Here is a 386,052-nt window from a genome sequence, read left to right on the forward strand (position 1 = left end):
TTCACCCGCACCTCGCTGACCTTCAGGCCGAGGTCCAGGTTGAAGCGGGAGAGGTTCTGCTTGGTGGTGGCGAGGATCGTCGCCGTGCCCTCCAGGAGGTCGGTCGCGGGCTGGTAGGTCAGCCGCAGGTCGTAGTGGGAGACGTCGTAGCCGCCGTTGCCACTGGCCGGGTAGTAGGGGTCGCCGATGCCCGATGCGCCCGGAACGTAGTCGGCGGCGGATGCCGGGATCGCCAGCAGGAGGGACGCCGCGAGTGCGCTCGGAACGACAAGTCTGCGGTGCACGAGAGCTCCAAGTCGGTAAGAAGCATGCATGGTGTTCGGTCCTTAGCGACGCTATTCAGCGCAGTGATGCCCCGTCACGTCCAGAGGACCTCCTTTCACACGATCGCCATTCGGCCGAAACGGAGCCTCCGGCCCCACCCGTGCCTCTCCGCTCCCGACGGCACTCTTTTGCGCGGGAGTTGACGGGGGTACGTTCCGCCCCATGCCGATACGTGTGCGGAGAACCCGCGGAGCCCGTCCGTCGCGCAGAACCCTCGCCGTGGCCGCCACGGCCGCCCTGCTGTCCGCCCTCGTCTCGCCGTCCGGCGCTCTGGCCGCGGACACCCAGGCAGCCGACCGGACCGTGCGCGAGTCCAAGCCCGTGTACTCCTACGGCGACGCGATACGCGAGTCCGTCTGGGTGGACACCGGTCTCGACGGCGACGGGGACGGTCGCACCGACCGGGTCGCCGCCGACATCGTCCGCCCGCGCGAGACCGCCGCGACCGGCCGGAAGATCCCGGTCATCATGGACGCCAGCCCGTACTACGCCTGTTGCGGACGTGGCAACGAGAGCCAGAAGAAGACCTACGACGCCGCTGGGAAGCCGGTCCGGTTCCCGCTCTTCTACGACAACTACTTCGTGCCGCGCGGCTACGCCTTCGTCGCCGTCGACCTCGCCGGCACCAACCGCTCCGACGGCTGCGACGACGTCGGCGGCCGCTCGGACGTCCAGTCCGCCAAGGCGGTCGTCGACTGGCTGAACGGCCGCGCGCGCGGCTACACGACCCGTACCGGCTCCGAGCGGGCGAAGGGCACGGACTGGTCCACCGGCAAGGTCGGCATGATCGGCAAGAGCTGGGACGGCACGATCGCCAACGGCGTCGCCGCCACGGGGGTCGAGGGCCTGGAGACGATCGTCCCGATCGGGGCGATCTCCTCCTGGTACGACTACTTCCACTCGCAGGGCGCCCCGCTCTACAACGCCAACCCGAGCTGGCTCTCCGAGTACGTCAACAGCCCCGAGGCGGCCGCCCGTTGCGGCGCGGTCCAGGAGCGCGTCACCGCGGGCACCCCGTACAGCGGGGACTGGACGCCCGCCTGGAGCGAGCGGAACCACGTCCCGGACGCCCGGAAGGTGAAGGCGAGCGTCTTCGTCGTGCACGGGCAGCAGGACCTCAACGTCCGCGCCAACCAGTTCGGCCAGTGGTGGGACGCCCTCGCCGCGCAGGGCGTCGAGCGCAAGATCTGGCTCTCCCAGACCGGCCACGTCGACCCCTTCGACTTCCGGCGCGCCGACTGGGTCCGCACCCTGCACCGCTGGTTCGACCACGAGCTCCTCGGCTACGACAACGGCGTCGACCGCGAGCCGATGGCCGACATCGAGCGGGCCCCGGACCGCTGGACCACCGACCGCGTCTGGCCGCCGCGCGCCACCGAGCCCACCACCCTTCGCCCCGGAACGGGCCAGGAGCCCCGCGCCGGCACCCTCGGCCGGACCCCCGCGGCCCCCGGCACCACGGAGACCTTCACCGACGACCCGGCGCTCGGCGAGACCGACTGGGCGGCCCGGATCGACGACCCGACCTCCGCCCAGGCCGGGTTCACCACCCGGCAGCTCACCCGCGACCTGCGGCTCTCCGGCTCCTCCACGGTGACCGTCACGGCCACCCCGACGACCGCGACCGCCCACCTGTCGGCCGTACTCGTCGACCTCGGCCCCGACACCATCCGGGACTACGCGGCCCCCGGCGAGGGCATCACCACCCTCACCGAACGGACCTGCTGGGGCGCGAGCACCGAGGGCGACTCCGCCTGCTTCAAGGAGACGAAGGCCCGGACGACGGACGTCGGCTACACCGTCGTCAGCCGGGGCTGGGCGGACCTGGGCACGTGGGCCAACCCGAAGCAGGGCCGGCCGTTGACCCCCGGCAGGGCGTACACGATCACGCTCAAGCTGGCGGCCACCGACCACGTCGTCCCGGCCGGCCACCGGCTCGCCCTGATCGTCGGCGGCACGGACAAGGACCTCCTCGATCCTCCGTCGACCACCCCGACGCTCGCCCTCGACCTCGCCAGGACCTCGGCGAAACTGCCGCTCGTCGGCGGCGTCGAGGCGTTCACGCGGGCGACCGCCGGTACGGTCGACGCACGCTCGGCGCAGGCCGAGCGGCCGCTCACGGGTGTCGGGCCCGCACGCCCGGGCATCCCCGTCCCGGGTGAGGCCCGATGACCCGCGCACCAAGCCGCCGCCCGAGCCGTCCCGCACGGCGCACGCTCGCCCTCGTCGCGGGCGTCACCGCCCTCGGCCTCCCGCTCGTCGCCGTTCCCGCGGAGGCGCACGGCGGGGCGGGCCCGGCGCAGCCCCCACGGACCGGCTTCGAGACCAGCCACGGCGCCCGGTGGACGACCGAGACGGAGGAGGGCTCGTTCCTCGCCGCCGTCGACCGGGCGAACGACCGGGTCGCGGTGCGGACCGTCGGAACGACCGAGCAGGGCCGCCCGATCCGGCTCGCCACGGTCGGCGCGCGTGCGACGGGCACCACCGTGCTCCTCGTCTGCTCGCAGCACGGTGACGAACCGTCGGGCCGGGAGGCCTGCCTGACCACCGTGCGCGACCTGGCGTACGCGCGGGACAAGGAGACCCTGCGCTTCCTCGCCCGTACCACCGTCCTCGTCGTCCCCACGGCCAACCCGGACGGCCGCGAGGCCGACACCCGGGGCAACGCCGACGGGGTCGACGTCAACCGCGACCACCTCGCCCTGGCGACCGCCGAGGGCCGGGCGCTCGCCGCCCTCATCCGCGACCGGCGCCCGGAACTGGTCTACGACCTCCACGAGTACGACGGCACCTCGCCGTACTACGACAAGGACCTGCTCGCCCTCTGGCCGCGCAACCTCAACACCGACACCCATGTGCACGACGAGGCCCACACCCTGTCGGAGTCCTACGTCCGGTCGGCCGCCGGGATCTCCGGCTTCAGCAGCGGCATATACGGCATCTGGACCGACCCGCACACCGGTCAGCCCGTGAAGCAGGTCGCGGGCGACGGCCAGGAGCGCATCCTGCGCAACACGGCCGGTGTCAAGCACTCCGTCGGCCTGCTCGTCGAGACCCGGATCGAGGCCCTCACCCAGGCCGAGGCCGACGACGACGCGCGCAACAAGCGGCGCCGGGTGACCACCCAACTCGTCGCGCTGAAGGGCGCGTTCGCGTACGTCGACGAGCGGCGCGGCATCCTCGGCGCGGCCACGGCGGCGGCCCGCCACACGGGCTTCGCCGACCGGGGACCGGTCATGCTCGGCGGCGCCGACAACGACCCCGCCGAACCCGCCGAGATCGTCCAGGACCCGCCCTGCGGCTACCGCCTGGACGCCGCGCAGTACGCCGAGTTCGGCGACGAGCTGGCGCTGCACGGGATCACGGTCCGGCGGGACGGCGACGGGGTGTTGGTGCCCCTGCGCCAGTCCGGGCGCGCCCTGGTCCCGTTGCTGCTGGACGGCCGGGCGGCGTACCGGCTCACCACCGGACGGCCGGTGGAGGTCTGTTGACGGGCTGACGAACGGACGGGCTGAGTTGGTCCCGGAACTGGCGTGTCACCTGTGGTACTGCTGCCTTACGGAGTGTGTTTGTCCCGTAATGCAGTGAAAGGTGCGGAACCTGTGTCGCAGGATGATCAGTCAGCCGGGGAGTCCGGGAGCGGCGGTGGCCGGGGAGGCCGGGAGGGGCTGTCGGTGACGGCGGACCTCCCGCGCCGCCCCGGCCAGCACCCCAAGGCCCGGACGGACCGGATCGTGTTCGGTGTCACCGCCGTCCTCACCCTCGCCTTCGTGATCTGGGGCGCCACGGCCACGGACAGCCTGGAGAGCGTCTCCAGCGATCTCCTCGACGGGCTGATCCGCAACGGTGGCTGGGCGTTCATGCTCGCCGCCTCCGGCTTCGTCGTCTTCGCCCTGTGGCTCGCGATCAGCCGGTACGGCCGGATCACCCTCGGCCACGAGAGCGAGGGGCCGGAGTTCCGGACCGTGTCGTGGATCGCGATGATGTTCAGCGCGGGCATGGGCATCGGCCTGATGTTCTACGGCGTGAGCGAGCCGCTCGCCCACTACGGCACTCCGCCGCCGGGCACCCACCCCGTCGACTCGGCCGAGCGGATGCAGACCGCGATGGCCACCACCCTCTTCCACTGGACCCTCCACCCGTGGGCGATCTACGCCGTCGTCGGGCTCGCGATCGCGTACTCCACTTTCCGGCGCCGGCGGCGGCAGACCATCAGCGCCGTCTTCGTCCCGCTGATCGGCAAGCGGGCAGCCAACGGAGGGCCCGGCCGGTTCATCGACATCCTGGCGATCTTCGCGACCCTCTTCGGCTCGGCCGCCTCACTGGGGCTCGGTGCGCTCCAGATCGGCAGCGGCGTCGAGGAGTTGGGCTGGCTGGAGAAGACCGGGACCGGGCTGCTCGTCGGCATCATCGCCGTCCTGACGGTCGCCTTCGTCGTGTCCGCCGTCTCGGGCGTGGAGAAGGGCATCCAGTGGCTGTCCAACACGAACATGGTGCTCGCGCTGATTCTCGCCGTCTTCGTCTTCATCGCGGGCCCGACCATCATCGTGCTCGACCTGCTGCCCACCTCGATCTTCGCCTACCTCGGCGACCTGCCGCAGCTGGCCGGCCGCACCGAGGCGACCAGCGGCGACAACATCCATGAGTGGCTGGGCGGTTGGACGGTCTTCTACTGGGCGTGGTGGATCTCCTGGACGCCCTTCGTCGGCATGTTCATCGCCCGGATCAGCCGGGGCAGGACCATCCGCCAGTTCGTCGGCGGGGTCATCCTCGTGCCCAGCGTGGTGAGCCTGGTCTGGTTCGCCGTCTTCGGCGGCACCGCGATGAAGTTGAGCGAGGAGGGCCGGCTGACGGAGGAGAGCACGCCCGAGGGCCAACTCTTCGGCGTGCTTCAGGAGTTCCCGATCGCCGGGGCGATGAGCCTGCTCGTGATGATCCTCGTGGGCATCTTCTTCGTGTCGGGCGCGGACGCCGCGTCGATCGTCATGGGCACCCTCTCGCAGCGCGGCACCTTCGAACCGACGCGACCGGTGGTCGTGTTCTGGGGCGTGGTGACCGGGGCCGTCGCCGCGATCATGCTCCTCATCGGCGACGGCCAGGGCGACGCCCTCGCGGGCCTGCAGAACCTCACGATCCTGGTGGCCGCGCCGTTCGTCCTCGTCATGATCGGCATGTGCGTGGCGCTCATGCGGGACCTGCGCAGGGACCCGCTGATCGTCCGGGGCGAGGTGGGCGAGGAGGTCATCGAACTCGCCGTGATCGCGGGCCACGAGAAGTACGACGGAGACTTCGAACTCCGCATCGGCCCGGGCACGAGCGCGTCGGGCGAAGGACCGTGACCGGGGGGCGGGGACCCCGCCCCGTCCCCGCGGTCAGGCGCACGCCAGTTCCGCCGCGCGCCGGGCGCAGCCCCAGGCGACCGTGACGCCCGCGCCGCCGTGGCCGTAGTTGTGGACCAGGCGGCCGCCGGACGGCAGCGGCTCCGTGTCGAGCCGGACCCCGCCCGCCCGAGCCGGCCGCAGGCCCACCCGGTGGCCGACGACCCGCGCGCCGGCGATCTCCGGCCGGATCAGGGCGCACCGCGCCACGATCGCGGCAGCCGTCGCCGGATCGGGTTCCAGGCTCTCGTCGCCCTCCTCGGCGGTACCGCCCAGGATCAGCCGCCCCGGCTGCGGGAAGAAGTACGTCGTCTTGTCCGCCGCCGCGTCGGCCGCCGTGAACCACTCCTCGACGCCCGGGTTCTCGACGAGGACCAACTGCCCCCGCACCGGCCGCAGCCCCGCGTCCGGTACGAGCTCCCTGGCGCCGAGCCCGGCGCAGTTCACCACCACCCGCGCCGACCGGGCCGCCTCGGCGAAGCCGGTCACGGTCCGCCGCTCGACGACCCCGCCGGCCGCTTCGAGCCGCCCCCGCAGCCACGCCAGGTGGACCGGCATGTCGATCAGCGGCAGCACCGCGGCCAGACCCACCCCGTGCGGCCCCGGCACCTCCGGCGCCGCGAGCTGCCGCAGCCCCGAGACCTCCCGCGCCCAGTCGCCCAGGTCGGCGAGGTTCACCTCGGCGTGGACGCCGGGCACGAGCCGTACCCCCGTAGCCGCCGGTTCGGCGCCGAGCTTCTCGTACACCCGCAGCGACTCGAGCGACCAGCCGCCCACCTCCGCCGCGGGCTCGATCCGGTACGGCCACCACAGCGCCCCCGCCACCGCCGAGGTCGTCTCCGGCGCCGGGTCCCGGGACCAGACCCGTACCCGAAGGCCGCGCTCCGCCAGCGTCAGGGCCGTCGTCAGGCCGATGACCCCGCCCCCCACCACGATCACGTCGTCGCTCATGGCCGGACCGTACCGGGACCGGTCCGGGCGCACCACGGTGCGTCGGGCCGGTGGCTTACGATTCATCCCCTGATGACTGCCACTCTCGTCGCCAAGGATCTCGCCGCCGGCCACGGCGAACGCTCCCTCTTCGCCGGCCTCGACCTCGTCGTCGCCCCCGGCGACGTCATCGGCCTCGTCGGCGTCAACGGCGCCGGCAAGTCGACGCTGCTGCGGCTGCTCGCCGGGCTCGACACCCCCGAGGAGGGCGAGCTCAAGCTCTCGCCGCCCAGCGCGACCGTCGGCCACCTCCCGCAGGAGCCCGAGCGGCGCGATGGGGAGACGGTCCGGGAGTTCCTGGCCCGCCGTACGGGCGTGGCGGCGGCGCAGACCGCCATGGACGAGGCCACCCAGGGCCTGGTCGACGGGGCGCCCGGCGCCGACGACGCGTACGCCGTGAGCCTGGAGCGCTGGCTAGGCCTCGGCGGCGCCGACCTCGACGAGCGGGCCGAGGAGGTCGCCGAGTCCCTCGGTCTGACCGTCGGCCTCGATCAGCCGATGACCTCGCTCTCCGGCGGCCAGGCCGCCCGTGCCGGTCTCGCCTCCCTCCTCCTCTCCCGCTACGACGTCTTCCTGCTCGACGAGCCCACCAACGACCTCGACCTCGACGGTCTGGAGCGGCTCGAATCCTTCGTCCAGGGGCTCCGCGCGGGCACGGTCGTCATCAGCCACGACCGCGAGTTCCTCACCCGTACGGTCACCAAGGTCCTCGAACTCGACCTCGCCCAGCAGCAGATCACGCTCTACGGCGGCGGCTACCAGGCGTACCTGGAGGAGCGGGACACCGCCCGCCGGCACGCCCGCGAGGAGTACGAGGAGTTCGCCGACAAGAAGGCCGCCCTCGAAGGCCGCGCCCTGATGCAGCGCAACTGGATGGACAAGGGCGTCCGCAACGCCCGCCGCAAGGCCACCGACAACGACAAGATCGGCCGGAAGCTGCGCGGCGAGGCGAGCGAGAAGCAGGCCGCGAAGGCCCGCCAGACGCAGCGGATGATCGAACGGCTCGACGTCGTGGACGAGCCCCGCAAGGAGTGGGAGCTGCGGATGGAGATCGCCTCCGCCCCGCGCTCCGGCTCGGTCGTGGCGACCCTGCGCGAGGCCGAGGTCCGGCGCGGCGACTTCCGCTTCGGGCCCGCGACCCTCCAGATCGACTGGGCCGACCGGGTCGCGATCACCGGCGCGAACGGGGCCGGCAAGTCGACGCTGCTCGCCGCGCTCCTCGGCCGCCTCCCGCTCGACGCGGGCGACGCGGTGCTCGGCTCGGGCGTCGTCGTCGGCGAGGTCGACCAGGCCCGCAAGCTCTTCCACGGCTCAGAGTCGCTGCTCGACGCGTTCTGCGCGGCCGTCCCCGAGACCGAGCCGGCGGAGGTACGGACCCTGCTGGCGAAGTTCGGGCTCAAGGCCGCGCACGTGCTGCGCCCCGCCACCACGCTCTCCCCGGGCGAGCGGACCCGGGCGGCGCTCGCCCTCCTCCAGGGCCGGGGCGTCAATCTCCTCGTCCTCGACGAGCCGACGAACCACCTGGACCTGCCGGCCATCGAGCAGCTGGAGTCCGCACTCGACACCTACACCGGCACGCTCCTCCTGGTCACGCACGACCGGCGGATGCTGGACGCGGTCCGTACGACCCGCCGCGTCGAGGTCGCGGCCGGCAAGGTGACCGAGCTCTGATGGGTGTCGCCCTCGGCTGGGGCCCGACGGAGGCCGCCGTCCTGGCGAAGGACGCCGCGTGCCTGGTCGTCGTGGACGTCCTCTCCTTCACCACGTCGGTGGGCGTGGCGGTGGAGGCGGGTACGTCCGTCCTCCCGTACCGCCGGCGTGACGAGAGGGCGGCCGCGTACGCGACCGAGCGCGACGCGGCCCTCGCCGTCGGCCGGAGCGAGGCGACGCCCGAGACCCCGTGGACGCTCTCCCCGGCCGCCCTGCGGGCCGCCCCGCCGACCCCGCGCCTGGTCCTGCCGTCCCCGAACGGCTCCACGATCGCGGCGGGGGCGGGCGGGGCCACGGTGGTCGCCGCCTCGCTCCGCAACCGCACCGCGGTCGCCCGCTGGCTGGCCGCCCACGGCTACGGCTCCGACTCGAGGCCGCTCGCGGTGATCGCCTCGGGCGAGCGGTGGCCCGACGGCTCCCTGCGCCCGGCCCTGGAGGACCTCCTCGGCGCGGGCGCGGTCCTGTCTGCCCTGCGCGGCCTCGGCCCGTACGCCCTGACGCCCGAGGCGCGGGCGGCGGCCACGCTGTGGGAGGCGACGGAGGACCCGGTGGCGGAGCTGCACGGCTGCGCTTCGGGGCGTGAACTGTACGAGTACGGCTATCCGCAGGACGTCGCGGTGGCCGCCGAGGTCGACACCTCGGAGACGGTCCCCGTCCTGAGGGACGGCGCATTCCAGGAGACACCATGACCGACCTGCTGACCCGGCTCACCGAGATGCTGGACGACCTCGACGCCGATGTCGACGAGACCATCGACCTCGCCGACGAGATCGCCGCCTCGGGCGACGCGGCGCTGCTGCCCCGGCTCCAGGCCGAACTGGACCGGGCCCTCGTCGAGCGCAACGCCTACGCCCGCGAGCTGCTCGGCGGCGTCCTGGCCGCGATCGGCGGCCCGGACGCCCTGCCGGCGCTCCTGCGGGCCTCCTCCGTGGACCTCGGCGACGACCAGGACTCCCTGGCGGCGGAGATCGTCGACCTGGTCCAGGCCGACCCGGCCCGCTCCCGCGCCCTCCTCCAGCCCCTGACCGAGGACGACGACCTGACGGTCGCCAACCGAGCCGAATGGGCCCTCCGCTTCCTCCCGAACGCCTGACACAGCGCGCTGCGGCGAGCCCGCACGGAAGCGACGGGCCCGGCCTCACGGCCGGGCCCGCATCGCGTCAGCGGCCGCGCCGCTTCCCGCCGCCGCCCTCGTTGTTCAGCAGGCCCGCCTTGCGCAGGGCGTCCGCCATCGCGCTGTTCGCGGGCGCCGGAGCCGAGGCCGACCGCTGGCCCTGGCCGCCCTGCGCCTGCCCCTGACCGCGCCGCTGCTGCGGCGGACGGCCACCGCGCTCGCCGCGGTCACCGCGCTCGCGCCGCTCCCCGCGCTCCCGCTGCGGCGCCCCCGCCGCGTCCGCCGTCGCCTCGTCGTCGAGTCGCAGCGTCAGCGAGATCCGCTTGCGCGGGATGTCGACGTCCAGGACCTTCACCCGGACCACGTCACCCGGCTTCACCACGTCGCGCGGGTCCTTGACGAAGGTCTTGGACATGGCCGACACATGGACGAGCCCGTCCTGGTGCACGCCGATGTCCACGAACGCCCCGAACGCCGCCACGTTCGTGACCACGCCCTCCAGGACCATCCCCGACACGAGGTCGCCGATCTTCTCGACGCCCTCCTTGAACGTGGCCGTCTTGAACGCGGGACGCGGGTCGCGCCCCGGCTTCTCCAGCTCGCGCAGGATGTCGGTGACCGTCGGCAGACCGAAGGTCTCGTCCACGAACTCGTCCGCCCGCAGCGACCGCAGCACCCCGGAGTTGCCGATCAGCGAAGCGACCTCGCCACCCGTCGTCTTCACCATCCGCCGCACCACCGGGTACGCCTCCGGGTGCACCGAGGACGCGTCCAGCGGGTCGTCCCCGCCGCGGATCCGCAGGAAGCCCGCGCACTGCTCGTACGCCTTCGGGCCGAGCCGCGCCACGTCCTTCAGAGCCTTCCGCGAGCGGAACGGGCCGTTCGCGTCGCGGTGCGCCACGATGTTCTCGGCGAGGCCCGCGCCGATGCCCGAGACCCGCGAAAGCAGCGGTGCGGACGCGGTGTTGACGTCGACACCGACACCGTTCACACAGTCCTCGACCACCGCGTCGAGCGAGCGGGAGAGCTTCACCTCGGACAGGTCGTGCTGGTACTGCCCGACGCCGATCGACTTCGGGTCGATCTTCACCAGCTCGGCCAGCGGGTCCTGCAGGCGCCGCGCGATCGAGACCGCGCCGCGCAACGAGACGTCCAGGCCCGGCAGTTCCTGCGAGGCGAACGCCGAGGCCGAGTACACGGAGGCGCCCGCCTCCGAGACCATGACCTTGGTGAGCGTCAACTCGGGGTGCTTGGCGATGAGTTCGGTCGCGAGCTTGTCTGTCTCGCGGGATGCCGTGCCGTTGCCGATGGCGACCAGCTCGACCGCGTGCTCCTTCGCGAGCCGGGCCAGCTTCGCCAGCGACTCGTCCCACTTGTTCGCCGGGACGTGCGGGTAGATCGTGTCGGTGGCGACGACCTTGCCCGTACTGTCGACCACGGCCACCTTGACGCCCGTACGGAAGCCGGGGTCCAGGCCCAGGGTCGCCCGCGTCCCCGCCGGGGCCGCGAGCAGCAGGTCGCGCAGGTTCGCCGCGAAGACCCGGACCGCCTCGTCCTCGGCGGCCGTCCTCAGCCGCAGCCGCAGGTCGATCCCGAGGTGGACCAGGATCCGGGTCCGCCAGGCCCAGCGGACCGTGTCGAGGAGCCACTTGTCGCCCGGACGCCCCCGCTCGGCCACGCCGAAGCGCGAGGCGACCATCCCCTCGTACGCGGTCGGGCCGGGCACCTCGGACGGCTCCTCCGGCTCCAGCTCCAGGGTGAGGACGTCCTCCTTCTCGCCGCGCAGCATCGCGAGGATCCGGTGCGAGGGGAGCGCGGTGAAGGGCTCCGCGAAGTCGAAGTAGTCGGCGAACTTCGCGCCCGCCTCCTCCTTCCCGTCCCGCACCTTCGCCGCCAGCCGGCCACGGCCCCACATCCGCTCCCGCAGCTCGCCGATCAGGTCGGCGTCCTCGGAGAACTTCTCGGTGAGGATGGCGCGGGCGCCCTCCAGGGCCGCCGCCGGGTCGGCGACGCCCTTGTCGGCGTCCACGAAGGCCACTGCGGCCGCCGCCGGCTCCACCGACGGGTCGGCGAGCAGCCCCTCCGCCAGCGGTTCGAGACCGGCCTCGCGGGCGATCTGCGCCTTGGTGCGGCGCTTGGGCTTGAAGGGCAGATAGATGTCCTCCAGACGGGCCTTGGTGTCGGCGGCCCGCAGCTGGGCCTCCACCTCGGCCGTCAGCTTCCCCTGCTCCCGTACGGAGTCGAGGATGGCGGTCCGCCGGTCCTCCAGCTCTCGGAGGTAGCGCAGCCGCTCCTCCAGCGTGCGCAGCTGCGCGTCGTCGAGCATCTCCGTCGCTTCCTTGCGGTAGCGCGCGATGAACGGCACGGTCGAGCCGCCGTCGAGCAGCTCGACGGCCGCCCTCACCTGTCGCTCACGTACGCCGAGTTCCTCGGCGATCCTGCCTTCGATGGACGTCGTCACGGTGTCCCGACTCGCCTTCTCGTGCCTCAAGCTTGCGAGTGCATTGTGCCGTCTTACGCTCCGGAACCCCGCACGCGCCCCGGCCCCGCCGTGTCCGGTGGCGCGGCCGCGGACCGCGGGCGGCCTCGGGTCAGCTCTTGGCGTTGAGGTCCGTCGGGAAGGCGCCGGCCAGGAACGCCGCGTTCCGGAAGGCCTTGCCCAGCTCCGTGAGCCGCTCCACGCCCGCCGCGCCCAGGTGCTCGTACGGGGCGGTGTCCAGCTGGTCCGTCCGCTCCTCCAGCTCCTCGCGCAGCGCCGTGCCCGCGGCGGTGAGCTCGCCCTCCGCGTCGATCAGCCCGCGCTTCCGCAGCCGCTCGGCGGCGGCGTCCCAGTCGGCGCGCCCCCAGCCCCGGGTGCCCAGGGCCCAGCGCGGGTTCATGCCCAGGCCCGTGGCCGTGTGGCTGACCATCGCCTCCAGCGGGTCGAGGCCCACGGTCAGCAGGGCCGCCAGGTGGCCGTCGCCGCGGTGCTCGCGCAGCAGCGTCGCGGCGTACCAGTACCGCAGGTGCGGCGCCTCGGGGACCGGCAGGTCGGCGTGGGCCGAGTAGAGCGGCCGGGCGTGCCGGGTGCAGGCCTCGGTGGCGCGCAGCGCGAGCTCGGCGGCCTCCGTCATCTCGGCCGAGGCGATCGCCTCCTCGCCGAGGAGCCGGCGCAGGGTGCTGTCCACGGCCCGCAGCCGTGCGGCCCCCACCTCGGCGGGCGAGGCGATGTCCCAGACGGCGGGCAGGTGCCGGGCCAGCATCTCGACGTTGTAGTTGTAGAACGCCGCGGCGACGGTTCCCGCACCGACCGCCCCCATCGCGGCACTGCGCGAGGCGAGCCGCATGGCCGACGGGTCCTCGAAGCCGAGGGCCTTGAACTCGGTGTCCAGGTCGGGCGAGAAGTACACCGTGGAGTGCATCGGGTTCAGCATGTGGTGGCAGCGGCGGCCCGCGCGGGGCGGCAGAGAGGTCATGGACGGAACGTTACCGACTGGTCGGTACGACCGGAACCCCGGGGGACGCGTCCCCGTTCCGATGGCAGGAAAGGTGGGTTCTTCGTCATTGCGGACGTCACGCGCTCCGCCAAGGATGGTGCACATGACGAAGCGACCCGTGCTCGTCGTCCTCTTCGACGACGTGCAGAGCCTGGATGTCACCGGACCGGTGGAGGTGTTCGCCGGCGCGGGCCGCGCCGGTGGCGGCACCTACCCGATCGTGACCGCCTCGCTCGACGGGGGACCGGTCCGCACCCAGAGCGGCCTGCGGCTGCTCCCGGACACGACGCTCGCCGCCGCGGACCGCCCGCACACCCTGCTCGTCCCCGGCGGCGAGGGCACCCGCCGTCCCGACCCGCGCCTGATCGACTGGCTGCGCGAGCACGCCCCGCGCGCCGAACGCCTGGTCTCCGTCTGCACCGGCGCCCTGCTGCTCGCGGAGGCCGGGCTCCTCGACGGCCACCGGGCGACCACCCACTGGATCGCCTGCGACCACCTCGCCCGCTGCTATCCGCAGGTCGACGTGGACCCGGACCCGATCTTCGTCCGCGACGGCCGCGTCTCCACGTCGGCCGGTGTGACCGCGGGCATCGACCTCGCGCTCGCGCTCGTGGAGGAGGACCTGGGCCGCGACACCGCGCTGACCGTCGCCCGGCACCTGGTCGTCTTCCTGCGCCGCCCGGGCAACCAGGCACAGTTCAGCGCCCAGCTCGCCGCCCAGACCGCCCAGCGCGCGCCGCTGCGGGACCTCCAACAGTGGATCACCGAACACCCGGCGGGAGACCTCTCCGTCGAGGCCCTTGCGTCCCGGGCCCGGCTGTCACCGCGCCACTTCGCCCGCGCCTTCCAGGCGGAGACCGGCACGACGCCGGGCCGGTACGTCGACCGGGTCCGGCTCGAACACGCGCGCAGGCTCCTGGAGGAGTCGGTCGACGGCGTCGAGGAGGTCTCCCGGGCCGCCGGTTACGGCACCCCCGAGGCCATGCGCCGAGCCTTCGTCAAGGCCATGGGCACCGCCCCGGCGGACTACCGCCGCCGCTTCCACGCACCCGTACCGAACACACCGCAGACCACCCACTGAACCGAAGGGACCCCACCGTGCAGATCGCCGTCCTGCTCTACGAGCGCTTCACCACCCTCGACGCCGTCGGCCCGTACGAGCTCCTGGCCCGCATCCCCGGGGCCGAGACCGTCTTCGTCGCCAAGGAGGCCGGGCCCGTCCGCAACGACCAGGGCAGCCTCGCGCTCGTCGCCGACAAGACCCTCGCGGACGTGCCGCACCCGGACATCGTCCTCGTCCCCGGCGGCCCCGACTCCCGGGAGGCGATGAACGACCCGGAGATCCTCGACTGGCTCCGTACCGCCGACGCGACGAGCACCTGGACGACGTCCGTCTGCACCGGTTCCCTGATCCTGGGCGCCGCGGGCCTGCTCGACGGCCGCCGGGCCACCACGCACTGGCTCGCCTTCGACGAGCTCCGGGCGGTCGGCGTCGAGCCCACCGGCGAGCGGGTCGTCTTCGACGGCAAGTACGTCACCGCCGCCGGCGTCTCGTCCGGCATCGACATGGCGCTGCACCTCATCGGCCGGATCGCCGGCGACGAGACCGCCCAGACCATCCAGCTCCTGACCGAGTACGACCCTCAGCCGCCGTACGACGCGGGCTCCCCGGAGAAGGCCCCGGCGGCGATCGTCGCCCACTGGCGCGGCACGGCCACGAAGGACCTCGCCGAAAAGAGCTGAGCGGACCCCGGCCGGGGAATCAGAGGCCGTACGTGAAGCGGGGCGCGCGGCGCTCCAGGAAGGCGGCGACCCCCTCCGCGGTGTCGCCGCTGCCGCGTGCCTGCTCGGCCCAGTGCGCGTCCCGGTCCGTGCGGCCGTCCGCGAACTCCTTCGCCGCCGCCTGGGTGAGCAGCGAGCGCCCGACGAGCACTCGGGTGAACTCGGCCACCCGCTTGTCCAGTTCGCCCACCGGCAGGACCTCGTCCACGAGCCCGGTGCGCAGCGCCCGCTCGGCGTCGATCAACTCGGCGGAGAAGAGCAGGTACTTGGTGGCCGCGGGCCCCACCAGGGCGGCAAGTCTGCGGGTCGAGGAGGCGGGGAAGACGATCCCGAGCTTCGCCGGGGTGACCCCGAACCGCGCGCCCTCCTCGGCGAACCTCAGGTCGCAGGCGGCGGCGAGCTGGCTGCCGCCGCCCACGCAGAAGCCGCGGACGGCCGCGAGCGTCGGCTTGGGGAAGGCGGCGAGCGCCTCCTCGGCCCGTACCGCGAGCGACTGCTGCTCGTCGCCCGGCTCCCGCAGCGTCGAGATGTCCGCGCCGGCGCAGAAGGTGGAGCCCTCGCCGGTGAGCACGAGCGCGCGGACCTCGGGGTCGGTGGCGAGCGGCGCGAGCAGCTCGGGCAGGGACCGCCACATCGCGGCCGTCATCGCGTTGCGCTTGGCCGGGTTCGCGATGACGACGGTGGCGACCGCGTCGGCGACGACGACCTTCAGCTGCGGCTCGGTGGGCTCCATGCGCCGGATGCTATCCGGGCACCCCGACCGTACGATCGGCAAGGGTCGAGGGTGCGGCCTCGGTCGGCGTATCGTCGACGTCGTCGCACCGCTGGGCCACCGCCGCACCGGACGAGTCGCCGGGCACCCCTCCGAAGGTGTCAACGGAGCGTCAGGAGCGGTCGAACAACTGACGTTGGCATACTCACCCGATCAATTTGTGGTCGATAAGTGTCGACTTCTGGTCAGTAGCCCGGTCTGGACCTGCGGATTGCCAAGACTTGACGTGTGGCGACAATCGAGCACGAGGGTGGGAGCCGGACTATGGGGAGCGGGAACGTCCCCGCACGGCCACCGTCCTACGAAGGGGTCTGGCGCTTCACCGCTCCCGCGGTCGACGTCTCTGTTCCGCAGGCCCGGCACGCTGTACGGGACCTGCTGGTCCGTCAGGGAGTACCGGTCCACGACGACACGGTCCACGGCCTGCTCCTGATCGTCTCGGAGCTGGTCACCAACGCCGTCAAGCACGCGGCGCTGCTCTCCCCCGAGGTGGCGGTGGAGGTGGCGATCGGCGCGGAGTGGGTCCGGGTGTCCGTCGAGGACAACCATCCGTACCGCCCCAAGGCGCTGGAGGCGGACTACGGTCAGACGGGCGGCCGCGGGCTGCTCCTGGTCCGGGAGATCGCCCTGGAGTCCGGCGGCGCCTGCGACGTGGAGCACACCGCGAGCGGCGGGAAGATCATCTGGGCCGCGCTGCCCCTGATCCCGGGGTACGCGGCGCCGGGGGAGGCGCCGTCGGCGCTCCCCCCGGCCGTGCCCGGGATCACCAGCCCCCGGCGGGACCCGTCAGCTCCTTGATCGCCGGACGTGCCGCGTCCAGGACGGTCATGAACCAGGCGGAGAACGGCGCGCTCGCGTGCCGCTCCATCAGCTCCTCCGCCGTCACGTAGGCGGTCTCCTCGACCTCCTCCGGGTCCGGCCGCAGTTCGGCCTGCGCCATGCCGACGAAGAGGTGGTTGTACTCCTGCTCCACCAGGCCCGAGGCCGGGTCGGGGTGGTTGTAGCGGACCGTGCCCGCCTCGGCGAGCAGCGAGGGCGAGATCCCCAGCTCCTCGTACGTGCGCCGGGCGGCGGCCGCGAACGGCGCCTCGCCCGGGTAGGGGTGGCCGCAGCAGGTGTTGGACCAGACTCCGGGGGAGTGGTACTTGCCGAGCGCGCGCCGCTGCAGCAGCAGCCGGCCGGCCTCGTCGAAGAGGAAGACGGAGAAGGCCCGGTGGAGCTGCCCGGGGGCCTGATGGGCGGCGAGCTTCTCCGCCGTACCGATGGTGATGCCGTTCTCGTCGACCAGTTCGAGCATGATCGACGCCTGGGCTCCCGTCGGCTGGACACCGTTCGACGAGGTGTGAGCCACGCTGGCTGTTGTGGTCGGCATAACCGTCCTTCGCTTCGGTCTCGGCCCGGAGGGGCTCCCTCAGTCTGCCGCACAAAAGCCGCTTGTCCGTACTTCAGGAGGCCGGACATGGCCCGCTCCCACCACTCCGGAGTACACCGGAGCGGCGGGAGCGGGCGGGGCGTCAGACGCCGAAGGCCGCCGGATACTGGATCGTGCCCGACGGGACCGGGTGGGAGCCGTCGAGGACGAGCGCCCTCATGGCCTCGTCCGGCACGTCGAAGGACGGCCGGATTCCATATTCAGACGCGGGTACGAACCCGAACCGGGGGTAGTACTCCGGATGGCCGAGTACCAGGACGAGCCGTTCGCCGCGCAGCCGCGCCGCGTCGAGCACCGCCCGGGTGACGGCCTCCCCGACGCCCTGCCGTTGGTACTCCGGTGCGACGGCGACGGGCGCGAGCGCCGTGGCCGGAACACCGTCGACGTGGCAGCGGGTGATCAGCGCGTGCCCCGCGATCGAGCCGTCCGGGGCCTCGGCCACGAACGAGAGCCCGGGCAGCCAGGCCCCGGCGTCCGCGCGGAGGGCGTCGACCAGATCGGCCTCGCCCCGGGTCTCGAAGGCCGCCGCGTTGATCTCCCATACGGAACGGATGTCGGCGGCGGTCTCCGCCCGCGTCCGCCACCGGGGGTCGGCGGGCCGCAGGACGTATCCGGTGTAGCCGTACTCGCCGCCGTGGTCGCGGCGCATGGCGAGCTCCGCGCGGGTCGAGGCGAGGGTCCGGTCCATGCCGGGAGCGCCGGGATCGGCGGCGTCGGCCCGCTCGGCGAGCGGACCGTAGTACTCGTCCCAGTCGCTCTCGGGCTGCGGTACGACTCCGAGGACGTGATAGCCGCCCTCGACGGCCGCCGCGGTGTTCGTGGACCGGGTGCGGAGCGGGTAGTGCTCGTCCCAGAAGGCGCGGGCCTCCTGGCTCGGCTCGTCCACCGTCCACTCGCACTCGGTGAGCACGAGGGTGCCACCGGGGGCGAGGAGTCGGCGCCAGGAGCGCAGGGCGGTGTCGAAGCCGATGGCGTAGGCGGAGCTCTCGGCCCAGACGAGGTCGAAGGACCCGTCGGGGAACGGCAGCTCGCCCATGTCGGCGTCGAGCGTACGGATCAGGTCGCCGAGCCCGCGGGCGTCGGCCGCCCGACGCAGCTCGTCGAGGAACGGCTGGTGCAGATCGACGGCCGTCACCTCCGCCCCGGCCTCGGCGGCCAGGAGCAGCGCGGAGCGGCCGGGGCCGCAGCCGAGGTCGAGCACACGGGGCCGCTCGGGGAGCGGACCGGAGAGCGCGAGCAGACGGCGGGTGGTGGCGTCGGAGCCCGGACCCTGGCGCGGAAGGCCGTGGTGCAGGGCCCAGAAGGCGTCGTGAGATGCGTTGTTGTTGTCGGACAACGTGGGAAACCCTTTGTGAGAGGGCCCCGGGCCGACGGGTGATCGGTTCGGAAGAACCGGGATCAGGTCAGCCGAGGACCCGGAAGCTGAAGCTGGACCGGGCGCTGCCGCACTGGGCAGCCTCCATCGCGACGGTCATCAACCTCAGCTCCTCTCTCACCTCACGCATCTCACGCACTCGGTTCGAACGCGTGTCGATCAAGCCTAACAGGGCTCACGGACAGCGCCCACGGTCAGAACTCACAGACAGAGCTTGGCCTCGTGCGCGGCGTGCCCCACGGGCTCCAGCTGGAAGGTGCAGTGCTCCACGTCGAAGTGGGAGCCGAGGCACCCCTGCAGGTCGTGCAGCATCTTCTCGTGGCCGACGGAGTCGAGCGCCGCCTGGTCCACCACCACGTGGGCGGAGAGCACCGGCATGCCGGAGGTGATCGTCCAGGCGTGCAGGTCGTGGACGTCCTCGACGCCCGGCAGCGCCAGTATGTGCGCGCGGACCTCCGCCATGTCGACGCCCTTGGGCGCCGCCTCCAGGAGGACGTCCAGCGTCTCGCGGAGCAGCTTGATCGTGCGCGGCACGATCATCAGGCCGATCAGGATCGAGGCGATCGGGTCGGCGTACTGCCAGCCGGTGGCAAGGATGATGCCGGCCGAGACGAGGACCGTCACCGAGCCGAGCGCGTCCGCGAGCACCTCCAGATAGGCGCCGCGCACGTTCAGGCTCTCCTTCTGGCCGCGTACCAGGAGGGAGAGCGAGACCATGTTGGCGACCAGGCCGATCAGCGCGAACATGATCGTCAGTCCGCCCTTGGTCTCGGCGGGCTCGATGAACCGCTGGATCGCCTCGTACAGCACATAGGTGCCGACGCCGAGCAGCAGCAGACAGTTGGCGAGGGCGGCGAGGATCTCGGCCCGCGCGAAGCCGTAGGTGCGGTTCTCGGTGGGCGGGCGGTTGGCGAAGTGGATCGCGAGCAGCGCCATCGCGAGGCCGACCGCGTCGGTCGCCATGTGGGCCGCGTCGGCGATCAGGGCGAGCGAGTCGGAGACGATGCCACCGATGATCTCGACCACCATCACGGACAGCGTGATCGCGAGCGCGATCCGCAACCGGCCCCGGTAGGCAGCCGCCGCGGTCCCCGTGGGCGGGGGTCCTCCGTGGCTGTGCCCGTGGTCGTGTCCAGCCCCCATGACGTCGCCTCTCCCTCGTGTCGAACTCGTATCGAAATCCCGTGTTTCGCGTCACCGCGAGTCGCTCCGATTCGCCAGTGAACTACGGGTGGGGGGTATGTGCAACACGGCACTGAACACCGTTGTCAGCTCGGCTGACCTGCGGTGATGCGCGTTCGGCGGTACGGCGCGAGAAGGTGGGTAGGGACGGCCCTCACACACGGTTTGTGGGGTGGCGGGTCGATCACCCATGATGATCTCCGTGGGGCCTGGCGCACTCGGAAGGATTCGAGTGGGCCCGGGGGAATCCGCCCCGCAAAGCCTCGGTGAACTCCGGTCATGTTCATCCGATAGCCTCAGCCGACGTGCCGCCGCCCGATGCCGGGCCGAGCCGCCGTGCCCGGGGCCGTGCCGTGAGGCCCGAGGGCCCGCCCGTCAGCTCCAAGGAGTGAGTTCGTCTGTCGACCGCCATCCTCACCGGTCCTCCGGTACCCGGATCGTCGCTCGACGGCGATCTGCGGTCGCTCGGCTTCGACGTGCGGGTCGCCTCCGGCCCGCAGGACACGGGAGCGCTGCTCGCCGCCGTACCGGCCGGTGAACGGGTCGCCGTCGTCGACCCGCGCTTCGTCGGACACCTCCACGCCCTGCGCCTCGCCCTGACCGACCCCCGCTTCCCCGCCGCCGCGGCGCCCGGCGCGCTCAGTGCGCAGCCCGAGGCCCGCCCCGCGCTCGCCCGTGCGCTGACCGACGCGTACGCGACGGTGCCCGGCGCCCCCGCGGCGCCCGCCGTCACCGGCGAGGGCCTGCCCGACGCCCTCGCCGAGGCCCTCGACGCCGACGGCGTCGCCGTGCACCGGCCCGCGCTCGGCACGCTCGTCGCCGCCGTGCCGACCGACGCCGAGGCCCGCCACGAGGCCCGCGCCGCCGTCGCCGCCGTCGACGACGAGGCCGTACGACTGCGCTCCGCGGTCAAGGCCCACGACGGCTTCTTCACCACCTTCGCCATCAGCCCGTACTCGCGCTACATCGCCCGCTGGTGCGCCCGGCGAGGCTTCACCCCCAACCAGGTCACCACGGCCTCGCTGCTCACCGCGCTCGTCGCCGCCGGCTGCGCCGCCACGGGCGAGCGCGGCGGATACATCGCCGCCGGGGTGCTCCTCCTCGTCTCCTTCGTCCTGGACTGCACCGACGGGCAGCTCGCCCGCTACTCCCTGCAGTACTCGACGATGGGCGCCTGGCTCGACGCCACCTTCGACCGCGCCAAGGAGTACGCCTTCTACGCGGGCCTCGGCCTCGGCGCGGCCCGCAACGGCGACGACGTCTGGGCGCTGGCGCTCGGCGCGATGGTCCTCATGACCTGCCGGCACGTCGTGGACTTCTCGTTCAACGAGGCCAACCACGACGCCACGGCCAACACCAGCCCCACCGCCGCGCTCTCCAGCAGGCTCGACAGCGTCGGCTGGACCGTCTGGGTCCGGCGGATGATCATCCTGCCGATCGGTGAACGCTGGGCCATGATCGCGGTCCTCACCGCCGTCACCACCCCTCGGATCACCTTCTGGGCGCTGATCATCGGCTGCGCCTTCGGCGCCTGCTACACCACCGCGGGCCGCGTGCTCCGCTCGCTGACCCGCAAGGCGAAGCGGTCGGACCGAGCCGCCCAGGCGCTCGCCGACCTGGCGGACAGCGGCCCGATCGCGCAGTTCATCGCGCACTCGCCGGGCAGCACCCGGGGCCGCTGGACCGCCCCGCTGGCCGCGGCCGTCGGAGCGGCGATCCTGCTGGTGGAGGCGGGCGACAAGAGCGTCGGCAGCTACTGGGTCGTCCTGGCCGGCGTCGTGTACGTCCTTGCCGCGGGCGTCGCCGTCGGGCACCCCCTCAAGGGCGCCCTCGACTGGCTCGTCCCCCCGATCTTCCGGGCCGCCGAGTACGGCCTGGTCCTGATCCTCGCCGCCCGCTCCGAGGTGAACGGTGCCTTGCCCGCGGCTTACGGGCTCGTGGCGGCCGTCGCCTACCATCACTACGACACGGTGTACCGCATCCGCGGCGGCACCGGCGCCCCGCCCACCTGGCTGGTGCGCACCATCGGCGGCCACGAGGGCCGCGTCCTGCTGGTGACGGTCCTCGCCGCCCTGCTGGCGAGCCGGGGCGACGACTTCGCCCTGGCGCTCACCGCCCTCGCGGTCGCCATCGCGCTCGTGGTGCTCGTGGAGTCCATCCGTTTCTGGGTGTCCTCCGGAGCACCTGCCGTACATGACGAAGGAGAAACAGCATGATTGGCCTCGTACTGGCAGCCGGTGCCGGACGGCGTCTGCGCCCCTACACCGACACGCTTCCGAAGGCCCTCGTGCCTGTCGACGGTGACACCACCGTCCTCGACCTCACGCTGAAGAACTTCGCGGAGGTCGGCCTCACCGAGGTCGCCATCGTCGTCGGCTACCGCAAGGAGGCCGTGTACGCGCGCAAGGAGGCCCTGGAGGCGCAGTACGGCCTGTCGATCACGCTGATCGACAACGACAAGGCCGAGGAGTGGAACAACGCCTACTCCCTGTGGTGCGCCCGTGAGGTGCTCAAGCGCGGTGTGATCCTCGCCAACGGCGACACCGTCCACCCGGTCTCCGTCGAGAAGACCCTGCTCGCCGCGCGCGGCGACGGCCAGAAGATCATCCTCGCCCTCGACACGGTGAAGAACCTCGCCGACGAGGAGATGAAGGTCATCACGGCCGAGGGCAAGGGTGTCCAGCGGATCACCAAGCTCATGGACCCGGCCACCGCCACCGGCGAGTACATCGGTGTCACCCTCATCGAGCCCGAGGCCGCCGAGGCGCTCGCCGACGCGCTGAAGGCCACCTTCGAGCGCGACCCCGACCTCTACTACGAGGACGGCTACCAGAAGCTCGTCGACGACGGCTTCACCATCGACGTGGCGCCCATCGGCGACGTCAAGTGGGTCGAGATCGACAACCACGACGACCTCGCGAAGGGCCGTGAGATCGCGTGCCAGTACTGACCCGGCTGATCCCCTCGCCGGTCGTCGTCGACATCCGCCGGGGAGCGCTGGACGACCTCGCCGGCCTCCTGGCGGACCAGCGGATCTCCAGCAACGGCCGGATCGCCGTCGCGATCAGCGGTGGCTCGGGCCTGAAGCTGCGTGACCAGTTCGCGCCCGAGCTGCCGGGCGCGGACTGGTACCCGGTCGACGGCGGCACCATCGACGCGGCGGTCAAGCTCGCCGACGCGATGCGCGGCAAGCGGTACGACGCCGTGGTCGCCCTCGGCGGCGGCAAGATCATCGATGTCACCAAGTACGCGGCGGCCCGGGTCGGGCTGCCGCTGGTCGCCATCGCCACGAACCTGTCGCACGATGGCATCTGCTCGCCGATCTCCACCCTGGACAACGACAACGGGCGCGGCTCCTACGGTGTGCCGACCCCGATCGCGCTGGTCATCGACCTCGACGTGATCCGGGACGCCCCGGTGCGCTTCGTCCGCTCCGGGATCGGCGACGCGGTCTCGAACCTGTCCGCCATCGCGGACTGGGAGCTCTCGCACCGGGAGACCGGCGAGCCGGTCGACGGCCTCGCCGCGGCCATGGCCCGCAGCGCCGGCGAGGCGGTCCTGCGCCACCCCGGCGGCGTCGGCGACGACGACTTCCTCGTCACCCTCTCCGAGGGCCTGGTGATGTCCGGCATCGCCATGTCGATCAGCGGCGACAGCCGGCCCTCCTCGGGCGCCTGCCACGAGATCAGCCACGCCTTCGACCTGCTCTTCCCGGAGCGCGCCGCCAGCCACGGCGAGCAGTGCGGACTCGGCGCGGCCTTCGCGATGCACCTGCGCGGTGCCGCCGAGGGCTCGCTCCAGATCGTCGAGACGCTGCGCCGCCACGGCCTGCCCGTGACCCCGCAGGAGATGGGCTTCAGCGTGGACGAGTTCGTCCGCGCCGTGGCCTTCGCCCCGCAGACGCGCCCCGGCCGCTTCACGATCCTCGAACACCTCGAACTCTCCGACGACCAGATCAGGGACGCGTACGCCGACTATGCAAAAGCCATCGGTAGCTGAGCTCCGCCCGGTCGTGCACCCGGCCGGTGTGAAGGACCGGCGCAGCGGTGAACACTGGGGCGGCCGCCTGTACATGCGCGAGATCTCGCTGCGCATCACCCGTCACCTGGTCAAGACCAAGATCACGCCGAACCAGCTGACGTACGTGATGACGATCTGCGGCGTCCTCGCGGCCCCCGCCCTGCTCGTGCCGGGCATCTGGGGCGCGGTCCTCGGTGTCGTCGCCGTCCAGCTCTACCTGCTGCTCGACTGCGTCGACGGCGAGGTCGCCCGCTGGAAGAAGCAGTTCTCGCTCTCCGGCGTCTATCTGGACCGCGTCGGCGCCTACCTGTGCGACGCGGCCGTCCTGGTCGGCTTCGGGCTGCGCGCCGCCGACCTGTGGGGCGGTGGCCGGATCGACTGGCTGTGGGCCTTCCTCGGCACCCTGGCCGCGCTCGGCGCCATCCTGATCAAGGCGGAGACCGACCTCGTCGGCGTCGCCCGCCACCAGGGCGGGATGCCGCCGGTCAAGGAGGCGGCGAGCGAGCCCCGCTCCTCCGGCATGGCCCTCGCCCGCCGGGCGGCCGCGGCGCTGAAGTTCCACCGCCTGGTCCTCGGCATCGAGGCCTCCCTGCTGATCCTGGTCCTCGCGATCCTCGACACGGTCCGGGGCGACCTGTTCTTCACCCGCCTCGGCGTCGCGGTCCTCGCGGCCATCGCGCTCCTCCAGACGGTGCTGCACCTGGTGTCGATCCTGGCGTCGAGCCGGCTGAAGTGAGGACCGGCTGACATGGCCAGGAGCGGGCGGATGAGCGACATGACGACGAGCAGGGGGACGAGCGTGAGGACGCCGATGAAGCTGGGCGCCGTCATCATCACCATGGGCAACCGCCCCGACGACCTGCGCGCGCTGCTCGAATCGGTGGCCAAGCAGGAGGGCGACCCGGTCGAGGTCGTCGTCGTCGGCAACGGCGCCCCCGTCACGGGGGTGCCCGAGGGCGTCCACACCATCGACCTGCCCGAGAACCTGGGCATCCCCGGCGGCCGCAACGTCGGCATCGAGGCCTTCGGCCCCGGGGGCCCCTGCGGTCCCGTCGACGCCCTGCTCTTCCTGGACGACGACGGACTGCTCGAGCGCGGCGACACCGCCGAGCTGGTCCGCGAGGCCTTCGCGGCCGACGAGCGGCTCGGCATCATCAGCTTCCGGATCGCGGACCCGGAGACCGGTCTCACCCAGCGCCGGCACGTCCCCCGGCTGCGCGCCGCCGACCCGATGCGGTCCTCGCGCGTGACCACCTTCCTCGGCGGCGCCAACGCCGTCCGCACCCAGGTCCTCGACGAAGTCGGCGGTCTGCCCGACGAGTTCTTCTACGCGCACGAGGAGACGGATCTTGCCTGGCGGGCCCTCGACGCCAACTGGATGATCGACTACCGTTCCGACATGGTGCTGCTCCACCCCACCACGCCACCGTCCCGGCACGCGACGTACCACTACAACGTGGCCCGCAACCGGGTATGGCTGGCCCGGCGCAACCTCCCCGCACTCCTGGTTCCGGTCTATCTCGGTGTCTGGCTGCTCCTGACCCTCGCGCGGCGTCCCTCGGGCCCCGCGCTCAAGGCGTGGCTCGGCGGTTTCCGCGAAGGCTGGGCCACCCCCTGCGGACCGCGCCGGCCCATGAAATGGCGTACGGTGTGGCGGCTGACCCGACTGGGACGCCCGCCCGTCGTCTGACACGTGGTGCCTGACCACCGCGCATCTGAATACGAAAGTTCCGACCTGTGAGTGAGACAACCCACGACGGTGCGGTCGCGACGAGCGCCCCGCCATCCGTCGACGACCGCCTGACCGCGGCCGAGCTGGCCACCAAGTACGGTCTGTCGGTCAGCGGGGCCCGGCCCGGGTTCTTCGAGTACATCCGCCAGCTCTGGGGGCGGCGCCACTTCATCCTCGCCTTCTCCTCGGCGAAGCTGACGGCGCAGTACAGCCAGGCGAAGCTCGGTCAGATCTGGCAGGTGGCGACCCCGCTGCTGAACGCTCTGGTCTACTACCTGATCTTCGGTCTCATCCTCGAAGCCGGCCGGGGCATGACCACCGAGGTCTACATCCCCTTCCTGGTGACCGGCATCTTCGTCTTCACCTTCACCCAGAGCTCGGTCATGGCGGGTGTGCGGGCGATCTCGGGCAACCTCGGCCTCGTCCGGGCGCTGCACTTCCCGCGTGCCACGCTCCCCATCTCGTTCGCGCTCCAGCAGCTTCAGCAGCTGCTGTACTCGATGATCGTGCTGGCCGCCGTCGCGATCGCCTTCGGCAGCTACCCCTCGCTGAGCTGGCTGCTGCTGGTCCCCGCGCTGTTCCTGCAGTTCGTGTTCAACGTCGGACTGGCCATGATCATGGCCAGGATGGGCGCCAAGACGCCCGACCTCGCCCAGCTGATGCCGTTCGTCATGCGCACCTGGATGTACGCCTCCGGCGTGATGTTCTCCATCCCGGTGATGCTCTCGGACAAGCCGGCCTGGATCGCCGACGTGCTCATGTACAACCCGGCCGCGGTCTACATGGACCTGATCCGCTTCGCGCTGATCGACGGCTACGGTGCCGAGAACCTGCCGACCCACGTCTGGGCCACCGCCCTCGGCTGGGCCCTCGCCGCCGGCATCGGCGGCTTCGTCTACTTCTGGAAGGCCGAGGAGAGGTACGGCCGTGGCTGACACCACCCAGGGACGCGTTCCCACCGTCATCGCCGACGAGGTCCACATCGTCTACCGGGTCAACACCGGTGGCGGCGGCAAGGGCAGCGCTACCGCGGCCCTCAGCCGGATCGTCGGCAAGGGCAAGGCCGAGGTCTCCCGCGGCGTCCGCAAGGTGCACGCCGTACGCGGGGTCACCTTCACCGCCTACCGGGGCGAGGCCATCGGCCTCATCGGCAGCAACGGCTCCGGCAAGTCCACCCTGCTGCGCGCCATCGCCGGCCTGCTCCCCACCGAGAGCGGCAAGGTCTACACCGACGGCCAGCCCTCGCTGCTCGGCGTCAACGCCGCGCTGATGAACGACCTCACGGGTGAGCGCAACGTGATCCTCGGCGGCCTGGCCATGGGCATGAGCAAGGACGAGATCCGCGAGCGCTACCAGAGCATCGTCGACTTCTCGGGCATCAACGAGAAGGGCGACTTCATCAGCCTGCCGATGCGGACGTACTCCTCCGGCATGGGCGCCCGGCTCCGGTTCGCCATCGCGGCCGCGAAGAACCACGACGTCCTCATGATCGACGAGGCCCTGGCGACCGGTGACCGCCGGTTCCAGATCCGCTCCGAGGAGCGCATCCGGGAGCTCCGCAAGGAGGCCGGCACGGTCTTCCTGGTGAGCCACAGCAACAAGTCGATCAGGGACACCTGCGACCGCGTCCTGTGGCTTGAGAAGGGCGAGCTCCTGATGGACGGCCCCACCGAGGAAGTCATGCGGGCGTACGAGCGCGAGACCGCGAGGTAGCCCGTCCGCACCCCGTACGAAGGCCCCCGCCGAGCCGGCGGGGGCCTTCGCGTTCCCCGGCCCGCTCGCCGCCTCCCACCTGGAATGTTCATGCGGTCAACATCGGGCAGGATGAGCCCATGGCAGCGATCACCGGGGGAAAGACCTACCACCACGGCGATCTGCGCAACGCGCTGATCTGTGCCGCCGTCGACCTCGCCACCGAGGGGGGTCCCGAACGCGTCGTGCTGCGCGAGGCGGCCCGCCGGGTCGGGGTCTCGCCCACCGCCGCCTACCGGCACTTCGAGGGCAGGGGAGAGCTGCTGAAGGCCGTCAAGACCCACGCCCAGCGGGCGCTCGCCGACTCCATGGAGCGGGCCGCCGAGCGGGTCCCCGGCGCCGACGACCCCACCGTCGCGGCCGAACTGCGCCTCGCCGCCCTCGGCCGCGGGTACGTCGGCTTCGCCCTGGAGCACCCCGGCCTCTACCGGGCGGCCTTCTGCACCCCGCGCGCGGCCTGCGGGGACGCCTGGGTGCCGCTCGGCCGCCCCGTCGAACCCGAACCCGAGATCCGCGCGTTCGCCCTGCTCACGGAGGCCGTGCACGCCCTGATCGGCGCCTGCCGTATCCCGCGGCGCGCCCGGCCCGCCGCGGAGGCCGCCGCGTGGTCGGCCGTGCACGGACTGTCACTTCTGCTCCTCGACGGCCCGCTCGGCGGCCTCCCGGAGCAGCGCCGCGCCGACGTCGTCGAGTCCACCCTCGCCCTGGTCGTCTCCGGGGCCCGCGCCGGCCGGGCGCGGGTGGGAAGCTGAACTTCCGCTCCCCTGGGGCGGGTTGACGTTCCGGGTGTTCTTTTCGCAAAGCGCCCGGCACCCCGACGAGGCACTCGGCGTTGTACAACGTAAGCTGTAGCGGTGCTGATTCGTGGCAAGTGGGTCGATAACCCCTAGGCATCCTCGGGCGTCAGGCGGTGGGCCGTCCGTGGCGGACCGGTGGCGTGTCCGAAATAGGATGGATTGGATCGGCAGTGTAGAACAGGAGATGTGACGGCCATGACGCGAAATCTCCAGCTCCACGAGGGTGTCGCCGTCCCCGCGTCGGGCAGCGGCCAGTGACGGGAACCCGGCAGGTGCGCCCCGACGCCTCCTCGCGCACCACCCTCGACAAGGCCGCGGACGAGAACTTCCCCGTGGCCCCCTTCTTCCTGCCGCGCGCCTGGCGCGACGACCTCATGGCCGTCTACGGCTTCGCCCGGCTCGTCGACGACATCGGCGACGGCGACCTCGCACCCGGCGGGGCCGACGCCCGCCACCTCGGCGTCGCCCCCGAACGCGCCGAGGACCGCCTCGCCCTGCTCGACGCCTTCGAGGCCGACCTGATGCGGGTCTTCGACGGGACCCCGCACCACCCGCTGCTCCGCGCCCTCCAGCCGACCGTGCGCAGCCGCGGCCTCACCCCCGAGCCCTTCCTCGGCCTGATCGCGGCCAACCGCCAGGACCAGCTGGTGCGCCGCTACGAGACGTACGACGACCTCCTCGCGTACTGCGAACTCTCCGCCAACCCCGTCGGCCGGCTCGTCCTCGGGATCACCGGAACCGCCACCCCCGAGCGCGTCCGCCGCTCCGACGCCGTCTGCACCGCCCTCCAGATCGTCGAGCACCTCCAGGACGTCTCCGAGGACCTCGGCCGGGACCGGATCTACCTGCCCGCCGAGGACATGAAGCGCTTCCACGTCACCGAGGACGACCTCGCCCGGCCGACCGCGAACGCCTCGGTCCGCGCCCTGATCGCCTTCGAGGCCGACCGCGCCCGCACCCTGCTGCGCGACGGCACCCCGCTGGTCGGCAGCGTGCGCGGCAGGCTGCGGCTGCTCCTCGCCGGCTTCACGGCAGGCGGACTCGCCGCGCTCGACGCGATCGCCGCCGCCGGGTTCGACGTCCTGCCGGCGCCCCCCAAGCCCACGAAGCCGAGTCTGATGCGCGAAGCGGGAACGGTCCTGCTGCGAGCGCGGAGAGAGGGGTGAGCCGGACCGTGGAGGGACAGACGGAGACGTCGGCGCCGGTGCAGGCCGCGTACAGCTACTGCGAGGCGGTCACCGGACAGCAGGCGCGCAACTTCGCCTACGGGATCCGGCTCCTGCCGACCGACAAGCGACAGGCCATGTCCGCGCTGTACGCGTTCTCGCGACGCGTCGACGACATCGGCGACGGTCCGCTCGCGCCCGAGGCCAAGCGGGAGCGGCTCGAGGCGACCCGCACACTCCTTGACCGGGTGCGGCACGACAAGGTCGACGAGGACGACACCGACCCCGTCGCCGTGGCCCTCGCCGACGCGTCCCGGCGCTTCCCGATCCCGCTCGGCGGCCTCGACGAGCTCATCGACGGTGTCCTCATGGACGTGCGTGGCGAGACGTACGAGACGTGGGACGACCTCAAGGTCTACTGCCGGTGCGTGGCGGGCGCCATCGGCAGGCTCTCGCTCGGCGTGTTCGGCACGCAGCCGGGCGCGCAGGGCGTGGAACGCGCCTCGGAGTACGCCGACACCCTCGGCCTCGCCCTCCAGCTCACCAACATCCTCCGGGACGTCCGCGAGGACGCCGGCAACGGGCGCACCTACCTGCCCGCCGACGACCTCGCCAAGTTCGGCTGCGGCGACGGCTTCGGGAGCGAGACCCCGCCCGCCGGATCCGACTTCACCGGCCTCGTCCACTTCGAAGTCCGCCGCGCCCGCGCCCTGTTCGCCGAGGGCTACCGGCTCCTGCCCATGCTCGACCGGCGCAGCGGCGCCTGCGTCGCCGCGATGGCCGGGATCTACCGCCGCCTCCTCGACCGGATCGAGCGCGACCCGGAGGCGGTGCTGCGCGGCCGTGTCTCCCTGCCCGGCCGGGAGAAGGCGTACGTCGCCGTACGCGGCCTCTCCGGCCTCGACACCCGCCACGTCTCCCGACGGATCGTCAGGAGGCGTGCCTGATGCGACGGTCCGCGGCCCGGCACCGGGCAACCCCGCGCCGTACGACGGCGTCCCTGCCTGCGACGGCCCGAGGGGAGACGGCATGACCGAGCGTGAGACGGGCCGGGACGGCGCCGCGGCGCACGCCGTCGTCGTCGGCGGCGGGCTCGCCGGAGTCACCGCGGCTCTCCAACTCGCCGACGCCGGGCTGCGCGTGACGCTCCTCGAAGGCCGTCCGCGGCTCGGCGGGCTGGCGTTCTCCTTCCGCCGCGGCGAACTCACCGTCGACAACGGGCAGCACGTCTACCTGCGCTGCTGCACCGCCTACCGGTGGTTCCTCGACCGGGTCGAGGGCGCCCACCTCGCGCCGCTCCAGGACCGGCTCGACGTGCCCGTCCTGGACGTCGCCCACCCCCGGGGCCCCCGCCTCGGCCGGCTGCGGCGCACCAACCTGCCCGTACCGCTGCACCTCGCCAGGAGCCTGGCGACCTATCCGCACCTCTCCCTCGCCGAACGGGCGAGCGTCGGCCGCGCCGCGCTCGCGCTCAAGGGCCTCGACCCCGCCGACCCGGCCCTCGACGGCATCGACTTCGCCACCTGGCTCGGCCGCCACGGCCAGTCCCCGCGCGCCATCGAGGCCCTCTGGGACCTGGTCGGCGTCGCCACCCTCAACGCCACCGCGCCGGACGCCTCCATGGGCCTGGCCGCCATGGTCTTCAAGACCGGACTGCTCTCCGAGCCCGGCGCCGCCGACATCGGCTGGGCCCACGTGCCCCTCGGCGAGCTGCACGACACCCTCGCCCGCAAGGCCCTCGACTCCCTCGGCGTCCGCACCGAACTGCGCACCAAGGCCGAGCGGATCTCCCGTACGGAGGACGGCCGCTGGGCCGTCGACGTACCGGGGGAGACCCTGGAGGCGGACGCCGTCGTCCTCGCCGTCCCGCAGCGCGAGACCCGCGAACTGCTCCCCGAAGGCGCCCTCGACGACCCCGACCGGCTCCTCGACATCGGCACCGCGCCCATCCTGAACGTGCACGTCGTCTACGACCGCAAGGTGCTGAAGCAGCCCTTCTTCACCGCACTCGGCTCCCCGGTGCAGTGGGTCTTCGACCGCACCGACTCCTCAGGGCTGCTGAGGGGCGGGCCCGAAGGGCCCTCGAACAAGGGTGGTGGTGGGCGACGGGTGGGACAGTACCTGGCCGTCTCGCAGTCCGCCGCCCAGGACGAGATCGACGCGCCCGTCGCCGCCCTGCGCGAGCGCTACCTCCCGGAGCTGGAGCGGCTGCTGCCCGCCGCGCGCGGCGCCGGTGTCCGCGACTTCTTCGTCACCCGGGAGCGGACGGCGACGTTCGCCCCCACCCCGGGCGTCGGGCGGCTCCGCCCCGCCGCCCGCACCCACGCCCCCGGCCTGTACCTGGCCGGCGCTTGGACCGCCACCGGCTGGCCCGCGACCATGGAGGGCGCCGTCCGCAGCGGCTTCAGCGCCGCGGGCGCCGCGCTCGCCGCCCTCGGCCGCCGCCATGAACATCCGCTGCAGGAGGCGGCATGAGTGTGAGTACTGGAACAAGAGGAGAGACCGTGCCGACTGTGCCCCCGGTGAACCCGGCCGTCGACACCGCGGACGTCACCGCTCTGCTGGAGCGCGGGCGGACCCTGTCCACCCCCGTCCTGAAGGCCGCCGTCGACCGGCTCGCCCCGCCCATGGACACCGTCGCCGCCTACCACTTCGGCTGGATCGACGCCCACGGCAACCCCACCGACGCCGACAGCGGCAAGGCCGTACGCCCCGCCCTCGCCCTGCTCTCCGCCGAGGCCGCCGGTGTCGCCCCCGAGGTGGGCGTCCCCGGCGCCGTCGCCGTGGAGCTGGTCCACAACTTCTCGCTGCTGCACGACGACCTGATGGACGGAGACGAGCAGCGGCGCCACCGCGACACCGTCTGGAAGGTGCACGGGCCCGCGCAGGCGATCCTCGTCGGCGACGCGCTCTTCGCGCTCGCCAACGAGCTGCTGCTCGAACTCGGCACCGTCGAGGCAGGCCGCGCCACCCGCCGGCTGACCACCGCCACCCGCAAGCTCATCGACGGGCAGGCCCAGGACATCTCCTACGAGCACCGCGAGCGGGTCACCGTCGAGGAGTGCCTGGAGATGGAGGGCAACAAGACCGGCGCCCTGCTCGCCTGCGCCGTCTCCATCGGCGCCGTCCTCGGCGGCGCCGACGACCGCACGGCCGACAAGCTGGAGGAGTACGGCTACCATCTCGGCCTCGCCTTCCAGGCCGTCGACGACCTCCTCGGCATCTGGGGCGACCCGGAGTCCACCGGCAAGCAGACCTGGAGCGACCTGCGCCAGCGCAAGAAGTCCCTGCCCGTCGTCGCCGCCCTCGCGGCCGGCGGACCGGCCTCCGAGCGGCTCGGCGAACTGCTCGCCGCCGACGCCAAGAGCAACGACTTCGACACCTTCTCCGAGGAGGAGTTCGCCACCCGCGCGGCCCTCATCGAGGAGGCCGGCGGGCGGGAGTGGACCTCCGAGGAGGCCCGCCGCCAGCACACCATCGCCGTCCGTGCCCTGCACGAGGTGGACATGCCCGAGCGCGTCCGGGCCCAGCTCACCGCGCTCGCCGACTTCGTCGTCGTACGGAAGAGATGATCACCATCACCCTGATATGAGTGCGCGGTCGCCGGCCGGTGCCACCAGTGCACCGGCCGACGGCAGACCCGAGTGAAGCAGAACGTACGCACCAGTACACCGCCTGCACGAAGGGGAAGCCATGACAGCGACGACCGACGGAAGCGCCGGGGCCATGCGCCCCCGGACGACCGCGGCCAGCGACACCACCACACACGCCCCCGGCGGCCTCGACGAGGCGGCCGCGCGGGCGACGGAACGCTCCATCGCCCACCTGCTCGGCCGCCAGGACGCGGAAGGGTGGTGGAAGGGCGACCTGGAGACCAACGTCACCATGGACGCCGAAGACCTCCTCCTGCGCCAGTTCCTCGGCATCCGGGACGAGGCCACCACCCGCGCCTCCGCCCTGTACATCCGCGGCGAGCAGCGCGAGGACGGCACCTGGGCCACCTTCTACGGCGGACCCGGCGAGCTCTCCACCACCATCGAGGCCTACGTCGCGCTGCGCCTGGCAGGGGACAGGCCCGAGGACCCGCACATGGCCCGGGCCGCGGCCTGGATCCGGGACAAGGGAGGGATCGCGGCCGCCCGGGTCTTCACCCGGATCTGGCTCGCCCTCTTCGGCTGGTGGAAGTGGGACGACCTGCCCGAGCTGCCGCCCGAGCTGATCTTCCTGCCGAAGTGGTTCCCGCTCAACATCTACGACTTCGGCTGCTGGGCCCGGCAGACCATCGTGCCGCTCACCGTGGTCTCCGCCAAGCGGCCGGTGCGGCCCGCGCCCTTCTCGCTGGACGAGCTGCACACCGACCCGGAGCGGCCGAACCCGGTGAAACCCCTCGCGCCCGCCGCGAGTTGGGACGGCGTCTTCCAGCGGCTCGACAAGGCCCTGCACGTCTACCACAAGGTCGCCCCGCGCCGGCTGCGCAAGGCCGCGATGAACGTCGCCGCCCGCTGGATCGTCGAACGCCAGGAGAACGACGGCTGCTGGGGCGGCATCCAGCCCCCCGCCGTCTACTCCCTGATCGCCCTGCGCCTGCTCGGCTACGACCTCGAACACCCCGTCATGCGGGCGGGACTCGAGTCGCTCGACCGGTTCGCCGTCCGGCGCGAGGACGGATCGCGCATGATCGAGGCCTGCCAGTCGCCCGTCTGGGACACCTGCCTCGCCACGATCGCGCTCGCCGACGCGGGCCTCCCGGCCGACCACCCGGCGCTCGTCCGGGCCGCCGACTGGATGCTCGGCGAGGAGATCGTCCGCCCCGGCGACTGGACCGTCAGGCGGCCCGGACTGCCCCCGGGCGGCTGGGCGTTCGAGTTCCACAACGACAACTACCCGGACATCGACGACACCGCAGAGGTCATCCTGGCGCTGCGCCGCGTCAAGCACCCCGACCCCGCCAGGACCGAGGCGGCCATCGCGCGAGGCGGCCGCTGGACCCTCGGCATGCAGTCGAAGAACGGCGCGTGGGCCGCCTTCGACGCCGACAACACCAGCCCCTTCCCCAACCGGCTGCCGTTCTGCGACTTCGGCGAGGTCGTCGACCCGCCCTCGGCCGACGTCACCGCCCATGTGGTGGAGATGCTCGCCTACGAGGGCAGGGCCCAGCACCCCCGTACCCGCAGGGGAGTCGAGTGGCTGCTTGCCGAACAGGAGCCGAACGGCGCCTGGTTCGGACGCTGGGGCGTCAACTACGTGTACGGGACCGGCTCGGTGGTTCCGGCGCTCACCGCCGCCGGGCTGCCCCGCTCCCACCCGGCGATCCGCCGGGCCGTCGCCTGGCTGGAGTCCGTACAGAACGAGGACGGCGGCTGGGGCGAGGACCTGCGGTCGTACAAGCCGCAGCCCTGGCTCGGGCGCCCCGCCTCGACCGCCTCGCAGACCGCCTGGGCGCTGCTCGCCCTCCTCGCCGCCGACGGACGCGAGAGCAAGGCGGTGGAACGGGGCGTCGCCTGGCTGGCCGCGACACAGAACGCGGACGGCTCCTGGGACGAGCCGTACTTCACCGGAACCGGCTTCCCCTGGGACTTCTCCATCAACTACCACCTCTACCGGCAGGTCTTCCCGCTCACGGCCCTCGGCCGCTACGTGAACGGCGAACCGACCGTCATCAGGGAGGCCTGATGGGCGAAGAGCCGGGGCCGCCGGCCGGCTCCGCACCGCCGCTGCTGATCGCCTGCGCGCTCGGCATCGAGCAGCTCGCCCTGCGCAGCGGTGACCGGACCGGCGCGCCCGGCCCCTTCACCGTGGTGCGCACCGGCATGGGCCCGGTCCACGCCCGCCGGGGCGTCGCCCGGGCCCTGGAACGGGAGCCCTGGCGGGACGCCGCCGTCATCGCCTCCGGCTTCTGCGCCGGGCTCGCCCCCGGGATGCACCCCGGAGACCTGATCGTCGCCGACGAGACCCGGGGCGGTCCGGGCGCGGCGGGCGCACCGGACGGCCCTGACGCACCGGACGGCCCAGGCGCCGTCACGGCCTGCGTCGGGACCGAGCTCCTGGTGAAGGCCCTGACCAGGGCGCTGCCCGGGCGCACCGTCCACACCGGCCCCCTGACCTGCTCCGACCACGTCGTCCGGGGCCACGAGCGGGCCGATCTCGCGGCCACCGGCGCCATCGCGGTCGACATGGAGTCCGCCGCCACGCTCCGTACCGCGCTGGCGGCCGGACCGCGTCCGGTTGCGGCCGTACGGGTGGTCGTGGACGCTCCAGAACATGAACTGGTCCGGATCGGCACGGTACGCGGGGGAATATCGGCGTTCCGTGTACTTCGTGCCGTCCTTCCCGCATTCTTCGAATGGCACCGTTCTTTGCTGCTCCCCAGGAGGTGAGCGAGTTATGGCCATGCCGCTCCGTCAGACCATCCGGGTCGGGACCTATCTCTTCGAACAGAAGCTCCGCAAGCGGGACAAGTTCCCGCTCATCGTCGAACTGGAGCCCCTGTTCGCCTGCAACCTCAAGTGCGAGGGCTGCGGAAAGATCCAGCACCCGGCCGGTGTGCTCAAGCAGCGGATGCCGGTCGCCCAGGCCGTCGGCGCCGTCCTGGAGTCCGGGGCGCCGATGGTCTCCATCGCCGGCGGCGAGCCCTTGATGCACCCTCAGATCGACGAGATCGTGCGCCAGTTGGTCGCGAAGAAGAAGTACGTCTTCCTCTGCACCAACGCGATGCTGATGCGCAAGAAGCTGGAGAACTTCACCCCCTCCCGGTACTTCGCCTTCGCGGTGCACATCGACGGGCTGCGCGAGCGGCACGACGAATCGGTCGCCAAGGAGGGCGTGTTCGACGAGGCGGTGGCGGCGATCAAGGAGGCCAAGCGGCGCGGCTTCCGGGTCACCACCAACTCGACCTTCTTCAACACCGACACCCCGCAGACCATCATCGAGGTGCTCAACTACCTCAACGACGACCTCCAGGTCGACGAGATGATGATCTCCCCGGCGTATGCCTACGAGAAGGCCCCCGACCAGGAGCACTTCCTCGGCGTGGAACAGACCCGCGAACTCTTCAAGAAGGCCTTCGCGGGCGGCAACCGGGGACGGTGGCGGCTCAACCACTCGCCGCTCTTCCTGGACTTCCTGGAGGGCAAGGCGGACTTCCCGTGCACCGCGTGGGCGATCCCGAACTACTCGCTCTTCGGCTGGCAGCGACCCTGCTACCTGATGAGCGACGGCTACGTCCCCACCTACCGGGAGCTGATCGAGGAGACCGACTGGGACAAGTACGGCCGGGGCAAGGATCCGCGCTGCGCCAACTGCATGGCGCACTGCGGCTACGAGCCGACCGCCGTCCTCGCCACCATGGGCTCGCTCAAGGAGTCCCTGAGGGCGGCCCGCGAGACCGTCTCCGGCAACCGCGGATGACGTGACGTGTACGGGAGGGTCCGCGACGCCACCGGGCGCGGCCCTCCCCGTACGGCCGAGGGTGTGGAGCCGAACGACGAAAGGGGGCCGAGCATGACGATTCTGGAGACCATCCGGGGGCCGCACGACCTCCGGCCGCTGGGCGGCGCCGAACTCGACGAACTCGCCGAGGAGATCCGGCAGTTCCTGATCCACTCGGTCGCCAGGACCGGTGGCCATCTGGGACCGAACCTCGGTGTGGTGGAGCTGACCCTCGCGCTGCACCGGGTCTTCGACTCGCCCGCCGACCGCATCCTCTGGGACACCGGGCACCAGAGCTACGTCCACAAACTCCTCACCGGGCGCCAGGACTTCTCCAAGCTGCGCTGCAAGGGCGGGCTCTCCGGCTACCCCTCACGCGAGGAGTCGGTCCACGACGTCATCGAGAACTCGCACGCCTCGACCGTCCTCGGCTGGGCCGACGGCCTCGCCAAGGCCAACGAGCTCCTGAAGAAGGACGACCACGTCGTCGCCGTGATCGGCGACGGCGCGCTGACCGGGGGCATGGCCTGGGAGGCGCTCAACAACATCGCCGCCGCCCCCGACCGCCCCCTGATCGTCGTCGTCAACGACAACGAGCGCTCCTACGCGCCCACGATCGGCGGCCTCGCCGACCACCTGGCCGCCCTGCGGACCACCGACGACTACGAGCGGGTGCTCGCGTGGGGCAAGGACGTCCTCCAGCACACCCCCGTGATCGGCCGGCCGATCTACGGCTCGCTGCACGGCGCCAAGAAGGGGTTCAAGGACACGTTCGCCCCGCAGGGGCTCTTCGAGGACCTGGGCCTGAAGTACGTCGGCCCCGTCGACGGCCACGACCTCGCGGCCGTCGAGTCCGCCCTGCGCCGGGCCCAGCGCTTTCACGGTCCTGTCCTCGTGCACTGCCTCACCGAGAAGGGCCGCGGCTACCGCCCCGCCCTGGAGGACGAGGCGGACCGCTTCCACGCCGTCGGCGCCATGGACCCGGTCACCTGCGCACCGCTCGCCCCCGCGGCCGGACCCTCCTGGACCTCCGTCTTCGGGGACGCGATCGCCGAGATCGGGGCCGAACGGCCGGACGTCGTCGCGCTCACCGCGGCCATGCTCCACCCCGTCGGCCTCACGAAGTTCGCCGAGCGCTTCCCCGACCGGGTCTGGGACGTCGGCATCGCCGAACAGCACGCCGTCGTCTCCGCCGCCGGCCTGGCCACCGGCGGACTCCACCCGGTCGTCGCCGTCTACGCGACCTTCCTCAACCGCGCCTTCGACCAGCTGCTCATGGACGTCGCCCTGCACAAGTGCGGCGTCACCTTCGTCCTCGACCGGGCCGGCGTCACCGGCACCGACGGTCCCTCCCACAACGGCATGTGGGACCTCTCCGTCCTCCAGGTCGTGCCCGGCATCCGGATCGCCGCCCCGCGCGACGCCGACCAGCTCCGCGCCCAGCTGCGCGAGGCCGTCGCCGTCGACGACGCCCCGACCGTGCTGCGCTTCCCCAAGGAGACCGTCGGCCCGCCGGTCCCGGCCCTCGGCCGGATCGGCTCGATGGACGTCCTCCTCCGTGACGAGGACCCCGAGGTGCTCCTCGTCGCCGTCGGGGTGATGGCCGAGGCCTGCCTCCAGGCCGCCGACCTCCTGGCCGGACGAGGCGTTCGCTGCACCGTCGTCGACCCCCGCTGGGTCGCACCCGTCGACGAGGCCCTCGCCCCGCTCGCCGAACGGCACCGCCTGGTCGCCGTCGTCGAGGACGGCGTCCGCACCGGCGGAGTCGGCGCCGACGTCGGCCGGGCCCTGCGCGACGCGGGCGTCGACGTACCGCTGAGGACCTTCGGGATCCCCGAACAGTTCCTCGCCCACGCCAAGCGCGGCGAGGTCCTCGCCGACCTCGGCCTCACCCCGGTGGAGCTCGCCGGGAACATCAGCGCCGCACTGACCCGGAAGAAGGGGCGATGAGCAAGGAGTTCGACCTCTCGGCACTGCTCGCCGAACGCGGCGCGGAGCGCTACGAGCTGCACGGCCGGTACCTCAACCACCAGCTCCCGCGCATGCTGCACACGATCGGCTTCGACAAGGTCTACGAACGGGCCGAGGGCGCCCACTTCTGGGACGCCGACGGCGAGGACTACCTCGACATGCTGGCCGGCTTCGGCGTCATGGGTCTCGGCCGGCACCACCCCGTCGTCCGCCGGGCCCTCCACGACGTCCTGGACGCGCAGCTCGCCGACCTCACCCGCTTCGACTGCCAGCCGCTGCCGGGCCTGCTCGCCGAGAAGCTGCTCGCCCACAGTCCGCACCTCGACCGGGTCTTCTTCGGCAACAGCGGTACGGAGGCCGTGGAGACCGCCCTCAAGTTCGCCCGGTACGCCACCGGGAAGCCCAGGATCCTCTACTGCGCGCACGCCTTCCACGGCCTGACCACCGGCTCCCTCTCGGTGAACGGGGAGAAGGGCTTCCGGGACGGCTTCGCCCCGCTGCTGCCCGACACCGCGATCGCGCTCGGCGACCTCGACGCCCTGGAGCGCGAGCTGCGCAAGGGCGACGTGGCCGGCTTCGTCGTCGAGCCGATCCAGGGCAAGGGGGTGCACGAGGCCCCGCCCGGCTTCCTGCGCGCCGCCCAGGAGCTACTGCACAAGCACGGGGCCCTGCTGATCGCCGACGAGGTGCAGACCGGGCTCGGCAGGACCGGTGACTTCTACGCGTACCAGCACGAGGAGGGCGTCGAGCCCGATCTGCTCTGTGTCGCCAAGGCCCTCTCCGGCGGGTACGTGCCCGTCGGCGCGACGCTCGGCAAGGACTGGATCTTCAAGAAGGTCTACTCGTCCATGGACCGCGTCCTCGTCCACTCCGCCAGCTTCGGCTCGAACGCGCAGGCCATGGCCGCCGGGCTCGCCGTGCTCTCGGTGATGGAGAACGAGGGGACGGTGGCCCACGCGCGCCGGATCGGCGAGCTGCTCTCCGCCCGCCTGAAGGAGCTCGTGCCGCGCTACGAGCTGCTGCACGAGATCCGCGGGCGCGGGCTGATGATCGGCATCGAGTTCGGGCGGCCCTCCTCGCTCGGACTGCGCAGCCGCTGGACCATGCTGCAGGCCGCCCGGAAGGGTCTCTTCGCGCAGATGGTCGTCGTGCCGCTGCTCCAGCGCCACCGGATCCTGACCCAGGTGTCGGGCGACCATCTGGAGGTGATCAAGCTGATCCCGCCGCTGATCATCGACGAGGCGGACGTGGACCGCTTCGTGGCCGCGTTCACGGCGGTGATGGACGACGCCCACGGCGGTGGCGGGCTGATGTGGGACTTCGGGAAGACGCTGGTCAAGCAGGCGGTCGCGCAGCGCTGACGGTCGCGTGATCGGAATCCTGCGGTGTCCTGCGCGGTCTTGGCCTCGGTCTTTGCCTGTGGGGCAAGAAATTTGCCTCAGAGGAAAAATCCTGGCGGAATGGAGGCATGGAGCACCTCCCCGGGGAGCCGTCCCCGGACCCAGCCGCAGCGGACGCGACCGCCGTCCTGCCGGACGTCGCACCGCAGCTGCGAGGCCTGCGCAGGCGCCGCGGGCTGACCCTGGAGGCCGCCGCGCAGCGGGCCGGACTCTCCCCTGCTCATCTCTCCCGGCTCGAGACGGGTCACCGTCAGCCCTCGCTCCCGATGCTGCTGGCCCTGGCCCGTATCTACGGTACGACGGTCTCCGCCCTTCTCGGCGAGGTTCCGGCCGAGCGCGATCCGATCGTCCGCGCCGGCCGGTCCGAGCCCGTCGAGGCCGACGGCTGGACCTACCGCCAGGCCGGCGGAGCGGGCCGCGCCCTGCAGGCGCTCCGCGTCCACGTCCCGTACGCCACCCGGGCCGACATCGTGCGCGTCCATCCCGGCGAGGAGTGGCTGCACGTCCTCGACGGCCAGGTGCGCCTCGCGCTCGGCGACGCCGTCCATGTCCTGGACCCGGGGGACAGCGCGCACTTCGACTCGCTCACCCCGCACCGCATCGGCGCCGCCGGGCGCGGCGGGGCAGAGCTGCTCTTCGTCCACACGCTGATGCAGAGCCCCGCCGCCGAGCTGTGCCTCGGCGACGGCGCGCCGCACCTGCGCTGAGCCCTTCCGGAAGGCCCGAAATGGAAAGGACCGATATGTCCGAGAAGCCCAAGCCGGTCACCGGCGAGGAGCGCGAGGCCGGCAAGTTCCCCAAGGGGCTGGTCCTCCGGCTCTTCGCGTACCTCGTGGCCGGACACCTCTTCGCCGGGTTCCTCTATCTGCTCTTCGCCCTCGGCGCGCAGAACCAGTGAGACCGCCCGAGGGGTGTGATCACGCCTCGACGACGAGCCGCTCGCGCAGCCGCGCACGGGTCTCCGGGCTGAGCTTCAGGCCCTCGGTGAGGTAGCTCTCGGCCGTCCCCCAGGTCTGCTCCATCGTCTCGAACGCGGCCCGCAGGTATTCGACCCGCGCGTCGAACAGCGGGCTGATCAGCTCCATCACCTCGGGCGCCATCGCGTCCGAGGCCGAAGAGGCGCGGCGCACCTTGTAGCGGCGGTGCGGGTCGTTCGACTTCACGTAGTCGGCCTCGATCGCCTCGCGCTCGACGCCCACCGCGAGCAGCGAGATGGCGATGGAGAGGCCGGCCCGGTCCTTGCCGGCCGCGCAGTGCATGAGCGCCGGGACGCTGTCCTCGGCGAGCGCGTGCAGGATGCGGCTGTGCTCCGCCGTCCGCTCCACGATCATCTGCCGGTACGAATCGGACATTCGGGTCGCGGCCTTCCCGTCGCCGAGGATCTCGCGGAGCTGCTCCAGCTCGCCGGAGCGGACGAGCTTCCAGAACTCCTTGCCGTCGGCCGGGTCGTTGAGCGGTATGTTCACATTCCGTACACCGGGCAGTTCGACGTCCGGGCCCTCGATCTTGACGTCGGCCTGATTGCGGAAGTCGAAGATCGTGTGCAGCCCAAGGGTGGAGAGGAACGCCGCGTCCTCCTCGGTGGCGTGGGCCAGGTGGCCACTGCGGAAGAGGCGTCCGAAGCGCACCGCACCACCGTCCACGGTCGGCAGTCCGCCCACGTCACGGAAGTTGCGTACCCCGGCGAGCTCGGGTTCGGTCGACGGGACCTGGGGCAGCTGCTGCGTCACGAGTGCTCCTGAAGGTAGACGGATCGCGATCGGTTCCTGATCGATTCCTGGGGCAATCATCCCGGGTGCCGGGGGCCGTGCGCACCCCTGGGTAAGGGAATGGGCGTTCTGTCCGAATTAAACCCTTCGATATAACGCGCCCTGGTTGCAGGGGAGATGGGATTCGGGGCGTGAGCAGCGTCTCAAAGGTGACGGACCGTGCCTGATCGTCCGGACCAATTCCCTGGCCGGAAAAGGAAATCGATCCTCCGTCATCCACGGAGGGTGACCGGAATACGGCGCGAATATCACGCCGCGGAATGCGGGCGGAATCGGGCGGCTTGTTCGGCTCGACTCCGCTCGTCTAGCGTCACGCTCAATCCGGTCGGACCGCCGAATCCTGCCACCGCCCGGAATCGAATCCGCACCCATCCACGTACGGCAGGAGCGGGGGACCCAGGTAAGTACGCCGCACCGGCCCGACCGGACGGCTTGGGGTGAAGTCGCGTGAGAACGCGGCCGGACATCTCCAGTCCGAACCCGACAGCTCACCTCGCAGGCGACGGAGAGGAATTCGCCATGCCCGCGAAGGGTAAGCATCGCCGTCCCAAGGTCAACCCGATCACGCGCGGATTCGTCGCCGCCGGCACCGGTGGCGCCGTCGTCGCCCTCCCGCTGCTCGGCGCGACCGGAGCCCACGCCGCCGAGAAGGCCGCTCCGACCGTGACGCCCGAGAAGGCCGTCGCCGCTCTCGCCGCCACCCCCGCGAAGGCCCCGGCCGCTCCGGCCGCCGCCCCCGCGGCGAAGCCGAAGACGTACTCCGTCGTCCGCGGCGACTACCTGTCGAAGATCGCCGCCGAGCACGACCTCAAGGGTGGCTGGCAGAAGCTCTACGCGGACAACCGCCAGGTCGTCGGCGAGAACCCGTCGCTGATCCTGCCCGGCATGAAGCTCACCCTCGGCGCCAAGTCCACGGCCGCCCCGAAGGCCGCGGCGCCCAAGGCCGCTCCGAAGGCCGAGAAGAAGTCCTCGTCCTCCGACACGAGCGAGTCGCGCGCCTCCCGCTCCTCCGAGCGCAGCACGGCCACCCAGGACTCCGCCCCCGCCCAGGCCTCCTCCTCCGGCTGGGTCGCTCCGGTCGGCGGCGGCATCTCCACCCCGTACCGAGCCTCCGGCTCGATGTGGTCCTCCGGCTACCACACCGGTGTCGACTTCATCGCCTCCTCCGGCACCTCGGTGAAGGCCGTCGGCGCGGGCACCGTCCACTCGGCCGGCTGGAGCGGCGCGTACGGCAACGAGGTCGTCATCCAGCACGCCGACGGCACGTACTCCCAGTACGCCCACCTCTCCTCGCTCTCCGTCTCGACCGGCCAGACCGTCACCGGCGGCCAGCAGATCGGCCTCTCCGGCTCGACCGGCAACTCCAGCGGCCCGCACCTGCACTTCGAGATCCGCACCGGCCCGAGCTACGGCTCGGACATCGACCCGCTGGCGTACCTGCGCCAGCACGGCGTCGGCATCTGACGCCTCCGCATCACCCGCGTCACCAGCAGCACCCCACAGGGGCCCGGCACTTCGGTGTGCCGGGCCCCTGCGGCGTATTCCGGCTTGGTGGAATCTTGACCGGTGGCATATCTCACCCGGCGTCAACCCCTCCTTACGGTCGCGTAGGTCACATACGTAAGGGAAAGATGAACTCCCGTGGCAGACGATTCGAGATCAAGAGACATGAAGGCATTCGGGTCGTACGCGGCGATCGGGGACAGCTTCACGGAGGGCGTGGGAGATCCCGGGCCGGACGGGAAGTACGTCGGCTGGGCGGACCGTTTCGCGGTACTCCTCGCCGACCAATTGCCGGAGCACGACGCATTTCGTTACGCCAACCTGGCCGTCCGGGGGCGGCTCCTCGACCAGATCGTCGCGGAGCAGGTCCCGAGGGCCAAGGAACTCGCCCCCGACCTGGTGAGTTTCTGCGCGGGCGGCAACGACATCATCCGCCCCGGCACCGACCCGGACGACGTCGCCGAGCGCTTCGAGCGCGCCGTCGCCGACCTGACGTCGGCGGTCGGCACGGTGATGGTGACGACCGGCTTCGACACCCGCGACGTACCCGTGCTGCGGCACCTGCGCGGCAAGATCGCGACGTACACGGCCCACGTCCGGGCCATCGCCGACCGCTACGACTGCCCGGTCCTCGACCTGTGGTCGCTCAAGTCGGTGCAGGACAGGCGGGCCTGGGACGACGACCGGCTGCACCTGTCGCCCGAGGGGCACACCCGGGTCGCGCTGCGCGCCGCCCAGGTCCTCGGCATGGAGGTGCCGGCCGACCCGGACCAGGTCTGGCCGCCGCTTCCGCCGAGGGGGACCCTGGAGGTCCGCCGCGACGACATCCACTGGGCCAAGGAGTACCTCGTCCCGTGGATCGGGCGGCGGCTGCGGGGCGAGAGCTCGGGGGACGACGTCGCGGCCAAGCGGCCCGACCTGATGCCGCTCGGGGACCTCATGCCCCTGTGACCACCCCGTCGGGCGCGGCCGGGATCCGCTCCAGGACCCCGCCGGCGAACACGTCGTACAGCGGCAGCGTCTCCAGGTGGACGTAGCCGATGTGGCAGTCGCAGACGGCGAGGGGGCAGGCGCGCGGGCGGAGGGCGGCACGGTACGAACCGTCGTACAGGTTGCCCAGCTCGGCCTTGACGAAGTGGCAGCGGCGCACGGTCCCTTCGCCGTCGACGGAGATCACCGACTCGCCGGTCCGGCACGGCAGCCCGGCGGAGCGGTGCGGACGGCGGCTGTACGGGAAGAGGGGGTCGAGGGCCGTCCAGCCCTCGGCCTCCTCGTCGGTGTACGTGTGGCCCTCCGCCGCGTTCACCCAGAGATAGACCTCGGGCGGGAGCTCCGCGCGCAGGCGCAGGGCGTGCTCCCGGTGCTCCGGCAGACCGACGACCCCGACGCTGAACCGCGTGCCCCGCGCCGCAAGGTCGTGGCACTTCGCGAGGAAGCGGTCGTACGGCGTCTGGCCGGGGTGGTACGTGCACCAGAGCGCGAGGGTCTCGGGGTCGGCCTCGGCCAGCCAGTCGGTGCGGCAGCTCAGATTGGTCTGGATCGCCACCCGCTCGATGTGCGGCAGGTGGGACAGCTCGGCGAGGGTGCGCCGGTACCAGGAGCGGACCAGGCCCTCGCCCCACGGCGTGAACAGGATCCTCAGCCGGTCGCCGGTCTGTTCCGCCGCCCAGGCGGCGAAACGCTCCAGCGCGGCCCGGTCGGCCCGCAGCTGTTCACGGCTGTCGCGGCGCTTGGCGAACGGGCAGTAGGGACAGTCGTAGTCGCAGGAGGCGAGCGGCCCCCGGTACAGGATCGTCAGGTCCACGTCCGCGCCCCCTACTTCGGCTCGTAGGCGGCCATCGCCGCACGGACCGCGGGGGAGAAGAGCGCGGGGCCGAGCGCGTCCGAGTGCGCCAGGCCCTCGGCGGAGAGCCGCAGCAGCCCGGCGGGCGCCGCCCCGTCCAGCCAGCCCAGCACCTCGAACCGGCCCAGCTCGTCGGGGAAGTCCGCGAACGGCGAGGAGCCGAACCGCTCCTCGTACTCCCCGGTCGGCATGCCCCGGGCCTGGAGGAGGGACTGGAGCAGATGGCGGCGGCGCGCCTCGTCCGCGTCGACCCACCGGCCCACCCGCGCCCGGCCGAAGTCCTCCGTCGCGGTGTAGTCGTCGATGATCGCGCGGATCTCCCGCATCTCGACGGCGTAGTCGAAGGAGTAGTGCAGCGCCGAGGTGTACGAGCGGGCCCCGCAGCCGAGGCCGATCATGCCGTCGGTCTGGCAGGCGTAGTCGTCGGCGCCCTGCGGCGGGGCGTCCGCGCGGCGGAACATGCGCATCGACACCTGCTCGTAGCCCCGGGCGAGCAGATGGTCCCGGCCGTGCCGGTAGAGCCGCAGCCGCTGCTCGTCCCAGTCGCGGTCGGCGGTCGCCGAGAGCCGGCCGAGGCCGGTGAGGGGACGGACGTACAGCGGGTAGAGGTAGAGCTCCTCGGGGCGCCAGGCGAGGGCGGCGTCGAGCGACTGGGTCCAGGTCCGCTCGGTCTGGCCGTCGATGCCGTAGATCAGGTCGATGTTGAGGACGGGGACGCCGGTCTCGCGGATCCGGCCGAGCGCGGCCTCGACCTCGGCGCGGCGCTGGGGACGCACGGCCGCGCGGGCCTCCGCCTCCACGAAGCTCTGCACGCCGATGCTGAGCCGGGTGGCCCCGCGCTCGGCGAGGACCGCGAGCCGGTCGGCGGTCGCGGTCGAAGGCGAGGTCTCGACGGAGAGGGGGACGGCGCGCAGGTCGACGCCCATCCGCTTCTCGGCGATGTCGCAGAGCCGCTCCAGCTCGTCGGCGGTGAGGAAGGTGGGGGTGCCGCCGCCGAAGGCGGCCGTGGCGAAGCGGACCGGCTCGGCGTCGGGTACGTCGCTGTCGGCGAGCGCTTCGCGGACGGTGGTCGCCTGGCGGTCGAGGGCGTCGAGGTAGCGGGTCGTCAGCTCGTCCGGGGCGCCGATCCGGGTGAAGAGGTTGCAGAAGCCGCAGCGGACCTCGCAGAACGGTATGTGGGCGTAGAGGGAGAGCGCGTCCTTCGGCTCGTCCCGCCAGAGCGCGGCGAGGGAGGGCGCCGGGTCGGGGAGCGGGCGGTACGCCGTCTTGTGCGGGTAGGCGTAGACGTAACTCTCGTACGGTCGCGGCGACTCGGTCATGCGCGCGCCTCCGGGGCTTCGAGCACGAACTGGGCGTACGGGACGGTCCAGACGACCTCGTGGCCGAGCCGGTGACCGGTGAAGCCGTCCTCTCCGTACGCGGTGCCGTGGTCCGAGCAGACGATCGCGAAGCAGGGGCGGCGGCTGCTCATGGCCGCGAAGAGGCGGCCGATGTGCCGGTCCACGTACTCCAGCGCCGCCGCGTGCGAGGCGCGCGTGTCGCCGGACTCCCGGGTCGCGCCGGGGAGATGGAACCAGTTGGGCTGGTGCAGCGCGGAGACGTTCACGAAGAGGAAGAGCCGCTGTTCGGCGGGGAGCGCGGCGACGATCTCCTCGGCCCTGGTCACCTGGGACTCGAAGGAGGCGGGGGAGGCGACGCCGAAGGCGGGCTCCCAGTGGCTCTCTTCGAAGAGCCCCGGCAGGACCGAGCCGAGCGGGCCCTGCCCGTTGAAGAACCCGACCCCGCCGACGCACGCGGTGCGGTACCCCTCCTTGGCGAGGCCGGCGACGAGGTCGGGGGTGTCGTACACGAACGTGCCGTCGGCGGTGGTCTCGCTGCCCGCGAACCGCGCGGCGAAGAGCCGGGGGTGCGGACCGGGGGCGGCCGGGGTCGGCAGGAACCCGGCGAAGATCGCCTGGTGGGAGGCGTACGTGAAGCTCCCGGGGGCGTGCCGGCGCTCCCAGCGGCCGCCCGGAAGGTGCCGGGCCAGATTCGGGATGCGGCCCGCGGCGGCGAGTTCGGCGGCCACGTCGTACCGGAGGGTGTCGAGCGTGACCAGGAGGAGGTCGTGGCTGCCCACGATCTCGTTCATGTCGGGTGAGTGGTCCTGCCGGTTCACGTGGTGCTCGTTCCTGTGGTGCTTGTGCGGGTGGTGCGGGTGCGGTCGTTGCTCTTGCCGTTGAGGAGCGCGGCGACCTGGGCGGCGTAGGTGTCCAGGCCTTCGGCGCCGCTGCACGGCAGGCCGGTGAGGCCGGGGAGGAGGTCGCCGAAGGCGTTGACCTCGCCGACGGCGAAGCGCCGCCAGCCGACGGCCGGCAGCAGGTCGATCCCGACGCACCGCGTGCCGGGGAAGGCGTCGGCGGCCCGTTCGCACACCTCCAGCGCGTCCGCCCACCGTCCGCCCGCCGCCGAGACGGCCGCGCGCACGGCGCCCAGGTCGCCCCGGGCGCCGCCGAGATGGAGGTTCGTCATCGGGGAGCGGCTGGTCCGTACGACGGCGTGGGTCGCGCGCCCGTCGATCACGACCACCCGCAGATCGGCCGCCCGGCCGTGCTGCGCCGCCTTCGGCAGCCAGCGCTCGATGTGCAGCCCGTCCGGGGCGAGCGCGTCCACGATGGCGGCGACCTCGTACTCCGTCGTGTAGCGGCGCACCCGGAGGGAGTTGAAGAGGCGTCCGTCCGGGGCCCGTTCCACGGAGGTGGTGGCCTGGACGCGTCCGGTGCCGTTCGTCTCGACGGCCAGGACCCCCGAGGCGGACGAGCCGTGCGCGAGCTTCACGAAGACCCGGGGCAGCTCCGCGGCCGCCATGAGGGAGCGGACGTCCGCCCAGTCCCGTACGGGCGGGCCGGCCGCCCCCGACGTCGGCGAGTCCGGCACCGGGACCCCGGCCTCGCGCAGCCGGGCGTGGGCGAGCCGCTTGTCGAAGAGCACCGCGGGCTCGGCGGGGTCGTCGACCAGGACGGCCCCCGCGTCGCCGACGGTCCGGGCGAGCCGCGCCGTGGCGGCCGTGAACGCCGCGTACCAGCGGGCCGTTCCCTCGACCCGGGTCGGGTCGTCCGTGCCACGCAGCAGCCGCTCGACGTCCGGATCCTCGCCCGGCGACTCGAGCCGTACCGTCTCGCCCGGGTGGAACCGTCCCCCGCCCCGCAGCACGTCGAGCCAGGGCTCGACCCGCGCCTCTGGCAGGCCGGCCGCCCGCACCGCGTCACGGAAGTACGCGACCCGGCGGTTGCCCGGGTTGCCGACGACGACGAGCCGCGGGCGCGCGGGGGACGGGTCCGTGAGGGGCGTGTGTGCCGGGGGCGGGGGAGGGGTCATTCGGCGACCGCGACGTACCGGAAGACCTCGCCGTCACCGTCGTCCTCGGGCTCCTGCGCGTCGCCGACGTCGACCGTCACCCCGTAGGGGGTGAGGGCGTCGACGATCCGCTCGCTCATCTTCTCGCTGAGGTAGTGGTGGGAGAGGTCGAGGTGCGTGAGGTGGGTGAGCGGCTGGCCCACGAGCAGCGCCTCGGCGCCCTCGTCGGTGAGCGTGCCCATCGACAGGTCGAGCCGGTCGAGCCGGGCGACCACCGGGGCGCCCGCCACGGCGGCGGCGATCTCGTCCTGGAGGACGCTGTTGCGCAGCGCGAGATCGCGCAGGGCGGGGAAGCCGGTGCCGGCCAGCACCGGCGCCAGGTCGTCGACCGTGGCATCACCGCCGTACTCGTCCGTGCCGAGCCAGAGGTCCAGCTTCTCCAGCGCGGGCAGGTCGCTGCCCACGATGCCGCGCACGACGTCGGCGCCCAGGCCGCCCGTCTCCACCACGAGCGCGCGCAGTTCGGTGTGCCGGACGGCGGGGAAGGCGAGTTCCGTGCCGCCGCGCACACCCAGCTCCCGCAGGCGGGGGTAGGCGGTGAGGAGCGGTGTCACGTCGGACTGCTGGATCCAGGAGATCTCGCAGTCCTCGAAGGTCATGTCCCCGAGGAACAGCGCCTCCAGGGAGGTGAGCCGGTCCTCGGCGGCCGCGACCAGCGCGGTGACGATCGGCGCGGACGAGGAGTCGTAAGCCTCGTCCCAGCCGCCGACGACCAGCGCGCGGACCTGGTGGGTGTCGACGCCCGCGAGGAACCGGGTGAAGACCTGCTCCCACTGCTCGTCCTCGGGTCCGCAGTACGTCGGGCCGGAGACGCGCCAGGCCACGGAGGCCGGGTCCGGCAGTTCCACGACGGCGTCACGGTCCGGGAAGTCGAACACGGGCAGGCCGTGGAACTCCTGCATATCTCCCGAGATGGTCATGAATGCTCCAGACACCGGACGGCGTTGATCTGCTGACGCGAGCAGTTGTACCAACCCCCGCTGACAACGCGGGGCGCGGGGGCGGTCGGAGGCCGTTGCCGAGGTCGTCGTCGAGGCCGCTGTCGAGGTCGTTGTCAGTGGCTCCCTCTAGCGTCGAATACGTGGTCGACACAGACCGTGCCCACCACGGAGGGGAGAGCCATGTACCGGCAGGGAGACGTGCTGATCGTGCCCGTCACGGAGACGGCGGTGCCCACGCACGCCAAGGACGCGGCGGGGGAGCCGAGGGACGCCAGGGGGCGGCTGGTCCTCGCGCTCGGCGAGGTCACCGGACACGCCCACGCGATCCCGGGGCCCGGACGACTGGTGCGCGAGCCCGGACCGTTCGGCCCGTTCCTGCTCGAACTGCCCACGGGCGGCCGGGTGGTGCACGAGGAGCACGCCCCGATCCCGCTGCCGAAGGGCTGGTACCGGGTCGTGCGGCAGCGGGAGTACACACCGGGCGCGTACCGGATCGTCGCGGACTGACACAGAGACCTTCGCAATTACCGACAGGGGGAGAGATGAACGGGACACCGACGACGGTGGACAAGTGGCGGGCCGTCGCGGCCGCCACCGGTGCGGCCGACCGGGCGGCGGCGGAGGCGGGGGTACGGCTCGCGTACGCCACGGCCGGGCTCGCGGCGCCGGAGCGGATCGTCTGGGCGGCCTCGCCCCGGGCGGCGGTCGCGCTCCTGCGCGGACTGACCGACGCGGGCGCCTCGGTACGGGACGAGGTCCGCACCCGGCCCTGGGCGGAGGAGCGCCGCAGGGTCCACGACGAGCTCGGCCCCCGGGGCTGGACGGCGCTGTGGTCGAGCACCGGGGCGCCGCTCTGGGACACCACGCGGGCCCTCGCGGACCGGATACGGGCGGCGGTGGTGGACGAACTCGGCCCGTCAGGTGAGGACGAGGCCGCCGCCCTGCGGCTCGTGCTGCTCGACGCGGTCCTGGGCCAGCACGACGCGGCCTGGCTCGCGGCCTTCGACGGGCGGGGCGAGCGCCTCGCCGGGCTCACGGCGGTCGCCGAGAACGCGGGCTGGTGGTGGCCGTACGAGAAGGTCGCCGTGGTGTGCGAACGGCCCGTCGAACTGCACCGGGACGAGGCCGGCCGGCTCGACCGGGGCGACGGCCCGGCGCTGGCCTACGGCGACGGCTTCGCGCTGCACGCCTGGCGGGGGATGGCCGTGCCGGCGGAGTTCCTCGCCGAACTCGGCGGGCTCACCCCGGAGCGCATACGGTCCGAGGAGAACGCCGAACTGCGCCGCGTGATGCTGGAGTTCTACGGCTACGAGCGCTACCTCGCCGAGTCCGGCGCGCAGCCGGTTGCCCGGGACGAGACGGGCGTGCTCTGGCGGATCGAGCTCGTGGACGACGAGGACGTGGTCATGGTCGAGGTGGTCAACGCGACGCCGGAGCCGGACGGGACCTTCCGCACGTACTGGCTGCGGGTGCCGCCCCGCACGAGGACGGCCCGCGAGGGCGTCGCGTGGACCTTTGGCCTTGCGGAGTCGGCGTACGAGCCGCTGGTGCAGACGTGAGGGGGTGAGGGTGGTGCCGTGGGCGGGCGACGGGCGGTCGTGGCTCGTTGGGTGAAGGCTCTACGCCGTCAGTGGGGCCCTACGCCGTCGCCGGGGGACTAGTCGACGAGTCCAGGGACGGGAGGCCGAGCTCGCGGGCCAGGGCGGCGTCGGCCCACTCCAGCATGGCGGCGCGGGAGAGGGACCCGGCGTACGACGTCATCTGGACGGCGAGCCCGTCCAGGAAGGCGGTCAGCCGCCAGGCGGCCGCTGCCGGGTCGGCGCACGGGAACTCGCCGGCGGCCGCGCCCTCGGCGATCACCCGGGTCAGGGCGGCCTTCCATTGCTGGTCGAGCGCCCCGGCGACCTCGCGGAGCGCCGGTTCCCGCAGGCAGGCCGCCCAGCCCTCGATCCAGAGCCGCCAGCCCTTGGCCTGCCCGGTCGGCGCGTACCACCGGACGGCCGCCCGCAGGCGGCGCAGGGCGGTGGTCCGGCGGCCCAGGAGCCTGCGCAGATGCTCGAGGTCGGCCTCGGCGGCGTACGCGAACGCCTCCGCGACGAGCTTCTCCTTGGTCGAGAAGTGGTAGAGCACGAGCGCGTTGCTGACCCCGAGGGCGCTGGCGACATCGGCGATCCGGACGGCCGCCACGCCCCGTTCCTCGATCTGCTCGACGGCGGCGCGGAGCAGCTCATCCCGCCGCTCCGCCACGCTCAACCGCACTCTCGCCACGGCGGTCAGCCTACACAGACCATGCCAGGGACATGATCATCTTCGCGCCGGGTCGGGGTGGCGTCCGGGCCGCACCTCTGCCGGTCCCCGCTCAGTACCAGCCGTACCGCTCCGCGATCTCCGGCAGCCGCTCCTCGACCAGCGCGTGGGCCGCGGCGCGCGGCGCGGAGCCGTCCGCGTCCGCACGGTCGAGCATCCGGCCGACCAGGGCGCGCATGGCCTCGCGGATGTGGGCGAAGGCCTCGTCCGGGTCGGCGCCGATGTCGCCGAAGAGGGTCCACCACCACCAGGCGTTGGTGGCGGAGTTCACCACGACGTCGGGCAGGACCGTGATCCCGCGGGCGAGGAGGAGCTGCTCCGCGTCGGGGAGGACGGGCATGTTGGCCGCCTCGACGATCCAGCGGGCGGTGATCCTCGCCTGGTTCCGGGTGTCGATGGCGTACGAGACGGCGGCCGGGACCAGCACCTCCGCGTCGACGGCGAGCCAGGCGTCGCCGGGCTCCTCACGGTCCCCGGGCCGCAGCGCGGCGCGGTCCACGGTGCCGTGCGCGTCGCGCGCGGCGAGGAGCGCCTCGACGTCCAGGCCGTCCGGGTTGGTGATCGTGCCCCGTACATCGGCCACCGCCACGATCGTGAGCCCGGCCCGGGCCAGGAAGCGGGCCGTGGCCCCGCCCATGGTCCCGAAGCCCTGCACGGAGACCCGGGTGCCGGGGTACGGCCTGCCGACCCGCTCCAGGGCCACCAGGACCGATTCGGCGACCCCGCAGCCGCCCGCCAGCTCGTCCAGGCCGATCCCGTCCACCTCGGTCTCGAACGCGTCCGCGAGCCTGCGGCGGGCCCGCGCCTCGTCGTCCAGGAGGGGGTAGACGGCCTGGATCGAGGAGACGAGCCCCGCCTCGGCCGCCGCCCTGTCGACCAGGTCCTGGGTCAGGCCGAGGTCCTCGCCGGTGGTCCAGAAGCGTTCGATGTAGGGGCGCATCGCCCGCAGGTAGCGGACCAGGACGCCGTACGCCTCGGGCGAGCGGGGATCGCAGTCGATTCCGCCCTTGGCGCCGCCCAGGGGGACGTACCGGCTCTTCGGGTCGTAGTGCAGGGCCTCCTTCATGGTCATCCCGCGCGCGAGCCCGGCCACCTCCGTCGCCGTGCAGCCTTCGCGCATCCGCAGCCCACCGCTGCACACGCCACGCACCAGCCGGTCGATCACCAGATGACCCTGTCGGCCGGTGACGGGATCCGACCAGGTCAGCGAGATCAGAGGGGCGGTAGTCATGGGGGGGTTCTCCGAGGGGATGCGGCGAGGGATCCGGCGAGGGCGCTACTGAATGACGGTTCAGTATCGCGCATGCTCCGGCCGAGAGCGGCGCGGGCCGACCATAATGGAACGACCCCGACCATCAGGAGGACCCGTGACCGGCACCGGCTCCGACCATTCGCTGCGGGCCAGGCTGCGCGCCCTGCGGCCCGAGGCCTTCGGCGCGGATCCCGCCGGCGAGCGCCTGGAGCGCATCCGCCGCTCGCCGAACTTCGCGGACGGCGTCTTCCAGAACCCCGTGGCCGCCCGGCACCGGCCCACCGGCTCGACGGTCGAGTTCGCGAAGATCTACTTCCAGAAGGAGGCCCGGACGCGCCGGGCCCCCACGGGCACGATCCCCGTCCACGCCACCACCCTGGCCGATCTCGCCAAGCCGCCGGTCTCGGGCCTCCGGATCACCTGGATGGGGCACTCCAGCGTCCTCGCGGAGATCGACGGCCGACGGGTCCTCTTCGACCCGGTCTGGGGCGACCGCTGCTCGCCCTTCGCTTTCGCCGGTCCCAAGCGCCTGCACCCGGTGCCGCTGCCGCTCGCCGCGCTCGGCCCGGTCGACGTGGTCGTGATCTCCCACGACCACTACGACCACCTCGACCTGCCCACGATCAAGGCGCTGGCGGGCACGGACACGGTCTTCGCGGTGCCGCTGGGCGTCGGCGCCCACCTGGAGCGCTGGGGAGTGCCGGCCTCGCGGCTGCGCGAGCTGGACTGGAACGAGTCCACCGAGATCGGCGACCTCCGGCTGACCGCGACCCCCGCCCGCCACTTCTGCGGCCGGGGCCTGCGCAACACCCAGCACACCCTCTGGGCGTCCTGGGTCGTCACGGGCCCCGAGCACCGGATCTACCACAGCGGCGACACCGGCTACTTCCCCGGCTTCGCGGAGATCGGCGCCGCGCACGGCCCCTTCGACGCGACCATGATCCAGATCGGCGCGTACAGCGAGTACTGGCCGGACATCCACATGACCCCCGCCGAGGGCGTCCAGGCCCACCTGGACCTCCAGGGCGGCCGCCCCCACGGCGTCCTCCTCCCGATCCACTGGGGCACCTTCAACCTGGCCCCGCACGCCTGGGCGGAACCGGGCGAGTGGACGACCGACGCGGCCGAGGAGGTCGGCCAGGCAGTGGCTGCGCCCCGCCCCGGCGAGCCGTTCGAGCCCGGGGACAAGCTGCCCGAGGACCCGTGGTGGCGAGCCGTCTCCCAGCCGCTCGCCCGACCGTGGCGCCGCCCGGGCCGTGCCGAGGTCGCGACCGAGCCGCGCAGCGACGACCTCGACCTCGCGGGCGAGCGCTGACGACTCTTGCTGTAGCAGGTGGTGTGTCAGGGCGCGCCGAGGTGTTCGACGTGGCCTTCCGATGGGTGGTGGGCGGGCCGGCCTGGGTTGAAAAGGCCGTCGCCGATGATGAGGGTGCGCAGTTCGGCGGGCGTGGCCACGGGACGCTGTGCCTGGTAGGCGCGTACCCACCCTGGCGGCGCTGGCCCAATGGGTCGCTGGGGAGCGCCGGCAACACAGCAGCACCGAGGGCCGTTCCTCCTGGTACCGCAACGGTCTCTGCTGTGACGGGAGGCACCTGAGCGAACCTCCGAAAGACTGCGCAGGGAGCCCACACGTCCGGGCCTCCCGCCGTCGGGCCGTCAGGGGTGGTCTTGGTGACTCCTGTCGAGGGCCGCGACAAGGTCCTCGAGGATGCTGACGAACTCGGGAGCGGCGATCTCCGCCAGGAAGACTTTGTCGGCATGCTCGGGATGCCTGAGCAGATGTTCCGCGCGCCGGAACTGCAGCGTGATCATCAACCGGTCACCGTCGCGGAACAAGTGGGTGGTTGCGTTGTCGGTTGTGGGTCCCCAGTCCAGAACCCGGTGCCGGCTGCGGAGCTCGTAGTCCGCCTCGGTCTCTTGGTCATGTCCCGCGTCCAGCATGAGGCGGCGGTGTGCGGCGATCGGGGACAGGCCGGCGAAGGGTGGGGGAAAGCCTGCGGGGGAGCGCAGTTGGGCGATCGTGTCCAGCACGGCGTGGCGGAACTGCGGGGCGAAAGCCATGTTGTCGTCGCAGGTCAGCCACTCCCCGGCGACCCACAGGTCCACGCGCCGCAGTGCGTGGTCCCACTCACCAACCTCCGCGGCGAACCTCTGTGTGTCTCCAAGAGCTACGGTCACGCCGGGACGGTCGCAGGTTCAACACCCGCACGCAAGCAAGTTCGGGGGCGTCGAACCCTCAACCGGAGTGCTCTGAGAAGTGGTGAGCATCTGCTGTCCGAGGTCCTCGACGCTGCTCGAGACGTGGTGAAGATCGTGATGAACTCGCAGTTGATAAATTGGGGGCCGGGCTCGGTGCCGGCCGGGCGGGACGGGGGATTCGAGCGGAATGGCGTTCTCTGTGCGGCAAGGGACAGCTCGAACGCAACACGTCAGAGTCCCGGCGTGAGCGAGACCGACGATCTGACGTCGGCGGAAGCGCGTATATGGCGGGCCTTTCCGCGAGGCGAGTCCGTGGACTTTCGCGCTGCCGAGGACGCGGATCCGGCGCTCGCGAACGCCTGGGGCGCTGAGCGGACCGTGCGGGCGAGTGTGCTGCGGGCACTGCTGATCAAGGCTCCGCAGGAGGAGGGAGAGATCCCCGCGCTCAAGATCACTGGGGCGCGGATCATCGGCGTACTGGACCTGAAACACGCCAGGATCGATGCCGCCATCCGGCTGAGTCACTGCCGATTCGACGGCGTTCCCGACCTGCATGGTGCCCAGCTGCGCGAGCTCGATCTGAGCAAGTCGGCTCTGCCGGGCCTGACCTCGGCGACCTTGAGGGTCGAGGGCGTGCTGCGGATGACAGGCTGCCGTATGCGGGGGCCGGTGCGGCTTGGCGGGGCGCAGATCTCCGGGGCGTTGTTCATGGAGGAGGCGGAGTTCACGGCGCCGGACGACTCCGAGCCGGTGCTTCAGCTCAACCAGGCCGTGATCGGTGCCGACCTGTGGGCGCCCGAGATGCGCGCGAACGGACAGGTACGGCTCACCGGCGCCTCCATCGCCGGGCGGATCAACATTCAGGACGCCGAACTCAACCGGCCCGGTGGCACCGCGCTGGACGCACAGAACCTCAGCGTGGGAGCCCATGTACGGGCGCGGCGCGTGCGTACGCAGGGCGGGGTCGAGCTCCGGGGCTCGCGCATAGCAGGCCGTCTCGACCTGCTCCACGCTCACCTGTCGCATCGGGGCGGCACGGCACTGCGCGTCAGTAGCTGCGTCATCGGTGAACTCTGGCTGCTCGGTGGCGATCGCATCGAGGGTGCCCTGAATCTGCGGCGTTCTCGCATAGAGATCATGAACGTCGAACCGAAGATGCTGCCGGACCAGGTGTTCATCAGCAATCTCACCTACACCGTACTCACCCCGCACGAGCCCGCCGAGAGGCGTCTTCCGATGCTGGAGCGGGACGGCGACCGTTATGAGCCGTACGGCTACGAGCAGTTGACGGCGGCCTACCGCCACGTCGGTGATGACGACGCGGCCCGACTCGTCCAGCTTGCCAAGCAGCGCCGTCGGCGCGCCGCGCTCACCTGGTACGGACGACTGTGGGGGTACCTCCAGGACGGCATCGTCGGCTACGGCTTCCGCCCGTTGCGCGCGGCCGTCTGGTTGCTGTCGCTCCTGGCCATCGGGTCGATCGCGTACGGCCTGGACCACCCCAGGCCCGTCAAGGCGGGCGAGGGGCCAGCTTTCAACCCCGTCTTCTACACCCTCGACCTGCTCCTGCCGATCATCAGCTTCGGCCAGGAGTCGGCATTCGCCCCCGTCGGCTGGCACCAGTGGTTGTCGTACGCCCTGATCATCACCGGCTGGATCCTGGCGACGACGATCGTCGCGGGCGTGACCCGTACGGTGAGCCGCCAATGACCCGCTCGGCCGGCCGGAGCCGTGTGCAGGGTGGCGATGCGGGCGCGGACCACCTGGTAGGTGACGGGCGCGTTGTCGGCGAGGAGTTCGCGGTGGAGGTGGGTGACGCTGGTGCATTCAGCGGCGAATCGTCGTTCCAGGTAGGACTTGTAGGGGATCGGGCAAAGGGGCCATCCGCGCGGCGAGGTTCGATGCGTCTCGGTCGGGCAGCAGGTCGATGGGTCGGCGAGTTTCGACGTCGACGAGGACGGTGCAGCAGTGGCGCCCTTTGCGGGTGGCGTACTCGTCGACACCGACCACCCGAAGGGTGGGGACCTCCGGCTCCGCACGTGCGTCGGCCCCGCCGGCCAAGAACTCAACCAGCACCACAACCCTGCGAACAGGGCCATGCCAATGGGGCTCTCAGCCTCGGATGAGCAAGTCTGCGAGGTCCCTCACGCGGCTGGTGGTGATGCCTTCGCGCTGCTCGATCGCGAGGGGGCGGTCGGTAGGTTCCACTTCGATCAGCGGGCGCTCACCGACGGCGCGGGTGTGGACATGGGTCTTGAGGAGGAGTGTGGAGTGCGGGTAGGAGAACGTGTCGCCGCTGTCGCGCACCGGTATCTCGATCAGGCCGTGGACGAAGAAGTGCCGGCCCTTGATCACGCATTGGTCGGCGGTCAGCTCACTGTCCCGACGCCGGGAGTACCGAGGCTTCCACGCCGCCGGAGCCGGAGCCCCATAGGACAGCGGCGGACCGTCCCTGTGTTCTGTGCAGCACGCGCACGCGTGGTGGTGATCAGCAGCCACGGTGCCGAGCCCAACGAGCTGGTCGGACATGTCTTCGGGTGGCTAGGCGGTGGCTGCTGCGGGCCCAGGTTGCCGGATGCGTGGCCTGTTGGGCTTCCAGGACGCCTTGGCGGCTGCTCGATGGAGGGGCGGACCGCTGTGCGAAGATCGCGGCGTGGATGATCTGCGCTTTCGTCTCGCCGAGGATGTCGACCTTGGCTTTGTCGTGCGGCTGCGCGACGATGCCGCCCGCTGGATGCTCGGCCAGGGCGTCACCGGGCAGTGGCGGCCCGGGGAGCTGGGCGAGGAGCACTTCCGGCGGATCATGGAGCGCGGGGAGGTGTGGCTCGCCGAAGACGCCGGGCGCGTGGTCGGGGCCTGGGAGCTCTGGTGGGAGGACGAGGACGCCTGGGGGCCGCAGCCGCCGACGGCCGGTTACGTGCACCGGCTGATGGTGGACCACAGTCGTGTCCCGGCCGGGACGGGGCGCCGGCTTCTGCGTGTCGCGGAGCGGCGCGTCGCCGAGGCGGGCCGATCGCTGCTACGTCTGGACTGCCTGGCCGGCAACGAGCGCTTGACGGCGTACTACCTCGACGCCGGCTACACGGTCGTCGGACACAAGGAGGGCAAGCCGCAACCGGGCGGTACGCCGAAGTCGTTCACGCTCCTCGAAAAGTCCGTACGGGACGCCCCATGACCTCCTTGGCCACCGCCCAGCGGTCCGGCCGTGAGCGGTCACCCGGGGGATTCGAATTCCGCCGCCGCTGGGCCTGTTCGGTGGCGGGAGCGGTGCCGGGGACCTGCTGGCGGACGGGGCCTTGCAGCCGGGGGCCCCGCGTGTAGTGTCACTCGGCCAGGGTCGTCGTACAGGGCGTCCCCGACCTCGGCAGGTTCCCCTTGGCCGCCGAGGTCGGGGACGGCCCCGGGTCAGGTCGCGGCTCGGGCTGGGGCCTCGATCAGGCGGGTCGTGGTGCGGGGGTGGCTGATCATTGCCACGTGGGACGCGCCTCGGGCCTCTACGACATGCCGGGCGCGGGCCCGGTCGTAGAAGAAGCGTTGCAGGGCGGGCGGGATGGCCTTGTCGGTGTCGGCGACCAGTCCCCAGGAGGGGATCGTGCGCCAGGCGGCGCCGATCGTGGTGTCGGTGAAGCAGGTGGCGCTGAAGGGCCGTTGGGTTGGCCTGCATCAGGCGCGTCGTGGCGACCGGCAGGTCGGCGGCGAACGCGGCCCGGAACTTGTCGGGCTCCAGGTACAGGTCGACACCCGTCGTACCGTCGGCGGCGGCGTAGGGGACCGGGCGGGTCGCGGCCTCGATGATGCTGCCGGGGTACTTGTTGATCAGGACATGGTGGCGCCGCCGTAGGAGTGGCCGACGAGCACCACGGGGCCGCTGATCGATCTGACGACGCCGGCGATGTAGGCCGCGTCCGTGGGCAGGCTGCGCAGCGGGTTGACGGGGGCGATGGTCGGGTAGCCGGCGTGCTGGAGCCGCTCGATGACACGCTCGCCCGTACGGAATGGGCGGCGCGGACGGCGAACGTGGTCTTCCCCAGCCCCGCGGAGCCGGTGATGAGCCCCACCACGCCGACACCCGGCGAACTCTCGACGTACACGAGCTCGCTCAACCAGATCAGTTCCTCCGCCCGACCGGTGAAGTCTTCGACCATCCGGGGCAGTTCACACACACCGCTCTGCCGCGCCCAGTGGTCCCGCAGCCGGCCGTCGCGCGCCAGCTCGATCAGCCGGGTGCGATCGCTGTCGTCCAGCTTCAGCGCGTCCGCCGGAGCGGTGACGGTCCGGGCCTGAGGGCCCTTGCTCCGTCCGCGCTCCATGTCCGACAGGGTCCGGGCGCTGACGCCCGAGACCTCGGCCAGCCGCTCCAACGTCAGCCGCGCCGCGCGGCGGTGGTCACGGAGCACTTCCCCGAATGCCGACCGGCCCGTTCCGTCCATGTCACTCCTCAGCGCGCCGGGGGCAATCTGCCAACAGCCTCGGCACACCGGCCTCGTACGTCCATTCCTGGAGTTCGCCGAACGGTCCGGTCTGCTCAGCGGCTCGTTCGCGCTGGGGACCGTCGGAAGCCTCGAAGTCACCACCATCCCCAAGTTGCTGGGGAGTACCACCGGCGGTACCCCCAGGTCGCGGTGACGCTCACCGGGGCGTCGAGCCCGTCCCTCCTCGGAAAGGTCCGCGACGGGGAGATCGACGCGGCCGTGGTCGCCGGACCGCCGGAGGGCACGCCCGCCACCGTGGCCGCGCGTGCTCCTGGAGGACCGCATCGTCGCGGTCCTCCCCGCGAACCGTCCGATGACCCTCGAGGAGGCGGTCCGAGGCCCGGTCATCAGCTACGGCCGCGACAGCGGCGTGCACGCGTACATCCGTGAGGCCTTCACGGCCAAGGCGCTGCGGCTGGAGGTCGCGTACGCGACGAACGACGTCGCCCTCCAGGTCGCGCTGGTCGCGGAGGGCATCGGCATCGCCCTGACCTCCCACGCGAGCCCGGTCCTCGCCGCCGACGCGCGCTTCGTCGTCGTACCGCTGGAGCCGGCCATCCGCCTGCGGAAGGTGTTCGTCTGGCGCGGTGGCACCCGGCCGAGCGCGCCCTTGCGGGCCTTTCTCGACCTGTGGACGGAGCTGTCCGACCCGCACGAGCCGACCCTCGCCGAGTAGGGCTGGTCGGAGCGGCGCAGGAGCGGCGACCTGCTTCTGCATGTCCCACGTGGCCTTTCACGGGCGGCAAGCCAGGCCCAGGGAGTGACGCTCCATCAGTGCCTGGAGCAGGGGATCGCGGCTTCGTCAGTACTCCCGCGGGTGTCGATGCGAACGCGAATGCGAATGTGAACGGTGAAGGGGAGTTCGCGGGGCACGGGTGAGCCTCCCGCGCGGCCCGGAGCGGAGGTGTTCGCTTCGTTGTGCGAGCGGGCGTGGGTCGATTCCGGTCACGGCCGGATCCTGCCGGCGGGGGAGGCGTACGGAAGGTCGGGGGAGGCGTACGGACGCTTCCGTCGCCCTTCCGTTCCGTGCCCCCGACACGCTCGTCGAGTTCCGGCCATGTCTTCTCGGCCTGTCGTGCGAAGGCTGATACCAGAGTGGGTCTCGTCTACGGGTAAGTTTGCCAACTGCGCACCGCACATGAACGGTTGACGTCTAGAGTGGGTGGTTGGTGATCATCGGTAGCCTCGACAGACCCACGTAAGACACCCCCCGTAGTACGCCGCATCCTGGGCACGTACCAAGGACACTCATGTCTCAACTTCGCGCACCCGCCGCGCGGTCCGAACGCCGTGAGGGCGGGCGGCACGGCCGGTCAGGCGCCCGTTCCGCTTCCGGCGCGGGGGCTCCCAACCCCGCGCAGCACCCCGCGCCGCTCCCGACCGAAGCACGCATACGCCCCCAACTCCTTCGTACCTCCGTACTTCCCGCCGTCGCGGTCGCACTCGGTGGCGCCGCCGCCGTCCTCTTCACCCTCCGCTCCACCGGAGCCAGCCCCACCCCCGGCCTCTGGGCCGCGCTGACGGGCGCCGCGGCCCTCACGGTCGCCTCCATCACCGCGGCCGCGCTCGGCGCCGACCGGGCGGCCAAGGCCGTCCTCGACCGCTGCAACGCCCTGCGCCGCTCCAGCGCGCGCGGCCAGAGCGAACTGCGTACGGTCGTCGAACAGTTGCGCAGGGGCGAGGGTGCCCCGGACCGCCCGGTCACCCCGCCGACAGCCGTCTCCGGAGACGAGTTCGACCTGCTCGCGCAGGAGCTGAACCGCTCGCACGAGGCCGCCGTGGCGGCCGTGGTGCAGGCCTCCCGGCTCTCCAGCAGCGTCGGCAACGAGCAGAAGGTCGAGGTCTTCGTCAACCTCGCCCGTCGTCTCCAGTCCCTCGTGCACCGCGAGATCCAGCTCCTCGACGAGCTGGAGAACGAGGTCGAGGACCCCGAGCTGCTCAAGGGCCTGTTCCACGTCGACCACCTGGCCACCCGCATCCGCCGCCACGCGGAGAACCTCGCCGTGCTCGGTGGCGCCATCTCCCGTCGCCAGTGGTCGAACCCGGTCACCATGACCGAGGTGCTCCGCTCCTCCATCGCCGAGGTCGAGCAGTACCCGCGCGTGAAACTGGTCCCGCCGATCGACGGTACGCTCCGGGGCCATGCCGTGGCCGACGTCATCCACCTGCTCGCCGAACTCGTCGAGAACGCGACGTTGTTCTCCGCGCCGCACACCACGGTGCTGCTGCGCGCCCAGTACGTCACCGCCGGCCTCGCCATCGAGGTCGAGGACCGCGGCCTGGGCATGCCGGTCACCGAGCAGAACAAGATGAACGCGCTCCTCGCCGACCCCGACCAGGTGAACGTGGCCCACCTGCTCCAGGACGGCCGCATCGGACTCTTCGTCGTCTCCGCGCTCGCCCGCCGCCACGGCATCGCGGTACGGCTCCAGTCCAACATCTACGGTGGTGTCCAGGCCGTCCTCGTGCTGCCCCAGGGCATCCTGGGCGCCGACCCCGAGGGGCTCGCGCGCAGCGCGAACCAGACGGCCCAGATACAGCAGGTTCCGCAGGTCCAGCAGGCACCTCAGGTCCCGCAGACGCCTCAGGTGCAGCAGGTTCAGCAAGCGCCCCAAGCGCCCCAAGCGCCCCACGCGCCGCAGATGCCTCAGGTTCCGCAGGCTCCCCACGTCCCGCAGGCGCCTCAAGCACCCCAGCACATGCCTCAGCGCGTGCCCCCGGCCGTCCACAGGGTCCCCACCGCCCCGGCCCCCGCGCCCGTACCGACGCAGGCCCCCGCTCCCGTGCCCTCGCCCGTGCGGGCCTCGGCCCATGGGGCGGAGCACGGGTCGGCCGCGCTCCCGCACCGGCCGCTGACGTACACCACCTCCGCCCCCGCGATCCCCGTCCAGCAGGCGGAGACCGTCGAGCGCGCCCAGCCCCCCGGCCGCCCGCTGCTCCCCAAGCGGCGTGCCCAGGAGCACCTCGTCCCGCAGCTGCGCGACGAGCCGGTGGCGCGCAGGCCCGAGGAGCACGCTCTGCACGACCCGGGTCTGATGGCCGCGTTCCAGCGCGGTATCGGACTCGCCGAATCCCAGCCCGCACCCCAAGAACCGCCGCGTCCCGGTGACGCGCACAAGGAGTAGATGCACCATGGCGAGCAATGTGCCGAACGGCCATTCCTCGGATCTCGACTGGCTGCTGAGCGGTCTGGTCCAGCGGGTCCCGTACACGCGGAACGCGGTCCTGCTCTCCTCCGACGGCCTGGTCAAGTCGGTCCACGGGCTCGACACGGACGCCGCCGACCACATGGCCGCGCTGGCCTCCGGGCTGTACTCGCTCGGCCGCAGCGCCGGCGCGCGGTTCGGCGACGGCGGAGAGGTGCGACAGGTGGTCGTCGAGCTGGACTCGACGCTGCTGTTCGTCTCCACCGCCGGCTCCGGCACGTGTCTGGCGGTCCTCGCAGGGAGGGAGGCGGACGCCGCGGTCCTCGGGTACGAGATGGCGATGCTGGTCAAGAGCGTACGGCCGTATCTCGTCACGCCCGCCAGACAGGCGGCCGGCGCGGCGGGCAGCACGGGGCAGTGAGCGCGGTGTCCCCCCAGGAGGGGCCCTGGCTCGACGACGCGGCGGGCCGGCTGATCCGTCCGTACACCGTCAGTGGTGGCCGGACCCAGCCGACCACCGCCCTGGACCTCCTCTCCATGGTGATGGCGACCGGTTCCTCCCCGCAGCCGCATATGGGTCCGGAACACAGCCTGGCCCTCGGGCTGTGCGACGGACCCACCTCGGTGGCGGAGATCGCGGCGCACCTGCGATTACCGGCCGTCGTCACCAAGGTCCTGCTCTCCGACCTCGTGGACTGCGGGGCGCTGACCGCCCGCGCGCCCCGCTTCCACGCCAACCCAACCGACCGTTCCTTGCTGGAGGCAGTGCTCGATGGCCTACGACAACGGCTCTGAGCGCCACGAGAGCTTCGCGTCCGACCCCTTCCCCACCGCGCTCAAGATCCTGGTGGCGGGCGGCTTCGGCGTGGGCAAGACGACCTTCGTGGGCGCGGTCAGCGAGATCGAACCGCTGAGCACCGAGGAGCTGCTGACCCAGGTCAGCGCCGGCACCGACAGCCTGGAAGGCGTGGAGTCCAAGACCACGACCACGGTCGCGATGGACTTCGGCCGGATCACCCTCGACGACAGGAACGTGCTGTACCTGTTCGGCACCCCGGGCCAGGAGCGCTTCTGGTTCATGTGGGACGAGCTCTCCGAGGGCGCCCTCGGCGCGGTCGTCCTCGCCGACACCCGACGCCTCCAGGACTGCTTCTCCGCCGTCGACTTCTTCGAGCGGCGCGGCATCGGATTCGTGGTCGCGGTCAACGAGTTCGACGGCGCCTACCGCTACGAGCCCGACGAGGTCAGGTCCGCGCTCGACCTCAAGCCCGAGGTGCCCGTGGTGCTCTGCGACGCGCGGATCTCCAGCGCCGGCATCCGGACCCTCCTCACCCTCGTCCAGCATCTGCTCACCACCATCCCGGCCCCCGTGCCGAGCTACGGAGCACCGTCATGACCTACGACCCGACCGGTCACCTGCTGCTGACCCCCGTCGACCAGGAGGCGCCCGCCCGTGTGCGGCGGCTGCGGGAGCTGGGTCTCGGGGAGCGTCCGGAGCCCGCGTTCGACGAGTTCGCCCACCGGCTCGCGGAGGTGACCGGTGCCCCGTTCTCGATGGTCAACTTCATCGACGAGCACCGGCAGTTCTTCGCCGGGCTGCACACCCCGACGGGCACCCACACCGGCAGCGACCTCAACGCGGCGGCCGGCGGGAACGTGGGCCGGTACATGGACCGCGACCACGGCTACTGCCCGCACGTGGTGGTGCGCCGCAAGGCGCTGGTCCTGGAGGACGTCTGCGACTACCCGCGGTTCGCGGGGAACCCGGTCGTGGACGAGATCGGCATCCGCTCGTACATGGGCGCGCCGCTGATCGACCGTACGGGGATAGCGCTGGGCACGATCTGCGTGGTCGACACGGACGTACGACCGTGGGGCCGCGCCGGTCTGGAGACGATCAAGTCGCTCGCGGCGGAGCTGGTGGAGCAGATCCACCGTCGTGAGGAAGGCCTGATCTGAGCCCGCGTGGCGGGCCCGGTACGAGTGCCGGGCCGAAACGATGGCGCCCCGGGACGACTCTCATAGGAGCCGTGCCGGGGCGCGTCTGTGTCTGTGATCGGTCATGCGTGTACGGGCTCCAGCTTGAGGAGGTCCGCCAGCCGCTCCGACCAACTGCCCTTGTCCTCGCCGAGAGCGACCTCGGCGAGGCGGAGCAGCTGGATGTCGGAGGTGCCGGCCGGGGCGAAGATGTGGTGCGCGTCGCGGAGATAGCGCTCGATCGGCCGATCCGTGAAGAGCCCGGCGGCCGCGTGGATCTCCATGGCGTTGCGGCCGGAGTCGATCGCCGACTCCACGTTCACCAGCTTCGCGTTCATCAACTCCGCGTCGCAGGAGAGCCCTTGGTCCAGCAGATGGACGGCGTGGTACGCGGCGAGCCGGGCCGTCATCAGCCGCGACTGCATCTGGCCGAGCTTCAGCTTGACGGTGGGCAGGTGGTGCAGCGGCTTACCGTAGCGGTGCCGCTCCGCGCAGAACCGGGTCGTCTCCTCCAGGATCGCCTGGTGGATGCCGAGCGAGACGGCGGTGAGGTTGGCCCGCCCGTACAGCACGCTGGAGGAGTACGCGACGGCCAGGCCGTCACCTTCGTCGCCGAGCCGATTGGCGGCCGGAACACGGCAGTTCTCGAAGACGAGTTCGCCGAAGCTGAAGCCGTGCAGGCCCATCGCGGGCTGCTGGGGACCGGTCCTGAAGCCGGGGCGATCGGATTCGACCAGGAAGGCAGTCAGTCCCTTCGATCCGGGACCGGTCCTGACCACGACGCCGTGCAGATGGCCGACGTGGCTGTTGCCCACGAAGACCTTGTTGCCGTTGAGGATGTAGTCGTCGCCGTCGCGGACCGCGCTCGCGGTCATGCCGAGGACGTGCCCGCCCGACTCGGGCTCGGTGACCGCGATGGTCGGCAGGCACTCGCCGGCGGCGATGGCGGGAAGCCAGGTCTTGCGCTGCTCGTCGCTGCCGAAGTGGACGATCTTCGCGGTGCCGAGCTGGGAGGCCTGCACCATGGCGCCCATCGCGCCGCTGACGCGGGAGAGCTCCTCGATGATGATGGTCTTGGCCAGGTGACCGGCGCCCATACCGCCGTACTCCTGGCTGATGGTGGCGCCCAGCCAACCCTGCTCGCAGATCAGTCGGGACAGTTCGTGGTGCACGGATCGGGACGCTTCCATCTCGGCTATCCGTGGCCGAACTTCACGCTCTGCGAAGTCCCTTACGGTTGCTCGGAGTTGGTGATGAAGTCGACTACTGAAGTAGCTGTCCACGCGAGAGTCCTCCCCTGCTCATCGCCCGCTCGATCGATTGTTCGAGCAGGTCGTGCATCGGCAGTGGTCCCGTCCCGAACAGGCCGACACTTCATGGTGTTGATCTTTACGGGGCGGAGCAATATCGCCACCGAGTTTGTCTTAAACCGGAGTGGTTGACGCCAGCAACTGACTGTGTTTCGGATGGAGTTGACCTGTTCCAGCGGGTCACCAGGGCATTCCCCGTGGACATCTTTCTGCCACATGCCATGGGCAAACAGATCGAGGGCATATGGCCCCGAGAGGGGCGGTGTCGCCTCATCAGTCACCTGTTCACCACAGGGTCGGCATCTCGGAAGGGTCCCGGAATGCGGACGGGGCCGAAACGGTGCGGCCGGGCCCGCGTGAATCCTTCGATCCGCGGGCGGCGGACGGCGTACAGGTGTGCTCGGCGGCGCCGGGGCGCGTCACAGGGAGTGAGGGGGGCGCGCTCCGGCGCGTGCGCGGCCGATCGGCGCCGTCACGTCCGGGGCGAGGGAGGGGCGAGCCGGGGACAAGGGGTGTCGGTGTCTGTGGGGCGTCGTACGGTCGAGGTATGGCCACCGCCGACGACGTACGCCGTATCGCACTCTCGCTGCCCGGGGCGTTCGAGAAGCTCGCCTGGGGCATGCCCACCTTCCGCGCCGGCCAGGGTGGCAGGATCTTCGCCTCGCTGGACGACGACGACCAGGCGATGGGGGTGAAATGCCCCAAGGAGGAGCGCGCGGAACTCCTCGCCGCCGAGCCCGCCAAGTTCTTCGTCCGGGAGGGACACGACGACGGGTACGCCTGGATACGTGTCCGGATCGGCGCCCTTGACGACGAGGACGAGCTCCGCGCCATCCTGGCCGATTCCTGGCGCCAGGCCGCCCCCCGCCGCCTGCTGCAGGAATATCCGGAGGTCGGCGTACCCCCGGAGAGCGGCTGAGGCGACGGGGGCGGGTCCGCTCGGACCTGCCCCGCGCCCGCTCGGGCCCCCTCAGAGGTCGAAAAAGACCGAAACGCGCTCGCGCAGACCTGCCGGGTCGAGGCCCTGCCCCGCGAGGTGCTCGTCGAGCGTGCCGTACCTGCGCAGCTCCCGGCGGGCGACGCCGAGCCCGAGGACCCGGTGCGGCAGCGCGGCGAGGGCGTCGTTGGCGGCGGCGGTCGACGTGCCGGCGAGGTACGGCTCGACCAGGACGACGTCCGGGCGTGCTGTGTCGACGGCCCGGCGCAGGCCCTCGGCGTCGAAGGGGCGCACGGTCGTGGCGTAGAGGACGGTCACGTCGAGGCTCTCGGTCGCGGCGAGGACGTTGTCGAGCAGGGGCCCGACGGCGACGACCACGCCGGCTCGGCCCTCGCGGACGGTGCTGAATCCGGGGGAGACGGGGCGGGCGACGGCGTTGGACTGGACGGAGAGCCGGACGTAGTCGAGGCCGTCGCCCGCGGCCGCCTGCCGCACGAGGGCCTCCGCCTCGTCCGGGTGGCCGGGGACGTGGATCGTCCAGCCGTCGAGGGTGTCGAGCAGGGCCACATCGCCGGGTGCCATATGGGTCAGGCCGCCGGCCGGCCAGTCGTAGGAGGCGCCCGCGCTGACCAGCACCCCGCCCGCGCCCTGGTGGCCGAAGTCCAGCTTGATCTGCTCGAAGGGCCGCTCGACCAGGAAGCTCGCGAAGGTGTGCAGCACCGGCCGCATCCCGGCGAGGGCGAGCCCGCCGCCCGCGCCGATCAGCAGCTGCTCGCGGATCCCGACATTGATCACCCGGTCCGGATGGCGCCGCTCGGCCTCCCGGAAGCCGTCCCTGCTGATCTCGGCGAGGACGAGCGCGAGGCGCGGGTCCTCGTCGAGCAGCCGACTGGTGGTGGCAATGAAGCGGTCACGCATCGTGTCCATTAGGGGAAGCTCCTTCTTACGGGTCTCGGCTAGCAGGTCTCGGCCTACAGGCCTCGGTCTTACGGGTCCCGGTCCGGGCCGATCAGGCGTTCTTGGGCTCGACGCGGGCGACGACGGCGCGCGGTCGCCCCGGGTGGGGCGCGGTGAAGGCGGCGTACAGCGCCTCGTGGTCCCGCCCGTCGACGGTCTCGGCGGACCAGCCGGCGGCCTCGAACCGCGAGGCGATCCCGCCGGGCCAGCCGTGGGTGGCGGAGCCGTTGTCGATCACCAGGGTGTGCAGCCGCTCCAGACCCGCGGGCCCGGCGTAGGCGATGGCCTCGTGGTTGCTGCCCTCGTCCAGCTCGGCGTCCCCGATGAGCACCCACACCCGCGCCTCGGTGATCCCGCGCGCCCGCAGCCCGAGCGCGCTCCCCACGGCCAGCGGCAGCCCGTGCCCGAGCGACCCGCTGCCGATCTCGGCTCCGGGCACGAGGGTCCGGTCGGGATGGTGCCCGAGGGGCGAGTCGTACGAGCCGAAGCCCGTGAGCAGCTCCTCGGGGAAGAACCCCTTGGCGGCGAGGACGGCGTAGTACGCCATCGGCCCGTGCCCCTTCGACAGCAGGAACCGGTCCCGGTCCTCCCGCCCCACGGTCTCGGGCGACACCCGCAGCACCCGGTCGTAGAGCACCCAGAGCGCGTCGAGGGTGGAGGTGGCGGCGGGCGAGTGCTTCTCGTCGCCGGTCATCAGGCCCATGAGCCCGTGGAGCCGGTCGATGTCCGTGTTCGTCATGCCACCCACGGTGCAACCTCAAGCTTGCTTGAGGTCAACCCGTAAAGCGGTTCGTGACCACCCGTGGAAGTGCGGTATTGTTCTCATGCGCGTTCGGCCGGGGGAAACCCCAGGTCAGACGGGCACCGGGACGTGGCGCAGCTTGGTAGCGCACTTGACTGGGGGTCAAGGGGTCGCAGGTTCAAATCCTGTCGTCCCGACTGTGCGGAAACGCAGGTCGGAGGCCGTTCTCTCATCCATGAGAGGGCGGCTTTTCGCGCGTTCGGAGGCGCGGTGGTCGCAGTGTGGTCGCACGCCCGCGCCGGGGCTGGTTTGCCGTGGTGCTGGTGGCGGGTGGTGCGGGGGAGCGGAGCCGGTGGAGGGCTTCGCGGAGGCGGTGGAGGTGGTCGCGCGGTGGTCGCAGCCATGCGGGCCGGTCCGTGAGGCTGGCCGTCACCTCGGCGCCGCTGATTACGTGGTCAATGGTGTCGACGGCCTGGTGCGCTGCCTGTTGGGTGAGGTGGCTGTAGATGTTCGCGGTCGTCGACAGGGTGGAGTGCCGCAGCGTCTTGGAGACCATGGTGAGCGGGACGCCGGCGGTGATGGCGATGGTGGCGGCGAGGTGGCGCAGGTCATGGACCGTGACCCGGGGGACGCCGGCTTCCTCGGACAGCCGGTGGAGCCGGTCGCGTACGAGATGTGGCCCGAGCGGGCGGCCGTCGGGACGTCAGAAGACCAGCCCCGCGAAGGGATCGTTGGGGTCGCCGCGGGTCCGTGCCGCTGAGCGTGCCCGGTGGCGGAGGGCGGTGGCGACGCGGGGTGAGATGGCGACCCAGCCGCGACTCGACCGGGTCTTCGGTGTCGTGATGACCAGACGGTTGTTGCCGACGGCGGAGAGCGTGCAGCGCACGTGGAGCACGCCCTCGTTGAGGTGGACGTTGTCCCAGTGCAGACCGAGGGCCTCGCCCTTGCGCATGCCGGTGCCGATGAGGACCTCGAACAGGTCGGCCATCTCCGGGTCGGCCTCGTGGCAGTGGGTGAGGAAGCGGGCCGCCTCCTCCGCGGTCCAGTTTCGCCGCTCCGGCGACGGCGGCCGGCGCAGGACCGGGGGAGGGGCGGTGGTGGCGGACGGCGTCGCCGAGGGTGTTGGAGAGGGTGGCCAGGCACCTGTTACGGGCGGTCCGGCCGCGGTCGGCGGCGAGCTGTCCGGTGACGAATGCCGAGATGTGGCGATGGTCGAGTTGGTCGAGCTTGAGGGTGCCGAACGCGGGGACCAGGTCGTTGCGCACGTAGTCGCGGTAGCGGGCCATTGTCGTCGGCTTCAGGACGAGTGCCTTCGCCGCCAGCCTTATGTCCAGATAGGCGGTGACGGTCTGGTTTTCGGGTCCGAGTCGAACCCGTCGGCCTCACCCTCGAGGAACCGCCGCAGTGCCTCTTCGGCCGCATCCTGACTGGCGAAACCACCCGGCGCACCGTCGACCGCCGGTGGCCCGGGGCGGGGACGTCGACGGCGAAACTGGTCTAGGAGAGGGCACTGCCGGCGGCGGGCAGGACCTGTTCGGCCCAGATGACCTTGCCTTCCGGTGTGTACCGGGTGCCCCAGTGCTCGCTGAGCTGGGCCACCAGGAACAGCCCGCGGCCTCCCTCGTCCGTGGTGGCGGCGTACCGCAGATGCGGGGCGGTACTGCTGCCGTCCCACACCTCGCAGGTCAGAGTGCGATCGCGCAACAGACGAACGCGAACTGGCGCGGCGGCGTACCTTATGGCATTGGTGATGAGCTCGCTGAGGATCAGTTCTGTGGTGAAGGCGAGTTCCTCCAGGCCCCACTCCTCGAGTTGCTCGGCCGCGAGGGCACGCACGGCGCCGACCTCGCTCGGGTCGAACGGTACGTCCCACTCTGCGACCCGGCTGGGGCTCAGAGTCCGTGTCCGGGCGATGAGCAGCGCGATGTCGTCGGCCGGCCGGAGGGGGAGCAGGGCGTCGAGGACGGCGCGGCGGCTGGCTTGCGGGTCTCGGTCGGGGTGGCTCAGCGCCGTGCGCAGCCTTTCCAAACCCTCTGAAATGTCCCGGCTCCGCTCCTCGACCAGCCCGTCGGTATACAGGACAAGCTGACTGCCTTCCGCCATGTGCAGTTCCATGCTCTCGAAGGGCATGCCTCCCAGCCCCAGCGGGGGACCGGCCGGCAGTTCCGAGATCGTCGTCGTGCCGTCCGGGGCGACCACGAGCGGTGGCATGTGCCCTGCCCGCGCCATGGTGCAGCTCTGCGAGACCGGGTCGTAGACGGCGTACAGGCAGGTCGCGCCCAGGACACCGCCGTCCGAGGGCGGGCTGTCGCCTTCCTGGTCCATGCGCTGGACGAGGTTGTCGAGACGGGCGAGGAGTTCGTCGGGCGGCAGATCCAAGGAGGAGAAGTTGTGCACGGCCGTGCGCAGCCGCCCCATGGTGGCTGCGGCGTGCAGGCCGTGCCCGACGACGTCTCCGACGACGAGCCCGACGCGGCTGCCCGGCAGCGGGATCACGTCGAACCAGTCCCCGCCCACTCCGGACTGGGCGGGCTGGTAGAAGTGCGCGACGTCCACCGCGCTCTGCTCGGGCAGATCCTGCGGCAGCAGGCTGCGCTGGAGCGTCACGGCGAGGTTGTGTTCGCGGGTGTAGCGGCGGGCGTTGTCCATGGTGACCGCGGCGCGGCCGACAAGCTCCTCGGCCAGGGACAGGTCGTCCTCGTCGAACGGTTCCGGCTTCTGCGACCGCCAGAAGTTGACGATCCCGAGCACGACACCTCTGGCTTTCAGCGGAGCCGCGATGAGCGAGTGGATGCCGTAGTCGACGATCCGGGACGTCCGCAGCGGGTCCTGGGCGTGCCAGCCCGGCGCGTCATGGAGATCGGGTACGAGTTCGGTCGTGCCCGTACCGTAGCCACGGGCCTGCGGTGTGGAGGGCAGGAAGTCGATCAGTGCGCCGAGCGGGTACAGCGGGTGATCGGATCGGATGCCGCTGACCGCCGTGCGCCGCATGTCGGCGCCCGGGCCGGGCTCGTCGCCCTTCAGTACCGGGTCGGCCAGGTCGACCGTGACGAAGTCCGCGAACTGGGGAACGGCGACGTCGGCCAGTTCCTTCGCGGTGCGGACCACGTCGAGGGTGGTGCCGATGTCACCCCCGGCGTCGTACAGCAGCTTGAGCCGCTTGCGGGCCGTCTCCGCCCGGCTGCTCAGGAGCTGCATCTCGGTGGAGTCGCGGATGGTGACCGCCGAGCCATGCGGGCGCGTGGGCCGCTGATTGACCACGAGCAGCCGGTCCCCGGCCTCCAGCACCTCGTCGGTGGCCACCCGGCCGGACAGCAGCAGCTCCGCCATTCGGCGATCCATGCCGACCTCGTCGACGGGGCGTCCTTCGGCGTCGTCCGGCAGGCCGAGCAGTCGTCCGGCCTCGTCGTTCGCCAGGAGTAGCAGTCCGTCGCCGTCCGTGATCAGCACCCCTTCGCGGACGGAGTGGAGCACCGCGTCGTGGTGCTCGTACATGCGAGTCATCTCCTGCGTGCCGAGCCCGTGGGTCTGGCGGCGCAGTCTTCGGCTGATCAGCGCCGTGCCGACGGTGGCCAGAGCCAGACCGATGGCGATGGCCAGGAGGATGACCGGAAGCTGACGGTCGGCGATGCCGGTCACGCTTGCCACCGTCAGACCTGCCGATACGAGGGCGACAACCTCACCCTCGGGCGAGGTGACCGGGACGATCGCCTGGATCTCCTTACCGAGCGGCCCGTCCACACTCTCGGTGTACACCTCGCCGGCGAGTGAGGGCTCGATCGTGCCGACGAACCGCTCGCCGATGCGGTCGGGCTGGGGGTGGCTGTAGCGGATGCCGTTCGTGTCCATCACCACGATGAAGTCCACGCCTGCGTCCTTGCGTGTCTCCTCGGCGAGGGGCTGCAGGATCGCGGACGGGTCCGGCGAACTCAGCGCGTCCTGCAGGCCCAGGGAGTTCGCAAAGGTCTGAGCCACGGAAACCGACCGGTTGCGCGCTTCACGGTCGATGTCGTACCGCGACTGCAGCAGCAGAGCCAGGAGGGCCCCGGCGGCGAGCAGCACCACGATCGCCACCTGAAGGACGAAGACCTGTCCGGCGACGCTTCCGAATCTTCTGCCTAGGTTCGACCGCACCGGTACGCCGGGCACGATAGACGAGACGGGCTCACAACCCCAGTTGTAGCACCTCCCCGCGGCCAGGGCTCCTGTCTTTCACGGTACGCGTCTGAACCACTACACAAGGTTCATCCTCTTCCGCGGCCGGCGGGTGAGAGGTGGACACGGCCCGAGTGGTCGCCGCGGCCGGGGAGAACGACAAGTCGCCCGTGTGGCTCGTCCCTCGGCGCCGGCCGTGAGTACGGTGCGCGAGAGGGCTCACGCGAGGGACACCGGCGACCCGGTGTGACGGGCGGGACAGACCGTGCACGGGGTCCTCGGCCGCCTTCGCGCTCCTCACCCGTGTTCCAGCCTGGCGGCAGGTGGGGACCACACAGTGTGCGCGGCGGTGAACGGCCTGGGTGTTCAAGCGCAACTCGGGCGCAGAATTCGTTCGTTATGTCACGACAATCCCCATGGCCCCTATTCCTGGGGGTCAAGGGGTCGCAGGTTCAATTCCTGTCGTCCCGACTCTGCTTTTCGCAGGTCGGAGGCCGTTCTCTCATCCATGAGAGGGCGGCCTTTCGTGTGTCTGGGGGAGGCCGCGGTGTCAGTGGGCTGGGCTATCGTTCCCGCCACCTGACACCGACTGTAGGGATCACGAGATTGACCGGCCTGTCTGCTTTCCCGCTGCCCTTCAACGCCGCCCGTTCCCAAGCGTTCGCGAAGCCCCGAACGCTGCGGGAACTCGAGATCATGCGGTGCAGCGCGCACATCCGGGCGAAGCCGGAGTGGTTCGACAAGATGAACGACGCCGACATCGTCGCCAGGTGGACGCGAGAAGCGGTCGACCAGGGCCTCACCGAAGCACAGGTCCGCTACGTGCTCGCCGAACTCGTGCACTACGCCGCGCTGCGGGATGAACGAACCGGCATCGAGGTGTCCGCCGTCGACGGGGTGTGGCAGTCGGACACACTGATCGACGACGAGCTCGGATCCCGGCTGCGCGAGGCGGTCCGGGTCCTGGAAGAGGTCCCCGACGCGGAACGGGACTGGCATCCCGGATCCGACGGGCAGGTACTGGATCTGGTTCACCCCTCGCTGTTCTGCCTGGTGAACGGGGTGAGCGGCGAGCCCGAGCGGGCCTGGCAGAACCCGACGGACCAGTACTCGAAGTACGAGTTCTCGGAGCGGTTCCAGTGGCTGCCCACGGACGTCGACGTCAGCGACGACGGCGAAGTCGCTTTCCGTTCGTACGTCAACAACGTCCACCCCGAGACCCATCGCGAACTGGCCTCCGTCCTGCCGGACTTGTTCGCGCGCATGCGTCCGCTGCTGGAGAACGTGCTCACCGATCTCCGTCATCCGCGGCCGCTGCGGATCGAGGCCGATCCCTTCGGGTGGTACGACTCGGAGCCGGTGTATCCGAAGAAGTCCGACTACAGCGATGCCGGGGCCCACTCGGATGCCCTCGACGCGTGGACGGACGCCTACGAGGAGTGGTGGGACAACCGCCGCCCGGTCGTCCCGGACGCCCCGGCCTTCACCGCGCCCGAGGCGCCCGACGCGTCCGCCCGAGTCGACCTGCGCGGTCGCCGTCTTCAGGTCATCGTCAAGCTCGCCACCGTGCATCTCACGCCGGAGAAGCCCGAGTACGCGGGGGGTTCCTGGCATGTCGAGGGGATGCTGAACGAGCGGATCGTCTCGACCGGCATCTACTACTGGGACAGCGAGAACATCACCGAGAGCCGGCTGGGTTTCCGGGCCGCACTCGACGACCCGCACTACGCGCAGAACGACGACGACGGCCTGCGCGAGGTCTACGGTCTGGAGGACGAGGACGCGCTGAACCAGCTGCTGGGATCGGCGTCGACGCCGGCGGGCCGCTGCCTGGCGTTCCCGAACGTCCTGCAACACCGCGTCGGCTCGTTCCGCCTCGCGGACCCCACGCGCCCGGGACACCGCAAGATCCTCGCGTTCTTCCTGGTCGACCCGTCGCAACGGATCGTCTCGACGTCCGATGTGCCACCGCAGCAACCGTGGTCCGACACCTCGACCATGACGCTGGAGCAGGCCGAGGACCACCGCGAACAGCTCATGCGGGAACGCAAGTTCTTCGTCGACGAACACAACGAGCAGCTCTACGAGCGAGAGTTCTCCCTCTGCGAGCACTGACCCTCGTAGGCCGTTGAGGGTTACGCGGTCGTGGGTGGCCTGTGCGTGCCGGCTGCGTCCAGGAGCAGTCGGGCGGCGACGGTGGCGCCGTCGGTGCGCATCGCGGCGGCCACGGCCGCGGCTCGGGTTCGGGTGTCGGGGGCCAGGGCGGTGGTGAGCGCGGCGGTCAGGGAGTCGACGGTGGCTGTCGGGCCCTCGTGTGCGACGCCGATGCCCAGCTCGGCCACGCGGGCGGCCCAGGACGGTTGGTCGACGATCCGGGGGACCACCACCTGGGGCGTGCCGGAACGGGAGGCTGTGGTCGTGGTGCCCGCTCCGCCGTGGTGCACGATCGCGGCGACCCGGGGGAACAGGGCCTGCTGATCGACCTCTCCGGCGACGAAGCAGTCGTCGGCGTCGTCGATCGGGGCCAGCCCGGCCCAGCCGCGGGCGAGGACGACCCGGCGGCCCTGCGCGCGGCTCGCCTCGACGGCCACCCGGGCGGTCTCCCCCGGGGAGGCTGTCGCCATGCTGCCGAAGCCCACGTACACCGGCGGTTCACCGGCGCCCAGGAAGGCCTCCAGCTCTCGCGGCAGCGGACGGTGGTCGGGCAGGACCCACGCCCCGGTCTGCACGACGTCGATGTCCGTCCTGTCCGGCGGCGCCGGGCACAGGGTCGCGTCAGCCGCCAGCCAGGGGAAGTCGGTGTGGACGTAGTCGAGGACGTCGTCCGCCGGCGGCAGGCCGACACCCGCACGGTGGTCGTTGAGGGCATCGGCGAACATCGCGATCGCCTTCTGGCCCTGCTCCCAGTGGGCCTTGTCGGCCGTGTCCTGCGCGGTATGTCCGCTTGCCTCAGGGGCGATCTTCCGTGGCGGCAGTCCGCGCACGTGGTAGCACCCGTAGACATAGGGGATGCCGACCTTGTCGGCCGCTCCCCGTGCGCCGGCGGCCGCCATCATGCCGTTCGCCAGGAGCACGTCGCACCCCTCGGCCGCCGTCGTGAGCGTGTCGAACCCGGCGGCGACCAGCTCGGAAGCGAGCCGGACCGCGTCCTGTGCCGTCGGCGGCTTCGCGCCGGCGGTCACCGAGCGCACGGTCGGGCCGATCGGCACCAGCGGCACGCCCGCCCGCGCGAACAGCGTCGCGAACTCCTCGTCCGGCGGCGCGCACACCAGCGCCTCCGCGCCGAGCCCCCGCAAGGCCACCGCGAGCCCCACCAGCGGCTCGACGTCCCCGCGCGATCCCCACGTCGTCAGCAGCACACGCACGTCACATCTCCCACCAGCCGAAGTCGCCGAGGAACGGGGCCTTCAAGCCCTACCCCGTTCTCCTGCACTCCGGATCTCGATGCGACGCGATGAAGTATCCGGGTGATGAACGAATCCGGTGCCCGGGAGGCTCCTCCCGGGCACCGGACTCAGCCTCTGTCCGTCGGCTCCTCGAACGCCCGCAGCAGCCGCTCCGCGGCCGTGGTCGCCGTCAACACGCCGTCCCTCAGCTGCTGTTCGACGTCGGGTGTCGCCGCGCGTACGGCGGGGTGGGCGTGCAGGCGGCCGAGTAGCTCGTCCCTGACCATCGTCCAGGTCCAGTCGACCTGCTGGTCCCTGCGCCGGGCGGCGAGCCGGCCGGTCGAGTCGAGCAGGGTGCGGTGCTGTTCGAGCCGCTCCCAGACGGTGTCGAGCCCCGTCGACTCCCGCGCGCTGCAGTGCAGGACCGGCGGCGTCCACACCGCGTCCGCGCCGTGCATCAGCCGCAGCGCGCCCGACAGTTCGCGGGCGGCGGCGCGGGCGTCGCGTTCGTGTGGCCCGTCCGCCTTGTTGACGGCGATGACGTCCGCCAGCTCCAGGACGCCCTTCTTGATGCCCTGCAGCTGGTCGCCCGTCCGCGCCAGGGTGAGCAGCAGGAACGAGTCGACCATCTCGGCCACGGCGGTCTCGGACTGACCGACACCGACGGTCTCGACGAGGACCACGTCGTAGCCCGCGGCCTCCATCACGATGATCGACTCGCGCGTCGCCTTGGCGACCCCGCCCAGCGTCCCTGCCGTCGGCGAGGGCCGGACGAAGGCCGCCGGGTCCACGGCGAGGCGCTCCATCCGCGTCTTGTCGCCGAGGATGGAGCCGCCGGTCCGGCTGGACGACGGGTCGACGGCGAGCACCGCGACGCGGTGACCGGCGCCGGTCAGCATCGTTCCGAAGGCGTCGATGAACGTCGACTTGCCGACGCCCGGCACCCCGCTGATCCCGATGCGCCGCGCCCGGCCGCTGTGCGGCAGCAGCTCGGTGAGCAACTGCTGGGCAAGCGCCCGGTGTTGGGGGCGGGTGGACTCGACGAGCGTGATCGCGCGCGCCACGACGGCACGCTTCCCGTCGAGCACCCCCTTCACATACGCGTCGAGGTCGATCACAGCTCGTGCCCGAGACCGTCCGACAGTCGCCGTACCAGGTCGTGGGCCGCGTCCGGGATCACCGTGCCGGGCGGGAAGACGGCGGCCGCGCCCATCTCCAGGAGCGTCGGCACGTCCTGCGGCGGGATCACCCCGCCCACCACGATCATGATGTCCTCGCGACCCTCCGCCGCCAGCTCCTCCCGAAGCGCCGGTACGAGCGTGAGGTGGCCGGCGGCCAGAGAGGACACCCCGACGATGTGCACGTCCGCCTCGACGGCCTGCCGGGCGACCTCGCCGGGGGTCTGGAACAGCGGGCCGACGTCCACGTCGAAGCCCAGGTCGGCGAAGGCGGTGGCGATCACCTTCTGGCCTCGGTCGTGGCCGTCCTGGCCCATCTTGGCGACCAGGATGCGCGGCCGGCGGCCCTCGGCCTCCGCGAAGGCGTCGACCAGGGTGCGGGTGCGTTCGACGGACGGGGACTGTCCGGCTTCGGTGCGGTACACACCGGAGATCGTACGGATCTGGCTCGCGTGCCGCCCGTACACCTTCTCCAGAGCGTCGGAGATCTCACCGACGGTCGCCTTGGCGCGCGCCGCCCGTACGGCCAGTTCAAGGAGGTTGCCCTCGCCGCCCGCGGCCCGGGTGAGCGCGTCGAGCGCGTCCTGGCACGCGGTCTCGTCCCGCTCCTCGCGCAGCCGCCGCAACTTGGCGATCTGCTGGGCGCGTACGGAGGAGTTGTCGACCTTGAGCACGTCGATCTGCTCGTCCGAGTCCACCCGGTACTTGTTCACGCCGATCACGGGCTGGCGCCCGGAGTCGATGCGCGCCTGGGTCCTGGCCGCGGCCTCCTCGACGCGCAGCTTGGGGATGCCGGCGTCGATGGCCTGCGCCATGCCGCCCGCGCGCTCGACCTCCTGGATGTGCTTCCAGGCGCGGCGGGCCAGGTCGTACGTCAGCTTCTCGACGTACGCGCTGCCGCCCCAGGGGTCGATGACCCGGGTCGTGCCGGACTCCTGCTGGATGAGCAGCTGGGTGTTGCGGGCGATGCGGGCCGAGAAGTCGGTGGGCAGCGCGAGCGCCTCGTCGAGGGCGTTGGTGTGCAGCGACTGGGTGTGGCCCTGGGTGGCCGCCATCGCCTCGACGCAGGTCCGCGTCACGTTGTTGAAGACGTCCTGGGCGGTCAGCGACCAGCCCGAGGTCTGCGAGTGGGTGCGCAGGGAGAGGGACTTGACGTTCTGCGGCTCGAACTGCTTGACCAGCTTGGCCCAGAGCAGACGGGCCGCCCGCATCTTGGCGATCTCCATGAAGAAGTTCATGCCGATCGCCCAGAAGAAGGAGAGCCGGGGCGCGAACGCGTCGACGTCCAGGCCCGCTTCACGCCCCGCCCGGATGTACTCGACGCCGTCGGCGAGGGTGTACGCGAGCTCCAGGTCGGCCGTCGCGCCCGCCTCCTGGATGTGGTAGCCCGAGATGGAGATCGAGTTGTAGCGCGGCATCCGCTGCGAGGTGAAGGCGAAGATGTCGGAGATGATCCGCATCGACGGCTTCGGCGGGTAGATGTAGGTGTTGCGGACCATGAACTCCTTGAGGATGTCGTTCTGGATGGTCCCGGCCAACTTCTCGGGCGGTACGCCCTGTTCCTCCGCCGCGACGATGTACAGGGCGAGCACGGGCAGCACCGCGCCGTTCATCGTCATCGACACCGTCATCTTGTCCAGCGGGATGCCGTCGAAGAGCTGGCGCATGTCGTAGATCGAGTCGATCGCCACGCCCGCCATGCCGACGTCACCGGTCACGCGCGGGTGGTCGCTGTCGTAGCCCCGGTGCGTGGGCAGGTCGAAGGCGACCGAGAGCCCCTTCTGACCGGCCGCCAGATTGCGCCGGTAGAAGGCGTTGGACTCCTCGGCCGTGGAGAAACCGGCGTACTGCCGGATCGTCCAGGGCTGGTTGACGTACATCGTCGGGTACGGGCCCCGCAGGTACGGCGCCATGCCCGGGTACGTCCCCAGGAAGTCGAGGCCCTCCAGGTCCTGGCCGGTGTACAGCGGCTTGACCGCGATGCCCTCCGGGGTCTCCCAGAGCAGGTCGTCACCGCCGGCGGCCTTCTTCACGGCGGTGCGCCACTCGTCGGCGCTTCCGTCGGCGGCCGGGGTACCCAGCTCGATCCCGGAGAAGTCGGGGACGGACATCAGGACACTCCCATCCGGTCAAGGGTGGCGACGAGCACGGCGACCGTGTCGCAGCCCGCGAAGACATGGCTGTCGACACCCGCGTACTGCGCGGGCCGGCCCGCGAGGAACACATGCCCCGCGCCTGCGGCCCGCAGCTCGCGCGCGCGTTCCTCCGCCTGTTCCTCGTAGAGCGCGTCGCTGGAGCAGAGGCACGCCTCGCTCGCCCCGCTCTCCTCGAAGGTGCCCTCGGTGACGGCCTCGATACCGCCCGCCTGGAAGAGGTTGGCGGCGAACGTGGCGCGTGCCGTGTGCGCGGCGGCGGGGCCGAGCGTGGCGAGGTAGATCCGCGGCCGGGCGCCGGTCGCGGCGAGGTGCGCGTCGGAACGGGCGCGCAGCGCCTCGAAGGCGTCGTCGCGGCGGACCCGGGGGAGCCCGCCGGACGGCGGCTCGGGCGCGGGTTCGCGGACGACGGGGTTCTCGGCGAGGTTCGGGAACTCGCTGACGCCGGTGACGGGTTCGCGGCGCTTGGCGAGCTTCGCGCTGCGGGCCGACCAGGTCTCGGCGAGCCGGTCGCCGATCATTCCGGAGCGCAGCGCGGCGGCCTGGCCGCCGGCGCTCTCGATCGTTTGGAAGAACTCCCAGCCCGCGTGGGCGAGTTCGTCCGTGAGCCGCTCCACGTACCAGGAGCCGCCCGCAGGGTCGATGACCCGGGCGAGGTGCGACTCCTCGACGAGGATGGTCGAGGTGTTGCGGGCGATGCGGCGCGCGAACGCGTCCGGCAGCCCGAGCGCGTGGTCGAAGGGAAGCACGGTGACGGAGTCGGCGCCGCCCACGCCCGCGGCCAGCGTGGCCACGGTGGTGCGGAGCATGTTCACCCACGGGTCGCGCCGGGACATCATCACCGGGGAGGTCACCGCGTGCTGCCGCTGGGCGCCCGCGCCGCTCGCCCCGCTGACCTCGGCCACCCGGGCCCAGAGCCTGCGCGCGGCACGGAACTTGGCGATGGTGAGGAACTGGTCGGCGGTGGCCGCGTACCGGAACTCCAGCTGGCCGAGGGCCTGTTCGACGGAGAGTCCGGCCTCGTCAAGCTGCCGCAGGTAGGCGACGCCGGTCGCGAGGGCGCACCCCAGCTCCTGCGCGGCCGAGCCGCCGGCCTCGTGGTACGGCAGCGCGTCCACGGTCAGCGCCCGCAGGCCCGGGTACTCCTCGACGCAGCGCCTGGCGAGGCCGACGGCGGGGGAGAGGTCGTGGGGCCGGCCCGTGCGGGCCTCCAGGCCGAGGGGGTCGGCGCCCAGGTTGCCGCGCGCCGCCTCCGGGGCGACGCCCCGCTCCTCGTACAGTCCGAGCAGCTCGCGCGAGGTCGCCTCCACGTCCTGCCCGGCGTCGAGGACGACGGGCGCGAGGTCGAGGTAGACGCCGTCGAGGGTCCGGCCGAGGCTGCCGAGGGGGATGCCGCCCTCGCCGACGACCAGCCAGAGCGAGGTGACGCCGTTCTCCAGGTCGGCGAGGACCGTCCCGGCGTCCGCGGTGGTGTGCCGCTGGCGCACGTCCCAGCCGCCGACCGTGTTCCCCTCGGGGCGCCCGGACCGTACGAAGGGCGCGAAGCCGGGCAGGCCGGGCTCGGGGGCGGTGTCCTCGGCGGCATAGAGGGGACGGACGCGGAGCGCGTCCTCCAGGGCGGTGGACAGGGCGTCCTCGGCCGCCGGGCCCTCCACGTCCTTGCCCGACTTGCGCAGTACCCCGGCTACCAGGTGCTGCCACTGTTCACGGGACGCGTCGGGGAATTCGGCGGCGAGGGCGAGCCCGTCGTCGGGAAGGACTGTCATGCTCGGATGTTAGGACAGCTCGCTCAGATGACAGCAGTGCACACCGCTGTGACCTTGCCCTCTCCAAGCAGGTCTTGAAGCCGCGGGCGACTCCGCTCTACTAAGGGGTGTCGCAGGTTCACCCGGCCGGGGGTGGATTTACTAGGACGTCCAACTATATAGTCGCGGCGAAGGCCCGCGGTGCAGGGAAGCCGGTGTGATTCCGGCGCGGTCCCGCCACTGTGACCGGGGAGTACGCCGTCGAGCAGCACGCCACTGACGAGCGATGTCGGGAAGGCGGACGGCGCGCGCTGATCCGGGAGTCAGGATACCGGCCGCGGGATGTTCCGTGTTGTCCACGAGGATGGAGCTGACACGCATGGCACCGGTGCGCCCGCACACTCCCCGCGGATCCGGCCGACGGGCACCCGCCCGTCCAGGACCCCGTCGAGTGGGATCCCACCACCCCACGACCGTCAGGACCTGACGGCGCCTCGCCATTCGCGCTCTCGCGCCGTGCACCGCCACCACGCCGCCGCATCATCACGCCCACCGGCGTGCGCGGACGTGGCGGCCCCCGGCGCGCCATCCGGATCACCTGACGAGAGCAGGCACTCATGGTCCGCGCACAAGACGCCACCACCGTCCGCGAGTTGACCCACTTCATCGGCGGCAGGCACACCCCGGGAACCTCGGGCGCCTACGGCGACGTGTACGACCCCAACACCGGCCAGGTCCAGGCCCGCGTCCCCCTCGCGAACCGGGCCGAGACCGAGGCCGCCGTCGCCGACGCCGCCCGGGCGCAGCGCGACTGGGCCGCCTGGAACCCGCAGCGCCGCGCCCGCGTCCTCCTGCGCTTCCTCCAGCTGGTCGAGCAGGAGAAGGACGGCCTCGCCCGGCTGCTCTCCTCCGAGCACGGCAAAACCGTCGCCGACGCCCACGGAGACCTCCAACGCGGCCTGGAGGTCGTGGAGTTCGCCGCCGGCATCCCGCACCTCCTCAAGGGCGAGTTCACCGACAACGCGGGGACCGGCATCGACGTCCACTCGCTGCGCTCCCCGCTCGGCGTCGTCGCCGGCATCACCCCGTTCAACTTCCCCGCGATGATCCCGCTCTGGAAGGCCGCCCCCGCCCTGGCCTGCGGAAACGCCTTCATCCTCAAGCCCTCGGAGCGCGACCCCTCCGTACCGCTGCGGCTCGCGGAGCTCTTCCTTGAGGCGGGTCTTCCGGCGGGCGTCCTCAACGTCGTCAACGGCGGCAGGGAAGCCGTCGACACCCTCCTCGACGATCCCCGCGTCGCCGCCCTCGGCTTCGTCGGCTCCACCCCCGTCGCCGCGCACCTCTACGCCACCGCCGCCGCCCACGGCAAGCGCGCCCAGTGCTTCGGCGGTGCCAAGAACCACATGATCGTGATGCCGGACGCCGACCTCGACCAGGCCGTCGACGCCCTCATCGGCGCAGGCTACGGCTCGGCCGGCGAGCGGTGCATGGCCGTCTCGGTCGCCGTCCCCGTCGGCGAGGACACCGCCGACGCCCTCGTCGCCCGGCTGAAGGAGCGCATCGGCACGCTGAGGATCGGCCGGAGCGACGACCCGGACGCCGACTTCGGGCCGCTCGTCGGCCCCGACGCCGTCGACCGGGTCCGCAAGTACATCGGCATCGGCGTCGAGGAAGGCGCCGAACTCGTGGTCGACGGGCGCGACTTCGCCCTCCCCGGGCACGAGGGCGGCTTCTTCGCCGGGGCGTCCCTGTTCGACCGGGTCACCCCGGACATGCGCGTGTACCAGGAGGAGATCTTCGGCCCCGTGCTCTGCGTGGTCCGCGCCGCCGACTACGAGGAGGCCCTGCGGCTGCCCAGCGAGCACCTCTACGGCAACGGCGTGGCGATCTTCACGCGGGACGGCGACACCGCCCGCGACTTCACCCGGCGCGTCGACACCGGCATGGTCGGCGTCAACGTGCCCATCCCGGTGCCGGTGGCGTACCACACCTTCGGCGGCTGGAAGCGGTCCGGCTTCGGCGACCTGAACCAGCACGGACCGGACGCCATCCGCTTCTACACCCGCACCAAGACCGTGACCTCGCGCTGGCCCGCCGGGCTCCGCGAGGGCGCGAGCTTCACCCTCCCCACGATGGGCTGAGCGACCATGACCACGACCCTGCTCACCGAGGACCAGCGGGCCCTGGTCGAGACCACCCTCGACTTCGCCCAGGACCACCTCGCCCCGCACGCCCTGGATTGGGACCGCGACAAGCACTTCCCCGTCGACGTCCTGCGCAAGGCCGCCGGACTCGGACTCGGCGGCGTCTACGTCCGCGAGGAGTCCGGCGGCTCCGGCCTCACCCGCTCCGACGGCGTCCTCGTCTTCGAGACCCTCGCCTCCGGCTGCCCGTCCATCGCGGGCTACCTCTCCATCCACAACATGGTCGCCTGGATGGTCGACCACTACGGCGACGACACCCAGCGCCGACGCCGGCTCCCGCGCCTGTGCGCCATGGACGACCTGGCCAGCTACTGCCTCACCGAGCCCGGCGCCGGATCGGACGCCGCCGCGCTCACCACCCGGGCCGTGCGCGACGGCGACCACTGGGTGCTCACCGGCGTCAAGCAGTTCATCTCCGGGGCGGGCGCCTCGCAGCTGTACCTGGTGATGGCCCGCACCGGGGGCGACGGCGCCGACGGCGTCTCCGCGTTCCTTGTCGACAAGGACGACCCCGGGCTCTCCTTCGGACCCGACGAGCGCAAGATGGGCTGGAACGCCCAGCCCACCCGCCAGGTCGTCCTCGATGCCGTCCGGGTCCCCGCCGACCGGCTCCTCGGGGTCGAGGGCCAGGGCTTCCGCATCGCCATGAACGGCCTGAACGGCGGCCGGCTCGGCATCGCGGCCTGCTCCCTCGGCGGGGCCCGCAGCGCCCTCGACCGCAGCCTCACGCACCTCGCCGACCGGCAGGCGTTCGGGCGGCGGCTCCTCGACGCCCAGGGCCTCCGCTTCCGTCTCGCCGACATGGCGACCGAACTCACCGCCGCCCGCGCCCTGGTCCAGCAGGCCGCCCACGCCCTCGACCGCGGCGACCCCCGGGCGCCCGAGCTGTGCGCGATGGCCAAGCGGTTCGCCACCGACACCGGGTACTCCGTGGCCGACCGGGCGCTCCAACTGCACGGCGGCTACGGCTACCTCAGCGAGTACGGCATCGAGAAGATCGTCCGCGACCTGCGGGTCCACCAGATCCTGGAAGGAACCAACGAGATCATGCGCGTCATCGTGGCCCGCGGACTGACGGAGGCCTTCGAATGACCTCGACGGCCTCCCCCGACGCCGCACACGCACACGTCCTGCTCCACACCACCGGCCGCATCGGGCACATCACCCTCAACCGCCCCCAGGCCCTCAATGCCCTCACCCACCCCATGGTCCGGCGGATCGACGCGGCCCTCACCGCCTGGGAGCACGACCCGGCCGTGGAGACCGTCGTCATCAGCGGCGCCGGGGAGCGCGGGCTCTGCGCGGGCGGCGACATCCGCGCCATCCACGAGGACGCCCGCACGGGCGGCCGGGCCTCCGCCGACTTCTGGCGCGACGAGTACCGGCTCAACGCCAGGATCGCCCGCTACCCCAAGCCGTACGTCGCCCTCATGGACGGCATCGTCATGGGCGGCGGTGTCGGGATCTCCGCGCACGGCAGCGTCCGGATCGTCACCGAGCGCTCCCGGATCGCCATGCCCGAGACCGGCATCGGCTTCGTCCCGGACGTCGGCGGCACCTATCTGCTCGCCCTCGCCCCCGGCGAACTCGGCACCCACCTCGCGCTCACGGGCACACCGGTGGGCGCCGCAGACGCCCTGCTGTGCGGCCTGGCCGACCACCACGTACCGTCGGCCGCGCTCAGTGCGCTCGTCGCCGACCTGGCCGAGCTGCCCGTACGGGACGCCCTCGCCCGCCATGTGCGGCCCGCGCCGCCCGGGGTGCTCGCCGGGCGCCGGGAGTGGATCGACGCCTGCTACGCCGCCGACACCGTCGAGGAGATCGTCCACCGGCTCCTCGGCCACGGGAGCCCGGAGGCGGAGGAGGCCGCCGAGACGCTGCTCGCGAAGTCCCCGACCTCGCTCAAGGTCACTCTGGCCGCCCTGCGCCGGGCCCGGCACCTCGGCCCGCTGGAGCGGGTCCTCGACCAGGAGTACCGGATCTCCTGCGCGGCCCTGACAGGACCCGACCTGGTGGAGGGCATCCGCGCCCAGGTCGTCGACAAGGACCGCGCCCCGCGCTGGCGCCCGGCCACCCTCGACGAGGTCACCGACGCGGACGTCCAGCGCTTCTTCGCCCCGCTCGGCGAGCTCCCCGAACTGGGGCTCGCCGGACCCGAATCCACCCCGGAGGTGGCCTGGTGAGCCGTACCGTCGCGTTCATCGGACTCGGACACATGGGCGGCCCCATGGCCGCCAACCTCGTGAAGGCCGGCCATCGCGTCCTCGGCCACGACCTCGACGCCGACGCCCTGGCCTCCGCCGCCCGGGCGGGCGTGGAGCCCGCGGCCTCCGCCGCCGAGGCGGTGTCGGGCGCGGACGCCGTCGTCACGATGCTGCCGGCCGGCCGCCACGTCCTCGATCTGTACGACGGCGTCCTTGCCGCCGCCCGCCCCGGCACCCTGTTCGTCGACTGCTCGACCATCGACGTGGCCGACGCCCGTACCGCCCACGAACGGGCGACGGCCGCCGGTCTGCGGGCCCTGGACGCCCCGGTGTCGGGTGGCGTGGTCGGTGCGGAGGCCGCCACGCTGACGTTCATGGCCGGCGGGGGAGAGCAGGAGTTCACCGAGGCCCGCCCCCTCCTCGACGCCATGGGGAAGAAGGCCGTCCACTGCGGCGGGCCGGGCGCGGGCCAGGCCGCCAAGATCTGCAACAACATGATCCTCGGCGTCTCCATGATCGCCGTCAGCGAGGCGTTCGTCCTCGGAGAGAGCCTCGGCCTCTCCCACCAGGCGCTGTACGACGTGGCCTCCACGGCCTCCGGGCAGTGCTGGGCGCTCAGCGTCAACTGCCCCGTCCCCGGGCCCGTTCCGACCAGCCCCGCCAACCGGGAGTACCGGCCCGGCTTCGCCGCCTCCCTGATGGCCAAGGACCTGGGCCTGGCCGCGAACGCCGCCCGAGCCGGTGGCGTCCACGCCGAACTAGGCCTACAGGCAGCTGAGTTGTACGCCGCCTACGCCGAACGGGCCGGAGCCACCGAGGACTTCTCCGGCATCGTCCGCACCATCAGGCAGAACGACGGAGGACACGCATGACCGCCCCCGAGGCGCAGGAGTACGAGACCATCCTGGTCGAACGCAAGGGCCGCACCGCCCTCGTGACCCTCAACCGGCCCGGCGCCCTCAACGCGCTCAACCTCCAGGTCATGAACGAGGTCGTGGCCGCCACCGAGGCCCTCGACCGGGACCCGGAGTGCGGCTGCGTCGTCGTCACCGGCTCGGCCAAGGCCTTCGCCGCCGGGGCCGACATCAAGGAGATGCGGCCCCAGGGCTACCTGGACATGTACCTCGCGGACTGGTTCGCCGCCTGGGACCGGCTCGCCCAGCTGCGTACCCCGACCGTCGCCGCCGTCTCCGGGTACGCCCTCGGCGGCGGCTGCGAACTCGCCATGCTCTGCGACGTCCTGCTCGCCGCCGACACCGCCGTCTTCGGCCAGCCGGAGATCAAGCTGGGCGTCATCCCGGGCATCGGCGGCTCCCAGCGGCTGACCCGCGCGGTCGGCAAGGCCAAGGCCATGGAGATGTGCCTCACCGGGCGCACCATGGACGCGGCCGAGGCCGAACGCGCGGGCCTCGTCTCCCGGGTCCTCCCGGCCGACGAACTGCTCCCCGAGGCCCTCGCCGTCGCCGAGACGATCGCCGGCATGTCGCTGCCGGTCGCGATGATGGCCAAGGAGGCGGTGGCCAGGGCCTTCGAGACCACGCTCGCGGAGGGCGTGCGCTTCGAACGGCGGCTGTTCCACGCGGTGTTCGCCACCGCCGACCAGAAGGAGGGCATGGCCGCCTTCGTCGACAAGCGACAGCCGGAGTTCCGCCACCGCTGACGGCGGACCGACCGACCGACCGGCGGGACGGGCCGGGGCACCCGCACGTGCCCCGGCCCGCTCGCGCGGGACCTTGGTCAGGAAGCCGGCAGCTCGCCCCGTACCGTGCGCGCCGCCGCGACCAGGTTCTCCAGCGAGGCGCGGGTCTCCGGCCAGCCCCGGGTCTTCAGACCGCAGTCGGGGTTGACCCAGAGCCGCTCGGCGGGAATCGCCTTCAGCCCCGTACGGAGCAGGTCTGCGGCCTCCTCGGCGCTCGGGACGCGCGGGGAGTGGATGTCGTACACACCGGGACCTGCCTCCCGCGGGTAGCCGTGCGCGGCCAGCTCGCGGGCGACCTGCATGTGCGAACGGGCGGCCTCCAGGCTGATCACGTCCGCGTCCAGGTCGTCGATGGCCTGCACGATGTCACCGAACTCGGCGTAGCACATGTGCGTGTGGATCTGGGTGTCCGGCCGTACCCCGCTGGTGGAGAGCCGGAACGCCTCCGTCGCCCAGTCCAGGTACGCGGCCCGGTCGGCGGCACGCAACGGCAGGGTCTCCCGCAGCGCCGGCTCGTCCACCTGCACGACCGAAGTGCCCGCCGCCTCCAGGTCGTTCACCTCGTCGCGCAGGGCGAGCGCGACCTGCCGGGCGGTCTCGCCGAGCGGCTGGTCGTCCCGGACGAAGGACCAGGCGAGCATCGTGACCGGTCCCGTCAGCATGCCCTTCACCGGGCGGTGGGTGAGGGACTGCGCGTACGTCGTCCAGCGCACCGTCATCGGCGCGGGGCGCGAGATGTCGCCGGCCAGGATCGGCGGCCGGACGTACCGGGTGCCGTACGACTGGACCCACCCGTGCTGCGTGGCGAGGTACCCGGTCAGCTGCTCGGCGAAGTACTGGACCATGTCGTTGCGTTCGGGCTCGCCGTGCACCAGGACGTCCAGACCGGCCTTCTCCTGGAATGCGATCACCTCCTGGACCTCCGCCTTGACGCGTTCCTCGTACCCGGCCGTGTCGATCCGGCCCGCGCGCAGGTCGGCGCGGGCGGTGCGCAGTTCGTCCGTCTGCGGGAAGGATCCGATGGTGGTCGTCGGCAGCAGCGGAAGCCCGAGGTGGGCGTGCTGGGCGGCGGCCCGCTCGGCGTACGGCTGGGAGCGGCGGGTGTCGGCGGCGGAGACCGCGCCGGTACGGGCGCGCACGGCCGGGTCGCGGGTGAGCGGGGACTCCGCGCGTGAGGCCAGGTCGGCCCGGTTGGCGGCCAGTTCGGCGGCGATCGCGGGGGTGCCGTGGGACAGGCCCTTGGCGAGCGTGACCACCTCGGCGGTCTTCTGCCGGGCGAAGGCGAGCCAGCGCAGGATCTGCGGGTCGATGTCCCGCTCGGCGGCGGCGTCGAGGGGGACGTGCAGCAGGGAGCAGGAGGCCGCCACGTCGACCCGGTCGGCGAGCCCGAGCAGGGTGCCGAGGGTCGTCAGGGACTTCGCCAGATCGTTGACCCAGATGTTCCGGCCGTCGACCACGCCGGCGACCAGGCGCTTGCCCGGCAGCCCGCCCACGGCCGCGAGGGCCTCCAGGTTGGCGGCGGCGGAGCCGGTGAAGTCGAGCGCGAGCCCCTCGACGGGGGCTTTGGCGAGCACGGGCAGGGCCTCGCCGAGCCGGTCGAAGTACGAGGCGACCAGCAGCTTCGGCCGGTCCGTACGGCCACCGAGTTCGCGGTGGGCACGGGCGGCGGCGTTCAGCTCGGCCGGGGTGCGGTCCTGGACCAGGGCGGGCTCGTCGAGCTGCACCCACTCGGCGCCCGCGGCCCGCAGGTCGGCGAGGACCTCGGCGTACACCGGCAGCAGCCGGTCGAGGAGCGTCAGCGGGTCGAAGTCGGCGGCCACCCCGGGCGCGGGCTTGGCGAGCAGCAGATACGTCACGGGGCCGACGAGGACCGGACGGGCCGTCAGGCCGAGGGAGAGGGCCTCCGTCAGCTCGGCGACCTGCTTGGTCGAGTCGGCCGTGAAGACCGTGTCCGGCCCCAATTCGGGTACCAGATAGTGGTAGTTGGTGTCGAACCACTTGGTCATCTCCAGCGGCGCGACGTCCTGCGTACCGCGCGCCATGGCGAAGTAGCCGTCGAGCCGATCGGCGGAGACTGCGTCGCGGTGCCGCGCGGGGATCGCGCCGACCATGACGGTGGTGTCCAGGACGTGGTCGTAGAGGGAGAAGTCGCCGGTCGGCACCTCGTGGACGCCCGCCTCGGCGAGCCGGCTCCATTGGGTGCGGCGCAGTTCGGCGGCGGTGGACCGGAGGGCGTCGGCGGTGACGCGGCCCTTCCAGTACCCCTCGATCGCCTTCTTCAGTTCCCGGTGCTGCCCCTGACGGGGGTAGCCGTACACGGTGGCCCGTGCTGCCGCGGCTGCGGGCTTGGTGGTCACGGAGATCTCCTTCGCGAGATGAATCCCTGAGATCCCGGCGACGGGACGAGAGCGCGAAGGGGAGACCGACCGGACGGCCGACCTCGCGCCGTACGCGCGTGTCTCCGTCTCGTGTGGTCGCCGACCCACCCTCGAGGTCACCGGAATGTCCGCGCACGCATGGTCCGTACGCGGGCAGTTGGCAGGTCTTCGGACTCGCGGGCACATCCTCCACGGGGGAGGACACCTACTGGCCGTCGCTTCCCAGACCCGTACGGGTCCAGTGCGTATGACGGCGGTCGTTCCCGCTCACCGCTGCGGGGCAGTCCCGGATTCCCACCGGGTTCCCTCTTACGACGCATCCCATCCGGCTGACGGGGCGAACCAGCTGCACCGGCCACCCTAAGGGGCTGGCCGGCGCCGTGTCGGGAGATGCCCACCATGCGGATGGTGAGGTGAGACACGCCCGTCGGTCCGCCCCGCCGGTCCGCCCGGTCCGTCGCCCGGTCGGTCCGCCCGTGGTCCGGGCTCAGCCCCGGCCCGCGTACGGGTGGAACCCCCGGCCCGTCTTGCGGCCGAGCAGCCCCGCCTCCACCATCCGCTGGAGCAGCGGGGGCGGCGCGTAGAGAGGCTCCTTGAACTCCTCGTACAGCGACTCCGCGATCGAGGCGACGGTGTCGAGACCGATGAGGTCGGCCAGCTTCAGCGGGCCCATCGGGTGGGCGCAGCCCAGCTCCATGCCGGCGTCGATGTCGGCGGCGGTGGCGAAGCCGGACTCGGCCATGCGGATCGCGGCGAGGAGGTACGGCACGAGCAGCGCGTTGACGACGAACCCGGCCCGGTCCTGCGAGCGGACGACCGTCTTGCCGAGGACGTCCGTCGCGAAGCGCTCCACGCGGGCGACCGTGTCCGGCGCGGTGTGCAGCGAGCTCACGACCTCCACCAGCGGCAGCACCGGCACGGGGTTGAAGAAGTGAAGGCCCACGACCCGGTCGGCGCGGCTCGTCGCCATGCCGAGGCGCATCACGGGCAGCGAGGAGGTGTTGGTCGCCAGGACCGCCGACGGATCCTCGACGATTTTGTCGAGACGGATGAACACCTCGGTCTTCGCGTCCGCGTTCTCGACGACGGCCTCGACCACGAGCTGGCGGTCGGCCAGCTCCTCGAGATCGCCCGTGAAGACGAGCCGGTCGAGGGCGCCTTGCGCCGCGGCCGGCTCCAGCTTGCCCCGGCGTACGGCGCGGTCCAGGGAGGCGGTCACCCGCTCCCGCGCGGCCCGTGCGGCCACGGCGTCCGTCTCGCAGACGATCGTGTGCCGTCCGGCCCGCGCGCAGACCTCCGCGATACCCGCCCCCATCTGGCCGCCGCCGACCACCCCGACGCGGGTGATCTCCTCGGCGCCCGTGATCGCGGCGCTCATGAGCGGGGCTCCGGGTGGTGCACGAGGTGCCGGGAGTAGGCGTCCGGGGTGAAGAACAGCGGCAACTCGCCGCTGAGGGCGTTTCGTTCGAAGATCGCCCCCACCTCCTCCAGCGGGGCCCACGGGTGCTGGGCGCCGAGCGTGTCGAGCTCCTCGTCGAGCAGCCGTACGACGGTCTCCCGGTCGATCAGCCGGTGCCGCACCCACTGCCAGATCTGGACGCGGGCGATCTCGGCGGTCGCCGCGTCCTCCATCAGCCCGTCCAGGGCGACGGCGCCCTGACCGCGCAGCCAGGCGGCGAAGTAGCCGAGCGCGACCGCGATGTTCGTGCGGAGGCCCTCCTGGGTGGGCGGTCCGCTGATCCGGCGTACCGACAGCAGGTCCGCCGGGGTGACCTCGACGTCGTCCCGCGTCCGGTGGATCTGGTCCGGCAGGTCGCCGAGCACGGCGTCGAACACCTCGCGGCAGACCGGGACGAGACCGGGATGGGCGACCCAGGAGCCGTCGAAGCCGTCCTCCGCCTCCCGCTCCTTGTCGAGCCGCACCTTGGCGAGCGCCGCCTCGTGGGCGGCCGGGTCCTTGCTCGGCACCTGGGCGGCCATCCCGCCGATCGCGTGCGCGCCGCGCTTGTGGCAGGTGCGCACCAGGAGTTCGGTGTAGGCCCGCATGAACGGCGCGGTCATGGTGACCTTCGCCCGGTCGGGCAGGAGGAAGTCGGTGCGGTGGCCGAAGGTCTTGATCAGGCTGAACAGGTAGTCCCAGCGGCCCGCGTTGAGACCCGAGCTGTGCTCGCGCAGCTCGTAGAGGATCTCCTCCATCTCGAAGGCGGCCGTGATCGTCTCGATGAGCACGGTGGCGCGGACCGTGCCCCGGGGGATGCCGAGGAGCTCCTGCGCCAGCAGGAACACGTCGTTCCACAGTCGGGCCTCGTACCGGTTCTCCAGCTTCGGGAGGTAGAAGTACGGGCCGTGGCCCGCGTCGATCTGGCGCTGCGCGCAGTGGAAGAAGTACAGGCCGAAGTCGACGAGCGAGGCGGGCACCGGGGCGCCGTCGAACTCCAGGTGCTCCTCCAGGAGGTGCCAGCCGCGCGGCCGGACGACGATCGTGGCGAGCCGGTCGCGGTCGGCGAGCCGGTACTCCTTGCCGTCCTCGCTGGTGAAGTCGATCCGCCGGTCGATCGCGTCGCGCAGGACGAGCTGACCGCCGACGACGTTCTCCCAGGTCGGCGCCGTGGCGTCCTCGAAGTCCGCCATCCATACGCGGGCACCGGAGTTGAGGGCGTGGACCGCCATGCGGCGATCCGGCGGACCGGTGATCTCGACCCGCCGGTCGGTCAGACCGGGCGCCGGTGGCGCGACCCGCCACGCGAGGTCGTCACGGACGGAGGAGGTGACCGGGGAGAAGACCAGCGGGGCCCCGCCGGCCAGGCGCAGGGCCTGGCGGCGGCGCTCCTTCATCAGGTCCAGTCGGCGTTCGCCGAACGCCTCCGCCAGCTTCCCGACGAAGTCAAGGGCGGCGGGGGTGAGGATCTCGGCGTGCCGGTCACCCGGTGCGGCGAGAACGCGGACACGGTGGGTCAGCGCGGTGGTGGGCATCGGATTCTCCTGGGGTGGGACCTGAGGGAGGCTGGACGGGACCCGGGGCCGGGCCCGACGGGTCCCGGGACCGGACCTGGCGGACCCGTTTCGGGCCTGGCGGAGCCGTATCGGACCTGGCGGACCCGTTTCGGGCCTGGCGGATTTCGGGCCTGGCGGAGCCGTATCGGGCCTGGCGGACCCGTTTCGGGCCTAGTGGAACTGCTCTTCCTCCGTGGAGCCGGCCAGGGCCGTGGTGGAGGAGGCCGGGTTGACGGCGGTGGAGACCAGGTCGAAGTAGCCCGTGCCGACCTCGCGCTGGTGCTTGACGGCGGTGAAGCCCTGCGCCTGCGCGGCGAACTCCCGCTCCTGCAGGTCGACATAGGCGGTCATGCCGTGCTCGGCGTAGCCGCGGGCGAGGTCGAACATGCCGTGGTTGAGCGAGTGGAAGCCTGCCAGCGTGATGAACTGGAACTTGTAGCCCATCGCCCCCAGTTCGCGCTGGAACTTGGCGATCTGGTCGTCGTCCAGGGCCGCCTTCCAGTTGAAGGACGGCGAGCAGTTGTACGCGAGCATCTGGTCCGGGTACCGCGCGTGGATCGCCTCGGCGAACTCCCGCGCCTGCGCCAGGTCAGGGGTGCCCGTCTCGACCCAGATGAGGTCGGCGTACGGGGCGTAGGCGAGGCCGCGCGCGATGACCGGGCCCATGCCGTTACGGACCCGGTAGAAGCCCTCGGCCGTGCGCTCGCCGGTCACGAACTCGGCGTCGCGCTCGTCGACGTCACTGGTCAGCAGGGTCGCGGCCAGGGCGTCGGTGCGGGCGACGATCAGGGTCGGGGTGTCGGCGATGTCGGCGGCGAGACGGGCCGCGTTCAGGGTCCGGATGTGCTGCGCGGTGGGCACGAGGACCTTGCCGCCGAGGTGGCCGCACTTCTTCTCGGACGCGAGCTGGTCCTCGTAGTGGATGCCCGCCGCACCGGCCGCGATCATCGCCTTGGTCAGCTCGAAGGCGTTGAGCGGGCCGCCGAACCCGGCCTCGGCGTCGGCCACGATCGGCGCGAGCCAGTCGGTGGTGTCGTCGCCGCCCTCGGCCGTCGCGATCTGGTCCGCCCGCAGCAGGGCGTTGTTGATCCGACGGACCACCTGCGGCACCGAGTTGACCGGGTAGAGGCTCTGGTCGGGGTAGGTGTGGCCGGCCTGGTTGGCGTCCGCGGCGACCTGCCAGCCGGAGAGGTAGATGGCCTGGAGGCCCGCGCGCACCTGCTGGACGGCCTGGCCGCCGGTGAGCGCGCCGAGCGCGTGGACGTAGTCCAGGTCGTGCAGCTGCCGCCAGAGCCGCTCGGCGCCGCGCCGGGCCAGGGTGTGCTCCTCGCGGACGCTGCCGGACAGCCGCAGCACGTCCTCGGCGCTGTACGTGCGCTCGATGCCGGCCCAGCGCGGGTCGGTCGCCCAGCGCTGGGCGAGCTGCTCCACGGTCGGGTTCGTCGCTGCCATGATCGTCACCGTCTCCTTGGTTCTGTTGCGTTTGCCAAGCCCTGCACGGCTCTGCCGTGGAGCCCTGGTGGGGTGGCACTAGGTGTCTCTCTGTGGGTCGCGGCCCGCCGGCGCCCGGACGGGGCGGAGGTGAGCAATCTGGCCGCTCCAGGCCGTCGCATCGCCGGGATGGCCGACATCAGGGCGCGAATCGGATCCCGGCTCCGGTCGGGGCCTGTGGGGTCCGGCGGGCCGCACTCAGACTCTGGCACTGGCACGCAGTGCCATCAATCGTGGAGCCATGCCACGTTCTGCGAATCTTCCGGAGCCGGATTGCCATGATTGCGAAGGGTGCGAAGAGTGCCGTCTGGCGTACGCTGCCCCTGTCCCGGACGGACATGGAGGGGACAGAGACGGAGGGGGAGCGCGCGGTGGGCAAGACGTACGCGGGGGCGCGGCTGCGGCGGCTGCGCGAGGACCGCCGGATGAGCCAGGCGGAGCTGGCCCGGACGCTGGGCATCTCGCCGAGCTATCTGAACCAGATGGAGCACGACTCCCGGCCGCTCACCGTGCCCGTGCTGCTGCGGCTCACCGAGACCTTCGGCGTCGACCCGGGCTTCTTCTCCGAGCGGGACACCGGGCGGCTTGTCGCGGACCTCCGGGAGGCGCTCGCGGGAGAGCTGTCCGCGTCCCGCGTCGCCCCCTCCGAGCTGGCCGAACTGGCGTCGCGGCTGCCCGAGGTCGCCCGGGTGCTGGTCCAACTGGGCCGTCGTAACCAGGCGTTGTCCGAGCAGCTGGCCGACGCCGCCGACGGCCGGTACGCGGCCGGGGAGTCGCCGCGCTCCGCGCATGAGGAGATCCGGGACTTCTTCTACCGCCGCCAGAACTACCTCCACGACATCGACCTGGGCGCCGAAGGGCTCGCCGCCGAGATCGGCATCCAGCCGGGCGAGGTCGTCCGGGCGCTGACGGCCCGGCTCGCCGACACCCACGGCGTACGGCTCTCCGCCGAGACCGGCGACCGGCTCCACCACTACGACGGGACGACGCGGACCCTCCACCTCTCCCCGCGCCTGCGGCCCGGGCAGCGTGCCTTCCGCATGGCCACCCAACTGGCCCTGCTGGAGTGGGGTGCGGAGCTCGACCGGCACGCGGCCGAGGACTTCGCGGCCGGTTCGCCCGCCCACGCCCTGGCCCGGATCGGGATCGCCAACTACTTCGCGGCGGCGCTGATCCTCCCGTACCGCTCCTTCCACGCCGTCGCCGAGGAGTTCCGCTACGACATCGAGCGGCTCACCGACCACTTCGGTCTCGGCCACGAGACCGTCTGCCACCGGCTGAGCACCCTGCAACGGCCCCGGCTGCGCGGGGTGCCCTTCTCCTTCGTCCGCGTCGACCGGGCCGGCAACCTGTCCAAGCGGCAGTCGGCGACCGGCTTCCACTTCTCCCGCGCGGGCGGGACGTGCCCGCTGTGGAACGTGTACGAGGCGTTCGCCGCCCCCGGTCGCATCCACGTGCAGATCGCCGCCATGCCCGACGGGCAGCGCTATCTGTGGACGGCCCGCGCCGTCACCCGGCACCGCGGCGGCTGGGGCGAGCCGGGCAAGACCTTCGCGATCGGCCTGGGCTGCGAACTCCGGCACGCCTCACGCCTGGTGTACTCCGACGGGCTTGACCTCGACAACGCGGCGGCGGCCACCCCCATCGGGATGGGCTGCCGGCTCTGCGAACGGCTCGACTGCCCCCAGCGGGCGGTCCCGCCGCTCGGCCTCCCCCTGCGGATCGACCAGAACAGCGGCACCTTCGTGCCGTACCCGGTGGCGGACTCGGCGCGGTGAGAGGGCGGGCTCAGGGGCGCCCGGCGGTGCCGTCGTCCACGGGCTCCAGGGTCTCCTCGGCCGGGGCTTCGGCCGGAGCTTCGACCGGCCTGGCCGCGACGGCGGGGGCTCTGCGGAGGCGAGCGGTGACGCGGGTGGCGATCGGCTCCGTGTAGCGGGCGGTGAGCGGGCCGAGGACGACGAGGACGAGGACGTACGCCGTCGCGAGCGGGCCGAGGGCCGGTTCGACGCCCGCGGTGACGGCGAGACCCGCGATGACGATGGAGAACTCGCCCCGGGCGACGAGCGTGCCGCCCGCCCGCCAGCGGCCCTTGACGGAGATCCCGGCCCGCCGGGCGGCCCAGTAGCCGGTGGCGATCTTCGTCGCCGCCGTGACCACGGCGAGCGCGAGCGCGGGCAGGATCACCGGCGGAATGCTGGCCGGATCGGTGTGCAGACCGAAGAAGACGAAGAACACCGCCGCGAACAGGTCCCGCAACGGGCTCAACAGATGGTGGGCGCCCTCGGCGACCTCGCCCGAGAGGGCGATGCCGACGAGGAACGCGCCGACAGCGGCGGATACTTGGAGCTGCTGGGCGATGCCGGCGACGAGCAGCGTCAGACCGAGGACGACCAGGAGCAGCTTCTCCGGGTCGTCGCTGGAGACGAAGCGGGAGATGAGCCTGCCGTAGCGGACGGCGACGAAGAGGACCGTGCCCGCGACGCCGAGGGCGATGGCGAGAGTGACGCTCCCGGCCGCCAGGCTCACCCCGGCGAGCAGGGCGGTGACGATCGGCAGGTAGACGGCCATGGCCAGGTCTTCCAGGACCAGGATGCTCAGGATGGCCGGTGTCTCGCGGTTGCCGAGGCGGCCGAGGTCGCTCATTACCTTGGCGATGACGCCGGAGGACGAGATCCAGGTGACGCCCGCCAGGACGACGGCGGCGACCGGGCCCCAGCCGAGCAGCAGTGCCATCCCGGCGCCGGGCAGGGCGTTGAGGGCGAAGTCGACCAATCCCGCCGGGTATTGGGTCTTGAGGTTGGTCACCAGGTCGCTGGCGGTGTACTCGAGGCCCAGCATCAACAGCAGGAGTATCACGCCGATTTCGGCGCCGATCGCGACGAACTCCTCGCTGGTGCCCAGCGGAAGCAGACCGCCCTCGCCGAACGCGAGGCCCGCGAGCAGGTAGAGGGGTATCGGGGAGAACTGGAAGCGTCCGGCGAGACGGCCGAGCAGTCCGAGCGCGAGGATGATCGCGCCGAACTCGATCAGGAAGACGGCGGAGGAGTGCATGCCGCTCACTCCTGGCCGAGGATCGCGGCGGCCGCCTCGACGCCCTCGCGGGTGCCGATCACGATGAGAGTGTCCCCGCCGGCGAGCCGGAAGTCCGGTGCGGGCGACGGGATCGCGTCGGCCCGCCGCAGGACCGCGACGATGGAGGCGCCGGTCTCCGTACGGGTCCGGGTCTCGCCCAGGACGCGTCCGTTCCAGTGCGAGTGCGCGGACAGTTCGATCCGCTCGGCGACCAGGCCCAGGTCGGTGGTGGAGAGCAGGTTGGGGCTGTGGTGCGAGGGCATCAGCGCGTCGATCAGCGCTTCCGCCTCCTTGGCGGTGAGCTTCGCTGACAGCGCGCACTCGTCGGGATCGTCCCGGCGGTACGCGTTCAGTGTCCGGCTGCCGTCCCGGTGGGCGATCACCGACAGACGCCGGTGCTCACGGGTCGTCAGGTCGTAGCGGACGCCTATGCCGGGGAGCGGCGTGTTGCTCATCCGTGGAACGGGCACGAGGAACCCCCTGTGCGTGTCGTCGAAACAAGATACGAACGCGCCCCCGCACCCGGTCCACCCTACCGGTCCTGTCCGTACGGCTACCGGCCGAGCGTCGCGATCTCGTGCTCGAAGAGGGCTTCCGGTGACACGTCGTCCATGCCCGTGAAGTGGCCCGCGAGTTCGAGCGAGAGCACTCCGTGGAGCCGGGTCCAGAACGCCATCGCCGTGGCGAAGGGGTCCGGCGAGCCCGCGGCCTCGCCGGCGCGCAGGAGCACGCTCATGATCTCGGACGCGATGCCGGTGATCTCGTCCGGCGCGTGGTAGCCGGGCACGGGTGTGCCGTAGACGAGGAAGTAGCGGTGCGGGTCGGCGAGGGCCCAGCGGCGCAGCGCGCGGGCGATGGCGGAGAGGTCGGCGCGCTCGCTCTCCGCCTCGCGGACGGTGTCGGCGAGGCTGCGGTAGGCGTCCCGGACGAGTTCGGTGATCAGCTCGTCCCGGCCGGCGAAGTACCGGTACAGCGCGGGCCCGCTCATGCCCATCTTCTTGGCGATCGCGTTGAGCGACAGAGCCGAGGCGCCGTCGGCCGCGATCTGCTCCCAGGCCAGCTGCTTGACCTCGGCGCGCACCTGGTTCCGGTACCGCTCGCGTGGCGTTCCGCCGGTCTCCGTCATGGGTTCCTCCCGATCCGACACTGATGGTTAGACGGTATCACTCATGCGAATGCTTGACAGCTTCGCGAGAGGCAGGTTATATCTTGTAACGAAAGCGATAAGGCGTAGTCGTTACGTCGTCGACAGCGGAGGCAGGTCGTCATGAGCGTCATCGAGCGAGTAGAGGTCGTCCTTCCCGGCGCGGTGGAGCCCGAGGGGCTCCAGCTGCGGCACGGGCCGGTTCCGGCGGCCGGTGCGGGTCAGGTGCTCGTCGCCATGGAGGCGACCGGGGTCTCCTTCGCGGAGCAGCAGATGCGCCGGGGCCGCTACTACGACCAGCCGCCGTTCCCCTTCGTTCCGGGGTACGACCTGGTCGGCCGGGTCGCCGCGGTGGGGCCCGGGGTCGGCCCGCACCTGCTCGGCACCCGGGTGGCCGCGCTGACCAAGACGGGCGGCTGGGCCAGTCACGTCCTGCTCGACGCCGCCGATGTCGTCCCCGTACCGGAGGGTCTTGGGGCCGCCGAGGCGGAGACCGCCGTCGTCAACGGGATCACGGCCTGGCAGATGCTCCACCGCAAGGCCCGGATCAGGGCCGGTCAGATCGTCCTGGTGCACGGCGCCAACGGCGGCGTCGGCACCGTGCTCGTCCAGCTCGCGCGGAGCGCCGGGGTGAAGGTCATCGGCACCGCCTCCGCCCGCCACCACGAGGCCCTGCGACGGCTCGGCGTCACCCCGGTCGACTACCGGACCGAGGATGTGCCCGCCCGTGTACGGGAGTTGGCGCCGGACGGGGTCGACGCGGTCTTCGACCATGTCGGCGGCCGCAGCGTCGTCGACTCCTGGCGGCTGCTCGCGAAGGGCGGCACCCTCGTCTCGTACGGCAGCGCCGCCACCCGGGACGACTCCGGCTCGAAGCAGATGCCGGTACTGAAGATCCTCGGCCGCGTATGGGCCTGGCAGGCGCTGCCGAACGGCCGGCGCGCGTACTTCTACAACGTCTGGGGCGGCCGGGCCTTCGCGAAGGACCGCTTCCGCAGCCGCCTGCGCGCCGACCTCGGGCAGGTCTTCGAGGCGATGCGGCGCGGCGAGATCACGGCCAGGGTCGCGGCCGAACTCCCGCTGAGCCGGGTCGCCGACGCGATGCGGCTTGCCGAGTCGGGCACGGTGAACGGCAAGGTCGTGCTGGTTCCATGACGCTCGATCCGGGGTGGACAGGGCCGGGCCCCCGGCCCTAGCCTCCTCTCCAACCTATTCAATTATTTGAGTATTGCGAGGGCGTATGCACCCGTTCCGCAAGGCCGTCGAGAACCGTGACGCGGCCGCCATCGAGGCCCTGCTCGCCGAGGACGTCGTCTTCACCAGCCCCGTGGCCTTCAAGCCGTACGCCGGCAAGGCGATCACCGCCGCCATCCTCCGGGGCGTGATGCGGGTCTTCGAGGACTTCACGTACGAACGCGAGATCGCCAACCCCGACGGCCGCGACCACGCCCTCGTCTTCACCGCCACGGTGAACGGCCGCCGGATCCAGGGCTGCGACTTCCTGCACTTCGACGAGGACGGCCGGATAGACGACTTCACCGTCATGGTCCGGCCCCTGTCCGCCGCCCAGGCGCTCGCCGAGGCGATGGGCGCGCAGTTCGACCGCATCGCGCAGGAGGCGGCGGAGGGCGCGGCGGGGTGAGCCGCCCGGACCCGGGTCAGCCGGTCGGCGATGTGGCGGTGTCCGTCGCCTTGAGCAGCGGCAGGTTCCTCTCCACGGCCGCCGCCCACGAGCCGTCCGCCACCATGGCCTTCAGCGCCGTGTCGATGCGCCCCCGCAAGGGGCTGCCCTTCGGCAGCCCGACGCCGTAGCGCTCGTCGGTCAGCTTGAATCCGGCGAGTTTGAACTTGCCCCGGTACTCGGCTTGTGCGGCGTATCCGGAGAGCAGGGCGTTGTCCGTGGTGACGGCGTCGACGGTGCCGGCGGCCAGGTCCTGCATGCACACCTCGTACGTGGCGCGTCCGTGCACGGCCGCCCACGTGAGGTTCTTCGTGATGTTCTCGGCCGAGGTGGAACCGGTGACCGAGCACCATGTCTTGCCCTGCAGATCCTCCAGCCGAGTGACTCCCGCCTCCTCGGCTCGGAGCAGGACGTCCTGGTGGGCCGTGAGATACGGGCCTGCGAAGTCGACCTGTTGGGCGCGCCGGTCCGTGATCGCGTACGTCGCCACGACGAGGTCGACCTCACCACGGGTGAGGGCGCTCTCCCGCTCGGCACTCGTGATCCCCTTCCACTCGATGGCGGCGGGGTCGTGGCCCAGGGCGCGGGCGATGTACGTCGCGACCTCCACGTCCAGGCCCGCGTACGTGCCGTCGTCCTTCTGCCGTGCGAAGCCGGGCTGGTCGGACTTGATGCCGATCGTGACGGTGGGCGTGGTCGCGGGCGTGCGGGGAGTGCTCGGTGACGTGGACGCGGACGGCTTGTCGCCGCCCTTGGCCTTGGCGCCGCCGTCGGGCCACAGCGTCCAGGCCAGTACGCCGGTCAGCGCCACCGCTCCGACAACCGCGAGCCAGCTCTTCCGTACTCGGAGGGGCGCGCGGGTCGGTGCCGGTGGTGCGATCCGGTACGAGGTCGGGGTGTCGGGATCCGCCGGCCGCGCGTCCTCGGGCTCCGGAGCGGTCGCCGCGCCTTCGGCGCGCACCGCGCGCTCCGCCTCCGCCAGCAGCCCGTCGAGCGTGTCCGCGTCCGGGCGGGCCGCCGGGTCCCGTACGAGGACGGCCGTCAGCGCCCCCGTGAGCGGGCCGGCCTCGCGCGGGGGCGGCACGTCCTCGCCGAGGACCGCCGCGAGCGTGGCGAGCGTCCCGCCGCGACGCAGCGGGTTCTGGCCCTCCACTGCCACGTACAGCGTCAGGGCCAGCGACCAGAGGTCGGCGGCCGGACCGCCTTCCTCCCCGCCGACCCGTTCGGGTGCCATGAAGTCGGGGGTGCCGATGAGGGAACCGGCGGCGGTGAGCGCGGTCGACCCGTGGAGCGCCGCGATGCCGAAGTCCGTCAGGACCGGGGAGCCGTCCGGGCGCAGCAGGACGTTCGCGGGCTTGATGTCCCGGTGCTGGATGCCGGCCGCGTGCGCCGCGCGCAGCCCCGTGAGGATCCCGCGCCCGAGGGTGGCCGCCTCGCCGGGCGTGAGCCTGCCCCGGTCGAGCCGGTCCTGGAGGGAGCCGCCGGTGACCAGCTCCATCACGAGCCAGGGGTACGACTCCTCGCCCTCGTCCACGATGTGATGGATCGTCACCACGTTCGGGTGGGTGACGCGGGCGAGCGCCCTCGCCTCGCGCAGGACCCGGTCGCGCAGGGCGCGGGCGCCCGCGGGGTCGTACTCGGCGAGCGCCGGATCGGGCGGCCGTACCTCCTTCAGCGCCACGTCGCGGCGGAGCATCAGATCGCGGGCCTTCCACACAAGGCCCATCCCGCCGCCGCCGAGCCGTGCCACCAGCTCGAACCGGCCGTCGATCACCCGCGCCACGCCGCCCCCTTCGCCCCCGTCACCCTCCGTACCGGCCCGACTCTGCCACACGGGGCGGGAGTTCAGCGACGTGATCCCGAGGCCGCCCGGCCGTCGTTCAGACCCAGTTGATCTCCGCCTGCGCCAGCAGCGGATCGTCGATCAGCTCCCACAGGGGTACGGCGACGTTGCCGAGGCGGTAGCGGCCGCCGAAGTGCAGGCCGAGGACGCGGTGGTCCGTCAGGTCGAAGACCGGGGAGCCGCTGTTGCCGCCGAGGGTCGAGCAGTCGTGCTTCATCACCAGGCCGCCGGCAGTGAACTCCGTCGCCGTACCCGGCTGGAGGCGCTTGACGTTGTAGATGTCCATGAAGATCCGGCGCATCGACTCCGGCTCGTTGCGCCGCCCGTCCCAGGCCGGATAGCCGACCACGTACACCGGCCGTCCGGGCACGTCGGCGGGTGCGTCGGCGGCCACGGCGAGCGGCGTCGGCAGGGGGTCGCCGTCCGGCGGCTCGATCCGCAGGAGGGCCATGTCGACCTCCGGGTGGATGCCGATCACCTCGGTCACCTCGTACGCGGGCGACCCCGACCCAAGGCCCGGATCCGCCACGGGGGCCGCGGCCAGCTCCTCACCCGGGTCGACGCGCGCCGACATGCCCTGCTGGAAGGACCAACCCGCGTCCACGGCGCGGCTGAACTCCACCGCCACGTGCCGGTTCGTCATCACCGCGCGCGGCCCCACGAGGAAGGCCGTGCCGACCCAGTCCAGATTCGGGTGGCCGGTCACCTCGACCCGGCCGACGCGGGCGATCGACTCGCGGATCGCGTCCCGTCCGGCCTCCAGGACCGACCAGTCGCCGTCCTGGGCGGCGAAGTTCTGCCCCTGCACCAGGATCGCCGGCCTGCCCTCCAGGAGGACGATCGCCTCCACGCCGAAGTACTCGTCCTCGTCGATCTCGTCCGCCCGGTGCGCGGCCATCTTCTCCAGGCCGGCGACCCCCGCCTCCAGGACCCGGGCCCGTTCCTCCTGCGCGAAGCGGGAGATCTGGCCGGCCGGTGCCTGGTCCGGTGCCAGCTCCGCCGCCGATTCGGAGATCTCCGCCTCCAGGTGCCGGCGCACCCGCGCGGCGACGCCCGCCAGGTCGTCGAAGACCCGCTCGGGGCCGGTCGCGACCGGGGATCCGTACGCGTTCCGCGTCTCCATCTCACACCTCACCTCACGTCACGCTCAGGCGGCCCACATGTGGGTCTCGGGCCCCGGCACCGCCTGTGCGGCGCCGATCTCCTCGTACAACTCCGGTGCCGTCTCCTTCAGATGGGCCAGGATCCGGCTCATCTGGGTGCCTACGTTCACGAACGCCGTCGTCCTGCCCTGGTAATGGACCTCCTCGACCCGGCGGGTGCCGCGGTGGAGCGCCACGACCGTCCAGTCGTCCGTGAAGACCGGTGAACCGGAGGAGCCGCTGCGGGTGTCGGTGAAGTACCGGAGGTCCCGGTCGTCCGCCTCGAAGACGAGGTTGTTGCGCAGCGCCACCCGCTTGGGCTGCCCGCCGGGGTGCTGGATGATGTTGACCGCGACCGGTTCGGCGCCGGTCAGGAGCAGCGGCGCGGTCGCCACCTTGAGCACCGGGCGGGGCGGCAGCCCGGGCGAGAGCCGCATCAGCGCGAAGTCGAGGGTCTCGTCCCAGGCGACGAGGGCGCCCGCCGTGGCCTCCACGGTCTCCGCCTCGTCGGCGCCGTAGTCGAACCGAGAGCGGGAGTTGCGCACTTGGAGCTGGAGGTCGTCGTCGGCGACCCGGAGCACCACCCCGGGCGAGCGGGTACGGGCGTTCACGACATGGTGGTTGGTGATGAGGAGGTCGGGGGTGATGAGCCAGCCGGTGCCCGCGTGCGGGTAGGCGGGCTGGAGCGGGCGGCCCGACTCGAACGGCGGGACCTTCAGCCGGGCGACCGACGAGCCGGCGAGCACGCCGCCCTGCAGGAACTCGAACGGCACGGTGTCGTCCCGGAAGATGATCTCCTCCTTGGTCTCGGCCGGCAGCGTCCCGGGCGGCAGGTCCGGCTCCCCGGCGGCGTCCCGCGCCACGTCGTCGAGCGCCCGCTGGAGCACCGTCAGCGGGGCCGCGTCGACGGTCTGGGCGATCGCGTTGTGCAGCCAGATCTCCAGCGGAACCGTTCCGTCGATCAACCGCTCCACCTGGTTCATCACGTCCAGGTCGGAGTGCATCTGGCGCAGCGGGGTGTCCATCGCGGGCAGGCTTGCCCGGAAGTGCGCGGTCGTCCCCGCGAACAGCAGCCGGCGCACCCCGTCCTCGGCGAGCCCCGCGTCCAGGGCCGCGTTGCGGACGCGGACGAGATCCTCGGCGGAGAGGTACGGCTCCCCGCGGACCGCGCCCTCGGTCGCGGCGGGCGGGGGCTGCGACCAGAGGCCCCGGCCGTCCCCGCCGGTGGCGGGCTCCGTGGCGGGGCCGCGGGCCGGGGTGCCCGCGGCCATGGCGGCGGCGACGCCCTCGACCAGGTCACCGCTGGCGTCGCGGAGCGTGAGGGCCCGCCAGGCGACGCTGTCGAGCGTCCCGCGCTCGCGCGCCCGGCGCAGCGCCAGCTCCACCTCCGCCCGTGTCATCCGGGCGGTGTGCGGGACCGCGTGGCCGCCCGTCGACGTCCTCGTCGCGGTGGGGGCGGTTCCGGTGGGGACGGTCCCGGTGGGGACGGCCGCCGCGGGGGCCGTCGTCGCGGGCGTGCCGGTCGCCGACTCCAGGATCCGGATCAGGGGTTCGCGCAGCTGCGGTTCGTCGGTCATCGCCGTGTCGATCCAGCGGGCCAGGGCCTCGACGACCGCCTCGTCGTCGGCCGGGAGACCCACGAGGCGCAGCGTGTGCTCCAGGAGCTCGGGATCGACCCGGGAGGCCGTGGCCGCCGCCGCCCGGGCCAGGGCGGGCTGCCGGGCCAGCTCCTCGTCCGGCATGCCGCGCAGCGTACGGGCGAGGCGGCCGTCCATCTCGGCCGAGCCCTCGTCCGACAGCGCCGCCAGGCGCGAACGGGCCACCAGGACCCCCATCGACTCGTGCGCGAGACCGAGCCCGGCCGCGACGTCCTCCGCCTCCTGGAGGTCGTGGTCGGCGTCCGTCAGGTCGCCCTCGTCCTGGGCGAGCCGCGCGGACATCTGGAGCAGTTCGAGGCGGGTCCGCGCGCAACCCGCCTCGGCCGCCAGGCCCACGGCCCGCTCGGCGGTCTCCCGGGCCTCCGCGATCCGCCCGGACCGCGCCAGGGTCTCCACCAGCTGCCCGTGCAGCCTGCTGCACGGCGTCCAGGGCCGCCGCTCGGCCAGCCGCTCGACCGCCGCCTCCACGTACCCCTGGGTGAGGAGGTCCTCGACCTCGCGCGCGGCGATCCGCTCCCAGTCCTCCTGGTCGGCCTCGGCCATGATCCGGTCGGGTACGTGTCCGCCGAGCTTCCCGAGGAGGAACGCGGCCGAGCGGGGCGGCATGTCGCGGTCCGCGCCGGTCAGGTAGGGGGCCACCCCTGGCTCCCAACGCCGTTCCACCGCACGGGGGTTCTGGCCGAGCCGCAGGCGGTGGTAGATCTCCTCGGCGCGAGCCGCGGGCCCCTCGCGTGCGGCGTGGAACTCCACCGCCAGGTGGTCGACCGCCCGCATCAGGTCCGTCCGCGCGCTGTCGGAGAGCCGCAGCATGATCGAGCGCAGATCCGCCCGGTGCCGTACGGCCTGCGGCCCCGCCGGCTCCATCAGGTCGAGCCGCGAGACCAGCCGGCCGAAGAGGGCACGCGCCTCCTGGTCGGAACCGACCTCCAGACCGGCCGGTTCGGCGAGGACGTCCCTGACCAGCTCCGGGGTGATCACCCGCAGCGCCAGGCCCGCCTGCACGAGGGCGCGGACCGCTTCGTCCGCGATGTGGTTGAGGATCCGGTCGTACAACGTGCCCTGGATGAGCATCTGGTCGACCTGGTGGTGGAAGTACCGGCGGCGCGAGGGCAGGGTGCGCAGCAGGTCGCCGAGCGGCTCGGATCCGGCGCCCAGCAGGACGGTGGTCCGTGCGGCGAGTTTCAGGCTGAGCGGATGGCCGCCGATCCGGTCGACGAGGTCCCGGGCGACGGCCTCGTCGTCGACCCCGGAGGACATCAACAGGTCCAGGGACGCCTGCTGGTCCAGCTCGCCCAGTTCCATGGTGCGCGGCGTGAGCACCTTCGCCGGGTGGTCGATGGGGGCGCGCCCGGCGACGAGGTACCGCAGCCTGGGGTACGCGGCGCGCAGCGCCGACCAGATGGCCCACATCCGGCCGAGGACCGGGGAGCCCCGGTACTGGGCCTCCTCGAAGGAGTCGTAGGCGATCACCAGCGGGGGAGCGTCCTCGCCGTCCGGCGTGGCGACCGCCTCGGCGACCAACTCGGCCACCTGGCGGGCCAGTTCCTGTTCGCGGGCGCTGGCCCGGGCGTGGAACCCCGCCGAGTAGTCGCGGCCTAGGGTCGCGCGGGTGGCGGACAGCTGGTACAGCTCGTCGAGCTGGTTCCGTTCGCCGCGATGCGAGGCCGCGGTTTCCTCGCACTCGTCGGCGAGGGCGTCGAACGCGGCCCGGTGGGCGGGGTACTGGACGCCGAGCTGGCGGGCGGCCTCGGCGAGCACCGTGGCCGGTTCGTGGATGGAGAGCGTCGGGCGCTCGAAGTCGATGAAGGCGAAGGGGAATCCGGTGGGGGAATCGCGGAGGCTCTCGACGAAGAAGGTGGCGAGCAGGGTGCTCTTGCCGATGCCGCCCACGCCGTGGATGAGGACGGGCGGCTCGGCCGGTTCGGAGGGCAGCGCGATGTACGCGCGCAGGGCGTCGAGTTCGCGCTGCCGCCCGTGGATCGGGCCGTCGGACAGCCGTTCCAGGGGCTCGAGCAACCGGGCCCGCTCCAAACGGTGTTGAACGTGGTCGACGTCCGGAAGGCCGGCGATGCCGGGGATCTGGCGCAGCCACAGGACCGCCCGCAGGGTGTCGCAGAGCCCCTCGACGCTCAGCGTGTCGAGGTCGGCCGGTACGCCGGACAGCAGGGCGAGCGCGGCGCGCTCGGTGCCGAGCCCGTCGTGTCCCGGGCTTTCGCAGGGGCCTCCGTGGGCCGGTACGCAGTGCTCCGGCGAGGCGCCTTCGGTACGGGGGCCGGCGGGCAGGGTGCCGATGGTGGCCTCCAGGGCACGCCGGGCGGCTTCGGGGGTCGCGAACGCGCTCAGCGTCTCCTCGCGGACCTCGGGCTTCAGGACCCAGGTCTGCGTGGGGTGCGAGGCCAGTGCGGTGCAGTCGTCGACGAGGGCGAGGGCGGCGCGCCCGGTGGGGGCGCTCTCGCCGGGCAGGCGCAGCAGGGCGGGGTCGAACTCGTCCAGGAGGCAGGCCGCCTCCCGGTAGGCCCTGCGCAGCTGCGGCAGCGTGGTGACGGGCGGCGGATGGGCGGCCGTGCTCCGCAGCGCCAGCTCGAGCTGATCGGGGGCGTCGTCGCCGGGGGCGAGTTCGCGGGAGATCCGTACCGTCTCCTCCACCGCCGTGCAGACCCGGCGCATGTAACTGTCCGTGGAATCCGTCGAGTCGACCGCGTACAGCACCCCGGACACCGCCACGTCCACCAGGCGGGCGAGCGTGGCGGGGTCGGGCGGGGGCTGACTCTGGAGGAAGAACTCCCGGAAGAACGTGAGCAGATCGTCCTCGGTCACCACCTGTGCCGTGTCGCGGCACTCGTTCTTCCTTATGTCGTACGGGAGTTGGCGCATGGTGGGGGAGTAGCCGAGCAGGACGAGCCGGGGCACGGAGTCCTGCCGTACCGGTGTGTGCTCGTAGACGGCGAGGGCGAGCTTGCCGATGCAGTCCCAGACGTCCGAGGTCGGGTCGAGCTTGTCGCACTCGTCGAGCACCAGCCAGAAGCGCTCCTCGGCGGCCGTCGCCCAGCTCACGATCCGGTGCACGGCGTCGTCGACGGAGGGCAGTGGATCGTTCAACTGTGTGGGGTTCAACGGCGACCGGTCCACCCCGGGACCCGCGACGAACTCGGTGAGCCGCTCCACGAGCCGCGCCGCCGTCGTCGTCCGCGAGAGCGTGATCCGTACCGGACGGAAGCCGCAGTGCTGCCCGAGGTGGCGGATCAGCCGGTACGAGTACGAGCGCCCGCTGTCCGGCTCGCCGTCCACGACGAGCACCGTCTGCTCCGGGTCGGCGACGAACCCCCGGAGCTTCTCGCGCAGCTCGGCCCGGTCGATGAAGACCTCGGTCCCGTTCGCGAGCACCAGCGTGCCGAACGGATCGCGCGCCGAACGCAGCAGCTCCTCGTCCTCCCGCAGCCGCCTCAGCAGGCTCCGCGCCTCGGCGTTCCCGGCCGCCGTGAGCGCGTCGAGCCCGGTCAGGGCGTCCAGCAGGGCCCGCTGATGGGCGATGTCCTTGCGCGCCGCGGCGACCACCAGGTGCGCGTTCGCGTCCCGGTCCGGAGTGAGCACGAGGGTCCCGACGAATTCCGGCGAAAGCCCCACGCCCCGCAGCCGGCCGGCCGGGTCCGGGGTGTCGAGAAGGTACTCACGCACCCATGTGGTGACGAGTCCCCACTCCGTATCGGTGAGCGGCATACCGCACCTGCCCGGCGGTCCCGACTACCCCTCCTGTCATCGTTTCACCGGGCAGGGACGGTGGCAAACGGGCGACGGGCCGATCCGGACACGGGCGACGGGCCGATCCGGAGACGGCCCGCCCCCTGAGCCGGCCCCGCCCCGGGGTCAGCCCTGCAGCACGATGTCGTCGAACGACTCGAGGCGTCGCCAGCGGTCCTCCGGCGCCCGGAACGGCGGCATCAGATCGACGTCCGGCAGCGGCCCGAAGTCCAGCTCGGTGAGCTCGGCGATGTCCGAGACCGGCACCTGGAAGGTCCGGAACGGGCCGAGCGGCGGCGGCGCGCCCGCCTTCGCCCCGGCGAGCGCCCGCTCGGCGTCCCGGCTCAGATCGGGGCTCTGGTCGAGGACGTACGCGGTCGAGGCCAGCGCCCCGTCCTGCATGAACGCGGCCACCTTCCAGAATCGCAGCGGCACCTGGATACCCCGGTAGGGCGGGTCGGAGTCGTGCAGCACCGGGCCCGTGAGCACCGTGAGCCGCCGGTCGAACTCGGCCGCGTGGTCCAGGAGATGGTTCTCAAGCCCCTGCCACAGCTGCTTGCCCTGGTTGAAGACGTCCGACTGCGGCGCCGCGTTCGTGTAGTGGAAGCTGTCGGTGTTGGCCAGGCTCGCGACCGGCGCCGCGCCCCACACCGGATCGAGCCGGCGGACCAGATGGCCCCGGTCGAGACTGTTGTTCCGGTAGATGTCGTTGCCCGCCTGCTGTTCCTCGGGCAGCCGCGGGTCGAACAGCCAGACGTCGTCCCGGGGTACGTCCTCGGCCAGTTGGCCGCCCTCGATGCAGACGGCGGTCGAGGCGGCGAGCCGCCGGTCGGGCCGGAAGACCACCGTGAAATGGGTGTACGGCAGGATCACCGTCTTCACGGCGGCGCGCACGGGCAGCGGCAGCGGCACGGTCGGTCCCAGGAAGTCCTCGTCGTAGCCGGTGCGGTCGGCGAGCGAGTCCTGGCGCGGCTTGCTCCCGCGCGGATGCGGTGCGGAAGGCGAGGGATCGGTCGGTTCCATACGATGTAAGTACCGCGCATGAAGGGTCGCGCTCGGCACCGGGCGCAGAGGCCACTCGATCAGCCGCCCGGTGTCTCCCTCCCCACCTTGTTGAAGGAGGCACCTCATGCCCGCCGGAATCTCCCTCCACGTCGGACTGAACAAGGTCGACCCCGCCCGTTACGAAGGCTGGGACGGCGCCCTCATGGCCTGCGAGAACGATGCCCGGGACATGGCCGGACTGGCCCGCACCGCGGGCTTCTCCGACACCGTCCTGCTGACCCCCGACGGCACCGTCGACCAGGTCACCGCCGCGCTCCGCGAGGCCGCGGGGAGTCTCGGCCCCGGCGACATCCTGCTCTTCACCTACTCGGGCCACGGCGGCCAGATACCGGACGCCGCCGGGGACGACGAAGAGGCGGACGCTCTCGACGAGACCCTCGTGCTCTTCGACCGCCAGTTCCTCGACGACGAGGTGAACCGGGAGTTCCGGGCCTTCGCCGACGGGGTGCGGATCGTGGCCCTCCTCGACTGCTGCCACAGCGGCACCGGCATCGAGGCGCCCGGGGACGGCCCGTCGGGCGCCGCCGTCCGCCTGATGCCCCCCTTCCGGCAGCAGGAGATCTACGCGCGCGACCAGGGCTTCTTCGAGGACCTGCAGCGCTCCCTCGCGAAGGACTCCCCGAACGGGGCGGGCGAGGCGACGGCGCTCCTGATCTCGGGCTGCCAGGACAATCAGTTCTCCATGGACGGCGACAAGAACGGCGCCTTCACGGCGGCCCTCCTGGAGGTCTGGGACCAGGGCGCCTTCCGCGGCGGCTACCGCTCCTTCCACCGCGCCATCCAGAGCCGCCTTCCGGCCACCCAGAGCCCCAACCTCTACACGACGGGAACCCCGGCCCCCACGTTCCTGCGCCAGCGGCCCTTCACGGTCTGACCGAGCGACAACCGGACGCCCTCAGCCGCGCAGCGCCGTCGCCAGTTGGGCGCGGGAGCGGACGTCGAGCTTCTGGTAGATGCGGGTGAGGCGCGCCTCGACGGTCTTCACGCTCAGGTAGAGCTTGGCCGCCGCCTCCTGGTTGCTGGCGCCCTGGCCCACCAGGTGGGCGAGCCGCAGCTCGGCGTCGGTCAGCGAGGAGAGCGCCGGTGAGGCGTCCTCCCCGGCCGGGGTCTCGCGCACCAGCGCGAGCCAGGGGGCCGCCCCCGCCCGCTCGAACGCGGTGGCCGCCGCCTGCAGGGCGCTCTGCGCCGCCGAGCGGCGCCTGCGCCTGCGCTCCACCCGCGCCAGCGCGAACAGCGCCCGCCCGTGCTCCAGGGGAAGCCCCGCCGCCGCGAACCGCTCGGCCGTGCCGGTGAGCAGCTCCGCCGCCTCGTCCGTCCGCCCGCACCCGGCGAGGTACAGGGCGTACGCCCGGTCGCAGCCGAGCAGGACGGTCGTACGGCCCAGCTCCTCCGCCACCGGACGCACCCCGGCCAGCAGGTCGACCGCCTCCTGCGCGGCGTCGTTGGCGAGCAGGGCCTCCGCGAGCTCCTCGTGCCAGCGCAGCATCGACGGATCGACGGTCGACTGCGCCCGCTCGTTCGCCTGCACCCGGCGCAGTGTCTCCAGGGCCGAGGCGACGTCGCCGTTGACCAACTGGACCCGCCCCAGGGCGTAGAGGCTGCGGGACAGGAAGACCCGGTCGCCCTCCTCCTCCGAGGCCTGGACGCTGCGCCTCGCGTAGCTCGCGGCCCGCGCGAAGCTGCCTCCGGCCGTCTCGGCGAGCGCGAGCGTGTACCAGGCGGGTCCGGGGGAGAGGCCCGCCTCCAGGGTCAGCGCGAGGGACTGGCCCGCGTGCACGAGCGCCGCCGGGCAGGCCCCGATCCGGGACTCGATCGCGGCGAGCGTGGAGAACAGCTCGATCGTGTCCTCCACCGAACCGCGCCGCTGCACCAGCGGCAGCAGCGCGTTCAGCTGGTCACGGGCGTCGGTCAGCCGGTCGTCGAATAGGGTGTGACGGATCGTCAGGATTTGTGCCGCGTTACGGATTCCGAGCGGCCGCTCCGCCATCTCCAGGCCCCGCGCCTGCGCCAGCACCGACTCCGCGTCCGACGCCCCGAGCGCCCGGTCCATCCGCGCCTGTACGGTCAAAGCCTGCGCGGCAGTCCGGGGATCGCCCACCGAGGCGGCCAGCGCGGCCGATTCGACCGCCGCGGCCCGCGAGCGCAGCGGATCCCCGTCCGCGAGCACGTACTTGACGGCCAGTCGGAGAAGCACCCCGGCCCGCAGCGCGGTGTCGCCCTCCGAGTCCTCCATCGCGTGCACGTACATCTCGTCCAGGCCCGTAAGCCCCTGCCCCGCCGTGTCCAGGACGGCGAGCCGGGCCCGTACCCGGTCGGACCGTGCCGCGTCACGGGCCAGCAGATCGCTCGCGGCCCGCATCGCGAGGTCCGCCCGCGCCGCCCTGGCGGCCTCCTCGGCCGCGTCCACAAGCCGGGTGATCCGCTGCGCAGCGTGCTGGACGGGCGTCGACTCGGCGGCGAGCAGGGCCAGTTCGGCGGCGAGCGCGCTGTTGCCCCGGCGCCGAGCGAGATCGGCCGCGGCGGCGACCTCGGCCGCAAGCGCCTCGTCGGGGATGTCCGTGGCGAGCGCCCGGTGCCGTACCGCCTCGACCGAGTCGTCCACGACCCCGGCGAGCGCCGCGTGCCCCGCGCTGCGCTCCGCCCAGCAGGCGTCGTGCACGAGGGTCGAGGGGAGCAGCCCGGCGGTGAAGGCGACCGTGCCGTCCTCGGCGAGCGACACCAGGTCGGCCCGCTCGGCGGCGGCGAGGTCCGCCTCCGCGTTGGGGCGCCCGGCCCGCCGGATCAGCGCCGCCGTGGGGCGCAGGGCGAGGGCGGCGAGCAGCAGCGTCTCCCGTACGGAGGGCGGCGCGGCGCCGAGCAGCTGCCGCGCCAGATCGCGGGCCCGGCCGGACAGGGTCAGCGCCTCGGCGTGGTGGACGGGGGTCCGCGCGTCGGCGAGCGAGCGGCCCACGGCGAGCGCGAGGCGCGGGTTGCCGCCGCTCGCCTTGTGGATGCGGCCCGCCATCCGGGACGGCAGCCGGTGGTGGATGAGCAGTTCGGCGATCTCGTCGGCGTGCAGTGGCGGCACGAGCAGGATGTCGGCCTCCGACGGCACCCAGAGCCGGGTGTCGTGACTGTCCTCGGAGCCGTACGCCTCGGGGGTCTCGATCGCGATGACCCGCAGCGCGGGCGGGGCCAGGTGCAGGGCGAAACGGAGCAGGTCGGCGCTGTCGGCGTCGATGTGCTGCACGCCGTCGACGACGAGCAGCGCGGGGCCGCGGGCGGTGAGGGCCCGCAGGATCTGCGCGATGCCGAGGCGCAGCGCGATCGGGTCCCAGCCGCCGTCCTGCAGCGGCGCCTCCCGGCAGAGCATGGCGACCGCGGTCCGCTGCGGCCCGGGCAGCCCGTCGAAGACCCCGGACGCCAGATCGGTACGGGGCGCGGGCACGCGCGGTGCCGCGGCAGGGGCCTTCGGCTCGGCCGGCGCCGTCGGGTCGGGGAGCCCCGGCCAGGTCACGGTCGCCGCAGCCGAGGCGACGAGGGCGGCCGCCACCGCGCCCGGCATCTCGCGGTCGGCCGGCAGGGTCGCCAGCCACAGGACCGTTTCGCCCCGGGCCTCCGCCCGGGCCGCCTCGGCGAGCGCGACCTCGGTCTTGCCGACGCCGGCGGTGCCCGTGAGGAAGGCCCGGCCCCGAGAGTTGAGGACGCGTTCGAGCCGGGAGAGCAGTTCCTCGCGGCCCACCGGCGGCGGGGTTCCCCCCACGCCCGCGGGGCGCGGCGGAGCGTGCGGCGCTGTCGTCACCCGTCCACCCCCCTCCGGCCCTCGGGGCCCGGCCCGTGAGCCCCGTGGGGCAGAGAATACGGAGCGCACCGGCGCAGTCCAGGCCCTTTGTCCGGCATACGGACAGCGCTTCGCCGTCACCACGCCAGGACGCGCCCGTGGTGTAGACCACGAGCGCGTCGCTGACCAGCAATGATGCTGATGTGGGGGGTGGTTCAGGTGGGGCTCAGAAGGTCAGGTTCCACGAGTTGATGTAGCCGGTGTCACCCGAGGCCACATCGCGGACCTGAAGCTTCCAGGCGCCGTTGGCGACCTCGCTGGAGGCGTCGACGGTGTACGTGGTGACGACGTCGTCGGCGCTGTCCGAGCCGGAGGAGGCCTTCAGGTTGCGCACCGTGCCGTCGGGGGCGACCAGGTCGATGACCAGGTCCCCGCGCCAGGTGTGCTTGATGTCCACGCCGACCTTGAGGGCGGCGGGGGCGTTGCCGGTGCGGCCGGTGACGTTGATCGTGGACGACACGGTCGTGTTGTCGGAGATCGTGACATCGGTCGCGTTCGTGAAGACGGTGCCCGTGGGCGGCGTCGTGGTGGTGACGGCGTCCACGGTCTTCGCGGCGTCGGCGATGCCGGTTCCGCAGCCGCCGGTGCAGGTGCCGGGCAGCGGGCGGGCGTTGGACTTGATCGCGGACTCGATCTCGGCCGGGGTGAGGCTCGTCTTCGCCGACTTCAGCAGCGCGGCCAGGCCGGCGATGTGCGGCGCGGCCATCGACGTGCCCTGGTAGGGCGCGTAGTTCTCGGCGGACTGGGTCGTCGTGCCGGAGTTCAGCGTGGAGTAGATGCCGTTCTGCGGCGTGGTGACCGTACCCGGGGTGTCCGTACCGCGGCGGGTCTCGCCGCCCGGCGCGGCCACGTCCACGATGGAGCCGTAGTTCGAGTAGAACGAACGGTTGCCCTCACGGCTGGTCGACGCCACGGTGATGACGTTCGAGCAGTTCGCGGGGGTGAAGCCGGAGGTGTTGGCGTTGCTGTTGCCCGCGGCGACGACGACGGTGGTACCGCGCGAGACGGCGCCGTTGATCGCGGTCTGGTAGACGCTCGGGCAGGTGGAACTGGCGCCGCCCAGGCTCAGGTTGATGACCTTCGCCGGGGTCGCGTTGGCGGCGACACCCGGGACGGAGCCGCCGGACGCCCAGGTGATGGCGTCGGCGATGTCGGCGGACGAACCGCCGCACTTGCCGAGCACGCGCACGGGCTGGATCTTCGCGTTGTACGCGATGCCCGCGATGCCCTTGGTGTTGTTGGTGACGGCGCCGATGGTGCCGGCCACGTGGGTGCCGTGCCAGGAGGAGTTGGAGGCCTTGGAGCCGACGCCGCACTCGTTGTCGGTGGCGTTCCAGTCGCCCTCGTCCTTGGCGTTCGCGTCACGGCCGTTGCCGTCGCGGGCGTCCGCGGAGTCGGAGATGAAGTCGTAACCGTTGACGACATTGCTCGCGAGGTCCGTGTGGGCCGCGTAGCCGGTGTCGATGACGGCGACGGTCACGCCGGAGCCGGTCGTCTTGTCCCAGGCGGTCGGGACGTTCATGCCACCGGTGGCCTCGAAGAGGTCCCACTGCTTGGCGTACTCGGTGTCGTTCGGGGTGACCGCCATCGCGTAGGCGCGGATGTCGGGCTCGACCGAAGCGACCTGCGGGTCGGCGCGGAACGCGTCCATGACCTCGGCGACGTCCTGCTTGGTGGCGCTGCCACCCAGGTCGACCAGGGCGGCACCGCCGGCGAGGCGGCGCTCGAAGGCGAGGCTCTCGCCGGTCTTGGCGGCCTTGGCCCGAGCGTCGGTCTTGACCGCGTCGTTGGAGCCGGCCTCGGCGGTCTTGGCCTTGTAGGTGACGATGACCTTCTCGACCGGAGCGCTGGGCAGTGCGGTCATCGCCTGTGCGGCCGGAGCGGGCTTCGGCGTGACAGCGGCCGGGGCGGCGGCGAACGCCCCGGAGGAGGTGGCAGCGGCGCCGATGATCGCGGCACTCGCGACCACGACGGATATGACTCTCCGCCTGGAACTGTTCAATGTGTTCCCTTTCAAGCACGACGTAGGTGCGGAGCAGTGGCGGCGGCGCGGGAGCCACGGGGCGAAGTGGGGTCGCGGTCCGTCGGTCCCTTGGGCTGGGGGGCCCGTGCGCCGCCACCGGCGACGCGACGGCCCGGGTCAAGGCCGCCACCGGCGGAGATTACCCACCGCTCCACATGGACCTGTCAGTCGGGGTGGTTCGGAGGGAAGGGATCTGCCGGTGCGGCAGACAGTAGGGAACGACGAGATGAACCCGATACGGGGAAAACCCTTGTCGCCCCCCGAGGGGGGTGGGGGAGGGCCCGCCGGGGAGCCCGAGGGAGCGGCGGGGGAGTGGGGAGGGGGAGGGCGGGGAAGGGACGGACGCGTCGGCTTTCTGCTGCCCGGTATGAGAGGACGGGACGGACCGGTACTGGCGGGTGGCTCCCCGGTACTGGAGGGCGGCCCCGGTGCTGGAGGACAGCCCCGGTACTGGAGGGCGACCGTCACCCGTGTCCGAAGGCGCGGACGGCGCCGCCCGGTGTCAGCCGAGTTCGAGGGTCGTGACGCCGAAGACCCGCTCGCGCGCGATCGGCCGGACCGGCCCGGTGTACATCCGCGCCGTCTCGAACGTCGGCTCCAGGCCCCGGTCGAGCGCGATCCGGGCGGCCTCCGGATGGGACTCCGGCATGTCGACGGCGATCCCGGCCGAGCCGAACGCCCGCGCTTCCGCGGCGAGGGCGTCGAGGAGGGCCGCCGCGTCGGCCGGCGTGTCGGCGAACAGCGGCCCCACACGCGCCTCGTCCTCGGCCGGCCGCACCACGCCGTACCCCGTCAGGCGCCCGTCGACGACCCGCGCCAGGGCCCGGTGACCGGGCGTGGCCAGCCACGCGGCGAGGAAACGGGGGCGCTCGGCGTGGTGGCAGGCGCTGTCGTACGCGGCGAGGGCGGCGGGGTCTACGTCGAGGGCCGGGACGATGTGCGGGTCGGGTGCGCCGGAGCCGCCGAGGGAGTCCGGGGCGCTCGGCTCACCGACGTACCGTGCCGTGCGGTGGACGGAGGAGAAGCCGGAGCGGCGGTAGTTGTCCTGCTGGTCAGGCACCCCGTCGAGCCCGACGGACCGGTCGCCGGCGTGGGCCAGCGCGGTGCGCCAGGTCGCGAGCCCGTGGCCGAGGCCGCGCAGGTCGGGGCGGACGAGATAGAAGCCGAGGAAGGCGTACCGGTCGCTGTAGTTGACCACCGAGATCGCCGAGACGGGCTCCCCGTCGACCCGCCCGAGGAAGAACCCCTCGGGGTCCTGGGCGAAGAACGCGTCCGCGTCCGCCGCGCCCGGGTTCCACCCTTCGTCGACGCACCACCGCCGTACGACCGCCCAGTCCTGGAGCGTCGCGCGGGAGACCTGGAGGGAGCCGGTGGCGGGGAGCGTCATGAGGTTCCTTCGGCGGCCGAGGGAGTATCAGAACCGGGCAAAGCGCCCCGAGCATAGCGACCTGCCGACCCGCCCGACGCCCGCGACGGCGGTTTCCGGCCGTGGGCAGAACCGCATTCACCCCACGAGTCGCAAGGTCGTCGCGGCGACGCCCACGCGGATCGTCTGGCCCCACGTCAGGTCCAAAGTGTCCGATTCCATGCCGTCGCCGAAGGCGACCATGCGGTCCGACTCCACCGTGAGGCGCAGCGACGTGTCGGGGGTCAGGGCGCCCTCGACACGCGTCGTGCCCGTCGTCGGGGAGGGCCAGGCCTCGCGGACGAACCAGGCGAGGCGGCGGGCCGACGGGCCGGGGAGCGCCAGCTCGCTGGAGCGCTCGTGCCACAGGGAGCGCAGCCAGCCCGTCGCCCCCGTGCCCGTACCGACCAGGACGCCCGAGGACGCCTGCGGTTCGGGCGGCGACTCGGCGCCCTCGACCGTGAGGGTGTAGCGCGCGGTCTGGTGACTCGGCGGGCCGAGGTAGATCTCGTTCAGGGCGAGGAGGCGCTGCGCGTCGTCCGTCACCGCCTCCACCATCGTGAGCTCGTCCGCCCCCGCCGCCGGGGCGGCCGCCGCCCTCAGCAGCGCCCCCGCGTCCGCCGCCCGGTGCCGGACGAGGACGCCCGGGTTCCGGCCCGGGTCGGTGTCGACGCCGACGACCGGCTGCCCGGACAGGTACTTGGCGGCGTTGGCCACCAGGCCGTCCTGCCCGACGACCACCACCACGTCCTCGGGGCCGAAGAGGAACCGGTCCAGGTCCGCGCGCTCCACCCGCGCCTGCCGCCACGACAGCGGCACGGCCGCCGCCACCTCCGTGAGCGCCTGCCGGTTCCGCTCGTACCGCCGCCGTACGTCCTCGATGCTCCGGCCCCGGCTCGACAGGAAGAACGCCGCCTGCCCGTGCGTCCCGTGCCGCGCGAGCAACTCCTCGTACTCCGTGGTGCGGTGCACGAGCACCGCGCGCGGCGCCAGGCTCACGACGAGACCCCGCCCGTCCCACCGCCGCTGCCCAGCCTGCCGAGCAGCGCGGTCAGGATGTCCGGGGAGACCGTGACGCTCTCGATCCGCGGCAGGTTCGCCGCCGCCGCGGTCGCCGCGAGGGCGTGCAGCGTGCTCGGGTCGACCTCCGCGTGCACCCGGAGCCAGGCCGCCTGGGCCGCCGCCTGCGCCTCGCCGACCTCACGTGCCGCCTCGGCCTCGGCCCGCGCGAGCCGGACCTTCCGCGCCGCCTCCGCCTCCGCCCGTACGGCGTCGGCGGCGGCGCTCTCCTCCGCCTCGCGCCGCGCGTTGGTGCCGCGCTGGTCGACGAGCCGCTCCTCCTGCCGGGCCAGTTCGATCTTGCTGGCGAGCTCGTTCTCGGCGATGGTCCGCTCGCGCTCGACGGCCACGGCGCGGCGCTCGTAGGTCGCGCGGTCCGCCTCCTGCTGGATCTGCTCGCGTGCCGGGGTGCGCAGCGCCCGTTCGACCTCCGGCTCCGGACGGATCGCCACCACCCGTACCGCCACGACCTCGATCCCGGTGGCGGGCAGTCGCGGTTCGGCCGCCAGCCCGTCCGCGATCCGGTCCCCTACCGCCGCCACGCCGTCGACGAGGGCTGCCGCCAGCGGCGTCCGGGCCAGGACGTCGAGCGCGTGCTGCTGGGCCGTCTCGGTCAGCAGGGTGGCGATCTGTTCGAGGGGCGCGCCGCGCCAGGCGCCGGTGTCCGGGTCGATGGAGAAGTCCAGCCGGGTGGCCGCCGCGTCCGGCTCGCCGATGCGGTACGTGACGGTGGACTGCACGCTCACGTCCTGGAAGTCGGCGGTACGGGCGTGAAAGGCCATGGCCAGCTCGCGGTCGTTCACCGGCACTTCGGAGAGCGCGGCGGAGAGCGAGCGGTACCAGAAGCTGAGCCCCGTGCCGTCGTGGACGAGGCGTCCGCGCCGGTGGTGGCGGATGTGCGCGGTGGGTGCGGACCGCAGGTGGCGCCAGCCGGCGCGGCGGGTGATGTCGGCCATGAGAAACTCCCCCTTGTCGTCAGGTTGACGATAGGGGGTTCAGGCTCTTTTGGTCAAGATGACGAAATGGGGGGCTCGGGGTCGGAGGCGGCGCTTGTCTCGCCCTCCGGATCCGACTCCGGATCCGATGGGTCGTCCGACGGGTACCTGTACAGCTGGGCCGAGACGTCCTCGTGGGCCAAGCGGCGCAGGGACAGCAGGATCGGTTCGTACAGCACGGTGTACGCGACCGCCGCCTCGATCGCCTCCTCCAGGACCGGGTACTCGGCCATCACGTCGTACTCCTCGGCGGCGATCGGATGCATCACCTCCGCGTACCGCCGGATGTCCTCGGTGCCGCCCCGGTAGCCCAGCTCGCGGAGCGTCAGGACCGCGCGGGTCAGCGCGGCGAGCGCGGGCGCCTCGTCGAACACCCGCCAGCCCATGTCGGTGAGCAGCCCCCGCATCTCGGCGAAGACCTCGTCCCAGGGCGCGCGTTCCGGGTCGGCGGCGTCGGGCGGGGTGATCTGCGGGCCGAGCATGTACTGGGCGATGCCGACGCGCTCGTGGCGGCCGAACGCGGGGTCGTCCGAGACCGCCAGGACGTCGCGGGCCTGCTGGATCGTCATCCCGCCGACCGTGAGGAGCGCCCGGACCAGACGCAACCTGCGCACGTGCTCCTCGCCGTACTCCGACTGTCGAGCGGTGACCGGGGTTCCGGGGGGCAGGAGCCCCTCGCGCAGGTAGTACTTCACGGTGGCCACGGACACGCCACCGCGGTCGCTCAACTCGGAGAGGCGCAAAAGGATTCCACCGTTCCCATCGGCTCGACACGGTAGGGGAGTTCTATCCTCCCCTTAGAGGATAGTTCAGCTATCCAGTACGTGCGTCAGGCGACGATCGCGGGGGTGGCGGGAGCCGGGGCGGTCTCGTCGGTGAGGGGAGCGGGCAGCGGCTGACCCGCGGCCACGACCGGGGACGGGGTCGGAGCCGGAGCCTGGGCTTGAGCCGGCGGTACGGAGGTCGCCCCCGCCCCTGTCGTCAGGAGCACCACGCCCCGCGCCGCAACCAGTGAGGCGGCGGCCGCGACCAGCCAGCCCCACGCGCCCGCGCGGAACGTCTCGCCGAGCAGGGCCACGCCTATGACGGCGGCCGCGGCCGGGTTGGAGAGGTTCACGACGGCGAGCGGTGCGGCGAGGCCGCCACGGTAGGCGGCCTGGGAGAGCAGCAGCCCGCCCACGGCGAAGGCGGAGATCAGTACGGCGATGAGTGCCGTCTGCCACCAGACCGGCACCCCACCCGGCAACTCCCGCGCGAGCGCGGCGGTGAGCGTCTGCGTCAGGGCGGAACCCACGCCCGAGGCGACCCCGGAAGCCGTGGCGTGCCCGAGCCCCCGCCCGCGCCGCCGCCCGCCCCGCAGCGCTCCGTACCGGCTCCCCGACGCCAGGGTCGCGATCAGGAAGGCCGTCGCCGCCGCGACGATCAAGGCTTCCTGGAGGGTCAGTGCGTCGCCGGGGGCCGCCGGCCCTGTGACCGAGACGAGGGCGACGAGCCCGGCCAGGGTCAGGAGCGCGCCGCGCCACTCCGCGCGGGTCACCCGGCGCCGCGCGCAGTACGCGCCCAGGGGCAGGGCCGCCACGAGCGTGAGCGCGCCCAGCGGCTGAACGAGCGTCAGCGGGCCGTAGTGCAGCGCGGCCACGTGGGCGAGCGCGCCCGCCGCGTTGAGGCCGACCGCCCACCACCACTGGCCGCGCGCGAGCAGCGCGCGGAGCGCGCCCCGGCCGCCGGTGGAGGCCGAGGCGAGCCGGGACTGGGCGACCGCGGCGAGGGCGTACCCGGCGGCGGAGACCAGGGAGAGCAGGACGGCGAACACCGTGCCGTCGAGGCCGTTCATCGCAGCGCCTCCGCCGGGCGGGGCGCGCTGGCACGCGGTACGGCGCCGGCGTCGATGAGGTCGGCGCGGTCGTCCGGATCGGTCGGAGCCTCGCCCGGTGGCCGTACGAGCGCGAGAGCGAGCCCGAGCAGGGCGGCCGCCGCGAGCGCGTCGAACCAGTAGTGGTTGGCCGTGCCGACGATGACCAGCAGGGTCAGCGCGGGATGCAGCAGCCACAGCCGGCGCAGCCGCCCGCGCCCCGCCACGATCAGGCCGATCGCGACCATCAGGGCCCAGCCGAAGTGGAGCGAGGGCATCGCGGCGAACTGGTTCGCCATCGAGTCCGTCTCGGGCGTCGCGCCGTACACCGACGGCCCGTACACCCGCGCGGTGTCGACGAGCCCCGTCGCCGCCAGCATCCGGGGCGGTGCGAGCGGCATCAGCAGATGCAGCGCGAGCGCGGCGGCGGTGAGCAGTGCGAGGACCCGGCGGGACCAGAGGTAGTGGGCGGGGCGGCGCCAGTAGAGCCAGGCGAGGAAGACGACCGTGGCCGGGAAGTGCACGGCCGCGTAGTAGGTGTTGGCGGCCCGGACGAGCGCGTCGCCGTCGCCGTGCAGGAGGAGCGCCTGGATCGCCCCCTCGCCGGGCAGGTGGAACGCCCGCTCGACGTCCCAGATCCGGTCGGCGTTGTGGAAGGCGCGCAGCTCGTGGCCGTTGGCGAAGAGCCGGCCGAACTTGTAGACGAGGAAGAGAGCGGTGACGAGCAGCAGCTCGCGCAGCAGGGGTGGTCTCGGGGGAGCGGCCGTCGCGGGATGTTCCGGACCGGTCCGCGGTCCCTCCGGACCGGCCTCCGGTCCTTCTCGATCCGGCTGCGGTCCTTCTCGATCCGGCTCCGGTTCGGCGGGACGTGTCCCCCGAGTCCCGCGTATCCCGGCAGCCATGCCGCGGCCCCCTCACATCGTGCGTCAATCCGTCAATTCGGCAGCAAACGGAGGAAGCCTAGATCCGAATTCATCGAGACGCAAGCGTCTCGATACGTTTGCGTCTCGATTGTGCACCCCCTACTCTCGTATGTGCAGAGAGCTGTCCGGGAGGAAGCCATGTCCACGCAGGCCGCGAGCGCCGCCGCCCGCCGCAGCAAGATCACCCCCGAGCGGGAGACCGAGCTGTACGAGGCGGTGCTCTGCCTGCTCCGCGAGGGCGGCTACGACGCGGTGACCATGGAGGGAGTCGCGGCCCGCACCAAGTGCGGCAAGGCGACGCTCTACCGCCAGTGGGGGACCAAGCCGAAGCTCGTCACCGCCGCGCTCGCCAAGCAGCGCTGCACGTTCTTCGCCGGCATCGACACCGGCACCCTGGCCGGCGACCTTCGTGAGGCCGCCCACCTCGCCGCGACCCGCCGCGACCACGACGCCGAGCTGATGGAGGCCGTCAGCCAGGCCTACGTCCAGTACCCCGATCTGCGCGCGGCCCTCCGCGAGACCGTCATCAGCCCCGAGGTCGCGGCGATCGACGCGATCCTCCGCCGGGCCGTCGAACGCGGCGAGATCGACGGCGAGAACCCGGCCATCGGCTTCGTCGCCCCCTGCTTCCTCGGCATGCTCCGCATCGAGCGGCTCTTCGAGGAGCGGTTCGCGGACGCCTCGACCATGCGCGTCTTCGTCGACTCCGTCCTCCTGCCCGCGCTCATGCCGACGGGGCGAGCCACCGAGATGTGAGCGCCGGCCCCGTCCGGCACCCTGGATCCATGCCTTCCCCAGCTCCAGTCCCCGCCCCGGACATCCGCGTCCGACGGATCTACGAAGCCCCTTCACCCGACGACGGCGTACGGGTCCTCGTGGACCGCCTCTGGCCGCGCGGCCTGGCCAAGACCGACGCCCAGGTCGACGAATGGCCCAAGGCCCTCACCCCCTCCACCGAACTGCGCCGCTGGTACCACGGAGCGGAAGGCTCCTACGAGGAGTTCTGCCGGCGGTACGAGGACGAGCTCGCCGAACCCGCCGCGGCCGAGGCCCTCGACGGGCTGCGCGCCCTCGTCGCGCGCGGCCGCGTCACGCTCCTCACCGCGGCCAAGGACCCGTCCGTCAGCCACACGTCCGTCCTGGAGCGCGCGCTGACCGCCACGGGGCCGTAGCCAGGCGCACGCGTCGACGGTCACGATGGGGGAGGGCGGGCACCCGGCAGCGCCCGCGTTCCGCACCTTCCCGTACCGGAGGCGCCGCGTGGACCCGACGACGTACGCACCCCACGAGCTGCTCGACGCGTTGCAGCGCGACCCGTACCCCCTCTACGCCCGTGCGCGACAGACCGACGGTCTGACCTTCGTCCCCGAACTCGACGCCTGGCTGGTCGCCCGCGACGCCGACGTGCGCGAGGTGCTGCTGCGACCCGAGGACTTCTCCTCCTCAGGCTCCCTGCGGCCCGACGTCCTGCCCTCGCCCGCCGCCTTCGGCGTCCTCGCCCGCGGTTTCGCCCCGCGGCCGACCGTCGTCTCCACCGACGGCGCCGCCCACCGGCGCCACCGGGCCCCGATCAACCGGGGCCTCAACGCCGCGCGGGTGGCGGCCCTCGCGCCGTACGCCACCGAGGTCGCGACCGCCCTCGTCGACGGCTTCGCCGCCGACGGCCACACCGAACTCATGGCCTCCTACGCGGGCCGACTGCCCGCAGCCGTCATCGGCCGGCTCATCGGCCTGGCACCCGAGGACGTGCCGATCGCCGTGCACGGGAGCCACCGCGCGGAGCAGCTCCTCTTCCGCGCCATGGCGGAGGACGAGCAACTCGCGGCCGCCGAGGACGTGGTGGCCCTCCACCACCTCCTGGACCGCTACGCCCGCGCCCGGCACGCCGACCCGCGCGACGACCTCTGCTCGCTGATGGTCGCGACCGTGGCGCAGGACACGAGCAGCGAACTCACCCTCGACGAACGCGCCGAACTGGTGGCCAACCTCCAGAACTTCCTCATCGCGGGCCACCTCACCACCACCGCGCTGATCGGCACGACCCTGCTCCACCTCCTGCGCCACCGCGACCAGTGGGAGCTGCTCCGCACCCGGCCCGACCTCATACCCGGGGCGGTGGAGGAAGCGATCCGCTACGACACCGCCGTCCAGGGCTTCCGCCGCACGACGACCAAACCGGTCGTCGTCGCGGGCACCGAACTACCCGCCGGCGCCTCCGTCTTCGTCGCCTACGGCTCCGCCAACCGCGACGAGGCTCGCCACCGGGACGCCGACACCTTCGACATCACCCGGCCCGCGAGCCCCACCCGCCATGTCGGCTTCGGCCACGGCGCCCACGGCTGCCCGGGCTCCCAGCTCGCCCGCACCCAACTCCGCCTCACCCTGGAGCTGTTCACCGACCGCTTCCCCGACCTCCGGCTCGCCGAGGACCGGGAGGTCGTGATGCGGCCGACCCTGATCCACCGCTCGCCCCTGGAACTGCCCCTCACCTGGTGACCGCGTCGGCCGCCGTCAGGGGCGCAGCAGGCGCGGCGCCTCGGCGGCGGCGTCCGTCACCTCGCCCGCCCGCTCCGCCAACGCGCGCGCCCAGCGGACGAGTCCGCCGACATCGATCCCGTACGGATCGCCCTGCCCGGAGATCCGGGCGGCCCCGCGCAGCAGAAGCCGCGCGCCGCCCTCCGCGTTGCCCCGGGCGGCATGCGTGAGCCCCACGGCCAGCTGGGCGAGCCCCTGCCACAGGTCCCGCTCCCCGGCGGGACCGCTCTTCCAGGCGTCCTCGAAGACCTCGTGCGCGTGGAACGGCATCCCCGCGTCGAGCAGCCGCTGGGCCTCCCGCACAGTGTCGTCCGGCGCCCGCACGACCCCCTCGGGCTGCCGGGGCACCCCCTCGACCCCGTACGGCAACGGCCGCCCCAACCCGTCCCGCGGCCGCCCACTCCGCGCCCGCCCCTCGCCATCCCGGTCCCTCGGCGTCCTGTCCACGCCCCCATTCTCCCCCCGCCCCGCCCGGCCTGCGCGAATGGCTCCCACTCCATGCCCGGGGGTGCGTCCCGACGTCGCACGGAGTGAGGTAATGTTCTCTTGCACGCCGCCACCGGGGGAAACCCGGGGGCACGGGCACCGGGACGTGGCGCAGCTTGGTAGCGCACTTGACTGGGGGTCAAGGGGTCGCAGGTTCAAATCCTGTCGTCCCGACTTTTCGAAGTCGCAGATCAAGGGGCCGTTTCAGAGCAATCTGAAACGGCCCCTTGATCGTTTTTGACGGCCGGCCGGCGAGTCATGGCCGGCGATCTTCCACCGAGCTACCTGGACCGCCGGCGCCGGGCGAACCAGCTGAGTCCGGTGTTCCGGAGGTCAGGACTGTCTCCGGCGGGCGGCGAGCCATTCTGTGCGCAGTGTGGATGGGCGGCGCAGTGTCGACAGCCTCCGGGTCAGATGGTCGGCGCCCTTTGCGTAGGCGATGCCGAAGACGAGGGCGGAGATCACGGACAGCGGTTCGGAGATGCCGTCCAGGATCGGGAAGATCTGCCAGTGCGTCAGGTAGATGGAGAGCGAACTGGCGGCGAGGAGTCCCGCTACCTGGTTCACGCGGCGGTGGCTCGGGAGAGCGGGGAACCACACCAGGAGGGCGAAGCCGATGAGGACGAATGCCTCCCGCCGGGGTTCGCCGGGGAAGAAGCCGGGGACGCTGGCGAGCGCGGCGAGGGTGATGAGCAGTCTCTGGGGCTTCGTGCGGGCCTTCGCGGCGGCCCAGCCGAGGGCGAACAGCCAGAAGACGGTGACCGCGTCGGTGATCCGGGCGCGCTCGGGGAGGCCGACCAGCTCGTAGCGGGTGAGCAGGCCCAGTGCGACGAGGGTGAGGGGAAGGCCGTACGGGAAGCGTCGTTCCGCCCGGTCGACGGCGGGCAGGGCAAGCAGCGCGAGGACCGCGAGCAGCATGTACACGAGTGCTTCCACGAACCACAGGTGGATGCGCGGCCCCGTGTCCTGCGGCCAGAGGGCGTTGTGCACCAGGAGAAGGTTGCTCAGGTCGTAGTAGCTGCCGATCAGGATCGCGAAGGCGGTCCAGACCACGCACGGCACCGCGATGCGGGCGATGCTCCGTCCCGTGCGGCGGACGCGATCGCGTCGCTCGGCGGAGGTGAGCAGGAATCGGGCGAAGTTGAAACCGGCCACCGCGAGCAGGAGATGGGCGCCGCCCCGGATCTCGAAGAGGCTGACGTGCGAGCCGACGATGCACACGATCGCCACGGCGCGCAGGGCGACGCTGGTCTCCAGGGACCTTGTTCGGCCCCGGTCCTTCCGTTCGGGGGCCTGCAGGCGGCTGATCGGTGTCGTGTGCCAGCTCGTGGGCAGATGACCGAGGCGCTCTTCGAGGTGCAGTGACATCTCGACGTAGGACAGGGAGTCCCCGCCGAGTCCCACGAACGTGCTGTCGGGTGTCACATCCGTACGGTCCAGGATGCGGGCGTAGAGAGCGCACAGGTCGTCGGCTCCCGCGCCACCGGGCGGGACTTCGGTCTCGCCCGGTCGCCCCAGGGTGCGGACCGCCTGGTAGTCGGGCTTGCCCGAGGGCAGGCGGGGGAGCGCCGGCAGGAGGTGGACGTGTATCGCGCGAGCCGGCAGGCCGAACTCCTCCGCGACGCGTCTTCGGATCCGCCGCTCGTCCCACCCCGCCTCGCGCACGACCGCCAGGGTGAGCCCCCGGTCGTCCCCCGCGCACAGTGCGCTGAGGCCGTGCCGCTCGTCGAGCATCGCCGCGACCTGGTCGGGGTCGATCCGCAGGCCGAGGATCTTCAGGAACCGGCTGCGGCGGCCGACGATCTCGTACAGACCCTCGCCGTTGCGCCGGGCCAGGTCGCCGGTGCGCAGGGTGTCGACGGTGCGGCCGAGGGCCAGGTCGGCCGGGGTATGGGCGTAGCCCAGCATGACGTTCGGGCCGGAGTAGACGAGTTCGCCGATGTCGTCCTCGGGCCCGGAGATCTCGTCGACGGCTTCGAGGGAGAACGAACCGCCGGGAACCGGAATGCCGATCGCTGTCGGATGCGCGGTCGCGAGCTCCGGCGGCAGGTAGGCCATGCGTGCGGTCGCCTCGGTCTGGCCGTACATGACGAAGAGATCCCAGCCGCTTCGCTGCCCCAACTCGGCGTAATGGGAGACCCGCTCGGGAGCGAGACGGCCGCCTGCCTGGGTGACGTACCGCAGGTGCGGCAGATCCATCTCGGCGAAGCCGACCCTGTCGAGGAGGTCGAACGTGTACGGCACTCCGGCCAGTGCGGTGCCGCGGGCGGTGCGGAAGAGGTCCCAGAAGCAGGCATCGGCGACCGAGAGTTCGGTGAGGACGAGGCCGGCGCCGCGCAGCAGGTGGCTGTGGATGACGGACAGGCCGTAGCAGTAGTGCATCGGCAGGGTGGTGACCGCCCGGTCGGTGTCACGGATGCCGAGGTACGTGGCGATCGACTCGGCGTTCGCCTGAAGGTTGTCGTAGGAGAGCCGGACGAGCTTGGGGGATCCGGTCGAGCCCGAGGTGCTGAGGAGGAGGGCGAGGTCGGGGTGGAAGTGGTGGGCGGAGCCCGTCCGGCGCTCCTCGATCCGCCACTCGCCGGCGCCCGGGTGGACGACGATGTCGGGATCGTACGCGGCGGTCAGCGCTGCCACGGACTTCGGATGGTCGCCGGGTACCAGCAGCATCGGGTGGCCCGAGGCGAGCGCGGCCAGGTGGACGACGAGCGCGCCGACCGTGTTGGCGCCAGGCAGCAGTACGAGGCGGCGTCCCGGGCCGAGCTTCCGGGCGGTGTCGGCAACCCGCCGGGCCAGCTCGCCGTAGGAGATCGCGCCCTCGGCGGTGACCAGGGCGGTGTGGTCACCGTGCAGCGCGAGGCCGTCGGCGAGGGGGAGGGTATGGCCACCGGCGGGCGGGGCGGGGAGGAGCGTCACGGGCGCATCGTAGGTAAGGCTTTCCTAAGCGAGAAGGGGGGTGTTGGTAGCGGATGCCCATTCGCGACCGGTCCGTTATCAAAGCCTGCCTTGACCATTAGGTTAGCTTTACCTTATCAATGCCGTATTCACAGGTTCTCCCAGTAGCTCTTCGTCGCTCGTCGTGCGACCCGTCCCCCTGCGACGGCCGCGACCGGCACGGCAGGAAGGCATCACCTCACCATGCGCCGCCCCTTGGCTCGCACGCTCACCGCGCTCACCGCGGCAGCCCTCCTCGTCCCCGCGCTCGCGAGCTGTGGAAGCGACGAACCGGCCGGACTGGTCATCTACTCCGGCCGCAACGAGAATCTCGTGAAGCCGCTCATCGAGAAGCTCGAGAAGCACCTCGGTACCAACGTCGAGGTCCGCTACGGCGACAGCGCCGAGCTCTCCGCCCAGCTCCTGGAGGAGGGCGACAAGACCGAGGCCGGTCTCTTCCTCTCCCAGGACGCCGGCGCCCTCGGCGCGCTCTCCAAGGAGCAGCGCCTCGCGCCGCTCCCGAAGGCCACCCTCGACAAGGTCGACACCGCCTACCGTGGTTCGGCCGGCGACTGGACCGGCGTCAGCGGGCGCGTGCGCGTCCTCGGGTACGACCCCGCCCAGGTCCCGACGCCGCCGAACAGCGTCCACGAGCTCGTGAAGCCCGAATGGAAGGGCAAGATCGGTTTCGTGCCGACCAACGCCTCCTTCCAGGCATTCGTCACCGGCATGCGCGTCCTGGAGGGCGACGAGGCCACCCGTACCTGGCTCAAGGGCCTCAAGGCCAACGAGCCCAAGGTGTACGAGGGCAACCTCAAGGTCCTCGAAGCCGTCGACAAGGGCGAGGTCTCCCTCGGCCTGCTCAACCACTACTACTGGTACGAGCAGGTGGCCGAGAAGGGCGCCGACAAGATGAAGGCCAAGATCCACTACCTGCCCGAGGGCGACCCGGGCGGCCTCGTCAACGTGTCCGGCGTGGGCATCCTCAAGGGCGCCGACCAGAAGCAGGCCGCATACGCGCAGAAGGCCGTCGACTTCCTCCTCTCCGCCGAGTCCCAGACGTACTTCGCCGAGGAGACCAAGGAGTACCCGCTGGCCGCCGGAGTGAAGACCGCCGCGGGCGTGCCGCCGCTGGAGACCCTCCAGCCACCGAAGATCGACCTCGGCAAGCTCGACTCCCTGAAGGAAACCCTGGCCATGCTCCAGGAAGCCGGGCTGGTCTGACGTGACCTCACCGGACTTCCCCGTCCGGACGCGCCCCGACAACCGCCCGGCGAGCGACCCCGCGCCCGCCGGGCGGAAGCGCGCCGACGAACGGCATCAGGCCGAAGGCCGCCTCGACAAGTCCGCGAGACCCTCGTGGGTCCTGATCGTGCCCGCCTGCGTGGCGGCCGCCCTCGCCGTCCTGCCCCTCGGCTACCTTGCCGTTCGCGCACTCGAACGCGGCCCCGCCTTCGCGTGGGATGTCATCGCCGCCGACCGGACAGGCCAACTGCTCCTGCGCAGCCTCGGCCTGAGCGCCACCGTCGTTGTCGCCTGCCTGCTCCTGGGTATCTCCTTGGCCTGGCTCACCACGCGCACCGCCCTGCCGGGCGCCCGCGCCTGGTCGGTCCTCGTCACGCTGCCGCTGGCCGTGCCCAGCTACGTCACCGCCTTCGCCTGGCTCTCCGCAGCCCCCTCGCTCGCCGGATTCACGGGCTCCGCCCTCGCCCTGACCCTCGCGAGCTTCCCGTACGTCTACCTGCCGGTCGCTGCCGCACTCCGCGGAACCGACCCCGGGCACGAGGAGGTCGCGCGCTCCCTTGGGCATGGACCGGTGCGCACCTTCCTGAGCGTCACCCTGCCCCAGCTCCGGCCGGCCGCGGCGGGAGGCGGACTGCTCGTCGCGCTGTACGTTCTCTCCGACTTCGGCGCGGTGTCCCTCATGCGGTACGACACCTTCACCCGGGGCATCTACACGTCCTACCGCGCCAGCTTCGACCGCACCCCGGCGGCAGCGCTCAGCGCCGTGCTCGTTCTCATGACCGTCGCGCTCGTCGCCGCGGAGACCCGCACCCGCGGCCGGGCCGGCTACGCCCGTACCGGAGCGGGAACCGCCCGGCGGGCCGTCCCCGCCGCGCTCGGCCGACTGCGGCTGCCCGCCCTGGCCTGGTGCGGAGCTGTCGTCGCGGCCTCTGTCGGCTTCCCGCTCGCCACCCTCGGGTACTGGCTGGCCGTCGGTTCCTCCGCCACCTGGGCTCCGGCCACCCTCACCAGTACGGCGCTCACCACGCTCGGTGTCGCCGCCGCCGGCGCCGCGCTCACCACCCTGCTCGCCCTGCCGGTCGGTGTCGTCGCGGCCCGCCATCGGGGCCGGCTCGCCCACCTCCTGGAACAGGCCGCATACGCGGGACACGCCGTCCCCGGCATCACCGTCGCGCTCGCCCTGGTCTTCTTCGCGGTCCGCTACGCCCGGCCGGTGTACCAGGAGACACCACTGTTGATCTGCGCGTACGCGGTGCTCTTCCTCCCGGTCGCGGTGGCCGCCGTCCGCGCCGCCGTACTCCAGGCACCACCCGTGCTGGACGACGTGGCCCGCTCCCTCGGCCGCACCGCCTTCGGCGTCCTGCGCGAGGTCACCGTGCCGCTCGCCGCACCGGGTGTCGCCGCCGGCGCGGCCCTCACCTTCGTCGTCTGCATGAAGGAACTCCCCGCCACCCTGTTGCTGCGGCCCACCGGCATGGACACCCTGGCCACCCGGCTCTGGACCGAGACCGGCAGTGGATCCTTCGCCGCCGCCGCTCCGTACGCCGCTGTCCTGGTCCTCCTGGCCGCCGTCCCCTCCTACCTCCTCGGAAGGCACCGCCCATGAACGACCTTCAGGTCAGCGGCGTGGTCACGTCGTACGGCCCCGGCGCCACGGTGCTCGACGGTCTCGACCTCACCGTCCAGGGCGGGCACCTGGCCGCCGTCCTCGGCCCCTCAGGCTGCGGCAAGACCACCCTGCTACGCGTGATCGCCGGCTTCCTGCGCGCCGACGCGGGCACCGTCACCGTCGCCGGCCGCACCCTCGCGGGCCCGGGCGTCCACCTCGCGCCGGAGCGCCGCCGCATCGGCATCGTTCCCCAGGAAGGCGCCCTCTTCCCGCACTTGAGCGTGGCCCGCAACGTTGCCTTCGGCCTGACGGGTGTGGAGCGCGGAGCCCGTGCCAAGCGCGTCGACGAGATGCTGGACCTCGTCGGGCTCGGCGGCTACGGCGCCCGGATGCCCCACGAACTCTCCGGTGGCCAGCAACAGCGCGTCGCCCTGGCCCGCGCCCTCGCCCCCGAACCCCATCTCGTCCTCCTCGACGAACCGTTCAGCGCCCTCGACAGCGGACTGCGCGGAGCGGTACGAGCCGAGGTCCGCGCCGTGCTCCGGGCCAGCGGAGCCACCGCCGTCCTGGTCACCCACGACCAGCAGGAGGCCCTCTCCACGGCCGACGTCGTCGCCGTCGTGCGCGACGGCCGCGTCGCCCAGTGCGCCGCACCCGAGGAGATCTACCGGCGCCCCGCCGACCCCTGGGTGGCCTCCTTCGTCGGCGACGCCGTGTTCATCAACGGCACGGCCGACGAGAACACCGTCACCACTCCACTGGGCCGCATCCCCCTCGGCGCCGCCCCCGAGGGCCTGCGCGACGGTCTCGTACTCCTCCGCCCCGAGCAGTTCCACCTCACCGGTTCGGATCAGGCGACCGCTCAGGGAACGGTCACCGACGTCCGCTTCTTCGGGCACGACTCCATGGTCACGGTCTCCGTCGACGGCCTGGACGAGCCAATCGACATCCGCGCCCCCGGCCCGCTCCAGGTGCGACAGGGCGGCCGGATCGGTATCCGGGTCACCGGCGAGGCCACCCTGCATGAGGTCCCTGCCTGAACCACTGCCCTTGCACCCGGGCGTCGTACAGGGCTCGCCGCTCGCTTTCGAGCCTGTACGTCGACGGCGGCCCCGCCCAGATCTGAGTCCTGTGGCCGCACATTCGGTGAGGATGGGGCGCGGAGCCGACCGGGTTCGCTCGGGCGGGCGAACCCGGTCGGCCAGGGGATTTACGATCGGGAACCGTGTCCGGGGTGGACGCGTCCTTTCCGGGAAGGTGGAAGGGACGCCCATGAGCATCGACCCGCCCCGTCCGTCCCACCCCTCGAGGGCAACCCGCCGCCCTCGTACACGCCGTTGTGGCGACGGCTGCATGAGGACGAATGGCCGCCGCTGGGGAGGTGTTGCGGGGGCGGCGGGAGGAGGCGTCCCCCTGGGTGTTGCTCGTCGGGGCCTGGATGCTGGTGCCGCTGCTGTTGACGGCGGCGAGCAAGGGGATGGGACTGCTGCCCAGCAGCGCCGACGGCCTGTTCGGGCTGCTGCTCTGGGTGTCCGTGGTGTTCGTGTGCTGGGCGCCGTTCTGGTGGGTGGTCTTCTTCCTCTGCTTCGCCGCCGGTCCTGCCTTCCGCCACGCCTTCAACCTGTCCGCCCTGCATGCGGCGCTGCCCGCGCTGGTGACCACCGTCCTGGTCTGGGTGCTCGCCTTCCGCAGCCTGTCGTCGGGCGGCCTGCCGCCGGGCCCGGTGCCGCTCGCGGTCTGCGCGTTCCTCGCCCGCCCGGTGTCGGTGACGGTATTGGCCTGGTGGGAGATCCACCGACTGCGGCGGCTGCACGGGGTGCGGTGGCGGGGATAGCAGCGCGGTGCGGCGCTTCCTGTCACGCGCGGGGCGAAGGGACCTTGAACGACGGGGTCTTCGGGGTGAGCTTCTTCGTGTAGGCCGCCAGATAGGTGTCGAGATACGGCGAGCGCTCGCCCTCGGTGGGCACGTCGTCGGACGGGTCGTCCACGGCGAGGTTCAGCCGGGCGTTCGTCACCGTGGGACCTGGTGCGGCAACGCCAGACCGTCATCGCCGCCAACCCCGAACTCCAGGAACGCGAACTGGCCAAACTCGCCGCACTCGCCTCCAAGCTCGCCCACGCGCTGCGCGAACACGTTCGGGAGACCACCGCCGCGGCACTCGCCGCGGAGTTCGGGATCGCCGTGTTCAAGCTCGCGTCCGAACGCTGGGTCAACGACCCCGACCGGCTCACCCTTGCCCAGCGCATTCGGGAGACCCTGGAAACGACCAGGCAACTCACCGCGCGGTGGTCAGACCCCGCCCTCCCGCAGCCACGCCAGCTTCTCCTCGGCGGCCCGTTGGCGGGGGTGGCCCGGGCCGTAGATGCGAACGTAGTCGCGGACGCAGCGTTCGAGCAGGGCGGCCGCCTCGGCGTGGCGTCCCACGTCGATCAGGACGTTGGCGAGGTTGTCCCGGGTCGACACCGTGACCGGGTGGTCCTCGCCGTTCAGGGCGATCCGGCCGGCCAGAACGTCGCGCAGGACGGGGACGGCGTCCTCGTAACGCTCCATGGCGTGGAGCACGGCCGCCAGGTTGTTGCGCGCGGTGAAGGTGCCCTCGTCGTGCGGTCCCACGGTCGCCTCGAAGGAGCGGATGACGGCGCGGAGCTGCGCCTCCGCCTCGGCGTGGCGGTTCAGCCGGACGAGTACGGCACCGAGATTGGCCCGCGCCGCCGCGGTGCGCTCGTGGTCGGGGCCGTAGCGCTGCTCAAGGCGTGGCACGAGGCTGCGCAACGCCCGCTCGGACTCCTTGTGGCGGCCGCACTTGAGCAGCGACGCGGCGTGGGAGTTGGCGGCGGACAGCACGTCCGGGTGGTCGGGGCCGAGCAGCCTGGTGCGTCGCTCCAGCACGTCCCGCTGCAGCGGTTCGGCCTCGGGAGCGCGCCTGAGGTCCTCCAGGGCGGAGGCGAGACCGGCCGCGCTGCGCAGGGTGTCGGGGTGATCGCGGCCCAGGGTCTCCGACCGGCCGCGGAAGGTGTCGCGCCAGGCCGATTCGGCCAGTCGCAGCTGTCCGGTCCGGTGGAGCAGGTCCGCGAGTTCGGCCGAGGTGCGGAGATACTCCTCGTGGCGGTCGCCGAGGACGGTCCACTGGCCCCGGGCCACCTGCTGGTAGTACGACACCGCCTCCTCGCCGCGTCCGGGGGTCGCCGCGAGGACCCGGGCCAGCTCCCGTACCGCTTCGAGCGCCTCCGGGTGCTCGGGGCCAAGGCGTTCGACGGCCGACCGGGCGCGCATGGTGTGCAATTCCTCGGGAGAGATCTCGATCCGGGCGATCTCCTGCTCCGGGCTGCCTTCCGTCACCTCCGTGAGGGTGATGTGCCAGGCGCCCGCCCGCGGGACCTGACCCACGCCCTGTTCCCGTTCCTGTTCTCGCGCTTGGCCCTGGTTCCGGTTTCCGCCCGCGCCGTCCCCTGAGTCCCCCTCTGCGGCCTTGCGCCGCCACCATCGGCTCATCGCGACTCTCTCCTCCTTGTCCGTACGAGTGCCTAGGCACCCGCGTGTACGTGGGCGGCCCACAGGCTCGGGCTTGTGGCGAACGCGGTGCGGCACTCCCGTACCGCCTGGTGCAGCGCGGTCGCCGTGCGGCTGTCGTCCAGTACCGGCCCGCCGTCGCCGTCGTCGGAACGCAGCCCCTGGTAGAGGAGGCGGGTGACACGGACGGCCACGGCGTCGTGCACCGCCCAGAGCGTGCCGACGGCGTGGGGGTATCCCGCGAGCTGGAACGCGGACGTGATGTGGATGGACTCGTCGGCCAGGTCCCCGTCGGCGCGTGCCGTCTCGCAGGCCGAGAGCACCGCGAGCCGCGCGGCCGGCAGGTCGAGCCGGGCGATCTGGCGGACCGTCAACGGCCGGGTCCGATGGTCGTGCACGAGCAGCCGGCCCGCCGAGGGGTCGGCGGGTTCGCTGACGCCGTGGCAGGCGAAGTGGACGCACGGGTGATCCGGCAGGGCGGCCATGACCCGGTCGAAGGTGGCCTCCTCCCCGTCCAGCACATCGGTCGGCAGCAGCGCCCTCAGCGCCTTCACCTCGCGTCGTGCCCCGCCGAGCGGCCGGGCTCCCGGGGTGTCGGGGAGGGCCACGGCGAGCAGCCGGCCGGGCGGCCTCGGGGCGGCGGCCCGGTCCCGGGCGTACTGGAGCGCTCGGACGGTCGGCGTGTACGAGGAGACCACACGGTCCATGACCGTCCGGGGCGGCCCGGCCGCACCGTCCGCCCGCTGCGCGTGATCGAGGCGCTCGCCGTGGTGCCCCGCCGCGTGCAGGGGCAGGGCGGCCAGCGTCCCGCCCGGCGACCACCACAGCCGGGGCAGCTCGCCCTCGGGAGCGTCGGTCAGGCCGAGGCGGTCGAGCACCGGGCCGGTGACGTGGTCCCAGGTCCATGCCAGGACCTTCGCGACGGCCCGCTGGGCGTCCTTGTCGCGGGAGGGGTCCATCGCGTCGGCGAGCGCGAGCCGGAGCCGGTCCGCCTGTTCGGCGACCGCGTCCGGGGTGGCACGCGGCAGCGTCACGAGGAGAACGCCTTCCGGGCGCAGGACCAAGGCGTCGCTGCGGTAGCCGCTGCAATAGGCGAGCACCACCGGGCCGTTCGCCGCGCACGCGAGCAGGGTGCTCTCGTCAGGGGCGGCGAGGAAGTCGGAGAAGCCCGGTGCTCGGCGGATCTGCGCCACCAGCTCCTCCAGCCGGCTCGCCAGCGTGTGCCGCTGCTCCGCGGGGGTGACGGGCAGCCGGCCGAGGGCGGCTTCCGCCACGTCCGCCGCCTCCAGCGCTTCGAGCCGGTCACGGATCGAGACGAACGCCTCGGCGAGATCCGGGTGGGCGGCGCGCAGCCGACCGAGGCCGTCCCGGGTGGCCATGGCCCGGCTCAGCAGGACACCCCGGCCCTGCTCCAGGAGTGCCACCGCGCGTTCCGGACGTCCCGCGTTGACCGCGCACGCGGCGGCCTCGGCGGCCAGACCCCGCACCCGGGAAAGGCCGCGTTCCTGGTCGCTCCGGGCCAGCCGACCCGAAGCGGCGAACGGCAGCAGTTCCAGGGCCACTTCATGGCCGCGCAGGGCCTCCTCCCAGCGGAGGCCGGCCGCCGCCGCGGCTCCCCAGTCCCAGGCCGCGAGAACCCGCTGGTAGGCGGGGATGGCCTTGGTGCCTGCGGCCTGCCGGTAGGCGTCCTCGGCGGCCAGCAGCATCCCCGGGTCGCCGTCCTGGTCGTGCAGGGCACGTAACGCGTCGCCGTAGGTCCTCAGATAGGTGCCGTGCGCCGAGCCGCCCTCCGGCACCGACCAGACGGCCCGGCCCAGATCGCTGACCGCCTGCTCCAGGAGCCCGTCGTCGGCGCTGTGATGATGCCGCGTCAGACGGGCCGATCCGAGGTTGGAGAGTACGAGAGCAAGCGCCGGATCGCCGTACGGGGCGTGCTCCGCGGCCTCTTCGAGCAGGGCGATCGCCTCGTCGAGGTCCGCCACGTCGAAGCTCTCCCCGAACCGCGCGCGCAGCGCGTTGGCCAGATGGTTCAGCCGGTCCGCCCGGACCGGTCCCGACCGCGGGGCCAGCGCCATGGCCCGGCGCGCCGCGCGGATCGCCTCGTCGGCGGCGGCCGCGTCGCCGGTCGAACCGTGCCAACTCTGCAGGACCACACCGAGGTTGGCGAGGCGTACGACCTGCGCGGAGGGGTTCGCCGCGGCCGCCTCGACGGCGTCCCGGGCGAGCCGGGTGGCTTCCCGCAGAGAGCCCAGGTCGTCCGTCTGCTCGGCGCGCTCCCAGAGGGTGACGGCGAGGTTCGCCAAGGTGTCGGCGTGCGGGCCGGTGCCCGGCCGCTGCTGGGCGAGGGCGGACCGCAGCGCGGCGATCGCCTCGTCGAGGACGCCGTCGTCCCCGGTCGCCCGCGCGAGTCTGTGGAGGGTGTTGCCGAGGCTGTTCATCCGCATGGCCCGCTCGGGGGAGTCGGCCGCGTACAGGGGCAGGGCCTCGCGCAGCAACTGCGCCGACTGACGCAGCAGTTCGGTGTCGCCGTTGCTCTCCGCGGTCAGACGCAACGCGATGCCGAGACCGGCGAGCCGCTCGGGACGGTCGGGGTGGCCGGTGGGGGTCTCGGCCAGAGCGGTGCGGTGGACGTCCAGCATCTCCGCCGAGTCGGCCTCGTCGGGGTGGTGTTCGTTCCACTGGCGAAGCCCCTGGGAGAGGTTCCCGAGCGTGAGCCGACGCGCCTCGCTGCCCGGTGGGCTCTCCCGCACCACGGTCCGCCACAGGTCCAGGGCGTCGCGCAGAGCGGCGGTGTCGCCGCTCTGGAGATAGGCGCTGTGCAGCGCCGTGGCGAGGTTGTTGCGGTAGCCGGGCCGGTCGGGCGAATCGGGGGGAAGGATCTCCAGCGCGTCCCGTAAGGCGCTGGTGGCCCGTGCCAGATCCGTCCCGGGGTCTGCCGGGTCGCCGCCCTGCCCGCGGTACTTGTGCCGCTCCTGGAGCGCCTCGCCCAGTGAGGCCAGTGTCTGCGCGCCGGTCTCGGCGTCCTGCGGGAGATCGGCAGCCCGTTCGAACAGCTCGACCGCCTGGTCGAGATCGCTCGCCTGCCCGTGGAGGCCGAAGCGGTGGCGGTACCCCAGGGCGAGCAGCACGATGTCCTGGCGATTCACGCGAGCGACGGACACCCGTTCTCGGCCGAGAGTGATCAGCGCTTCCAAATCGCCCTGCTCACCCGCCAGTTGCCACCGGCGGAAGAGGGCGATCAGGAGATTCCCGGCGAGGTGTTGTGCGGAGGCGGCACCCTTCGCGACCGCGAGTTCCTGACGGTACGCCCGGACGGCCTCGTCGAGCGCCCGACGGTCGCCCGTCCTCAGATGGTGCCCCAGGAGTTGATCGGCGCCCGGCCGCGCACCGGGTCCTTCGGCTGCCGTCGCATCCGTCGCGCTGACCACGACCACCCCCGGTTGACGCCCCGGACCGCACGCCCCCTGCGTGTCCTCCACGTTACGGCCCGTGTTCACGATAGCCAAGGAGCCCTCGGATCGTTGAGGTCCGGCCGTACAATCAGCCCCACGTGACAACCGGCGTTCTGGGGGAGCGGAAGCGTGGCGGACACGGCCGACGGGGCGGGGACTGGCGACGGGCGGCTCGGGGAGCTCTGCCGCCGGCTCTCGGACCCCTCCTCCGCACCGGAGTTCGGCGCTCTGGGCGAACAGGGCGCCCGGCTCGTCGAGACCATCGTCTCCGCCCTGCGCGACGGCCGCTCTCCCGAACAACTCGACGATCGCCTCGACGAGTTGGAGGAGCTGCTCCTCGCTGCGGGACACAGCGCCGGACTCGGCTCGTACCGTACGACGCCCCTCCCTTCCACCCCCGGCTTCCAGAGTCTGCCGGTGGCCGGTCCTGGCCATCCCGGGCTGTACGTCCTTGCCTGCCCCACGGGCCGGTGCGGGCGCGTGGAGGCGCCGGACGCCGAAGCCCCGGACCTGCCCGCCTGCGGCATCCTGGGCCGGCCGCTGAGCGAAGTACCCCTCCGGTGACCAGCGCCTTCCTCAGCGCGCTGGGGGGTCGGATCGCCGACCGGTGGCTGACGCTCCTCGCGCTCCCCGGACTGCTCTTCATCGCCGCCGTCACCACGGCGACGGTGCTCGGCCACGAACACGGGGCCGACGTGGGGACGTTGCGGACCTGGCTGGACACGGCGGCCGCTTCCCCCGCGTCCCGGAGCGTCGGCACCATCGCGCTCGTGGCGCTTGCGCTGCTCCTCGGCGCGGCCGCGGTCGGCGCGGCCGCCCAGACCCTCGGCGCCGGAGTGGAACTCCTCTGGTGCGCCGAGCCCCGCGGGCCCCTGCTGCGGCGCCTCGCCGACCGCCGGTCGCGCCGCTGGCGCTCCGCCGACGCCGTGTTCCACGCCGCGCTGGTCACGGCCGGCCGCGCCCGTGTCGCCGGGGCGGACGACGCCGACCGGCTCGCCGACCTCGCGGAGCGCCACCTCGCCGAACGCGACCGCATCGCGGCCGTCGCGCCACGCCACCCGTTCTCCATGGGCGACCGACTTGCCGCGCCCGGGCAGCGGCTCTGGCGCATGTACCGACTGGACCTGGCCGCGGCCTGGCCCCACCTGTGGCTCCTGGCCGCCGACGGCACCCGCGCCGAACTGCAGGCAGCCCGCGTACGGTTCGGGGCGGCGGCGCGCCTGTGCGCCTGGGGCGCCGGCTACCTGGCCCTCGGCGCGTGGTGGTGGCCGGCCGCCCTGGTCGGGATCTGCGCCGTCGCCGCGGGCCTCCGCCGCGGCCGGGCCGCGGCCGACGCGTTCGCCGAACTCACCGAGGCCCTCGCCGACCTGCACGTCCGCGACCTGGCGGCCGCCCTCGGCATCGACTCCCCGTCGGGCCTGGACCGCACCCTCGGCGAGCGCCTCTCCCGGGCGCTGAGGAAAGCCGGCTGACGGGGGCGATCGATCGGTCCGTCGGTCAGGACGTCACGCGGTGTTGGAGCGCCGGTTGCCAGGTCGGGACGGGGGCTTCCGGTGGGGAGTCGGTGCGGCGGCCGCCGCGGGCGAAGAAGGCTTCCAGGGGGAGGATCGCCGCGCCCACGGTGACGGCGTCCGGGCCCAGGGTGCCCAGTTCGATACGGGTCCGCTCGGCCGGGTAGCGCAGGGCGAAGGCGGCCGCGTGGGGTTTGACCGTCTCCAGGAAGCGCGAGCCGAGCTGAAGGCCCGCCCAGCCGCCGACGAGGATGCGCTCCGGCTGGAAGAGGTTGATCAGGTCGGCGAAGCCGGCGCCCAGGTACTCGGCGGTCTCCTCCAGGACGGCGAGCGCCGTCGCGTCGGGCTCCGCGTCCGAGCCCTCCGGCGGGTAGGCGGCCGTGAGCATCGAGGTCAGCGCCGTCTCCTCGTCCGCCCCGGTCGGCGGCCTGCCGCCCGCCTCCCGCCAGCGCTCCAGGAGCGCCTCGGCTCCCGCGTACGCCTCCAGGCAGCCCTGGGAACCGCAGCGGCAGCGGCGCCCCCGGACCCGTACCGTCAGATGGCCCCACTCGATCGCCCGGCCCGACTCCGTGCCCTCGCCGATCACGCACGCGCCGACACCCGAACCGAAGAGCACGACCACGGCCTCGGAGACCCCGCGCCCCGCGCCGAACCACATCTCGGCCTGGCCGAGCGTCTTGGAGCCGTTGTCGATGAGGTACGGCACGCTCTCGGGCACCGCACCCGTCTCCCGGAGCAGCCGCTCCAGCGGGACGGCGTCCCAGCCCGTGGTCTGGCCGTGCACCACCGCGCCGTCCTCGGGCGTGTGGGCGACGATGCCGGGGACGCCGATGCCGACGCCGAGCAGCCGCTCCGCGGGCACGTCCGCCGCGCGCAGCACTTCGGCGATGCCGTCGCGTACGTGACCGACCACGATGCCGACCTCGTACCGACCGTGCGGGCCAGGGTCGCCGCCCGTGCCGCCGTCAGGGCCTCTGCCCGTGCCTCCGCCCGTGGCTTCGCCCGGGCCGCCGCCGGCCCCGTCGCCCTGGCCGTCCGTCGCCAACGGAAGCTCCATGCGCGCGAGTTCGGTGAGGGCGAGGTCGAAGAGCTCCACCCTGATCCGGGTCTCGCCGACGTCGACGCCGATCATGCAGCCGCTGCCGGGGCTGACCCGCAGCAGGGTGCGGGGGCGGCCGCCCGCCGAGTCGACGCTGCCGGCCTCCTCCACGAGGCCCTCGGCCAGGAGCTCGCCGACCACGTTGCTGACCGAGCCCGAGCTCAGGCCCGTCGCGGGACCGAGCGCCAGACGGCTCTGCGGCCCGTCGAAATACAGTCGCCGCAAGACGGCGGTGCGGTTCTCCCGCCGCAGGTCACGCACCGTACGGCTGCTCTTCGCTCGCACTCTGCCCCCAGTTCCTGAAGTCCTGATCGCAAGATACCCCTGTCGGGGCCCTTGACGCGACCTTCTCTCGGTATTTAACTCACGTCCTAAAATAAGCCGGGAGGGTGTACGGGGCGAGCACGGGACGTCTCGCCCGCCCCACCTCCTCCCCGGACTCCGTCACTCCCCGAAAGGGCCTTGAGGAGCCATGCGCAGAATCAGAGCCGCGGTCACCGGTGCCGTCACTCTCTCCCTCGTCCTCACCGCCGCCGCCTGCGGAGGCGGCACCTCCGACGGTTCCGGCTCCAACTCCCAGCCGAAGACGCTCACGTACTGGGCCTCCAACCAGGGCTCCAGCATCGAGGTCGACAAGAAGGTCCTGCAGCCCGAACTCGACCAGTTCGAGCGGGAGACGGGCATCAAGGTGAAGCTGGAGGTGGTGCCCTGGTCGGACCTGCTCAACCGGATCCTCACCGCCACCACCTCCGGCCAGGGCCCCGACGTCCTCAACATAGGCAACACCTGGAGCGCCTCGCTCCAGTCCACCGGCGCCCTGCTGCCCTGGGACGACGCGGCCTTCGCGAAGATCGGCGGCAAGGACCGCTTCGTCGACTCCGCGCTCGGCTCCACCGGAGCCCCCGGCAAGGATCCGGCCGCCGTCCCGCTGTACTCCATGGCCTACGCGCTCTACTACAACAAGAAGATGTTCAAGGACGCCGGCATCGAGAAGCCGCCGGCCACCTGGGACGAACTGGAGGCCACGGGCAAGCGCCTGAGCAAGGACGGCAAGTGGGCCATCGGCGTCGAGGGCTCCAACCTCTCCAACAACATCCACCAGGTCTTCGTCCTCGGCAAGCAGCACGGCGCCGACTTCTTCACCGCCGACGGCAAGGCCGACTTCACCTCCGACGGGGCCGTCGCCGCCGTCAAGCAGTACGTCGACCTCATGGCCGTCCAGAAGATCGTCGCGCCCGGCAACGCGGAGTACGCCCAGAACCAGTCGCTCAGCGACTTCGCCAAGGACAAGACCGCCATGGTCCTGTGGCAGACCCCCTCGCAGACCTTCGCGTCCCAGGGCATGAGCGAGGACGAGTGGGGCGTCGCCCCCGCGCCCGTCCTCTCCGGCGCGCCCGGCCAGGGCACCTCCGTCAACTCCATGGTCGCCGGCATCAACCTGGCCGTCTTCAAGAACACCAAGAACCTCGACGGCGCCACGAAGTTCGTGAAGTTCATGACCGGCGACGAGGAGCAGAAGATCCTCAACCAGGCCTACGGTTCCGTCCCGCCGGTCAAGAGCGCGCAGGCGGACCCCGCCTTCGGCACCCCCTCGCTCAAGGTCATCCGCGACACGCTCGCCACCAGCGCGTCCGCCCTGCCCCAGGTCCCCGAGGAGTCCCAGTTCGAGACCGTCGTGGGCACCGCGGTCAAGGAGCTGTTCGCCGACGCGGCGGCCGGCCGCCCCGTCACCACCCAGTCGGTGAAGGCGGCCCTCGACAAGGCCCAGCAGCAGATGCCCAAGAAGTAGGCACGGAAGAAACCAGGCCGGACCTCTCATGACATCGACCGTCACGCACCAGGCAGGGCCGCGGACGGTGCGGAAGGCGCCGTCCGGAGAGGCGCGCACCCCGCGCCGCCGCTCCGGACGGCTGCGCCGCATCTCGCTGCCGTACCTGCTGCTCCTGCCCGCACTCCTCCTCGAACTCCTCGTCCACCTCGTGCCGATGGTCATCGGCATCGCCATGAGCTTCAAGGAGCTCACCCAGTTCACCATCCGGAACTGGGGCGACGCGCCCTGGGCCGGCCTCGACAACTACGCGCTCTCGATCGACTTCGACGCCCCCGTGGGGCAGGCCCTGCTGAAGTCCTTCGTGACGACCTGCGTGTTCACCGTCGCGTCCGTGGGCCTGTGCTGGCTGCTCGGCACCGCCGCAGCCGTCTTCCTGCAGGAGTCCTTCCGCGGCCGCGGCCTGCTGCGCGCGCTCTTCCTCGTGCCGTACGCACTGCCCGTCTACGCCGCCGTCATCACCTGGGCCTTCATGTTCCAGCGCGACAACGGCCTCATCAACCACGTCCTGCACGACCAGCTCGGCATCGGCGACAGCCCCGCCTTCTGGCTCATCGGCGACAACAGCTTCTGGGCGCTGCTCGTCGTCTCCGTCTGGAAGGGCTGGCCGTTCGCCTTCCTCATCGTGATGGCCGGTCTGCAGAACATCCCGCGCGAGCTGTACGAAGCCGCGGCCCTGGACGGCGCCGGGGCGTGGAAGCAGATCCGGCACATCACCCTGGCCTCGCTGCGACCGGTCAACCAGGTCCTCGTCCTCGTCCTTTTCCTGTGGACCTTCAACGACTTCAACACACCGTTCGTGCTCTTCGGCAAGGCGGCGCCCGAATCGGCCGACCTCATCTCCCTGCACATCTACCAGTCCTCGTTCCAGACCTGGAACTTCGGCACCGGCTCGGCGATGTCCGTCCTGCTGCTGCTCTTCCTGCTCCTCGTCACGGGCGTCTACCTGCTGCTCACCAGCCGAGGAAGGAAGACCGGCGATGTCTGAACCCCTCACGCGGAGGCCGTCACGCTCCCCGATGGCCGCACCCCGCTCCTTCCTCTGGACCCGGCGGATCTTCCTGACCCTCCTCACCGGCTTCGTCCTGCTTCCGGTGTACGTGATGGTCTCCAGCTCCCTCAAGCCGCTGGAGGACGTCTCGGAGAAGTTCCAGTGGATCCCGAGCGGGCTCACCCTCCGGCCGTACGTCGACATCTGGCAGACCGTCCCGCTGGCCGACTACTTCGTGAACTCGCTCGTCGTGGCCGGCGCGGCGACCGTCTGCTCCGTGGTGGTCGCCGTCTTCGCGGCGTACGCGGTCAGCCGGTACGGCTTCCGGGGCAAGCGGGTCTTCACCGTGACCGTGCTCTCCACACAGATGTTCCCCGGCATCCTCTTCCTGCTGCCGCTGTTCCTCATCTACGTCAACATCGGCAACGCCACCGGGATCGCGCTCTTCGGCTCGCGCGGCGGGCTGATCCTGACGTACCTCACCTTCTCGCTGCCGTTCTCCATCTGGATGCTGATCGGCTACTTCGACTCGATCCCCCGTGACCTGGACGAAGCCGCCAAGGTCGACGGCTGCGGCCCGCTCGGCGCCCTGTTCCGGGTGATCGTCCCCGCGGCGATCCCGGGCATCGTCGCCGTCGCCGTCTACGCGTTCATGACCGCGTGGGGCGAGGTCCTGTTCGCCTCGGTGATGACGAACGACACCACCCGCACCCTCGCCGTCGGCCTCCAGGGGTACGCCACCCAGAACGACGTGTACTGGAACCAGGTCATGGCGGCCTCGCTCGTCGTGAGCGTCCCCGTCGTCGCCGGCTTCCTGCTCCTCCAGCGCTACCTCGTCGCCGGCCTCACGGCAGGTGCGGTGAAGTGACGCTCTTCCGTGACCCCATGTCTCCACCCATGTCTCCACCCATGTCTCCACCGATGTCCCCACCGCAGTCCCGACCGACGTCAGAGAGGTCCTCCGTGTCCGACTCCACCGACGCCCGCACGCCCTCGGCGCTCGACCTGGGCGCCTTCCCCGCCGGCTTCTCCTGGGGCACCGCGACCTCCGCCTACCAGATCGAGGGCGCCGTGGCCGAGGACGGCCGGGGCCCGTCCATCTGGGACACCTTCTCCCACACCCCGGACACCATCGACAACGGCGACCACGGCGACGTCGCCTGCGACCACTACCACCGCTGGCCCGAGGACATCGCCCTGATGCGCGGCCTCGGCGTCGACGCGTACCGGCTGTCCATCGCCTGGCCCCGCGTCCTGCCGGCCGGCGACGGCGCCCTCAACGCGCCGGGCCTCGACTTCTACGACCGGCTCGTCGACGGCCTGCTCGACGCCGGGATCACGCCCTCCGTCACCCTCTACCACTGGGACCTGCCCCAGGCCCTCCAGGACCGGGGCGGCTGGGCCGAGCGCGAGACCGCCGAGCACTTCGCCCGGTACGCCGAGATCGTGGGCGCCCGCCTCGGCGACCGGGTCAGCCAATGGGCCACCCTCAACGAGCCGCTCTGCTCGGCCTGGATCGGCCACCTGGAGGGCCGCATGGCCCCCGGTCTGACCGACCTCACCGCCGCCGTCCGGGCCTCGTACCACCTGCTCCTCGGCCACGGCCTCGCCGCCCAGGCCCTCCGCGCCGCCGCCCCCGCCGCCCAGGTCGGCATCGTCACCAACCACTCGACCGTGGCGCCCGCGTCCACCCGGCCCGAGGACATCGCCGCCGCCGCCCGCATGGACGGCCACACCAACCGCTGGTGGCTCGACCCCGTGTACGGCCGCGGCTTCCCCGCCGACCTGCGCGAGCTCTACGGCGTCGAGCTGCCCGAACGGCCGGGCGACCTCGACACGATCGCGACGCCGCTCGACTGGCACGGCGTCAACTACTACTTCCCGGTCACCGTCGCCGACGACCCCGAGGGACCCGTCCCGTACGCCCGTGAGGTCCGTCTGCCGGACGTGCCCCGCACCGGCATGGACTGGCAGATCGACGGCGGCGGGCTCGAAGCGCTCCTGATGCGGCTCACCGACGACTACGGCGCCCGCCGGCTGTACGTCACCGAGAACGGCTCCGCCTTCCCCGACCGCGTCGGCCCCGACGGCACGGTCGACGACCCCGAGCGGACCGCGTACCTGGAGGAGCACGTCGCCGCCTGCGCCCGCGCCCTGCGCAAGGGCGCACCGCTCGCGGGTTACTACGCGTGGTCCCTGCTCGACAACTTCGAGTGGGCCTACGGCTACGACAAGCGCTTCGGCCTCGTCCACGTCGACTACGCCACGCAGCGGCGGACCGTGAAGGGGAGCGGCCTGCGGTACGCGGACATCATCCGCGACCACCGTGGGCTGACCGCCTGACCGATCCGTGGGTGGACCCCCGCCGGGGGGCGGGGGCCCACCCACGGAAGCCGGTCCTCAGGACGAGTCGCGTACGAGCAACTCGGGGGCGAACACCAGCGTGGCGGGTTCCGTACGCGTGCCCTGGAGGTGCTCGGTCAGCAGCTCCGCCATGGCCGCGGCCATCCGCTCCACCGGCTGCCGTACGGTCGTCAGGGCCGGCCGGCAGGCCACCGCCGCGCTCGAATCGTCGAAGCCGACGACGGAGACGTCACCCGGCACCGACCGGCCCCGCTCGCTCAGGTACTGGCAGGCGCCCCGGGCCATGAGGTCGTTCGCGGCGAACACCCCGTCCAGGTGCGGGTGTTCGCTCAGCAGACGGGCCGCCGCGGCGGCCCCGCTCTCCACCGTGAAGCACCCCTCGACCACCGGGACTTCGGAGATCCCGGCCTGCCCCAGGGTCTCGCGGAAACCGCGCAGCCGCTCGCGCGCCGCGGGCAGGTCCTGCGGGCCGCAGATCGTCGCGATCCGGCGGCGTCCTCGTGCGAGCAGGTGCCCGCCCGCCAGGCGGCCGCCCTCGGCGTTGTCGAGATCCACGTGGCTCACCGGCGGCTCCCCGGAGGGGCGCGCGAAGTGCACGGCCGGGATCGCCGTGTCGGCCAGCATCGCGGCCAGCGGGTCGTCGGCCTGGACCGACACCACCAGGGCGCCGTCGGCGCTGCCCTGGCGCAGATACGCGACGACCTGCTCCCTGGCCGCCCCGGACTCCGCGAGCAGCAGCACCGGATGGACGCCGCGGGCGCGCAGGAAGCCGAGCGCCCCCTCGACCACCCGCCCGAAGAACGGGTCGGAGAAGACACGGGCCGTGAAGGTCTCGCCCGCCCCGGACAGGATCAGTGCGACCGTCTCGGTGCGTCGGGTCACCAGCGACCTGGCCGCCAGGTTGGGCGCGTATCCGGTCCGGTCGATCGCGCGCCGGACGGCCTCCTGGATGCCCGGGTCCACGTTGCGGACGCTGTTCACCACCCGTGACACGGTCGCGCGCGACACCCCCGCCTCGCGCGCGACGTCTTCCAGCGTCGGTCCCCTTCTGCCCACCACTGCACCCTAACGCGCCCTTTCTCTCCGCATTCCGGTGCCCGGTGTACCGCGGGGCTCAGGTCGGACTCAGGCTTAAGGCAAGTCGAAAGAAAAGTGCGGTCAGACTTATTGACCGTCAGATTCCGGGCCGTGCAGGGTGTCGGAGAGCGCTCTCCCGCTGTCCGTTCCCTCTAGGAGCCCCGCATGTCTCCCCTTGGGCAACACCCACCCCTCACGTCTCGCAGTCGCGGAAGCGGTCCCGGCCGCCGTCACGGCCGCGGCCGCGGATCCGCGCCGGCCCGCCGAGGTATCGCCGCCGCCGTGGCCACCGCCCTCGCCGGCGCCCTGCTCGCGCTGACCCCGACCACCGGCGCGCAGGCGGCGCCCCTGCCTGTCTCGCAGGGCAAGCCCGTCACCGCCTCCAGCGTGGAGCAGGCCGGCACCGCCGCCGCGGCGGCCGTCGACGGCGACCTCGGCACCCGCTGGTCCAGCGCCTTCTCCGACAACCAGTGGCTCCAGGTCGACCTCGGCGCCCCCACCGCCCTCTCCCGGGTCGAGCTGCGCTGGGAGGCGGCCTACGCCTCGGCGTACCGCATCGAGCTGTCCACGAACGGCACCGACTGGACCACCGCCCACTCCACGACCACGGGCGCGGGCGGCACGGAGAACGTCCCCGTCTCCGGCACCGCGCGCTACGTCCGCCTGCAGGGCGTCACCCGCGCGACCGGATACGGCTACTCGCTCTGGGAGTTCCAGGTGTACGGCACCGACGGAGGCCCGGTCATCCCGGGCGGCGGCGACCTCGGGCCGAACGTGCACGTCTTCGACCCGGCCACGCCCGGCATCCAGGCCAAGCTGGACGAGGTCTTCCGGCAGCAGGAGTCGGCGCAGTTCGGCCCAGGACGGCACGCCTTCCTCTTCAAGCCCGGCACCTACAGCGGGCTCAACGCCCAGATCGGCTTCTACACCCAGATCGCGGGGCTCGGCCTGCGCCCCGACGACACCTCGATCAACGGCGACGTGACCGTCGACGCGGGCTGGTTCAACGGCAACGCCACCCAGAACTTCTGGCGTTCGGCCGAGAACCTGGCCCTCAACCCGGTCAACGGCACCAACCGGTGGGCGGTCTCCCAGGCGGCCTCCTTCCGCCGCATGCACGTCAGGGGCGGCCTCAACCTGGCCCCCGACGGCTACGGTTGGGCCAGCGGCGGCTACATCGCCGACAGCAAGGTCGACGGCCAGATCGGCAACTACTCCCAGCAGCAGTGGTACACGCGCGACAGCGCGATCGGCGGCTGGTCCAACTCCGTCTGGAACCAGGTCTTCTCCGGCGTCGAGGGCGCCCCTGCCACCAGCTTCCCCGAGCCCCGCTACACCACCCTCGACACGACCCCGATCTCCCGCGAGAAGCCCTTCCTCTTCTGGGAGGGCGGGGAGTTCAAGGTCTTCGCGCCCGCCAAGCGGACCAACGCGCGCGGCACCACCTGGGCGAACGGCACCCCGCAGGGCATGTCGATCCCGCTGAGCCAGTTCTACGTCGTCAAGCCGGGCGCCAGTGCCGCCACGATCAACGCGGCCGTCGCGCAGGGCCTGCACCTGCTCTTCACCCCGGGCGTCTACCACGTCGACCGCACGATCGAGATCAACCGCGCCGACACCATCGTCCTGGGCCTCGGCCTCGCCACGATCATCCCGGACAACGGCGTGACCGCGATGCGGGTCGCCGACGTCGACGGCGTCCGGCTCGCCGGCTTCCTCATCGACGCGGGACCCGTCAACTCCCCGACGCTCCTCGAGGTCGGCCCGCAGAACGCCTCCGCCGACCACGCCGCCAACCCCACCACCGTGCAGGACGTGTACATCCGTATCGGCGGCGCCGGCGCGGGCAAGGCGACCACCAGCATGGTCGTCAACAGCGACGACACGATCATCGACCACACCTGGGTCTGGCGCGCCGACCACGGCGAGGGCGTCGGCTGGGAGACCAACCGGGCCGACTACGGCGTCCGAGTCAACGGCGACGACGTGCTCGCCACCGGCCTGTTCGTCGAGCACTTCAACAAGTACGACGTGGAGTGGTACGGCGAGCGGGGCCGCACGATCTTCTTCCAGAACGAGAAGGCCTACGACGCCCCCAATCAGGCCGCCATCCAGAACGGCGCCACCAAGGGCTACGCCGCCTACCGCGTCGACGACTCGGTGAACACCCACGAGGGCTGGGGCCTCGGCAGCTACTGCTACTACAACGTCGACCCCACCATCCGCCAGGCACACGGCTTCAAGGCCCCGGTCAAGCCCGGGGTGAAGTTCCACAGCCTGCTCGCCGTCTCGCTCGGCGGCAACGGCCACTTCGACCACGTCATCAACGACATCGGGGCGCCCACGTCGGGCACGGAGACCATCCCCTCGACCGTCGTCTCCTTCCCCTGACCGACCGGGGCCGGTGTCCGCCCACAACGCCCCGCCACGGCGGACACCGGCCCCTCCGGCACACCCCACACCCCCACCCCACCCGCAGGAGCCGCCATGCCACGCACCGGCGCGACCTCGCTCGTCACCCCGCTCACCCTCGCTGCCTTGCTCGCCTCGTCCCTCACCCTCGCCGCGGCCCCCTCCGCCGGCGCGGCCGAGACCCTGCTCTCGCAGGGGCGGACGGCCACCGCCTCCACCACGGAGGGCGCCGCCTTCCCCGCATCGGCCGCCGTCGACGGCGACCTCACCGGCACCCGCTGGGCCAGCGACCGCAGCGACCCGCAGTGGCTCCAGGTCGACCTGGGCCGCAGCGCCACCCTCAGCCGGGCCGCCCTCACCTGGGAGGCGGCCCACGGCAAGGACTACGAGATCCAGGCCTCCGACAACGGCACCGACTGGCGCACCCTCAAGGCCGTCACCGGCTCGGACGGCGGCACCGACGAGATCGCCCTCTCCGGCACCGGCCGGTACGTACGGATGCTCGGCACCCAGCGCGCGACCGGATACGGCTACTCGCTCTGGGAGTTCCAGGTGTACGGAGACGAGGGCGGCACCCAGCCGCCCGCGGCCGGAGCCGTCCGCGTCACCGGCACCCAGGGGAACTGGCGGCTCACCGTCGGCGGAGAGCCCTACACCGTCAAGGGCCTGACCTGGGGCCCCGCGATCGCCGACGCCGCCCGGTACATGCCGGACGTGCGGTCCATGGGCGTCAACACCATCCGTACCTGGGGCACCGACGGCTCCACCAAGCCCCTCCTCGACTCCGCGGCCGCGCACGGCGTCAAGGTCGTCAACGGCTTCTGGCTCCAGCCCGGCGGCGGCCCCGGCTCCGGGGGCTGCGTCAACTACGTCACCGACACGGCGTACAAGAGCACCATGCTCACCGAGTTCGCCCGGTGGGTCGACACGTACAAGACGCACCCCGCCACCCTCATGTGGAACGTCGGCAACGAGTCCGTCCTCGGCCTGCAGAACTGCTACTCCGGAACGGAGTTGGAGGCCCAGCGCAACGCGTACACGACGTTCGTCAACGACGTGGCGCGGAAGATCCACGAGATCGACCCGGACCACCCGGTCACCTCCACCGACGCCTGGACCGGCGCCTGGCCGTACTACAAGCGCAACGCGCCCGATCTCGACCTGTACTCGATGAACTCCTACGGCGACATCTGCGGCGTCCGCCAGGACTGGGAGGAGGGCGGCTACACCAAGCCGTACATCATCACCGAGACCGGCCCGGCGGGGGAGTGGGAGGTGCCCGACGACGCCAACGGGGTGCCCGACGAGCCGACCGACGTCCAGAAGGCCGCCGGCTACACCCAGGCCTGGAACTGCGTCACCGGTCACCAGGGCGTCGCCCTGGGCGCGACCCTCTTCCACTACGGCATCGAGCACGACTTCGGCGGCGTCTGGTTCAACCTGCTGCCCGACGGCCTCAAGCGGCTCTCGTACTACGCGGTCAAGAAGGCGTACAGCGGCAGCACCGCCGGGGACAACACCCCGCCTGTGGTGAGCGGCATGACCGTCACTCCTGCCGGGAGCGCCCCCGCCGGCGGCGAGTTCACCGTCCGCGCCGACGTCCGTGACCCCGAAGGGGATCCGCTGACGTACAAGATCTTCCTCAGCGGCAACTACGCCAACGGCGACAAGCGGCTCGTAGAGGCGCAGTGGCGCGCCACCGGCAACGGCACCTTCGCCGTCACCGCCCCGCAGAAGCTCGGGGTCTGGAAGGTGTACGTCCAGGCCGAGGACGGCCGCGGCAACGCCGGCATCGAGACGAAGTCCGTCAAGGTCGTGGCCCCGCCCGTATCGGGGACCAACCTGGCCCTGAACCGGCCGACCACGGCCTCGTCCTTCCAGCCGTCCTACGGCGACTGCCCCTGTCCGCCGCAGAACGCCACCGACGGCAACGGCACCACCCGCTGGGCCAGCGACTGGAGCGACCCGCAGTGGATCCAGGTGGACCTGGGGTCCGTACGGTCCGTCCGGCAGCTCCAGCTCGTCTGGGACCCCGCCTACGCCCGGGCCTACGAGGTCCAGGTCTCCGACGACGGCACCACCTGGCGCACCGTCCACACCACGACCACGGGCGACGGCGACGTGGACACCGTCGACGCGGCGACGACCGCGCGGCACGTCCGACTCCAGCTGACCGCCCGGGGCACCGGCTGGGGCTACTCGCTCCACGAGTTCGGCATCTACGGCTGACGCACCCTCCCCTTCCCTCCCATCCAGGAGAAACCCATGAGAACACGATCGAGATCCCTGCCCGCCGTCTTACTCACGGTGGCCCTCGCGGCCACCGCCCTGGGCGCCGGCACCTTCGCCGCCGCCTCCGACAGCGGCGGGCGGGCACCCTCCCCGGCGGCGGGAGCGCACGCCGGACACACGCAGGCGCAGGCCGCGCTGCCCACCGCGGACGACCCCGACGGCGACGGATACATCCCCGCCGTGCCGGCCGTCACCGGAGTGACGCCGTCCACGGCCACTCCGCCGCAGGCCTACTTCCACGAGTTCCAGGCCAACTGCTCCGTGACCCACACCGCGCCGGACGACCCGATCGTCTACCCCGGCCGGGCCGGAGCCTCGCACGACCACACCTTCATGGGGAACACCTCCACCAACGCCTCCAGCACGACCGGTTCGCTCTACGGAGGGACCACCACCTGCAAGGCGCCCGCGGACGCCTCCGCGTACTGGATGCCCTCGCTCTACAACGGGGAGCAGAAGATCCTGCCCGTGGGACCGCAGGTCATCTACTACAAGGCGGGCGTCACCGACTACCGCAGTGTCCGTCCCTTCCCCAAGGGGCTGCGGTTCGTCGTCGGCAACCCGATGCAGAGCGCCCAGGAGTTCCGCAGCCACAAGGGCTTCGTCGAGGGCTGGGAATGCGGTGACAGCTTCTTCAACACCGACATCCCGGCGAGTTGCCCCAGTCGCCCCGACGTGCAGCTGAACCTCCGGATGCAAGCGCCCAGCTGCTGGAACGGCCTGTACCTGGACACCCCCGATCACCAGAGCCACATGGCCTATCCGGTGGTCAAGCCCGGGACCAACGACAACATGTGCCCGGACTCCCACCCGGTCGCCCTGCCGATGGTCGAGTTCAAGATGGCCTGGCCGGTCAACGGCGACATGAGCCAGGTCCGTCTGGCCAGCGGTCGGGGCTACTCCTTCCACTACGACTTCTTCAACGCGTGGGAGGAACGCACCCTCAAGGCGATGGTCGACCACTGCATCGTGGGCGGCCTCCAGTGCGACCCGCGCGGGTACGACCAGAACAACCCCGGCCGCGGCGCGGTCCTGAACGCGGAGTACCGCCTGCCCTGACCGGGGCGGGCGGGCGCAGATCTCGAGGATCCGAGGGTGGGGGATGGACGACGAAGAACTCGACCGGCTGGTCGGGAAGTTGAGCACCGCACAGAAGGTCCGCCTCCTGACCGGTGCCACGACCTGGCGCACGGCGGCCGAACCGGCCGTCGGGCTGCGCCCGGTCGTGACCTCCGACGGTCCGGCCGGGGTCCGCGGCGAGGCGTGGGACGAGCGGAGCCCCTCCGCGCTGCTGCCCTCGGCATCGGCGATCGGCGCCCTGTGGGACGAGGAGCTGACCGAGGAACTCGGCGGCCTCCTCGCCCGCGAGGCGCTCCGCAAGGGCGTCGACGTCGTCCTCGCCCCCACCCTCAATCTGCACCGCACCCCGCTCGGGGGCCGGCACTTCGAGTGCTTCTCCGAGGACCCCGAACTGGCCGGACGTACCGGAGCGGCCCTCGTCCGGGGCATCCAGGCCCACGGCGTGGCCGCCACGGCCAAGCACTACGTCGCCAACGACTCCGAGACCGACCGGCTGACCGTGGACGTACGTGTCGGGGAGCGCGCGCTGCGCGAGGTGTACCTCGCCCCGTTCGAGGCCGTGGTCGCGGCGGGCGTGTGGGCGGTCATGGCGGGCTACAACGGGGTCAACGGCTCCACCATGTCGGCGAGTCCGCTCCTCGCGGACCCGCTGAAGACCGACTGGGCCTTCGACGGAGTGGTCCTCTCCGACTGGGGTGCGGTCCGCTCCGTCGAGGCGCCCGCCCGCGCGGCCCTCGACCTCGCGATGCCCGGACCGCACAGCCCCTGGGCAGAGGGCCTCCTCCAGGCCGTGGAGGACGGCCGCGTCCCGGAGGCGGCCATTGACGACAAGGTACGGCGCCTGCTCCGCCTCGCCGAGCGGGTCGGCGCCCTTGGCGGCTCCCCCCGTCCGCCCGCACCCGCCGGCGGGCCCACCGGCGCGCTTCTGCGCAGGGCGGTCGCGGCCGGCTCCGTCCTCCTGCACAACCGGGCCCTGCTCCCCCTGGACGCCGACCGCATGTCCTCCCTCGCCGTGATCGGCACGCACGCCGCACACCCCCGCCTGCAGGGCGGCGGCAGCGCCGGGGTCTTCCCGGACTCCGTGGTCACCCCGCTGGACGGCATCCGCGCACGGCTGCGGGGGCGTGCGAAGGTCACGTACGTCCCAGGGCCTGCCGCGCCCGCCCCACCGCCCCCGCTCGCCGTCGACAGGTGCCGCAACCCCGTCTCCGGGCGACCCGGCGTGCTGCTGCGGCTTCTGGACGCCGACGGCCGGGAACTCACGGCCGAGCACCGGTTCACGGGACGCGTCCTCGAACCCGAACGCGCCCCCGGCGCCCACACCGTGGAGATCAGCGCGCTGCTGACGCCCGAGACCCCGGGGGAGTGGACCTTCGCCGTCGGCGGCTTCGGCCGGATGTCCCTCACGGTCGACGGCCGCACGGTCCTGGACGGCCTCTTCCCGCGGGACGTCGACGACCCGGCCGTGGTCCATGTCAACCCACCGCAGCGGACGGCCAGGACGGTGCTCGGGACCGGCCGGCCCGTCCACCTGGTGGCCCGGCGGGAGCTGGTGCCCGGCTCCGGCCGCGCCACGACCGTCGCGGCCGCCCCACCGGAACCCGACGCCTCGGCCGCGCTCGCCGCCGCGGTGGAGGCCGCCCGCGCCTGCGACGCCGCGATCGTGGTGGTCGGCACGACGGAGCACGACGAGACGGAAGGGCACGACCGCACCGACCTCCGGCTCGCCGACCCGCAGAACGCCCTCGTACGGGCCGTATCGGCGGCCAACCCCCGGACGGCCGTGGTCCTGAACAGCGGCGGCCCCGTCGAACTCCCCTGGCGGGAGGAGGCGGGGGCGGTCCTCCTGTCCTGGTTCCCCGGCCAGGAGGCCGGCACGGGACTCGCCGACGTCCTCTTCGGCGCCGCCGAACCGGGCGGACGCCTCCCCACCACCTGGGCCGCGACCCTCTCGGACGCACCCGTCACCACCACCCGCCCGGCCGACGGCCGGCTCCCCTACACGGAGGGCCTCCACATCGGCCACCGCGCCTGGCTGCGCGCGGGCCGCGCGCCCGCCTACTGGTTCGGGCACGGACTCGGCTACACCACCTGGGAGTACGACACCGTCGACGCCCCCACCGAGGTCCGCGCGGGCACCGACGTCACGGTGCGCGTCGACCTCCGCAACACCGGCGGCCGGCCCGGCCGCGAAGTCGTCCAGCTGTACCTGGCCCGCCCGGACTCGGCCCTCGACCGCCCCCACCGCTGGCTCGCGATCCACACCACCGTCCACGCACTCCCCGGCGCCCAGGTCACCGCCACCGCCCGGATCCCGGCGCGGGCCTTCCGCCACTGGTCACCGGTCGACGCCGCCTGGCACACGGAACCCGGCCCCTACGAGATCCTCGTGGGCCGCTCGGCGGGGGACATCCGCGCCCGGACGGTGACCACCGTCCGCGTTCAGGCCTCCGTCCCCGAGGAGACCTGAACGCGCCCTTGCCCCGCCTAGGGCCTGTCCGGCGGATCATGGCCGGGGCCGCGACGCCTGGCACGGCACCTCGCCGCGTTGCCGAAACGCCCCGATAGCTCCGCTATCGAGACGCTCCGGCGCCTTGCGATGCACCGCGCCAGACGCCGCGTCCTTTCCGGCCCTGATCCGCCGGACAGGCCCTAGTAGCCGAGCCCGCCGCCCGGGGTCGGGCCCGGCGTCGGGGGCTTGGGGCAGAGCCGCATCACGGCGGCACGGAGTTCGGGTTCGCACGGGTCGTGGGAGAGGCCCGTGCCGGCGAGCCGGTCCCGAAGCCGCTTGGCGATCATCGGGTCCGCGAAGTGCTGCCGCAGGACCGTGGAGTTCGCCGCCTCGCGGGTCAACAGGGTGACGAGTTCGGGGCTCGCCGTGGTGGCCTCGTACCAGTTGGTGTCGAGCGTGCCGGTGGCCGGGAGCAGGCCGGCTCGCGCGGCCGCGAGCAGGACCCGGGCGGTCTCCTGGGGGTGCCACTGGTGGGAGGCGAACCGCTCGTAGTGCGCCACGGCCTCCGCGACCGTCGAAACGGACCAGTCCGTGCGGGGCAGCCACGTGGCCGCCCAGGCCACGGCGGACGTGTGGGCCACGATGTTGGGCGGCAGCACCGGGACCACGTCCGGGAGGTGGCGCTGGGCGGAGCACTCGTGGAGCGCCTGGGCCGCCCATCCGATGCCGAGCCAGTGCGCCTCCGCGTCCACGACCAGATGGCGACCCGCCACCTGCTCGATGAGGTCGCCCACCGCCTCGGCCAGGGAGTCGGCGGACCTGTTCGCCCGGTGGATCACCTTGAGGAGCCTGCTCGACTGATGGACCCCCAGCGCGTTCGCCAGGACATCGGCGTTGAGCCCGAGGACGTGGTCGAGGATGTCGTGGAACGCCTTGTCCGCACCGGTCAGCCACAGGGCCTGAAGCAGTCCGGGGATCTCCTGCATGTCCGACCGGAGGGTCAGCCGGAGCCTGTTGACCAGCCGCTTGACGTTGACGCTCGCGGCCAACTGCTCACCCCACTGCGCCTCCCACATGTGGGCGAGCGTCAGCATCTCCCGTACCGCCCGGGGGCTGGCGAAGAGGTGCATCGTGGACTCCAGCCGGCCGGTGACCAAGGTGTGCATCCACTCGGTCTCCTCGGTGCTGTTGGTCACCCCGAGCCGGGCCAGGGCGCGCCCCACGTGGCCCTGGGTCAGCGGGTCCTGATCGAACTTGAAGGCTTCGACGAGCGTCGCCCAACGCCGCCCGCCCCGCAGCGCTTTGAGCTCCTCCTTGCCCTGGCCCGGCAGGCAGCGCTCCACCTCGCTCAGCAGCTCCGCGGTGAGGGGTGGATGCACGACACTGCGGTTCACGAGTTCCCGCAGGTGGGAGAGCTCCTGTCCGGCGTGCGGCTGACTCAGGTTCTTCACCGCCGTGGCCGCCTTGCCCGGATCCAGCGTGCGGAGCTGGCCGAGGGTGGTGGCGAAGGCGCCGATGCTGCGGCCGACCTGAAGCCGCTCGGCCCAGTCCCACTGGGGGTGTTCCTCCTTGAAGTGGTTGAGGACGCGCGTGGTCGCGTCGACGTTGCCACCGGCCCGCAGAGTGTCGGCCATCACGTGGAGCTTCTGCGCGACGCTGCTCGCACTGCTCAGGAGTGGAGCCTGCACGGCCTTCTCCATCCTGATCCGCTGCGCGTAGTCGACTCCGATGTCGGGCACGAGTGCGAGACCGAGGCGGTGGGTGTGCACCATGCTCTCCGGGTCGAGCCCCGGCTGGGACATCCGGTCGCACAGCACCTTCCGGTCCAGCCGCGCGGCCAGCGTGTGGAGGAAGCTCTGACCGAAGTACTCGTCCTGGATCAGCAGCATGGCGAGGCGCGGACCCCAGGGCCGTGCCGTGCCGCGCTGGGTGTGGATGCTGGAGACGACGAGTCCGAGCGCTCCCTCCTCGATGTCCCGCCGGAAGTCCGCGCCCGCCTCCCACAGTCCGCGCAGCAGGTGGTAGACGATGGCGGGCCGGCGCTCCCGCCGCATGACGTTCTCGACGAACTCCTGGCCGATCTCCATGGCCAGGCGGTAGCTGAACCGCTCCTTGGTCGCGCAGTAGAGGTCGTCCACCCGGCTGACCGCGCTGAGGAGCATGCCGGCGCCCCGTGCGTCCTTGAAGTCGCGGACAGTCTTGGCCAGTTCGCGGGCGAGCCCGGGGTCGGCGATCAGGTCGCCGTCCCGGTTCTCCTGGTACAGGAGCGTCCGCAGCGTGCCGCCGTGGATGTTCCGCACCGTCGAGATGAGGATGGCCGCCTCCGCGGGAGGTGCGGCCTTCACCACGGGAACCAGAGTGCGCCCGAACTTCAGATGGTTGAGCAGGCGGTTGCAGAGCCCGCGGTTGCTCTGCGCCAGATCGAACAGGGCCTGGCTTATCTGGATGGCGTCCGAGTGCGCCAGAGCGGCCTGGAGCTGTGACTTGTACTGCTCGATGATCTGGTCCCAGTCACCCGTGCCGTCGAAGTGCAGCTTCAGCGAGATCCAGGAGAGGATGGCGGCGAGGGACCTGTCCTTGGTGGGACTGGCCTTGATGAGGTCCTGCGCGGGCCGGTGGAAGGGGCGAAGCGCCGACGCGGGATTGTCCTGCCGGGCCTGCCGTGACCTGGCGAAGATCAGGTCGTCCATGCGCCGTACGGCGATGAGGTCCCGGTGGTTGGCGGGATCCGCGTCACGGACGAGGTCGTCGGTGCGCTTCTCCAGCCAGTCGCAGACCGTCGCCGTCGGCGTGGTCCCCTCGCCGGCCAGCTTGATCAGCGCGCTGACGAGGTGGTGCCGGTCCGTGAGGCTGGAGGGCCGTCCGAAAGCCCGGTCCAGTCCACCCCGCGGTTCTCCGACCCATGCGACGAACTCCGCCAGCATGTTCGTCCGGGACAGCCGGAACTCGTCGTCCCACAGCGCGGTGAGCCCGAACGTGAGATCGCGGACCGTCAGATCGTCCGTCTCCATGAGGCGTTGGAGTACCGCGGGCAGCGCATCGGCGGTCCATTGGGCGTCGCTGTTGCGCCGGCACAGCCGCAGCACCGACAGTGCCTTGCGCGGGTGGGCCCGGCCCGCCCAGCCCGTGATCGCCTCACGGACCGAGGCCAGCTTCAGCAGCTGCGAGAGCGGGTCGGGCGCGTACGCCGCGCACTTGCGCAGCAGCGCGTCGAGCCGGGCCTGGTTGTCGTCCCCCAGCAGGCTCAGCACGTACGGTTCGAGCTGTGTCGGGAAGGCATCAAGGCCGTCGGGGCTCGCGGAGGTGATCAACGCCTCGGCACGGACGGTGCTGGGGATGCGCGCGAGACCATGGTGGACGACGACGCCGAGGGCCTGGAGCGTCTCCTCGGGGATGGCGGCCACGTGGGCGGTCGGGACTCCGTCGTCCAGCCACGACACCGCCGCCAGCAGGTACACCGCGGCGCGGGCATCGGCTTCGAGGGCGTCACAGACGGCCTTCGCCCGTGCCCGCACGAGGTCGGCCCCCAGGCTCCTCCCCGGCAGCGTCCCTTCGGCGGCCGGCTTGCTCGCGGGTTCCTCGCGCAGCAGATCGGCCAGCAGACGGAGGTCTCCGTGGCACGCTTCGACGGCCAGGGCGACGGCCGCGGTGTCGTCGGGGCGGACCCGGTACTCCCCGGGCGCCTGACGGATCATGCGCTGGGCCAGGTGGGGAAGCTCCTCGGGCGGTACGAGGGTGACGTACGAGGTCACCCCGTGGTTCTCCCAACGGTTGGTGGCCCCGTCCACGAAGCGCGTCAGTGCGAGCACGGCCACCTTGAGCTCGCCCAGGCTCTCCAGGGCCTCGCCGACGTTGCCGTCCTCCAGGGCGTGCAGGTTCTCCAGGACCACGAGCACCTTCCGGCGCACGGAGCCGAGTCCACTGGCGGTGAGCGCGGCGCGGACCACGGACAACAGGTCGCCGTCCGAGGGAAGCTGGCGACGGTCGGGGGAGAGGACGAGGGTCTTCCAGCCGGCGGCCTCCAGCTTCCGTACCACCTGCTGGGCGCAGACCGTCTTCCCGCTGTTGCGCGACCCGGACTGGATCACCCGGGACAGGGGCCGCTGGTGGTAGCACCGGAAGAGGAACGAGGACCGCTCGAAGTCGACGAGGCGTCCGTCGGCCGGTCCGCTCCACCCCGGCTCCGAGTCGCCGCTGGAGGTCGAGTGGAGGATGCGCCACTCCTCCTCGTCGAGGAGCTGCGCCGCTCTCCGGCCCACCGCGGCGTGCCACTCCTCCCCCCAGAGCAGGCGAGCGGCTCCGAGCAGCGTCGGATCGGCGTCGGTCTCGACGGTGCCCGCCCGGTGCAGCCGCCAGCCGTCGGTGTCGCGCCGCAGGACGTCGAGCCCGGTCTCGGCGGCCGCCCCCATCGCCCGCTCGGTCACGGCCGGCGGCAGCCAGTCACCGTCCTGTGAGATGCCCGCCAGGGCGAGCACCCCCAAGGTGCCGAGGTCGGGGAGACCGCCTTCGGTGGCGATCCAGGACAGGGCTACGGCGGCCGGGGCGGAGTCCGGGGCGACCGTCGACGGACTGAGGACGTAGGGGGCGTCGACCCGGGGACGGACGTCGGCGGAGAGCTTGCTGCCCACGGTCGCCACGAGGGGCCGTGCCGCGCGCAGCCCCCGCTCGATCGCGGCGGAGTCGGGGAGCGGTGAAGAGGGCAGGGCGCCGTCACCGGGATCGAGCACGATGTCCGCGCCGGCGATGACGTACCAGTCGTCCACCGGCGCGAGCAGCAGGGGCGCCCCGCCCACCGGCGTGGGCCTGGATCCGTCTCCGTCGCCTGCCGCCACGCCGTCGGCCCGGGTCACCAGCTGGTCGAGCTCGGCCAGCAGCCCGGTGTCGAGCTCGCGGAGCAGTTCCCCCAGGTGCGTCGCGCCCTCCTCCGCGTACTCGAGCAGCAGCGCGCCGGGGCCGATCGGCTTGCGCTCGTCCGAGAAGTCGAACGGACGTCGGGGGAGCGGGATCCTTCGGTCCAGGGACCTCTGCCCGAGGCCGATGACCATCCGGAGCCGGGATTCGACGCGGACGCGGTCGACGGTGGGACCGGTGAGGTCCGTGGCAAGCGCGTGGAGCGCCATGTGCAGTTCGTGCGTCAGGGACGAATCCCTGTCGACGGCCGACGAGTTCAGGTTTTCCTTGCTCACGCTCGTCCCCCTGTGCGTGCTGTTCATGGAGTGATGCGGACCAGGCCCTCGACCGTTCCGACGAGGATCTGGCCGTTGTCGTGCACGTCCACCGAGTGGACTTCGAGCCCGATGTCGAAGTGGTGGACCGTACCGGAACCGGTGGCGGGCGACAGCCGGATGTCGCCGCGGACGCCGGCGCTGACCAGGACCTGCGTGGCACCCACGGTGCACAGACGCAGATCACTGATGCCGCTCGCGTGGTCTGCGATCCACCGATGGCTGCGGCCCTGCCAGTCCGACCACCAGACGGAACCGTCGCCCGCTCCCGTGTAGATGCCGTGGGCGTTGGAAGTGATCTTCTTCAGGCCGCGTTTCTGCGGCGGTTCGAAGGTGTGCAGGCGTTCGCCGTCACCGCGCCACACGACCACCTGCGACGCCGTGCGCGCCGCCACCCGGACACCGTCCGAGGTCAGCGCGGCCGTCGCTCCTCCCAGTCGTAGTCCCGGCTTGTCGACACGATCCCGGGTGACGCCCGGGCTCCGCCAGTGCCACCCCTCGCTGCCGACGATCAGCAGGTCCTGCCCGACCTTGAGACAGGTGTTCAGCTGGCAGTGGAGGTCCAGCCCTTCGATCTCCTGCGCGGTGCCGTTCAGGAGCGTGAGCCAGGCGGCGCCCTTGATGTCCCCGGCGATGAGCATGGGCTGCCCGTCGTGGTCGGAGACCGACGACGCGGTGATCCGTGGCGGGACCTTTTCGCGGCGACTGTGTACCTTCTCGGGATCGGGGTTCAGCACCGCCCAGGCGGTGTCGTCGGCGCCTGCCGGCCGGTGGAAGACGCGGTGCCCGGTCAGCGCCAGCTCGCCGCCGTCGGGAAGACAGTGGACCGACTTGACCCCCCGGTCCGCCGGGACGTCACGATCGTTCGTCTTCATCTTCGACTTCGGTTGCGGACGCAGCTCCGGCGGGCGGCAGTCGACTGCCACGGCCTGCCACCCCGAGGCGTACTCCCGGGACCTTCGGGCGAGTTCGTCCAGCGCTCGCACCTGGGCGTGCAGGGCGAGGCGCGCCAGGGTGTGCCCGTCGGGCCGCCAGCGTGCCCCCATCAACTCCCAGCAGAGCGCCCGGACGTTGGCCACCCGGTCGTCGGTCGTCTTCTGGATGAGGCCCAGGGTGCGGTACAGCGTCTCGCCGTGCATCGCGAGCAGGAACTCCGGGTCGTCCAGGTACTGCTCCAGGATGCCGGCCAGCCGCGCGTGGTACGGCAGATGTTCGCGGGTGTACTGGTCGGCGCTGGACCAGTCGCGCTGCCCGGACGGCAGCAAGGGAAGCTCTTCGATCATGGCCGCGACGAACAGCCCGTGGTACCGGTGGGTGTTGTCGTCCGAATCGGCCAGGTAGTCGGCGGTCGGAGGGCGTGTGAGCCTCCATCCGTGACCGTTCATTCCGTCCTCCGGGACATCGAGGTAGTCCCTCGCCTCTCTGCACACGTCGATGATGTCCGCCGGGCCCGCTCCGGGCTTGCCCGCCGCGCGGACCACGGCGGCCCAAAGCCGTCCGTCGGCCGGAAGGCCGTCGCCCCCGGCCAGGGCGACCGGGAGGAGCATGTCCCGGGCCCATTGGGGATCGTCGTCGTCCAGCTCGCGGCTGAGCCGGGCGAGCGCCTCCAGAAAGAGATCGGCGTTGGACCGCTCGGCCTCGACCTTGGCGGTCGCGGGGTCCTGGGCGCTCGTGTCGACGGCGAACAGGTACGCACGGAGCCACGACCGCCCGGCCGCCGCCGAGGTGGCGAGCGCGATGTCACGTATCGACCCGGTGTCCGTCGTCGACCACCGCGTGTCCTTACGGTTCCGCAGGACGTGCTCCACGAGCGCGACGACGTCGGCCTCGTGGAAGTACGCGTCCGCGTCAAGGTCGATGAGCGGGCCGTCGAAGCCGTCCGGTACCTCACTGGTGGCCAGGACGACGCGGGTCCTGGGCTGCGCGGCCAGGGGCGCGAGCAGGGTGCGGTAGAGGAGCTCCGGCTCCTCGCTCGCGTCCACGGAGTCGAAGACGAGACGCAGTCCGCGGTCGCCGAGGGCCTCCACCAGGCCGGCGCTGTCTTCCTCGTCGGTGCGGCAGCGGCGGGCGAGTTCGCCCACCACGGCGTCCACACTCTTGCCGCGGACGTCCAGCAGATGGTCGACGGACCCGCGGGGCGCGGGAGCGGGCGCCCGTGCCCCGGCGGGAAGCGGTGGCTCGTCGGACGACGAGGCGTGGATCCAGTCGAGCAGTACGGACTTCCCCGAGCCCGGCCGCCCGGTGAGCACGAGCGGTGCTCCTGGATCCGACGGTGTCTCCTCTTCGAGGTGGCGGAGGAGGTCCCGTACGGCCTCGGCGCGTCCGCAGAAGGCCCACCCACTGGTGTCGTTCGCCTCGGGCGGCCGCCGTACCCGGCGACGGGGGTTGTACCGCGGATTGGGAAAGGCCCGGATCCCCTCGCGAGGCGGCACCCAGTCCGGCAACTGGGGCTCCTTGGGGTTGACGGACCCCTTCCTCATGCGGACTTCCAGCTCCGCGAAGAGCTTGTAGGTGTCCAGGTGTTCTTCGTCGTGGCCGGCGCGGGTGTTGCGCAGGGCGGCCGTGAAGGAGTCGGCGAAGTGCATCTGCTGCGCGTCGGTGGTCTGGTCCGTGGAGCTGATCAGGGTGAGCACCGGCATCGCGGCACTCTTGCCGTGCTGCTTGCGCGCCTCCTCGCCCAACCGGTGGATCGCCAGCCCGGACCGGCATGCGTCGAAGAGGACGACCACCTCGCGCGGCCGGGGCTTCTGGTCGATGCCCGGAATGATGGAGGACATGAGCGCGGCGACGTCGAGCATGGTGTGCGGCTCGGCCTTGACGCTGTCGTGAGCGGCGAGAAGGACGTCCCTGTTCCCGATGTCGATGCCGTGGCCCGAATAGTAGAAGAGCAGGATGTCGGGGGGTGTGCCGTCGACGCCGTCCAGCGCCTTCTCGAAGCTCTCCTTGAGCTCCGGGACCTTGGGATCGGTCTGTGAGTCGTGGTGGATCGTGAATCCGGCCTCCGCCAGGACGGCCCGCATCATCCGCAGCTCGTCCGGCACGCGCGGTAACGGCTCGAAGCCGTCACGGAAGGTACTGGTGCCGGAGACGAGTGCCACCCGGGTCAGGTCGGTCGACCTGCCGACGGGGAATGAAGCTGTCGTCACCGCTCGCCGGCCGCCAGCCCGGTCGCGACGGCCTCGGCCACCTCTTCGGTCGTGAGGTAGCGGAGCACGGAGTGGCTGCCGAAGAAGTACTTGCCGGGCTTGTGCCAGGGCAGGTTGACGACGGGCCGGTCGTCGACGTCGCCGAAGGCGGGTTCGAGGTGCTTGACCAGTGCGATGGGGTCGTCCTTGGCGGCCACGTTGACCCAGCGGGCCACGGGCGGCAGCGCGTTGCCCGCGGAGGGCGGCGTCGGCAGCAGGCGGTCCTGGACCGCGCGCAGGCCCAGCGGGGAACCGACGCTGATGAACGTGTGCACGTTCCACTCGGGGTGGGCGCGGAGCGCCTCGTACGCGACGACGGAGCCCAGCGAGTGGCCGATGACGACCCTCGTCTCCGGGGTCACCACGCGCGCGAAGCGCTTCTGTGCGCATTCCCGCACGGTGTCGGACGCGTCCAGGTACCGGCGTACCTGACGGATCATCCAGATGACCGTGCGGCCCATCGGCTTCCCGAGCCCCTCGTGCCGCTCCAGCCGGCGCAGCGCGATCTGGCCGATTCCCTTCCCTCCGGGCAGGGGGGCGTCGGTTCCTTCGGCGAAGGCTTCCAGCAGCTCCAGCTCGAACGGGTCGCGCACGTCGCCGATCTCGAACGGCGGGATGTCCCGGAGCTCGTCGTCCACGCCACCGCCCTTGGTGCCCCGGCTGCGGAAGCAGCTGCCGTAGTACACGGCGGCGACGTCCGCCGGGTCCGGCACAGGGTGCGCGGCGTCCGTCATGCCGACCCGCAGGGCTTCGTACCACTCGGTCAGCATCGTCTCGGCGTGCTTGTACTGGTATCCGATGCCGTGGCAGATGACTACACGCGACACTGTGCCCCCCTGGTGCTTAGGTCGAGGTGGTTCCCACGCAGAAGACCTGAGGAACCATCATGCCGCAAGTTCCGTGAGCGGATATCAGCTATGCGTCATCAAGTCGCTCTGCGTAGCCGAAGGTTCAAAAAACGCTTGGACCGGGCGGGGGTCGGCACGGAAGACTTTCTGGCTCACCCGACGGCCCGAAAGTACAGGCTTGTGATGGGATCACATCAATCGTCCGAAGGAGCCCCGAGCAGGGGTTCCGTCCTCCTCGCCCTCCGCCACTACGGACGGGAACTGGCCCGTCTCCGATGGATGACCCTGCCCGCGATGCTGCTGCCCGCGCTCGGCAACGTCGGCATCCAGTACATCGCGCCGCTGGTCGTCGCCAAGCTCGTCGGCCGGATCGCCGGCGACGGCGGCGCCGCCCTCGCGGTCGGCCCGATGCTGCCGTACGTCCTCACCTTCGCCGGTGTCCTGCTGCTCTCCGAGGCGCTGTGGCGCGTCGGGCTGCACTGCCTGAACCGCCTCGACGCCCGGGGCATCGAGCACCTGTACGTCGTCGGAATGGGTGAACTCTTCGCCAAGGACGCCTCGTTCTTCCACGACAACTTCGCCGGCTCGCTCACCAAGCGGGTCCTCAGCTTCGCCTCCCGCTTCGAGGAGTTCGTCGACACACTGACCTTCTCGGTCATGGGCAGCCTCGTCCCGCTGGCGTTCGCGTCCGTGGTGCTCTGGCAGTACGACCCGCTGCTCGTCGTCGGGCTGCTGACGATGATCCTGGTCACGGCGGTGGGCGTGGCACCCCTGATCCGGCGCCGGCAGGCCCTCGTCGCCCAGCGGGAGCAGGCCATCGCCCGGGTCTCCGGGCACGTCGCCGACAGCCTGATGAACATGGACACCGTCCGGTCCTTCGCCGCCGAGGAACGCGAGGCCGCCGAACACCGCTCGCGGGTCGCGGAGTCGCGCCGCCTCACGCTGCGCTCCTGGGACTACGGCAACCTGCGCATCGACACCCTCGTCGCGCCGATGTCCGTCCTCACCAACGTCCTCGGGCTGCTGCTCGCACTCACGCTCGGAGGGGGACAGCTCGGCGTGGAGGCGGTCATCGTGGCCTTCACGTACTACGCCAACGCCACCCGGATCATGTTCGAGTTCAACCAGATCTACCGGCGACTCGAAAGCTCGATGACGGAAGCGGCGCAGTTCACCGAACTGCTCCTGGACCCGCCCACCGTGCTCGACCCGCCCGCCCCGGAAGCAGTGGTCGGCCGGACCGCCGACGTGCGGTTCGAGCGGGTCACCTTCTCCCACGCGGGCGCCGAGCCGCTCTTCAAGGGGCTCGACCTGACCGTGCCCAGCGGGGCGAAGTTCGGTCTGGTCGGCCGCTCCGGCGGCGGCAAGACCTCGCTCACCCGGCTGTTGCTCCGGATGACGGACATCGACGACGGACGGATCCTGATCGGCGGACAGGACATCAGCCGGCTGCGCCAGACCGAACTGCGCGGCCAGATCTCCTACGTACCGCAGGACCCGGCCATGTTCCACCGCTCGCTCCGGGACAACATCGCCTTCGCCCGGCCCGACGCGACCGAGGCGGAGATCCGTCGGGCGGCCGAGGCGGCGCACGTCACCGAGTTCGCCGACGCGCTGCCCGACGGCTTCGACACGATGGTCGGCGAGCGCGGGGTGAAGCTCTCCGGCGGCCAGCGCCAGCGGGTCGCCCTCGCCCGGGCGATCCTCCGGGACGCGCCGATCCTGCTGCTCGACGAGGCGACCAGCGCCCTCGACTCCGAGAGCGAGATCCTCGTCCAGGACGCCCTGTGGCGGCTCATGGAGGGACGGACGGCGCTCGTCGTGGCGCACCGGCTCAGCACGGTCGCCACCATGGACCGCCTCGTCGTCCTCGACCGGGGGCAGATCATCGAACAGGGCACCCACCAGGAGCTGCTCGCCACCGGCGGCGCCTACGCGAAGCTCTGGCAGCACCAGTCGGGCGGATTCCTCGACGACAGTCCCGCGGGGGCGGAGGTGGGGTGAGGGCGGGGGCGGGTCGGGACTTCGGCCGGGAATTGGTCCGGGCCTGGTCCTGGCTTGGTCCGGGGCTGGTCCTGGCTTGGTACGGACCTTCTTCGCTGGTGGGGCGCCCTCCCTACGGATGTGGCACCAAGCTGACAGGGCGCGTCAGCTTGCTGTCACGCCGGGGCGCTCCATCCGGCCGGGTCCGCTGGCATCGTCGGGACCGCCGGATCCGCTCCGGCGAGGCGGGGAATCCACCACCAGGCCAGGGGGATCCATGGACGCACATCCGTGTAAGAAGAAGCCCGGCACGTGGGCGAGAACCGCCGCGGCGCTCGCCCTGACGCTCGGCGCGCTCACCCTGTCGGCCGGAACGGCCGCCGCCGATCCCGTCGGGCCGCCTCCGCCTGCCGCCCCGCACGTCCCCGCCACCGGGTTCCCGCACACCCCGGACGAGGCCGTTGCCGCGCTCTGCGCCGAGTGGGAGGCCTTCGCCGCCTCGTTGCCCTTCGCCGTCGCTCCGCCGCCGGTGTGCAAGCTGGTCAACGGCTGGGACTAGGCGGCGCCGCCATGCGGTTCCAGCTGCTCGGGCCGCTCAGCCTCGCGGACGGTGCCGAGACCGTCGTCCTTGCGCCGTCCCGCCCCACCAACCTCCTCGCGGCGCTGCTGCTCCACGCCAACGGGGTCGTCTCGGCCGACTACCTCCAGCAGGCCATCTGGGGCGAGGAACAGCCCGCCACCGCCAAGGCCGCCCTCCAGACCTGTGTCATGCGCCTGCGCCGGCTCTTCGTCAAGCACGGCGTGACCCAGACCCCGATCGAAGCCGTACCCGGCGGCTACCGCATCGGCGCGGGCCCGCGCACCCTCGACCTGATCGCCTTCCGCGACCAGGTCGGGCGGGCCTCCGCCGAGCACGACCCCGAGGCCGAACTGCACCTGCTCAAGGACGCCCTGTCGCTCTGGCAGGGGGCCCCGCTCGCCAACGTGCGCTCCGACGTGCTCCACCGCGACGTCGTGCCACGCCTGGTCGAGGAACGCCTGCGCGCCGTGGAACGCGTCTGCGACCTGTACCTCGTTCTCGACCGCTGCGGCGACGCGCTCGTCGACCTGTGGGACGTCACCCGCGCCCACCCCGGTTACGAGCGCTTCCACGAGCAGCTGATCGAGGCCCTGTACCGGACCGGGCGGCAGGCCGAGGCGCTGGCCGAGTACCGGCGGATCAAGGAGTACCTCCTCGACGAACTGGGCGTGGACCCTTCCCCGGCGCTCCGCAGGCTGGAACTGGCCATCCTGCGCGGCGACGACCTCGGCCCGGCCCGGTCCGCCCCGGCCGCGCCCGCACGCCTCGCGCTCACGGCCCCGGCGCTCGCCGCCGAACCCGGGCCGCCGCTCGTCGCGCCCGTCCCCGTGGTCCCCTCCTTCACCGGCCGCGCCGCCGAGGTCGCCGCCATGACGGCCCGGCTCACCGAGCCGCGCGACGAGGCGGTGACCGTCCTGGTCTCCGGCGCGCCCGGCATCGGCAAGTCGGCGCTCGCCGCCCACGTCGCCCACCTGGTGCGGGACGCCTTCCCCGGCGGCCGCCTCCTGGTCCGCATGACCGACCCGCACGGCGCGCCCCGCCCCACGGGCGAGGTCGCGGCCGAGGTCGCGGCGGCCCTGCGCGACCGGCGCCCCGAGGACCGCGCGCTGCTGGTCCTGGACGACGTGACCGACGCCGAGCAGGTACGCCCGCTCCTGCCCGTCGGCCCCGGCGGAGCCGCCGTCGTCACCAGCCGCATGGGGCTCGCCGGACTCATCGCCACCCACGGCGGCTGGGTCCACCGGCTCTCGGTCTTCGCCCCCGAGGAGTCCCACCGGCTCCTGCACACCGTCCTCGGCCCCGAGCGCGCCGACGCCGAACCGGAAGCCGTCCACCGACTGGCCGCGCTGTGCGGGCACTTCCCCCTCGCCCTGCGCATCGCGGCCGCCCGCCTGCTCACCCGGCCCGAGCTGCGGCTCGCCGACGGCGCCGACTGGCTCGCGGGCGACCCCGTCGCCCGGCTCGCGCTGCCGGACTCCCCGGACATGTCCGTGGACCGGGTCCTCACCGGCGCGATCGGCCGACTCGACCCGCGCCTGGCCGAGGTCTTCGGCCGGCTCGGCGCCCTGCCCCCGGAGTTCCGCGCCGAGGACTGCCGGGGCATCGAGGAGGCCGAGGCGACGCTGGAGCGGCTCGCGGACTCCGGCCTCCTGGAGGCGGGGCCGCCCGGCCCGTACCGGATGCACGACCTGCTGCGCAGATACGCGCGGCGCAGCGCCGAACGCGCCCCCGATCGCAACCCCGAACGTCCTGCTGAACGTACCGCCGCCGCACGTACGCGACCGACAGAGAAGGTGTGACGCACATGGCTGAGGCTGAGGCTGAGATGGCTGGCACGGCGTCCGCTCCCGGCGGCGCCCCCCGGCCCGCGCCCGCCCCCGACGCGGCGTTCGACGCGCTCGCCGGGACCCGTCCCCGCATCCGCCGCGACGTCCTCTTCACCGAGACGCCCGGCGGCGTCCTCTTCCACAACGCCGACGGCGGCTTCCATCTCACCGGCAAGACGGCGTACCGCTTCGCCTCCCTCGTGGCCCCGCACCTGACGGGCGGTCACACGCTCGGTGAGCTGTGCACGGGCTTCGGTCCCGCCCAACGAGCCATGGCCGCCGTCCTGGTGGGCACCCTCTACGAGCGTTCGTTCGCCCGCGACGTACCCGAGACGGAGACCGGGGGCCCCGGGACCGACCTCGGCGCGGACCCGGACGCCGAGGCCGTCCTGCGGGAGTTCGCGGCCCAGATCGCGTACGTCGACCACTACGTCGAAGGCGCCCCGGCCCGCTTCGCGCGCTTCCGGCACACGCGCGTGGCCGTGCTCGGCGGCGACGAGACCGCCCGCTGGTGCGCGCTCAGCCTGGTCCGCAACGGCTGCGCCCACATCGGCGTCGGCCAGGACTTCCCGGAGGTCACGGAGGAGGCGGCCGAGGCGGGAACGCGCGGCTGCCCCGTACGGATCGAGCGCCTCGCGCCCGACGCCGACTGGGCGGACCTGGCCGACTACGACGTCGTGATCGTCACCGGCGAGGGCGCCGCGGGCCGGGTCCACCGGCTGCTCGACTCCGGCGTGCCCCAGGGCCGTACGCTCCTCCCGGCCTGGACCTTCGGCGAACGCTCCGTCGTCGGGCCGCTCGCGACCGCCTCCTCCACCGGCTGCTGGTCCTGCGCCGTGCTCCGGCTCGGCGCGAACACGGACGCGGCGGCCGCCGCCGAGCTGTGGGCGGAGGTGGCCGGCGCGTCCACCGCGTCCACCGCGGATGGAGGGCTGCTGACCGGACCGGTGGCCGCGATGACCGGGAACCTGCTCGGGTACGAGGTGTTCCGCCTCACCACCGGCGCCCTGCCCGCCGAGACCGCGGGGCAGGTGCTCCTCCAGGACCTCGCGTCCCTCGACGTCGTCGCCGAGCCGCTCCACCCGCACCCGCGCTGCCGCCGCTGCGCCACGCTCGCGCACGCAGGTTCGGCCGCCGGCGGCCGGGAACGCGAGGCCGTGCCCGCCATGCTGGCGCTGCCCGAGACCGCGAGCGTGACGACCGCGCGCGAGGCCGAGGCCGAGGTCGACCGTCTGAACACCCTCAACTCCGCGCTCGTCCGCCCGCACACCGGGATCTTCCGCCGTTACGAGGACGAGGACCTCACCCAGACCCCGCTGAAGATCAGCCTCCTGGAACTCGCCCTCGGCCACGGCGTGCGCCGCCGCATCGCGGCCTTCGACGTGCACCACCTGGCGGGCGCCCGGACCCGGGCCCTGTACGCGGCGGCGGAAGCGTACGCCGAGCATGTCGCCGTGCCCGAGGCCGCCGGGCAGGAGGCCGGGGCGTCAGCCGTCCGCCTGCTGCCCGACGCGCTGACCACCGGCGGCGGTACGGGTACGGGCGCCGAAGGCGTCACGGCGTGGGCGAGCGCCACCTCGCTGCCCACCAAGGAGAGCGTGTACGTCCCCGAGGCGGCCGTACGCCCCTTCGGGGCCGCCAACCGGGACCGCGCGCACCTGGCGACCGGCGCGGGCGCCGGCGCGGGAGCGACGGCCCAGGAGGCGGCGGGCCGGGGGCTGTTGTCGGCGCTGGCGCACGACGCGCTGGTACGGGCGGTACGCGGGGACACCCGGGTGACGCCCGTGGCGCTCCCGGCCGCGGACACCGACCCGGTCGGAGCGGACGACCCCGAGCTGGTGTTCCTCGTCCGGTCCGCCGCCAACCTCGGCGTCACCGTGGAGCTCCTCGACCTCGGCGAGGACGAGCGCTCCTCGGCGTACGCGGTGCTTGCCCGTGAGACAGGCGCGACGGACGGCGCCCGCTGGGCCGTCGGCGCGGGCCTCTCCCGCCGGGACGCTGCCTGCGACGCCCTGCGCGACCTCCTGGGCCGCGCCCAGCTCGCGGCGGACCCCTCGGCGGACCCCGCCGAGGACGCCGACCTCGGTCTTCCGCTCGTCACCGACCTCGCCCCGGCGACGATCGCCGTCACCGACAAGACCGAGCGCCCGGCGGAGGGCGCGGCCACCACCTTCGACGCCGTACTGGACCGGCTGCGGACGGCCGGACGGGACGTGCTGTACGTGGCGACCACCCCGGCCGACCTCGCGGCCTGCGGCGTGAGCACGGCGCGCGTCCTGGTCACCGTGCCGACGACCACCGAGGGCGGCGCCGCCGATGCCCACCGCTGACACCACCGCGCCCGAAGAGGTGTGGGCGCCGTCCGCCCGGGAGTTGGCGCGGCTCGTCCGGCGCACGCTCCAGGGCCACGGCCGCCCGGAGCAGGCCGTGGAGGTGGCGCCGATCGGCGTACGTGACGCCTTCCGGAGCGGCGACGGAAACGGCGGCGGGACGGCGGTCACCGGTGTTCCGGTCCGCTTCTACGGACGGCAGGCCGTCGTCGGTCCCTTCCCCGACGGCCCCGACGGCCGGCCGGCCTGCGCCTCCTGCCTGGAGCGCCGCTGGCAGGCCGTCCGCTCCGTCGCCCTGCGCGAGGCGCTCGAGCTCGGCTCCGGCACCCGCGCGGCCGGGGAATCCCCGTACGTCACCCCCTTCGCCGGCGACGCGATCGCGGGTCTGATCGCCGCCCGGCTCGCCGGCGGCGGCCCCGGCGAACCGGTCTTCCCCGCCGTCCACCTGGTCGACCTGATGACCCTGAAGATCCGCCACTACCCGCTCGTACCCGACCCCGAGTGTCCCGCGTGCGGCCAGGTCGAGGAGGACACCGCGGCCCGCGCGGTCCTCGACCTGCGGCCCGCGCCCAAGCACCGCCCCGGGAGCTTCCGGGTCCGCGACATCGGCGCCTACGAGCTGCCCGTCGAGCCGTACGCCAACCCCGTCTGCGGGTCGCTCGGACCCTCCGTGGTCCAGGACGTCGCCTCGCTCTCCACCTCCGCCACCATCGGCTGCTTCTCGATGCGCTCGGGGGAGTACCTGCGCGAGACCTTCTGGGGCGGCCACGCCGACACCTTCGCCGAGAGCGTCCGCATCGGAGTCCTGGAGGGACTCGAGCGGTACGCCGGTATGCGCGCCCGGGCCAAGCGGGCCGGGGTCCGCGACTCGCTCGACGGGCTCACCGCGCGCGGCGTCCCCGCCCTCGACCCGCGCCGGTGCGGGCTCTACTCGGAGGCCTTCCACCGGGCCAACCCCCGGGTGCGGCCCTTCACCCCCGACCGCACCATCCCCTGGGTGTGGGGCTATTCGCTGCGCGACCGCGAACCCGTCCTCGTGCCCGAAGTTCTGACGTACTATCACGCACCCGGCCTGGAGAACCGCTTCGTGCAGGAGTCCTCCAACGGCTGTGCCTCCGGCGGGAGTCTGGAGGAGGCCGTCTACTTCGGCCTGATGGAGGTCGTCGAACGGGACGCCTTCCTGCTCGCCTGGTACGGGCGGGTCGCACTGCCCGAGATCGACCCGCGCACCAGCACCCGGCGCGCGACCCGGCACATGGTCGACCGGCTGGCGATGTACGGCTACGAGGCCCGCTTCTTCGACACCCGGATCACGTTCCCCGTCCCGGTCGTCACCGGCGTCGCCGTACGCCCCGACGGCGGGCTCGGCCGGATGTGCTTCGGCGCGGGCGCAGGACTCGACCCGGAGGCCGCGCTCGCGGGCGCCCTCTGCGAGATCGCCACGGACGCCGTCAACCTCCAGGGCCGCACCGAACGCGACGAGGAGCGGCTGCGGGCCATGGCGTACGACTTCGACAAGGTGGCGGCCCTGCACGACCACCCGCTGGCGTACGGCATCCCGGAGATGGGCGACCACGCCCACTTCCTGCTCGGGGAGCCGGGCGCGCCCCGTCCGCCCAAGCGCTCGTTCGCCGAGGTGTACGGGGACGGCCGGGTGCTGCCCGTCTCCGCCGACCTGCGCGAGGACCTCCAGGTGTGCGTGGACGCGGTCGCCGACGCCGGGTTCGACACGATCGTCGTCGACCAGACCATGCCCGAGCAGCGGCGCCTCGGTCTGACCACCGTGAGCGTTCTCGTGCCGGGTCTGCTGCCGATCGACTTCGGCCACACGCGTCAGCGCGCGCTCGGGATGCCGAGGCTGCGCACCGCGCTCCGGGAGGCGGGCCTGCGCGAACACGACCTGGTTCCTGGGGACTTCAACCCCGCTCCCCACCCCTTCCCATGAGTCGACCGCTGCCGCCGCACCCGAAGGAGTCCCCCATGGGGTACGCCCACGACTACGCCGCCGCCATCATGCGGCGCGGCCGGGTCCCGATGCCCCCGGCCGACCACGTCCCGAACTGGGCCGACGCCCCGCGGAAGACGAAGTTCTACCCGGGCGCCGACCGCCTTCCCCTGCCCGACGGCGACTACCCGGCCGAGGCCGCCCTCGACGCCGGCCTCGGACTCGCCGAACCCCCCGTCGAGGCAGGCCCGTTCGACCTCCCCGCGCTCTCCGGCATGCTCCGTGACTCCTACGGACTCACCGGTCGCCGCCTCGGCGTCCAGGCCAACACGGACCTGAGCGCCCTGCCCTCGTACCCGCTCGCCAACTGGTCCCGGGGCACCGCCTCCGGCGGTGGGCTCTACCCGGTCAGCGTCTACTGGGTGTCCGGCGCGAGCGGTCCCGTGGCGCCCGGTGTGCACTACTACGCGACCCGCCACCACGCGATGCAGCGCCTGCTGACCGGTGACGTCACCGGCGAGGTGCGCGCGGCGCTCGGCCAGGGGGCGCCGGGGCCGGACCTCACGGACCAGTACCTGGTCCTCGGCGTCAAGTACTGGCAGAACGCCTTCAAGTACAACAGCTTCTCCTTCCACGCCGTGAGCATGGACATCGGGACCGTCCTCCAGACCTGGCGGATGTGGGCCCGCGCCCGGGGACTCGAGATCGAACCGGCCCTGTGGTTCGACGAGGAGCGGCTCGCCCGCCTCCTGTGCGTACGGTCCGTGGAGGAGGGCGTCTTCGCCGTCGTGCCGCTGCGGTGGAAGGGCACGCCGAAGGCGGCCGCGCCCGTCGGCGCCTCGGTGCGCCGCTTCGACGTCGAGCGGTCCCGCACCGTCCTCACCTTCGAGGCGGTGGCCGGCATGCAGGCCGCGACCTCCCGGCGCGCCGCCGACCGTCCCACCGCCGCCGCGCTGGCCCAGGCCGCCGTGGAGCCGCCGCGCGCGGAGTCGGACGAGGTCCGGCTGCCCGCGCCGCGCCCCCTGCATGCGGATGTCCGCACCGCGCTGCGCCACCGGCGCAGCAGCTTCGGCCGCTTCGACGCTCAACGGCCGCTCTCTCTCGACCAGTTGACGGCGTGCCTGGCCGCCGCCACGTCCGCGTCCCGGCTCGGCGGCGACACCCGCGGCGCCGAAGACGCATCGCTTGCGCGGCTGTACGTGTTCGCCAACCACGTCGAGGGGCTCGCCCCTGGCAGCTACGCCTACGACCCCGACGCGGGCGCCCTGCGGCCGGTGAAGGAGGGGCGCCCCGGTGCCTTCCTCCAGCAGAACTACTTCCTGGCCAACTACAACCTGGAGCAGGCGGGGGCCGTGCTCGTGCCGGCCATGCGGACCACGGCGGTCCTCGACGCGGTGGGCGACCGGGGGTACCGCCTGGTCGGCGCGACCATCGGGGCCGTGTCCCAGGCCGTGTACACCGCCTCGGCCGCGATGGACCTGGGCTGCGGGGTGGCCCTGGGCTTCGACAACATCTCGTACATCGAGGAACTCGGCCTCGACGGGACGGGCGAGTCCCCCCTGCTGATCATGCTCATCGGCAACGAGCGGCCCGTCCCGGCCGACTTCCGCTACGAGATCGCCTGAGGGGGAGGGGTCATGGCGCCGTTCGTGATCCGGGTGGCGGGGCTGCCCGTGGAGACCGTGCGAGAGCTGCGCTGTCCCGGCAGCCGCCGCTGGGCCGACGAGGTCGCCGACGCGACCGACGCGCTCCGGGCGGCGGGCGAGGCCGTCGGCGACCTGCTGCACGGCCTGGTCGGACGTACCGAGGACGGGCAGGAGGGTGTCCGGCGGCGGCTCCTCGCGCTGCGGCGCGCCGTCTTCAACGGGCGTCCGCCTCAGGACCCGGTGGGCGTGCGGGAGTTGGTCGCCTCGCTCGACGTGGAGACCGGTCGCGCGCTCGACGCCTGGCTGGCCGACCACCGCAGGCTCGCGGAGCGGCGCGCCGAGGGCGCGGCACTGCTCGCGGAGGAGACCGGTCGCGCCCGCGCCGCCCTGGCCCGTCTCGCCGACGAGGAACGGCTGCGCAAGGCCCTGCTGCTGGCCTCGCCCGTCCTGCACGGCCAACTCGACGCGTACGTACGGGCGGTGGGTCTGGATGCGGGCACCCCCGGGAAGAAGCTGCGCAAGATCGAGCGGTCACTGCTGTCGTATCTCTACCGGACCGTGTGCAAGACCAGCCCGTTCTCCACGTTCACCGGGGTCGCCCTCGGGGAGTTCGCCGCGCACGAGGACGGCCTCGCCGTCCGGGTCGACGACGAGTGGACCGGGCACGCCCGGCTGAACGTGGTCGCCCTCGGGCGGCTCGCCGAGACGATCGCCGCCGACCCGGTCCGCCGCGCGGACCTGCCCGTGTCGCTCGCCAGCGGCTGGGGGCGGGACGACGACCGGGTGCGGTACGTCCGGCGCTGGGTCACCGCGGGCGACGACGACACGGCCGTGACCTTCGACGCCGTACAGGACCGGCTGTTCTTCCTGCGGCGCAGCGGCACGCTGGAGCGGCTGCTCGGCCTCTTCGAGGAGCGCGGCACCCTGCGCCACGGCGAGCTCGCGGTCTGGCTGGCCGCCGAGCACGGCGCGGGCCCGGACGGTGCCGAGGACGTCGAGCGGTATCTGGGCGCCCTCCTCGATGTCGGCATGCTCCAGGTGCCCGTCCTGCGTACCGAGGTCCACGACACCGATCCGCTCCGTGCCTTCCAGGCGGCCCTGCGCGCCGTCGGCCGCCCCTGGGCGGACGAACTGGCCGCCGAACTCGACACCCCGGTGTCGCTCGTCGACCGGTTCGCGGAGGCCGCCCCCGACGAGCGTCCGGCCGTGCTCGGCGCGCTGCGCGAGCGGCTGCGGGAGATCCAGCGCGGGCTGGGGGCCGAGGAGGGGCGCGTACCGCAGACCGTGCTGTACGAGGACGCGGCGGCGGGAACGGCGACCGGTCCCGACGCCGGGACCTGGGCGCGGCTCGCCGAGGCCCCGCTGGCGGCGGTGGAACGGGTCCTGCCCGCCTTCGATCTGACGCTCCCTCAACGGCTCATCCTCAAGGGCTTCTTCCTCGCCCGCTACGGAAAGGGCGGCCGCTGCGACGACCTGCTCAAGCTGGTCCACGACTTCCACGAGGACTTCTTCGAGCAGTACATGTCGTTCACCGCCAAGCGCACCCCCTTCGACGCGGACGGCCGGTACGTCCCCGAGGAGAACTGGCTCGGGCAGCCCGAGCTGAAGGCGCTCGACACCGCTCGACTGGCGTTCGTGGACCGCATGCGTTCCCTGTGGGCGGCGGCCGGCGACACCGGCGCCGACGAGATCCTCCTGGACGACGCCTTCATGGCGGAGATCGCGACCGAACTGGACGGCCTCGCACCGCACTTCGCGCCCATGAGCCACCACCTTCAGCTCGCCGACCGGCCCGACGGCGGACCGCTCCTCGTCCTCAACCGCTCGTACGGTGGCCTCTCCTTCCCCTTCAGCCGCTTCACGGAGCTCTTCGACGGGCTCGCCGAGCGCCTGCTCGAAGCCTCGGCCGCCGTCGTGCCGCCGGGCGCGGTCCTCGCCGAGGTCACCGGCGGCCCGGTGACCAGCAACCTCAACCTGCACGGCCGCCTCGTCCCGTACGAGATCGTCTGCCCCGGCGAGACGGGCACCCTGGAACCGGAGTACCGGATCGACCTCGACGACCTGTGCGTCGAGCACGACGAGGCCACCGACCGGCTCGTCCTCCGGTCCACCCGCCTCGGGCGCGAATTGGTCCCCGTCTACCTCGGCTACCTCGTCCCGCTCGCCCTGCCCGAGCTCGCCCGCACGCTCCTGCTGCTCTCGCCGACCTCCATGGCACCGCTGAACGTCTGGGGCGGCGTGCCCGAGGGCGAGCCGACCGCCGGCGTCACCTCCCGCCCCCGCGTCCGCCACGACGGCCTGGTCCTGGCGCGCCGCAGCTGGAGTGCGCCCGCCACCGCGCTTCCGCCGCGAAGCACGGCGGGCGAGGGCGAGGGGCCCGCCGCCGACGCGGAGCGGTTCCTCGGCTGGCACCGGTTCCGGCGCGCCCACGGGCTTCCGGACCGGGTGTTCGCCACTGTCTCGGACAGCGGGGCCCGTGGGGCGACCGGGGCCAAGCCGCAGTACGTCGACTTCGACAGCGCCCTTTCGCTGGCCGCGTTCGAGGCGCTCCTGAAGAGCGAGCAGGCCCGCGTGGTCTTCCGCGAGGCCCTGCCCGACGAGGACGAGCTGCACGTCACGACCGGGCGAGGCCGCCACGTGGCCGAACTGTCCGTGGAAACCCTGCCGCCGGCGGCGGAGGCAAACCGTGCGGCCCCGGCGATCCCCGCGACCCCCGTGACCTCTGCGACCCTCGCCACCCCGCCGTCCCCGCAGCCCCGGAAGGGGAACTCCCGATGACCGCCACCACCCCACCCGCGACCCCGCCGTCCGCCACCGCGACCCCGGCGGCCGGGCAGGGCGCCTGGCAGGCCACGCACGTCTTCTACGCCGCCAACCCCCGCCCCTTCCTGCTCCAGTGCGTGCGCCCGCTGGTGGCCGAACTCGCGGCGGACGGACTCCTCGGCAACTGGTTCTTCATCAACTACTGGCTCCAGGGCCCGCACGTCCGGCTCCGGATCCGCCCCTCCTCGCCCGCCGCCGAGGACGAGGTGCGCCGCAGGACCGAGCAGGCGATCGACACCTTCCTGGCCGAGCGCCCGGCGCTGTACGAGGTGGACTCGGGCTTCCTGCACGACTTCTACAACACGCTCTTCGAGATCGAGTTCCCCGGCGCGGAGCGCGCGCCCTTCGTCGACGACGACGGCCGGATGATGCTGCGGCCCAACAACTCGCGCAGCGCCGAGCCGTACGAGCCGGAGTTCGGCAAGTACGGCGGCCCGGCCGGGGTCGAGCTGGCCGAGTGGCACTTCCGGCACTCCAGCGAGCTGGTCGTGGACGGCTTCCGCACCAAGAACCTCCACCTGCGGACGGTGCTGCTCGGCACCTCCGCCCAGCTGATGATGGTCATGTCGGCTGCCTTCCTGCCGGAGGAGCGGGAGCTGGCCGACTACCTCGACAGCTACTACGAGTTCTGGCACAAGGCGTTTCCCGGCACCGGCTTCATCGGGAGCGAGGAGTACGACCGCAACTACGCCGCCATGGCCCCGGACCTGACCGCCCGCTTCGCCGCCGTCCGGGCCGCCGTGGCGGCGGGCGGGCAGCGGCCCGTACGGCTGCCTTCGTTCCTCGGCGGGTGGGCCGACCACTGCCTCGAACTGCGCGAGCGCGCGGAACGGCTCGCGCGCGACGGCGACCTGGTCTTCCGTTCCTGGGACGGCGAGCGGGACGAGCGCGTCACCGACCCGGCGGTCGCGCTGCCGCTCCTGCTCTCCCCGTACATGCACATGACCAACAACCGGCTGCACGTGACCATCCGCGACGAGGCGTACCTCTCCCACGTCCTGGGCCGCTGCCTGCGGGAGTCCCCATGACGGCGGAGGTCGAGTACCGGCCGGCCCTCCGCGCGGGCGTGCTCGTGAGCGACCCCTACCTGCGCGGCCCGGCCACCGTGCACCTGATCAAGGACACCGTCGGCGGTCAGTCCTTCAAGGTCGGCGTCAAGGAGTCCTTCCTCATCTCCCGGATGGACGGCAGCCGTACGCTCGACCAGCTCGGCGAGGCGTACGCGCGGGAGTACGGGCGCCGGCTCGGCGACGCCAACTGGGGGCAGCTGCTCGGCATGCTGGGCACCCGCGGCCTGCTCGCGGACTCGGCCCCGCACGACGGCTCGGCCTCGGCCGCCGTCCCCGAGGCGGCGCCCGCGCGGCGCCTCCTCGCCGGCAGCATCCGGCTCGTCGCGGACGCCGACGCCACCACCGCGCGCCTGCACCGCGCCGCCGGCTTCCTGTTGTACCCCGTGTGCATGGTGCCGCTGCTCGTCGCCGTCCTCGCCATGGAGACCGTCCTCGCCCTGCGCCTGGGCGACGCCGTGCTCGCCGCCCGGGACCTCTTCCTCAACCCCGTCCTGCTGGCCGCCACGGGCGTCCTGCTCTGGCTGAGCACCGCGCTCCACGAACTGGCGCACGGAGTGGTCGCACGCCATTTCGGCGGACGAGTCGGCGAGATCGGCCTGCGCTGGCGGCTCCCGGTGGTGATCATGTATTGCACCGTGGACAACTACCTCTACCTCCGGACCCGTTGGCACCGCATCGCGACCGCCGTCGCGGGCGCCGTGATGAACCTCCTCTTCCTGCTGCCCTTCTGCGCCCTCTGGCTCTGGGCACCGGTGGACGCGGCGACCCACGACGCCCTGACCGGACTGCTGCTGCTCGGCAGCCTGCAGGCGTTCGCGATGCTGGTCCCGCTGCCGCCGCTCGACGGCTACAAGATCGTCAGCCAGTGGGCCGGAGCCACCGAACTCGCCGCCTCCAGCCGCGACTTCCTCCGCCTCGCCGTCCGCCGCGACCCGGCGGCGGCCGGCTACCCGGGCCGGGCTCGTACCGTCTACACCGCCTACGGACTGGGCACCCTGCTCGTCCTCGGAGTTCTCGCCGCCTCGGCGGCGGCCATCGTCCACCACCTGCTGACCGCGGCCCGAGCCGCGTGACCAAGGAGCGCACCATGCCCCCCACCACCCCGTCTCCCGCGCGGGAGAGCGCGGCCCCGCACGAGACCACCGAGCCGGGAGGGGGCGCCGAGCGCCGGGACGCGGCCATCGTGCTCGACTCCGTGCACAAGCGGTACGGCTCCAAGCAGGCCGTGGACGGCATCTCGCTCACGGTGGCGCGCGGCGAGTTCTTCGGACTGCTCGGCCCCAACGGCGCCGGGAAGACCACCCTGATCGAGATCGTGGAGGGGCAGCGGCAGGCCGACTCCGGCACGGTCGCCGTGTTCGGGGAGAGCCCCTGGCCCCGCAACGTCGGCCTGCTGCCCCGGATCGGCGTGCAGACCCAGACCTCCGCGTTCTTCGTCCGGCTGACGGCCCGCGAGCACCTGGAGACGGTCGCCGCGCTCTACGGCGCCGGAACGGACGCCGCCGCACGGGCCCTGGAATCCGTGGGTCTCACCGAGCACGGCGCGGTCCGCGTCGAGGACCTGTCCGGCGGCCAGCGCCAGCGGCTCGCGATCGCCTCGGCTCTCGTGCACGAGCCGGAGCTGATCTTCCTGGACGAGCCGACGGCCGCCCTCGATCCGCAGGCCCGCCGCGCGCTCTGGCAGGTCCTGCGCGAGCTGAAGGGCGCCGGCCGCACCATCGTCTACACCACCCACCACCTCGACGAGGCCGAGGCGCTCTGCGACCGGGTCGCCATCATCGTGGACGGGCGGGTGCGCGCGCTCGACACCCCGGCACGGCTCGTCTCCGCGGGCAGCCCCACCACCTGCCTGGTGGTCCCCGCCGGGCGGCTCACCCCGGAGGCCGCGCGGGCCATCCCCGGTGTCATCGGCGTCACCGAGGAGCCCGACGCCGTCGTCCTGGAGACCCTCGACGCGGGGCCCGTCCTGGCGGCGGTCGGCGAGATCGCCGGCCTCCAGGGCATCCGCACCCGTACGGCCAGCCTGGAGGACGTGTACCTCCAACTGACCGGCGACGTCACCCCGCAGCCGTAACCACGCCCCGCCCGGTCCACCGGACGTGGACAGAGTTCAGAGAACGGACACGGAGACCCACCCCATGAGCGCATACGCCGCACTGACCCGCGCGGGCTACCGGGCCTACACCCGCGACAAGACCACCCTCTTCTTCACCTTCGCCTTCCCGCTGCTCTTCCTGGTCGTGTTCGGGCTGATCTTCCACGGCAAGGAGGTCGAGCAGAGCGGGCAGCCGTACATCAACTACATCGCCCCCGGCGTGCTGTCCTGGGGTGTCGCCAACGCGGCCGTCTTCGGGGTGGGCTTCGTGCTCATGCAGTGGCGCCGAGACGACATCCTGCGGCTCATCCGGATGACGCCGGTCCGGCTGCCCTCCGTGCTCGCCTCCCGCTACGGGCTCGCCGTCGCCATCGGCATCGTGCAGACCGCGCTGTTCGTGGGGGTGGCGCTGCTGCCCTGGTTCGGGCTGAAGCCGGCCGGCTCCTGGCCGCTCGTGCTGCCGGTCCTCGTGCTCGGCATCACCGCCTTCCTCGCCCTCGGCGTCATCGTCGGCTCGTTCGCGAAGACGCCCGAGGCGGTCGCGGCCGTCGCCAACTGCCTGATGATCCCGATGGCGTTCCTGTCCGGTTCCTTCTTCCCGCTGGACGCGATGCCGGAGTGGATGCAGAGCCTCGCCCACGCCCTGCCGCTCTTCTACCTCAACGACGGCGTCTCCGCCGCGCTCACCGGCAACGGCTCGGGCGGCGACATCGGCGTGGCCTGCGCCGTCCTCGCCGGAGTCGCCGTCGTCCTCGGAGCCATCGCCTTGAAGACCTTCCGCTGGAGCGACAAGTCATGACGACCCAGGCGCCGAGCGCACAGTCCGCCGCCCCCGCGGGCGCACCGCTGGAGGCGGCCAGGGCGCTGCTCCAGCGCGCGCTGACCGCCCGCCACGCCGGACAGGAGCGGCTGCCCGCACCCCTGGTGGTTCCGCTCGGCGCCGCCGACACCCTGGGCTTCGGCCGCCCCGACCCGTACGCCCGGATTCGGCCCGAGGCCACCGTCCACCTCACCTCACGGGCCGTGCTCCTCGGCCCCTGGGGCGGCGGCCGGGACGGCGCGCGGGTGGCCTGCGGGCAGTGCCTCGCCATGCGCTGGCAGCGGCTGCGCAGCCGCTCCGAGCGGGAAGCCCTGGAGCTGGGGTACGCGTCTCAAGGCGCCGTCGCCTGGCCGGTGTTCACCGACTACGCCCTGGACGCCGTCTGGGCCGCGTACCGGGCGACGCTCCCCGGCGACCGCACCGGCCCCTCCACAGCCTCGGCGCCCGACCGGGAGCTGCCGCAGGTCACCCGGGTCGACCTCGCGACCCTCGCCACGGCGACCTTCCCGCTGCTGCCCGAGCCGCTCTGCCCCTCGTGCGTGCGCGAGCGCCCCGACACCGCCGAGTCGGCCCGGATGACCCTCGGCCCGGCGCCCAAGCCGGACCCGTCCGGATACCGGCTGCGGTCCCTCGGCTCGTACCCGCTGCCCACCACGGCCCTGGCCAACCCGGTCTGCGGCGCCCTCGGCTCCGACGTCTGGATCAACCCGGTCTCCACCACCACCGCCCCGGTGGCCGGCACCCATTTCGTCCGGGGCTACGCGGGCCTCAACGACGTCACCTGGAGCGGCCAGGCCAACAGCTACGGCACCAGCCGTACGCTGGCCCAGCTGGAGGGCCTGGAGCGCTACGCGGGCACCCACCGCCGACGCGGCACGGCGCCCGTCTCCGCCTCGTACCACGAACTCCTCGCCGCCGGGACGCCCGTCCTCGACCCCGCCGAGTGCGGTCTGTACGCCCCGGAGACGTACGAACGCGACCACCTCGTCAGCCCGTTCGACCCGGACCGCGCCATCCCCTGGGTGTGGGGCCACTCGCTGCGCTCCGACGCGCCCGTCCTCGTACCGGCGCGCCTCGCGCACTACAGCGCGGGCGTCGACGCCGACAACTTCGTCTTCGAGTGCTCCAACGGCTGTGCCACCGGCGGGAGCCTCGAAGAGGCCATCCTCTTCGGCCTGTTGGAGCTGATCGAGCGGGACGCCTTCCTGCTCGCCTGGTACGGCCGTGCCCGGCTCACCCGGATCGACCTCGCCACCTGCCGCGCCCCCGCGATCCGTTCGATGATCGACCGGGCCGCGCTGCACGGCTACGACGTGTACGCCTACGACAACCGCATGGACCTCGCCGTCCCCGTCGTCACCGCGCTCGCCGTCCGCCGCGACGGCGGTCCCGGCGCTCTCTCCTTCGCCGCCGCGGCCGGCTTCGACCCCGAGAGCACCGTGGACTCCGCGCTCTCCGAAGTCCTCACCTACATCCCCCATCTGCCCTACCAGGTGGCCGAACGGATCGGCGAACTGGAGGAGATGGCCCAGGACTTCACCAAGGTCCTCCACCTCAAGGACCACGCCCAGCTCTACGGGCTGCCCTCGATGACCGTGCACGCGGCCGAGTACCTGGAGCCGGACGGCGTCCTGTCGCTCGACGAGGCCTTCGCCGACTGGGAGCCGAAGCGCCCCCGCACCGGGGACCTGATGGACGACCTGCGGCTGCTCCGCGACGAGCTGGTCCACGCCGGGCACGATGTGATCGCCGTCGACCAGACGACCCCCGAGCAGCGGCGGATGGGCCTGCACACGGTCGCCGCGATCGTGCCGGGACTGCTGCCCCTCGACTTCGGCTGGACCCGCCAGCGGGCCCTGCTGATGCCCCGGCTGCGCACCGCCCTGCGGGCGTCCGGCAGACGGGCCGCCGATCTGCGCGAGGACGAGATCAAGGCCGTGCCGCACCCGTTCCCGTGAGCCGCCTCCGTACGGCCGGCGAACGAGGGGAAGCCCCCGCCCGGGCGGGGTTCACCGCCGGGCGGGGGCTGCCGATCGCGGGGTACGCGCGATCAGGCGCTGCAGGAGGTGGTGCTGGTGGTGCTGGAGCAGGTGGAGGTCGAGGAGGACGAGGTGCACCCGGCCAGGACGACCTCGACCGCGTCCGAGTAGTCCGAGATCTCGAAGGTCTCCGACTCCAGCTCGAGGATCTCGTCGGCGAGGGTCGCGAGCTCCGTCTTGGGCGCCATGGGGTTCTCCTTCGCGTCACAGGGGTCCGCCGGCTGCTCCGGCGGCACTCCCTTGCGAGGCCTCATTCCAGCCGGGCCCGCTGTCAGATCGGCCGTCGTGCCGCTGTCAGTTCGCTGTCACCCCGTGACAGCGCCCCGCAGGCCGCACTGACCGGCCCGTACCCCACCCTCGCGAAGAGCGGGACACCCAGCCGCACCAGGACGCTCAGCAGCCCGAGGGCACCCCGCAGCCCGACGGCACCCGGCAGCCCGAGGACACCCAGCCGCACCAGGACGCCCGGCCGTCCGCAGCCCCGGCAGGAGACAGACATGGACACGACGCCAGCCACCGAGGTGCCCGAGGTCGTCGAGGTGCCCGAGGAGGAGCTGCGGCCCGCCCTCGAGCTCTACCTCGACCTGCACACCCACCCCGAGCTCTCCGGCGACGAGGCACGCACCGCCGACCGCTTCGCCGCCTGGCTGGAGCTGCACGGCTGTACCGTCGCCCGGGGTGTGGGCAAGGGCCACGGCGTCGTCGGAGTCCTGCGCAACGGCCCCGGACCCACCGTGCTGCTCCGCGCCGACCTGGACGCCCTGCCGGTCACCGAACGTACGGGCCTGCGGTACGCCAGTACGGTCCCCGGCGTGATGCACGCGTGCGGCCACGACCTGCACCTGGCGGCCGCCGCGGGCGCGCTCGCCCGGCTCGCCCGCTCCCGCTCCGCCTGGCGGGGCACGGTCCTCGTCGTCGGCCAGCCCGCCGAGGAGACCCTCCAGGGCGCGCGGGCGATGGTCGACGACGGTCTTTACGAGCGGTTCGGCACCCCGGACCTCGTCCTCGCCCAGCACGCGGCGCCGTTACCCGCCGGGACGGTCGCGCACGCGGGCCCCGGTCCGCTGATGCCCGCCAGTACGGCGCTTGAGGTCGTCATCCACGGGCGCGGCGGCCACGGCGGCACCCCGCACCTCTCCGTCGACCCGGTCCTGACCGCGGCCGCCACCGTCGTACGGCTCCAGTCGGTGGTCGCGCGGGAGACCGCGCCGGCCGAGCCGGTCGTCCTCACCGTCGGCTCCCTGCGCGCCGGTGACCGCGCCAACGTCATCCCCGACCGGGCCGAACTGAGCGTGTCCACACGGGCGTTCGGGGACGCGGCGCTCGCCCGGGTCGACGCGGCCGTGGAGCGGATCGTCCGCGCCGAGTGCGCGGCGTCCGGCTGCCCGAGAGAGCCGGAGTTCACGGTCACCGCCCGCTCGCCCGTCCTCGTCCCGGACCCGGCGGCGACGGCCGCCCTGCGCCGGGTCCACGCGACCGCGCTCGGCGCGCGCCGGGTCACGCTCACGCCCCCGCTCACCGCCACCGAGGACTACGCCGCCTTCGGCGCGGACGGCGTCCCCCTGGCGTACTGGCTGCTCGGCACGGTCGGGGCCGCGCGGTGGCGGCGGGCCGTGGAGTCGGGCGAGCCGCTCCCGCCCAACCACGCACCGGAGTTCGCCCCGGACGTACGCACCGCCCTGCCGACCGGCATCACCGCCCTCACGGCCGCCGCCCTGCACGTCCTCACGGCTGGAGAGGGGACATGATCGTGACCGACCACGCGCTCCGATTCGTCGACGTGGTGGCCGTACGCCACGACGCCACGGCCCCGGCGGGGCCGACGACCGTGATCCGCCTCCTCTGTCTGCTGCCGGGTCACTGGGCCTGTACGCCCCAGGTGGCCGCCGACCGCATCCGGCTGCGGATCGCCCTCGACGGGGACGTCGACCGTCCGGCCGTGCGGCGGACGGTGGCCGCCGTCCTCGCGGACGCCGCCCTGCACGGCTGGTCGGTGCCTGGCGGCAGTCGGTAGGCCCCGGGTTCAGATCCAGCCGCGCTCGCGCGCGAGGAGGGCGGCCTGGGCCCTGCTGTTGGCGCCGAGGGTCTGGAGCAGTTCGGCGACGTAGCGCCGATAGGTACGGACCGAGACCTCCAACTCGCGTGCCCCCGCCTCGTCCTTGGCACCCGTGCACATGAACGCAAGCACCTGTCGCTCGCGTTCGGTCAGATCGCCGCCGCCACCGGGTCCGGAGCCCTCGGAGCGAGCCGAGGAGGCGAGATCCTCCGCGCCCTCCCAGATCTTCTCGAACAGCGCGATGATGTTCGTGACCAGGCCGCTCTGGTGCGCGAGCAGCGCGCCGCGCGCGGTGTTGCGCGGGTCGAGCGGTACAAGGGCGGTGGAGCGGTCGTACACGATCATCCGCTCGGCGGTGTCGCCGGTGACCCGTATCTCGGCCCCGTGGGAGGCCAGTTCGCGGAGGTAGTCGGCCGTCGGCCGGTCGTCGAGCGCGGCGCGTACGACCACGTTGCGGATCCGTACGCCGCGCCGCAGACATCGCAGGTCGAGCGGCCGGGAGCGGGCGATGTTCTCGGGGGAGAGCCGGTGGGAGGTCTCGACGGCCAGGATCTCGTCGCGGGCGAAGAAGGCGAGGTCGTCGATCCGGTTGCGGATGTTGGAGAGGCCGTCCAGCTGCTCGATGCCGACGGAGGTCTCCGTGCGGGCCGAGGTCTCCGCGCGTAACCCGTCGATGACGTGCCGGGATCGGGTGACCCGTTGCAGCTCCCGGTGCAGCTCGGTGAGCCGGCGGTCGGTCAGCCGGGTCAGTGCCGCCTCGGGTTCGGCGGGGGAGACCCGTCCGTCGGGCCGTTCGGGGTGGAGCAGTTCGAGGGCGCGCAGCCGCGCGAGGCAGGCGCGGGTCTCGTCCGGGTCGGTGTGCAGCAGCAGATGGACGTCGTCGGCGGGGGTGTCCGGGTTGCGGAGGAAATGCCGGTAGAGCTCCTCCTCCAGAGCCGAGACTCCGAACACGGCCATCTCGTTCTCGGCCACGTGCGCATCGCCCCCAGTCCCTGATCCACGGTGGCGGTGTGCGGGTCTCGCGGGCCACCGGTGTGGTCGTGGGAACACTAGATGATCGCACCGCTGGCCGTGACCGGCTCGGACCGGAGCGTGTACGAAGCGTCGGTGAATTTGTGGGTGGTTCCCCCCCCGGGATGGGCCACGTGACCGTCCCCGTCATCGTCCTTGTCGCCGTCCTCATCCCCGTCCTCATCCCCGTCCTCATCGCCGTTCTCGGCCGGGCGCCGCGTACAGTGTCGGCGGGCGCGGTGTGATCACGAGGAGTACGAGTGACCGCGGTGAGTCTTGAACACACCACCGTCCCCGCCGACACCGGCGAGGTGACCCTGCTGATAGCCCGCCGGGTGGAGCCCGGCTACGAAGCGGCCTTCGAGCGGTGGGCCAGGGGCATCCTCGAGAGCGCGGCCGCCTTCCCGGGGCACCTCGGGTACGGGCTCTTCCGCTCGTCCGGAGGCGACGCCCCCTGGTTCCTCGTCCACCGGTTCCGGGACGCGGAGGCCTGCCGGATCTGGCAGGAGTCGCCGGAGAGGGCGGCCTGGTTCGCGGATTGCGAGGGGCACCACCACACCGAGATAGCCCGGCGGAAACTGACCGGCATGGAGACCTGGTTCGCCAAGCCGGGCTCGACCCGGCCCGCGCCGCCGCGGTGGAAGATGGCGATCAGCGCGACGCTCGCGATCTACCCGATCTCGCTCCTCGGCGGCTGGCTCCTGGTGCCCCGGCTGACCGCGCTGCCGTACGTGCTGAGCAGCGCGGTCGTCGCGTGTGTCTTCAACGTCCTGATGACGTACGTGTCGATGCCGGCCGTGAGCAGGCTCCTCAGGGGCTGGCTGAGCCGCTGAGGAGTCGCCTTCAGGACGCTTGAGAGGTGTCTTCAGGGCGCTTGAGGGTGTCCTCAGAGCGCGGCGGTCGCCGTGACCCGCGCCTGGTGGACCCGCAGGTGCAGGGTGGCGAGGCCGAGCAGCGGCGTGGGCACGGACAGGGCACGCGCGCGTGCCACCAGGTCCCCGAAGAGGTGCTCGACCTCCGTCGGGCGCCCGGCGACCAGGTCCCGGTACAGGGAGGGCACCATGGGCGACCCGGTGGCGGTCACGATGCCGAGCGTCATGTCCCGTTCCGCCTGCGGTACGGGATGGCCTGCCGCCTCCGCGACCGCCGCCGCCTCGGCGAGGACGGCCGGGCCGAGCTCCGCGCCGCCCGGGACGGCGGTGACCTCCCCGACCGTGCCCCGCATCAGGCTCGTCACCGCGCCGAACGTGGTGATGAAGACCCATTTGTGCCACATGGACGTCATGACGTCCTCCGGCACCAGGGCGTCGATGCCGGCCTCGGCGAGGACGGACCGGACCTTCTCCACGCGCGCGGTGGGCGTCCCGTCCTGCTCGCCGATCGTCAGATGGGCGATCGGCGCGAGGCGGACGATGTCCCCGTGTTCGTCGAGCGTGGTGACCACCTTGGCGACCCCGCCGAGGACCCGCGCGGCGCCGAAGCGGGTGTTCAGGGCGTCGATGTGGGCGAGACCGTTCAGCAGCGGCACGATGACGGTGTCCGGTCCGACGGCCGGCGCGACGTCCTCCATCGCCTGCTCCAGGGCGGTGGACTTCACCGAGAACAGGACGAGGTCGTACGTCGTGTCCAGCGTGTCGGCCGTGACGAGCCGGGGCGCGACGGACCACTCCTCGCTCGGACTGCCGCGCCCGACGACGCGCAGGGTGCGCTCGCGCAGCTCGGCCGCGCGGCGCGGGCGGACCAGGAAGGTGACGTCCTGTCCGGAACGGGCGAGCAGCGCCCCGAAGTAGCCTCCGGTGGCTCCGGCGCCGACGACCAGGATCTTCATGAGTGCGGACCTCTCGGGGAACGTTGCGCGGTGGACGGTACGAGCAGGGGGCGGAGCAGCCGGTGCGGGCGGGCGAGGGCCGCCGTCACCGGGTCGTCGTCCTCGGCCGGAGGCGCGAGGCCAGGGCCCGGCGCCACGAGGACGTCGCCGACCGGGACCGGGGCCCCGCACCCCGTACACCGGCCGTCCTCGGCGATCGGCGCGTCGTCGTCGGCGTGGCGGAAGACGCGGCGCGGCCCGCCGGCGGAGCCGTAGAAGTCGTCGCCCCAGGACGTGAGCGCGCGGACGGCCGGCCAGAGCGCGACGCCCTTGGAGGTGAGGGCGTAGACCTCGCGGCGGCCGGTGTCCGGAAGGCGGGCGAGGACGCCCGCGTCCGTGAGCGAGGCGAGCCGGTCGGCCAGGACGGCGCGGGGGAGCCGGAGATGGGCGGCGAACTCGCCGAACCGGCGGACCCCGAAGAACGCGTCCCGCACGATCAGCAGCGTCCAGCGCTCACCGACGACCTCCATGGAGCGTGAGAGGGCGCAGCTCTGGCCGCTGTAGTCGCGGGGGAGTGGCATGCGGCAGACAGTAGCGCAGAGAGTTCGGTGGTTGAACTCTTTTCGCGGAACAGGGAGGAACGGGGTGAAGGAGAAGGGGGCGGAGGGGGATTAGGCTCGGGGACGATGAAGACGCCACCGACCCGGGAGCCCAAGGCCGACAAGGCGAGCGTGCGACGCCACAACCTGAGCCTCGTCCTGCGCACCGTCCACGACGCGGGCGAGACGACCCGCGCGGCCGTCGCGGCGCGCGTCGGCCTCACCCGCGCCGCCGTCTCCTCCCTGGTGGAACAGCTCATGGAGCAGGGCTTCCTGGTCGAGTCGGGCAAGACCTTCAGCGGCCAGGCGGGCCGGCCGGGGACGGTCCTGAAGCCCGCCGGCACCGGTCCCGCCGGGCTCGGGGTCGAGATCAACGTCGACTACGTGTCCGTGTGCGTCGTCGACCTCGCGGGGAGCGACCGGGTCCGGGTCGCGGAGTCCGTCGACAACCGGGCGGCCGAGCCGGCCGAGGTCCTCGCGCGCGCCGCCGGGCTCGCGGCGCAGGCGCTGCGGAGCGCGGCGGAGCGGGAGCTGCGCCCGGCCGGGGTACGGCTCGCCCTGCCGGGCCTCGTCTCGTCCGGAACCGTCCAGCAGGCCCCGAACCTCGGCTGGAACCGCGTGCCCGCCGACCGGCTCTTCGGCGAGGCCCTCGCGGAGCGGTGGCCCGGGCAGGGCGAGCTGCCGGTCACCTCCGACAACGAGGCGAACGCGGCCGCGCTCGCGGAGCTGTGGTTCGGCGCCCTCGGTGACGTACGGACCTTCCTGTACCTGACCGGCGAGATCGGGGTGGGCGGCGCGATCGTCGTGGACGGCGAACTGCTGCGCGGCGCCCACGGCTTCGCCGGCGAGATCGGCCACCTGCCCGTGGACGCCGACGGGCCCCTGTGCCGCTGCGGCTCGCGCGGGTGCCTGGAGCAGTACGCGGGCCAGTCGGCGCTGCTGCGGGCGGCGGGGGCCGCCGGGGTGGAGGAGCTGGCGCGCGCCGCCGACGCGGGGGAGCCCCGCGCGGTGGCCGCCGTCGAGGAGGCGGGCCGGATGCTGGGCCTCGCGCTCTCCGGCGCGGTGAACCTGCTCGACCCCGAGGCGGTCGTTCTCGGCGGGATCTACCCCCTGCTGATGGCCCGTCTCGGCCCGGCCGTGAACGCCGAACTCGCCCGCCGCGTTGTCTCCGGCCTCTGGCCCCCGGCCGCGGGCCGGCTCCGCCCCGCGTCCCCGGCGACCCCGGCGTCCCGAGGCGCGGCCGCGTTCGTCATCCGCCAGGTCCTCGACGATCCCTTGACGTACATGACCTGAGGCTCGCGGCCGCGGCGCCCCGCCGTTCGCCGGGCGGCCCGTGCCGCACTCCGTCCTGCCGCAGGGGCGCGCCGGCCCCGTTCCGCGCGTCCCCCGGCCCCCGTCGCGACTCTCATCCCACTCTCACGCAGGCCTTATCCAGCCATCACCGCGCGCCCCTAACTTCACGCTCATGTTCTTCACCTACCTCCGGCGCGAGCTGCGCCGTCGCAGAAAGGCGGCGCTCGTCGTCGCCTCCGGGCTCGCGCTCGGGATCGCGTTGGTCATCGTCGTCAACTCCGTGGCAGCCGGCATGAAGCAGGCCCAGACGCAGGTCCTGGAGTCCCTCTACGGTCTCGGCACCGATCTGACCGTCACCAAGGCCCGCGAGGAGCCCCAGGCCGGTCAGCAGGCGCAGCGGCCGCGGTTCGAGTTCGACGCCAACGAGGACGGTGAGGAGCAGAGCAGCGACCGGCTGATGGTCCAGGGCTTCCAGACCCTGGCCGCGTCGACGGTCACCACCGTCGCCAAGCAGGACGGTGTCGCCCAGGCGGTCGGCGGGCTCAGCCTCACCAACCTCAAGATCGACGGCGAGTTCAAGCGCGGCGAGTTCAAGCAGGCGCAGCCCGCCCAGCCCGGTGGCCCCGGCGGCTCCGGCAACGGAAGCGGCGGCGGAGGCCGGGTCGAGGGCGGAGGCGCCGCCTTCGACGTCAACTCCTTCACCCTCTACGGCACCGACGTCACCACCCCCGACCTCGGCCCCCTCACCACCTCCACGATCACCGCGGGCCGTACCTTCAAGACCACCGAGACCGACGCCAAGTCCGTCGTCGTCGACAGCGCCTACGCCAAGCAGGAGGGCCTCGCCGTCGGCGAGACCCTCACGGTCAAGGCGGTGAAGTTCGAGGTCATCGGCATCGCCACCGCCGACAGCGGCCAGTCCGCCGCCCAGGTCTACCTGCCGCTCAAGCAGGCGCAGACCCTGTCGGACTCCAAGGACAAGATCACCACCGTCTATGTGAAGGCGACCGACTCGACGCGGATCGACGCCGTCAAGTCCGCCATCCAGAAGAACGTCGCCGGCACGACGGTCACCACCTCCGCCGACCTCGCCGAGACCGTCTCCGGCTCCCTCGACACCGCAGCCAACCTCGCCACCAACGTGGGCAAGTGGCTTTCCTACGCCGTCCTGGTCGCCGCCGTCCTCGTCGCAGGGCTGCTCACCTCCTCGGCCGTCAGCCGCCGGGTGCGCGAGTTCGGCACGCTCAAGGCGCTCGGTTGGAAGAGCGGCCGGGTCACCCGGCAGGTGATGGGCGAGGCGCTCGTCAACGGCCTCATCGGAGGAGCCCTCGGCATCGCCGTCGGCCTCGCCGGCGCGTACCTGGTCACCGCCGTCAGCCCCACCCTCACCGCCGAGCTCGGCAGCGGCGCGCTGACCAGCGGCGGCCCGGGCGGCGGCCGGGTGCTCGGCGGACCCGGCATGGGCGCCGCGAGCCAGGGCGCGGCGGGCAACACCCTCGACATCGCCCTCACCGCGCCCGTGAGCGTCACGACCGTCGGCCTCGCCGTCCTCCTCGCCCTCGGCGGCGGGCTCGTCGCGGGCGGCTTCGGTGCCTGGCGCGCCTCGCGCCTGCGGCCGGCGGACGCGCTGCGCCGCGTCGAGTAGCCCGAACCCCCTTCACGTATCGCAGGAGTTGCACCCATGTACGAACTCACCGGCGTCACCAAGCAGTACCGCAGGGGCCAGGAGAGAGTCGACGCGCTCGCCGGCATCGACCTGACCATCAGGGAGGGCGACCGCCTGGTCATCCAGGGACCCACCGGCGGCGGGAAGTCCACGCTGCTGCAGATGCTGGGCGGTCTCGACCGGCCCACCTCGGGCAGCGTGGTCCTCGACGGTGTCGATCTGGCCAAACTGCCGGAGAGCCGGCTGACGGCCGTCCGCAGCCAGAACATCGGCTTCGTCTTCCAGTCCTTCAACCTCATCCCCACGCTCACCGCCCAGGAGAACGTGGAGACGGCGCTCGTCCCCATGGGCATCAAGGCGGGCGAGCGGCGCACCATGGCGGCGGAGGCCCTGGACTCCGTCGGCCTCGGCGAGCGCCGCGGGCACCTGCCGGCCGAGCTCTCCGGCGGCCAGCAGCAGCGCGTCGCGATCGCCCGTGCCCTGGTGAAGCGCCCCAAGGTGCTCCTCGCCGACGAGCCCACCGGCAACCTCGACGAGTCCATGCGCGACGAGATCGTGGACCTCCTCGAAGGGCTCTGGAAGGAGCACGGCCTGACCTTCGTGATGGTCACCCACGACAGTGCGATCGCCCGCCGCGCCCCGCGCCTGGCGACGATCCGCAAGGGCCGCATCACGATCAAGGAAAACCGCCACGCGGAGGCCGTGGAGGCATAGGTCCACCACCGCGAACCCCCCGGTGATGCCATGATGTGCGCCATCACGTACGAAAGTACGAAACTCGCACAAAGGTCCTGGGGGGTTCGTGGGAACGGGAACAGGAACGGAAGCAAGAGCGGGAGCGGGCACGATCGGTACCGCGCTGAGCGAGTTGCGATCCGCCCAGAAGTCCGCGAAGGGGGTCTCGCTCTACTCCCGGTTCGTCAACCGCCCGGTGGGCCGCCTCCTCGCGGCAGGTTCGTACGCGCTCGGCCTGACGCCCAATCAAGTTACCTTGATCAGCGCCGGGTTCAGCTTCGCCGCCGTCGCCGCACTGGCTCTCGCCACCCCCTCCTGGACCCTCGGTCTGCTGGTCTGGCTCGGGCTCGCCGTCGGCTTCGCCTTCGACTCCGCCGACGGACAGCTCGCCCGGCTGCGCGGCGGAGGCAGCCCCGCGGGCGAGTGGCTCGACCACGTCGTGGACTGCGCCAAGATCACCGCGCTGCACCTCGCCGTACTGATCGCCTTCTACCGCCACCCCGGCCACTTCGGCACGGCCGACGACGGCTGGTTCCTGGTCCCCCTCGGCTTCCAACTCACCGCCGTGGTCACGTTCTTCGGCGGACTGCTGACCGAGAAGCTCAAGCCCCGCCCGGCGCCCGGCACCCCGGCCGCGCAGCCCTCGACGCTCCGTGCGGTGGCGCTGCTCCCCGTCGACCACGGCGTCTTCTGCCTGGTCTTCCTGCTCCTCGGCGGCGGAACCGCGTTCCGCTGGGGCTACACGGCGCTCGCCGTCGCGAGCGCCGTGTTCCTCCTCGCCTTCCTCGCCAAGTGGTTCCGCGAACTCAGCGCAGCCCCTCGCTGACCCCAGTGCCCGGCTCGACCTCCTGCGTCAGGAGGTCGAGCGCGCGCCGCAGCTGGGTGCTGGAGGTGTGCATCGTGTACGGGAAGTAGACGATCTCCACCCCCACCCCCGCGAAGTCCCGCTCGAGCCGGTCCCCCTTGGGCGTGCCGCGCCAGTCGTCACCCTTGAACAGCACGTCGAATCTGACCTGCTTCCAGGTCTCCAGCTTGTCCGGCACCGTCTCCACGAACGCCGCGTCGACGTACTTCACGTTGCGCACGATCTCCAGGCGTTCGACCAGCGGGATCACCGGCCGGCGGCCCTTGGCGAGCTCCGCCATCTCGTCCGAGACCACCCCCGCCACCAGGTAGTCGCACTGACTGCGCGCGTGGCGAAGGATGTTGAGGTGCCCTATGTGGAAGAGGTCGTAGGCCCCCGGTGCGTAGCCGACGCGGTACGGCCTTCCTGCGGTCATGTGCCAAACCCCCCAGGTGCGTTCGCGCTCCCCAGCGCGAAGGAGTTCCGACGATAGCGTGCACGTTCCGTTGAGAGTGGGTGAACGACTAGGGTGAAGTCCGGTTCGCGTCACTGGGGGAGAGGGGCGGTCGCGTGGGCGAAGTGACGGCGGGGAGCGGTGACTTGGGGAATCCGGCGACGCGCAGGCGGCTGCTCGTGGTCTCCACCAACTACGCTCCTGAGCACGCCGGGATAGGGCCGTACGCCACGCAGATCGCCGAGCACTGGGCGGCGAGCGGCCACGAGACCCATGTCCTCGCCGGCATGCCGCACTACCCCGCCTGGTCCCTGGACCCGTCCTACGCCAGGGCCTGGCGCCGCACCGAGGAACGCGCCGGGGTCGTCGTCCACCGCCGGCGCCACACCGTGCCCGCCCGCCAGACGGCCCTGAAACGTGCCGCGTTCGAGGCGAGCGTGCTCGCCCACGGACTCCTCGCGCCGCCGGGCATGGCCCGCCCGCACGCCGTGCTCGCCCAGATGCCCAGCCTCGCCGGTGGCGTCATCGGCGCTCGCCTCGCGGCCCGTTGGCGCGTTCCGTACGTTCCCGTCGTCCAGGACCTGATGGGCGCGGCCGCCGCGCAGAGCGGCATCCGGGGCGGGGACCGCGCCGCCGCGCTCGCCGCCCGGGCGGAGACGTACGCGCTGCGCAGGGCCGCGCTCGTCGGCGTCATCCACGAGACCTTCGTCGACAAGGTCGCCGCCATGGGAGTCGACCCCCGCCGCATCCGGCTCGTCCCCAACTGGTCCCATGTGCCCGGTCCTTCGGGCTCGCGCGCCGAGACCCGGCACCGCCTCGGTTGGGTCGACGGCGAGACCGTCGTCCTGCACTCCGGGAACATGGGGCTCAAGCAGGGACTCGACGTCCTGGTCGAAGCGGCCCGGCGCGAGCCGAAGATCAGGATCGTCCTGCTCGGCGACGGCAACCAGCGCGCCCACCTGGAGCAGTTGGGCGCCGACGTCCCCAACCTCGACTTCATGGAGCCCGTCGGCGACGACGAGTTCCCCGACACGCTCGCCGCCGCGGACGTGCTCGCCGTCACCCAGCGCGCCTCGGTCCTCGACATGAGCGTGCCGTCCAAGCTGACCTCGTACTTCGCCGCCGGACGCCCCGTCGTCGCCTCCGTCGCCGCCGAGGGCGGCACCGCCCAGGAAGTCCTCCGCTCCGGTGCCGGAGTGCTCGTACCTCCGGAAGATCCCGACGCGCTGCTGGCCGAAATCCGTAGACTCGGCTCAGATCCGACGGCCGCCGACGCACTCGGCGCCCAGGGGCCCCGCCACGTCGAGGCCCATCTGACCCGAGCGGCCGGCCTCGCCCGGATCGACGCACTGATCGACGAGGCTCTGGGGGGTCCGAGCACGTGACACACTCGCACGTCACCGCGGTCGAGGACGACGAACCGGAGCTGCTGCGCGACCAGTTCCGCCAACTCCTGCGCTACCGCGCGATCATCACCTGCGGCATCGGCATCGGACTGCTCGGCGGCGTCTGGTTCGGCATGTCCAACGCCGACACCTACGTGGCCACCAGCCAGGTCGTGCTGCGCGCCCCCGTCAACGACCCCTTCAACCCCAGCATCTCCCAGGACAAGACCCTCAACATGGGGTCGGAGCGGCAGACCGCCCTCAGCAGCAGCGTCGCCGAACAGGCCGCGAAGAAGCTCGGCTGGACCGGCACCATCGGCAAGCTGCAGAAGGACCTCCAGGTCACCAACCCGCCGCAGAGCCAGGTCCTCCAGTTCACCTACACCGCCGACACCCCCCAGGCCGCCGCCGACCGGGCCAACGCTGTCACCCAGGCCTACCTCGCGCTGCGCCAGAAGCAGTGGACCGATGTGCGGGCCACCATGCTCGCCGGTCAGCAGCGGCAGCTCGACGAGGTGGCCAAGAAGCACGACCAGAAGACCAAGGAACTCGACCGGATGCCCGACGGGGCGGCCCGCGACGCCGAGTACGGCGTCAAGACCAACCTGCTCAACCGCATCAACGAACTCGATGCCCGGATCAGCCAGCTCAAGTCCCTCGACATGTCGCCCGGCACCGTCATCCGCGTCGCCACCGCCCCCGGCTACTCCGACGGCCCCGGACTGCCCATGAGCCTCGGTCTCGGCGCCCTCGTCGGCGTGGCGCTCGGCCTGCTCGCCGCCTGGGTCCGGCTCGTCTTCGACCCCGCGCCGCGCTCCGCCGGCGACGTGGCACGGGCGGTGCGCGCCCCCGTCCTCGGCACCCTGCCCCGCGGCGCCACCGACGTCCTCCTCGCCGACGACCACACGGACGCCCGGGCCGCCGAGGAGTACCGCTCCGTCGCCTTCCGGCTCGCCTACGACCAGCGGTTCGCCGACCGCCGGCGCCTCCTCGTCGTCGCCCCGCGCGGCTGCAACGAGGCCGCCGTCTCCGTCGCCTCCCACCTCGCCGCCTCCTTCGCCGAGACCGGCAAGGACGTCCTGCTCATCGAGGCCGACCTGCGCGACCCCACCCTCAAGGGCCGGCTCCGCGCCCACGCGGCGACCGCGCCCCGCTGGAGCAGCCCGGTGGAGAAGCCGGAGCAGGAGGAGAACGGCTGGCCCACCGGGCGCCAACTCTCCGTCGACGCGGGCGAGTCGGGCTCCTTCGGCCTGGTCCCCGGCGAGCGGGTGCGGAACGTGGCACGCGCCCTCACCGGACCCCGCGTCACCCGGCTCATCGCCGAGGCCGACTCGCCGAACGCCACCGTCGTCGTCCTCGCCCCGCCCGTCCTCAACTACGCGGACGCCCTCGCGCTCGTCGACCGCGTCGACGGCGTCCTCGTCGTCTGCGACCCGCGCGCCGTCCACCGTACGGATCTCCAGCGCATCCGCGAGCTGATAGCGGGCGCGGGCGGCACCGTCCTCGGCGCCGTCGTGCACTCCGGGCGCCGTCGCCGCCGCGCCGCCAAGCAGGAGAAGGGCCATCGCGGGTCCGGCGGCGGCAGACGGCACGTGCCGCCGCCCGCCTCCGACGAGTTCGCCGCCGAACCCGAGCAGATCCTCCTCGGCGACGGCTCCGACACCGTCGCCCTGCGCGCGCTCCGCGCGGAGGACGTGCGCACCGGCGACATCCGCGCGGGCGACCGTTGAGACGTGCCGTGACCGTCGCCGCCTCGGTCCTCGACCAGGCGGCGGCGAGCCTCACCAACATCGCCGTCCTGGTGATCGCGGCGCGCGCCTCCAGCGCGGACGGCTTCGCCGCCTTCTCCATGGTGTACATCGTCTTCACCGTGCTCCTCGGCCTCGGCGCCGCCTTCGTCGGCCAGAGCGTCGTCCTGGAGAGGGGCGAGGAGCCCGAGGTCGGCGCGGCGGTCCGGTCCGCCGTCACCTTCACCGCCGCCGCCTCCACGGCCGCCGGAGTCCTCCTCCTGGCCGTCGGCGCCCTCATCGGCGGGCCCACAGGGCTCGCCGTGCTCGCCCTCGGCGCGGTCCTCCCGGTCGTCCTCGTCCAGGACGGCCTGCGCTACGGCTTCTCCGCCCTGCGCACGCCCCACCGGGCCCTCGCCGCCGACCTGCTCCGGCTCGCCTGCGTCGTACCCGCCCTCCTCCTTCAGCCGCACGGCAGCTCACCTGCCCGCCTCGTCCTCGTCTGGGGCCTCTCGGCCCTGCCCGCCGCGCTCCTCGGGCTCACCCTGCTGCACCCGTACGTACGGAAACGGCCGGGCACGCCCCGCCGCTATCTGCACCGGGACCACCTGGGCCGTCGGTTCGTCGTCGAGTTCGCCGTCGGCAGCGGCTCCAGTCAGCTCGCCGTCCTCGGCCTCGGGCTCTTCGCGAGCCCCCTCGTCGTCGGCGCGCTGCGCGGCGCGACCACCCTCTTCGGCCCGCTCAACACGCTGTTCACCTCCGTCAACGCCTTCGGACCGCCGCTCCTCGGCCGGACCGGCTCCCGCCGCGCGACCGTCCGGGCCGCCACCGCGCTCGCCGCCGTCCTCGCCCTCGTCGCGCTCGGCTGGGCCGCCGTCCTGTACGCCCTCCCCGACCGCGTCGGCCGCCAACTCCTCGGCGCCACCTGGCAGTCCACCACCGAGCTCGTGCCCGCCACGGGTGGACAGTACGCGGTGATGGCGGCCGGCACCTGCGCCCTGGTCACCCTGCGCGTCCTCAGCCCCCGCGCCACGCTCGGGGTCCAGGTGGTCTTCTCCCTGCTCTCCGTCGCCCTGATGCTCGCCGGGTACGCCCTCGCCGGCGCCCCCGGTGCGGCCTGGGGCCTCGCCGCGGGCTCGGCGCTGAAGGCCGTGGCCGCGTGGATCCGGGTGAAGCGCACCCGCCCGGAGCCCGTCGCGACGCGCCCGGAGGATCAGCGCAGCGCCGCGCCCTTGTCCTGACGCCAGGTCATGACGAGGGCGATGCAGATCAGCGCGATCGCCACCCGGCCCGAGGCCTGGAGCAGCGGCCCGCGCAGCAGGATGAAGGAGTACCCCGCCACCAGCGGCACCACCAGGGAGATCAGACTGCCCGGCGGAGCCCTGCGCGTGCCCCGGCGGGCGAACCGCCCGTCGACCCGGGCCGCCGCGTAGCCGAGCCCCGTCATCCCGGCGACCATGCCCACCGCCCCGAAGTCGATCCACAGCTCGGCCCAGACGGGGGAGGAGAGATTGGTGTTCACCGTCCCCATCCACTGGCCGACCATCACCCCGGTGTCGCGCGGCTTGCCCGGCCACACCGAACGCGGCACCGCGAAGAACACGGATCCGGCCAGCTGACGTCCGTACCGGTGCCGGCTGCCCGAGTTGACCAGCGTGATGGTGTTGGCGAACATGCCGACCTGGTCGTAGTCCTTGAGCGCCAGCGGCTCCAGGACCGATGTCGTCTCGACCGGGCGGTAGTTCTTCTCGTCGTACCGGAAGCGGTCGGAGAACGGGAAGACGATCAGCGCCATCACCACCCCCAGGCTCAGCGCCGACCGGTACATCGCCGCGCTCACCGGAAAGACCGTGAACAGCAGCGAGAACATCACCGTCAGGAACCAGTAACGGGGGTTCGAGATGGGGTTGTTCACGACGAGGTTGAGTGCCACCAGGGCCAGGAAGACGCCGGCCACCATGGGCCGGCGCCTGGCCCGCCGCGAGGTGACCAGCCAGCGGCTGTACACGAGCAGCGCGAAGAGCGCGGGCACGGTGCCGAATCCGCGCAGGAACGCCTGGCCGGCCTGCGAGTCCGCCTGGGAGACGCCTGCCTCCTCGATCCCCGCGATGATCTCCTGACGGCTGGAGAAGAACACGGCGGGTCCGCCGAGCTTCATGACGAACAGGCCACTGCACGCGAAGGCGAGCAGCACGAGCAGATACAGCCGCCGCCGGTGCACGAGCGCCGGCCGCCCCTCTGCCCGTCGGGACGTCCCGGGCCTGCCCCGCGCCAGCAGGGACCCCACGTCGAACGCGGCGCAGCCGACCAGGACGAGCGCCACCGCCATCGTCAGATCCGAGCGCGGACCCACCACAGGCGTCGGCACCCGCCCCAGGACGGCCTGGGCGAGCGGCGCCACCCCCATCGCCATGTAGACGAAGAGCCAGAACGAGCCCTGCAGCAACTTCCGCCGGCTGGTGAGGATCATCGCCGAGAGCCGCGCCCCGGCGTACATGGTCAGCGCGATCTGAAGGAAGTACGCGGCGTCGTGGACGCCCGCGCCCGGCTGGATCGCCACCAACAGGGGCAGGAACACCGTGAAGCCGAGCACGAGGGGGATCGACAGCGCCCGCGACAGGAGCGTGCGCGGCGACACGGCAGGCGCGAGCAGCAAGGGCGCCGGTACGGCGGGATCGGGACCGGCGGGATCGGATCCGCCGGGATCGGATCCGGCGTGGTCAGGTCCGGCGGAATCCGGTCGCGCCGGGGTGTTCGTTCCGCCGCGCACTTCGGTCGTCATCGCGCCCCCTGGAGCCCGGGAGCCACGGCTCCACGGATCTCGAAGTCCCCACCCCGGACCATCACTTCGCGCCAGTCTACCGACGCCCCCCTGTCATCTCCCGTCAACCGTTAGTCTGATCGGCGGGCGCCTGGGGAGGCGCCGGTGGGGGTGAACTCATGCGGAATCTACCGGCCTTCACTCTGGCCGGATACGACAAGGGCCGCGGCAGACTCGTGCAGGCCCTGTGGTTCGCGGTGATGAACACGGTCTTCATGGCCTGGTTCTGCCCGGCCCGGCTACGGGTCGCTCTGCTGCGGGCCTTCGGCGCGACCATAGGCGACGGCGTGCTCATACGGCACCGGGTCAGGGTCCTGTGGCCTTGGAAGCTGACCGTCGGCGACCACACCTGGATCGGCGAGGGCGCCTGGCTGCTGAACCTGGAGCCCATCACGCTCGGCGCCCAAGTCTGCGTCTCCCAGGAGGCGTTGCTCTGCACCGGCAGCCACGACCACCGGGCCGCCGACTTCCGCTACCGCAACGCCCCGATCACCGTCGAGGACGGCGCCTGGGTCGCGGCCCGCGCCACCGTCCTGGCCGGCGTCACCGTCGGCCGGCACGCGGTCGTCGCCGCCGGTACGACGCTCCACAAGGACCTCCCGGAGCTCACCCTGCACACGGCCGACGGCCGCCGACCGGTTCCGGTGCCCGCGTGAGCGGCCCTGGGGGAGCCCGAAGCCTCAAGGTCCTGCACGCGGTCACCCTGCACAGCCCCACGCACGCCTTCGGCGGGCCGGTCCGGGTCGCCGTGAACCTCGGCAAGGGCCTCGCCGCACGCGGCCACCGGGTCCGGCTCACCGCCCTCGGTGACGGCTTCCCCGGCCCGCTGCCGACCGACGTCGACGGTGTGCCCGCCCGGCTCTACCGGGCCCGCTCCGTCCTCCCGCTCGGCTTCAGCGGCATCACCTCGCCCGCGCTCCTCGCCGCGGCCGCCGCCCTGGTCAAGGACGCCGACGTCGTCCACGTCCACCTCGCCCGCGACCTCGTGACCCTGCCCGTCGCCCTGGCCGCGCTCCGGGCCGGGCGCCCGCTGGTGCTCCAGACGCACGGCATGGTCGACCCGAGCGACAAGCCGCTCGCCAAGCTCCTGGACGCGGTCGCCGTCCGGCGCGTGCTGCGCGGCGCCTCCGCCGTCCTGTACCTGACGGACCGCGAGCGCAGGGACCTGGACGCGGTCGTCGGCGCCCCGCTCACCGGAGCCGTACGCCTGGTCAACGGCGTACCGGCCCAGGAGCCGCGCCCGGCGCCGATAGGGCCGCCGCGCATCCTGTACGCGGCCCGGCTCCAGGCCCGCAAGCGGCCGACCGACTTCGTGGCGGCCGTCCCGGAGATCCTGCGCCACCACCCCGACGCCACCTTCGTCCTGGCGGGCCCCGACGAGGGCGAGCGGGCCGCCGTGGACGCGCTCGTCGCCGAACTGGGCGTCGGGGACCGGGTGAGCCTGCCCGGCCCGCTGACCTCCGAGCGGATGCTGGAGGAGCTGCGCCGGGCGCACGTGTACGTCCTGCCCTCGGTCGACGAGCCCTTCCCGATGTCCGTCCTGGAGGCCCTGTCGGTGGGTACCCCGGCCGTCGTCACCACCTCCAACGGGCTCGCCCGGGACATCGCGGAGGTGGGCGCGGGCCGGGTGGTCACGGACGCGGCGGGCCTGGCCCCGGCCGTACGGGAACTCCTGGAGCCGGGCGAGAACGACGCCGCGTCGACGGCGGCCCGGAAGCTGGCCGCCGAGGCCTTCTCGATGGACGCGGTCCTGGACACCCTGCTCGGGGTGTACGAGCGGGCCGCGGGCCCGCGCTGACCCCCGCTCCGGACGCGGGAGAGCCCGGTGCGGTCCTCGGACCGACACCGGGCTCTCCCGCTTGAGACGGTTACGCCGGCAGCCAGGCGTAGCACGCGCTGGACGTGAACTCCTTCGCCCCCGATGGGACGTTCGCGCGCACCGGCCCCTGGGAGCCGGGCGCGGGCCCCGAGGCGAGGACCTTGCCGTCCGCGCCGAGGGCCTGCCACGCGCAGGCGGGATTCGTGGTCAGGGCACGGTAGGTGCCGGCCTTCGGGGCCTTGACCGTACCCTCGCCGAATCCCGTCCTCGCGGTCGCGAGCAGCGGCTGCTGCGCGGTGCACAGGTGCGTGATCACCGCCTCGGCGTCCGGGATGTCCCCGGCGACGATCGCGCCGACGGCCGCGTCCTTGTCCCGTTTCGCGGTGCGCTCGAGCCGCTGGCAGGACTCCTGCCCGGTCTGGAGCACGGCGGCCGGGTCCGTGTTCACCGGCACCCGCCCGCTCAGATACTTCTTCTCCTTCTCCGTGAACGAACCCGTGACGGGCTTCAGCTGCGCGTCGGGCACGACCGGCCCCTTGGACGCGGAGGCGGAGACGGTCGGACCGGCGTTCTCCGCCGCCTCGGCCTGCCGGTCGGGAACGGCGGCGGACCGCGTGGGCCCGGCCGCCGTGGGCGAACCTTCGGTGGGGCCACCGTCGCCCGGGGACGAGCAGGCGGTCAGGGCGAGCAGCGCGGCGAACACGGCCGCCGCCGCTGCCGGGCGCCGGTGAAGAGGTCGACGCATGAGGGAACTCCCGTGGTACGTCGGATGCGGGGCCCGGTCGGCCGGGCCCCGCATCCGGTGGTGGAGGGACGGTGACCGGTTACGGCGCGCCGAAGGTGAGCACCAGCTGCGGAGTGCCCTCCGCCGCCGTCGCCTCGGACGACCAGAGCCAGAGCGGATCGGTCCCGGTGCTGGTCAGCGCCAGGCCGTACGAGCTGCCGAGCGCCGCCGCGACCGCCGGGGTGTCCAGCGCGGCCGAGTAGACGGTCGACCCGTCCACCGCGCCGCTCAGCGTTCCGACCGCACCCGAGCCGAGCGCGGGCCGGTTGTTGTACGTCACCGTGTTCTGCGCCCAGGCCCCCGTGACGGGTACGACCGAGATCGAGTCGGTCGACCCCGCGCCGGTCATCGTGGTCGTCTTCACCGCGAGTCTGGCGCTCTTGAGGACCTTGCCCGCCGGGGCGGCGGGCAGCGGGAACCTCAGGTACGACTCGTACGCCGAGGTGCCCCGGACGGCCAGCGAGCTGGACGTGCCGTAGTTCGTGCCGGGCGCGCTCGCGTTGGCGTAGGTGTCCTCCGTGGCCGTTACGGTGGTGACCGTGTCGGCGGGGGCGGAGGCCAGGCTGTGGTGCTGGGCGACCTGCGTGGCCGTGAGCGCCTTCGGGTAGACGGCGGCCTCGTCGAGCTGGCCGGCGAAGAAGGAGCTCGTCGGGCGCAGCGGCCAGCTGCCGAGGTTGTCGGCGCCGACGTGCCAGTACCCGTCGTAACTCTGGTTGGTGGTCACGCTGTTGGAGCCGACCAGCTTGCCGTCGATGTACAGCCGCATGCCCTCGGGGCCCTGGGTGCCCACGGCGTGGTGCCAGGCACCGTTGTTGTACGAGCCGAGGGAGGTGAGGGTGCGCGTGGAGCCGCTGTACACGCCGAAGACGATATTGCCGAAGTTGGTCATGTACAGGTGCTTGTCGTAACTGCCGCTGTTACGAGTGGTGTTGTTGCCGAAGCCGATCAGCTTGCCGCCGCGGTTCGTGGTGGTCTTGAACCAGGTCTCGACGGTGAACGGGCCGGTGACGGACTGCCGCCGGTCGCTGTGGATCTGCTCGTCCGTGCCGTTGAGCGCGACGGCCGTGGAGGCACCGGAGACGGCGCCCGGGGTCTGGCGCAGCGCGGGGGCGTTGACGTACAGACCGCTGTTGTCACCGCCGTCGGAGGAGTCGGCCGCGTACGGCGTGGTCGACTCGTCGAAGCGCCAGTAGAGCGAGGCACCGTCGGCGATCACCCGGGAGGCGTACGGCTCAGGGGAGGTCGGCACGGTCACGGTGGACGTCGCCGAGAGCGCGCTGGTGTTGCCGGCGTCGTCCCCGGCGGTCACCCGGTAGCTGTACGTCTGGCCCGGGGTCACGTCGGTGTCCTTGAAGGACACCTGCGGGCGCGACCAGTGCAGCGAGTTGCCCTGGACGGTCGCGATCGGGGTCGCGGCACCGTTGCGGTAGACCTTGTACGTCAGCCTCGAGTCGTCCAGGTCGAGGCTGGAACGCCAGCGGATCTGGACCGCGTTCGGGCCGACGGCGGCGGCGCTGGCGACCGGGACGGTCGGCGCGCCGGTGTCCGGGCCGGAGGCGAAGCGGGTCAGACCCTGTGCGGGCGCCCCGTTGGTGGTGGTGAACTCGCCGCCCACCCACAGGTACTTGATGGCGCCGGTGCCCGAGATGGTGAAGGCGCGCGGGCCGATGCCCTCGCCGATGCCGTCGTTGGTGTCGGGGAACCAGCCGAGCTTGCCGGTCGACGTGGTCGGCTGGGCGAGCAGGTGGTAGCGGCGCCCGTCGGGGAACTCGCCCACGCTGGAGCAGTCGTGGGCGTGCGAGGCGCTGTAGAGCACGCCCTCGTACGAGCGGACGGCCTGCGTGGCCCCCAGGCAGGTGTCGCGCCAGCGCTGCTCGAAGTTCGACAGGTTCAGGGCGATCCGCCCGTCGAAGACGCCGCCGCCGGTGCCCTCGTTGCCGGTGTAGAAGCCGGTGGCGTCGGTCTCGATGTCCTTGACGACGGAGTTCTGCGGGATCCAGCCGTTGGGGTACGCCTTCGTCACGGCGCCGGTCGTGGCGTTCACCACGGCCAGGGCGTGCGAGTTGGCTCCGTTGACGGAGAAGAAGTCGCCGCCGAGCAGGACGTTCTGCCCGTCCGGCGTCACCTCGATCGCGCGGCCCGGCTCGTCGGCGTTGGCCGTGAACGGCAGCAGCGCACCGGCGGTGGTGATGGCCGCGAACCGCTCCCGGGTCTGCCCCTCGACGGTGCCGAAGTCGCCGGCCGCGTAGATGGTGGTGTCGGTGACGGCGAGCGCCCGCACGGTCGCGGGGAAGCTCGGGGTGAAGGAGGGCCTCGGTGTGCAGGTGGCGACGTCGATCGCGACGAGGCTGGAGACCGGGACGCCGTTGACGGCGCCGAAGTAACCGCCCGCGTACAGCGTCTGCTTGTCCGGCGAGACGACGAGTGTCCGCACGGTCGCGGTGCCGCTGCCGACGGTGAAGGAGAGGGCGCAGTCGGTGGGCGCGCCCGTGGCCGCGTCCATCGCCGCGAAGTTGACGGCGCTCTTGGGAGCGCCGGCGGTGCCGTCGGGCGGGCGCACCTCGGAGAAGGTGCCGCCGACGAAGACGGTGTCGTTCGTCTCGGCCAGTGCCCAGACGACACCGTTGGTCTGCCAGGTCGGCAGATCGTCCGCGGTGAAGGCCACCGGCGGCGTCAGGGCCGCGGCCGTCGGGGCCAACGAGCCCCCGGCTCCGGCCGCGACGGTCAGGACGAGGGCAGCGGTGAGCCCCCAGGATCTACGCATGTTCCCCCCAGGCGTGATAGCCCAGTCAATGTGGCGTGAAGTGGTGCAACTGCCATCTGATGAATGCGAACTGTACGACGAACTGACAACCGGATAAGGCCACTTGGCGAATCCCGTACCATCCGGCCCCGCAGCCGCCTGGGCCGCCACCGCCCCACGGGCGTCCACCGGGCCGGAAGCCGCAGGTCAGCGGTCGATGCGTACCGTGGCGCCGGCCAACTGGTCCTCCACGAGCCGGACATCGGCGTCGACCATGATCCGGGCCAGTTCCTCCACCTGGACGGCGGGTTTCCAGCCGAGCAGTTCCCGTGCCCGGCTCGCGTCGCCGATCAGCGCGTCCACTTCGCTGGGGCGCTCGTACTTGGGGTCGTACCGCACGTGCTCGGACCAGTCGAGCCCCACGTGCGCGAAGGCAGTCTCGACGAACTGCCGTACCGTGGAAGGGACTCCGGTCGCCACCACGTAGTCGGTCGGCTCGTCCCGCTGGAGCATCCGCCACATCGCGTCGACGTACTCGGGGGCGTACCCCCAGTCGCGCACGGCGTCGAGGTTGCCCAGATAGAGCCGGTCCTGCAGCCCCGCCTTGATCCGCGCGACCGCCCGGGTCACCTTGCGGGTCACGAAGGTCTCGCCCCGGCGCGGCGACTCGTGGTTGAAGAGCACCCCGTTCACCGCGAACATTCCGTACGCCTCGCGGTAGTTGACCGTCGCCCAGTACGCGAAGACCTTCGCGGCGCCGTACGGGCTGCGCGGGTGGAACGGGGTCCCCTCGTTCTGCGGCGGCGGGGTCGCGCCGAACATCTCGGAGGAGGACGCCTGGTAGATCCGCGTGTCGATCCCGCTCGCCCGGATCGCCTCCAGGAGCCGCAGCGCGCCGAGACCGGTCACGTCACCGGTGTACAGCGGGGCGTCGAAGGAGACCCGCACATGCGACTGCGCGCCCAGGTTGTAGACCTCGTCGGGGCGGATGTCGCGGAGCAGGTTCACCAGCGCCACACCGTCCGAGAGGTCCGCGTGGTGCAGAACGAACGAGCGGTTCGCCTGCTGCGGGTCCTGGTAGATGTGGTCGATCCGCTCGGTGTTGAAACTCGACGAGCGGCGGACCAGGCCGTGCACCGTGTAGCCCTTGGACATCAGCAGTTCGGCCAGATACGAGCCGTCCTGCCCGGTGACGCCGGTGATGAGTGCGGTCTTGCCCATACGTTGCTGCCCCTCCCTGACGGACCGGCCCCCAGCCGGTCCGTGTCATACGGAAATGGTGTGTTACAGGCCGTAATTCCCGATCTGGTGTACTAGAGCCCCCCTCGGCCTGGCATGATCCGGGCCATGACTGAATCGACGACCGCAGCCCTGAGAGCAACGACGTCGTACCTGCCCGAACGGGCCCGGATATTCGTGGCGGGCCACCGCGGTCTCGTGGGCTCCGCGATCGCCCGCCGGCTCACCGCCGACGGGCACGAGGTGATCACCAGGACCCGCGCCGAACTCGATCTGCGCGACGCCGAGCGGACCGCCGCCTTCCTCGCCGAGACCCGCCCCGACGCCGTCGTGCTCGCCGCGGCGAAGGTCGGCGGGATCATGGCGAACAGCACCTACCCGGTGCAGTTCCTGGAGGAGAACCTCCGGATCCAGCTCGCCGTCGTCGCCGGCGCGCACGCCGCCGGCGTCACCAGGCTGCTCTTCCTCGGCTCGTCCTGCATCTACCCCCGGCTCGCCCCCCAGCCCATCACGGAGGACGCCCTCCTGACGGGTCCGCTGGAGCCCACCAACGAGGCCTACGCGCTGGCGAAGATCGCCGGGATCGTGCAGATCCAGGCGTACCGCAAGCAGTACGGAGCCTCCTACGTCTCGGCGATGCCGACCAACCTCTACGGCCCCGGCGACAACTTCGACCTGGAGAGCTCGCACGTCCTGCCCGCCCTGATCCGCCGCTTCCACGAGGCCCGCGAAGAGGGCAGGGAGGAGATCACCCTCTGGGGCTCCGGCACCCCGCGCCGCGAGTTCCTGCACGTCGACGACCTCGCCGCCGCCTGCGCCGTCCTGCTCGACCGCTACGACGGCGACGAGCCGGTCAACATCGGCTGCGGCGAGGACCTCACGATCCGCGAACTCGCTGAAACCATCGCCGAAGTGACGGGATATCAGGGCAGGATCGCCTGGGACACGAGCAAGCCCGACGGCACCCCGCGCAAACTCCTCGACGTGTCCCGGCTGACCGGCCTCGGCTGGAAGCCGGCCGTCGCCCTGCCGGACGGCATTGCCGCCACCTACGCCTGGTGGCGGGAACAGCGCTGATCTCATGCGGCGGCCGGCCCGTCAGTACGCTCCGCGACCGTCGACGACGGCGCGGAACGTACGGGCCATGACATCCACATCACTGGTGAACGACCAGTTGTCCACGTAGTGCAGATCGAGCTCGACCGTCTCGTCCCACGACAGGTCCGAACGGCCGCTGATCTGCCAGAGCCCCGTCATCCCCGGCCGTACGGCGAGGCGCCGCAGCTCCACGTCCCCGTACCGCGCCACCTCCTCCGGCAGCGGCGGACGCGGCCCGACCAGCGACATCGAGCCGAGCAGCACGTTGATCAACTGGGGCAGTTCGTCGAGCGAAGTGCGGCGCAGCAGCCGTCCCACCCGCGTCACGCGAGGATCGCGGCGCATCTTGAACATCAGACCGTCGTGCTCGTTGGCGCGCTCCAGCTCCTCCTTGCGGGCATCGGCGTCCAGGAACATCGTACGGAACTTCCACATCACGAACGGCTCCCGGCCCTGTCCGATCCGCACCTGCCGGTAGAACACCGGACCCTGCGAGCCGAGCCGCACGGCCGCGCCGATCGCCAGGAACACCGGCGAGAGCATCAGCAGACCGAAGGCCGCCCCCGCGCGGTCCATCACCGACTTGAGGGCCGGCTGGACGCCGCTGCGCAGCGGCGGAGCGACCCGCAGCAGGGCGAGCCCCGCCGCCGAGGTGGTCTCCAGACGCTTGACCGCGCACTCCACCAGGCCCGGCGCCAGGGCGAGTTCGGTCCCTGCGTCGTGCAGCCCCCAGGACAGCCTGCGCAACCGCTCTCCCGCCATCGCGGGACCGGCCGCGACGAGCACGATGTCCGCCTCCAACTCCCGCGCTGCGGTGAGAACATGGCAGGTGTCGCCGTCCGCCTTCTCCGGCGTCGCGGTCCCCAGGCGGGCCGCGACGGGGGCCCCGGTGCGGACCGGGCCCTCGCCGATCGCGACGACGCCGACCACCACGTACGGGTGCTCGGTCCGCCCCGCGAGATGCTCGGCCACGTCACCGGCCGCCGCGGGCTCGCCGAGGACGAGCACGCGGGTGACCACCTGCGCCTCCCGGCGCGCGGCCACCAGGTGATGCCACGTCAACTTCGAACAGATCAGGGTGAGTACCGGAGCGGGCAGCAGTACGGCGAGGCAGAGCAGCGCCGGGTGGTGCAGATCGGCGGCGGCCCGCATTACGGCCAGGACGCCCAGCAGGATCAGCCAGTCGTGCAGCACGGGCAGACTGCCCCGCGACTCCCCGAGTTCACGGCGTGCGTACCTCCGGCGCAGCGCCCGCACCGCGACCCAGGACAGGGCGGCGACGAGGGCGCCGGCGTAGGCGTACGGCTGATGCTGGAGCCGGAGAATCAGCGCCACCGGCACGCCCACCCCCAGGGCGTCGACGGTCAGCGCGACGACCGGATACCAGCCCGCCTTCGTGCGGGAACGCGTCGCCGCGGCCGGTGAACCGGCTGCGGATCCAGTGGAGTTGGTCTCAGTGGTGCGGGCATGCCACATGTACCCCCCAGGCACGTGTCGACGTTCGCCACCCTGTTCGTCGACCCCCTGATCGACGAACAAGCGTCGCAACGCCGGAACAGTACGACATACACGCGCACGTCCGCTGCAGTTCACGCGAACGACCTCAGAAGGTGATGGCGTATTCATCTCGTGACATCGGGGCCGGTGTGGACACGGCCGGACGCATGATACGTCTGTGCAAAGGGAGTTGACGCACGTGAGGACATGAAAAGAAGGGGTGGGGATGTGGTGGAGGGGGACGAGGTCGGCATGGGGGAGAGCGGCAGAGATGTGGCGGAAAGCACACCACCCGTCACGCCGCGTAAGCATCGAGTGAGCCCGAAACGCGTCCTGTTGGCCGCGCTCGCCCTCCTCGGCATCGGCATCCTGCTGGCAGGCGGCGCCGGCTGGTGGGCGGTCGAGCACTACACCGGCAAGGTCGACCGCATCCCCGGCGCCTTCCCCACCCATGTCCCGCCCGCCGAACAGCCCGCCCCCTCCAAAGGCGGCCTCACCTTCCTGCTCATCGGCGTCGACAGCCGCTCCGAGCTGCCCACCACCGGACGCGACGCCAAGGCCCCGACCTGGACGTACGGCGCCCAGCGCAGCGACACGATGATGCTGGTCCACCTCCCGGCCGACCACTCGGGCGCCTACGTGGTCTCGCTGCCCCGCGACTCCTGGGTCGACATCCCCGGACATGGCACGTCCAAGCTCAACGCCGCCTTCTCCTGGGGCGGCCCGCCCCTCCTCATCGACACCGTCCAACGCCTCACCGACGTCCGCGTCGACCACCTCGCGATCATCGACTGGGAGGGGTTCAAACAGCTCACCGACACCGTCGGCGGGGTCGACCTCCGCGTCGACGGCACGGTCCGCCACATGAACGGGGAGCAGGCCCTCGTCTACGTACGCGAGCGCAAGAACCTGCCGCGCGGCGACCTCGACCGCACCCAGCGCCAGCAGAACTTCCTGCGCGCCGTCCTCACCAAGGCCATGACCACGCGCAACCTGACCAACCCGGTCAGGACGGCCGAGCTGCTCGACGACCTCACCGCGAGCGTCAGCGTCGACGACCGCCTCAGCGACGGCGATCTGCGCGAACTCCTCTGGGACAACAAGTCCGTTCGCCCCGGCGACATGGTCTTCATGAACGCCCCCGTCACCGGCACCGACACGATCAAGGGGCAGTCCGTCGTCCTGCTCGACGCGAAGGAATCCGGCGCGCTGTGGGCCGCGATGCGGAACGACACCATGGCCGCCTACGTCGCCGCTCACCGCACCGACCGCCTCGGAAGCGGTACGCCCTAGGCCGCCCGGACTCGCCCGCCGCGCGCCCGACGGTGGTTGTTCCCCCGCCGGTCATCGGCTGTACTACAGCCAGCCCGCACGGAGCCGATGCCGCCCGCGGGACCGGCGAGCAGCTCCGAACGACCCTAAGGACGGCCATGGCTGACAGGTCCTCAGGCCGAGACCATCGGGCGCCCGGACGGCGCAGGATCCTCCCGGGAGTCGTCCTCGGCGTCCTGCTCCTCGGTGCCTGGGCCGGCATCGGCGCGGCGGGCGTCCTCCGCGCCGACGCACCCGCCGCGTCGGCGCCGTCGAAGGCGTACAGCACCGCGCTCCCCTTCGACCTGCCGCCGACGGCCGAACTGCGCCGGTCGGAGAAGCTGGTCTTCGCCCACTACTTCACCCCGTACCCCCTCTCCCTCGACAACGAGCCCGCCGACCGCGACTACTACACGAGGAACTACCTGACCCCGCACGGTGAGAAGGGCAAGCACAGCGCCTACGGAGGCCTCCTCCGCGACCGTCCGCTCCCCGCCGCACCCGAGAGCGGGAACTGGGAACTCGCCCACCTCCGCCAGGAGATCCGCACCGCTCGCGACGCCGGACTCGACGGCTTCACCCTCGACCTGCTCTCCGACAGCGGACGCAACCGGGACCGCGCCGAACTGCTCCTCAGGGCCGCGCAGGAGGAGGACCCGGGCTTCCGGATCCAGCTCATGCCGGACATGACGGCACTCACTTCCGCCACCCCCAGCTCCCTCGCCGACCTCCTCGCGGAACTGGCCCGCTCGCCCTCGGCGCACCGGCTGGCCGACGGCCGGCTCGTCGTCTCCCCGTTCAAGGCCGAGGAGAAGAACCCCGACTGGTGGCGGGCGTTGATGCGCGAACTGGAGGCCCGGCACGGCATCAGGACCGCCCTCGTCCCCCTCTTCCTCGACTTCACCCCCGACCGGGACGGTTACGCGGCGATCAGTCACGGCCTCTCCGAGTGGGGCGCCCGCAGCCCCGACCGGCAGGCCGGCGCCGTCGCCGACGCCCAACGGGCCCACCGGCTCGGCAAGATCTGGATGCACCCGGTCTCCGTCCAGGACGCCCGCCCCAACCAGGGCGTCTTCGACGAGGCGGGCAACACCGAGACACTGCGCGCGAGTTGGCAGGCGGCCATCGACTCCCGCGCCGACTGGGTCCAGCTCACCACCTGGAACGACTACTCCGAGGGCAGCCAGGTCGCGCCCTCCCTGCACAACGGCCACGCCTACCTGGACCTCTCCTCCTACTACCTGACCCGGTTCAAGACCGGCGCCTGGCCCAGGATCCTGCGCGACACGCTGTACCTCACCGCGCGCGTCCAGTTCGTCGACGACCTGCCGCCCGCCACGCTCCAGCCCCAGGTGATACGGCCCCGCGAAGGCACCGCCACACCCCGCGACACCGTCGAGGTCCTCTCCTTCCTCACCGCCCCGGCCGAGGTCCGCACCAGGACGGGCACCACCGCCGGGAGCCACCGCGCGCCGTCCGGGGTGCACGCCCGCCTGCTGCCGCTGCGTACCGGACACAGCTCCGCGACCGCCGTGCGGGACGGCACGACCACGACGACGGTCACCAGCCGCTACCCGGTCCGCCGCCCGGTCGACCGGCAGGACCTGCAGTACTACGCGGTGACGAGCGGCCGCGCCCAGCGCTAGTGGCCGTGCGGGCGGTTGTCAGTGGCCGGTCCTACCGTGGGGACATGACGACGAACCGGGGGGTCTTCGAGGCGGCGACGGGGGACGAACCGCCGCTGCCGGAGGGAGACGTGGAACAGAGATCGCGTGAGGTGCGGGCGGCCCTCGACGGGCTGCTCCAGATCCGTCGGCTGTCCGGCGGGACGGGTGCGGGCGCGGGCGTCGGTGCGGGCGCGGACGACGTGCGTCGGCGGCCCGCCGAGTGGGAGCGGAGGCAGCCCGTGAGGGCGGTGGCGCTCGCCCTGGAGGCGGCGGGGATCACGCCCTCCGCCGTCGACACCTCGGGCGTACGGGTGTCAACGGGATACCGGGTCACGGCCGGGGAGCGGCTCGGCACGACCGTGGTGGAGTGGGTCGGACCGCCCGGTGGTGGGGCCGCGCAGGAGGAGGAGTCCGCCCTGCGCGGCTGCGTCCCCGCGCTGGAGCGGCTCGGCTGGGAGGCGTTGCTGTATCGAGGGCCGCGCCGCAGACGGTTCCTGGAGGTGGAGCCGCTGGGGGGCGGCGCGCCGAGCGCGTAGCGGGGGCGCGCACAAGGCGCCCGGTCTCAGGCGATGGAGGCGGAGACGATCGCGGAGACCGCGAGGTTGCAGGAGGCCGTCACCCAGACCGCCGGGTGCGGCTGCGGGTCGACGAGGGTGGCGCCGAGCTTGCCGGGCGTGACCAGGTCCACCACGAGGAAGGCGACGGCCATCATGACGAGGCCGAGCAGACCGAAGGCGGCCGTCGAGGCGAGGCCCTTGCCGAAGTTGTCGTACGTCGTCCAGATGGAGGTGAAGACGATGCCGCCGATACCGAGCAGCGCGGAGCTCAGCAGGGTCGCGGCGTTGCGGTTGCGCTCCTCCCATATCTGGCGCCCGAGCTTCCCCGGCGTGAGGACGTCCACCAGGACGATGCCGAGTATCAGCAGCACCACGCCGAGGGCGCCGTAGGCGGAGGCCCGGCCGAGGCCGTTGATGATGTCGCTCATGGGTTGCCGGCTCCGAGAAATGAGGGATCGTGAGTGATCGCGGTCAAGGACCGGCAAAATGTAGCGCATACGCCGAGGGCCCCGGCCAGGCGGCCGGGGCCCAGGTCGTCCGCGGGGGTGGGGTGGGTCGGCCGTGGGACCGGGTGGCGTCGTCCGCCGGACCAGGGTGGACGGTTCAGACGCCCGGCGGCAGGTCCTTCGCCCGCGAGCGCACCCGGAGCGCGGTGACGATCTCGACGACGCCCACGACGAGCAGCCACACACCGCCCAGGACCATGAGCACCGCCGCCGATTCGAGCGGCGACACGATCAGGACGATGCCGGCGAGGGCGTTGACGACCCCGAGGAAGATCTGCCAGCCGCGGGCCGGCATCGCGGGGTCGGAGGCTGCCGCCACGGTCTGCGTGATGCCGCGGAACAGCCAGCCGATGCCGATCCAGATCGCGAGCAGCAGGATCGACTGCGTCGCGCCCTTGAAGCAGAACAGGCCCAACAGGATCGACAGGGCGCCGCTGATGAACGCCATCACGCGCAGCGCGGTCGAGGCGTGCGTACCGAAGGCCGCCACCAGCTGCATCACACCGCTGAACAGCAGATAGAGGCCGAACAGGATTCCCGCCACGAACAGCGAGGCACCCGGCCAGACAAGGACCAGGATCCCGAGGACGAGCGAGGCGAGACCGGCGACGAGCAGCGCCTGCCAGGCGGCACCGGCCAGCGCGCCGAGCGGCCCGGGCAGCACGTCCCGGCCCGGGCGCCCGCTCCCGTAGGGGTCGGACCCGTAGGGATCGGAACCGTAGGGGTCGGAACCGCCGGAGGGCTGGTGAGGGGTCTGCGTCATGGAACACTCCCGTCCGCTCAGCGCGGTGTCGCGTACGTACGGAGGAAGAGCGCCTCCGCCAGCGCCATGTGCTCGATCTCCCCGGGGTCCACGCTCTCGTTGGGGGCGTGGATGAGACAGCCCGGCTCCTCCACCCCGATCAGGGCGATCTCCGCGTCCGGGAACTGCCCGGCCAGCACGTTGCAGAGCGGGATCGAACCACCCTGCCCGGACTGGACCATGTCCGTCCCGTAGGCCTCGCGCATCGCCGCGCCGAGCGCCCGGTACGCCGGCCCGTCCGTACGGGCCCGGAAGGGCTGCCCGGTGCCCTCGGCCTCCACCTCGACCCGCACGCTCCACGGCGCCGCCGAGGTCAGATGGTCGGTGAGCGCGCGGAGCGCGACGTCCGCGTCCAGACCGGGCGGGACCCGCAGGCTCACCCGGGCCCGTACCTTCGCCTGGACGGCCGCGGAGGAACCCACCACCGGCGGGCAGTCGATGCCGAGGACCGTGACCGCGGGCCGGGCCCACAACTCGTCCGCCACCGAGCCCGAGCCGAGGAGCGCGACCCCGTCCAGGGCCCCGACGTCGGTACGGAACTGGTCGACCGGGTACGCCACCCCGTCCCAGACCCCGTCACCGGCCAGGCCCTTGATCGCCGTGGCGCCCCGCTCGTCGCGGAGGCTGTCGAGGATCCGTACCAGCGCGGCCAGCGCGTCCGGCGCGGGGCCGCCGAACATGCCCGAGTGCATGGCGCCCTTGAGCGTGGAGACGGTGACGACGACATTGGCCAGACCGCGCAGCGAGGTCGTGGCGGTCGGCAGGCCGAGCGCGAAGTTGCCGGTGTCGCAGATCAACAGACAGTCCGCGGCGAAGAGTTCGGGCCGCATCGGAACCAGCCGCTCAAGCCCTCCCGTGCCCTGCTCTTCCGATCCCTCGGCCACGAACTTCAGCGAGACCGGGAACCCGCGCCCGCCCGAGCCTGCCTGAAGGGCCCGGAGCGCGGTGAGGTGCATGGCGATGTTGCCCTTGCAGTCCGCCGTACCGCGTCCGTACCAGCGGCCGTCGCGCTCGGTGAGCTCGAACGGCGGGGTGGTCCAGGCGCCGTCGTCGAGGGGCGGCTGCACGTCGTAGTGGCAGTAGAGGAGCACGGTGGGGGAGCCCTCGGGGCCGGGCGCGTGCCCGACGACCGCGTCGGTCCCGTCCGGGGTGGTCACCCGGCGCATGTCCTGGAGCCCCGCGTCCGTGAAGGCGTGGACCAGGAAGTCGGCGGCCTTCGCGCACTCCTCGGGCGGGAACTGGCGGGGGTCGGCGACCGAGCGCATCGACACCAGCGCGGTCAGATCCTCCTTGGCCCGGGGCATCAGCGCCCGGACCTGCGCGCGGAGGGCGGCGGTCGCGGCGGATTCCGTGCCGGCGCCGGACTCCGTACCGACGCCGGACTCCGTGGACTGAGTGGACATGTGCACCCACTTCCTTGCGGCCTGCTCCTGGGCGGCCCGATCGCCCGATTGGCATGAGCCCTCCCACTCAAGCAGTGCGGGAGAAAAGCCGCAAAACATCCCCATGTGGAGCAACAACAGTGAGGCCTCGGGGCGGGTCGCGGCGACAGTGGAAGACGTACGTACGCCGTCGGCTCTGCCCAGGGAGACCCAGATGACCACCCTCAACCGACGCGACCTCGGGCTTCTGGTCCTGCGGGTCGGCACCGGTGCCGTACTCGCCGCGCACGGGACGCAGAAGCTCTTCGGCTGGTTCGGGGGCGGCGGGGTGGAGGCCACGGCGAAGGGCATGGAGGCGATGGGCTTCCATCCGCCGCGCGAGAGCGCGATCGCCGCGGGCCTCGGCGAGGCGGGCGGCGGGGTCCTGCTGGCCCTCGGCCTGGCCACCCCGGCGGCCGGCGCCGCCGCGGCCGGGGCGATGGCGGGCGCGGTCGCCGTCCACCTCCCGGCGGGCTTCTTCGCCGCGGGCGGTGGCTACGAGTACCCGGCGTTCCTCGGCTTCTCGGCGGCCGCCATCGGTATCGCGGGCGCCGGCCGCTACTCCCTCGACCACGCCACCGGTCACGTCCTGGACCGCCCCTGGGTCGTGGCGACCGCCTTCCTCGGCAGCGCCCTCGCGGCCGCCGCCGTCGTGGGCCGCCGCGCCCAGGGGAGGGCGGAGGCGGCGCACGAGGCGGAGGCCGAGGAGGGCGGGGCGCCGGAGGAGGGCACCGCCTGACGTGAGGACGGCCGACACGGGCTCCGGTCGGGCGTGGCCGTCACACGTTCAGCTCGCGCTCATTCCGTGCTCGGGCCATCGCCCCGAGGTGTCGTACAAGGCGTTGATCTTGCGCGAGGCCTTGAGGAACGCGTAGTCGACCGTGCCGTCCACCGGGTGGGCTCGGCGGCTGGTCGTGTCCATGGTGAGGAGACGGGGTGTCTCCGCCGGGGCGGAACCGAAGGCGTATTCGACCGAGCGCTCCGCCTCGGCGACCTTGCGGAAATAGACCAGCGAAGCCAACTGCCGTCCCCTTGACCCGTTTTCCGGCGCCGTGCCGCTCACGGACACCACCGGTCCATGGTGACGCACTGACGCCTGACGCGCTGACGCACACACGCGGGCACGCGTCAGTCGAGAAACTCCCCGTCGCGGGCGACGACGACCCCACCGTGGACGACCATGTCGCGCCGGGGCATGTCCACCACGACCTGGGGCAGGCACTCGCCCGCGACGAGCACGAAGTCGGCCGGGGCGCCGGGCGCGAGGTCGGCATGGGCGAGGCCCATCACGTCCGCGCCGCCGTGGGCGGCGACGCGGTAACAGTTCGCCAGCTCCTCGTCGAGGCGCACGTCCGTCACCCACCCGAGCAGGTGCGCGCGGTGGAGCATGTCGGCGTTCCCGAACGGGCTCCAGGAGTCGCGCACCCCGTCGGAGCCGAGCCCGACCCGGACGCCGTGCTCGCGCAGCCGGGCGATCGGCAGCACGAGGGAGTCGGACGGCGCCACCGTGGTGAGCGCGATGTCCTGCTCGCCCAAGTCGGCGGCGATGGAGCCGAGTTCCTTGTCCGTCAGGCCCGGAAGGCAGAAGACGTGGCTGACGGTGACCTTGCCGGCGAGGGACAGGGCGCGCGTCCGCTCGACGATGCCGCGCATGGCCCGCATGCCCTTGTCGCCGCGGTCGTGGAGGTGGATGTCCACGCCGATGCCGTGGCGCTCCGCGATGCCGAAGACGAGGTCGAGCTGCTCGTCGAGGGCGTCGTCGAAGCCGATCGGGTCGATGCCGCCGATCATGTCGATGGCCCCCGAACGCGCCGCCTCCTCCAGCAGCTCCGCCGTACCCGGCGTGCGGACGACACCGTGCTGCGGGAAGGCCACGATCTGCACGTCGAGCGCGTGACGCAGCCGCTCCCGGGCCTCCGCGACGCCCTCGACACCCGCGAGCCCGTAGGCCGGGGCCACATCGGCGTGGGCGCGCATCGCCCGCGTACCGCGCGTGACGGCATGGGTCATGAGCCCGTACGCCCGCTTCGCGACGGGGCGGCGCTGGCTGCGGAACAACTCCACGTCCTGGGCGACGTAGTCGGCGATCCCGCTCGCCGGCCGCCGCGAGACCCAGGAGCCGCCCCAGGTCGTCTTGTCGGGGTGGATGTGCGCGTCCACGAGCGAGGGCAGCACGATCCGCCCACCCCCGTCGACGACCTTCGCCCCACGCGGCGCGGGACCGCTCGCAATCCGCCCGTCGACGACCACGAGGTCCGTGGCCTTGGCGGCGCCGAACACGCGCACGTCACGGAAGACGACGGCCTTGCTGCGCCGGTCGGCGCGGTTGGCGGCGGTGGGTGCAGCCGCAGTGGCGGGTGCGGCTGCGGCGCCCGCTGTGGCCGTCGCCCCGGCGAGCGCGGCGGCGCCGGCCAGCATCGTGCGGCGGGAGAGCGCGCTGGGGGAGGGGGAGGTGGGCTGCATGGGGACTCCTTGGGGAGGGGGCGGGTGCATCCGGCCAGGCCTTCGGCTGGCGGCGGCGCGGCCGCGGCTGTGAGAAGGCGGGTCGTACCGGGCCTGTAGGCGGGAGGTTGTGCGACGACCCCGTAGTGGGGTCGCGGGGCGAGGAGGTTGGAGGGCGAGGCTGGTCTGGGCCGCGCGGCGACGTCAGCGGGCGAACCCGTACGCGAGCCCGTGCGGCTGGGTCGGCGGGCGAACCCCTGCTACGGCCGCGTGGCGGCGTCAGCGGAGGACCCTGTTCGCGAGCCCGCGCGGCGTGGTCAGAGGGCGATGCCCGCCCGTACCACTCGGGCCGGTTGCTTGAGGACGGTGACGTCGGTCAGGGGGTCGCCGTCGACGAGGATCGCGTCGCCCGTGAAGCCCCGTGCGAGACGGCCTGCCGTGCGTTCGAGGCCCAGGAGGCGGGCCGCGCCCGTCGTGGCGGTGCGGATCGCGGCCAGGGCCGGAAGGCCGGCCGCGCGCATCAACTCGACCTCGCGGCCGATCGGGCGCACGGTCCCGCCGGAGGAGTCGGTGCCGGCGGCGAGCGGGACGCCGAGTTCGTACGCCGCGAGGACCGCGCGCTTCAGGACGGGGAGGTACGTGCGGCCCCGCTCGGCGAGCACGGGGTCGGCGGACTCGGCCAGGCCGGCGATGGCGGTGAGGGTGGGCGTGAAGAACGTACCCCTGCGGCGCATCTCGCCCAACGTGCGCTCGCCGACGAACGCGCCGTGCTCCAGGGAGCGGATGCCGGCGGTGACGGCGTCGTGGCAGCCCTGTTCGCTGTAGCTGTGGCACAGGACGCCCTTGCCGTGACGGCGGGCCGCGGCGACGATCTCCGAGAGTTGCTCGTGCGAGTACACCTGGGCGAGCGGGTCCTGCTCCGGAAGGCCGGCGCGCTCGTTGACCCGCGTCTTGATGACGTCCGCGCCACGGGCGAGGTTGACCTCGACGACCCTGCGCAGGGCCTCGGCCGAGCGCACGCCCTCCTTGAGCCGGGCGAGCGGGGTGAGGTCGGGGTCGGCGAGGACGGTGTCGCCGAGGTCGGGGGTGACGAAGACTCCGGCGGCCGTCAGCCGGGGCGCGAGCGCGGGGCTGTGGCGGGCGAGTTCGCGGACGGCGATGTCCTGGTAGAACGAGGTCGATCCGCTGCGCGCGCTGGTCGCGCCCTTGCGGACGGCGTCGCGGGCTTCGGCGGCGGTGCTGAGGTGGATGTGCGCGTCGATCAGGCCCGGCAGGATCCACCGGCCGTGCGCTTCGAGGACCTCGACACCACGGGGGACGGTGACGCTGCCCTGGGGGCCCGCGGCCCGCACGGTCCCGTCCACTATGAGGACCGCGGCGTCCTCGACGACCGCGCCGGTGGCCGGGTCGAGGAGGGAGCCGCCCCGGATCAGGAGGCTCCCGCCCGACCGCCGGGCGTCAGCGGCGGAGGCTGTGGTGGCCGAGGCGGTGGCGGCGGTCGCGGGCCCGGTGGCGGTGGTGGCGGCCATGGTCCCGGCGAGCGCGGCCGCACCCGCGAGGACACCGCGGCGGGTCAGCCGGCTGGACGGCGGCGGCGTGGCTTCGACGCACATGGGGGCTCCCTGGGAAAGGGGACAGTGGCACTCCGTTTTGTATACTAAGCCGGGAAGAGCCAGCAAGGGTGGCGAGGAGAAGAGCAGGAATTTCGGGGTGGAGGCGACCTCTGACCCTCACCTGGTATACAAAGATCTCACTCGGAGCCGAAGAGCGAGCGAAGGGCGACCGCCCTGCTGTCCCGCACGTGCAGCAGCGTGCTCGCCGCTGCTGCCTCCGCGTCGCCGGCGGCGATGTGCCGGTACATCTCGGCGTGTTGGGCCCGCATGTGCGCGGGTTCCTCGCGCAGGCCGAAGAGCAGCCGCAGCTGCCAGCTCAGCTGCTCCATGGTCCGCGCGAGCAGCGGATTGCCCGCCAGCTCCACGACGCCCTCGTGGAACGCCGTGTGCGCGGCCACCTCCCGCGTCCCCTCGTCCGCCGCGGCCGCCGACTCGGCCTGGCGCAGGGACGCTTCCAGGGCGGCCAGACCGGGCAGCCCCTTGTCACCGCCCGCCACCACAGCCCGGGCGGCGAGCCGCGACGCCTGGACGGCGAGCGGCTCCCACACCTCGTACAGGTGCTCCACGTCGTCGCGTTCGAGGCGCCGTACGCGGACACCGCTGTTCGGCAGGAGTTCGAGCAGCCCCTCGGCGACCAGCGCGCGCAGCGCCTCCCGTACGGGTACGCGCGACATGCTCAACTCCTCGGCGACCTCGCGCTCGACGAGCCGGGCCCCTTGCGCGTACCGCCGGTCCACGATGCGCTGCAGGACGGCGTCCCGCGCCCGCGCGCTGAGCGAGGTCGATCCGCCCGTCGCCGAGCCACTGCTGCCGCGCTCTGCCACTTCGCCGCCTTCTTCCGTCCTTCGCCACGGGCCCCTCACCGGGAGCCTGCCCGTGGCGAGAATACGTCGCTCCTGTACGTCAGCGGCCGTACGTCTTCCGGCAGAGCTCGACGACGCCGGAAGGGACGGCCCCGGACCCCTCGGCCTGCCGGCACAGGGCCCGCAACCCGGTCGGCGACTCGGTGCGCGTGGGCTTCGCGGACTTTGTGGCCGTCCCAGGCTTCGCGGGCTTCTTCGGCTGTCGCCGAGGGGGCGGTGGCTGGGTGCCCTTGGGCCGGGAGGACGAGGTGGGCGCCGACGCCCGCCCCTTGGCCTTCGCCTTCGCGCGCGTCCGCTCGGGCTCGGCCCCGCGTTCACCCTCCGGCCCCGTGGCGGCGAGCGTCTCCCGGGGCTCGGCCTCCGGCGGCGCGGGCCACTCGGGCAGCGGCGAGGGAGGCCGTACGGCAGCAGGCGAGACCTCACCGCCCCGGGCCGACGGACCCGGGGCGGAAGGATGCGGGACGGCGACGCAGCCGCTCGTGAGCAGCGCGGTGAGCAGGACGAGAGTCGTTCGGCGGTCCATGCGGCTCACGTTGCCCGAACCCCGCCGCCGAGGCCGCGCGCACGGCCCCCGGCCACCATGACGAGTGAACGCGACCGCCCCGCCCCTACGCCCCCGTGCCGACGCGCCCCCACGACCGACGGGACCCACGGGTCACCACCTGGCCGAGTGCCAGCATGCTCAGCCCGAACATCAGTATTCCCAGGGGAACATGGAGCGACGGCACGTGCGCGATGCCCAGGATCACCTGCACCGAGGCGAGAACGAGGAAGCCGGTCGCGTACAGGATGGGGCGGGGCGAACCGCCGCCCGGCCGCCACGCGAGGATCGCGGCGAGGACGTACAGCATCGACGCTCCGTACATCACGCGGGATCCGACATCGTGCAGCGTTGCCCCGAGCGACGAGGACAGCAGCATTCCGGCGGTGACCGCCTGAAAGAAGAGGGCGGCGGTCTGCAGGACGATCGAGACCCGCAAGAACGGTGTGGTGTCGTGTACTTCCGTCGTCCGGGTGGTGGCCATGACGGGTCCTCTTCTCTCTGTCGGTACTGTCTCGGAAGTCCGACGACGCAGGCCCGCGAAATGTGAGGCGCGGCAGCGGAGACGGACGAGACGACGTACTACGGGGAGCGGAGCGGCAACGACCATGGACAACCTGACCGAGCCGGGACTCGGCGCGATCGTCGCGGAGCGGCGGCAGTTGACGAACCTCGCCTACCGGCTGCTCGGTTCGCTCGCCGAGGCCGAGGACGCCGTGCAGGAGACGTACACCCGCTGGTACGCGATGTCGCCGCAGAAGCGCGAGGCCATCGAGTCCCCCGGCGCGTGGCTGACGACGGTGGCCGGCCGTGTCTGCCTGGACGTGCTCGGTTCGGCGCGGGCGCGGCGCGAGCGCTACGTCGGCGCGTGGATACCCGAGCCGCTGCCCGACCGTACGGAGTGGAGCGGCGCCCGCTCGTCGGACACCGGGGCCGACCCGGCCGACCGGATCACGCTTGACGAGTCGGTCAGCATGGCCTTCCTGGTCGTACTGGAGTCGATGACGCCCGCCGAGCGGGTGGCGTTCGTGCTGCACGACGTCTTCCAGTACCCCTTCGCCGACATCGCGGAGATCGTCGGCCGGACGCCCGCGGCCTGCCGGCAGCTGGCGTCCTCGGCCCGCCGGCGCATGCGCGCCGCGAAGGACCCGTCGCCTCCGGTGGCCGGACAGGCCGGTCTCGTACGGCACTTCAAGCAGGCGTGGGAGGCCCGGGACATCGAGGCCCTCGTCGGCCTCCTCGACCCCGACGCGGCGATGATCGCCGACGGCGGCGGCAAGGTCGGCACGGCCCTCCGCCCGGTCGAGGGCGCCGAGCGCATCGCCGAGTACCTGATCCAGATCGCCTCCCTCGCCCCCGGCCTCACCCTCCTGGAACGCACGGTCAACGGCCGCCCGGGCCTGGTCGCCCAACACACCGACGTCACGGTCACCGTGGCGGCCTTCGACGTCACCGACACCCGCGTCACCCGCATCTGGGCCGTCCGCAACCCGGAGAAGCTCCGCTCGTGGAACGCGCCATGCGGCGGCGAGGCAAAGGAGGGCGGGTCGGTATGAAGCAGGAGATCGTGCCCGACCTCACGCAGCTGTGTGAGCCGCACGCGGTCAGTCCGGGGCTGAGGCGCCGGCTCGTCGACTGCTGGATCGCCGTCACGAACTCGGGCGGTGCTGCGGGATTTCCGTTCCCGCCCGTGGACGACGTCGACGTCGATCCCGTCGCGGACGAGCTGCTGGGCCGTCTCCACCCCTCACGCAGCCGGCTCGTCATCGCCAGATTCGGAGACTCTCTCGCGGGGTGGGTCGTCCTCAACCGTGATCCGTTTCGGCTTGTCGCGCACTGGGGTACGGTCCATCACCTCCAGACCGATCCCAGCCTCCGCGGCCGTGGTGTCGGCTCCGCACTCATGGGGGAGCTGCGGAAGGTCGCCCGGGACGAGTGGGGGCTCGAACAGCTCCGTCTCGCGGCGCGGGGTGGGGAGGGACTGGAGGAGTTCTACGGCCGCCTCGGGTGGCGAGAGGTGGGTCGTTGGCCCGGAGCCCTGCGCTTCGGACCCGACGACACGCGGGATGAGGTTCTGATGGTCCTGGACCCTCTCTGATATGTGAGTGATCCGCGTGCCCGGCACGGTGGTGCTTGCTCTCCTGCGCGGTCAGACCGGGGCTACGTCCGTCAGCGGAGGCAGTGTGCGCGGACGCAGGACCGTGAGCGAGCCCTCCTGCGCGGCCACCATGGCGAAGGGGAAGCGGTCGACCTCAAGACAGAGCGCGACGTCGTCAGGGTGGGATCCTTGGCGCACCCCGTTCGCCAGATCAGCGGCGGCGCGTGATGTGGCGGCCCGGCGGAGGAACGCGGCGGCGGCCGTCCCGGCATCGGTGGCCCTCCGGGCGATGTACTGAGCGCACGCCAGGTCTTCCTCGGCGCGCCCGTCCTCGCCGGTGACCACGAACGTGACGCCGTCGCTCGCGCGCGTCCGCAAGAGCCGGGCCGTCGCCTCCGCGACCACGAAGCTCGCGCACAGCACCAGCGGCGCGTCCTTGACGGCGAGGGCGCCGACCGTCCCCGCCGTCGTCTTCTGCACGACGGTCCGCCCGCCGAGGTCCATGGACCGCAGCAGCGCCGGGGAGTTGACGGTGTCGAACCCGGGCGCGGGCGGACCGTCCTTGATCGCCACCCAGTCCGGGTGATCACCCTTGAGCGCCAGGGCTCCGTCCAGGGACTCGGCGAGAACGATCTTCTCCGCCCCCTGGGCAAAGGCCCAGGCAGCCACGGTGAACGCACGCATGACGTCCACCACGACCGCCACGGACGGGACTTCGGCGAGCTCGGCGATACCGAGGAAACGAGCGTCCATGCCGCTCATGATCGCGCATGCCCACTCCGTAGCGCCGGGAGATTGATGCGCATCACGTCGGCTGTCGGCGAGTGGTCCCCCGCTGGCCGTTGCTCAGCGGTGAAGCCCACGAGGGATCGTGCCACGGTCCCTGCGTCAGGTTGCCGAGCAGGTGCTCCGCCGCGGTGTCAGCGGTCTCCTGCGGCGCTCCGGCCGAGACCAGGTCGGCGCTGAGCCGGGGCAGCGCCTCATCCGGTACGTCCATGTCGTTGAGGAGGGGGAGGAGAAGGAGGAGGCGTGCGGCCGTGTCCTTCACGCCTTCGGCCGTGGCCGACGGGTTGTCGGCGATCCGGACCAGCTCGTGCCACGTGAGCCCGCTGCCGGACACGTGACCTTCGCAGCCGCCGCCGGGGTGGGTGAGCAGGTAGTCGATGCCGTAGTCGCCGACCAGGTTGCGGTAGATCACCACGGCTCCGGGGCCGTCATCGGCGGGTACGCGGAACACCGGCCAGCGTTGCGGGTCGAAGAGGACCTCGCTCATCGCGTCGGCATCGGCGTCGTCGCCCCCGAACCACTCAGTCACCGCACGCTCGGCACGCGTTCCGTCGCCGGGGATCGCCAGCAGGTGGTTCGACCAGAAGCCCGGGCGAGCCGGCAATGATTCCCCCGCGACCAGCGGGCTGTCGTCGTATCCCTGAATCAGCACGACGCAAGGGTGCCACCCCCTGGGAAGATCGTAGGACGGAGGACCGTCACAGCCGCTCGGCGGGCAGCACCGCGTACGCCTCCTGGAGCGCCCCGATCACCGGGTCGTCGGCGGCGAAACGCACGCCGTCGACGGCCTCCAGCGCGCGCACCCCGATCCCGGCGCTCGTGGCGAACGCGGCGCGCAGGGAGGGCAGTTCGTCGACGTGGACGGCGCGGACGGTGGAGCCGGGGTCGGCCGCGCGCAGCAGGCGCATGGTCACTCCGGGGAGCACGTCCGCCTCCGGCCACACCACGCGACCGTCCCGGTCCACGAACCCCACGTTCCAGGTGCACCCCTCCGACACCAGGCCGTCGGGCCCGGTGAACAGGACATCGTCGTACCCGCCCCGCCGCGCCTCGCGCCGCATCCTGAGCTGACCGAAGAGCGCCGTGTGCTTCACCTCGGCGGCGTCCCGGACGTACCGGAGCGCCGCCACCCGCAGCGGAGGTGCGGGCAGGACGCCCGCCGGGCGGGTGGTCACCAGCACATGTGGGTCGGCCCCCTCGCCCGGGCGGGCGATGTCGAGGGCGGGATCGAAGACGGTGACGCGCACGGTCGTCGCCCCGGCCCGCCCGCCGACCTCCTCCCGTACCCAGCCGCGCACGCGCTCCGTGTCGAGCTCCGCCCCGAAGACATCGGCGCAGTCCCGCACGAGCCGGTCGAGATGGAGGGAGAGTCCGGGGACCGCGCCGTCCTCCACTCGCATGGTCGTGAAGTGCCCGTAGTTGGTGAGGGCGAGGGCCGTCAGCTGAGCGACGGACGCGGGTTCTCCATTGACAGTGGCCATGCCGGCAGTCTCCCCCGCCGCCCCGCCCACCTGGCGCATTGCAGGGTTTCGTCAGGTGCCTGCGCGGGACTCGGACACGGCGATCACCCCGCCGGTTCCACCCAGGTTCACCCGCCGGACGCGGGACGCCTCAACACTGCGTCCGAAGGCCATTGGCATATGACGATTGACGGAGGTCGTGCAAGATGAGGCGTCGTGAGCTGCTCGGGGTGGTCGGCGCGACCGTCGGTGCGGGAGTGGTGGGGGCGGGCACGGCCCAGGCCGCGTCCCGGGGTGGTCGGCCGCAGCCGGCGCACCGGACGCTGAAGGTCCTGCAGTTCAACATCTGGCTGGGTGGCAGCCAGGTCGTCGGCGGCCGGGCGGGCATCGCCGACACGATCGCCGCGGTCGAGCCGGACGTGGTCATGCTCAGCGAGTCGAACCCGGAGCGGGTCGCCAACACCCTCGCCGACCTCGCGGCCCGCGGGCTGACCTACCACGACAACCAGAACCCGACCGACCCGGCGGTGATCTCGCGCTACCCGATCATCGAGCACCAGTCCTTCCCGTCCTGGTCGAAGGCGGTCATCGACGTCGACGGCACCGAGGTCGCGGCCTACTCCGGGCACCTCGAGTACCGCTACTACGCCAACTACCTGCCGCGCGGGTACGGCGGCGGCACCCCGGCGCCCCTGGAGACCTCCGAGTACGGCTGGGACGAGATACCGACCGGGCCGATCACCGACGTCGACCTGATCAACCGGATCAACGAGGCCTCCGGCCGTACGCAGGTCACCAAGACGGTCCTCGCGGACGCCGCCAAGGAGCGCCGCCGCGGCCGCCTCACCATGCTGGCCGGCGACTTCAACGAGCCGTCCCACCTGGACTGGACCCGCAAGACGCGGAACCTGTTCGACCACAACGGCACCGTCGTCCGGTGGACGACGACCAAGGCGATCGAGGACGCCGGATTCCGCGACAGCTACCGCGAGATCCACCCCGACCCCGTCCGCACGCCCGGCTTCACCTGGCCCAGCGACAACGCGGGCGCCGAGCCCGGACAGCTCACCTGGGCGCCGAAGGCCGACGAGCGCGACCGGATCGACTTCGTCTTCTACCACCCGGACCGGCGCATCCGCCTCCTCGACAGCGTGATCGTCGGCCCGTCCACCTCGATCGTCCGCAACGAGCGGGTGGAGGAGACGGGACGGGAGCCGTTCCACGAGCCGACCTGGACCTGGCCGACGGACCACAAGGCCGTCCTCAGCACCTTCCGGGTGTCCACGTCCCGTAACAAGGGCTGACCCCCCGGCAGCCGCCACACCCCGCCGCCCTGCTCCGGAACCTCGCCCGGAGCAGGGCGTTCGGTTTCAGCTCCTCTTCTTGCCGCCGGCGTCGGCGTCGGCGCCGTTGCCGGGGGAGGCCGCGCCCGCCCAGAAGCCGCACTGGTGGTCGGCCGCGAACGTCGTGGACGTACGGGTGCGCTCGGGGTTGAGGGTCAGGACCGTGTGCCGCCCGAGGGTCGCCGGCCAGCGGGTCGCGCCGGGGATGTTGGGGTCGCCGGTGCGGGCGAACGCTCCCCAGCGGCGCTTGATGTCGTCCGCGAAGGCGCGCTGTTCGGCGGTGAGCGGGCGGTCGGTCAGGCTGAAGTCGTGGACGTAGGCGAGTTCCGCGCTGTGCGCGTTGGCCATGTCCACCCCCGGCGGCTGGACCCCGAGGAGCGTGGGGGACCGGGGGTCGTCGAACTCGTAGACGTAGGTCGGCACCTGCGAGGCGAAGGAACGCGCCGTTTCGAGCGTGTGGCAGGCGAAGGTGGAGTCGGTGACGACCGCCGACATCGCATCGAACGGAGAGGGGTAGCCCGCCACGGGATAGCGCGCCAGCACCTGCGGCGCCGCCGGACCGTACGTGGCGTTGATCTGGTCGGTGTACTCCCGCGCCGTGAGGTACGGATGGGTCCCGGCCAGGAAGAACTTGGCCTCGGCCCGGGTGCTGCCGATCAGGACCGGGACCTTGTTCCACCGGCCGGAGGCGATCGCCTCGGACGGCTGGATCGGGAGCAGACCGTCACCGTAGGCGGGCCCGGCGGAGGTACGGGTGCGGGCGGCGGCGATCAGATCGGTCGCCGGGACCGTACGGAGGCAGGCCGCGCGGGTGGCCGGGTCGGGGCAGCCCGCCGCGGCCGCGAAGTCGCCCGCCGCCTCGGCGGCCCGGGCGGAGCCGGGCGCGCGGAGCAGCGTGCACGGTCCGCTCTGGAGCACGGCGCGGGAGAACAGCCCGGCGGCGCGCGGGGAGGTGAGCATGGCGCAGACCGAGGCGCTGCCGGCGGACTGGCCCCAGAGGGTGATGTTGGCGGGGTTGCCGCCGAAGGCGGCGATGTTGTCGCGGGTCCAGTTCAGTGCCGCGATCTGGTCCAGGAGTCCGTACGACCCGGAGCCGAGGCCGTTCTCCCGGGTGAGTTCGGGCGCGGCGAGGAAACCGAGCTGTCCCAGGCGGTAGTTGACGCTCACCACGACGCTGCCGGTGAGGTCCGCCATGGTCCGGCCGCCGAACTGGGTGCCGGTGCCGATGACGAAGGCCCCGCCGTGGTTCCAGAGCAGTACGGGCAGACGGTCACCCGGACGGGAGTGACGGGGCCGGTACACGTCCAGGTAGAGGCAGTCCTCGCTGACGTACTCCGGGTCGCTGAGCCCGACGGGCAGGAACTGCACGCACGCGGGAGCCTGCCGGGTGGCCTCCCGCGTCCCGGACCACCGCGCGGCCGGGCGAGGCGGACGGAACCGGAGGTCGTCCACGGGCGGTGCGGCGTACGGGACGCCCAGGAACTCCTCGGCCCGGCCGTTGACCTGGCCGGCGATCCGGCCCTGGTCCGTGGTGACGACCGGGCGCGCCGTGGCGACGCCCTGCCGGGACGGGGCGGCGACCGCCGGGTGCGTGAACAGGGCGGTGACGGCGAGCACCAGAGCCGGCGCCACGGAGGGAACGATCGAGCGCGTCATCCTTGTCAACTCTCCTCCATGAGGGGTGTCGAGCACATGACAGTCGTGGGGCGGTGTCCCGGCGGACCGGCGGACCGGCGGACCGGCGGACCGGCGGACCGGTGGACTGGCGGACGCGGTCCGCCGGGACGGGGAGCGGGCGTGCGCGGGCGTGAGCGGGCGTGCGGGCCCGCCTACGGGCGCAGCGCCCGCCTACGAACGCAGCGCCTGCCTACGGGCGCAGGCCGCCCAGGAGCGTCGCGACCTTGGCGAACTCCGCGGTGCCGGTGTTCCAGTCGGGGGAGATGGGGGCGACGGACACCTTGTCCGCGCGAACCGCCTCCACGTCGCCGCCCTTCCGGTCGGGCGCCGTGACCAGGCCGACGCCGACCTTCCAGGTCCCGTCGCCGTTGTCGGTGTACTCCGCCGCGAGGCCGGGCTGCGGATCCTGGGTGGTGACAGAGGCACCGCGGGCGGTGCCCGTGCCGTCCGCACCGACCACGGGGTGGTTCACGTTCAGGCCCACACCCTCCGGCAGCAGCCGGCCGTTCCTCGCCTGCGCGCGCAGCCGGTCGATGAGCTTGACGGTGAAGTCGTTGGTGGGCCGCATGGCGTTGAAGATCTGCTCGGGAACCGGGACCGCGAGCTCGCCGGTGCTCACCGCGATCGCGGGCACACCGCGCTCCACAGCGGCGATCGCGCCGCCGACCGTGCCGGAATGGGTCGCCAGGGCGGCCACGTTGGGCCCCAAGTTGGTGCCGGAGACCACCAGGTCAGGGGCGCGGTCGCCGAACACCGCGGCGAGGCCGAACGACACCGAGTCGCCGGGCGTGCCGTCCACGGCCCACACCCGCGGCTCGGGGTGCTCGACCTTGACGGTGCTGCCGCTCATCAGCTTCGTCCCGGCGCCGCTCTGATTGGTGAGCGGGGCGACGATGGTGACGTCGTGCCCCGCGGCGGTCAGCCGCTGGAACATCAGGCGGATACCAGGGGCGTTGTAGCCGTCGTCGTTGGTCAGCAGGATGCGCAGCGGGCCGGCCGGGGCGGCGGGTGCGGCCGCCGCGGCGGCGCTCGTCGGCACCGTGCCGGCCAGGGCGGGCGTGCACAGCAGCAGAGCGGCCAGGGGCAGAGCGCGCTTGCGTCTCACGGAGTTGCTCCTTCGATGCGGGAGGAGAAGCTGGGAGGAAGGAGGGGGAGGGGTGGAGATCGCCGGGCGCACGCCCCCTCGACATGCGCCCGGCGGGCTTGGTGGCAGCCGTACGGCCGATGCCTCGTGCGGGCGGTACGGCCGGTAGACCGGTAGGGCCGGTAGGACCAGTACGGCGGTACGGCCGGTCAGCGGACCCCGCGGATGAGGACCACGGAGAGCGCGCCCAGCAAGGACAGGGCGCCGCCGATGATGAACAGCGGCGTGTAGCCGCCGAGCGCGGTCACGATCGCGGAGGCCACGAACGGGGCGACGATCTGCGGCCCCGCGTTGGCGACGTTCAGGACACCCATGTCGCGGGCGGCGTCCTCGGCCCGGGGCAGGACCAGGGTCACCACCGCGGTGTCCACCGCCATGAAGCAGCCGAAGCCCAGGCCGTTGAGGGCGCTGAAGACCAGCATGCCGGTCCAGGTCGGGCTGATCGCGGGGATCGCCATCGCGGCCCCGGCGAGCGCCGCGGACACGCCGACGAAGATCTTCCGCCGGTCCCAGCGGTCGGACAGCAGACCGCCGACGACCGTCGACAGCGCCATCGCCGCCATCGACACCGGCGTGAGGATCGCCATCGCCTCGGGCGGAGTCAGCCCGTCGGGCAGCGCGATGTGGTCGTCGAGGATGTACAGCTGGTAGCCGATCACCGAGAAGTAGCCGAGCACCATCAGCGCGCGGCCGATGAAGGCCCAACGGAAGTCGTGGTGGGACAGCGCGGACAGGAAGGCGCCCAGGCGCTCGCGCTTCCGTGCGGACGGAGAGGGCGCGGCCGCGCGCCGCGGTACGTCGCGGCAGAAGGTCGTGAGCAGCAGCGCCGCCCCGGCCGCCAGCGCGCCGAGCACCAGGTAGCCGATCGTCGGCGTGCCCGCCGTCTGCGAGGCGATCATCACGCCGGCGGTGCCGCCGACGGGCAGCGCCAGGCCGACCAGGGCGGAGGCCGTGCCCCGGCGGGCGGCGGGGACGCGGTCGGGCACGATGGCCGTGACGGCGGCCTGGTAGATGTTCATGGTCGCCTGCACCAGGCACCACGCGATGCCGACCATCAGCACCGTCTGGACGCTGCCGAGGAGAGCGAGGCCGGCGAGGGAGGCGAGCGCGCCGCCGAGGATCCACGGGTTGCGGCGTCCGGTCCGGTCCGACAGGGCGCCGGCGATCGGATTGAACGCGGTGGCGAACACCGCGCTCACCCCGCCCACGATGCCGAGGATGGCGACCTTGTTCGCCGGATCGAGGGTGGCGATGTGCGTCGGCAGGAGTACGGAGCCGACGCCCATGTACACGGCGAGCATGGAGGCGTTCGCGAGCAGGAGGAGCAGCATGAGGCCGCGCTGCCGCGGCGCGGGCTCCTGCGCCTGCGCTGCCGCGTCGGGCTGGATCAGTTCATCTGCAGTCACGGTGACCACCGGGGGATGCGGGCGCGTCGTCCGCGCGGCGGGGGATCGGGGCGTGCATGGCGACTCCTCGGGGGACGGAGCTGAGCGGTGAGCGCTGAGCTACGAGCTGGAGCGATGAGGGGATGGCGGCCGGGGGGACGTGCTTCGCGCCTGGGGCTTTCGCGTGACGGCGACTACGGAGGGACGCGGTGATGCGACCATCTAGTTACACGTGTTAATTCCGGCTTGCAGCATTGTGTAGCACTCGTGAACTCCTTTGGGTAGGGGTTCAAGGCATTTGAATGGCGACTGTGACCGCGCGGAGTGGCTCCGTTGCTAACACGTGTAGCTACTCACGGGTCGCTCTTGTGCCGAGTGCCGCGAAGGTTCAGCCTTGGCCTGAAAGCGCCGTGCGGGTCGATCACCGCGCACGGCGGGACCGCCCCGCGCGCTCCCTGCTCTCCCTCGCCGCGCGGCCACCGTCGCCGCCCGCTCCCGCTCGCATCTCCCGCACCGCACCGCACCGCACCGCCGCGCCGCGCCGCGTCGGCGTCGCGGTTCCCCCGCATTTCCCGGAGGTCAGCCATGTCCCTTTCGCCCGCCGTTCCCGTCCCGCCGCCTCCGCCACCTCCTCCCGAGCCGGCGCGGCACCCCGTTCCGGCCGCACCGCCCCGGCGCGCCGTTCTGGCCGGATCGGCGCTGACGGCCGCCGGCCTGGCGGTCGGGCTCGCCACCCTCGGTGAGGGCGCACCGTTCTTCCAGCGCGTCGACGATCTCTGGATGCGCGCGATCCACGGCTCGCCGGGCGACGCGGTGACCGGGCTCGCGCGCGCTCTCGACGTCCTCGGCGGGCCCCTTGGCATGGTCGTGCCGCTGGTCCTCGCGGGCTGTCTCGCCGTTTACGGGCGCTGGAGATCGGGGGCCTTCGTCTTCGCCGCCTGCGTGGTGGCCGACATCCTGGTGGTACTTCCCGTGAAGCAGTTCATCGACCGCCCGCGCCCACCGGAGCCGTGGGTCCTGGTGGGCGGCGGCTCCTTCCCGTCCGGCCAGGCCTTCACGGTGACGGCGCTCGTGGTGACGGCCGGCGTGGTGCTCTTTCCGCCGGTCGCGCGGCGCTGGTGGTGGCTCTTCGCCGCCGCCCTGGTGGCCGCCACGATCTGGAGCCGCACCTGGCTGCACGCCCAGTGGCTGAGCGACGCCGTGGCCGGTGCCGCCATGGGTGCGGGCGTCTCCCTGCTGGTGTGGTGCGCGTTCGCCCGCCTCTTGGAGGAGGAGGCCGCCCGTTCGGCGTCGGGCCGCCTCTGGGACTGAGGCTGCGGGCACTCTCGTATAGTGAATGATTGACGATCGTCATGAATGATGCATAGCCTTGCTGTCCGGCCCGTGTGGCGGCGCGGATGCGCCCGGCGAACGATGGACCAAGGAGGACAGGCATGGCTGACATGCAAGAGGAGGCGGCTTCCGTCGTCGTCGGGCTGCCGGCCGGGCGGCTGCGCGGCCGGACCGAGGGCGGCGTCGCGGTGTTCAAGGGCGTGCCGTACGCCGAGCCCCCGGTGGGCGACCTGCGCTGGCGCGCCGCCCGGCCGCACCCCGGCTGGAGCGGCACGCGGGACGCGACCGCGTACGGCCCCAGTGCGCCGCAGATGTACATCGAGGGCGGCGACCCCGTCCTGGGCGGTCACGGGCAACCGCCGTTCGACGACGACTGCCTGACGCTGAATGTCTGGACGCCGGCTCCCGACGCCGCGCGGCGGCCGGTGCTGGTCTGGATCCACGGCGGCGGGTTCGTCTCCGGCTCGGGATCGTTGCCCATCTACTCCGGTGAGACCTTCGCCCGCGACGGCGACCTGGTCGTCGTCACCGTCAACTACCGTATCGGGCCGCTCGGCTACCTCTCCTTCTCTGGGGAGGCCGGCGAGGCTGCCTACGAGGTCGAGGGGGTCGACGGCCAGGCCGACGCTGGCGGGCATCCGGCCAACTTCTGGCTCACCGACCAGCTGGCCGCGCTGCGTTGGGTGCGCGACAACATCGAGCACTTCGGCGGGGACCCCGACCGCGTCACGGTCGCCGGCCAGTCGGGCGGCGCGATGTCCACGGCCGCCCTGGCCGGACACCCCGAGGCGCGGAAACTGTTCCAGCGGGTCATCCTGCAGAGCCCGCCCTTCGGGCTGCACATCCCCACCCCCGTCGAGTACGAGGAGCGCGTCGAGGCCTACCTGCGGTTCGCCGGGGTGAAGGACGCCGACGAACTCCGCGCCCTGCCCTGGCCGCGGTTGATCGAGGCGGCGGGCGCGCTCTTCGGGCTCACCATGCGCTGGGGGTACTGGCCCACCCCGTTCCTTCCCGTACGGGACGACGTCACGCTCTTCCGGCATCCCGCGCACGCCCTCCTCGACGGGCCGGCGGCGGACGACATCGACGTCCTCATCGGCTGGACCCGGGAGGAGGCCAACTTCGGCTTCGCCCTGGACCCGGGATACGCGCAGGCCACCCGCGAGCAGGTCGTCGACCGCATCGCGGAGACGTTCGGCGCGGGACAGGCGGCCGAGGTGTACGAGGAGTACGCGCGAACCCGCCCCGGCGCCCGGCCGGTGGACGTGCTCATGGACCTCATCACGGACGAGCTGTTCCGCGTGCCCTGTCTGGAACTGGCCGAGGCCAGGGCGGCGTCCGGGCGCCCGGTGTGGGCGTACCAGTTCGACTTCCCGACCCCCGCCCACCAGGGGAGGCTCGCCGCCGCCCACTGTCTGGAACTCCCCTTCGTCTTCGACAACTTCGCCACCTGGGCGCACGCTCCGCTCGTCGAAGGGATCGACCCGACGGTGGGGGAGGGGCTTGCGCAGAGCATGCACCGGGCGTGGATCGCCTTCGCCAGGACCGGCGACCCGAACCATGCGGGACTGCCGACCTGGGAGCCGTACCGGAAGGACGGGCGCACCACCATGCGGTTCGACTCCGTCACCCTCCCCGTGGACGACCTCGCCGGACATGCCCGGCGCCTGCACGGCCGGCGCCCGGCGGTGGCCGAGTAGTCGAGTAGTCACGGTCGTCCCAACGTCTCGTATCGCCTCACGCTCGGACGTTTCACGTGTAACCAACCGACCGTGATCACCTGCGACGCGTACCCCTGCCGACCCCGGGCCACGAGAACGAGCCCGGGGCCGTCGGCGTCCCCGTCCGCCCCGCCGCTAACGCGTGTAACCTGGACGGTGGCCGACCGGCCGACGAGGAGACCGGGCAGGGGACGTCATGGGCAAGAAGCCGACCGCCGGGGCGGCCGTCACGAGCGCCGATGTGGCGCGCCTGGCGGGAGTGTCGCGGGCGACGGTGTCCTTCGTCCTCAACAACACGCAGGCCCACCGGGTCGGCGAGACCACGCGGGCCCGGGTGCTGGCGGCGGCCGAGCAGCTCGGCTACGTACCGCACGCCGCGGCCCGGTCGCTCAGGGCGGGCCGCAGCAACCTCGTGCTCATCCCCGCGTCGGTCTCCGCGGCCGGGCGCCTGGTCAGCATGTGGGTCGACGACCTGGAGAGCGAGCTGGAGCGCCATGGGTACGTCCTCGTCCTGCACGCGGGGCGGTTCCCCGACGTGGTGAGCTCGGCCCGCGCCTGGGCGGAGCTCCGTCCCGCGGCGGTGGTGGCCCTGGACGGCGACAGTCTGTCGGGGCAGGCCGTGGAGGTGCTCAGCCGGGCGGGGGTGCGCGGCGTGCTGGCCTTCGCGTCCCGGGAGGTGCCCGGCGCCCACGTCGTCGACTTCGACCAGACGCGGATCGGCGCGGTCGCCGTCGAGCACCTGCTGGCGCAGGGGCGCCGGAGGATCGGCGTGGTCATGCCGCAGGAGCGCGGCCTGGAGACCTTCGCCCGGCCGCGCCTCGTCGGCGCCGAGGGCGTGGCCGCCCGCAGCACGGCGACGATCACCCCGGTGGAGCTGTCCTACACGCACGAGTCCGCCGCCGAACTCGCCGGGCGCTGGCGAGAGTTGGACCTGGACGGGGTGTTCGCCTACAACGACGAGTACGCCGCGCTGCTGCTGCACGCCCTGCGCGACGCGGGCGTCGCCGTCCCGGAGGACGTCGCGGTCGTCGGCTGTGACGACCTGGTCCTGTCGTCCATGCAGCAGCCGCCGTTGACGTCCGTACGGCTCGACCTGCCGACGCCCGCGCAGGTGGCCGACGCCCTGCACGAGCTGGTGGACCGGGGCACGTCGCCGCAGGTGCCGGGCATGGAACCCGTCCTGGTGCACCGCCGGTCCTCGTGAGCCATCGGCTCCCGGCTTGTTCGTGCGGAGCGCGGGGCGCCGTCATGTCGGCGCCCCGCGCGGGGTGTTCGGCGACGGCGGTGCTCAGGCGCCGAGGCGGCGGGCGAGGAAGTCGACGCTCTCGCTGACGATCGGCGTCACGTCCGGAGCGCCGAGGAAGATGTGGTCGGCGTTCTCCACCGGCCGCAGGGTGACGTCTCCGCCCGCCTCGCGGAGGGCCTCGGCGAGGGCCTCGCTCTGGCTGTACGGCAGCAGCTGGTCCGCGGTCCCGTGGACCAGGAGGAACGGGGGCGGGGTCGTGCCGCCCGCGTAGGTGACCGGGCTGGCGGCGCGGGCGAGCCCTGGCCGCTGCTCGGGCGTGCCGCCCAGCAGGGCGTCGAAGGGGTTGGGGTAGGCGGAGCCGTCGGGTGCGGGCGGCATCGGCAGCGGGTGCCCGAGCAGCGGGCCGATGTCCGTGGCCGGGTACCAGGCGACGACGGCCTGCACGGCGCTGTCCTGGTCCCGGACGCCGACGCCGCCCTCCAGCGCCGCCGTGTCCTGGGTGGCGCCCGGCCGCGCGAGTCCGGCCAGTGCGGCGAGGTGGCCGCCCGCCGACTCGCCCATGACCGCGATCCGGTCCCCGTCGATGCCGAGCTCGGCGGCGAACTGGCGGACGTAGCGGATGGCCGCCTTCGTGTCGTGCAGCTGCGCCGGGAACGGAGCCTCGAGCCCGTGCCGGTAGTCGATGCTGACCAGGGCGAGGCCGGCGCCCAGGACGGTGCCGTGCAGCAGCTCGACCGGCACGGTCGGCGGCGGGTAGCGGCGGTCGCCCTCCAGCCAGCCGCCTCCGTGGATCCACACGACGGCGGGCACCGGCCCCTCGGACGCCGGCACGTGGACATCGAGCAGGCAGGGCCGGTATCCCGCCGTGCTCGCGTAGGTCAGTCCGTCGAAGTGGCGCACACCGTCCTGGCCGACCAGCGGCGCAGAGGGGGCGCGGTAGGGCGGCGGCGGCCATCCGGACTCGGGTCCGGGGGCCGGTTGCACGGCCGGGGCAAGGGGAGGTGACTGCGTCATGACCGCCTCTTTCTGCGGGTGTGTGGCCGGATTTCCATTGAATGTCCGAAATGCCTTGTGATCTCAAGGCGGTCCGTCGTACGGTGTTACACGTGTAACACAATATGTGCGGCGTAGTAAACGTCTCGGACGTCGATTGAGTCGGCTGATGTGTGACCCGGAGGTTACACGAGACATCTCGGTGTGCGTCGCCCCCTCGTCAGGGAGTTCCCATGCCTGGTCCCATGCTCGTCGCCGCGCAGTCCCCGGCCGTCCCGCTGCCGCGCTCACGCGCTGGGTCGCCCGCCCCTTCCGTCCCGCCGTCCGTGCCCGCTCCGCCGTCTCCGGGGCGCCGCCTCGCCTGCTGGGCCGCGTGGGGTGCGGCCTTCGAGGTCCCCCGGGTGCGGGCGCGCCTGCGCCGGACGCTCGAAGCCTGGGGCGTCGCGCTTCCCTGCGTCGACCTGCTGCTCCTGGCCGGCACGGAACTCCTGTCCAACGCCGTCCGGCACGCGGGCGGCGCGGGCGGCCGGCTGCGGGTCACGGTCTCCCTCGGCGGCGGTCGGCTCCAGCTCGACGTCGCCGACGGGGACCCTCACCTGCCGTGCCTCACCCAGGGCACCGACTCGGAGGCCGACCCGGACGCCGACATGGACGTCGACGCGGAGGCGGAGGGCGGTCGCGGGCTCGCGATCACGAGCTTCCTGGTCGACGAGGCGGGCGGCCGGCTGGCGGCATTCCGCGCGGCGACGGGGAAGGTCGTGCGGATTCGGGTCCCGATCGCCTGACGGCTGCCTCCTGACGGGCCTCTGCGTGATCTGCGGCGCGGGCCAACTCCGTTGGCCCGCAAGGACCGTGCGCAAGCGGCCATGTCGTCGTCGACGGCCTCGGGGCGCCCGCCGTGCCGTCCGCGTGGACTATGTTGTCGGGATGACTACCGGGACGGCGTCGCGCCACACACGGATTGGTGACCCGGTGCTCTTCTGAGCGCCGTACGGGCCGGTGCGGGCCCGTTGCTCGATCGAGGATCCTGTGCTGCTGCGCGGGCTCCGCCTCCGTCGTGTTGATCAGAGGCTCGACAGATCAACCACGACAGGAGAGTTCATGTCCACGTCCACCAAGACGTTCCAGATTCCCACCGCGGACGGCCGAGCCGACGCATTCGCCGCGTTCCCCGACCGTGGCCAGCAGCATCCAGGGGTGCTGATGTACGCGGACGGCTTCGGCATCCGGCCCGTACTGCGGGAGATGGCCCGCGAACTGGCCGGGCACGGGTACTACGTGCTCGTCCCCAACCTCTTCTACCGGCACGGCCCGGCGCCGGTGATCGAGCTTCCCGAGCACATCGGAGAAGAGGCCAGGCCCGCGATCTTCGACCGGCTGATGCCCTTGATCGAGGCGCACACCGCCGACCGCGTCCTGAGCGACGCCGGCGCCTACCTCAGGTTCCTCACTGCCCAGCCCGAGGTCGGCGTGGGCCCGGTCGCGGTGACCGGCTACTGCATAGGCGGCCTCTTGGCGATGCGCACCGCCGCGGCCCACCCCGGCCAGGTCGCTGCCCTCGCTGCGTTCCACGCCCCCGTGGCCGCCGATGGGCCCGGCCCGTTCTCCAAGCTCACCGCCCAGGTCCACCTCGGCCACGCCGAAGGCGACGTGACACCCGAGGCCCTTGGCCGGCTCAACCAGGACCTGGATGCCGCAGGTGTCAGCTACACCTCCACGATCTACCCCGGCACGATCCACGGCTTCACCATGTCCGACACCGACGCTTTCAGCGCCTCCGGGCTGCAGCGCCACTGGGACCACCTGCTCCCTCTCCTGGACCGCACCCTGGGCACCGGCTGAGGCTCCGGGGCACAGGCGGCAGTGCCGTAATCACCTGGGGCTGGGTCCCACTCAGCGGACGGTGACCGCCATGAACCGGCCTGAACCGGCCTGGACGCCGAGTCGGGCCGGAGAGTACGCCCCGGCAGGGTTGAACCCGCCCCCGCCCCCGTCCGTAGTCCACCGTGGTGCGCGTTCTCGGATTCCCTGACCCGGCGCACACGGGCAGGTCCCGGTACCAACTCCCCCCGGGATCGGGGCCTGCCCGCACCCGCCCCGACGGGTCAAGTACGCGTGCTCCACTTCTGGTTGTCCGTGCCGCCGCACTCCTTGCCGCCCGACACGGCGATGCAGCGCCCGCCAGACTCCTCACCGAGTGCACCGGAATCGGTGTGCACCCAGGTTTCACCTGATCGGGGACTGTGCGCAGCCGCCCGGAGCTGGCTTTCATGGGCCCGGTGTCCCGCATGTGGCGGAGCACGTGTTCTTCTCGAGACTTCGCGTGAGGTGATCCTGAGATGGCGACCGACAGGTACGGCCACTTCCTGTACGAGGGGACGGCGGAGGGGGCGGCGTGCCTGGACCGGGCCGTGGAATCCCTGCTGTTCTTCCGCCCCGCGGTGACCCCGGCCGTCGAGGGCCTGCTCGCGGCCGACCCGGCCTCGCCGTTGGGGCAGGCCTTCGCGGCCTACCTGGGGGTGCTGGGGACCGAGCCGACCGACGCCGCGGCCGCGCGGCGCCGGTTCACCGCGTACGCCTCGGGACTGGACCGTACGGCGCTCCCACCGCGTGAGCGTCTGCACACGACCGCCGCCGAAAGCCTCCTCGCCGGGGACCTGTTGGGGGCCGGCAGCGTCCTGGAGCAGCTCACCCTGGCGTACCCGCGGGACGCGCTGGCTCTCTTCGTGGGGCACCAGCTCGACTTCCTGACCGGCGACGCCGTGCGCCTGCGCGACCGGGTCGGCGGTGCCCTGTCCGCCTGGGACCCGGACGATCCCCACCTCGGGCCGCTCCTTGGCATGTACGCCTTCGGTCTGGAGGAGGCGGGACACTACGACCGCGCCGAGGAGGTCGGCAGGGCCGCGGTCGAACGCCATCCCGACGACGTGTGGGCCATCCACGCGGTCACGCACGAGATGCGGGGCCGGTACACCGACGGCATCGCCTACTTCGACATGCGGACCGGGGACTGGTCGGGCGACAACTTCCTCGCGGTGCACAACTGGTGGCACTACGCGCTGTTCGCGCTGGAGGCGGGCGACACCGAGACCGCGCTGCGCGTCTACGACGCGACCCTGCACAACGAGACGTCCGCCGGCCTGGCCATGGAACTCCTCGACGCGGCCGCCCTGTTGTGGCGCTTCCGCCTGGCGGGCTCCGACCAGACTCCGCGCTGGGAGGCGCTCGCCGACGCGTGGTCGGCGCGGGCCGACCCGCCGTTCTACGCCTTCAACGACGTGCACGCCGTCATGTCGTACGTCGGCGCCGACCGTCAGGCCGAGGCCGAGCGGCTCATCGCCGACCGCAGGCGGTGGCTGGAGCAGACCCGTGCGGGCGTCCTGACCAACGACACGATGACGGCGGAAATCGGCCTTCCGGTCTGCCGGGCCCTGCTCGCCCACGCGCGCGGCGACCACGCCGCCGTCGTCGAGCTGCTCTGGCCGCTGCGCCGCCGGCTCCACGAGTTCGGAGGCAGCCACGCCCAGCGTGACGCCGTCCAGAAGACCCTCCTCGAATCGTCGTTGAGCGCCGGACGGCACGACCTGGCCCGCCTCCTGATCAGCGAGCGGATCGGACTGCGACCGGACAGCCCGTACAACCGCCTGAGCCAGTCCCGCCTCACCGCCGCGCTGGGCGAGGCGGCGGAGTCCGCAGCCGTGCGGTCGGCGTGAGCCCTGGCAGGGGCGTGTGTCCTGACGCCGTGGAGGGACGGCGGCACGGACCCGGCCAGGCCCTGGAGTTCGGCGTCGGTCAGCCGGACGCCGCGTCCAACCAGGGCCGGCGTCCCGGTCCGGTCGGGTGGGTCCCGGTGTTGCCCATGACCACCGAGTACAGACTGGTCTCCGCGGTGATGAAGAGACGGTTGCGCTTGGCACCGCCCCACGAGATGTTCGCGACCGCCTCGGGGACGTTGAGCCGGCCGATCAGGGTGCCGTCGGGGTCGTAGCAGTGCACGCCGTCGTCCATCGCGGCGACCCAGAGCCGACCGCCGTCGTCGAAACGGAGGTTGTCGAAGCGGGCCTTCTCGCGGGCGCTCGCTTCGGCGAAGACGTCGCCGTCGGAAAGGGTGCCATCGTCGCGTACGTCGAAGACCCGGATGACGCCCGCCCGGGTGTCGGAGACGAAGAGCTGCCGCTCGTCGGCGGAGAAGACCAGGCCGTTCGGCGCGCCGAAGCAGTCCGCGACCAGCCGCACCTCGCCCGTGGCCGGGTCGATCCGGTAGACGTTGTTGGCGCCGATCTCACTCTCCGCGCGGTATCCCTCGTAGTCGCTGGTGATGCCGAAATCCGGATCGGAGAACCAGACCGAACCGTCGGACTTCACGGTCGCGTCGTTCGGGCTGTTCAGCCGCTTGCCCTGCCACCGGTCGGCCAGCACGGTGACCGTGCCGTCGTGCTCGGTCCGGGTCACCCTGCGACGACCCTGCTCACAGGTGATCAACCGGCCGTCGCGGTCCAGGGTGTTGCCGTTGGTGTACCCGGCGGATCGGCGGAAATGGCTGACCGCGCCGGTCTCCTCGTCCCACCGCAGCATCCGGTCGTTGGGGATGTCGCTCCAGACGAGCTGGCGCCAGGCGGGCACGTAGACCGGTCCCTCGGCCCAACGGCAGCCGGTGAACAGGACCTCCAGCGCGTCGTCACCGTTCATGCACCTCCCCGCGCGGAACCGGTCGTCCAGCATCTCGTACAGCCCCGGGCGCTCGCCGCTCATGGAGTCCACTCCTCACGAAACCTGCCACGTACCGAATCTGAATCGGCCTCAGCGGCATGCTGCAAGATGACGTACTGTTCTGGCCAGTCCTACCCGAACGGAGAGTTGTGGATCACATGGATCGGGCGCTGCTGGAGCAGCTCCAACAGGACGCCACCCAGTCCTACGCCGCACTCGGCCGGGCCGTCGGTCTGTCCGCCGGCGCCGCCCACGAGCGGGTACGGAAGCTGCGCGAGCGAGGCGCGATCCGGCGTACCACCGTCGATGTGGACCCGGCTGCCGTCGGCAGCGCCGTCCTGGCCTACGTGATGGTCGACTCGACGTCGTGGATGGGGGATTCGGCGCAGGACTTCGCCGCGCTCCCCGAAGTCCTGGAGGCGCACGTCATCGCCGGGAACGCCTCGGTGCTGGTGAAGGTCAGGACCGCGACGACCGAGCAACTGCAGGACGTGCTGCGCCGGATCTACGCCATCGACGGGGTCAGCGGAACGCAGGCCACCGTGGTCCTGGAGACCTTCTTCGAGCGACCGCTCTCGCCGCTCACCGCCGACCACGTGTGACTTCCTCGACCGGGCCTTCGTTACGACTCGGGGCGTCCCGCCCGGGATTCGCCGCTCCGTGCGCCAACGAGCGAGAATGCTCGCCATGTTGTCGAACCGCCGCATGCCAGGATGTCGATCGTGACTGAACTGTCCTCCGAGCCCGTCGCCGAAACCAGCCCTCCCGCCCGCGGCATGGGACCCCGTACCGCAGCCGTGCTCGTGTTCGGGTCGTCGGCCGCGGTCCTGGTCGTGGAGATCGTCGCTCTGCGGCTCCTGGCTCCCTACCTCGGCCTCACCCTCGAGACCAGCACCGTGGTGATCGGGATCGCCCTCGCCGCCATCGCCGCCGGCTCCTGGCTGGGTGGACGCTTCGCCGACCAGCTCGATCCGCGCAGGCTCATCGGCCCCTCGCTCGGGGTGTCGGGAGTGGTCGTCGCGCTCACCCCCGCCGCGCTGCGCACCACCGCGGAGTGGGCGCCGGGGCTGCTCCTGTTGACCGCGATGCTGACCATCCTCGTGCCCGGCGGGCTTCTCTCGGCGGTGACGCCGTTCGTGACCAAGTTGCGTCTGACCAGCCTCGCTGAGACGGGGACGGTGGTCGGCCGACTGTCCGGCGTCGGCACCCTCGGCGCCATCGTCGGTACGGTCCTCACCGGCTTCGTCCTCGTCGCGCGGTTGCCGGTCAGCGGCATCCTGATCGGCCTGGGATCGATGCTGGTCGTGGGCGCGGCCCTGTTCGAGTGGCGGACGCGCGGCTGGAGGGGCACGTCTGCCCTGGCCCTCGCGGTCGTGGCCGGCGGCCTCGCCACCCTGGTCGCGCCCGGTGGCTGTGACACCGAGACCAGGTACCACTGCGCACGGGTCGTCGCGGACCCCGACCGGAGCGGTGGCCGGACCCTCGTCCTGGACGGCGTGCGGCACTCCTATGTCGACGTCGACGACCCGACCCACCTGGAGTTCGCGTACGTGCGCGCCATCGCGGCCGTGGTCGACGCCGCCTTCCCGGCACGTGAGCCGCTCGCCGCCCACCACGTCGGCGGTGGTGGGCTCACCTTCCCCCGGTACCTCGCGGCAACGCGGCCCGGAACGCACAGCCTGGTGTCCGAGATCGACGGCGGGGTCGTGGCCATCGACCGCGACGACCTGGGGCTGAAAGCTCAGGACGGCATCGACGTACGCGTCGAGGACGGCAGGCTCGGCCTGCGACGACTGGACGCCGCGAGCCGCGACCTCGTCGTCGGCGACGCCTTCGGGGGAGTCAGCGTGCCCTGGCACCTCACCACGGCGGAAGCGATGGCCGAGGTACGGCGGGTCCTCGACGAGGACGGGGTGTACGTCGCCAACCTCATCGATCACGGCGCTCTGGCCTTCGCGCGTGCCGAAGTGGCCACCCTCAGCGCGACCTTCGAGCATGTCGCCGTCGTCGGCGAACCCGCGGACATCGGCCTCGATCCGACCGCCACCTCCAGGGGCGGCAATCTGATCGTGCTCGCCTCCGACCGTAAGGTCGACCTGCGCGCGGCCCAGGAAGGGCTGGACGCCCGGCGGACCGGCTGGAAGATCGCCACCGGCGACGACCTGACCTCCTGGGTCGGCGATGCCCGACAGCTCACCGACGATCGCGCACCCGTCGACCAGCTCCTCCAGCCCTACAAGCCCACGGAGCGGTAGCGGTAGGGGAGGCCCGCCGGACCCCCCCGACCCCCGGCACGCGGATCAGCAGCCGCGGCACCACGAGACCGAGCCGACTCGCCACGGGAACCGCGGAGACTCCCCCAGGGGAAGCTCCAAGGAGCGACCGGGGTTCGTGCACGTGCCCTCCCGGAACACGTAGTACGCCCGCCCGGAGTTGTTGATGACCGATCCGGGCGACTTCTCGACGAAGTCGACACAGCCGTTCGGCTCCTCGTTCGGCTCGGCCGGGCCGCCCCACTGGAAGCCCTGGAAGTCCGCGCCTTCCCACAGGCAGATGTGGCCCGCCGGGCAATCCGCCCTCGGTGCCGACGGCAGTGCGGAAGCCGCGTGGGCGGCCGTCGTGGCGGACATCACGACCACCGTCGTGATCAGTGTGGTCAGAAGGTTCCTGACGCGCATGAGAGCTCCCAGGTTCGGTGGGCGGGTCGAGCTGACCCTGAACGCCGGACGGTGGTCGTGAGCGCCCCGGAGGCGACCCGGTGCACGGCGCTCTCCACGGCCGCGGGCAGGCGCCGGGCGAGGCCCGCGCGCCGTCGCGTACGGTAGCGAACTCTTGCCGCGGAAGAGGTGATCGACGCGGCGGCTCGCTCGGAACCACCACGAGCAGTCAGAAGTTCGCGGCGGCGCAGGCGGCCCGACCCGCCGCTACGGAAGGACCGATCGTGAACGCCCAGTCGGCGGCGACGCTGTCCGCGGTCCTGCTCGTCCTCGTCCTCGCCTGTGCGGTCGTCCGGCCCTTCGGCCGGTCGGAGGCGGTCGTGGCCGTCCCGGCCGCGGTCGTGGTGGTCGCGACCGGGGCCATCTCCTTCGACGAGGCGCTGGCCGAGGCGGAACGACTGGGGCCGGTGATCGGCTTCCTCGCGGCCGTCCTGGTGCTGGCGCAGCTCTGCGACGACGAGGGGCTGTTCCAGGCCTGCGGGGCCTGGATGGCGCGTACGGCGGCGGGCCGGCCACGCCGACTGCTGGCCCAGGTGTTCCTCGCCGCGTCGTCGATCACGGCCGTGCTCAGCCTGGACGCCACGGTGGTGCTGCTCACGCCCGTCGTGTTCGTCACCGCCGCCCGTATCGGCGCCCGCCCCAAGCCGCACGTCCACGCCTGCGCCCACCTGTCGAACACGGCCTCCTTGCTGCTGCCGGTCTCCAACCTGACCAACCTGCTGGCCTTCGCGGCGAGCGGACTGACCTTCACCCGGTTCGCCGCGCTGATGGCCCTGCCCTGGGCGGCGGCGATCGCCGTCGAGTACCTGGTCTTCCGGCGGTTCTTCGCCACCGACCTGGACGCCGGAGCCGAGGCCCCCACCGCCGTCGAACAGCCGCCGCTGCCGCTGTTCGCCCTGCTGACCGTGGGCTGCACGCTCGCCGGCTTCGTGCTGACCTCGGTGATCGGCATCGACGCGGCGTGGGCCGCCCTGGCGGGCGCGCTGGCCCTGGCCGTACGGGCCCTGATCCGGCGCCGCACCACTCCGCGGGCGCTGGTGCGCTCCGCCTCCGTGCCCTTCCTCGCCTTCGTACTGGCCCTCGGGATCGTCGTCCTCGCGGTGGTGGAGAACGGTCTCGACGACGCGCTGGGCCGGTTGATCCCCCAGGGCACGGGACTCCCGCAGCTGTTCGCCCTCGCCGCTCTGGCCGCCGTCCTCGCGAACGTCATCAACAACCTGCCCGCCGTCCTGGTGTTGCTGCCGTTGGCCGCCCCGTCGGGACCCGGCGCCGTTCTCGCCGTCCTGCTCGGGGTCAACATCGGTCCCAACCTGACCTACGCCGGGTCGCTGGCCACCCTGTTGTGGCGTCGTATCGTCCACGCGCACGACGGTGAGGTGGAGCTGAAGGAGTTCACCCGGCTCGGCGTCTACGCCGTACCCGCGAGCCTGGCCGCCGCCGTCCTCGCGCTCTGGCTCTCGCTGACCGTCATCGGAGCGGGCTGACCCCGGCGCACGATGTTCGGGAAGGTCTTCGATTCGAAGGTGTGCCGTTGTAGAGTGAAGGCCGCCCCTGACCAGCAGAAAGCCGGCGGGGAGCCGTCTTTCCAGGAGTCTAAAGTGCTGCGCACTCTGATGAAGTCCAAGATCCACCGTGCCACCGTCACCCAGGCCGATCTGCACTACGTCGGTTCCGTGACCGTCGACGCCGAGCTCATGGAAGCGGCCGATCTGCTGCCCGGGGAGCTGGTGCACATCGTCGACATCGACAACGGCGCCCGGCTCGAGACCTACGTCATCGAGGGGGAGCGGGGCTCCGGGGTGATCGGGATCAACGGGGCCGCCGCGCATCTGGTGCACCCCGGAGACCTGGTGATTCTCATCAGTTACGCCCAGGTCGAGGACGCAGAGGCACGGGCGCTCGTGCCACGTGTGGTGCACGTGGACGCGGACAACCGGATCGTCGAGCTCGGGGACGACGCCTCCGCGCCCGTGCCCGGGAGCGACACCCGCCGCGGTCCGCACACCGTGGCCGCACGCGCCTGACCGACCGAGAGGATCCGCATGCTCGAGATTCGTGACGACCGGGAGAAGGGGCGCCTGGAGGCGTTCGAGGACGACCGGTACGTCGGTGTCGTCGTCTACTTCGTCCTGGACACCGCACCCCACGCCCTCGTGGCCGTGCACACCGTCGTCGAGGAGGGCAACGAGGGCAAGGGCATCGCCGGGTCCCTCGTACGGGAGTTCTACGGCATCGCCGCCCGCGAGGGCGTCCCCGTCGTGCCCCTCTGCCCCTACGCCGCCAAGTGGGCCGAGAAGCACCCCGACGAGGCGCCCGTCCCGGCCGAGGACGTCGTCCGCGCGGCCAAGACCCAGCTCAAGGCCACGCCCGAGCTGTGGTGACCCTCGCCCTCCTGCACACCTCCCCGGTCCACGTGCCCGTCTTCGACGGGCTCCGGGACCGCCACCACCCCGGCCTCGGCCTGCGGCACGTGGTCGACGAGGAGTTGCTCGTACGGGCACGGGCCGAGGGCCCGGAAGCCGTGGCCGGCGCCGTCCGTGACGCCCTCGCCGAGGCCGTCGCCGAGGGTGCCGGGGCCGTCCTCTGCACCTGCTCCACCCTCGGTGGCGTCGCCGAACGCCACGCCGCCGAACTGCGCGTGCCCGTCGTCCGGGTCGACCGGCCGATGGCGGCCGAGGCCGTCCGTGCCGACAGGATCGTGGTCGTCGCGGCCGTCGGGTCGACCCTGGCGCCCACGCTCGACCTGCTCCGTGACGAGGCGGGCGACCGGACCCCGGGCATCACCACCCTGCTCGTGGACGGCGCCTGGGACCGCTTCCTCGCCGGCGACCACGACGGATATCTGGACGCCGTCGCGGCCGCGGTCGACCGCGTCGACCCCACCGACGGCGGTGTGATCGTCCTGGCCCAGGCGTCGATGGCCGATGCCGTCGAGCGCACCACCACCCCACTGCCCGTCCTCTCCAGCCCCCGCCTCGGTCTGGCGGCGGCTGCCGCGAGCGTCGTGCCTCGCCACGGATGAATGGCCCCGGCGGGCGCGGGCAGACGCTAGGGGAGAGCCTGGAGCCGTAGCCGTACGGCCCCGTCGTCGACCGAGAGGCCCGACCCCGTCATGACCCACCCGTTCCCCGATCCGGTCCCGCCCGGACCGATCCCGACGCCCGGCCCGCCCCCCAACCCACCGGCCCCGGTGCCCGAGCCCCCTCCCGTACCGCCGCCCAATCCGGTCCCCGAGCCGCCCGGGCCCGCGCCTCTGCCGGAGCCCGAACCGCAGCCCCAACCCGGGCCCGCAGGGCGCTGAACACGCTTCGAACGAGCCCTGAACCCTTGTCACGGGCTGTGACCTTCCCCTACCTTGGGCGACTGCTGATGCGTTCAGCGGACGCGCTCAAGGGGGGGCCATGGCCTTACGGGGACGACACCGCCGGTACCAGCCGAGCCGGATCAACCGTGCCTCGCTCACCGTCACGGCGGGCGGCGCCGGCATCGCGCTCCCGCTCGTCGCCGCCGGGGCGGCCCAAGCCGCCTCCCTCGACGTCTGGGAGAAGGTCGCGGCCTGCGAGTCCTCCTCCAACTGGCGCATCAACACCGGCAACGGCTACTTCGGCGGGCTCCAGTTCAGCCAGTCCACCTGGGAGCAGTACGGCGGTACTCGGTACGCGCCGCGCGCCGACCTGGCCTCCAAGGACCAGCAGATCGCCATCGCGGAGAAGGTCCTCAAGGGACAGGGCCCGGAAGCCTGGCCGACCTGCTCCCCGCGCGCCGGACTCACCCAGCAGGGGAACACGGGCGTCGTCCCCGCCTCCCTGCCCCGGCAGCGGACCGCCACCGCCCCGCAGACCAAGACCCCGGCCACCCGCGCGACCCCGACCACCGTGCCGCAGGTCCGCGAGATGTACACGGTCACCCCGGGGGACTCGCTCTCCCGCATCGCCCGCGAGGAGCGGGTGAAGGGCGGCTGGCAGCGGCTGTACGAGGCGAACCGCGCCGTCGTCGGCGACGACCCCGACCTGATCCTCCCGGGCCAGAAGCTGACCCTCCGGATCACCGCCCCCGCCCCGAAGAAGCCCGCGGCCCCCGGCAAGACGGCTCCGAGCACGGCCGCCCCGCAGACGAAGCCCCCGGCCGCCACCGAGCCTCCCGCCGTGACGAAGCCCCCGGCCGCCACGAAGCCCCCGGCGACGAAGCCGCCCGCCACCAAGGCCCCCGTCGCCAAGACCAAGCCCGTCTCGAAGCCCGCCGCCAAGCCCGAGACCCGCGGCGAGAGCTTCTCCGCCCCCGTCTCCGCCTCCATCGGCACCCGCTACCGCGTCTCCGGTTCCTCCTGGTCCAGCGGCTACCACACCGGCGTCGACTTCCCGGTCCCCACCGGTACGTCCGTCAAGGCCGTCGCCCCCGGCAAGGTCGTCTCCGCCGGGTGGGGCGGGGCGTACGGCTACGAGATCGTCATCCGGCACGACGACGGGCGCTACAGCCAGTACGCGCACCTCTCCGCGCTCACCGTGCGTGAGAGGCAGCGGGTCAACGGCGGGCAGCGCATCGCCCGTTCAGGATCGACCGGCAACAGCTCGGGGCCGCACCTCCACTTCGAGGTGCGCACGGGTCCCGGGTACGGGTCCGACATCGACCCCCTCGCCTACCTGCGGGCCCGGGGTGTCTCGATCTGAGACCGACGTATCCGACACTGCCGTGTCCGACTCCGGCGACTCTGACACCGACAGGGAGTCGGACCGGCCCGTGAGCCGCTCCATCGTGAGCTGGACGATGCCGAGGGCCGCCACCGCGCCGCAGATCAGCGCCGCGACGGTGCCGGCCGCGCCGTAGCGGAAGCTCTCGCCGAACAGGGTGAGGCCGACCGTCGCGGCCACAACCGGGTTGACGACCGTGACCGTCGCCAGCGGGGCCGCGAGCCCGGCGCCCCGGTACGAGGCCTGGGAGAGCAGGAGTCCGGTCACGGCGAGGGCCGAGAGGACGAGGAGGCTCGGCCACTGGGCGAGCGGGGCGCTCGCCGTCCACTCCTCGGCCACGGTCTTGGTGAAGACCGAGGCGATCCCGAACGCGACGCCCGCCGCTGCCGCCAGGATGATGCCGCGCAGCACCGAGCGGCCCACCAGGTGCGCCGCCGTGAAGAGCAGGGCCACCAGGCCGAACGTTCCCGCGGCGAGCAGCCAGCGCTCCGCGTCCGCCAGGGGCTGCCCGTCGTTGCCGCCCGTCAGGCTGAGCAGCCCGGCGAGACCCACGGTGGCCATCAGCGCGCCGCGCCAGGCCGTACGGCCCGCCTTGCGGCCGACGAAGAGGGCCGCCATCGGCAGCGCGAAGACGATGGTGAGGGCGCCCAGCGGCTGGACCACACTGAGCGGGCCGTAGGCGAGTGCGGCCACGTGCAGCGCCGCTCCGAGACCGTTGAGCAGCACGGACCCCCACCAGGCCGGGCTGCGCAGCGGCGCGTACGTGAGGCCGGCGGCGGAGGCCGCGACCCGCTCCTGCACGATCGCCGCGGCCGCGTAGGCGACCGCCGAGACCAGGGACAGGAGCACGGACACCAAGAGGGGGCTCATACCTACAACGATCTCTCTTCCGAGCGTTCACGTCGTCAGACCTGGGAACGCCTTCGTCCGTACTACGGTCGCAGTACGGGCCCGTGACGTACGCCTGGGGATGTACGACTGCGCAGGTCAGCAGGGGTGCATTGCGAACTTTTCCGGTATCCGGGTCGAAGCGGGCGGCCATGATCGCGCCCGGACGTACGTCCCATCCCGAGCCAGTCGCCGCCTTCTCCGGGCCACATTGGCCCGCCCTCCCGAGCGCTACGGTGATCACCGGTGGGGGCGGTCGAAAACAGCAGGAGGCTGTCGCGGTGGATCTCGTCGAGAGCGGTTCCGTGGGCGGTTTCTTCGCCCTGCGGACGACCGCGCCCGATACGCCCGGCGCGCACCTGCCGCTCGCGCGCCTGTACGCGGCGGAGAGCGGGCCGCACCTCGCCCCACTCAACGCCCGCGTCGACCGGGTCGGAGACCGGCTCGGCGCCCCCGAGCGACGGGTCGCCGCCTCCATCGCGCACCTCGGACTCGCGGCCCGGCTCTGGTCGATCGCGCTCGGACCCGCCGCGCTCTTCGGCCGGTTCCCCGACCTCGACCCCGCCGACCTGGCCTGGGACCCCGCCCTGACCTCGCCCGACGACCTGTGGTGGGCGGGCACGGCCACCCGCCCCGCCACCGTGGACGAGCTGCGCGAGGCCGTCCAGTTCGCGCACCTCGTCCCGCTGCACGAGGCCTTCCGGCGCGACGGCCGCATCTCGCCGCGGCTGCTCTGGGGGAACGCCGGCTCCGCCCTCGCCGGGGCGCTGCGCGAACTCACCCGCTGGGCCCGCGCGCACGGCCGCCCCGAGGTCGCCGCCCGCGCCGCCGAGCTCGTCTCCGGGCTCTTCGCCCACCCCGCTCTCGCCCGCACCGTCGAGGGCCCCGCCCTCCGCCGTACCAGCTGCTGCCTCTACTACCGCTGCCCCGGCGGGGGCCTCTGCGGCGACTGTGTCTTCGACCACCCGCCCGCCCGAGCACGGTCCACGGGTTTGGAGACAGGGCCCAAGTCTCCGTAAAGTTCTTCTTTTGGAATGACCGGCGATCGAGGAACGGCAGAGGCCATGACGGTGACCGAAGAATCCCAGGGGTACGGGCCGGGTATCGACCCCGATCGCCTGGCCGTCTGCCTTGCTGTGCTCGACGAGCTCGACAAGCTGGACGTCGACCACCCCGACGCGATCGCCGTACGCCGCGCCACCGCCGGCATCTACCGCACGGTGAAGCAGCGCCGCCGCCAGGCGCGCCGGGCCGCGAAGACCGCCAACGACAAGGCCGTCACCGAGTCGACCGCGACCGGTTCCGCCCAGCGCATCGACGACGAGACCGAGGGCCTGCTGCCCTCGTCGGTCACCGAGGCCGGGAAGATCGCCGGGATACTCCAGCGCCCCCGGTCCTGCTACGTCTGCAAGACCCGGTACGTCGAGGTCGACTACTTCTACCACCAGCTCTGCCAGCCCTGCGCGGCCGAGAACCGGATGCGCCGCGACGCCCGCGCGGACCTCACCGGCAAGCACGCCCTGCTCACCGGCGGCCGGGCCAAGATCGGCATGTACATCGCGCTGCGGCTGCTGCGCGACGGCGCCCACACCACGATCACCACCCGCTTCCCCAAGGACGCCATCCGCCGCTTCAAGGCCATGGAGGACTCGGCGGACTGGATGCACCGGCTCGAGGTCGTCGGCATCGACCTGCGCGACCCCGCGCAGGCGGTCGCCCTGGCCGAGCAGGTCGCCGAGCGCGGCCCGCTGGACATCCTGATCAACAACGCGACGCAGACCGTCCGCCGGCTGCCCTCCGCGTACGCCGCCCTCGTCGAGGGCGAGAGCGCGCCGCTGCCCGCCGGTGAGCTGCCCGCGCACCAGGTCATCGGAGCCTTCAACTCCGGCGCGGTCGACGGTCTGGCCGCGCTGCCCGTCGGCGTGAGCGGCCTGGACGCGCAGAAGGTCGCCGACCTCGCGCTCGTCGCGGGCAACGCGAGCGTCGAGCGCCACCGCGACGGCAGCGCCATCGACGCGGGCGGGCTCGTCCCGGACGTGGTCGAGAGCAACACCTGGGTGCAGACCATCGACCAGATCTCCCCGGTGGAGCTGCTCGAGACCCAGCTGTGCAACTACACCTCGCCGTTCATCCTCATCAGCGCGCTGCGCCCGGTGATGGCCGACGCCGCCAGGAAGGCGGCCAGCGGGCGCGCGTACATCGTCAACGTCTCGGCGATGGAGGGCGTCTTCGGTCGCGGCTACAAGGGCGCCGGGCACCCGAACACCAACGCCGCGAAGGCGGCGATGAACATGGTGACGCGGACCAGCGCCCAGGAGATGTTCCAGTCCGACGGCATCCTCATGACCTCGGTCGACACCGGCTGGATCACCGACGAGCGTCCGCACTTCGACAAGCTGCGCCTGGCCGAGGAGGGCTTCCACGCCCCGCTCGACCTGGTCGACGGCGCCGCCCGCGTCTACGACCCGGTCGTGCGCGGCGAGGCGGGCGAGGACCTCTACGGCTGCTTCCTCAAGGACTACAAGCCCGGCAACTGGTAGCCACCCGGCTCGTCACCCCGGCCCCTCGCGTACCCCCAGTTCTCCCGATTTCCATCGCTCTGGTGTCCGGAATTCACTCGATCGCGTCACACTTCCGAGCCCCATAGAGCGCTGGCACGCTCATTTGGTTACTGTGATGTCCACGGTCGACCACCGGGGTTTCACAAAACCCTCACGGTCGGCCTGGGGACTGGCCTGCCACCAAGGCCGCGGTCCCGCCCGCAGAACGGCGCCACCGCGACCGAACGGCCATGTCCACATAGGTACGCGACACAAGGGAGTGCGCGGTGACACCAGAACTGACGAAGCAGGAACCCTCACCGGCCGAACGTCCGGAGCGGCCCCACCGCTCCGGTGAGCTGGGAAGCCTGGACGTCTGGGCCCACGCGGCCCCGATCCGGCTGGCGGGCTACGAGGACGACCTCGCGGAGCCCCACATCCTGCCGGGCATCGACTGACCCGCTCGGGTACCGACCGAGTCGTACCGCTTCACCCGTGCCCCCGGCCGCCTCCGCGCCCGGGGGCACGGGTGTGTCCGGGGGCCCCGAGCCCGACCGGCGGCAGGTACTCCCGTACCAGCGTGCGATGCCACCACGCCCCTGTCTCCCGCAGCTCGCGCCAGGTCGTGTACCGGTAGCGGTAGAGACGGGCCCGGACGAGGGCCGGGGGAGCGTCGGGGAAGGGGTTGTGGTGCAGCAGCCGCAGGGTGTCCCGGTCCCCGTCGAGCAGCCGCTCGACGAACGGCCCGAACCAGTCGCGGGCGTACGCGGGGGAGAGGGCCGCGAACCACATCAGCCAGTCGAGCCGCAGATGGTACGGGGCGAACTGGCGCGGCAGCCGGCGCGGATCGCCCGGCTTGCCCTTGAAGCCGTACTCCTTCCACACCGTGTCCGCGTGCGGGACCGGGTCGTCGGTGCCCTCGACGACGATCTCGTCCCGGATCCGGCCGACCGTGCCGAACGCGCCGTACGCGTTGACCAGGTGGAAGGGGTCGTACGAGCGGTTCATCGCCTGGCGCCGCGAGAGCAGGTTGCGGGCCGGACGGTAGCTGCGGACGAGGACCAGGGCCGTCACGGCGACGACCACGACCACGAACCAGAGCGGCGGGTCGGGCTGCGGGTGCTCGCCCACGACGAGCGAGCCGTCCATCGCCGAGAGCGCGAGGACGATCGTCAGCCAGTTCAGCCAGGCGAAGTTCCCGGAGAGCACCAGCCAGAGCTGGGTCGCCACCATCAGCCCGGCGGCCACCGTCGCCACCGGCTGCGGGGTGAAGAGCAGGACCGGGACGAGGAGTTGAACGACGTGGTTGGCCGCCACCTCGACCCGGTGCAGCGGGCGCGGCAGATGGTGGAAGAACCAGCTCAGCGGCCCCGGCATCGGCTGGGTCTCGTGGTGGAAGTAGAGGCAGGTCAGGTTCCGCCAGCAGCGGTCACCGCGGATCTTGATGAGCCCGGCGCCGAACTCGACGCGGAAGAGCAGCCAGCGCAGCAGCCACAGGACGAGGACGGGCGGCGCGGTGTCGTCGTTGCCGAGGAAGACCGCGAGGAACCCGGCCTCCAGGAGGAGCGACTCCCAGCCGAATCCGTACCAGGTCTGACCGACGTTGACGATCGACAGGTACAGGCCCCAGAGGACCGCCCACCACACCATCGAGACGGCCAGCGGCACGGCGTCCCCCGCGCCCGCCACCAGGGCGAGGGCGAGCACGGCGCCGCTCCACGCGACCACCGAGAAGAGCCGGTCCGAGTAGTGCCAGTGGAAGAGGCTGGGGGCCTGGCGCGGCTCCACCCGGCGCAGATACTCCGGTACGGGGAGCATGCCGCGCTCGCCGATCAGGGCCCGGAACTGGAGCGCGGCCGAGAGGAAGGCCACGAGGTAGAGCCCGGCGAGCCCGCGCTGGAAGACGATCCGGCTCAGCCAGTAGTCCGGTGCGCTGAACCACTCCATCGCTGCCGGTGTCGGCGCCGTCCCGGCCGGGTGTCAGGCCTTCTCGTCCTCGTCGCGTGCCCGCTGGCCCTCGGCCTGCGACGGTGTGGTGCGCTCGGTCGCGGGGTGCCGGTGGTCCCGCTGCAGCGCGTCCATGTCCTCTTCCTGCCGCTCTCCCTCCGCCTGCGAGGGAGTGCTGTACATGTCGTACTGGGACTGGCTCACGGCCGCCTCCCGGGTGGGAACGTTTGCCTATAGAAGGAGCGTAACCCCGGGGGTGATCCGTGGCGCCGTCGTCCCGGGCCTCACCCCGCGACGACGTGTCGCAGCGTCCGGCCGAGGCGGCGTGCGTAGGCGCGCTGGGCGGCGGGGGCGAGCGGTCCCGCGATCCGCGTGTACCAGGCGACGGGGCGGCTGAAGGCCGTCACGGTGAACCAGACCGTGCCGTCGGGGTGGAGGTCGACGACGAAGGACTCCTCGCCGCTCTCGGGGTGCCCCGCGCGCGTGCCGTACGCGAAACCGATGCGGTCCCGCTCGTACGCCGTCCAGATCACCTCGCACGGTGCGGTGAAGCGGACCGGGCCGAGGCCGAGCGAGACCTCGACGAAGGCACCCGGTGCGGCGCGGACGGCCTCGGTGCGCACCCGGGCGCCCGAGGCGCGGTGCATCCGCCAGGTGGTGACGGCGGCTCCGGCGGTCTCGAAGTCGTCCCGGCCGCGGCCGACGCGGACCATGTGGTGGAGGTGCTGGTAGCCGCCGGGGAGGAAGTCGTGCGCGGTGGCGCCGACCTCGCGGTAGGTGAGGGACGCCGGGGCTGCGGGCGCGGCGGGTGTGGCGAGGTCGCGGATCAGACGGGCCATGGGGCGATTCCTCCGCTTGAACGTGTTCAAACCGACTGGGTCCCGAGGGTAGGGCTTTGCTTGAACGTGTTCAAGTCGCTTTCTCGCCCGGTCGGACCCGCCCGGCTTGCGGGCGTACGCGCGGTGCGACAGACATGAAGGAATGTCTCGGGGGTGGAAAGAGGCGGGAGAACCAGGTGCGCTCACCCACAAGCCGGTCACCAAGGACCCACGTCACCGCACGCCCCACGCTCGCCGCCGCGGTGCTGGCGGCGGCGCTGGTGCTCGCGGGCTGCTCGTCGGTCGACCGGGGCGGCGGCAACGGCGCGGACCGGTCCACCGCCACGGCCGCCCAGGAGGTCGTCCTCCAGCCGGTCGCCGCCAGGGGCCCCGACCCGTTCACCGCCTCCACGACGACGCCGGGCGCCCCGGCCGGCACCCCCGCGCCCACCGGCACGGCCGGGACGGTCCGCGAGATCACCGGCTCCACCCCCGGGCTCTACGGCGGCACCCGCTCCGTACCGAGCTGCGACGTCGAGCAGCAGGTCGCCTTCTTCGCCGAGGACCGGGCCAAGGCCCGCGCCTTCGCCGAGGCGGCCGGCATCCCCGAGAGCTCCCTCGCCGGCTGGCTGCGCGAGCTCACCCCGGTCGTCCTGCGCACCGACACCCGGGTCACCGGCCACGGCTACCGCGACGGCGGCCCCACCCCGTTCCAGTCCGTCCTCCAGGCCGGAACGGCGGTCCTCGTCGACCAGTACGGCACGCCCCGCGTCCGCTGCGCCTGCGGGAACCCGCTGCGTTCGCCGATCGACGTCAAGGGGGCCGCCGACAAGGGGCGGCCCTGGGACGGCTACCACCCCGACCGGGTCGTGATCATCAGGCCGACGACCACGGTCGTCACCAGCCTGGTCATCGTGAACGTCGTCGACAGCACCTGGATCGAGCGGAAGACCGGCACCGACGGCAAGCAGGACACCCGCCCGTCCGTGACCCCGCCCTGCGCCCCTGCCGACTGCGACCTCACCGACACGCCCGCGCCCGTGCCCTCCCCCTCCGTACCGTCCCCCTCGGTCACCGACGGCCCGAACCCGCCGCGCGACCCGACGGCCCCACGAGACCCCGCCTCGCCCGCGCCCCCGGAGAGCGACGGCCCCTGGAGCGAGCCGCCCGCCCAGGAACCGCCCGCCGAGCCCCGGCCGGAGACCGAACCGGTGCCCGAGACCGTGCCCGAACCGGACGTGCCCGACTTCGAGGACCTGTTCCCGAGCGACCCGGCTCCCCAGCAGCCGGAGACCTTCGAAGGCTGAGTCCGCGAGGAATGCCGAGTCCGCGAGCGATGATCTCCGCCGTGCGGTCCGCCGGGGCTGGGCCTAGCGTGGCCCCATGAGCGCGGGAAGTGGGGGAGGCGAGGCGACGGTGCCCTGCCGCTGCGATTCGGGCCCCGGGGGTCTGACGTGCTGCTTCCTCCGGGACTACGGCCGGGCGTTCCGGATGGGCAGCTTCGACTGGGACCTGCTCACCGGCGTCATGACCATGGACGAGGGCGCCCTGCGGGTCTTCGACATGCGCCCCGACGAGTACGACGGTGACCCGACCACCCTCGGCTCGCGCGTCACGCCCGACGAGGGCCGGCAGCTCGACACGCTCGTCAGCCACGCGTTGAAGGACGGCAGCGACCACTACGGCGCGTACTTCCGCGTCCGGCTGCGGAGCGGCACACCGCGCTGGACGCACACCGAGGGCCAGATCGAGCGGGACGACACCGGCCGGCCTGTCCGTATCGTCGGCATCGTCAGGGACGCCTCGGAGGAGGTCACCGAGCAGGCCGCCCGGCTCGGCCTGGACGAGGGCCGACGCGCCCGCACCAGCGTCGTGGAGAGCACCACCGCGGCCCTCGCCCACGCCCGGACCGTCCAGGACGTCATCGACCTCCTCAACGACTCGCACGGCCTGGAGTACTTCGGTGCCACCAGCCTGGTCATGGGGCTCCTGGAGGCCGGCCGGATCCACCTCGTCGCCGAGGGACCCCAGGGTGCCTTCGTCCCCGGCACGCGATTCACCCGGGTGGACGAGCCGTACCCGATGGGTGAGGTGATCCGTACCCTCACGCCCCGGTTCATCGAGTCGCCCGAGGACTTCGCCTCGTCGTACCCGATCCTCTGGCCGCACATCAGCGGCCTCGGCATCACGTCGGCGGCCTATCTCCCGCTGATCGCCCAGGCCCGGCCGATCGGCGCGCTCGGGCTGCTCTACAGCGACCGGACCGGCTTCAGTGCCGACGAGCGCAATCTGCTGGTGGCGCTCGGCAGCAGCATCGCGCAGAGCCTGAAGCGCGCCATGCTCTACGAGCAGGACCACGACCTCGCCGAGGGGCTCCAGCAGGCGATGCTGCCGCGCCGCATCCCCGACGTGCCCGGCGCCCAGATAGCCGTCCGGTACCGCTCCGCCCGCCTCGGCCGGGACATCGGCGGCGACTGGTACGACATCATCCCGCTGCCCGGCGGCCGGGTCGGCGCCGTCATCGGCGACGTCCAGGGCCACGACACCCACGCGGCGGCCGTCATGGGGCAGCTGCGCATCGTGCTGCGCGCCTACGCCGCCGAGGGGCACAGCCCCGCCACGGTGATGGCCCGCGCCTCCGTCTTCCTGCACGAACTCGACACGGAGCGCTTCGCCACCTGCACCTACGTGGAGGCCGACCTGACGACGGGCGCGCTGCACGTGGTCCGTGCGGGCCATGTCGACCCGCTGCTCCAGGACACCGACGGCAGCTGCCGCCGCCTGCCGGTGGACGGGGGACTTCCGCTGGGCCTGTCGGCCGAGTTCGACCGCCTCGACTACCCGGCGACCACCCTGGAGCTGTCCCCGGGACAGACCCTGCTGCTGTACACGGACGGTCTTGTCGAGAAGCCGGGCTCGGATCTCGACGACGGACTGCGCTGGCTCTCCTCGCTCGTCCGGGGCGGGCCGCGCGACCTCCAGCAGCTCGCCGACCACCTCTGCGAGGTCTTCGACGAGCGGGGCGGCGAGGACGACGTGGCGATCCTGCTGCTGCGACGGCAGGGGGCGTACTTCCCGCAGTCCGGCGGTCGGCTCCAGCAGCACGTGGCGCAGAGCGACCCGGAGGCGCTCAGCTCGGCGCGGCACATGATCCGCGCCGCCGTCCGGGCCTGGGGCGCGGGGGAGCGCTCCGACGAGATCGAGCTGGTCGCCGACGAGATGATCACCAACGCGCTGATGCACACCGACGGCGGGGCGATCGTGACCCTGCGGATGCTGGCGGGTCCGGAACGGCGGCTGCGGGTCGAGGTCGAGGACCGCTCCAGTGCCCTGCCGCGCCGCCGCGAGGCGGGCGAGGCGGGTGTTTCCGGCCGAGGTCTGATGCTCGTGGACATGCTCTCGGACGTGTGGGGCGTCGAGTCGCGCGGCAGCGGCAAGTGCGTCTGGTGCGAGTTCAATATTAACCCCGCGTATACAGACCGTACTTGACCGTAACCGATCGTACGCGATTGACTGCGGTTTCCGGCCACCCGATTCCCGCGCCACACCCGTTGATGGGGACCTTTTGAGCAGCGAGCTACTGGCACCTCTCGACCTGGCCTTCTGGCACCTCGAGTCCACCGACCACCCCATGCACCTGGGCGCCCTCGCCCACTTCGGCCCGCTCCCCGCCGACGGCGACCCGTCCGCCGTCCTGGAGCTCCTCGGCAGCCGCGCCGCCGCCATTCCCCGGCTGCGGATGCGGGTCCGCGACGTCCTGCTGCCCGTCGGCGGCGCCGCCTGGAGCACGGACAAGCAGTTCGACGTACGCCGGCACGTGCGGGAGATCGTGCTGCCCGGCGTCGACTTCGGCGCCGAGACCGCCCGCCTGGCCGGGGAACTCATGGAGCGGCCGGTCGAACGAGGGCTGCCGCCCTGGGAGATGTACCTGCTCACCGGCGCGCCCGACGGCTCGTTCGCCGTCCTCGTCAAACTCCACCACGCCCTCGCCGACGGCATGCGGGCCGTCGCGATCGGCGCCGGGATCTTCGACGAGATCGCCGCCGTCGCCCGCCGGGCGGGCCGTGCGGCGGGCGTCCGCAGGTCGCGCTCCGTACCGCCGCGCTCCTGGCTCCCCGGCCCCGGCCGGATCATGGGCGCCGCCCGCGAGCGGATCGGCGACCTCGGCCGGGCCGTCGAGGTCGGGGCCTCCGTGGTCGGCGCCTCCGTCGCCCGGGCCGGCCGGATCGACGGGCCCGCGACGGCCGCCCTCGCCGCCGACTCCAGCGGGACCCGCCGGGTCGCCACGGCCGTGCTCGACCTCGACCGCGTCCAGCGGGTCCGCCGCGACTCGGGCGGCACCGCCAACGACGTGCTGCTCGCCGTCGTCGCCGGGGCCCTGCGGCGCTGGCTCGACGGGCGCGGCGAGCCCCTCCCCGGCGTCGACCCGCGCGCCCTGGTCCCCGTCTCGCGCAGGCGCCCCGGCGCCCCGGCCGGGACCGGCAACAGCCTCTCCGCGTACCTCCTCGCCCTCCCCGTCGGCGAGCCCGACCCCGCCGCCCGGCTCGCCGCCGTCCGCCGGGACATGGACCGCAACAAGGCCGACGGGCCGATGCGGGGCGCCGGAGCCGTCGCCGTCCTCGCCGACCAACTGCCGCCGCTCGCCCACCGCTTCGGTGCCCCGCTGGCCGGGGGCGCCGCCCGGCTCCTCTTCGACGTCCTGGTCACCAACGTGCCGCTGCCCCGCTCGGCCCTCTCCCTCGGCGGGGCGCCGCTGCGCACGCTCTTCCCGATGGCCCCGCTCGCCCGCGGCCAGGCACTCGCCGTCGCCATGTCCCCGTACGGCGGCCGGGTCCACATCGGCCTGGTCGCCGACGGCAAGGCCGTCCCCGACCTCGACGCGCTGGCCGCCGCCCTCGCCGACGAACTCGACCTGCTCGACGGGGCGGCCGGTTGAGCGCGCGCCCCGACGACGGCTGAGGCAGGGTGGTGCCATGCCCGAACTGCCCGAGGTGGAAGCGCTCCGCGCGTTCCTGGACGAGCATCTCGTGGGCAAGGAGATCGCCCGCGCGCTGCCCGTCGCGATCAGCGTGCTCAAGACGTACGACCCACCCTTGAGCGCCGTCGAGGGCGCCACCGTCACCGGTGTCGCCCGGCACGGCAAATTCCTCGACCTGGAGACCGAAGGACCGTCGGGCCGACTGCACCTCCTGGTCCATCTGGCCCGCGCGGGCTGGCTCCAGTGGAAGGACCCGCTGCCCTCGGGGCCGCCCCGCCCCGGCAAGGGGCCGCTCGCCCTGCGGACCGCCCTCACCGGTGGCGACGGCTTCGACCTCACCGAGGCCGGCACCACCAAGCGCCTCGCGGTCCACCTGGTCCGCGACCCGCAGGAGGTGCCCGGCGTCGCCCGCCTCGGCCCCGACCCGCTCGCCGAGGACTTCGACCTGGCCGCCTTCACCGCCCTGCTCGCCGGAGAGCGGCGGCAGATCAAGGGCGCCCTGCGCGACCAGAGCCTGATCGCCGGCATCGGCAACGCGTACAGCGACGAGATCCTCCACGCGGCGAAGACATCCCCGTTCAAGCCGACCCAGAACCTGACCGAGGCCGAGACCGCGCTCCTCTACGAGGCCATGCGCACCACCCTGCGCGAGGCGGTCGAGCGCTCCCAGGGGCTGGCGGCGGGCAAGCTCAAGGCCGAGAAGAAGAGCGGCCTGCGCGTCCACGGCCGTACCGGCGAACCCTGCCCGGTCTGCGGGGACACCGTCCGGGAGGTGTCGTTCCACGACTCCTCCCTCCAGTACTGCCCCACCTGCCAGACCGGCGGCAAGCCCCTCGCCGACCGCCGTACGTCCAAGTTCCTGAAGTAGCCCCCTCGGAGCACTCCCCTAGGGGGTGTCTCGCCGATCATGCCGGGCTCGCGGCGCCTGGCACGCCCTCCCCCAAGCTCTTCGAGCAGGGGGGACCCCCACGCCGCGTTGTCGTCACTCGCCGACGCTTCGCGTCGACTCCCTCCTCCGCCTTGCGATCGCACGCACCAGACCCCGCTCCCTGATCCGGCCTGATCGACGAGACACCCCCTAGAATCCGCCGCATGCTGCGCGTACTGGCCGTCGACGACGAGGCACCCGCCCTCGGGGAACTGCTCTACCTGCTCCGTGCCGATCCCCGGATCCGCAGCGCCGAGGGTGCCACCGACGCCACCGAGGCCCTGCGCAGGATCGGCCGCGCGCTGGAGGCGGGGCCCGACGGGGACGAGGCCATCGACGTCGTCTTCCTCGACATCCACATGGCCGGGCTCACCGGGCTCGATCTCGCCCGGCTGCTCGCGGGCTTCGCCCGGCCGCCGCTGATCGTCTTCGTCACGGCGCACGAGGGCTTCGCCGTGCAGGCCTTCGACCTCAAGGCCGTGGACTACGTCCTGAAGCCGGTGCGCCGCGAACGGCTCGCCGAGGCCGTCCGCCGGGTCCGCGAGCTGGTGCACGCCTCCTCGGCCCCCACCTCGCCCGCGGCTCCCGAGCACATACCGGTCGAACTCGGCGGGGTCACCCGCTTCGTGGCCGTCGACGACATCGCCTACGTCGAGGCCCAGGGCGACTACGCGCGCCTGCACACCGACGAGGGCAGCCACCTCGTCCGTATCCCGCTCTCCACCCTGGAGGAGCGCTGGGCCGCCCGTGGCTTCGTCCGCATCCACCGCAGCCACCTCGTCGCCCTCGCCCGCGTCGACGAACTCCGGCTCGACGGCGGGGCCACCTCCGTCCGCCTGGGCACCACCGAGCTGGCCGTCAGCCGCCGCCACGCCCGCCAGCTGAGAGACCTCCTGATGCGCCGCGCGGGAGGCTGACCGGTACGCGCCCCTGAGGCTCTACCGTGCGTGAACACCGCTGCGTAGACTCCGGACACTTCCCAGCCCCTGCGAGGTCGCCCGATGCCGGAGCGGACACCGACGTCCGAGGACCCCACGCCGCGCAAGCCCCGGCGTGAGACCGTCACGCGCGCCTCCGCGCTCCGCGCCGGCGGCGTGCCCGCGCGGCGCTTCCCCGGCCATCCGCCGACCTCTCCCAGCCTCCGGCCGGGGGGACCCTCAGCTCGCCTCGCCCGCTCCGAGATCAGCGAGCAGACCACCCTCGGCCACACCTACGTCCGCTCCCTGATGCGGAGCCAGCTGCGGGCCGCCCTCACCGCGCTCGGCGCGCTCGCCCTCTGCGTCGGCCCGCTGCCGCTGCTCCTCGCGCTGCCCGCCCCCGAGGCCGCCGTCTGGATCGCGCTCGGCGTCGGCGTGTACCCGGTCATCTGGGTCGTCGCCCACTGGTACGTCCGCCGCGCCGAGCGCAACGAACGCGACTTCACCCGCCTCGTCGAGGGCCGCTGAGCGCGGGGGCCGGACGTGAACCACACCTACGCGGTGACCGCGGTCACCGTCGTCGTCCTGACGACCGTGCTCATCGGCGCGCTCGGCCTGCGGATATCCCGGACGACCTCCGACTTCTACGTGGCCTCCCGTACCGTGCGGCCCGGCCTCAACGCCGCCGCCATCAGCGGCGAGTACCTCTCCGCCGCGTCCTTCCTCGGCATCGCGGGCCTCGTCCTCGTCCAGGGCCCCGACATGCTCTGGTACCCCGTCGGCTACACCGCGGGCTACCTCGTCCTGCTCGTCCTCGTCGCCGCCCCGCTGCGCCGCTCGGGGGCGTACACCCTCTCCGACTTCGCCGAGGCCCGGCTCGAGTCCGCGACCGTCCGACGGCTCGCCAGCCTCTTCGTCGTCGGAGTCGGCTGGCTCTACCTGCTCCCGCAACTCCAGGGCGCCGGGCTGACCCTGGAGATCCTCACCGGGGCGCCCGACTGGGTCGGCGGCCTCCTCGTCGCCCTTGTCGTCACCGGCATCGTCGCGGCCGGCGGCATGCGCAGCATCACCTTCGTCCAGGCCTTCCAGTACTGGCTGAAGCTCACCGCCCTGCTCGTGCCCGCGCTCTTCCTGGCCGCAGCCTGGTTCGGCGACGACGCGCCCCGCGTCCGCTTCGACGCCCCGGCCGTCTTCCGCGAGCACACGGTCGTCAAGGTCGCCGACACCGTACGGATCGAACTCGACGCCCCGCTCACGCTCACCGTCACCGGCCGCGTCGACTCCCTGCCGTACGAGGGAAGGACCGTCACCCTGGACGAGGGCCCGCACCGCGTCGAGGGCGGCACCGCGCTCGCCTTCCCCGAGGGCGCGCCGGTCCCCACCAGGGCCTCCGACGGCGCCGACCCTCTCGGCTGGTCCCAGCCGCTGGCCGGCGGGCGCGACGGGCACCAGCTCTACGCCACGTACGGTCTGATCCTCGCCACCTTCCTCGGCACCATGGGCCTGCCGCACGTGGCCGTCCGCTTCTACACCAGCCCGCACGGCCGGGCCGCGCGCCGCACCACGCTGGTCGTCCTCGGGCTCGTCGGCGCGTTCTACCTGCTGCCGCCGGTGTACGGGGCGCTCGGCCGGATCTACGCCCCCGAGCTCGCGCTCACCGGCGCGGCCGACGCCGCCGTGCTCGTCCTGCCCGAGCGGATGCTCGGCGGGGTGCTCGGCGATCTGCTGGGCGCGCTCCTGGCCGGCGGGGCCTTCGCCGCCTTCCTCTCCACCGCCTCCGGGCTGACGATGGCGGTCGCCGGGGTTCTCACCCAGGACGTGCTGCCCTCCCGGGGCGTACGGCACTTCCGGCTCGCGACCCTGCTGGCCACGGCCGTGCCCCTGACCGCCGGGGTCTTCGCCTCGAAGGTCCCGGTCGCCGACGCGGTCGGCCTGGCGTTCGCGGTCTCCGCCTCCTCCTTCTGCCCGCTGCTCGTCCTCGGCATCTGGTGGCGCCGGCTCACCCCGCCGGGGGCGATGGCCGGGCTGCTGCTCGGCGGCGGCTCCGCGCTGACGGCCGTGATGGCGACCCGCGCGGGACTGCCGGACGAGGGGTGGCCGCACACCCTGATGGCCTGGCCCGCGGTCTGGTCGGTGCCGCTGGGCTTCCTCACGATGATCCTGGTCTCCCTCGCCACGCCCCGGCACATCCCCGCGAGAACCCCGGCGCTGCTCGCCCGGCTCCACCTGCCGGAGGAGTTCACGGGCCGTCCGGGACCGGTGCGCGGCGAGCCGGGCGGCCGCGTCGAGGTGCGAGGGGGAGAGGGATGACCGGGATCGAACTCGCCGCGATCGGCGCCGCCGGGGCCGTGCTCCTCACGCTCGGCTTCGCCCTCGGGCGGCTCGCCACGCGGCGCGGGGACAAGGCGGCCGACCTCGACCTCGGCACACCCGTCGAGCGCGCCACCTTCCACACCCTGCACACCGCCTCGCTCGCCGCCCCGCCGCTGCGCGCCGGCCTCACCGAGGACACCGCGCGCAAGGCGGTGCGACGGCTGCGCCCGCTGCTCGGCACGGAGGCGCTCTGTCTGACCGACCGGTCCGCCGTCCTCGCCTGGGACGGGCCGGGCGAGAGCCACCACCGTGCGCAGGTCATGGAGCGCGTCACGCCCCTCCTCGACTCCGGCCGCAGCCTCTCCGCGCACACCGACTGCGCCGATGTCGCCTGCCCGCTGCGCTGGGTGGTGATCGCCCCGCTGACCGGCGAGGACGGAGTACTCGGCGCACTCGTCGCCTACGGTTCGCGGGAGTCGGCCGTGCTCGTCCGGGCCGCGACCGAGGTCGCCCGCTGGGTCTCCGTCCAGCTCGAACTGGCCGAGCTCGACCGCTCGCGGACCCGGATCGTGGAGGCCGAGATCCGGGCCCTGCGCGCCCAGATATCCCCGCACTTCATCTTCAACTCCCTGGCCGCCATCGCCTCGTTCGTCCGCACGGACCCCGAACGGGCCAGGGAACTGCTCCTGGAGTTCGCCGACTTCACCCGCTACTCCTTCCGCCGGCACGGCGAGTTCGCCCAGCTCGCCGACGAACTGCGGGCCATCGAGCAGTACTTGGCGCTCGCCGGGGCCCGCTTCGGCGAGCGCCTCAAGGTGACGCTCCAGATCGCGCCCGAGGTGCTGCCGGTGACCCTGCCGTTCCTCTGCCTCCAGCCGCTGGTGGAGAACGCGGTCAAGCACGGCCTGGAGGACAGCGTGCACGACTGCCGGGTCACCATCGCCGCCCGCGACGCGGGCGCGGAGGCCGTCGTCGTGATCGAGGACGAGGGTGTGGGCATGGACCCGGCCGTGCTGCGCGCGATCCTGCTGGGGGAGCGGCCCTCCGGCTCGGGCATCGGCCTGTCCAACGTGGACGAGCGGCTGCGGCAGGTGTACGGCCCCGAGCACGGTCTGGTCATCGAGACCGGGGTCGGCGCGGGCATGAAGGTGACGGTACGGATCCCCAAGTACCGCCCGGGAGTGCACCCGACAGCCCCTTGACCACCTCAGTAGAGATGCAGGGCCAGATGGCCCAGCGGGAGCCCCAACTGCCATGCGGGCACCCACACTTGGTCGCACTCGTCCACCGGGAAGCCGAAGCCCGCGGGCGGCAGGCCGCCCAGGTCGGCCGCCCGGACGCTGGTCGCCTCCAGGAGCCGCCAGGTCTCCCTGGCCATGGCGAGATCGGGCCCGTCCTCGCCCGCGCGGGTCCGCTCGGCGAGCCGCTCCCGTACCCACTCGGGCCAGGGGTGGTCGTACGAGGTCCGGGAGAGCCACTCGTCGAGCCGGCCCGCGGTCCGGGCCCCGCCGTCGGCGTCGGTGCCCTCGCAGAGGTGGATGGTGAGCGCGAGTGTCTGTCGGCCGGCCCGGTATTCCAGGCTGCCCGGCTCGACCAGGCAGCCCGCGCGCAGTAGATCGTCGGCTATGAACTCGGCACACAGCCAGGCCATCGGGACGGCGAGTCCGCCCCCGCTGGTGCCGTTGGAACTCTCGGGCAGCAACGCTCCCACCTTCTCCCGGACATGTCGGTCGGCGATCCCGACCACGAGCCTCCACCGAGGAAGACGCGCGCGGGTCGCTCTTTACTCAACTCGCCGGTGTGGTTTCGGATACGTTCTTCCGCCGGATCGGTGCCCGTGCGCACCAAGGAGGAGCCGGGGGCTGCCGGGGCGATCGGTGCGAGGGGAGGGAGGCGGGTCCGTGGTGGCTCAGCCGAGGAGCGCGTACACCGCCGTCGCGTGCGCGGCGGTCTCCTCCGTGCCCTCGGCCGTCATCGTGATGTCGGCGAAGGCCATCCGCTTGCCCGCCTTCGTCAGCCGTGCCCGCACCAGGACGTCCGTACCGAGCACCGGCCGCTGGAAGCTGATGGACTGCTGCACCGTCGTCATCGGGACGAAGCCGCCGCGGGCGGCCGCGACCGCGATCACCGTCGCCGTGTCGGCGGCGGCCATCAGGGCCTGGCCGGAGAGACCGCCGCCCTCGCGGGCCAGCCGGTCCGACCAGGGGAGGCGGAGCACCGCCTCCTGACCGTCGACCGAGACCACCGAGAGCCCCAGATCGAGCACCCAGGGGGCGAAGTTGTCGGCGAGTACCTTGTCCGCGGCGGCGGGAGTCAGCGTCGGCGTCACCGGGTCATTGTGCGGCCGCGGCGTGCTGGCGGGCAACGGCGCGTCGGCGCGGCCGGTAGCCGGGCAGCCGGTGGCCGAGCTGGCGGAGCGCGTAGTGCGAGCGGGACTTGACCGTCCCGGCGGGTATGCCGAGGTCGGCCGCGGCCTCGTTGACGGTCAGGCCGTGGAAGTAGAGCCGGACCAGGACCGCGCGGTGCTCCGGGCTCAGGCCGCGGACCGCGGCGCGGACGTCGAGGGCGGCGACCGACGACTCGGTCGCGTCCGCCGGGTCGGGGGTGGAGGCGAGCATCCCGTCGCCCGTCTCGACCGGCCGGGCGAGCCGCGAGCGGCGGGCGTCGATCGCGAGGCGCCGGGCCACGGTGAAGAGCCAGGGCCGCATCGACTCGAACGGCCCGTCGAAGGCCTCCGGGTGGAGCCAGGCCCGTACGAGCGTCTCCTGGGCCAGGTCCTCCGCGCGCTGCCGGTCGCCGTAGGTCAGGCCGAGCAGGAAGCCGAGGAGCGCCGGGCCGTGGTCCCGCTGCAGCTTCGCGAGGTGCCGCTCGTCCGTGGTCGCCGTTCTCGTCGCGGTCGCCGTCGTCATGGTCCACACCTCTCCTGCCGGCTCGTCGTCCCGGGGCGTATACGAACGCATTCGGGCGACAAGGGACAGGGAACGAACGAGGGTCTGCGACGAGCGGTCGCACCGAGCGGCGAATGGTGCGATGAGCGGTCGGGCGGAGGCCCTTCATCCGATTCAGCGGGGTTTATGGGCTAATGCGGCTTTGACTCTTGACTAGGGCATTCATCCCCTGTCAATTCATCAGGTCAGATGCTTGTCCTATGAATGAGGCGGAGTCGGCAGATGGCCCAGCGGACGAGACAGGGGGCGGTGGCCTTCGCGGCCGTCCTGCTCACGGCGGCGACCGGGTGCTCGGGCGGCGCCGGGGGACCCGACAGCCCACCCTCACGCCAGGACCCGGGCAGTCCGTCGGCCCCGTCGGCCGCCCCCGGGGGCGCCTCCGCGCGGACCGGTTTCACGCTCGTCGCCACCGGTGACGTCCTGCCGCACGACTCGATCATCCAGAAGGCCGCCGCCGACGCGAACGGCCAGGGATACGACTTCCGCCCGATGCTCTCCGGGGTGAAGAGCGTCGTCTCCGGCGCCGATCTGGCCCTCTGCCACATGGAGACCGTGTACGGAGCCGAGGGCGGGCCCTACACCGGCTACCCCGCCTTCAAGTCCCCGCCGGAGATCGCCCCCGCGCTCAAGGAGACCGGGTACGACTCCTGCTCCACCGCCTCCAACCACACCCTGGACGACGGTGCGGCCGGCCTCGTCCGGACCCTCGACGCCCTCGACGAGGCGGGCGTCCAGCACGCCGGCTCGGCCCGCACGGCCGAGGAGGCGGCCCGCCCCACCCTGCTGAAGGCGGGCGACGCGACCGTCGCCCAGCTCGCGTACACCTACGACACGAACGGCTACCCGCTGCCCGAGGGGAAGCCCTGGGCCGTCAACCTGATCGACGAGGGGAAGATCGTCGCCGACGCCCGGGCGGCCCGCCGGGCCGGCGCGGACGTCGTCGTGGTCAGCATCCACTGGGGTACGGAGTGGCAGACCGCCCCCGACGACCGCCAGCTGACGCTCGCCCGCTCCCTCACCGCTGCGCAGACCGACGGCAGGCCGGACATCGACCTGATCCTCGGCACCCACGCGCACGTCCCGCAGGCCTACGAGAAGGTCAACGGCACCTGGGTGATCTACGGCATGGGCGACCAGATCGCCGGAGACATGATCAACCACGCCGGCGCCCACGACCCGAGGGGCAACCAGTCCAGCCTGGGGCGCTTCACCTTCACCCCGCCCAGGACCCCCGGCGCGCGCTGGGAGGTCGCCAAGGCGGAGTTCCTCCCGCAGTGGTACGACACGGGCCGCGGCCGGGTGGTCGACCTCAACACGGCCATCAGGAAGGGGGAACACCTCACCGCCGTACGCGACACCATCCGCGACGTCGTCCTCGGCCGGGGCGCGGCGAAGGACGGCCTGGTGATGGGGGAGTAGTGCACACCGAGATGCCGGAGCCGGTCACGGAACGACCGTGACCGGCCAGCGGCCCGCCTTGACCAGCCGGACCGCGACCGAGCCGACGAAGCGGTGGCCCGCCGACTCCGACGCGCCCACCACGACGGCGTCCGCCTTGAGCTCGTCCGCCGCCGACACGAGACCCGCGTACGCGTCGCCCCGGAAGGTGTGGAACTCCCAGCGCACCTGCCAGATGTCCCGCACCTTCTCCGCCGCCTCGCGGATCTCCGCCACCAGGCCCTCGGCGATCTCGTCCGTGGTCACGGCGACGGGCGCCCCGAGCGCCGCGCCCGCGGCCATCACCGGCTGGACGTAGACGAGGGCAAGCAGGGCGTTCTGCCGCCGGGCGAGACCTGCCGCGTACGACGCGGCCCGCAGGGAGGAGTCGGAACCGTCGACTCCGGCGACGATGACCTTGGGGCCGTCCGTACCGCGTTCGAATGCCGTCACTCTTCGAGGCTATCGGCTCATCGGGTGCATTCGGATGCCCGGCCGGTGTGGATGAGGGATGCGGGCCTTCGGCCATGCGAGCTATTAGTCATGAAAAAGGATCAGATGCCTACCGGGCGCCGGACGGTCCTGCGTTTCGCCGCCGCCCTGGGGGCCACCGCCACGGTCGGAGTCCTCACCGCCGACCGCTTCGGCGCCCCACCGGGCGCCCCGCCCGCCACCGCCCCGGAGGCCGCCGGCGGGCCCGCGAGCGGAGCACCCGGCGGCGGCCCCGCCCCGGGCGCACCCGCGAGCGCCCGCCTGAAGCCCTCCGCGTACCGGCTCCAGCCGATGACGGCGTACGCGCCCCCGGCCGTCCGCCGGGCGGTCCCGCCCGTCCGGCAGCGACCGTTCCTCCAGATGTCCGGCGTCGGCCACTCGATGGTGCTGACCTTCGACGACGGCCCCGACCCCCGCTACACCCCCGAGATCCTCGCCACCCTGCGGCGGTACGGCTGCCGGGCGATGTTCTTCGTCTGCGGCGAGATGGTGGAGGGCAACCAGGACCTGGTACGGGAGATGGCCGAGGACGGGCATGTGATCGGCAACCACTCCTGGTCGCATCCCCTCATCCCCAAGCTGCGGCCCTCCCGCATCCGCGACGAACTCGGCTCCACCAGCGAGCTCGTGGAGTCCGTCGTCGGCACGGCCCCGCTCTGGTACCGCGCCCCCTTCGGGGCCTGGAACCGGCACTCCTTCGAGATCGGCGCCGAACTGGGCATGGAGCCGCTCGCCTGGACCGTCGACACCCTCGACTGGCAGGAACCGGGCACCGACAGCATCGTCCGCCGGGTCCTGGACGGGGCGGCGCCCGGAGTGGTCGTGCTCTCGCACGACGCGGGCGGAAACCGCTCCCAGAGCGTCACGGCGCTGAAGCGGTACCTGCCCGAACTCCTCGACGCCGGCTACAGCATCACCGTGCCGCGACGCTGAGCGGACCCCCGCGCATGAGGAAGGCCCCCGGACTCCTCCGGGGGCCTTCCTCATGTGGTGGTACGGCGGCTCAGCGCGAGCCGACCATCCGGGCGTAGACGACGACGTTGCCGTCGTAGCCGTGCGCCCGGGAGTAGCCGCCGCCGCAGGTGATGACGCGGAGTTCGGGCATCCCGGTGTCGGAGTAGACCTGCACACCGGGGAAGTCGTTCTTGGAGTACACCTCGACGCCGTAGATCTCGAAGACGGCCACCCGGCCGTCGTACCGCTCCACCTCGATGTGCTGGCCCTTCTCGAGCGAGCCGAGGCCGTAGAAGACCGCCGGGCCCGCCGCGTTGTCGACATGGCCCACCAGGACGGATGTGCCGCGCTGCCCGGGCGCGATGCCGTTCTGGTACCAGCCGGCCAGGTTGGGATCCTCCGGGGGCGGGGCCGCGATCCAGCCGTCCGGGTCCAGACCCACGTCCATGATCGGGGCCGAGACCCGGATGGCCGGGATCTTCACCCGCGAGGCCGGGGCGTGCGGCAGGGTCTCCATGCCGTCGGGCGCCTCGGGCGGCGTCCCGATCGGGCGGGTGTCGGGTCGGGCGGCGGCCGCCGGCTGCGGCGGGCCGAGCTCCACGTCGACCCCGTTGCGCATCATCGCCAGGCCGGACAGCATGACGAGAGCGAGAACGCCCCACGGGGCGCGCCTCCTCGGCTCAAGGACGCTGAAGTCCTTGGGGCTCATGGTTCTCCCTTCGTGGCGTCGTCGAAACGGTAAGGGCGACCGGGCGAACCGGCGATCAGAGCGGGGCGAACGGGTGGCGCGGGGGCTCACGGGCACGGACCCGGGCACGGACGAGGTGCCCGGGCTCTGTGGTACCCGAGGCGCGGGCGGGTGACGGGGACGATGACCCATCCGAGTATTCGTCAGATAAGCGGTCTGACGGTCGGTGACCTGCGGCTCCGTCAGATTCGGGGGCTTTCGCCCGGCGTGTCGGCTCACCAGGGTGGACCAGCGTCGAAATGCGCGGGTTGCCGCGAGTTGTGAGGGTTCGTCATGGAAGGCGTACTCGTCGAACTTCCCGGAGCGCCGCTTCGGGGCGCCTTCCACTGGAGGTTCAACCATGCGTGCTGCACGCACTCTGGCGGTGACCGCCACCGCTCTCGCGGCGGTCGGGCTCGCGGCCCCCCTCGCCGTCGCCACGAACGGGCCCAGCGAAGTCACGATCAACCCGTCGGCCGTCCACCAGGGCTCGACCATCACCATCACCGTCAGGGGCTGCGGCCACGGAGGGAAGGTGACGTCCAACGCCTTCCCGACGACCAACCTCTCGGTGAACTCCAACGGGATCTCCAGCGCGATCGGCCGGATCTACAACCACGCCACGCCGGGGACCTACAACCTCGCCGTCAGGTGCAGCGACAACTCGAACGTGGCCACCCGGCAGTTCACCGTCCTCGAGGCGAGGGGCGCCCAGGGCGGCATCGGTGGCTCGCTCGCCCCCAGCTCCACGGAGATGGCCGTCGGCGGCTCGCTCGTCGCCGCGGCCGCGCTCGGCGGCGGTCTCTTCATCGCCCGCCGGCGCCGTATGGCAGGCGCCAAGGTCTGACCGGCCGAACCTCCCGGTCGGCCGCAACGCCCGTCGCCCCCGAATCCTGGTTCAGGATTCGGGGGCGACGGGCGTGTACGGCGGTCCCGGTGCGCGTTCCGCGGACGGGGGACCCAGGGCCTTCGCACGGCCCCGCCGTCAGTGGCGACGGCCGCTGGACGACTGCGACCTGCGGCGTACGGTGAGGACGGTGCCCGCCACCGCGGCGACCACCAGACCGGCACCGGCCGCCAGCGTTCCCGTGGAGACGCCCTCGACGGAGCCGCCGAGGCCGCCCCGCACGCCGCGCGGGGTGGTCAGGACGGTGGAGCGGCTCGTCGGGCTCGTGGTGGTGCCGCTGATGGTCAGGTTGACGGTGTCGGTGATCCCGCCGGTGCAGCGGAACGTGACCGTGTAGACGGCACCCCGCTTGGCGTCCAGGTCCACCAGGGCGGTGGCCGAGGAGCCGGGGGCGATCGTCACCGTGTCGAAGACGCCCGCCGAGGCCGTCGCCGTACTGGCGCAGCCCGGAGCGGTGAACGTCACCCGTCCGCCCGGCGCCACCAGCGAGGGCGTCACGACGAAATCGCCCGGTGCCTTCGCCTGGGCCGCCTGCGGCTTCGGTGCGGGCGCACCGTCCGCCGCGACGGCGACGGGGGCGGCCAGGGCGAGGGTGGCCGCCCCCAGCAGGGCAGTGGATGCGGCACGTATCGCGCGCATGGAGTCCTCCGGTCCCCGAGGAGCAGCAGCGGAAGCGGTTTCCGCACAAGGACAGGGCGTGCACCTCGATACCCGAGACGCTAGGAGCGCAGTACCACAGCCGCGATCCCAGACGGGCGAATGGGGCATTCGTGTCCCCCGCACGGCCCACACGCGTGTCGCCCGGACGCCGCTGGGCGGACGCTACTGGGTCAGGTGCGGAAAAAGAGCGGTGAACGGGCCCGCCGTCGCCGAGATCCCCCGCCCGAACGGCGCGTCGAAGTCCCAGATCAGGAAGAGCAGGAAGGCGATCAGCGCGCTGAAGAGCCCCGCGAGCAGCAGCTCCCTGCCGGTGCGCCGGATCTGCAGGGTGAAGATCAGCCCGACCGTCACCAGGGCCCCGATGATCAGGCCGAACCACACCACCCCCGGCATGGTCGCCCCCGCCCCCTCGCCGCGGGAACCCCGCGCGTCGTCCACCACCGCCACCTGGTCCACGAGCGGCTGGTACGCCTGCCCCTCGTGGTCGGTGGCCGGCTGGTAGTCGGTCACCGACCGGCGCACCTGCTCCAGGAGCCGGGTGCCCTCGTCGCTGAGCTCGCCGTGCTCGGACATGTGGGGCCACTCCTCGTCGACCACGTAGGCGACGTACGCGTCGACATCGGCGCGGATCCGGTTCCGTACGTCCGCCGGGTACACCTCGACGCGCGCCGAGATCTCGTGCAGCGCCTGGGCCTCCTGGCGCACCGTCTCCTGGGCCGCGCCGCGCGCCTCCCAGACGCCGGCGATGGCGAGGCCCAGCACGATCGCGTAGATCACGCCGATCATCATCGTCATGTACTCCATGACGTCGGGCGTCTCGCTGGGGTCGTCGTCGTCCGGGACCCGGCGGTTGTTGATGACGACGATGGTGAGGACGACCGCGCAGGCGGCGGCCATCGCGATGGTCAGGACGAGCCATTCGGACATGGTGATTCCTTCGGCGGGACTCAGCGGGAACGGGGGCGCAGGATCGCGGTCGCGAGCACGGCCGGGGCGGTGACGAGGAGCATCATCGTCACGGGCGAGGTGCCGCCCTCGGGCTGCGGTCGGGCGGTGCGGCGGTACGCGGGCAGGGCGACGGGGGTGGCGGCCGGCGGGCGTTGGCGCAGCGACGGCGCCGGGGACGGCGGCGGGGGAGTGGTCCTGGGCGCCTCGGGCGCCGGGACGGGCTTCGCCGGCGCCCGAGGCGGCACCGGTTCCGGCCGCGGCGGGGCGGGCCGGGGCGGGGGCGGTGGGTCCGCCCGTACGGGAGGAGGTGGCGGGGCGGTCTTCGGCGGCGCGGGGGGCGGCGTGGGCGTCGGCCGCGGCGGCCGGGGCGGGGTCGGTGTGGGCGAGCACGCGCCCGGCCCGATGACCGCGACCGAGGTGTTCGAGCCACCGGGCCCGGTCGTGGCGTAGGCGCAGGCGTCGGCGGTCGCGGGCGGCGGTGCGGCGAGCAGCCACAGCAGCGCGCCGGCCGCCAGGGCCCGCGCGAGGAGAGATCCGTACAGAGACACGCCGAAGAGCATGATCACAGTCCTGGCGCCGCACGCTCCGAATCGGCCCGGATTCCCCGGAAGGTGGGGATCTGCGGGCGCACCGGTTTGACGATCTCCGAAAAGATTCTTCGACACCCGTTGAGTGCGACGCCCGTGCGGTCCGTACTCCATGCCGGGAAGCGGCCGCGACGGTCGCATCAACTGGCAAGGAAACAACGGGAGTTGAGATGAAGACCTGGCGGAACGCGGCGCTCGCACTGACGGCGGCGGCCGTACTCGCGCTGACGACGGCGTGCGGTCAGGAGAAGGGCGACCAGACGCTGGGCGGTCAGCCGGCGGGAGCCGCGAACCCGGCGGGAGCGCCCGCCGACAGCGGCTACGCCTCCGGGGGCTACGGTTCCGGTTCCGGTGCCGCCGACGGGAGCGGGGCCGAACCGGCCGGGCAGCTCGCGGTGTCGACGACCAAGCAGCTCGGCAAGGTGGTCACCGACAGCGAGGGCTTCACGCTCTACCGCTTCGACAAGGACTCCGCTTCCCCACCGAAGGCGACCTGCGAGGGCGAATGCGCCGCGGTGTGGCCCGTGGTCGGCGCCGAGGGTGCCAAGCCCCCGGCCGGGGTGGACCCTTCGCTGCTCGGCGAGGTCACCCGTTCCGACGGCAGCACGCAACTGACCATCGGCGGCTGGCCGATGTACCGGTACGCCAAGGACACCAAGCCCGGCGACCTCAACGGGCAGGGTGTGGGCGGCACCTGGTTCGCCTCCGCCCCCGACGGGAAGAAGGCCGCACCTGCCGCCGAGGAGGGCGCGGAGGAGGGCGCCGAGGAGGCGCAGCCGGCCGACGCGGCGGGCCTCTCGGTGCGCAAGGACCCCAAGCTCGGTGACATCGTGGTCGATTCGAGCGGAATGACGGTCTACCGTTTCAAGAAGGATTCCGCCTGGCCCATGAAGACGGCCTGCACGGGGGCTTGCCTGGAGAAGTGGCCGGTTGTCGCCCCTGTCGACAAGAACGACATCGAGGGGATCACGAAGAAGGGCTTCGTCACCTTCAACCGCCCCGACGGCATCAAGCAGCAGACGATCGACTGCTGGCCCCTCTACACCTTCGCCGGCGACGAGGCGCCCGGAGACACCAACGGCCAAGGTGTGGGCGGCACCTGGTACGCCGTGTCCCCCGAGGGAAAGCTGGTCGGAGCGCCCAAGTAACTCCCCCGCGCAGCGCTTTCGGCCGGCCGGTCCGCCGTCACCCCACGGGTGACGGCGGACCGGCGCACGTCCATATGCACGTGAAAGTGCACGCGCTGACGGCGTGAACTCTGCGTTCCTCGCGGAGTTCCACGCGCACGTGCCAATGGCGTGTGACCAAGAACGGACCGCGAATTTCCGTTTCCACTCGCTCTCTCGGCGGGCGATCAGTAGCCTCGGCTCGAACACCGGCCGCGAACACATGGCCGTATCCCCCGTGGCGACTTGTTGGAGACATTGATGGAGCGTCCCGCCTGGGCCCCGCCGGGTATCGATATTTCGGTACCGAGTGTGTCCCGTATGTACGACTTCTATCTGGGCGGCTCGCACAATTTCGAGGTGGACCGGGAAGCGGCCCGCAAGGCCATGGAGTTCATGCCGGGGCTCCCCAAGATCATGCAGGCGAATCGGGCCTTCATGCGTCGCGCCGTGCGATTCGCCGTCGACAACGGCATCACCCAGTTCCTCGACATAGGCTCCGGCATACCGACGTTCGGCAACGTCCACGAGGTCGCGCAGGCGGCGTCCCCCGAGGCGCGCGTGGTGTACGTCGACCACGACCCGGTCGCCGTCGCGCACAGCCGCGCGGTCCTGGAGGGCAACGACCGCGCCGCCGTCGTCGCCGCCGACCTGCGCAAGCCGCGGGAGATCCTGAACAGCCCCGAGGTCCGCGAACTCCTCGACCTGGAGCGGCCCGTGGCGCTGCTCCTGGTGGCCGTCCTGCACTTCCTGGAGGACGAGGACGAACCGGGCGAGGCCGTCACCGAGCTCCTCGAAGCCCTCGCGCCCGGCAGTCTGCTCGTGCTGACCCACGCCTCGTACGAGGGCATTCCGCTCTCGCAGGACGAGGCCGCCGGCACCGTCGGGGTCTACAAGAGCATCCGCAACCCGCTCGTGATGCGCTCGCACGGCGAGATCAGCCGCTTCTTCGAGGGGTGCGAACTGATCGAGCCCGGCCTGGTGTCCATGCCCGACTGGCGGCCCGAGAGCCCGGTCGAGGACGAGGATCCCTTCGCCTTCTCGGGCTTCGCAGGGGTGGGGCGCAAAGCGTGAAGGTGCCGTCGCAGCCGTCCGGTTCCGGCGCGGAGCCGGACGGCCTCGAGGACAGACTCAGGCGGTTCGTGACGATATGGAGCCGGGCCATCTTCCCGGTCACGGCCACCTCGATGACCCGCGCCGAGTTCGAGCAGCATCTGCTGCCGCTCGCCCGCGAACTGCGCGCCGCGCTCCACGACAGGTCCTTCGACACGGCACCCGCGCACCGCGCCGGAGCCGCGCTCGTCGGCGTCCACTGCACCGACCCCGACGCACTCAGCCGCACGCTCGGGGTCATCGACGCGTACCTGGTGCTGTACTGCGGTGAGGAGGATGCCACCGCCGCCACGGGCACGGCCGCCCCCGCCGGTGCTCCGACCGCCACGACCACGGAGGAGCTGCGGGCCCGCTGCTCACGGCTCCAGCACGCGATGGCGGCCGGGTTCGCCCAGGCGCTGCGCGAGCGGACCCGGTGGGAGCAGGAGGCCATCGCGCGGTCCGCGCTGAACGCCCGCACCGCCGCCGAAGTCGCCCTGCACACCACGGAGAGCCGCTTCCGGGCGGTCTTCGACGGTGCCGCGATCGGGATCGGGATAGCCGACCTCGAAGGCAACATCCTGGAGGTCAACGAGACCCTGACCCGGATGTTCGGCGGCCTCGAACAGCACGTGCGCAGCCGGAACGTCAGCGAGTGGTCGCACCCCGAGGACGGCCCGCACGTCTGGAAGCTCTACGGCGAGCTGGTGCGCGGCGAACGCGACCACTACCGCGTGGAGAAGCCGTACTACCGGGGCGACGGCACGGTCCTGTGGACCAACCTCACCGTCTCGCTGCTGCGCGACGCGGAGGGCCTCCCGCAGTACCAGCTGGCGCTGATGGAGGACACCACCGAGCGACGGCTGCTCAACCTGCGGCTGCGGTACGAGGCGACCCATGACGCGCTCACCGGGCTGCCCAACCGGACCCTGTTCTTCGAGCGCCTGGAGAAGGCGCTCTCCCCGGCCGACGGCGGCCGCTTCGGCCTCTGCTACCTCGACCTGGACGGCTTCAAGGCCATCAACGACAGCCTCGGCCACTCGACCGGTGACCGGCTGCTCGTCGAGGTCGCGGACCGGCTGCAGAGCTGTGCCACGGCGCCGGGGGAGATGGTGGCCCGGCTCGGCGGCGACGAGTTCGTCGCGCTGACCACCGGCCCGCACACCGAGCGGGAGGTCGTCGAGCTGTCGAACCGTATCCTCGCCACGCTCGCCACGCCCGTCCGGATCGACGGCCGCGAACTGACCGTCCGCGGCTCCATCGGGGTCGTCGAGGGCCCGGCGGGGGAGCGGACCCCGGCGGAGGTGCTGCGCAGCGCGGACATCACCATGTACCGGGCCAAGTCGGCCGGCGGCAACCGCTTCGAGTTCGCCGACGCGGAGGCCGACGCCCGCGCGATCACCCGGCACGGGCTGACCACCGCGCTGCCGGCGGCGCTCGAGCGCGGCGAGTTCTTCATCGAGTACCAGCCGCTGGTGCACCTCGGCGACGGCAGCGTGCACGGCGCGGAGGCGCTCGTCCGGTGGTGCCACCCGCAGCACGGCGTGCTCGGCCCCGACCGGTTCATCCCGCTCGCCGAGAACACCGGGCTGATCGTGCCGCTCGGGCGCTGGGTCCTCCAGGAGGCCGTCCGGCAGGCCCGTTTCTGGCAGGCGCGGCACTCCGACGGGGGCCCGCTGCGGATCAACGTCAACCTCTCGCCGACGCAGCTGCACCACCCGCGCCTGGTCGCCGACACGGTCGACGTCCTGGAGCGGTCGGGGCTCGAACCGGGCGCGCTCTGCCTGGAGGTCACCGAGTCGGCGCTGATCGGCGCGGACGACGACCTGCTGAAGCCGCTGCGGCAGCTCGCGGAGATGGGCGTGGACATCGCGCTCGACGACTTCGGCACGGGGTACTCGAACCTGGCGAACCTCCGCCGTCTCCCGGTGAGCGTCCTGAAGCTGGACCGCTCCTTCACGCAGGGCATGCAGCAGCACCCGGCGGACCCGGTCGACCTGAAGATCGTGGAGGGCATCGTCTCGCTGGCGCACAGCCTGGAGCTCGCGGTGACGGTGGAGGGCGTGGAGACGGGCGCGCAGGCGCAGCAACTCCGCGACCTGGGCTGCGACACGGCCCAAGGCTGGTACTACGCCCGCCCGGGCGCCCCGGACCGCATCCACTCCTTGGTCCTGGCGGACGCGGTGTAGCAGGTCCGGGGTGGGGGATACGTGCCCCCACCCGTCAGGAGCCCGGGCGGGACGCCAGAAGGACGCGCTGGAGCTCTCGGGCCGCTCGGGGCGGTGCCACGTCGCTTCGGTGGGCCAGGGCGATCGTGCGGCGGAGGCCCGGGCGGGCCAGGGACGTGACGCGGAGGTCGCGGCCCGCGCGGGCGGCCACCATCGCCGGGACCACCGCGACACCGAGACCCGCCCGTACGAAACCCAGCACCGCGTCCATCTCGCCCCCCTCCACCGTGAACGACGGCTCGAAGCCCTCCGCCCGGCACGCCGCCACCGTCAGCTCCCGCAGGTCGTAGCCGTGCCGGAACATCACCATCGGCTGGTCGCGGAGGTCCGCGATCCGTACCGGCCGCGCGGGCGCCGGCGCCGCCGCGCTCGACACCACCACCAGGTCCTCCCGCAGCAGCTCCACCGTCGTCAGTGCAGGCGACGGCGTCGGCAGCGGCAGCACCACGAGCGCCAGATCGAGCGCGCCGCGCGCCAGCTCCCGTACGAGATCGTGCGAGCCGCCCTCCTCGATCAGGAGCTGGATCCCGGGATGCAGATCGTGGAAGGCGCGCAGCACGTCCGGCAGCAGCCCGGTGCACAGGCTCGGCGTCGCGCCGAGTCGCACCCGGCCCCGCTTCAGCTGCACCAGCTCCTGCACCTCGTGCCGCGCCGTGTCCGTGTCCGCGAGGATCCGCCGCGCCAGCGGCAGCAGCGCCTCGCCCGCGTCGGTCAGCGCGATGTTCCCCCGCGCCCGGCTGAACAGCTCCGCCCCCAGCTCCTGCTCAAGGGCCCTGATCTGCTGCGACAGCGAGGGCTGGGAGACGTGCACCCGCTCGGCCGCGCGCGTGAAGTGCCGGGTCTCCGCCACGGCCACGAAGTACAGAAGCTGCTGGAACTGCATAGGCACAGCCTATCGAGATGAGCCGAACCATGTCTTGGACCTCTCGGGCCCTTCGGCCCTAGCGTCGGTTGCATGGCTCTGGCAACGAAGACGGCATCGAAGGAACGCTCACCGTCGCCCACCCGCTCCCGCGGCTTCTGGTCCTCGACCATCGGCAAGAAGACCGTCATGGCCGTCAGCGGTCTGATCATGCTCGGCTACCTCGTGGCCCACGTCGCCGGCAACCTCAAGGTCTTCTTCGGGCCCGAGGAGTTCAACGCGTACGGGCACTGGCTGCGCACCATGGGCGCCCCCGTCCTGCACTACTCCTGGGCCCTCTGGCTCGTCCGGATCGTGCTGCTCGCCGCCGTCGTCGGCCACGCCGTCTCCGCGTACCAGCTCAGCAGGCGTGACATCAAGGCCCGCCCCACCGGTTACGTCCACCGCCGCAAGGGGTCCTCGTACGCCACCCGCACCATGCGCTGGGGCGGGATCATCCTTGCCCTCTTCATCGTCTGGCACGTCCTGGACCTGACCACCGGCACCGTCCACCCCGGCGGCTTCCAGGAGGGACGGCCGTACGAGAACGTCGTCGACACCTTCTCCACCTGGTACGGCAACGTCATCTACATCGTCGCCATGCTCGCCGTCGGCCTGCACGTCCGCCACGGCTTCTGGAGCGCCGCCCAGACCCTCGGCCTCGGCAACGCCCGCCGCGAGCGGCTCCTCAAGATCCTCGCCAACGGCCTCGCGCTCGTCCTGACCGTGGGCTTCGTCTCCGTACCCGTCGCCGTCATGACCGGAGTGGTGAGCTGACATGAGCTTCCTCGACTACACGACCGGCGAGCCGGTCGTCGACCACAAGGCCCCCGCGGGACCCATCGCCGAACGCTGGGACACCCGCCGCTTCCAGGCCAAGCTGGTCAACCCCGCCAACCGGCGCAAGCACACCGTCATCGTCGTCGGCACCGGCCTCGCGGGCGGCTCCGCCGGCGCGACCCTCGCCGAACAGGGCTACCACGTCGTCCAGTTCTGCTACCAGGACTCGCCGCGCCGGGCCCACTCCATCGCCGCCCAGGGCGGTATCAACGCGGCCAAGAACTACCGCAACGACGGCGACTCCATCCACCGGCTCTTCTACGACACCGTCAAGGGCGGCGACTTCCGCGCCCGCGAGTCCAACGTCCACCGTCTCGCCCAGATCTCCGTCGAGATCATCGACCAGTGCGTCGCCCAGGGCGTCCCCTTCGCCCGCGAGTACGGCGGTCTCCTCGACACCCGCTCCTTCGGCGGCGTCCAGGTCTCCCGTACCTTCTACGCCCGCGGCCAGACGGGCCAGCAGCTGCTGCTCGGCGCGTACCAGGCGCTCTCCCGGCAGATCGCCGCCGGCAACGTCGAGATGCACGCCCGCACCGAGATGCTCGACCTGATCGTCGTCGACGGCCGGGCGCGCGGCATCGTCGCCCGCGACCTGATCACCGGCGCCGTCTCCACCCACTACGCGGACGCCGTCGTCCTCGCCAGTGGTGGCTACGGCAACGTCTTCTACCTGTCGACGAACGCGATGAACTCCAACGCGACCGCCGTCTGGCGGGCGCACCGGCGCGGCGCGTACTTCGCCAACCCCTGCTTCACCCAGATCCACCCCACCTGCATCCCGCGCACCGGCGACCACCAGTCCAAGCTGACGCTGATGAGCGAGTCGCTGCGCAACGACGGCCGTATCTGGGTCCCCAAGGCGAAGGGCGACACCCGCCCCGCCGCCGAGATCCCCGAGGACGAGCGCGACTACTACCTGGAGCGCATCTACCCGTCCTTCGGCAACCTCGTCCCCCGGGACATCGCCTCCCGCGCCGCGAAGAACGTCTGCGACGAGGGGCGGGGCGTCGGCCCGGGCGGTCAGGGCGTGTACCTGGACTTCGCCGACGCGATCCGGCGGATGGGCCGCAAGGCGGTCGAGGAGAAGTACGGCAACCTCTTCGACATGTACGAGCGGATCACCGCCGAGAACCCGTACGAGGTCCCGATGCGGATCTATCCGGCCGTGCACTACACGATGGGCGGACTCTGGGTCGACTACGACCTCCAGACCACCGTGCCGGGCCTGTTCGCGATCGGCGAGGCCAACTTCTCCGACCACGGGGCCAATCGGCTGGGCGCGTCCGCGCTGATGCAGGGGCTCGCCGACGGTTACTTCGTCCTGCCGTCCACCATCAACGACTACCTGGCCCGCCACCCGCACGCCGAGCGGGTCACGGACGAGCACCCGGCGGTACGGGAGGTGCTCGCCGAGACCGAGGACCGGCTCAACCTGCTGCTCGCCGTCGACGGCGACCGGACCCCGGACTCCTTCCACCGCGAACTCGGCGAACTGATGTGGGAGTTCTGCGGCATGGCCCGCACGAGCGAGGGCCTGCGCAAGGCCCTCGACCGTATCCCGCAGATCCGCGAGGAGTTCTGGCGCCGCATCAAGGTCCCCGGTACGGGCGAGGAGTTCAACCAGTCGCTCGAGAAGGCCAACCGGATCGTCGACTACCTGGAGCTCGCCGAGCTGATGTGCCTCGACGCGCTGCACCGGGCCGAGTCCTGCGGCGGCCACTTCCGCGAGGAGTCCCAGACCGCGGACGGCGAGGCAGAGCGGCGCGACGAGGAGTTCTCGTACGCGGCGGCCTGGGAATTTCGGGGGTCCGGGGGTCGTCCCCCGGGAGAGCGCGGCGGTGGCACCGGCGACGCCCCCGTCCTGCACAAGGAAGACCTCGTCTTCGAGTACGTCCACCCCACCCAGCGGAGCTACGCATGAAGCTCAACCTCCGCGTCTGGCGCCAGAAGAACGCCGACGCCCCCGGAGCCATGGCCACCTACGAGGTGGACGGCATCTCCTCCGACATGTCGTTCCTGGAGATGCTCGACACGCTCAACGAGGAGCTCATCCTGCGCGGCGAGGACCCCGTCGCCTTCGACCACGACTGCCGCGAGGGCATCTGCGGCGCGTGCAGCCTGGTCATCAACGGCGACGCCCACGGCCCCGAGCGCACCACCACCTGCCAGCTCCACATGCGGTCCTTCCGCGACGGCGACACCATCGACGTCGAGCCCTGGCGCGCCTCCGCCTTCCCGGTGGTCAAGGACCTGGTGGTGGACCGCTCCGCCTTCGACCGCATCATCCAGGCCGGCGGCTACATCAGCGCCCCCACTGGATCGGCCCCCGAGGCCCATGCCACCCCGGTCCCGAAGGCCGACGCCGACTTCGCCTTCGAGCACGCCGAGTGCATCGGCTGCGGCGCGTGCGTGGCCGCCTGCCCGAACGGCTCGGCGATGCTCTTCACCTCGGCGAAGGTCAACCACCTCAACGTCCTGCCGCAGGGCTCCCCGGAGCGCGAGACCCGGGTCCTGGACATGGTCGGACAGATGGACGCGGAGGGCTTCGGCGGCTGCACCCTCACGGGCGAGTGCGCGACGGCCTGCCCGAAGGGGATTCCGCTGCCGTCGATCGCCGCGATGAACAAGGAGTGGCTGCGGGCACGCCGTAAGGCCCGCCACTGAACCCCGGATTCCGGCGAGGGGGCACGGCCCGCTTTCGGACAGTCGCGGGGCGTGACCCTTGCCACGCCCCGCGCTCCCGGGAGAAGAATCTTCACCAAATATGCGTGATCGCCGTAGGATCTTCATCCTGGGGCGCCCTGCCGCCCTCCCGCAGCAAGATCAACTCCGTTCAACTCTGTACATTTCGCTGTGAGTTGGCCATTTCAGAGCCAACCGACATCTGGTGATTTCCTGCGCTCCGGCACCCTTGGGTATGCATGGTCCTGCCGGGGGCATATGACCAACCCCCGGTCCTATCCGACCATTTGGGGGGACCAGTATGTCCAGCATCACCCGCCGCAAGGCCCTCGGCGTCGCCGCGGGCGCCGCCGGTGCCGTCGCGGGCCTCACCGCCGCCGGCGCCGCGGGCGCGGCCGCACCGCTCGCCGCGGCCCCGGCCAACAGCTCCACCCCGGCGTCCTTCGACGAGACCTACCTGGGCCGGCGCATCAAGGGCGGCCCCGCGCACGGCGGCGGCCACCACGGGGGGCACCACGGAGGCGGCTACTCCGTGACCATCGACGGCAAGGAACTGCATGTCATGCAGAACGCCGACGGCACCTGGATCAGCGTGATCAGCCACTACGAGCCGGTCGCCACGCCCAAGGCGGCGGCCCGCGCCGCCGTCGTCGAACTGAGGGGCGCGCCCCTCGTTCCGCTCACCCTCGTCTGACCCGATCCAGGAGCCGCACCACCATGACCGTACGCAAGAACCAGGCCGCCCTCACCGCCGACGAGAAGAAGCGCTTCGTCGACGCGCTCCTCGAGCTCAAGCGCTCGGGCCGCTACGACACCTTCGTCACCACGCACAACGCCTTCATCATGGGCGACACCGACAGCGGCGACAGAGTCGGCCACCGCTCGCCCTCCTTCCTCCCCTGGCACCGCCGCTTCCTCATAGAGTTCGAGCAGGCACTGCAGTCCGTCGACGCCACGGTCGCCCTGCCCTACTGGGACTGGACCGCCGACCGCACGGCCCGCTCCTCGCTCTGGGCCCCCGACTTCCTCGGCGGCACCGGCCGCGCCCGCGACGGTCAGGTCCTCGACGGCGCGTTCGCCCGCAGCGGCAACCGGTGGACGATCAACGTCCGGGTCGACAGCCGTGACTTCCTGCGGCGCGACCTGGGCGCCGGGGGCCGTCAGCTGCCGACCCGCGCCGAGGTGGACTCCGTCCTCGCCATGGAGACCTACGACATGGCCCCGTGGAACAGCTCGTCCGACGGCTTCCGCAACCACCTGGAGGGCTGGCGCGGCGTCAACCTCCACAACCGCGTCCACGTCTGGGTCGGCGGCCAGATGGGCACCGGGGTCTCCCCGAACGACCCCGTCTTCTGGATGCACCACGCCTTCATCGACAAGCTGTGGGCCGACTGGCAGGCCCGTCACCCCCGGTCCGCGTACCTGCCGGCCGCGGGCACGGCGAACGTCGTCGACCTGAACGACACGATGCGCCCCTGGAACAACGTGACCCCCGCGGACATGCTGGACCACACCCGCCACTACACCTTCGACACGGCGGCCTAGGGTCGTTCCTCCGCCCTGGCGCCCGCTCCGGACCGTCAGCCGCCGACCGCGCGCAAGATGCCCGGTCGGCGGCCCACGAGCCGGTCCAGGGCGGCGGAGGACGCCTCGTCGGCGGGCAGGCGCACCACCAGGTGCTGGCCGTCGGTCTCGGCCAGCTCCAGGATCTCGTACGCGAGACGCAGTTCGCCGACCTCGGGGTGGACCAGGCGCTCGACGCCCGAGCGGTCCGGCAGGACGCCCGAGGAGGCCAGACGGTCCGAGAAGGGGGCGCCCGCGGTGATCGTCAGCTCCCTGGCCAGGTCGGCCATCGTGGGGTCGGAGCCGGTGATGCCGAAGTACAGGGCCGCCACCTGCTGGTCGGCCACCCGGTCCCAGTCCGGGTAGACCTCGCGGGCCCGGGGATCGGTGAAGACGTAGCGCGGCAGGCTCGGCGGGTCGCCGTCGAGCAGGCCCACCGGGCCCGCGAGCCGGGCGTAGCCGTCGCTGTACGCGACGGTCTCGCCCAGCATGTTGGTGACGGCGGCCGGTGTCTCCCCGAGCCGGTCCAGCAGGGCGCGCACCGTGGAGCGCACCTCGCGGGCCGGCGCGGGGGCCGCCGAACAGATGTGGTTGTGGCCGTGGGACTTCGACAGGCGCCGCATGTGGACCCGGGCGTCGAGCGGCAGCCGCAGCGCGTCGCTGAGCGCGCCGAGGACCTGGGCGGACGGGTTGCGGTCCCGGCCCTGCTCCAGACGGGCCAGGTACTCGACGCTGATCCCGGCCAGCATCGCCAGCTCCGCCCGCCGCAGCCCCGGCGTCCGCCGGCGCGTCCCGGCGGGCAGCCCCGCCTCGGCGGGGGTGAGGGCCTCGCGGCGGGCGCGCAGGAAGGCCCCCAGCTCGTTGTCGCTCATCCCCCGATCGTACGAGGAGGAGAGGGCGCGAGGGTGGCCCTGTCAGTACTACTCTGCGCGCTACCAGTCTCCGCACTACCCGTCCCGGTGCGGCCTTCCTCGCCGCGCCTCCGGGCCGCAGCGTTGAGGCATGACGAACGAATCACAGACCTCCACCACGACCGCGCTTCCGCTGACCGCAGGGCGCTGGACCTTCGACCCGCTGCACTCCGCCGTCGGCTTCACCATCCGCCACCTCGGCATCTCCAAGGTGCGCGGGCGCTTCAACGACCTGAGCGCCGAGCTGGTCGTCGGCGAGAGCCTGGCGGACTCCTCCATCACCGCGACCGTCGCCCTCGCCTCGATCGACACCGGCAACGCGGACCGGGACGCGCATGTGCGGGCCGCGGACCTGCTCGACGTCGAGAAGCGCCCGACGATGACGTTCCGGTCCACCCGGATCGGCGGCGCGGGGGAGGAGTGGACGCTGGAGGGCGATCTCACCATCGGGGACGTCACCCGGCCCATCACCTTCGACGTCGAGTTCGGGGGCGTCGTGGACGTCCCGGTGGACGGCAGCCGGCACGCGGGCTTCGACGCGACCGGCGAGTTCCGTCGCAGCGACTTCGGCCTGGACTTCGCTCCCGGCTTCCTCGGCGACGTGATCAAGGTGAGTCTGGAGGTCCAGTTCGTCGAACCCAAGTAGCCCTGAAGGGGCGGTGTTTGACTACCCGGACACATCCTGTTCGTCGAGCCGGGCCGCGAGATACGGCGCGGTCCGGCTCGACGCCGTCCCCGCCACCTCGCGCGGCGGCCCCTCCGCGACGATCCGGCCGCCCTCCTCGCCGCCGCCCGGCCCCAGGTCGATCACCCAGTCCGCCGTGGCGACCACGTCCATGTCGTGCTCGACCACGACCACGGTGTGACCGGCGTCGACCAGGCCGTGGAGCCGGCGCATGAGGACCTCGACGTCGGCCGGGTGGAGGCCCGTCGTGGGCTCGTCCAGGACGTAGAGGGTGTGGCCCCGGCGCGGGCGCTGGAGCTCGGAGGCCAGTTTGATGCGCTGGGCCTCGCCGCCGGACAGCTCGGTCGCCGGCTGGCCGAGCCGCAGGTACCCGAGGCCGACGTCGAGCAGCGTCCGCAGGCTCCGTGCGGCGGCCGGGGTGTCGGCGAAGAACTCGGCCGCCGACTCGACCGTCAGGTCGAGCACCTCGGCGATGGTGAGCCCGCGCAGCCGGACCTCCAGCGTCTCCGGGTTGTAGCGGGCGCCCCGGCAGTCCGGGCAGGGCGCGTACGTGCTCGGCAGGAACAGCAGCTCGACCGAGACGAAGCCCTCACCCTGGCAGGTCTCGCACCGCCCGCCGCTCACGTTGAACGAGAACCGCCCCGCCTTGTAGCCGCGGGCCCGCGCCTCCTCGGTGTCCGTGAACAGCTTCCGTACGACGTCGAAGAGGCCCGTGTAGGTCGCCAGGTTGGATCGCGGAGTCCGCCCGATAGGCCTCTGATCGACCGTCACCAGGCGTCCCACGCCTTCGAGTTCCTCGCTCAACGCGCCGACCAGCGTCGACTTGCCCGAGCCCGACACCCCGGTCACCGCCGTCAGGACCCCGGTCGGGAACGCCGCTGACACGGCGCTGAGGTTGTGCCGAGTGACGGGCCCGACCCGCAGCAGGCCGGTGGCTGGGCGGACCGCGCGCTCCGGCACGGGAGCGCGGTCGAAGAGGAAGCGGCGCGTCGCCGACTCCGCCACCTCCGCGAGGCCGCCCGGCGGGCCGCTGTGCAGGACCCGGCCGCCGTGCACACCGGCCCCGGGCCCGACGTCCACGATCCAGTCGGCATGGCGGATCACGTCGAGATGGTGCTCGACCACGAACACCGTGTTGCCGGCCGTCTTCAGCCGGTCCAGGACCACCAGGAGCGCCTCGGTGTCGGCCGGGTGCAGACCGGCGGAGGGCTCGTCGAGGACGTACACGACGCCGAACAGGCCCGAGCGCAACTGGGTGGCGAGCCGCAGGCGTTGGAGCTCGCCGTTGGACAGGGTCGGCGTGGCGCGGTCCAGGCTGAGGTAGCCGAGGCCCAGTTCGGTGACAGTGCCGATCCGCGCCACGAGGTCCTCGGTCAGCACGCGCGCCGTCTCCGAGCCGTCGTGCTCCGTCAGGAGCCCGGCCAGGCCCGTCAGCGGCAGGGCGGCCAGCTCGGCGATCGTCCGGTCCGCGAACGTCACCGCGAGCGCCTCCGGGCGGAGCCTGCCGCCCCGGCAGACCGGGCAGGGGTTGCTGGTCAGGAAGCGTTCCGCCTTCGCCCGCAGCGTGGCGCTCTTGGAGTCCGCGAAGGTGTGCATCACATAGCGCCGGGCGCTCATGTACGTGCCCTGGTACGGGCGTTGGATGCGCCCCGCGTCCCGTACCGGATGCACTGTGACGACCGGCTGCTCGTCCGTGAAGAGGATCCACCGCCGGTCCTTCGCGTCCAGCTCCCGCCACGGCCGGTCGACGTCGTACCCCAGGGCGTCGAGCACGTCGCGGAGGTTCTTCCCCTGCCAGGCCCCGGGCCAGGCGGCGATCGCCCCGTCCCGGATCGACAACTCCGCTTCGGGTACGAGCAGTTCCTCACTGGTCTCGTGCACCCGGCCGAGACCGTGACACTCGGGGCAGGCGCCGGCCGCCGTGTTCGGCGAGAACGCGTCGGAGTCGAGCCGCTCGGCGCCCGCCGGATACGTACCGGCGCGCGAGAACAGCATGCGCAGCGAGTTGGAGAGCGTCGTGACCGTACCGACCGAGGAGCGGGCGCCCGGCGAGGAGCGGCGCTGTTCGAGGGAGACCGCCGGCGGCAGCCCGCTGATCTCGCCGACCTTCGGCGCCCCCACCTGGTGGATGAGGCGCCGGGCGTACGGCGCGACCGACTCGAAGTAGCGGCGCTGCGCCTCCGCGTAGATCGTCCCGAACGCGAGGGAGGACTTGCCGGAGCCCGACACCCCCGTGAAGACGGCGATCGCGTCGCGCGGGATGTCCACGTCGACACCGGCGAGATTGTGCTCGCGGGCGCCGCGCACACGGACGTACGGATCGGAGGTGCCGGGGGAGCTGTGGTGCATGGCTCGATTCTAGGTGTTTGCCCTGGTCAGGCCGGTCCGAGCCCCGCCGTACGGGCGAGTCGGCGGTACGAGTCGAGCAGCGCCGCGCGGTCGTACGTACTGGTCGTCACCAGCACCTCATGCGCCCCGCTCTCCTTCACCACCCGCTCCAGCGCGTCCCCGACCTGCTCCTCCGTGCCGACCAGATGTCCCTGGAGCCCCGAGGCGAAGAACTCGCGCTGCTTGTCGGTCATGGCGAGGCGCCGGATCTCCTCGGCGGGCAGGAGCGGCGGGAAGGCACCTCGCGTACGGGAGTGCGCGAGCGACCACGCCTCGGGGACCAGGAGCTCCCGGGCCTCCTCCTCGGTCGCGGCGACCGCGATCGTGCCCGCGATCACCACGTACGGCTCCGCGGACCAGGGAGAGGGCCGGAAGGCGGCGCGGTACTCGTCGATCGCGCGCAGCATCCGCTCCCGGCCGCGCAGATCGCCGATCACCAGCGGCAGCCCGGCCCGGGCCGCGATCGACGCGCCCTCGCCGGTCGCCAGGACGTACGGCGGGACCCGCAGGCCCTCGGCCGGGCGGGCGTGCACCTGGGGGTGGGCGGTCTGGGTCCCCGTGAACCAGCCGAGCAGCTCGTCCAGCTGCTCCGCGAACCGGTCGGCGTCGTCCTTGTCCCGGCCGAGCGCCCGCCGGATGCCGTCGGTGAAGCCGACGGAACGGCCGAGGCCCATGTCGATCCGGCCGGGGAACAGCGACTCCAGAACGCCGAACTGCTCCGCGACGACCATCGGCTGGTGGTTGGGGAGCATCACCCCGCCGGTCCCGACCCGGATGGCGGAGGTGGCGGCGGCCACGGCGGCGGCCAGGACCGTCGGCGCCGAGCCGGCCACCCCCGGCACGCTGTGGTGCTCGGAGACCCAGAACCGGTGGTAGCCGAGCGCCTCCACCTCCCGCGCCAGGTCCACGGTCGCGCGCAGCGCCACGGAGCCGTCCTCGCCCTCCCGGGTCCGGGAGCGGTCGAGGACGGAGAGACGGATGCCGTCGGCGGAAAGAGTCACATGGGGTTCAACGCACCGGGTCGCCGAGGATTCCCGGCGCGGCGGGCCGGGCACGGTACGGCGTTGCCTAGGCTGTCCGGGTGACCCGTACCAGCAGTGCCGACAGGCCCCTCGCCGTCTTCGACCTCGACAACACGCTCGCCTCCACGGCGCACCGGCAGCGCTTCCTGGAGGGCAAGCCGCGCGACTGGGCGGCGTTCTTCGCGGCGGCGCCCCAGGACCCGCCGCTCGCCGAGGGCGTCGCCCTGTGCCTGGAGGCCGCCGAGGAGTGCGAGGCCGTGTACCTCACGGGGCGGCCCGAGCGCTGCCGCCGGGACACCGTCACGTGGCTCGCCGCGCACGGCCTTCCGGAGGGCGCCCTGCACATGCGGCGGGACCGGGACTTCCGCCCCGCGCGCGTGACGAAGCTGGAGATCCTGCGCCGGCTCGGCCGCGACCGTGAGATCCGGATGCTCGTGGACGATGACGAGCTGGTCTGCGACGCGGCCGAGCAGGCGGGCTTCACGGTCGTACGGGCCCGCTGGGCGACGGCGTCGGAGGCGCTCAGGGACGCCCAGGAGAAGGAGGGCCGGACCTGACCGGCCCCATCGGCCGCCTCAGTCGCCTTCCTCGAGCCGGAAGCCGACCTTCAGGCCGACCTGGAAGTGCGCGATCGCGCCGTCGACCAGGTGGCCGCGGACCTGCGTCACCTCGAACCAGTCGAGACCGCGGAGCTTCTGCGAGGCCCGCTCGATGCCGTTGCGGATGGCCTGGTCCACGCTCTCCGTGGACGTGCCGACGATCTCGGTGACGCGGTAGGTGTGGTTCGACATGGGGGCCGGATTCCTCTCCGTGGGGGTCCCTCCACGGTGCCCCACGGTGCCCGGGTCCGCGACACGTCGGCTGCCGGCGGTGGCGGGGAGTCTTGTCGCATGGGGTGTCCCACCGTCCCAGTTCCGGCCTCCTGGTACGTCACGCTCTGGGGCGGGTGAGGCACGTGGAACCGGCCGGTGCACCGATGTCCGGGCGGGGACTCATGGGTCAGGGCCCGGCACCCGGCTCAGGTTCCGGGGAGGATACGGCGCGTTTCGTAGGCCCACATGGCGATCTCGACCCGGTTGCGGGCGCCAAGTTTGGCCATCAGGCTGGCCAGATGCGTCTTCACCGTGCTGAGGCTGATGTGCAGCGCGTCGGCGATCTCGGTGTTGGTCAGCCCGCGGGCGACGGCGAGGAGCACCTGCTCCTCGCGGGCGGTGACGGGTGAGACCGGCTGGGCCGCGGGCCGGCCGGCGGGCAGGTCCGCGAATGTCTGGAGCAGGCGGACGGTGACGCTGGGCGCGATGAGCGCCTCACCGTCGGACGCCGACCGTACGGCCTGCGCCAGAAGGTCCGGTCCCGTGTCCTTGAGGAGGAATCCGCGCGCGCCGGCACGCAGTGAGCCGTAGACGTACTCGTCGAGGTCGAACGTGGTGATGACGACCACGGCCAGCGGGTCGGCGACGCCCGGGCCGGCGACCAGCCGGGTGGCCTCGAGCCCGTCGAGTACGGGCATGCGGATGTCGAACAGGCAGACGTCAGGGCGTAGTTCGCGAGCCAGACGTACCGCTTCCCGCCCGTCGGCGGCCTCGCCGACCACCTCGATGCCCGGCTGGGCGTTCAGCATGATCCGCAACCCGGTGCGGATGATCGTCTGGTCGTCAGCGACGAGGACGCGAATGGACACCGCTCTCGCTCCTCGCTCTCGGCAGTTCGGCTTCGACATGCCAGCCCCGGTCGGTACCCGGGCCGGCTCGTAGTGTGCCGCCGAGCAGGGTCGCGCGCTCGCGCAGTCCGGTAAGTCCGTATCCGTCGCGACCCCGGCCGGTGCGCCGGCCGTTGTCGCGCACGCTCACCCGTACCGTGTGCCGTTCCGCGGCGACCCGGACGACGAGTTCGGTCGCGTCGACCGCATGGCGCAGCGCGTTGGTCACCGACTCCTGCACGATCCGGTAGACGGCCGCGTCCACGGCCGGGGGCAGCGCGTCCAGTTCGCCGTCGAGCCCCAGGTCGACTCTGAGGCGACCGCCCGGGGTGCGCGCCAGGCGCTCCAGAGCCGCGACTCCGGCAGGGGGCGCCAGCTCGGCGCCGACCCCGTGGTCGCGCAACGCGGCGACCATGGCGCGCATTTCCTCCAGCGTGCGCGCCCCTTCCTCCTCGACCCCCTCCAGCGCCTCGACGGCGGCGGACGGTTCGGTGCCCGCGAGCACCCGGCCCGCCTGAGCGATGATCACCATGGCCGACACGTGGTGGGCCACCGTGTCGTGCAGTTCACGGGCGAGCTGCTCGCGCTCGCGGGAGCGCACCTGCTCCAACTGCCGCTCGCGAGCGGTCACCCGGAACCGCACCGCAGCCCCGACCACGCCGGGCAGCAGCAGGAAGGCGAAGCCCACGACATTTTCGACGACGGGTGTCTCGTCCGTGACGGAACACAGCGCGCCGGCCGCGAGGATCGCCGCGCTGCCCAGCACGATCTCGCGTCCCGATCCCCACCGGGGCAGCGCGTACACCAGCAGGAGCACGACCGCGCCGGTGTACAGACCGACGGGCTCGCGCGGTGCGGCGACGAGCGAGGCCGCCTGAAGCAGGATCACCGAGCCGAACGCCAGCGTCACCATCGCCAGCGGGCGGGTTCGGCGCCACAGGAGCAGCAGGCACAGCCATACGGCGAACACCACCGCCACCGGCCGCCACACGACGTTCTCGCGCAGGGTGGCCTCCAGCGCCACACCGGCAAGGCCCGCTGCGAGCAGCGCCCAGTCCCGCCGCAGCCGGGCGGGCGCGTCGGGCGGCCGGGGTTCGGTCCACAGGGTTCGCAGGTCGTCTCGGAGCACGGTTCTCAGCCTAGGGACCGCGGCGCGCCGCGCATCGGCCGAAAGGACGGGTCGTCACTCCGCCCCGGGGCCGACGGATCCGCGGCCCGTGGGCCGATGCCGCGGAGCGCCGTGGCGACGAGCCTCGGCATCGGCGGCCGTACAAGGACGGCCGACGAGGTGGTTGGAGGACCCGATGCTCTCGAAAGCCCTGTTGCGCCTGGGCGCAAGCGCCGCCCGCCATCCCTGGCGGGTGATCGCGGCATGGCTGATCGCCGCCACGCTCGCCGTCCTCGCCGCCGTCGCCTTCGGCGGGCGGACCGCGGACTCGATGACCGCTCCGGGACTGGACTCCCGACGGGCCGCGGAACTGATCGAGCGGGCAGGCACCGGCCAGGAGGGGATGACCGCCCAAGTGGTCGTCACCCCCCTCGGCGACGGTGCGACGTTCCTCGACGACGACGGCGCGCGCACCGCTCTCACGCGGCTGCGGGCCGAGGTGCAGCGGCTGCCCCACGTGCTCGGCACGAGCGACCCGGAGGGGGCGCTCGACGCGGGCGGGGACACCGCCGTGCGCGGCGGCCTCGTTTCGGCCGACGGGCGGATCGCGGTCGTCCGGGTGCAGTACCCCGACCAGAGCAGGCTGTCGGCCGACGACCTCGACGCCCTCGTCGATCTCGGCGACCGGCTGCGCGCCGAGCTGCCGCTGCGCATCGAGATGGGCGGGAACCTCTTCTACGCCTTCTCCGACCCCGACGGCGGCGCGAGCGAGCTGATCGGCCTCCTCGCCGCGGCCGCGATCCTCTTCCTGGCGTTCGGTTCGCTCGTCGCCGCCGCGCTGCCGATCGGCATGGCGGTCTTCGGGCTGACCGTCGGGGTCGCCACGATGACGGTACTGGCGGGGGTGACAGAGGTCCCCACCTTCGCCCCGGTCCTGGGCAGCATGGTCGGGCTCGGAGTGGGCATCGACTACGCGCTGTTCGTGCTCGCCAGGCACCGCGAGTACCTCGCGCGCGGGCTCGATCCGCAGACGGCGGCCGGACGAGCGGTGGCAACGGCGGGGCGGCCGGTGGTCTTCGCCGGCGGCACCGTCGTCGTGTCGATCCTCGGCCTGGCGGTCGCGAACGTGCCGTTCATGACGGTGGGCGGGCTCGCCGTCTCGATCGTCGTCCTGACGATGGTGCTCGCGTCGGTGACGCTGCTGCCGGCCTTCCTCGGCGCGGCGGGCCCGCGGCTCGGCCGGGCCGGCCGGATCGGCCGAGCACTTCGGGCAGGGCGGTCGGGCCGCCTCGGCCGACGGCGGGACACTGCGGCGGGCGCCGTCCCCGCCGTCGGGTGGCGGCGCTGGCTCAAGCACGTCGGCCGGCACCCGGTGCCGTACGCGGTCGGCACCGCGGCGCTGCTGCTGACGGCGACGCTGCCCGTGCTCGGCCTGCGCGTCGGCCTGCCCGACGACGGCTCACTGCCGCAGAGCCGAACCGAGCGCCGGGCCTACGACCTCGTCGCCGAGGGATTCGGCCCTGGCACCAACGGTCCCCTCGTCCTTGCCGCGGACCCCGCCGGTGATCCGGGAGTGGTGGACCGGCTCGTCGGGGCGGTCGCGGCGGATCCGGGGATCGCGTCCGTCGCGCCGGCGCGCGTCGACCGGGCCACCGGCATCGCGACCCTCGTGGTGTTCCCGACCACCAGCCCTCAGGACGAGGCCACGACCGACACCCTCGCCCGGCTGCGCGCCGAGGTGCTGCCCGCGGCGATCGGACACGGCCCTGCCCGGGCCCACGTCGGCGGCGCCGCCGCGAGCCTGTCCGACGTGGGCCGACGCACCAGCGACCGCCTGCCGCTGTTCGTCGCGGCCGTGCTGGCGCTCTCGTTCCTGCTGCTGATGCTGGTCTTCCGCTCGGTCGTCGTACCGCTCAAGGCGGTGCTGCTGAACCTGCTGAGCATCGGCGCGGCCTACGGCGTCATGGTCGCGGTCTTCCAGTGGGGCTGGGGAGGCGCGCTCATCGGGCTGGAAGCGACGGTTCCGATCGTGTCGTTCATCCCGATGTTCCTCTTCGCCATCCTGTTCGGCCTGTCGATGGACTACGAGGTGTTCCTCCTCTCGCGCGTACGCGAGGAGTACGTGCGCACCGGCGACAACGGCACGGCGATCGTGGAGGGCGTCGCGGGCGCCGCCCGGATCATCACGTCCGCCGCCCTCATCATGGTGGCGGTCTTCCTGTCCTTCGCCGTCGCCGATGACCCCTCCACCAAGATGTTCGGGCTCGGCCTGGCCACCGCGATCCTCATCGACGCGACGGTCGTCCGCATGGTGCTGGTACCGGCGACCATGACCCTCCTCGGCCGGACCAACTGGTGGCTGCCGAAGTGGCTGGACCGGTTGCTTCCCCGCGGCCCGGTCGGCACCGACGACACCGACGCGGAATTCGCGGGTGAGGCCCCGCGTCCACGGCTGGTTGACCGTTGACTCGACTCGTGCCCGCCCGTGGCGTTCCGACGCTTTGAGCGCGAGCGGACTGGCGAACTGGTCCACGTCGACGACATCAAGAAACTCGGCAATATCCCCGACGGCGGCGGCTGGCGAATCGTCGGCGAGACGACCGGCGACCACAACCGGCAGGCCACCACCGACGAGCGCCGCGGCCGCAAGCCGGTGATCGGCTACAGCGGCAACAACCCTGCGGGTCCACACACCTAGGGCCTGTCGTTTGGATCAGGCCGGATCAGGCGCGGCACCAGGGCCCGCGAGCCCGGCATGATCCAAACGACAGGCCCTAGTACGCGTCCCCCTCCGTCGAGGACGTCACGACGCCGTCCTGGGTGAAGTCGAGGCGCGAGACGATCCGGTACCGGTCGCCCCGGTACACCGAGTGGACGTACTCGACGGGCCGGGCCGAGGTGTCCAGGGTGAGGCGCTCGATCAGCAGGGCCGGAGAGAGCACGGGGATGTCGAGCAGCTCCGCCTCGTCCTCGCTGACGACGGTGGGTTCGATGGACTGCGTCGCCTCCCGGACGTGGATCCGGTGGTGGTCGCGCAGATGCTCGTAGAGGTCGCCCGCCTCCAGTTCCTCCGTCGTGAGCGTCGAGGACAGCAGGTCCGCCGGGATGTGCAGGTGCTCGATGGCCATGGGGGAGCCGTCGACCAGGCGGAGCCGGGCGATGTAGAGCAGCTCGGCGGCCGGGGAGATCCGGAGCTTCCGGCCGATCCGCGCCCCGGCCGTCGTCCTGGCGCACTCCAGGACCCGGCTCGACCAGGTGCCCGACGCCCGGGGAACCGTGAACGCGCTGTCCAGCGGCATGAGTTGCTGGGTGATCTTGGCCGGGGCGACGAACGTGCCGCGCCCCTGCTCCCGTACGAGCGCGCCCGTCGCGACGAGTTCGTCGACCGCGGCGCGCAGCGTGGGGCGCGAGACGCCGAGGTCGGCGCAGAGCGTGCGTTCGGACGGGATGGGGACGCCGGGTCCGCGCGCCTCGATCAGGCCGAGGAGATGCTCCCGTACCCGCTCCCGCTTCAGCACCCCGCCCGAGGGGCTGTCCTTCATGTGCTCTCCCTGGCTCCCCTGACTGGCCAACTGGTAAAGGACCAATCAACTGGTGAGGTCCATCCTAGCCGCGGTCGGTGCCCGTGATTCCGTGAACAGCGCATATTTTTCTTGGGGTTGACGGCCGGATTGGTCCATGCCACCTTCTGGGCACGCAGCTGACCACTTGACCAATTGGTCAATCCTTCTTCTCCGAGGTGCCCGTGAAGATCAGCTCCCTCGCCGTCCCCGTCGCCCTCGCGACCACTCTCGCCCTCACCGTCACCGCCTGCGGCTCGACGGACGACCCGAAGGCCGGCGGATCCGGCAAGGTGACCGTCTGGATCATGAAGGACAGCGTCACCGACGACTTCCTCAGCCGCTTCCGCACCGACTTCGAGGCGACGCACCAGGGCACCACGCTCGACATCCAGATCCAGGAGTGGGACGGCATCGGCGAGAAGGTCACGGCGGCCCTGGCCAGCAAGGACGCCCCCGACGTCATCGAGGTCGGCAACACCCAGATCGCCCAGTACGCGGCGAGCGGCGGCGTCCGCGACCTCAGCGACAAGGTCGCCGATCTCAACGGCGCCGACTGGCTGCCCGGACTCGCCGAGCCCGGCAAGGTCGACGGCAAGCAGTACGGCATCCCCTGGTACGCCGCCAACCGCGTCGTCATCTACCACAAGGACCTCTTCGCCCAGGCCGGCGTCACCGCCCCGCCGAAGACCCGCGCCGAGTGGCTCACCGTCACCGCCAAGCTCAACAAGGGCTCGACGCAGGGCATCTACCTGCCCGGACAGAACTGGTACGCCCTCGCCGGCTTCATCTGGGAGGACGGCGGCGACCTCGCCGTACCCGACGGCAAGGAGTGGAAGGGCGCCCTCGACACCCCGCAGGCGCTCGCGGGCATGGACTTCTACCGGCAGCTCCAGGCCCTCGGCAAGGGGCCGAAGGACTCCGACGAGGCCAAGCCCCCGCAGGCCGACGTCTTCGCCAAGGGCGACGTCGCCCAGATCATCGCCGTACCCGGCGGCGCGAAGATCGTCGAGGAGGCCAACCCGGCCCTCAAGGGCAAGCTGGGCTTCTTCCCGATCCCCGGCACGACCGCGGACAAGCCGGGCGCCGTCTTCACCGGCGGGTCCGACCTCATCGTCCCCGAGGCCTCCGCCCACCCCGAAGCCGCGTACGAGGTCGTCAAGGCGCTCGCCGGCGAGAAGTGGCAGACGGAGATGGCGAAGACGATGAGCTACGTCCCCAACCGCACCTCGCTCGCCCGCGTCATCCAGGACGACGAGGGCACCGCCGCCATGGCCGCGGGGGCGGCGCAGGGCCGGGCGACGCCCAACTCCCCGCAATGGGCGGCCGTCGAGGCCACCAACCCGATCAAGCAGTACATGACCGCCGTGCTCACCGGCACCGACCCGGCGCGGGCGGCCAAGGACGCGTCGGAGAGCATCACCAAGACCCTCGGCTCGTGAGCGGGCGGCGCCGGGCCGCGCTCTGGCCCTACCTCCTCGTCGCGCCGACCGTCCTCGGCGGCGCCCTGCTCCTCGGCTACCCCCTCGTCCGCAATCTGCTGATCTCCTTCCAGCACTACGGCATGGGCGAACTCATCAGGGGCGGCGCCCCGTTCGTCGGCCTCGCCAACTACCGGACCGTGCTCGCGGACCCGGAGTTCTGGGAGGTCGTCCGCCGCACCTTCTGGTGGACCCTGATCAATGTCGTCCTGATCATGGTGATCGGCACCCTCGTCGCGCTGATGATGCGCAGGCTCGGCCGGCGGATGCGGATCCTGGTGACGGGCGGGCTCGTCCTCGCCTGGGCCAGCCCGGTCATCGCCACCACCACCGTCTTCCAGTGGCTCTTCGCCTCCCGCCTCGGCATCGTCAACTGGGTGCTCGTACGACTCGGGTTCACCTCCTACGAGGGCTACTCCTGGCTCGCCGACGGCACCGCCGCCTTCACCGTGCTCGTCCTGCTGGTGGTGTGGCAGTCGGTGCCGTTCGCCGCGATCACCCTGCACGCGGCCCTGATGACGGTGCCCGAGGAGATCTACGAGTCGGCCCGGCTCGACGGCGCCGGGGCGGGGCGGATCTTCCGCTCGATCACCCTGCCCCTGCTCCGCCCGATCTTCGGCCTGGTGCTCTGCCTCGAAGTCATCTGGGTCTTCCGCTGCTTCGCCCAGATCTGGGCCGTCACCCGCGGCGGCCCCGGCGACGCGACGACCACGCTCCCCGTCTACGCGTACCGGGTGGCCCAGTCCCTGCACCGCTACGACCTCGGCTCGGCCGTCTCGACCCTGACCGTGCTCCTCCTGGTCGCAGTCCTGATCGCCTACTTCCGTCAGCTGTTCCGTCAGGAGGCCGACCGGTGACACCCCGCGCACTGCGCCGCGTTCCCCTGAACACGGCCGCCTCGATCGTCTTCGTCCTCGCCGTCTTCCCCGTGTACTGGATGGTCCTGACGGCCTTCAAGCCCACCCCCGACATCCAGGCGGAGACCCCCGTCTTCCTGCCGACCTCGCTCACCCTGGAGCACTTCGCGCACGCCGTCGCGGCGGACGGCTTCTGGCTCTTCTGGCGCAACAGCCTGCTCGTCACCGCCGGTTGCGTCCTGCTCGCGCTGATCGTGGCGCTCGGCGCGGCCTTCGCGGTCGCCCGGATGCGCTGGCGCGGCCGGCGGGGTTTCGTCCTGATGGTCTTCGTCGCCCAAGTGGCGCCTTGGGAAGCGCTGTTGATCCCGATGTACGTCATCGCCCGGGACGCCGACCTGCTCGACCGGCTTGCCACCCTGACCCTGATCTACTTCATGATCACCCTTCCCTTCACCATCGTGACCCTGCGCTCCTTCCTCGCCGCCGTCCCCGCCGAACTCGAAGAGGCCGCGCAGGTCGACGGCTGCACCCGCGCCGAGGCGTTCCGCCGGGTGACGCTGCCCCTGCTCGCCCCCGGGCTCATGGCCACCTCGCTCTTCGGATTCATCACCGCCTGGAACGAGTTCGCCTTCGCCAACATGCTGATCATCAAGAACCAGGACGACCGGACCCTGCCGGTCTGGCTCTCCTCCTTCTCCAACGTCTTCGGCACCGACTGGGGCGCCACCATGGCCGCCTCCACCCTCTTCGCCCTGCCCGTCCTCGTCCTTTTCCTGGTCCTGCAGGGCCGGGTCGCCGCCGGGATGACCGGCGGAGCCGTGAAGGGATAGCGAGCCTCACCATGCGTACACTCCGCGCCCTCCGCACACCCCCGCTCGTGCCCGAACCCACCCAACTGACCCCGCTGCCCGGTCGGTTCGCCTTCGACGAGACCACCGCGCTCAGGGTCTCTCCCGGCGCCCACGGCGCCGCCGAGCTGCTGCGCACCCTTCTCGGACCGGCCACCGGGCTGCGGCTGCCCGAGCGCCCCGACGGGCCCGTCGTCCTCGCCGTCGACCCCGCTCTCACCGGCCTCGGCGACGAGGGCTACGGCCTGACCGTCGGCGAGCATGGCGTGCTCTTACGGGCCGCCACCCCACGCGGGCTGCTCGCAGGGGTCCAGACGCTCCGTCAACTCCTGCCCGTCGAGGCCCTGCTGGATCACCCGGTCGCCGGGGTCGAGTGGAGCGTGCCCTGCGTCCAGATCACCGACGTCCCCCGCTTCTCCTGGCGCGGCACCATGCTCGACGTCTCCCGTACGTTCCGGTCGATCGACTTCCTCCGGAGATACGTCGACCTGCTCGCCCTCCACAAGCTCAACGTCCTCCACCTCCACCTCACCGACGACCAGGGCTGGCGCATGCCGGTCGCCGCCCACCCCCGGCTCACCGAGATCGCCGGCCATCCGCACGGCGGCGCCTACACCCGCGCCGAACTCGCCGCACTCGTACGGCACGCGGCCGAACGCGGGATCACCGTCGTTCCCGAGATCGAGATGCCCGGCCATGTCAGGGCCGCCCTCGCCGCCTACCCCTCGCTCGGCAACCGCCCGGACCGCCGGCTCCCCGTCTGGGACCGCTGGGGCGTCTGCGACACCGTCCTCGGCGTCCACGACGAGGCCCTCGACTTCTGCCGCGACGTCCTCGACGAGGTGATGGACGTCTTCCCCTCGCCGTACGTCCACATCGGCGGCGAGGAGTGCCCCACCACCGAGTGGCAAACCTCGCCCGTCGCCCTGCGGCGCGTCGCCGACGAGGGGCTCGACGGGCCGGACGCCCTGCACGGCTGGTTCATGGAGCGGATCGGCGGCCATCTCCTCGCCGCCGGCCGCCGCCCGCTCGGCTGGACCGAGACCGGCGCCGACCTCCCTCCGTACTTCACCGTGATGCCCTGGCGCGACTCCGCCCACGGCCGCACCGCCGCCCGCCGGGGCCACGAGGTCGTCATGGCGCCGCACCGCTCCACCTACCTCGACTACCCCCAGTCGGCGAGCCCCGACGAGCCGCCCGGCCAGCCCGGAGCCGTCGTCGACCTGCGCACCGTGCTCCGCACCGACCCCGCGCCCGCGCACTGGAGCCCCGAGGAGAGCGCGCGGGTCCTCGGCACCCAGGCCCAGTTGTGGACGGAGTACGTCCCCACCGGAGCCCACGCCGAGTACCTGGCCTTCCCCCGGCTCTGCGCCCTCGCCGAGACCGCCTGGACCGGGCGCCGGGACTGGCCCGGCTTCCAGGCACGGCTGCGCCACCACCGGACCCGGCTCGACACCCTCCGGGTGCCGCGCCGCCTTTCCCCCACCTCCGCGCAAGGAGAGGAAACCTCATGAGTGCCCGAACCAGCACCCGAACCAGCACCCGAACGAGCAACCGCCAGACGACACTGCGGATACGCGCCGCGCTCGCCGTCGCCGGCGTGACCGGCCTCGGCGCCACCGCCCTGACCGCGCTCCCGGCCGCCGCGGCCGGCGAGGCCGTCACCGTCCAGTACCGGCAGAGCGCCACCGGCGGCGACCAGGTCGAGCCCTGGTTCAAGGTGGTCAACTCCGGTTCGTCGAGCGTCCCGTTGAGCCAGGTGAAGCTGCGGTACTACTTCAAGGCCGACGCGGGAGCCTCGTACACCTACGCCTGCTCCTGGGCGGTGAAGGGCTGCGCGAACCTCACCGGCACCTTCGGCACCCTCGCCAACCCCACCGCGACCGCCGACCGCTATCTGGAGGTCGGCTTCACCGCCGGGGCCGGCAGTCTCGCCCCCGGCGCCGACACGGGCGACATGCAGCTGCGCTTCCACCGCTCCAACTGGCAGCCGCTGAACCAGAGCGACGACTACTCCTTCGGCCCGACGCAGACGACGTACGCGAACTGGAGCAAGGTCACCGCCACCGTCGGCGGCGTCCAGGTCTGGGGCACGGCGCCCGCGGGCAACGAGCCCACCCCGACGCCCACCGACCCGACCACCCCGCCGCCCACCGGAGGGGCCGCGCTCTTCGACGACTTCGACTACACCGGCCACACCGACCCGTCGATCGCCGCCCACGGCTGGAGCGTGCGGTCCAACTCCGGCGGCCCGGGCGTGCCCGGGGCCGGCTGGGCGCCCGAGAACGTGACCTTCGCCAAGGAGGGCACCAACTCGATCATGAACCTGCGGACCTCGACGGCCGGCACCGCCGAGTCGACCCGGCAGACCGAGATCCTCACCCGGTCCATGAAGTTCAGGAACGGTACGTACGCGGCACGGGTCAGGTTCTCCGACGCGCCGCTCTCCGGACCGGACGGCGACCGGCTCGTGCAGACCTTCTTCACCATCAACGACCTCAAGGCGCCGATGGCGGACGACTACGCCGAGTACGACTTCGAGTACCTGCCCAACGGCGGTTGGGGCGAGCCCGCGAACATCCTCTACACCACCTCGTGGGAGACCTACCGGCCGGACCCGTGGGAGGCCGTCAACCAGCACTCCGAGGTCCGCGCGAGCTACGCCGGCTGGCACGACCTCGTCCTGACCATCGACGACAGCACGATCGTCTACTACGTCGACGGCCAGGAGTTCGGCCGGCACGACGCCCGCTATCTGCCCGAACGCCCGATGTCCATCAACTTCAACCAGTGGATCATCGACCTCCAGGGCCAGACCTCGACCACACCCCGGTCCTACGACCAGAAGGTCGACTACGTCCTGCACGTGAAGGACCAGGTCCTCACCCCGGCGCAGGTGGCCGCCAGGATCGCGGCGTACCGCACGGCGGGCACGGCCTTCGAGGACTCCGTACCGGCCGTCTGACGTCACAGCCCGCCCAGTCCTACCCGCGGTAACGGACGGGCGCGTGTCGCGCGCCCGTCCGGAACCGGAACGTCCGGGGCTTGACCGCTCCGTTGGTCCAGACCAGAATCCAACCCACACACCCGCACGAACACGCCGTTCGGTCCCCCCACGACGGGTCAGCTCCCCAACCGCAGTCCCTTCTTGGGACGCAGAAGGTGACCTACGTGAAGAACCGACACCTGGTCTGTCCGCTGGCGGCCGCCACCGCCCTGGCCCTCGCCGGCTGCGGACTCCTCCCCGGCTCCGGCGACGAGACCCGCACGGTCAACGTCTGGCTCATGCGGGACAGCGTCAGCGAGGACTTCCTGAAGCGCTTCACCGCCGACTACGAGGCCCAGCACAAGGGCGTCGAGCTGAAGTTCACCATCCAGGAGTGGACGGGCATCGGCAAGAAGGTCACCGAGGCCATCAAGGGAGAGGGCGGCCCCGACGTCATCGAGGTCGGCAACACCCAGGTCGCCCAGTACGCCGACACCGACAAGCTCTACGACCTGACCCTGGAGTCCATACGCGACCTCGGCAGCGCGGACTGGCTGCCCGGCCTGGCCGAGCCCGGCCGCATCGGCGGCTCCCAGTACGGCATCCCCTGGTACGCCGCCAACCGCGTGGTGATCTACCACAAGGACCTCTTCGCGCAGGCCGGCGTCACCAAGCCGCCGGCCACCCGGGCCGAGTGGCTCGAGGACACCGAGAAGCTCAACCGCAACGGCTCGCAGGGCATCTACCTCGCCGGTCAGGACTGGTACACGCTCTCCGGGTTCATCTGGGACGAGGGCGGCGAGCTCGCCGTGGACAAGGGCGGCGACTGGACCGGCGCTCTGGCCAGCCCCGCCGCGCTGCGCGGCATGGACTTCTACAAGGACCTGCAGTCGCTCGGCTCGGGCCCCAAGGACGCGGACGAGCAGACGCCTCCCCAGGCCGAGGTCTTCGCCAAGGGCGACGTCGCCCAGATCATCGCCACCCCGAGCGCCGTCGCCGCCATCACCAAGGCCAACCCGGAACTCGAGGACAAGCTCGGCTTCTTCCCGATACCCGGCAAGAAGGCCGGGCAGCCCTGCGCGGTCTTCACCGGCGGCTCCGACCTGATCGTCCCGGAGAACGCGCCGCACCGGAACGCCGCGATCGAGGTCGTCAAGGCCCTGGCCGGCGAGAAGTGGCAGACGGAGCTGGCCCGCGCCATGAACTACGTCCCCAACAAGACCTCCCTCGCCTCGGTCGTCGAGGGCCAGGAGGCCACCGCCGTCATGGCCGTCGGCGCCGCCCGCGGCAGGGCCACGCCCAATTCGCCCCAGTGGGCCGACGTCGAGGCGACCAACCCGATCAAGCCCTACATGACCGCCGTGCTCCAGGGCGAGGACCCGAAGAAGGCCGCCGAGGCGGCCTCGACGCAGATCACGGAGGCCCTGGCGGAGTAGCCCTGGGGTTCTTCGAACCGGCAGGCGGCGCGGGGTCCACCGACCAGCATTCAGCGCCTACACACCCGCGATCCCCCGAACGGTCATGTCGAATCCAATCGGCCACGGAAGAAGTAAGGAGCCGGACCACCGCTCACCCGGTCCGGCCCTCACCGTCCCCCTTCCGTACGCCGGAGGAGCCCGACATGCCCGCACCGTCACCCGCAGCCACTGTCGCACCCGCTGTCCCCGTCCCCGCCGGTCTCCCCCTCATGAGCGCCCCCCTGACGGGCGCCCCGCTCACCGGGGTCCCGGCCCAGCCGCAGCCCCAGACCGCGGCCGCTCCTGCCGAGGAGCCCCGCTACATCGTCTGCCTCGCCCGCGACCAGGACGACGTCCGCGCCGCCCAGCGCCTGCGCCACCAGGTCTTCGCCGGAGAGTTGGGTGCCCACCTCGACGGACCCGAGCCGGGCCTCGACATCGACGCCTTCGACGCCTACTGCGACCACCTGCTCGTCCGCGAGGAGACCACCGGCGAGGTCGTCGGCACCTACCGGGTGCTGCCGCCCGACCGCGCCCGGATCGCCGGCCGCCTCTACTCCGAGAGCGAGTTCGACCTCGGCCGCCTCGGCCCCATCCGCGACGACCTCGTCGAGGTCGGCCGCTCCTGCGTCCACCCCGCGCACCGCAACGGCGCCGTCATCGCCCTCATCTGGGCCGGGCTCGCCCGCTACATGACCCGCACCGGCCACAACTGGCTCGCCGGGTGCTGCTCGATACCGCTGAACGACGGGGGCACGCTCGCCGCCGCCACCTGGGACCGGGTCAAGGCCAAGCACCTCGCCCCCGAGGAGTACTGGGTCACCCCGCACAAGCTCTGGACCCCGGACGGGATCGCCCGCCCCGAGGGCCGCGTGGAGCTCCCGCCGCTGCTGCGCGGCTACATCCGGCTCGGGGCCTGGGTCTGCGGCGCGCCCGCCCACGACATGGACTTCGGGGTCGCCGACCTCTACGTCCTGCTGTCGCTGCGCAACACCAACCCCCGCTACCTGAACCACTTCCTCTCCCTCGCCCCGGCGCAGTGACCACCGCCGGCCCCGTCTCCCCCTGGCTGCCGACGTCGCCGTGCGCGCCCGACCCGTGCGCACGGCACTCCGGCCCGGTCGCCGGGTCCGTTCTGGCGGTGCTCCGGCTGGTCGCGGGCATCGCCGCCGTCCTCGCCGGAGTGCTGCTCGCGCCCCTGGCGGCGCTGCTGCCGGCGGCGGGCCGGCAGGCGCTCGTCCGGGTGTGGTGCCGGCTGGTCCTCCGGTCCTTCGGCGTCCGGATCAAGGTCACCGGGGTCACCGTCCCGGCGGGCGCGCCGTTCCTGATCGTCGCCAACCACATCTCCTGGCTGGACATCCCGCTCGTCGCCTCCGTCCTCCCCGGGCGCATGCTCGCCAAGCGGGAGGTCCGGCAGTGGCCGGTGCTCGGCCCGCTCGCGGCGCGCGGCGGCACCCTCTTCATCGACCGCGACCGGCTGCGGGCCCTGCCCGGCACCGTCCGCGCGATGGCGGGGGCCATGTCCGGCGGCGGCCGGGTCATCGTCTTCCCCGAGGGCTCGACCTGGTGCGGCCGCGGCGGTGGCGCCTTCCGGCACGCGGCGTTCCAGGCGGCTCTCGACGCCTCCGTACCGGTGCTCCCGGTACGGCTCGATTACCGGCCGGTCGGGCCCGCGGCCTTCGTGGGGGAGGATCCGCTGGGCGCCTCGCTCTGGCGGGTCGTCGCCGCCCGCGGACTCACCGCCGAAATTCGGATACTGGATCCAATATCCACGATCCAGTATCCGAACCGTCGTGCGCTCGCTCAGGCGGCTCAGCGCGCCGTCGCCAGCGACAGCGCGAACCGTCCCTCCTTGTCCGTCCACCAGCGGGTCAGTTCAAGTCCGGCCTCGGCCAGCTCCGCCCGCACACCCGCCTGACGGAACTTCGCCGACACCTCCGTCCGTATCTCCTCGCCCGCCTCGAACGGCACCACGAGATCCAGCTGCGGGATCTTCACGGTCAGCGCGTGCCGCGCCCGCAGCCGCATCTCGATCCACTCCCGCTCACGGTCCCAGCGCGCGACGTGCTCGAAGTCGTCCGGCTCGACGTCCGCCTCCAGTTCACGGGCGATCACGGCCAGCACGTTCTTGTTGAACGCCGCCGTCACCCCGGCCGCGTCGTCGTACGCGGCGACCAGCGTCGCCTCGTCCTTCACCAGGTCCGTGCCGAGCAGCAGCGCGTCGCCCGGCGCGAGCATCGCCCGTACCGAACGCAGGAACGTTTCGCGCTCGGCCGGCAGCAGATTGCCGATCGTGCCGCCGAGGAACGCCACCAGACGCGGACCCGGCGTCCCGGGCAGGGCGAGCCCCCGGGTGAAGTCGGCTACCAGGGCGTGGATGTGCAGCTGCGGCCGGTCCACGAGCAGCGCGTCGGCCGCCCCCTTCAGCGCCGACTCGCTCACGTCCACCGGCACGTAGCTGTCCAGCTCCGGCAGCAGCGCGTCGATCAGGAAACGGGTCTTCTCCGAGGAGCCCGAGCCCAGCTCGACCAGGGTCCGTGCCCTCGTCGCCGCCGCGATCTCCGGCGCCCGGTCGATCAGGATCTCCCGCTCGGCGCGGGTCGGGTAGTACTCGGGCAGCCGGGTGATCTCCTCGAACAGTTCACTGCCGCGCGCGTCGTAGAACCACTTCGGCGGCAGCTCCTTGGGCGTACGGGTCAGTCCGTGGAGCACGTCGGCGCGGAGATCGGCCTCCGTGGCGTCCTCGGGAAGGGTGCGGGTCAGCTGGAACGGACTCACGAGGAGGGCTCCTTGAGCGAGGTGAGGGTGACGTCGGTACGGGTGGCGGTCAGCAGGGTGCGGTCCGGCACCTCGTGCCAGTGCGGATCGTCGTCGTACGGTTCGGAGGCGACGACCGTGCGGGCGGCGCCCGGCGGACCGGGCTCCGTCCGGTACCAGAGGGAGTCCCCCCAGGCGGTCGCCGCGATGGTGGCGCCGTCGGTGAGCAGCAGGTTCAGGCGTGACGCGGGGGCCGCCGCCGCGACCTCCACCACGGTGTCCCCGAGCGCCCGGTCCAGTCCGTCGCCCGCCCGCAGCCGGTGCAGCACCAGCGCCCACACCAGGGCCGAGTCGGTACGGGCCTCCAGGGACAGCAGCTCCTCGGCGGGCAGCGTCGCCGTCACGGGGGCGAGGGAGCCGGGCCAGCCCCGCACCGCCCCGTTGTGGCTGAACAGCCACGGCCCGGACGCGAACGGAGCCGCCGCGGCCTCCCCGTCCGCCCCCGGCACCGTCGCGTCCCGTACGGCCGCGAGGAACGCCCCGGCGCGCACCACGCGCGCGAGGTCCATGAACGGGGCGTCCGCCCAGATCGGCACGGCCCGCCGGTAGCGGGCCGGCACGGGATCCTCCTCGGCGTACCAGCCGACCCCGAAGCCGTCCGCGTTGACCGTGCCGTACCGCTGACGGCGCGGCTCCCAGGATTGCCGGTACAGCGCGTGCGGCGGCTCCGTCAGCAGCTCGCCGAGCGCCACCGACGGTCCCAGATACGCCAGATGACGGCACATCAGGTGAGCTCCGCGTCGCGTGCGGTCCGGAAGCCGGAGAAGATCTGCCGGCGCACCGGCAGGTCCCAGTTGCGGAACGTACCCCGGCAGGCCACCGCGTCCACCGCGAACGACCCACCGCGCAGCACCTTGTGCGCGGGACCGAAGAACACCTCCGAGTACTCCTTGTACGGGAAGGCCGTGAACCCCGGGTACGGCAGGAAGTCGCTGGCCGTCCACTCCCACACGTCCCCGATCAACTGCCGTACCCCGAGCGGCGAAGCGCCCTCCGGGTAGCTGCCGGCCGGGGCGGGCCGCAGGTGCCGCTGACCGAGATTGGCGTGCTCGGGCGCCGGGTCGGCGTCGCCCCAGGGATAGCGGTGCGAACGTCCCGTCGACGGGTCGTGCCGGGCCGCCTTCTCCCACTCGGCCTCCGTCGGCAGCCTGCGCCCGGCCCAGCGGGCGTAGGCGTCCGCCTCGTACCAGCTGACGTGCACCACCGGCTCGTCCTCGGGCACCGGCTCCGTCACACCGAACCGCCGCCGCGTCCACTGCGCGCCGTCCCGCCGCCAGAACAGCGGCGCGGCGATCCCGTGCTTGCGGATCTGGTCCCAGCCCTCCGCATGCCACCACCGCTCGTCCGTGTAGCCGCCGTCGGCCAGGAACGCCATGTAGGCGCCGTTGGTGACCGGCACGGTGTCGATGAAGAACGACGGGACGACCCGGGTGTGCGCCGGACGCTCGTTGTCGAGCGCCCAGGCCTCGTCCGATGTGCCCATCGTGAACGCACCACCGGGGACCAGGACTTCGGAGGGGAGCGGACCGGTCTCCGTCGCGGGCGGCGGGGGAGCGGTCAGCGCCTGAGGACCCGTGCGCAGCTGATGAGTGATCAACATGGTCTCGTCGTGCTGCTGTTCGTGCTGGGCGATCATCCCGAAGGCGAACGCCGCCTCCACCAGCGGCCGGCCCTCCAGCGGGGTCCGCTCCAGGACGTCCAGGACCCGGCCCCGTACGTCCGAGGCGTACGCGCGGGCCTCGGCCGGCGGCAGCAGCGGCAGCGTGGGGCGCGTGGCGCGGGGGTGCTCGAAGGCGTCGTAGATCGAGTCGATCTCCGGGCGCAGCGCGTCACGTCCCGCGACCGCCCGCCACAGCCACTGCTCCTCCTGGTTGCCGATATGGGCCAGGTCCCACACCAGCGGGGACATCAACGGGGAGTGCTGCGCGGTGAGTTCGTCGTCCTCGACGCAGGAGGTGAGCAGCGCGGTACGGGCCCGCGCGGTGGTGAGCGCGTCCAGCGCCCGCGCCCGCAGGGCCGACGGGTCGTCGGTCACGGTCATGACGCCACCTCCAGGAGATCGTCGGCGGGACAGCTGCCGGGCAGGACATAGCGCTCGTGGAAGGCGGCCACGGCGGCGACGACGGCCGGGCTCGCGCCGATCCGGGGCAGCGCGTCGAGCGCCGCCGGGAACGCGACGAGAGCCGCGGCGTGCAGTTCGGGGTCCTTGAGGCCGTCCTTGGCCGCCGCGAGCCAGAGCGGATTGCGGGGAGCGGCCACCGAACCCGCCCGCTCCGCGAGGGGCTTGACCGCCCGGTAGACCGTCTCGGCCGCCTCCGGGTCCTCGAAGAGCGCCGTGGTCACGGCCACCGGCACGACCCAGCCGTCAGGACCGGGCTGAGCGTCGATCATCCGCAGCTCCAGATGCCCGCGCGGTCGCACCGGCGGGAAGAGAGTGGTCATGTGGTAGTGCAGATCGTCCACGTCGGCCGGCCGGGGACGCCCGGTGCGCAGCCACTCCCGGAAGGTCAGCCCCTCCGGCACGGCCCACGGCGCGTCCTCGCCCCGTACGCACATCACCGGGGTGTCGAGGACGTGCGCCGCCCAGGCGTCGCGCGGCTCGCGGTCCGGGTCGGGGGCGAGCGCCCGCGCCGGGTCGAGGTCGGTCCACAGGGCCTGCCGGGTCGAGCGCCATCCGGTCCGGCGGCCGCCGTGGAGCGGAGAATTCGCGAACGCGGCCACGAGCACCGCGCCCAGCAGATGGGCCAGCTGCCAGCGGCGGTGGTAGCCGAGCGGACCCGGTTCCTCGTGACCGACGTCCAGGCAGACCTGCACCGACGCCGAGTCGCGCATCATGGCCCGCCCCGCGGGGCCCGTACGGTCGAGGGCGGTCTCCATCGCGTCGTAGCGGGGCTCGCGCAGGAGCCGCTCGCGCGGCGCGTTCCAGGGGTCGACCCCGTAACCGCTGAGAGTGAGTCCGAGAGGGGAGAGCGCGTCACGCACCGTGCGCAGATCGGCCGAGAGAGTGTCGACGCAGCTCATGAGGGAGTCGGCGGGAGGCGAGCTGAGCTCCAGCTGTCCGCCGGGTTCGAGGGTGAGCGACGAGGCGAGGGGCAGGGACCGTACGGTGTCGAAGGCCGGAGCCAGCCGTTCGGCCGGGACGGGGAGCCGCGGGTCGCGCAGCTCGTGGACGAGCCATTCCACCTCCACCCCGACCGTGCGGGGTGGGCCCGTCTTGAAGCAGATACATCGCAGCAGGCCCTCCGCCTCGTCCTCGTTGATGGCGGGACCGCTCCGCGGTATACCGCTCGGCGACATGTCGTTCCCTCCTGTTCCTGTTTCTTGTTCCGACAGGTGTTCCTATGGGGCGCCCTCATAGGCGCTGATTCCACCTAAAGCCACCGCCGACGGGCGTGCAAGAGCGCCTCATCGGCCTCAGGGTGAATAACCCGTTGCCCCCGGAGTGCGGAGTCGATCATGCTTCCGGGCATGAGCGCACGACTGCGGGGGATCGCGAAGCAGACCGAGGAGATCGTCGAGGCGGGCCGGTACCGGGCCCCCGGCGGCCGGTCCGTCTCCCTCGAGGAGGAGCTGAGCGCCGCGGTGGCCGGAACCAGGATGTACGGCCCCGGTCCCGTCCCCGTGACCCCCGACCTCGACCGCGCCACCGCGATCGAGGTCACCGACGAGAGCAGCCTGGTCGCCGCCCGCCGGCTGACCCGGGCCGATCCGGCCGCCCCGGTCGCCGTCCTGAACTTCGCCTCCGCCCGCAACCCCGGCGGCGGCTATCTGAACGGCGCGCAGGCCCAGGAAGAGGCGGTCTGCCGGGCCTCCGCCCTCTACACCACCCTCCTGCGCGCCCCCGAGTTCTACGCGCACCACCGGGCCGAGAAGGATGCCTTCTACACGGACCGCGTGATCCTCTCGCCCGGCGTCCCGGTCTTCCGCGACGACCGCGGCGGACTCCTGGACGAGCCGTTCGCGGTCGGCTTCCTCACCTCGCCCGCCCCCAACGCGGGCGTCGTCCGGCGGCGGACCCCGGACCTGGCCGAACGGATTCCGGCCGTCCTCGCCGCCCGTGCCGAGCGGGTCCTGGAGACCGCCGTCGCGGGCGGCTACCGGCGGCTCGTCCTCGGAGCCTGGGGGTGCGGCGTCTTCCAGAACGACCCGGCCGAGGTAGCCGAGGCGTTCCGGGCGCTGCTCACGGACGGGGGCCGCTTCGCAGGCCACTTCGACGAGATCGTCTTCGCGATCCTCGACCGCACGGCCGGTCGGGCGACACTCGGCGCGTTCCAGGACGTCCTCGGTACCTGACCGGCGGAGCTCCTGACCGGCACCGTCCCTGACATGCGGTGCTCGTACCCGCGTGCGAGGCTGAGAACGGCCCCAGAGGCCGAAAACTGCCCCAGCGTCCGAGTACCGCTGTCAGGAGGCACGATCGTGGGCAAGAAACAGACCCGGGTGAACAAGGGCGCCCGTACGGGCGGCCACGAACACCGGACCGAAGCGGCGGCGAAGGAATCGACACCGGTCGTGCGGGAGACGCCGCGGCCGATCATCGAGCAGGTCTCCCACAAGAAGGAACGGAAGTTCGGCCACAACTGACCTTCCGCTCGCCACGACCGGGGCCCGGCGCCATCACGGCACCGGGCCCGGCCCTCAGGGCTACGCCTCGTCGGCGAGCGGGATGGATTCCACCGGGGGAGCCGGCGCGGCCGCGCCGTTCGGCTTCAGCGCGGGCGCTTCCGCCGCTGCCGCCGCCGGGCTCATGTTCGCGAGCAGCTGCCGGGCGAGCCCCAGACCCGTCCCGCCCATGGTCAGGGCCTTGGCGAACATCTCCGCCATGCCGTCCGCGCCGTTCAGCAGGACCATCTGGTCCACGTTGCCGAAGGCCGACGCACCGGCCTCGACGATTTCCGGCCACTTCTCGGCCAGCTGCTGGGCGACCACGGCCTCCTGGTTCTCGGCCAGGGCCGCCGCCCGCGCCTTGATCGACTCGGCCTCGGCGAGACCCTTCGCCCGGGTCGACTCGGCCACGGCGAGCCCCCGCGCCTGCTGGGCCGCCGCCTCCGCCTCACCCGTCAGCCGGGTCGCCGTCGCCCGCGCGGCGCTGGCGAGCTCGGTCTCCTTCGCCTCCGCCTGCGCCGCCGAGATCCGGGCGTCGCGCTCGGCGTCGGCCCGGGTCCGGGTCTCGTACGCCTTCGCGTCCGCCGGCTTGCGGACGTCCGCCTGGAGCTGCTGCTCCTTGCGGTGCGCCTCCAGCTCCGCGACCCGGGTCTCCTGGACGACGACCTCCTGCCGCGCCCCCGCCTCGGCCAGCGGCCCGGCCTGACGGGCCTTCGCGGACGCCTGGTCCCGCTCCGCCTGGTAGCCGGCCTGCAGGATCTCGCTGTCCCTGGTGGCCTCCGACATCCGCGCCGCGGCCTGCTGTTCGGCCTCGGTGGCCCGCCGGTTGGCCTCGGCCTGCGCGATCCGGGCGTCCCGCTGGACCGCCGCCGCGTGCGGCGCGGCCAGGTTCTTGATGTACCCCGTCGGGTCCTCGATCTCGTGGATCTGCAGCGAGTCGACGATCAGACCGAGCTTCTCCATCTCCGTGCCACAAGCCGAACGCGCCTGCCCGGTCAGCTTCTCCCGGTCACGGATCATGTCCTCGACCGTCAACCCGCCGACGATGGCGCGGAGATGACCGGCGAAGACGATGTGCACGCGCTCCGACATGAGCTTCTGCTGGTCCAGGAAACGGCGGGCGGCGTTGGCGATCGACACGAAGTCGTCACCCACCTTGAAGATCACCACACCCCGGACCTTGAGCGGAATGCCCTGGTGGGTCACGCACTCCACCTGCAACTGCGTCTCGTTGAGGTCAAGCGACAGCTTCCGTACCGCCTGGACGCCCGGCATCACGAGCGTGCCGCGCCCGGTGACGATCCGGAAGCCCATGCCTTCGCCGAGCCCCTCCATCTTGTGGTTGGAACCGGAGATGATCAGCGCCTCGTTCGGTTCGGCGACGCGCCACATGAGTTTGAACAGTGCGATGAGGACGAGGACGGCGACGACCACGCCGCCCGCCACGATGCCGATGGCCATGGGCAGCTCCCCCTTCACCGGAGCCGTGCGGATCCGGTGAAGGGAGTGTGCGCCTCGACGGACGAGCGCTCAACGCTTCGGTCAACTGTCGTACGCGGCTGTGACATACACGGTGCGTGGAGGGAGATGTTCCACGACCATCACGACCGTTCCGGGATGGATCCGCTCCTTGGCGTCGGCCGCGTACGCGAGGAAGTGCTCGGCGCCGCCCCGGATCCGGACGATCACCTCGCCGACGAGGCCGGGCCCGACGGTGCCGGTCACCCGGCCGAGCAGGCCCACCATCGAGACGTCGTCCATGACCACACGGTACGTCAGATCCAGCCCTCCAGAGAGGCCATGAACCCGTCGAAATCGTCACGGTGGATCGTGTGTCCCGCGCCGGCGACCGTACGGACGTCGAAGCCGCGTTCCTCCAGCATCCGCGCGTTCTCCGGCGAGACCAGCCAGCTCGGGTCGGACAGCGTGACCAGCGACGGGACGACGGGCTTCACGGGCCACAGATCACGGCCCACGCACGCCGCGAGTCCGTGGGTGGAACGCTCGTCCCAGAGCCGCAAGGTGGCCATCTCGACGTCGAGATCCTCCTCCTCCCAGCGGGGGTTGAACATCGCGATGTGCTCCCGCGCGAGCGACTTCGCCGCGACGAACAGCTCCATGCGGTCGCCCGTGTCCCCGGCCGACATGTGCCAGGCCGGGTCCACGTACACGGCGCGCCGCGGCGCGAGCCGGTCGACGGCGCCGGCCAGGGCCAGCCCGCCGAGCGAGTGCCCGAGCGCCAACTCGGCCCGGGCGGGCAGGGTTTCGACGAGATCGTCGGCGTAGTCCCCGGGTCCGTACCCCTCGGGCCCGGCCGCCCGGCCGCTCGCGCCGTGGCCGCGCAGATCCACCGCGATCACCCGGTAGCCGCGCTCGGCCAGAGCCGGTCCGACCCGGCGCCAGGTGCGGTGGTCGGACATGATCCCGTGGATCAGGAGCGCGATCCGGTCACCGGATCCCCAGGTACGGGTGTTCAGCAGCACGTCAAGGCCTCTCGCGGATCGGGCGTACGGGGCGTACGGGTGGCCCGACGAGCGTACGGGTGTGTGCGCGTACGGAATCGGCCACCCCGGCCCGACCCGGCCCGCGCGCCCCGGGCTCAGCGCACGCCGCGGATCGGACGCACGGCGAGCGCCCCGAGGACCGAGAGGACGGCCGCGACCAGGAACAGGGTCGTGTACCCGCCGCTCAGCGAGACGACGAGCGAGGCGACGAACGGAGCGACGATCTGCGGCCCCGCGTTGGCGACGTTGAGCACGCCCATGTCGCGGGCCGCGTCCTCCGCCTTCGGCAGCACCATGGTCACCAGGGCCGTGTCGACCGCCATGTAGCAGCCGAATCCGAGACCGTTGACGGCGGAGAAGGCGAGCATCGCGGTCCAGCTCGACGAGACGGCCGGGATGACCAGCGCGACGGCCGCGAGCGCGGCGGAGGCGCCGACGAAGAGCTTGCGGCGGTCGTAGCGGTCGGAGAGCCAGCCGCCCAGGACGGTGGAGACCACCATGGCCACGGAGTTGAGCGGCATGAGGATGGCCACGGCCTCCTCGGGGGAGAGCCCGGCCGGCAGGTCGGTGTGGTCCTTGAGGATGTACAGCTGGAAGCCGGCGACCGCGAAGTAGCCGAGCACGAGCAGCGCGCGCCCGATGAACGCCCAGCGGAAGTCGTGGTCCTTGAGCGCGCTGCCGAAGGCGGCGAGCTGCTGCTTCACGGGCAGCGGCGCCTTGGCGGGCATCCGCTCCTCACGGGCGAAGGTCGTGAACAGGACGGCGGTGGCCGCCACGATCGCGCCGAAGACCAGGTACCCGGTGCGGTAGTTCTCCGAGAACGCGGCGCCGACAAGCGCGCCGATGGTGGAACCGATCGGCAGACCGAGCCCGACGGCGGCCGAGGCCTTGCCGCGCGCGGCGAAGGGGACCCGGTCGGGCACGACGGAGGTGATCGCGGCCTGGTAGATGTTCATGACGGCCTGGCCCAGACACCAGGCGATGAGCACGAGCAGGATCGTATGCACGCTGCCGAGCAGGAACATCACCGGTATCGCGAGCAGACCGCCCGCCAGGATCCACGGGTTGCGGCGGCCCGAGCGGTCCGAAAGGGCGCCGGCGACCGGGTTGAAGATCGTCGCGAAGATCGCGGAAACGCCGGAGATCAGACCGAAGTTGGCCACCTTGTTCGCCGGGTCGATGTCCTCGATCTGCAGCGCGAGCAGCAGTCCGGGCACGCCGACGTAGAGCGCGTACATCGCCGTGTTCCCGGCGAGGAGCAGGGGCAGCAGCCCACGGGTGGGCCGGGGGCCCGACGGGGCCTCGGCTCCGGTGGTGCTGACTCTTCCGGATGCGGAGGAGGAAAGGGCCACGTTGCCCTCCTGGTGAAGATCGCCCGGTGCGGGGGCGAGGAGCGGAAGTTTCAAGAGAGTTACACGTGTCACTGACGCGTGTAATCACTGTGTAGCACTCGAATCCGGCCATCCGCCAGACTCGGGGCCGGATTGTTCTGGAAAGATGCCGGAGCGATGAGCCAGTCACCCAAACAGTCCGCCGAACGTCCCGTCCCGACGAGCGCCGATGTGGCGCGGCTCGCGGGCGTCTCCAGAGCCACCGTCTCGTACGTCCTGAACAACACGGCGGCCGTACGGATCAGCGAGCCGACCCGGCAGCGGGTCCGCGACGCGGCCGAGGAACTGGGGTACGTCCCGCACGCCGCCGCCCGCAGCCTGCGCGCCGGTCACAGCCGGATGGTCCTGCTGCCCACCGCGCACGTGCCGATCGGTCCCCTGTACAGCCAGTTCTTCAACGAGTTGCAGTGGGCCCTGCGCCGCCTCGACTACACCGTCGTGCAGTACGGCAGCCTCGGGCTCGAGGGGGACGAGGCCGCGCGCGCCTGGGCGGAGCTCCGGCCCGTGGCGGTGGTCTCGCTGGGCGAGGTCCAGCTCTCCCCGGGCGGTGTGGAGATCCTCAAGCGTTCCGGCGCCAAGGCCGTCATCACCGTCGGCCCGCACCGCGTCGAGGGCGCGCACGCCCTGGTCATGGACCAGGGGCGAGTGGGGCGCGTCGCGACCGAGCACCTGGTGGAGCGGGGGCGGCGCCGGATCGGCGTGGTGCTCCCCGAGGAGCCGGGCCTGGAGATGTTCTCCGGACCCCGCCTCGACGGCGCCCGCCAGGCGGTGGCCGGGACCGACGCCACCGTCGTACCGCTGCCGCTGCGGTACGAGGAGGGGGCGGCGAACGCGCTGGCGGCGCGCTGGCGCGACTTGGGCCTCGACGCGGTGTTCGCGTACAACGACGAGTACGCGATGCTGCTGATGCGCGCACTCCAGGACGCGGGGATCGACATCCCCGGGGAGACGGCCGTCGTGGGCTCGGACGATCTGCTCCTCGGGCGGCTGCTGCGGCCCCGCCTGACGACCGTGGAGATCGACATGGTCATCGGCCGGCACCTGGCCGAGCTGGTCGACAGCGCCGTCCGCGACCCCGACGCCACCCCGCGCGCGCAGGAGCTGATGGCCTCGCGGGTGATCCCCCGGGAGTCCAGCTGATCCAGGGCCTTTCACGGCGGGCGCCCTGCCGTGGCGGGCGCCCGGGGGCGAAGCGGCTTAGCGTCGAAGCATGAGCACACTGCCGCGGCGTTTCGAGATCCTGCTCGTTTCCGAGCACGTGGAGGACCGGGGCGGCGCGTCCGTGGAGGACAGCGCGGTCCGGTCGGCGGTCGTGGAGGCCACGGGCCGGACGGGCTCCTCGGGCTACCCGCGCTACGAGGGGCACGGCATCGCCGCCGACATCGACCCGGAGACGCGTACCGTCGAGGCGCTCCTGGTCGACGGCCGCGAACTGGACTACGGCCTGACGGCACTGGTCCGGCCGGCGCCGGCGGCGTGACCGGGTTCTTTCACCCACCACGTATCGCCGCTCGGCACCGTTGACAGGAACCCACGCCGGGCGGAGACTCTGCGCGCACGTCAACGAAGGAAAATTCACCAGGCGAACGCACGGGTGGGCGGTCGGTCGAAGAGGACCGTCCCCAGGGCACGTGGGAGAGAACCGATGAGCATCCGCGACGTCTACATCGTCGACGCCGTCCGCACCCCGATCGGCAGGTTCGCAGGCGCGCTCTCCGCCGTACGCCCCGACGACCTCGCCGCCCACGTGGTCAGGTCGCTCGTGGACCGCGTACCCGCGCTCGACCCGGCCCGGATCGACGACGTCTACTTCGGTGACGCCAACGGTGCCGGCGAGGACAACCGCGACGTGGCCCGCATGGCCGTCCTGCTCGCGGGCCTCCCCACCTCCGTCCCCGGCGTGACCCTCAACCGCCTGTGCGGCTCCGGTCTGGAGGCGGTGATCCAGGCCGCGCGCGCCATCGCGCTGGGCGACGCGTCCGTGGCGATCGCGGGCGGCGTCGAGTCGATGTCCCGCGCACCCTGGGTCCTGCAGAAGCCCGAACGCGCCTTCCCGGCCGGCCACCAGCAGATGTACTCCACGACCCTGGGCTGGCGCATGACCAACCCGCGCATGCCCGCCGAGTGGACGGTCTCGCTCGGCGAGGGCGCGGAGCTCGTCGCCGACAAGCACGCCCTCACCCGCGAGCAGCAGGACGCCTTCGCCCTGGCCAGCCACCGCAAGGCGGCCGAGGCGTGGGGCAAGGGGCTGTACGACGGTGAGGTCGTGCCGTACCCGGGCGTGGAGCTGACCCGCGACGAGTGCATCCGCGACACCACCTCCATGGAGGCCCTCGCCAAGCTGAAGCCCTCCTTCCGGAGCGAGGGCGGCACCGTGACGGCGGGCAACGCCTCGCCGCTCAACGACGGCGCCGCGGCCCTGCTCCTCGTCGACGAGGAGGGCCTGCGAGAGACCGGTCGCGAGCCGCTCGCCCGGATCCGCGCCTCCGCGGTCACCGGAATCGAGCCGCAGCTCTTCGGGCTCGGGCCCGTGGAGGCCGTCCGGCGCGCGCTGGACAAGGCGGGCCGCTCCTTCGCCGATCTGACGACCTTCGAGCTGAACGAGGCGTTCGCCGCCCAGTCCCTCGGCTGCCTCGCCGAGTGGCCGGAACTCGACCCGGAGATCGTCAACCCGCGCGGCGGCGCCATCGCCGTCGGGCACCCGCTGGGCGCATCCGGGGCGCGGCTCGCGGGCGCGGTGGCCCACCAGTTGGCGGCGGCCGGCTCGGGAACGGGGCTCGCGGCCCTGTGCATCGGCGTCGGCCAGGGTCTGGCGCTCGTCCTGGAGCGCTGACCGGACACAGCGTCGGGCAGACGAAGCGGGGGCGGTACGGGAACTCCCGTACCGCCCCCGCCCGGTGCTGCCGCAGCCGCCCCTACTGGCCCTGCTGCTGCTTCGCGTCCTCGATGGACTTGCGCACCTCGTCCATGTCCAGCTTCCGCGCCTGGCCGATCACGTCCTCCAGGGCCGCCTCCGGCAGCGCCCCGGGCTGGGCGAACACGGCCACGTTGTCACGGACGATCATCAGCGTCGGGATCGAGCGGATCTCGAACGCGGCGGCCAGCTCCTGCTGCGCCTCGGTGTCCACCTTGGCGAAGACCAGGTCCTCGTGGCGCTCGGAAGCGGCCTCGAAGACCGGCGCGAACTGGCGGCACGGACCACACCAGGAAGCCCAGAAGTCGATCAGAAGGAAGCTGTTCTCGCTCACGATCTGGTCGAAGTTGTCCTTGGTGAGCTCGACAGTGCTCATGTTTTCTACCTCTCCGGGTCTCCTGGCGGGTGTCCATCACGGTCCCCTGGGGACTCGCCCCGCACAACCGCGTATCGAGCCGCGCTATTCCGCGCCGCCCCACGCGTGCGGAGGCCGAGTTCCACGGGTGCACCGTGCGTATCCCCTGCGTGCACGCCACGCCTTCCCCTGTGGCCACGGCGCACACCTGCCACCAGACTGGGGCCCATGACACATGAGGTGGAGCACGAGTACGACGTGGTGGTCCTGGGTGCGGGACCCGTGGGCGAGAACGTGGTGGACCGGGCCCGGGCGGCGGGCCTGAGCGTGGCCGTCGTGGAGAGCGAACTGGTGGGCGGCGAGTGCTCGTACTGGGCCTGCATGCCCAGCAAGGCGCTGCTCCGGCCCGCCATCGCCCGCTCGGACGCCCGCAAGGTCCCCGGGCTGCGGCAGCTGGTCCAGGGTCCCCTGGACGCGCCGGCGGTGCTCGCCCACCGCGACTACTACGTCTCCGACTGGAAGGACGACGGCGCCGTCGGCTGGCTCGACTCCACCGGCGCCCGCCTCTACCGCGGCCACGGCCGCCTTGACGGCGAGCGGAAGGTCACCGTTGACGGGCCCGAGGGCGACCGGCACGTCCTCACCGCCCGGCACGCCGTCGCCGTCTGCACCGGCAGCCGCGCCGCCCTGCCCGACCTGCCGGGGCTGACCGGGGCCCGGCCGTGGACCAGCCGCGAGGCGACCAGCTCCAAGGAGGTCCCCGAGCGGCTGATCGTGGTCGGCGGGGGAGTGGTCGCGGCGGAGATGGCGACCGCCTGGCAGGCGCTCGGCTCTCGCGTGACGGTCCTGGTACGAGGCAAGGGCCTGCTGCCCCGCATGGAGCCCTTCGTCGGCGACCACGTCGCCGACGCGCTCACCGAGGGCGGCGCCGACGTCCGTACGGGAGTCTCCGTCGCCGCCGTCGTACGCGACGGGGGCACCGGTCCCGTCACCGTGGTCCTGGAGGGCGGCGACCGGGTCGAGGGCGACGAGGTCCTGTTCGCGACCGGGCGCAGCCCGCGCACCGAGGACATCGGCCTGGAGACCGTCGGTCTGAAGCCCGGCTCGTGGCTCCCGGTGGACGACACCCTCCGGGTCGAGGGCAGCGACTGGCTCTACGCCGTGGGAGACGTCAACCACCGGGCGTTGATGACCCATCAGGGCAAGTACCAGGCGCGGATCGCCGGAGCGGCCATCGCCGCCCGCGCCTCCGGCGCCTCGCTCCCGGAGAACGGGCGCTGGGCCGCGCACACGGCCACCGCCGACCACGCCGCCGTGCCGCAGGTCGTCTTCACCGACCCCGAGGCCGCAGCCGTCGGGCTCTCGCTCGCCGAGGCCGAGCGCGCCGGGCACCGCGTCCGCGCCGTCGACCTGGACCTCACCTCGGTGGCGGGCGCCGGCCTCTACGCCGACGGCTACCGCGGCCGCGCCCGGATGGTCGTCGACCTGGACCGCGAGACCGTCCTCGGTGTCACCTTCGTCGGGCCGGGCATCGGCGAACTCATCCACTCCGCGACCGTCGCCGTCGTCGGAGAGGTCCCGATCGACCGGCTCTGGCACGCCGTCCCCTCCTACCCGACGCTGAGCGAGGCCTGGCTGCGGCTCCTCGAGGCGTACCGGGACGGTGCGGGGACCTCGTGAGCCCCGGGGCCCCCGACCTCACCAACGAGTACGACGGTCCCTGCGCGGTCTGCGGGGCGGTCGTGCCGGCCGGGACGGGGGTCCTCCGGCACGGCCACGGTCCGTCGGACGGCTGGCAGGTCTTCCATCCGGGGCACGTGCCCGAACCGGCGCCGCCGGCCCGGCAGCATCTGCCGGGCTGGCACCACCGCCGTCTGCTGGCGGTGGACATCGTGTCGACCGGCTACCGGACGGCCGTGGATCGGATCCTTTCCGCGTCGGTGCGGGGCTCCGACGGACATATCGGAGATTGGATCATGGATATTGGATCCAATCTCCGCATTCCGGTCTCCGGAGAGGGAGCGGCGCTCGGCGCCGCCGTCGAGCGGGCCCGCGCCGAAGGCGTCCCCGCACCCCAGGCTCTCGACGAACTCGCGACCGTCCTCACCGACCACCTCGCCGCGCACGAGGTGCTCGTCGTCTGGTTCTCCCCGTACGTCCTGACCACCCTCCACGCCGAACTCCGGCGCCACGGCCTGGCCCCGCTGACCGAACGGCTCCCGCAGGGGGTCGCCCCCGTCTGCGACCCCCTGGTCCTGGACCGTCACGCCGACAGCTACCGCCCGGGCCGCCGCTCCCTGCGCGCCGTCGCCGAGTGGTACGGCGTCCCGCACGCCCACCCCGGGGACGCCGCGTCGGACGCCGAGGCCGCGCTCGCCCTGGCCCAGGTGATCGCGGACTCGTACCCCGCCGTCGCCAAGCTGTCCCGGCCGGCGCTGCACACCGAGCAGATCCGCTGGTACGCCGAGCAGATGCGCCGCCACCCCGACGCCCCGGGCTGGCCCTTCACCGACACCGCGCCCGAACCCTGGGAACCGCCAGGGGACGCGCCCTGAGTCCGCTCAGCCGCGCGGCACCAGGAGCGCCGCCGCCGACCGGGCGGCGTCGAGCGCCGGGCGCGCGGCCGGGCCGGACTGCTCGCCGAGCACCACACGGGTACTCAGGCCGTCGAGGAGCGCGAGGAGTTCGGAGGCGCGCGCGGCCACCTCGTCCGTGTCCATCGGCGCGAAGCGCGACTGGGTAACGCCCTTGGTGAGCAGGGCCTCCAGATCCTCCTGCCAGCCCCGGTCGAGGTCCCGCTGCGCCTCGCGCAGCGCCTCGTTCGCCGGTATGCGCGCCCAGAGCTCGATCCAGAGCATCCACCGCGGATCGCGCGGACCGTGCGGCAGGTAGAGCCGCAGGAACAGGTCGAGCTTGCGCTCCGCGGTCAGCCGGCGGGCAAGGAGAGCCCGGCGCTCCTCGGCGAGTGCGGCCTCGCTCCAGCGCAGCACGGCGAGCAGCAGCAGGTCCTTGCTGCCGAAGTAGTAGAGGATGTGGCCGCCGCTGGTCCCCAGGCGCTCCGCCAGCGCCGACATGGTGAGCGCCGCGAGGCCGTCCTCGGCGATGGCCGCCATGGCCTCCTCGAGCATCCGCTCCTGGGTGATGTGCCCGTCGCGCCGTCGTGCTGACCCAGCCACCCGTTCCGCCTCCGTCCCCGTCGCCCGACAGGTCACGACTTTAACCGCAGGTCCCCGAGGTCTTGACGCGGCCGCCACCTCTCGCACATCTTGAACCCTGTTCTAAGTTCTAGAACGTCATTCAAAGTCTGGGGAGTGGGCATGCTGCACCAGGAGAGAGCACCGGACACCGGTCGTGACGAGGGCTTCCGCGACGAGGTCCGGAAGGACGAGGTCTTCCAGGTGGAGGGCCACGGCATCGACCCCATTCCCGACGCCGAGCGCCACGGCGGCGCCAAGGACCTCTTCTGGCTCTGGTTCGGCTCCAACCTCACCTTCACCTACGTCATCAACGGCGCCCTCGCCGTCGCCTTCGGCCTCTCGTTCTGGCAGGCCACCGCCGTCGTCGTGATCGGCGGTCTCTCCTTCTTCGCGATCAGCGCCGCCGGACTCAGTGGCGTCCGCACCGGCACCGCCACCCTCGTCATCTCCCGCGCCGCCTTCGGTGTGCGCGGCAACTGGCCCGCCGGACTGCTCAACTGGATCGTCAGCATCGGCTACACCATCGTCAACACGGTCGTCGGCACCCTCGCCCTCGAAGCCTTCTTCGCCGACCTCGGCTGGACCGGCGGCCACACGGCCCGCGCGCTCGCCCTGCTCGTGACCCTCACGATGACCTTCGCCGTCGCTCTCTGGGGCCACGCCACCGTCCAGTTCGCCGAACGCTGGATGGCCTACGCCCTCGCCCTCGGCTTCGCCGCCCTGCTCGTCTTCGTCCTGCCCGGCGCCGACACGGCCGCCCCCGCCGAGGTCCCCGGCGTCTCCGCCTGGAGCCTCGCCCTCGTCGTCATGTTCGCGGGCCCCATCTCGTACGTCCCGATGCCCGCCGACTACACCCGCTACCTGCCGCGCACCACCTCCCTCAAGGCCCTCACCTGGAGCGGCGCGCTCGGCGGCTTCCTCTCCTCCGTCGCCCTCGGCGTCGCCGGTGTCGCCGCCGCGACGCAGACCGACATGACCGACGCGGTGGCGGGAGCCGAGGGGCTGCTCCCCGGCTGGTTCCAGCCGCTCTTCCTCGCTCTGGTCCTCGGCGGATCGGTGACGAACTCGATCATCACGCTCTACTCCTCCAGCCTGAACCTCCAGGTCCTCGGCATCCCCTGGACCCGCGCCCGCGCCATCGTCGTCAGCGCCGCCGTCACCGCGCTCGGCTCGCTCGGCGCGCTGTTCCTCATCGACTTCACCACCTCGCTGCTCGCCTTCCTCTCCCTCCTGATCATCGTCTTCGCCCCCTGGGGCGGTGTCTTCCTCGCCGACATGGTGCTGCGCCGCTGTACCTACGACTCCGCGGCCCTGCACGCCGGCGAGCACGGCGCCTACTGGTACCGGCGCGGCTGGCATCCCGCCGGTGTCGTCGCCCTCCTCGCGGGCATGGTCTTCGCCGCCCTGACCTGCGACTCCGAGCTCTGGACCGGCCCCCTCGTCGCCCCGCTCGGCGGCGCCGACCTCACCCTGCTCGGCGCCCTCGTCTCCGCGCTCGTGTACCTCGCCCTCGCGCGCCGCACCGCCACCCCCGTACAGCCGTAACCCCCTGTACAGCCGTAACACCTCCGTCAGGCACAGGAGTTCACCGCACCATGACCACCACCCCCACCCCCGCCGACCTCGTCCTCACCGGGGCCAGGATCCACACCGTCGACCCCCACCTGCCCGAGGCCGAGGCGCTCGCCGTGCGCGACGGACGCATCGTCTGGCTCGGATCCGACGCGGACGCCGCGCGCTGGACCGGACCCGACACCACGGTCGTCGACGCGGGGGCCCGCCTGGTCCTGCCCGGCTTCATCGACGCCCACAACCACGTACGCCTGGGCTCCGACGACGCCTGCGTCCAACTCGCCGGGGCCCGTACCCTCGACGCGATCCACGAGCGGATCCGCGTGTGGCGGGCGGCCCACCCCGACGCCCCGTGGATCGAGGCCGAGGCCTTCGACTACTCCGCGATCCCCGGCGGCCGCATGCCCACCGCCGCCGACCTCGACCCCGCGACCGGCGACACCCCCGCCCTCGTCCTCAGCTACGACGTGCACACCGCCTGGCTCAACACCGCGGCCCTGCGTGTGCTCGACGTCACCCGCGACCGGACCGACCTGCCCTTCGGTACCGCCGTCACCGACCCCGAGACCGGTGAACCCACCGGATTCGTCAAGGACTTCGCCGTCAAGGGCCTCTCGCGCGCCGGTCACCGCGCCCTGCGGGAGCTCGGCGTGCCGTGGGCCTCGCCCGACCGCCAGTACGGCAGGCTCGCCAAGTCCCTCGACGACGCCGTCGCGTACGGCATCACCACGGTCGTCGAACCGCAGAACTCCCTGGACGACCTCGCCCTGTTCACGCGCGCCCGCGCCGAGGGCCGGCTCCGCTCGCGGATCGTCGCGGCCCTGTTCCACCCGCGCGGCACCACCGACGCCGAACTGGACGAATTCGAGTCGGCGGCAAAGGAGTTCGCCGACGACCGGCTGCGGGTCGGCCCGCTCAAGCTGTACATCGACGACGTCGTCGAGCCCCGTACGGCCGCGCTTCTGGAGCCGTACGCCGGCTGCGGCCACCACCGCGGGGACACCTTCTACCCGCCGGAGGAGTTCGCCGACCTGTTCACCGGCCTCGACGCGCGCGGCTTCCAGTGCTTCGTGCACGCCACGGGCGACCGGGGCATCCGTACGGTCCTCGACGCCGTCGCCCGCGCTCGTACCGTCAACGGCCCGCGTGACGCCCGCCACCAGGTCGTCCACGTCGAGTGCCTCGACCCGGCCGACACCCCGCGCTTCGCCGAACTCGGCGTCGTCGCCTGCATGCAGCCCCGCCACGCCGCACCCGACATCGCGGGCCCCGGCCAGGACTGGGCCGAGAACATCGGCCCCGACCGCTGGCACAAGGCCTGGCCGCTGCGCAGCCTGCACGCCGCCGGCGCGGTCCTCGCCCTCTCCAGCGACTGGAACGTCGCCGAGATGGACCCCATGGTCGGCATCTACACCGCCGTCACCCGCCGGGCGCTGAACGGTGGGGGAGAGGCCTGGACGCCTGAGGAGACGATCGACGTCGCGACCGCCGTCGAGGGCTACACGATGGGGTCGGCGTACGCCAATTTCCTCGAGGAGGAGCGGGGTTCGCTGACCGTGGGCAAGCTCGCGGACTTCGTCGTCCTCTCCCGCGACATCCTCCGCATCGACCCGGAGGAGATCCCCGGCACGGTGGCCGAGGTGGTCGTGGTCGGCGGTGAGGTGGTCCACGCGCGCGTGGGCGCCTGAGCCCCCACACGCGCGCGTGGGTACCGGCGGGCCCCCGGGACGCGGGAGCCCACCGGTACGGCACCGGGGTCAGAACCGGCCGAGGATCTTCTTCAGCTCGGTGATCTCGGCGGACTGGGTGCGTACGACGTCATCGGCGAGCTTCCGTGCCGTGGCGTCGCGACCGTTCTTCCGCTCGGCCTCGGCCATCTCGACCGCGCCCTCGTGGTGGGCGATCATCAGCTCGGCGAACTTCCGGTCGAAGGCCTTGCCGCGCAGGGCCGCGAGAGCCTTCATGTCCTGCTCGGACATCATCCCGGCCATGGAGCCGGCGCCTTCGCCGCCACCGCCGTGACCGCCGTGCCCACCGGAGGCGGCGGAGCCTTCGGGGGCCTCGGGCTTGCCCCAGGCCTTGAGCCAGGACCGCATGGTGCGGATCTCCGGGTCCTGGGCCTTCTCGACGTCGGCGACGATCTTCTTGACGCCGGCGTCCTCGGCCCGGCCGTCGGCGAGCCGCGCCATCTCCAGGGCCTGCTGGTGGTGCGGGATCATCGCCTGGGCGAACGCGACGTCGGCGTCGTTGAAGGCGCGGTCGCTGCTGGACGCGGACGGCTTGGCGGCCGCGTCGGGCTCCGGCGCGGTACCGCAGCCGGAGAGCAGCAGACCGGCGACGACGACGGCGGTGACGGCGCCCGCGCCGTGGAACGCGAGCTTGCGGGCGTTGGGGTGGTCGGACATGTCTGTGGACACCTCGTGTGCTGTGTGAGTTCTGTGCTGTCGGAAGGGCTGAAGCCGGCATCTGCGGGCAGCACGAGGCGGCCCGCGGCGGCGATTCGGCCTATATCCGCAGGACGGACAGCTGAGCGAGGTCGGGAGGTATGGGCGGCGGGGCGTTCGGGCCCAGCGCCGGCCGGAGCCGGTCGAGCAGCCGGACCAGCCAGTCGGGGTGCCGCCCGAGGGCGGCGAGGACGACCCGGGCGAGGGCCCAGACGCCGAGGACGGCCACGCAGAGCGTGGCCATGTCGCCGTGCGCACCGGAGTCGGGGGCGTCGGAACCGGACGTACCGGTGGTGTTGCCGTGGTGCGCGGGAGCGGAGGCATGCGTCATGCGGTCCGCCCCGCTCTCGGAGGCGCCCTCCGGGTGGCCGAACGCGTGCATCACGAAGACGCCGAGGGCGAGCACGACGACGAGCAGCAGGTGCGCGAGGGCACCCGCCACTCTGAGGTCGCTCCGCCTCACCAGTCCCGTACGCACGCCCCGCACCTCCTGAGTGGAGCCTACAGAACGGCCCCCGGGCTCACTCCGGAAGGTCGCCGCTCATCGCGGCAGCGAGCCGCAGATGCGGGGCGGCCTCGGCGTGGCGGCCCTGGCGCTCCAGGGTGCGGCCGAGCATCAGGCGGGCGTAGTGCTCCACCGGGTCGCGGTCGAGGACGGTGCGCAGCTCGGTCTCGGCGCGGGAGAGCTGCGCGGAGTGGTAGTAGGCGCGGGCGAGCAGCAGGCGCTGGGCGTTCTGCTCGGGGTGCTCGGCGACGAGCCCGCGCAGGATGCGGGCGGCGGTCATGTACTCCTTGGCCTCGAAGAACAGCTGTGCGCGGTCCCAGCGCTCGCCGGCCGTACCGAACTCGTAGTACGTGTCGTTCACTTGCGCTCCCTAGTGGCGTCCCTACCCTGCCACCCGAAGGGGTGGCACTCGCGTCAACGCCTGAATTTAGTTGAACATTCCACTACTATTTCGGCGTGGAGACACACCCACGTCGTACCCCGACAGGAATAGGTTGAGCGTCATGAGCAATCTTGATCGTCAGGCCGCCCTGACCGTCTGCGGCGGCCGCGGCTTCGTCGTCGCCGAGCCGGTCCGGGAACTCCTCAGCCCCCGTCACGTCCAGCTCGGCGAGTCGACCGAGGTCCGCCGCCTGCTCCCCAACCTCGGCCGCCGCATGGTGGGCGCCTGGGCCTTCGTCGATCACTACGGCCCCGACGACATCGCGGACGAGCCCGGCATGCAGGTCCCGCCGCACCCGCACATGGGGCTGCAGACGGTGAGCTGGCTCCACGAGGGCGAGGTCCTGCACCGCGACAGCACGGGCAGCCTGGAGACGATCCGCCCGCGCGAGCTGGGCCTGATGACCTCGGGCCGGGCGATCTCCCATTCCGAGGAGAGCCCGAAGTCCCACGCCCGCTATCTGCACGGCGCCCAGCTCTGGGTGGCGCTCCCGGACGCCCACCGCCACGTCGAGCCGCACTTCCAGCACCACGCGAACCTCCCGCAGGTCACCGCCGCCGGTCTCACCGCCACGGTCATCCTCGGCGAACTCGACGGCGCCGCCTCGCCCGGCACGACGTACAGCCCCCTGATCGGCGCGGATCTCGCCCTGACGGCGGGCACGGAGACGAGCCTCCCCCTGGACCCGGACTTCGAGTACGCGGTCCTGTCGATGTCGGGCGAGGCCCACGTCGACGGCGTCCCGGTCCTCCCCGGCTCGATGCTCTACCTCGGCTGCGGCCGCCGCGAACTCCCCCTCCGCGCCGTCTCCGACGCGGGCCTGATGCTCCTGGGCGGCGAGCCGTTCGAGGAGGAGATCGTCATGTTCTGGAACTGGATCGGCCGATCGCAACAGGACATCGAAGAGGCCCGCGAGGCCTGGACGACCGGCACACGCTTCGGCGAGGTCAAGGGCTACGACGGCGCCCCCCTCCCGGCCCCGGAACTCCCCGCGACTCCGCTGAAGCCACGGGGGAGGGTGCGCTGAGCAGGGCTGACGGCACGCGCTGACGAGGGTCGGGCCGGCTGTGTCCCGACTCCGCTTCCGAGTTGCCGTGATGGCGCGACAGGACCGGAGGGAGGGTCTGGCGAGCGTGTAGTCGAGTCTCATGTTTCGTCGCCCGGATGGAGTTCGCCCTCCCAGCGGCCGAGCCGCAGCCCTCCGGCGATCAGGTCATCCATCCTTCGAAAGGCGCAGTCGATGCGAGTGCCGAACGGGGACGACGGAGCTGAGTCCCATCAGCGCCGCCGCTGATCACTTCCAATGGCTGAAACGGATGGCGTTTCCTCGGAAGGAAGGTGATCTTGCCCACGCTGCGGCAGCGATGTGGTGGAGTAGGGGGTAGTTCTGGCTGGATAAAAGGCCATTTGACGGTCACTTCGTGAGCGTCCGCGCCCATCTGATTCTGGGCGAATCTTGTGCGCAAGCTGTGAAAATAGATAGGACAACCCCACTGATCATCTATGTGGGGGATTTCCGTGCGCACAGCGCGACCACTAGTACTCCTAGTGGCATTCGTCATGGCCGTTCTGGCAGGTACAGAACAGGCTGCACTCGCGGTGGACAAGTGGGTCATCGCAAAGTCCGGCTACGGAGCCGGTGAACTGCCCGAACAGGGCTGGGGATCGGCGCGGGGACGGGGCCACAGCGCCTCCGGCGATGCCACCGACGCGGCCGCGGGAGGGGGACGCGGCGGCGCACTACGGGCGCCGGGCGAGCTCCCGCCGGACGGCGGCACCGAATCGCTGAGGCTGGGCAACGCGCCCAAGCCCCCGGCGAAGACTCCGTTCGTGAAGGTCCCGGCGCCCGAGGCGGCGCCGCCGAAGGGCTTCGAGGCGAAGGCCAGCACCGAGGTCCCGGACAAGCGCACCGAGCGCGCCCGCACCTTTGCCAATCCGGACGGCACCTTCACCACCCGATTCTTCAACGAGCCTGTCAACTTCCGCGGCGACGACGGCAAGTGGAAGGGCATCGACACCGCTCTGGCCCCATCGGCCCCCGGCGGCCTGCGGACCATGAGCGCCTCCGGCTCCGGTTGGGAGCCCCGCTCCACCGAGGACGAGATCTACTTCTCCGAGTACGCCGACGCGGAGACGCTGGTGCGCCTCGGTATCGACGGCGGCTCCTCCCTCGGGTACGGCATCGAGGGCGCGGCCCGCTCCCGCGGCCGAGTGTCCGGGAGCGCCATCACGTACCCCGACGTCCGCCCGTCGACGGATCTGGAACTCCTGGCGGGCAGCGACTCCGTCAAGGAGACGTTGATCCTCAAGGACGCGAAGGCGCCCACCGAATGGCGCTTCCCGCTGGCTCTGAACGGCCTGACCGCGAAGCTCGACGCGCACGGCGGCATTGTGTTCACCGACGGCGTCGGCCGTCAGAAGGCCTGGATGCCGGCCGGCTGGATGGAGGACTCCCTCCAGGCACCGAACTCCAACGAGGGCGTGATCTCCTCCGGGGTCACCTACGACATCGTCAAGGAGGGTGCTCGCCAGGTCCTGATCGTCACCCTCGACAAGAAGTGGCTGTCGGCGCCCGAGCGGGTGTTCCCCGTGAAGGTGGACCCCTCGGCGACCGGCCTGGAGGCCGCCTCCGGCACGTATGTCGAGGCACCGTACAACCAGAACTTCGCCAGTGACACCGTGCTCAAGGTCGGCACGTACGACGGCGGCGGTCACAAGGCGGCCGGCTTCCTGAAGTTCAACGGCCTCGACACCACGCTGAAGAACGCCTATGTGATCAACGCCAACCTCTCGCTGTACAACACCTGGTCGCAGTCGTGCACCGCGCGCCCGGTGACCGTCCACGAGATCACCTCGAACTGGTCCGAGGCAAGCACCTCCGTGTACCCCGGTCCCGCGACCGGCGGCGCGCTCGGCTCCAAGTCCTTCGCACACGCCTGGCGCCCGTCCGGCACGAACAACTGGACCTGCGCTCCCGCTTGGGAGGCGATCTCCCTGGGCACGGCGGGTCGTCAGCTGGTCGACGACTGGACACACGGCCGCAAACCGAACTACGGACTCGCGGTCAAGGCGGCCACGAACGACTCCAAGAGCTGGAAGCAGTTCGGCTCGGACGACTATCCGAACGGCAAGCCCAGCCTCGACGTCACCTGGTCGAAGTACGGCGCCGCCTACAGCCTCGGCGGCTTCGTCCAGCCGATGACGGCGACCTCCGAAGGCACCTTCAAGGTCACGGTCACCAACCAGGGCAAGGAAACCTGGGGCAAGACGAGCAACTACAAGCTGCGCTACGACCTGTTCGACGCCCATGGCAACAAGGTCGGTGGTGACTACTGGAGCAAGATCCGGTGGACGCCGATGCCCTACGACGTGGCCCCCGGCGCCTCGGCGACGGTCGATGCGAAGATCGCACCGCTGGCGCCCGGCACGTACACACTCCAGTGGACCATGGACGAGTTCGGGGTGCGAAGCTTCGTCGACGACGGAGTCCCCGGCCCGACCGTGCGGTTCGACGCGGTCAACACCCCGCCCCATCTGACGGGAGCTGCCCCGCCGAGTGGCACGCTCGTCGACACGCTGACCCCGACCCTGTGGGCCTCGGCGACCGACGTGGACAAGTCTCCCGCTTCCCTCACCTATCAGTTCGAGGTGTGTGAGGTCGAGGGCAAGGACGCACGGAAGAACTGCCGGGGCAACACGCACGCGGCCTCGCAGAGCTGGACCGTTCCGTCGGGCTGGCTGAGCTGGGCCAAGACCTACGCCTGGTACGCGTACGCCAACGACGGCAAGGACCAGTCCTCCAGGACCGCTCCCTCTCTCCTGACCACGCAGGTCCCACAGCCGGTCATCACCTCCCACCTGGGCGGTGCCGACAGGGGCCGGACCTTCGGTGAACGGTCCGGCAACTACGCCACCACCGCCACGGACGCCGCCGTTCCCACGGTCGGCCCCGAGCTTGCGGTCACTCGTACGTACAACTCGCAGGACCCGCGCAAGACCAGCGCCTTCGGCGCCGGCTGGGCGACCCGCTGGGACATGCGGGCCGTGGCCGAGCCGGACGGCAGCGTGGTGATCACGCTGGCGAACGGCAGCCAGGTGCGCTTCGGCAAGAACGCCGACGGCACCTACAGCGCGCCGTCGGGTTCGATGGGTGTGCTGACCGCCGTGTCCGGCGGGGGCTGGACGCTGCGTGACGCGAGCGCTGCGTTGTACACGTTCGACGAGACCGGACTGCTGACCACGGTCAAGGACGGCCACGGCCGTGAGCAGCAGCTCACCTACACGAGCGGCAAGCTCACCAAGGCCACCGACGCGCAGTCCAAGCGTGCGCTGACGTTCACCTGGAGCGGCGCGCACGTCGCATCCGTCTCCACGGATGCCGTCGGCCCGTCCGCGCCGGCACTCGTCTGGTCGTACACCTACCAGGGCGACGAGCTCACCAAGGTCTGCCCGCCTTCGTCGACGACCGCGTGCACGGTGTACGAGTACACCGCCGGCTCCCAGTACCGAGGGATGGTGCAGGACGCCAACCCAGTGGCCTACTGGCGGCTCGGCGAGACGGAGGGCGAAGCCGCGCAGAGCGAGGCGGTCTCCCGTACCGGCATGAACGCCGGGCACTACCGTGACGTCGTCCTCGGCAGCAGCGGTGCCCTGACCGGCACGGGCAACAAAGCAGCGTCCTTCAACGGCACCAACTCCTACGTGGTGCTGCCGGAGTCGACCCTGGCCTCCTCCACCGTGCTGTCGGTGGAGCTGTGGTTCAAGACGGACACGCCGAACGGCGTCCTCGTCGGCTTCCAGGACGACCCTCTGGGGCCGACACACCCCAACGTCTACAACCCGGTTCTGTTCGTCGACTCGGCCGGCAAGCTGCGCGGCGCCTTCGAGAAGCGCGACGGTGGCCTCGTCCCGATGAGTTCGCCGGGCACCGTCACCGACAACGCCTGGCACCACGCCGTGCTCACCAGCACCGGCACCGGTCAGACGCTGTACCTCGACGGCCAGGCGGTCGGCACCCTCGCGGGCCCCGTCAGCCACTCCGTCAAGACCTTCACCTATCTCGGCGGAGGCTTCACCGACCACACGTGGGACGGCGCCGGCACGTACGGCACCCGGTACTACAAGGGTCTGATGGACGAGGTCGCGGTCTACCACCGCGCCCTCGACGCCGGCTCCGTGCGCGCGCACCACGCGGCCCGCGCCGGGTCCTCGAAGCTCTCCAAGGTCACCCTGCCCTCGGGCCGGGTCAGCGGACGTGTCGAGTACGACAGCGACACCGAGCGCGCCACCAAGGTCACTGACGAGAACGGCGGTGTGTGGCAGATCTCCGCGCCCCGCTACGCGTCGGGCTCCCAGACCTACTCGGACGCCGTCCGGACCGCGAACCCCGTCAACTACTGGCGCCTGGGCGACAGCAGCGGCGCCGCGGCGGTCGACGAGATATCCGCCGGCGGCAACGGCTCCTACCGTGAAGGGGTCACCCTCGGCGGGGTCGGCGCCTTCCTCGACGGTGACGACGGCGCGGTGACCCTCGACGGGTCCAAGGGCGTGATCTCCGTACCGTCCGAGTCGATCAGCGACGCCTCCTCGCTCTCCGTCGAGCTGTGGTTCAGGACGGACAAGCCCAGCGGTGTCCTGCTCGGTCTGCAGAACGCCGAGCTCGGGTCCACTCCGACGATGTGGAACGCGAGCCTGCTCGTCGACGGGGAAGGCGAACTGCGCGGCCACCTGTGGGACGGCCCGTCCGCCGGCTGGCCCGTGATGGGCGGCGCGAAGGTCACCGACAACCAGTGGCACCACGTCGTCATCACCGGCGGACCGACCGGTCAGTCGCTGTACCTCGACGGTGCCAAGATCGGTTCCAAGACCGGTGTCGTCAAGCCGGAGACCCTGGCCCACGCCTACCTCGGCGGTGGCTACTCCAGTGAGGAGTGGGACGGGCAAGGCCGTGCGACCCGCTACTTCAATGGCCAACTCGACGAAGCCGCCTTCTACACGAAGGAACTGGACGCCCAGACCGTCGCCGACCACTACAAGGCGCGCAACCGCCTGGTCACCGGCAGCGGGGCCCAGTACCAGGGCGCTGTCATGGCGGACGCCCCCTCCGGCTACTGGCAGCTGAACGAGACCGGCGGCACGACCGTCGTGAACAAGGTCGCCGCCGCCGGTGCCCACGGCACCTACACCAAGGCGACTCCCGGTGTCCCGGGGGCGTTCGGGCCCGGCGACGGCTCCGCGGCGGAGTTCTCGGGTGACGGGTACGCCGAACTCGTAGGCGGCCACCTGCCGAACACCGACCTGTCGGTCGAGCTGTGGTTCAAGACCACCAAGCCGGGTGTGCTCTTCAGCGACCAGGAACTTCGCATCCCCGACCACGCCACCTACACACCGGTGCTGTACGTCGGCACGGACGGCAAGCTCCACGGTCAGTACTTCACCCGGGGCATCGGCGCCACCAACGCGTCGTCGGCGACGGTGACGGACAACGAGTGGCATCACGCCGTGATCACGGCGCAGGGTGGAACCCAGACGCTCTACCTGGACGGCAGCCAGGTGGCCCAGGCCACGAACGTGCCGGTCGACCACCAGGCCAACAAGTACACCTACATCGGGGCAGGCCACACCAACTACTGGCCCGCCTCGCCCGGCAACGACGTCAGCTACTTCACCGGTCGCATCGACGAGGTCGCCGTCTACCCGCGCACCCTCACCGGTGACCAGGTCGCCCGGCACCACAGTGCCCGTACCCACGCGTCGGGTTCCTCGCTGACCTCGACGGTGACGGTCACCGACCCGACGGGCGCGAAGACCAGCAGCACCTTCGACGCGGTCCGCGGCCAGCGGCCGACGGCGCGGACGGATGCGGACGGCGGCGTCACGACCTTCTCGTACGACGTCGGCGGCTTCCTCCACACGGTCACCGACCCCAACGGTCACGCGACCATCACGGGTCACGACGAGCGCGGCAACACCGTCTCGACGACGACCTGCCGGGACGCGAACTCCTGCTGGACCTCGTTCGCGGAGTACTACCACAACGCCTCCGACCCGCTGGACCCGCGCAACGGCAAGCAGGTGGCCGTCCGCGACGGTCGCTCCACCGGCTCGGGCGACAACCGCTACCGCACCACCACCTCGTACACCACGCTCGGTCTGACCGACACGGTGACACTGGCGGACGGCCGCGCGGTCGTCACCACCTACACGACCGGCAGCGAGCCCGCCGTGGGAGGCGGCACCACACCTCGCGGGCTGGTCGCCACCCAGAAGACCCCGGGCGGGGCCATCACCTCCTACGCGTACTTCGCGAGCGGTGACGTGGCGAAGGCGACGGCGCCCGGCGGGCTGGTCACGTCGTACACGTACGACGGAATCGGCCGGAAGCTGACCGAGACCCAGGTCTCCGACGCCGTCCCGGCGGGTGTCACGCGCACCTACTCCTACGACTCCATGTCGCGCGTCTCCTCGGAGACCGGTCCGGGGGTGAAGAACGAGATCACCGGTGTCACCCACACGGCGAAGGTCTCCCGTACCTACGACGCGGACGGACGGCTGCTCACCGAAACGACGCAGGACACCACGGGTGGCGACGCCGCCCGCACCACCACCTACCGCTACAACGCGCTCGGCCTGAACGAGAGCGCTACGGACGCGGAGGGCAACGAGTGGACCTTCGCGCACGACGCGCTGGGTCGGGTGATCCGCGAGACGGACGCCGCGGGCAACGTCGTCACGCACGCGTTCACCAAGCGCGGACGGTTGGCCGAGTCGATCCTCAAGGACTGGACGGGCGATCCGTCCGGCCAGACCCGTGACCTGGTCCTGATCTCCCACGCGTACGACCCGGCGGGCCGGCTGGCCTCGACGACCGACGCGATGGGCGCCACGACCGCCTTCACCTACTACGACGACGGCCTGCGAGCCACGTCAACGGCGAAGCAGGTCACGCAGGCGGGCGGCGCCAAGAAGGACATCGTCCTGGAGTCGGCCGTCTACGACGGCGCGGGCAACGTGGTCAACCGGACCGCGAGCGCCGGCCGTACGACCGTCAACACGGTCGACGCCACGGGACGGACGACGCGCAGCGTCTTCGACCCGAACGGCCTCAACCGCGTGACGACGGTCGCCTACGACGGTGACAACCGGGTCACCGAGCAGACTCAGTCGATCGACGGTTCGGGCAAGAAGCTCACCTCGACGACCGAGTACGACGCCGTGGGCAACCCGAAGAAGGCGACCGTCAGCGACGGCACCGAGACCCGGGTCACCTCCGCGACGTTCGATCAGCGCGGCCTTCGGCTGACGCAGGTCAGCCCGCGGGGGAACGCCACGACCAGCCGTTACGACGTGCTCGGCCGCCTGGTCGAGACGACGGCGCCGCAGGTGCAGGCGGAGGAGAACGGCGGTGCGGCCACGGCCGTCACTCCCACGTCCCTCACCGGCTACAACACCTTCGGCGAGGCCACCGAGACGCGCGACGCGCGCGGCATGGTGACCCGTGTGGAGACCGACAAGCTGGGCCGTCCCGTCGCAGCCACGCTGCCCGACTACACGCCGCCGGGTGCTGCGACGCCGATCACGGCCGTGGCGCGCACGACATACGACAAGCACGGCAACACGGCCTCTACGACCGACCCGCTCGGTCGTGTGCGGTCCTACCAGTACGACCAACTGGGCAACCTCGTCCGCTCCTCGGACCCGGCCGCGGGCGGCACACAGGGCCTTCAGGCCCCGGGTGCCACTACCTTCGGCGGCACCTCCACGGACCTGTCCGGCGGGGGCGTCTCCACCTACACCTGGACCCCGACCGGTCTCCCGCTCTCCGCGACCGACCCGACCGGCGCCCGCACCGAGTCCACCTACGACGAACTCGGCCGCAAGCTCACCGACACCACGGTCGAGCGCAAACCCACCCTCCAGCATCTCGTCAGCCATTACACGTGGGACGACGCGGGCAACCAGACCGCATCCACCACCCCGGGCGGCCGCCGCACCTCGGCGACGTACAGCACCGCCGGTGAGGTTCTGACGGTCACCGACCCGCTCGGCGGCGTCACGCGGTCCACCTACGACGGTCTTGGCCGTCCGACCGAGTCCAAGGACGCCACCGGCCGCAGGACAGTCACGGCGTACGACATCCTGAGCAAGCCGAAGACCCTCACCGACTACGGCACCGGCACCACGCCGCTGCGCTCGATGTCGTCCGAGTACGACCTCGACGGAAACATCACCGCATCGGTCTCCGCCACCGGCGCCCGGCGCACCTACACCCACGACGCCCTCGGCCGGATCACCAAGCAGGTCGAACCGGTCACGGCCACCGACTCCATCACGACGACCTTCGGCTACGACGCGACGGGCAACCGCACGCGCCTGACCGACGGCCGCGGAAAGATCACCCACTACACCTTCAACTCCTGGGGTCTGCCGGAATCGACCGTCGAGCCCAGCACCACGCTCCACCCGGCCGTGGCCAACCGCACGTGGACGAACGTGTACGACGCGGCCGGTCGGCTCGTCACGGAGCTGCTCCCGGGCAATGTCAAGCGCAACAAGACGTACGACAACCTGGACCGCCTCACCGCCGAGACCGGCTCCGGCACCGCCGTGGCCACCCGGCCGCGCAGTCTCTCGTACGACCTCGCCGGCCGTCTGACCGGCGCGGGAGGTGACGGCGTCCTCGCGGGCAACAGCTACACCTACAACGACCGCGGCCAGCTCCTGAACGCCGACGGCCCTTCGGGTACCTCGTCCTACGCGTACGACGCGGACGGTCAGGTGACGTCCCGCACGGACGCGGCGGGCACGACGGCCTTCACCTACGACCAGGCCGGACGACTCGACACCACAACCGACCCGCTCACCGGCACACAGGTACGCAACGACTTCGACGCCGCCGGGCGACCGAGTGCAGAGGAGTACGCCCGCCCGGCAGCAGGCGGCACGTTCACGATCGGCGCGAAGCGCTCGTACACGTACGACGCTCTGGGCCGGCTCGCGGACGACAGCGTCAAGAAGACCGGTACCGGCGCCGGGGTCCAGGGAATCGCCTACGAGTACGACCTCGACGACCGTCTGGTCAAGAAGACCACCACCGGCACTGTCGGGGCGGGAGTGGGAACCTACGCCTACGACCTCTCCGGCCGAATGACCTCGGAGACCAGCGGGGGCGTCACCACCGCCTTCGACTGGGACAAGGCCGGCAACCTGACCAAGAAGGGCGACCTCACCGCCACCTACGACTCCCGCAACCGGGTCCAGACCTGGGGCACGCAGACCTTCGACTACTCCGCCCGGGGGTCGATCAAGTCGGTCACCGACGGCGGCACCACCCGGACCATCAACACCGATGCCTTCGAGCGCACGGTGAACAACGGCACGAGCACGTTTACGTACGACTCGCTCGACCGGGTCCTGACCAGCGGCGGCACCGCCTTCAGCTATGACGGCGGCTCCAACGATCTGGTCAAGGACGGAACGTCGACCTTCAGCCGCAGCCCCGGGGGCACGCTCCTCGCCAGCAATACGACGGGGACGGCGGGCTCTGCCCGTCTCGCGGTGACCGACCAGCACAGCGACGTGGTCGCCGGCCTCTCGGCCGACGGCACCACGATCTCCTCGTCCCGCGCCTACGACGCCCTTGGCAACGTGACCGCGTCGGCGGGCACCAACCCGTCCCTCGGCTACCAGTCGGGGTGGACGGACAGCTCCACCGGCGAGGTCAACATGGCCTCCCGTTGGTACCAGCCGGGCACCGGCAGCTTCACCAGCCGTGACACCTGGCAGCTCGACCCGACCGGTTCCTCCGCGGACGCCAACCGGTACGGCTACATCGGTGGGTCCCCGCTCAACGGCACCGACCCGACCGGTCACTGCTACGGCTGCGCCGTCATCGGCGGTTCGGAAGCTCTCGCAGCTGCCGCCGCCCTGGCAGCGGGCTACGCATGCAAGGTCGTCTGTGAGCAGTTGTACAAGGGCATGAACGACTGGGTTTCGTCGTACACCTGGCAGTACAGCTGGCACATGCCGTCGACCGGCGGACTGTCCTGGTCCCCGCCCGGCTACAGCTCGGGGTACACCGGCTACAACTACGGCTACACCGGGTCCACCAGCTACGGCTACGGCTACGGCTCAGGTGCGTCCTCCTCGGGCGGCCGAGGTGGTTCGAGCCGCTATGGAGGCGGGCGGGGCCGCGGAGGAACCTACTCCCGCGGAACAGCCCGATTCCAGCAGACCACCCGGGCTCGTCCGCTGCCGCGTCCGGTGCCCATCGATCTCAACCCCAACAACGGCAAGAATCCGAAGCCCGCACCGGACCGTCCGCCGCTGAAGCCCGACTGGGACCCGAAGAAGAGTGGCTGGGACCCGCAGAAGGGTGTCGACCTGGTCGTCGGTGGGCTGACGCTGCTGGACCTTCTCGTCAACGACCAGGCGGGGTTCACTCCTGACCAGGTCCCGCAGACCGGAGCGGGAGGCGCGACCTCCCCGGACCGGACCGTCGAATTCCTCCCCGCGCCGACGAACGTGTTCGGCGGGAAGAACAACGGCCGCAACCGTGATGACGAGAAGTGCGATGACGGACCCGGCGTGAGCGATACCGGGCACGCCGTCTACCTGCCGCGGGAGCGCTACTACGACAACTTTGAACGCAGCTACCAATGCCGGGCCACCGGCGTCTACGGTCTCCTGGATCTGAGTGACTACAACCCGGGGCGGAAGCACCCGGGAACCAACACCAACGACTCCACGAAGCCGCCCGGGATGGCCGAGATGGCCTCACTGGGGCACACGCCGGCGAACGGGCACTTGATCCCCGCGGCAGCGAAGGGGTCCGGAATCGACCTCCGCAACCTGGTGGCCGAGTACAGAGCGACCAATACCCCGTACCTGAATCATGGTGTGGAGAAGGACATCAGGGATACGATCAAGTCGGGCAAGAAACTCTCCCTTTCGGTGGTGCCGCACTACGGGAACAAGAACTCCGGCATACCGACGACCCTCGAATACAACTACGGTGTGCCCGGAGAGTGGATGAAGCACTGCGTGATCCGTCAGTCGCCGACGGGTGGAACAACGACCGGCAGCGCAGACTGCCCGAAGAGGTGATCATGGTGACTGACACATTTCTCGCGCGTGTGATCGCCATGCTTGGAGATCCGCCTGCGCACCACGCAGACCCAGCGGCGTGGGCGGCGCTCGAAACCGATCTCGGATTCTCGCTCCCGGAGGACTTCAAGACTCTTGTGGATGGATATGCGCCGGTGAAGGTGAACGGGCATCTCTATCTCGATCACCCGGCGACAGACCGGTGGAACCTCGGGACATTCATCCGTGAGACCTCCGAAGCGTGGAATCAGATTCCGTGGGATGACGACATCGAAGGGGACCCCCGGGCAGCCCTGGGGCTGGCCGACTTGGAGTTCGGTACCGAGCGGGGGCTGACGCCCATCGCTTCTGCCGACAGCGGGCAGACCGTGTTCTTCGCCCGCAGTCCCGAGGACGGCCGAACCCTGCTGTTCGTCGAAGACGGCGACGGCGAGTTCTCCATGTACTCCATGAGTCTCTCGGAGTGGCTGTACCGCTACCTGGTCGGTGAGGACATGGCCGGCCCCAACTCCTCGTACTTCTATCCGGGACCTGTTGTCCTGGAGTCGAGGCCGATGGAGCCGGACGAGGAGATCGTCCGCCGGCACGGTCCGGAGCGCGGCATGTGATCAAGACCGGTCGCTCGATGGCACCTGTCTGACGGGACAGGTGTTGTCGAGCGGCTCCTGAGGGACAGAACTTCGCCCCGCCGATCCTTCGATCGGCGGGGCGAAGTTCTGTCCGTGGCGTCTCGCGTGGCCGGGAGTGTCGTGATCCGGGTGGCCCCGGACGAGCTCGACGTCGACCGTCTGATCGCAGCATGGGAGGAGCGGCGGCGAGACCGTCATCTGCCTCGCCCACGACCAGGACCTGATCGGCATGCTCGGCGCTTCCGATGCCGTACGCGCCGCAGACCGCCCAGTCGTCGCCGGCGCCCTGGGCATCACCGAGGGCCACGCGCACGCCCTGCCGGAGGCCAAGCTCCAGCTGATCCGCGACCTCCAGGCCGAGGGCCACACCGTGGCCTGGTCGGCGACGGCACCAACGACGCCCCCGCCCTCGCCGATGTGGGCATCACCATGGGCGAGCACTCCTCCGATGTCGCCCTGGAGACCGCCGACATCGCCCTCGCGGGCAACGACCTCCGCCAGGTTGCCGTCGTCGAAGTCAGGCGCCACATGCTGCGGGTCGTACGGCAGAACGATGGGCTCGCGATCGGTGTCAACCTGGTCGGTCAGTCCGTCGTAGGCGCCGTCCGCGTGAAGTGGCGGGCCGTGGGTACGAGCGCCGCTGCGGCCGGTACGAGGAAGCAGGCGGCGGCGCACGTGGCGAGGACCGTCGTGACTCCGAGGGCGTCGATGGCCGGGGCGATCAGGGCCAGGCCGACAGGCGCCAGACCGTAGGACACCAGGAAGTCCAGTGAGGAGACGCGGGCCAGCTTGTCCGGGGCGACCTCGCGCTGAGTGGCCGTGAACCAGGGGACGTTGAACAGCTCGATCCCGATCCCGGCGACCGCGTACGCGGCGACGACCACGACCGGGTGGACGGGCAGCATCAGACTCAGTGGTGCGAAGCCGTATACGGCGAGTCCGGCGAAGGCCGCCCAGCCCTGCGAGCGCGGGCGCCAGCGGGCGATGACCAGGGCCCCGCCGAGCGCGCCGACGGTGTACGCGGTCATGGCGGCGGCCAGCACCCACTCGGTGTCGTAGCGGTCCCGGCTGATCAGGGGCAGCGCGACGCTCGTGGCGGAGTAGCCGAGCGCGATGACGGCGACGAGGGCGCCGAGTCCGGCCAGGAACCAGGGGTGGCGGCGGGCCTCGCGTATGCCTTCGAGGAACTCGGTTCGGAAGCCGGCGCGCGGGCCGGGCTCGGCGGTGGCCGGGTCCGCGGTCGTGGCGTGCGCGCCGGCGCCCTTGCCCGGGACGAGCGCGGCGACCAGCCAGAGCAGGCCGATGCCGAGCAGGAGCGTCCAGACGTCGAGGAAGGCCGCGAGCAGCGCGGTCAGGGCAGGGCCGGCGAGCGTGGAGCTCCGTACCGCCATCGTCATGGCGGCATTGGCCTGCTGGCGGCGCTCGGGGTCGACGGTCTCGGCCGTGAGCGCCTGGAACGCCGGGCGGCAGGCGCCCTGTCCGGCGCCCGCGAGGGCGGCCGCGACCGTCATCAGCACGAGCGAGCGGCCGAGCCCGGCGGCGAGGAGGGGCGCGGCGACAGCCGCCGCGAGGGCGGACCAGAGGACGACCGCGCGGCGGGAGTGCCGGTCGGCCAGTACGCCGCCGACGGCGACGGCGGCGAGGAAGCCGGCGGTGCGGGCGGCGAGGACCAGGCCGAGGCCGGCGGTGCCGAGGTCGCGGTGGAGTACGGCGAGTCCGAGGACGAAGGGCAGGGCCCAGGTCGCGAGTCCGGAGGCGGTGGTGCCCGCCCACAGGCGTAGGAACGCGGGGTCCCGGAGGACTGAACGCGGGGGCGGGGCCTCGGTCTTGGTGGGTGTCGGTACGGGTGTGGTGGCCACGGTGTGGTTGCTCCTCGGGGCGGGGGAGCGGCCTGGTGAACCGCACCCCTGTGTTCTTAATGAAAATGAATGCCATTACAGTACCCTTTCGAACGCGGCATTCCTGCCCGGTGCACGACAACGCCCACGCCCGCCCTCCCAGACCGGAGAACCCATGCGCCACCCCGCCCGCCTCGGCATCGCCCTGACCCTCGCCCTCGCCACCGTGGGCTGCTCCACAGCGGCCGACAGCGGCTCGAAGACGGACACCAAGCCCGCGGCCAAGGCGGCCTCCGTCACCAGCTGCGGCCGACAGGTGTCCTTCGCCGAGCCGCCCGAGCGGACCGTCACCCTGGACCAGACCTCGACCGAGACCCTGCTCGAACTCGGTCTCCAGGACCGGATGGCGGGAACCGCCAACCTCAAGACGAAGATCCCCGCGCAGTACCAGGCCGCGTACGCCAAGGTCCCGGTCATCGCACCGAAGATCGCCACCGGTGAGCAACTGCGCGCCGCGACTCCGGACTTCGTCGTCGCCGGTTCCACGGACCTCTACACCAAGGACCGCGCCGGCACCCGCGAGGAGCTGGGCACCCTCAAGGTCCCCACCTTCGTCAGCGCCGTGGACTGCCCGCAGCAGAACCCGGCCGGCAAGACCCCCTTCGAGCTGCTCTTCTCCGACTACGAGAACCTCGGCAAGGTCTTCGGCGCCGAGGAGCGGGCCGACAAGCTCGCCGCCGACCAGCGCGCCGCGGTGGCCAAGGCCGGGGAGAACGCCGCAAAGGTCCCGCAGGGCGCGGACCGGCCGACCGTGGTCTACCTCTACTCCGTCTTCAACGGCATGCCGTACGTGGCGGGCAAGACCGGCCTGCCCAGCGAGATGAGCCGGATCGTCGGCGCGAAGAACGCCTTCGACGACGTCAACGAGGACTGGCCGGAAGTCTCCTGGGAGGAAGTCGCCGAGCGTGACCCCGACTTCATCGTGATCGGCGACCTGTCCGAGCGCGGCCGGCCCGGCGACAGCGCCGCCGAGAAGCGCGCCACGATGACCCAGCACCCGGTGATCTCCAAGCTGGCCGCGGTCCGCGACAACAAGATCCTCACCGTGCCGGGCATCGAACTGGACCCCTCGGTGCGCTCCGTGCACGCCCTGGGGCTGCTGGCCAAGGGCATGAAGGACCTCGGGTATGTCCGCTGACCCGGCGACCCCGAGGGGCCCGGCGGATCTGCTGCTTCCGGCGGCCCGCGGGCGGGTGGTGACGGGGGGCTCCCCGGGAGACTCCGTCACCACCCGGCCCCTGCCGCCCGGAACGGCCGGCCGGCCCGGCCGCTCCGCGGCGGCCCAGGCGGTCCTCTTCCTCCTGGCCGCGGGCGCCCTGGCGGGCTCGGTGGCGGCGGCCGTGCGCATCGGCGTCGCCGACGTGGGCTGGGCGGACCTGGGCCGCGTCCTCGGCGCCCATCTCGGCCTGGACGTACAGCCGTTGCCCCCGCTGGTGGACTCCCTCATCTGGGACCTGCGCCTGCCGCGTGTGCTCATGGCGGCCCTCGTCGGCGCCTCGCTCGCCGTGTGCGGCGCGGTGCTCCAGGCGGTCACCCGCAACGCGCTCGCCGACCCCTACCTGCTCGGCGTCTCCTCGGGGGCGTCGACGGGCGCCGTCACCGTGGTCGTCCTCGGGGTCGGCGCGAGCACGCTCGGGGTCACCGGCGGTGCGCTTGCCGGTGCGCTGCTCTCCTTCGGGCTGCTCCTGCTCCTGCTACGGCGGACCGGCCTCGACTCCGTACGTATCGTCCTCACCGGCGTGGTCGTCGGCCAGCTCTTCACCGCGCTGACCTCGCTGGTCCTGATGGCCTCGGCGGACGCGGACACCACGCGGGCCGTCACCCACTGGCTGCTCGGTTCGATGGCGCCGGCCCGCTGGGACACGGTCGTGGTCTGCGCGATCGTCACCCCGCTGGGTCTGGCGGCGGCGTGGCTGTGCGCGAACGCCCTCGACGGGCTCGCGTTCGGCACCGACACCGCGGCCTCCCTCGGCATCGGCGTACGGCGCACGAGGATGTTCCTCCTCGTGGTCACGGCCGCGCTGACCGCGGTGGCGGTGGCCACCGTCGGCGCCATCGGTTTCGTCGGGCTGATCGTCCCGCACGGGGTGCGGTTCCTCGTCGGGCCGCTGCACCGGGTGCTGCTGCCGTACGCGGCCCTTGCGGGCGCGGTGTTCCTGGTGTGGACGGACGCGCTGGCGCGGATCGCCTTCGCACCCCGCGAGGTCCCCGTGGGCGTGATCACCGCTCTGCTCGGCGTGCCGCTCTTCCTCCTCGTCCTGCGCAAGAGGGGTGAACTGTGAGGATCACCGTCGAAGCGCTGAGCTGGTCGGTGGCGGGCACGCCAGTCGTACGCGAGGTCAGCGCGGACATCGCCCCCGGCGAGACCGTCGGACTGCTCGGCCCCAACGGCTCGGGCAAGTCCTCGCTGCTGCGCTGCCTGGCCGGCCTTCGGGCGCCCGACGCGGGCACGGTCCGCTACGGCGGCGAGTCGGTACGGGACTGGAGCGCGCGCCGCGTCGCCCGCCATGTCGCCTTCGTCGAACAGGACTCGGGCGCCGACAGCGATCTGCGGGTCGCCGACGTCGTGGGCCTCGGACGCACCCCGTTCCGGGACCGCTGGCGCGGACCGGACGCCACCGACCGGGCGGTGGTCGCCGCCGCGCTGGAGCGCGTCGGACTCACCGCACTCGCCGACCGCTCCTGGAAGGCACTCTCGGGCGGCGAACGGCAGCGCGCCCACATCGCCCGCGCGCTGGCCCAACAGCCGTACGCACTCCTGCTCGACGAACCCACCAACCACCTCGACGTCAAACACCAACTGGAACTGATGGAGCTGCTGACCGGCACCGACCAGACGGTCCTGGTCGCGCTGCACGACCTGTCGCTCGCCGCCCGGTACTGCGACCGGCTGCTGCTCCTCCACCACGGCCGCCTGATCGCCTCCGGCACCCCCACCGCCGTCCTGACCACCGAGCGGCTCGCCGAGGTCTTCGAGGTGGACGCCGAACTCACCACCGACGCCTTGGCCAACCCCACGGTCACGTACCGCGGCCCGCTCGGTGCACCAGCCCCGGCGATGGCGCCGACACCTCAACCCGCCCTGTGAAGAAGAGAATCCCCATGAACCGGACAACCCAGCTCTCCAGCATCGCCGCCGACACCGCGGCCCCGACCGTCGACGCGCTCATCGAGGCCGTCCTCGCGGGCGAACACGGCCCGCTGCCCTCCGAACTCGTCGCCACCAGCGTGTTCTGGATCCACCACGGCACCCGCCTGGCCGGCGGCGACACCACCTACCTCAACCAGTACGTCCTGGTCCGCCTCGGCGGCTCCTTCGGCGGCTGCGCCTTCGAGGCCGGCGAGATCGACCCGTCGATCTGCCGCGACTCCTCCGGCACCCCGCTCGACGTCCTGCTGCGCGAGGCCCCGCGCCCGCTGCGGATCGCCGCCCTCGACGCCTACCTCTCCGAGACCCGCCCGCACCGCGTGGCCGCCGAGGCGGGCGACGCCGAGCCCGTCACCCTCCCCACCGGCACCCCGGAGGTCCGCGCGAAGTCCCGCGACGCGGCCATCGCCGGGCTCCTGGACATCGAGGAGGGCGCCAAGGTCGGGCTCATCGGCGTCGTCAACCCGCTGGTCGCGGCGATCCGCGAGCGCGGCGGGGAACCGCTGCCCTGCGACTTCAACCTCAAGGCCACCCAGTGGGGCGACCCGGTCACCACCGACATGCACGAGGTGCTGGAGAGTGCCGAGGCCGTCGTCGCCACCGGGATGACCCTGAGCAACGGCTCGTTCGACACCATCCTGGAGCGCTGCCGCTCCCGGGGCATCCCGCTGATCGTGTACGCCCAGACCGGCAGCGCCGTCGCCCGTGCCTTCCTCGGCTCGGGCGTGACCGCCCTGTCCGCGGAGCCGTTCCCCTTCTCCCAGTTCAGCGCCGAGGAGACGGTCCTGTACCGCTACCGGACGGTGGGCGGCGCGTGATCCCCGCCGCCCACCCGGCCGTACCCGGTGCCGGTGCCCTCCCCACCGGCACCGGGTACGCGCCCTGCCACCACGGCGAGATCCTCCAGGGCGTCTTCCTCGACGCGGACGGGCACCGGTGCGCGGGCCTGGTCACGCTCCCCATGGCCGGCCCCGGCAGCACCGCCGAGTTCGTCCGCCGGCCCGGCACGGCGCCCGAGGCGCTGACGGTCGTACCGGCCGGCCGTACGAAGGCCGCCCGGGCCGCGGCACTCGCGGTGGCCGAGTGCGCGGAGCGGACCGGAGAGCGGCCCTGCGGCGGGGAGTTGCGGCTCACGTCCGCCATACCCGTGGGCCTGGGCATGGGCAGCTCGACCAGCGATGTGATCGCCGCCGTGCGTGCGGTCGCGGACTCGTACGGACTGCGGCTGGACCCGGACACGGTCGCCCGGGTCGCCGTACGGGCGGAGCTGGCATGCGATCCGCTGATGCTGGACGGACGCCCGGTGCTGTTCGCCCAGCGGGAGGGCCGGGTCCTGGAGGTCCTCGGCCCGGCCCTGCCACCGCTGGTCGTCGTGGGCTGCACCCTCGGCGGGGGCGCACCCGTGGACACCCTCGCCCTGCCCGTGCGGGAGGCGACCGATGCCGACATCCGCGCGTTCGAGCGACTGCGCACCCTGCTCCGCCGGGCCGTGGCCACGGGCGACGCCCAACTGCTCGGCGAGGTCGCCACAGCCAGCGCCCGACGCGGCCAACAGGTCCTCGCTCACGCGGAGTTCGACGCACTGACGGCCATCGCCCGGCGGGTCGGTGCGGCGGGTGTCCAGATCGCGCACAGCGGCGCGGTGGCGGGCGTCCTCTTCGACCCTGCCGCACCGGGCCTGCGGCACCGCATGCGCAGCTGCTTGCGCGCCCTGGACGCCCACGGCATCCCCGCCACCCGGGCCTTCACGACCTTCACCACCACCAAGGAGATCCTGAATGGACCAGCACATCGCGGAGGCGATCGGCCGGCCGGACCTGATACGCCTCGACGACCGGCTCGTCTGCCTGCGCTTTGAGACGATGAAGGTGGTCTCCGCGCTCGCGGCGGTACGCCACCTGCTCGACACCGGAGTCGTACGGCGCGGGGACACGCTCCTCGACAGCTCCAGCGGCATCTACGCGTACGCCCTCGCCCTGGCCTGCCACCGGCACGGCATGCACTGTCACATCGTCGGCTCGACGACGGTCGACCACACGCTGCGCACCCAACTCTCCATCCTCGGCGCGACGCTGGAGCAGATGGACCCGTGCAGCGACCTCAAACTCGACCAGAAGCGACGCGTCGAGCGGATCCACGAGATCCTCGCCGAACACCCCGAGTACCACTGGATGCGGCAGTACCACGACGACATCCACTACCTCGGCTACCGCGCGATCGCCGACCGGATCCGGGAGTCCACCGGCGTGGAGGGCTTGACCATCGTCGGCGGCGTCGGCTCAGGCGCCTCGACGGGCGCCTTCGCCCGCTACCTGCGCGCGGCGCCCGACGGCCGAGCCGACGTCGACCTCGTGGGCGTCCAGCCGTACGGCAGCGTCACCTTCGGCGCCAAGCACGTCTCGGACCCGGAGATCATCATCGCCGGGATCGGCAGCTCCATCCCCTTCGAGAACGTCTCGCACGAGCTGTACGACACGCTGCACTGGATCTCCTTCGAAGCGGCCCTGGCCGGCAGCGTCGACCTGCTGCGGCGGCACGCGGTCTTCGCGGGCCTGTCGACCGGCGCCGGCTACTTGGCGGCCCGCCACGAACGCGACCGCTCCCCGAACCGCACGATCCTCTTCATCGCCCCCGACACGGGCCACCGCTACGTCGACACCGTCTACGCCCGCCACGGGGAGGCCGCACGGATCGAGGACCTCGCCCCGCGTGAGGTGTCCAACCAGAGCGACCTCGCCCTCCCGTGGTCCCGCATGCACTGGAACCGCGCCCCGGCGGCCGCACCGGCCATGGCCTCGTAAAGCCCCGGCAGCCCGGCGCCACGCGAGAGGGCTGTCAGGTCCACCCTGCCGGATCGCTTAAAGGAGCGAAAGGACGCAGAATGCGGTAAAGGGGCCCGTGCGGTGGCGTGGGCCATCGGAGAGTGATGGTGTGCTTGAGGTCCCGCTCTGGCTGTGGGTGGCGTTCGCCGCGACGGTAGTGGTGTCGCTCACGGTGGACCTGCTCGCCCACCGCACCGCACACGTCATCGGCTTCAAGGAAGCAGGGGCCTGGAGTGCCCTGTGGGTGGGCCTTGCCCTGATCTTCGGTGGAGTCGTATTCCTGGTCCTCGGCACGACTGCGGGCACGGAATACACCACGGCTTGGCTTCTGGAGAAGAGCCTGTCGGTCGACAACCTCTTCGTCTTCGCCGTGATCTTCGCCTATTTCAAGGTGCCCCGCGCCTACCAGCACCGCGTGCTGTTCTTCGGCGTCATGGGTGCCCTGGTCTTCCGCGGGATTTTCCTCTCCCTCGGCGTCGCCGTGGTCAGCCGCTTCACCGCCGTGCTCTTCGCCTTCGCCGCCGTCCTCTTCTACAGCACCTACAAGCTCCTCAAGGACGAACAGGAGAGCTTCGACCCGGGAAAGAGTTTCGCCGTACGGATGCTTCGCAAGATCATGCCGGTCCGCGACGAGTACGCCGGCATGAAGTTCTTCGTCAAGGAAGCCGGCAAACGCGTGGCCACTCCGCTCCTGGCGGTGGTGGCCGCCATCGAGGCGGCCGACCTCGTTTTTGCCGTTGACAGCGTGCCCGCAGTCCTTGCTGTCAGCGACGATGCCTTCATCGTCTACACCAGCAACGCCTTCGCCATTCTCGGACTGCGGGCCCTCTATTTCATGCTCGCCGGTCTCCTGGACCGGTTCCACTACCTGAACAAGGGCCTTGCGATCATCCTCGCCTTCATCGGCGTCAAGCTCGTCCTTCAGGCATCCCACAAGACGATCAGCAGCAGCATCCCGGAAATCCCCTCACCCGTCAGCCTGGCGGTCATCGTCGTCGTGCTGGCCGGCTCCGTGGTACTCAGCCTGCTCCGGCCCGCCCCACTCCCGGCCCCTGCCGTTCCCAGCGAGGAGGCGACCTCGCCGTCCGAGGTGGCGGCCACGGACGACCCTCGCCCCGGGGGCGGGGTGCCTACCGAGCAGGATGATGGGGGTGATGATCCGCCCCGAGCTGCGGACTGATCGAGACAGAGTTTGCGGGCATATTTGCCCGGTTACTCCCTTTTCGTGATTTTTAAGCCTATCGTTAAAGGATGAGTAAAGTCGAGCGTAAGACCCGTCCCCAGGGAACGCTTGTCTGCCCAGCCTGCAAGCAGCCCGTGGCGACGATCGCCAAAGGACGGCACAAGGCCTTCGGAATCTTCGTGCCCGTGTGGCGGCCCGGCCCCTGCAACAATCCCGACTGCCCCGAATCTCGGGAAGGCCCGGCGCACCAGGACAGCTGGCTCGCCCCAAACGGAGCATGCCCGCGCCCGGGGTGAGGCGGTGCTGTCGCAGTGACGTGCCGGCGCGCCAGGGCGGAAGGAATGTGCGATGACCCAAACCGGCAGCAGGTTCGACGACCGTCGACAGCCGCTCGCGACATGGGTCGTGTCAGCGGACGGAGGACGTCCCGAGGGGCGTACCTGCTCACACCTGGCAACGCTGCCGGCCTGCCCGAGCACACCGTCCCAGGTGTGTGCAGAATGCCAGGCCCGCGGCTGGACCTGGAGTCGGCTGAGATGGTGCACCACTTGCGGGCACGTCGGATGTTGCGACAGCTCTCGGGGCCGTCACGCCTATGCCCACCACGCGCAGACGGGTCACCCGTTGGTCCTGTCCCTTGCCCCGGACGAATCCTGGGCATGGTGCTTCGTCGACGAAGTCTTCCTGGTCCGGGTCGAAGGGGCTGAGGGCGCGATCGGCTGAGACAGTCCCTGGCACCGTCACGAGGTCAGATTGCAGCCTGGCGCATCCAAAGTCGCTGCAGTCGGGAAGGGCTGGTGGAGGTGGAAATGAGTCACCCCCCTGTCTTCGACGTGCCCCGTGGCGATGTGCGCACCGACCTCTTTTCGCTGTTGGAGGCGACGTCGAACTGCGAGTGGAAGGGGGTGGCCACGTATTGGACCTTGGTTGTGGAAAGGCTCGCCGTCCGCGACGCCGCCTGGAGTTATGAGGCTCCCTCGCCCGGGTACGAGAGCATTGCCGGTCACCTTGCCTTTTATGCGGGAAGAGCTGACCTTTGCACGGTCGACGGGGAGCGCGTGCGAGCCCAGGGCGGTGACTTCTACGGAGGGTGGATCACCGACGAAATCCTCGGCCCCTTCAAGGGCGGTCTGGGAATCTCCGGCTCTTGAACCGGGGTCTGAATGTCCGTGGCTGTGAGGTACCGGAGGTCCGAAAGATGGCCGGTGGCAAGGTGCTCGTTGTGGGTGGGACGGGAATGATCGGAGGTCTCGCGTCGCAGATGCTGGCTCGCAGAGGAAGCTCTGTGGCTCTGGCGGGCCGAGACGGCCACCTGCTGGCGGAGCGGTCGAGACTGCTGGGCCACTGCCCGTACAGGTCTTTCGACGCGTATGACCTTGAAGGCTGCGCCTCCCTCGCTCCTTGGGCCGCAGAAGCCCTTGAGGGGCTGAACGCGGTGGTTGTCGCCATCGGCGTAGCCGGTTTCGGCCGTGCCGAAGAAGTCGATGAGGCGGCCGCAGAGCACCTCATGACAGTCAATGCGCTCGCACCCATGGCCGTCGTACGTGGGGCCCTGCCGGTACTTGAGCCCGCGAGCGTCGTCGCGGTCGTCACCGGAGTCATCGTCGACAAACCAATGCGCGGAATGGCCGACTACACGGCAGCCAAGGCAGCGCTCGCCGCCTGGCTGGGCGTGGTGGAGCGGGAACAACGCAGCCGCGGGATTCGCATCGTGGACGTGCGCATGCCGCACCTTGGCGGCGGGTTCGTCGACCGGGCGGTGATCGGCAGCGCGCCGAAGATGCCGACGGGAGCCGACCCAACCCAAGCAGTGGAACAGCACCTGATCGCTTCGATCATGGCAAGTGCTGTGCAGGCTCAAGGGTGACTGAGACCGAACTGGCAGGATTCATAGCCGCCGAGCCACGTTGACGCGCGCGTCGTCGTCGCCCCTCATCGCTCAGCCCGGCCCGTACGTGCCCGCACTCCACTCGTACCCCTCCGGATCCCGGACACGAGCGCGTCGCGATCCCCATGCCGTGTCTTCGGGCTCGATGACGGGGGTCGCGCCGGCGTTGAGGCATCTTGCGAACCACTCGTCGACTTCGGAGCCGTCAGGTGCGCCTGGCTGCGGCGGCGATCGGCAGGCGTGCGGCCACCTCGTCGGCCAGCCGCTCGAACTCCGTTCGCAAGAACGGTGATGCCAGCTTCGCGAGGCCTTTGAAGGCCAGCGAGGCCTTGTACGACAGCTGGGTGCGGTCGCCTTCGTCATCGAAGCGGAGGTCGTCGACGGCGGTCACCGTCTTGTTCTCTCCGACGAACACCAGCCGCCTGGGCTCACGCACGTCGAGCCGGTACTCGAGTTCGGTCGTACGGCCCCGGAAGACCGACGTGTTGCGCCAGCGCGCACCCGTGCGCAGAGGCCCGTCGTCCAGCCGTACGCAGGACACCGTCCCCGGATCCCATTGCTCGGTACGGGCGAAGTCCTCCAGATACGTCACGAGCTCGGCCAAGGGAAGCCGTACCTCGATTTTGCGCTCGACACTGATCACCGCATGGTCCTCCGTCTCCCACACCAGGGCCCTCCGGCCCCCCCCATCCCGACACTGATGCTTCCGTGTGAGTGGGAGCATCGGATGCATCGGACCAGGCTTGACGAGACCTAGGACCGCCTGGTCGGTGTCGGTCAGTTCAGGAATCCAGGTCCTGGAGCACCTCGCGGGCCGCGCGTGCCCCCGAAGCCAGCGCTCCCTGCAGTGAGCTGGTGGCTCGGTGGTCGCCACACACGTACCGGCCCGGCCCGAAGCGAGTTCTTCTTGAGAGGGGTGCTGGACCGGGCATGGCCGGCAGGGCGTCGGGGACGGTGACCCGGTGGACGAGTTCCCACTCCGTCGTGTCCGTGTCGTACACCTCGGCGAGGGCGCGCAGGACAGCCGCTGTCTCGGTCGGGCCGGGGGAGCCGAGCACCGAGGTGGACACCAGTGCCCGGCCGTCGGTCGAGAAGCGGGGATGGACGGCGCTGAGGACACACGTGTTGAGGAACCTGCGCCGCGCGTCGACGACGAGTACGGGCTCGGCCAGCGGAGCCTTGGCCGTCGCGTGGTAGAACGTGGTCACGGTACGGCCCTCGGGCACCCGAAGTCCCGGGAGCAGTTCGCCCGCCGTCCGCTGGCCGGTCGCGACGACGACCGCGCGGGCTGCCACCTCGCCGCCGCCCGCGAGGGTGACCCCCTCCGGCGTCACGGCCCCGACAGGGCTGCCGGTCCGCAGCACGTGTGCGGGCAGCCGGGAGGCGAGCTGCGAGGGAACCGCCCCGATCCCTTCTGCCGGAAGGCAGAGAGTGCCGCGCAGCATGCTCCGCCACACCAGGTGGAAGAAGCGGGCGGACGTCTCCAGCTCGTCCTCCAGGAAGACGCCGGAGAGGAAGGGCCGGAAGAAGGTCTCCACCAACTGGGGTGACACGCCGGCCTCGGCCAGGGCGGTGAGTGTGCTGCCGTCGGGGCCACGCCGCAGCACGGATGCCGGCGCGAGTGCGTCGCGGGCCGACAGCGCGCAGAGGGCGAGCAGATCACGGCCGGACACGAGCCGGCCGGGCAGAAGATCACGGCTCTCTCTGGGCCGTCGGGTCGGGTCGGTGAACCGACGGAACCCCTCATGGGTGTGCACCAGTACACCCTGGGTGAACGGCCGCAAGCGGAGCGCCTTCAAGTCGATACGCCGCTTGACCTGCGGATAGGAGGTGTTGAAAACCTGAAAGCCTCGGTCGAGCGTGAAGCCGGCCACGTGGTCCGTACGCATCCGCCCGCCCACCGTGTCGTCCGCTTCGAGCAGGCGGACCCGCAGGCCCGCCGCGCCCAGGTCGCCTGCGCAGGCGAGCCCCGCTGCCCCCGCGCCGACGACCACTACGTCGTACCGCCCGCTGTCCGTCTTCCGCATGGCGTCCTCATCCTCGTTCCTCGTACGTGGCCTTGACCCGCATGTCACCGCGACCAGGGCAGGACCGCAGTCCCGGCCGGCTCACGGCGGTTCCTCGCCTCGTGCTCGCTCCTGCTCAAGGAGGGCCGACAGGTCCTTGAGCCGGTCGAGTCCGTGGACCGACCTGGAGATCCGGGCGTTGTGTTCGAGCAAGTCGCGATGGCGGTGCAGGAAGCTCCAGTAGCCGGCCGTGAACGGGCAGGCGTCCGCCCCGACTCTCCGGTCCGGGCGGTACGCGCAGGGGCCGCACAGGTCGCTCATGCGGTCGATGTAGGCACCGCCGGACGTGTAGGGCTTCGTCGTCATGCGGCCGCCGTCCGCGTACTGCGACATGCCCACGACGTTGGGCAGCATCACCCAGTCGTATCCGTCGACGAAGCAGCGGTGGAACCAGTCGGTCACGGCGGCGGGATCCCAGCCGCGCTGAAGCGCGTAGCTTCCCAGCACCATCAGCCGCGGAATGTGATGGGTCCATCCGGTGTCCCTGACCTGGCGCAGCACCGTCGTCAGGCAGCGGGCCGACACGGAATCCGCGTCGAGTTCGTTCCACCAGTCGGGCAGGGGCGCGGTGTGGCCGAGCACGTTCGACGCTCTGTAGTCCTCGCCGACGTGCCAGTACAGCTGCCAGACGTACTCGCGCCAGCCGGCGATCTGTCGGACGAAGCCCTCGACCGAGTTCAACGGTGCCTCGCCCGCTCGCCACGCGGCCTCCGCGCCCTCCACGCACTCGGCAGGGTCGAGCAGGCCGAGGTTCAGGGAGGAGGACAGCAGGCTGTGGCTCATGGTGTCGTCGTCGGCGAGCATCGCGTCCTCGTGCGCGCCGAAGCCGGGCAGGCGGTGCCGGAGGAATCCGCGCAGCGCGGCACGTGCTTCCCGGCGGTCCGCGGGGAACAGCCGCGGCCCGTCGCGGCCGACGAAGGCGACATCCCCGTCGCGTTCCCAGCGGTCCAGGTCACGGCGGACCTCCTCGTCGACGGAGTCCTCCCGGGGCCGATACGGAGCCGTGGTTCCCAGCGTCCGCGCACCCTTGGGGGGCGGCTCTCGGTTCTCGTGGTCGAGGTTCCACGTGCCGCCCGCCGGTCCCCCGTCGTCCATCAGGAGGTCGTGATCGCGTCGGACGTGCCGGTAGAAGGCCTCCATCCGGAGCCCCCGCTGCCCGTGTGCCCAGACGGAGAAGTCCTCCTGACGCACAAGAAAGCCGCGCGGCGGGAGGACGGTGACGTTGTCCAGGGATCGTACGAGGGCGAGCGCCGCCCGGGACGTGGGGTGGTGCACGGTCACCCGTCCGTCGCCCACGGCCCGCCGCAGCCCTTCCCGGTAGCTGTCTGCCCGCACGTACGTCACGCGGTCGCCCAGTTCGGAGGCACGGTGCCGCATCGCCGAGAGGACCAGGTGGGCCTTCGCCCGGTGGAAGCGCCGACGGCGGAAGACGCCACGCGACTCGATCATCACCACGGGGACGTCACGTGAGGGACGGTCACCGTCCGCCGCGAGGAAGGCCGGGCCCAGCTGGTCGCCGAAGAGCCAGTGCCTACCACTACCAGTACCTGTACCTGTCATGCGGTCTCGATCCGCTTCTGCCTCGTGGCGCGTCTTGCGCTCACCTCCACCTTCGGCAGGCGGGCGTACTTCGGATGCGTTCCCCTCGCGCGGAGCGTTGGCGCCTCTGGCTTCGGCCCATGAGGGCGACAGAGGGGGTGGTGCGGCCCCGTGACTCACTGCTCACCTCAGAGGTCGGCCCTCGTGCTCACCTCCGGAGTCGGCCGCCGTCCCCCGAGCCCGTCCCGCCCCATCCACGGAGCTCGCCGGAGCCGGGCACTGTTCCGGTCAACGTCACCGGGCCGTTCGTGGTTGCGCGTACGGCCAGGAGCGGTCCCCGTGCCGTCGCGGAGACGGCCCCGCCGGCGGTGACCGAGGTCAGTCGGCGGCTACCGGCTGCCAGGTAGTGGCGCGCTCCGGAAGGCGCCACCCAGTATGTGCCGGCGAGCACGTGCTGGCCGAACCTGCTGCACGCGGCGGTGTCCGCCGGCACGGGTGAGGGGCCAGGAACCGCATGCCTCGCTCCCGACGGCTCCTCCATAGCCACCGCGACGCGGCCACGGCCCTCCCAGTTCTCCGCTCGGAGACACGTCCAGGTCGCCCGGCCACGCTGCTCGGGGAGGCTCTGCTGGGCGAACTCCCAGCGGTTCACCGCCCGTACCCCGGTTCCGCGCAAGGCGGGCAGCGAACAGACCGACCGTCGCCAGGCGGCCAGCCCGGCCGGAGAGGTCGCTTCGCGGGGTTGACGCGCCGGAGCTCCGGCGCCCGGGGGAGGAGTCCACGTCAGGTGTACGGGTGTCAGCTCCCCGAGCTCCGTCAGGAGGAAGGAGTGATCCTCGACGATCCGCGTGGAACTGCGCAGCTCAAGAACGGGCGCGCTGCCACAGCCGGTCGGCATCCGGGACACGGGATCGGTGACGCCGAAGTCGGACACGCCCAAGGGCGCCGCGGTGGCGTCGCGGCGAAGAAGGTCCCGTACCCCGATCTCTTCGATCCAAGGCGCGACGAGAAATCGGACCATCTCGTCCGTACTGCTCACGACGACGGCCGTGCCCGTCGTGACGTCCGCGTCGTCCGTCCGCGCCAGTTCGAGGGCGGCCGGTCCTCCGCCCGCGAGCGGTTCGGTGTAGCGAATGATCCGGTGGCCGTCGTGCAGGAGCACCACGGCCGAGTTCTCGACGGTGTCGGCGAAGAGCAGCTGCGCCGGCGTCAAGGGCGGGGTTCTCGGAGTTCCCGGTGTGACCGCGACCGCGACCTGGCTGCCGCTCGCCGCCCGTGTCCCGCCAACCCCCGCCTCCCGGAACCAGGTTCGGAGGGTGCGGGTCAGGAGAGCCGTGTCACCGGTCCGGGCACCACGCGCGGGCCACGCCGAGAAGTCGACGCGAGCGGTATCGGCCCACCGCTCCCCGGGCACCCGCACCAGATGCCGTGCTTCGGAGGCACGAACGAAGGCCTCAGCGGAAGCCGGGGTGGGGACGGCGACGGCAGGCGGCCGGTCGTCCCACTGGCTGCTGCCCTTCACGACCACGGCCCCGGCGGTGGCAAGGAGGGCCAGAGCCACCGTGAGCCCGGTGAGCCGTGTCCGTCGCCGACGGCGCAGCAGGTCCGTAGGGCGAGCCTGCACCGTGCAGGGGTCGAACTCGACTCCCTGAAGAAGCGATTCGGCTTCCCGGCCGAAGGAGGCCCGGAGCCGATCGGCGGAGACAAGGGCCTTGTCCGGGTCCGCGACACCGGCGCCCGCCAGCAGGTATGCGGTGGCCTGGGGTGCCAGGCCTTCGAGGAGCAGCAGCACGAAGGCGGCCCGTACCGCGGGGGTCACACCGGCCAGCGCACGGTCCAGCGCGGGCTCGTCGTCGCCACCGGCCTTGGGGAACAGTCGCAGCCCAAGGACTGCCGGAAGCGTGGGCCACGCGGGGAACCGTCGGGAGCGCCCGGGGGCGCGGAGCGCGGCGGACACGACGTGCCCCCGCAGCCAGAGGAAGGCTTCGCCCGACTCGCCACGCGGGGCCGGAACTGTCGGCCCCGAGCGCGTACGTCCCGCACCTGAGAGGGACTTCTGCACGAGGGAGTGCGCGACGAGCAGGCGCCGGTGTCTTCCCAGTTCGGGCGTGAGGATCAGATAGGCGAGCCGTACGAGCCGCGGATACTGCTCGACGAGCGCGGCCTCGGCGTCGTCCAGGGGAGGGCGCTTGGGTCCTGTGGTCCCGGCGGTGGATATTCCGATGGCGTGGAAGATGCCAGTCAACATGACTGCCCAACGAGACGACCCTCGGACGGGTCACCCCGGGCGGGCGGCCAGGGCGGTGATTGGTTTGCAGGTGGGCGTGGCGATAGGACTAATGCGGCCGTTGGGGGGGTGGTCGCGCCGAGCTCGCAATCCGCACTCTGCGGGGCGCCGAAGGAGGCGCAGACGTGCCTCACGGTGGAGGCTCGCAAAACCGATCGGAGTCCTCTTGTGCGTACTCGTCGAATCGCCGCCACCTCTGTCGCCGCTGCCGCGATGGCTGTCTCTGTGCTCTCCCCGGGCCTGGCTGCGGCGACCGCGGAGGGCGGCGATCCGTTCGGGCCGGAGGGCCGTGCTGCTGGGCACGGTCTGTTCAGTGTGGGTCTGACCGCGGACCAGCGCCTGGTCGGTTTCGACGCCGCAGACCCGACCGACACCTGGTCGCGGGGGAAGGTCTCCGGCCTCGGGGGCGACGGCAAGCTGGTGGGGATCGACTTCCGCGTCCAGAACGGCAAGCTCTACGGCGTCGGCGACAAGGGCGGCGTCTACACGCTCACCAGCGATGCCAAGGCCGTCAAGGTCTCGCAGCTGACCGTGGCGCTCCAGGGCCGGTACTTCGGTGTCGACTTCAACCCTGCCGCCAACCGCCTGCGCGTGATCAGCGACACCGGGCAGAACCTGCGTCACAACATCGACGATCCCGCCGCCCCGAAGACCACCACCGTCGACGGCACACTCACCAACCCGACGATGCCGCCGTCGACGGCACTCGGCGTCACCGCTGCCGGATACACGAGCAACGACCTCGACGCGGCGACCGCGACCACGCTGTTCGACATCGACACCACCAACGACCGCGTCTCGCTGCAGTCCCCGGCCAACGCCGGCACCCTGGCACCCACCGGCAACCTCGGCGTGAACACCGGCCCGTCCGCCGGGTTCGACATCTACTACCAGGCCTCCGACGGCTCGAACCGCGGCTACGCGACCCTGTCCACCGGCGGCAAGCAGCGCTTCTACAAGGTCAATGTCCTCACCGGCAAGGCCACCCTGGTCGGTGACTTCCCGGCCGGTCGCCAGGTCGTCGACGTCGCCCTCCCCCTCAACCAGCACTGACCAGCACAGACAATGGAGGCGGGCCCACACAGCCCGCCTCCACCTCACCGCGGGCACAAGTGTCCGATGCCGGCTGGCAGCACACTTGTGTCCCCGGCCTCGAGGTGCGCCTCGAACCGGGAACGCCGGAGACCCGACTTCTGGGCTGGCAAGGCATGCTGCCGCCCTCTCTCATCTGTTGCCTCGCTGAGGGGCTGCCTACATAAGGCGGCGCGGTCTTCAGGCGGCGTTGTGGATCAGCGCACTACGGAACGTGCGATGCGGAATCCGACGTCGTCGACCCGAAACGTGGGGTGACTGCGGCGCCTTACAGAAGCCCGGCAGCTCCAGCGCTCGTCGAACCAGCCGCCGCCTCGCAGAACTCGGTAGGTGCCGTAGACCTCGGCGTCGTAGACGTCCCAGCACCACTCCCACACGTTGCCGAGCATGTCATGGAAGCCCCAGAGGTTCGGATGCTTGCCTCCCACCTCATGGAAGGTCTCGGCCGAGTTGCCGCGATGCCAGGCGATCTCGTCAAGGGGGCCATAGCGCGGCCCCGCCGTACCGGCCCTGCAGGCGTGCTCCCACTCCGCTTCGGTCGGCAGCCGGTACCCGTCGGCCGTCACGTCCCATTCGATGTCCTGGCCGCCGACCTGACGATCACCGGCGCTTCACGGAACTGCCGTCAGAGCCGTTTCAGGATCCGCACGCTCGGACGATTGGCCCCGATGGACCCCATGTGGTCGCGACGGTGAACAGCCTTCGCTAGGCTCTCCGACGATCTGTCGAGAGCTATTGTTCTGTCTCGCTTGACAGGAACCCAAGTAGCCGGCGCCGTGCTGTACGGCGGCGGTGCGTTCATCGCCTGGATGACGTTGTGCGTCACTGTTTGGACCGCGCTCGGCCTGCTGGGACATCCCCGTGAGGACGCTCGAGCAGACGGCCAGGCCAACTAAGGCGTGCCGACAAACGGTGTGTAGACCGACCGGGCCGGTCTGGTCTGGTCGAGAGCCTCGGCGAGATACGCGGGATGCCGGAAGCCCTGCAGATGACGGTGGCCGTTGGTTACGGGGGGCCCAGAGTGTCGTTCTCCACTGGCACCAGCCTGCCACTCGACGCCCCGCGCCGTATGCCGCGCGGGGCGTCGATCCACCGGCCCTGCCGGGCCGGGTGAGTGGCCGTCAGCGGTGACCACGCAGCTTGGTGAGGAGGCGCTGCATCTGGGTGCGCCTGCGAGGGTCGGCGGCGGCCCGGCGGACGGACGCCACCGCGCTACGGCCCTGCGGGCTGTGTGCGAATCGCTTGATACGGGTCAGGAGTGCGCTCATGGGATTCTCCTTGGGTCGCAAGGGCGGGACGTTGCTGCGAGGATCGCCTATCGGAAGAACGCCAGGTAGTAGTCGACGAGCCCCATCCGGTGCGGCTCGTCGTCGTCCAGGTCGCGGTCGGGTCCGCGTTCGAACGGCGGGGCGTCCGCGATCTGCTGCTTGGTGCAGCCGATGTCGAGCCTCTCCGCGTCGGGGTCGACCGTGGTCACGACCCCGGCCGGAACGATGACGCGTCTGCCGGGGATCCAGGGATCCGTGTCCACGACGACATGGGCGCGGCCGGCCGTGGGCTCGTGCGTGTCGACGGTGCCCGCGAAACCGTCCAAGGCCTCGACCCTGTACCCGGTCAGGTCGAGATGCGCCGCAGGGGCCGCGGTCTCCCTGTAGGTCCAGATGTCGTACGCCATGGGTGTGTTCCTTCCGCCGGGGGCGAGGGGCAACGGGCTTCGTGATCTGTCACTCCGTGTTGCCCGTCGCAGCCGTCCCACACCATCCGGATCCGCCGGATCGCGAAACTGTCCGCGGCGATGCGGCATGCGCGGCTTCGTGTTGGTGCGGCCGGGCCCGTGCTCGGTGCGAGCCGAATGATCCCCGGGGGACCGGGTACGCGGACGCTGTCCAACCCGTTCGGGAAGGACCAACGGAACCGCCGTGCACACGAGCGTCCTTCGCCGCCGCCGGTTGGTCGTTCCGCCCGCGGAGCCCCACGGCGCACCGATGACCGGCGTGACCTGATCTGAGGTGGCCCGCGCGTTCGACGCCGTGACAGACACGACGTAAAGCGACAGAGGAGTGACAGTGATGACCGATCGCATCTGGGCCTACAGCACGGAGTCCGGCCACCTGGCGGGCATCGACCTCATCGGGTGGCGGGTCGAGGCGTCCGACGGGCACATCGGCAAGGTCGACAAACACTCCGACGAGGTGGACGACGCCTATCTGGTCGTCGACACGGGCCCCTGGATCTTCGGCAAGGAGGCGCTGATCCCGGCGAGCGCGGTGACCCGTGTGGACCTCGAGGACCACACGATCCACCTCGCCCTGTCCAAGGAACAGGTGAAGGACGCCCCCGAGTTCGTCTCCGACAAGCACCTGGCGGACCGGCAGTACCGCGAGGAGATCGCCCAGCACTACCGCACCGGAGGACCCTTCTCGGGCGGCACCGGTGCCATCTGACAAGCGGTGGCCCTGCTCCTCCAACGCCACTTCCGACGGGGCGAGGCTCCCCCTCACGCGTACACCTCGTACCCGTCTGTTCGGCTCCTTCACCACCGTCCTTCAGGAGGTAGATACGCATGATTCCCCTGCTCCTTGTTCTCCTGCTCGTCCTGCTGCTCTTCGGCCTCGGCTTCGCGGCCAAGGCGCTCTGGTGGATCGCCGTCCTCGTCCTCGTCCTGTGGCTGCTGGGCTTCGTGGCCCGGCCCAAGGGAGGCACGGGTCGCTGGTACCGCTGGTAGTCGGCCCCGGTCGTCCACCGGCGGTGTGGACCGATCCCTCCCACATGAACGAGCCCGGCACTCCCAGTTCGGAGCGTGCACGAGATCGCCGACGTCGAGCAGGCGCGTGACGCGGTTCGAGGACATCGTTGACGTCCCGGTGTGATCCCTTCGGGCGGTGTGGAAACCATGAAGAGGGGAAAAGCGATGTACGAGGTGCCCTGCGCACCCACCGGACGAGGGGAGTACCAGCGCCATGACGGATGCGATGACCGCGGCACGGGACTCCTTGTTGTCCGCGAGTGTCGTCTACGACAACGCCTCTGGCGGCGGTGCGATCGCCTCCGCGCGCGCCTTCACGGCCGACTTCCTAGCGGCGGTCCCGTGCGTGCGGCGTGAACCGGTGGCCGACGAGCGTGTCGAGCTCGCGCAGTTGGTGGTCAGCGAGCTCGTCACGAACGCGGTCCGGCACGCGGTCGGCCCCTGCCGACTGGTCCTGGAGCTGCTCCAGGACACGCTGGAGATCTCGGTGTTCGACCGTGAGGTGGCCGCTCCCGTGCCCCTCGGACACGATCCCGGCCGGATCGGGCAGCACGGCGTCGAGATCGTCGTCGCCGTCTGCGAGAGCCTGAGCGTGGAGCCGCACCCGGAGGGGAAGCGGGTCCGGGCGCGTCTCTCCCTCCTGCGGGAGTACGCCGACACGGCGACCCCGGCGGACCGGCGACCGCACTGACGTACCCCGAGCTTTGCGCAGCGGATGGGCACTACGGCTCGCCGGCCCCTGACGGGCTCTGCCATAGGACGACGCGTCGTGGCGCGGTCACGTGCAGGCACTTCTCGTCCGTGACTGATTGGAACGACCTGGTACTGCATCTTCTCTCTTGCTGCCCTCTGCCCAACGACCCTTGCCGGAGGCGGGCTTTCGGTGGCCGACGGCCCCGACAGGCGGCACGGGGAAGGCTTCTGAACACCCCTCGGGAAGGCTCTCGACAGATTCGGCCGTGTGCACTGCGCCGCTCCGGGTAGGCGACCTGACACGGAGCCACGACTTTCGGCTCGGGACACACGTGAAAGGGGAATGGCGTGACGCTCACCACGATGTCGGCCAAGGGAATTGAGGCCGGAACGGGAACGCTGCCGGTGATCCCGGACGCGTTGGCGGTCGCGCCGAAGGACGCGCGGGCTTTGTCGAAGGTCTTCTTCCAGGAACTCACGGTGTTGGAGGAGGGGACGCACGAGTACCAGTACGCGCGCAACACCCTCATCGAGATGAACATGAGTCTGGTGCGCTACGCGGCGGGACGGTTCCGTCATCGCGGCGACGAGATGGAGGACATCGTCCAGGTCGGCATGATCGGACTGATCAAGGCGATCGACCGCTTCGAGCTCTCGCGGGAGGTCGAGTTCACCACGTTCGCCGTGCCCTACATCGTCGGGGAGATCAAGAGGTTCTTCCGAGACACCTCCTGGGCGGTGCACGTACCCCGCCGCCTGCAGGAGGCCCGGGTGGAACTGGCGAAGGCGACCGAGGAGCTGAGCACGCGCCTGGGCCGGACACCGACGGCCTCGGAACTCGCCGAGCTGATGAGCCTCACGGAGGAAGAGGTCACCGAGGCCCGGCTGGCCTCCAACGGCTACAACTCCTCGTCGCTCGACGCCGCACTGAGCGGCGAGAACGAGGACAGTGAGGCCTGCTTGGCCGATTTCATCGGCAGCGAGGACCCCGCCATGGAGCTGGTGGAGGACTTCCACGCCCTGGCCCCGCTGATCGCCGACCTCGACGAGCGCGACCGGCAGATCCTCCACCTGAGGTTCGTCGAAGAACTCACCCAGGCCCAGATCGGGGAACACCTGGGCTGCTCCCAGATGCACGTCTCCCGCCTCCTCGCGCGCACTGTGAAGCGCTTGCGCGAGGGCCTGCTCGCAACCGGCTGATACGGACAGCCGCCAGTACTGTTCCGCACCCCGCGGACCGTACCGGGGCGGTCACGCCCTCTTCGGTCGCCTACCGCACGCACCTGGGCCGCAGTCCCTGCGGGGCGCCTCTCGCCCCTGTTGCCGCCGCCCCGCGGGCCCCTCCGGCGTGACCTTCTGGCTGCCTTGACCTGCGGAGGAGATGGGCGGACATCCGGAAACCACCGCACGGCCCGGTAGGCGGTCAGTAGCCGGCCTTGGTGTGGGCGATGGTCTCGAAGGAGCCGTAGCGGGCGTTGGCGTAGCGGACGCCGGAAATGATCGAGTCGACCGGGTTGAGGATGTTGGTGTGGCCCGGCAGCGCGTACGCGGCGAACGTCGGGCGGATGGTCTGCAGCAGCCCGTACGTGCCGCCGTACTGGGCCTGGTTCGCGTCCCAGTGGTTCTCGGCCCGGGGGTTGCCGGAGGACTCGGTGAGCGCGCGGGCCTTGATGGCGGCCGCGGAGGGAACCTTGTCGCCGTGCGCGGCCAGGATGGCGCGAGCCTGGGCGATCCAGCTGTCCAGGCCACCGGAAAGGCCGACCGCAGAGGGGACCTGAGCGGCGGGCCGGACCGGGGCCTGGGCCTCTGCGTGCGCGGTTCCCGGCACCGCGACAGCGGTGACAGCGCCTGCGGCGACCAGGCCCAGCGTGGCGATCTTGCGGGTCAGGCGATTACGGACAGTGGTGGAACGGGTACTGAACGGCTTCACGGAGAGGATCCTTCCGGGACAGCGGGGCAGAGCGGCCGCGCGCGGCGGCGCGACGCCGCTGAAGGGGGCAGGGGTGCGCACCGTCTGCAGAGCCCGGCGGGCCGCTGAGCGGCCCCGGCCGGGGCTTGGTGCGCCCTTCTCTCTCCAGTGTTCCGGCCCTGGCACCGCGGATTCCGGGACTTGTTTCCAGGGTTCGAGTGGCGAAAGTTGCACCTGCCGCACGGCAGCGAGCTGTGGAAGGTACGCGCGGGTGCGGCCCCGGGCCCCTCCTCCGTGATGGTGACCCCGAGGTTGCGGAGGTAGCGGAGGTAGGCGACGGGTCGAAGTCGGATCCAGGTCAGCCCGTCGCTTCGCGGACGTCCTTTCCCTGCTCGGCGAACGCCTTGAAGTCCTCCATGTGCTGCAGCGACTGCTTGCGGAAGGTGGCGGGCATCAGAAGCCCCACCAGCCGCATCAGCACGCCGCTGAACCGGTACTCGTTCTCGCTCATCCAGAGCGTCTTCTCCGGACCGGCCTCGGTCACCCGGTCGCGCACGGCGCTCCACATGCCCTTGCCGACGATCTCGCGGTCGAAGTGAACGACGCTCCCCTTCGGGATCCCGTGCAGGTCCGCCGGTTCCCTGCGTGTGATCGTCTCGGTGCCCTCGAACTTCTGCTGCCCCATCTGCATCACGACCCGCGACTTGGTCCCGACCTGCCCGTGCACCCCACTCAGCGGTTCGTGCAGCACCAGGCCCCGCAGCCACTTCGGCAGGTGTGCCGGGTCGGCGAGCAGCTGGACCACCTCTTCCCGCGGCAGGGCGATCTCGATCGAGACGGTGTACTTCACAGCGGAGCCCTCCAGGTTCCTGAGTGAACGGGCGGTCATGAGCTGATGGGGATGATGCCGAGGGGCTCGGTCGTGGGTTGGGTGGAGCCGCCCGCGGGTTCGACCGTGATGCCTACGGCTACCGCGTTGCCCAGGGGGCCGTCGAGGATTCGGGTCGCTCGGTCGCCGGTGTTGTCCAGGAGGCCCGCGGGGCGGAGGTCGCCTGCCTCGGCGGCGTACCAGAGTTCGTAGACCTTGTCGCTCGGTAGTGCCGGGAGGTCGCGGGCGGTGAACGCGGCCTGCGCCTGTTGGCGGGAGACGACGACCGCCGCATCGGCTCCGTCGGCCAGCGTGCCGGTGTGCACGGTGGCGTCCGGGGCGGTGAGGACCTCCGCGAAGGCGGCGCTCGCCGTGCGGGCCTGCTGCTGGGCTCGGTCCGCGCGGGCGCGCGCGTCCTCGGCCTCCGAGTGCTGCCAGACGGCGATCGAGCCGAGCGCGGCCGCCGCCGCGAGGCTCGCGGCGAGTGCGAGGCGCAGTGCGCGTTGGCCGCGGGCCTTGGCATGGGGCCGGGTGATGTGATGCGGGCGGTCCTGGGGGGTGTGGGAGACCAGCTCCATCACCCGTGCGCGCAGCTCCTCGGGGACCGGGGCCGTGTCGGAGACGACGAGGCGGGCGGCGGTCTCCTCGAACTCGGCGACGTCCCGGCGGCAGGCCTCGCAGCCGGCGAGGTGCTTCTCGAAAGCGGCTGCCTCCACGGGCGGGAGGGCGTGCAGAGCGTACGCCGCGGCGTTGAGGTGCGGATCCTCCGGCGTTGTCATGAGCCGGCCTCCAAACAGGCGCGCAGCTGCTTGAGGCCGTTGCGCATGCGGGACTTCACCGTTCCCTCGGGGGTGGAGAGGGAGCGGGCGACCTCCAGGTAGGTCATGCCCTGGTAGTAGGCGAGTACCAGCGGCACCCGCTGGAGGCGGGCCAGGGCCGCCACGCAGCGATGGACCCGGCGCCGTTCGTCATGGCCCTCGACGGTCTCGGCGACGTGGTCGAACTCCCTGTCCGCCGACAGCATTCCGGCCAGCTTTTCCCGGTCTGTGCTGGCCCGGACGCTCCGCACCCGGTCCACGGCCCGCCGATGAGCGAGGGTGAGTACCCATGCCTTGGCCGTACCGCGGCCGGGATCGAATCGCTCGGCCGTACGCCACACCTCGATCATGACGTCCTGCGTCACCTCTTCGGCCTGGGCCGCGTCCCGCAGGATCCGGCATGCGAGCCCCATCACCGACTTGGCCAGTGCGTCGTACACGCCCGCGAACGCGTCCCGGTCACCGTCCGCCGCTCGGAGCAGGAGCGTGTCGACGTCGGCGTCCGATGCGGATGCTGCGTGCGGCAATGGTCGCTCCCCATCATGCCTCTGGTGGTCGGTCGCCGGAGTGACGCAGGCCGAGCCGACCTGCCCGGGGCGGCTCGCTCCGACCGACTCTGCCGTCTGCGACGGGGTCGTGTCGCGTGGCCGCGCCGCTCGGGTGAGGTCGGCGTGGGGCGGACGAGGCTTCACGGTGGCCCCCGCCGGTCGTGTGCCGACGCATGGACCTGGAGTGCGACATGCACGGTCTTGCCGCCCAGACGGGGGACCACCCTGATGGATCCCCCCAGGCGGCGCACGATCTCCAGGCCGAAGCCGCCTCGCCCGTCGCCGCCCGGATGCCGGTGGAGATCGGGGATCTCCTCGCTGTGGTCGGTGACCGCGATGTCCAGGGAGCTGTCGTGCGAGGTCAGGGTCAGCTCACAGGGGCCGCGGGTGTGGCGGACCGCGTTGGTGACGAGTTCGGACACGATCAGGACGGCGTCGGCCGTACGGGCGTATGCGGCCGCCTCCAGCCATCGGGCCGCGATGCGACGGGCGACAGCCGGGCTGCGCAGGGCGCAGGGCAGGGCCACGACGTGTCGCGTCATGGTGGGTGCTGAGGGTGCTGAGGGTGCTGAGGGTGCTGGCGGTGGTGCGGTGGTGGTCATGACCGCTCCCTGGGGGCGAATCCTGCTGTGTGAGGGATTCGTAGCCGTACGGAGCCCGGATGAGTGATCGGCGACGACAGGACGCTCACGTCGTGCGGGATTCCCGCCGATTTCTCATCCGGCGGTGGTCCGGTTCCGAATCCCTGGTGACCCCGCACGGCGAGTCGGCCGTCGGATTCGCCCGGCCGACCGGTTTCTCCGGTCGTCCTGGCCGCCGTCCGAGCCATCTCGACGTGCTCAACGATGTCGATCAAGCGAGGGAGGTGCGTCCGATGACCGCGTCCATACGTGCCCGTCGTCTGGTGGCGAGCGCCGCGGCGGCGGGACTGCTGGCCGGCGGTGCCGCGCTCGGCATGTCCGGGACGGCCACCGCGGCACCCGCGCCCACATCCGTCTCGACCGTCGTGGCCGGTGACCATCACGAACGTCACGACCGGTGCGAGTGGAAAAAGGGGCACTGGGAGAAGAAGTGGGTGAAGGGCCACTGGGAGAAGAAGTGGACCCACCACAAGACGTGGCACAAGGGCCATCACGACAAGCACGGCAACTGGCACAAGGCCTACTGGAGCATCGAGCACCAGTACAAGTGGGTCTACATCCCGGCCCACTGGGAGCACCACTGGGTGAAGGGCCACTGGGACTGCCATCACCGCTGACCCGAACTCCTGCCACTGAGGACCAGGCCCCCGGGCCTGGTCCTCACCGCCGCCCGGGAGAGGCGCCGAGTGATGGGTCACGCCAGGGGACGGTCCGTGGCCCGGATGGGGGCCGGCAGCTCGGTGGCGCCACGGAGGTAACGGTCCGCCGCGGCCGCGGCCGCTCTGCCCTCCGCGATGGCCCAGACGACGAGGGACGGACCGCGGCCGGCGTCACCGGCGACGAAGACGCCGGCGGATTCCTCCGCTTCCGGTGTCGTCGCCGATGACGAGAGCGCGGCGAAGTCCGGGGTGCGTGCGAAGGTTCCCCCGGGGTCGGTCGCGAGACCAAGGGGGCCGGTCAGATCCGGATGGTGGCGAGGGCCGCGGAAGCCGAGCGCGAGCAGCACCAGTTGGGCCGGAAGGACGCGGGTCGTACCGGGGCGGGGGCGTCTGGTCCTGGGTTCGACCTCGTTCAGCACCACGGCCACGACCTGTCCCGACCCGTCACCGTCGAAGCGAACGGTGACGGAGGAGAAGGACCTGGGGTCGGCGCCGTCGCGGGTGCACGCCTCCTCGTGGGCGTGGGACATCCGGTAGACCCTCGGATGGACGAGCGGCCATGGCTCGTCGGCCGTACGGCCTTTGTCGGGCAGCGGGTTGATGTCCATCTGGACGACGGACGACGCGTCCTGGCGCAGCGCGGTGCCCAGACAGTCGGAGCCCGTGTCGCCGCCGCCGACGATCACGACATCCTTGCCTCGCGCGGAGAGCACCGAGGGTACGGGTACGGGGGAGGGCCCGGCGGAGCGGTTGGCGGCCGTGAGGTACTCCATGGCGTGGTGGATGCCTCCCAACTCGCGCCCGGGGCAGTCGATGTCACGCGGTTCCGTCGCTCCGGTGGCGACGATCACAGCGCCGTGGTCAGCCCTCAGCCGGACCGCGTCGACGTCATGGCCGACATCGACACCAGGGCGGAATCGCGTCCCTTCCTCCTCCAACTGGGCGATCCTGGAGTCCAGTCGGTCCTTGGACATCTTGAAGTCGGGGATGCCGTAACGAAGAAGCCCACCGACACGGTCGGCCCGTTCGTACACCGTCACCGCGTGCCCCGCGCGGGTGAGTTGCTGCGCCGCCGCGAGTCCCGCCGGCCCCGACCCCACGACGGCGACCGAATGACCGGAGGGCCGGGGCGGCCGCAGGGGACGCACGAAGCCGCGCGCCCACGCCTGATCGGCGATCGCCTGCTCGATGTTCTTGATCGTCACCGGTTCGCCGGTGAGGGCGAGCACACACGCGTCCTCGCAGGGAGCGGGACAGAGCCGGCCGGTGAACTCGGGGAAGTTGTTGGTGGCGTGGAGCCGTTCGGAGGCGGTGGCCCAGTCGCCGTGGGCGGCGTACACGTTCCACTCCGGGATGAGGTTGCCGAGCGGGCAGCCACCGTGGCAGAAGGGCACGCCGCAGTCCATGCACCGCCGCGCCTGGGCGGAGACCACCGTCAGCAGCGGCTGGCCCGTGTACACCTCGTGCCAGTCCCCGACGCGTTCGTCGGGGGGTCTGGAGGGGGCGGGTCGCCGGGGTATGTGGAGGAAGCCGAAGGGGTCGGTCATGGTGCCCTCGACACGGCTGATCGGGAATGCCGGTGTCCGTGGCCTTCATCGTACGTCCGGGGGACCGACCCGGTCCGCGCAGCGGATCGGTCCGCGGAACGGAACGGACGGATGAGCGGATGCCGAGAAGTCTCGGCATCCGCTCATACCTGCCGGCCTCGGCAACGAATCACTTGTACGACACCGGACACCGTCCAGGGAGACCTCATGAGAGGCAAGCAGCTCGACACGACGGCGACAGCCCCCGTCGCCGTGGCCCCGGCGCGCACCGATCAGCTCGACACGGCCGCCGTGGAGGAGCTCCTCACCCGCCTGTTCTCGGAGGTCGCAGGGCTGGAATCCGTACCCCCGGACAGTGACTTCTTCCATGACCTGGGAGCGGACTCGCTGCTCATGGCACATTTTTGCGCGCGCGTTCGGAAGCAGCCAGGACTGCGGCCGGTGTCCATGAAGGAGGTCTACCAGCATCCGACGATCCGCGGACTCGGCGCCGCCCTGGCGGAACCGGCCGACACACGGCCCTCCTCCCCTCCGGGGGCGACGCGCGAGGCGCCCTCCGACGTGCTGCCCGAGACCCCCGGCGTGCCCAGCGCGCCCACCAGCCGCCTCGGCCGACCGCGACCTGTCCTCTGCGGACTGCTGCAACTGCTGAGCTACCTCGGCTACGCCCTTCTCCTCGCCGTCGTCGTCACGCGCGGATACGAGTGGATATCGGCCGGCAGCGGTCTGATCGACGACTACCTGAGGTCCGTGGTGTTCGGTGCGGCCGTGCTCCTGATCCTGTGCACCCTGCCCATCGCGGCGAAGTGGCTGCTCATCGGGCGCTGGCAGCCGCGGCGGATCCGTGTCTGGAGCCTCGGCTACCTGCGGTTCTGGCTGGTCAAGACGCTGGTGCGGGTGAATCCGCTGGTGCTTTCGGTGGGGTCGCCGCTGTACTCGCTCTACCTGCGGGCGCTCGGCGCGCACCTGGGCCGGGGCGTCACCGTCCTGTCCCGCAGCGTTCCCGTCTGCACCGACCTGCTGTCCATCGGTGACCACACGATCGTCCGCAAGGACACACTGATCAACTGCTACAGCGCCCGCGACGCCGTGATCGAGACCGGCCCCGTCTCCCTCGGCCGGCGCGTTCTCGTCAGCGAGTCGGCGGTTCTGGACATCCGGACGTCGATGGGCGACGGTGCCCAGCTCGGCCATGCGTCGTCGCTCCACGCCGGCCAGAGCGTTCCCGACGGCGAGCGCTGGCACGGGTCGCCCGCCCAGCCCGCCGACACCGACTTCCGAGGGGTCGAGGACACGCGCTGCGGCCGCGTACGGCGTGCTTCCCACGCCGTCGGTCAGATCCTGTTCGCCGTGTTGTTCGTCGCGCCGCTGGCCGTCGGCGGGGTGGACGTCCTGCTCTCCAAGGTCCCGCAGCTGGCGGTCGTACGGGAACCCGGGCCTGCGGCCCTCACCGACGGGGCCTTCTACACGGACCTGCTCGCGGCGACGGCCCTCGTGTTCTTCGGCGCGATACCGCTCGCCCTGCTGCTCCTGGCCACCGTGTCCCGCCTGGTCGGCCGGATCGTGGTCCCGGGCCGTGTGTACCCGCTCTTCGGCCTCCACCACACGCTGCACCGCCTGTCGACGGTGCTCACCAACCGGAAGAGCCTGACACGGCTCTTCGGCGACAGCACGGCCATCGTGCACTACCTGCGGTGGGTCGGATACGACCTGTCCCACGTGGAGCAGACCGGGTCGAACTTCGGCACGGTCGTGAAGCACGAAAGCCCGCTGATGAGCCATGTGGGCAGGGGCACGATGGTCGCCGACGGCCTCTCGCTCATGAACGCGGACTACTCCAGCACCTCGTTCCGCCTGTCACCGACCCGGATCGGTGCCCGCAACTTCCTCGGCAACAAGATCGCCTATCCCGCGCGTGGCAGGACCGGCGACAACTGCCTCCTGGCCACCAAGGTCATGGTCCCGGTGGACGGGGAGATCCGGGAGAACGTCGGTCTCCTCGGTTCCCCCAGCTTCGAGATCCCGCGTTCGGTGCTCCGCGACAGCACGTTCGACGACGTCCGCGACGGGGAGGAGCTGCGTCGCCGGCTCGCGGCGAAGAACCGGCACAACGCCATGACCATGGTCTGGTATCTGGCCATCGCCTGGCTCTACCTCTTCTTCGTCACCGTGCTCTTCGCCGGCGCGGCGGACCTGTACGGGGCCATGGGGATGTGGGCGCTGGCCCTGGCCAATGGCGTTCTGCTCCCGTTCACGATCCTCTACTACGTGCTGGTCGAGCGGATCGTGACCTTCTTCGCCCCGCTCGGGCCGCTGTTCTGCTCGATCTACGACGTTCGGTTCTGGCGGCGCGAACGGTACTGGAAGGTCCCGTCGGAGGCGTATCTGCAGGTGCTGAACGGCACGCCGTTCAAGAGCGTCGTCTGGCGGATGCTGCGGGTCCGGATCGGCACGAACGTCTTCGACGACGGCTGCGGCCTGCCCGAGCGGTCCATGGTGACGATCGGCGACGGCTGCACGCTCAACGCGGGGAGCGTCGTCCAGTGCCACTCGCAGGAGGACGGCGCCTTCAAGTCCGAACCGAGCACGCTCGGCCCGGGCAGCACGCTGGGCGTCGGTGCCTTCGTCCACTACGGAGTCGAGGTCGGCGCGCGTGCCGTGCTGGAGGCCGACTGCTTCCTGATGAAGGGCGAGACGGTGCCCGACGACAGCCGGTGGACGGGGAACCCCGCCCGACCCGTGGAACTCCATGACGACGGCGCCGACGGAGGCGGATTCCGATGACGGTCACACGCGACGCGCTGCCCGACGGCACGCAGTCCACGACGGGATGGACCGAGGTTCCCCGGTGGACCACGGCACCGGTGCCGGGCTCGGCCGAGCACACGATCGCCCTCCCGGACGCCATGACGACCGGCTTGCGGACGCGTGCCCGAGAGCTGGGCGTGCGGGTCTCGACGCTCCACCTGGCGGCGCACGCCAAGGTCCTCGCCGCCCTCTCCGGGGATCCGGTGGTGACGACTGCCCGTCTGGTGGAGCCGGGACGGGCCGTGGCCTGCCGGGTGTCCGTCGCACCGGGCACGTGGCGCGACCTCGTCGGGGACGCCGTACGTGCGGAGGAACTGCTCGGCGGCGAGGAAGGGGCTTGCGACGGGGGAGGGGCCTGCGACGGGGAAGGGGCTTGGCGCCCCCGCCCCGAAGCGTCCGACACCGGCCGCGCGGGCCGCGCGGACCGCCCCGAGGCCGTGTTCGACCCGGACGGGCACGGGCCGGTCCTGCCCGACGACGCGGTCCTCTGCGTCACGGTGCGCGAGGACGCCGACGGACAGGCCCTGAGCCTGTGCTTCCGTACGGACGCGCTCGACGGCGACGCCGCGGCGCGCATCGCGGGCTACCACCTCACGGCACTCCGAGGCCTCCTCGCCGACCCGGACTCGCGCCACGACCGCCACTGCCTGCTGTCCCCCGAGGAGATCCGGTTCCAGGTCGACGGCCTCGCCGGAACCGCAAGGCCCCTGCCGGACAAGAGGTTCCACGAGTTGTTCGAGGAGCGGGCGCGCCGGCACCCGGACGCCGTCGTCGCGGTGCATCGCGGACGCCGGTGGACGTACCGAGACCTGAACCTCCGTGCCAATCGCCTCGCACGGGCCCTGCTGGCCCAGGGGCTGCGGCCCGAGGACCCGGTGGGAGTGGTGCTCCCGCGGGACCTGTACTGGATGGCCTGCGTCCTCGCGACCTTCAAGGCGGGCGGCGCCTATGTGCCCGTCGGCCCGGACTACCCGTCCGAACGCATCGCCACGATGCTGGGACGCGCCGAGTGCCGCTTCGTCCTCACCGAGCCCGGCAGTTCCGGCCACCTCGCGGCGGCACTCGCGTCGTCGGCCGCCCCGCGCGTCGTCGACGCGCCCTCCGTCGCCGAGCGCGAGAGCGACGGCCGTGACCTCGGCATCCCCGTACCGGCCGACGCCCTCGCGTACATCTACTTCACGTCGGGATCGACCGGCGAGCCCAAGGGAGCGATGGTCGAGCACGCGGGCCTGCTCAACCACCTTCTGGCGAAGGTCGAAGACCTTCGCGTCGGACCGGGATCCGCCGTGGCGCAGACGGCGTCGCAGTGCTTCGACATCTCGCTGTGGCAGCTGTTCGCCGGCCCCCTGGTGGGCGGACGGACGCTGCTGGTGGAGCAGGAGGCGGTCCTGGACGTCCACCGATTCCTCGACCTGATCGCGCGGGAGCGGGTGAACGTGCTCCAGGTAGTCCCGTCGTACCTCGATGTACTGGTCTCGGCACTGGAACGCACGCCACGAGGGCTGCCGGACCTGGAAAGCGTCTCCGCGACCGGCGAGGCCCTCCGCGCGGAGCTGGTGCGGCGGTGGTTCCGCGTCAGGCCCGGGAGCCGCCTGGTCAACGCGTACGGGCTGACCGAGACGTCCGACGACACCCATCACGAGGTGATGGAAGCCGCGCCACCGGGGGAACGGATCTCCCTGGGGCGGCCGATCCCCAACGTACGCGTCTATGTGATGGACGCCCAGCTGATGCCCGTCCCGCTCGGCGCCCCTGGCTCGATCGCCTTCTCCGGGGTCTGCGTGGGCCGGGGGTACGTCAACGACGCCGACCGCACCGCCGAGTGCTACCGGGCCGATCCGCTGCGCCCCGGCGAGCGGCTCTACCGGGGAGGGGACTTCGGGCGCTTCCTGCCCGACGGGAAGCTCGAGTTCCTGGGCCGACAGGACGCGCAGGTCAAGATCCGAGGCTTCCGGGTCGAGATCGGCGATGTCGAGAGCGCTCTGTTGCGCGTCCCGGAGGTACGCGACGGCGCCGTCGTGGTCACCGGGGCGGAGGGACACGGGCGCCAACTGATCGCCTTCCACACCGGCGACCCGGCGCTCGACTCCGACCACCTGCGCCACCTGCTGGGGGAGTTGCTGCCCGCCTACATGGTGCCGGCCGAGTGCCACTGGATAGACGCGCTCCCGCTGACACCCAACGGGAAGGTCGACCGCAAGGCGCTCGGTTTGCTTGCTGAGGCGTCCGGCCACAAAGACGGCCGCGGTGACGGCTCCGGCGACGCTCCCTTCACCGCGACCGAGGAGCGACTCGCCGACGCGTGGGCGGCGGTGCTCGACGTACCGGCCTCCGGGATCGGGCGGAGGGACGGCTTCTTCGACCTCGGAGGAACGTCCCTGACCGCCGTGCGCCTCGCCGTCGTGCTCGACCGGGTGGTGTCGCTAAGCGACCTGACGGCACGTCCGGTACTGGAGGAACTGGCCGCGCTCATCGACGCACGCACCGGGGCGAACGCCCCTGCAGAAGAGAGGAATTCGTCATGAGGTCCGCACTCTTCCACCGACAGCAGGCATCGGCGCCGACGATCCTGCCCGAGATCGAGAGCTCGACCGGTGGCGCGGGAGCGGCGGCCTGGGTGGCCGAGCACCGTGGTGAGGTGTTCGCCGTCGTCGCTGAGCACGGCGCCGCCGTCGTGACCGGCCTCGGTCTGCACAGCGTCTCCGACGTCGAAGCGGTGCTCGGGCAACTGGGTGTGCGTCCGGTCCGTGAGGCCGAGGGTTTCGCCGCCCGCACGGAGCACGCGTACGGCGTCTACTCCTCGGCGGCCTGGCCGCCCCGGCAGCCGATGTGCATGCACCACGAGCTGAGCTACGCGGGACAGTTCCCCGGTCTCCTGCTCTTCGCGTGCCTGCGGGCTCCCTCCAGGGGCGGAACGACCGCCCTCGCCGATGCCACCGCGGTACTGGACGCTCTGCCCTCCGAGCTCGTGGAACGCTTCGAGCGGGAGGGCTGGCTGCTCACCCGTGCGTACCACGAGGAGATCGGCACCAGCCTCACCCAGGCCTTCGGCACCACCGACACCCACGCCATCGACCGCCACTGCCGGGACAGCGACATCGTGGCCGAATGGCAGCCGGACGGGTCACTGCGCACCCGGCAGCACCGCAGGGCCGTCGTGCGGCATCCGGGCACCGGAAGGCGCTGCTGGTTCAACCAGATCGCGTTTCTGAACCAGTGGACGATGGACCGGGAGGTACGTGACTTCCTGGTCGAGGAGTACGGCCCGGACGGGCTGCCGTTCAACACGTACTACGGCAACGGCGACAGCGTCGCCGCCGAGACAGTGGAGCAGGTCAACAAGGTCTACGAGGCCCATACCGTCCGCAGGCCGTGGCAGGCAGGCGACCTGATGCTCGTCGACAACATCCGCACCGCGCACAGCAGGGAGCCCTACGAGGGGCCCCGGCAGGTGGTGGTGGCGATGGCCGACCCCAACCGGCAGGCGTCGCCCGCCGCGCAGCTGAGGAGTGCAGCGACATGACCGTCACCCAGCCCCTGTCCGACCCTGCCCAGCCGCTGTCCGTCAGGTCCACCGAGGACCCCGTCCGGTCCACCGAGGACCCCGCGGTTCCCCCCTTCGCGGTCGTCCCGGGGCGCCAGGTCAAACAGGTCCTCGACGGCAGGGAGGCGACGGTGAAGGACGTGGTGGAGGCTGCCTATCACCTGCACGCCGAAGGCCGGACGGTCAACCCCGCCTCGACCTTCCTGCGCTTCCCCGACCGCCCGGCCTCGCGCATCATCGCCCTGCCCGCCTCCTTGTCCGGCGACGCGCAGGTCGACGGGCTCAAGTGGATCTCCAGCTTCCCGGCGAACGTCAGGTCCGGTATTCCACGGGCATCGGCGGTCCTCATCCTCAACGATCCCGTGACCGGCTACCCCTTCGCCTGCATGGAGAGCTCGGTCATCAGCGCCGCGAGGACGGCGGCGTCCGCCGCCTCCGCCGCGAACTGGCTCAGCCTGGGCCGCCCCCGGGCCTCCCGCGTCGGATTCATCGGGGCGGGCCTGATCGCCCGCTACATCCACACCTACCTGCGAAGGACCGGCTGGTCCTTCGACGACATCGGGGTCCACGACCGCTCCGCGGACAGCGCCGCGGGCTTCCGGCTCTACCTGGAGCAGTCCGCCACGGAGGGCCGGGTCACCGTGCACCGAGACCCCGAACAACTGGTCCGTAACAGCGATCTGGTGATCATCGCCACGGTCGCGAGCACACCGCACATCGCCGTGCCCGCGTGGTTCGACCACCACCCGGTGGTCCTCCACGTCTCCCTGCGCGACCTCGATCCGCAGATCCTGTTGTCCGCCACGAACATCGTCGACGACACGGACCACTGCCTGCGCGCTCAGACGTCACCCCATCTCACCGAGCAGCTCACGGGGAACAGGGACTTCGTGCACGGCACGCTCGCCGACGTCATGTCCGGCCGCGTGTCCGTGCCGGCGGACCGTACCGCGATCTTCTCGCCGTTCGGGCTCGGCGTCCTCGACCTGATGGTCGGCAAGTACGTGTACGACCAGTTGGCGCGCTCCGGCGAACTGGCCGTCGTCGAGGACTTCTTCGACGAGCTGAGCCGGTACGGATGAGACGGGCCAGACGAGTCAGAAGGCGAGTCAGAACACGCGTCAGAACCGACCGGCCGAAGCGTCGCCCGAGGAGGAGAGCACCGTGCCCGTCATCACCGCCCCCCACGCCTTCAATCAGGACGACCTCTACGTCGACCTGATGCCGACGCTCGGCCGGCCCCTCTTCCTCAAGTGCGAGGGCTTCAACTTCGCGGGCTCCATCAAGCTCAAAGCCGCTGCCGAGATGGTCGAGTCCGCCGAGCGGCGGGGCGTTCTCACCCCCGAGTCCATCCTGGTGGAATCCTCCTCCGGCAACCTCGGCGTGGCACTCAGCGTCATCGCGGCGAGCAAGGGGTACGAGTTCGTCTGCGTCACCGACTCGCGATGCAACCTCACGACCCGGTTGATGATGGAGGCGCTCGGAGCCCGCGTGCAGATCGTGTCCGAGGAGAGGGACGGCAGTCTGCTGGGCGGCCGGCTCGCGGCCGTCCGGCGCCTGTGCGCGTCCGACCCGCATTGCGTGTGGCTCAGCCAGTACTCGAATCCCGACAACTGGAAGGCCCACTACCGCCGGACGGCGCCCGCGATCGCCCGTGCCTTTCCCCAGATCGACGTCCTGTTCGTCGGTGTCGGGACGACCGGCACCCTGATGGGCTGCGCGCGCTGGTTCCGTACCTGGAACCGACCCGTGCGCATCGTCGCGGTGGACACGATCGGGTCGGCGATCTTCGGAGACCCGCCGGGACGCCGGCTGATCCCGGGCCTCGGCATGAGCATGCGCCCGCCTCTGCTCGACCAGCGGTACGTGGACGAGGTGGTCCGGGTCGAGGAGTCCGACACGATCCGCACCTGCCGTGCCATGGCCGCGCGGGGATTCGTCTTCGGTGGATCCACCGGGACGGTCGTCAGCGGCGCGACCGGCTGGCTCGACGCCCATCAGGCGGAACACCTCACGTGCGTGGCGATCTCGCCGGACCTCGGCGAGCGCTATCTCGACACGATCTACCAGCCGAACTGGGTGCAGGCTCTCTTCGGCGAGGACGCCCTGGACGCAGCCGCTCGCTGACTCAGCCGTGTTGCTGAGGGGACGTGGCGGAAGCCGTGCTGCTGAGGGAAGTGGTGAAACCCTCCAAGCCCGGCCGGTCATCCTTGTACCGACCAAGATCACTGTGTTCGTCCGCTCGGTCACAGACTTGCGGGAGGCAGCCGCCGAGCCCGAGCGCGGCCCGCCGTGACCTTGTCCGTACGACACCTGGGGGAACCACACCGTGAGCGAACGCGTCATTGCAGCCAAGAGCCGGGGCTTCCTGTTCCTCGACTCCCATCCCGGTGGTTGCCGGCAGCTGGTGGACGAGATGTGGCGGGCCGTTCCCGCCCCGGCCCCCGCCGGGAGCGAAGGGCCGGTGGCCCTGGTGATCGGCTCGTCCGCCGGGTACGGGCTGGCCGCTACGATCGCGGGCCTGGCCCGGGTCGGTATCCGCGGCATCGGGGTGTGCTTCGAGAAGGCGCCCGCTCGGCGCACCGGCACGGCCGGCTGGTACCGCACCGACGCCACCGCACGGCTCGCCCGACAGCACGGGCGGGACATGGTCTTCGTCAACGGCGACGCCTTCAGCGACACGGTCAAGGAGCAGGTCGCCGACCTCCTCGCCGAGCGGTTCGCGGGACGACTCGACTACCTGATCTACTCGGTGGCCGCTCCGCGCCGCACCGACCCGGACACCGGCACCGTGTACGCCTCCGTCCTCAAGCCGGTCGGCTCGCCCCACACCACCAAGACCCTCGTCTTCGACGAGCACGGCGACCCGGAGGTGAAGGAGGTCACCACCGCGCCGGCCGAGGGCGACGACATCGAGCAGACCGTGGCGGTGATGGGCGGCGCCGACTGGGAACGGTGGATCACCTTCCTCGCCGACCGTTCCCTGCTCGCCGACGGCTTCACCACCGCGGCCCTGTCCTACATCGGCTCGCCCATCACCGCGGCCGTCTACCGGCAGGGCACCATCGGCGCCGCGAAGGCCCATCTCGAAGCCACCGCACGCACGTTGGACGAGCGCCTCGGCAAGACCGTGGGAGGCAGGGCAGTGACCTCGGTCAACGCCGCCGCGGTCACCCAGTCCTCCACCGCCATCCCCGGCATCGCCCTGTACGTCGGGTTGCTGCGTGGTGTCCTCGGCGACGCCATGGTGGCCCCGATCGGTCAACTGGTGCAGCTGTGGGACCAGTTGACCGGTGCCCGCCCGCTCGACCTCGACGACGAGGGCCGGGTCCGCCTCGACACCTGGGAACTCGACCCCGCCGTGCAGGACGCCGTCGCCGGACGCTGGACCACCGCGACCAGCGCCACCATCGCCGAACTCGCCGATCTGGACTGGTTCAGCGACGAAGTCCGCCGCCTCTACGGCTTCTCCGTACCCGGCGTCGACTACACCGCCCCCGTGGAAACCGACGTCCCCTGGCCCACCCTCTGAACCCCGCCGCGGAGGGAGCGAGGGCGGCCGCGCTCAGCCGCCCTCACGGAACGTCAGTCGGAACAGCGCGCCGCCGCCAGGCGCGTTCTCCGCGACCAGTTCCGCCGCGTGGGCCCGCGCGATCTGCCGGGCCATGGCGAGGCCCAGGCCCGACCCCGGCAGGGCGCGGGCCGCGCCCGCGCGGTAGAAGCGGTCGAAGACGTACGGCAGGTCCTCCGCCGCGATTCCCGGGCCGTGGTCCCTTACGGTCAGCTCCGCGCCCGCGCCGAGGCTCACCAGCTCCACCTCCACCGGCAGCCCCTCCCCGCTGAACTTCGCCGCGTTGTCGAGCAGGTTGCCCAGCAGCCGGCTCAGCCGCGCCGGTACTCCCGGCAGGACCACCGGCTCCGTCCGCACCCCGAACGGTACCGCCGGCCAGTGTGCCCGCGCCGCCTCCACACTGTGCTCCACGAGCGCGTCCAGCCGGACCTGCTCCACCAGCGGCGTTGGCTCCTCGTCCCGCGCGAGCTCGATCAGGTCGTTGACCAGACCGGTCACCTCCCGCAGCTGACGCCCGAGCGCGGCCGACGCCCGCGTCCGCTGCTCGGGTGTGAGCCGGTCCGACCGCGCGAGGAGTTCCGCGTTGGTCCGCAGCGCCGTCAGCGGGGTCCGCAGTTCGTGCGAGGCGTCCGCGACAAGCCGCCGCTGCGCGGTGACGGACTGCTCCAGCTCCCCGAGCATGGTGTTGAAGGTCCCGGCAAGGCGCGTGATCTCGTCCTCCCGCCCGGCGGCTCCTCGCGCGGGAAGCTCGATCCGGTGCCGGGGATCACGGGTCGCCGCGATCCGCTCGGCCGTCGCCGTGAGCCGGGTCACCGGGGCGAGTCCGGTCCGGGACACCCAGTACCCCAGGACGGCCGCCAGCAGCACCCCGGCCGCCGCCGTCAGCAGGAGCCACCACGAGGCCTCCTCGATGCCCGCCTCGACGGTGTCGGCGCGCAGCGCCACCTGGAGCGCCCGCCCCTTCGCGTAGTCGGTCGTGAGCATCCGCGCGGGGTGCCCGGCCACCGTGATGTTCGTGTAGTACGGGGCCCGCTCCCCGGCGGCGACCTCCCGCGCGGCCGGCGCCACCGGCAGCTGCCCCGGCGGACGCGGGTCCTGGGCCGGGTCGGCCGGCACCACCTCCGCGCAGGCCGGGGCGGCCAGGAAGCGGCACTCACCGGCCAGCGTGCCCGGCGGGTGCCCCGGATCGCGCTGCGCCGCGAGCCGCGCGGACTGGGTCAGGCTCAGGTCGAGCTGGTCGTACAGCGCGGACCGTACGACGACGTAAGCGGCCGCGCACACCCCGACCGCCACCAGGGCCACCGCCGCCGTGACGGCCAGCGCGAGCCGGGTCCGCAGCGGCCGCCGCCTGCGCCACACGCCCCCGAGCCGCCGCCGGCCGCCCGCGCTCACAGCGTGTCCAGCCGGTAGCCGACCCCGTGCACGGTGTGGACGAGCCGCGGCTCGCCCTCGGCCTCCAGCTTCCGGCGCAGGTAGCCGACGTACACGGCCAGCGAGTTGGAGTCGGGCCCGAAGTCGCGCCCCCACACCAGCTCCAGGATCAGCTCGCGCGGCAGCACCTGGCCGGGATGCCGCAGCAGCAGTTCGAGCAGCGCGGCCTCGGTACGGCTGAACTCCATCGGCCGGCCGCCGCGCCGCCCGGTGCGCGTGGCGGGGTCCAGGACGAGGTCGGCGAAGGCCAGGGGGCCGCTGCCCGGCGGCTCGGGCGCGGCCCGCCGCAGCAGGGCCCGCACCCGGGCGACCAGTTCGTCCAGCGCGAAGGGTTTGACGAGGTAGTCGTCGGCCCCGGCCTCGAGCCCGTCGACGCGCTCGCTGACGGAGTCGAGCGCCGTCAGGACGAGTACGGGCGTACGGTCGCCCATCGCGCGCAGCTGACGGCACACCCCGAGCCCGTCGAGGACCGGCATCATCACGTCCAGGACCAGTGCGTCCGGCTCCCAGCGCGCCACCTCGCTCAGCGCGGCAAGGCCGTCCGCCGCTCCCCGTACCTCGTACCCCTCGACGGCCAGGCCGTCCTGGACGGCGGCCCTGACCTCGGGCTCGTCGTCGACCACCAGAATGCGTTGCATGGGGCAAAGCCTGCCAAAGCCGTCGGCACGATCCTCTTAGAACGTTCTTAAGGCGCACCGCGAGTGTGCGTCCATGACCACTCGAACCCCTCGACACACACCCGCGGCCCTGTCCGTCGTGATTGGTGCGGGCGGCACCGGCGGCCACATCTACCCGGGCCTCGCCCTCGCCGAAGCTCTGCGCGCGGCCGTCCCGGACGCCGTCGTCTCGTTCGTCGGCACCGAACGGGGCCTGGAGACCGAGCTGATCCCCGGCGCCGGATACCGCCTGCACACCGTCGACATGATCCCCTTCGACCCGGCGCTCGGCGCGAAACGGTACCTGCTGCCCGCGGCCCTGCTGCGCTCGGCCCACCAGGCCCGCGCCGTGATCCGGGCGCAGGGCGCGCAGGTCGTCGTCGGCATGGGCGGCTATCCGAGCGCGCCCGCCGTGCTCGGCGCCCGGCTGGCGGGGGTGCCCGCCGTGATCCACGAGTCCAACGCGGTACCGGGCCGGGCCAACCAGTTCGCGGCCCGGCTCACCGAGCACGTCGCGGTGGCCTTCGACCGCAGCCGCCCCCATCTGGCGGGCGGGGCGCGGGCGCTGACCACGGGGATGCCGATCTCCGCGGCGCTCTCCGGGCTCGCGGACCTGCCGGGGCCGGAGCGGGCGGCGCTGCGCGCCGAGGCCAGGCGGGAGCTGGGGATCCCCGACGGGAAGCGGCTTGTCGTCTTCAACGGCGGCAGTCTGGGGGCGGTCCGGCTCACCGGGGCCGCGGTCGCCCTGGCCGGGCTCTGGCAGCACCGGGACGACGTACAGCTGCTGGTCAAGACGGGCCCGGCGGCGCTGCCGGACGCGGCACGGGACCTCGTGGCGTCCGGCGGGCAGCGGATCGCGCGGGCCGTGGCGTACCTGGACCGGATGGACCTGGTGTACGCCGCCGCCGACCTGGTGGTGTGCCGGGCGGGCTCGGCGACGGTCGCGGAGCTGGCCGCGACCGGAGTACCGGCCGTGCTCGTTCCCTACCCGTACGCCCCCGGCGACCACCAGACCCACAACGCGCGGGTGCTGTCCGACGCGGGAGCCGGGCTGCTGCTGCCCGACTCCGAGACCACCGCCGAACGACTCGCCGGTCTCATCGGCCCGCTGCTGGCCGACCCGGCCCGGCTGGCGTCGATGGCCGGCGCCGCCGACCCCGGCCCGCACGCGCGGGCCGCCGAACTGCTGGCCGCGGAGGTCCTCCGCGTGGCCGGCATCCGCCTTCCCCTTCCCACCTTGGAGCACGCATGAGCACCGACATGACCACGACGATGAACACGAACGTGACCACGAACTGGTCCGGCCGCACCGTCCTCGTCACCGGGGCCGAGGGCTTCATCGGCTCGACCCTGGTGGACCTGCTGGTGGCGCGGGGCGCTCGGGTACGGGCCTTCGTGCACTACAAGCCGTACGCGGAGAAGGGACACCTGGCCCGCTACCTGGCCGACCCGGGCGGCCCCGTGGAGATGTGGGCGGGCGACATCCGCGACGCGGGCCGGGTCAGCGACGCGGTCGCCGGCTGCGACACCGTCTTCCACCTGGCGGCCCTGATCGGGATCCCGTACAGCTACGCCTCGCCGGGCGCGTACGTGCAGACGAACGTCACCGGCACGGAGAACATCGCGGAGGCCTGCCGCCGCCACGACGTACGCCGCCTCGTGCACACCTCCACCAGCGAGGTCTACGGCACGGCCCTGACAGCCCCCATCGCGGAGGACCACCCGCTCCAGCCGCAGTCCCCGTACTCCGCGTCGAAGATCGGCGCGGACATGATGGCGCTCTCCTTCCACCACGCCTTCGAGCTGCCGGTGACGGTGGTACGGCCGTTCAACACGTACGGTCCCCGTCAGTCGGCGCGCGCGGTCATCCCCACGATCCTGGCCCAACTCCACTCGGGCTCCCGGGAGATCCGCCTGGGATCGACCACGCCCACCCGGGACTTCACGTACGTGACGGACACGGCCGAGGGCTTCCTCGCGGCGGCCGAGTGCGACCGGGCGCTGGGCGAGGTGGTCAACCTCGGCTCCGGCCAGGAGATATCCATCGGCGACCTGGCGAAGGCCCTGATCACGGCCTCCGGCCGGGAGGCGGACGTGGTGGTGGATCCCTCCCGCCTGCGCCCCTCGGGCAGCGAGGTGCACCGCCTCCTGTCGGACAACTCCCGCGCCCGCGAGTGGGCGGACTGGAAGCCCCAGGTCTCCCTCTCCGAGGGCCTGGCCCGCACGTCGGACTGGGTCGCGGCCAACCTCGACCTCTTCGCCCCGGACCGCTATCAGGTGTAGGGCGGGGCGGCGGCTCGCCGTCGGGCAGGCGCCAGAGCAGGCAGCCCGGCTCTCAGGACCACTCCAGAACGAGGTAGCCGCGGTGGGGCACCTCGTCCTCGATCGTGACGACGTGGTCCTCCCGTACCGCCTCGACCGGCCTGGGGGTGGACAGCGGGGACAGGAGGGTCGCCGTGATGTCGCCCGTCACGTCCTCGACCGTCACGCGTGGACGGGCGGGGTCGGCCGAGCCGTTGGCGACGGCCAGGCGGTGACGGGGGCCGAGGCGGGCGTACTGGGGGATCAGGTGGGGGCCGCCCGTCACGAAGGGCATGTGGGCGCCCAGGAAGCGCAGGGCCCGGTGGGCGAGTCGTCGGCCGTCGTCGCAGCGGCCGAGGGTCTCGGGGCGGCAGGCCCCCATCGTGACCACTCTGCCTCCCAGGGAGTTCACGTAGGCGACCCGGCCCGCTCCCCAGGGCTCACCGCGGGGGGTGAGGATCTCCGTCCATGTCTCCGCCCCGGGCACGGCAGTCATTCTGGCCACCGACGGCTGTACGTTCACGCTGAGGAGCGCTCCGCCGTCCAGGATCCGTTCCATGCTGTACGGAGCCGGCGACGCCGTCTCCCGGGCCACCTCCCCGTGGAGGGTGACGCCCAGCAGCTCGCCGAACCCGCGCCGGTCCAGGATCGCCGCGGCCGTGCCGTCCAGCAGGAGCCCGCCGAGCAGCAACTGTTCCACCGAGGCATCGGGCACGCCCCACGCGACCGTGCCGAACAGGGCGTTCACCTCCGCGACGCCCGCCCGGATCGGCACGCCGTACGGGAGGAGATACTCCGAGGCCCTTAGGGGGTCGGACTCCAGTCCCTGCATCGTGCCGTCACCGTGTATGTAGGCGGCTGTGTCCTTCTGCCAGGGGATGCCTACGCCGACCGACCGCGCGCGATCGGTGGCACAGAAGTCCAGCGTCGCCCGGGAGTTCGCGAGCATCCGCCCGATCCGGGGATAGCGCGCCGGATCACCCGTGACGAACGGGAACACGTCGAGAAGCAGGGCGTCCGCCCCGGACAGGGTCGCGGTGACCATCTCCGACCAGGTCTGGGTGTCGGACTTCGTCCACTCGGTGTGGGGCCAGTTCTCGATCTCGGGCGCCACTTCCACCGACGGGGGCCGCAGACCGTTCTGCAGTTCCAGCATGGCCACCGAGCGGGCCAGGCCGGAGGCGGGGCTGTCTCCGTACGGGGCGAAGTGCGGGCGGTGGGCGCCGATGCGCTCGAAGAGTTGGTTCCAGTCGCGGCCTTCGACCGAGGCTATGCCGAGCCCTGAGCTCATCAGCCCGAGTGCGGACCGGCCGGCGATCGCCTCGCGTACGAGGTCGACGACTTCGAGCTGAGCCGTCCGCCAGGTCCGCTGGAGCAACGCCCGCCATGGGTGCGGCTCGCCGGGCGCGGTGACGGCGGCGACCAGTTCCTCCCGCGTCACGTTCAGGCCGAGCCGGGCGAGCATCTCCGGCTCGAAACCGCCGCCCCAGGTCAACGGGGAGTGATTGTGGAAGCGGAAGTCGTCCTCCAGCCACATCACTCGGAACCCGAGCTCGGCGAAGCGTCCGTAGTGGGCGGCGATCCAGGCGCGCCAGACCGGGCAGGCGAAGGAGGCCGCCGCCGTCGAGACCTCGCCGGTGGGGGAGACGAGCGGCGCGAACCCCAGGTCCTGGACGCGGCCCCGATCGGCGTGCCCGGACGTGACCCAGGGGTTCAGGCTGACCCCGATGCCCCGGTCGGCCAGGACCTCCCGTGCCGCGCGCGTGGCGGCGTACCAGCGGTCCTCTTCCACGCCCGCCAGGTGTCCTGCGTACAGCTCCTCCGACCCGATGATCAGTACGACCTCGTCGACGGAGTGCTTCACGCAGAAGTCCGCGAGTGCGGTGGGGTCCTGATCGGGCATCACCTGGTAGCGCAGGTGGTATCGGCTCATGGCGCGGCTCTCCGGTAGTGGCGGTGCGGGAGTCGTGTCGGCCGGACAGCGGCGAGACGGTCCGCCGTCCGGCCGACACGGGTTTACGGTCGGGCAGCCCGGCTGCCCGTCGGCGTGAGCGTCAGGGTCTGCTCGGCGGCCGTCCTCGCGCCGCCGACCGGCCCGCCGGTCGTGTCGGTCCAGGCCCGCGTGGGCGTGGTCTCGACGAGTCGGCCCGAGACTCCCGACATGCCGATCACGAGTCCGCTGTAGCGGTTGACCAGGCGGAACGTACCGGTGGACGCGCCGTCGACGGTCTTCCCGGGGATGACGAACCACTGCTGGCCGACGGTCGGCCCACCAGGTCGTGCCCCGGCCACGGTCGGCTGCGCGCCCCAGGCACGGCCGCTGTCGCGGGTGGAGTCCACACCGAGGAGCTCCCGGCTGCCGGCGTTGGCGATGCGGTACGAACCGTCGCCGTTGGACGTGAAGATCCACTTGCTGCGGCTGGACCCGTCACCCGTGGGCAACGAGGTGGTCGCCCGGCTGCCGGTGGCCTGGGCGAGGACGCGGCCGTTGCCGCTGGCGATCGTGTAGGCCGACCCCGAGACGACCGGTGCGGCGGGGGCGCTGGTCTCGACGGTGGTGTTGTAGTACTCGCCGTCCGCCCCGTTGGAGCAGAAGAACGAGCAGTAGCTGCGGAAGGTCTTGCCGACGATGGTGGAGCCGGTCTTGTTCACGGAGTCCAGCATCCAGCGGTACCAGGAGCCCGACCGGTAGTCGCCGGAGTCGCCGATCAGCCGCCACTTCTGGGTGGAGAGGTCGTCGGTGACGTAGAAGCGCTGAGCCTCCGAGCCGTCCTGGTGCACGACCTCGGGCTCACCGAAGTACAGGCCGAGATGGGCGTTGTAGACCACACTCATGGTCAACAGGTCGGACTTGGCGGGCAGTTCGCCCGCCGCCTGCTGCTCGGCGACGCTGCCGGGGGTGGCCGGGTCGTAGTCCTTCTCGACGGGGGTGTAGCCCGTCGGGTTGTCGGCGTCGACCGGCTCCATGTTGCTCTCCAGACCGCCGACTCCCGGCTGGGTCCAGGCGCCGTCGTACCACTTGCGCCAGGAATTCGGGGCCATCTTCCCGGACATGGGGGCGCGGGCCACATGGCCCCGGCTGCCGTCGGTCCAGCCGCCCGGGACGCCGCCCTTCGGGATGGCGCGGGAGTTGTAGTAGACGTAGAAGTAGCCCGAGGCGGTGTCCACGAACAGCCGGGCGTCCCCGTTGCCGTAGTGGTACGTGTCGTGGGGGAAGGCCTCGTCGTCCCCTCGCTCGGTGCTGTACGGCGAGGTGAGGACGTGGTCCTTGACGTCCCAGGTCTTCCCCTGGTCCTTGGAGACGGCGTAGTCGATCGCGTCGTAGTGCAGGTTGTCCCCGAAGGGATCCGGGGTGAACTCGTTGTGGACCAGGCCGTACCAGTCGCCCGAGTCCGGATCCACCCACACACCCATCAGGTCGCAGTAGTTCCGCTGTGAGTAGTGCGAGCCGGCGGCCGCGTACGTGGACTCCCGGCCGGTGGGGCTGTTGTTGCACCGCCACGTGGTGTCGTCGTTGCGGTCCAGGGCATTGGCCGGGTTGACCGCCTCGCTCAGCGCGGCGTCGCGCTTGGCGCCGTCGAAGTCCTTGCCCCGGTAGAACGTCCAGGTGCGGGGGTCGTTCTGGGCGTACAGGGCGTGCGCGGACTGGTAGTAGAAGGAGCCGTCCTTGTCGATGTACGTGGCGGCGGGGGTGTCGTCAGGGTGGGTCCACGAGCCCTTGGACCCGATGGTGACCGAGTACGTGGGATCGGCGGCGGAGGCCGGCATGGCCGCCGCCGAGCCGGTCAGCGCCACGGCCGCCGCGGCGAGAGCACCGGCGATTCTGATCCTGGAACGAGCCGACAACAGAGACTCCTCTCCGGCTGGACGCGCCCAGAGAGGGCGCGTCCGCGGGTCCTCGAATTAGTTTGAATAAAATCCGAACTAATAAGGGGTGTCAAGGCTCCGGGAGAGGCTGGGGGAGACCGTCGAGGCTCCGGGAGGCCGATGCCGGAGACTTGCCATCATGAGAGCCGTCCCGCCCGGCGAGAGACGAGGAACGAGGAACGAGTGAAGGCTGACCCGCGAACGGCGGCGCCTGCGAACGCCGCCCTGTCCGGGCCCGCGCAGCCGCGCGACCGGCGGTCCCTCCGGCGCACCAACCTCGGTGTGGTGCTGCGGATCCTGCGCGACGCGGGGCCGCGTTCACGCGCCCAACTCGCCGGCGACACGGGGCTGCCGAAGCCGACCATCACCAACCTGGTCGCCGAACTCGTCACCCTGGGCCTCGTCAGCGAGGGGCCCGCGCAGCGGGAAGGTGCCGTCGGCCGCCCCGGCACCCTGGTCCACCTCGACGGCCGGGACATCTGCGGGATCGGCGTGGAGATCAGTACGAGTGACGTGTACGTCCTCGCCCTCAGCCTGACCGGCGACATCGCGTACGAGCACCGCAGCCCGGTCGACGTCGCCCGTGCCGGAACCGACGCGGTCCTCGACCGCACGGCGCGGTCCGTCCAGGCCTGCCTGTCCGGCCTGGAACAGGACGGCAAGCGGCCGATCGGCCTCACCCTGGCCGTACCCGGAGTGGTGGACCCGAGCCTGGGCGTCGTTGCGTACGCACCCGCCCTCGGCTGGCGGAACGTCCCGGTCGCCGAGGAACTGCTCGCCCGCCTGGAACCGGCCCCGCCCCGCCTCACCGCCGAGAACGTCGCCGTCGAGAACGACGCGAAGGCCGGCGCGATGGCGGAGTACGTACGGGTCCAGGACATGGCCGGGCAGGACGGGACCGGGCGCGACTTGGGTGTGGGTGTGCACGACATGGTCTGCATCACCGGTGAACGTGGCATCGGCGCAGGCATCATCAGCGACGGCCGTCTGCTGCGGGGCCGCAGCGGCTTCGCCGGCGAGGTCGGCCACATGCCGCTCGGCCCGCGCGGTTCCGGCGGCCCTCTCGGTCCTCTCGGCTCCGAGCCTCGCGTCTGCGTGTGCGGACGATACGGATGCTGGGAGACGCTGGTCGGACTCGACGCCATCCTCCGCCTCGCCGCCGACGACGGCGACGAAATCCACGACCCGTCCGTCGAGTTGGAGACCCGGCTCGCCGAACTCCACCGCCGCGCCGACGACGGCGACCCGCGCACTCTGGAGGCGCTCGACCGCGTCGCGGACGACCTCGGCCTGGGCATCGCGGTCCTCGCCGACGTGCTCAACCCCGGCGTGGTGGTACTCGGCGGCTACTTCACGCACATCGGCGACCTCATGCTCGACCGCGTGCGGCACGTGGTCCGCGACCGGGTGATGGCGCCGGACGCCGGCGGCTGCGAGGTCCTGCTCTCCACCCTGGGGTTCACTGCGGCGGCCCGAGGGGGCGCGTATCTGGCCCTCGACGCGGTGTATCAGGACCCGAGCGCGGTGTGACGGACCGGTGTCTGAGGGGTCCCTTCGGGGTGAGGCGCCCCACAGGACCTAGGTCACGTACGAGGCGGCATAGGAGACGTTGCATACCCTCCTAAATCCCCACACACCCGTCGTCAACCTGCGAAAACGTCCCATCCCCCGCCCCCGGACCTTCGCCGCGGGTCCGACTCCGCTTCGTACCGGGGGTCGTTGCGTCGCCCGTTCGGCCCTGCTTCTCTGGTGGACGTCGCCAGGCAGCAGCGCTCCAGCGCAGCTCCTCGGCCAGGCGGATTCCCCCCAGTCTCCGGGTTCCCCGGTTCTGGTTCCGTCTTGCCGAAATCGCCCGGCGCACCCCCTTGTCCCCGACGTTAGGTCGCTTCGTGTTCCGCTCGCTCTCCGCTCGTGTCTCGTCCCGCAAGAAGACCTTCGCCGTCTCCGCAGCCGTGCTGCTGGGCGCCTCGGGTGCGGTGCTCGGCACGACGTCCACGGCCTCGGCCGCGACGCCGCAGGAGATTGCGAAGCAGATCGTCCCGGCTTCGCAGTACGCGTCGTTCAGCAAGATCGTCAACCACGAGTCCGGCTGGAACCCCTCCGCCACCAACTCCTCCAGCGGCGCC

At 72.1% G+C, this 386,052-nt stretch carries 321 protein-coding genes, 2 tRNA genes, 8 pseudogenes and 3 riboswitches (1 of these 334 only partly in view); of the genes and pseudogenes, 191 read left to right on the top strand and 140 right to left on the bottom strand.

Annotation, left to right across the window (positions count from 1 at the left end):
• A protein-coding gene (locus tag AB0F56_RS01025; RefSeq protein WP_362002654.1) for a M1 family metallopeptidase crosses the window boundary here: on the bottom strand, positions 1–284 show its beginning. It extends 1,276 nt beyond the left edge of the window; the window shows 284 of its 1,560 coding nt (coding positions 1–284); it begins with the start codon at positions 282–284; its stop codon lies off the left edge, out of view.
• Between the two features lie 202 nt (positions 285–486).
• On the opposite strand from AB0F56_RS01025, the gene AB0F56_RS01030 reads away from it, so the two are divergent.
• The 3 genes from AB0F56_RS01030 to AB0F56_RS01040 all read left to right on the top strand — a co-directional run bounded on the left by AB0F56_RS01030 (position 487) and on the right by AB0F56_RS01040 (position 5,663).
• Complete coding sequence (locus AB0F56_RS01030) at positions 487–2,496, top strand: Xaa-Pro dipeptidyl-peptidase (RefSeq protein ID WP_362002656.1); 2,010 nt, start codon at positions 487–489, stop codon at positions 2,494–2,496.
• Positions 2,493–3,815, top strand: coding sequence for a M14 family metallocarboxypeptidase (locus tag AB0F56_RS01035; RefSeq protein WP_362002658.1), 1,323 nt, complete (start codon positions 2,493–2,495; stop codon positions 3,813–3,815). The genes AB0F56_RS01030 and AB0F56_RS01035 overlap by 4 nt, the downstream gene beginning before the upstream one ends.
• 183 nt (positions 3,816–3,998) lie before the next feature.
• Positions 3,999–5,663, top strand: coding sequence for a BCCT family transporter (locus AB0F56_RS01040; protein ID WP_362002659.1), 1,665 nt, complete (start codon positions 3,999–4,001; stop codon positions 5,661–5,663).
• A 33-nt stretch (positions 5,664–5,696) separates the two neighbouring features.
• On the opposite strand, the gene AB0F56_RS01045 is transcribed toward AB0F56_RS01040, so the two are convergent.
• The gene (locus AB0F56_RS01045) at positions 5,697–6,653 is read right to left on the bottom strand and encodes an FAD-dependent oxidoreductase (protein WP_362002661.1); all 957 of its coding nucleotides are present in this window, start codon (positions 6,651–6,653) and stop codon (positions 5,697–5,699) included.
• 72 nt (positions 6,654–6,725) lie between these two features.
• On the opposite strand from AB0F56_RS01045, the gene AB0F56_RS01050 reads away from it, so the two are divergent.
• From AB0F56_RS01050 to AB0F56_RS01060, 3 genes are read left to right on the top strand one after another with little or no spacing between them, the layout of a single operon-like run.
• Positions 6,726–8,363, top strand: coding sequence for an ABC-F family ATP-binding cassette domain-containing protein (locus tag AB0F56_RS01050; protein WP_362002663.1), 1,638 nt, complete (start codon positions 6,726–6,728; stop codon positions 8,361–8,363).
• Positions 8,363–9,091 carry a 2-phosphosulfolactate phosphatase gene (locus tag AB0F56_RS01055; RefSeq protein ID WP_362002666.1) on the top strand — a complete coding sequence of 243 codons (729 nt, stop codon included), beginning with the start codon at positions 8,363–8,365 and terminating at the stop codon, positions 9,089–9,091. Before AB0F56_RS01050 ends, AB0F56_RS01055 begins: the two co-directional genes overlap by 1 nt.
• On the top strand, positions 9,088–9,495 hold the full coding sequence (locus tag AB0F56_RS01060; RefSeq protein ID WP_362002667.1) for a hypothetical protein: 408 nt from the start codon (positions 9,088–9,090) through the stop codon (positions 9,493–9,495). Before AB0F56_RS01055 ends, AB0F56_RS01060 begins: the two co-directional genes overlap by 4 nt.
• Before the next feature lie 67 nt (positions 9,496–9,562).
• On the opposite strand, the gene AB0F56_RS01065 is transcribed toward AB0F56_RS01060, so the two are convergent.
• Positions 9,563–11,977: a Tex family protein gene (locus AB0F56_RS01065; protein ID WP_362002668.1), complete on the bottom strand. Its 2,415-nt coding sequence runs from the start codon at positions 11,975–11,977 to the stop codon at positions 9,563–9,565.
• A 130-nt stretch (positions 11,978–12,107) separates the two neighbouring features.
• On the bottom strand, positions 12,108–12,971 hold the full coding sequence (locus tag AB0F56_RS01070) for a hypothetical protein (protein ID WP_362002669.1): 864 nt from the start codon (positions 12,969–12,971) through the stop codon (positions 12,108–12,110).
• Between the two features lie 124 nt (positions 12,972–13,095).
• Between AB0F56_RS01070 and AB0F56_RS01075 the strand changes: the two genes are divergently transcribed.
• Both AB0F56_RS01075 and AB0F56_RS01080 read left to right on the top strand, forming a co-directional pair.
• Positions 13,096–14,073: a GlxA family transcriptional regulator gene (locus tag AB0F56_RS01075; protein WP_362002671.1), complete on the top strand. Its 978-nt coding sequence runs from the start codon at positions 13,096–13,098 to the stop codon at positions 14,071–14,073.
• Between the two features lie 17 nt (positions 14,074–14,090).
• Entirely contained in the window at positions 14,091–14,735 is a 645-nt protein-coding gene (locus AB0F56_RS01080; protein ID WP_362002673.1) for a DJ-1/PfpI family protein, read from the top strand.
• Positions 14,736–14,754: 19 nt separating this feature from the next.
• Here the strand turns inward: AB0F56_RS01080 and AB0F56_RS01085 are convergent, their stop codons facing one another.
• The gene (locus tag AB0F56_RS01085; protein ID WP_362002675.1) at positions 14,755–15,507 is read right to left on the bottom strand and encodes an enoyl-CoA hydratase/isomerase family protein; all 753 of its coding nucleotides are present in this window, start codon (positions 15,505–15,507) and stop codon (positions 14,755–14,757) included.
• Between the two features lie 303 nt (positions 15,508–15,810).
• Here AB0F56_RS01085 and AB0F56_RS01090 point away from each other — a divergent pair, with 303 nt between their 5' ends.
• The gene (locus AB0F56_RS01090; RefSeq protein WP_362002677.1) at positions 15,811–16,344 is read left to right on the top strand and encodes an ATP-binding protein; all 534 of its coding nucleotides are present in this window, start codon (positions 15,811–15,813) and stop codon (positions 16,342–16,344) included.
• Here AB0F56_RS01090 and idi read toward each other — a convergent pair.
• The 3 genes from idi to AB0F56_RS01105 all read right to left on the bottom strand — a co-directional run bounded on the left by idi (position 16,310) and on the right by AB0F56_RS01105 (position 19,496).
• Positions 16,310–16,918 (bottom strand): isopentenyl-diphosphate Delta-isomerase, encoded by a 609-nt coding sequence (idi, locus tag AB0F56_RS01095; protein ID WP_362002678.1) that lies wholly within the window; start codon positions 16,916–16,918, stop codon positions 16,310–16,312. The genes AB0F56_RS01090 and idi overlap by 35 nt on opposite strands.
• Positions 16,919–17,060: 142 nt before the next feature.
• The gene (locus AB0F56_RS01100; RefSeq protein WP_362002680.1) at positions 17,061–18,314 is read right to left on the bottom strand and encodes a bifunctional class I SAM-dependent methyltransferase/N-acetyltransferase; all 1,254 of its coding nucleotides are present in this window, start codon (positions 18,312–18,314) and stop codon (positions 17,061–17,063) included.
• Positions 18,315–18,554: 240 nt separating this feature from the next.
• The gene (locus tag AB0F56_RS01105; RefSeq protein WP_362002681.1) at positions 18,555–19,496 is read right to left on the bottom strand and encodes a cation diffusion facilitator family transporter; all 942 of its coding nucleotides are present in this window, start codon (positions 19,494–19,496) and stop codon (positions 18,555–18,557) included.
• A gap of 437 nt (positions 19,497–19,933) precedes the next feature.
• On the opposite strand from AB0F56_RS01105, the gene AB0F56_RS01110 reads away from it, so the two are divergent.
• From AB0F56_RS01110 to AB0F56_RS01200, 19 genes are all read left to right on the top strand, one after another.
• A complete protein-coding gene (locus AB0F56_RS01110; protein ID WP_362003193.1) occupies positions 19,934–21,751 on the top strand; it encodes a DUF5941 domain-containing protein in 1,818 nt (605 codons plus the stop codon).
• Positions 21,748–22,485: a phosphocholine cytidylyltransferase family protein gene (locus AB0F56_RS01115; protein WP_362002683.1), complete on the top strand. Its 738-nt coding sequence runs from the start codon at positions 21,748–21,750 to the stop codon at positions 22,483–22,485. Before AB0F56_RS01110 ends, AB0F56_RS01115 begins: the two co-directional genes overlap by 4 nt.
• On the top strand, positions 22,473–23,534 hold the full coding sequence (locus tag AB0F56_RS01120) for an iron-containing alcohol dehydrogenase family protein (protein WP_362002685.1): 1,062 nt from the start codon (positions 22,473–22,475) through the stop codon (positions 23,532–23,534). The genes AB0F56_RS01115 and AB0F56_RS01120 overlap by 13 nt, the downstream gene beginning before the upstream one ends.
• Positions 23,512–24,291, top strand: a complete 780-nt coding sequence (locus tag AB0F56_RS01125) for a CDP-alcohol phosphatidyltransferase family protein (protein WP_362002686.1) — start codon at positions 23,512–23,514, stop codon at positions 24,289–24,291. The genes AB0F56_RS01120 and AB0F56_RS01125 overlap by 23 nt, the downstream gene beginning before the upstream one ends.
• A 75-nt stretch (positions 24,292–24,366) precedes the next feature.
• Positions 24,367–25,245, top strand: coding sequence for a glycosyltransferase (locus AB0F56_RS01130; protein WP_362003195.1), 879 nt, complete (start codon positions 24,367–24,369; stop codon positions 25,243–25,245).
• 47 nt (positions 25,246–25,292) lie between these two features.
• Positions 25,293–26,222 carry an ABC transporter permease gene (locus AB0F56_RS01135; RefSeq protein WP_362002688.1) on the top strand — a complete coding sequence of 310 codons (930 nt, stop codon included), beginning with the start codon at positions 25,293–25,295 and terminating at the stop codon, positions 26,220–26,222.
• Positions 26,215–27,000 (top strand): ABC transporter ATP-binding protein, encoded by a 786-nt coding sequence (locus tag AB0F56_RS01140; RefSeq protein ID WP_362002690.1) that lies wholly within the window; start codon positions 26,215–26,217, stop codon positions 26,998–27,000. The genes AB0F56_RS01135 and AB0F56_RS01140 overlap by 8 nt, the downstream gene beginning before the upstream one ends.
• 119 nt (positions 27,001–27,119) lie before the next feature.
• Complete coding sequence (locus AB0F56_RS01145) at positions 27,120–27,791, top strand: TetR/AcrR family transcriptional regulator (RefSeq protein WP_362002692.1); 672 nt, start codon at positions 27,120–27,122, stop codon at positions 27,789–27,791.
• A gap of 299 nt (positions 27,792–28,090) precedes the next feature.
• Positions 28,091–29,002 carry a squalene synthase HpnC gene (gene hpnC / locus AB0F56_RS01150; protein WP_362002694.1) on the top strand — a complete coding sequence of 304 codons (912 nt, stop codon included), beginning with the start codon at positions 28,091–28,093 and terminating at the stop codon, positions 29,000–29,002.
• Positions 28,999–29,949 (top strand): presqualene diphosphate synthase HpnD, encoded by a 951-nt coding sequence (hpnD, locus tag AB0F56_RS01155; RefSeq protein WP_362002695.1) that lies wholly within the window; start codon positions 28,999–29,001, stop codon positions 29,947–29,949. Before hpnC ends, hpnD begins: the two co-directional genes overlap by 4 nt.
• A gap of 82 nt (positions 29,950–30,031) precedes the next feature.
• Positions 30,032–31,477 carry a hydroxysqualene dehydroxylase HpnE gene (gene hpnE, locus AB0F56_RS01160; protein ID WP_362002697.1) on the top strand — a complete coding sequence of 482 codons (1,446 nt, stop codon included), beginning with the start codon at positions 30,032–30,034 and terminating at the stop codon, positions 31,475–31,477.
• Positions 31,474–32,574 (top strand): polyprenyl synthetase family protein, encoded by a 1,101-nt coding sequence (locus tag AB0F56_RS01165; RefSeq protein ID WP_362002699.1) that lies wholly within the window; start codon positions 31,474–31,476, stop codon positions 32,572–32,574. The genes hpnE and AB0F56_RS01165 overlap by 4 nt, the downstream gene beginning before the upstream one ends.
• A gap of 121 nt (positions 32,575–32,695) precedes the next feature.
• Positions 32,696–34,675, top strand: a complete 1,980-nt coding sequence (gene shc / locus AB0F56_RS01170; protein WP_362002700.1) for a squalene--hopene cyclase — start codon at positions 32,696–32,698, stop codon at positions 34,673–34,675.
• Positions 34,675–35,379, top strand: a complete 705-nt coding sequence (locus AB0F56_RS01175; protein ID WP_362002702.1) for a 1-hydroxy-2-methyl-2-butenyl 4-diphosphate reductase — start codon at positions 34,675–34,677, stop codon at positions 35,377–35,379. The genes shc and AB0F56_RS01175 overlap by 1 nt, the downstream gene beginning before the upstream one ends.
• Positions 35,380–35,386: 7 nt before the next feature.
• Entirely contained in the window at positions 35,387–36,409 is a 1,023-nt protein-coding gene (gene hpnH, locus AB0F56_RS01180) for an adenosyl-hopene transferase HpnH (RefSeq protein ID WP_362002704.1), read from the top strand.
• A gap of 93 nt (positions 36,410–36,502) precedes the next feature.
• Positions 36,503–38,380 carry a 1-deoxy-D-xylulose-5-phosphate synthase gene (gene dxs, locus AB0F56_RS01185; protein ID WP_362002706.1) on the top strand — a complete coding sequence of 626 codons (1,878 nt, stop codon included), beginning with the start codon at positions 36,503–36,505 and terminating at the stop codon, positions 38,378–38,380.
• Positions 38,377–39,762, top strand: a complete 1,386-nt coding sequence (locus AB0F56_RS01190; RefSeq protein WP_362002707.1) for an aspartate aminotransferase family protein — start codon at positions 38,377–38,379, stop codon at positions 39,760–39,762. Before dxs ends, AB0F56_RS01190 begins: the two co-directional genes overlap by 4 nt.
• Positions 39,763–39,869: 107 nt before the next feature.
• A complete protein-coding gene (locus AB0F56_RS01195; protein WP_362002709.1) occupies positions 39,870–40,508 on the top strand; it encodes an XRE family transcriptional regulator in 639 nt (212 codons plus the stop codon).
• Positions 40,509–40,543: 35 nt separating this feature from the next.
• A complete protein-coding gene (locus AB0F56_RS01200) occupies positions 40,544–40,699 on the top strand; it encodes a DUF6126 family protein (RefSeq protein ID WP_362002711.1) in 156 nt (51 codons plus the stop codon).
• A gap of 19 nt (positions 40,700–40,718) precedes the next feature.
• On the opposite strand, the gene AB0F56_RS01205 is transcribed toward AB0F56_RS01200, so the two are convergent.
• Positions 40,719–41,531, bottom strand: a complete 813-nt coding sequence (locus AB0F56_RS01205) for a tyrosine-protein phosphatase (protein ID WP_362002713.1) — start codon at positions 41,529–41,531, stop codon at positions 40,719–40,721.
• 394 nt (positions 41,532–41,925) lie between these two features.
• A riboswitch (cyclic di-AMP (ydaO/yuaA leader) is annotated at positions 41,926–42,085 on the top strand.
• 4 nt (positions 42,086–42,089) lie between these two features.
• Here AB0F56_RS01205 and AB0F56_RS01210 point away from each other — a divergent pair.
• Entirely contained in the window at positions 42,090–43,034 is a 945-nt protein-coding gene (locus AB0F56_RS01210; protein ID WP_362002715.1) for a LysM peptidoglycan-binding domain-containing M23 family metallopeptidase, read from the top strand.
• Positions 43,035–43,238: 204 nt separating this feature from the next.
• Positions 43,239–44,024, top strand: coding sequence for an SGNH/GDSL hydrolase family protein (locus AB0F56_RS01215; RefSeq protein WP_362002716.1), 786 nt, complete (start codon positions 43,239–43,241; stop codon positions 44,022–44,024).
• Here AB0F56_RS01215 and AB0F56_RS01220 read toward each other — a convergent pair.
• Genes AB0F56_RS01220 through AB0F56_RS01240 form a run of 5 tightly spaced genes read right to left on the bottom strand, consistent with a single transcriptional unit; the run spans position 44,011 to position 49,232 of the window.
• Positions 44,011–44,877, bottom strand: coding sequence for an STM4011 family radical SAM protein (locus AB0F56_RS01220; RefSeq protein ID WP_362002718.1), 867 nt, complete (start codon positions 44,875–44,877; stop codon positions 44,011–44,013). The genes AB0F56_RS01215 and AB0F56_RS01220 overlap by 14 nt on opposite strands.
• Before the next feature lie 11 nt (positions 44,878–44,888).
• The gene (locus tag AB0F56_RS01225) at positions 44,889–46,235 is read right to left on the bottom strand and encodes an STM4012 family radical SAM protein (protein WP_362002720.1); all 1,347 of its coding nucleotides are present in this window, start codon (positions 46,233–46,235) and stop codon (positions 44,889–44,891) included.
• Positions 46,232–47,047, bottom strand: coding sequence for an STM4013/SEN3800 family hydrolase (locus AB0F56_RS01230; protein ID WP_362002722.1), 816 nt, complete (start codon positions 47,045–47,047; stop codon positions 46,232–46,234). Before AB0F56_RS01230 ends, AB0F56_RS01225 begins: the two co-directional genes overlap by 4 nt.
• Before the next feature lie 23 nt (positions 47,048–47,070).
• Positions 47,071–48,273: an STM4014 family protein gene (locus AB0F56_RS01235; RefSeq protein ID WP_362002724.1), complete on the bottom strand. Its 1,203-nt coding sequence runs from the start codon at positions 48,271–48,273 to the stop codon at positions 47,071–47,073.
• On the bottom strand, positions 48,270–49,232 hold the full coding sequence (locus AB0F56_RS01240) for an STM4015 family protein (protein WP_362002726.1): 963 nt from the start codon (positions 49,230–49,232) through the stop codon (positions 48,270–48,272). Before AB0F56_RS01240 ends, AB0F56_RS01235 begins: the two co-directional genes overlap by 4 nt.
• 201 nt (positions 49,233–49,433) lie before the next feature.
• Here AB0F56_RS01240 and AB0F56_RS01245 point away from each other — a divergent pair, with 201 nt between their 5' ends.
• The gene (locus AB0F56_RS01245) at positions 49,434–49,760 is read left to right on the top strand and encodes a hypothetical protein (protein ID WP_362002727.1); all 327 of its coding nucleotides are present in this window, start codon (positions 49,434–49,436) and stop codon (positions 49,758–49,760) included.
• Positions 49,761–49,795: 35 nt separating this feature from the next.
• Positions 49,796–50,812, top strand: a complete 1,017-nt coding sequence (locus tag AB0F56_RS01250) for a DUF6745 domain-containing protein (RefSeq protein ID WP_362002728.1) — start codon at positions 49,796–49,798, stop codon at positions 50,810–50,812.
• Positions 50,813–50,891: 79 nt separating this feature from the next.
• On the opposite strand, the gene AB0F56_RS01255 is transcribed toward AB0F56_RS01250, so the two are convergent.
• Positions 50,892–51,521, bottom strand: a complete 630-nt coding sequence (locus AB0F56_RS01255; RefSeq protein WP_362002730.1) for a TetR family transcriptional regulator C-terminal domain-containing protein — start codon at positions 51,519–51,521, stop codon at positions 50,892–50,894.
• A 91-nt stretch (positions 51,522–51,612) separates the two neighbouring features.
• Positions 51,613–52,791, bottom strand: a complete 1,179-nt coding sequence (locus AB0F56_RS01260; protein WP_362002731.1) for a Glu/Leu/Phe/Val dehydrogenase dimerization domain-containing protein — start codon at positions 52,789–52,791, stop codon at positions 51,613–51,615.
• 106 nt (positions 52,792–52,897) lie between these two features.
• Here AB0F56_RS01260 and AB0F56_RS01265 point away from each other — a divergent pair, with 106 nt between their 5' ends.
• Positions 52,898–54,127: an MBL fold metallo-hydrolase gene (locus AB0F56_RS01265; RefSeq protein WP_362002733.1), complete on the top strand. Its 1,230-nt coding sequence runs from the start codon at positions 52,898–52,900 to the stop codon at positions 54,125–54,127.
• Between the two features lie 341 nt (positions 54,128–54,468).
• Here the strand turns inward: AB0F56_RS01265 and AB0F56_RS01270 are convergent, their stop codons facing one another.
• On the bottom strand, positions 54,469–54,918 hold the full coding sequence (locus AB0F56_RS01270) for a hypothetical protein (RefSeq protein ID WP_362002735.1): 450 nt from the start codon (positions 54,916–54,918) through the stop codon (positions 54,469–54,471).
• Between the two features lie 336 nt (positions 54,919–55,254).
• On the opposite strand from AB0F56_RS01270, the gene AB0F56_RS01275 reads away from it, so the two are divergent.
• The gene (locus tag AB0F56_RS01275) at positions 55,255–56,721 is read left to right on the top strand and encodes a membrane-associated oxidoreductase (protein ID WP_362002736.1); all 1,467 of its coding nucleotides are present in this window, start codon (positions 55,255–55,257) and stop codon (positions 56,719–56,721) included.
• Positions 56,722–56,901: 180 nt separating this feature from the next.
• Here the strand turns inward: AB0F56_RS01275 and AB0F56_RS01280 are convergent.
• Together AB0F56_RS01280 and AB0F56_RS01285 are read right to left on the bottom strand one after the other, a co-directional pair.
• A pseudogene (locus AB0F56_RS01280) lies at positions 56,902–57,021 on the bottom strand (transposase); the annotation flags it as partial.
• Positions 57,022–57,123: 102 nt separating this feature from the next.
• Complete coding sequence (locus AB0F56_RS01285; protein ID WP_362002738.1) at positions 57,124–57,540, bottom strand: DUF2199 domain-containing protein; 417 nt, start codon at positions 57,538–57,540, stop codon at positions 57,124–57,126.
• A 124-nt stretch (positions 57,541–57,664) separates the two neighbouring features.
• Between AB0F56_RS01285 and AB0F56_RS01290 the strand changes: the two genes are divergently transcribed.
• Positions 57,665–58,186, top strand: a complete 522-nt coding sequence (locus tag AB0F56_RS01290; RefSeq protein ID WP_362002739.1) for a GNAT family N-acetyltransferase — start codon at positions 57,665–57,667, stop codon at positions 58,184–58,186.
• A 230-nt stretch (positions 58,187–58,416) separates the two neighbouring features.
• Here the strand turns inward: AB0F56_RS01290 and AB0F56_RS01295 are convergent, their stop codons facing one another.
• On the bottom strand, positions 58,417–58,623 hold the full coding sequence (locus tag AB0F56_RS01295) for an alpha/beta fold hydrolase (RefSeq protein WP_362003196.1): 207 nt from the start codon (positions 58,621–58,623) through the stop codon (positions 58,417–58,419).
• Between AB0F56_RS01295 and AB0F56_RS01300 the strand changes: the two genes are divergently transcribed.
• Both AB0F56_RS01300 and AB0F56_RS01305 read left to right on the top strand, forming a co-directional pair.
• The gene (locus AB0F56_RS01300; RefSeq protein WP_362003220.1) at positions 58,604–58,852 is read left to right on the top strand and encodes a hypothetical protein; all 249 of its coding nucleotides are present in this window, start codon (positions 58,604–58,606) and stop codon (positions 58,850–58,852) included. The genes AB0F56_RS01295 and AB0F56_RS01300 overlap by 20 nt on opposite strands.
• A gap of 116 nt (positions 58,853–58,968) precedes the next feature.
• A complete protein-coding gene (locus tag AB0F56_RS01305; protein ID WP_362003222.1) occupies positions 58,969–59,295 on the top strand; it encodes a hypothetical protein in 327 nt (108 codons plus the stop codon).
• Here AB0F56_RS01305 and AB0F56_RS01310 read toward each other — a convergent pair.
• Positions 59,289–59,441, bottom strand: a pseudogene (locus tag AB0F56_RS01310) (helix-turn-helix transcriptional regulator); the annotation flags it as partial. The gene AB0F56_RS01305 and the pseudogene AB0F56_RS01310 overlap by 7 nt on opposite strands.
• On the opposite strand from AB0F56_RS01310, the gene AB0F56_RS01315 reads away from it, so the two are divergent.
• The 7 genes from AB0F56_RS01315 to AB0F56_RS01345 all read left to right on the top strand — a co-directional run bounded on the left by AB0F56_RS01315 (position 59,394) and on the right by AB0F56_RS01345 (position 64,588).
• The gene (locus AB0F56_RS01315) at positions 59,394–59,873 is read left to right on the top strand and encodes a LysR substrate-binding domain-containing protein (protein WP_362002740.1); all 480 of its coding nucleotides are present in this window, start codon (positions 59,394–59,396) and stop codon (positions 59,871–59,873) included. The pseudogene AB0F56_RS01310 and the gene AB0F56_RS01315 sit on opposite strands and share 48 nt — an antisense overlap.
• The gene (locus AB0F56_RS01320) at positions 59,755–60,159 is read left to right on the top strand and encodes a LysR family transcriptional regulator substrate-binding protein (protein WP_362003198.1); all 405 of its coding nucleotides are present in this window, start codon (positions 59,755–59,757) and stop codon (positions 60,157–60,159) included. Before AB0F56_RS01315 ends, AB0F56_RS01320 begins: the two co-directional genes overlap by 119 nt.
• A 574-nt stretch (positions 60,160–60,733) precedes the next feature.
• On the top strand, positions 60,734–62,608 hold the full coding sequence (locus tag AB0F56_RS01325; RefSeq protein WP_362002742.1) for an ATP-binding protein: 1,875 nt from the start codon (positions 60,734–60,736) through the stop codon (positions 62,606–62,608).
• 7 nt (positions 62,609–62,615) lie between these two features.
• Positions 62,616–63,050, top strand: a complete 435-nt coding sequence (locus AB0F56_RS01330) for a roadblock/LC7 domain-containing protein (RefSeq protein ID WP_215071982.1) — start codon at positions 62,616–62,618, stop codon at positions 63,048–63,050.
• Positions 63,047–63,424, top strand: coding sequence for a DUF742 domain-containing protein (locus AB0F56_RS01335; RefSeq protein WP_362002744.1), 378 nt, complete (start codon positions 63,047–63,049; stop codon positions 63,422–63,424). The genes AB0F56_RS01330 and AB0F56_RS01335 overlap by 4 nt, the downstream gene beginning before the upstream one ends.
• Entirely contained in the window at positions 63,402–64,025 is a 624-nt protein-coding gene (locus AB0F56_RS01340) for an ATP/GTP-binding protein (RefSeq protein WP_362002745.1), read from the top strand. The genes AB0F56_RS01335 and AB0F56_RS01340 overlap by 23 nt, the downstream gene beginning before the upstream one ends.
• Positions 64,022–64,588, top strand: coding sequence for a GAF domain-containing protein (locus AB0F56_RS01345; protein WP_362002747.1), 567 nt, complete (start codon positions 64,022–64,024; stop codon positions 64,586–64,588). The genes AB0F56_RS01340 and AB0F56_RS01345 overlap by 4 nt, the downstream gene beginning before the upstream one ends.
• Before the next feature lie 101 nt (positions 64,589–64,689).
• On the opposite strand, the gene AB0F56_RS01350 is transcribed toward AB0F56_RS01345, so the two are convergent.
• Positions 64,690–65,889, bottom strand: coding sequence for an acyl-CoA dehydrogenase family protein (locus AB0F56_RS01350; RefSeq protein ID WP_362002749.1), 1,200 nt, complete (start codon positions 65,887–65,889; stop codon positions 64,690–64,692).
• Positions 65,890–66,463: 574 nt separating this feature from the next.
• Here AB0F56_RS01350 and AB0F56_RS01355 point away from each other — a divergent pair.
• Entirely contained in the window at positions 66,464–66,835 is a 372-nt protein-coding gene (locus AB0F56_RS01355) for an MmcQ/YjbR family DNA-binding protein (RefSeq protein ID WP_362002751.1), read from the top strand.
• Positions 66,836–66,886: 51 nt separating this feature from the next.
• Here the strand turns inward: AB0F56_RS01355 and AB0F56_RS01360 are convergent, their stop codons facing one another.
• Both AB0F56_RS01360 and AB0F56_RS01365 read right to left on the bottom strand, forming a co-directional pair.
• Positions 66,887–67,780, bottom strand: a complete 894-nt coding sequence (locus tag AB0F56_RS01360; RefSeq protein WP_362002752.1) for a transketolase — start codon at positions 67,778–67,780, stop codon at positions 66,887–66,889.
• Between the two features lie 82 nt (positions 67,781–67,862).
• Entirely contained in the window at positions 67,863–68,549 is a 687-nt protein-coding gene (locus AB0F56_RS01365; RefSeq protein WP_362002754.1) for a transketolase, read from the bottom strand.
• A gap of 126 nt (positions 68,550–68,675) precedes the next feature.
• Between AB0F56_RS01365 and AB0F56_RS01370 the strand changes: the two genes are divergently transcribed.
• Positions 68,676–68,749: transfer RNA gene (locus AB0F56_RS01370), tRNA-Pro, on the top strand.
• Positions 68,750–68,781: 32 nt separating this feature from the next.
• On the opposite strand, the pseudogene AB0F56_RS01375 reads toward AB0F56_RS01370, so the two are convergent.
• Positions 68,782–69,540: pseudogene (locus AB0F56_RS01375) on the bottom strand (site-specific integrase).
• Between the two features lie 509 nt (positions 69,541–70,049).
• Positions 70,050–72,626 (bottom strand): SpoIIE family protein phosphatase, encoded by a 2,577-nt coding sequence (locus tag AB0F56_RS01380; RefSeq protein ID WP_362002755.1) that lies wholly within the window; start codon positions 72,624–72,626, stop codon positions 70,050–70,052.
• Positions 72,627–73,313: 687 nt separating this feature from the next.
• Between AB0F56_RS01380 and AB0F56_RS01385 the strand changes: the two genes are divergently transcribed.
• Positions 73,314–74,822, top strand: coding sequence for a DUF4246 domain-containing protein (locus AB0F56_RS01385; protein ID WP_362002757.1), 1,509 nt, complete (start codon positions 73,314–73,316; stop codon positions 74,820–74,822).
• A gap of 20 nt (positions 74,823–74,842) precedes the next feature.
• Here the strand turns inward: AB0F56_RS01385 and AB0F56_RS01390 are convergent, their stop codons facing one another.
• The 4 genes from AB0F56_RS01390 to AB0F56_RS01405 all read right to left on the bottom strand — a co-directional run bounded on the left by AB0F56_RS01390 (position 74,843) and on the right by AB0F56_RS01405 (position 81,190).
• Complete coding sequence (locus AB0F56_RS01390) at positions 74,843–76,072, bottom strand: glycosyltransferase (protein WP_362002758.1); 1,230 nt, start codon at positions 76,070–76,072, stop codon at positions 74,843–74,845.
• Between the two features lie 149 nt (positions 76,073–76,221).
• The gene (gene meaB / locus AB0F56_RS01395; RefSeq protein WP_362002760.1) at positions 76,222–77,211 is read right to left on the bottom strand and encodes a methylmalonyl Co-A mutase-associated GTPase MeaB; all 990 of its coding nucleotides are present in this window, start codon (positions 77,209–77,211) and stop codon (positions 76,222–76,224) included.
• Positions 77,208–79,382, bottom strand: a complete 2,175-nt coding sequence (scpA, locus tag AB0F56_RS01400) for a methylmalonyl-CoA mutase (protein ID WP_362002762.1) — start codon at positions 79,380–79,382, stop codon at positions 77,208–77,210. Before scpA ends, meaB begins: the two co-directional genes overlap by 4 nt.
• Entirely contained in the window at positions 79,382–81,190 is a 1,809-nt protein-coding gene (locus AB0F56_RS01405) for a methylmalonyl-CoA mutase family protein (RefSeq protein ID WP_362002764.1), read from the bottom strand. Before AB0F56_RS01405 ends, scpA begins: the two co-directional genes overlap by 1 nt.
• Positions 81,191–81,338: 148 nt before the next feature.
• Positions 81,339–81,524, top strand: a riboswitch (cobalamin riboswitch).
• A gap of 262 nt (positions 81,525–81,786) precedes the next feature.
• Between AB0F56_RS01405 and AB0F56_RS01410 the strand changes: the two genes are divergently transcribed.
• Genes AB0F56_RS01410 through AB0F56_RS01430 form a run of 5 tightly spaced genes read left to right on the top strand, consistent with a single transcriptional unit; the run spans position 81,787 to position 87,237 of the window.
• Complete coding sequence (locus AB0F56_RS01410) at positions 81,787–83,310, top strand: CoA-acylating methylmalonate-semialdehyde dehydrogenase (RefSeq protein WP_362002766.1); 1,524 nt, start codon at positions 81,787–81,789, stop codon at positions 83,308–83,310.
• Positions 83,311–83,316: 6 nt separating this feature from the next.
• A complete protein-coding gene (locus AB0F56_RS01415; protein WP_362002767.1) occupies positions 83,317–84,465 on the top strand; it encodes an acyl-CoA dehydrogenase family protein in 1,149 nt (382 codons plus the stop codon).
• The gene (locus AB0F56_RS01420; RefSeq protein WP_362002769.1) at positions 84,462–85,556 is read left to right on the top strand and encodes an enoyl-CoA hydratase/isomerase family protein; all 1,095 of its coding nucleotides are present in this window, start codon (positions 84,462–84,464) and stop codon (positions 85,554–85,556) included. Before AB0F56_RS01415 ends, AB0F56_RS01420 begins: the two co-directional genes overlap by 4 nt.
• Entirely contained in the window at positions 85,553–86,449 is an 897-nt protein-coding gene (gene mmsB / locus AB0F56_RS01425; protein WP_362002771.1) for a 3-hydroxyisobutyrate dehydrogenase, read from the top strand. The genes AB0F56_RS01420 and mmsB overlap by 4 nt, the downstream gene beginning before the upstream one ends.
• Complete coding sequence (locus AB0F56_RS01430) at positions 86,446–87,237, top strand: enoyl-CoA hydratase (protein ID WP_362002773.1); 792 nt, start codon at positions 86,446–86,448, stop codon at positions 87,235–87,237. The genes mmsB and AB0F56_RS01430 overlap by 4 nt, the downstream gene beginning before the upstream one ends.
• A 77-nt stretch (positions 87,238–87,314) precedes the next feature.
• On the opposite strand, the gene metE is transcribed toward AB0F56_RS01430, so the two are convergent.
• The 4 genes from metE to aceA all read right to left on the bottom strand — a co-directional run bounded on the left by metE (position 87,315) and on the right by aceA (position 94,100).
• On the bottom strand, positions 87,315–89,633 hold the full coding sequence (gene metE / locus AB0F56_RS01435; RefSeq protein ID WP_362002775.1) for a 5-methyltetrahydropteroyltriglutamate--homocysteine S-methyltransferase: 2,319 nt from the start codon (positions 89,631–89,633) through the stop codon (positions 87,315–87,317).
• 162 nt (positions 89,634–89,795) lie between these two features.
• A riboswitch (cobalamin riboswitch) is annotated at positions 89,796–90,016 on the bottom strand.
• 125 nt (positions 90,017–90,141) lie between these two features.
• Complete coding sequence (locus AB0F56_RS01440) at positions 90,142–91,032, bottom strand: 3-hydroxybutyryl-CoA dehydrogenase (protein ID WP_362002777.1); 891 nt, start codon at positions 91,030–91,032, stop codon at positions 90,142–90,144.
• Positions 91,029–92,627 carry a malate synthase A gene (gene aceB, locus AB0F56_RS01445; protein ID WP_362002778.1) on the bottom strand — a complete coding sequence of 533 codons (1,599 nt, stop codon included), beginning with the start codon at positions 92,625–92,627 and terminating at the stop codon, positions 91,029–91,031. Before aceB ends, AB0F56_RS01440 begins: the two co-directional genes overlap by 4 nt.
• Before the next feature lie 192 nt (positions 92,628–92,819).
• Entirely contained in the window at positions 92,820–94,100 is a 1,281-nt protein-coding gene (aceA, locus tag AB0F56_RS01450; protein WP_362002780.1) for an isocitrate lyase, read from the bottom strand.
• A 410-nt stretch (positions 94,101–94,510) separates the two neighbouring features.
• Between aceA and AB0F56_RS01455 the strand changes: the two genes are divergently transcribed.
• On the top strand, positions 94,511–95,917 hold the full coding sequence (locus tag AB0F56_RS01455; protein WP_362003200.1) for a short-chain fatty acyl-CoA regulator family protein: 1,407 nt from the start codon (positions 94,511–94,513) through the stop codon (positions 95,915–95,917).
• 10 nt (positions 95,918–95,927) lie between these two features.
• On the opposite strand, the gene AB0F56_RS01460 is transcribed toward AB0F56_RS01455, so the two are convergent.
• The 3 genes from AB0F56_RS01460 to AB0F56_RS01470 all read right to left on the bottom strand — a co-directional run bounded on the left by AB0F56_RS01460 (position 95,928) and on the right by AB0F56_RS01470 (position 98,337).
• Positions 95,928–97,190, bottom strand: coding sequence for a cation:proton antiporter (locus AB0F56_RS01460; protein WP_362002781.1), 1,263 nt, complete (start codon positions 97,188–97,190; stop codon positions 95,928–95,930).
• Between the two features lie 5 nt (positions 97,191–97,195).
• On the bottom strand, positions 97,196–97,681 hold the full coding sequence (locus AB0F56_RS01465) for a TrkA C-terminal domain-containing protein (protein WP_362002783.1): 486 nt from the start codon (positions 97,679–97,681) through the stop codon (positions 97,196–97,198).
• An 83-nt stretch (positions 97,682–97,764) separates the two neighbouring features.
• Positions 97,765–98,337: a TetR/AcrR family transcriptional regulator gene (locus AB0F56_RS01470; RefSeq protein WP_362002785.1), complete on the bottom strand. Its 573-nt coding sequence runs from the start codon at positions 98,335–98,337 to the stop codon at positions 97,765–97,767.
• A gap of 141 nt (positions 98,338–98,478) precedes the next feature.
• Here AB0F56_RS01470 and AB0F56_RS01475 point away from each other — a divergent pair, with 141 nt between their 5' ends.
• The gene (locus AB0F56_RS01475; RefSeq protein WP_362002787.1) at positions 98,479–99,510 is read left to right on the top strand and encodes a medium chain dehydrogenase/reductase family protein; all 1,032 of its coding nucleotides are present in this window, start codon (positions 98,479–98,481) and stop codon (positions 99,508–99,510) included.
• 85 nt (positions 99,511–99,595) lie between these two features.
• Positions 99,596–99,997 carry a nuclear transport factor 2 family protein gene (locus tag AB0F56_RS01480; protein WP_362002789.1) on the top strand — a complete coding sequence of 134 codons (402 nt, stop codon included), beginning with the start codon at positions 99,596–99,598 and terminating at the stop codon, positions 99,995–99,997.
• Positions 99,998–100,013: 16 nt separating this feature from the next.
• On the opposite strand, the gene AB0F56_RS01485 is transcribed toward AB0F56_RS01480, so the two are convergent.
• The 4 genes from AB0F56_RS01485 to AB0F56_RS01500 form a co-directional block, all read right to left on the bottom strand.
• Complete coding sequence (locus tag AB0F56_RS01485) at positions 100,014–101,762, bottom strand: bifunctional serine/threonine-protein kinase/glutamate ABC transporter substrate-binding protein (protein ID WP_362003202.1); 1,749 nt, start codon at positions 101,760–101,762, stop codon at positions 100,014–100,016.
• A 154-nt stretch (positions 101,763–101,916) separates the two neighbouring features.
• On the bottom strand, positions 101,917–103,002 hold the full coding sequence (locus AB0F56_RS01490; protein ID WP_362002791.1) for a serine protease: 1,086 nt from the start codon (positions 103,000–103,002) through the stop codon (positions 101,917–101,919).
• A gap of 24 nt (positions 103,003–103,026) precedes the next feature.
• The gene (locus AB0F56_RS01495; RefSeq protein ID WP_362002792.1) at positions 103,027–108,396 is read right to left on the bottom strand and encodes a trypsin-like peptidase domain-containing protein; all 5,370 of its coding nucleotides are present in this window, start codon (positions 108,394–108,396) and stop codon (positions 103,027–103,029) included.
• Between the two features lie 147 nt (positions 108,397–108,543).
• Positions 108,544–109,440, bottom strand: coding sequence for a DNA/RNA non-specific endonuclease (locus AB0F56_RS01500; protein ID WP_362002794.1), 897 nt, complete (start codon positions 109,438–109,440; stop codon positions 108,544–108,546).
• A gap of 106 nt (positions 109,441–109,546) precedes the next feature.
• Between AB0F56_RS01500 and AB0F56_RS01505 the strand changes: the two genes are divergently transcribed.
• Positions 109,547–110,356 (top strand): caspase family protein, encoded by an 810-nt coding sequence (locus tag AB0F56_RS01505; RefSeq protein ID WP_362002796.1) that lies wholly within the window; start codon positions 109,547–109,549, stop codon positions 110,354–110,356.
• A 21-nt stretch (positions 110,357–110,377) separates the two neighbouring features.
• Here AB0F56_RS01505 and AB0F56_RS01510 read toward each other — a convergent pair whose 3' ends face one another.
• The 8 genes from AB0F56_RS01510 to AB0F56_RS01545 all read right to left on the bottom strand — a co-directional run bounded on the left by AB0F56_RS01510 (position 110,378) and on the right by AB0F56_RS01545 (position 121,538).
• The gene (locus AB0F56_RS01510; protein WP_362002798.1) at positions 110,378–113,263 is read right to left on the bottom strand and encodes an AAA family ATPase; all 2,886 of its coding nucleotides are present in this window, start codon (positions 113,261–113,263) and stop codon (positions 110,378–110,380) included.
• A gap of 205 nt (positions 113,264–113,468) precedes the next feature.
• Positions 113,469–115,166: a S8 family serine peptidase gene (locus tag AB0F56_RS01515; protein WP_362003204.1), complete on the bottom strand. Its 1,698-nt coding sequence runs from the start codon at positions 115,164–115,166 to the stop codon at positions 113,469–113,471.
• Positions 115,167–115,827: 661 nt separating this feature from the next.
• Positions 115,828–116,712, bottom strand: coding sequence for a GNAT family N-acetyltransferase (locus AB0F56_RS01520; protein WP_362002799.1), 885 nt, complete (start codon positions 116,710–116,712; stop codon positions 115,828–115,830).
• A gap of 117 nt (positions 116,713–116,829) precedes the next feature.
• On the bottom strand, positions 116,830–117,729 hold the full coding sequence (locus AB0F56_RS01525) for a hypothetical protein (protein WP_362002801.1): 900 nt from the start codon (positions 117,727–117,729) through the stop codon (positions 116,830–116,832).
• A complete protein-coding gene (locus tag AB0F56_RS01530; RefSeq protein WP_362002803.1) occupies positions 117,726–118,745 on the bottom strand; it encodes an SPFH domain-containing protein in 1,020 nt (339 codons plus the stop codon). Before AB0F56_RS01530 ends, AB0F56_RS01525 begins: the two co-directional genes overlap by 4 nt.
• A 53-nt stretch (positions 118,746–118,798) precedes the next feature.
• Positions 118,799–119,527, bottom strand: coding sequence for a MerR family transcriptional regulator (locus AB0F56_RS01535; protein ID WP_362002804.1), 729 nt, complete (start codon positions 119,525–119,527; stop codon positions 118,799–118,801).
• An 86-nt stretch (positions 119,528–119,613) separates the two neighbouring features.
• The gene (locus AB0F56_RS01540) at positions 119,614–120,618 is read right to left on the bottom strand and encodes a DMT family transporter (RefSeq protein WP_362002806.1); all 1,005 of its coding nucleotides are present in this window, start codon (positions 120,616–120,618) and stop codon (positions 119,614–119,616) included.
• Positions 120,615–121,538, bottom strand: coding sequence for a phosphatase PAP2 family protein (locus AB0F56_RS01545; protein WP_362002808.1), 924 nt, complete (start codon positions 121,536–121,538; stop codon positions 120,615–120,617). Before AB0F56_RS01545 ends, AB0F56_RS01540 begins: the two co-directional genes overlap by 4 nt.
• 159 nt (positions 121,539–121,697) lie before the next feature.
• Between AB0F56_RS01545 and AB0F56_RS01550 the strand changes: the two genes are divergently transcribed.
• From AB0F56_RS01550 to AB0F56_RS01560, 3 genes are all read left to right on the top strand, one after another.
• Positions 121,698–122,315, top strand: coding sequence for a TetR/AcrR family transcriptional regulator (locus AB0F56_RS01550; protein WP_362002809.1), 618 nt, complete (start codon positions 121,698–121,700; stop codon positions 122,313–122,315).
• 29 nt (positions 122,316–122,344) lie between these two features.
• Positions 122,345–122,731: a DUF488 family protein gene (locus AB0F56_RS01555; RefSeq protein ID WP_362002811.1), complete on the top strand. Its 387-nt coding sequence runs from the start codon at positions 122,345–122,347 to the stop codon at positions 122,729–122,731.
• 88 nt (positions 122,732–122,819) lie between these two features.
• Complete coding sequence (locus AB0F56_RS01560; RefSeq protein WP_362002812.1) at positions 122,820–124,055, top strand: cytochrome P450; 1,236 nt, start codon at positions 122,820–122,822, stop codon at positions 124,053–124,055.
• Between the two features lie 15 nt (positions 124,056–124,070).
• Here the strand turns inward: AB0F56_RS01560 and AB0F56_RS01565 are convergent, their stop codons facing one another.
• Positions 124,071–124,442: a DUF309 domain-containing protein gene (locus AB0F56_RS01565; protein ID WP_362002813.1), complete on the bottom strand. Its 372-nt coding sequence runs from the start codon at positions 124,440–124,442 to the stop codon at positions 124,071–124,073.
• A gap of 238 nt (positions 124,443–124,680) precedes the next feature.
• Between AB0F56_RS01565 and AB0F56_RS01570 the strand changes: the two genes are divergently transcribed.
• A tRNA-Pro gene (locus tag AB0F56_RS01570) sits at positions 124,681–124,754 on the top strand.
• A gap of 159 nt (positions 124,755–124,913) precedes the next feature.
• Here the strand turns inward: AB0F56_RS01570 and AB0F56_RS01575 are convergent.
• On the bottom strand, positions 124,914–127,496 hold the full coding sequence (locus AB0F56_RS01575) for an AMP-binding protein (RefSeq protein ID WP_362002815.1): 2,583 nt from the start codon (positions 127,494–127,496) through the stop codon (positions 124,914–124,916).
• A 222-nt stretch (positions 127,497–127,718) separates the two neighbouring features.
• On the opposite strand from AB0F56_RS01575, the gene AB0F56_RS01580 reads away from it, so the two are divergent.
• The 4 genes from AB0F56_RS01580 (at position 127,719) to AB0F56_RS01595 (ending at position 132,202) form a co-directional block, all read left to right on the top strand.
• A complete protein-coding gene (locus AB0F56_RS01580) occupies positions 127,719–128,738 on the top strand; it encodes an iron ABC transporter substrate-binding protein (RefSeq protein ID WP_362002817.1) in 1,020 nt (339 codons plus the stop codon).
• A gap of 1 nt (position 128,739) precedes the next feature.
• On the top strand, positions 128,740–130,365 hold the full coding sequence (locus AB0F56_RS01585) for an iron ABC transporter permease (RefSeq protein WP_362002819.1): 1,626 nt from the start codon (positions 128,740–128,742) through the stop codon (positions 130,363–130,365).
• Positions 130,362–131,408, top strand: coding sequence for an ABC transporter ATP-binding protein (locus AB0F56_RS01590; protein ID WP_362002820.1), 1,047 nt, complete (start codon positions 130,362–130,364; stop codon positions 131,406–131,408). Before AB0F56_RS01585 ends, AB0F56_RS01590 begins: the two co-directional genes overlap by 4 nt.
• A 323-nt stretch (positions 131,409–131,731) precedes the next feature.
• Positions 131,732–132,202: a hypothetical protein gene (locus AB0F56_RS01595; protein WP_362002822.1), complete on the top strand. Its 471-nt coding sequence runs from the start codon at positions 131,732–131,734 to the stop codon at positions 132,200–132,202.
• A gap of 22 nt (positions 132,203–132,224) precedes the next feature.
• Here the strand turns inward: AB0F56_RS01595 and AB0F56_RS01600 are convergent.
• From AB0F56_RS01600 to AB0F56_RS01610, 3 genes and pseudogenes are all read right to left on the bottom strand, one after another.
• Positions 132,225–132,383, bottom strand: a pseudogene (locus tag AB0F56_RS01600) (hypothetical protein); the annotation flags it as partial.
• Between the two features lie 275 nt (positions 132,384–132,658).
• Positions 132,659–133,756 (bottom strand): tetratricopeptide repeat protein, encoded by a 1,098-nt coding sequence (locus tag AB0F56_RS01605; RefSeq protein WP_362002823.1) that lies wholly within the window; start codon positions 133,754–133,756, stop codon positions 132,659–132,661.
• 137 nt (positions 133,757–133,893) lie between these two features.
• Complete coding sequence (locus AB0F56_RS01610; protein WP_362002825.1) at positions 133,894–137,307, bottom strand: CHAT domain-containing protein; 3,414 nt, start codon at positions 137,305–137,307, stop codon at positions 133,894–133,896.
• A gap of 153 nt (positions 137,308–137,460) precedes the next feature.
• Between AB0F56_RS01610 and AB0F56_RS01615 the strand changes: the two genes are divergently transcribed.
• Together AB0F56_RS01615 and AB0F56_RS01620 are read left to right on the top strand one after the other, a co-directional pair.
• A complete protein-coding gene (locus tag AB0F56_RS01615) occupies positions 137,461–137,895 on the top strand; it encodes a hypothetical protein (protein WP_362002827.1) in 435 nt (144 codons plus the stop codon).
• A complete protein-coding gene (locus tag AB0F56_RS01620) occupies positions 137,892–138,803 on the top strand; it encodes a hypothetical protein (RefSeq protein WP_362002829.1) in 912 nt (303 codons plus the stop codon). The genes AB0F56_RS01615 and AB0F56_RS01620 overlap by 4 nt, the downstream gene beginning before the upstream one ends.
• Positions 138,804–138,828: 25 nt before the next feature.
• On the opposite strand, the gene AB0F56_RS01625 is transcribed toward AB0F56_RS01620, so the two are convergent.
• The gene (locus tag AB0F56_RS01625) at positions 138,829–140,226 is read right to left on the bottom strand and encodes an ROK family protein (protein WP_362002830.1); all 1,398 of its coding nucleotides are present in this window, start codon (positions 140,224–140,226) and stop codon (positions 138,829–138,831) included.
• 187 nt (positions 140,227–140,413) lie between these two features.
• On the opposite strand from AB0F56_RS01625, the gene AB0F56_RS01630 reads away from it, so the two are divergent.
• Genes AB0F56_RS01630 through AB0F56_RS01645 form a run of 4 tightly spaced genes read left to right on the top strand, consistent with a single transcriptional unit; the run spans position 140,414 to position 145,103 of the window.
• A complete protein-coding gene (locus AB0F56_RS01630) occupies positions 140,414–141,730 on the top strand; it encodes an extracellular solute-binding protein (RefSeq protein ID WP_362002832.1) in 1,317 nt (438 codons plus the stop codon).
• Positions 141,731–141,758: 28 nt separating this feature from the next.
• Complete coding sequence (locus AB0F56_RS01635; protein ID WP_362002833.1) at positions 141,759–142,757, top strand: sugar ABC transporter permease; 999 nt, start codon at positions 141,759–141,761, stop codon at positions 142,755–142,757.
• Between the two features lie 31 nt (positions 142,758–142,788).
• The gene (locus AB0F56_RS01640; RefSeq protein WP_362003206.1) at positions 142,789–143,628 is read left to right on the top strand and encodes a carbohydrate ABC transporter permease; all 840 of its coding nucleotides are present in this window, start codon (positions 142,789–142,791) and stop codon (positions 143,626–143,628) included.
• Between the two features lie 53 nt (positions 143,629–143,681).
• A complete protein-coding gene (locus tag AB0F56_RS01645) occupies positions 143,682–145,103 on the top strand; it encodes a GH1 family beta-glucosidase (RefSeq protein ID WP_362002834.1) in 1,422 nt (473 codons plus the stop codon).
• Positions 145,104–145,160: 57 nt separating this feature from the next.
• On the opposite strand, the gene AB0F56_RS01650 is transcribed toward AB0F56_RS01645, so the two are convergent.
• Entirely contained in the window at positions 145,161–146,180 is a 1,020-nt protein-coding gene (locus tag AB0F56_RS01650; protein ID WP_362002835.1) for a LacI family DNA-binding transcriptional regulator, read from the bottom strand.
• Positions 146,181–146,483: 303 nt separating this feature from the next.
• Between AB0F56_RS01650 and AB0F56_RS01655 the strand changes: the two genes are divergently transcribed.
• From AB0F56_RS01655 to AB0F56_RS01670, 4 genes are all read left to right on the top strand, one after another.
• Positions 146,484–148,592: a discoidin domain-containing protein gene (locus AB0F56_RS01655; RefSeq protein ID WP_362002837.1), complete on the top strand. Its 2,109-nt coding sequence runs from the start codon at positions 146,484–146,486 to the stop codon at positions 148,590–148,592.
• 96 nt (positions 148,593–148,688) lie between these two features.
• Positions 148,689–150,842 carry a discoidin domain-containing protein gene (locus tag AB0F56_RS01660; RefSeq protein WP_362002839.1) on the top strand — a complete coding sequence of 718 codons (2,154 nt, stop codon included), beginning with the start codon at positions 148,689–148,691 and terminating at the stop codon, positions 150,840–150,842.
• Between the two features lie 36 nt (positions 150,843–150,878).
• Positions 150,879–151,964: a DUF1996 domain-containing protein gene (locus AB0F56_RS01665; protein ID WP_362002841.1), complete on the top strand. Its 1,086-nt coding sequence runs from the start codon at positions 150,879–150,881 to the stop codon at positions 151,962–151,964.
• Between the two features lie 43 nt (positions 151,965–152,007).
• Positions 152,008–154,455 carry a glycoside hydrolase family 3 C-terminal domain-containing protein gene (locus AB0F56_RS01670; RefSeq protein WP_362002842.1) on the top strand — a complete coding sequence of 816 codons (2,448 nt, stop codon included), beginning with the start codon at positions 152,008–152,010 and terminating at the stop codon, positions 154,453–154,455.
• A gap of 182 nt (positions 154,456–154,637) precedes the next feature.
• On the opposite strand, the gene AB0F56_RS01675 is transcribed toward AB0F56_RS01670, so the two are convergent.
• Genes AB0F56_RS01675 through AB0F56_RS01685 form a run of 3 tightly spaced genes read right to left on the bottom strand, consistent with a single transcriptional unit; the run spans position 154,638 to position 163,674 of the window.
• Positions 154,638–159,623 carry a hypothetical protein gene (locus AB0F56_RS01675; RefSeq protein WP_362002844.1) on the bottom strand — a complete coding sequence of 1,662 codons (4,986 nt, stop codon included), beginning with the start codon at positions 159,621–159,623 and terminating at the stop codon, positions 154,638–154,640.
• A gap of 23 nt (positions 159,624–159,646) precedes the next feature.
• Positions 159,647–162,808: a caspase family protein gene (locus AB0F56_RS01680; RefSeq protein ID WP_362002846.1), complete on the bottom strand. Its 3,162-nt coding sequence runs from the start codon at positions 162,806–162,808 to the stop codon at positions 159,647–159,649.
• Positions 162,805–163,674, bottom strand: a complete 870-nt coding sequence (locus tag AB0F56_RS01685; protein WP_362002847.1) for a hypothetical protein — start codon at positions 163,672–163,674, stop codon at positions 162,805–162,807. Before AB0F56_RS01685 ends, AB0F56_RS01680 begins: the two co-directional genes overlap by 4 nt.
• A gap of 204 nt (positions 163,675–163,878) precedes the next feature.
• Here AB0F56_RS01685 and AB0F56_RS01690 point away from each other — a divergent pair, with 204 nt between their 5' ends.
• The 12 genes from AB0F56_RS01690 to AB0F56_RS01745 all read left to right on the top strand — a co-directional run bounded on the left by AB0F56_RS01690 (position 163,879) and on the right by AB0F56_RS01745 (position 182,771).
• Entirely contained in the window at positions 163,879–165,699 is a 1,821-nt protein-coding gene (locus tag AB0F56_RS01690; RefSeq protein ID WP_362002849.1) for an ABC transporter ATP-binding protein, read from the top strand.
• Positions 165,700–165,955: 256 nt separating this feature from the next.
• Positions 165,956–166,237, top strand: a complete 282-nt coding sequence (locus AB0F56_RS01695) for a hypothetical protein (protein WP_362002851.1) — start codon at positions 165,956–165,958, stop codon at positions 166,235–166,237.
• Positions 166,238–166,248: 11 nt separating this feature from the next.
• Positions 166,249–168,057, top strand: a complete 1,809-nt coding sequence (locus tag AB0F56_RS01700) for a BTAD domain-containing putative transcriptional regulator (protein ID WP_362002852.1) — start codon at positions 166,249–166,251, stop codon at positions 168,055–168,057.
• Positions 168,058–168,083: 26 nt separating this feature from the next.
• Complete coding sequence (locus AB0F56_RS01705; protein ID WP_362003207.1) at positions 168,084–170,414, top strand: TOMM precursor leader peptide-binding protein; 2,331 nt, start codon at positions 168,084–168,086, stop codon at positions 170,412–170,414.
• Positions 170,401–172,359: a TOMM precursor leader peptide-binding protein gene (locus tag AB0F56_RS01710; protein ID WP_362002853.1), complete on the top strand. Its 1,959-nt coding sequence runs from the start codon at positions 170,401–170,403 to the stop codon at positions 172,357–172,359. The genes AB0F56_RS01705 and AB0F56_RS01710 overlap by 14 nt, the downstream gene beginning before the upstream one ends.
• Before the next feature lie 35 nt (positions 172,360–172,394).
• Positions 172,395–173,984, top strand: a complete 1,590-nt coding sequence (locus AB0F56_RS01715) for a nitroreductase family protein (RefSeq protein WP_362002855.1) — start codon at positions 172,395–172,397, stop codon at positions 173,982–173,984.
• A 12-nt stretch (positions 173,985–173,996) separates the two neighbouring features.
• Positions 173,997–176,783: a lantibiotic dehydratase gene (locus tag AB0F56_RS01720; RefSeq protein ID WP_362002857.1), complete on the top strand. Its 2,787-nt coding sequence runs from the start codon at positions 173,997–173,999 to the stop codon at positions 176,781–176,783.
• A complete protein-coding gene (locus AB0F56_RS01725; RefSeq protein ID WP_362002859.1) occupies positions 176,780–177,856 on the top strand; it encodes a lantibiotic dehydratase C-terminal domain-containing protein in 1,077 nt (358 codons plus the stop codon). Before AB0F56_RS01720 ends, AB0F56_RS01725 begins: the two co-directional genes overlap by 4 nt.
• Positions 177,853–178,971: a M50 family metallopeptidase gene (locus tag AB0F56_RS01730; protein WP_362002861.1), complete on the top strand. Its 1,119-nt coding sequence runs from the start codon at positions 177,853–177,855 to the stop codon at positions 178,969–178,971. Before AB0F56_RS01725 ends, AB0F56_RS01730 begins: the two co-directional genes overlap by 4 nt.
• Positions 178,972–178,985: 14 nt before the next feature.
• On the top strand, positions 178,986–179,972 hold the full coding sequence (locus AB0F56_RS01735) for an ABC transporter ATP-binding protein (RefSeq protein WP_362002863.1): 987 nt from the start codon (positions 178,986–178,988) through the stop codon (positions 179,970–179,972).
• Positions 179,973–180,036: 64 nt separating this feature from the next.
• Positions 180,037–180,792: an ABC transporter permease gene (locus AB0F56_RS01740; RefSeq protein ID WP_362002865.1), complete on the top strand. Its 756-nt coding sequence runs from the start codon at positions 180,037–180,039 to the stop codon at positions 180,790–180,792.
• Positions 180,789–182,771 (top strand): TOMM precursor leader peptide-binding protein, encoded by a 1,983-nt coding sequence (locus tag AB0F56_RS01745; RefSeq protein WP_362002867.1) that lies wholly within the window; start codon positions 180,789–180,791, stop codon positions 182,769–182,771. Before AB0F56_RS01740 ends, AB0F56_RS01745 begins: the two co-directional genes overlap by 4 nt.
• Before the next feature lie 92 nt (positions 182,772–182,863).
• Here AB0F56_RS01745 and AB0F56_RS01750 read toward each other — a convergent pair whose 3' ends face one another.
• On the bottom strand, positions 182,864–183,040 hold the full coding sequence (locus AB0F56_RS01750; RefSeq protein ID WP_015609023.1) for a thiazolylpeptide-type bacteriocin: 177 nt from the start codon (positions 183,038–183,040) through the stop codon (positions 182,864–182,866).
• Between the two features lie 83 nt (positions 183,041–183,123).
• Positions 183,124–183,351, bottom strand: coding sequence for a hypothetical protein (locus tag AB0F56_RS01755; protein WP_362002869.1), 228 nt, complete (start codon positions 183,349–183,351; stop codon positions 183,124–183,126).
• On the opposite strand from AB0F56_RS01755, the gene AB0F56_RS01760 reads away from it, so the two are divergent.
• Together AB0F56_RS01760 and AB0F56_RS01765 are read left to right on the top strand one after the other, a co-directional pair.
• Positions 183,350–184,600, top strand: a complete 1,251-nt coding sequence (locus AB0F56_RS01760) for an amidohydrolase (RefSeq protein WP_362002871.1) — start codon at positions 183,350–183,352, stop codon at positions 184,598–184,600. The genes AB0F56_RS01755 and AB0F56_RS01760 overlap by 2 nt on opposite strands.
• Entirely contained in the window at positions 184,597–184,866 is a 270-nt protein-coding gene (locus AB0F56_RS01765) for a hypothetical protein (RefSeq protein ID WP_362002873.1), read from the top strand. The genes AB0F56_RS01760 and AB0F56_RS01765 overlap by 4 nt, the downstream gene beginning before the upstream one ends.
• A gap of 9 nt (positions 184,867–184,875) precedes the next feature.
• Here AB0F56_RS01765 and AB0F56_RS01770 read toward each other — a convergent pair whose 3' ends face one another.
• Positions 184,876–185,880 carry a LuxR C-terminal-related transcriptional regulator gene (locus tag AB0F56_RS01770; RefSeq protein WP_362002875.1) on the bottom strand — a complete coding sequence of 335 codons (1,005 nt, stop codon included), beginning with the start codon at positions 185,878–185,880 and terminating at the stop codon, positions 184,876–184,878.
• Positions 185,881–186,188: 308 nt separating this feature from the next.
• Between AB0F56_RS01770 and AB0F56_RS01775 the strand changes: the two genes are divergently transcribed.
• The gene (locus AB0F56_RS01775) at positions 186,189–186,752 is read left to right on the top strand and encodes an antibiotic biosynthesis monooxygenase (protein WP_362002877.1); all 564 of its coding nucleotides are present in this window, start codon (positions 186,189–186,191) and stop codon (positions 186,750–186,752) included.
• Between the two features lie 53 nt (positions 186,753–186,805).
• On the opposite strand, the gene AB0F56_RS01780 is transcribed toward AB0F56_RS01775, so the two are convergent.
• A complete protein-coding gene (locus AB0F56_RS01780; protein WP_362002879.1) occupies positions 186,806–187,747 on the bottom strand; it encodes a ketopantoate reductase family protein in 942 nt (313 codons plus the stop codon).
• Positions 187,744–188,307 (bottom strand): helix-turn-helix domain-containing protein, encoded by a 564-nt coding sequence (locus AB0F56_RS01785; RefSeq protein ID WP_362002881.1) that lies wholly within the window; start codon positions 188,305–188,307, stop codon positions 187,744–187,746. Before AB0F56_RS01785 ends, AB0F56_RS01780 begins: the two co-directional genes overlap by 4 nt.
• A 105-nt stretch (positions 188,308–188,412) precedes the next feature.
• Here AB0F56_RS01785 and AB0F56_RS01790 point away from each other — a divergent pair, with 105 nt between their 5' ends.
• From AB0F56_RS01790 to AB0F56_RS01805, 4 genes are all read left to right on the top strand, one after another.
• Positions 188,413–189,618: an ROK family transcriptional regulator gene (locus AB0F56_RS01790; protein ID WP_362002883.1), complete on the top strand. Its 1,206-nt coding sequence runs from the start codon at positions 188,413–188,415 to the stop codon at positions 189,616–189,618.
• 172 nt (positions 189,619–189,790) lie between these two features.
• Complete coding sequence (locus AB0F56_RS01795; RefSeq protein WP_362002885.1) at positions 189,791–191,263, top strand: ABC transporter permease; 1,473 nt, start codon at positions 189,791–189,793, stop codon at positions 191,261–191,263.
• A 36-nt stretch (positions 191,264–191,299) separates the two neighbouring features.
• The gene (locus tag AB0F56_RS01800; RefSeq protein ID WP_362002887.1) at positions 191,300–191,998 is read left to right on the top strand and encodes an ABC transporter ATP-binding protein; all 699 of its coding nucleotides are present in this window, start codon (positions 191,300–191,302) and stop codon (positions 191,996–191,998) included.
• Positions 191,999–192,143: 145 nt separating this feature from the next.
• Positions 192,144–192,845 (top strand): CDP-alcohol phosphatidyltransferase family protein, encoded by a 702-nt coding sequence (locus AB0F56_RS01805; protein WP_362003209.1) that lies wholly within the window; start codon positions 192,144–192,146, stop codon positions 192,843–192,845.
• On the opposite strand, the gene AB0F56_RS01810 is transcribed toward AB0F56_RS01805, so the two are convergent.
• Positions 192,826–193,299, bottom strand: a complete 474-nt coding sequence (locus tag AB0F56_RS01810; protein WP_362002889.1) for an adenylyltransferase/cytidyltransferase family protein — start codon at positions 193,297–193,299, stop codon at positions 192,826–192,828. The two genes, AB0F56_RS01805 and AB0F56_RS01810, sit on opposite strands and share 20 nt — an antisense overlap.
• 197 nt (positions 193,300–193,496) lie before the next feature.
• Here AB0F56_RS01810 and AB0F56_RS01815 point away from each other — a divergent pair, with 197 nt between their 5' ends.
• From AB0F56_RS01815 to AB0F56_RS01825, 3 genes are read left to right on the top strand one after another with little or no spacing between them, the layout of a single operon-like run.
• Entirely contained in the window at positions 193,497–194,702 is a 1,206-nt protein-coding gene (locus AB0F56_RS01815; RefSeq protein ID WP_362003210.1) for a glycosyltransferase family 4 protein, read from the top strand.
• Positions 194,699–196,432: a lipopolysaccharide biosynthesis protein gene (locus tag AB0F56_RS01820; RefSeq protein WP_362002891.1), complete on the top strand. Its 1,734-nt coding sequence runs from the start codon at positions 194,699–194,701 to the stop codon at positions 196,430–196,432. The genes AB0F56_RS01815 and AB0F56_RS01820 overlap by 4 nt, the downstream gene beginning before the upstream one ends.
• On the top strand, positions 196,429–197,670 hold the full coding sequence (locus tag AB0F56_RS01825; protein WP_362002893.1) for a hypothetical protein: 1,242 nt from the start codon (positions 196,429–196,431) through the stop codon (positions 197,668–197,670). The genes AB0F56_RS01820 and AB0F56_RS01825 overlap by 4 nt, the downstream gene beginning before the upstream one ends.
• Here AB0F56_RS01825 and AB0F56_RS01830 read toward each other — a convergent pair.
• The gene (locus tag AB0F56_RS01830) at positions 197,643–199,211 is read right to left on the bottom strand and encodes a hypothetical protein (RefSeq protein WP_362002895.1); all 1,569 of its coding nucleotides are present in this window, start codon (positions 199,209–199,211) and stop codon (positions 197,643–197,645) included. The genes AB0F56_RS01825 and AB0F56_RS01830 overlap by 28 nt on opposite strands.
• A 158-nt stretch (positions 199,212–199,369) precedes the next feature.
• Here AB0F56_RS01830 and AB0F56_RS01835 point away from each other — a divergent pair, with 158 nt between their 5' ends.
• Positions 199,370–199,906 carry a WcaF family extracellular polysaccharide biosynthesis acetyltransferase gene (locus AB0F56_RS01835; protein WP_362002897.1) on the top strand — a complete coding sequence of 179 codons (537 nt, stop codon included), beginning with the start codon at positions 199,370–199,372 and terminating at the stop codon, positions 199,904–199,906.
• A complete protein-coding gene (locus tag AB0F56_RS01840; RefSeq protein ID WP_362002899.1) occupies positions 199,903–201,048 on the top strand; it encodes a glycosyltransferase in 1,146 nt (381 codons plus the stop codon). The genes AB0F56_RS01835 and AB0F56_RS01840 overlap by 4 nt, the downstream gene beginning before the upstream one ends.
• Positions 201,049–201,118: 70 nt before the next feature.
• Here the strand turns inward: AB0F56_RS01840 and AB0F56_RS01845 are convergent, their stop codons facing one another.
• The 3 genes from AB0F56_RS01845 to gmd all read right to left on the bottom strand — a co-directional run bounded on the left by AB0F56_RS01845 (position 201,119) and on the right by gmd (position 205,817).
• A complete protein-coding gene (locus AB0F56_RS01845; protein ID WP_362002901.1) occupies positions 201,119–201,814 on the bottom strand; it encodes a hypothetical protein in 696 nt (231 codons plus the stop codon).
• 79 nt (positions 201,815–201,893) lie between these two features.
• On the bottom strand, positions 201,894–204,617 hold the full coding sequence (locus AB0F56_RS01850) for a DNRLRE domain-containing protein (RefSeq protein ID WP_362002903.1): 2,724 nt from the start codon (positions 204,615–204,617) through the stop codon (positions 201,894–201,896).
• Positions 204,618–204,803: 186 nt separating this feature from the next.
• Complete coding sequence (gene gmd / locus AB0F56_RS01855; RefSeq protein WP_362002905.1) at positions 204,804–205,817, bottom strand: GDP-mannose 4,6-dehydratase; 1,014 nt, start codon at positions 205,815–205,817, stop codon at positions 204,804–204,806.
• Between the two features lie 126 nt (positions 205,818–205,943).
• Between gmd and AB0F56_RS01860 the strand changes: the two genes are divergently transcribed.
• A complete protein-coding gene (locus AB0F56_RS01860) occupies positions 205,944–206,912 on the top strand; it encodes a GDP-L-fucose synthase (protein ID WP_362002906.1) in 969 nt (322 codons plus the stop codon).
• Positions 206,913–206,933: 21 nt separating this feature from the next.
• Here the strand turns inward: AB0F56_RS01860 and AB0F56_RS01865 are convergent, their stop codons facing one another.
• A complete protein-coding gene (locus AB0F56_RS01865) occupies positions 206,934–208,409 on the bottom strand; it encodes a sugar transferase (RefSeq protein WP_362002907.1) in 1,476 nt (491 codons plus the stop codon).
• A 336-nt stretch (positions 208,410–208,745) separates the two neighbouring features.
• Here AB0F56_RS01865 and AB0F56_RS01870 point away from each other — a divergent pair, with 336 nt between their 5' ends.
• From AB0F56_RS01870 to AB0F56_RS01880, 3 genes are all read left to right on the top strand, one after another.
• Positions 208,746–209,723, top strand: coding sequence for an LCP family protein (locus AB0F56_RS01870; RefSeq protein WP_362002909.1), 978 nt, complete (start codon positions 208,746–208,748; stop codon positions 209,721–209,723).
• A 137-nt stretch (positions 209,724–209,860) separates the two neighbouring features.
• Positions 209,861–211,387: a glycoside hydrolase family 71 protein gene (locus tag AB0F56_RS01875; RefSeq protein ID WP_362002911.1), complete on the top strand. Its 1,527-nt coding sequence runs from the start codon at positions 209,861–209,863 to the stop codon at positions 211,385–211,387.
• Between the two features lie 44 nt (positions 211,388–211,431).
• On the top strand, positions 211,432–211,944 hold the full coding sequence (locus AB0F56_RS01880) for a hypothetical protein (protein WP_362002912.1): 513 nt from the start codon (positions 211,432–211,434) through the stop codon (positions 211,942–211,944).
• Positions 211,945–211,970: 26 nt separating this feature from the next.
• On the opposite strand, the gene AB0F56_RS01885 is transcribed toward AB0F56_RS01880, so the two are convergent.
• From AB0F56_RS01885 to AB0F56_RS01895, 3 genes are all read right to left on the bottom strand, one after another.
• Entirely contained in the window at positions 211,971–212,393 is a 423-nt protein-coding gene (locus tag AB0F56_RS01885) for a DUF350 domain-containing protein (protein WP_362002913.1), read from the bottom strand.
• 175 nt (positions 212,394–212,568) lie between these two features.
• Entirely contained in the window at positions 212,569–213,234 is a 666-nt protein-coding gene (locus AB0F56_RS01890; protein ID WP_362002915.1) for an HdeD family acid-resistance protein, read from the bottom strand.
• Positions 213,235–213,251: 17 nt separating this feature from the next.
• Positions 213,252–214,676 (bottom strand): dipeptidase, encoded by a 1,425-nt coding sequence (locus tag AB0F56_RS01895; protein ID WP_362002917.1) that lies wholly within the window; start codon positions 214,674–214,676, stop codon positions 213,252–213,254.
• A gap of 193 nt (positions 214,677–214,869) precedes the next feature.
• Between AB0F56_RS01895 and AB0F56_RS01900 the strand changes: the two genes are divergently transcribed.
• The gene (locus AB0F56_RS01900; RefSeq protein ID WP_362002918.1) at positions 214,870–215,433 is read left to right on the top strand and encodes a DoxX family membrane protein; all 564 of its coding nucleotides are present in this window, start codon (positions 214,870–214,872) and stop codon (positions 215,431–215,433) included.
• A 48-nt stretch (positions 215,434–215,481) separates the two neighbouring features.
• Here the strand turns inward: AB0F56_RS01900 and AB0F56_RS01905 are convergent, their stop codons facing one another.
• From AB0F56_RS01905 to AB0F56_RS01930, 6 genes are all read right to left on the bottom strand, one after another.
• On the bottom strand, positions 215,482–215,715 hold the full coding sequence (locus AB0F56_RS01905; RefSeq protein WP_362002920.1) for a hypothetical protein: 234 nt from the start codon (positions 215,713–215,715) through the stop codon (positions 215,482–215,484).
• Positions 215,716–215,822: 107 nt separating this feature from the next.
• Complete coding sequence (locus tag AB0F56_RS01910; protein ID WP_362002921.1) at positions 215,823–217,157, bottom strand: amidohydrolase family protein; 1,335 nt, start codon at positions 217,155–217,157, stop codon at positions 215,823–215,825.
• A gap of 296 nt (positions 217,158–217,453) precedes the next feature.
• Positions 217,454–218,749: an amidohydrolase family protein gene (locus tag AB0F56_RS01915; protein ID WP_362002923.1), complete on the bottom strand. Its 1,296-nt coding sequence runs from the start codon at positions 218,747–218,749 to the stop codon at positions 217,454–217,456.
• Between the two features lie 137 nt (positions 218,750–218,886).
• Complete coding sequence (locus AB0F56_RS01920) at positions 218,887–219,573, bottom strand: GntR family transcriptional regulator (protein ID WP_362002925.1); 687 nt, start codon at positions 219,571–219,573, stop codon at positions 218,887–218,889.
• A gap of 79 nt (positions 219,574–219,652) precedes the next feature.
• Complete coding sequence (locus AB0F56_RS01925; RefSeq protein ID WP_362002927.1) at positions 219,653–220,135, bottom strand: hypothetical protein; 483 nt, start codon at positions 220,133–220,135, stop codon at positions 219,653–219,655.
• An 85-nt stretch (positions 220,136–220,220) separates the two neighbouring features.
• Positions 220,221–220,637: a hypothetical protein gene (locus AB0F56_RS01930; protein WP_362002928.1), complete on the bottom strand. Its 417-nt coding sequence runs from the start codon at positions 220,635–220,637 to the stop codon at positions 220,221–220,223.
• Between the two features lie 124 nt (positions 220,638–220,761).
• On the opposite strand from AB0F56_RS01930, the gene sigJ reads away from it, so the two are divergent.
• Positions 220,762–221,709 (top strand): RNA polymerase sigma factor SigJ, encoded by a 948-nt coding sequence (gene sigJ / locus AB0F56_RS01935; RefSeq protein ID WP_362002930.1) that lies wholly within the window; start codon positions 220,762–220,764, stop codon positions 221,707–221,709.
• Positions 221,706–222,251 carry a GNAT family N-acetyltransferase gene (locus tag AB0F56_RS01940; protein WP_362002931.1) on the top strand — a complete coding sequence of 182 codons (546 nt, stop codon included), beginning with the start codon at positions 221,706–221,708 and terminating at the stop codon, positions 222,249–222,251. Before sigJ ends, AB0F56_RS01940 begins: the two co-directional genes overlap by 4 nt.
• A gap of 51 nt (positions 222,252–222,302) precedes the next feature.
• Here the strand turns inward: AB0F56_RS01940 and AB0F56_RS01945 are convergent, their stop codons facing one another.
• From AB0F56_RS01945 to AB0F56_RS01955, 3 genes are read right to left on the bottom strand one after another with little or no spacing between them, the layout of a single operon-like run.
• The gene (locus tag AB0F56_RS01945; protein WP_362002933.1) at positions 222,303–223,004 is read right to left on the bottom strand and encodes a 2-phosphosulfolactate phosphatase; all 702 of its coding nucleotides are present in this window, start codon (positions 223,002–223,004) and stop codon (positions 222,303–222,305) included.
• A 52-nt stretch (positions 223,005–223,056) separates the two neighbouring features.
• Positions 223,057–223,689 (bottom strand): hypothetical protein, encoded by a 633-nt coding sequence (locus AB0F56_RS01950; protein WP_362002935.1) that lies wholly within the window; start codon positions 223,687–223,689, stop codon positions 223,057–223,059.
• 46 nt (positions 223,690–223,735) lie between these two features.
• Positions 223,736–224,518, bottom strand: a complete 783-nt coding sequence (locus AB0F56_RS01955) for an aminotransferase class IV (protein ID WP_362002936.1) — start codon at positions 224,516–224,518, stop codon at positions 223,736–223,738.
• Positions 224,519–224,703: 185 nt separating this feature from the next.
• Between AB0F56_RS01955 and AB0F56_RS01960 the strand changes: the two genes are divergently transcribed.
• The gene (locus AB0F56_RS01960; protein ID WP_362002937.1) at positions 224,704–225,801 is read left to right on the top strand and encodes an endonuclease/exonuclease/phosphatase family protein; all 1,098 of its coding nucleotides are present in this window, start codon (positions 224,704–224,706) and stop codon (positions 225,799–225,801) included.
• A 66-nt stretch (positions 225,802–225,867) separates the two neighbouring features.
• Here AB0F56_RS01960 and AB0F56_RS01965 read toward each other — a convergent pair whose 3' ends face one another.
• The 3 genes from AB0F56_RS01965 to AB0F56_RS01975 form a co-directional block, all read right to left on the bottom strand.
• Positions 225,868–227,496, bottom strand: coding sequence for a carboxylesterase family protein (locus AB0F56_RS01965; protein WP_362002939.1), 1,629 nt, complete (start codon positions 227,494–227,496; stop codon positions 225,868–225,870).
• Between the two features lie 211 nt (positions 227,497–227,707).
• Complete coding sequence (surE, locus tag AB0F56_RS01970) at positions 227,708–228,622, bottom strand: 5'/3'-nucleotidase SurE (protein WP_362002941.1); 915 nt, start codon at positions 228,620–228,622, stop codon at positions 227,708–227,710.
• Positions 228,623–228,810: 188 nt separating this feature from the next.
• Positions 228,811–230,067: an MFS transporter gene (locus AB0F56_RS01975; RefSeq protein ID WP_362002943.1), complete on the bottom strand. Its 1,257-nt coding sequence runs from the start codon at positions 230,065–230,067 to the stop codon at positions 228,811–228,813.
• Between the two features lie 564 nt (positions 230,068–230,631).
• On the opposite strand from AB0F56_RS01975, the gene AB0F56_RS01980 reads away from it, so the two are divergent.
• From AB0F56_RS01980 to AB0F56_RS01990, 3 genes are all read left to right on the top strand, one after another.
• Positions 230,632–231,357, top strand: a complete 726-nt coding sequence (locus AB0F56_RS01980) for a phosphatase PAP2 family protein (RefSeq protein ID WP_362002944.1) — start codon at positions 230,632–230,634, stop codon at positions 231,355–231,357.
• Positions 231,358–231,479: 122 nt separating this feature from the next.
• On the top strand, positions 231,480–233,078 hold the full coding sequence (locus AB0F56_RS01985; RefSeq protein ID WP_362002946.1) for a carboxylesterase family protein: 1,599 nt from the start codon (positions 231,480–231,482) through the stop codon (positions 233,076–233,078).
• A gap of 217 nt (positions 233,079–233,295) precedes the next feature.
• Positions 233,296–234,303, top strand: coding sequence for a LacI family DNA-binding transcriptional regulator (locus AB0F56_RS01990; protein WP_362002948.1), 1,008 nt, complete (start codon positions 233,296–233,298; stop codon positions 234,301–234,303).
• Positions 234,304–234,387: 84 nt separating this feature from the next.
• Here the strand turns inward: AB0F56_RS01990 and AB0F56_RS01995 are convergent, their stop codons facing one another.
• Positions 234,388–235,359 (bottom strand): alpha/beta hydrolase, encoded by a 972-nt coding sequence (locus AB0F56_RS01995; RefSeq protein ID WP_362002950.1) that lies wholly within the window; start codon positions 235,357–235,359, stop codon positions 234,388–234,390.
• A 212-nt stretch (positions 235,360–235,571) separates the two neighbouring features.
• Between AB0F56_RS01995 and AB0F56_RS02000 the strand changes: the two genes are divergently transcribed.
• From AB0F56_RS02000 to AB0F56_RS02010, 3 genes are all read left to right on the top strand, one after another.
• Positions 235,572–236,123, top strand: a complete 552-nt coding sequence (locus AB0F56_RS02000) for an ATP-binding protein (protein WP_362002951.1) — start codon at positions 235,572–235,574, stop codon at positions 236,121–236,123.
• Positions 236,124–236,439: 316 nt separating this feature from the next.
• Positions 236,440–237,180: a dienelactone hydrolase family protein gene (locus AB0F56_RS02005; protein ID WP_362002953.1), complete on the top strand. Its 741-nt coding sequence runs from the start codon at positions 236,440–236,442 to the stop codon at positions 237,178–237,180.
• 497 nt (positions 237,181–237,677) lie between these two features.
• Complete coding sequence (locus tag AB0F56_RS02010) at positions 237,678–239,051, top strand: tetratricopeptide repeat protein (RefSeq protein WP_362002954.1); 1,374 nt, start codon at positions 237,678–237,680, stop codon at positions 239,049–239,051.
• A 79-nt stretch (positions 239,052–239,130) separates the two neighbouring features.
• On the opposite strand, the gene AB0F56_RS02015 is transcribed toward AB0F56_RS02010, so the two are convergent.
• Positions 239,131–240,090, bottom strand: coding sequence for an SMP-30/gluconolactonase/LRE family protein (locus AB0F56_RS02015; protein ID WP_362002956.1), 960 nt, complete (start codon positions 240,088–240,090; stop codon positions 239,131–239,133).
• Positions 240,091–240,197: 107 nt separating this feature from the next.
• On the opposite strand from AB0F56_RS02015, the gene AB0F56_RS02020 reads away from it, so the two are divergent.
• Positions 240,198–240,650, top strand: a complete 453-nt coding sequence (locus tag AB0F56_RS02020; protein WP_362002958.1) for an Lrp/AsnC family transcriptional regulator — start codon at positions 240,198–240,200, stop codon at positions 240,648–240,650.
• A gap of 174 nt (positions 240,651–240,824) precedes the next feature.
• Positions 240,825–242,303 (top strand): fused MFS/spermidine synthase, encoded by a 1,479-nt coding sequence (locus AB0F56_RS02025; protein ID WP_362003212.1) that lies wholly within the window; start codon positions 240,825–240,827, stop codon positions 242,301–242,303.
• A gap of 45 nt (positions 242,304–242,348) precedes the next feature.
• Here AB0F56_RS02025 and AB0F56_RS02030 read toward each other — a convergent pair whose 3' ends face one another.
• Positions 242,349–242,726 (bottom strand): peptidase inhibitor family I36 protein, encoded by a 378-nt coding sequence (locus AB0F56_RS02030; protein ID WP_362002959.1) that lies wholly within the window; start codon positions 242,724–242,726, stop codon positions 242,349–242,351.
• 263 nt (positions 242,727–242,989) lie between these two features.
• Between AB0F56_RS02030 and AB0F56_RS02035 the strand changes: the two genes are divergently transcribed.
• The 5 genes from AB0F56_RS02035 (at position 242,990) to AB0F56_RS02055 (ending at position 247,432) form a co-directional block, all read left to right on the top strand.
• On the top strand, positions 242,990–244,249 hold the full coding sequence (locus tag AB0F56_RS02035) for an SLC13 family permease (protein ID WP_362002961.1): 1,260 nt from the start codon (positions 242,990–242,992) through the stop codon (positions 244,247–244,249).
• A gap of 114 nt (positions 244,250–244,363) precedes the next feature.
• Positions 244,364–244,789 carry an aspartate 1-decarboxylase gene (panD, locus tag AB0F56_RS02040; protein WP_362002962.1) on the top strand — a complete coding sequence of 142 codons (426 nt, stop codon included), beginning with the start codon at positions 244,364–244,366 and terminating at the stop codon, positions 244,787–244,789.
• Between the two features lie 18 nt (positions 244,790–244,807).
• Positions 244,808–245,146, top strand: a complete 339-nt coding sequence (locus AB0F56_RS02045) for a GNAT family N-acetyltransferase (RefSeq protein WP_362002964.1) — start codon at positions 244,808–244,810, stop codon at positions 245,144–245,146.
• Complete coding sequence (locus tag AB0F56_RS02050) at positions 245,143–245,787, top strand: arylsulfatase (RefSeq protein ID WP_362003214.1); 645 nt, start codon at positions 245,143–245,145, stop codon at positions 245,785–245,787. Before AB0F56_RS02045 ends, AB0F56_RS02050 begins: the two co-directional genes overlap by 4 nt.
• A gap of 379 nt (positions 245,788–246,166) precedes the next feature.
• Positions 246,167–247,432 (top strand): transglycosylase family protein, encoded by a 1,266-nt coding sequence (locus AB0F56_RS02055; protein WP_362002966.1) that lies wholly within the window; start codon positions 246,167–246,169, stop codon positions 247,430–247,432.
• Here the strand turns inward: AB0F56_RS02055 and AB0F56_RS02060 are convergent.
• Entirely contained in the window at positions 247,313–248,323 is a 1,011-nt protein-coding gene (locus AB0F56_RS02060) for a DMT family transporter (protein WP_362002967.1), read from the bottom strand. The genes AB0F56_RS02055 and AB0F56_RS02060 overlap by 120 nt on opposite strands.
• A 299-nt stretch (positions 248,324–248,622) precedes the next feature.
• Between AB0F56_RS02060 and AB0F56_RS02065 the strand changes: the two genes are divergently transcribed.
• The 3 genes from AB0F56_RS02065 (at position 248,623) to AB0F56_RS02075 (ending at position 251,339) form a co-directional block, all read left to right on the top strand.
• Positions 248,623–249,360 (top strand): (2Fe-2S)-binding protein, encoded by a 738-nt coding sequence (locus tag AB0F56_RS02065; RefSeq protein ID WP_362002968.1) that lies wholly within the window; start codon positions 248,623–248,625, stop codon positions 249,358–249,360.
• Between the two features lie 45 nt (positions 249,361–249,405).
• Positions 249,406–250,881 carry an SDR family NAD(P)-dependent oxidoreductase gene (locus tag AB0F56_RS02070; RefSeq protein WP_362002970.1) on the top strand — a complete coding sequence of 492 codons (1,476 nt, stop codon included), beginning with the start codon at positions 249,406–249,408 and terminating at the stop codon, positions 250,879–250,881.
• A 287-nt stretch (positions 250,882–251,168) separates the two neighbouring features.
• Positions 251,169–251,339: a hypothetical protein gene (locus AB0F56_RS02075; RefSeq protein ID WP_362002972.1), complete on the top strand. Its 171-nt coding sequence runs from the start codon at positions 251,169–251,171 to the stop codon at positions 251,337–251,339.
• A gap of 31 nt (positions 251,340–251,370) precedes the next feature.
• Here AB0F56_RS02075 and AB0F56_RS02080 read toward each other — a convergent pair whose 3' ends face one another.
• The 3 genes from AB0F56_RS02080 to AB0F56_RS02090 form a co-directional block, all read right to left on the bottom strand.
• The gene (locus AB0F56_RS02080; protein WP_362002974.1) at positions 251,371–252,828 is read right to left on the bottom strand and encodes a lipase maturation factor family protein; all 1,458 of its coding nucleotides are present in this window, start codon (positions 252,826–252,828) and stop codon (positions 251,371–251,373) included.
• 33 nt (positions 252,829–252,861) lie between these two features.
• Positions 252,862–253,032: a hypothetical protein gene (locus AB0F56_RS02085; protein ID WP_362002975.1), complete on the bottom strand. Its 171-nt coding sequence runs from the start codon at positions 253,030–253,032 to the stop codon at positions 252,862–252,864.
• A gap of 80 nt (positions 253,033–253,112) precedes the next feature.
• Positions 253,113–253,667 (bottom strand): DUF1990 domain-containing protein, encoded by a 555-nt coding sequence (locus tag AB0F56_RS02090; protein ID WP_362002977.1) that lies wholly within the window; start codon positions 253,665–253,667, stop codon positions 253,113–253,115.
• A gap of 176 nt (positions 253,668–253,843) precedes the next feature.
• Between AB0F56_RS02090 and AB0F56_RS02095 the strand changes: the two genes are divergently transcribed.
• The 8 genes from AB0F56_RS02095 (at position 253,844) to AB0F56_RS02130 (ending at position 263,984) form a co-directional block, all read left to right on the top strand.
• Complete coding sequence (locus tag AB0F56_RS02095) at positions 253,844–254,953, top strand: DUF6777 domain-containing protein (RefSeq protein WP_362002979.1); 1,110 nt, start codon at positions 253,844–253,846, stop codon at positions 254,951–254,953.
• A gap of 184 nt (positions 254,954–255,137) precedes the next feature.
• Positions 255,138–257,135 (top strand): SpoIIE family protein phosphatase, encoded by a 1,998-nt coding sequence (locus AB0F56_RS02100; protein ID WP_362003216.1) that lies wholly within the window; start codon positions 255,138–255,140, stop codon positions 257,133–257,135.
• Positions 257,136–257,211: 76 nt separating this feature from the next.
• Positions 257,212–258,582 carry a wax ester/triacylglycerol synthase family O-acyltransferase gene (locus AB0F56_RS02105; protein WP_362002981.1) on the top strand — a complete coding sequence of 457 codons (1,371 nt, stop codon included), beginning with the start codon at positions 257,212–257,214 and terminating at the stop codon, positions 258,580–258,582.
• Positions 258,583–258,619: 37 nt separating this feature from the next.
• On the top strand, positions 258,620–259,492 hold the full coding sequence (locus AB0F56_RS02110) for a DNA-formamidopyrimidine glycosylase family protein (RefSeq protein WP_362002983.1): 873 nt from the start codon (positions 258,620–258,622) through the stop codon (positions 259,490–259,492).
• Between the two features lie 224 nt (positions 259,493–259,716).
• Positions 259,717–260,469 carry a LytTR family DNA-binding domain-containing protein gene (locus tag AB0F56_RS02115; RefSeq protein WP_362002985.1) on the top strand — a complete coding sequence of 251 codons (753 nt, stop codon included), beginning with the start codon at positions 259,717–259,719 and terminating at the stop codon, positions 260,467–260,469.
• An 84-nt stretch (positions 260,470–260,553) separates the two neighbouring features.
• The gene (locus AB0F56_RS02120; RefSeq protein WP_362002987.1) at positions 260,554–260,997 is read left to right on the top strand and encodes a hypothetical protein; all 444 of its coding nucleotides are present in this window, start codon (positions 260,554–260,556) and stop codon (positions 260,995–260,997) included.
• 15 nt (positions 260,998–261,012) lie between these two features.
• Positions 261,013–262,779, top strand: a complete 1,767-nt coding sequence (locus AB0F56_RS02125; protein ID WP_362002989.1) for a cation acetate symporter — start codon at positions 261,013–261,015, stop codon at positions 262,777–262,779.
• Complete coding sequence (locus AB0F56_RS02130; RefSeq protein WP_362002991.1) at positions 262,776–263,984, top strand: histidine kinase; 1,209 nt, start codon at positions 262,776–262,778, stop codon at positions 263,982–263,984. The genes AB0F56_RS02125 and AB0F56_RS02130 overlap by 4 nt, the downstream gene beginning before the upstream one ends.
• A gap of 5 nt (positions 263,985–263,989) precedes the next feature.
• Here AB0F56_RS02130 and AB0F56_RS02135 read toward each other — a convergent pair whose 3' ends face one another.
• The 3 genes from AB0F56_RS02135 to AB0F56_RS02145 all read right to left on the bottom strand — a co-directional run bounded on the left by AB0F56_RS02135 (position 263,990) and on the right by AB0F56_RS02145 (position 265,691).
• Positions 263,990–264,484, bottom strand: a complete 495-nt coding sequence (locus tag AB0F56_RS02135; RefSeq protein ID WP_362002993.1) for a hypothetical protein — start codon at positions 264,482–264,484, stop codon at positions 263,990–263,992.
• Between the two features lie 207 nt (positions 264,485–264,691).
• Positions 264,692–265,111, bottom strand: coding sequence for a PaaI family thioesterase (locus AB0F56_RS02140; RefSeq protein WP_362002995.1), 420 nt, complete (start codon positions 265,109–265,111; stop codon positions 264,692–264,694).
• Between the two features lie 4 nt (positions 265,112–265,115).
• Positions 265,116–265,691 (bottom strand): sigma-70 family RNA polymerase sigma factor, encoded by a 576-nt coding sequence (locus tag AB0F56_RS02145; protein WP_362002997.1) that lies wholly within the window; start codon positions 265,689–265,691, stop codon positions 265,116–265,118.
• A 261-nt stretch (positions 265,692–265,952) separates the two neighbouring features.
• Here AB0F56_RS02145 and AB0F56_RS02150 point away from each other — a divergent pair, with 261 nt between their 5' ends.
• Complete coding sequence (locus tag AB0F56_RS02150; protein ID WP_362002999.1) at positions 265,953–267,149, top strand: CapA family protein; 1,197 nt, start codon at positions 265,953–265,955, stop codon at positions 267,147–267,149.
• 24 nt (positions 267,150–267,173) lie between these two features.
• On the opposite strand, the gene AB0F56_RS02155 is transcribed toward AB0F56_RS02150, so the two are convergent.
• Positions 267,174–267,620, bottom strand: coding sequence for a universal stress protein (locus AB0F56_RS02155; protein WP_362003001.1), 447 nt, complete (start codon positions 267,618–267,620; stop codon positions 267,174–267,176).
• Between the two features lie 105 nt (positions 267,621–267,725).
• Between AB0F56_RS02155 and AB0F56_RS02160 the strand changes: the two genes are divergently transcribed.
• Positions 267,726–268,592: a polysaccharide deacetylase family protein gene (locus tag AB0F56_RS02160; RefSeq protein WP_362003003.1), complete on the top strand. Its 867-nt coding sequence runs from the start codon at positions 267,726–267,728 to the stop codon at positions 268,590–268,592.
• Between the two features lie 70 nt (positions 268,593–268,662).
• Here the strand turns inward: AB0F56_RS02160 and AB0F56_RS02165 are convergent, their stop codons facing one another.
• Positions 268,663–269,322: a class F sortase gene (locus tag AB0F56_RS02165; RefSeq protein ID WP_362003005.1), complete on the bottom strand. Its 660-nt coding sequence runs from the start codon at positions 269,320–269,322 to the stop codon at positions 268,663–268,665.
• A gap of 379 nt (positions 269,323–269,701) precedes the next feature.
• Here AB0F56_RS02165 and AB0F56_RS02170 point away from each other — a divergent pair, with 379 nt between their 5' ends.
• Positions 269,702–270,187, top strand: coding sequence for a hypothetical protein (locus AB0F56_RS02170; protein ID WP_362003007.1), 486 nt, complete (start codon positions 269,702–269,704; stop codon positions 270,185–270,187).
• A gap of 138 nt (positions 270,188–270,325) precedes the next feature.
• On the opposite strand, the gene AB0F56_RS02175 is transcribed toward AB0F56_RS02170, so the two are convergent.
• From AB0F56_RS02175 to AB0F56_RS02185, 3 genes are all read right to left on the bottom strand, one after another.
• The gene (locus tag AB0F56_RS02175; RefSeq protein WP_362003008.1) at positions 270,326–270,886 is read right to left on the bottom strand and encodes a hypothetical protein; all 561 of its coding nucleotides are present in this window, start codon (positions 270,884–270,886) and stop codon (positions 270,326–270,328) included.
• Positions 270,887–271,069: 183 nt separating this feature from the next.
• Entirely contained in the window at positions 271,070–271,834 is a 765-nt protein-coding gene (locus tag AB0F56_RS02180) for a hypothetical protein (protein ID WP_362003010.1), read from the bottom strand.
• A gap of 20 nt (positions 271,835–271,854) precedes the next feature.
• Entirely contained in the window at positions 271,855–272,403 is a 549-nt protein-coding gene (locus AB0F56_RS02185; RefSeq protein WP_362003012.1) for a hypothetical protein, read from the bottom strand.
• Positions 272,404–272,612: 209 nt separating this feature from the next.
• On the opposite strand from AB0F56_RS02185, the gene AB0F56_RS02190 reads away from it, so the two are divergent.
• The 3 genes from AB0F56_RS02190 to AB0F56_RS02200 all read left to right on the top strand — a co-directional run bounded on the left by AB0F56_RS02190 (position 272,613) and on the right by AB0F56_RS02200 (position 276,889).
• Positions 272,613–273,590 carry an SCO0930 family lipoprotein gene (locus AB0F56_RS02190; RefSeq protein WP_362003014.1) on the top strand — a complete coding sequence of 326 codons (978 nt, stop codon included), beginning with the start codon at positions 272,613–272,615 and terminating at the stop codon, positions 273,588–273,590.
• A 279-nt stretch (positions 273,591–273,869) separates the two neighbouring features.
• Complete coding sequence (locus tag AB0F56_RS02195) at positions 273,870–274,682, top strand: SAM-dependent methyltransferase (RefSeq protein WP_362003016.1); 813 nt, start codon at positions 273,870–273,872, stop codon at positions 274,680–274,682.
• On the top strand, positions 274,679–276,889 hold the full coding sequence (locus tag AB0F56_RS02200; RefSeq protein ID WP_362003018.1) for an EAL domain-containing protein: 2,211 nt from the start codon (positions 274,679–274,681) through the stop codon (positions 276,887–276,889). Before AB0F56_RS02195 ends, AB0F56_RS02200 begins: the two co-directional genes overlap by 4 nt.
• A 34-nt stretch (positions 276,890–276,923) precedes the next feature.
• On the opposite strand, the gene AB0F56_RS02205 is transcribed toward AB0F56_RS02200, so the two are convergent.
• Complete coding sequence (locus AB0F56_RS02205) at positions 276,924–277,811, bottom strand: LysR family transcriptional regulator (RefSeq protein WP_362003019.1); 888 nt, start codon at positions 277,809–277,811, stop codon at positions 276,924–276,926.
• Between the two features lie 72 nt (positions 277,812–277,883).
• Here AB0F56_RS02205 and AB0F56_RS02210 point away from each other — a divergent pair, with 72 nt between their 5' ends.
• The 5 genes from AB0F56_RS02210 (at position 277,884) to AB0F56_RS02230 (ending at position 282,896) form a co-directional block, all read left to right on the top strand.
• Entirely contained in the window at positions 277,884–278,606 is a 723-nt protein-coding gene (locus AB0F56_RS02210; RefSeq protein ID WP_362003021.1) for a succinate dehydrogenase, read from the top strand.
• Position 278,607: 1 nt separating this feature from the next.
• Entirely contained in the window at positions 278,608–280,590 is a 1,983-nt protein-coding gene (locus AB0F56_RS02215) for a fumarate reductase/succinate dehydrogenase flavoprotein subunit (RefSeq protein ID WP_362003023.1), read from the top strand.
• On the top strand, positions 280,587–281,333 hold the full coding sequence (locus AB0F56_RS02220; RefSeq protein WP_362003024.1) for a succinate dehydrogenase/fumarate reductase iron-sulfur subunit: 747 nt from the start codon (positions 280,587–280,589) through the stop codon (positions 281,331–281,333). The genes AB0F56_RS02215 and AB0F56_RS02220 overlap by 4 nt, the downstream gene beginning before the upstream one ends.
• 319 nt (positions 281,334–281,652) lie before the next feature.
• On the top strand, positions 281,653–282,045 hold the full coding sequence (locus tag AB0F56_RS02225) for a tyrosinase cofactor (protein ID WP_362003026.1): 393 nt from the start codon (positions 281,653–281,655) through the stop codon (positions 282,043–282,045).
• 23 nt (positions 282,046–282,068) lie between these two features.
• A complete protein-coding gene (locus AB0F56_RS02230; protein ID WP_362003028.1) occupies positions 282,069–282,896 on the top strand; it encodes a tyrosinase family protein in 828 nt (275 codons plus the stop codon).
• A 35-nt stretch (positions 282,897–282,931) separates the two neighbouring features.
• Here AB0F56_RS02230 and AB0F56_RS02235 read toward each other — a convergent pair whose 3' ends face one another.
• Entirely contained in the window at positions 282,932–283,786 is an 855-nt protein-coding gene (locus AB0F56_RS02235; RefSeq protein ID WP_362003030.1) for a helix-turn-helix domain-containing protein, read from the bottom strand.
• Positions 283,787–283,916: 130 nt separating this feature from the next.
• Here AB0F56_RS02235 and AB0F56_RS02240 point away from each other — a divergent pair, with 130 nt between their 5' ends.
• Positions 283,917–284,471 carry a YceI family protein gene (locus AB0F56_RS02240; RefSeq protein ID WP_362003032.1) on the top strand — a complete coding sequence of 185 codons (555 nt, stop codon included), beginning with the start codon at positions 283,917–283,919 and terminating at the stop codon, positions 284,469–284,471.
• Positions 284,472–284,492: 21 nt separating this feature from the next.
• Here the strand turns inward: AB0F56_RS02240 and AB0F56_RS02245 are convergent, their stop codons facing one another.
• Together AB0F56_RS02245 and AB0F56_RS02250 are read right to left on the bottom strand one after the other, a co-directional pair.
• The gene (locus AB0F56_RS02245; RefSeq protein ID WP_362003033.1) at positions 284,493–286,859 is read right to left on the bottom strand and encodes an excinuclease ABC subunit UvrA; all 2,367 of its coding nucleotides are present in this window, start codon (positions 286,857–286,859) and stop codon (positions 284,493–284,495) included.
• Positions 286,860–286,885: 26 nt separating this feature from the next.
• Positions 286,886–287,899 (bottom strand): LLM class flavin-dependent oxidoreductase, encoded by a 1,014-nt coding sequence (locus AB0F56_RS02250; RefSeq protein WP_362003034.1) that lies wholly within the window; start codon positions 287,897–287,899, stop codon positions 286,886–286,888.
• Between the two features lie 80 nt (positions 287,900–287,979).
• Here AB0F56_RS02250 and AB0F56_RS02255 point away from each other — a divergent pair, with 80 nt between their 5' ends.
• Positions 287,980–288,477, top strand: a complete 498-nt coding sequence (locus AB0F56_RS02255) for a hypothetical protein (RefSeq protein ID WP_362003035.1) — start codon at positions 287,980–287,982, stop codon at positions 288,475–288,477.
• 18 nt (positions 288,478–288,495) lie between these two features.
• Here the strand turns inward: AB0F56_RS02255 and AB0F56_RS02260 are convergent, their stop codons facing one another.
• The 3 genes from AB0F56_RS02260 to AB0F56_RS02270 all read right to left on the bottom strand — a co-directional run bounded on the left by AB0F56_RS02260 (position 288,496) and on the right by AB0F56_RS02270 (position 290,748).
• On the bottom strand, positions 288,496–288,711 hold the full coding sequence (locus AB0F56_RS02260; RefSeq protein WP_362003037.1) for a dodecin: 216 nt from the start codon (positions 288,709–288,711) through the stop codon (positions 288,496–288,498).
• A 227-nt stretch (positions 288,712–288,938) separates the two neighbouring features.
• The gene (locus AB0F56_RS02265; protein WP_057604715.1) at positions 288,939–289,601 is read right to left on the bottom strand and encodes a response regulator transcription factor; all 663 of its coding nucleotides are present in this window, start codon (positions 289,599–289,601) and stop codon (positions 288,939–288,941) included.
• Positions 289,576–290,748, bottom strand: coding sequence for a histidine kinase (locus AB0F56_RS02270; protein ID WP_362003039.1), 1,173 nt, complete (start codon positions 290,746–290,748; stop codon positions 289,576–289,578). Before AB0F56_RS02270 ends, AB0F56_RS02265 begins: the two co-directional genes overlap by 26 nt.
• Positions 290,749–290,923: 175 nt before the next feature.
• Between AB0F56_RS02270 and AB0F56_RS02275 the strand changes: the two genes are divergently transcribed.
• Both AB0F56_RS02275 and AB0F56_RS02280 read left to right on the top strand, forming a co-directional pair.
• Positions 290,924–293,194 (top strand): MMPL family transporter, encoded by a 2,271-nt coding sequence (locus AB0F56_RS02275; RefSeq protein ID WP_362003041.1) that lies wholly within the window; start codon positions 290,924–290,926, stop codon positions 293,192–293,194.
• A gap of 27 nt (positions 293,195–293,221) precedes the next feature.
• A pseudogene (locus AB0F56_RS02280) lies at positions 293,222–293,344 on the top strand (IS481 family transposase); the annotation flags it as partial.
• A 157-nt stretch (positions 293,345–293,501) separates the two neighbouring features.
• Here the strand turns inward: AB0F56_RS02280 and AB0F56_RS02285 are convergent.
• The gene (locus tag AB0F56_RS02285; RefSeq protein ID WP_362003043.1) at positions 293,502–294,269 is read right to left on the bottom strand and encodes a GntR family transcriptional regulator; all 768 of its coding nucleotides are present in this window, start codon (positions 294,267–294,269) and stop codon (positions 293,502–293,504) included.
• 203 nt (positions 294,270–294,472) lie between these two features.
• Between AB0F56_RS02285 and AB0F56_RS02290 the strand changes: the two genes are divergently transcribed.
• The 8 genes from AB0F56_RS02290 to AB0F56_RS02325 all read left to right on the top strand — a co-directional run bounded on the left by AB0F56_RS02290 (position 294,473) and on the right by AB0F56_RS02325 (position 303,834).
• Positions 294,473–295,729 (top strand): extracellular solute-binding protein, encoded by a 1,257-nt coding sequence (locus AB0F56_RS02290; RefSeq protein ID WP_362003045.1) that lies wholly within the window; start codon positions 294,473–294,475, stop codon positions 295,727–295,729.
• Positions 295,726–296,625: a sugar ABC transporter permease gene (locus AB0F56_RS02295; protein WP_362003047.1), complete on the top strand. Its 900-nt coding sequence runs from the start codon at positions 295,726–295,728 to the stop codon at positions 296,623–296,625. Before AB0F56_RS02290 ends, AB0F56_RS02295 begins: the two co-directional genes overlap by 4 nt.
• Positions 296,622–297,455 carry a carbohydrate ABC transporter permease gene (locus tag AB0F56_RS02300; protein ID WP_362003048.1) on the top strand — a complete coding sequence of 278 codons (834 nt, stop codon included), beginning with the start codon at positions 296,622–296,624 and terminating at the stop codon, positions 297,453–297,455. Before AB0F56_RS02295 ends, AB0F56_RS02300 begins: the two co-directional genes overlap by 4 nt.
• Before the next feature lie 11 nt (positions 297,456–297,466).
• Complete coding sequence (locus AB0F56_RS02305) at positions 297,467–298,987, top strand: beta-N-acetylhexosaminidase (protein ID WP_362003050.1); 1,521 nt, start codon at positions 297,467–297,469, stop codon at positions 298,985–298,987.
• On the top strand, positions 298,984–300,438 hold the full coding sequence (locus tag AB0F56_RS02310; RefSeq protein ID WP_362003052.1) for a cellulose binding domain-containing protein: 1,455 nt from the start codon (positions 298,984–298,986) through the stop codon (positions 300,436–300,438). Before AB0F56_RS02305 ends, AB0F56_RS02310 begins: the two co-directional genes overlap by 4 nt.
• A 206-nt stretch (positions 300,439–300,644) precedes the next feature.
• Complete coding sequence (locus AB0F56_RS02315) at positions 300,645–301,895, top strand: extracellular solute-binding protein (protein WP_362003054.1); 1,251 nt, start codon at positions 300,645–300,647, stop codon at positions 301,893–301,895.
• 185 nt (positions 301,896–302,080) lie between these two features.
• A complete protein-coding gene (locus AB0F56_RS02320) occupies positions 302,081–302,959 on the top strand; it encodes a GNAT family N-acyltransferase (protein WP_362003056.1) in 879 nt (292 codons plus the stop codon).
• Positions 302,956–303,834, top strand: coding sequence for a lysophospholipid acyltransferase family protein (locus tag AB0F56_RS02325; protein WP_362003058.1), 879 nt, complete (start codon positions 302,956–302,958; stop codon positions 303,832–303,834). Before AB0F56_RS02320 ends, AB0F56_RS02325 begins: the two co-directional genes overlap by 4 nt.
• Here the strand turns inward: AB0F56_RS02325 and egtD are convergent.
• Genes egtD through egtA form a run of 4 tightly spaced genes read right to left on the bottom strand, consistent with a single transcriptional unit; the run spans position 303,729 to position 308,030 of the window.
• Complete coding sequence (egtD, locus tag AB0F56_RS02330; protein WP_362003060.1) at positions 303,729–304,694, bottom strand: L-histidine N(alpha)-methyltransferase; 966 nt, start codon at positions 304,692–304,694, stop codon at positions 303,729–303,731. The two genes, AB0F56_RS02325 and egtD, sit on opposite strands and share 106 nt — an antisense overlap.
• On the bottom strand, positions 304,691–305,458 hold the full coding sequence (gene egtC, locus AB0F56_RS02335) for an ergothioneine biosynthesis protein EgtC (protein ID WP_362003062.1): 768 nt from the start codon (positions 305,456–305,458) through the stop codon (positions 304,691–304,693). The genes egtD and egtC overlap by 4 nt, the downstream gene beginning before the upstream one ends.
• Positions 305,458–306,774, bottom strand: coding sequence for an ergothioneine biosynthesis protein EgtB (gene egtB, locus AB0F56_RS02340; RefSeq protein WP_362003064.1), 1,317 nt, complete (start codon positions 306,772–306,774; stop codon positions 305,458–305,460). Before egtB ends, egtC begins: the two co-directional genes overlap by 1 nt.
• Complete coding sequence (gene egtA, locus AB0F56_RS02345) at positions 306,771–308,030, bottom strand: ergothioneine biosynthesis glutamate--cysteine ligase EgtA (protein WP_362003066.1); 1,260 nt, start codon at positions 308,028–308,030, stop codon at positions 306,771–306,773. The genes egtB and egtA overlap by 4 nt, the downstream gene beginning before the upstream one ends.
• A gap of 171 nt (positions 308,031–308,201) precedes the next feature.
• Between egtA and AB0F56_RS02350 the strand changes: the two genes are divergently transcribed.
• A complete protein-coding gene (locus tag AB0F56_RS02350; protein WP_362003068.1) occupies positions 308,202–309,026 on the top strand; it encodes a TIGR02452 family protein in 825 nt (274 codons plus the stop codon).
• A 126-nt stretch (positions 309,027–309,152) separates the two neighbouring features.
• Entirely contained in the window at positions 309,153–309,317 is a 165-nt protein-coding gene (locus AB0F56_RS02355) for a hypothetical protein (RefSeq protein ID WP_362003070.1), read from the top strand.
• Positions 309,318–309,377: 60 nt separating this feature from the next.
• Here the strand turns inward: AB0F56_RS02355 and AB0F56_RS02360 are convergent, their stop codons facing one another.
• The 4 genes from AB0F56_RS02360 to AB0F56_RS02375 all read right to left on the bottom strand — a co-directional run bounded on the left by AB0F56_RS02360 (position 309,378) and on the right by AB0F56_RS02375 (position 313,194).
• Entirely contained in the window at positions 309,378–310,799 is a 1,422-nt protein-coding gene (locus tag AB0F56_RS02360) for an SPFH domain-containing protein (RefSeq protein ID WP_362003072.1), read from the bottom strand.
• An 81-nt stretch (positions 310,800–310,880) separates the two neighbouring features.
• The gene (locus tag AB0F56_RS02365) at positions 310,881–311,099 is read right to left on the bottom strand and encodes a hypothetical protein (RefSeq protein WP_361967461.1); all 219 of its coding nucleotides are present in this window, start codon (positions 311,097–311,099) and stop codon (positions 310,881–310,883) included.
• 14 nt (positions 311,100–311,113) lie between these two features.
• Positions 311,114–311,821: an alpha/beta hydrolase gene (locus AB0F56_RS02370; RefSeq protein WP_362003074.1), complete on the bottom strand. Its 708-nt coding sequence runs from the start codon at positions 311,819–311,821 to the stop codon at positions 311,114–311,116.
• Between the two features lie 116 nt (positions 311,822–311,937).
• The gene (locus tag AB0F56_RS02375; RefSeq protein WP_362003076.1) at positions 311,938–313,194 is read right to left on the bottom strand and encodes an MFS transporter; all 1,257 of its coding nucleotides are present in this window, start codon (positions 313,192–313,194) and stop codon (positions 311,938–311,940) included.
• Positions 313,195–313,350: 156 nt separating this feature from the next.
• Here AB0F56_RS02375 and AB0F56_RS02380 point away from each other — a divergent pair, with 156 nt between their 5' ends.
• From AB0F56_RS02380 to AB0F56_RS02390, 3 genes are all read left to right on the top strand, one after another.
• On the top strand, positions 313,351–314,373 hold the full coding sequence (locus AB0F56_RS02380) for a LacI family DNA-binding transcriptional regulator (RefSeq protein WP_362003078.1): 1,023 nt from the start codon (positions 313,351–313,353) through the stop codon (positions 314,371–314,373).
• Between the two features lie 70 nt (positions 314,374–314,443).
• On the top strand, positions 314,444–314,713 hold the full coding sequence (locus tag AB0F56_RS02385) for a hypothetical protein (RefSeq protein WP_362003080.1): 270 nt from the start codon (positions 314,444–314,446) through the stop codon (positions 314,711–314,713).
• 165 nt (positions 314,714–314,878) lie between these two features.
• A complete protein-coding gene (locus AB0F56_RS02390) occupies positions 314,879–316,066 on the top strand; it encodes a thiolase family protein (RefSeq protein ID WP_362003082.1) in 1,188 nt (395 codons plus the stop codon).
• A gap of 82 nt (positions 316,067–316,148) precedes the next feature.
• On the opposite strand, the gene trxA is transcribed toward AB0F56_RS02390, so the two are convergent.
• Complete coding sequence (trxA, locus tag AB0F56_RS02395; protein ID WP_362003084.1) at positions 316,149–316,523, bottom strand: thioredoxin; 375 nt, start codon at positions 316,521–316,523, stop codon at positions 316,149–316,151.
• A gap of 207 nt (positions 316,524–316,730) precedes the next feature.
• On the opposite strand from trxA, the gene AB0F56_RS02400 reads away from it, so the two are divergent.
• Complete coding sequence (locus AB0F56_RS02400; RefSeq protein WP_362003086.1) at positions 316,731–318,182, top strand: NAD(P)/FAD-dependent oxidoreductase; 1,452 nt, start codon at positions 316,731–316,733, stop codon at positions 318,180–318,182.
• A complete protein-coding gene (locus AB0F56_RS02405; RefSeq protein WP_362003088.1) occupies positions 318,179–319,057 on the top strand; it encodes a 3'-5' exonuclease in 879 nt (292 codons plus the stop codon). The genes AB0F56_RS02400 and AB0F56_RS02405 overlap by 4 nt, the downstream gene beginning before the upstream one ends.
• Positions 319,058–319,063: 6 nt before the next feature.
• Here the strand turns inward: AB0F56_RS02405 and AB0F56_RS02410 are convergent, their stop codons facing one another.
• Positions 319,064–319,678, bottom strand: coding sequence for a TetR/AcrR family transcriptional regulator (locus tag AB0F56_RS02410; RefSeq protein ID WP_362003090.1), 615 nt, complete (start codon positions 319,676–319,678; stop codon positions 319,064–319,066).
• A gap of 141 nt (positions 319,679–319,819) precedes the next feature.
• On the opposite strand from AB0F56_RS02410, the gene AB0F56_RS02415 reads away from it, so the two are divergent.
• Complete coding sequence (locus tag AB0F56_RS02415; protein WP_362003092.1) at positions 319,820–321,244, top strand: cytosine permease; 1,425 nt, start codon at positions 319,820–319,822, stop codon at positions 321,242–321,244.
• A 50-nt stretch (positions 321,245–321,294) separates the two neighbouring features.
• Positions 321,295–322,959, top strand: coding sequence for an amidohydrolase (locus AB0F56_RS02420; RefSeq protein ID WP_362003094.1), 1,665 nt, complete (start codon positions 321,295–321,297; stop codon positions 322,957–322,959).
• A gap of 69 nt (positions 322,960–323,028) precedes the next feature.
• Here AB0F56_RS02420 and AB0F56_RS02425 read toward each other — a convergent pair whose 3' ends face one another.
• The 3 genes from AB0F56_RS02425 to AB0F56_RS02435 all read right to left on the bottom strand — a co-directional run bounded on the left by AB0F56_RS02425 (position 323,029) and on the right by AB0F56_RS02435 (position 324,581).
• Positions 323,029–323,676: a DUF305 domain-containing protein gene (locus tag AB0F56_RS02425; RefSeq protein ID WP_362003096.1), complete on the bottom strand. Its 648-nt coding sequence runs from the start codon at positions 323,674–323,676 to the stop codon at positions 323,029–323,031.
• A 100-nt stretch (positions 323,677–323,776) separates the two neighbouring features.
• A complete protein-coding gene (locus tag AB0F56_RS02430; RefSeq protein WP_362003098.1) occupies positions 323,777–324,193 on the bottom strand; it encodes a DUF6153 family protein in 417 nt (138 codons plus the stop codon).
• 43 nt (positions 324,194–324,236) lie between these two features.
• A complete protein-coding gene (locus AB0F56_RS02435) occupies positions 324,237–324,581 on the bottom strand; it encodes a tetratricopeptide repeat protein (RefSeq protein ID WP_362003100.1) in 345 nt (114 codons plus the stop codon).
• A gap of 142 nt (positions 324,582–324,723) precedes the next feature.
• On the opposite strand from AB0F56_RS02435, the gene AB0F56_RS02440 reads away from it, so the two are divergent.
• The 3 genes from AB0F56_RS02440 (at position 324,724) to AB0F56_RS02450 (ending at position 337,375) form a co-directional block, all read left to right on the top strand.
• Complete coding sequence (locus AB0F56_RS02440) at positions 324,724–325,689, top strand: pirin family protein (protein WP_362003102.1); 966 nt, start codon at positions 324,724–324,726, stop codon at positions 325,687–325,689.
• Between the two features lie 533 nt (positions 325,690–326,222).
• A complete protein-coding gene (locus AB0F56_RS02445) occupies positions 326,223–336,767 on the top strand; it encodes a LamG-like jellyroll fold domain-containing protein (protein ID WP_362003104.1) in 10,545 nt (3,514 codons plus the stop codon).
• A gap of 2 nt (positions 336,768–336,769) precedes the next feature.
• Positions 336,770–337,375, top strand: coding sequence for an SMI1/KNR4 family protein (locus AB0F56_RS02450; protein ID WP_362003106.1), 606 nt, complete (start codon positions 336,770–336,772; stop codon positions 337,373–337,375).
• Between the two features lie 605 nt (positions 337,376–337,980).
• Here the strand turns inward: AB0F56_RS02450 and AB0F56_RS02455 are convergent.
• Positions 337,981–339,255, bottom strand: coding sequence for an MFS transporter (locus tag AB0F56_RS02455; RefSeq protein WP_362003108.1), 1,275 nt, complete (start codon positions 339,253–339,255; stop codon positions 337,981–337,983).
• 154 nt (positions 339,256–339,409) lie between these two features.
• Between AB0F56_RS02455 and AB0F56_RS02460 the strand changes: the two genes are divergently transcribed.
• From AB0F56_RS02460 to AB0F56_RS02505, 10 genes are all read left to right on the top strand, one after another.
• Positions 339,410–340,432, top strand: a complete 1,023-nt coding sequence (locus AB0F56_RS02460; protein WP_362003110.1) for an ABC transporter substrate-binding protein — start codon at positions 339,410–339,412, stop codon at positions 340,430–340,432.
• Positions 340,422–341,576, top strand: coding sequence for an iron ABC transporter permease (locus AB0F56_RS02465; RefSeq protein WP_362003112.1), 1,155 nt, complete (start codon positions 340,422–340,424; stop codon positions 341,574–341,576). Before AB0F56_RS02460 ends, AB0F56_RS02465 begins: the two co-directional genes overlap by 11 nt.
• The gene (locus AB0F56_RS02470; RefSeq protein ID WP_362003114.1) at positions 341,573–342,382 is read left to right on the top strand and encodes an ABC transporter ATP-binding protein; all 810 of its coding nucleotides are present in this window, start codon (positions 341,573–341,575) and stop codon (positions 342,380–342,382) included. The genes AB0F56_RS02465 and AB0F56_RS02470 overlap by 4 nt, the downstream gene beginning before the upstream one ends.
• A 14-nt stretch (positions 342,383–342,396) precedes the next feature.
• A complete protein-coding gene (locus tag AB0F56_RS02475) occupies positions 342,397–343,260 on the top strand; it encodes a DUF364 domain-containing protein (RefSeq protein WP_362003116.1) in 864 nt (287 codons plus the stop codon).
• On the top strand, positions 343,257–344,300 hold the full coding sequence (locus AB0F56_RS02480; protein ID WP_362003118.1) for a GHMP kinase: 1,044 nt from the start codon (positions 343,257–343,259) through the stop codon (positions 344,298–344,300). The genes AB0F56_RS02475 and AB0F56_RS02480 overlap by 4 nt, the downstream gene beginning before the upstream one ends.
• Positions 344,221–345,243, top strand: a complete 1,023-nt coding sequence (locus AB0F56_RS02485) for a pyridoxal-phosphate dependent enzyme (RefSeq protein ID WP_362003119.1) — start codon at positions 344,221–344,223, stop codon at positions 345,241–345,243. Before AB0F56_RS02480 ends, AB0F56_RS02485 begins: the two co-directional genes overlap by 80 nt.
• Before the next feature lie 130 nt (positions 345,244–345,373).
• Positions 345,374–346,444: a TerC family protein gene (locus AB0F56_RS02490; RefSeq protein ID WP_362003121.1), complete on the top strand. Its 1,071-nt coding sequence runs from the start codon at positions 345,374–345,376 to the stop codon at positions 346,442–346,444.
• Between the two features lie 351 nt (positions 346,445–346,795).
• Positions 346,796–347,170 carry a UBP-type zinc finger domain-containing protein gene (locus AB0F56_RS02495; protein WP_362003122.1) on the top strand — a complete coding sequence of 125 codons (375 nt, stop codon included), beginning with the start codon at positions 346,796–346,798 and terminating at the stop codon, positions 347,168–347,170.
• A 74-nt stretch (positions 347,171–347,244) separates the two neighbouring features.
• Entirely contained in the window at positions 347,245–347,598 is a 354-nt protein-coding gene (locus AB0F56_RS02500; protein WP_362003123.1) for a DUF427 domain-containing protein, read from the top strand.
• A 47-nt stretch (positions 347,599–347,645) separates the two neighbouring features.
• Positions 347,646–348,314 (top strand): SDR family NAD(P)-dependent oxidoreductase, encoded by a 669-nt coding sequence (locus AB0F56_RS02505; RefSeq protein WP_362003125.1) that lies wholly within the window; start codon positions 347,646–347,648, stop codon positions 348,312–348,314.
• Between the two features lie 72 nt (positions 348,315–348,386).
• Here AB0F56_RS02505 and AB0F56_RS02510 read toward each other — a convergent pair.
• The 5 genes and pseudogenes from AB0F56_RS02510 to AB0F56_RS02530 all read right to left on the bottom strand — a co-directional run.
• Positions 348,387–348,524, bottom strand: a pseudogene (locus tag AB0F56_RS02510) (VOC family protein); the annotation flags it as partial.
• A 16-nt stretch (positions 348,525–348,540) separates the two neighbouring features.
• A complete protein-coding gene (locus AB0F56_RS02515; RefSeq protein WP_362003127.1) occupies positions 348,541–348,978 on the bottom strand; it encodes an SRPBCC family protein in 438 nt (145 codons plus the stop codon).
• A 139-nt stretch (positions 348,979–349,117) separates the two neighbouring features.
• Positions 349,118–350,362 (bottom strand): FAD-dependent oxidoreductase, encoded by a 1,245-nt coding sequence (locus tag AB0F56_RS02520; protein ID WP_362003129.1) that lies wholly within the window; start codon positions 350,360–350,362, stop codon positions 349,118–349,120.
• A gap of 81 nt (positions 350,363–350,443) precedes the next feature.
• Complete coding sequence (locus tag AB0F56_RS02525; protein ID WP_362003130.1) at positions 350,444–351,961, bottom strand: cryptochrome/photolyase family protein; 1,518 nt, start codon at positions 351,959–351,961, stop codon at positions 350,444–350,446.
• A gap of 187 nt (positions 351,962–352,148) precedes the next feature.
• Positions 352,149–354,188, bottom strand: coding sequence for a hypothetical protein (locus tag AB0F56_RS02530; RefSeq protein ID WP_362003131.1), 2,040 nt, complete (start codon positions 354,186–354,188; stop codon positions 352,149–352,151).
• 252 nt (positions 354,189–354,440) lie between these two features.
• Between AB0F56_RS02530 and AB0F56_RS02535 the strand changes: the two genes are divergently transcribed.
• Complete coding sequence (locus tag AB0F56_RS02535; protein WP_362003132.1) at positions 354,441–355,280, top strand: DUF4394 domain-containing protein; 840 nt, start codon at positions 354,441–354,443, stop codon at positions 355,278–355,280.
• A 236-nt stretch (positions 355,281–355,516) separates the two neighbouring features.
• On the opposite strand, the pseudogene AB0F56_RS02540 reads toward AB0F56_RS02535, so the two are convergent.
• The 3 genes and pseudogenes from AB0F56_RS02540 to AB0F56_RS02550 all read right to left on the bottom strand — a co-directional run.
• Positions 355,517–355,906 (bottom strand): annotated as a pseudogene (locus AB0F56_RS02540) (formylglycine-generating enzyme family protein); the annotation flags it as partial.
• A gap of 534 nt (positions 355,907–356,440) precedes the next feature.
• Positions 356,441–356,587: a hypothetical protein gene (locus AB0F56_RS02545; protein ID WP_362003134.1), complete on the bottom strand. Its 147-nt coding sequence runs from the start codon at positions 356,585–356,587 to the stop codon at positions 356,441–356,443.
• Between the two features lie 47 nt (positions 356,588–356,634).
• A complete protein-coding gene (locus AB0F56_RS02550) occupies positions 356,635–356,994 on the bottom strand; it encodes a PRC-barrel domain containing protein (protein WP_362003135.1) in 360 nt (119 codons plus the stop codon).
• Positions 356,995–357,388: 394 nt separating this feature from the next.
• Here AB0F56_RS02550 and AB0F56_RS02555 point away from each other — a divergent pair, with 394 nt between their 5' ends.
• From AB0F56_RS02555 to AB0F56_RS02570, 4 genes are all read left to right on the top strand, one after another.
• The gene (locus AB0F56_RS02555) at positions 357,389–357,763 is read left to right on the top strand and encodes a PRC-barrel domain-containing protein (RefSeq protein ID WP_362003137.1); all 375 of its coding nucleotides are present in this window, start codon (positions 357,389–357,391) and stop codon (positions 357,761–357,763) included.
• A gap of 119 nt (positions 357,764–357,882) precedes the next feature.
• Positions 357,883–358,044, top strand: coding sequence for a hydrophobic protein (locus AB0F56_RS02560; protein WP_362003138.1), 162 nt, complete (start codon positions 357,883–357,885; stop codon positions 358,042–358,044).
• A gap of 235 nt (positions 358,045–358,279) precedes the next feature.
• On the top strand, positions 358,280–358,756 hold the full coding sequence (locus AB0F56_RS02565) for an ATP-binding protein (protein WP_362003139.1): 477 nt from the start codon (positions 358,280–358,282) through the stop codon (positions 358,754–358,756).
• A 350-nt stretch (positions 358,757–359,106) separates the two neighbouring features.
• Complete coding sequence (locus AB0F56_RS02570; RefSeq protein WP_362003141.1) at positions 359,107–359,958, top strand: RNA polymerase sigma factor SigF; 852 nt, start codon at positions 359,107–359,109, stop codon at positions 359,956–359,958.
• A gap of 223 nt (positions 359,959–360,181) precedes the next feature.
• Here AB0F56_RS02570 and AB0F56_RS02575 read toward each other — a convergent pair whose 3' ends face one another.
• The 5 genes from AB0F56_RS02575 to AB0F56_RS02595 form a co-directional block, all read right to left on the bottom strand.
• The gene (locus tag AB0F56_RS02575; protein ID WP_362003143.1) at positions 360,182–360,688 is read right to left on the bottom strand and encodes a transglycosylase SLT domain-containing protein; all 507 of its coding nucleotides are present in this window, start codon (positions 360,686–360,688) and stop codon (positions 360,182–360,184) included.
• A gap of 337 nt (positions 360,689–361,025) precedes the next feature.
• Positions 361,026–361,556: an SRPBCC family protein gene (locus AB0F56_RS02580; protein WP_362003145.1), complete on the bottom strand. Its 531-nt coding sequence runs from the start codon at positions 361,554–361,556 to the stop codon at positions 361,026–361,028.
• Positions 361,553–362,314 carry an anti-sigma factor gene (locus tag AB0F56_RS02585; RefSeq protein WP_362003147.1) on the bottom strand — a complete coding sequence of 254 codons (762 nt, stop codon included), beginning with the start codon at positions 362,312–362,314 and terminating at the stop codon, positions 361,553–361,555. Before AB0F56_RS02585 ends, AB0F56_RS02580 begins: the two co-directional genes overlap by 4 nt.
• Positions 362,311–362,880 carry an ECF RNA polymerase sigma factor SigK gene (sigK, locus tag AB0F56_RS02590; protein WP_362003149.1) on the bottom strand — a complete coding sequence of 190 codons (570 nt, stop codon included), beginning with the start codon at positions 362,878–362,880 and terminating at the stop codon, positions 362,311–362,313. The genes AB0F56_RS02585 and sigK overlap by 4 nt, the downstream gene beginning before the upstream one ends.
• 161 nt (positions 362,881–363,041) lie before the next feature.
• On the bottom strand, positions 363,042–363,443 hold the full coding sequence (locus AB0F56_RS02595) for an ATP-binding protein (protein ID WP_362003151.1): 402 nt from the start codon (positions 363,441–363,443) through the stop codon (positions 363,042–363,044).
• Between the two features lie 332 nt (positions 363,444–363,775).
• Between AB0F56_RS02595 and AB0F56_RS02600 the strand changes: the two genes are divergently transcribed.
• Positions 363,776–364,159 (top strand): hypothetical protein, encoded by a 384-nt coding sequence (locus AB0F56_RS02600; RefSeq protein ID WP_362003153.1) that lies wholly within the window; start codon positions 363,776–363,778, stop codon positions 364,157–364,159.
• 77 nt (positions 364,160–364,236) lie between these two features.
• Here AB0F56_RS02600 and AB0F56_RS02605 read toward each other — a convergent pair whose 3' ends face one another.
• Positions 364,237–365,748 (bottom strand): glutamate synthase subunit beta, encoded by a 1,512-nt coding sequence (locus AB0F56_RS02605; RefSeq protein ID WP_362003155.1) that lies wholly within the window; start codon positions 365,746–365,748, stop codon positions 364,237–364,239.
• A gap of 207 nt (positions 365,749–365,955) precedes the next feature.
• On the opposite strand from AB0F56_RS02605, the gene AB0F56_RS02610 reads away from it, so the two are divergent.
• The 6 genes from AB0F56_RS02610 to fabV all read left to right on the top strand — a co-directional run bounded on the left by AB0F56_RS02610 (position 365,956) and on the right by fabV (position 375,632).
• Positions 365,956–368,532, top strand: a complete 2,577-nt coding sequence (locus AB0F56_RS02610; RefSeq protein ID WP_362003156.1) for a Pls/PosA family non-ribosomal peptide synthetase — start codon at positions 365,956–365,958, stop codon at positions 368,530–368,532.
• Complete coding sequence (locus AB0F56_RS02615; protein WP_362003158.1) at positions 368,529–371,081, top strand: amino acid adenylation domain-containing protein; 2,553 nt, start codon at positions 368,529–368,531, stop codon at positions 371,079–371,081. Before AB0F56_RS02610 ends, AB0F56_RS02615 begins: the two co-directional genes overlap by 4 nt.
• Entirely contained in the window at positions 371,078–372,079 is a 1,002-nt protein-coding gene (locus tag AB0F56_RS02620; protein WP_362003159.1) for a TauD/TfdA family dioxygenase, read from the top strand. The genes AB0F56_RS02615 and AB0F56_RS02620 overlap by 4 nt, the downstream gene beginning before the upstream one ends.
• Positions 372,076–373,182, top strand: coding sequence for a 2,3-diaminopropionate biosynthesis protein SbnB (gene sbnB / locus AB0F56_RS02625; RefSeq protein ID WP_362003161.1), 1,107 nt, complete (start codon positions 372,076–372,078; stop codon positions 373,180–373,182). The genes AB0F56_RS02620 and sbnB overlap by 4 nt, the downstream gene beginning before the upstream one ends.
• A gap of 82 nt (positions 373,183–373,264) precedes the next feature.
• A complete protein-coding gene (gene sbnA / locus AB0F56_RS02630) occupies positions 373,265–374,227 on the top strand; it encodes a 2,3-diaminopropionate biosynthesis protein SbnA (RefSeq protein WP_362003163.1) in 963 nt (320 codons plus the stop codon).
• 202 nt (positions 374,228–374,429) lie between these two features.
• Positions 374,430–375,632, top strand: a complete 1,203-nt coding sequence (gene fabV / locus AB0F56_RS02635) for an enoyl-[acyl-carrier-protein] reductase FabV (RefSeq protein ID WP_362003164.1) — start codon at positions 374,430–374,432, stop codon at positions 375,630–375,632.
• A 33-nt stretch (positions 375,633–375,665) separates the two neighbouring features.
• Here the strand turns inward: fabV and AB0F56_RS02640 are convergent, their stop codons facing one another.
• Together AB0F56_RS02640 and AB0F56_RS02645 are read right to left on the bottom strand one after the other, a co-directional pair.
• Entirely contained in the window at positions 375,666–377,063 is a 1,398-nt protein-coding gene (locus AB0F56_RS02640) for a HAMP domain-containing sensor histidine kinase (RefSeq protein WP_362003166.1), read from the bottom strand.
• A complete protein-coding gene (locus AB0F56_RS02645) occupies positions 377,060–377,740 on the bottom strand; it encodes a response regulator transcription factor (RefSeq protein WP_362003167.1) in 681 nt (226 codons plus the stop codon). The genes AB0F56_RS02640 and AB0F56_RS02645 overlap by 4 nt, the downstream gene beginning before the upstream one ends.
• 73 nt (positions 377,741–377,813) lie before the next feature.
• On the opposite strand from AB0F56_RS02645, the gene AB0F56_RS02650 reads away from it, so the two are divergent.
• Complete coding sequence (locus tag AB0F56_RS02650; RefSeq protein ID WP_362003169.1) at positions 377,814–379,010, top strand: UDP-N-acetylglucosamine--N-acetylmuramyl-(pentapeptide) pyrophosphoryl-undecaprenol N-acetylglucosamine transferase; 1,197 nt, start codon at positions 377,814–377,816, stop codon at positions 379,008–379,010.
• Between the two features lie 20 nt (positions 379,011–379,030).
• On the top strand, positions 379,031–380,041 hold the full coding sequence (locus tag AB0F56_RS02655) for an SDR family NAD(P)-dependent oxidoreductase (protein ID WP_362003218.1): 1,011 nt from the start codon (positions 379,031–379,033) through the stop codon (positions 380,039–380,041).
• Positions 380,042–380,093: 52 nt separating this feature from the next.
• Here the strand turns inward: AB0F56_RS02655 and AB0F56_RS02660 are convergent, their stop codons facing one another.
• The gene (locus AB0F56_RS02660) at positions 380,094–381,992 is read right to left on the bottom strand and encodes a hypothetical protein (RefSeq protein WP_362003171.1); all 1,899 of its coding nucleotides are present in this window, start codon (positions 381,990–381,992) and stop codon (positions 380,094–380,096) included.
• Positions 381,993–382,075: 83 nt separating this feature from the next.
• Positions 382,076–383,905 carry an RICIN domain-containing protein gene (locus tag AB0F56_RS02665; protein ID WP_362003172.1) on the bottom strand — a complete coding sequence of 610 codons (1,830 nt, stop codon included), beginning with the start codon at positions 383,903–383,905 and terminating at the stop codon, positions 382,076–382,078.
• A gap of 204 nt (positions 383,906–384,109) precedes the next feature.
• Between AB0F56_RS02665 and AB0F56_RS02670 the strand changes: the two genes are divergently transcribed.
• Complete coding sequence (locus AB0F56_RS02670; RefSeq protein WP_362003174.1) at positions 384,110–385,456, top strand: ROK family transcriptional regulator; 1,347 nt, start codon at positions 384,110–384,112, stop codon at positions 385,454–385,456.
• A gap of 359 nt (positions 385,457–385,815) precedes the next feature.
• Positions 385,816–386,052 (top strand): annotated as a pseudogene (locus AB0F56_RS02675) (lytic transglycosylase domain-containing protein); the annotation flags it as partial.

Origin of the sequence: Streptomyces sp. NPDC026092 (assembly GCF_040638605.1) — a bacterium.
Classification (GTDB): Bacteria; Actinomycetota; Actinomycetes; order Streptomycetales; family Streptomycetaceae; genus Streptomyces.

Coding starts and splice junctions, on each gene's coding strand:
- AB0F56_RS01030 (WP_362002656.1), top strand. CDS start 487: ATGCCGATACGTGTGCGGAGAACCCGCGGAGCCCGTCCGTCGCGCAGA.
- AB0F56_RS01035 (WP_362002658.1), top strand. CDS start 2,493: ATGACCCGCGCACCAAGCCGCCGCCCGAGCCGTCCCGCACGGCGCACG.
- AB0F56_RS01045 (WP_362002661.1), bottom strand. CDS start 6,653: ATGAGCGACGACGTGATCGTGGTGGGGGGCGGGGTCATCGGCCTGACG.
- AB0F56_RS01050 (WP_362002663.1), top strand. CDS start 6,726: ATGACTGCCACTCTCGTCGCCAAGGATCTCGCCGCCGGCCACGGCGAA.
- AB0F56_RS01055 (WP_362002666.1), top strand. CDS start 8,363: ATGGGTGTCGCCCTCGGCTGGGGCCCGACGGAGGCCGCCGTCCTGGCG.
- AB0F56_RS01060 (WP_362002667.1), top strand. CDS start 9,088: ATGACCGACCTGCTGACCCGGCTCACCGAGATGCTGGACGACCTCGAC.
- AB0F56_RS01070 (WP_362002669.1), bottom strand. CDS start 12,971: ATGACCTCTCTGCCGCCCCGCGCGGGCCGCCGCTGCCACCACATGCTG.
- AB0F56_RS01075 (WP_362002671.1), top strand. CDS start 13,096: ATGACGAAGCGACCCGTGCTCGTCGTCCTCTTCGACGACGTGCAGAGC.
- AB0F56_RS01085 (WP_362002675.1), bottom strand. CDS start 15,507: ATGGAGCCCACCGAGCCGCAGCTGAAGGTCGTCGTCGCCGACGCGGTC.
- AB0F56_RS01090 (WP_362002677.1), top strand. CDS start 15,811: ATGGGGAGCGGGAACGTCCCCGCACGGCCACCGTCCTACGAAGGGGTC.
- idi (WP_362002678.1), bottom strand. CDS start 16,918: ATGCCGACCACAACAGCCAGCGTGGCTCACACCTCGTCGAACGGTGTC.
- AB0F56_RS01105 (WP_362002681.1), bottom strand. CDS start 19,496: ATGGGGGCTGGACACGACCACGGGCACAGCCACGGAGGACCCCCGCCC.
- AB0F56_RS01115 (WP_362002683.1), top strand. CDS start 21,748: ATGATTGGCCTCGTACTGGCAGCCGGTGCCGGACGGCGTCTGCGCCCC.
- AB0F56_RS01125 (WP_362002686.1), top strand. CDS start 23,512: ATGCAAAAGCCATCGGTAGCTGAGCTCCGCCCGGTCGTGCACCCGGCC.
- AB0F56_RS01130 (WP_362003195.1), top strand. CDS start 24,367: ATGAAGCTGGGCGCCGTCATCATCACCATGGGCAACCGCCCCGACGAC.
- AB0F56_RS01145 (WP_362002692.1), top strand. CDS start 27,120: ATGGCAGCGATCACCGGGGGAAAGACCTACCACCACGGCGATCTGCGC.
- hpnE (WP_362002697.1), top strand. CDS start 30,032: ATGACCGAGCGTGAGACGGGCCGGGACGGCGCCGCGGCGCACGCCGTC.
- AB0F56_RS01165 (WP_362002699.1), top strand. CDS start 31,474: ATGAGTGTGAGTACTGGAACAAGAGGAGAGACCGTGCCGACTGTGCCC.
- shc (WP_362002700.1), top strand. CDS start 32,696: ATGACAGCGACGACCGACGGAAGCGCCGGGGCCATGCGCCCCCGGACG.
- AB0F56_RS01175 (WP_362002702.1), top strand. CDS start 34,675: ATGGGCGAAGAGCCGGGGCCGCCGGCCGGCTCCGCACCGCCGCTGCTG.
- hpnH (WP_362002704.1), top strand. CDS start 35,387: ATGGCCATGCCGCTCCGTCAGACCATCCGGGTCGGGACCTATCTCTTC.
- dxs (WP_362002706.1), top strand. CDS start 36,503: ATGACGATTCTGGAGACCATCCGGGGGCCGCACGACCTCCGGCCGCTG.
- AB0F56_RS01190 (WP_362002707.1), top strand. CDS start 38,377: ATGAGCAAGGAGTTCGACCTCTCGGCACTGCTCGCCGAACGCGGCGCG.
- AB0F56_RS01195 (WP_362002709.1), top strand. CDS start 39,870: ATGGAGCACCTCCCCGGGGAGCCGTCCCCGGACCCAGCCGCAGCGGAC.
- AB0F56_RS01200 (WP_362002711.1), top strand. CDS start 40,544: ATGTCCGAGAAGCCCAAGCCGGTCACCGGCGAGGAGCGCGAGGCCGGC.
- AB0F56_RS01210 (WP_362002715.1), top strand. CDS start 42,090: ATGCCCGCGAAGGGTAAGCATCGCCGTCCCAAGGTCAACCCGATCACG.
- AB0F56_RS01215 (WP_362002716.1), top strand. CDS start 43,239: ATGAAGGCATTCGGGTCGTACGCGGCGATCGGGGACAGCTTCACGGAG.
- AB0F56_RS01225 (WP_362002720.1), bottom strand. CDS start 46,235: ATGACCGAGTCGCCGCGACCGTACGAGAGTTACGTCTACGCCTACCCG.
- AB0F56_RS01230 (WP_362002722.1), bottom strand. CDS start 47,047: ATGAACGAGATCGTGGGCAGCCACGACCTCCTCCTGGTCACGCTCGAC.
- AB0F56_RS01235 (WP_362002724.1), bottom strand. CDS start 48,273: ATGACCCCTCCCCCGCCCCCGGCACACACGCCCCTCACGGACCCGTCC.
- AB0F56_RS01240 (WP_362002726.1), bottom strand. CDS start 49,232: ATGACCATCTCGGGAGATATGCAGGAGTTCCACGGCCTGCCCGTGTTC.
- AB0F56_RS01245 (WP_362002727.1), top strand. CDS start 49,434: ATGTACCGGCAGGGAGACGTGCTGATCGTGCCCGTCACGGAGACGGCG.
- AB0F56_RS01250 (WP_362002728.1), top strand. CDS start 49,796: ATGAACGGGACACCGACGACGGTGGACAAGTGGCGGGCCGTCGCGGCC.
- AB0F56_RS01260 (WP_362002731.1), bottom strand. CDS start 52,791: ATGACTACCGCCCCTCTGATCTCGCTGACCTGGTCGGATCCCGTCACC.
- AB0F56_RS01265 (WP_362002733.1), top strand. CDS start 52,898: ATGGAACGACCCCGACCATCAGGAGGACCCGTGACCGGCACCGGCTCC.
- AB0F56_RS01285 (WP_362002738.1), bottom strand. CDS start 57,540: ATGTCCGACCAGCTCGTTGGGCTCGGCACCGTGGCTGCTGATCACCAC.
- AB0F56_RS01325 (WP_362002742.1), top strand. CDS start 60,734: ATGTCTCAACTTCGCGCACCCGCCGCGCGGTCCGAACGCCGTGAGGGC.
- AB0F56_RS01330 (WP_215071982.1), top strand. CDS start 62,616: ATGGCGAGCAATGTGCCGAACGGCCATTCCTCGGATCTCGACTGGCTG.
- AB0F56_RS01340 (WP_362002745.1), top strand. CDS start 63,402: ATGGCCTACGACAACGGCTCTGAGCGCCACGAGAGCTTCGCGTCCGAC.
- AB0F56_RS01345 (WP_362002747.1), top strand. CDS start 64,022: ATGACCTACGACCCGACCGGTCACCTGCTGCTGACCCCCGTCGACCAG.
- AB0F56_RS01355 (WP_362002751.1), top strand. CDS start 66,464: ATGGCCACCGCCGACGACGTACGCCGTATCGCACTCTCGCTGCCCGGG.
- AB0F56_RS01360 (WP_362002752.1), bottom strand. CDS start 67,780: ATGGACACGATGCGTGACCGCTTCATTGCCACCACCAGTCGGCTGCTC.
- AB0F56_RS01365 (WP_362002754.1), bottom strand. CDS start 68,549: ATGACGAACACGGACATCGACCGGCTCCACGGGCTCATGGGCCTGATG.
- scpA (WP_362002762.1), bottom strand. CDS start 79,382: ATGTCCGTCCCCGACTTCTCCGGGATCGAGCTGGGTACCCCGGCCGCC.
- AB0F56_RS01405 (WP_362002764.1), bottom strand. CDS start 81,190: ATGACAGTCCTTCCCGACGACGGGCTCGCCCTCGCCGCCGAATTCCCC.
- AB0F56_RS01410 (WP_362002766.1), top strand. CDS start 81,787: ATGGTCCGCGCACAAGACGCCACCACCGTCCGCGAGTTGACCCACTTC.
- AB0F56_RS01415 (WP_362002767.1), top strand. CDS start 83,317: ATGACCACGACCCTGCTCACCGAGGACCAGCGGGCCCTGGTCGAGACC.
- AB0F56_RS01420 (WP_362002769.1), top strand. CDS start 84,462: ATGACCTCGACGGCCTCCCCCGACGCCGCACACGCACACGTCCTGCTC.
- AB0F56_RS01430 (WP_362002773.1), top strand. CDS start 86,446: ATGACCGCCCCCGAGGCGCAGGAGTACGAGACCATCCTGGTCGAACGC.
- AB0F56_RS01440 (WP_362002777.1), bottom strand. CDS start 91,032: ATGAGCGCCGCGATCACGGGCGCCGAGGAGATCACCCGCGTCGGGGTG.
- aceB (WP_362002778.1), bottom strand. CDS start 92,627: ATGCCCACCACCGCGCTGACCCACCGTGTCCGCGTTCTCGCCGCACCG.
- aceA (WP_362002780.1), bottom strand. CDS start 94,100: ATGGCAGCGACGAACCCGACCGTGGAGCAGCTCGCCCAGCGCTGGGCG.
- AB0F56_RS01460 (WP_362002781.1), bottom strand. CDS start 97,190: ATGCACTCCTCCGCCGTCTTCCTGATCGAGTTCGGCGCGATCATCCTC.
- AB0F56_RS01470 (WP_362002785.1), bottom strand. CDS start 98,337: ATGACGGAGACCGGCGGAACGCCACGCGAGCGGTACCGGAACCAGGTG.
- AB0F56_RS01475 (WP_362002787.1), top strand. CDS start 98,479: ATGAGCGTCATCGAGCGAGTAGAGGTCGTCCTTCCCGGCGCGGTGGAG.
- AB0F56_RS01480 (WP_362002789.1), top strand. CDS start 99,596: ATGCACCCGTTCCGCAAGGCCGTCGAGAACCGTGACGCGGCCGCCATC.
- AB0F56_RS01485 (WP_362003202.1), bottom strand. CDS start 101,762: ATGGGCCTTGTGTGGAAGGCCCGCGATCTGATGCTCCGCCGCGACGTG.
- AB0F56_RS01490 (WP_362002791.1), bottom strand. CDS start 103,002: ATGGAGACGCGGAACGCGTACGGATCCCCGGTCGCGACCGGCCCCGAG.
- AB0F56_RS01495 (WP_362002792.1), bottom strand. CDS start 108,396: ATGCCGCTCACCGATACGGAGTGGGGACTCGTCACCACATGGGTGCGT.
- AB0F56_RS01500 (WP_362002794.1), bottom strand. CDS start 109,440: ATGGAACCGACCGATCCCTCGCCTTCCGCACCGCATCCGCGCGGGAGC.
- AB0F56_RS01505 (WP_362002796.1), top strand. CDS start 109,547: ATGCCCGCCGGAATCTCCCTCCACGTCGGACTGAACAAGGTCGACCCC.
- AB0F56_RS01515 (WP_362003204.1), bottom strand. CDS start 115,166: ATGACCGCACTGCCCAGCGCTCCGGTCGAGAAGGTCATCGTCACCTAC.
- AB0F56_RS01520 (WP_362002799.1), bottom strand. CDS start 116,712: ATGACGCTCCCCGCCACCGGCTCCCTCCAGGTCTCCCGCGCGACGCTC.
- AB0F56_RS01530 (WP_362002803.1), bottom strand. CDS start 118,745: ATGGCCGACATCACCCGCCGCGCCGGCTGGCGCCACCTGCGGTCCGCA.
- AB0F56_RS01540 (WP_362002806.1), bottom strand. CDS start 120,618: ATGAACGGCCTCGACGGCACGGTGTTCGCCGTCCTGCTCTCCCTGGTC.
- AB0F56_RS01545 (WP_362002808.1), bottom strand. CDS start 121,538: ATGGCTGCCGGGATACGCGGGACTCGGGGGACACGTCCCGCCGAACCG.
- AB0F56_RS01550 (WP_362002809.1), top strand. CDS start 121,698: ATGTCCACGCAGGCCGCGAGCGCCGCCGCCCGCCGCAGCAAGATCACC.
- AB0F56_RS01555 (WP_362002811.1), top strand. CDS start 122,345: ATGCCTTCCCCAGCTCCAGTCCCCGCCCCGGACATCCGCGTCCGACGG.
- AB0F56_RS01580 (WP_362002817.1), top strand. CDS start 127,719: ATGCGCCGCCCCTTGGCTCGCACGCTCACCGCGCTCACCGCGGCAGCC.
- AB0F56_RS01590 (WP_362002820.1), top strand. CDS start 130,362: ATGAACGACCTTCAGGTCAGCGGCGTGGTCACGTCGTACGGCCCCGGC.
- AB0F56_RS01595 (WP_362002822.1), top strand. CDS start 131,732: ATGGCCGCCGCTGGGGAGGTGTTGCGGGGGCGGCGGGAGGAGGCGTCC.
- AB0F56_RS01630 (WP_362002832.1), top strand. CDS start 140,414: ATGCGCAGAATCAGAGCCGCGGTCACCGGTGCCGTCACTCTCTCCCTC.
- AB0F56_RS01635 (WP_362002833.1), top strand. CDS start 141,759: ATGACATCGACCGTCACGCACCAGGCAGGGCCGCGGACGGTGCGGAAG.
- AB0F56_RS01640 (WP_362003206.1), top strand. CDS start 142,789: ATGGCCGCACCCCGCTCCTTCCTCTGGACCCGGCGGATCTTCCTGACC.
- AB0F56_RS01645 (WP_362002834.1), top strand. CDS start 143,682: ATGTCCCCACCGCAGTCCCGACCGACGTCAGAGAGGTCCTCCGTGTCC.
- AB0F56_RS01660 (WP_362002839.1), top strand. CDS start 148,689: ATGCCACGCACCGGCGCGACCTCGCTCGTCACCCCGCTCACCCTCGCT.
- AB0F56_RS01665 (WP_362002841.1), top strand. CDS start 150,879: ATGAGAACACGATCGAGATCCCTGCCCGCCGTCTTACTCACGGTGGCC.
- AB0F56_RS01670 (WP_362002842.1), top strand. CDS start 152,008: ATGGACGACGAAGAACTCGACCGGCTGGTCGGGAAGTTGAGCACCGCA.
- AB0F56_RS01690 (WP_362002849.1), top strand. CDS start 163,879: ATGGGATCACATCAATCGTCCGAAGGAGCCCCGAGCAGGGGTTCCGTC.
- AB0F56_RS01695 (WP_362002851.1), top strand. CDS start 165,956: ATGGACGCACATCCGTGTAAGAAGAAGCCCGGCACGTGGGCGAGAACC.
- AB0F56_RS01700 (WP_362002852.1), top strand. CDS start 166,249: ATGCGGTTCCAGCTGCTCGGGCCGCTCAGCCTCGCGGACGGTGCCGAG.
- AB0F56_RS01705 (WP_362003207.1), top strand. CDS start 168,084: ATGGCTGGCACGGCGTCCGCTCCCGGCGGCGCCCCCCGGCCCGCGCCC.
- AB0F56_RS01710 (WP_362002853.1), top strand. CDS start 170,401: ATGCCCACCGCTGACACCACCGCGCCCGAAGAGGTGTGGGCGCCGTCC.
- AB0F56_RS01715 (WP_362002855.1), top strand. CDS start 172,395: ATGGGGTACGCCCACGACTACGCCGCCGCCATCATGCGGCGCGGCCGG.
- AB0F56_RS01720 (WP_362002857.1), top strand. CDS start 173,997: ATGGCGCCGTTCGTGATCCGGGTGGCGGGGCTGCCCGTGGAGACCGTG.
- AB0F56_RS01725 (WP_362002859.1), top strand. CDS start 176,780: ATGACCGCCACCACCCCACCCGCGACCCCGCCGTCCGCCACCGCGACC.
- AB0F56_RS01730 (WP_362002861.1), top strand. CDS start 177,853: ATGACGGCGGAGGTCGAGTACCGGCCGGCCCTCCGCGCGGGCGTGCTC.
- AB0F56_RS01735 (WP_362002863.1), top strand. CDS start 178,986: ATGCCCCCCACCACCCCGTCTCCCGCGCGGGAGAGCGCGGCCCCGCAC.
- AB0F56_RS01740 (WP_362002865.1), top strand. CDS start 180,037: ATGAGCGCATACGCCGCACTGACCCGCGCGGGCTACCGGGCCTACACC.
- AB0F56_RS01745 (WP_362002867.1), top strand. CDS start 180,789: ATGACGACCCAGGCGCCGAGCGCACAGTCCGCCGCCCCCGCGGGCGCA.
- AB0F56_RS01750 (WP_015609023.1), bottom strand. CDS start 183,040: ATGGCGCCCAAGACGGAGCTCGCGACCCTCGCCGACGAGATCCTCGAG.
- AB0F56_RS01760 (WP_362002871.1), top strand. CDS start 183,350: ATGGACACGACGCCAGCCACCGAGGTGCCCGAGGTCGTCGAGGTGCCC.
- AB0F56_RS01755 (WP_362002869.1), bottom strand. CDS start 183,351: ATGTCTGTCTCCTGCCGGGGCTGCGGACGGCCGGGCGTCCTGGTGCGG.
- AB0F56_RS01765 (WP_362002873.1), top strand. CDS start 184,597: ATGATCGTGACCGACCACGCGCTCCGATTCGTCGACGTGGTGGCCGTA.
- AB0F56_RS01780 (WP_362002879.1), bottom strand. CDS start 187,747: ATGAAGATCCTGGTCGTCGGCGCCGGAGCCACCGGAGGCTACTTCGGG.
- AB0F56_RS01785 (WP_362002881.1), bottom strand. CDS start 188,307: ATGCCACTCCCCCGCGACTACAGCGGCCAGAGCTGCGCCCTCTCACGC.
- AB0F56_RS01790 (WP_362002883.1), top strand. CDS start 188,413: ATGAAGACGCCACCGACCCGGGAGCCCAAGGCCGACAAGGCGAGCGTG.
- AB0F56_RS01795 (WP_362002885.1), top strand. CDS start 189,791: ATGTTCTTCACCTACCTCCGGCGCGAGCTGCGCCGTCGCAGAAAGGCG.
- AB0F56_RS01800 (WP_362002887.1), top strand. CDS start 191,300: ATGTACGAACTCACCGGCGTCACCAAGCAGTACCGCAGGGGCCAGGAG.
- AB0F56_RS01810 (WP_362002889.1), bottom strand. CDS start 193,299: ATGACCGCAGGAAGGCCGTACCGCGTCGGCTACGCACCGGGGGCCTAC.
- AB0F56_RS01830 (WP_362002895.1), bottom strand. CDS start 199,211: ATGACGACCGAAGTGCGCGGCGGAACGAACACCCCGGCGCGACCGGAT.
- AB0F56_RS01835 (WP_362002897.1), top strand. CDS start 199,370: ATGCGGAATCTACCGGCCTTCACTCTGGCCGGATACGACAAGGGCCGC.
- AB0F56_RS01845 (WP_362002901.1), bottom strand. CDS start 201,814: ATGCGTCGACCTCTTCACCGGCGCCCGGCAGCGGCGGCGGCCGTGTTC.
- AB0F56_RS01850 (WP_362002903.1), bottom strand. CDS start 204,617: ATGCGTAGATCCTGGGGGCTCACCGCTGCCCTCGTCCTGACCGTCGCG.
- gmd (WP_362002905.1), bottom strand. CDS start 205,817: ATGGGCAAGACCGCACTCATCACCGGCGTCACCGGGCAGGACGGCTCG.
- AB0F56_RS01860 (WP_362002906.1), top strand. CDS start 205,944: ATGACTGAATCGACGACCGCAGCCCTGAGAGCAACGACGTCGTACCTG.
- AB0F56_RS01865 (WP_362002907.1), bottom strand. CDS start 208,409: ATGTGGCATGCCCGCACCACTGAGACCAACTCCACTGGATCCGCAGCC.
- AB0F56_RS01875 (WP_362002911.1), top strand. CDS start 209,861: ATGGCTGACAGGTCCTCAGGCCGAGACCATCGGGCGCCCGGACGGCGC.
- AB0F56_RS01880 (WP_362002912.1), top strand. CDS start 211,432: ATGACGACGAACCGGGGGGTCTTCGAGGCGGCGACGGGGGACGAACCG.
- AB0F56_RS01885 (WP_362002913.1), bottom strand. CDS start 212,393: ATGAGCGACATCATCAACGGCCTCGGCCGGGCCTCCGCCTACGGCGCC.
- AB0F56_RS01890 (WP_362002915.1), bottom strand. CDS start 213,234: ATGACGCAGACCCCTCACCAGCCCTCCGGCGGTTCCGACCCCTACGGT.
- AB0F56_RS01895 (WP_362002917.1), bottom strand. CDS start 214,676: ATGTCCACTCAGTCCACGGAGTCCGGCGTCGGTACGGAGTCCGGCGCC.
- AB0F56_RS01900 (WP_362002918.1), top strand. CDS start 214,870: ATGACCACCCTCAACCGACGCGACCTCGGGCTTCTGGTCCTGCGGGTC.
- AB0F56_RS01910 (WP_362002921.1), bottom strand. CDS start 217,157: ATGCAGCCCACCTCCCCCTCCCCCAGCGCGCTCTCCCGCCGCACGATG.
- AB0F56_RS01915 (WP_362002923.1), bottom strand. CDS start 218,749: ATGTGCGTCGAAGCCACGCCGCCGCCGTCCAGCCGGCTGACCCGCCGC.
- AB0F56_RS01925 (WP_362002927.1), bottom strand. CDS start 220,135: ATGGACCGCCGAACGACTCTCGTCCTGCTCACCGCGCTGCTCACGAGC.
- AB0F56_RS01930 (WP_362002928.1), bottom strand. CDS start 220,637: ATGGCCACCACCCGGACGACGGAAGTACACGACACCACACCGTTCTTG.
- sigJ (WP_362002930.1), top strand. CDS start 220,762: ATGGACAACCTGACCGAGCCGGGACTCGGCGCGATCGTCGCGGAGCGG.
- AB0F56_RS01940 (WP_362002931.1), top strand. CDS start 221,706: ATGAAGCAGGAGATCGTGCCCGACCTCACGCAGCTGTGTGAGCCGCAC.
- AB0F56_RS01945 (WP_362002933.1), bottom strand. CDS start 223,004: ATGGACGCTCGTTTCCTCGGTATCGCCGAGCTCGCCGAAGTCCCGTCC.
- AB0F56_RS01955 (WP_362002936.1), bottom strand. CDS start 224,518: ATGGCCACTGTCAATGGAGAACCCGCGTCCGTCGCTCAGCTGACGGCC.
- AB0F56_RS01960 (WP_362002937.1), top strand. CDS start 224,704: ATGAGGCGTCGTGAGCTGCTCGGGGTGGTCGGCGCGACCGTCGGTGCG.
- AB0F56_RS01965 (WP_362002939.1), bottom strand. CDS start 227,496: ATGACGCGCTCGATCGTTCCCTCCGTGGCGCCGGCTCTGGTGCTCGCC.
- AB0F56_RS01980 (WP_362002944.1), top strand. CDS start 230,632: ATGTCCCTTTCGCCCGCCGTTCCCGTCCCGCCGCCTCCGCCACCTCCT.
- AB0F56_RS01985 (WP_362002946.1), top strand. CDS start 231,480: ATGGCTGACATGCAAGAGGAGGCGGCTTCCGTCGTCGTCGGGCTGCCG.
- AB0F56_RS01990 (WP_362002948.1), top strand. CDS start 233,296: ATGGGCAAGAAGCCGACCGCCGGGGCGGCCGTCACGAGCGCCGATGTG.
- AB0F56_RS01995 (WP_362002950.1), bottom strand. CDS start 235,359: ATGACGCAGTCACCTCCCCTTGCCCCGGCCGTGCAACCGGCCCCCGGA.
- AB0F56_RS02000 (WP_362002951.1), top strand. CDS start 235,572: ATGCCTGGTCCCATGCTCGTCGCCGCGCAGTCCCCGGCCGTCCCGCTG.
- AB0F56_RS02005 (WP_362002953.1), top strand. CDS start 236,440: ATGTCCACGTCCACCAAGACGTTCCAGATTCCCACCGCGGACGGCCGA.
- AB0F56_RS02010 (WP_362002954.1), top strand. CDS start 237,678: ATGGCGACCGACAGGTACGGCCACTTCCTGTACGAGGGGACGGCGGAG.
- AB0F56_RS02015 (WP_362002956.1), bottom strand. CDS start 240,090: ATGAGCGGCGAGCGCCCGGGGCTGTACGAGATGCTGGACGACCGGTTC.
- AB0F56_RS02025 (WP_362003212.1), top strand. CDS start 240,825: ATGGGACCCCGTACCGCAGCCGTGCTCGTGTTCGGGTCGTCGGCCGCG.
- AB0F56_RS02030 (WP_362002959.1), bottom strand. CDS start 242,726: ATGCGCGTCAGGAACCTTCTGACCACACTGATCACGACGGTGGTCGTG.
- AB0F56_RS02045 (WP_362002964.1), top strand. CDS start 244,808: ATGCTCGAGATTCGTGACGACCGGGAGAAGGGGCGCCTGGAGGCGTTC.
- AB0F56_RS02055 (WP_362002966.1), top strand. CDS start 246,167: ATGGCCTTACGGGGACGACACCGCCGGTACCAGCCGAGCCGGATCAAC.
- AB0F56_RS02060 (WP_362002967.1), bottom strand. CDS start 248,323: ATGAGCCCCCTCTTGGTGTCCGTGCTCCTGTCCCTGGTCTCGGCGGTC.
- AB0F56_RS02070 (WP_362002970.1), top strand. CDS start 249,406: ATGACGGTGACCGAAGAATCCCAGGGGTACGGGCCGGGTATCGACCCC.
- AB0F56_RS02080 (WP_362002974.1), bottom strand. CDS start 252,828: ATGGAGTGGTTCAGCGCACCGGACTACTGGCTGAGCCGGATCGTCTTC.
- AB0F56_RS02090 (WP_362002977.1), bottom strand. CDS start 253,667: ATGGCCCGTCTGATCCGCGACCTCGCCACACCCGCCGCGCCCGCAGCC.
- AB0F56_RS02100 (WP_362003216.1), top strand. CDS start 255,138: ATGGGCAGCTTCGACTGGGACCTGCTCACCGGCGTCATGACCATGGAC.
- AB0F56_RS02110 (WP_362002983.1), top strand. CDS start 258,620: ATGCCCGAACTGCCCGAGGTGGAAGCGCTCCGCGCGTTCCTGGACGAG.
- AB0F56_RS02115 (WP_362002985.1), top strand. CDS start 259,717: ATGCTGCGCGTACTGGCCGTCGACGACGAGGCACCCGCCCTCGGGGAA.
- AB0F56_RS02120 (WP_362002987.1), top strand. CDS start 260,554: ATGCCGGAGCGGACACCGACGTCCGAGGACCCCACGCCGCGCAAGCCC.
- AB0F56_RS02130 (WP_362002991.1), top strand. CDS start 262,776: ATGACCGGGATCGAACTCGCCGCGATCGGCGCCGCCGGGGCCGTGCTC.
- AB0F56_RS02145 (WP_362002997.1), bottom strand. CDS start 265,691: ATGACGACGGCGACCGCGACGAGAACGGCGACCACGGACGAGCGGCAC.
- AB0F56_RS02150 (WP_362002999.1), top strand. CDS start 265,953: ATGGCCCAGCGGACGAGACAGGGGGCGGTGGCCTTCGCGGCCGTCCTG.
- AB0F56_RS02160 (WP_362003003.1), top strand. CDS start 267,726: ATGCCTACCGGGCGCCGGACGGTCCTGCGTTTCGCCGCCGCCCTGGGG.
- AB0F56_RS02165 (WP_362003005.1), bottom strand. CDS start 269,322: ATGAGCCCCAAGGACTTCAGCGTCCTTGAGCCGAGGAGGCGCGCCCCG.
- AB0F56_RS02170 (WP_362003007.1), top strand. CDS start 269,702: ATGCGTGCTGCACGCACTCTGGCGGTGACCGCCACCGCTCTCGCGGCG.
- AB0F56_RS02175 (WP_362003008.1), bottom strand. CDS start 270,886: ATGCGCGCGATACGTGCCGCATCCACTGCCCTGCTGGGGGCGGCCACC.
- AB0F56_RS02180 (WP_362003010.1), bottom strand. CDS start 271,834: ATGTCCGAATGGCTCGTCCTGACCATCGCGATGGCCGCCGCCTGCGCG.
- AB0F56_RS02190 (WP_362003014.1), top strand. CDS start 272,613: ATGAAGACCTGGCGGAACGCGGCGCTCGCACTGACGGCGGCGGCCGTA.
- AB0F56_RS02195 (WP_362003016.1), top strand. CDS start 273,870: ATGGAGCGTCCCGCCTGGGCCCCGCCGGGTATCGATATTTCGGTACCG.
- AB0F56_RS02205 (WP_362003019.1), bottom strand. CDS start 277,811: ATGCAGTTCCAGCAGCTTCTGTACTTCGTGGCCGTGGCGGAGACCCGG.
- AB0F56_RS02210 (WP_362003021.1), top strand. CDS start 277,884: ATGGCTCTGGCAACGAAGACGGCATCGAAGGAACGCTCACCGTCGCCC.
- AB0F56_RS02215 (WP_362003023.1), top strand. CDS start 278,608: ATGAGCTTCCTCGACTACACGACCGGCGAGCCGGTCGTCGACCACAAG.
- AB0F56_RS02220 (WP_362003024.1), top strand. CDS start 280,587: ATGAAGCTCAACCTCCGCGTCTGGCGCCAGAAGAACGCCGACGCCCCC.
- AB0F56_RS02225 (WP_362003026.1), top strand. CDS start 281,653: ATGTCCAGCATCACCCGCCGCAAGGCCCTCGGCGTCGCCGCGGGCGCC.
- AB0F56_RS02230 (WP_362003028.1), top strand. CDS start 282,069: ATGACCGTACGCAAGAACCAGGCCGCCCTCACCGCCGACGAGAAGAAG.
- AB0F56_RS02235 (WP_362003030.1), bottom strand. CDS start 283,786: ATGAGCGACAACGAGCTGGGGGCCTTCCTGCGCGCCCGCCGCGAGGCC.
- AB0F56_RS02240 (WP_362003032.1), top strand. CDS start 283,917: ATGACGAACGAATCACAGACCTCCACCACGACCGCGCTTCCGCTGACC.
- AB0F56_RS02245 (WP_362003033.1), bottom strand. CDS start 286,859: ATGCACCACAGCTCCCCCGGCACCTCCGATCCGTACGTCCGTGTGCGC.
- AB0F56_RS02260 (WP_362003037.1), bottom strand. CDS start 288,711: ATGTCGAACCACACCTACCGCGTCACCGAGATCGTCGGCACGTCCACG.
- AB0F56_RS02275 (WP_362003041.1), top strand. CDS start 290,924: ATGCTCTCGAAAGCCCTGTTGCGCCTGGGCGCAAGCGCCGCCCGCCAT.
- AB0F56_RS02285 (WP_362003043.1), bottom strand. CDS start 294,269: ATGAAGGACAGCCCCTCGGGCGGGGTGCTGAAGCGGGAGCGGGTACGG.
- AB0F56_RS02305 (WP_362003050.1), top strand. CDS start 297,467: ATGCGTACACTCCGCGCCCTCCGCACACCCCCGCTCGTGCCCGAACCC.
- AB0F56_RS02310 (WP_362003052.1), top strand. CDS start 298,984: ATGAGTGCCCGAACCAGCACCCGAACCAGCACCCGAACGAGCAACCGC.
- AB0F56_RS02320 (WP_362003056.1), top strand. CDS start 302,081: ATGCCCGCACCGTCACCCGCAGCCACTGTCGCACCCGCTGTCCCCGTC.
- egtC (WP_362003062.1), bottom strand. CDS start 305,458: ATGTGCCGTCATCTGGCGTATCTGGGACCGTCGGTGGCGCTCGGCGAG.
- egtB (WP_362003064.1), bottom strand. CDS start 306,774: ATGACCGTGACCGACGACCCGTCGGCCCTGCGGGCGCGGGCGCTGGAC.
- egtA (WP_362003066.1), bottom strand. CDS start 308,030: ATGTCGCCGAGCGGTATACCGCGGAGCGGTCCCGCCATCAACGAGGAC.
- AB0F56_RS02350 (WP_362003068.1), top strand. CDS start 308,202: ATGAGCGCACGACTGCGGGGGATCGCGAAGCAGACCGAGGAGATCGTC.
- AB0F56_RS02360 (WP_362003072.1), bottom strand. CDS start 310,799: ATGGCCATCGGCATCGTGGCGGGCGGCGTGGTCGTCGCCGTCCTCGTC.
- AB0F56_RS02365 (WP_361967461.1), bottom strand. CDS start 311,099: ATGGACGACGTCTCGATGGTGGGCCTGCTCGGCCGGGTGACCGGCACC.
- AB0F56_RS02380 (WP_362003078.1), top strand. CDS start 313,351: ATGAGCCAGTCACCCAAACAGTCCGCCGAACGTCCCGTCCCGACGAGC.
- AB0F56_RS02385 (WP_362003080.1), top strand. CDS start 314,444: ATGAGCACACTGCCGCGGCGTTTCGAGATCCTGCTCGTTTCCGAGCAC.
- AB0F56_RS02390 (WP_362003082.1), top strand. CDS start 314,879: ATGAGCATCCGCGACGTCTACATCGTCGACGCCGTCCGCACCCCGATC.
- trxA (WP_362003084.1), bottom strand. CDS start 316,523: ATGAGCACTGTCGAGCTCACCAAGGACAACTTCGACCAGATCGTGAGC.
- AB0F56_RS02400 (WP_362003086.1), top strand. CDS start 316,731: ATGACACATGAGGTGGAGCACGAGTACGACGTGGTGGTCCTGGGTGCG.
- AB0F56_RS02415 (WP_362003092.1), top strand. CDS start 319,820: ATGCTGCACCAGGAGAGAGCACCGGACACCGGTCGTGACGAGGGCTTC.
- AB0F56_RS02420 (WP_362003094.1), top strand. CDS start 321,295: ATGACCACCACCCCCACCCCCGCCGACCTCGTCCTCACCGGGGCCAGG.
- AB0F56_RS02425 (WP_362003096.1), bottom strand. CDS start 323,676: ATGTCCGACCACCCCAACGCCCGCAAGCTCGCGTTCCACGGCGCGGGC.
- AB0F56_RS02440 (WP_362003102.1), top strand. CDS start 324,724: ATGAGCAATCTTGATCGTCAGGCCGCCCTGACCGTCTGCGGCGGCCGC.
- AB0F56_RS02445 (WP_362003104.1), top strand. CDS start 326,223: ATGGCCGTTCTGGCAGGTACAGAACAGGCTGCACTCGCGGTGGACAAG.
- AB0F56_RS02450 (WP_362003106.1), top strand. CDS start 336,770: ATGGTGACTGACACATTTCTCGCGCGTGTGATCGCCATGCTTGGAGAT.
- AB0F56_RS02460 (WP_362003110.1), top strand. CDS start 339,410: ATGCGCCACCCCGCCCGCCTCGGCATCGCCCTGACCCTCGCCCTCGCC.
- AB0F56_RS02465 (WP_362003112.1), top strand. CDS start 340,422: ATGTCCGCTGACCCGGCGACCCCGAGGGGCCCGGCGGATCTGCTGCTT.
- AB0F56_RS02475 (WP_362003116.1), top strand. CDS start 342,397: ATGAACCGGACAACCCAGCTCTCCAGCATCGCCGCCGACACCGCGGCC.
- AB0F56_RS02485 (WP_362003119.1), top strand. CDS start 344,221: ATGGACCAGCACATCGCGGAGGCGATCGGCCGGCCGGACCTGATACGC.
- AB0F56_RS02495 (WP_362003122.1), top strand. CDS start 346,796: ATGACCCAAACCGGCAGCAGGTTCGACGACCGTCGACAGCCGCTCGCG.
- AB0F56_RS02505 (WP_362003125.1), top strand. CDS start 347,646: ATGGCCGGTGGCAAGGTGCTCGTTGTGGGTGGGACGGGAATGATCGGA.
- AB0F56_RS02520 (WP_362003129.1), bottom strand. CDS start 350,362: ATGCGGAAGACGGACAGCGGGCGGTACGACGTAGTGGTCGTCGGCGCG.
- AB0F56_RS02525 (WP_362003130.1), bottom strand. CDS start 351,961: ATGACAGGTACAGGTACTGGTAGTGGTAGGCACTGGCTCTTCGGCGAC.
- AB0F56_RS02530 (WP_362003131.1), bottom strand. CDS start 354,188: ATGTTGACTGGCATCTTCCACGCCATCGGAATATCCACCGCCGGGACC.
- AB0F56_RS02535 (WP_362003132.1), top strand. CDS start 354,441: ATGGCTGTCTCTGTGCTCTCCCCGGGCCTGGCTGCGGCGACCGCGGAG.
- AB0F56_RS02545 (WP_362003134.1), bottom strand. CDS start 356,587: ATGAGCGCACTCCTGACCCGTATCAAGCGATTCGCACACAGCCCGCAG.
- AB0F56_RS02550 (WP_362003135.1), bottom strand. CDS start 356,994: ATGGCGTACGACATCTGGACCTACAGGGAGACCGCGGCCCCTGCGGCG.
- AB0F56_RS02555 (WP_362003137.1), top strand. CDS start 357,389: ATGACCGATCGCATCTGGGCCTACAGCACGGAGTCCGGCCACCTGGCG.
- AB0F56_RS02560 (WP_362003138.1), top strand. CDS start 357,883: ATGATTCCCCTGCTCCTTGTTCTCCTGCTCGTCCTGCTGCTCTTCGGC.
- AB0F56_RS02565 (WP_362003139.1), top strand. CDS start 358,280: ATGACGGATGCGATGACCGCGGCACGGGACTCCTTGTTGTCCGCGAGT.
- AB0F56_RS02580 (WP_362003145.1), bottom strand. CDS start 361,556: ATGACCGCCCGTTCACTCAGGAACCTGGAGGGCTCCGCTGTGAAGTAC.
- AB0F56_RS02585 (WP_362003147.1), bottom strand. CDS start 362,314: ATGACAACGCCGGAGGATCCGCACCTCAACGCCGCGGCGTACGCTCTG.
- AB0F56_RS02595 (WP_362003151.1), bottom strand. CDS start 363,443: ATGACGCGACACGTCGTGGCCCTGCCCTGCGCCCTGCGCAGCCCGGCT.
- AB0F56_RS02600 (WP_362003153.1), top strand. CDS start 363,776: ATGACCGCGTCCATACGTGCCCGTCGTCTGGTGGCGAGCGCCGCGGCG.
- AB0F56_RS02605 (WP_362003155.1), bottom strand. CDS start 365,748: ATGACCGACCCCTTCGGCTTCCTCCACATACCCCGGCGACCCGCCCCC.
- AB0F56_RS02610 (WP_362003156.1), top strand. CDS start 365,956: ATGAGAGGCAAGCAGCTCGACACGACGGCGACAGCCCCCGTCGCCGTG.
- AB0F56_RS02615 (WP_362003158.1), top strand. CDS start 368,529: ATGACGGTCACACGCGACGCGCTGCCCGACGGCACGCAGTCCACGACG.
- AB0F56_RS02620 (WP_362003159.1), top strand. CDS start 371,078: ATGAGGTCCGCACTCTTCCACCGACAGCAGGCATCGGCGCCGACGATC.
- sbnB (WP_362003161.1), top strand. CDS start 372,076: ATGACCGTCACCCAGCCCCTGTCCGACCCTGCCCAGCCGCTGTCCGTC.
- AB0F56_RS02645 (WP_362003167.1), bottom strand. CDS start 377,740: ATGCAACGCATTCTGGTGGTCGACGACGAGCCCGAGGTCAGGGCCGCC.
- AB0F56_RS02650 (WP_362003169.1), top strand. CDS start 377,814: ATGACCACTCGAACCCCTCGACACACACCCGCGGCCCTGTCCGTCGTG.
- AB0F56_RS02655 (WP_362003218.1), top strand. CDS start 379,031: ATGAACACGAACGTGACCACGAACTGGTCCGGCCGCACCGTCCTCGTC.
- AB0F56_RS02660 (WP_362003171.1), bottom strand. CDS start 381,992: ATGAGCCGATACCACCTGCGCTACCAGGTGATGCCCGATCAGGACCCC.